The organism is Pseudomonas sp. BR20 (assembly GCF_050780135.1).
Taxonomy (GTDB): domain Bacteria; phylum Pseudomonadota; class Gammaproteobacteria; order Pseudomonadales; family Pseudomonadaceae; genus Aquipseudomonas.
In genome coordinates this window covers 2,320,360-2,774,068 of the sequence record NZ_CP172012.1, presented here as the reverse complement: position 1 = coordinate 2,774,068, position 453,709 = coordinate 2,320,360, and the positions used below count along the sequence as shown (strand labels likewise).

At 60.6% G+C, this 453,709-nt stretch carries 426 protein-coding genes, 2 tRNA genes and 9 pseudogenes (2 of these 437 running past the window's edge); 215 read left to right on the top strand and 222 right to left on the bottom strand.

The window, feature by feature from the left end; all coding sequences use genetic code 11:
* The 7 genes in view from ACHPFG_RS12835 to ACHPFG_RS12805 are tightly spaced (at most 44 nt apart) and all read left to right on the top strand, a layout consistent with a single transcriptional unit that may run on beyond the window.
* On the top strand, positions 1–62 hold the end of the coding sequence (locus tag ACHPFG_RS12835; protein ID WP_431702848.1) for an Lrp/AsnC family transcriptional regulator. The gene continues 397 nt to the left of window position 1, outside the view; the window shows 62 of its 459 coding nt (coding positions 398–459); its start codon lies off the left edge, out of view; it ends in the stop codon at positions 60–62.
* Positions 59–574, top strand: a complete 516-nt coding sequence (ahbB, locus tag ACHPFG_RS12830) for a siroheme decarboxylase subunit beta (protein ID WP_431702846.1) — start codon at positions 59–61, stop codon at positions 572–574. Before ACHPFG_RS12835 ends, ahbB (ACHPFG_RS12830) begins: the two co-directional genes overlap by 4 nt.
* Positions 567–1,010 carry an Lrp/AsnC family transcriptional regulator gene (locus ACHPFG_RS12825; RefSeq protein WP_431702844.1) on the top strand — a complete coding sequence of 148 codons (444 nt, stop codon included), beginning with the start codon at positions 567–569 and terminating at the stop codon, positions 1,008–1,010. The genes ahbB (ACHPFG_RS12830) and ACHPFG_RS12825 overlap by 8 nt, the downstream gene beginning before the upstream one ends.
* Positions 985–1,494 carry a siroheme decarboxylase subunit beta gene (gene ahbB, locus ACHPFG_RS12820; RefSeq protein WP_431702842.1) on the top strand — a complete coding sequence of 170 codons (510 nt, stop codon included), beginning with the start codon at positions 985–987 and terminating at the stop codon, positions 1,492–1,494. The genes ACHPFG_RS12825 and ahbB (ACHPFG_RS12820) overlap by 26 nt, the downstream gene beginning before the upstream one ends.
* Positions 1,495–1,497: 3 nt before the next feature.
* Complete coding sequence (nirJ, locus tag ACHPFG_RS12815) at positions 1,498–2,679, top strand: heme d1 biosynthesis radical SAM protein NirJ (protein ID WP_431702840.1); 1,182 nt, start codon at positions 1,498–1,500, stop codon at positions 2,677–2,679.
* Positions 2,680–2,723: 44 nt separating this feature from the next.
* Positions 2,724–3,563 carry a uroporphyrinogen-III C-methyltransferase gene (cobA, locus tag ACHPFG_RS12810; RefSeq protein WP_431702838.1) on the top strand — a complete coding sequence of 280 codons (840 nt, stop codon included), beginning with the start codon at positions 2,724–2,726 and terminating at the stop codon, positions 3,561–3,563.
* Positions 3,560–5,014: a cytochrome D1 domain-containing protein gene (locus ACHPFG_RS12805; protein ID WP_431702836.1), complete on the top strand. Its 1,455-nt coding sequence runs from the start codon at positions 3,560–3,562 to the stop codon at positions 5,012–5,014. Before cobA ends, ACHPFG_RS12805 begins: the two co-directional genes overlap by 4 nt.
* Before the next feature lie 512 nt (positions 5,015–5,526).
* Here ACHPFG_RS12805 and hemN read toward each other — a convergent pair.
* The 6 genes from hemN to ACHPFG_RS12775 all read right to left on the bottom strand — a co-directional run bounded on the left by hemN (position 5,527) and on the right by ACHPFG_RS12775 (position 11,324).
* On the bottom strand, positions 5,527–6,912 hold the full coding sequence (hemN, locus tag ACHPFG_RS12800; protein WP_431702834.1) for an oxygen-independent coproporphyrinogen III oxidase: 1,386 nt from the start codon (positions 6,910–6,912) through the stop codon (positions 5,527–5,529).
* Positions 6,899–8,218 carry a coproporphyrinogen III oxidase gene (locus ACHPFG_RS12795; RefSeq protein ID WP_431702833.1) on the bottom strand — a complete coding sequence of 440 codons (1,320 nt, stop codon included), beginning with the start codon at positions 8,216–8,218 and terminating at the stop codon, positions 6,899–6,901. Before ACHPFG_RS12795 ends, hemN begins: the two co-directional genes overlap by 14 nt.
* A gap of 77 nt (positions 8,219–8,295) precedes the next feature.
* Entirely contained in the window at positions 8,296–8,739 is a 444-nt protein-coding gene (locus ACHPFG_RS12790) for a hypothetical protein (protein WP_431702831.1), read from the bottom strand.
* Between the two features lie 95 nt (positions 8,740–8,834).
* Positions 8,835–10,151 (bottom strand): OprD family outer membrane porin, encoded by a 1,317-nt coding sequence (locus ACHPFG_RS12785; protein ID WP_431702829.1) that lies wholly within the window; start codon positions 10,149–10,151, stop codon positions 8,835–8,837.
* Positions 10,152–10,332: 181 nt separating this feature from the next.
* Positions 10,333–10,878 (bottom strand): putative natural product biosynthesis protein, encoded by a 546-nt coding sequence (locus tag ACHPFG_RS12780; RefSeq protein WP_431702827.1) that lies wholly within the window; start codon positions 10,876–10,878, stop codon positions 10,333–10,335.
* Positions 10,879–10,940: 62 nt separating this feature from the next.
* Entirely contained in the window at positions 10,941–11,324 is a 384-nt protein-coding gene (locus ACHPFG_RS12775) for a DUF2946 domain-containing protein (RefSeq protein ID WP_431702825.1), read from the bottom strand.
* A gap of 181 nt (positions 11,325–11,505) precedes the next feature.
* Between ACHPFG_RS12775 and ACHPFG_RS12770 the strand changes: the two genes are divergently transcribed.
* Both ACHPFG_RS12770 and ACHPFG_RS12765 read left to right on the top strand, forming a co-directional pair.
* Entirely contained in the window at positions 11,506–12,111 is a 606-nt protein-coding gene (locus tag ACHPFG_RS12770) for an SCO family protein (RefSeq protein WP_131699929.1), read from the top strand.
* Positions 12,111–12,578, top strand: a complete 468-nt coding sequence (locus ACHPFG_RS12765; protein ID WP_431702823.1) for a copper chaperone PCu(A)C — start codon at positions 12,111–12,113, stop codon at positions 12,576–12,578. Before ACHPFG_RS12770 ends, ACHPFG_RS12765 begins: the two co-directional genes overlap by 1 nt.
* Positions 12,579–12,583: 5 nt before the next feature.
* Here the strand turns inward: ACHPFG_RS12765 and ACHPFG_RS12760 are convergent, their stop codons facing one another.
* From ACHPFG_RS12760 to ACHPFG_RS12745, 4 genes are all read right to left on the bottom strand, one after another.
* Positions 12,584–13,528, bottom strand: coding sequence for a hypothetical protein (locus ACHPFG_RS12760; protein ID WP_431702821.1), 945 nt, complete (start codon positions 13,526–13,528; stop codon positions 12,584–12,586).
* Positions 13,497–15,386, bottom strand: coding sequence for a filamentous hemagglutinin N-terminal domain-containing protein (locus ACHPFG_RS12755; RefSeq protein ID WP_339543238.1), 1,890 nt, complete (start codon positions 15,384–15,386; stop codon positions 13,497–13,499). Before ACHPFG_RS12755 ends, ACHPFG_RS12760 begins: the two co-directional genes overlap by 32 nt.
* Before the next feature lie 7 nt (positions 15,387–15,393).
* Positions 15,394–16,977 (bottom strand): ShlB/FhaC/HecB family hemolysin secretion/activation protein, encoded by a 1,584-nt coding sequence (locus tag ACHPFG_RS12750; RefSeq protein ID WP_431702818.1) that lies wholly within the window; start codon positions 16,975–16,977, stop codon positions 15,394–15,396.
* Positions 16,978–17,118: 141 nt separating this feature from the next.
* Positions 17,119–17,448 carry a DHCW motif cupin fold protein gene (locus ACHPFG_RS12745; protein WP_431702816.1) on the bottom strand — a complete coding sequence of 110 codons (330 nt, stop codon included), beginning with the start codon at positions 17,446–17,448 and terminating at the stop codon, positions 17,119–17,121.
* Between the two features lie 140 nt (positions 17,449–17,588).
* Between ACHPFG_RS12745 and ACHPFG_RS12740 the strand changes: the two genes are divergently transcribed.
* Together ACHPFG_RS12740 and ACHPFG_RS12735 are read left to right on the top strand one after the other, a co-directional pair.
* A complete protein-coding gene (locus ACHPFG_RS12740) occupies positions 17,589–18,074 on the top strand; it encodes an HIT family protein (protein ID WP_431702814.1) in 486 nt (161 codons plus the stop codon).
* Between the two features lie 157 nt (positions 18,075–18,231).
* Positions 18,232–19,053, top strand: coding sequence for a hypothetical protein (locus ACHPFG_RS12735; protein WP_431702812.1), 822 nt, complete (start codon positions 18,232–18,234; stop codon positions 19,051–19,053).
* On the opposite strand, the gene ACHPFG_RS12730 is transcribed toward ACHPFG_RS12735, so the two are convergent.
* Entirely contained in the window at positions 19,010–19,486 is a 477-nt protein-coding gene (locus tag ACHPFG_RS12730; protein ID WP_131699922.1) for a DUF488 domain-containing protein, read from the bottom strand. The genes ACHPFG_RS12735 and ACHPFG_RS12730 overlap by 44 nt on opposite strands.
* Before the next feature lie 150 nt (positions 19,487–19,636).
* Positions 19,637–20,104, bottom strand: a complete 468-nt coding sequence (locus ACHPFG_RS12725) for a GNAT family N-acetyltransferase (protein WP_340053623.1) — start codon at positions 20,102–20,104, stop codon at positions 19,637–19,639.
* Positions 20,105–20,510: 406 nt separating this feature from the next.
* Between ACHPFG_RS12725 and ACHPFG_RS12720 the strand changes: the two genes are divergently transcribed.
* The 3 genes from ACHPFG_RS12720 (at position 20,511) to ACHPFG_RS12710 (ending at position 22,027) form a co-directional block, all read left to right on the top strand.
* Positions 20,511–20,804, top strand: coding sequence for a fructose-bisphosphate aldolase (locus ACHPFG_RS12720; RefSeq protein ID WP_131699920.1), 294 nt, complete (start codon positions 20,511–20,513; stop codon positions 20,802–20,804).
* 287 nt (positions 20,805–21,091) lie between these two features.
* Positions 21,092–21,583 (top strand): GNAT family N-acetyltransferase, encoded by a 492-nt coding sequence (locus tag ACHPFG_RS12715; RefSeq protein ID WP_431702809.1) that lies wholly within the window; start codon positions 21,092–21,094, stop codon positions 21,581–21,583.
* Between the two features lie 18 nt (positions 21,584–21,601).
* Complete coding sequence (locus tag ACHPFG_RS12710; protein ID WP_131699918.1) at positions 21,602–22,027, top strand: GNAT family N-acetyltransferase; 426 nt, start codon at positions 21,602–21,604, stop codon at positions 22,025–22,027.
* A gap of 59 nt (positions 22,028–22,086) precedes the next feature.
* Here ACHPFG_RS12710 and ACHPFG_RS12705 read toward each other — a convergent pair whose 3' ends face one another.
* Positions 22,087–23,292 (bottom strand): TPM domain-containing protein, encoded by a 1,206-nt coding sequence (locus ACHPFG_RS12705; RefSeq protein WP_431702804.1) that lies wholly within the window; start codon positions 23,290–23,292, stop codon positions 22,087–22,089.
* A gap of 128 nt (positions 23,293–23,420) precedes the next feature.
* On the opposite strand from ACHPFG_RS12705, the gene ACHPFG_RS12700 reads away from it, so the two are divergent.
* Together ACHPFG_RS12700 and ACHPFG_RS12695 are read left to right on the top strand one after the other, a co-directional pair.
* Complete coding sequence (locus ACHPFG_RS12700) at positions 23,421–24,236, top strand: alpha/beta fold hydrolase (RefSeq protein ID WP_431702802.1); 816 nt, start codon at positions 23,421–23,423, stop codon at positions 24,234–24,236.
* Complete coding sequence (locus ACHPFG_RS12695; RefSeq protein ID WP_431703468.1) at positions 24,226–25,368, top strand: ATP-binding protein; 1,143 nt, start codon at positions 24,226–24,228, stop codon at positions 25,366–25,368. Before ACHPFG_RS12700 ends, ACHPFG_RS12695 begins: the two co-directional genes overlap by 11 nt.
* On the opposite strand, the gene dapF is transcribed toward ACHPFG_RS12695, so the two are convergent.
* Positions 25,356–26,159 carry a diaminopimelate epimerase gene (gene dapF / locus ACHPFG_RS12690; protein WP_431702800.1) on the bottom strand — a complete coding sequence of 268 codons (804 nt, stop codon included), beginning with the start codon at positions 26,157–26,159 and terminating at the stop codon, positions 25,356–25,358. The two genes, ACHPFG_RS12695 and dapF, sit on opposite strands and share 13 nt — an antisense overlap.
* Positions 26,160–26,232: 73 nt before the next feature.
* Between dapF and ACHPFG_RS12685 the strand changes: the two genes are divergently transcribed.
* On the top strand, positions 26,233–26,736 hold the full coding sequence (locus ACHPFG_RS12685) for an AAA family ATPase (RefSeq protein WP_431702798.1): 504 nt from the start codon (positions 26,233–26,235) through the stop codon (positions 26,734–26,736).
* Here the strand turns inward: ACHPFG_RS12685 and ACHPFG_RS12680 are convergent.
* Positions 26,733–28,334, bottom strand: coding sequence for a L,D-transpeptidase family protein (locus ACHPFG_RS12680; RefSeq protein WP_431702796.1), 1,602 nt, complete (start codon positions 28,332–28,334; stop codon positions 26,733–26,735). The genes ACHPFG_RS12685 and ACHPFG_RS12680 overlap by 4 nt on opposite strands.
* A 40-nt stretch (positions 28,335–28,374) precedes the next feature.
* Between ACHPFG_RS12680 and ACHPFG_RS12675 the strand changes: the two genes are divergently transcribed.
* On the top strand, positions 28,375–29,088 hold the full coding sequence (locus ACHPFG_RS12675; protein WP_131699911.1) for a murein L,D-transpeptidase catalytic domain family protein: 714 nt from the start codon (positions 28,375–28,377) through the stop codon (positions 29,086–29,088).
* 30 nt (positions 29,089–29,118) lie between these two features.
* Positions 29,119–29,865 carry a creatininase family protein gene (locus ACHPFG_RS12670; RefSeq protein ID WP_131699910.1) on the top strand — a complete coding sequence of 249 codons (747 nt, stop codon included), beginning with the start codon at positions 29,119–29,121 and terminating at the stop codon, positions 29,863–29,865.
* A 50-nt stretch (positions 29,866–29,915) separates the two neighbouring features.
* Here the strand turns inward: ACHPFG_RS12670 and ACHPFG_RS12665 are convergent, their stop codons facing one another.
* Positions 29,916–30,248 (bottom strand): hypothetical protein, encoded by a 333-nt coding sequence (locus ACHPFG_RS12665; RefSeq protein ID WP_431702793.1) that lies wholly within the window; start codon positions 30,246–30,248, stop codon positions 29,916–29,918.
* Positions 30,249–30,282: 34 nt separating this feature from the next.
* On the bottom strand, positions 30,283–30,927 hold the full coding sequence (locus ACHPFG_RS12660; RefSeq protein ID WP_431702791.1) for an ATPase: 645 nt from the start codon (positions 30,925–30,927) through the stop codon (positions 30,283–30,285).
* A 130-nt stretch (positions 30,928–31,057) separates the two neighbouring features.
* Here ACHPFG_RS12660 and ACHPFG_RS12655 point away from each other — a divergent pair, with 130 nt between their 5' ends.
* Positions 31,058–31,330, top strand: coding sequence for a hypothetical protein (locus tag ACHPFG_RS12655; RefSeq protein ID WP_131699907.1), 273 nt, complete (start codon positions 31,058–31,060; stop codon positions 31,328–31,330).
* Here ACHPFG_RS12655 and yfcF read toward each other — a convergent pair.
* The 5 genes from yfcF to ACHPFG_RS12630 form a co-directional block, all read right to left on the bottom strand.
* Positions 31,305–31,937: a glutathione transferase gene (gene yfcF, locus ACHPFG_RS12650; protein ID WP_431702789.1), complete on the bottom strand. Its 633-nt coding sequence runs from the start codon at positions 31,935–31,937 to the stop codon at positions 31,305–31,307. The genes ACHPFG_RS12655 and yfcF overlap by 26 nt on opposite strands.
* Positions 31,938–32,033: 96 nt before the next feature.
* Positions 32,034–32,570 carry a DUF924 family protein gene (locus ACHPFG_RS12645; protein WP_431702787.1) on the bottom strand — a complete coding sequence of 179 codons (537 nt, stop codon included), beginning with the start codon at positions 32,568–32,570 and terminating at the stop codon, positions 32,034–32,036.
* 56 nt (positions 32,571–32,626) lie between these two features.
* The gene (locus ACHPFG_RS12640) at positions 32,627–35,080 is read right to left on the bottom strand and encodes a TonB-dependent siderophore receptor (RefSeq protein WP_431702785.1); all 2,454 of its coding nucleotides are present in this window, start codon (positions 35,078–35,080) and stop codon (positions 32,627–32,629) included.
* A gap of 88 nt (positions 35,081–35,168) precedes the next feature.
* Positions 35,169–36,122, bottom strand: a complete 954-nt coding sequence (locus ACHPFG_RS12635) for a FecR domain-containing protein (RefSeq protein WP_431702783.1) — start codon at positions 36,120–36,122, stop codon at positions 35,169–35,171.
* Positions 36,119–36,616 carry a sigma-70 family RNA polymerase sigma factor gene (locus ACHPFG_RS12630; protein ID WP_131699902.1) on the bottom strand — a complete coding sequence of 166 codons (498 nt, stop codon included), beginning with the start codon at positions 36,614–36,616 and terminating at the stop codon, positions 36,119–36,121. Before ACHPFG_RS12630 ends, ACHPFG_RS12635 begins: the two co-directional genes overlap by 4 nt.
* 134 nt (positions 36,617–36,750) lie before the next feature.
* Between ACHPFG_RS12630 and ACHPFG_RS12625 the strand changes: the two genes are divergently transcribed.
* Positions 36,751–37,905, top strand: coding sequence for a DUF1624 domain-containing protein (locus ACHPFG_RS12625; RefSeq protein WP_431702781.1), 1,155 nt, complete (start codon positions 36,751–36,753; stop codon positions 37,903–37,905).
* A 71-nt stretch (positions 37,906–37,976) separates the two neighbouring features.
* On the opposite strand, the gene metE is transcribed toward ACHPFG_RS12625, so the two are convergent.
* Entirely contained in the window at positions 37,977–40,265 is a 2,289-nt protein-coding gene (metE, locus tag ACHPFG_RS12620; RefSeq protein ID WP_431702779.1) for a 5-methyltetrahydropteroyltriglutamate--homocysteine S-methyltransferase, read from the bottom strand.
* 343 nt (positions 40,266–40,608) lie between these two features.
* Between metE and ACHPFG_RS12615 the strand changes: the two genes are divergently transcribed.
* Positions 40,609–41,112 (top strand): GNAT family N-acetyltransferase, encoded by a 504-nt coding sequence (locus ACHPFG_RS12615; RefSeq protein WP_431702777.1) that lies wholly within the window; start codon positions 40,609–40,611, stop codon positions 41,110–41,112.
* Between the two features lie 82 nt (positions 41,113–41,194).
* Here the strand turns inward: ACHPFG_RS12615 and ACHPFG_RS12610 are convergent, their stop codons facing one another.
* From ACHPFG_RS12610 to ACHPFG_RS12580, 7 genes are all read right to left on the bottom strand, one after another.
* Entirely contained in the window at positions 41,195–42,514 is a 1,320-nt protein-coding gene (locus ACHPFG_RS12610) for an OprD family porin (RefSeq protein WP_431702774.1), read from the bottom strand.
* Positions 42,515–42,664: 150 nt separating this feature from the next.
* Positions 42,665–43,498, bottom strand: a complete 834-nt coding sequence (locus tag ACHPFG_RS12605) for a metallophosphoesterase (RefSeq protein WP_122764168.1) — start codon at positions 43,496–43,498, stop codon at positions 42,665–42,667.
* A 10-nt stretch (positions 43,499–43,508) separates the two neighbouring features.
* Entirely contained in the window at positions 43,509–44,540 is a 1,032-nt protein-coding gene (locus ACHPFG_RS12600) for an ABC transporter ATP-binding protein (protein ID WP_431702771.1), read from the bottom strand.
* On the bottom strand, positions 44,537–45,331 hold the full coding sequence (locus ACHPFG_RS12595; protein WP_053134324.1) for an ABC transporter permease: 795 nt from the start codon (positions 45,329–45,331) through the stop codon (positions 44,537–44,539). The genes ACHPFG_RS12600 and ACHPFG_RS12595 overlap by 4 nt, the downstream gene beginning before the upstream one ends.
* Positions 45,328–46,146 carry an ABC transporter permease gene (locus ACHPFG_RS12590; RefSeq protein ID WP_131699896.1) on the bottom strand — a complete coding sequence of 273 codons (819 nt, stop codon included), beginning with the start codon at positions 46,144–46,146 and terminating at the stop codon, positions 45,328–45,330. The genes ACHPFG_RS12595 and ACHPFG_RS12590 overlap by 4 nt, the downstream gene beginning before the upstream one ends.
* Positions 46,147–47,151 carry an ABC transporter substrate-binding protein gene (locus ACHPFG_RS12585; RefSeq protein WP_131699895.1) on the bottom strand — a complete coding sequence of 335 codons (1,005 nt, stop codon included), beginning with the start codon at positions 47,149–47,151 and terminating at the stop codon, positions 46,147–46,149.
* On the bottom strand, positions 47,135–48,154 hold the full coding sequence (locus tag ACHPFG_RS12580) for a LacI family DNA-binding transcriptional regulator (RefSeq protein WP_431702768.1): 1,020 nt from the start codon (positions 48,152–48,154) through the stop codon (positions 47,135–47,137). Before ACHPFG_RS12580 ends, ACHPFG_RS12585 begins: the two co-directional genes overlap by 17 nt.
* 266 nt (positions 48,155–48,420) lie before the next feature.
* Here ACHPFG_RS12580 and ACHPFG_RS12575 point away from each other — a divergent pair, with 266 nt between their 5' ends.
* From ACHPFG_RS12575 to ACHPFG_RS12560, 4 genes are all read left to right on the top strand, one after another.
* Positions 48,421–49,518 (top strand): carboxynorspermidine decarboxylase, encoded by a 1,098-nt coding sequence (locus ACHPFG_RS12575; protein WP_074847089.1) that lies wholly within the window; start codon positions 48,421–48,423, stop codon positions 49,516–49,518.
* A gap of 28 nt (positions 49,519–49,546) precedes the next feature.
* Positions 49,547–50,791, top strand: a complete 1,245-nt coding sequence (locus tag ACHPFG_RS12570) for a saccharopine dehydrogenase family protein (protein ID WP_431702766.1) — start codon at positions 49,547–49,549, stop codon at positions 50,789–50,791.
* A 382-nt stretch (positions 50,792–51,173) separates the two neighbouring features.
* Positions 51,174–51,938 carry a methanethiol S-methyltransferase gene (gene mddA / locus ACHPFG_RS12565; protein WP_431702764.1) on the top strand — a complete coding sequence of 255 codons (765 nt, stop codon included), beginning with the start codon at positions 51,174–51,176 and terminating at the stop codon, positions 51,936–51,938.
* Positions 51,939–52,301: 363 nt separating this feature from the next.
* The gene (locus tag ACHPFG_RS12560) at positions 52,302–52,541 is read left to right on the top strand and encodes a DUF6124 family protein (protein WP_131699891.1); all 240 of its coding nucleotides are present in this window, start codon (positions 52,302–52,304) and stop codon (positions 52,539–52,541) included.
* Between the two features lie 37 nt (positions 52,542–52,578).
* On the opposite strand, the gene glsB is transcribed toward ACHPFG_RS12560, so the two are convergent.
* Together glsB and ACHPFG_RS12550 are read right to left on the bottom strand one after the other, a co-directional pair.
* Positions 52,579–53,487: a glutaminase B gene (gene glsB, locus ACHPFG_RS12555; RefSeq protein WP_027607252.1), complete on the bottom strand. Its 909-nt coding sequence runs from the start codon at positions 53,485–53,487 to the stop codon at positions 52,579–52,581.
* A 55-nt stretch (positions 53,488–53,542) separates the two neighbouring features.
* Entirely contained in the window at positions 53,543–53,887 is a 345-nt protein-coding gene (locus tag ACHPFG_RS12550) for a hypothetical protein (RefSeq protein ID WP_090402992.1), read from the bottom strand.
* Between the two features lie 91 nt (positions 53,888–53,978).
* Between ACHPFG_RS12550 and ACHPFG_RS12545 the strand changes: the two genes are divergently transcribed.
* Both ACHPFG_RS12545 and ACHPFG_RS12540 read left to right on the top strand, forming a co-directional pair.
* Positions 53,979–54,314, top strand: coding sequence for a hypothetical protein (locus ACHPFG_RS12545; RefSeq protein ID WP_431702760.1), 336 nt, complete (start codon positions 53,979–53,981; stop codon positions 54,312–54,314).
* 211 nt (positions 54,315–54,525) lie between these two features.
* Positions 54,526–55,461, top strand: a complete 936-nt coding sequence (locus ACHPFG_RS12540; protein ID WP_431702758.1) for an aliphatic sulfonate ABC transporter substrate-binding protein — start codon at positions 54,526–54,528, stop codon at positions 55,459–55,461.
* 351 nt (positions 55,462–55,812) lie between these two features.
* Here ACHPFG_RS12540 and ACHPFG_RS12535 read toward each other — a convergent pair whose 3' ends face one another.
* Genes ACHPFG_RS12535 through ACHPFG_RS12525 form a run of 3 tightly spaced genes read right to left on the bottom strand, consistent with a single transcriptional unit; the run spans position 55,813 to position 59,052 of the window.
* A complete protein-coding gene (locus tag ACHPFG_RS12535; RefSeq protein ID WP_431702756.1) occupies positions 55,813–57,288 on the bottom strand; it encodes an FGGY family carbohydrate kinase in 1,476 nt (491 codons plus the stop codon).
* A 5-nt stretch (positions 57,289–57,293) separates the two neighbouring features.
* Complete coding sequence (locus tag ACHPFG_RS12530) at positions 57,294–58,226, bottom strand: transketolase family protein (RefSeq protein WP_131699886.1); 933 nt, start codon at positions 58,224–58,226, stop codon at positions 57,294–57,296.
* A complete protein-coding gene (locus ACHPFG_RS12525) occupies positions 58,216–59,052 on the bottom strand; it encodes a transketolase (protein ID WP_431702753.1) in 837 nt (278 codons plus the stop codon). Before ACHPFG_RS12525 ends, ACHPFG_RS12530 begins: the two co-directional genes overlap by 11 nt.
* Before the next feature lie 361 nt (positions 59,053–59,413).
* On the opposite strand from ACHPFG_RS12525, the gene ACHPFG_RS12520 reads away from it, so the two are divergent.
* The 9 genes from ACHPFG_RS12520 to nadS all read left to right on the top strand — a co-directional run bounded on the left by ACHPFG_RS12520 (position 59,414) and on the right by nadS (position 67,562).
* The gene (locus tag ACHPFG_RS12520) at positions 59,414–60,421 is read left to right on the top strand and encodes an ABC transporter permease (RefSeq protein ID WP_431702751.1); all 1,008 of its coding nucleotides are present in this window, start codon (positions 59,414–59,416) and stop codon (positions 60,419–60,421) included.
* A 50-nt stretch (positions 60,422–60,471) separates the two neighbouring features.
* Entirely contained in the window at positions 60,472–61,404 is a 933-nt protein-coding gene (locus tag ACHPFG_RS12515) for a sugar ABC transporter substrate-binding protein (protein ID WP_131699883.1), read from the top strand.
* Positions 61,405–61,419: 15 nt separating this feature from the next.
* Positions 61,420–62,931 carry a sugar ABC transporter ATP-binding protein gene (locus ACHPFG_RS12510; RefSeq protein WP_431702748.1) on the top strand — a complete coding sequence of 504 codons (1,512 nt, stop codon included), beginning with the start codon at positions 61,420–61,422 and terminating at the stop codon, positions 62,929–62,931.
* 162 nt (positions 62,932–63,093) lie between these two features.
* Entirely contained in the window at positions 63,094–63,858 is a 765-nt protein-coding gene (locus ACHPFG_RS12505; protein ID WP_339543259.1) for an SDR family oxidoreductase, read from the top strand.
* 11 nt (positions 63,859–63,869) lie between these two features.
* On the top strand, positions 63,870–64,670 hold the full coding sequence (locus ACHPFG_RS12500) for an SDR family oxidoreductase (protein WP_431702746.1): 801 nt from the start codon (positions 63,870–63,872) through the stop codon (positions 64,668–64,670).
* A gap of 45 nt (positions 64,671–64,715) precedes the next feature.
* Positions 64,716–65,669 (top strand): sugar-binding transcriptional regulator, encoded by a 954-nt coding sequence (locus tag ACHPFG_RS12495; RefSeq protein WP_431702744.1) that lies wholly within the window; start codon positions 64,716–64,718, stop codon positions 65,667–65,669.
* A gap of 22 nt (positions 65,670–65,691) precedes the next feature.
* Positions 65,692–66,615, top strand: coding sequence for a transaldolase (gene tal / locus ACHPFG_RS12490; RefSeq protein WP_145338441.1), 924 nt, complete (start codon positions 65,692–65,694; stop codon positions 66,613–66,615).
* A gap of 342 nt (positions 66,616–66,957) precedes the next feature.
* Positions 66,958–67,272, top strand: a complete 315-nt coding sequence (locus ACHPFG_RS12485; RefSeq protein ID WP_259244853.1) for a type II toxin-antitoxin system RelE/ParE family toxin — start codon at positions 66,958–66,960, stop codon at positions 67,270–67,272.
* 2 nt (positions 67,273–67,274) lie between these two features.
* Entirely contained in the window at positions 67,275–67,562 is a 288-nt protein-coding gene (nadS, locus tag ACHPFG_RS12480; protein WP_027607270.1) for a NadS family protein, read from the top strand.
* A gap of 23 nt (positions 67,563–67,585) precedes the next feature.
* Here nadS and ACHPFG_RS12475 read toward each other — a convergent pair whose 3' ends face one another.
* The gene (locus ACHPFG_RS12475) at positions 67,586–68,770 is read right to left on the bottom strand and encodes a sugar transporter (RefSeq protein ID WP_259244854.1); all 1,185 of its coding nucleotides are present in this window, start codon (positions 68,768–68,770) and stop codon (positions 67,586–67,588) included.
* Between the two features lie 265 nt (positions 68,771–69,035).
* On the bottom strand, positions 69,036–70,034 hold the full coding sequence (locus ACHPFG_RS12470; protein ID WP_145338440.1) for a bile acid:sodium symporter family protein: 999 nt from the start codon (positions 70,032–70,034) through the stop codon (positions 69,036–69,038).
* A gap of 85 nt (positions 70,035–70,119) precedes the next feature.
* On the opposite strand from ACHPFG_RS12470, the gene ACHPFG_RS12465 reads away from it, so the two are divergent.
* Positions 70,120–70,908 (top strand): AraC family transcriptional regulator, encoded by a 789-nt coding sequence (locus tag ACHPFG_RS12465; protein WP_431702740.1) that lies wholly within the window; start codon positions 70,120–70,122, stop codon positions 70,906–70,908.
* 253 nt (positions 70,909–71,161) lie between these two features.
* Here ACHPFG_RS12465 and ACHPFG_RS12460 read toward each other — a convergent pair whose 3' ends face one another.
* Positions 71,162–72,175, bottom strand: a complete 1,014-nt coding sequence (locus ACHPFG_RS12460) for an ABC transporter substrate-binding protein (protein WP_431702738.1) — start codon at positions 72,173–72,175, stop codon at positions 71,162–71,164.
* Here ACHPFG_RS12460 and ACHPFG_RS12455 point away from each other — a divergent pair.
* Both ACHPFG_RS12455 and ACHPFG_RS12450 read left to right on the top strand, forming a co-directional pair.
* Positions 72,169–72,351: a hypothetical protein gene (locus ACHPFG_RS12455; protein WP_431702736.1), complete on the top strand. Its 183-nt coding sequence runs from the start codon at positions 72,169–72,171 to the stop codon at positions 72,349–72,351. The two genes, ACHPFG_RS12460 and ACHPFG_RS12455, sit on opposite strands and share 7 nt — an antisense overlap.
* A complete protein-coding gene (locus ACHPFG_RS12450) occupies positions 72,341–72,772 on the top strand; it encodes a hypothetical protein (RefSeq protein ID WP_431702734.1) in 432 nt (143 codons plus the stop codon). Before ACHPFG_RS12455 ends, ACHPFG_RS12450 begins: the two co-directional genes overlap by 11 nt.
* Before the next feature lie 9 nt (positions 72,773–72,781).
* Here ACHPFG_RS12450 and ACHPFG_RS12445 read toward each other — a convergent pair whose 3' ends face one another.
* The 3 genes from ACHPFG_RS12445 to ACHPFG_RS12435 form a co-directional block, all read right to left on the bottom strand.
* Positions 72,782–73,726, bottom strand: coding sequence for a methyltransferase (locus ACHPFG_RS12445; RefSeq protein WP_431702732.1), 945 nt, complete (start codon positions 73,724–73,726; stop codon positions 72,782–72,784).
* An 11-nt stretch (positions 73,727–73,737) separates the two neighbouring features.
* Positions 73,738–75,111, bottom strand: coding sequence for an iron-containing redox enzyme family protein (locus ACHPFG_RS12440; RefSeq protein WP_431702730.1), 1,374 nt, complete (start codon positions 75,109–75,111; stop codon positions 73,738–73,740).
* Positions 75,112–75,260: 149 nt separating this feature from the next.
* Positions 75,261–76,010: a glucose 1-dehydrogenase gene (locus tag ACHPFG_RS12435; protein ID WP_431702728.1), complete on the bottom strand. Its 750-nt coding sequence runs from the start codon at positions 76,008–76,010 to the stop codon at positions 75,261–75,263.
* Positions 76,011–76,154: 144 nt separating this feature from the next.
* Between ACHPFG_RS12435 and ACHPFG_RS12430 the strand changes: the two genes are divergently transcribed.
* On the top strand, positions 76,155–77,015 hold the full coding sequence (locus tag ACHPFG_RS12430; protein ID WP_431702726.1) for an AraC family transcriptional regulator N-terminal domain-containing protein: 861 nt from the start codon (positions 76,155–76,157) through the stop codon (positions 77,013–77,015).
* Between the two features lie 24 nt (positions 77,016–77,039).
* On the opposite strand, the gene ACHPFG_RS12425 is transcribed toward ACHPFG_RS12430, so the two are convergent.
* From ACHPFG_RS12425 to ACHPFG_RS12415, 3 genes are read right to left on the bottom strand one after another with little or no spacing between them, the layout of a single operon-like run.
* Positions 77,040–78,017: a saccharopine dehydrogenase family protein gene (locus ACHPFG_RS12425; RefSeq protein ID WP_431702724.1), complete on the bottom strand. Its 978-nt coding sequence runs from the start codon at positions 78,015–78,017 to the stop codon at positions 77,040–77,042.
* A complete protein-coding gene (locus tag ACHPFG_RS12420) occupies positions 78,014–78,415 on the bottom strand; it encodes a VOC family protein (RefSeq protein WP_431702722.1) in 402 nt (133 codons plus the stop codon). Before ACHPFG_RS12420 ends, ACHPFG_RS12425 begins: the two co-directional genes overlap by 4 nt.
* A gap of 16 nt (positions 78,416–78,431) precedes the next feature.
* On the bottom strand, positions 78,432–79,175 hold the full coding sequence (locus ACHPFG_RS12415; RefSeq protein WP_431702720.1) for an SDR family NAD(P)-dependent oxidoreductase: 744 nt from the start codon (positions 79,173–79,175) through the stop codon (positions 78,432–78,434).
* A gap of 138 nt (positions 79,176–79,313) precedes the next feature.
* On the opposite strand from ACHPFG_RS12415, the gene ACHPFG_RS12410 reads away from it, so the two are divergent.
* A complete protein-coding gene (locus tag ACHPFG_RS12410) occupies positions 79,314–80,201 on the top strand; it encodes an AraC family transcriptional regulator N-terminal domain-containing protein (protein WP_431703467.1) in 888 nt (295 codons plus the stop codon).
* Positions 80,202–80,221: 20 nt separating this feature from the next.
* Here ACHPFG_RS12410 and ACHPFG_RS12405 read toward each other — a convergent pair whose 3' ends face one another.
* From ACHPFG_RS12405 to ACHPFG_RS12335, 15 genes are all read right to left on the bottom strand, one after another.
* Entirely contained in the window at positions 80,222–81,298 is a 1,077-nt protein-coding gene (locus ACHPFG_RS12405; RefSeq protein ID WP_431702718.1) for a protein-glutamate methylesterase/protein-glutamine glutaminase, read from the bottom strand.
* Entirely contained in the window at positions 81,261–81,794 is a 534-nt protein-coding gene (cheD, locus tag ACHPFG_RS12400; RefSeq protein ID WP_431702716.1) for a chemoreceptor glutamine deamidase CheD, read from the bottom strand. Before cheD ends, ACHPFG_RS12405 begins: the two co-directional genes overlap by 38 nt.
* Positions 81,791–82,600 (bottom strand): CheR family methyltransferase, encoded by an 810-nt coding sequence (locus ACHPFG_RS12395; protein ID WP_431702714.1) that lies wholly within the window; start codon positions 82,598–82,600, stop codon positions 81,791–81,793. The genes cheD and ACHPFG_RS12395 overlap by 4 nt, the downstream gene beginning before the upstream one ends.
* A 9-nt stretch (positions 82,601–82,609) precedes the next feature.
* A complete protein-coding gene (locus ACHPFG_RS12390) occupies positions 82,610–83,149 on the bottom strand; it encodes a chemotaxis protein CheW (RefSeq protein WP_131699866.1) in 540 nt (179 codons plus the stop codon).
* A gap of 36 nt (positions 83,150–83,185) precedes the next feature.
* Positions 83,186–84,844, bottom strand: a complete 1,659-nt coding sequence (locus tag ACHPFG_RS12385; protein WP_431702712.1) for a methyl-accepting chemotaxis protein — start codon at positions 84,842–84,844, stop codon at positions 83,186–83,188.
* A 29-nt stretch (positions 84,845–84,873) separates the two neighbouring features.
* Positions 84,874–86,910, bottom strand: a complete 2,037-nt coding sequence (locus tag ACHPFG_RS12380) for a chemotaxis protein CheA (RefSeq protein ID WP_431702710.1) — start codon at positions 86,908–86,910, stop codon at positions 84,874–84,876.
* Positions 86,911–86,951: 41 nt separating this feature from the next.
* Positions 86,952–87,239, bottom strand: coding sequence for an STAS domain-containing protein (locus ACHPFG_RS12375; RefSeq protein WP_431702708.1), 288 nt, complete (start codon positions 87,237–87,239; stop codon positions 86,952–86,954).
* A gap of 23 nt (positions 87,240–87,262) precedes the next feature.
* Positions 87,263–87,631, bottom strand: a complete 369-nt coding sequence (locus tag ACHPFG_RS12370; RefSeq protein ID WP_065873103.1) for a response regulator — start codon at positions 87,629–87,631, stop codon at positions 87,263–87,265.
* A 9-nt stretch (positions 87,632–87,640) separates the two neighbouring features.
* Entirely contained in the window at positions 87,641–88,552 is a 912-nt protein-coding gene (locus tag ACHPFG_RS12365; RefSeq protein WP_371921005.1) for a methyl-accepting chemotaxis protein, read from the bottom strand.
* A 1,241-nt stretch (positions 88,553–89,793) separates the two neighbouring features.
* Entirely contained in the window at positions 89,794–91,536 is a 1,743-nt protein-coding gene (locus tag ACHPFG_RS12360; RefSeq protein ID WP_131698013.1) for an ABC transporter substrate-binding protein, read from the bottom strand.
* Between the two features lie 32 nt (positions 91,537–91,568).
* On the bottom strand, positions 91,569–91,841 hold the full coding sequence (locus tag ACHPFG_RS12355; protein ID WP_027607297.1) for a DUF2160 domain-containing protein: 273 nt from the start codon (positions 91,839–91,841) through the stop codon (positions 91,569–91,571).
* Positions 91,842–91,851: 10 nt separating this feature from the next.
* Positions 91,852–92,652, bottom strand: coding sequence for a carbohydrate ABC transporter permease (locus tag ACHPFG_RS12350; RefSeq protein WP_003174634.1), 801 nt, complete (start codon positions 92,650–92,652; stop codon positions 91,852–91,854).
* 10 nt (positions 92,653–92,662) lie between these two features.
* A complete protein-coding gene (locus ACHPFG_RS12345; protein ID WP_025858174.1) occupies positions 92,663–93,529 on the bottom strand; it encodes a carbohydrate ABC transporter permease in 867 nt (288 codons plus the stop codon).
* Positions 93,526–94,623, bottom strand: a complete 1,098-nt coding sequence (locus tag ACHPFG_RS12340) for an ABC transporter ATP-binding protein (protein WP_431702704.1) — start codon at positions 94,621–94,623, stop codon at positions 93,526–93,528. Before ACHPFG_RS12340 ends, ACHPFG_RS12345 begins: the two co-directional genes overlap by 4 nt.
* Positions 94,623–95,717: an ABC transporter ATP-binding protein gene (locus ACHPFG_RS12335; protein WP_431702702.1), complete on the bottom strand. Its 1,095-nt coding sequence runs from the start codon at positions 95,715–95,717 to the stop codon at positions 94,623–94,625. The genes ACHPFG_RS12340 and ACHPFG_RS12335 overlap by 1 nt, the downstream gene beginning before the upstream one ends.
* Before the next feature lie 263 nt (positions 95,718–95,980).
* On the opposite strand from ACHPFG_RS12335, the gene ACHPFG_RS12330 reads away from it, so the two are divergent.
* Entirely contained in the window at positions 95,981–97,798 is a 1,818-nt protein-coding gene (locus ACHPFG_RS12330; protein ID WP_131698016.1) for a sigma-54-dependent Fis family transcriptional regulator, read from the top strand.
* Between the two features lie 246 nt (positions 97,799–98,044).
* Here ACHPFG_RS12330 and ACHPFG_RS12325 read toward each other — a convergent pair whose 3' ends face one another.
* Positions 98,045–100,156 carry a TonB-dependent receptor family protein gene (locus tag ACHPFG_RS12325; RefSeq protein ID WP_431702699.1) on the bottom strand — a complete coding sequence of 704 codons (2,112 nt, stop codon included), beginning with the start codon at positions 100,154–100,156 and terminating at the stop codon, positions 98,045–98,047.
* A 240-nt stretch (positions 100,157–100,396) separates the two neighbouring features.
* Between ACHPFG_RS12325 and ACHPFG_RS12320 the strand changes: the two genes are divergently transcribed.
* On the top strand, positions 100,397–100,555 hold the full coding sequence (locus tag ACHPFG_RS12320) for a hypothetical protein (RefSeq protein WP_172681441.1): 159 nt from the start codon (positions 100,397–100,399) through the stop codon (positions 100,553–100,555).
* A gap of 4 nt (positions 100,556–100,559) precedes the next feature.
* Positions 100,560–101,186: a helix-turn-helix domain-containing protein gene (locus ACHPFG_RS12315; protein WP_431702697.1), complete on the top strand. Its 627-nt coding sequence runs from the start codon at positions 100,560–100,562 to the stop codon at positions 101,184–101,186.
* Between the two features lie 54 nt (positions 101,187–101,240).
* Here ACHPFG_RS12315 and ACHPFG_RS12310 read toward each other — a convergent pair whose 3' ends face one another.
* The 5 genes from ACHPFG_RS12310 to ACHPFG_RS12290 form a co-directional block, all read right to left on the bottom strand.
* Positions 101,241–101,738: a hypothetical protein gene (locus tag ACHPFG_RS12310; protein ID WP_431702695.1), complete on the bottom strand. Its 498-nt coding sequence runs from the start codon at positions 101,736–101,738 to the stop codon at positions 101,241–101,243.
* Between the two features lie 269 nt (positions 101,739–102,007).
* Positions 102,008–102,277, bottom strand: coding sequence for a hypothetical protein (locus ACHPFG_RS12305; RefSeq protein WP_431702693.1), 270 nt, complete (start codon positions 102,275–102,277; stop codon positions 102,008–102,010).
* A 124-nt stretch (positions 102,278–102,401) separates the two neighbouring features.
* The gene (locus tag ACHPFG_RS12300) at positions 102,402–103,151 is read right to left on the bottom strand and encodes a hypothetical protein (RefSeq protein ID WP_065941790.1); all 750 of its coding nucleotides are present in this window, start codon (positions 103,149–103,151) and stop codon (positions 102,402–102,404) included.
* Between the two features lie 596 nt (positions 103,152–103,747).
* Positions 103,748–104,032, bottom strand: a complete 285-nt coding sequence (locus tag ACHPFG_RS12295) for a hypothetical protein (protein ID WP_431702691.1) — start codon at positions 104,030–104,032, stop codon at positions 103,748–103,750.
* A gap of 29 nt (positions 104,033–104,061) precedes the next feature.
* The gene (locus ACHPFG_RS12290) at positions 104,062–104,958 is read right to left on the bottom strand and encodes a hypothetical protein (protein WP_431702689.1); all 897 of its coding nucleotides are present in this window, start codon (positions 104,956–104,958) and stop codon (positions 104,062–104,064) included.
* Positions 104,959–105,308: 350 nt separating this feature from the next.
* Between ACHPFG_RS12290 and ACHPFG_RS12285 the strand changes: the two genes are divergently transcribed.
* Entirely contained in the window at positions 105,309–105,782 is a 474-nt protein-coding gene (locus ACHPFG_RS12285) for a hypothetical protein (RefSeq protein ID WP_431702687.1), read from the top strand.
* Between the two features lie 52 nt (positions 105,783–105,834).
* A complete protein-coding gene (locus tag ACHPFG_RS12280; RefSeq protein WP_431702685.1) occupies positions 105,835–106,125 on the top strand; it encodes a hypothetical protein in 291 nt (96 codons plus the stop codon).
* A gap of 148 nt (positions 106,126–106,273) precedes the next feature.
* On the opposite strand, the gene ACHPFG_RS12275 is transcribed toward ACHPFG_RS12280, so the two are convergent.
* Positions 106,274–106,990, bottom strand: coding sequence for a class I SAM-dependent methyltransferase (locus tag ACHPFG_RS12275; RefSeq protein ID WP_431702683.1), 717 nt, complete (start codon positions 106,988–106,990; stop codon positions 106,274–106,276).
* Between the two features lie 964 nt (positions 106,991–107,954).
* Between ACHPFG_RS12275 and ACHPFG_RS12270 the strand changes: the two genes are divergently transcribed.
* Positions 107,955–108,767 (top strand): hypothetical protein, encoded by an 813-nt coding sequence (locus tag ACHPFG_RS12270; protein ID WP_431702681.1) that lies wholly within the window; start codon positions 107,955–107,957, stop codon positions 108,765–108,767.
* Between the two features lie 516 nt (positions 108,768–109,283).
* Here the strand turns inward: ACHPFG_RS12270 and ACHPFG_RS12265 are convergent.
* Both ACHPFG_RS12265 and ACHPFG_RS12260 read right to left on the bottom strand, forming a co-directional pair.
* A complete protein-coding gene (locus tag ACHPFG_RS12265; RefSeq protein WP_431702679.1) occupies positions 109,284–109,538 on the bottom strand; it encodes a hypothetical protein in 255 nt (84 codons plus the stop codon).
* A gap of 484 nt (positions 109,539–110,022) precedes the next feature.
* Positions 110,023–110,295 (bottom strand): annotated as a pseudogene (locus ACHPFG_RS12260) (DUF4113 domain-containing protein); the annotation flags it as partial.
* On the opposite strand from ACHPFG_RS12260, the pseudogene ACHPFG_RS12255 reads away from it, so the two are divergent.
* A pseudogene (locus ACHPFG_RS12255) lies at positions 110,294–110,544 on the top strand (integrase); the annotation flags it as partial. The pseudogenes ACHPFG_RS12260 and ACHPFG_RS12255 sit on opposite strands and share 2 nt — an antisense overlap.
* A 116-nt stretch (positions 110,545–110,660) precedes the next feature.
* Here the strand turns inward: ACHPFG_RS12255 and ACHPFG_RS12250 are convergent.
* Positions 110,661–110,751 (bottom strand) — tRNA-Ser (locus tag ACHPFG_RS12250).
* 152 nt (positions 110,752–110,903) lie between these two features.
* On the opposite strand from ACHPFG_RS12250, the gene ACHPFG_RS12245 reads away from it, so the two are divergent.
* A complete protein-coding gene (locus ACHPFG_RS12245) occupies positions 110,904–111,575 on the top strand; it encodes a Bax inhibitor-1/YccA family protein (protein ID WP_048728419.1) in 672 nt (223 codons plus the stop codon).
* 63 nt (positions 111,576–111,638) lie between these two features.
* Here ACHPFG_RS12245 and murB read toward each other — a convergent pair whose 3' ends face one another.
* From murB to ACHPFG_RS12205, 8 genes are all read right to left on the bottom strand, one after another.
* Positions 111,639–112,658 carry a UDP-N-acetylmuramate dehydrogenase gene (murB, locus tag ACHPFG_RS12240; protein WP_431702677.1) on the bottom strand — a complete coding sequence of 340 codons (1,020 nt, stop codon included), beginning with the start codon at positions 112,656–112,658 and terminating at the stop codon, positions 111,639–111,641.
* A complete protein-coding gene (locus ACHPFG_RS12235; protein WP_431702675.1) occupies positions 112,655–113,119 on the bottom strand; it encodes a low molecular weight protein-tyrosine-phosphatase in 465 nt (154 codons plus the stop codon). Before ACHPFG_RS12235 ends, murB begins: the two co-directional genes overlap by 4 nt.
* Positions 113,119–113,883: a 3-deoxy-manno-octulosonate cytidylyltransferase gene (gene kdsB, locus ACHPFG_RS12230; protein WP_065927093.1), complete on the bottom strand. Its 765-nt coding sequence runs from the start codon at positions 113,881–113,883 to the stop codon at positions 113,119–113,121. Before kdsB ends, ACHPFG_RS12235 begins: the two co-directional genes overlap by 1 nt.
* The gene (locus ACHPFG_RS12225) at positions 113,880–114,065 is read right to left on the bottom strand and encodes a Trm112 family protein (protein ID WP_003174668.1); all 186 of its coding nucleotides are present in this window, start codon (positions 114,063–114,065) and stop codon (positions 113,880–113,882) included. The genes kdsB and ACHPFG_RS12225 overlap by 4 nt, the downstream gene beginning before the upstream one ends.
* Positions 114,066–114,088: 23 nt before the next feature.
* Positions 114,089–115,099 (bottom strand): tetraacyldisaccharide 4'-kinase, encoded by a 1,011-nt coding sequence (gene lpxK, locus ACHPFG_RS12220; RefSeq protein WP_431702672.1) that lies wholly within the window; start codon positions 115,097–115,099, stop codon positions 114,089–114,091.
* Entirely contained in the window at positions 115,099–115,527 is a 429-nt protein-coding gene (locus ACHPFG_RS12215) for an ExbD/TolR family protein (RefSeq protein ID WP_431702670.1), read from the bottom strand. The genes lpxK and ACHPFG_RS12215 overlap by 1 nt, the downstream gene beginning before the upstream one ends.
* The gene (locus ACHPFG_RS12210) at positions 115,524–116,159 is read right to left on the bottom strand and encodes a MotA/TolQ/ExbB proton channel family protein (protein WP_431702668.1); all 636 of its coding nucleotides are present in this window, start codon (positions 116,157–116,159) and stop codon (positions 115,524–115,526) included. Before ACHPFG_RS12210 ends, ACHPFG_RS12215 begins: the two co-directional genes overlap by 4 nt.
* A gap of 109 nt (positions 116,160–116,268) precedes the next feature.
* Positions 116,269–118,494 (bottom strand): DNA internalization-related competence protein ComEC/Rec2, encoded by a 2,226-nt coding sequence (locus ACHPFG_RS12205; protein ID WP_431702666.1) that lies wholly within the window; start codon positions 118,492–118,494, stop codon positions 116,269–116,271.
* Positions 118,495–118,629: 135 nt separating this feature from the next.
* On the opposite strand from ACHPFG_RS12205, the gene ACHPFG_RS12200 reads away from it, so the two are divergent.
* Positions 118,630–119,145, top strand: a complete 516-nt coding sequence (locus ACHPFG_RS12200; RefSeq protein ID WP_131698034.1) for a DUF2062 domain-containing protein — start codon at positions 118,630–118,632, stop codon at positions 119,143–119,145.
* A gap of 3 nt (positions 119,146–119,148) precedes the next feature.
* Here ACHPFG_RS12200 and ACHPFG_RS12195 read toward each other — a convergent pair whose 3' ends face one another.
* Together ACHPFG_RS12195 and ACHPFG_RS12190 are read right to left on the bottom strand one after the other, a co-directional pair.
* Entirely contained in the window at positions 119,149–120,516 is a 1,368-nt protein-coding gene (locus ACHPFG_RS12195; protein ID WP_431702663.1) for a histidine kinase sensor domain-containing protein, read from the bottom strand.
* Positions 120,506–121,234, bottom strand: coding sequence for a response regulator transcription factor (locus ACHPFG_RS12190; RefSeq protein WP_431702661.1), 729 nt, complete (start codon positions 121,232–121,234; stop codon positions 120,506–120,508). Before ACHPFG_RS12190 ends, ACHPFG_RS12195 begins: the two co-directional genes overlap by 11 nt.
* 205 nt (positions 121,235–121,439) lie before the next feature.
* On the opposite strand from ACHPFG_RS12190, the gene ACHPFG_RS12185 reads away from it, so the two are divergent.
* The 4 genes from ACHPFG_RS12185 to ACHPFG_RS12170 all read left to right on the top strand — a co-directional run bounded on the left by ACHPFG_RS12185 (position 121,440) and on the right by ACHPFG_RS12170 (position 126,119).
* Positions 121,440–124,193 carry a response regulator gene (locus ACHPFG_RS12185; protein WP_431702659.1) on the top strand — a complete coding sequence of 918 codons (2,754 nt, stop codon included), beginning with the start codon at positions 121,440–121,442 and terminating at the stop codon, positions 124,191–124,193.
* A gap of 23 nt (positions 124,194–124,216) precedes the next feature.
* Positions 124,217–125,206: a 2-hydroxyacid dehydrogenase gene (locus tag ACHPFG_RS12180; RefSeq protein ID WP_431702657.1), complete on the top strand. Its 990-nt coding sequence runs from the start codon at positions 124,217–124,219 to the stop codon at positions 125,204–125,206.
* 71 nt (positions 125,207–125,277) lie between these two features.
* Positions 125,278–125,718: a hypothetical protein gene (locus tag ACHPFG_RS12175; protein WP_092488784.1), complete on the top strand. Its 441-nt coding sequence runs from the start codon at positions 125,278–125,280 to the stop codon at positions 125,716–125,718.
* Entirely contained in the window at positions 125,715–126,119 is a 405-nt protein-coding gene (locus tag ACHPFG_RS12170) for an META domain-containing protein (RefSeq protein ID WP_431702654.1), read from the top strand. Before ACHPFG_RS12175 ends, ACHPFG_RS12170 begins: the two co-directional genes overlap by 4 nt.
* A gap of 52 nt (positions 126,120–126,171) precedes the next feature.
* Here ACHPFG_RS12170 and ACHPFG_RS12165 read toward each other — a convergent pair whose 3' ends face one another.
* Entirely contained in the window at positions 126,172–126,633 is a 462-nt protein-coding gene (locus ACHPFG_RS12165) for a TlpA disulfide reductase family protein (RefSeq protein ID WP_090402869.1), read from the bottom strand.
* 115 nt (positions 126,634–126,748) lie between these two features.
* Between ACHPFG_RS12165 and arsC the strand changes: the two genes are divergently transcribed.
* Genes arsC through ACHPFG_RS12150 form a run of 3 tightly spaced genes read left to right on the top strand, consistent with a single transcriptional unit; the run spans position 126,749 to position 128,101 of the window.
* Positions 126,749–127,102, top strand: a complete 354-nt coding sequence (gene arsC, locus ACHPFG_RS12160; protein WP_431702652.1) for an arsenate reductase (glutaredoxin) — start codon at positions 126,749–126,751, stop codon at positions 127,100–127,102.
* On the top strand, positions 127,099–127,713 hold the full coding sequence (gene wrbA / locus ACHPFG_RS12155; protein ID WP_090402864.1) for an NAD(P)H:quinone oxidoreductase: 615 nt from the start codon (positions 127,099–127,101) through the stop codon (positions 127,711–127,713). The genes arsC and wrbA overlap by 4 nt, the downstream gene beginning before the upstream one ends.
* A complete protein-coding gene (locus ACHPFG_RS12150; RefSeq protein WP_145337670.1) occupies positions 127,697–128,101 on the top strand; it encodes a DUF2069 domain-containing protein in 405 nt (134 codons plus the stop codon). Before wrbA ends, ACHPFG_RS12150 begins: the two co-directional genes overlap by 17 nt.
* A gap of 38 nt (positions 128,102–128,139) precedes the next feature.
* On the opposite strand, the gene ACHPFG_RS12145 is transcribed toward ACHPFG_RS12150, so the two are convergent.
* Entirely contained in the window at positions 128,140–128,811 is a 672-nt protein-coding gene (locus ACHPFG_RS12145; RefSeq protein WP_145337669.1) for a DNA-3-methyladenine glycosylase I, read from the bottom strand.
* 80 nt (positions 128,812–128,891) lie between these two features.
* The gene (gene ttcA / locus ACHPFG_RS12140; protein WP_053128530.1) at positions 128,892–129,716 is read right to left on the bottom strand and encodes a tRNA 2-thiocytidine(32) synthetase TtcA; all 825 of its coding nucleotides are present in this window, start codon (positions 129,714–129,716) and stop codon (positions 128,892–128,894) included.
* A gap of 264 nt (positions 129,717–129,980) precedes the next feature.
* On the opposite strand from ttcA, the gene ACHPFG_RS12135 reads away from it, so the two are divergent.
* Together ACHPFG_RS12135 and ACHPFG_RS12130 are read left to right on the top strand one after the other, a co-directional pair.
* Positions 129,981–130,583: a Yip1 family protein gene (locus ACHPFG_RS12135; protein ID WP_027606356.1), complete on the top strand. Its 603-nt coding sequence runs from the start codon at positions 129,981–129,983 to the stop codon at positions 130,581–130,583.
* Between the two features lie 128 nt (positions 130,584–130,711).
* Complete coding sequence (locus ACHPFG_RS12130; RefSeq protein ID WP_027606355.1) at positions 130,712–131,206, top strand: SprT family zinc-dependent metalloprotease; 495 nt, start codon at positions 130,712–130,714, stop codon at positions 131,204–131,206.
* Positions 131,207–131,302: 96 nt separating this feature from the next.
* Here ACHPFG_RS12130 and ACHPFG_RS12125 read toward each other — a convergent pair whose 3' ends face one another.
* A complete protein-coding gene (locus tag ACHPFG_RS12125; RefSeq protein WP_431702648.1) occupies positions 131,303–132,478 on the bottom strand; it encodes a CaiB/BaiF CoA transferase family protein in 1,176 nt (391 codons plus the stop codon).
* A 157-nt stretch (positions 132,479–132,635) separates the two neighbouring features.
* Between ACHPFG_RS12125 and tusD the strand changes: the two genes are divergently transcribed.
* The 6 genes from tusD (at position 132,636) to ACHPFG_RS12095 (ending at position 136,072) form a co-directional block, all read left to right on the top strand.
* Positions 132,636–133,028, top strand: a complete 393-nt coding sequence (gene tusD / locus ACHPFG_RS12120; protein ID WP_167655658.1) for a sulfurtransferase complex subunit TusD — start codon at positions 132,636–132,638, stop codon at positions 133,026–133,028.
* A 1-nt stretch (position 133,029) separates the two neighbouring features.
* A complete protein-coding gene (tusC, locus tag ACHPFG_RS12115) occupies positions 133,030–133,380 on the top strand; it encodes a sulfurtransferase complex subunit TusC (RefSeq protein ID WP_431702646.1) in 351 nt (116 codons plus the stop codon).
* Positions 133,380–133,658 (top strand): sulfurtransferase complex subunit TusB, encoded by a 279-nt coding sequence (gene tusB, locus ACHPFG_RS12110; protein WP_131698047.1) that lies wholly within the window; start codon positions 133,380–133,382, stop codon positions 133,656–133,658. The genes tusC and tusB overlap by 1 nt, the downstream gene beginning before the upstream one ends.
* Positions 133,655–133,990: a TusE/DsrC/DsvC family sulfur relay protein gene (locus tag ACHPFG_RS12105; RefSeq protein ID WP_131698048.1), complete on the top strand. Its 336-nt coding sequence runs from the start codon at positions 133,655–133,657 to the stop codon at positions 133,988–133,990. Before tusB ends, ACHPFG_RS12105 begins: the two co-directional genes overlap by 4 nt.
* Positions 133,987–134,988 (top strand): glycosyl transferase family protein, encoded by a 1,002-nt coding sequence (locus ACHPFG_RS12100; RefSeq protein WP_431702643.1) that lies wholly within the window; start codon positions 133,987–133,989, stop codon positions 134,986–134,988. The genes ACHPFG_RS12105 and ACHPFG_RS12100 overlap by 4 nt, the downstream gene beginning before the upstream one ends.
* Positions 134,989–135,076: 88 nt before the next feature.
* Positions 135,077–136,072 carry a glutathione S-transferase family protein gene (locus tag ACHPFG_RS12095; protein WP_431702641.1) on the top strand — a complete coding sequence of 332 codons (996 nt, stop codon included), beginning with the start codon at positions 135,077–135,079 and terminating at the stop codon, positions 136,070–136,072.
* Between the two features lie 129 nt (positions 136,073–136,201).
* Here the strand turns inward: ACHPFG_RS12095 and cysG are convergent, their stop codons facing one another.
* From cysG to ACHPFG_RS12065, 6 genes are read right to left on the bottom strand one after another with little or no spacing between them, the layout of a single operon-like run.
* The gene (gene cysG / locus ACHPFG_RS12090; protein ID WP_253491074.1) at positions 136,202–137,596 is read right to left on the bottom strand and encodes a siroheme synthase CysG; all 1,395 of its coding nucleotides are present in this window, start codon (positions 137,594–137,596) and stop codon (positions 136,202–136,204) included.
* On the bottom strand, positions 137,597–138,877 hold the full coding sequence (serS, locus tag ACHPFG_RS12085) for a serine--tRNA ligase (RefSeq protein ID WP_167655666.1): 1,281 nt from the start codon (positions 138,875–138,877) through the stop codon (positions 137,597–137,599).
* Positions 138,878–138,893: 16 nt separating this feature from the next.
* Positions 138,894–139,268: a fluoride efflux transporter CrcB gene (gene crcB / locus ACHPFG_RS12080; RefSeq protein WP_431702638.1), complete on the bottom strand. Its 375-nt coding sequence runs from the start codon at positions 139,266–139,268 to the stop codon at positions 138,894–138,896.
* Entirely contained in the window at positions 139,268–140,590 is a 1,323-nt protein-coding gene (locus ACHPFG_RS12075) for a replication-associated recombination protein A (protein WP_131698053.1), read from the bottom strand. The genes crcB and ACHPFG_RS12075 overlap by 1 nt, the downstream gene beginning before the upstream one ends.
* 27 nt (positions 140,591–140,617) lie before the next feature.
* Entirely contained in the window at positions 140,618–141,241 is a 624-nt protein-coding gene (lolA, locus tag ACHPFG_RS12070; RefSeq protein ID WP_016975527.1) for an outer membrane lipoprotein chaperone LolA, read from the bottom strand.
* A gap of 54 nt (positions 141,242–141,295) precedes the next feature.
* Positions 141,296–143,704 carry a DNA translocase FtsK gene (locus ACHPFG_RS12065; protein WP_131698054.1) on the bottom strand — a complete coding sequence of 803 codons (2,409 nt, stop codon included), beginning with the start codon at positions 143,702–143,704 and terminating at the stop codon, positions 141,296–141,298.
* Positions 143,705–144,202: 498 nt separating this feature from the next.
* Between ACHPFG_RS12065 and aat the strand changes: the two genes are divergently transcribed.
* The 3 genes from aat to infA all read left to right on the top strand — a co-directional run bounded on the left by aat (position 144,203) and on the right by infA (position 145,965).
* Positions 144,203–144,883 carry a leucyl/phenylalanyl-tRNA--protein transferase gene (gene aat, locus ACHPFG_RS12060; RefSeq protein ID WP_431702635.1) on the top strand — a complete coding sequence of 227 codons (681 nt, stop codon included), beginning with the start codon at positions 144,203–144,205 and terminating at the stop codon, positions 144,881–144,883.
* A 55-nt stretch (positions 144,884–144,938) separates the two neighbouring features.
* Entirely contained in the window at positions 144,939–145,646 is a 708-nt protein-coding gene (locus ACHPFG_RS12055) for an arginyltransferase (RefSeq protein ID WP_053128509.1), read from the top strand.
* A gap of 100 nt (positions 145,647–145,746) precedes the next feature.
* The gene (infA, locus tag ACHPFG_RS12050) at positions 145,747–145,965 is read left to right on the top strand and encodes a translation initiation factor IF-1 (RefSeq protein ID WP_002553999.1); all 219 of its coding nucleotides are present in this window, start codon (positions 145,747–145,749) and stop codon (positions 145,963–145,965) included.
* 181 nt (positions 145,966–146,146) lie between these two features.
* Here infA and clpA read toward each other — a convergent pair whose 3' ends face one another.
* Both clpA and clpS read right to left on the bottom strand, forming a co-directional pair.
* The gene (gene clpA / locus ACHPFG_RS12045) at positions 146,147–148,417 is read right to left on the bottom strand and encodes an ATP-dependent Clp protease ATP-binding subunit ClpA (RefSeq protein WP_053128508.1); all 2,271 of its coding nucleotides are present in this window, start codon (positions 148,415–148,417) and stop codon (positions 146,147–146,149) included.
* Positions 148,418–148,446: 29 nt separating this feature from the next.
* The gene (clpS, locus tag ACHPFG_RS12040; RefSeq protein ID WP_010567912.1) at positions 148,447–148,815 is read right to left on the bottom strand and encodes an ATP-dependent Clp protease adapter ClpS; all 369 of its coding nucleotides are present in this window, start codon (positions 148,813–148,815) and stop codon (positions 148,447–148,449) included.
* 225 nt (positions 148,816–149,040) lie between these two features.
* On the opposite strand from clpS, the gene cspD reads away from it, so the two are divergent.
* Positions 149,041–149,319, top strand: a complete 279-nt coding sequence (gene cspD, locus ACHPFG_RS12035) for a cold shock domain-containing protein CspD (protein WP_131698056.1) — start codon at positions 149,041–149,043, stop codon at positions 149,317–149,319.
* 80 nt (positions 149,320–149,399) lie between these two features.
* Here the strand turns inward: cspD and icd are convergent, their stop codons facing one another.
* Positions 149,400–150,656 (bottom strand): NADP-dependent isocitrate dehydrogenase, encoded by a 1,257-nt coding sequence (gene icd / locus ACHPFG_RS12030; protein WP_027606337.1) that lies wholly within the window; start codon positions 150,654–150,656, stop codon positions 149,400–149,402.
* 493 nt (positions 150,657–151,149) lie between these two features.
* Between icd and ACHPFG_RS12025 the strand changes: the two genes are divergently transcribed.
* From ACHPFG_RS12025 to nuoN, 22 genes are all read left to right on the top strand, one after another.
* A complete protein-coding gene (locus ACHPFG_RS12025) occupies positions 151,150–153,375 on the top strand; it encodes an NADP-dependent isocitrate dehydrogenase (protein ID WP_131698057.1) in 2,226 nt (741 codons plus the stop codon).
* A gap of 218 nt (positions 153,376–153,593) precedes the next feature.
* Positions 153,594–154,040: an NUDIX hydrolase gene (locus tag ACHPFG_RS12020; protein WP_431702631.1), complete on the top strand. Its 447-nt coding sequence runs from the start codon at positions 153,594–153,596 to the stop codon at positions 154,038–154,040.
* Between the two features lie 59 nt (positions 154,041–154,099).
* Positions 154,100–155,224 (top strand): tRNA 2-thiouridine(34) synthase MnmA, encoded by a 1,125-nt coding sequence (gene mnmA, locus ACHPFG_RS12015; RefSeq protein WP_431702629.1) that lies wholly within the window; start codon positions 154,100–154,102, stop codon positions 155,222–155,224.
* Positions 155,221–155,844, top strand: coding sequence for a high frequency lysogenization protein HflD (gene hflD, locus ACHPFG_RS12010; protein WP_027606331.1), 624 nt, complete (start codon positions 155,221–155,223; stop codon positions 155,842–155,844). The genes mnmA and hflD overlap by 4 nt, the downstream gene beginning before the upstream one ends.
* Positions 155,845–155,969: 125 nt before the next feature.
* Positions 155,970–157,340 (top strand): adenylosuccinate lyase, encoded by a 1,371-nt coding sequence (gene purB, locus ACHPFG_RS12005; protein WP_032889684.1) that lies wholly within the window; start codon positions 155,970–155,972, stop codon positions 157,338–157,340.
* Positions 157,341–157,424: 84 nt separating this feature from the next.
* Positions 157,425–158,591 (top strand): cupin domain-containing protein, encoded by a 1,167-nt coding sequence (locus ACHPFG_RS12000; RefSeq protein WP_167655671.1) that lies wholly within the window; start codon positions 157,425–157,427, stop codon positions 158,589–158,591.
* Positions 158,584–159,006: a GNAT family N-acetyltransferase gene (locus ACHPFG_RS11995; protein ID WP_131698064.1), complete on the top strand. Its 423-nt coding sequence runs from the start codon at positions 158,584–158,586 to the stop codon at positions 159,004–159,006. The genes ACHPFG_RS12000 and ACHPFG_RS11995 overlap by 8 nt, the downstream gene beginning before the upstream one ends.
* 231 nt (positions 159,007–159,237) lie before the next feature.
* On the top strand, positions 159,238–159,975 hold the full coding sequence (locus ACHPFG_RS11990) for a secretin N-terminal domain-containing protein (protein ID WP_431702625.1): 738 nt from the start codon (positions 159,238–159,240) through the stop codon (positions 159,973–159,975).
* A 495-nt stretch (positions 159,976–160,470) separates the two neighbouring features.
* Positions 160,471–161,796 (top strand): isocitrate lyase, encoded by a 1,326-nt coding sequence (gene aceA, locus ACHPFG_RS11985; protein ID WP_003219577.1) that lies wholly within the window; start codon positions 160,471–160,473, stop codon positions 161,794–161,796.
* A gap of 651 nt (positions 161,797–162,447) precedes the next feature.
* Positions 162,448–162,861 carry an NADH-quinone oxidoreductase subunit A gene (locus tag ACHPFG_RS11980; protein ID WP_003219575.1) on the top strand — a complete coding sequence of 138 codons (414 nt, stop codon included), beginning with the start codon at positions 162,448–162,450 and terminating at the stop codon, positions 162,859–162,861.
* 10 nt (positions 162,862–162,871) lie between these two features.
* On the top strand, positions 162,872–163,546 hold the full coding sequence (locus tag ACHPFG_RS11975) for a NuoB/complex I 20 kDa subunit family protein (RefSeq protein WP_003174719.1): 675 nt from the start codon (positions 162,872–162,874) through the stop codon (positions 163,544–163,546).
* A gap of 72 nt (positions 163,547–163,618) precedes the next feature.
* Complete coding sequence (gene nuoC, locus ACHPFG_RS11970) at positions 163,619–165,403, top strand: NADH-quinone oxidoreductase subunit C/D (RefSeq protein ID WP_090402815.1); 1,785 nt, start codon at positions 163,619–163,621, stop codon at positions 165,401–165,403.
* A gap of 2 nt (positions 165,404–165,405) precedes the next feature.
* Positions 165,406–165,903: an NADH-quinone oxidoreductase subunit NuoE gene (gene nuoE, locus ACHPFG_RS11965; RefSeq protein ID WP_127880709.1), complete on the top strand. Its 498-nt coding sequence runs from the start codon at positions 165,406–165,408 to the stop codon at positions 165,901–165,903.
* Positions 165,900–167,255: an NADH-quinone oxidoreductase subunit NuoF gene (gene nuoF / locus ACHPFG_RS11960; protein WP_027606325.1), complete on the top strand. Its 1,356-nt coding sequence runs from the start codon at positions 165,900–165,902 to the stop codon at positions 167,253–167,255. The genes nuoE and nuoF overlap by 4 nt, the downstream gene beginning before the upstream one ends.
* A gap of 134 nt (positions 167,256–167,389) precedes the next feature.
* Positions 167,390–170,104: an NADH-quinone oxidoreductase subunit NuoG gene (nuoG, locus tag ACHPFG_RS11955; RefSeq protein ID WP_431702621.1), complete on the top strand. Its 2,715-nt coding sequence runs from the start codon at positions 167,390–167,392 to the stop codon at positions 170,102–170,104.
* On the top strand, positions 170,101–171,108 hold the full coding sequence (gene nuoH / locus ACHPFG_RS11950; RefSeq protein WP_057721782.1) for an NADH-quinone oxidoreductase subunit NuoH: 1,008 nt from the start codon (positions 170,101–170,103) through the stop codon (positions 171,106–171,108). The genes nuoG and nuoH overlap by 4 nt, the downstream gene beginning before the upstream one ends.
* A gap of 11 nt (positions 171,109–171,119) precedes the next feature.
* Positions 171,120–171,668, top strand: a complete 549-nt coding sequence (gene nuoI / locus ACHPFG_RS11945; protein WP_003174725.1) for an NADH-quinone oxidoreductase subunit NuoI — start codon at positions 171,120–171,122, stop codon at positions 171,666–171,668.
* 9 nt (positions 171,669–171,677) lie between these two features.
* A complete protein-coding gene (gene nuoJ / locus ACHPFG_RS11940) occupies positions 171,678–172,181 on the top strand; it encodes an NADH-quinone oxidoreductase subunit J (RefSeq protein WP_003174726.1) in 504 nt (167 codons plus the stop codon).
* A 2-nt stretch (positions 172,182–172,183) separates the two neighbouring features.
* The gene (gene nuoK / locus ACHPFG_RS11935; protein ID WP_003174727.1) at positions 172,184–172,492 is read left to right on the top strand and encodes an NADH-quinone oxidoreductase subunit NuoK; all 309 of its coding nucleotides are present in this window, start codon (positions 172,184–172,186) and stop codon (positions 172,490–172,492) included.
* Positions 172,489–174,342 carry an NADH-quinone oxidoreductase subunit L gene (gene nuoL / locus ACHPFG_RS11930; protein ID WP_145337656.1) on the top strand — a complete coding sequence of 618 codons (1,854 nt, stop codon included), beginning with the start codon at positions 172,489–172,491 and terminating at the stop codon, positions 174,340–174,342. The genes nuoK and nuoL overlap by 4 nt, the downstream gene beginning before the upstream one ends.
* A 39-nt stretch (positions 174,343–174,381) precedes the next feature.
* Positions 174,382–175,914 carry an NADH-quinone oxidoreductase subunit M gene (nuoM, locus tag ACHPFG_RS11925; protein ID WP_339542409.1) on the top strand — a complete coding sequence of 511 codons (1,533 nt, stop codon included), beginning with the start codon at positions 174,382–174,384 and terminating at the stop codon, positions 175,912–175,914.
* A gap of 7 nt (positions 175,915–175,921) precedes the next feature.
* Positions 175,922–177,385 carry an NADH-quinone oxidoreductase subunit NuoN gene (gene nuoN, locus ACHPFG_RS11920; protein ID WP_431702616.1) on the top strand — a complete coding sequence of 488 codons (1,464 nt, stop codon included), beginning with the start codon at positions 175,922–175,924 and terminating at the stop codon, positions 177,383–177,385.
* 126 nt (positions 177,386–177,511) lie between these two features.
* Here the strand turns inward: nuoN and ACHPFG_RS11915 are convergent, their stop codons facing one another.
* Positions 177,512–178,264, bottom strand: a complete 753-nt coding sequence (locus tag ACHPFG_RS11915) for an outer membrane beta-barrel protein (protein ID WP_339542410.1) — start codon at positions 178,262–178,264, stop codon at positions 177,512–177,514.
* A gap of 123 nt (positions 178,265–178,387) precedes the next feature.
* Entirely contained in the window at positions 178,388–179,227 is an 840-nt protein-coding gene (locus ACHPFG_RS11910; protein WP_431702614.1) for an arylamine N-acetyltransferase family protein, read from the bottom strand.
* A gap of 120 nt (positions 179,228–179,347) precedes the next feature.
* Between ACHPFG_RS11910 and ACHPFG_RS11905 the strand changes: the two genes are divergently transcribed.
* Complete coding sequence (locus tag ACHPFG_RS11905) at positions 179,348–179,584, top strand: DUF6555 family protein (protein WP_131698070.1); 237 nt, start codon at positions 179,348–179,350, stop codon at positions 179,582–179,584.
* A 31-nt stretch (positions 179,585–179,615) separates the two neighbouring features.
* Here the strand turns inward: ACHPFG_RS11905 and ACHPFG_RS11900 are convergent, their stop codons facing one another.
* A complete protein-coding gene (locus ACHPFG_RS11900; RefSeq protein WP_131698071.1) occupies positions 179,616–179,816 on the bottom strand; it encodes a DUF6021 family protein in 201 nt (66 codons plus the stop codon).
* A gap of 12 nt (positions 179,817–179,828) precedes the next feature.
* A complete protein-coding gene (locus ACHPFG_RS11895) occupies positions 179,829–180,008 on the bottom strand; it encodes a hypothetical protein (RefSeq protein WP_131698072.1) in 180 nt (59 codons plus the stop codon).
* A gap of 133 nt (positions 180,009–180,141) precedes the next feature.
* Between ACHPFG_RS11895 and ACHPFG_RS11890 the strand changes: the two genes are divergently transcribed.
* The gene (locus ACHPFG_RS11890; protein ID WP_431703466.1) at positions 180,142–180,663 is read left to right on the top strand and encodes a DUF3087 domain-containing protein; all 522 of its coding nucleotides are present in this window, start codon (positions 180,142–180,144) and stop codon (positions 180,661–180,663) included.
* Position 180,664: 1 nt separating this feature from the next.
* On the opposite strand, the gene ACHPFG_RS11885 is transcribed toward ACHPFG_RS11890, so the two are convergent.
* From ACHPFG_RS11885 to ACHPFG_RS11875, 3 genes are all read right to left on the bottom strand, one after another.
* Positions 180,665–181,798: an MFS transporter gene (locus tag ACHPFG_RS11885; RefSeq protein ID WP_431702611.1), complete on the bottom strand. Its 1,134-nt coding sequence runs from the start codon at positions 181,796–181,798 to the stop codon at positions 180,665–180,667.
* 57 nt (positions 181,799–181,855) lie between these two features.
* Entirely contained in the window at positions 181,856–183,223 is a 1,368-nt protein-coding gene (locus ACHPFG_RS11880; RefSeq protein WP_431702609.1) for an MFS transporter, read from the bottom strand.
* 119 nt (positions 183,224–183,342) lie between these two features.
* The gene (locus tag ACHPFG_RS11875; protein WP_431702607.1) at positions 183,343–184,206 is read right to left on the bottom strand and encodes a Dyp-type peroxidase; all 864 of its coding nucleotides are present in this window, start codon (positions 184,204–184,206) and stop codon (positions 183,343–183,345) included.
* 151 nt (positions 184,207–184,357) lie between these two features.
* On the opposite strand from ACHPFG_RS11875, the gene ACHPFG_RS11870 reads away from it, so the two are divergent.
* Together ACHPFG_RS11870 and ACHPFG_RS11865 are read left to right on the top strand one after the other, a co-directional pair.
* Complete coding sequence (locus ACHPFG_RS11870) at positions 184,358–185,974, top strand: NADP-dependent glyceraldehyde-3-phosphate dehydrogenase (protein WP_431702605.1); 1,617 nt, start codon at positions 184,358–184,360, stop codon at positions 185,972–185,974.
* Between the two features lie 105 nt (positions 185,975–186,079).
* Positions 186,080–187,141 (top strand): FUSC family protein, encoded by a 1,062-nt coding sequence (locus tag ACHPFG_RS11865; RefSeq protein ID WP_431702603.1) that lies wholly within the window; start codon positions 186,080–186,082, stop codon positions 187,139–187,141.
* Positions 187,142–187,254: 113 nt separating this feature from the next.
* Here the strand turns inward: ACHPFG_RS11865 and ACHPFG_RS11860 are convergent, their stop codons facing one another.
* On the bottom strand, positions 187,255–191,703 hold the full coding sequence (locus ACHPFG_RS11860) for a YncE family protein (protein ID WP_431702601.1): 4,449 nt from the start codon (positions 191,701–191,703) through the stop codon (positions 187,255–187,257).
* Positions 191,704–191,942: 239 nt separating this feature from the next.
* Complete coding sequence (locus ACHPFG_RS11855; RefSeq protein WP_431702599.1) at positions 191,943–192,719, bottom strand: ABC transporter substrate-binding protein; 777 nt, start codon at positions 192,717–192,719, stop codon at positions 191,943–191,945.
* Between the two features lie 263 nt (positions 192,720–192,982).
* Between ACHPFG_RS11855 and ACHPFG_RS11850 the strand changes: the two genes are divergently transcribed.
* Positions 192,983–194,665 (top strand): AMP-binding protein, encoded by a 1,683-nt coding sequence (locus tag ACHPFG_RS11850; protein ID WP_431702597.1) that lies wholly within the window; start codon positions 192,983–192,985, stop codon positions 194,663–194,665.
* A 48-nt stretch (positions 194,666–194,713) separates the two neighbouring features.
* Here ACHPFG_RS11850 and ACHPFG_RS11845 read toward each other — a convergent pair whose 3' ends face one another.
* Both ACHPFG_RS11845 and ACHPFG_RS11840 read right to left on the bottom strand, forming a co-directional pair.
* Positions 194,714–195,988, bottom strand: coding sequence for a glucarate dehydratase family protein (locus tag ACHPFG_RS11845; protein ID WP_431702595.1), 1,275 nt, complete (start codon positions 195,986–195,988; stop codon positions 194,714–194,716).
* Positions 195,985–197,352 (bottom strand): MFS transporter, encoded by a 1,368-nt coding sequence (locus ACHPFG_RS11840; protein WP_431702593.1) that lies wholly within the window; start codon positions 197,350–197,352, stop codon positions 195,985–195,987. The genes ACHPFG_RS11845 and ACHPFG_RS11840 overlap by 4 nt, the downstream gene beginning before the upstream one ends.
* A 106-nt stretch (positions 197,353–197,458) precedes the next feature.
* Between ACHPFG_RS11840 and ACHPFG_RS11835 the strand changes: the two genes are divergently transcribed.
* Entirely contained in the window at positions 197,459–198,361 is a 903-nt protein-coding gene (locus ACHPFG_RS11835) for a LysR family transcriptional regulator (RefSeq protein ID WP_431702591.1), read from the top strand.
* 14 nt (positions 198,362–198,375) lie between these two features.
* Here the strand turns inward: ACHPFG_RS11835 and ACHPFG_RS11830 are convergent, their stop codons facing one another.
* Complete coding sequence (locus ACHPFG_RS11830; RefSeq protein WP_281113064.1) at positions 198,376–199,308, bottom strand: helix-turn-helix transcriptional regulator; 933 nt, start codon at positions 199,306–199,308, stop codon at positions 198,376–198,378.
* A gap of 550 nt (positions 199,309–199,858) precedes the next feature.
* Between ACHPFG_RS11830 and ACHPFG_RS11825 the strand changes: the two genes are divergently transcribed.
* The 4 genes from ACHPFG_RS11825 (at position 199,859) to ACHPFG_RS11810 (ending at position 203,791) form a co-directional block, all read left to right on the top strand.
* Positions 199,859–201,208: an MFS transporter gene (locus ACHPFG_RS11825; protein WP_431702588.1), complete on the top strand. Its 1,350-nt coding sequence runs from the start codon at positions 199,859–199,861 to the stop codon at positions 201,206–201,208.
* A gap of 98 nt (positions 201,209–201,306) precedes the next feature.
* Entirely contained in the window at positions 201,307–201,999 is a 693-nt protein-coding gene (locus ACHPFG_RS11820; protein ID WP_431702586.1) for a fumarylacetoacetate hydrolase family protein, read from the top strand.
* 42 nt (positions 202,000–202,041) lie between these two features.
* On the top strand, positions 202,042–202,800 hold the full coding sequence (locus tag ACHPFG_RS11815; RefSeq protein WP_431702584.1) for an SDR family oxidoreductase: 759 nt from the start codon (positions 202,042–202,044) through the stop codon (positions 202,798–202,800).
* A 34-nt stretch (positions 202,801–202,834) separates the two neighbouring features.
* Complete coding sequence (locus ACHPFG_RS11810; protein WP_431702582.1) at positions 202,835–203,791, top strand: 2-hydroxyacid dehydrogenase; 957 nt, start codon at positions 202,835–202,837, stop codon at positions 203,789–203,791.
* A 56-nt stretch (positions 203,792–203,847) separates the two neighbouring features.
* Here ACHPFG_RS11810 and ACHPFG_RS11805 read toward each other — a convergent pair whose 3' ends face one another.
* The gene (locus ACHPFG_RS11805; protein ID WP_431703465.1) at positions 203,848–205,755 is read right to left on the bottom strand and encodes a methyl-accepting chemotaxis protein; all 1,908 of its coding nucleotides are present in this window, start codon (positions 205,753–205,755) and stop codon (positions 203,848–203,850) included.
* A 411-nt stretch (positions 205,756–206,166) separates the two neighbouring features.
* Here ACHPFG_RS11805 and ACHPFG_RS11800 point away from each other — a divergent pair, with 411 nt between their 5' ends.
* From ACHPFG_RS11800 to ACHPFG_RS11780, 5 genes are all read left to right on the top strand, one after another.
* Entirely contained in the window at positions 206,167–206,625 is a 459-nt protein-coding gene (locus ACHPFG_RS11800; protein ID WP_090402472.1) for a (2Fe-2S)-binding protein, read from the top strand.
* Entirely contained in the window at positions 206,625–208,856 is a 2,232-nt protein-coding gene (locus ACHPFG_RS11795; protein WP_431702580.1) for a molybdopterin cofactor-binding domain-containing protein, read from the top strand. Before ACHPFG_RS11800 ends, ACHPFG_RS11795 begins: the two co-directional genes overlap by 1 nt.
* A gap of 16 nt (positions 208,857–208,872) precedes the next feature.
* Positions 208,873–210,213, top strand: a complete 1,341-nt coding sequence (locus ACHPFG_RS11790) for a c-type cytochrome (RefSeq protein WP_431702578.1) — start codon at positions 208,873–208,875, stop codon at positions 210,211–210,213.
* Positions 210,214–210,553: 340 nt separating this feature from the next.
* Positions 210,554–210,835: a BrnT family toxin gene (locus ACHPFG_RS11785; protein WP_431702576.1), complete on the top strand. Its 282-nt coding sequence runs from the start codon at positions 210,554–210,556 to the stop codon at positions 210,833–210,835.
* 3 nt (positions 210,836–210,838) lie between these two features.
* On the top strand, positions 210,839–211,186 hold the full coding sequence (locus tag ACHPFG_RS11780; RefSeq protein WP_027603523.1) for a BrnA antitoxin family protein: 348 nt from the start codon (positions 210,839–210,841) through the stop codon (positions 211,184–211,186).
* Positions 211,187–211,227: 41 nt separating this feature from the next.
* Here the strand turns inward: ACHPFG_RS11780 and ACHPFG_RS11775 are convergent.
* Positions 211,228–211,386: pseudogene (locus ACHPFG_RS11775) on the bottom strand (C4-dicarboxylate transporter DctA); the annotation flags it as partial.
* Between the two features lie 170 nt (positions 211,387–211,556).
* Between ACHPFG_RS11775 and ACHPFG_RS11770 the strand changes: the two are divergent.
* Positions 211,557–211,808 carry a hypothetical protein gene (locus tag ACHPFG_RS11770; RefSeq protein ID WP_145337183.1) on the top strand — a complete coding sequence of 84 codons (252 nt, stop codon included), beginning with the start codon at positions 211,557–211,559 and terminating at the stop codon, positions 211,806–211,808.
* A gap of 71 nt (positions 211,809–211,879) precedes the next feature.
* On the opposite strand, the gene ACHPFG_RS11765 is transcribed toward ACHPFG_RS11770, so the two are convergent.
* The 6 genes from ACHPFG_RS11765 to pstS form a co-directional block, all read right to left on the bottom strand.
* Complete coding sequence (locus ACHPFG_RS11765; RefSeq protein ID WP_431702574.1) at positions 211,880–212,503, bottom strand: hypothetical protein; 624 nt, start codon at positions 212,501–212,503, stop codon at positions 211,880–211,882.
* A complete protein-coding gene (locus ACHPFG_RS11760; RefSeq protein WP_131698825.1) occupies positions 212,503–213,201 on the bottom strand; it encodes a hypothetical protein in 699 nt (232 codons plus the stop codon). Before ACHPFG_RS11760 ends, ACHPFG_RS11765 begins: the two co-directional genes overlap by 1 nt.
* Before the next feature lie 55 nt (positions 213,202–213,256).
* Positions 213,257–214,018: a phosphate ABC transporter ATP-binding protein PstB gene (gene pstB, locus ACHPFG_RS11755; protein ID WP_010210300.1), complete on the bottom strand. Its 762-nt coding sequence runs from the start codon at positions 214,016–214,018 to the stop codon at positions 213,257–213,259.
* Between the two features lie 76 nt (positions 214,019–214,094).
* Positions 214,095–215,006 (bottom strand): phosphate ABC transporter permease PstA, encoded by a 912-nt coding sequence (gene pstA / locus ACHPFG_RS11750; protein WP_131698826.1) that lies wholly within the window; start codon positions 215,004–215,006, stop codon positions 214,095–214,097.
* Positions 215,006–215,971: a phosphate ABC transporter permease subunit PstC gene (pstC, locus tag ACHPFG_RS11745; RefSeq protein ID WP_053139617.1), complete on the bottom strand. Its 966-nt coding sequence runs from the start codon at positions 215,969–215,971 to the stop codon at positions 215,006–215,008. The genes pstA and pstC overlap by 1 nt, the downstream gene beginning before the upstream one ends.
* 74 nt (positions 215,972–216,045) lie before the next feature.
* Positions 216,046–217,074 carry a phosphate ABC transporter substrate-binding protein PstS gene (gene pstS, locus ACHPFG_RS11740; protein ID WP_431702571.1) on the bottom strand — a complete coding sequence of 343 codons (1,029 nt, stop codon included), beginning with the start codon at positions 217,072–217,074 and terminating at the stop codon, positions 216,046–216,048.
* Between the two features lie 191 nt (positions 217,075–217,265).
* Between pstS and ppk2 the strand changes: the two genes are divergently transcribed.
* The gene (ppk2, locus tag ACHPFG_RS11735) at positions 217,266–218,183 is read left to right on the top strand and encodes a polyphosphate kinase 2 (RefSeq protein ID WP_431702569.1); all 918 of its coding nucleotides are present in this window, start codon (positions 217,266–217,268) and stop codon (positions 218,181–218,183) included.
* 219 nt (positions 218,184–218,402) lie between these two features.
* Here the strand turns inward: ppk2 and ACHPFG_RS11730 are convergent, their stop codons facing one another.
* The 9 genes from ACHPFG_RS11730 to ACHPFG_RS11690 form a co-directional block, all read right to left on the bottom strand.
* Positions 218,403–220,202 (bottom strand): glycosyl hydrolase family 28 protein, encoded by a 1,800-nt coding sequence (locus ACHPFG_RS11730; protein WP_431702567.1) that lies wholly within the window; start codon positions 220,200–220,202, stop codon positions 218,403–218,405.
* A gap of 192 nt (positions 220,203–220,394) precedes the next feature.
* Positions 220,395–221,306 carry a 5-dehydro-4-deoxyglucarate dehydratase gene (gene kdgD / locus ACHPFG_RS11725; RefSeq protein WP_339451002.1) on the bottom strand — a complete coding sequence of 304 codons (912 nt, stop codon included), beginning with the start codon at positions 221,304–221,306 and terminating at the stop codon, positions 220,395–220,397.
* A 199-nt stretch (positions 221,307–221,505) separates the two neighbouring features.
* Positions 221,506–222,282, bottom strand: a complete 777-nt coding sequence (locus tag ACHPFG_RS11720; protein WP_053139627.1) for an ABC transporter ATP-binding protein — start codon at positions 222,280–222,282, stop codon at positions 221,506–221,508.
* Positions 222,283–222,293: 11 nt separating this feature from the next.
* Positions 222,294–223,133, bottom strand: a complete 840-nt coding sequence (locus ACHPFG_RS11715) for an ABC transporter ATP-binding protein (RefSeq protein ID WP_431702564.1) — start codon at positions 223,131–223,133, stop codon at positions 222,294–222,296.
* A gap of 14 nt (positions 223,134–223,147) precedes the next feature.
* Complete coding sequence (locus ACHPFG_RS11710) at positions 223,148–224,065, bottom strand: ABC transporter permease (RefSeq protein WP_027603510.1); 918 nt, start codon at positions 224,063–224,065, stop codon at positions 223,148–223,150.
* 42 nt (positions 224,066–224,107) lie between these two features.
* Positions 224,108–225,718, bottom strand: a complete 1,611-nt coding sequence (locus tag ACHPFG_RS11705; RefSeq protein ID WP_431702562.1) for an ABC transporter substrate-binding protein — start codon at positions 225,716–225,718, stop codon at positions 224,108–224,110.
* A 45-nt stretch (positions 225,719–225,763) separates the two neighbouring features.
* Positions 225,764–226,801 carry an ABC transporter permease gene (locus tag ACHPFG_RS11700; RefSeq protein ID WP_027603508.1) on the bottom strand — a complete coding sequence of 346 codons (1,038 nt, stop codon included), beginning with the start codon at positions 226,799–226,801 and terminating at the stop codon, positions 225,764–225,766.
* 20 nt (positions 226,802–226,821) lie between these two features.
* Positions 226,822–228,432: an ABC transporter substrate-binding protein gene (locus ACHPFG_RS11695; RefSeq protein WP_145337174.1), complete on the bottom strand. Its 1,611-nt coding sequence runs from the start codon at positions 228,430–228,432 to the stop codon at positions 226,822–226,824.
* Between the two features lie 72 nt (positions 228,433–228,504).
* The gene (locus ACHPFG_RS11690; protein ID WP_131698834.1) at positions 228,505–229,659 is read right to left on the bottom strand and encodes a mandelate racemase family protein; all 1,155 of its coding nucleotides are present in this window, start codon (positions 229,657–229,659) and stop codon (positions 228,505–228,507) included.
* 359 nt (positions 229,660–230,018) lie between these two features.
* Here ACHPFG_RS11690 and ACHPFG_RS11685 point away from each other — a divergent pair, with 359 nt between their 5' ends.
* Positions 230,019–230,744 (top strand): oligogalacturonate-specific porin KdgM family protein, encoded by a 726-nt coding sequence (locus ACHPFG_RS11685; protein ID WP_115488043.1) that lies wholly within the window; start codon positions 230,019–230,021, stop codon positions 230,742–230,744.
* Between the two features lie 81 nt (positions 230,745–230,825).
* Positions 230,826–231,659, top strand: coding sequence for an NAD-dependent epimerase/dehydratase family protein (locus tag ACHPFG_RS11680; protein ID WP_184746542.1), 834 nt, complete (start codon positions 230,826–230,828; stop codon positions 231,657–231,659).
* Here the strand turns inward: ACHPFG_RS11680 and ACHPFG_RS11675 are convergent.
* Complete coding sequence (locus ACHPFG_RS11675; RefSeq protein WP_431702557.1) at positions 231,599–232,378, bottom strand: FadR/GntR family transcriptional regulator; 780 nt, start codon at positions 232,376–232,378, stop codon at positions 231,599–231,601. The genes ACHPFG_RS11680 and ACHPFG_RS11675 overlap by 61 nt on opposite strands.
* Before the next feature lie 220 nt (positions 232,379–232,598).
* Between ACHPFG_RS11675 and ACHPFG_RS11670 the strand changes: the two genes are divergently transcribed.
* The 3 genes from ACHPFG_RS11670 to ACHPFG_RS11660 all read left to right on the top strand — a co-directional run bounded on the left by ACHPFG_RS11670 (position 232,599) and on the right by ACHPFG_RS11660 (position 235,676).
* Entirely contained in the window at positions 232,599–233,462 is an 864-nt protein-coding gene (locus ACHPFG_RS11670; protein ID WP_431702555.1) for a diguanylate cyclase domain-containing protein, read from the top strand.
* A gap of 172 nt (positions 233,463–233,634) precedes the next feature.
* Positions 233,635–234,696 (top strand): Rieske 2Fe-2S domain-containing protein, encoded by a 1,062-nt coding sequence (locus tag ACHPFG_RS11665; protein ID WP_408013843.1) that lies wholly within the window; start codon positions 233,635–233,637, stop codon positions 234,694–234,696.
* Positions 234,697–234,725: 29 nt separating this feature from the next.
* Complete coding sequence (locus ACHPFG_RS11660; protein WP_431702552.1) at positions 234,726–235,676, top strand: PDR/VanB family oxidoreductase; 951 nt, start codon at positions 234,726–234,728, stop codon at positions 235,674–235,676.
* 6 nt (positions 235,677–235,682) lie between these two features.
* Here ACHPFG_RS11660 and ACHPFG_RS11655 read toward each other — a convergent pair whose 3' ends face one another.
* The 6 genes from ACHPFG_RS11655 to ACHPFG_RS11630 all read right to left on the bottom strand — a co-directional run bounded on the left by ACHPFG_RS11655 (position 235,683) and on the right by ACHPFG_RS11630 (position 243,752).
* Complete coding sequence (locus tag ACHPFG_RS11655; RefSeq protein ID WP_184746516.1) at positions 235,683–236,396, bottom strand: GntR family transcriptional regulator; 714 nt, start codon at positions 236,394–236,396, stop codon at positions 235,683–235,685.
* Positions 236,397–236,463: 67 nt separating this feature from the next.
* Positions 236,464–238,188, bottom strand: coding sequence for an acyl-CoA dehydrogenase (locus ACHPFG_RS11650; RefSeq protein ID WP_431702550.1), 1,725 nt, complete (start codon positions 238,186–238,188; stop codon positions 236,464–236,466).
* A gap of 34 nt (positions 238,189–238,222) precedes the next feature.
* On the bottom strand, positions 238,223–239,464 hold the full coding sequence (locus tag ACHPFG_RS11645) for a thiolase family protein (RefSeq protein ID WP_431702548.1): 1,242 nt from the start codon (positions 239,462–239,464) through the stop codon (positions 238,223–238,225).
* Complete coding sequence (locus ACHPFG_RS11640) at positions 239,461–241,335, bottom strand: feruloyl-CoA synthase (RefSeq protein WP_145337153.1); 1,875 nt, start codon at positions 241,333–241,335, stop codon at positions 239,461–239,463. Before ACHPFG_RS11640 ends, ACHPFG_RS11645 begins: the two co-directional genes overlap by 4 nt.
* A 61-nt stretch (positions 241,336–241,396) precedes the next feature.
* Positions 241,397–242,845: an aldehyde dehydrogenase gene (locus ACHPFG_RS11635; RefSeq protein WP_131698867.1), complete on the bottom strand. Its 1,449-nt coding sequence runs from the start codon at positions 242,843–242,845 to the stop codon at positions 241,397–241,399.
* A gap of 76 nt (positions 242,846–242,921) precedes the next feature.
* Positions 242,922–243,752: a p-hydroxycinnamoyl CoA hydratase/lyase gene (locus ACHPFG_RS11630; RefSeq protein ID WP_010567568.1), complete on the bottom strand. Its 831-nt coding sequence runs from the start codon at positions 243,750–243,752 to the stop codon at positions 242,922–242,924.
* Between the two features lie 214 nt (positions 243,753–243,966).
* On the opposite strand from ACHPFG_RS11630, the gene ACHPFG_RS11625 reads away from it, so the two are divergent.
* Positions 243,967–244,455, top strand: coding sequence for a MarR family winged helix-turn-helix transcriptional regulator (locus ACHPFG_RS11625; RefSeq protein ID WP_431702545.1), 489 nt, complete (start codon positions 243,967–243,969; stop codon positions 244,453–244,455).
* A gap of 5 nt (positions 244,456–244,460) precedes the next feature.
* Here ACHPFG_RS11625 and ACHPFG_RS11620 read toward each other — a convergent pair whose 3' ends face one another.
* On the bottom strand, positions 244,461–245,786 hold the full coding sequence (locus tag ACHPFG_RS11620; RefSeq protein WP_431702543.1) for an OprD family porin: 1,326 nt from the start codon (positions 245,784–245,786) through the stop codon (positions 244,461–244,463).
* Positions 245,787–246,094: 308 nt separating this feature from the next.
* On the opposite strand from ACHPFG_RS11620, the gene mhpT reads away from it, so the two are divergent.
* A complete protein-coding gene (gene mhpT, locus ACHPFG_RS11615) occupies positions 246,095–247,303 on the top strand; it encodes a 3-(3-hydroxy-phenyl)propionate transporter MhpT (RefSeq protein ID WP_431702541.1) in 1,209 nt (402 codons plus the stop codon).
* Here the strand turns inward: mhpT and ACHPFG_RS11610 are convergent.
* The 3 genes from ACHPFG_RS11610 to ACHPFG_RS11600 all read right to left on the bottom strand — a co-directional run bounded on the left by ACHPFG_RS11610 (position 247,281) and on the right by ACHPFG_RS11600 (position 250,610).
* Entirely contained in the window at positions 247,281–248,228 is a 948-nt protein-coding gene (locus tag ACHPFG_RS11610) for a SphA family protein (RefSeq protein ID WP_431702539.1), read from the bottom strand. The genes mhpT and ACHPFG_RS11610 overlap by 23 nt on opposite strands.
* An 81-nt stretch (positions 248,229–248,309) precedes the next feature.
* The gene (locus ACHPFG_RS11605; protein WP_431702537.1) at positions 248,310–249,077 is read right to left on the bottom strand and encodes a coniferyl-alcohol dehydrogenase; all 768 of its coding nucleotides are present in this window, start codon (positions 249,075–249,077) and stop codon (positions 248,310–248,312) included.
* A gap of 57 nt (positions 249,078–249,134) precedes the next feature.
* On the bottom strand, positions 249,135–250,610 hold the full coding sequence (locus tag ACHPFG_RS11600; protein ID WP_431702535.1) for a benzaldehyde dehydrogenase: 1,476 nt from the start codon (positions 250,608–250,610) through the stop codon (positions 249,135–249,137).
* Between the two features lie 270 nt (positions 250,611–250,880).
* On the opposite strand from ACHPFG_RS11600, the gene ACHPFG_RS11595 reads away from it, so the two are divergent.
* Both ACHPFG_RS11595 and ACHPFG_RS11590 read left to right on the top strand, forming a co-directional pair.
* Positions 250,881–252,638 (top strand): sigma 54-interacting transcriptional regulator, encoded by a 1,758-nt coding sequence (locus tag ACHPFG_RS11595; RefSeq protein WP_431702533.1) that lies wholly within the window; start codon positions 250,881–250,883, stop codon positions 252,636–252,638.
* Positions 252,639–252,749: 111 nt separating this feature from the next.
* Complete coding sequence (locus ACHPFG_RS11590; RefSeq protein WP_431702531.1) at positions 252,750–253,226, top strand: type II secretion system protein GspJ; 477 nt, start codon at positions 252,750–252,752, stop codon at positions 253,224–253,226.
* Between the two features lie 63 nt (positions 253,227–253,289).
* Here the strand turns inward: ACHPFG_RS11590 and ACHPFG_RS11585 are convergent, their stop codons facing one another.
* Together ACHPFG_RS11585 and ACHPFG_RS11580 are read right to left on the bottom strand one after the other, a co-directional pair.
* The gene (locus ACHPFG_RS11585; RefSeq protein WP_431702529.1) at positions 253,290–254,063 is read right to left on the bottom strand and encodes a YkgJ family cysteine cluster protein; all 774 of its coding nucleotides are present in this window, start codon (positions 254,061–254,063) and stop codon (positions 253,290–253,292) included.
* A 244-nt stretch (positions 254,064–254,307) separates the two neighbouring features.
* Entirely contained in the window at positions 254,308–255,426 is a 1,119-nt protein-coding gene (locus ACHPFG_RS11580) for an NADH:flavin oxidoreductase (RefSeq protein WP_431702527.1), read from the bottom strand.
* A 102-nt stretch (positions 255,427–255,528) separates the two neighbouring features.
* On the opposite strand from ACHPFG_RS11580, the gene ACHPFG_RS11575 reads away from it, so the two are divergent.
* Entirely contained in the window at positions 255,529–255,912 is a 384-nt protein-coding gene (locus tag ACHPFG_RS11575; RefSeq protein ID WP_123424552.1) for a winged helix-turn-helix transcriptional regulator, read from the top strand.
* 254 nt (positions 255,913–256,166) lie between these two features.
* Positions 256,167–257,594 (top strand): aldehyde dehydrogenase family protein, encoded by a 1,428-nt coding sequence (locus ACHPFG_RS11570; protein ID WP_431702524.1) that lies wholly within the window; start codon positions 256,167–256,169, stop codon positions 257,592–257,594.
* A 99-nt stretch (positions 257,595–257,693) separates the two neighbouring features.
* On the opposite strand, the gene ACHPFG_RS11565 is transcribed toward ACHPFG_RS11570, so the two are convergent.
* The 6 genes from ACHPFG_RS11565 to ACHPFG_RS11540 form a co-directional block, all read right to left on the bottom strand.
* The gene (locus ACHPFG_RS11565) at positions 257,694–258,989 is read right to left on the bottom strand and encodes an OprD family porin (protein WP_259244449.1); all 1,296 of its coding nucleotides are present in this window, start codon (positions 258,987–258,989) and stop codon (positions 257,694–257,696) included.
* Between the two features lie 285 nt (positions 258,990–259,274).
* The gene (locus ACHPFG_RS11560) at positions 259,275–259,970 is read right to left on the bottom strand and encodes a DUF4286 family protein (RefSeq protein WP_145337144.1); all 696 of its coding nucleotides are present in this window, start codon (positions 259,968–259,970) and stop codon (positions 259,275–259,277) included.
* Positions 259,971–259,991: 21 nt separating this feature from the next.
* Positions 259,992–260,885 (bottom strand): fumarylacetoacetate hydrolase family protein, encoded by an 894-nt coding sequence (locus tag ACHPFG_RS11555; protein ID WP_145337143.1) that lies wholly within the window; start codon positions 260,883–260,885, stop codon positions 259,992–259,994.
* A 3-nt stretch (positions 260,886–260,888) separates the two neighbouring features.
* Positions 260,889–261,689: a 2-keto-4-pentenoate hydratase gene (locus ACHPFG_RS11550; protein WP_431702521.1), complete on the bottom strand. Its 801-nt coding sequence runs from the start codon at positions 261,687–261,689 to the stop codon at positions 260,889–260,891.
* A complete protein-coding gene (locus ACHPFG_RS11545; protein WP_431702519.1) occupies positions 261,686–262,492 on the bottom strand; it encodes an IclR family transcriptional regulator in 807 nt (268 codons plus the stop codon). The genes ACHPFG_RS11550 and ACHPFG_RS11545 overlap by 4 nt, the downstream gene beginning before the upstream one ends.
* A gap of 289 nt (positions 262,493–262,781) precedes the next feature.
* A complete protein-coding gene (locus tag ACHPFG_RS11540) occupies positions 262,782–263,960 on the bottom strand; it encodes a fumarylacetoacetate hydrolase family protein (RefSeq protein WP_431702517.1) in 1,179 nt (392 codons plus the stop codon).
* 120 nt (positions 263,961–264,080) lie between these two features.
* Between ACHPFG_RS11540 and ACHPFG_RS11535 the strand changes: the two genes are divergently transcribed.
* The 7 genes from ACHPFG_RS11535 to ACHPFG_RS11505 all read left to right on the top strand — a co-directional run bounded on the left by ACHPFG_RS11535 (position 264,081) and on the right by ACHPFG_RS11505 (position 273,223).
* Positions 264,081–265,067 carry a LysR family transcriptional regulator gene (locus tag ACHPFG_RS11535; protein ID WP_145337139.1) on the top strand — a complete coding sequence of 329 codons (987 nt, stop codon included), beginning with the start codon at positions 264,081–264,083 and terminating at the stop codon, positions 265,065–265,067.
* Positions 265,068–265,190: 123 nt separating this feature from the next.
* Positions 265,191–266,738 carry a UxaA family hydrolase gene (locus ACHPFG_RS11530; RefSeq protein WP_431702515.1) on the top strand — a complete coding sequence of 516 codons (1,548 nt, stop codon included), beginning with the start codon at positions 265,191–265,193 and terminating at the stop codon, positions 266,736–266,738.
* 60 nt (positions 266,739–266,798) lie between these two features.
* On the top strand, positions 266,799–268,379 hold the full coding sequence (locus tag ACHPFG_RS11525; protein WP_431702513.1) for an aldehyde dehydrogenase (NADP(+)): 1,581 nt from the start codon (positions 266,799–266,801) through the stop codon (positions 268,377–268,379).
* A gap of 276 nt (positions 268,380–268,655) precedes the next feature.
* Positions 268,656–270,083, top strand: a complete 1,428-nt coding sequence (locus ACHPFG_RS11520; protein WP_145337136.1) for an MFS transporter — start codon at positions 268,656–268,658, stop codon at positions 270,081–270,083.
* A 150-nt stretch (positions 270,084–270,233) separates the two neighbouring features.
* Positions 270,234–271,058, top strand: a complete 825-nt coding sequence (locus ACHPFG_RS11515; RefSeq protein ID WP_339451035.1) for a shikimate dehydrogenase family protein — start codon at positions 270,234–270,236, stop codon at positions 271,056–271,058.
* 306 nt (positions 271,059–271,364) lie between these two features.
* A complete protein-coding gene (locus tag ACHPFG_RS11510) occupies positions 271,365–272,363 on the top strand; it encodes a Gfo/Idh/MocA family oxidoreductase (protein ID WP_431702511.1) in 999 nt (332 codons plus the stop codon).
* A gap of 53 nt (positions 272,364–272,416) precedes the next feature.
* Positions 272,417–273,223 (top strand): IclR family transcriptional regulator, encoded by an 807-nt coding sequence (locus tag ACHPFG_RS11505; RefSeq protein WP_145337133.1) that lies wholly within the window; start codon positions 272,417–272,419, stop codon positions 273,221–273,223.
* A 182-nt stretch (positions 273,224–273,405) separates the two neighbouring features.
* On the opposite strand, the gene ACHPFG_RS11500 is transcribed toward ACHPFG_RS11505, so the two are convergent.
* On the bottom strand, positions 273,406–274,215 hold the full coding sequence (locus tag ACHPFG_RS11500; protein ID WP_145337132.1) for a sugar phosphate isomerase/epimerase family protein: 810 nt from the start codon (positions 274,213–274,215) through the stop codon (positions 273,406–273,408).
* Between the two features lie 264 nt (positions 274,216–274,479).
* Between ACHPFG_RS11500 and ACHPFG_RS11495 the strand changes: the two genes are divergently transcribed.
* Positions 274,480–275,271 (top strand): SDR family NAD(P)-dependent oxidoreductase, encoded by a 792-nt coding sequence (locus tag ACHPFG_RS11495; RefSeq protein ID WP_431702508.1) that lies wholly within the window; start codon positions 274,480–274,482, stop codon positions 275,269–275,271.
* A 254-nt stretch (positions 275,272–275,525) separates the two neighbouring features.
* On the opposite strand, the gene ACHPFG_RS11490 is transcribed toward ACHPFG_RS11495, so the two are convergent.
* Positions 275,526–276,134, bottom strand: coding sequence for a TetR/AcrR family transcriptional regulator (locus ACHPFG_RS11490; RefSeq protein WP_431702506.1), 609 nt, complete (start codon positions 276,132–276,134; stop codon positions 275,526–275,528).
* Between the two features lie 78 nt (positions 276,135–276,212).
* Between ACHPFG_RS11490 and ACHPFG_RS11485 the strand changes: the two genes are divergently transcribed.
* Complete coding sequence (locus ACHPFG_RS11485) at positions 276,213–277,097, top strand: NmrA family NAD(P)-binding protein (RefSeq protein ID WP_145337129.1); 885 nt, start codon at positions 276,213–276,215, stop codon at positions 277,095–277,097.
* A gap of 132 nt (positions 277,098–277,229) precedes the next feature.
* Positions 277,230–277,547 carry an ArsR/SmtB family transcription factor gene (locus ACHPFG_RS11480; protein WP_431702504.1) on the top strand — a complete coding sequence of 106 codons (318 nt, stop codon included), beginning with the start codon at positions 277,230–277,232 and terminating at the stop codon, positions 277,545–277,547.
* 111 nt (positions 277,548–277,658) lie between these two features.
* Here ACHPFG_RS11480 and ACHPFG_RS11475 read toward each other — a convergent pair whose 3' ends face one another.
* The 4 genes from ACHPFG_RS11475 to ACHPFG_RS11460 form a co-directional block, all read right to left on the bottom strand.
* Positions 277,659–278,228, bottom strand: a complete 570-nt coding sequence (locus ACHPFG_RS11475; RefSeq protein WP_431702502.1) for a TetR family transcriptional regulator — start codon at positions 278,226–278,228, stop codon at positions 277,659–277,661.
* Positions 278,229–278,343: 115 nt separating this feature from the next.
* The gene (gene fabF, locus ACHPFG_RS11470) at positions 278,344–279,636 is read right to left on the bottom strand and encodes a beta-ketoacyl-ACP synthase II (protein ID WP_431702500.1); all 1,293 of its coding nucleotides are present in this window, start codon (positions 279,634–279,636) and stop codon (positions 278,344–278,346) included.
* A 101-nt stretch (positions 279,637–279,737) separates the two neighbouring features.
* A complete protein-coding gene (locus tag ACHPFG_RS11465) occupies positions 279,738–282,827 on the bottom strand; it encodes an efflux RND transporter permease subunit (RefSeq protein ID WP_431702498.1) in 3,090 nt (1,029 codons plus the stop codon).
* Positions 282,824–283,933 (bottom strand): efflux RND transporter periplasmic adaptor subunit, encoded by a 1,110-nt coding sequence (locus tag ACHPFG_RS11460; RefSeq protein WP_431702496.1) that lies wholly within the window; start codon positions 283,931–283,933, stop codon positions 282,824–282,826. Before ACHPFG_RS11460 ends, ACHPFG_RS11465 begins: the two co-directional genes overlap by 4 nt.
* A 300-nt stretch (positions 283,934–284,233) precedes the next feature.
* Here ACHPFG_RS11460 and ACHPFG_RS11455 point away from each other — a divergent pair, with 300 nt between their 5' ends.
* Positions 284,234–285,691 carry an efflux transporter outer membrane subunit gene (locus ACHPFG_RS11455; protein WP_431702494.1) on the top strand — a complete coding sequence of 486 codons (1,458 nt, stop codon included), beginning with the start codon at positions 284,234–284,236 and terminating at the stop codon, positions 285,689–285,691.
* A 39-nt stretch (positions 285,692–285,730) separates the two neighbouring features.
* The gene (locus ACHPFG_RS11450; protein WP_431702492.1) at positions 285,731–286,516 is read left to right on the top strand and encodes an SDR family NAD(P)-dependent oxidoreductase; all 786 of its coding nucleotides are present in this window, start codon (positions 285,731–285,733) and stop codon (positions 286,514–286,516) included.
* Positions 286,517–286,587: 71 nt separating this feature from the next.
* On the opposite strand, the gene ACHPFG_RS11445 is transcribed toward ACHPFG_RS11450, so the two are convergent.
* The 3 genes from ACHPFG_RS11445 to ACHPFG_RS11435 all read right to left on the bottom strand — a co-directional run bounded on the left by ACHPFG_RS11445 (position 286,588) and on the right by ACHPFG_RS11435 (position 289,884).
* Positions 286,588–287,859 (bottom strand): OmpP1/FadL family transporter, encoded by a 1,272-nt coding sequence (locus tag ACHPFG_RS11445; RefSeq protein WP_431702489.1) that lies wholly within the window; start codon positions 287,857–287,859, stop codon positions 286,588–286,590.
* 387 nt (positions 287,860–288,246) lie between these two features.
* Entirely contained in the window at positions 288,247–288,867 is a 621-nt protein-coding gene (locus ACHPFG_RS11440; protein ID WP_431702487.1) for a TetR/AcrR family transcriptional regulator, read from the bottom strand.
* 99 nt (positions 288,868–288,966) lie between these two features.
* Entirely contained in the window at positions 288,967–289,884 is a 918-nt protein-coding gene (locus ACHPFG_RS11435) for a LysR substrate-binding domain-containing protein (RefSeq protein ID WP_145337127.1), read from the bottom strand.
* 186 nt (positions 289,885–290,070) lie between these two features.
* Between ACHPFG_RS11435 and ACHPFG_RS11430 the strand changes: the two genes are divergently transcribed.
* From ACHPFG_RS11430 to ACHPFG_RS11400, 7 genes are all read left to right on the top strand, one after another.
* Complete coding sequence (locus tag ACHPFG_RS11430; protein ID WP_431702485.1) at positions 290,071–291,591, top strand: ABC transporter substrate-binding protein; 1,521 nt, start codon at positions 290,071–290,073, stop codon at positions 291,589–291,591.
* An 81-nt stretch (positions 291,592–291,672) separates the two neighbouring features.
* Complete coding sequence (locus ACHPFG_RS11425; protein WP_131698875.1) at positions 291,673–292,590, top strand: ABC transporter permease; 918 nt, start codon at positions 291,673–291,675, stop codon at positions 292,588–292,590.
* 9 nt (positions 292,591–292,599) lie between these two features.
* Entirely contained in the window at positions 292,600–293,502 is a 903-nt protein-coding gene (locus ACHPFG_RS11420) for an ABC transporter permease (RefSeq protein WP_431702483.1), read from the top strand.
* 32 nt (positions 293,503–293,534) lie between these two features.
* Positions 293,535–294,551 (top strand): ABC transporter ATP-binding protein, encoded by a 1,017-nt coding sequence (locus tag ACHPFG_RS11415; protein ID WP_131698877.1) that lies wholly within the window; start codon positions 293,535–293,537, stop codon positions 294,549–294,551.
* Positions 294,548–295,537 carry an ABC transporter ATP-binding protein gene (locus ACHPFG_RS11410; protein WP_131698878.1) on the top strand — a complete coding sequence of 330 codons (990 nt, stop codon included), beginning with the start codon at positions 294,548–294,550 and terminating at the stop codon, positions 295,535–295,537. Before ACHPFG_RS11415 ends, ACHPFG_RS11410 begins: the two co-directional genes overlap by 4 nt.
* A complete protein-coding gene (locus tag ACHPFG_RS11405; protein ID WP_131698879.1) occupies positions 295,534–296,958 on the top strand; it encodes a M20 family metallopeptidase in 1,425 nt (474 codons plus the stop codon). The genes ACHPFG_RS11410 and ACHPFG_RS11405 overlap by 4 nt, the downstream gene beginning before the upstream one ends.
* Complete coding sequence (locus ACHPFG_RS11400) at positions 296,955–298,109, top strand: M20 family metallopeptidase (RefSeq protein ID WP_184746498.1); 1,155 nt, start codon at positions 296,955–296,957, stop codon at positions 298,107–298,109. The genes ACHPFG_RS11405 and ACHPFG_RS11400 overlap by 4 nt, the downstream gene beginning before the upstream one ends.
* Before the next feature lie 46 nt (positions 298,110–298,155).
* On the opposite strand, the gene ACHPFG_RS11395 is transcribed toward ACHPFG_RS11400, so the two are convergent.
* The 3 genes from ACHPFG_RS11395 to ACHPFG_RS11385 all read right to left on the bottom strand — a co-directional run bounded on the left by ACHPFG_RS11395 (position 298,156) and on the right by ACHPFG_RS11385 (position 300,233).
* On the bottom strand, positions 298,156–298,578 hold the full coding sequence (locus ACHPFG_RS11395) for a hypothetical protein (protein ID WP_131698881.1): 423 nt from the start codon (positions 298,576–298,578) through the stop codon (positions 298,156–298,158).
* 43 nt (positions 298,579–298,621) lie between these two features.
* Entirely contained in the window at positions 298,622–299,089 is a 468-nt protein-coding gene (locus ACHPFG_RS11390; protein WP_431702479.1) for a transketolase, read from the bottom strand.
* Positions 299,090–299,216: 127 nt separating this feature from the next.
* The gene (locus ACHPFG_RS11385) at positions 299,217–300,233 is read right to left on the bottom strand and encodes a 1-aminocyclopropane-1-carboxylate deaminase (RefSeq protein ID WP_145337121.1); all 1,017 of its coding nucleotides are present in this window, start codon (positions 300,231–300,233) and stop codon (positions 299,217–299,219) included.
* Positions 300,234–300,431: 198 nt separating this feature from the next.
* On the opposite strand from ACHPFG_RS11385, the gene ACHPFG_RS11380 reads away from it, so the two are divergent.
* Positions 300,432–300,941 (top strand): Lrp/AsnC family transcriptional regulator, encoded by a 510-nt coding sequence (locus tag ACHPFG_RS11380; RefSeq protein WP_431702477.1) that lies wholly within the window; start codon positions 300,432–300,434, stop codon positions 300,939–300,941.
* Between the two features lie 7 nt (positions 300,942–300,948).
* On the opposite strand, the gene ACHPFG_RS11375 is transcribed toward ACHPFG_RS11380, so the two are convergent.
* Entirely contained in the window at positions 300,949–301,929 is a 981-nt protein-coding gene (locus ACHPFG_RS11375) for an AraC family transcriptional regulator N-terminal domain-containing protein (RefSeq protein WP_431702475.1), read from the bottom strand.
* A gap of 188 nt (positions 301,930–302,117) precedes the next feature.
* On the opposite strand from ACHPFG_RS11375, the gene ACHPFG_RS11370 reads away from it, so the two are divergent.
* Both ACHPFG_RS11370 and ACHPFG_RS11365 read left to right on the top strand, forming a co-directional pair.
* Positions 302,118–303,296, top strand: coding sequence for an aldo/keto reductase (locus tag ACHPFG_RS11370; protein ID WP_431702473.1), 1,179 nt, complete (start codon positions 302,118–302,120; stop codon positions 303,294–303,296).
* A gap of 179 nt (positions 303,297–303,475) precedes the next feature.
* A complete protein-coding gene (locus ACHPFG_RS11365) occupies positions 303,476–304,186 on the top strand; it encodes a hypothetical protein (RefSeq protein ID WP_259244439.1) in 711 nt (236 codons plus the stop codon).
* A 106-nt stretch (positions 304,187–304,292) separates the two neighbouring features.
* On the opposite strand, the gene ACHPFG_RS11360 is transcribed toward ACHPFG_RS11365, so the two are convergent.
* Entirely contained in the window at positions 304,293–304,703 is a 411-nt protein-coding gene (locus ACHPFG_RS11360) for a winged helix-turn-helix transcriptional regulator (RefSeq protein WP_431702471.1), read from the bottom strand.
* A gap of 87 nt (positions 304,704–304,790) precedes the next feature.
* Between ACHPFG_RS11360 and ACHPFG_RS11355 the strand changes: the two genes are divergently transcribed.
* Entirely contained in the window at positions 304,791–305,639 is an 849-nt protein-coding gene (locus ACHPFG_RS11355) for an SDR family oxidoreductase (RefSeq protein WP_431702469.1), read from the top strand.
* Between the two features lie 183 nt (positions 305,640–305,822).
* Here the strand turns inward: ACHPFG_RS11355 and ACHPFG_RS11350 are convergent.
* Positions 305,823–307,013 (bottom strand): annotated as a pseudogene (locus ACHPFG_RS11350) (TonB-dependent receptor); the annotation flags it as partial.
* 161 nt (positions 307,014–307,174) lie between these two features.
* Between ACHPFG_RS11350 and ACHPFG_RS11345 the strand changes: the two are divergent.
* Positions 307,175–307,648, top strand: coding sequence for an enoyl-CoA hydratase/isomerase family protein (locus ACHPFG_RS11345; protein ID WP_431703464.1), 474 nt, complete (start codon positions 307,175–307,177; stop codon positions 307,646–307,648).
* 388 nt (positions 307,649–308,036) lie between these two features.
* Here the strand turns inward: ACHPFG_RS11345 and ACHPFG_RS11340 are convergent, their stop codons facing one another.
* Entirely contained in the window at positions 308,037–308,522 is a 486-nt protein-coding gene (locus tag ACHPFG_RS11340) for a winged helix-turn-helix transcriptional regulator (RefSeq protein WP_431702467.1), read from the bottom strand.
* 270 nt (positions 308,523–308,792) lie between these two features.
* Here ACHPFG_RS11340 and ACHPFG_RS11335 point away from each other — a divergent pair, with 270 nt between their 5' ends.
* The 7 genes and pseudogenes from ACHPFG_RS11335 (at position 308,793) to ACHPFG_RS11305 (ending at position 313,705) form a co-directional block, all read left to right on the top strand.
* Positions 308,793–309,776 carry an MBL fold metallo-hydrolase gene (locus ACHPFG_RS11335; protein WP_431702465.1) on the top strand — a complete coding sequence of 328 codons (984 nt, stop codon included), beginning with the start codon at positions 308,793–308,795 and terminating at the stop codon, positions 309,774–309,776.
* Positions 309,777–309,783: 7 nt separating this feature from the next.
* Complete coding sequence (locus tag ACHPFG_RS11330) at positions 309,784–310,677, top strand: alpha/beta hydrolase (protein WP_431702463.1); 894 nt, start codon at positions 309,784–309,786, stop codon at positions 310,675–310,677.
* Between the two features lie 49 nt (positions 310,678–310,726).
* Positions 310,727–311,137, top strand: coding sequence for a hypothetical protein (locus ACHPFG_RS11325; protein WP_431702461.1), 411 nt, complete (start codon positions 310,727–310,729; stop codon positions 311,135–311,137).
* Between the two features lie 56 nt (positions 311,138–311,193).
* The gene (locus tag ACHPFG_RS11320; protein ID WP_431702459.1) at positions 311,194–311,607 is read left to right on the top strand and encodes a tautomerase family protein; all 414 of its coding nucleotides are present in this window, start codon (positions 311,194–311,196) and stop codon (positions 311,605–311,607) included.
* Between the two features lie 381 nt (positions 311,608–311,988).
* The gene (locus tag ACHPFG_RS11315; protein ID WP_431702457.1) at positions 311,989–312,885 is read left to right on the top strand and encodes an alpha/beta hydrolase; all 897 of its coding nucleotides are present in this window, start codon (positions 311,989–311,991) and stop codon (positions 312,883–312,885) included.
* A 30-nt stretch (positions 312,886–312,915) separates the two neighbouring features.
* Positions 312,916–313,095 (top strand): annotated as a pseudogene (locus ACHPFG_RS11310) (hypothetical protein); the annotation flags it as partial.
* 64 nt (positions 313,096–313,159) lie between these two features.
* Positions 313,160–313,705 carry an enoyl-CoA hydratase/isomerase family protein gene (locus tag ACHPFG_RS11305; protein ID WP_431702455.1) on the top strand — a complete coding sequence of 182 codons (546 nt, stop codon included), beginning with the start codon at positions 313,160–313,162 and terminating at the stop codon, positions 313,703–313,705.
* Between the two features lie 495 nt (positions 313,706–314,200).
* Here ACHPFG_RS11305 and ACHPFG_RS11300 read toward each other — a convergent pair whose 3' ends face one another.
* Together ACHPFG_RS11300 and ACHPFG_RS11295 are read right to left on the bottom strand one after the other, a co-directional pair.
* Positions 314,201–315,208 (bottom strand): aldo/keto reductase, encoded by a 1,008-nt coding sequence (locus ACHPFG_RS11300; protein WP_431702453.1) that lies wholly within the window; start codon positions 315,206–315,208, stop codon positions 314,201–314,203.
* A gap of 85 nt (positions 315,209–315,293) precedes the next feature.
* Positions 315,294–315,854: a PaaI family thioesterase gene (locus ACHPFG_RS11295; protein ID WP_431702451.1), complete on the bottom strand. Its 561-nt coding sequence runs from the start codon at positions 315,852–315,854 to the stop codon at positions 315,294–315,296.
* Between the two features lie 57 nt (positions 315,855–315,911).
* Here ACHPFG_RS11295 and ACHPFG_RS11290 point away from each other — a divergent pair, with 57 nt between their 5' ends.
* The 3 genes from ACHPFG_RS11290 (at position 315,912) to ACHPFG_RS11280 (ending at position 319,463) form a co-directional block, all read left to right on the top strand.
* Complete coding sequence (locus ACHPFG_RS11290) at positions 315,912–316,367, top strand: MarR family winged helix-turn-helix transcriptional regulator (RefSeq protein WP_431702449.1); 456 nt, start codon at positions 315,912–315,914, stop codon at positions 316,365–316,367.
* A 197-nt stretch (positions 316,368–316,564) separates the two neighbouring features.
* Positions 316,565–317,791 carry a multidrug effflux MFS transporter gene (locus tag ACHPFG_RS11285; RefSeq protein WP_431702447.1) on the top strand — a complete coding sequence of 409 codons (1,227 nt, stop codon included), beginning with the start codon at positions 316,565–316,567 and terminating at the stop codon, positions 317,789–317,791.
* A 784-nt stretch (positions 317,792–318,575) separates the two neighbouring features.
* Positions 318,576–319,463: an MBL fold metallo-hydrolase gene (locus ACHPFG_RS11280; protein ID WP_431702445.1), complete on the top strand. Its 888-nt coding sequence runs from the start codon at positions 318,576–318,578 to the stop codon at positions 319,461–319,463.
* Between the two features lie 69 nt (positions 319,464–319,532).
* On the opposite strand, the gene ACHPFG_RS11275 is transcribed toward ACHPFG_RS11280, so the two are convergent.
* From ACHPFG_RS11275 to ACHPFG_RS11250, 6 genes are all read right to left on the bottom strand, one after another.
* Positions 319,533–319,763 carry a hypothetical protein gene (locus ACHPFG_RS11275; RefSeq protein WP_431702443.1) on the bottom strand — a complete coding sequence of 77 codons (231 nt, stop codon included), beginning with the start codon at positions 319,761–319,763 and terminating at the stop codon, positions 319,533–319,535.
* 222 nt (positions 319,764–319,985) lie between these two features.
* Positions 319,986–320,061 (bottom strand) — tRNA-Gly (locus ACHPFG_RS11270).
* Positions 320,062–320,121: 60 nt separating this feature from the next.
* The gene (gene pgsA / locus ACHPFG_RS11265) at positions 320,122–320,682 is read right to left on the bottom strand and encodes a CDP-diacylglycerol--glycerol-3-phosphate 3-phosphatidyltransferase (protein WP_027603207.1); all 561 of its coding nucleotides are present in this window, start codon (positions 320,680–320,682) and stop codon (positions 320,122–320,124) included.
* Positions 320,683–320,714: 32 nt separating this feature from the next.
* Positions 320,715–322,538, bottom strand: a complete 1,824-nt coding sequence (gene uvrC, locus ACHPFG_RS11260) for an excinuclease ABC subunit UvrC (RefSeq protein WP_131698885.1) — start codon at positions 322,536–322,538, stop codon at positions 320,715–320,717.
* A gap of 1 nt (position 322,539) precedes the next feature.
* Positions 322,540–323,181 (bottom strand): response regulator transcription factor GacA, encoded by a 642-nt coding sequence (gacA, locus tag ACHPFG_RS11255; protein WP_003190387.1) that lies wholly within the window; start codon positions 323,179–323,181, stop codon positions 322,540–322,542.
* Positions 323,182–323,331: 150 nt separating this feature from the next.
* Entirely contained in the window at positions 323,332–323,697 is a 366-nt protein-coding gene (locus ACHPFG_RS11250; RefSeq protein WP_431702440.1) for a helix-turn-helix domain-containing protein, read from the bottom strand.
* A gap of 82 nt (positions 323,698–323,779) precedes the next feature.
* Here ACHPFG_RS11250 and ACHPFG_RS11245 point away from each other — a divergent pair, with 82 nt between their 5' ends.
* The gene (locus ACHPFG_RS11245; RefSeq protein ID WP_131698887.1) at positions 323,780–324,016 is read left to right on the top strand and encodes a DNA-binding protein; all 237 of its coding nucleotides are present in this window, start codon (positions 323,780–323,782) and stop codon (positions 324,014–324,016) included.
* A gap of 35 nt (positions 324,017–324,051) precedes the next feature.
* Here ACHPFG_RS11245 and ACHPFG_RS11240 read toward each other — a convergent pair whose 3' ends face one another.
* Positions 324,052–324,483 carry a GNAT family N-acetyltransferase gene (locus ACHPFG_RS11240; RefSeq protein WP_431702438.1) on the bottom strand — a complete coding sequence of 144 codons (432 nt, stop codon included), beginning with the start codon at positions 324,481–324,483 and terminating at the stop codon, positions 324,052–324,054.
* Positions 324,484–325,233 (bottom strand): carbon-nitrogen hydrolase family protein, encoded by a 750-nt coding sequence (locus tag ACHPFG_RS11235; protein WP_431702436.1) that lies wholly within the window; start codon positions 325,231–325,233, stop codon positions 324,484–324,486.
* 624 nt (positions 325,234–325,857) lie between these two features.
* Here ACHPFG_RS11235 and ACHPFG_RS11230 point away from each other — a divergent pair.
* Positions 325,858–326,934, top strand: coding sequence for a 3-deoxy-7-phosphoheptulonate synthase (locus ACHPFG_RS11230; RefSeq protein ID WP_431702434.1), 1,077 nt, complete (start codon positions 325,858–325,860; stop codon positions 326,932–326,934).
* 164 nt (positions 326,935–327,098) lie between these two features.
* Here the strand turns inward: ACHPFG_RS11230 and ACHPFG_RS11225 are convergent, their stop codons facing one another.
* The 8 genes from ACHPFG_RS11225 to ACHPFG_RS11190 form a co-directional block, all read right to left on the bottom strand.
* Complete coding sequence (locus tag ACHPFG_RS11225; protein ID WP_431702431.1) at positions 327,099–327,521, bottom strand: chemotaxis protein CheY; 423 nt, start codon at positions 327,519–327,521, stop codon at positions 327,099–327,101.
* 134 nt (positions 327,522–327,655) lie between these two features.
* Positions 327,656–331,270, bottom strand: coding sequence for a transporter substrate-binding domain-containing protein (locus ACHPFG_RS11220; protein WP_431702429.1), 3,615 nt, complete (start codon positions 331,268–331,270; stop codon positions 327,656–327,658).
* Position 331,271: 1 nt separating this feature from the next.
* Positions 331,272–331,901 carry a response regulator transcription factor gene (locus ACHPFG_RS11215; protein WP_281111778.1) on the bottom strand — a complete coding sequence of 210 codons (630 nt, stop codon included), beginning with the start codon at positions 331,899–331,901 and terminating at the stop codon, positions 331,272–331,274.
* Positions 331,902–332,169: 268 nt separating this feature from the next.
* The gene (locus ACHPFG_RS11210) at positions 332,170–332,886 is read right to left on the bottom strand and encodes an MgtC/SapB family protein (RefSeq protein ID WP_431702426.1); all 717 of its coding nucleotides are present in this window, start codon (positions 332,884–332,886) and stop codon (positions 332,170–332,172) included.
* Positions 332,887–332,902: 16 nt separating this feature from the next.
* Positions 332,903–335,608 (bottom strand): magnesium-translocating P-type ATPase, encoded by a 2,706-nt coding sequence (gene mgtA, locus ACHPFG_RS11205; RefSeq protein WP_431702424.1) that lies wholly within the window; start codon positions 335,606–335,608, stop codon positions 332,903–332,905.
* Positions 335,609–336,120: 512 nt separating this feature from the next.
* Positions 336,121–336,723 carry a GNAT family N-acetyltransferase gene (locus tag ACHPFG_RS11200; RefSeq protein ID WP_145337115.1) on the bottom strand — a complete coding sequence of 201 codons (603 nt, stop codon included), beginning with the start codon at positions 336,721–336,723 and terminating at the stop codon, positions 336,121–336,123.
* A 22-nt stretch (positions 336,724–336,745) separates the two neighbouring features.
* Positions 336,746–337,183 (bottom strand): T6SS immunity protein Tdi1 domain-containing protein, encoded by a 438-nt coding sequence (locus ACHPFG_RS11195; protein WP_145337114.1) that lies wholly within the window; start codon positions 337,181–337,183, stop codon positions 336,746–336,748.
* 24 nt (positions 337,184–337,207) lie between these two features.
* Positions 337,208–337,552 carry an FKBP-type peptidyl-prolyl cis-trans isomerase gene (locus ACHPFG_RS11190; RefSeq protein WP_065926228.1) on the bottom strand — a complete coding sequence of 115 codons (345 nt, stop codon included), beginning with the start codon at positions 337,550–337,552 and terminating at the stop codon, positions 337,208–337,210.
* Between the two features lie 398 nt (positions 337,553–337,950).
* Between ACHPFG_RS11190 and ACHPFG_RS11185 the strand changes: the two genes are divergently transcribed.
* Positions 337,951–338,196, top strand: a complete 246-nt coding sequence (locus ACHPFG_RS11185; RefSeq protein ID WP_131699975.1) for a DUF6124 family protein — start codon at positions 337,951–337,953, stop codon at positions 338,194–338,196.
* A 157-nt stretch (positions 338,197–338,353) separates the two neighbouring features.
* Here the strand turns inward: ACHPFG_RS11185 and ACHPFG_RS11180 are convergent, their stop codons facing one another.
* Together ACHPFG_RS11180 and ACHPFG_RS11175 are read right to left on the bottom strand one after the other, a co-directional pair.
* Positions 338,354–338,755: a type II toxin-antitoxin system HicB family antitoxin gene (locus tag ACHPFG_RS11180; protein ID WP_431702421.1), complete on the bottom strand. Its 402-nt coding sequence runs from the start codon at positions 338,753–338,755 to the stop codon at positions 338,354–338,356.
* A gap of 54 nt (positions 338,756–338,809) precedes the next feature.
* A pseudogene (locus ACHPFG_RS11175) lies at positions 338,810–338,993 on the bottom strand (type II toxin-antitoxin system HicA family toxin).
* Between the two features lie 320 nt (positions 338,994–339,313).
* On the opposite strand from ACHPFG_RS11175, the gene ACHPFG_RS11170 reads away from it, so the two are divergent.
* The 5 genes from ACHPFG_RS11170 to ACHPFG_RS11150 all read left to right on the top strand — a co-directional run bounded on the left by ACHPFG_RS11170 (position 339,314) and on the right by ACHPFG_RS11150 (position 345,651).
* Positions 339,314–341,263 carry a flavin monoamine oxidase family protein gene (locus ACHPFG_RS11170; protein WP_431702419.1) on the top strand — a complete coding sequence of 650 codons (1,950 nt, stop codon included), beginning with the start codon at positions 339,314–339,316 and terminating at the stop codon, positions 341,261–341,263.
* A 122-nt stretch (positions 341,264–341,385) separates the two neighbouring features.
* Positions 341,386–342,273 carry a nitrilase family protein gene (locus ACHPFG_RS11165; protein WP_131699976.1) on the top strand — a complete coding sequence of 296 codons (888 nt, stop codon included), beginning with the start codon at positions 341,386–341,388 and terminating at the stop codon, positions 342,271–342,273.
* A gap of 14 nt (positions 342,274–342,287) precedes the next feature.
* A complete protein-coding gene (locus ACHPFG_RS11160) occupies positions 342,288–343,457 on the top strand; it encodes a hypothetical protein (protein ID WP_431702417.1) in 1,170 nt (389 codons plus the stop codon).
* Between the two features lie 292 nt (positions 343,458–343,749).
* On the top strand, positions 343,750–345,246 hold the full coding sequence (locus ACHPFG_RS11155) for a PAS domain S-box protein (RefSeq protein ID WP_431702415.1): 1,497 nt from the start codon (positions 343,750–343,752) through the stop codon (positions 345,244–345,246).
* Positions 345,247–345,378: 132 nt separating this feature from the next.
* Positions 345,379–345,651: a DUF1652 domain-containing protein gene (locus ACHPFG_RS11150; RefSeq protein ID WP_184746480.1), complete on the top strand. Its 273-nt coding sequence runs from the start codon at positions 345,379–345,381 to the stop codon at positions 345,649–345,651.
* On the opposite strand, the gene ACHPFG_RS11145 is transcribed toward ACHPFG_RS11150, so the two are convergent.
* Both ACHPFG_RS11145 and ACHPFG_RS11140 read right to left on the bottom strand, forming a co-directional pair.
* On the bottom strand, positions 345,614–346,807 hold the full coding sequence (locus tag ACHPFG_RS11145; RefSeq protein WP_131699980.1) for an MFS transporter: 1,194 nt from the start codon (positions 346,805–346,807) through the stop codon (positions 345,614–345,616). The two genes, ACHPFG_RS11150 and ACHPFG_RS11145, sit on opposite strands and share 38 nt — an antisense overlap.
* Before the next feature lie 76 nt (positions 346,808–346,883).
* Positions 346,884–347,192, bottom strand: a complete 309-nt coding sequence (locus tag ACHPFG_RS11140; protein WP_340053148.1) for an RcnB family protein — start codon at positions 347,190–347,192, stop codon at positions 346,884–346,886.
* Between the two features lie 212 nt (positions 347,193–347,404).
* Here ACHPFG_RS11140 and ACHPFG_RS11135 point away from each other — a divergent pair, with 212 nt between their 5' ends.
* From ACHPFG_RS11135 to ACHPFG_RS11125, 3 genes are read left to right on the top strand one after another with little or no spacing between them, the layout of a single operon-like run.
* A complete protein-coding gene (locus ACHPFG_RS11135; protein WP_131699982.1) occupies positions 347,405–347,962 on the top strand; it encodes a helix-turn-helix domain-containing protein in 558 nt (185 codons plus the stop codon).
* Positions 347,963–347,973: 11 nt separating this feature from the next.
* Positions 347,974–349,320 carry a glutamine synthetase family protein gene (locus ACHPFG_RS11130; RefSeq protein WP_431702412.1) on the top strand — a complete coding sequence of 449 codons (1,347 nt, stop codon included), beginning with the start codon at positions 347,974–347,976 and terminating at the stop codon, positions 349,318–349,320.
* A gap of 14 nt (positions 349,321–349,334) precedes the next feature.
* A complete protein-coding gene (locus ACHPFG_RS11125; protein ID WP_431702410.1) occupies positions 349,335–350,432 on the top strand; it encodes a DNA alkylation repair protein in 1,098 nt (365 codons plus the stop codon).
* Positions 350,433–350,471: 39 nt separating this feature from the next.
* On the opposite strand, the gene ACHPFG_RS11120 is transcribed toward ACHPFG_RS11125, so the two are convergent.
* Positions 350,472–351,368 (bottom strand): LysR family transcriptional regulator, encoded by an 897-nt coding sequence (locus ACHPFG_RS11120; protein WP_431702408.1) that lies wholly within the window; start codon positions 351,366–351,368, stop codon positions 350,472–350,474.
* Positions 351,369–351,498: 130 nt separating this feature from the next.
* On the opposite strand from ACHPFG_RS11120, the gene ACHPFG_RS11115 reads away from it, so the two are divergent.
* The 6 genes from ACHPFG_RS11115 to ACHPFG_RS11090 all read left to right on the top strand — a co-directional run bounded on the left by ACHPFG_RS11115 (position 351,499) and on the right by ACHPFG_RS11090 (position 359,251).
* Complete coding sequence (locus ACHPFG_RS11115) at positions 351,499–353,145, top strand: GMC family oxidoreductase (protein ID WP_431702406.1); 1,647 nt, start codon at positions 351,499–351,501, stop codon at positions 353,143–353,145.
* Between the two features lie 65 nt (positions 353,146–353,210).
* Positions 353,211–354,833 carry an MFS transporter gene (locus ACHPFG_RS11110; RefSeq protein ID WP_339542879.1) on the top strand — a complete coding sequence of 541 codons (1,623 nt, stop codon included), beginning with the start codon at positions 353,211–353,213 and terminating at the stop codon, positions 354,831–354,833.
* Positions 354,834–355,062: 229 nt separating this feature from the next.
* Positions 355,063–357,012, top strand: a complete 1,950-nt coding sequence (locus ACHPFG_RS11105; RefSeq protein WP_431702404.1) for a DNA topoisomerase III — start codon at positions 355,063–355,065, stop codon at positions 357,010–357,012.
* 132 nt (positions 357,013–357,144) lie between these two features.
* On the top strand, positions 357,145–357,585 hold the full coding sequence (locus tag ACHPFG_RS11100) for a CBS domain-containing protein (protein WP_431702402.1): 441 nt from the start codon (positions 357,145–357,147) through the stop codon (positions 357,583–357,585).
* 8 nt (positions 357,586–357,593) lie between these two features.
* Positions 357,594–358,457 (top strand): NAD-dependent protein deacetylase, encoded by an 864-nt coding sequence (locus tag ACHPFG_RS11095; protein ID WP_431702400.1) that lies wholly within the window; start codon positions 357,594–357,596, stop codon positions 358,455–358,457.
* A 464-nt stretch (positions 358,458–358,921) separates the two neighbouring features.
* Complete coding sequence (locus tag ACHPFG_RS11090) at positions 358,922–359,251, top strand: hypothetical protein (RefSeq protein WP_025854475.1); 330 nt, start codon at positions 358,922–358,924, stop codon at positions 359,249–359,251.
* A gap of 62 nt (positions 359,252–359,313) precedes the next feature.
* Here the strand turns inward: ACHPFG_RS11090 and ACHPFG_RS11085 are convergent, their stop codons facing one another.
* Positions 359,314–360,219, bottom strand: coding sequence for a LysR family transcriptional regulator (locus ACHPFG_RS11085; RefSeq protein ID WP_431702398.1), 906 nt, complete (start codon positions 360,217–360,219; stop codon positions 359,314–359,316).
* A 133-nt stretch (positions 360,220–360,352) separates the two neighbouring features.
* On the opposite strand from ACHPFG_RS11085, the gene ACHPFG_RS11080 reads away from it, so the two are divergent.
* From ACHPFG_RS11080 to ACHPFG_RS11070, 3 genes are read left to right on the top strand one after another with little or no spacing between them, the layout of a single operon-like run.
* On the top strand, positions 360,353–361,051 hold the full coding sequence (locus ACHPFG_RS11080) for a CoA transferase subunit A (protein ID WP_131699992.1): 699 nt from the start codon (positions 360,353–360,355) through the stop codon (positions 361,049–361,051).
* 34 nt (positions 361,052–361,085) lie between these two features.
* Entirely contained in the window at positions 361,086–361,745 is a 660-nt protein-coding gene (locus ACHPFG_RS11075; RefSeq protein ID WP_027603173.1) for a CoA transferase subunit B, read from the top strand.
* Between the two features lie 11 nt (positions 361,746–361,756).
* Positions 361,757–362,938, top strand: a complete 1,182-nt coding sequence (locus ACHPFG_RS11070) for an acetyl-CoA C-acetyltransferase (protein ID WP_431702395.1) — start codon at positions 361,757–361,759, stop codon at positions 362,936–362,938.
* A 102-nt stretch (positions 362,939–363,040) separates the two neighbouring features.
* Here the strand turns inward: ACHPFG_RS11070 and ACHPFG_RS11065 are convergent, their stop codons facing one another.
* Positions 363,041–363,460 (bottom strand): PaaI family thioesterase, encoded by a 420-nt coding sequence (locus tag ACHPFG_RS11065; RefSeq protein ID WP_431702393.1) that lies wholly within the window; start codon positions 363,458–363,460, stop codon positions 363,041–363,043.
* Positions 363,461–363,617: 157 nt separating this feature from the next.
* On the opposite strand from ACHPFG_RS11065, the gene ACHPFG_RS11060 reads away from it, so the two are divergent.
* Positions 363,618–364,412, top strand: coding sequence for a DUF4349 domain-containing protein (locus ACHPFG_RS11060; protein ID WP_145337092.1), 795 nt, complete (start codon positions 363,618–363,620; stop codon positions 364,410–364,412).
* Here the strand turns inward: ACHPFG_RS11060 and ACHPFG_RS11055 are convergent, their stop codons facing one another.
* Positions 364,413–365,498: a DUF1615 domain-containing protein gene (locus tag ACHPFG_RS11055; RefSeq protein ID WP_431702391.1), complete on the bottom strand. Its 1,086-nt coding sequence runs from the start codon at positions 365,496–365,498 to the stop codon at positions 364,413–364,415.
* Positions 365,499–365,642: 144 nt separating this feature from the next.
* Here ACHPFG_RS11055 and ACHPFG_RS11050 point away from each other — a divergent pair, with 144 nt between their 5' ends.
* The 3 genes from ACHPFG_RS11050 to ACHPFG_RS11040 all read left to right on the top strand — a co-directional run bounded on the left by ACHPFG_RS11050 (position 365,643) and on the right by ACHPFG_RS11040 (position 371,503).
* Positions 365,643–366,257: a LysE family translocator gene (locus ACHPFG_RS11050; protein ID WP_131699997.1), complete on the top strand. Its 615-nt coding sequence runs from the start codon at positions 365,643–365,645 to the stop codon at positions 366,255–366,257.
* Between the two features lie 199 nt (positions 366,258–366,456).
* Positions 366,457–371,118: an RHS repeat-associated core domain-containing protein gene (locus ACHPFG_RS11045; protein WP_431703463.1), complete on the top strand. Its 4,662-nt coding sequence runs from the start codon at positions 366,457–366,459 to the stop codon at positions 371,116–371,118.
* 1 nt (position 371,119) lies between these two features.
* Complete coding sequence (locus tag ACHPFG_RS11040) at positions 371,120–371,503, top strand: hypothetical protein (protein WP_431702389.1); 384 nt, start codon at positions 371,120–371,122, stop codon at positions 371,501–371,503.
* Positions 371,504–371,906: 403 nt separating this feature from the next.
* On the opposite strand, the gene hemB is transcribed toward ACHPFG_RS11040, so the two are convergent.
* The 3 genes from hemB to ACHPFG_RS11025 form a co-directional block, all read right to left on the bottom strand.
* The gene (hemB, locus tag ACHPFG_RS11035; RefSeq protein ID WP_431702387.1) at positions 371,907–372,881 is read right to left on the bottom strand and encodes a porphobilinogen synthase; all 975 of its coding nucleotides are present in this window, start codon (positions 372,879–372,881) and stop codon (positions 371,907–371,909) included.
* A gap of 118 nt (positions 372,882–372,999) precedes the next feature.
* Positions 373,000–373,842, bottom strand: a complete 843-nt coding sequence (locus ACHPFG_RS11030; protein WP_145337090.1) for a PhzF family phenazine biosynthesis protein — start codon at positions 373,840–373,842, stop codon at positions 373,000–373,002.
* 3 nt (positions 373,843–373,845) lie between these two features.
* Positions 373,846–374,544, bottom strand: a complete 699-nt coding sequence (locus ACHPFG_RS11025) for a glutathione S-transferase N-terminal domain-containing protein (RefSeq protein WP_431702385.1) — start codon at positions 374,542–374,544, stop codon at positions 373,846–373,848.
* 255 nt (positions 374,545–374,799) lie between these two features.
* Between ACHPFG_RS11025 and ACHPFG_RS11020 the strand changes: the two genes are divergently transcribed.
* Positions 374,800–375,501 (top strand): histidine phosphatase family protein, encoded by a 702-nt coding sequence (locus ACHPFG_RS11020; RefSeq protein ID WP_259244821.1) that lies wholly within the window; start codon positions 374,800–374,802, stop codon positions 375,499–375,501.
* A gap of 45 nt (positions 375,502–375,546) precedes the next feature.
* Entirely contained in the window at positions 375,547–376,602 is a 1,056-nt protein-coding gene (locus tag ACHPFG_RS11015) for a permease (RefSeq protein ID WP_092489737.1), read from the top strand.
* On the opposite strand, the gene mnmH is transcribed toward ACHPFG_RS11015, so the two are convergent.
* The 4 genes from mnmH to ACHPFG_RS10995 all read right to left on the bottom strand — a co-directional run bounded on the left by mnmH (position 376,592) and on the right by ACHPFG_RS10995 (position 379,851).
* A complete protein-coding gene (gene mnmH / locus ACHPFG_RS11010) occupies positions 376,592–377,692 on the bottom strand; it encodes a tRNA 2-selenouridine(34) synthase MnmH (protein WP_184746718.1) in 1,101 nt (366 codons plus the stop codon). The genes ACHPFG_RS11015 and mnmH overlap by 11 nt on opposite strands.
* Positions 377,692–378,726 carry a selenide, water dikinase SelD gene (gene selD / locus ACHPFG_RS11005; protein ID WP_131700005.1) on the bottom strand — a complete coding sequence of 345 codons (1,035 nt, stop codon included), beginning with the start codon at positions 378,724–378,726 and terminating at the stop codon, positions 377,692–377,694. The genes mnmH and selD overlap by 1 nt, the downstream gene beginning before the upstream one ends.
* A 94-nt stretch (positions 378,727–378,820) precedes the next feature.
* A complete protein-coding gene (locus ACHPFG_RS11000; protein WP_065926954.1) occupies positions 378,821–379,570 on the bottom strand; it encodes a TerC family protein in 750 nt (249 codons plus the stop codon).
* 29 nt (positions 379,571–379,599) lie between these two features.
* A complete protein-coding gene (locus ACHPFG_RS10995) occupies positions 379,600–379,851 on the bottom strand; it encodes a hypothetical protein (RefSeq protein ID WP_431702381.1) in 252 nt (83 codons plus the stop codon).
* A 134-nt stretch (positions 379,852–379,985) separates the two neighbouring features.
* Between ACHPFG_RS10995 and nhaR the strand changes: the two genes are divergently transcribed.
* Complete coding sequence (gene nhaR, locus ACHPFG_RS10990) at positions 379,986–380,888, top strand: transcriptional activator NhaR (RefSeq protein ID WP_141157237.1); 903 nt, start codon at positions 379,986–379,988, stop codon at positions 380,886–380,888.
* Between the two features lie 4 nt (positions 380,889–380,892).
* Here the strand turns inward: nhaR and ACHPFG_RS10985 are convergent, their stop codons facing one another.
* The gene (locus tag ACHPFG_RS10985) at positions 380,893–382,050 is read right to left on the bottom strand and encodes an MFS transporter (protein ID WP_145337086.1); all 1,158 of its coding nucleotides are present in this window, start codon (positions 382,048–382,050) and stop codon (positions 380,893–380,895) included.
* A 233-nt stretch (positions 382,051–382,283) separates the two neighbouring features.
* Here ACHPFG_RS10985 and sstT point away from each other — a divergent pair, with 233 nt between their 5' ends.
* From sstT to ACHPFG_RS10970, 3 genes are all read left to right on the top strand, one after another.
* Positions 382,284–383,504: a serine/threonine transporter SstT gene (gene sstT, locus ACHPFG_RS10980; protein ID WP_431702379.1), complete on the top strand. Its 1,221-nt coding sequence runs from the start codon at positions 382,284–382,286 to the stop codon at positions 383,502–383,504.
* A 166-nt stretch (positions 383,505–383,670) separates the two neighbouring features.
* On the top strand, positions 383,671–385,404 hold the full coding sequence (locus ACHPFG_RS10975; protein WP_431702377.1) for a DEAD/DEAH box helicase: 1,734 nt from the start codon (positions 383,671–383,673) through the stop codon (positions 385,402–385,404).
* Complete coding sequence (locus tag ACHPFG_RS10970) at positions 385,401–387,392, top strand: 3'-5' exonuclease (RefSeq protein WP_431702375.1); 1,992 nt, start codon at positions 385,401–385,403, stop codon at positions 387,390–387,392. The genes ACHPFG_RS10975 and ACHPFG_RS10970 overlap by 4 nt, the downstream gene beginning before the upstream one ends.
* A gap of 58 nt (positions 387,393–387,450) precedes the next feature.
* Here the strand turns inward: ACHPFG_RS10970 and ACHPFG_RS10965 are convergent, their stop codons facing one another.
* Positions 387,451–387,960, bottom strand: a complete 510-nt coding sequence (locus ACHPFG_RS10965; RefSeq protein ID WP_065939363.1) for a DUF1993 domain-containing protein — start codon at positions 387,958–387,960, stop codon at positions 387,451–387,453.
* Between the two features lie 116 nt (positions 387,961–388,076).
* Here ACHPFG_RS10965 and ACHPFG_RS10960 point away from each other — a divergent pair, with 116 nt between their 5' ends.
* Positions 388,077–388,727, top strand: a complete 651-nt coding sequence (locus ACHPFG_RS10960; RefSeq protein WP_065926946.1) for a YceH family protein — start codon at positions 388,077–388,079, stop codon at positions 388,725–388,727.
* A gap of 121 nt (positions 388,728–388,848) precedes the next feature.
* Here ACHPFG_RS10960 and ACHPFG_RS10955 read toward each other — a convergent pair whose 3' ends face one another.
* Positions 388,849–389,667, bottom strand: a complete 819-nt coding sequence (locus tag ACHPFG_RS10955; protein ID WP_431702372.1) for a shikimate 5-dehydrogenase — start codon at positions 389,665–389,667, stop codon at positions 388,849–388,851.
* A 156-nt stretch (positions 389,668–389,823) separates the two neighbouring features.
* Between ACHPFG_RS10955 and ACHPFG_RS10950 the strand changes: the two genes are divergently transcribed.
* From ACHPFG_RS10950 to ACHPFG_RS10940, 3 genes are all read left to right on the top strand, one after another.
* Entirely contained in the window at positions 389,824–390,177 is a 354-nt protein-coding gene (locus ACHPFG_RS10950) for a hypothetical protein (RefSeq protein ID WP_027603153.1), read from the top strand.
* Between the two features lie 233 nt (positions 390,178–390,410).
* Positions 390,411–390,605 carry a hypothetical protein gene (locus ACHPFG_RS10945; protein WP_003173044.1) on the top strand — a complete coding sequence of 65 codons (195 nt, stop codon included), beginning with the start codon at positions 390,411–390,413 and terminating at the stop codon, positions 390,603–390,605.
* A 91-nt stretch (positions 390,606–390,696) separates the two neighbouring features.
* Positions 390,697–390,879, top strand: coding sequence for a hypothetical protein (locus ACHPFG_RS10940; RefSeq protein WP_053132189.1), 183 nt, complete (start codon positions 390,697–390,699; stop codon positions 390,877–390,879).
* 3 nt (positions 390,880–390,882) lie between these two features.
* Here ACHPFG_RS10940 and ACHPFG_RS10935 read toward each other — a convergent pair whose 3' ends face one another.
* Positions 390,883–391,950 carry an AI-2E family transporter gene (locus ACHPFG_RS10935; protein ID WP_431702369.1) on the bottom strand — a complete coding sequence of 356 codons (1,068 nt, stop codon included), beginning with the start codon at positions 391,948–391,950 and terminating at the stop codon, positions 390,883–390,885.
* Between the two features lie 161 nt (positions 391,951–392,111).
* Between ACHPFG_RS10935 and yegQ the strand changes: the two genes are divergently transcribed.
* Positions 392,112–393,434, top strand: coding sequence for a tRNA 5-hydroxyuridine modification protein YegQ (gene yegQ / locus ACHPFG_RS10930; protein ID WP_431702368.1), 1,323 nt, complete (start codon positions 392,112–392,114; stop codon positions 393,432–393,434).
* A 4-nt stretch (positions 393,435–393,438) separates the two neighbouring features.
* Here the strand turns inward: yegQ and ACHPFG_RS10925 are convergent, their stop codons facing one another.
* From ACHPFG_RS10925 to ACHPFG_RS10915, 3 genes and pseudogenes are all read right to left on the bottom strand, one after another.
* Positions 393,439–394,194, bottom strand: coding sequence for a methyl-accepting chemotaxis protein (locus ACHPFG_RS10925; RefSeq protein WP_405046501.1), 756 nt, complete (start codon positions 394,192–394,194; stop codon positions 393,439–393,441).
* A gap of 102 nt (positions 394,195–394,296) precedes the next feature.
* Positions 394,297–395,118: pseudogene (locus ACHPFG_RS10920) on the bottom strand (cache domain-containing protein); the annotation flags it as partial.
* 61 nt (positions 395,119–395,179) lie between these two features.
* A complete protein-coding gene (locus tag ACHPFG_RS10915) occupies positions 395,180–396,499 on the bottom strand; it encodes a Na+/H+ antiporter family protein (protein ID WP_431703462.1) in 1,320 nt (439 codons plus the stop codon).
* 212 nt (positions 396,500–396,711) lie between these two features.
* Here ACHPFG_RS10915 and ACHPFG_RS10910 point away from each other — a divergent pair.
* A pseudogene (locus ACHPFG_RS10910) lies at positions 396,712–398,028 on the top strand (HAMP domain-containing protein); the annotation flags it as partial.
* Positions 398,029–398,130: 102 nt separating this feature from the next.
* Positions 398,131–398,886, top strand: coding sequence for a methyl-accepting chemotaxis protein (locus tag ACHPFG_RS10905; protein WP_371920978.1), 756 nt, complete (start codon positions 398,131–398,133; stop codon positions 398,884–398,886).
* A 75-nt stretch (positions 398,887–398,961) separates the two neighbouring features.
* Here the strand turns inward: ACHPFG_RS10905 and ACHPFG_RS10900 are convergent, their stop codons facing one another.
* Genes ACHPFG_RS10900 through ACHPFG_RS10885 form a run of 4 tightly spaced genes read right to left on the bottom strand, consistent with a single transcriptional unit; the run spans position 398,962 to position 401,559 of the window.
* Positions 398,962–400,281: a sensor histidine kinase gene (locus ACHPFG_RS10900; RefSeq protein ID WP_431702367.1), complete on the bottom strand. Its 1,320-nt coding sequence runs from the start codon at positions 400,279–400,281 to the stop codon at positions 398,962–398,964.
* Positions 400,278–400,946, bottom strand: coding sequence for a response regulator transcription factor (locus ACHPFG_RS10895; protein ID WP_027603141.1), 669 nt, complete (start codon positions 400,944–400,946; stop codon positions 400,278–400,280). The genes ACHPFG_RS10900 and ACHPFG_RS10895 overlap by 4 nt, the downstream gene beginning before the upstream one ends.
* Entirely contained in the window at positions 400,946–401,257 is a 312-nt protein-coding gene (locus tag ACHPFG_RS10890; RefSeq protein WP_131700017.1) for a PepSY domain-containing protein, read from the bottom strand. The genes ACHPFG_RS10895 and ACHPFG_RS10890 overlap by 1 nt, the downstream gene beginning before the upstream one ends.
* Entirely contained in the window at positions 401,257–401,559 is a 303-nt protein-coding gene (locus ACHPFG_RS10885; protein ID WP_431702366.1) for a PepSY domain-containing protein, read from the bottom strand. The genes ACHPFG_RS10890 and ACHPFG_RS10885 overlap by 1 nt, the downstream gene beginning before the upstream one ends.
* 194 nt (positions 401,560–401,753) lie before the next feature.
* Here ACHPFG_RS10885 and ACHPFG_RS10880 point away from each other — a divergent pair, with 194 nt between their 5' ends.
* From ACHPFG_RS10880 to codA, 6 genes are all read left to right on the top strand, one after another.
* Positions 401,754–402,833 (top strand): patatin-like phospholipase family protein, encoded by a 1,080-nt coding sequence (locus ACHPFG_RS10880; protein WP_431702365.1) that lies wholly within the window; start codon positions 401,754–401,756, stop codon positions 402,831–402,833.
* A 77-nt stretch (positions 402,834–402,910) separates the two neighbouring features.
* The gene (gene queD / locus ACHPFG_RS10875; RefSeq protein WP_003237990.1) at positions 402,911–403,267 is read left to right on the top strand and encodes a 6-carboxytetrahydropterin synthase QueD; all 357 of its coding nucleotides are present in this window, start codon (positions 402,911–402,913) and stop codon (positions 403,265–403,267) included.
* Between the two features lie 96 nt (positions 403,268–403,363).
* Positions 403,364–403,987, top strand: coding sequence for an NUDIX hydrolase (locus tag ACHPFG_RS10870; RefSeq protein ID WP_431702364.1), 624 nt, complete (start codon positions 403,364–403,366; stop codon positions 403,985–403,987).
* 190 nt (positions 403,988–404,177) lie between these two features.
* Positions 404,178–405,440 (top strand): cytosine permease, encoded by a 1,263-nt coding sequence (codB, locus tag ACHPFG_RS10865; RefSeq protein WP_131700021.1) that lies wholly within the window; start codon positions 404,178–404,180, stop codon positions 405,438–405,440.
* On the top strand, positions 405,437–406,642 hold the full coding sequence (locus ACHPFG_RS10860; RefSeq protein ID WP_431702363.1) for a PucR family transcriptional regulator: 1,206 nt from the start codon (positions 405,437–405,439) through the stop codon (positions 406,640–406,642). The genes codB and ACHPFG_RS10860 overlap by 4 nt, the downstream gene beginning before the upstream one ends.
* A gap of 27 nt (positions 406,643–406,669) precedes the next feature.
* A complete protein-coding gene (gene codA, locus ACHPFG_RS10855) occupies positions 406,670–407,905 on the top strand; it encodes a cytosine deaminase (RefSeq protein ID WP_431702362.1) in 1,236 nt (411 codons plus the stop codon).
* Positions 407,906–407,914: 9 nt separating this feature from the next.
* On the opposite strand, the gene ACHPFG_RS10850 is transcribed toward codA, so the two are convergent.
* The 5 genes from ACHPFG_RS10850 to ACHPFG_RS10830 form a co-directional block, all read right to left on the bottom strand.
* Positions 407,915–410,065 carry a lipase family protein gene (locus ACHPFG_RS10850; protein ID WP_431702361.1) on the bottom strand — a complete coding sequence of 717 codons (2,151 nt, stop codon included), beginning with the start codon at positions 410,063–410,065 and terminating at the stop codon, positions 407,915–407,917.
* A 12-nt stretch (positions 410,066–410,077) separates the two neighbouring features.
* Entirely contained in the window at positions 410,078–410,860 is a 783-nt protein-coding gene (locus tag ACHPFG_RS10845) for a hypothetical protein (RefSeq protein ID WP_339453185.1), read from the bottom strand.
* Positions 410,853–411,689: a DUF4123 domain-containing protein gene (locus ACHPFG_RS10840; protein WP_431702360.1), complete on the bottom strand. Its 837-nt coding sequence runs from the start codon at positions 411,687–411,689 to the stop codon at positions 410,853–410,855. The genes ACHPFG_RS10845 and ACHPFG_RS10840 overlap by 8 nt, the downstream gene beginning before the upstream one ends.
* On the bottom strand, positions 411,689–413,707 hold the full coding sequence (locus tag ACHPFG_RS10835) for a type VI secretion system tip protein VgrG (RefSeq protein ID WP_431702359.1): 2,019 nt from the start codon (positions 413,705–413,707) through the stop codon (positions 411,689–411,691). The genes ACHPFG_RS10840 and ACHPFG_RS10835 overlap by 1 nt, the downstream gene beginning before the upstream one ends.
* 312 nt (positions 413,708–414,019) lie before the next feature.
* A complete protein-coding gene (locus ACHPFG_RS10830; RefSeq protein ID WP_431702358.1) occupies positions 414,020–415,006 on the bottom strand; it encodes a diaminopimelate epimerase in 987 nt (328 codons plus the stop codon).
* A gap of 344 nt (positions 415,007–415,350) precedes the next feature.
* Here ACHPFG_RS10830 and ACHPFG_RS10825 point away from each other — a divergent pair, with 344 nt between their 5' ends.
* Positions 415,351–416,502, top strand: a complete 1,152-nt coding sequence (locus tag ACHPFG_RS10825; protein WP_431702357.1) for an MFS transporter — start codon at positions 415,351–415,353, stop codon at positions 416,500–416,502.
* Positions 416,503–416,560: 58 nt separating this feature from the next.
* Here the strand turns inward: ACHPFG_RS10825 and ACHPFG_RS10820 are convergent, their stop codons facing one another.
* The 15 genes and pseudogenes from ACHPFG_RS10820 to ACHPFG_RS10750 form a co-directional block, all read right to left on the bottom strand.
* Positions 416,561–417,466: a hypothetical protein gene (locus ACHPFG_RS10820; RefSeq protein WP_431702356.1), complete on the bottom strand. Its 906-nt coding sequence runs from the start codon at positions 417,464–417,466 to the stop codon at positions 416,561–416,563.
* A 171-nt stretch (positions 417,467–417,637) separates the two neighbouring features.
* Positions 417,638–417,955 (bottom strand): type III secretion protein, encoded by a 318-nt coding sequence (locus ACHPFG_RS10815; RefSeq protein ID WP_339453195.1) that lies wholly within the window; start codon positions 417,953–417,955, stop codon positions 417,638–417,640.
* Between the two features lie 141 nt (positions 417,956–418,096).
* Complete coding sequence (locus ACHPFG_RS10810; protein ID WP_431702355.1) at positions 418,097–419,074, bottom strand: type III secretion effector protein; 978 nt, start codon at positions 419,072–419,074, stop codon at positions 418,097–418,099.
* Between the two features lie 198 nt (positions 419,075–419,272).
* On the bottom strand, positions 419,273–421,678 hold the full coding sequence (locus tag ACHPFG_RS10805) for a TonB-dependent siderophore receptor (protein WP_431702354.1): 2,406 nt from the start codon (positions 421,676–421,678) through the stop codon (positions 419,273–419,275).
* 97 nt (positions 421,679–421,775) lie between these two features.
* Positions 421,776–422,729 (bottom strand): FecR family protein, encoded by a 954-nt coding sequence (locus tag ACHPFG_RS10800; RefSeq protein ID WP_431702353.1) that lies wholly within the window; start codon positions 422,727–422,729, stop codon positions 421,776–421,778.
* A 29-nt stretch (positions 422,730–422,758) separates the two neighbouring features.
* Positions 422,759–423,259: a sigma-70 family RNA polymerase sigma factor gene (locus tag ACHPFG_RS10795; RefSeq protein WP_131700030.1), complete on the bottom strand. Its 501-nt coding sequence runs from the start codon at positions 423,257–423,259 to the stop codon at positions 422,759–422,761.
* Positions 423,260–423,350: 91 nt separating this feature from the next.
* Positions 423,351–423,986 (bottom strand): CGNR zinc finger domain-containing protein, encoded by a 636-nt coding sequence (locus ACHPFG_RS10790; protein ID WP_145337073.1) that lies wholly within the window; start codon positions 423,984–423,986, stop codon positions 423,351–423,353.
* 96 nt (positions 423,987–424,082) lie between these two features.
* Entirely contained in the window at positions 424,083–424,697 is a 615-nt protein-coding gene (gene cysC, locus ACHPFG_RS10785) for an adenylyl-sulfate kinase (protein ID WP_431702352.1), read from the bottom strand.
* On the bottom strand, positions 424,694–425,923 hold the full coding sequence (locus ACHPFG_RS10780; protein WP_431702351.1) for an MFS transporter: 1,230 nt from the start codon (positions 425,921–425,923) through the stop codon (positions 424,694–424,696). The genes cysC and ACHPFG_RS10780 overlap by 4 nt, the downstream gene beginning before the upstream one ends.
* A 10-nt stretch (positions 425,924–425,933) precedes the next feature.
* Complete coding sequence (locus ACHPFG_RS10775) at positions 425,934–426,704, bottom strand: class I SAM-dependent methyltransferase (protein WP_131700034.1); 771 nt, start codon at positions 426,702–426,704, stop codon at positions 425,934–425,936.
* Between the two features lie 7 nt (positions 426,705–426,711).
* Positions 426,712–427,848 (bottom strand): hypothetical protein, encoded by a 1,137-nt coding sequence (locus tag ACHPFG_RS10770; RefSeq protein ID WP_131700035.1) that lies wholly within the window; start codon positions 427,846–427,848, stop codon positions 426,712–426,714.
* A complete protein-coding gene (locus ACHPFG_RS10765; protein WP_431702350.1) occupies positions 427,845–428,570 on the bottom strand; it encodes an SDR family oxidoreductase in 726 nt (241 codons plus the stop codon). Before ACHPFG_RS10765 ends, ACHPFG_RS10770 begins: the two co-directional genes overlap by 4 nt.
* A gap of 10 nt (positions 428,571–428,580) precedes the next feature.
* Positions 428,581–429,309, bottom strand: a complete 729-nt coding sequence (locus tag ACHPFG_RS10760; RefSeq protein ID WP_431702349.1) for a sulfotransferase family protein — start codon at positions 429,307–429,309, stop codon at positions 428,581–428,583.
* Entirely contained in the window at positions 429,306–430,529 is a 1,224-nt protein-coding gene (locus ACHPFG_RS10755) for a transaldolase family protein (RefSeq protein WP_431703461.1), read from the bottom strand. The genes ACHPFG_RS10760 and ACHPFG_RS10755 overlap by 4 nt, the downstream gene beginning before the upstream one ends.
* 123 nt (positions 430,530–430,652) lie before the next feature.
* Positions 430,653–431,243 (bottom strand): annotated as a pseudogene (locus ACHPFG_RS10750) (HAD family hydrolase); the annotation flags it as partial.
* Between the two features lie 253 nt (positions 431,244–431,496).
* Between ACHPFG_RS10750 and ACHPFG_RS10745 the strand changes: the two are divergent.
* The 3 genes from ACHPFG_RS10745 (at position 431,497) to ACHPFG_RS10735 (ending at position 435,100) form a co-directional block, all read left to right on the top strand.
* Entirely contained in the window at positions 431,497–432,297 is an 801-nt protein-coding gene (locus ACHPFG_RS10745; RefSeq protein ID WP_431702347.1) for a glucose 1-dehydrogenase, read from the top strand.
* A complete protein-coding gene (locus tag ACHPFG_RS10740; protein WP_145337070.1) occupies positions 432,290–434,116 on the top strand; it encodes a glycoside hydrolase family 15 protein in 1,827 nt (608 codons plus the stop codon). The genes ACHPFG_RS10745 and ACHPFG_RS10740 overlap by 8 nt, the downstream gene beginning before the upstream one ends.
* 84 nt (positions 434,117–434,200) lie before the next feature.
* Positions 434,201–435,100: an alpha/beta fold hydrolase gene (locus ACHPFG_RS10735; protein ID WP_131700040.1), complete on the top strand. Its 900-nt coding sequence runs from the start codon at positions 434,201–434,203 to the stop codon at positions 435,098–435,100.
* Here ACHPFG_RS10735 and ACHPFG_RS10730 read toward each other — a convergent pair.
* Complete coding sequence (locus tag ACHPFG_RS10730) at positions 435,097–436,065, bottom strand: GlxA family transcriptional regulator (RefSeq protein WP_431702345.1); 969 nt, start codon at positions 436,063–436,065, stop codon at positions 435,097–435,099. The genes ACHPFG_RS10735 and ACHPFG_RS10730 overlap by 4 nt on opposite strands.
* Before the next feature lie 90 nt (positions 436,066–436,155).
* Here ACHPFG_RS10730 and inhA point away from each other — a divergent pair, with 90 nt between their 5' ends.
* On the top strand, positions 436,156–436,836 hold the full coding sequence (gene inhA, locus ACHPFG_RS10725) for an isonitrile hydratase (protein ID WP_431702344.1): 681 nt from the start codon (positions 436,156–436,158) through the stop codon (positions 436,834–436,836).
* Positions 436,837–436,847: 11 nt separating this feature from the next.
* Here inhA and ACHPFG_RS10720 read toward each other — a convergent pair whose 3' ends face one another.
* Positions 436,848–437,477 (bottom strand): LysE family translocator, encoded by a 630-nt coding sequence (locus tag ACHPFG_RS10720; RefSeq protein ID WP_431702343.1) that lies wholly within the window; start codon positions 437,475–437,477, stop codon positions 436,848–436,850.
* 160 nt (positions 437,478–437,637) lie between these two features.
* Here ACHPFG_RS10720 and ACHPFG_RS10715 point away from each other — a divergent pair, with 160 nt between their 5' ends.
* From ACHPFG_RS10715 to ACHPFG_RS10655, 13 genes are all read left to right on the top strand, one after another.
* Positions 437,638–438,153, top strand: coding sequence for a sigma-70 family RNA polymerase sigma factor (locus tag ACHPFG_RS10715; RefSeq protein ID WP_431702342.1), 516 nt, complete (start codon positions 437,638–437,640; stop codon positions 438,151–438,153).
* Positions 438,140–439,090, top strand: coding sequence for a FecR domain-containing protein (locus ACHPFG_RS10710; protein WP_431702341.1), 951 nt, complete (start codon positions 438,140–438,142; stop codon positions 439,088–439,090). The genes ACHPFG_RS10715 and ACHPFG_RS10710 overlap by 14 nt, the downstream gene beginning before the upstream one ends.
* Positions 439,091–439,196: 106 nt before the next feature.
* On the top strand, positions 439,197–441,683 hold the full coding sequence (locus ACHPFG_RS10705) for a TonB-dependent siderophore receptor (protein WP_431702340.1): 2,487 nt from the start codon (positions 439,197–439,199) through the stop codon (positions 441,681–441,683).
* Between the two features lie 442 nt (positions 441,684–442,125).
* Positions 442,126–443,565 carry an undecaprenyl-phosphate glucose phosphotransferase gene (locus ACHPFG_RS10700; RefSeq protein WP_431702339.1) on the top strand — a complete coding sequence of 480 codons (1,440 nt, stop codon included), beginning with the start codon at positions 442,126–442,128 and terminating at the stop codon, positions 443,563–443,565.
* Entirely contained in the window at positions 443,565–445,025 is a 1,461-nt protein-coding gene (locus tag ACHPFG_RS10695; RefSeq protein ID WP_431702338.1) for a mannose-1-phosphate guanylyltransferase/mannose-6-phosphate isomerase, read from the top strand. The genes ACHPFG_RS10700 and ACHPFG_RS10695 overlap by 1 nt, the downstream gene beginning before the upstream one ends.
* Before the next feature lies 1 nt (position 445,026).
* Positions 445,027–445,938: a glycosyltransferase family 2 protein gene (locus ACHPFG_RS10690; RefSeq protein ID WP_431702337.1), complete on the top strand. Its 912-nt coding sequence runs from the start codon at positions 445,027–445,029 to the stop codon at positions 445,936–445,938.
* Positions 445,939–445,967: 29 nt separating this feature from the next.
* Positions 445,968–446,744: a polysaccharide biosynthesis/export family protein gene (locus tag ACHPFG_RS10685; protein WP_431702336.1), complete on the top strand. Its 777-nt coding sequence runs from the start codon at positions 445,968–445,970 to the stop codon at positions 446,742–446,744.
* Between the two features lie 14 nt (positions 446,745–446,758).
* Positions 446,759–448,750: a GumC family protein gene (locus ACHPFG_RS10680; protein WP_431702335.1), complete on the top strand. Its 1,992-nt coding sequence runs from the start codon at positions 446,759–446,761 to the stop codon at positions 448,748–448,750.
* The gene (locus ACHPFG_RS10675) at positions 448,750–449,940 is read left to right on the top strand and encodes a glycosyltransferase (protein ID WP_431702334.1); all 1,191 of its coding nucleotides are present in this window, start codon (positions 448,750–448,752) and stop codon (positions 449,938–449,940) included. The genes ACHPFG_RS10680 and ACHPFG_RS10675 overlap by 1 nt, the downstream gene beginning before the upstream one ends.
* Complete coding sequence (locus ACHPFG_RS10670; protein WP_431702333.1) at positions 449,930–451,258, top strand: GH39 family glycosyl hydrolase; 1,329 nt, start codon at positions 449,930–449,932, stop codon at positions 451,256–451,258. Before ACHPFG_RS10675 ends, ACHPFG_RS10670 begins: the two co-directional genes overlap by 11 nt.
* 8 nt (positions 451,259–451,266) lie before the next feature.
* A complete protein-coding gene (locus ACHPFG_RS10665; RefSeq protein ID WP_431702332.1) occupies positions 451,267–452,484 on the top strand; it encodes a glycosyltransferase family 4 protein in 1,218 nt (405 codons plus the stop codon).
* Positions 452,475–453,578, top strand: coding sequence for a glycosyltransferase family 4 protein (locus ACHPFG_RS10660; protein ID WP_431702331.1), 1,104 nt, complete (start codon positions 452,475–452,477; stop codon positions 453,576–453,578). The genes ACHPFG_RS10665 and ACHPFG_RS10660 overlap by 10 nt, the downstream gene beginning before the upstream one ends.
* 2 nt (positions 453,579–453,580) lie before the next feature.
* Positions 453,581–453,709, top strand: the start of a protein-coding gene (locus ACHPFG_RS10655; RefSeq protein ID WP_431702330.1) for an O-antigen ligase family protein. Its footprint extends 1,299 nt past the window's final position; the window shows 129 of its 1,428 coding nt (coding positions 1–129); it begins with the start codon at positions 453,581–453,583; its stop codon lies off the right edge, out of view.

Genomic DNA, 453,709 nt, shown 5'->3' with positions numbered 1-453,709 from the left:
ACCTGCCGATGCTCACCGCCTATCGCATCGACCTTGGATTTTCCCTCGGAGAGCGGCCGTGATCGCGCCCCTGAACCACGAGCAGATGCTCGATCTGCGCCAGTGCCTGGAGCGCGGTCTGCCCATCGTCGTGCGGCCCTACGACGAGCTCGCCGAGCAGATCGGCGCCCACCACGATCAGGTGCTGCGACAGATGCAGCAATGGCACGACCAGGGTCTGTTCCGCCGCGTGGGCCTGGTGCTCAATCACCGCGCCCTGGGCTATGTGGCCAACGCCATGCTGGTGCTGGATGTGCCGGACGCGCTGGTTGATGAGGTCGGTGCGCGCCTGGGCCGCGCGCCCGGCGTGAACCTGTGTTACCAGCGCCCGCGGCGCCTGCCGCAGTGGCGCTACAACCTGTTCTGCATGGTCCACGGCCGTGAGCGCGCGGTGGTCGAGGCGCAGATCCAGGCGTTGCTGGAACAGCATCTGCTCAGCGACCTTCCCCACCAGCTGCTGTTCAGCACCCGCGCCTTCAAGCAATGCGGCGGGCGTTTCGCGCCGCCACCGTCGCAGGTATGGGCCCATGGATGAACTGGATCGGCGATTGATCAATCGCCTGCAACATGGCCTGCCGCTGGTGCGCCAGCCCTGGCAACAGGTGGCAGAGGAACTGCACAGCCATCCGAGTGAACTGCTCGACCGCTTGTATGCCCTGCTCGAAGACGGCGTACTCACGCGCTTCGGCCCGATGTTCGACATCGAGCGTCTCGGCGGCGCCTTCACCCTGGCCGCGCTGGCTGTACCGGAGGGGCAATTTGACGCGGTCGCCGAACAGCTCAACGCCCTGCCCCAGGTGGCCCACAACTACCGCCGCGAACACCGCTGGAACATGTGGTTCGTGCTGGCCTGCGCCACCGCGCAGGAGCTGGCCGATACCCTGTCGCGCATCGAGGCCCTGACCGGGTTGGCGGTGCTCAATCTGCCGAAGGAGCACACCTACCATGTCGGTTTGTATTTCCCGGTCTGACAACACCCTGGCCCTGCAGCTGGTCGCCCTCACCCAAAGCGGCCTGCCGCTGGTGGAGGCCCCTTGGGCCTGGCTCGCCGAGCAGTTGGGCATCAGCGTCGAATCGACCCTCGACCTGCTCAAGCGCCTGCAGGCCGAAGGCGCGATCCGGCGTATCGCCGCCGTGCCCAACCACTACCGCCTGGGCTATCGGCATAACGGCATGACCGTGTGGGATGTGGCCGATGTGCACCTGCCGCGCCTGGGTGAACTGCTCGGTGCCCAGCCGTTTGTCAGCCATTGCTACCGGCGCCCCCGGCGCCCGGACTGGCCCTACAACCTGTTCGCCATGGTGCATGGCCGCAGCCGCGAAGAAATCGACAGCTACCGCGAGCACCTGCGCTTCCTGTTGGGGGAGGCCTGCCGCGCCGACGAGATGCTGGTGAGCAGCCGCATCCTGAAAAAGACCGGCCTGCGCCTGACGCCGGCGCACTCAAAGGAATAGCCCATGCTGCGAATCAGTCAGTACCTGCGCACCCTCGCCGGTCAATGCCCGCCGCCGCGCACCTCGCCCCCTGGCAATGAGCGGCCGCCGGTGGTGATCTGGAACCTGCTGCGGCGCTGCAACCTCACCTGCAAACACTGCTACGCCACCAGTGCCGACAGCGTGTTTCGCGATGAACTCGACACCCCGGCAGCGCTGCGGGTGATCGACGATTTGCACGACGCCGGGGTTCGCGTGTTGATCCTCTCCGGGGGCGAGCCGCTGCTGCGCGAAGACCTCTTCGAGCTCAGCGCCTATGCCCGCGATAAAGGTTTTTTCGTCGCACTGTCGACTAACGGCACGCTGATCGATGAGCACAACATCCAACAGATCGCCGACGCGCGCTTCGACTACGTGGGTATCAGCATCGACGGCCTGGAAGCGACCCACGATGCCTTTCGCCAACTGCACGGCAGTTTCCAGCGCTCCATGCACGCCATCCGCCTGTGCCGCGAGGCCGGGATTCGCGTGGGCCTGCGCACCACCCTGACCCAGGACAACCATGGGCAGTTACCGCAACTGCTGACGCTGATGCGCACCTTTGACGTGCAGAAGTTCTACCTGTCGCACCTCAACTACAGCGGGCGCGGCAAGCGCAGCCGCCAACTGGATGCGCACCGGCAGATGAGCCGCGAAGCCATGGCGCTGATTTTCCAGCAGGCCTGGCGCGATATTCAAAACGGCGTGGACAGCGATTTCGTCAGCGGCAACAACGACGCCGACGCCGTGCTGTTGCTGCAATGGGTGCACCAGCACCTGCCCGAACATTACCCGCAGCTTGAGCACCTGCTGCATGCCTGGGGCGGCAATGCCTCGGGCAGCGGCATCGCCAACATCGACAACACCGGCGAGGTGCACCCGGACACCTATTGGTGGCAGCAGTCGGTGGGCAATGTGCGCAACGCCACCTTCCGCCAGCTCTGGCTGGAGCAGCCCGACCCGTTACTGCTGCGCCTGCGCGAACACCCGCGCCGCCTCGGCGGGCGATGTGCCGAGTGCCGCTGGCTGCCGATCTGCAATGGCAATACGCGCACCCGCGCGTGGGCCGATGGCGACCTCTGGGGCCCGGACCCCGGTTGCTACTTCAGCGACGCCGAGATCGCCTGCCAGCCGCCCACCCTGATCCCTTGCTCGACCACCCGGTGACACAACCGGGGGCCGCCTACCTGATGATGAACCAAGGACGTCGCATGCACACTTCAACTGCCCATTCTTCCACTGGCCTGCCGGCCAGTTTGCACAGTCCCCTGCACCCCGGCGAAGTCGCCTTGGTGGGCGCCGGTCCCGGTGACCCGCGCCTGTTGACCCTGCGCGCCTGGAGCCTGCTGATGCAGGCCGACGCGGTGGTGTTCGACCGGCTGATCAGCGCCGAATTGCTGGCGCTGATCCCACTGACCTGCGCCCGCCATTACGTGGGCAAGGCCAGCGGCTGTCACAGCCTGCCCCAGGATCAACTCAACGAACTGCTCGCCGAGCTGGCCGACGAGGGCCAACGGGTGGTGCGCCTCAAGGGCGGCGACCCGTTTATCTTCGGGCGCGGCGCCGAGGAACTGGAGTACCTGCTCGCGCGCGGTATCCCGTGCCAGGTGGTACCCGGCATCACCGCCGCCTCCGGGTGCAGTGCCTATGCCGGCATCCCGCTGACCCATCGCGACCTGGTCAATTCGTGCCGTTTCGTCACCGGCCACCTGCAGCGCGACGGCGCCTTGAAACTGCCATGGGCCAGCCTGGCCGAGCCGAGCCAGACGCTGGTGTTCTACATGGGCCTGTCGAACCTCGCGCTGATCGCCGAACATCTGGTGGCGGCCGGTTTGCCCGGGGATACACCGGCCGCCCTGATCAGCAATGGCGCACGCGCCGACCAGCACGTCGCCCGTGGCACCCTGCGCCAGTTGCCCACAATGGCCGCCGACTGCGAACCCGGCGTGCCGACGCTGACGGTGATCGGCCACGTCGTCAGCCTGTTTGCCGGCGCCGCCCTGCACTTCCCGGCCAGCCTGGCACCGGCCCGTGAAGCGGTGGCGGTATGAAACGCCTGCTGCTGGTGCCGCTGCTCTGGGCGACGGCCGCGCACGGTACGCCGGCGCAGGATTACCGCCAGTATTGCGAAAGCTGCCATGGGCTGAATCGCATCGGAGCCACCGGCCCGGCGCTGCTCCCGGAAAGCCTGGGACGGATCAAGCCGGAAGAAGTGCGCAAGGTCATCGAAAACGGCCGGCCCGCCAGCCAGATGGCCGCGTTCGCGCCGCAACTGAGTGCCGCGCAGATGGATGGGCTGGCTGAGTTTCTGCAACAGCCGCCGGATTCACCGGCGACGTGGAACGAGCATGACATCCGCAACAGCCACAGCGTGCTGGCGGACCTGCGCCAATTGCCGAGCACGCCACAGCATCACGCCGACCCGCTCAACCTGTTTGTGGTGGTGGAATCCGGCGACCATCACATGGATATTCTCGACGGCGACACCTTTGCCGTGCTGGACCGTTTCCCCACTCACTTCGCGGTGCACGGCGGGCCGAAATTCTCCCCGGACGGACGCTTTGTGTACTTCGCCTCGCGGGACGGCTGGATCAGCCAATACGACCTGCACAACCTCAAGCTGATCGCCGAAATCCGCGTAGGCCTCAACACCCGCAACCTGGCGGTGAGCAAGGATGGCCGCTGGGTGCTGGCGGGCAATTACCTGCCGGGCAACCTGGTGCTGCTGGATGCGCGTGACCTGTCGCTGGTCAAGACCCTGGACACCGGCTCACGGGTCAGTGCGGTGTACACCGCGCCACCGCGCAACAGCTTTATCGTCGCGCTCAAGGACGTGAACGAGGTCTGGGAATTGTCCTATGCAGACGCCCGCCCCAGTTTCGAGCCCCGGCGCATCCAGGCCCAGGACGTGCTCGACGACTTCTCGTTCTCACCCGACTACCGGCAACTGATCGCCACCTCACGCAAGGCCGGCGGCGGCCAGGTGATCGACCTGGACAGCGGCCGCGTGGTCACCGACATCCCGCTCTCCGGCATGCCGCACCTGGGCTCGGGGACGTACTGGCAACGCAACGGGCAATGGGTGTTTGCCACGCCGAATATCAGCAAGGGGCAAATCTCGGTGATCGACCTCAAGACCTGGACCCTGATCAAACAGATCCCCACCCTTGGACCGGGCTTTTTCATGCGCAGCCATGTGAACTCGCGCTATGTGTGGAGCGACGTGTTTTTTGGGCCGGACAATGATGCGATTCACCTGATCGACAAGCAGACCCTTGAGATCGCCCACACTCTGAGGCCGGTGCCGGGCAAGACGGCGGCCCATGTGGAATTCACCCGGGATGGGCGGTATGTGTTGCTGAGCATCTGGGCCACGGAAGGGGCGTTGATTGTGTATGACAGCCAGACGCTCGAAGAGGTGAAGCGCATTCCCATGAATAAGCCGTCGGGCAAGTACAACGTGGGCAATAAGGTTGAGTTTGCGGAAGGGACGTCGCATTGAACACTGGTGACAGGCTGGAAGCAGCCAGCTCGTAGAGCGCATGGGCACCGCTGATCCCCTGTGGGAGATGTCGAGCTTCAGCGAGGCTTCGATGGCGGCGGCACAGTTGATAGAGGTGCTGGCTGACCCACCGCTATCGGGAGCAAGTCGAATCGTCGCACCGCCCCTCCCACATTTGATCGTGGTTGGCAGGTAGAAAAAGTCTGGCCGTAGATCTGATGGGCACCGCTGATCCCTGTGGGAGATGTCGAGCTTTAGCGAAGCTTCGATGGCGGCGGCACAGTTGATAGAGGTGCTGGCTGACCCACCGCTATCGGGAGCAAGCCCCCTCCCACATTTGAGCTCGGTTGGCAGTTGGGAAGTTGCCCGGCTGTAGATCTCGTGGGCACCGCTGGTCACCTGTGGGAGATGTCGAGCTTTAGCGAGGCTTCGATGGCGGCGGTACAGTTGATAGAGATATTGGCTGACATACCGCTATCGGGGGCAAGCCCCTCCCACATTTAGCCTGTGTATCAGACGGTGCGGGAGAATTGGCCTTTGTGTGCGCCGCCCAGGTAGGCGTCGAAGGCCATGGCCACGCTGCGTACCATCAGTTGACCTTTGGGCAGCAGTTGCAGCGCGTCGTCCTGGACCAGCAATAACCCGTCCGCCACTTGCTCGTCCAACTGCGTCAACGCTTGGGCAAAATAGTCGTTGAAACGAATGCCGTGGGCCGCTTCGACCTGGGCGACATCGACGCGGCCGTCGCACATCAGGCCATTGATCACCTCGCGACGCAGTGCGTCGTCGGGGTTGAGCCGGTAACCGCGTTGCACCGGCAACATGCCCGCATCGATGCGCGCGTAGTACTGGGACAGCTCCTTGACGCTCTGGCTGTAGCTGTCGCCGACCTTGCCGATGGCCGACACGCCCAGGCCAATCAGGTCGCAATCGGCGTGGGTGGAGTAGCCCTGGAAGTTACGTTGCAGGCTGCCGTTGACGCGGGCCAGTGCCAGTTCATCGTCGGGCAGGGCGAAATGGTCCATGCCGATGTAGACATACCCGGCTTCGGTAAGGCGGCGGATGGTCAGTTCCAGCAGTTCCAGCTTGCGTGCCGGCGGTGGCATGTCTTCGGGGCGGATCATGCGCTGGGCGCGGATCTGGCTTGGCAGGTGCGCGTAGCTGTAGGCGGCCACGCGGTCGGGGCGCAGGGCAATCAGCTTGCTCAGGGTCACGTCGAAGCTGGCCACGGTTTGCAGGGGCAGACCGTAGATCAGGTCGACACTCACCGATTTGAAGCGTGCCTCGCGGGCCGCGGCCACCAGTTGCAGGATCTGCGCTTCGCTTTGCACGCGATTCACGGCGGCCTGTACGTCGGGGTCGAAGTCCTGCACGCCGAAGCTCAGCCGATTAAAGCCCAGCCGGCGCAGGGTGTTGATGCGTTCGACGCTGATGGTGCGCGGGTCGACCTCGATGGAGAACTCATGGGCATCGCTGTCATCCAGGCTGAAGTTGTCCGCCAGGCAGGCCATCAGTTCGGCCAGTTGCGCATCGTCCAGATACGTCGGTGTACCGCCGCCCAGGTGCAATTGGGTCAGGCGTCGCGAGCGCTCGAACAGCGCGCCCTGCATCTGGATCTCGCGCTTGAGGTACGCCACATACTCGACGGCGCGGTGGGTCTTGCGGGTGATGATCTTGTGGCAGCCGCAGTAGTAGCAAAGGCTCTGGCAGAACGGAATATGGATGTACACCGACAACGCCTTGGGCGCGGCGAGTTGGTGACTGGCGCGCACGGCCTGGTGATAGTCGTCCAGGGCAAACGCGCTGGTGAACTGCGGCGCGGTCGGGTACGAGGTGTAGCGCGGCCCCGGGCGGTCGTATTTGTGCACCAGGGCACGGTCGAATTCAAACGCCGTCATGGTCGATCACCTCGTCGTTGGCGCTGACGGGCGTGGCGAGCGCCGCCCGTTCGAACAATGCGCAGATGGCATCCACCTGAGGCAGCCCCGCGGGCAGCAGCCAGATAAACGTAGGCGACAACTCGAGCAGCCCGTCGCGGTGCAAGGCCTCCAGCAGCGGCCAGAGGTTGGCGAAATAACGCCTGAATACCAGGCCGTAACGCCGCTCCACCGCCTGGATATTCAGTTCCAGGTCACAGGCCAGGCGTTCGGCGACATGCAGGCGCACCGGGTCGGCCGCCTCGCGAAACCAGCCTCGGCACGTGGCCGGTTGACCATTGGCCAACTGCTCACGGTAGTGCGGCAGGACCGCCGTGTTCTGCGCGCACAGTGTGTCGATCTGACTGATCGCGCCCAGGCCAAAGCCGATGTGGTCGCAGTAGCCGTGCAGGGTAAAGCCTTCGCAGTTACGGCTGAGGCGACCGCGCTCCTGGGCCTGTTTGAGGTCATCGTCGGCGCGGGCGAACTGCCCCAGGCCGATGTAGTGATACCCCGCGGCGGCCAGGTGCTCAAAGCCGCTGCGGCGCATCGCGCTCTTATCCGCCGCGCTGCAAAACGCCTGGGGTTGCCGGCCCTGGTAGCGCACCGGTGGCTGGGCGTAATCGAACAGTTGCAGGCGGTCGGGCTCAAGGGCAATAAGGCTGGCCAGTTTCAGCTCGAAACTGGCCGGCGTCTGCCAGGCATGGCCGTACCCGAGGTCGATGTTCACCGAGCGAAAGCCGAAGGTGCGCGCCGCATCCACCAGCGACTCGATGGGCGCCGGGTCCTGGTACCGCGCCTGGCACTGCGGGTCATCGCGGCGGGCGTCCGGCACGCCGATGCTGGCGTGGTTGAACCCCTGTTCGCGCAGCAGGCCCAGGGTCGCCCAGTCCATGTGCCAGGGGTCGAGGTCGATACGGTAGTCGCCACGGTCGTGGTCGAAAAAGTTGAAGCGGCTGTGCAGGTGTTCCAACAATGTGCGCACCTGCTCGATCGTCGGTGTGGTGCCGCGCAGGTGAAAGTGTTCGACCGGTTGGCGCAGGCCGAGCTGGCAGCCGATCAACTGGATTTCCTGGGCGAGGCTGTGCAGGTAGTCGGAGCCGGCGTCAGCTGCCGGCCAATGCAGGTTCAACGCCAGGGGCCGCTGGCGCTGGCGGCTGTCGCGCAGGGCGCGCAGCAGGTCGAGGGAACCGACGCCGGCATGGAAGCGGCGCGTGTCCGTCTGGCAGGCCAGGTCCAACACGCCCTGATCCTGACGAAAGCGGGTGGGATGAAGATGGGTGCGCATGACGGACTCCGGAGCGGGCGGCGGTGGTCCATTGTCCGGTGCGACCGTGCCGGGCACCTTGATGTGCATCAAGGTCGTTACCAGCTCAGGTAAAACATGCCCTTGGCCAGCAGCACAATGGCGACCATGTGCGCGAACAGGCTCAGGTGAATGAAGCGGCTGTAGCGCGCACTGACCTTGCCCCAGCGCATCCGCGCCATGGTGACCAGAAAGTGCAGCAGCACACTCGCGGCCAGGATCAACTTGAGGCCCAGCAACGTGCCGAACGAGGACGCCAACGGTGCCGACAACGCCGGCAGGTAACGCAGCCAGACCATGCCAAGCCCGGCGCCGAACAGCACCAGTAACACCCACGGCATCAGCACCCGGGCCCGCCGGGCGACGCCCTGCTCCACCAGCACCATCACCCGAACCGGCAAATGCTGGTGCAGGTGCCCCAGGATCAGTACTTCGAAGAACACCGTGCCGATAAAAATCAACGCGGCGAACAGATGGGCCAATAACAACAGGAGGTAGAGCATGGGAGCCTCGCAGAGGGACCGGCCGTCGGGAGTCCAGTGTGCGGGCTGGCGCACGGGGCGGCCTTGATGCCGATCAAGCGTTGCTCCTGCCTGGCTTACAGCAACGGCAGGCTGTAGCTGACGATCAGCCGCGTCTCATCCTTGTCGGCGGTGTCATTGCCGCGCAGCACAGCGCTGCGCCAAGTCAGGCCCAGGCCCTTGAACGTACCCGTGGGGATCACGTAGTCGACACGCAAATCGCGCTCCCACTCGCTGTTGTCGCGACGCGCCGCACGGATGTTGCTGCCGTGGATATAGGTCACGCTCGACTTCAGGCCCGGCATTCCCAGGCCGGTAAAGTCATAGGTGTAGTTACCCACCGTGGCCTGTTCGCCGGCGTTGACGAACTTCAGCGACTGGGCATTGGTGATCAGGTACAGCGAACGACCCTGGCCCTGGTTGATGTGGGGGAAGTCACTTTCGCCGGTGGTTTTCTGATACCCCAGGCCCACGGAATGCCCGTACACGCCATAGGTCAACATCGCGCTCCACAGGCGGTTGTCGACCTTGCCCGAGTTGACGCCCGGCGCGTAATACCCGGAACTCACATAGCCTTCACCGCGCCCGGCGGCGCTGCCGTTCTTGCCGTCGGGGGTGCTGTAGAAGTAACGCAGATCGGTCTTGAGCTGCCCCACCGGCAACTGCCAGTTGTGCACCAGGCCGACAAAATGTTGTTGGTAGAAATTCTCCAGGGTCGCGTAGTAGTACTGCACTTGCAGTTGCTTGCTGACGGCGTAATCCACCCCGCCGTAGTAGAACTGATTGCTGAACGTGCCCTTGGCCGGGTCGTTGGCACCGGCGATCGACATGCCCTGGCCGTTGCTGGAGTTACGGTCGAGCACCTGCTCCATTTTGCCGGCGATCAGGTTGAAGTCCTTAAGGTCCTTGGAGTCGACCTGATAGCCACGGAACGTCTGCGGCAACAAGCGGCCGTCTTCGGACATCAGCACCGGCATCTTCGGCACCAAGGTGCCGACCTTGAGCTGGGTTTGTGAGATGCGCACCTTGCCGGTGGCGCCGGTCTTGCTGAAGTCATTGGCAGCCTTGCCATCGGACAACGGGAAGACGCTGCCGGGGGTGTTGTCTTCACCGGCCTTGCCGGCGCGCCCCGAGGCGTCCAGGCGCAGGCCATACAGCGCTTGCAGGTCCAGGCCGAAGCCCACCAGGCCATCGGTGAAACCGGACTGGTAGTTGAACATGAAGGCCTGGCCCCACTCCTTGTCCGACGGTGCCCTGGTGTTACGGGTGTCCTGGTTGTAATAGAAATTGCGCAGGTCGAGGGTGGCTTTGCTGTCATCGATAAAACCCGATGCAGCCGCCTGCTGCGCGGCGCCGAGGGAGACGGCGAGCGCCAGGCACGTGGTGTGTTTCATGAAGGCTCCGTGAAGTGATTGAGGCGACCCCGTTACAGCCCAACCCTGTTGTTTGTCGGTCGGGTGGTGCTGCATTCAACGGGTGCGCGCACGGTATAGCCTTGGGCCTTGGGGAAACAGCCGCTAAAACCGTCAATCACTTTTGCGGTTTACGTAACAATCCCGTTCCACTGTGCAGCGCTCAAGGCACCGGCAACCAGCCCTGGAATACCCCTGGGGAGGCGAGCGGACACCAGGCAAAATCCCATTCCGTGGCAGGGAGTGCCTGTTGTTCGGCGGCGAGAATGCGCGCGCCCTTCCAATCGAACACCGTCAAGCCTTGCCAGGCCAGGACCACCCCCTGGGCCTGGCTGTCATCCGTACTGATCCAACGCGCCGCCGCGGCGGCCATGAAGGTTTCGATGGGTTCTTCATCAATCCGCCCGCGATACGGCGACGCCAGCAGCCAACGGCACACGTTCAGGTGCCAGGTCCAGTCCTGGGCCGGCTGGTTGCGATAGGCCCAGGTCATGAAGCTGCGAAACAGGTTCAGACCCTCGGGCGGGTCGAGCTTGAGCAGCGTCGGGCAGATGTCGAACACGGTGTGCCAATACGGCAACAGGCGTGCATCCAGGTGCACAAAGCAGCGGGCATTGCTGGGGTAGTCCGGGCGTGCCGGTTCCACGCGCGGGCGGCGGGACGCCTGGCTGACCAGGCGGCTGGCGCCTGCAGGCAAGTGATGGTTCATAAAGCGCACTCACAGTCGTGACGATAGAACGCCCCCTGGTCACAGGAGGCCCAAGGCACACGTCAGAATGCGGGGGATGCGCGGGGGTTGGCCGAGGGCCAGGAATAACGCGGCGGCGCCTTGTTGCGCCGCTCTTGGGCCGGGCGTGGGGTTTGCCCCAGGCCCAGCAACCAGGCCAGGCCGATCAGGAACACCAGCGCGACGGTCACGGCGTTGCACACCGGGCAGGCAAAGTAGTTCGAGATGTTACTGGAAGACGGCGCGCCCAGCCCTTTGTCGGAAAGTGGTGCCTGTTGGCCATCCACCGCGCAGAACGCGCCACCGATCCCATTGAGCTGCTGGCCCATCATCTGGCCATGGCCCAAACCGCACACGAACAGGTTCATCAGCACGCAGAAGTACAGGGTCCAGACGATCAGGGAACGGTCGAGGTGGCTCGATTTCATGGCGGCGACTCTACCACCAGCGCCGCAAAAGGATGAAATTCGGTGTGCCCCTGTGGCAGAACGTCGCAGATTACGCGGGCTGGCCAGGGTTGGTAGACTTGGCGCCCTCCTCGTTTACTCCTATTCAAAGCCTGCCGAGTTGATTTCGCGCAATGCGGGCGTTTCACAGGATGCACCATTGATGAGTACGTTATTCACCCGCCGCAAGGTCCTGACCGGCATGGGCCTGTTGGGTCTGGGCCTGCTGGCCGGTTGTGACAACAGCCCCAGATTGAACTTCAAGTACGGCAAGGACTTGAGCGACAAGATCATGGGCCGCACCTTCAAGCTCAAGAACACCGAAGGCGACACTGTCACGCTCAGTTCCTACCGTGGCCTGATGCCGGTGGTGTTCTTCGGTTTCACCCAGTGCCCGGCCGTGTGCCCGACCACGCTGGCCCGCGCCGCCCAGGCCAAGAAGCTGATGGGCCGTGACGGCGAGATCATGCAGGTGATCTTTATCACCCTGGACCCGGAACGCGACACGCCGGAGATTCTCGACAAGTACGTCAAGGCCTTCGACCCCAGCTTTGAAGCGCTGTACGGCACCCCGGAAGAAATCGCCGTGGCCGCCAAGGAGTTCGGGATCTTTTATGAAAAGATCCCCGCCGGCGACACCTACACCCTGTCCCACACGGCCACCAGTTTTGTCTTCGACACCCGTGGCAACCTGCGCCTGGGTTTGCAGGCATCCCTTACCGCTAAAGAGTGCGCAGAAGACCTGCTCACCGTCATGGAGGTCTGCTAATGACTGCCGTTCAACACCTCAAGCGCTTCACCTTTGGCCTGACCCTGCTGGGCCTCGCCGCCCACGCCAGTGCCCAGGTGCAAGTGACCGACGCCTGGGTGCGCGCCTCGGTGCCGGGCCAGCCGTCCAGCGGCGCGTTCATGACCGTGACCGCCGACAGCGACAGCAAGCTGCTCAGCGTGGCCTCGCCGGTGGCCAAGGACGTGCAGATCCATGAAATGAGCATGAAGGACGACGTGATGCGCATGGGCCCGGTGGACTCGGTGGCCCTGCCGGCGGGCAAGGCGGTCAAGCTTGACCCGGACGGTTACCACGTAATGCTGATGGGCCTGACCGGGCAGATCAAGGAAGGCGACCAGGTGCCGCTGACCCTGACGGTGCAGGACGCCAAGGGCGAGAAGCAGACCGTTGAGGTCCAGGCCAAGGCGCGTGGGCTGGATGGCATGGACCATAGCAAGATGCATTGATGGGCTCAGCGCACCTCGCAATCAACGGTACCCGCTCGGCTGGCGCTGGCCGGAGAGCCCGGCGGCCCAAAAGATTGGTTGAATACGGTCGGTGGGACGAACGAAATGCCGGGGTTCTTCGGCACCGCCACAGGAGGTGTGGTGAAGCTCGGCGTGAATCCGAACTGGCCGGCTTTGACATCCAGCGTGCCGCCCCTGTTAGTTAAGTAGATCTGCCCGTCGAGAACCTGCACGTATAAACCTGGCACCTGCATTGGCAGCGAGGGCAGACTGGACGGAGCGGGCACAAACGTCACCGCAAGCGAAGCCCTGCCTTGCGCCGCCCATGACTCCGCCGAAGCCAGGACATTGGCCAGGCGATAGACATAGCGCGCCGAAACCGCAGCGACAAAGGCCGTGTAAGAGGTATCAGCCTGCCCGGCCGATGACGCCAACCCCGCCGCCAGGCTGTTCAGCCGGGACGAAGCACGCGTAGCCACGACTGCCGCCGGCTGGTAAAACACCACCACGCTGGCCGATTGCAGGCCGATCCGGCCGCCGGGCGTGATCAACGTCGAGCGATCCTGGCTGCGCTCGCCCAGCAACCCGCCATCGGAGCGCAACCCGCCCTGTTTCAGGGTGAACATTGCGGCATCAGCGCCAGGCGTATTCACGTCGTAGGCAAACGCGTCCACGCTGAGCACGGTCCCCGGTTGCAAGGTCAACAGGCTGTCGTCGCCCAGGCGCACTTGCGCGTAGCCCTTACCCTGGGTCGACAAGGTATCGCCGACTTCCACCAGCGACTGCTCGCCCAGCACGCGCATGCTGCCGTCGAGTTTCTTGACGAACAACGGCCCGCTCAGATGAATCACGGTACCGGCCACGGGGGCGGCCTGAACCCAGGTCGCTGCACTCAGCAGTGTCAGCAACAGCAATGCGTTAATTGCAGTACTGCTTTTTAACAGGTTCATGTGTAGTGCCCTGGTCAGTGGAGAGTTCTATCTTGTCTTCCTGCGTTTTAGCCGGTGTTGAAATGCCCGGCTTTTTTCCACCGGAAATACCGGAGGAGGTAGTGTCCATGACTGAGGAGAACGACACGTTCACGGTCTTAATTAACTGATTCATTGCTGTTTGCACCGGCTTGTTCGGCTCACTCGCCGTCGGCGGCGACAGCACCTGGCACAACGCTGAGTTCGGCGCCAACGTACACATATCTGAGCGGGGCGGCACTGCGACAGGCACCGGATTCTCGACCGGCGGCCGGTCGACGTCAGTGATCGTCAAGCGACCGCCAGCAGTTGGCTGCCCCTCGGTAAACACCCTCCCTCTGCCGCTGGCCGTGCCCGCACCGTCATGGTTGGCGGCCAGGGTGATATCCCCACTGAACTGGATCAGCGAATTGACATGGATGTCGTTGCCCGCCTGGGCCGTAAGGCCGACACCAGTGTTGGTGTTGTTGACGCCTGTGTAGAACGTGATGTCGTGGGTGGCTTGCAACAACACATTGGAGGTCGCGTTGGACAGCAGGTCGGCATCGATTTCACTGTCTGTGCCCGGCGCATTGGCGAAGGCCGCCACGTCCCCCAGGGACGCCGAAGGGCCGGACAGGAACGAGGTGACTAGGATATTCGCCGGGTCCAACTGCCAGAAGCCCGCTGTGCCGTTGGCCGCGCGCGTGTCGACCCGTGCACCCGCCACATCGAGGAAATGCCCGGACGTCTCGACCAGGCCGCCCTTGCCCGAGGCCGCCCCGCCGCGGGCCGACAGCGTGCCGTAGACGCGCGCGGTGTCAGTGCCCCACACGATGATCTTGCCGCCGTCGCCACTGGCCAGGGCGTCGGCGGAAATTCGCGCCTCCTGGCTCACATAACTTTGTTTGGCATTCAGGACGGCCGGGTTCTTGCCCTGGTAGTCACCGCCAATCAGCACCCGGCCACCGCCGCGTTGGCCGCTGGCATCGATGCGCGCATTGCCCATTACGCCGACCTGCTCGCCCAGCACCTGGATGTCGCCGCCGCAATCAACGCCCGTGGCGGTGGTGCTGCTACCGGCTTCGAGCAAGGTGGTGCGGCTGGACTTGAGCACCACCTTGCCGTTGGCGCCGACCACGGCACTGTTGGCGTTCAGCGTGCCGCGCTGGTTGACCAGCGCGCCGTAGATACCAATGTTGCCGCCCTGGGCGATCACGGTGCCCAGGTTCAGCGCCTGGTCCTGTTCCGCCGACACCACCACGTGCATGCCCGGATTAGTGGAGTCCACCAACTGCACCGAGTGCCCCGCCGCCAGCACCGTTTCGCCCTGGGGCGTGGTGATGATGCCGGTGTTGTTCACGTCCGGAGCGATCAGGTACACCTGGCCCCCCGACGGCGTGGTAATCGCGCCCTGGTTGCTGACCTGGCCAGCCGGCCCGTCAGCGGAGAAACGTCGGTTGCCCGAGAGGAAGTCCGCGTTGGAAATCGCCAGGCTCGACGCCACCAGGCCGCCGACATTGATCTGCGCACCGGCACCAAACACGATGCCGTTGGGGTTGATCAGGAACACCCGCCCGTTGGACTGCAAGGTGCCGAGGATCACGCTGGGGTCCTGGCCGGTGATGCGGTTGAGCACGCTGCTGTTGCTGCTCTGTTGCAGAAAACGCACCAGCTCGCCCTGGGCGATGGAAAAGCTCGACCAGTTGATGATTGCATTGGGGCTGTTGGTGACGCTCAGGGTGTTGCCATCCTGGGTGAATGTCACCTGGCCGTTGACGATCACCGGGTTGACCGGGGCCGCCGCCGCGCTGGTTGCCATCACCAGGGAGAGCGCCATCAAGGTAAGTTTGAATGTCATGGCACCCTCAAAAGGCCAGGCTGAGACGGACATGCAGGCGATCATCGCCGCGCTGGGTTTCACTGGCTTCGGCGTGCAAGGCATGGCCGTAATCCATTTGCAGATTGAGGTTGCGCCGGTAGATCAGGCGCACGCCCAAGCCGGTGCTGCTCAGGCTGATGTGCTCGAACTCGCCGGGCAGTGCGTTGTTACGGGTCAGGTAACCGGCGTCATAGAACGCCAGGGCACGGCACTGCCAGCTGCCGCCCAGGCACAGCGGCGGCGTGTAGGCTTCGAGGTTGCCGACCACACCCGAGTCGTTGCTCACCTCGCGTTCACGGAAGCCGCGCACCGACGCCGCCCCGCCGGCGCCAAACTGCTCGCCGGGCACCAGGGCATCCTTGGTGTACTGGCCGTTCAACGCCGCGCGCAACTGCCAGGCGGCCGGCAGGATCTGCGTGATGCTCGTCGCGAACCGCAACGCTGTGTAGTCATCCCGCGCATGGGCGCGCGCCAGGTCGAAATCGCGCTGCTGCCCCTTGGACCCGCCTGGAATGTTGTGCAACAGCGACAGGCCGATGTTCGCGTCGCCATCCACCCGCACCCAGGTGCCCTGATACCCCAGGCTGATGGGGTGCACGGTAATGTCGTTGCCCAGTTGCACATCGAACAGTTCCAGGCTGCTTTTATAGGCCTTGTAGTCGACGCCATAGACCAGCTTGGATTGGTAATTGCCCACCGTCGCCAGGTTGTGGTTGTAGCGCGTGCCGAAGATCGTGCCACGGCCGCTCACGGCCAGGTCGAAGATGCCGGCCGTCACGGTGCCGCTGTCGACGTCCGAGTAGCTGGTGAACAAGTCCAGGGAGTCGCCCAGCGCATACAGCGGCAGGTGGTAGCCCAGGCCGTAGACACTGACCCGCTCGGGCTTCTCCACCGTGGTGGTGTATTGCAGGCTCATCACCTGGTCGCGGCCGAACATATTGGCGTTTTGCAGCACGGCGCCGATGTAGGTCCGCCCGGTTTCCTTCGAGCCGCTGTTATCCAGGTTGAGGGCCGCGTTCCACGGTGACTCATCGCTCACCTGCAGGTCGGCGTCCACCGTATCGCTGGCGGCGCTGCTCTTGAGCTTCATCACGGTCTGCTTGGCCGGGTTCTCGTTGGCCAACTTGAGGCTCTTGGACACCGCCGCCAGGTCAGGCGAGATGCCTTCCTGCAGCGCCGGCAGCGACTGGCGCACGTTGGCGGTGCTGAAATGCCGGTTGCCGGCGACCGTCACCTGGCCAATCCGTACCTGCACCACATCCAGTATCACCACGCCGCCATTCAATTCCTGCTCGGGCAAGTCGACGCGCACTAGGGGATAGCCGAGCCGATGGAAGGTGTCTTCGAGCGCCTCCTGGGCCTTGGCCACATCGCTGAAGTCGCGTTGGGCCCCCTCGAACGGCGCCACCGTTTGCGCCAGCGCACTGGCCGGCAGCAGGGTATTGCCGCGCACTTCAAAGCGGGTGATGTCAAAGCGTGGCGACAGCGGCTCGCTATCAGCGGCCACTGCGAAGGAGGTGCACACCGCCAATGAGGCGGGCACCAGCAAGAGCATGAAACGGTCGATCATGGGTTGGCCCTTAGGCAGCGTACGATTTAAACGACTTACGCTGCGTTAGGCGCCAGCAGGGGCAGGCCCCGGCGCAGAGTGTAGCCATTAGATTGCCACTGCGATAGAGAAAGTCCCCATGTTTTCGAGGGGTTTGCAGGTTTAATCCACAATAAACAGCTTGGCCCCCGTGGCAGTGGATGAACGATGCCCCTCCATGTCATTGCCTACCTGGTAGCTCATCCCGGCCGTCAGCGTGAACTGGCGGCCGTCTTCCAACTCTGTGTGCAACTCGCCTTCCAGGCACAGCAGCACATGCCCGCGCTTGCACCAGTGATCGGCCAGGTAGCCGGGGCTGTAATCGACCCTGCGCACGCGGGTGGTGCCGAAGTGGCAGGTGCGCCATGAGGCACTGCCGGTAACGCCGGGGTGAGGCTCGGGTTCGACGGTGGACCAGTCGGTGATGCCAAACGGGACAGCGGTGAGTTCCATGGTTTGCTCGGTCGTCAGTTAACGTGGCCTGAGGCTATCCACCCGACAACGTGCGCGATAGACACAGATCCCGTGGTTTTGTGGGATACAGGCGAGCGTGCTTGTTATCCTGCCCACCCTGCTCCCAAGGACGCGTGCTGATGCAGATCGACCCCGCCTACATCCTGTTTGAGACCGAGCACTGGCTGCTCAACCATCACCTGGCGTCGAAGCTGCCGGGTTACCTGATGCTGGGCGCCAAGGCGCCGATTGATTCCCTCGCCGATATGCCGGAGGCAGCGTTGGCCGAATTGGGTGGACTGCTGGCAAAAACCCAGCGAGCCATGGAAGCGCAACTCAAGCCCAGGTGGTTGTATATCAGCCGCTATGGGCATATGCCGGGGTTCCCGCTGCACTTTCATTTCATCCCGGTGTATGACTGGGTGGAGGAAGCATTCTGGCGGGATGAGCGTTATCGGCGGTTGCAGGATTTGGGTTCTCAGGACCTGGCAAAAACGCTCACCGATGGCGCGGAACTGACGCTGTTTGTGTGGCGGGAGTTGGGTGAAAGCCTGACGCCGCCGGTGATCAAAGGGCCGTCGATTGAGCAGGTGATCGGGAGCTTGCGCGCGCATTTGCGTCACTGATGGAGATCCCCGGCGGGAGCTGACTTATCGGCACGGGTGGCGGTGTAGCATCAGGAATCGAAGTGCTTTGTCATGTGTGCATGCGCCGTTACAAGTCTGTCTGGCAGCTTTCCGATGTCTGGATACAGTTCAGAAAAGACTTCTGGATATGGCCCCCATGAAACGCAAAGTTCGAATCTTGATCCTGTGCAAAACCTACCCTTCCCCGAGCGCAAAATATGCCGAAACATCCTGCGTTGCGGGGATGGATGAGGACGGCAATCTCATACGGTTGTATCCCGTACCGTTTCGCTTGGTGACCAGTGATCAGCAGTTTGCCAAGTGGCAATGGATCGAAGCCTCTATAGAACGCAGCCCGGCGGACCGCAGACCAGAAAGCCATAAGATCGGCGTGGACAGTATTTGTGTGGGCAGGACCCTGCCCGCAGGCGATTGGTACGAAAGACGAGTATTGCTGGACAGACTGATGGTTTATGAAAATTTTGACGCACTGGAAAAGGCCAGGATTGAGCATAACGTCACGCTAGGCCTGATCAGGCCGGCACGCATCGCAGCATTACGCATCCAGAAATCAGCCTCTACAGAATGGACCCCAGAGGAAATTGACAAGCTGCAATCGATGCAACGCCAACCCAGCCTGTTTAAAGAGCAGGAACACGCCAGCATCAAGCGCCTGGAGAAAGTGCCCTTCGACTTTCATTACGTTTATGAGTGTTTGGTCGACGGTGAACTGAAAACCCATATCCACAAAATTGTCGACTGGGAAGCCAGTCAACTCTTCAGAAACGTGTATCGCAAACACGGCGCAAAAGGTTGGGAGGCCCCCTTTCGGCACAAGCTGGAAACCGATCTACCCGACAAAGACCTCATGCTGTTGATGGGCACGATCCATCGTTTTCCCAAACAGTGGCTGATCGTAAGCTTGATCTATCCGCCTAAGCGACAGAACGAAGACGATCAACAAATAGCGTTGTTTTGACCGACAGATGCTGAGCTTCCAGCGACGGCTCCACTTCCTGCGCGGCTTCGGCAATCAAACTGCGATGGCAAAAACTTGCGTCCGCCTCATAGCAGACCATGCAGACCCGCTGTTCAGCCGCACTGCAAAGCAGCTCGCTCAACACCGTGCCTTGGGTGCGGATATAAGCCCTGAACTCACGCGCATAGGTGGCCCAATTACCGTCTTCCTTGAATTGCTTGCGTATGGGCTTCGGGCAGCCGAGCGGCCGGATGTGCTCATAGGCGATCCCCTCCGCAGCCAGGCATTGGGCAAAGGCATTTTTGGAGAAGCCTTTTTTTCGCGACAGCGGGTATTCACGCACATCCAGCACCTTGTCGATCCCAGCCTGCTTGAGTCGCGCGATGAATGCGTCGATAGACAGTCCTTCGTAGCCTGCAGTGTAGAGGTTCATGCGGAGTCTCCTGGGGCCTCCCGGCGCGATCAAAAGGTAAAAAAGCGCCGGGACTATAACATCGCCGGTTATTGACCAGACTTTGAGGGTGACGGGCGGAGCAGATTATTGCGTAACAAGCAAATAGCGCTTTTTGGCCAGTACACCGTTTCAACCAATCTGCTTTTTCATCGGAATGCACGCCAACTGCAACCCCGACGGCGAGTGGTAAATCGCCTGCTCATCCCCCACGTAGCCACACGCGCGATAAAAACTCGCGGCATTCAACGTCGCGTCCAGCACCACTTCTTCAATCGCCAGTTCCCGTGCGACCTGCTCAAGGTGATCCAGCATCGCCTTGCCATATCCGCGTCCGGTGAATGCGGGCAACACGAACAGCGCGCCGACTTCGTGGTTGGCCGGGTCAAGCATGCCGGTGGCGATCGGCTCACCGTTCAGCCAGCCCAGGTAGAACGGTTTTTCCATCAGCGCGCTGTAGCCGTCCTCGGCCTTGCCACGGGTCCAGAGCGCCATGTGTTCGGCGGTGTAGGCGCCGATGCATTGGCTGCGGATGGCTGCGCGGCGGATGTCAAAAGCGGCGTTGGCGTCGGTGGGGGTGGCGCGTTTTATTTCCAGCATGGGGGCCTTCCTTCATGGGTTTTCATTGCCCTCCCGGGTGAATGAATAACGGAGGTGAGGGAGCTTGCTCCCGCTTTGGCAGTTTAATCTTATCAAGCCCTTAGGCCGATGTAGTCGTTCTGCCAGTCGGTTGCACCTCGGCTGGCGGCACTTTATAGTTCGCCCCGTCGCCGGCTTTGGTCAGCGACAGGGTTTCGCAGCCCTAAAACGATTCACACCGACACCGTCAGACATACCCCAGCCGGCTCCCGGCTGCCGAATGTTTTATGGCGGCTGTGCGTGGGAGACCTTCGGGTCTGCCGGGTTTTGGTGTAAATCGTCCGGTCTGCGAACCCGCGCACAGCTGCCACCCAATCTGTTTCGCAGCAGAGCAGGTGGTAATTCTTCTTTCATGAGGATTTACACCATGACAACTCAACACCCGCCCCGCCGCTTCACCCCCATGTCCCAAACCGCAACCGACTACCCCGTGCTGCTGATCGACAGCGACGCCCCACTCAGCGAGCTGCATGCCTGCGCCAGTGAGCGTCTCAACGCCGCCCTCGCCTATCTGCACCTGATGGCCTGTTCCAACGTGTCCGACTATGCCGAGCACGACATCAACACCGTCGCCAATACCGCCCGGATCATGGTCCAGGATGTGGCGGATGTGTTTACGGTGATCGAGCGGCGAGGGTTTGATTCGCCTGCGGTGAGTTGATGTGACTTGAGCGGTGAGGAAGCCCGCTTTGGCGGGCTCCACACTGCCTCTTGACCTCGATGGCCCTGACCAACATGCATCGGAAACAGTACCCACCACCAAGCCTGGCGCGGACAAAACTGTGGGAGGGGGCTTGCCCCCGATAGCGGTGGGTCAGTTATAAATGGGTTGACTGACACGCCGCCATCGGGGGCAAGCCCCCTCCCACATTTTGTTCTGTGTTCAACGCAGAGTCCCAGCGAGGCCGTTATGATGTGGCCTTTCGCTCAACGCCCCAGGAAACGCCCATGCCCGCCCTCACCTTACGCAACGCCCTCCCCGCCGACGCCGCCCGTTGCTACGCGATTGAAATCACCGCCTACGAGGGCGACGAAGCCGCGACCCTGGAAAAGATCGCCACCCGCATTGCGCTATACCCGCAAGGCTTTTTGATCCTGGAGGCCGAGGGCGAGGTGGTGGGTTTTATCAACGGCGGCTGCGCCCATGAAGTGGTGATGTCGGACGAGGCGTTCAAGGAACTGGTGGGGCATTCGGCCGAGGCGCCGAATGTGGTGATCATGTCGGTGGTGGTCGACCCTGCGCATCAGGGCAAGGGGTATTCCAAGGTGCTGATGACCGAGTTCGTGCAGCGCATGCGCGCGATGGGCAAGCGCACGATTCACCTGATGTGCAAGGAACAGCATGTGCCGTTGTACACCCGCATGGGCTACACCTATGTGCGCCCTTCACCCTCGGATCATGGCGGCATGGCCTGGCATGAAATGCTGATGACGCTTTAACCAACGGAGGGTTTCGCGATGACCGCAGCGCTTATAGAAATCAGCGACCAACCCAACCCCGACGCCGAACGCATTCTCGGCAACGGCCTCGCGGCGTTCAACGAAGGTATTGCCGGCTACAACGACCGCCTGCCACTGACGGTATTGATCAAAGACCCCGACACCCGGCAGATCGTCGGTGGCATCACCGGCAAAACCACCTTGGGCATGGCCTTTCTCGACCTGTTCCACCTGCCCGAAACCCTGCGCGGCACAGGCCTGGGCAGCCGGTTGCTGCACGCCTTTGAGCACGAAGCCCGGCGGCGCGGCTGCGCGAACGCGGTGCTCTACACCCTCAGTTTTCAGGCCCCGGGGTTTTATGAAAAGCATGGATGGGTGCGGTTCGGGGAGGTCCCTTGTGAACCGGCAGGCAGCAGTCGCGTGTTTCTGTCCAAGCGGCTGTAACGTTCCGGGCTTTGCCAGACAGCCGCTTGCAGCCTGGCGTCACGCAGAACAAGCTCCGATTACCAACTCCCCGACGCCCCGCCACCGCCACTGGAGCCACCGCCCCCCGAGGAACTGCTGCTGGAGCTGGAGCCACTGGAACCCGAACCGGAGCCACCGCCCGAACCGGAGCCCGAGCCGGAACTGGCAATGCTCTGCACAAACACGATAAACGCCACAAAGGAGGCCACTGGAATCGCCACGATCCAGCCCTGATACCCGTGCCCCAACAGTGTCCCCGCAGCGACGTAGATGGCCATGACGGCCAGCGCACGCAGGAGGAAAAAGCGCGGGCTCTTTTTCCAGGATGCCCTGATGACGAAGAACAACCCGAGGTACAAGCCCAGCACCAACGCCGCGCCAAACGGCCACACCAGCCAATGGATATAACTGACCTCCACGAACCGGTTGGCGATCACCACCCCGACGATATAGGCCAACAGCCCTATCACGCAGTAGAACGCCGTGCGCGCCAGCCACAAGGCGCCGAAGGTGGCGCCACCGATCAGGAGGGTCAGGGGCAGTACCAGCAGGTACATCGGCCATTCCCGGCCGCCGGCGAATGCCACCAGCGCCACGGTAACGGCTGCCGTGGCGATCAGCGCCCCCCGCCAGCCCAGCTTGCGCGCCGCGACCAGCACGCCGCCGACGGCACCGCACACGAACGCCAGCAATACCGCAAGCGCCTCAAGACTGCCGCCCTGCCCGGCCACGTGCGGCAAGTCACCGCCATCCACCAGGACAACCAGGTCGTTCACGCCCTGCTCGACACCGCCGGCATAGTCGCCCTGGCGAAACGCCGGGGTGATGTGCTCTTCGATAATCCGATGGGCCAGCAGGTCGGTCACCGTGCCTTCCAGGCCATAGCCCACCTCGATGCGCACTTTGCGGTCGTCCTTGGCCACCACCAGCAGGATGCCGTCGTTGATGTCCTTGCGCCCCAGTTTCCAGGCGCGGAACAGTTGGTTGGCGTAGTCCTCGATGCTCGCGCCACCGGTGGTGGGCACCAGCAACACGCCAACCTGCGCGCCTTTGCGCTGTTCGAGGGCGGCGAGTTGGTCTTTCAGACGGGTGGTGGTGTCGGCGTCGAGGGTGTTGGTGAGGTCGATCACCCGCTGGTCGAGGGCTACGCCGATGGGCGACGTCTCGGCCTGGGCCGCGATAAACAGGCCGGCGGACATCAATACCAGCAGACTCAAGACGGATTGCCGCACCCATCGCATCATGTTTGTTACCTGAAGTTTCTTCCTGAAGGCGCCGACTTTACCCTATCAGCGCTATAAGGCGTGACCCAAAGCCATCGACTATCTAAACTGCAGCACACCTAGCAATACGCCATAATTTCGAGATCCCCATGGGCCTACTCCAGCGCAACAACGTCAACGTGATGGGTGACGGGCACTCAACCCTGGTGTTTTCCCATGGTTTTGGCTGCAACCAGGCCATGTGGAACTACCTCGCGCCGCAGTTCAAAGAGCGTTTTCGCGTGGTGCTGTATGACCTTGTGGGCGCCGGTCTCTCCGACCTCAACGCCTTTGACAAGGCCAAGTACAGCACGCTGGACGGCTATGCCCGCGACTTGAACGAGATCATCGACACCTTTGCCGAGGGCCCGGTGATTCTGGTGGGGCACTCGGTCAGTGCGATGATCGGCACCCTCGCCGACCGCCTGGCCCCCGGCCGTGTCGCCGCCCACGTGATGATCGGCCCCTCGCCTCGCTATATCGATGCCGACGGCTACGTGGGCGGTTTCAAACGCGCCGACATCGACGACCTGCTCGACACCCTCGACAGCAACTACCTCGGCTGGTCCAGCGCCATGGCCCCGGTGATCATGGGTGCCCCCGGCCAACCGGCGCTGAGCGACGAGTTGACCGAGAGTTTCTGCCGCACCGAGCCGGACATCGCCAAGCAGTTCGCGCGAGTGACCTTTATGTCGGACAACCGCCAGGACGTGATCGGCCTGCCCACCCCGGTGCTGATCCTGCAATCGAGTGACGACCTGATCGCCCCGGTGGCCGTGGGTGAATACCTGCACAGCGTACTGCCCAACAGCACCTATTGCCTGGTGGACAACGTCGGCCATTGCCCGCACATGAGCGCGCCGCAGGCCTGCGCGGCGGCCATGGATGCCTTCCTGGTACCGTGGATGGCAGCGCGTGCCGGCTGATCTGTTCAACAGCGCCGCCTGCGCCCTGGCCGTCACCACGGAAGATGGCACGATCCAGCAGGCCAACGCGCGCTTCAGCGACTGGCTGGGGTTCAGCCTCGCCGAGCTGCAAGGCCGGCGCTTCCAGGACCTACTGAGCATGGGCGGGAAGATCTTCCACCAGACCCACCTGGCGCCGATGCTGCGCATGCACGGCAGCGTCACCGAGGTAAAGCTGGACCTGCTGCACCGCGATGGGCACAAGCTGACCGTGCTGCTCAACGGTAACAAACGTGAGCAGGCCGGCGTCGTGGTGTACGACCTGGCGCTGTTCGGCACCACCGACCGCGACAAATACGAGCGCGAGTTGCTCAACGCACGCAACCTGGCCGAAGCGCTGTTGCAGGAAAAAACCGCCACCGAAGTCGCGCTGCAACAAGCCCAGGCCGAACTGAACGAGGCCTACGCCATCGCCCAGCGTCGCGCCCTGTTTGCCGAGCAGATGGTGGCGATTGTCAGCCATGACCTGAAAAACCCGCTCACGGCGATTCGCATGGCGTCGGACTTTCTCAGCCGTGGCGAACGCACGCCCAAAGAGCGCCAACTGCTGAGGCATATCGGCCAGTCCTCCGAGCGCGCGCAACGCATGATCGCCGACCTGCTGGACTTTACCCAGGCACGGGTCGGCCAGGGCATCACCATCAAGGCGGCGCCGCTGGACCTGCATGAGGTGATCCATCGCGCGGTGGACGAACTGCGTGTGGCGTTCCCCAAGGCAACGCTGGCGCATCAAGCACAAGGCAGTGGCGACGCCTGCCTGGATGCCGATCGCGTGCAGCAGATCATCGGCAACCTGGTGGCCAACAGCGTGGCCTATGGTGACCCGCAACGGCCGATCACCATCACCTCGCGCCTGGCCGACGGCGCTTGCGAAGTGGCGGTGCACAACCACGGCACGGCGATTCCGGCAGGTTTGCTGGCCGGGCTGTTCGAGCCCATGACCCGTGGCACCGACCAAGGCAGCGACGTGCGCAGCGTGGGCCTGGGCCTGTATATCGTGCGGGAGTTGGCCAAGGTGCATGGCGGCGATGTCGCGGTGAGTTCCTGTGCCACGGCCGGCACCACCTTCACGGTGACGTTTCAGAACAGGTAGGCACTGCCCTGCATGATCGGCTCCACGCTGCCCGTCAGCACCACACCGCCCTGTCCGTCCCAGCGCACGATAACCGTACCGCCGTCGCACTCCACCTGCACCGTGGCATCCAGCAAGCCACGGCGGATACCATTGACCACCGCGCCGCAACAACACGAACCGGAACCCAGCGGCACGCCGCCGCCACGCTCCCAGATGCGCAGGCGGATATGCCCACGGTCGAGGACCTGCACGAAATGCACATTGGTCCTGGCCGGGAACAGCGGGTGAATTTCCAGCGCCGGGCCCACGGCGGCCGGGTCGATAGCGTCGATGTCGGCCACAAAAAACGTGCAATGAGGGTTGCCCATGCTGCACGCCGCCGGGTTGCCCGCCAGCGGTAACGTACACGTATCCATGGCCTCGGCCAGCGGCACGGCCGACCAGTCCAGCGACGGCGCGCCCATGTCCACCGACACCCGCCGCCCCGCCTCGCGCACACAGGTCAGCAGGCCACGGTCAGTGCGCAGCACAACCGAATCGCTGCGGGTTTCCTGCATCAAGCGGTCGGCCACTCCACGCGTGGCGCTGCCACAGGTTTGCAGCGGCGTGCCGTTGGGGTTCCAGAATTTGACGCGCGCGGCGGCGTCTTCGCAGTCGAGCACCACGGCCAGTTGATTGAAGCCAATGCCGGTGTGGCGATTGCCCAGGCGGCGGGCGACCTCGGGGGTGACAGGGTCGTCCAGGCCACGGCGGTCGATGATGATGAAGTCGTCGCCATGGGCGTGCATCTTTGTGAACGGCAAGGTCATGGACTGTCCTGGGGTCGACCGGTGGGGAACTGGAGGATACCCTGAACCGACCCAACCTTATCGAGAGTCAAGCATGCTTATCGTCTTCAGCGGCCTGCCCGGCACCGGCAAAACCACGATTGCCCGCGAGTTGGCGCGCCAGACCGGTGCGGTTTATCTGCGCATCGATGTGATCGAGCAGGCGATTCGCGACGCGGGCGTATTGGCGGGTGATGTCGGCGCCAGCGGTTACGGCGTGGCGAATGCGCTGGCGCTGAGTAACTTGCAGTTGGGCCATAGGGTCGTCGCCGATTGCGTGAACCCGGTGCAGGAAAGTCGGGCAGCCTGGACAGCAATGGCCGCGACGGCAGAGGTGGCGCTGATCAATATTCAGGTGGTGTGCACAGACTCGCAGGAACACCAGCGCCGGGTGGAAACCCGTACCGGCGACATTCCTGGGTTGACGCCGCCGACTTGGCAGTCGGTGTCGGCGCACGAGTACGAGCGCTGGGACCCACCCGTGTTGACCCTGGACACGGCATCCGTGACAGCCACCGAGGCCGTCGCGTTAATCGTCGCCCACACGGCAATGCCCTAGAGGACACTCCCCATCGCCTTCATCAACACCAGGTCGCGCCCATAAATATCCGGCGCATACACCAGGTCACCCTGGCCATCGACCTGCACCGTCCAGTAACCCAACAGCACCGGCACCGGGGTGGCCAGCCTGAATTCATGGGTCACGCCGGTGGCCAGCAGTTCATCGGTGCGCGCGCGTTCGGCCGGGCTGACCAGCAGGTCGCGCAGCAGCAACGGTTGTTCAACCCTGACGCAACCGGAGCTGAACGCCCGTGGGCCTTTGGTGAACAGCGGTTGGCTCGGGGTGTCGTGCAGGTACACCGAGTACGGGTTGGGGAAGCGCATCACGATCTTGCCCAGCGGGTTGCGCGGGCCGGCTTCCTGGCGCAGCAGGATATTGCCGGGGCGCGCCCAGTCGATATTTTCCGGCGCCAGCGGGTTGCCTTCGGCGTCGAGCACTTGCAGGTTTTGCTGGCGCAGGTATTCGGGGTTGAGCCGGATGGCCGGGAGTTTGTCCTCACGCATGATGGTGGGCGGGATGGTCCAGGTGGGGTTGAGGGTCAGCCGGGTGATGCGAGACTTGAGCAGCGGCGTCTGGCGTTCGGCGCGACCCACTTGCAGGCGGGTTTGCCACACGGGGATGCCGCTCTGGTACACGCTCAGTTGCGCGGCGGCGACGTTGACCAGCACGCCTTCGGGCTCCAGGTCCTGGGCCAGCCAGCGGAAACGCTCGAGGTTGATGCGCAGTTGTTCACGGCGCATAGCCGGGCTGATATTGAGTTCGGCCACCGTGCCGGCACCGATCACACCGTCCGATTGCAAGGAGTGGCTGAGCTGGAAGGCTTTCACCGCCGTGACCAGTTCCGGACCGTATTGTTTGCCCGCGCCCTTGGGTTCGACAGGCAGGTAGCCACCGCTGTGGAGCCGACGGGCCAGTTCCGGGACGCGCGGGTCTTCCATGCCGGGACGCAATAACGGGCCGCTGCCGACCGGGTCCCAATGGGGCAAGGGTTGCAGACGCACCATGGAATAGGCGTTGCGCAGGCTGCGGTAAAGATCGGCGCTGGGGCGTGCCTGGTCGAAGGCTTGCACCATGTCCTGCAGGCCGACGGCAGCGAGGGCCAGCACTTCGGTGTTGGGGTCACGGGTGGGCGGCTGCGAATGCCACAGCGGTTCGAAGCGCGATTGCTGCAGGCGTCCGTAGTGCAGATCGTGCAGGGCTTGCAGGTAGTGCTGGCTGCTGCCGATGTCGCTGCACAACACGTTGGCCGTGGCATCCGCCGCAGGCAGACTATAGTGGGTGGGGTCCAGGCCGTCGTCGGCGAGCATCAGCAACTGAGTCTGGAGCGCTTGGCGGCGCGTCTCATCCGCCCACAACGGTGCATCGCCTTGTTGCTGATAGAACGCTTGCAGGCGCGCAAGGGCCGGCGCATCGATCTGCGATGCCAGGCCGGGACAGACACTGGGCAACTGCGCCAGGGCCTGTTGCACCGGAGCCAGGTCCAGCGGCGCGGGGGTCGTAACGGGCAACGGCTGCACCGGCAGCGCATCGGCTGTCGCGACCAATGGTGCAACGAGCAAGCAAATGCTCAAGTAACATGCGTGTTTTTTGAACAATGGCTTTGCTCCAATCCACAGCGGGGGAGATGTACTGTAGATGCTGACTTTTATGTGCCGCCTCGGTTTGGCCACCGTGGGCCTGGCTTTACTGAGCAATTCTGCGCTCGCCGCCAATGGCAACCCTCCTTCCTTGTATAGCAGCCTGGCGCGGTCGGCTCCAGAACTCAATCCCGCTGTATTGAAAAGCGCCCTGAACGCCGTGCAATGCGCGGTCAATAATGGCGAAGAACGCTCCGAGCGCCTGGCCGTGATTGACTACTCCCAGCCTTCGACCGCCCGTCGGCTGTGGATCTTCGACCTGCGCAAGAAAACCCTGGTGCTGCGCGATCTGGTGGCCCACGGTGCCAAATCCGGGGAAAACTTCGCCACCCAGTTCTCCAACCTCGAAGGCAGCCACCAATCCAGCCTGGGCCTGTTCCGCACCCAGGAAAGCTACCTGGGCACCCATGGCTATTCGCTGCGCATGGACGGCCTGGAACCGGGATTCAACGACCAGGCCCGCGACCGCGCCATCGTGATCCATGCCGCCGACTACGTCAGCCCCTTGTGGAGCAAGCGCGAAGGCCGCATCGGCCGCAGCCAGGGTTGCCCGGCCGTGCGTCCACAGGTGGCGCGCCAGGTGGTGGATAAGCTCAAGGACGGGCAGTTCATGTTTTCGTGGTACCCCGACCAACGCTGGTTGAAGTCCTCGACGTACCTCAATTGCAAACCCCAACAGGTGGCGAGTAGTCGTACAATCCGTGGCGGTTAGCCTGTCCCCACAGATAAAAGAGAGCTTCGCATGCTTCTACATCAATCGACCTGGATCGAGATCGGGCAGTTCCTGGAACGCAGCCGCACGGTGGTGATCCCCATCGGCTCCAACGAACAACACGGCCCCACCGGCCTGCTGGGCACCGACTGGATGTGCCCGGAAATCATCGCCCATGAGGCGCAAAAGCACGCCGACATCCTCATCGGCCCGACCTTCAATATCGGCATGGCCCAGCACCACCTGGGCTTCCCCGGCACCATTTCCCTGCGCCCTTCCACCTTTATCGCTGCGATTGGCGACTGGGTGCGCTCGCTGGCCGGGCATGGTTTCGACAAGATCCTGTTCCTGAACGGCCACGGCGGCAATATCGCCACGATTGAAGCGGCGTTTTCCGAGCTGTACGCCGAGGCGAGCTTCGGCCGTCGCCCTGCCGGGTTTGCGCTGAAGCTGGTGAACTGGTGGGATCTGGAAGGCGTCACTGACCTGGCGCACCGCCAATTCCCGGTGGGGCATGGTAGCCATGCGACGCCTTCGGAGATCGCAGTGACGCAGTGGGCGTACCCGGACGCAATCAAGTCGGCCGACTACTCCCCGCAAATCGCCAACACCGGGCCGATCCGTGAAGCCCTGGACTTCCGCGCACGCTTCCCCGACGGGCGCATGGGCTCGGACCCGGCGCTGGCGACGGTGGAGAAAGGTGGGGAGTTGGTGGCATTGGCAGCTCAAGGGCTGGTCAAAACCGTCAACAACTTCAGCAACGAAGCCAGACCTTAGGCCTTATGCAGATCCAAATGTGGGAGGGGGCTTGCCCCCTCCCACATTGGTTATCTGCAGTCCTGCGCAACCTGTTCAAGCCGCGACGGCGTGATGGTCGACGCCAGCGGTTTGCGCTCATACAAAAACACCTTGCCACCGTCCCCGGCCTTGTAGACCTCCAGCACGTCATCGGCAGCAATCTTGCTGGTCAACACCACCCTGGCGTGGCGCGAGTTCTGCGTCACGGTCGAGGTGATCCCGTGTTTTTCCAGCTTGGGGAGCACGCATTGCACATAGGCTTCGGGGCTCTTGCTGGTTTGCAGGATCAGGGTCGGGTTGTTAGGAGCAGAAACACAACCGGCCAGCAACGAGGCAGTGACCGGTACGAAAAAAGAGCGCATGAAAAAATCCTGAGTCTAAAAATAAAGGTTCACATCAACCCGCGCGAACCAGCGCCTTGAGCGAGGCATCGAACTGCTTCAACGCATCGAGCTGCACATCCCGCTGCTGCTCGATCCGCGCGGCAATTTCCGGTGCGGCCTTGTCGTGCACCCACACCGAGGGCACCTGCCTGTGCATCGAGCCTTCGGCCTTGGCGATGTATTGCAGGTCCGCGTCATAGAACCGCGCGATAAAGCGCGCCTCGACCTGATCGTTGCGCGGGGTCAGCAGTTGGTTATGGGTATCGAGCATCACCACCACGTCGGGGCGAGCCTGCACCAGGGCATCCAGATTGTCGTAGACCGTCACCGACAAAAAGGTTCCCTGGAGCGAGTTCATCAACCAATCAATAGCCAGTTCCGGGTCGGAGCTGTTGACGAACGCCTCGCGGATACGTCCGTCAAGGGCATCCCTGGCGCCATTCAAGGCCATGTCGTGGTAGCGTTCAAGGTAGCTGAGGTTGTCGCGGGTGTTATCGCTTAACAACACGCCCACCGATTGCGCATGCTGCAGGGAGTCTACGCTACCGACGATAGGTAGCAAATGGCCTGTATGCAGTTCACCGGCGATGGCCGCATTATTCACCAGCACGGTGCCGAGCATCAGAATCATTAAACCAAGCTGAATAATCGTCCTCATCACGCATTTCCTTGAACAGCGTTTCGATGAAGCAATTTTGCGCTTTCCCTGCAAAAACAGAACTTGCAATGCGTGATGGTGACTATTATCTGAAGCGATAGTGTCGCGATAAAATTTATAAGGAGCCGCCATGAAGCCCCACCAGAAAACCTTCGACCGTATTCGCGAAGCTGTCTTGCCGGAGTTTCGCGAGCGAGTCGCCGATTACCTGGCCGACTATGAATACGTGCTGCAGAATCCGGGCGCCGACCCAGACCAGGCCTATGCCAGTGCCCAACAATTGCGCGGCTACCTGCGCGGCTTGAACACCACGCGGGTGCTGGGCATGGCCGATTGGGAAGACCTGGACCGGCGCGTCATGCAAATGACTGCAAACGCTACAGCGCAGGACGTCGCAGGTTGACCCATTCCTGCACAGACGGCCGGCACCACTGGCGTTCTGCATAGGCCACCAGCTCGGTGGGTACGCTGTCACCGTTGAGGATCAGGCGATTGAGCATCACCGCCAGGTCCACATCAGCAATGCACCACTCACCGAACAAGTACGGCGGATTACCCGCCAGCAGCACCTGCGCCGCGCTGATCAACTTGGCAGCCGCCGCTTCAGCCACGGCGGTCAGTGGGGGCATCTTCTGCCCGTAGAACACCACCATCGTCGAGCGCTCCTGACGAATCGGCAGCAAATCACTGCGCAGCCACGCCTGTACCTGTCGCGCCCTCGCCCGCTGTTTGGGATCGGCCGGGTACACGGCTGTCTCGGGGTAGGCCTGGTCCAGGTATTCGGTAATCGCGGAGGATTCCGACAAGGCAAAATCGCCTTCCACCAGGGTCGGCACCCGCTGGGTCACGGACAACCGGGCAAAATCGGCCGTCTGGTTTTGCGCGGCATCCAGGTCCAGGGTGACCAGGTCGAAGGCCAGGCCTTTTTCCCGCAGGGTCACGAACACCGACATCGCGTACGGGCTGGTGTAGAGCGAATCAACGTAGAGGCGTAACGGGGGCTGGTTCATGGCGGGGCTCCTTGGGTGAAGCCCTACGCTACGAGATGTGCGACGGGAAAGACAATGCGCTGTTTTTATGGGGGCATTCCTGGACGGAATAGCGGGTTAACCGGCAAACCCGCCCTTGTCCAGAAAGGCGCGTTCTTCATCCGTGGTGACCCTGGCCAGCACCGCATTACGATGGGGGAAACGCCCGAAGCGCTCGATGATCTGCGCGTGTTCCTTGGCCCAGCGGTAAGTGTTGGCGTCCAGCTGCTGGTTGAGGGTCAGGGAGCGTTGCTGGTCCCTTGGGTCTTCCGAGTGCTCGAACGGCAAATAACAGAACGCGCGCAATGCCGGCTCAACCTGATGGTCGAGCCCGGCGTCCACCATGCGCTGGGCATACAGGCGTGCCAGCGGGTCGGTGGCGAACATGTGCGCGGTGCCGCGAAAGGCATTGCGTGGGTATTGGTCGAGCAGGATCAGCAAGGCCAAGGCGCCTTCGGCTGAATCCAGCCAGCTTTCCAGCTCGCGCCGGGCGGCTTGCAGGTGGGTGGCGTGGAAGGTCTCGCGGAAGGTGGCGTCGAAGGCATCGTCCTTGGCGAACCAGCGTTTGGGGCCGGCACTTTTCCAGAAGTCGATAACGGTCTGTGGCGTGTTCATTTTATTCTCCTGTAGTCGCGAGCACGCTCGCGCCTGCAGTGGACCGTGTTTACCGCTTAGAAGTCCACCGTGGCCGACAGCTTCACCGTACGCGGCTCGCCCTGGGTCAGGTAGTTATTGGCCGTCGACGCCGACGCCCAGTACGCTTTGTTCGCCACGTTTTCGACATTGGCGCGCAAAGTGATGTACTTGTCATCAGCCTTGAAGCCGTAGCGGGCGCCGAGATCGACGCGGGTCCAGGCCGGGATGTTCAGGGTGTTGGTGGCGTTGACGTATTCCCCCCCGGTACGCAGCATCCGCGCGTTGACGGCGGCGCCCTGGAGGCCCGGGATGTCCCAGTCGGCCCCCAGGTTATACTGGAAACGCGGCACGCCGGCGGCACGGTTGCCGTCGCTAAGACCGTTGGAGGTGTTCTGCAATTCGGTGTGCATCCACGTGGCGCCGGCCAACAGACGCAGGCCGTCGAGGGGTTCGCCGAACACGTTGAGTTCGACGCCTTTGTTGATTTGCTCGCCGTCGACATTGAACGTCCGCGTACCGTTGGGAAACTGCGGCGTCACACTACCGGGGTTATTGTTGGTCGCGCTGTTGGGCTGTTCGATGCGGTATACGCCGAGGGTCGCACCGTAGTTTTCCCAATCGAGCTTGACCCCGGCTTCTGTCTGTTTACTGCGACTGGGTGGAAATACGTCGCCGCTGTTGGTGATGTCGACAGCCGTCGGCACCGTGGGTCCCTGGGCCAGCCCCTCAATCCGATTGGCATAGAACGACACGTGCTCCCACGGCTTGACCACAAGCCCATACACCGGCGTGGTAATGGACTCGCCATAGTTTGCGGTGCGCGCACCGCTCGTGGTGTTCCAGCCATCCACTTCGATGGTCTGGCGACGTACGCCAACGGTCAACAACACGCGATCATCAATGAAGCCCAGCGTGTCCGAAACGGCGGCACTCTTGATGCGATTCTTACCGACGATGCGCGGGTCGTGGAGATCGCTGCCAAAGTAAGTCACGGTCGGGCGTGGTACCTGGGTCGGGTTGTACAGATTGCCCGGCCGCCGGTTGCCCTGCTGGATCGCCTCAAATGCTGAACGCTGCTCCCCCCAGATGCCGGACAATCCGAAGTTGACCTGATGGGTCACCGACCCCGTGTTGAAATGCCCGTTCAGGCCGGCCATGGCGCTCTTGTTGTCTTCATCATGGGGCGAGTACAAAAAGCCCACGCGACCGCTGCCATCGTTGCCCACATACAACGACGAATACTGACCATTCTCGCGTGTGTGCTTGGCACCGCCACCGACATAGACCGTCCAGGTTTCATTAAGGTCGTACTCGGCATTGAACATGCCGTAGGTGTCCTCCAGCTCCGACCAACTCCAGTCCTGCGCATAGTTATCCTTGGCCGACGGCGCCTTGGGTACCTGGGTGCCGTTGGGGTAGACCACGGAACGGCCGTTGTTGATGCGCTCTTTCTGATAGCCGAAGTCGGTGGACAGGCGCAGGCGATCACCACGGTAATCCAGGGCCACGGCCACCAGTTGCGAGCTTTTGAATTCATCATCGATGGCTGTGTCGCCGCCATGCCTGGCCAGGTTGACCCGGGCGCCGAAGCGGTTGTCTTCGCCAAAGCGTTGGCCCAGATCAAGGTGACCACCGGACTGCCCGTCGGTGGTGGTGTCGAGGGTGACGCTGCGGGTGGCGATGTCTTCGGCACGTTTGGGCACCAGGTTGACGCTGCCGCCAATGCCGCTGCCAGCGGGCGATACACCATTGACGAAGGCATTGGGGCCTTTGAACAACTCGACGCGCTCCAGCGCCTCGGTGGTGATGATTTGCCGGGGCAGCACGCCGTACAGGCCGTTGAAGGCAATGTCATCGGTGTTTAAGGGTAGGCCACGGATGGTGAACACCTGGGAGAAGTTGCCGAAGCCGGATGACTGGCGCACCGAGGCGTCGTTGAGCAGCACATCCCCGACGGTGCGTGCCTGCTGGTCGGCGATGGTCTTGGCGGTGTAGCTGACCACGCTGAACGGCACATCACTGATCGAGCGATTGCCCAACACGCCGAGCCGTGCCGAACGCGCCACCTGCCCGCCGCCGTAGGTATCCGCCTGCGCCCCGCCTTCACCGCTGATGGTGGTGGCGCCCAACTCCAGCGCGTCGCCAGTGGCCTGTGGCACGACGGTGTAGCCATTGCTGCCGGCGCTTTGCAGCGTATAGCCGCTCCCTTGCAGCAACTGCATAAAGCCCGATTGTGCGGTGTAGCTGCCCTGCAAACCTGTGCTCCGCTGATCATTGAGCAACATGGCGTCAAACGACAACGGCACGCCCGACAGCGCCGCAAACTGCGCCAATACATTACCCAATGGCCCTGGCGCGATCTGGTAGCTGCGCGCCGCGCTGGTCGCCGCCTCGTCAGCCACGGCGCTGTGCAGCGGCGCAATGGCCGCCAGCGCGACAGCCAGGGTCAATGCCTTCAAAGGGCGGATGGGGTGCGGTGTGAAGGTCATGGGCATTCCTGTCGGCGCGGTGCAAAGTTGAGGGTTCTCCCCTACACCGGGCGACAACGAAAAAGGTATCAGCGAAAAGGTAAAAATTTCAGCGTGGCTCAATCGTTACCCAGTAGCCGGTCAAGCTGCTGATGGTTACCGGCAGGGTTTCCTGCAAAAGACGCAGGCTGGCATCGGTGTCACGCAACGGGAACGCGCCGGACACGCTCAGCTCGGCCACACTGGCGTCGCAGCGCAACACGCCATGCCGGTAGCGGCCCAACTCCTCAAGCAAATCCGCCAGACGCATCTGCTGCGCCAGCAACATGCCGTTCTCCCAGCTCAGCGCGCCAACATCCAGCGGCGCCAGCGCCGCCACGCTGTCGCTGCCGAACGCGCTCTGCTCGCCGGCCTTGAGAATCAGCCCATGGCTGGCATGCTGCGGCAGCATTTCCACCGCCCCGTCGATCACCGCCACGCGGCTGCTCTGCTCACCGACCCGCACACTGAAATGCGTGCCCAGTGCGCGGGCGGTGCCGTGGCGGGTCTGCACGATAAACGGACGATGAGTCGGCGCAGGGTCCTGGGCCGTGGTGATCATGACTTCGCCTTGCAACAACTCGATACGCCGCACGTTGTCGGCGTAGGCGATATTCAGCGAGCTGGCGGTGTTGATCAGCAGCCGCGTGCCATCCGGTAGCGTAAGGTTGCGTTGTTCGCCGATGGCGGTGTGCTGGTCGGCGGTCCATGCCTGCCAGGGCTTGTGCTGCAAGGCCAGCCAGCTTGCCGGCCCCGCCAGCAGCAACAGCCCGAGGGCCTGGCGCCGGCCGAAGGCTCTCTTACGGCCAATGCGCTTTAGGGTGTCCCCGGCAATCGCGCCGGGCACACTGTTGAAATCGCCGAGGATCGCCTCCGCCCGTTGCCAGGCCTGGGCGTGCTGGGCACTGCGGCACTGCCATTGGGCGATGGCACGGCGATCCTCGTCGGTGGCGCTGCCAGATTGCAGTTGCACCATCCAGTCGGCGGCTTCACCGAGGATCAGCGGGTCGATCGACGGGTTCATGCCACGCTCAGGCATGCGAGGAACGCATCGCGCATGTAGCGCTTGACCGAGGCCAGCGACACCTTCAATTCGTCAGCGACCTGCTGGTAGGTGAGACCGTCGATCTGCGACATCAGGAAGGCCTGGCGGGTTTTCTCGGGCAGATCGCGCAACATGGCTTCGATGCGGTACAGCGCTTCGAGGATCAACCAGCGAGTTTCCGGCGACGGTACTTGCTGCTCGGGCAGGTGGGCGATGGTCTCGAGGTAGGCCCGTTCGACTTCCTGGCGCCGCCAGCTGTCGATCATCAGTCCCTTGGCGATATGGGTGAGCAAAGCGCGCGGCTCGCTGCCAAAACCCACGCTGCCCTGGCGAGTCAGCAGGCGCATGAAGGTGTCGTGGGCCAGGTCGGCCGCGTCGCTGGCATTGCCCAGCTTGCGGTCAAGCCAGCGATACAACCATCCGTGGTGTTCGCAGTACAGGTCCTTGATAGGCAGATTGAGGGGGGACGACATGCAAGTCACCGGCGCCGAGGCCAAGGAGTAATTAAGAATTGATCGCATTCTAGTCTGGACAACGAAGCACGGCAACGCGCAAATTAATGTTATAGGATAACGCCAACTTTCCGCCCTGCCCTGTGATCCTGCCCATGACCGATGCCGTTCCCCTGCGCCAACGCCTGCTCTCCATCGACGCCCTGCGCGGCCTGGTGATCCTGTTCATGCTACTCGACCACGTGCGCGAAACCTTCCTGCTGCATCGGCAAGTCAGCGACCCGATGAGCCTCGACAGCACAGAACCCGCGCTGTTTATCAGCCGCACCCTCGCCCACCTGTGTGCGCCGGTGTTTGTGTTGCTCACGGGGTTATCCGCGTTTTTATACGGCCAGAAATACCAGGGCCGGCGCGATGTGTCGGCGTTCCTGTTCAAGCGCGGGCTTTTCCTGGTGGTGCTGGAATTCACCCTGGTCAACTTCGCCTGGACCTTCCAACTGCCGCCCAGCGTGATCTATCTGCAGGTGATCTGGGCGATTGGCGTCAGCATGCTCGCCCTCGCCGCCCTGGTGTGGTTGCCGCGCCCGCTGTTGATCGGGCTGGCGCTGGTGATCATCGGCGGGCACAACCTGCTGGATGGGCTGCATTTCGATCCAGGCTCGGCGCTGCATATTCCGTGGACGATCCTGCATGAACGCAGTTGGATTGACGTGTCCGACACCCTGCGCCTGCGCACGACCTACCCGGTACTGCCGTGGATCGGCGTGATTGCCCTGGGTTACGGCCTGGGACCGTGGTTTGCCAATGCCACGCTGCCTGCCGTGCGCCAGCGCTATTTGCTGGTCGGCGGTATGAGTGCGTTGGTGGGGTTTGTGCTGTTGCGTGCGCTCAATGGCTACGGCGAGAAGCCCTGGCAGGCGTATGACAGCGGCGTGCAGACGCTGATGAGCTTTTTCAACGTCACCAAGTACCCGCCTTCGCTGTTGTTCCTGGCGCTGACCCTGGGGATTGGGCTGTTGCTGTTGCTGGCGTTTGAACGCGTGGGGCATCGACGCTGGATCGGCGTATTGGCGGTGTTTGGTGCGGCGCCGATGTTCTTTTATCTGCTGCATCTTTATGTGCTGAAAGTGCTGTATGTCGCGAGTGTTGCGCTGTTTGGCCTGAACCATGGCAACTACTTTGGCTTCGACAGTATCGGTGCGGTGTGGCTGATGGCGCTGGCATTGCCCCTGGCGCTCTACCTGCCGGTGCGCTGGTTCGCCGGGCTCAAAGCGCGGCGGCGCGATATTACCTGGCTCAAATACCTCTGACCTGACATGGACTAAATATGGGAGGGGCGGTGCGACGATACGACTTGCTCCCTCCCACATTTTTTACGATGTTAAGCCAACTCAGCGCGTAGCTGGCGAGCTGCGGTGACCATATGAATCAACGCCGCCTCCGTCTCCGGCCAACCGCGTGTCTTCAACCCGCAATCCGGGTTCACCCACAAGCGCTCGGCGGGAATCCGCTGGGCGGCCTTGCGCAGCAGGTTGGCCATTTCCGAGGCATCCGGCACCCGTGGCGAGTGGATGTCGTAGACGCCCGGGCCGATGTCGTTGGGGTAGGCGAAGGCTTCGAACGCGTCCAGCAACTCCATGTCCGAGCGCGAGGTCTCGATGGTGATCACGTCGGCATCCATGGCGGCGATGGACTCGATCACATCGTTGAACTCGCTGTAGCACATGTGCGTGTGGATCTGGGTTTCATCGCGCACGCCCGAGGCGCACAGGCGGAACACTTCGGTGGCCCAGTCCAGGTACCCTTGCCACTGCGCCTGGCGCAACGGCAGGCCTTCGCGGAACGCGGCTTCGTCAATTTGTACGAGCTGAATGCCGGCGGCTTCCAGGTCGACCACTTCGTCGCGAATCGCCAGGGCCAGTTGGCGGGCCTGCACTTCGCGGCTCACGTCTTCGCGCGGGAATGACCACATCAGCATGGTCACAGGGCCGGTCAGCATGCCCTTCATCACCTTGCGGGTCAGGCCCTGGGCGTAGCGGATCCACTCCACCGTCATCGCCTTCGGGCGGCTCAGGTCGCCGAAGATTACCGCTGGTTTCACGCAACGCGAACCGTAGCTCTGTACCCAGCCAAAGCGGGTGAACACGTAGCCGTCCAACTGCTCGGCGAAGTACTCGACCATGTCGTTGCGCTCGGCTTCACCGTGCACCAGCACGTCCAGACCGAGGTTTTCCTGCACCTCGACGGCGTGACGAATCTCGCTGTGCATGGCTTCGACGTATTCGGCCTGGCTCAACTTGCCTTGCTTGTAGGACTGGCGCGCCAAGCGGATTGAGGCGGTCTGCGGGAACGAACCGATGGTGGTGGTCGGGAACAGCGGCAGCTTCAGGCCCGTACGTTGTTTCTCGATACGCTGGGTGAACGGCGACTGGCGCTGGCTGTCCTGGCGGGTAATCGCCGCCACACGCGCTTGTACCGCAGGCTTGTGGATACGCGGCGAGGCAGCGCGAGCCGCCTGCACGGCGCGGCTTTCGGCCAGCGCGGCGAGGACGTTGGGCGCTTCACGCTGGTTAACCGCTTGCGCCAGCACCGCCACTTCGGCGCATTTTTGCACAGCGAACGCCAGCCAGCTTTTCAGCTCGGCATCCAACTGGTCTTCACGGCCCAGGTCCACCGGGCTGTGCAGCAAGGAGCAGGACGGCGCCACCCACAGGCGATCGCCCAATTTCTCATGGGCGTGCTGCAAAGTAGCCAGGGCGTTTTCGAGGTCGCAACGCCACACGTTACGGCCGTTGACCACGCCCAGGGACAGCACCTTGTACGCCGGCAGGCGGTCAAGGATGGTCGGGTACTGCTCCGGCGCACGCACCAGGTCGATGTGCAGGCCATCCACCGGCAGGTTTGCGGCCAGGCCCAGGTTCTCTTCCAGGCCACCGAAATAGGTCGCCACCAGCTTTTTCAGTGGGTCGCGCTGGATCAGGTTGTAGGCACGCTCGAAGGCGTTTTTCCAGTCCTGCGGCAGGTCGAGGACCAGGATCGGTTCGTCGATCTGCACCCATTCCACGCCGAGGTCGGCCAGCCGCTGGAAGATCTGGCCGTACAACGGCAGCAGGCGCTCAAGCAGGTCGAGCTTGTCGAAGTCACCGCCCTTGGCCTTGCCCAGCCACAGGTAGGTCAGCGGGCCGATCACCACCGGCTTGACGGTGTGACCCAGGTCGAGGGCTTCCTGCACCTCTTCGAATAATTGCTCCCAACCCAGGTGGAATTGCTGGTCGGCACTGAATTCAGGCACCAGGTAGTGGTAGTTGGTATCGAACCACTTGGTCATTTCCTGGGCGTGGGCACCGCCGCAGCAGCTGTCGCTGACACCGCGGGCCATGCCGAACAGGGTGTCGAGGGTGGCATGGCCATCGGCCGGACAAAAACGTTCGGGAATCACGCCGAACATCAGCGAGTGGGTCAGCACCTGGTCGTACCAGGCGAAATCACCGACAGGGAGCAGCTCAATGCCCGCCTGCTTTTGCAGATCCCAGTGGGCCTTGCGCAGTTCACGGCCGACCGCACGCAGACCGGCTTCGTCAAGCTCGCCCTTCCAGAACGCTTCCTGCGCTTTTTTCAGTTCACGATCGCGTCCAATGCGCGGAAATCCGAGGGAATGAGCGACTGCCATGACTTACAACTCCAGTGTCGATAGATATGGCAGCCATTGTCGACACACACCCATAGTGAGACAAACTCATTTTATTCCTGACGATCACAAGTTCTACTCATGTTGAGAGCAATGAATAGATCAACCCATTGCTGTTCGCACCCCATCTACTGCGCTTACCATGCGCTTAAACAAACCTTCAAATGAGTACCCTTGATCAAAACCAGCCTCGCCACAGCTACAGTGCCAGCCACGCTATTTCGGATAGGTCCCCACAGGGATGTCATTACCCAAGGCAGTTGCCTCTGCAACGCAATCAGCTATGAGATCGCAACAACGCTCAAGGCCTACACAAAGAGTCCCTATGAAGCCCTCCAGCGAAGACCTTTCGATACGTAGACTGGACGAACTCCCAGACGAGATCCACACGTTGGAAGCGCAGGCCATTGCCGAAGGGTTCAGGTTCCTGACGCGCCTGATCACAGAGTGGGAAGCAGGCGCCAATCGGTTCGAACAACCGGGCGAGTACCTTTTGGGCGTGTTTTGCCAGAAGCAACTGATTGCCGTCGGCGGCGTTTCCCGTGATCCCTACGCCGGCTCAACAGTGGGCCGACTGCGTCGGGTATACGTTACTCCCGAAATGCGAGGGCGAAACGTGGGTAAGGCCCTGGTGCAAGCATTGCTGGATTGCGCCGCACTGAAATTCCAAGATGTGCGTTTATCTACCGATACACCCGAAGCCGCAGCATTTTATCTGCGCTGCGGTTTTCATCAGATCAGCGATGACACCGCGACGCATGCACTATCACTGAGTGCCCACTCGGCCCCCTGTAGAAGCGAGCTTGCTCGCGAAGGTCGTCAACGATAACGCGTGAATTCTGGAGGCACGCGGAGCCTTGACGTTTTTCGCGAGCAAGCTCGCTTCTACAGAGGTGAGGGGCTCAGCGGTACTACATCAACGGAATCGAATAACTCACAAACACCCGATTCTGGTCCTGATCCCGCGCCACTTCACTGCGTGACACGCCGTTACGCCAGCCGAACCCGACGTTCTTGAAGGTGCCGCTCTGCACCACGTAATCCAACGAGATGTCCCGCTCCCACTCGCTGGCATCGTTGCCGCTGGTGGTGAGGATGTGCTCGCCCTTGAGGTACATCACCGAGGCCTTAAGGCCCGGTACACCCAGCGACGCGAAGTCGTAGGCGTACTGGGCAAAGGCGGTGCGTTCGCCGGCCTGGATGAAGGTCTGCACGGTACGGTCGGTGTAGAGGTACAGGCTGGCACCGCCCTCGCCTTTGTTCACCAGGCCGCCCTGGTTGAGTTGGGCGAAGTTGCTGTCGTCCGAGACTTGCTGGTAGCCGGCGGTGATCGCGTGAGGGCCGAGGGAGTAGATGAACGCGGCGCTCCAGGTGTTGTTGTCGATTTCACCGTTGCCGTTCTTGGTATAGCCGCCCAGCTTGTAGCCTTCGGCACGGCCGGCGGCGCTGCTGTTTTTGCCGTCGGCGCTGGTCTTGAAGTAGCGCAGGTCGGTTTTCAATGAGCCGTATTCGCCCAGCGGCAATACATGTATCAGTCCGGCGAAGTGTTGTTGGTAATAGTCTTCGAGGTTGGCGTAGTAGTACTGAACCATCAGGTCCTTGGTCAGTTGGTAGTCCGCACCGGCGTAGGTGAATTTATTGCTTTCCTGGGTACCGCCCGCCGCTGCCAGGCCACTGCGGTCGCTGGAGCCGCGACCGGTGGTGTGCTCAAGCTGGCCGCCGACCAGGGTCAGGTTGTCGATGTCCTTGCTGGTGACTTGCCCGCCTTCGAACGACTGCGGCAACAGGCGGCCGTCGTTGCTCACCAGGATCGGCAGGTTCGGGCGCAGGTAGCCGTAGCGCGCTTCGGTCTTGGCAAACCGCGCCTTGGCGGTGGCACCGCCACGGGCCCAGTTGTCCGTGGCCTTGCCGTCTTCGGTGGGGATCATCGAGCTGCCGACATGGCGCGCGGCGCTGCTGTCGAGGGTCACGCCGAGCATACCGATGGCGTCCAGGCCAAAGCCGACGGTGCCGTCGGTGAAGCCCGACTGGTAGTTGAGGATAAAGGCCTGGCCCCACTCTTCGGTCTTCGACGGTGCCGCCGTGCCGTCGCGGTTGTCGTTATTGAAGTAGAAGTTACGCATGCTCAAGTTGGCTTTGCTGTCGCTCAAAAAGTCAGCAGACGCCAAGGGGCTCAGGGCAATGCCCAGGCCGCCGGTCAATACAGTTAATACATTCAACGTGGCTTTCATCAGGACGAACTCCGGCGCGGAATCCAAGTTCCGGGCGCAAAAAATGGGCAGCAGGATGCCGTCGGCCAAACGTGACGTTGGCCGGGGCGTTAACGGTTGTTCAGTTGCTTAGTTGTTAGCTAGTTGAGTGAAGTGAAACCTCCGTAAACCTCAGTCAATCAATCCATGAGCGTCATAAAACGGATACGGCCCCGGGTAATCCCCGAACACGCCGTTGTGGCTGATCAAGCCGTGTTGCGCATCCCAGCGATGCAACAAATACCCCGCCGGTTCCAGGTTGAAATGCGCGGGCGCGGCGTCTTGCAGGTCCAGCACAATCTGATGGGAGGTGCCGGGGCACACACAACTCAAGCTGCCGCCAAAGCGTCGTTGCATCGGCCGGTGCAGGTGCCCGCACAGCAGGCGTTCCACTTGCGGGTGGCGCGCCACGACGCGCTCCAGTGCGGCGGCGTTGATAAAGGCTTCGCGGTCCATATGGCCGATGCCGCTGATAAACGGCGGATGGTGCAGGATCAGCAACGTTGGCGCGTCCGGCCGGCGTGCCAGTTGCGCGTCCAACCAGTGCAATTGGCTGTCCAGTAGCTGGCCGCCGTGCCCACCCGGGATAGTCGAGTCCAGGCCGATCAAACGCAGCGGATGCTCGTCCACCACCCAGTCCAACGGCCCCTCTGCCGACGACGGCAAATAGGCGTGATCACGGAATGCCTCGAGCAACGGACCGCGTGTGTCGTGGTTGCCCGGCACCAGGTAGCACGGCATGTGCAGGCGCGCGAGTTCGGGGTGCAGCACGGCGTATTCATCGGCGCGACCGAAGTCCACCAGGTCACCGCTGACCACCACGATATCGGGCCGGGGTTGGCTGGCGTTCAAATGGTCGACGGCACGGCGCAGCGCGCCCAAGGTATCGACCACCCCATACGTCAGGCGCTGGCCGGCTTTAAGGTGCAGGTCGCTGATTTGCGCAACAAGAAACGGACGATTCACAAGCAAACTCTCACGCATTCAGGGTGAACAACATGTGCGGCGCAATCGCCAGGGCAATCGGCGCGCCGACGGCGTACAGGTGGTTGTCGCTGCTGTCCACCAGCAGCGGTTGCGGGCCGCCCACGTCCACCAGCAGGCGGCTTTGGGCGCCCTGGAAAAACTGCGCCAATAGATGGCCGTGCAAGTGCCCTTCGCTCTCCATCACCCGCAGGTGTTCGGGGCGGCAGTACACGGTGTTGGGCACGTCGGCGGCCTGCCACGGCAACTCGCCGCCGCAGACTTTCAGGCCATGGGCGGTTCGCGAGCTGACGGCGAAGGCATTGAGGTTGCCGACAAAACCGGCGACGAACGCATTGGCCGGTTTCTGGTAGATCTCCCGTGGGCTGGCCAGTTGCGCGACGCGGCCGTGTTCCATCACCAGGATACGATCGCCCAGGGCCATGGCTTCGCCCTGATCGTGGGTGACAAATACCGAGGTGATACCGAGGCCGCGCAGCAGCTCATTCAGCTCGCTGCGCAAGCGCTCACGCAATTGCGCATCCAGGGCGGCCAGCGGTTCGTCCAGCAACAGCACTTTAGGGCGCGGCGCCAAGGCGCGGGCCAAGGCCACGCGTTGACGCTGACCACCGGACAATTCATGGATGCTGCGCTTGCCATGCTGTTGCAGGCCGACCAACTCCAGCAGTTCCTCGCAGCGCTTGTTCCGCGCCAGCGGCGCCATGCCGCGAATCTTCAAGCCGTAGACGATATTGCCGGCCACATCGAGGTTGGGAAACAGCGCGTAGTTCTGGAACACCATGCCCACGTCGCGGCGCTCGATGGGCAGGCGGGTGACGTCGTCGGTGCCGAAAAAAACCTGGCCCACATCCGGGCGTTCCAGGCCGGCAATCAGGCGCAAGGTGGTGGTCTTGCCGCAGCCGGACGGGCCGAGGATCGCCAGGGTTTCACCGCCTTCAACGGTCAGGTTCAGATCATGCACAGCCACGGTGCCGTCGGCGAACGCCTTGCGACAGCCTTGCAGGCGAATAGTGATAGCGGTCATCGACGCTCTCCACGGGACAAACGAGCGCTGATGGCCTGCAACGCAATCAGCAGCGGCACGATCATCAGCAAAAAGATAAGGGTGTAGGCGCTGGCGATTTCCAGGCGCGCCGAGGCGTAGCTGTCGGCCAAGCCCACGGGCAATGTCTTGGTCATCGGTGTGTGGAGCATCCAGGTCAAGTTGAATTCTCCCAACGACAAGGTCACCACCATCAGCACGCCGGCCAGAATCCCCGCCCGGCAGTTGGGCACCACCACGCTAAAAAAGCGCTTGATCGGCCCGGCGCCCAGACTGGCCGCCGCTTCTTCCAGCACCGGCAGTTGCTGGCGTTGCATCACCGCCATCACCGGACGTACCAGGAACGGCAAGGTGAACAACACATGGCCCACCAGGATGAACAACCAGCTGCTGCGAAACGTGCCGAACTGGCCGTAGGTGAGCAGCAATGCCAGCGCACTGGCCAGCCCCGGCATCGCCACCGGCAGCACCATCAGTTCTTCAAAGGCACGGCTGAAGCGGTTGTTCATGCACACCAGCGCATACGCCGCCGGCACGCCGATCACGCAGACACACACCGCGCACGCCAGCGCCAGTTGCAACGACAGCCATACGGTGGGCGAATAGGCCTGCCATACCTGGATCAGCCAGTCGAAGGTCAGGCCGCTGGACACGCCGACGAAGAAATTGCGCGTCAACCCGGCCAGCAACGACATCAGCACCGGCACCAACATGAACGCGCACACCAGCAAGGTAAACAGCAGTTGCATCACAAACAGCGATGAGCGCTTCACAAGACAGTCCCCGCATTTTTCACCAGGCGTCGAGTGAGCAATAACACCGCCCAGGTCAGCGCGCCGAGCACCACCGACAACGCGGCGGCGACGGCAAAGTTGGCGTAGTTGGTGAACACGTTGTAGATCGCCACCGGGGTCACATTCAGCCGCGTGCCCAGGGTGAACGCGGTGCCGAAGGCGCCCATGGACGTGGCGAAGCAGATCGCGCCGCAGGACGCCAACGCCGGCGCCAGGCCCGGCACGATCACGTCGCAGACCACCCGCCAGTGCCCTGCTCCCAACGAATGCGCGGCCTCTTCCAGGCTGCGGTCGAGGCTTTCGCACGCGGCCATCACCGTGAGGATCACCCGCGGAATCGAGAAGTACAGGTAGCCGACAAACAGCCCGGCCAGCGAGTAGGCAAAGATCCAGCGCTCACCGGCCAACTGCAGGCCCAGTGACGCCAGCAGCCCCTGGCGCCCGGCCAACAGGATCACCAGGAAGCCCACCACCACCCCCGGAAACGCCAGGGGAAACGTGAGCAAGGCCACCAACGCCGAACGCCCGAAAAACTGCTGGCGCGCAAGGAACACACCGCTGATGCCACCGATCAATAACGCGGTGAACGTCACCACGATGGCCAGCACGCAGGTCTGCGCCAGGCTGCCCAGATACTGCGCGCTACTGAGCACCTGCCAATAGCCGCTGCCGTGGCTGTCGCGGCTTTCGGCGCCGAGCACCATCAAGTGCGCCAGCGGCAACAGCCAGAATGCGAACAGCACCGCAAAGGCCGGGGCCAGCGCCCAGGCCGCCTGTTTTGCCGATGCAGCCACTTACTTGACCTCGTTCAGGTAACGGGCAGCGAAGGCTTCCTGCACAGCGGCCATTTTCTGATAGTCCACCACACCGGCGCGGGCGTAATCGCTGTCGGGCAGGAACTGCGCGGCGACGTCGGCCGGCATGGTCACCGGGCGTACCGGGCGCAAGTAAGCCTTGGCCCAGAGTGCCTGGCCTTGGTCCGACAGTACGAAGTCCAGCACCTTCTCGCCATTGGCGCGGTGCGGCGCGTTGGCCACCAGGCTCATCACATAAGGCACGCTGATGCTGCCTTCCTTGGGGATCACGAAGGCGACATTGGCGTTGTCTTTGTAGCGGGCGCGGTAGGCGTTGAAATCGTAGTCCACCAAGATCGGCAACTCGCCGGACAGCACCCGCGCATAAGCGGTCTGCTTGGGCACGATGGGGGCGTTTTTCGCCAGTTTCTGGAAGTAGTCGATGGCCGGGGCGAAGTTGTCCAGGTCGCCACCCATTGCGCGGTTGATCGCCACGGCAGAGACGTAACCGACGAAGGCGCTGGACGGGTCCAGGTAGCCGACCATGCCTTTGTATTCAGGCTTGAGCAGGTCGGCCCAGCTTTGCGGCACCGGCAGGCCACCCAATGCATCGACGTTGACCATGATGCCCAAGGTGCCGGAGTGGATCGCAAACCACTGGCCCGCGGGGTCTTTCAACCCGGCGGGGATCTGCTCCCAGCCCTTGGGTTTGTAGCCATCGACCACGCCGGCCTTTTGCGCCTGCAAGCCGAAGGTCACGCCGTAATACACCACGTCCGCGACCGGCGCGGCCTTTTCGGCCACCAGTTGCGCCAGGGACTGGCCGGAGTTCTTGTTGTCCAGCGGCACTTGCACACCCGTGTCGGCAGCAATGGCCTTGAGCTGCGTGCCCCAGTCGGCCCAGTCCGGCGGGCAGTTGTAGCAAATAGCCGTGTCGGCGGCCTGGGCGAGGCTGGCCACACCGCACAGCAGCACAGCTGCCAGGGTTTTACTGAATGCGCGCATCAAGGGACTCCTCAAACGGTTGGGTACTTTCGCCCGGCCGGATATGGCAAGGCAGGCAATGGGAAACCGGGTCATTCCCGGCAATCTGTGCCAGCAGTTGGTCGATCACCGTGCTGGCCAGCAGCGCGATGGGCTGCACCACGCTGCACAAGGTCGGGTGCATCTGGGTGCCGAGGGCGATGCCGTCAAAGCCCATCACCGACAGTTGCCCGGGTACATTCCAGGCATTGCGGCGCAGCTCGGCGATCAGGCTGATAGCCAGGAAATCGTTGGAACACACCAGCGCACTGGGGGCGTCGGGGCCGTTGAGGTACGGCTGGATGGCGGCGAAGTCGGCCTGGGTATGCGCGGGCATTTCGATCACCGCGCGGCTTTTGAGGCCGTATTCCTTCATCGCATCGCAGTAACCGGCATAACGCAGGCGTGCACGGTCGGACTGCAAGGCGGGGCCGGCGACCATGCTGATGCGTCGATGACCGGCCTCCAGCAGGTAACGCGTGGCCAAGGCCATGCCCGCGCGGTTGTCCACCGACACGGCGCTGTAGTTGGGGTTGCTCGGTTGGTGATAGGCCAGCACGAACGGGGTTTTTTCGGTATTCAGGCTGCTGAGCACGCTGTTGCTTTCGGCATCGGTGACCGTCAGCACCAGGCCATCGACGCGCTGGCGCAGCAGTTCTTCCACCACAATGCACTCGCGCTCGCTGCTGTAGTCGGTGGTCGCCAGCACCAGGCTGTAGCCACGCAACCGCGCGGCACGCTCCATGGCCTGGAACTGCTCGGCGAACACCGGGTTGAGCAGGTTGGGCACTACCACGCCGATCAACTGGGTGGTTTGCAGGCGCAGTTGGCGGCCGAGCAGGTTGGGCCGAAACCCCAACTCACGGGCGGCGGCGAACACCTGCTCACGGGTCGCCGGGCGCACCTGGTCGGGGGAGGCAAAAGTGCGGGCGGCGGTCGCGCGGGATACGCCGGCCAGTCGCGCGACGTCTTTCAAATCAGTCATGGTCACTCGCTTGAGATCGATCTCATTGGCGAGGACAGTAACGGCGGAATGTGGCAGGAAGGTGGTGGGGAGATGACGGTTTGATGGCAGTGAAGCAAAGTCACACAGGCCAAAATGTGGGAGGGTGCATATCCTTAGATAGTCATACTCCGGGGCTATGCTTGAAAAACCGGCGTGCAAAATCCGCCGGCTAACCTTTCGATTCGATCCAAGTGCGGGCACAATGCGTGTCCTTTTTTGGCAGGCACCGCCGCAGGCTCTCAAAAATGATCAAAACGCCGTACTACCTCATCGATAAACAGAAGCTTCTGGTCAACATGCAGAAGATTGCTTACGTGCGCGAGCAGTCCGGCGCCAAGGCCCTGCTGGCGCTCAAGTGCTTTGCCACCTGGTCGGTGTTCGACCTGATGCAGGAATACATGGACGGCACTACCTCGTCGTCGCTGTATGAGTTGAAGCTCGGTCGCCAGAAGTTCGAAGGTGAGGCGCACGCCTACAGCGTGGCCTGGGCCGACGATGAAATCGAAGAGATGCTCGATAACTGCGACAAGATCATCTTCAACTCCATCAGCCAGCTGCAGCGTTTTGCCGAACGCAGCGAAGGCAAGACCCGCGGCCTGCGCGTCAACCCGCAGGTGAGCAGCTCCGACTACCTGCTGGCCGATCCGGCGCGTCCGTTCAGCCGCCTGGGCGAATGGGACCCGGTGAAGATTGAAGGCGTGATCGAACAGATCTCCGGCTTCATGTTCCACAACAACTGCGAGAACGGCGACTTCAACCTGTTCGACCAGATGCTGAACACCATCGAAGAACGCTTCGGCGCGCTGCTGCACAAGGTCAACTGGGTCAGCCTCGGCGGCGGCATCCACTTCACCGGTGAAGGCTATGCCATCGACGCCTTCTGCCAGCGCCTCAAGGCGTTCTCGCAGAAGTACGACGTGCAGGTCTACCTGGAACCCGGCGAAGCTGCGATCACCAACAGTGCCTCCCTGGAAGTCACCGTGCTCGACACCCTCTACAACGGCAAAAACCTCGCCGTCGTCGACAGCTCCATCGAAGCTCACCTGCTGGACCTGCTGATCTATCGCCTCAACGCCAAGCTGGCGCCGAGCGACGGTGAACACACCTACATGGTGTGCGGCAAATCCTGCCTGGCCGGGGACATCTTCGGCGAGTATCAATTTGATCGTCCGCTGGCCATCGGCGATCGGCTGTCGTTCATCGACACCGCGGGCTACACCATGGTCAAGAAAAATTGGTTCAACGGCCTGAAAATGCCGTCCATCGTAGTGAAACAACTCGACGGTACAGTCGAAGTGGTTCGTGAATTTGGTTACGACGACTACCTGTCCAGCCTTTCTTAAGCTGGCGGATAAAGGAGAGATAAAGCAATTGAAAAAGAACGTTCTTATCATTGGTGCAGGAGGTGTCGCCAAGGTGGTGGCCCACAAGTGCGCGCAGCACAACGACGAACTCGGTCGTATTGCTATCGCGTCGCGCAACATCTCCAAATGCCAGGCCATCATCGACAGCGTCAAGGCCAAGGGTAGCCTCAAGGTTCCCGCCGACATCCAAGCCTTCGCGCTGAACGCCCTGGACGTGGAAGCGACCAAGGCCCTGATCCGTGAGACTGAATCGCAGATCGTCATCAACGTGGGTTCCGCGTTCCTCAACATGTCGGTACTGCGTGCCTGCATCGACACGGGCGTTGCGTACCTCGACACCGCCATCCACGAAGAGCCGGGCAAGGTCTGCGAGACCCCGCCGTGGTACGGCAACTACGAATGGAACCACCTGGAAGAGTGCAAACAGAAGAACATCACCGCCATCCTTGGCGTGGGCTTCGACCCGGGTGTCGTCAACGCGTATGCCGCGCTGGCGCAGCAACAGCATTTCGACCGCATTGATTCGATCGACATCCTCGACGTCAATGCCGGCTCCCATGGCAAATACTTCGCCACCAATTTCGATCCGGAAATCAACTTCCGCGAATTCACCGGGCAGGTGTGGAGCTGGCAGAACAGCCAGTGGACCAGCAACACCATGTTCGAAGTCAAACGCACCGACGACCTGCCGGTCGTGGGTTCGCAGAACCTCTACCTCACCGGCCACGATGAAGTGCACTCGCTGTCGAAAAACCTCGACGTGCCCAACGTGCGTTTCTGGATGAGCTTCGGCGAACACTACATCAACGTGTTCACCGTGCTGAAAAACCTCGGCCTGCTCTCCGAGAAGCCGGTCACCACCGCCGAAGGCCTGGAAGTGGTGCCGTTGAAAGTGGTCAAGGCCGTGCTGCCCGACCCGTCTTCGCTCGCCCCGGGCTACACCGGCAAGACCTGCATCGGCGACCTGGTCAAAGGCACCAAGGACGGCCAGCCGCGCGAGATGTTCATCTACAACGTAGCGGATCACGAAGAAGCCTACGTTGAAACCGACAGCCAGGGCATCTCCTACACCGCAGGCGTTCCACCGGTAGCCGCAGCGCTGCTGGTAGCCCGTGGCGAGTGGGATGTGAAACACATGGCCAACGTCGAGGAACTGCCGGCTGAGCCGTTCCTCAAGGCGCTGGACGTGATGGGCTTGCCGACTCGGATCAAGGACGAGCACGGTGATCGAGCCTGGGATGCAATGGCCTGATAGGCGATAGCTGACCGAACAAAAAAATGCGCCCTCAGGGGCGCATTTTTTGTTTGGGCGGATACCTATCTCCAAGACACTGAAAATTCAATGTGGGAGGGGGCTTGCCCCCGATAAGCATGGGTATCTACACAACTCTCCAGACCCTGAAAAATCCCCCACAACTGCCCTATCTGCCGGGCGTTCAGCGTTGAACCAATGTTGTGTAGGCACCTATGCCCCGATGAGCCCCCTTACTGCCCTCAGCTGAATCCTACTGCCCGCCACGCTGAGAGCTGTCAATTATCCCAGCTTACCGCGCACGCAAAACCCGCTAGGCTTAACCATGGAGTGGCTGACCTGCGGGTTTGCTGCCCATTCACCCTGTGGGAAAGGCATGCTCATGCAGCTCGACAATAACCGCACCGCCCGTGCCATCGGGCTGGTGTACAGCGCCTGCTGTTACGTGGTGTTCCTCATCACGTGTTTATATTTGATCGGCTTCGTCGGCAGCGTGGCGGTGCCCAAGAACATCAACGATGGCCCCCTCGTCGCGTGGCCAGTCGCCGTGCTGATCAACTGCGCGCTGATCCTGCTGTTCGGTGTCCAGCACACGGCCATGGCGCGCAAAGGCTTCAAGCAGTGGCTGGCGGCATTCATGCCTGCGCCGGTTGAACGTTCCACGTATGTACTGCTCAGCAGCCTGGTGCTTGGGTTGATCTTCTGGCTATGGCAACCCATCACGCTCACGGTGTGGGAGGTCGAAGGGACCTGGGCCAAGGCCCTGTTGATCGGCTTGTTCTGGATTGGCTGGGGCATCGCGCTACTGTCGACCTTCCTGATCAATCACTTCGAGCTGTTCGGACTCAAGCAAGCCTTTGACCGTTGGCGCGACACTGCACAGAAAGCGCCCGTCTTCACAACACCACTGTTCTACACGATCGTGCGCCACCCGCTGTACCTGGGCTTCCTGATCGCCTTTTGGGCAACGCCGTACATGACGGCGGGGCACCTGCTATTTGCGACAGGAATGACGGTTTACCTCTTCATTGGCGCCGGCTTTGAAGAAAAGGACCTGGTGGCGTTGTTTGGAGAGCGGTATCGGCGATACCAGCAGGAGGTGGGCATGATTTTGCCGTGGTCGAAGTCACGCAAAAAAGGACGCTGACTAGGTGTTTGTGGCGAGGGAGCTTGCTTCCTCGCCACAGGATGTAGCGTCTGGCCATGAGAACCCTAGGACTTATCCCACGACTGTTTCAGGTTGTCGCTCGGAACGTCCCTGACTAACCTCTCCGCCGTCGCTGCCAATTCAGCGGCCGGATTTGACCGTCCGACTTCAAAGAGCAACTGCGCCAACACCGAGCTTAGGCGTTTTTTTACGTCTGATGTATCGTGTCGCGGCAGCTGTACGCGGGATACCTTCGGGTATGCCGGTTTTGTTCTTTGGGCCGGTCGGTCAACCCGCGTACAGCTGCCACCCTCTTCGATTGACCGCGAATCGTGGCAGCCCCATTTACAAAGGAGCTTCACCATGATTAAAGACAGCCCCAATCCCCCAGAAAAACTCTTCACCGTGCGCCCCAACCTGGGCACGGAAACCCTGCTGGTCAACGCGTCCCAGGATCTATCCTCCATTACCGACATCGCCACTCACCTGGCCTTTGAAGTCGACGGTACGCAACGCAATGTAGCGTTGGGCATCTGCCGAATGCTGGAAGGTGTGCAACTGTTGGTGGACAAAGCATTGGATGACGCCCATCCAGCGGCATGACACTCAGATGATCGTTCCCATGCGCGTGGGAACGATCTCAAAACACCGACCACCCAATCCGCTCACTCAACAACTCCAACGCCTTGATCCCCGCCAGCGAGTTGCCCGCCGCGTTCAACTCCGGCGACCACACGCACACCGTAAACTGCCCCGGCACCACCGCGACAATGCCGCCGCCCACACCGCTCTTGCCCGGCAAGCCCACGCGATAGGCAAAATTGCCCGCCTCGTCATACAGCCCGCTGGTGGCCATGATCGAGTTGACTTGCTTGGTCTGCCGCGCGGTAAGGATCTGTTCGCCGCTGTGGGCACTGGTGCCCTCGTTGGCCAGGAAGCTGAACGCCTTGGCCAGGTCCAGGCAGCTCATCTGCAGGGCGCAGTAGTTGAAGTAGCTGTGCAGCACCGCGTCCACGTCGTTGTGGAAGTTACCGAAGGATTTCATCAGGTAGGCCATGGCCGCATTGCGTGCGCCGTGCTGGGCTTCGGAGTCGGCGACGACGCTGTTGACCAGGATCTGCGGGTTGCCCGACAGGCGCCGCACGAAGTCGCGCATCGACAGGATCGGCACGGCAAAGCGTGATTGGTTGATGTCGCAGATCACCAGCGCGCCGGCATTGATGAAGGGGTTACGCGGGCGGCCGCGTTCGAATTCCAGTTGCACCAACGAGTTGAACGGTTGCCCCGAAGGCTCGTGCCCCAGGCGTTCCCAGATGGTTTCACCGCCGTGGTCGATGGCCTGCACCAGGCTGAACACCTTGGAAATGCTCTGCACCGAGAACAGCGTATCGGCGTCACCGGCGCGGTAGGCCGAGCCGTCATTGCCGTACACCGCGATGCCCAGCTGGTTGGCCGGTACATCGGCCAGCGCGGGAATGTAGTCGGCGACTTTGCCGAGGCCGATCAGGGGGCGCACTTCGTCGAGGATCGACTCCAGCAGCGCCTGCATGTCTTGTCCTGTCATCTGTCTTTGAATCGGTGGAAAGCGGGGTGCGGAGGATACTTCAATGGGCGCGGAAGCCCCACACAATCTCCACCACCCGCTCGGCCACCACCAGATAAACCAGGATCAGCAACAGCTGCAAGGCCAGGTGATAACGCAGCTTGGCCAACCGGCGAATGCCATCGCTGACGTTCAACAGCATCAGCACTGTCGACAGAATGATCAGCCCCCACCCCGCCACGCTGGAGGCAAACACCCCGATAAACAGGTCCTGCTGCCCCACGAGGGTATTGGTGCCCGCCGCAAACAACAGCGCGCACACCAGCAGGTTTTTGACGTTGTCGAAAATTTGCGTGCTCAGGTCGTTTTCCAGCAGGGCCACATACCGCTTCCATAACGTGCGCATGAGTCATTACCGGGTGGGGATCGCTCGTCAATCAAAGTAGTCCATATGCCCGTACACTGCACCGCTGCGCTTACTCCACGAGGACTTTTGCATGAAATTGATGATTGGCCTGGCCGCTTTACTGCTGGTATCGGCCTGTACCACGACCCCACCCGCCCAGGACGCTGCGGCGTCCACCTGCCTGGCAGGCGGCGGTACCATGAAGCAAGTCGGCAAGCTGCAGAGCTGGAAATGCATCACGCCGTACAAGGATGCGGGCAAGGCATGTACCGATTCGAGCCAGTGTGAAGGCGAGTGCCAGACCAGTGTCACCACCCGGTCCGGCAACGGCCCTGTGACCGGCGCGTGCCAGGTGGATAACGGCCACTTCGGCTGCTCGGCGACGGTGGAGAAAGGCAAGCTGGGCCGAGCGATCTGCGTGGACTGAGCCACATCACCGAACCTATTCTTCGGCGCGCGGGACCAGCGAAACGGAGGTGTATTGCTTGATGATCGAAACCGCGCACCTGCCCATGCACCAGCTGTTCCAGTGGGCAGGAAGCGGATGAAAGCGCCCTAAGCTCAGATCGAAAGAGTATTTATCGAATGGTTTTTAGATCATTAAGCTTGGGCATATTTCGTTGAAAGTCGAGCCCACCATGTCCCTTCGTCGTCCCCTCGCCGCGGTATTAGGATTGCTGGCCTTTTCCGTTGCCGTCAGTGCGCAAGCCCAGGAAACCGTGCGCATCGGTTACCAGAAATCCTCCACGCTGATCACCCTGCTGAAGACCCAGGGCACCCTGGAGAAAGCCCTCAAGGCCGACAACATCGACGTGAGCTGGCATGAGTTCCCCAGCGGCCTGCCGCTGCTGGAAGCGCTGAATGTCGGCAACGTCGACATCAGCGCCGACGTGGCCGACACCGTGCCGATCTTCGCCCAGGCCAAACTCACCTACTTCGCCCAGGAAGCGCCCTCGCCTTCGGCCCAGGCCATCGTGGTGCGCAAGGACTCGCCGATCCAACAGTTGGCGGACTTGAAGGGCAAGAAAATCGCGGTAACCAAGGCCGCCGGCACCCACTATCTGTTGATTGCCGCGTTGGCCAAGGCCGGCCTGGCGTTCTCGGATATCGAGCCGGCTTACCTGTCGCCGGCCGATGGCCGTGCGGCGTTCGAGAACAACAAGGTGGACGCGTGGGTCACCTGGGAACCCTTCCTCACCAGCGTGCAGCGGCAACTGCCGACGCGCACCCTGGCGGATGGCGCCGGGCTGGCCAGCTACAAGCGTTACTACCTGACCGGCACGCCCTACGCCAAGGCGCACCCGGAAGTGTTGAAGGTGGTGTATGGGGAATTGGAAAAGACCGGCAAGTGGGTGAAAGCCCATCCGCAAGAAGCGGCGAAAGTGCTCGGCCCGCTGTGGGGCAACCTGGATGTAGCCACGGTGGAAGCGGCGAACGCGCACCGCAGTTATCAGGTGCAGCCGGTGACGGTGGATCAGCTGGGTGAGCAGCAGAAGATTGCCGATGCGTTCTTCAAGGCGGGCTTGTTGCCGAAGGCGGTGGATGCCAAGGATGTGCAGACCTGGCGGCCTTGAAGGCTGGTGTGATCTAAATGTGGGAGGGGCGGTGCGACGATTCGACTTGCCCTCAATGGCCACGGGTATCTACACAACTTTTCAGACTCTGACAAATATCCCTGTGGCGAGCGGGCTTGTCCCGCGTTGGGCTGCGTAGCAGCCCCAAAACCAGCCTCTACAGAGTGTCTGATACACCGCATTCCTCTTTACTGGGGCTGCTACGCAGCCCAACGCGGGCGGTGCGACGATTCGACAAGCCCGCTCGCCACAACAGCCCTATCTGCCGGACGTTCAGTGTTGAGTCAACGTTATGTAGATCCCTATGCTCATCGGCGGCAAGCCCCTCCCACAGTTGGTTTGCATATGCGGTTAGAGGAGTGTTCGGGCTAGAGCGTTTTTCCACTCTGCGTAGCGCCCCGCCATCGCCGGGTCATCCTGCGGCTCAAACCGCTCGCGCTGGCGCTCCAACTGCCCCAGCGCCGTATCACTCGCCCACACCCCCAACGCTCGTCCCGCCAGGTGCGCTGCGCCCAATGCCGACACCTCCGGCGACAGGCTGCGCACCACCGGGCGTTGCAGCAGGTTGGCGAGGAACTGCATCAGCCAGCGGTTGCGCGTGGCGCCGCCATCCACCCACAGTTCCTTGAGCGGGCTGCCGATGTCTTGCTGCATCGCCTCGAACACATCGCGAATCTGATAGCCGATGGATTCCAGCGAGGCGCGCAGGATGTGCGCGCCGGACGTTGCTTCGGTCAACCCGCAGATCAGCCCACGGGCGTCGGCCTTCCAGTGCGGTGCGCCGAGGCCGGACAGCGCCGGTACAAAGTACACGCCGCCGTTATCCGGCAGTTGCGCGGCCTGTTCGGTCAAGGCGTCCAGGGACTCCCCGGCCACCAGGCGCGACGCCCACTGCACGGCAGCGCCGGTGTGGACGATATTGCCTTCCATGCCGAAGGTGGGTTGGCTGCCGTCATGCCAGGCCAGGGTGGTCGACAGGCCATGGGTGGAGGCAATCGGCCCGCTCATGGGCGTCATCAAGGACGAACCGGTGCCGAGGGTGGCCTTGACCAGCCCCGGTTCGAAACCACCCTGCCCGTACAGCGCGGCATGGGAGTCGCCGATCATCGACATGACCGGGATGCCGGCAGGCAAGCCGCCCAACGCGACGGTTTCGGCGAAGAAACCGGCGCTCGGCTGGATCGGCGCCAAGGCCGCAGCAGGAATGCCGAACAGCGCCAAAAGCTCAGGATCCCAGGCACAGGTGTGCAGGTTGAACAGTTGGGTGCGCGCGGCGTTGGAATAGTCGGTGGCAAACACCTGGCCGCCGCTGAGTTGCCACAACAGCCAGCTATCGACCGTGCCCAGGCAGATATCGCCTGCAGCAGCGCGGGCGTGGCCATCCTCAAGGTGATCGAGAATCCAGCGGAATTTGCCCGCCGAGAACATCGGGTCCAACGCCAGCCCGGTCTTTTCCAGGATCAGCGCTTCATGGCCCTGCTCATGCAGTTGCGTGCACAACGCCGTAGAGCGTCGGCATTGCCAACTGATGCACGGCGACAATGGTTCACCGGTATGCCTATCCCAAGCCACCACCGATTCACGCTGGTTGCTGATCGCGAGCGCAGTGATCGGACGATCCACCTGGGCCAGGCATTCTTCAACCGCCGCCAATGTGTTTTGCCAGATCAGCAGCGGGTCCTGCTCGGAAAACCCGGCCTGGGGATGGCGGATGCTCAAGGGCCGCGAACCGCGCGCAATCACCTGGCCAAGTTCGTTGACCAGGACTGCCTTGGCGTTGCTGGTGCCTTCATCTATCGCGAGGATCAGCGGGGTGTTGTTATTCATTGAATTCACCGCAACCGAGTGGCAGCCGCCACGATCCCAGCCGCGTCGATGTTATGCAAGGCGCGGGTCGGTTCGCGGGCACCGGCGGCGGCGTACTCGCCATCGCCGATACCCAGGCGGATCAGGGCAATGCCCAACCCGGCTTCGGCCAGCACTTCGGCGACCAGGCTGCCGACGCCGCCGTTGATGTTGTGTTCTTCCACACTGATGACCGCGCGGGTGCCGCTCAAGGCGCTGAGCAACACATCACGCTGCAAGGGCCGGATCGACGACAGGTTGATCACCTGCGCCTGGATGCCCTGCTCCGCCAGCAATGCCGCTGCATCCACCGCTTCATGCACCACCGAGCCCAGGGCCACGATGCTCACATCGGCGCCCTGGCGCAGGATATCCACCTGACCGGGCACAAACTGATAGTCGGCGCCGTGCACGTCGGGCAAGGCTTTGCCGTCGAGGCGGATATACACCGGGCCGTGGTAGCGCAGCGCGTAATCGATGATCTGGCGGCACTCGACGGCATCGGCCGGGGCGAAGATCTGCACATTGCCAAACCCGCGCATCACCGAAATATCGTCGAGGCTGTGGTGGGTGCTGGCGAGCGGGCCATAGCTGGTGCCGGCATTCAGGCCGAACATCTTCACGTTGGCCTGGTTGTAGCAAACGTCCACCTTGATCTGCTCATTGGCCCGCGAGATCAGGAACGGCGCCGCGTTGCAGGTGGCGGCGATCTTGCCACCCAGGGCCAGGCCCGCCGCGACGCTGACCAAGGATTGCTCGGCAATGCCGACGTTGATCAGGCGCTCAGGAAAGCGCTGGGCAAACGGGCCGATCTTGGCCGTGGAGGTGGAGTCGCTGACCACCGGCACCACGTCCAGCCCGGCCTCGACGGCAGCGATAAACGCTTCCACCATGACGCTCGCCAAATGTTCACTCGCCATGGTTCAACTCCTCCAGTGCTGCGTTGATTTCATCACCCTTGGGCACGCGGTGGTGCCATTCGGGGCGGGCTTCGATAAACGACACGCCCTTGCCTTTGATGGTGTGGGCGATCAGCACCTGGGGCACGCCGGTCTTGGTCTGCATGCTTTCCAGGGCTTCGATCAATTGGCCGACATCGTTACCGTCGCACTCGCTGACGCGGAAGCCGAAGGCCGCCCATTTCACGTCCAGGGGGTCCAGCGGCATGATCTCGGCGGTCAAACCGGCAAGCTGCAGTTTGTTTTTGTCGACGATCACAAACAGGTTATCCAGGCCGTACTTGGCCGCCGCCATCGCCGCTTCCCAGTTGGAGCCTTCGGCCAGTTCGCCGTCGCCGGTGAGCACGTAGATGCGTTTTTTGCTGCCGGACATCTTCGCCGCCAGGGCCAGCCCGACCGCCACCGGCAAACCGTGGCCGAGGGCGCCGGTGTTCAGTTCGATGCCGGGGGTTTTCTGGCGTACCGGGTGACCGGGCAGGTGCGAGTTGAAGTGCTGGTAGGTGGGCAGCCACTCGGTGGGGATGTAGCCCGCCTGCGCCAGGCAGCAGTACAAACCGCCCACACCGTGGCCCTTGCTCTGGATATAAATATCGCGCTCGGGGTCTTCGGTGCGTTCCGGGCCGGTGTTGAGGATGCGGAAATACAGGGTGGCGAGGATGTCGGTTTCGGAAAGGTCCGCCCCGGTGTGGCCGCCGGCCGGTGAGTCGGCATTCAGGCGGATCACATGGCGACGGATCAGGCGGGCCTGTTCCTTGATCTGGTGGGCGTCGTACTGGAAGGCATTCATGCAGCGGCTCCTTTGAGGCTGACCACGCGGGGTGAAAGTGTCCAAGGCTGTGTTTGAATATTTATTCAGCAGTGACAATATATTTCTATTTAGACGCCGATCCTCTGGCAGGTCAAGTGAGCGAACCGCCGAAAAATCAAATAAAGCTCGGAAATACCCCTCGGACAAACGGCCAAAATCCCACGCCAGCTCATCTAGCCCGTGGCTTTGCGCCGGGCAAAAACACCGGATCAGCGGCATACAAGAAAAATTAAGCGCTTGACTTTGACACGGTGTCACTGGAATCTGAATTAACAGTCAGGCACGCATAAATATTCACGACGCCTGAAGCACTCCAAAAAAAATAACTCAGGAGAACACTGTGGACGCCAAAGCTATTGTCCAGCACCCGGCCGAACTCAAGCCGCCACCTCGCCCACGTATTGTCAAACTGCTGCCCAGCAATATCGGCGGCCCGTTGATCGGGCTGGTGTTGCTGGTGCTGGTCTTCTCCTTCAGTTCCGAATTCTTCTTCTCGTTGCGCAATGGCCTGAACATCCTCGATCAGGTCACGGTGCTGGGCATCCTGGCGATCGGCATGACGGCGGTGATCGTGATCGGCGGCATCGACCTGTCGGTCGGCTCGGTGCTTGCATTCTCGATGATGATGCTCGGCTGGCTGTATCAGGATCAGGCGGTGCCCCTGGGCTTTGCGATTCCGATCTCGATTGCCAGCGGTATGCTCGCCGGGCTGGTCTCCGGCGCGTTGATCACCTACGCCAAGCTGCCCCCCTTTATTGCCACGCTGACCATGATGTCGGTGGCCCGGGGCCTGGCGAATATCCTCACCGAAGGCCGGCAGATCGTCGGCTACCCGGACTGGTTCACCAGCCTGGCCACAGTGCGCCACTTTGGTTTCCTCTCGGCCACCGTGGGCCTGTTCCTGGTGATGCTGGTGGCGGCCTGGGTGTTCCTGCGCTTTCGTGCCGGTGGCCGTAACCTCTACGCCATGGGCGGCAGCCCGGAAGTGGCGCGGTTGTCGGGCATCAAGGTGCGGGCGATTACCTTGTGGGTGTACGCCATCAGCGGTGCGCTGGCCGGCATCGCCGCGGTGACCCTGGCCGCGCGCCTGGACTCCTCGCAACCAAGCGCCGGGCTGAGCCTGGAACTGGACGCCATCGCCGCCGTGGTGATTGGCGGCGCCAGCCTCAGTGGCGGCGTCGGCAGCATCGGCGGCACCCTGGTGGGCGTACTGATCATTGGCGTATTGCGCAATGGCCTCAACCTGCTGGGGGTTTCACCCTTTATTCAACAAGTGGTGATCGGTGTGGTCATCGCCCTCGCCGTCACCATCGACACCCTGCGACGCCGCTCTAGCACTGCCCGTTAAACCTGTTCGACAGTTGACACCCTCCAACAATAAAACCAGGAGTCACCGACATGTTCAGCCCCAAGAAATTGCTGTTGGCCACCGCTCTCGCCGCCGCCACCCTCACCGCTGCCGGCACCACCTGGGCCAAGGATTTGACCATCGGCCTGGCCGTGGCCAACCTGCAGGCCGACTTCTTCAACCAGATCAAGCAATCGGTGGAAGCCGAGGGCAAAGCCAAGGGGGTCAAGGTGATCACCGTGGACGCCCAGGGCAACTCCTCCACCCAGGTCAGCCAGATTGAAGACCTGATCACCCGCCAGATCGACGTGCTGATCTACATCCCGGCCGGTGCCACTGCTGCCGGTGTGCCGGTGAAAGCCGCCAAGGCCGCAGGCATCCCGGTGATCGCCGTGGACCGCAACGCCCCCGACGCACCAGGCGACACCTTTATCGCCAGCGACAGCGTGGCCGGCGCCAAGACCCTGGCCGAGTACGTGGGCAAAATCACTGACGGCAAGGGCCGCATCGCGATCCTGCAAGGCCAGATCGGTACCACCCCCGAGAATGATCGCGCCAAAGGCTTTGAAGAGGGCCTGAAAGCCTTCCCGGACCTCAAGGTCGTCGCCCAGCAACCGGCCGAGTGGACCCAGGACAAAGGCTTCGCCGTGGCCCAGGACCTGCTCCAGCGTGACCCGAACATCACCGTATTCTTCGGCCGCGCCGATGCCATGGCGCTGGGTGCCGCCCAGGCGGTGAAAGTCGGTAACCTCGATCACAAGGTGGTCGTGGTCGGTTTCGACGGCGACGTGGCCGGGCTCAAGGCCGTGCAAAGCGGTGTGCTGAACGCGACCATGACCCAGCAGACGCAGAAAATGGGGCGCCTGGCCGTGGCCTCGGCCATCGACCTTAAAGCCGGCAAGACCCTGCCCAAGGAGCAACTGTTGCCCACCGTGCTGACCACTAAAGAAAACGTCGCGCCGTTCCTGCAACAGCACCCGTAAGCCTTGGAGGTCGTCATGCAAGCAGCAGCCGTGGACACCGCTCGATCCGACGCGGTGCTGTGCCTGCGCAACATCAGCAAGGCCTACGGGCCGGTGCAGGTGTTGTCGCAGGTCAACGTGGACATTCGCCCTGGCGAAGTATTGGCCCTGCTCGGTGAGAACGGCGCGGGCAAATCGACCTTGTCGTCGATCATCGCCGGGCTGGTGCAACCCGAAGCCGGGGGCAGCATGACCTGGCTCGGCGCGCCCTACGCGCCGGCTTCACCGGGGGCCGCGCTGGGTGCCGGGATCGGCCTGATCCACCAGGAAATCCGCCTGCTGCCGCAACTGTCGATCGCCGAGAACATCTTCGTCGGTCGCCTGCCCATGCGTCGTGGACGGGTGGACCGCGAGTACATGGAGGCCCAGGCGCAGATCCAACTCGAACGCCTGGGCCTCAAGGTGCCCGCCTCGCGCAAGGTCGAAGGCCTGAGCGTGGCGGCCCAGCAACTGGTGGAAATCGCCAAGGCGCTGACGCTGAAGGCCAGCCTGTTGATCCTCGATGAACCCACCGCCGCATTGGGTGGCGAGGAAACCGAGCTGCTGTTCAAGCAGGTGGAACGGCTCAAGGCCGAGGGCGTGTCGTTTATCTATATCAGCCATCGCCTGGAAGAAATCGCACGCATCGCCGACCGCGTGCTGGTGCTGCGCGACGGCCGGCAGATCGCTTTACACGCCTCGGCCCAAGTGCCGGTGCGTGAGTTGGTGGAGCAGATGGTCGGGCGCAGCCTGGAGCGGATATTCCCTGCGTTGCAGGCGCCGCAGGACCAAGTGATGTTGCAGGTCAAGGATTTGAGCTGCCGTGAGTTTGCCTTGCACGGCATCGACTTCAGCGTGCGTGCCGGCGAGGTATTCGGCATTGCCGGGGTGGTCGGCGCCGGGCGAACCGAGCTGGTGCGTACCATTGCCGGCGCGGCCCAGAACATCCAGGGGCATATGCTGCTGGATGGTGAGATCCGCCAGTTGCGCTCGCCTTTCGAGGCGATCCAGGCCGGCGTGGTGCTGGTGCCCGAAGACCGCAAGCAGCAAGGCGTGGTGGTGGAGCACCGTATCGAAGACAACCTGATCTACGGCAACACCGACCTGCTGGATAAACGCGGCTGGGTGTTCCCTGCCCCGCTGCGCGAATTCGCGCGCACGGCGGCGGCGCGACTGGGGGTGAAAGGTGCGCCGCAGTCACGGATTTCCAGCTTGTCCGGCGGTAACCAGCAGAAGGTGATCATTGCCAAGTGGCTGGCGCGCAACCCCAAGGTGTTCATCCTCGATGAGCCGACACGCGGCATCGACGTGGGTGCACGGGCGGCGATTTATGAAGTGATCGCGGATCTGGCGGCCAAGGGCATGGCGGTGATTGTGGTCAGTTCCGACCTGGATGAAGTGCTGGGGTTGTCCCATCGGGTGATGGTGATGAGCCGGGGACGGCAGATGGGGATTCTGGAGCGTGGCGAGGCCACCCCGGTGTCGGTGATGGAGATGGCCACCGCATAACCAAAGACCTGCAAAGATCCAACTGTGGGAGGGGCTTGCCCCCGATGAGGGAGTGTCAGTAGATGCATCTGTCACTGAATCACTGCCATCGGGAGCAAGTCGAATCGTCGCACCGCCCCTCCCACAAGGGGTCTACTGTGATTTCAAAAATTGGAGTTATCCATGCAACTTTTTAGTCTTCAAGGCCAAGTGGCCTTTGTCACCGGCGCCGGCAGCGGCATTGGCCAGGCTATCGCCGTCGGGCTCGCCGAAGCCGGCGCGGATGTAGCCTGCTTTGATCTTCCGGGCAGCCCCGGCATTGCCAGCACGGTAGAGCGCATCCAGGCCCAGGGCCGTCGCGCCTTGGCCTTGAGCGGTACCGTCACCGAGCGGGCCGCCCTGGATGCAGCGGTCGCGCAAACAGAACAAGAACTCGGCCCACTCAGCGTGGCCGTCAACTGCGCCGGCATCGCCAATGCCCAGGCCGCCGAAGACCTGGAGCTGCAACGCTGGCAAACCACCCTGGACATCAACCTCACCGGCATCTTCCTCAGTTGCCAGGCCCAGGCGGCGGTGATGTTGCCGCGTGGCAAAGGCGCCATCGTCAATATCGCCTCCATGTCCGGCAGCATCGTCAACCGCGGCCTGTTGCAGGCGCACTACAACACCTCCAAGGCCGGGGTGATCCACCTGAGCAAAAGCCTGGCGATGGAATGGGCCGACAAGGGCCTGCGGGTCAACTGCATCAGCCCCGGCTACACCGCCACGCCGATGAATTCACGCCCGGAAGTCGCCGACCAGGTGAAGATCTTCGAACAGACCACGCCCATGGGCCGCATGGCCAGCGTGGAAGAAATGGTCGGCCCGGCGATTTTCCTGGTCAGCCAGGCTTCGTCTTTCTGCACCGGTGTCGACCTGTTGGTCGATGGTGGTTTTGTCTGCTGGTAAGGAGTTTTGTCATGTCGCAACGTTTCAGCGGTAAAACCATCGTGATTACCGGTGCCTGCCGTGGCATTGGTGCCGGCATTGCCGAGCGCTTCGCCCAGGAAGGCGCCAACCTGGTGCTGGCCTCCAACGACCTGGAACGCGTGACGTTCACCGCCGACCAATTGGCCCGGGAATACAACGTCGACGCCCTGGCCCTGGGGATCGACGTGACAAGCGAAACCGACATTGAAAAGCTCTACCGCGAAGGCCACGCGCGCTTCGGCAGTATCGACGTATCGGTACAGAACGCCGGCATCATCACCATCGACCACTACGACAAGATGCCCCGCGCCGACTTCGACAAGGTGCTGCAGGTCAACACCACCGGCGTGTGGTTGGGTTGCCGGGAAGCGGCCAAGTACATGGTCAAGCAAGGCAGCGGGCGCTTGATCAACACCTCGTCCGGCCAGGGCCGCCAGGGGTTTATCTACACCCCGCACTACGCCGCCAGCAAAATGGGCGTGATCGGCATCACCCAGAGCCTGGCGCTGGAACTGGCGCGGCATAACATCACCGTCAACGCGTTCTGCCCCGGCATCATCGAAAGCGAAATGTGGGACTACAACGACCGCGTGTGGGGCGAGATCCTCAGCACCGACGAAAAACGCTACGGCAAGGGTGAATTGATGGCCGAATGGGTCAAGAACATCCCCCTGCGCCGGGCCGGCAAGCCCTCGGATGTCGCCGGTCTGGTGGCCTTCCTGGCCTCGGATGACGCGGCCTACCTGACCGGCCAGGCGATCAATATCGACGGCGGCCTGATCATGTCGTAAGGGTTTGGTATCCTCACGGCCATTGTGTCAACAACCGAGGCTTTCATGAGCCAGATCGAAGAACAGCGACTGATCACCAAGATCGCGAGCCTCTATTACGAAGAAGGGCTCAAGCAGTCCGAGATTTCCGCCCAGTTGGACCTGTCCCAATCCTTTATCAGCCGCGCCCTGCGCCGGGCGCTGCAGGAAGGCGTGGTGAAGATCAGCGTGATGCGCCTGCAAGGCCTGCACCTGGAGCTGGAAACCCAATTGCAACGCCGCTACGACGTGCGCCAGGTGATCGTGGTGGAAGCCACCGAGCCCGGCAACGATGAGAGCATCAAGCAAGCCATCGGCTCGGCGGCTGCGCATTACCTGGAGACCAGTCTGTCGCCCCAGGACCATATCGGTATTTCGTCGTGGAGCAGCACCATTCGTGCCATGGTCGGCCACTTGCATGCCCAGCCGGGCAAACAAGGCGCCCAGGAAGTGGTACAACTGTTGGGCGGCGTCGGCAACAAAGGCGCGTTTGAAGCCACCCTCCTCACCCAACGCCTGGCCACCCTGCTCAACTGCCCGGCGTATTTGCTGCCGTCGCAAAGCATCGAGCAATCGGTGCAAAGCAAGCAACGCATCGTGCAGATGGAAGAGGTCAAGGAGGTGCTGCAACGCTTTGACAGCATCACCCTGGCGATCGTCGGCATCGGCGACCTGGAACCCTCGCAACTGCTGCGCAACAGCGGCAACTACTACACCGAAGACATGCTGCGTTTGCTGGCCGAGCGTGGCGCCGTAGGCGATATCTGCCTGCGTTACTTCGATGCCCAGGGCAAGCCGGTGCTGGAAGAAGATGAAGAATTCGTGGTCTCGGTGGCGCTGCCCAAGTTGCGCAGTATCCACCGCGTGCTCGGCCTGGCCGGCGGGCTGAACAAGGTCCAGGCCATTCGTGGCGCGCTCACGGGCGGCTACCTGGATATCCTGATCACCGACCTGGACACCGCACAGGCCCTCAACCAATAACCTTTTTTGGAGAATGCCGCTCATGACGTCCAAGCTCGAACAACTCAAGCAATTCACCACCGTGGTCTGCGACACCGGCGACCTCGAAGCCATCAGCCGCCTGCGTCCGGTGGACGCCACCACCAACCCGTCGCTGCTGCTCAAGGCCGCCGCCATCCCGGAATACGCCGAGCTGTTGCGCAATGCCGTCAACATAGCCAAAGGCGACGTCGGCCTGGCGTGCGACCACTTCGCGGTGTCAGTCGGTGCCGGCATTTTGAAGGTGATTCCCGGGCGTATTTCCACCGAAGTCGACGCGCGCCTGTCCTTCGATGAAGACGCGCTGTGGGCCAAGGCCAACCAACTGATCGCCCTGTACGACCAGGCCGGTATCAGCCGCGACCGCGTGCTGATCAAACTGGCCTCCACCTGGGAAGGCATCCGCACTGCCGAGCGCCTGGAAAAAGCCGGCATCCAGACCAACCTCACCCTGCTGTTCTCCTTCGCGCAAGCCCAGGCCTGCGCCGACGCCGGGGTGTTCCTGATCTCGCCATTCGTGGGCCGCATCTACGACTGGTACCGCAAGAACACCGGCCTGGACTACACCGGCTCTGATGACCCAGGCGTGCAATCGGTGACGCGCATCTACAACTACTACAAGGCCAACCAGATCAACACCGTGGTCATGGGCGCAAGCTTCCGCACCCTCAGCCAGATCGAACAGCTGGCGGGTTGCGATCGCCTGACCATCAGCCCGGAGCTGCTGCAGAAGCTCGACGAAGACCAGGGCAAGCTGGCGCGCAAATTGGTCCCGGTGACCGAAGGCGAAGCGCGTCAGCCAATGAACGAAGCGCAGTTCCGCTGGGCCTCGAATGAAGATGCGATGGCCACTGAAAAACTGGCGGAAGGGATTCGGCAGTTTGCGCGGGATCAGGAGAAGTTGGAGGCGGTGTTGGCAGCGCTGTAACGCGGGTACCGTGCAGGAGCAATCGGCGCAAACCGGTCGGCCCGTGCCCGGTGCGCTGAAATGCATGATGATCAGCATAAAGAAGAGTTGTTTGATTTTGGTTGCGCACGGCGCCAATGTTCAATTACAGGCGCTTTTCTAACGCCCGCGATTTCGTTCAAAGGCGGGCAGCGCAGGGACTTCTTCGCCAGTGCTGGGGCCTATACCCCGGTCAGCCAATCTTGGCTAATCCGCCGCAATCACCACTTACCCCATCTAAAACCTGCTTACAACTGCTCAGATGATTCACACGAACGGGTGCATTAGCATTGTCGCCGAGTAAGTCAATGGCGTACATTTGCTATGATTTTTATTGAAACCCCAGTTTTCACCCGACGGGTAATGGAGCTCATGAATCACGATGCCTATCTCGGTCTTCAGGTAGCGTTGATGCTGAACCCCGACACTGGAGATTTGATCGAAGGAACGGGTGGCATTCGCAAGATCCGTGTCGCCTCAAAAGGCCACGGCAAACGTGGCGGTGCCAGAGTGATCTATTACCACTTCGTATCCGCTTCACGTATTGCGCTGTTGATGATTTACCCGAAAAACGAACAGCAAGACCTGACAAACGATGAACGCAAAGCGCTAAAAGCTGTCGTCGAACACTGGAGATAACCATGAGCAAATTCTTTGATGAGCTGATGGAAAGCGTGCAAGAAATGGATGAAATCGTCCGAGGCGAACGTCAACCCTCGCGTGAGTTCACCGTGAACGCGCTTCAAGTAAAAGAAATCCGCAAGGCAACCGGACTGACACAAGCGAAATTCGCCGCGATGATTGATGTTCATCTCGGCACCTTGCGCAACTGGGAACAAGGGCGAAGAGAACCGACAGGGCCGGCCAAAGCACTGCTAAGGGCCATTCACAATGACCCGGTACATGTTTTGAACGCCCTGGCCCTTTAACCCAATAGGAACCGGCGGCGGATTCAGACGGCGGCGACACCCGTCCCAAACTTCCGAATCGCCAGGCAGTACCCCACCAACGCCAGCGCCGCCAGCAACCCGCCCGCCGCGCCGACCCAGGCGAAGCCAAACTGGCTGCCGACCCAGCTGCCCATCAGGGCGCCGCCGCCGATGCCGATGTTGTAGATGCCGGAGAACATCGCCATGGCCACGTCGGTGGCGTCCGGGGCCAGCACCAGCACCTTGGACTGCATGGCGAGGCCAAAGCCCATGATCGCCATGCCCCAGAACACGCTGAGGATCACCAGATACGACTCGGCGCCGCTCAACGGCAGCATCAGCGCCAGGCACGCGGCCAGGATAAACACCGCGCCGACCACGAACAGGTGGGGATTGAAGCGGTGCACCAGGCTGAACAGCAGCGAGCCGATGATGCCTGCGCCGCCGAACACCAGCAGGATCAGGGTCACCGCGCTGCCGCTCATGCCGGCCACGCCTTCGACGAAGGGTTCGATGTAGCTGTAGGCGGTGAATTGCGCGGTCACGGTCATGGCGGTGAGCACGTACAGCGCCACCAGCGCCGGGCGCTTGAATAGCAGCGGCAGGCTGCGCAGGGAGCCGGAATTCTGGCTCGGCAGCAAGGGCAAGGTGCGCGCCAGCCAGAACACCAGGGCGGCGGCGAACGCACCGATCACCAGGAACGTGGTGCGCCAGCCCATGGCTTCGCCGAGCAGACGCCCCAGGGGGATGCCCAGCACCATCGCCAGGGACGTGCCGGTGGCGAGCAGGCCGAGGGCTTGCACCTGCTTGCCTTCCGGCGCCAGGCGTACCGCCAGGGAGGCGGTGATCGACCAGAACAGCGCATGGGACAAGGCAATACCGACGCGACTGACCATCAACAGACCGAAACTGGTGGCCACGCTGGAGAGAATATGGCTGGCGATAAACATGCAGAACAGCACGATCAGCAACTTGCGCCGCTCGACGTTACGCGTCAGCAGCATCACCGGCAGCGAGGTCAGGGACACGATCCAGGCATAGATGGTGAGCATCAGGCCGACGCTGGACACGGGCATGTCGAAGCTGGCGCCAATGGCGCTGAGCAGGCCGACGGGGACGAATTCGGTGGTGTTGAACACAAAGGCGGCCAACGCCAGGGCGATGACCGGTTGCCAGTTGGCTTGGGGGGTTGCGGCTGAATGGCTCATTGAAGGGCGAGGTACTCTGGCGATGATCAAGCGGCCACCCAGGACAAGCGCCGCCGCCTGGCATTCTATAGGTTTCTCGGTCGCCTGTTGACGCTCATCCCCCTCAAAATACCCTCAGTTTTGTCACGGCAGGGTCACAGTCGCCAGGTGGTTACCCGCCAGAATCGGCTGGCCAGCGCCCTCCACCCGCACATAGCGCTGCTCCGGGCCACTGCGCGCATTTGTCGCACAGCCTGGCTCGACGATGCTGCCCCTGGGGGATAGATCACGGATCCACCTGCCCCATCAGCGCCGGAATGCTTTCCGGCCGGTTGGCATAACGCTGCGCCAAGGCCGCACAGACCATCAACTGGATCTGGTGAAACAGCATCAACGGCAAAATCAGCACGCCCATGCTCGCCCCGGCGAACAGCACCTGGGCCATTGGCACCCCGGTGGCCAGGCTTTTCTTCGAGCCGCAGAACAGGATGGTGATGCGGTCTTCCTGGTTAAAGCCAAAGGCCTTGCCCAACAGCGTGGATGCCACCAGCACCAACGCCAGCAACACGCAGCAGGCCACCACCAGACCGCCCAGTTCCCACAGCGGGATCTGGTGCCAGATGCCCTCGTTGACCGCTTCGCTGAATGCGCCGTACACCACCAGCAGGATCGAGCCCTGGTCGACGAACTTCAGCCAGGCTTTATTGCGCCCCACCCACGCGCCGATCCAGCGGCGGGCAATCTGCCCGGCGATAAACGGCAGCAGCAACTGCACGCTGATTTTCAGGATCGCATCGACGGTAGAGCTGCCTTCGCCGTGCACATTGAGCAACAGCGTCACCAGCAACGGTGTGAGGAAGATGCCGAACAAGCTGGAGGCCGCCGCGCTGCAAATCGCCGCCGGGATGTTGCCCCGCGCCAGCGAAGTGAAGGCAATCGCCGACTGCACCGTGGCCGGCAAGGCGCAGAGGTAGAGCATGCCCATGTACAGGTCTTTGCCGATCAGCGGCGACAACACCGGTTTGAGCGCCAGGCCCAACAGCGGGAACAGCACAAAGGTCAGGCTGAACACCAGCAGGTGCAGGCGCCAGTGGCCGGCGCCGGCGACGATGGCCTGGCGCGACAGCTTGGCGCCGTGCAGGAAAAACAGCAGCGCGATGGCCAGGTTGGTGACCCAGCCGAAGGCCACGGCGGTCTGGCCACTGGCGGGCAGCAGGGAAGCGAGGATCACCGTGGCGATCAAGGTCAGGGTGAAGTTGTCGGGCAGAAAACGGGGGCGAGTCATAAGCGAATCTTCCGGGGGTTGCCAAGAGCGTCATCGCGACTCTAACGTAACGGCTTGTTACCGACTAACGCCAATGAGCCAGTAAATGCCGCCTAAAGGACATGCCAATACCGTGCGCCGCAGTGTGCCTGGGCTCGCCAGCCTGCCACGGCCGGTGTATGGGCGCACTGAATCGCTGCCCAACCGCGCGCTGACCCGTCGGCACAGCCATCCGTGGGTGCAATTGTCCTACGCGATTTCCGGGGTGCTGGAGATCCAGACCAGCGCCGGCCGCTTCGTCGCTCCCCCCCAGCGGGCGGTGTGGATCCCGGCGGGCATGCCGCATCGGGTGTACAGCTCGCCCCATACGGAGATGCGCAGCCTGTACCTTGATTGCAGCGTCACTGCGTGGGCCGCCGAGCGCTGCCAGGTGCTGGAAGTGAGCAGCCTGCTGCGCGAGTTGATCCGCAGTTTCAGCGAGTTGCCGGTGGAATACGCCGAGGATGGCCCGGATGGGCGCTTGGCCCAGGTGGTGCTGGACCAGTTAGCGGCAGCGCCCCAGGTGGACCTGATGCTGCCCTTGCCGCTGGACCCGCGCCTGCGGCAAATCTACCGCAGCCTGAACCTGCACCCGGAACAGCAGACCACCCTCGGGCAGTGGAGCCAGAAGCTGGAGGTCAGCGAGAAGACCCTGAGCCGGTTGTTCTTGCGTGACACGGGCCTGACGTTTCGGGCCTGGCGCCAGCGTTTAAGGCTATTGAGCGCCCTGCCCGCCCTGGAGCAAGGCGAGCGGGTGACGGATGTGGCGTTGAACTGTGGCTATGAGTCCACCTCGGCGTTTATCAATGCGTTTCGGCAGCAGTTCGATGCCACACCGGGTGAGTTCTTCCGCTGACACTTCAAACGCTGAACGCCCGGCAGATAGGGCAACTGTGGCGAGCGGGCTTGTCCCGCGTTGGGCTGCGTAGCAGCCCCAATAAGAGCGCTGCAGTGTGCCAGACAGGTCCGGGGCTGTGTTTTGGGGCTGCTTCGCAGCCCAACGCGGGGCAAGCCCGCTCGCCACAGTTACAGTGTTCCTCCTTAACTGACCGGTATTAGGGCAAGCCCCCTCCCACAATGTTGACCGTATTTCCAATGGGGATCGACGTTCAGCTGCCGTTACCGCCATGGGCCTCTTCAAAGAAATAGTCCTTCCAGCTCGCCGCCTTGTTTTTCAGTACGCCCAATTCCTGCAATTTATCGGCATAGATAGAGGTACGCTGCGGCACGATGGTGAAGTCGATTTCCGGGTCCTGGACGATTTTTTCCACCAGGTCCAACGGCAGCTTCGACTGCTCTACGCGGATATACGCCTTGGCCGCTGCGGGTTTGTCGGCCTTGATGATCTGCTCGGCTTCGGCCAGCGCGGCGTAGAACGCCTGGTAGGTCTTGGGGTTTTCGTCGTGGAATTTCTGCGTGGTATACAGCACGTTGAACGTCGCCGGACCGCCAAGGATGTCGTAGGAACTGAGCACCTTGTGCACGTTGGGGTTCAACAGTTCCTGATACTGGAACGGCGGGCTGGAGAAGTGCGCGTTGATCTCCGAACCACCGGCAATCAACGCGGCGGTGGCGTCGGGGTGGGCCAGGCTGATGGAGATGTCATCGAACTTCTTGTAGTTGGCATCGCCGAACTGCTTGGCGGTTTCGATCTGCAAGGTGCGCGACTGGAAACCCACGCCAGCGGCGGGCACGGCGATCCGGTCTTTCTCGGTGAAGTCCTTGAGGGTCTTCACCTTGGGGTTGTTGGTCAGCAGGTAGTTGGGCATCGAGCCTAAAGAGGCGATGGCCTTGACGTTCTGCTTGCCTTTGGTACGGTCCCACAGGGTGAGCATCGGCGGCACACCGGCCGACACCACATCCAAGGCACCGGCCAGCAGCGACTCGTTCATGGCGGTGGCGCCGGAAATGCTGTTCCATTCCACCTGAATGTCCAGGCCCTGAGCCTTGCCGTGTTTTTCGATCAGGTGCTGGTCGCGCACCACATCGAGGATCAGGTAGCCGATGCCGAATTGCTGGGCGATGCTGATCTTGCCCTCGGCCTGGGCGCCGGGACTGAGCAAGGCGCTGGCGGCGGCGAGGGACGCGGCCAGCAGGGTCAGGGAGGAACGCTTGAATGTCATGGGAAATCTGCCGCGTGTTCGGGAAGGTGATGAAGCGTAGCGGCGGTTTTTTAGACAGCAAAAGAATATCGGGGTCTATTGTTATGCAAATACCCCCAAAACGACGCGTGGCTGTTATTGTGCCGCGCTTTGAAAAAACAGCCGCACACTGCGAGGAACTGCACGTTGAACACTGACGAAAAAATGACCGGGGACCTGTTCGAGGTGGATAAGCGCCTGTCACTCAAACCCGTGGTGGACTTCAACAGCTACCTGCGCAGCGCTTTCGGCGACGGCCCGTGCACCTGCACACGTTGCACCGCCAGCGGCGGTGACGAAACCGGTTACGCGTTCCAGCACACGTTCAGCTTCGACGGCAAACCGAGCCAGCGCCGCTTTGCCTCCACGGCGGGCAGTGATGTGTTGATGGCACTGAAAAAGGCCTGGTTGTCGTACACCAAGGCCGAGCTGCCTTCGACTGGCGTGCTGGCGCTGGAGACGGTGAAAGAGTTTATCGAACCTCAATTGCACAAGCGCCTGGCGCCGCTGTTTCTGGCCAGTGGGTTGGTCAAGGATGTGGACGGCGAGTTGCACCTGCAGCCACAAGCCACGGCCTGAACATCACCGTCAGCGCAAACGGGTGACGGTGAGTGCCACCACTGCGATCCGCTCCACACGCTCATAGCCGGGCTTGGCCAGTTCTTCGCCGAACACATCAGGGTCGAGTTCGCGGTAGGTCCAACCAAAGGCATCGCTGCCCAGCAACGGCTTGACGGCGGCCAGGAACGGGTCTTCCCCGGCGACAATCGCCACGCCGGTGTAGAGCACCAGGCTGCCGCCCAGGGCCAGGCGCCTAACGGCCTCGCCGGCGATGCGCACCGACAGTTGCTCGCCCAGTGCGCCGCCGCCATGCCGATAGGCACGCTGGCGGTCGTCATTCATGTAGGGCGGGTTGGCGACGATCAGGTCAAACGTCCCTTCAACGCTGCCCAACACATCGCTGTGGTACGCGGTGACGTTCGCCAGCCCGGCCAGCTCTGCATTCACGGCAGTCAGGCGCAAGGCGCGCGGGTTGATGTCCACCGCCAGCACCTCGGCGTCAGGGCGCGCCCGGGCGACCGCCAATGCGCCTACACCGGCACCGCAGCCGATGTCCACGGCGCGCTTGATCGGCTCGAAGCGCTGTTGCAAATGGGCTTCGATCAGTTGGGCAAACCGATAACTGTCAGGCCCGAAAAACACCGCGTCCGCTTGCGTGGTGGGGTACGCCGAGTGGGCAAACAGCAGGTCGTCCAGGCTCGACCAACGCACCGCACTGCGCCACAGCGCATCGTGTTTTTCGACCACATCGGCCTGCTGCAGCTCCTCACGAAACGCATCGGGCAATAGCTCGCGGTCAAACGGCAGCGACCATCCGAATACATCGCGCAGGTCCCTCGCCAGCGGCGTCCCCATACGCTGAAAAAACCGTTCATGGGTCAAGGGCGTTGGTGTGATGAACCGGTAGCCATTTTCCTTCAACCCCCGCCCCAGGTTCAGCAGGGCGCGGTCGGCGAGTTGTTGTGCAGACATGGACAAACTCCTCAGCGCAGGCGCGCACGCAGTTGGATAAAACGGCGAGTGGCATACAACCCGGCGGGCGTGCAGTGACGTCGCGCCGACAGCCACGGGATCAGCGCATTGAGCTGCTGCTCATCGGGCAGGTTCCACAGCGAATCCACCAGCGCCTGGGTGTCCGGGTCGGACGGGCGATGCTGCGCGCGCGCGGAACGGCTGCCGCGTCCGGGCCGTACCGGCGCCACGCGTTGATCGCTGATCCAATCGCCCGCGATCCAGTCGTGCAGCACCTGTTTCTCATAGCCGCTGAACACGCCGAACATCGCCGCGCCGGCACCTTCGATCAATTGCCAGAAGCGACTCTCGGCCGGATCCTGGTTGCGCTTGATCCAGCCCTTGTCTTCCAGGGCCTGGAGAAAGGCGCCGATCTGCCCCGGCCGAGCCAGCCATTGGTTGACAGTCTTGCCTTCGAAGCGGCAGTAATCCGAATGCATGTGCTGGCCGAACGTGCGCTTGCGCTCAAGCATGCCGACCACTTCGTCATTCAGGTTGAAGTCGCGGATAACGGCGGTGGTTCCTGGGCCGAGGTCATTCAGGCGATACCCCTCGGCCACGCGACGGTAGAAGTCCTCCCTGCCCTCGCCCAATGGCAACAGGTTCAACACCGACTGCGCGGCCTTGCAGGCATGTCCGCTGCTCGCATTGTCGATGGTGACGTGGAGGGTGAAGTAATACGGGTCGATGCCCAGCTCGCTCAACTCATACGCCGTGATCATCAGGTGCAACGGCAACTGCTCATAGCCGAGGTTGAAGCCGATGATCTCCGGCAGGAAGTCTTCGGCACACAGGCCCAGCGCCAATTGCAGGGCGCCTTGCAGGTAGTGGTCATCCTCAAGGCCGGCATCGCTGTCGGCATCATGCTCGCTGAGTAATTTGCGGTAGATCACCACATGATTTTGCGCCGCTTCGCCGTCACCCAACTCCTCGAGGTAGGTGGTGAGCAGGCCGTCGAAGCGCGGGTCCTGCCAGTAGCGCAGCAACCCGTTGAGCCACGCACCGTCGACCAGCTTGGTCGGCGCCACGCGCTGCAGGAAATACAACGCATGGGCCTTGTTCTGGAAGTAACGACGCGGCTGGCCCTGCTGGCGTTGCTCAAGGTAATCGGCATAGGCCTGGGCGACGTCGGCGCAGCGCTGTTCGATCCAGGCGGGCAGTTGTTCGGGTATCGGGGGCAGTTCACTGGGTGCGGCGCGCACCTGCGCCAATTGCGTCCGTAGAAATTCCCGCGCAACCTCTTCTGCGCCAGGGGGTTCGCCATACAGGTGTTGGTACAACCGCTGGTACTGACCCGGTTGGGTGATGGAGGCCGGCTGGCCCGACAGCGCTGTAAGAAGCGTCATGATGGCAGTTTCCGCAAAGTCCGATACAACCAGGCCTCCCGACAAGGAGGCCCCGCAAGCGCGCTCAACACCACACGCGTCTAAAAGTGCAGAGCCTGCGAGCATGCGAAAAATTCAATCGGGGTTATGCGGGTGCGGATCAGTGGTCGTCAGTAGCCCACGCCACGTACGCCGCCCGAGGCACGGATCGACTCACCTGTGACCCAATGCGCCGCCTCGGAGGCCAGGAATACGGCCAGCGGCGCAATGTCCTCAGGCTCGCCGAAACGCCCCAGCGGCGTGCCGGCAATCAGCGACTGACCAAATTCGCCGGCGAAGTTGCCATCGGTGGCAGGCGTATGGGTATGGCCGGGCAGGATCGAATTGACGCGAATACCGCGCGGTCCCAACTCACGGGCCAGGGCAAACGTCAGCGTATCCACCGCCCCCTTGGTGGCCGAATAGACGCTGGAGGCGAGGTACGGGTCGGTGCTGAGGATCGAGCTGATATTGATGATACTGCCGCCCTGCCCCAGCAACTTGACCGCCTCACGTACCGCCAGCAGGTAGCCCAGTACATTGAGGTTGAACTGCTTGTGAAAGGCCTCTTCAGTCAGGTCTTCAATCATCTGGAACACCGCCACGCCCGCGTTGTTGACCAGGATGTCGAGCCTGCCGTATTCGCTGCGCACCGTGTCGAACAGGCGTGTCACATCGGCAGCCTGGCTCATGTCGGCTCGCACGCCGAACGCAGTGCCACCGTGGGCGCGAATATGGGCGACCACCGCATCGGCGTCAGGTTTGCTGTTGGCGTAATTGACCACCACCGTCGCCCCTGCTGCTGCCAGGGCCTTGGCGATACCGGCACCAATGCCTTTGGAGGCGCCAGTCACGACTGCGATTTTTCCATTGAGTGTCATAGCTGTTTTCCCAGGTTGAGTAATAGTGCTGACCCCCAGTATTCGGGCAAGGCCTGAAACGGCGGTTGCCGGTTTCTCTTCCATGCTTGCCTATTCTTCGCACGTGGCTTGCTTTGCGCTCCGGCACGGCTCATGGTCAGCGCCATGAACGACAACCTGAATGAACTGCGCCGTCTGGTGATGCGCGCAGAAAACACCTGGACCGACACCGGCCTGCCCCGCGTCTCCATGGTCCAGGCCGAAGCCTGCGCAGATCAGTTGTACCCGCCGATGGTGCACCTGGTGCTGCAAGGCTCGAAAACCCTCTCGATTGGCGATCAGATCTCGACGTGCGGGCCGTCCAGCTATTTTGTGGTGCCGGTGGAGGTACCCGCCACCGGCCAGGTCCACGCCGGTGCACCCGGCCTGCCCTACCTGGCACTCAGCCTGACCCTGGAGCCTGCGGTGATCGCGGCCGTGCTGGCGGATGAAGTCACCCCCGACGAGAGCCTGGGCGCGCACCGGTTCGCGGCGGTGCAGGCCACCGACGAATTGCTGGATGCCTGGCTGCGCATGCTGCGCCTGATGGATCGGCCCAGCGAAGCGGCTGTGCTGGGACCCCTGATCGAACGGGAGATTGTGTTTCGCGTATTGCAGGGCCCGTTGCGCTCAACCCTGGTGCAAATGGCCCGCCCCGACGGACGCCTGGCGCAGATCCGGCGAGCCACCGCGTGGATTCGAGAGCACTACACCGAACCCTTTCGCGTGGAACCGCTGGCGGCCATGACCGACATGAGCGTCGCGGCGTTCTATCGGCACTTCAAGGCCACGACCGCGATGACGCCGATTCAGTACCAGAAGCGCTTGCGCCTGTTGCGGGCGCGCTGGTTGCTGCTGTTCGACAGCCTGGATGCGGCGTCTATCGCGTTCCAAGTGGGCTATGAAAGCGCCTCGCAGTTCAGCCGCGAATACGCACGACTGTTTGGCCTGCCACCGATCAAGGACGCGGCGAGGTTCAAGGTCTAGCCGCCCACCGGCACTGCCTGGAGGTTAAAAATCGACGATGCGCGTGCCTGGAATCGTCTGGGCAAAGCCCACGCCAAACAGGTGTGCGGGGCTTTCAAAGCCGCTGCGGCGCTCACCGCCAAGCACCCGGCGCGCGGCTTCTACTGCGGCGAGGGGCGTATAGCTGTAGCCATTGACGGTCTCGATCACCGAGCGTGCCACGCTGCCATCCGCGCCGGTCACTTCGGCGATGGCGCGGGCGCGATGGGCGTCACGTTCGACCTGTGTGGGGCCGTCGGGCAGTTGTGACAGGTCACCTTCGGGGAAGGCGTCGCCACTGATGTGCACGAACATCGCGATATCCGCGATCGCGGTGGAATGCCAGGCGGTCACCAGGTCGCCGAAGGACAGCGGCGCGCACAGCACCGGGCCATCGCCGAAGTCGAGTAACTGTGGCTGTGCGTCCGGGGTCGCGATCAGTTGGCCGTCGACCCTTGCCATAACGCCCGCGCCGATGATTTCGCCCACACTCAGCGCCGAGCCTCGAGACATCGAGCCCGGCACTTGCAGGGCGATGCGCAACGATTGGGGCTGCCGCACGCGCTGGGCGACATGCATGGCCAGGCAGTCGGTGGGCACGACGTCCCAGCCGACACCGGGCAGCAACATGACGCCGGCTGCGGCGGCGTCGCTGCCGAGTTGCTCGGCCAAGCGATAGACGTTGATCTCGGCGGTGATATCCAGGTAATCGACCCCGGCCTTGACACAGGCCTGCATCAAGGTGCCCGCCGTGTGCGCGAAGGGCCCGGCGAAATTGAGCAGCACATCGATACCGTCCAAGGCGTCAGCGCTGGGCGCCTGCGCAGAGAAGACACGGTATTGCACCTCGAGTTGAGCGGCGAGGGGCGCCAGCCGTTCGGCATTGCGCCCGGCGATCACCAGGACCAGGCCCAGTTTTTTGGCGTGTTCGGCGGCCATGCGTCCGGTGTAGCCGGTGGCGCCGTAGATCATCAAGGTCTTCATAGGGTGTGCTGCCAGTTCTTGTAGACGAATTCGAGGCTGTACCCGTCCGGGTCCAGTACGTTGGCGGCGTAGTAATTGGGGTCGTAGTGCAAGCGGGCACCGGGTGCGCCGTTATCGCGGGCTCCATGGGCCAGGGCGGCGGCGTAGGCGGCCTCCACCTCGGCACGGCTGTTGGCGACGAACCCCACATGCACCGCGCGGCCTTCGACCACACCTTCGCGCAGCCAGAAAAACATGCGGCCATGGGCACCGAACCCTTTGAGATCCGGGTGACCGGCAGGCCCGTCCTTGCCATCGAAGTCATGGCGAGCGGTGATGCCCAGGGGCGTCAGCGCGGCGGTGTAGAAACCCACGGAACGCTGGATGTCACTGACTGAAAGAAAGAGATGATCAAGCATGCGGTAGCCTCGCGATTCAAATGATGTAGCCGCCCGCGACCTCAATTGTCTGGGCATTGATCCAACGGCCTTCTTCCGACAGCAGCATGGCGATAACCCGTGCCACGTCTTCCGGTTCGCCTACACGGCCCAGGGCGGTTTGCCCGGCCAGCAGCGCTTCGAACTCATCGTTCAAGCCACCGCCCAGTTCGGTGCGGATGGCGCCGGGTGACACCGCGTTGGCACGGATACGGCGCTCGCCGAATTCCTTGGCCATGTAGCGGGTGAGTACGTCGAGGCCGCCCTTGAAGGCGGCATATGGCGCCACACCGGCGGTAGCGACGCGGGTGGTGGCGCTGGTGAGGTTGACGATGCTGGCGTGTTCTTCCAGCAGCGGCAGCAGGGTCTGGGTGAGGAAGAACGGGCCCTTGAGATGGACGTTGAACAGGTCGTCGAATTGGGCTTCGGTCACGCTTTCAAGCGGGTTGAACAGGCCGTAGCCGGCATTGTTGACCAGCCCGCCCAGGGTGTTTGCACCCCAGGTGGTACGCAGGGTCTGCACCACGGCGTCACGGAACGCTGCGAATGTACCGGTAGCGCTGACGTCCAGTTGCAGCGCCGCCGCCTTGCCGCCGGCCGATTCGATGCGCTGGACCACCGCGAGTGCCGCCTCGGGGTTGCGGTTGTAAGTGAGGATCACGCCGTGACCTTGGCGCCCACACAGTTCGGCGGTACTGGCGCCGATGCCACGGCTGCCTCCGGTAATCACGATAACGCTCATGGCTTGCTCCACTGTCGAAAAGTTGAGTGACCACAATAGCCATCGCCCTACCCCGTGACGCAGCCGTTCCTACTCCAATCCTGCCTGTTTCTGCTTTTTGCTTGCGCAAGGTCTGCAGGAAGGCACAGCATGGCCAGCATGAATACTCAATTGATCGAACTGCGAGCCCTGGCCGCCAAGGCCGAAAACCGCCGCACCGAGACCGGTATCCCGCGGGTGGCGATGGTCCAGGGCGCGATTCCCGAGCATATGCTCGCGGCGGTGTATGACCCGATGATCAACCTGATCCTGCAGGGCAGCAAATCCCTGACCGTGGGCGATCGCACGTTGCACTACGACCCGGCGACGTATTTTGTGATGTCCATCGAGTTGCCCGCCGTGGGCGTGGTCAACCCGACGAGTACGGGCGAACCGTACCTGGCGGTCAGCCTGACCCTGGACCCGGCGGTGCTCACCACCTTGCTCAATGACCTGCCCGCGCCCAGCGGTCGCGGCGAACAGGACGCGGGGTTTTCAGTGGCGGCGGTGACGCCTGCGTTGATGGACGCCTGGCTGCGCATGCTGCGCCTGATGGGCGACCCGGTGGCCATCGCGGCCTTGGCGCCGGTGTATGAGCGGGAAATCCTCTACCACGTGCTGCAAGGCCCCCATGGTTGGATGCTGCGGGAAATCGCCGCGCCGGATACCGCCATGGCGCGGGTCAGCCAGGCGATCCAGTGGATACGCCGGGACTACGCCGACCCGATCCGGGTGGAGGCCTTGGCACAGAAGGCAGCGATGAGTGTTTCGGCGTTTCACCGGCACTTCAAGGCGGTGACCAACTTGAGCCCGTTGCAGTACCAGAAACGCGTGCGCCTGTTAAACGCGCGCACGTTGATGTTGGCCAGTGCGAGCAGCGTGACCAAGGCCGCGTTCGAAGTGGGGTATGAAAGCGCGACCCAGTTCAGCCGCGACTATGCGCGCGTCTTCGGGCTGCCGCCGGCGCGGGATACGGCGCGGATTCTGGCGCAGAGCAAAGGACAGTGAACACAGGCCAGCGCTCGATTTCACTTATACAAGATCGCCTGGTGGATATCCTCCAGCGCCATGATGCGCTGGGCAGCGTTGAGCTTGATAGCTTCCTTGGGCATGCCGAACACCACGCAACTGGCCTCGTCCTGGGCCACCGTGGCGGCTCCGGCCTCGAGCATCTCCTTGAGCCCGCGCGCGCCGTCGTCGCCCATGCCGGTCATGATGATGCCGGTGGCGTTCTTGCCGGCGAACTTGGCCACCGAGCGAAACAGCACATCCACTGATGGCCGGTGCCGGTTGACCAACGGCCCATCAATGACCTGCGCGTGATAATAGGCGCCGCTGCGGGTGACCATCAGGTGCTTGCCCCCAGGGGCGATCAGGGCCAGGCCAGGCAGGATGCGGTCGTTGTTGCGCGCTTCGCGCACCTCGATCTCGCATACGCTGTTGAGGCGCTCGGCAAACGAGGCGGTGAATTTTTCTGGCATGTGCTGCACGATCACCATGCCCGGGCATACCCTCGGCAATGCCGTCAGTACCGCCTCCAACGCTTGGGTGCCGCCGGTGGACGTGCCGATGGCGACGATACGTTCAGTGGTCTGTGCCATGGCATGGCCATTGGCGGCAGGCAGGATCGCATCCGCACTGAGCTTGCTGGCCGGGGCCAGTGCCGGGCTGGCGCTGCGCTTGCCCAGGTTCCTGACGTTGGAATTCGCTGCGGCGCGGATCGCTGCCACCAGCTCGGCCGCCGACTCGATCAGGAAACTCTTCAATCCGGTGCTGGGCTTGGTGATGATTTCCACAGCACCCGCCGACAGCGCCTGCAGGGAGGTTTCGGCGCCTTTCTGGGTCAGCGAGGAACAGATCACCACCGGTGTCGGCCGCTCGCTCATGATTTTCTTGAGAAAGGTGATGCCGTCCATGCGTGGCATTTCCACGTCCAGCACGATCACATCCGGCCATTCCCGGGCGAGTTTGTCCATGGCGAAAATCGGGTCGGAGGCGGCGCCCATAACGTGGATATCCGGCGTATCGCTGAGGATCGCCAGCAGTACCTGGCGTACCACGGCCGAGTCATCGACCAGCAGTACACTGATTTTTTTGGTAGGCATCTTGTTGAATTATTCCCATTGGTTGGTGCCGGACCCAGACGTTGCCGTTCCACAGGTCGAACATGATCGTGCGGTAACCGGTACTGCCCATGTCCTGGGCTGTCAGGTGCAGGTGATAGTGCTCGGCCAGGGCCAGCGCTGCGCGAATATTCAGGCTGGCCACGTCCTGCGTTGGCGGGCGGCGCTGCTGCTCGGGAAACATCTTGCCGCCGCCGAACAACTTGACCTGGTAATCCTGTGCATACGTGCCATTGACCTTGGCGTGGAGCAGCAACAGTTCCAGGGCTTCGTCGGCATATCGGCCATCCAGGGGCTGATGGTCGCGCAGGCGCCCCGGCAGCATGAAGTGACACATGCCGCCGATCAGCCGTTGCGGGTGCCAAAAGGTGATCGCCACGCAGGAACCGAGCAAGGTGCGCAGGCGCGTCGACTGCGTCGCAAAGCTGACCTGCCCAGGGGCTAATACCACTTCGGCCGTACCGGCAGGCTTTTTCATGGCTTGCGGTAAATCGACGGTGCCACCAGCTTCAGGGTGTCATTGACGCCGTGGAGGCTTTCCGAGTGACTGATGATCAAGTAGCCGCCGGGTTTGAGCAGCGGCAGCAGGCGCGCGATTACCTGGCTCTTGGTCTGCTGATCGAAATAAATCATCACGTTGCGCAGGAAGATCACCTCGAACTCCCCCAAGGCGGGCAGCGCTTCGTTAAGGTTGATCTGGACAAAGTTGACGCGGCTACGCAAGGCCTTGTCGATCAGCAAGGTGCCCTCCTGGCGACCAATGCCCTTGAGGCAGTACTTGGCCAGCAGCGGCTGGGGCAATGTCTCGGTGCGCTCCATGGAGTAATGGCCAGTGCGCGCCTTGGCCAGCACTTGGGAGCTGATGTCCGAGGCGATCACTTCCCAGGGCGTGCTGCCGAGGCTTTCGGCCAGGGTCATCGCCAGGCTGTAGGGCTCTTCACCCGAGGAGCTGGCCGCGCTCCACACGCGAAACACCTTGCCCGGCGCGGCATGGGGCAGCACCTGCTGACGCAGGAAGTCGAAGTGCTTGGGCTCGCGAAAAAAATAGGTTTCGTTGGTGGTCAGCAAATCCAGCGCAACCTGCAATTCGCCCTTGCGCTCGCCATTCATGATCAACTTGAAATACTCACCATAGCTGTGCAGCTCATAGTGCTTGAGGCGCTTGAACAGGCGTCCGGCCACCAGGGCTTTCTTGGCCGGCGACAGGTTGATGCCGGCCGCGCGGTACAGCCAGGCCTGGAACTGACCGAATTCACGGTCGTCGATGGAGACGGTGTCTGGCATGGTCGGGTCTCAACGCGGGTCGAAGTCGAGGGCCGGCGCCTGGCCGGCCTCGGCGAGACTGGACATCTCATCGATGGACAGCACCTTGTCCACCTCCAGCACGATCACGAACTTGCCGTCGACCTTGGCCATGCCGCTGATGAAATCAGCGCGAATTCGCGCGCCGAAGTTGGGTGGCGGTTCGATCTGCGTGGCAGGGATCTCCCGCACGGCAGACACCGTATCGACCAGCAGCCCGATGTCCTGGGGCTGCCCATCCTCGGTACTCGCCTCGATGATGATCACGCAGGAGCGCCGCGTGATCGCCGAGTTGGCCCGGCCAAAGCGCGCCGACAGGTCGACCACCGGCACCACCGCGCCGCGCAGGTTGATCACCCCGCGCACAAAAGCCGGCATCATCGGCACCACGGTCAGGCTGCCGTATTCAATAATTTCCTTGATCCCCAGAATGCCGATGGCGAACATTTCGCCGCCGAGCATGAAGGTCAGGTACTGCGCATCCTCATCTACCGCCACCGCGGTCTGCCGAGTCGTCATTACTGCGCCCATGTCACTCTCCCTAGTAGGCCCGTATTGATCGTGCGATCAGAAGCGGGTGAAATCCGCTTCGTCCGGGGCACTGGCCATGGTGTAGGCGAACGCCTTGCGCTGCGCCGGTGTTTTTGGGCGTGGCGCCTGACGGTTGGGCTTGCTGCCCGGGCTGTCCACGCCGCTGCTTTGAACCGCGACCCTGGGCGCTGAATCCAGCACGAAGAAGCTCATGGCCTGTTGCAGTTGCTCGGCCTGGCTGCTCATTTCTTCGGCCGTGGCCGCCAGTTCCTCGCTGCTCGAGGCATTTTGCTGGGTCACCTGGTTGAGCTGGGTCATCGCCGTGTTGATCTGCGCGACACCGGCCGCCTGTTCCTCGGACGCGGCGCTGATTTCCTGCACAAGGTCGGACGTCTTGTTGATGGAAGGCACCATTTCGTCGAGCAACTTGCCGGCTTTCTCGGCCATGTCCACGCTGCTGGAGGACAGTTCACCGATTTCCTGGGCGGCTACCTGGCTGCGTTCAGCCAGCTTGCGCACTTCGGCGGCTACCACGGCGAACCCCTTGCCGTGCTCGCCGGCCCGAGCGGCCTCGATAGCGGCATTGAGCGCGAGCAGATTGGTCTGGTAGGCGATGTCATCGATGATGCTGATGCGCTGGGCGATTTTTTTCATCGCCACCACCGTCTGCTGGACCGATTCGCCGCCCTCGGTGGCTTCCTTGGCGGCCTTGCTGGCCATGCCATCGGTGACCTTGGCGTTTTCGGTGTTCTGGTTGATGCTGGCGCTCATCTGCTCGACCGACGCACTGGTTTCCTCGACGCTCGCGGCCTGTTCACTGGTGGCCTGGCTCATCGATTGCGCGGTGGCGCTGACCTCCTCGGAGGCGCTGGCCAGGTTATCGGCGGCGTTACGCACTTCGCCGATGATATGTGCCAGCTTGCCGACCATGTTGCGCATGGCGTTGAGCACCATGCCGGTTTCATCTTTCCCACCGGGCTCGATGTGCGCGTTGAGGTTGCCTTCGGCCAATTGCTCGGCGGCGCTCGCAGCTTGGCGCAGCGGGCGGGAAATGATCCGCGCGATGAATATCGCCAGGCCCAGGCCGATCAACAGGGCCGCGCCCAGTACTGCAATGATCGACACGCGTGAGCTTTCGTACAGCGCCGAGCCCTTGTCGCCCGCGACAGTCGCGCCAGCATCATTGAGCTCGACCATTTTCTGCAGGCGGGCGGTCACCTCATCGAAATGCCCCTTGGATTCTCCCCTGAGCAAACCGCGCGCCTGGGCTTCCTGGTTCTGCCGGGAAAACTCGAGCACCTGCTTGCTGGATGCCAGGTAGGCGTCCCAAGCGCTTTTCACGCTGGCCAGGAGCTGCCGATCTTCATCGTTCGAGAGCAATTGCTCGTAGGTGCCCATGCGGGTTTCGAACTGTTGGCGCGCGTCGATGGCTTCGCGTTCGGCCTGGGCCTTCTCCTCGGCAATATCGGTACCGATGTGGCGATTTTCTTTCAAGCGGTAGCTGGCGGCAAAAAAACGCATGCCTGCCGCTGCGCGCATGGAGGGCATCCAGTTGCCCTTGATTTCCTGGGCGGCCTGGTTGACGGCACCGAGCTGGAGGATGGCGAAGCCGCCCATGACCCCGGTGAGTGCCAGGACCACCAGGAACGAGCTGATCAACTTGGTGGAAATCTTAAGATCGTAGAACCATTTCATCGGGGAACCTCCATGGAATTGCAAATACGTCAGCGGGCGACGACCGGTAGCGACTGAGGCGCCTGGGTCGTGCGGGCTTCCAGTTGTACGATTTGGTTGAGCAGTACCGGTACATCCAGGATCAGGGCCACCGCGCCGCTGCCCAATATGGTCGAGCCGCTGATGCCGCGCAGTGCGCCGAACAACTTGCCAAGGGGTTTGATCACGGTCTGAAACTCGCCGAGCAGGTCGTCCACCACCAGCCCGGCCTTATGCTCGGCGTTGCGCACCACCACCACGTTCTGGCGTCGGGCTGGGGGGCCTTCGTGACTGAAGTGGTCGCGCAGGTGCACCAGCGGCAACACCTCGCCACGCAGGTCCAGATAACCCGTGTCGCGGCTGGACTGGCGCTGGTGTTCATCCAGCTCGATACATTCCTGGACCATGTCCAGGGGAATCACGTAGGTGGACTGGTCGATGCCGACCAGGAACCCATTGATGATCGCCAGGGTCAGCGGCAAGCGAATGCGCACCACGGTGCCCTGGCCGGGGCGGCTGTCGAGGTCGACGGTGCCGCGCAACAAGGTGATATTGCGCTTGACCACGTCCATGCCGACGCCGCGCCCGGACAGGTTGGTCACCGCCTCGGCGGTGGAGAACCCCGCTTCGAAGATCAGGTTATAGATCTCCTGGTCGGTGAGCACCGCACCGCTGGCCACCAGCCCGCGTTCCTGGGCCTTTTGCAGGATGCGTTCGCGGTTGAGCCCGGCGCCGTCGTCGGCGATCTCGATGACGATGCTCCCCGAGTCATGGTAGGCATTGAGGCTCAGGTGGCCCTTGGCCGACTTGCCGGCCGCACGCCGCGCATCGGCGCTTTCGATACCGTGGTCCATGGCGTTGCGCAACAGGTGCATCAGCGGGTCGCCGATCTTCTCGACCACGGTCTTGTCCAGTTCGGTTTCCGCGCCGCTGATGATCAGTTCGATGTCCTTGCCCAGCTCCTGGCTGATATCGCGCACCACCCGGCGGAAGCGGTTGAACGTGTCGCCGATGGGGATCATGCGCAAATGCAGGGCGCCATCGAGGATCTCTTCCACCAGACCCGATACCGTCGAGGAGGCCTCTTGCAAGGGGTCGTTGCTACAGGACCGGGCCAACAGGCTCGCGCCGGCGCTGGCGATGACCAACTCGCCGACCAGATTGATCAACTCGTCGAGCTTGTCGGCGTTGACGCGCACGTAATTGCCGTCGCGGGTTTTCGCCTCGCCGGCTGCCGGCCGCTGCGGTGCGGCCGTCACCAGGCCTGGCTCGGCCTGCGTGACCGGGTCACCAGCGATGGCCGCCTTGCTGGCGGGCGCTTCGTCGACGGCACTGATGTGCACTTCACAGTCGTCACGCACAAAGTCGAACACTTCGTTGAGGGTGGCGTGGCTGGCCGTCGAGCGCAGGTCGATCTCAAAACCCAGGTAGCAGCTTTCCGGGTCCCAGCGGTCCATGGGCGGGATGCTGTCGGTCAGTGTGGTGACCTGCATCATCTGCCCCAAGGTCTCGAGGTAGCGCAGAAATGACAGCGGGTCCATGCCATTACGAAATACGTCCACGCCGAAGCGCAGGGAGATGTGCCAGAGCACTTCGACCGCCGCGTCGTCGGCCACCTCAGCGGTTTCGACGCTGGCGGTGGCGGTTCGCATCGGCTGATAGGCACTCAGCGCCTCGCGCAATGCCTCACCGCGCTCCAGAGCGGCAGGCGTCGGCACCTCACCGCGGTTGGCGACCACCTCGACCAGTTCGAGCATGTGGTCGCCGCACTTGAGCAGCAGCGCGATCAATGCGGCGTCCACCGCCACATTGCCTTCGCGCAGGCGGTCAAGCACGTCTTCGACGATATGCGTGAACCCCACGATCGACGCCAGACCGAAAAGGCCCGCCGACCCCTTGATGGTGTGCGCAGCGCGGAAAATCGCGCCAATGGCATCTTGGTCGTCGGGCTCGCTTTCCAATTGCAGCAGGGATTGCTCCATGGCCTGCAACAGCTCGCGAGCCTCTACGATGAATGTCTGCTGTGCCTGATCGAGATTGATGCTCACCGTGACTTTCCTTGTCGATCAAAAAACGTGGGGGGCGCTGACTATGAGGCCGCGCTGCGACACAGTTGGAGCGCCTGCATGACTACCTGGCTCTGGCCGGTCACGCTCAAGGCGGTACCGGCGATGCCGGCTTCACGCCGGATGACCGCGAGCAACTGCAGGCCGGCGCCATCCATTTCCGTGACCTCTGACAGGTCCAGCTCCAGGCGTGGCGCCGCGCCCATCTGCGGCAGCAGCGCAGCCGCCAGTTCCGCTACGGTGTAGATCGTAAGCTCGCCGTCAATGCGCACGCGCGCAGTGTCGTCGATTGTTTCGGTGGTTATCGGCATGGGAGCCTCCCTGGCGCCGGGGATCAGGGCAGGATCAGTTTAGACACGGCTGCCAACATCTGCGCAGGCTGGAACGGCTTGACCACCCAGGCCTTGGCGCCAGCGGCCTGGCCCTCGGCCTTCTTCGACTCCTGGGACTCGGTGGTCAGCATGATGATCGGGGTGAACTTGTAGTTGGCCAGCTTCTTGACCTCCTTGACGAAGGTGATGCCGTCCATGTTGGGCATGTTCACGTCGCTGATGATCAGGTGCACTTTCTGCCCGGTCAGCTTGCCCAGGGCATCCTTGCCGTCGCTGGCCTCGATGACGTCGTAACCGGCGCTTTTCAAGGCTATGCCGACCACTTGCCGCACGCTGCTGGAGTCGTCGACCACTAATACATTCTTCGCCATGATGTGCTCCTAAAAGAAGGTGATGTCTTGAGAATTCTGCTGCACGGCCGCCTCTCCATGATGGAGGCGCCGCTGCTCGTCGGTGGCGTAGGTGGCTTCCATGCGCGCCAGCCATTGGCGGGCGTCGACGGCCACCGGCTGGTCCGGGGCCTGGCTGGCCTGCAGGAGGTGCTCATGCAGGGCGTGCATGTTGTCTCGCACGTGGCTGAGGATCTGGCTGACCCGGTCCTGGAATTGCAGATTGACCAGCACCTCGGTCATCTCATCCCGGATCCCGTAGCTTTCCTGCTTGAGCAGGTCGGCGGATTCGGCCAGGCGCCCGGTGATGTTCTGGAAGCGTGCGAGCACCACTTGAATACTGTTTTCGGACTCGGCCACCGAATGGCTGTCCTGGTCGGCACTGCTGGACGCGGCCTGGACCAATTGCGTAATGGCGTTATTGATGATGTCGACCTTGGCCGACATCTGCTGGCCGGTTTCACTGGATTTGCTCGACAGGCTGCGCACCGCGTCGGCTACCACCGCAAAGCCGCGACCGGCCTCACCGGCACGCGCCGCCTCGATGGCTGCGTTGAGGGCCAGCAGGTTGGTTTGTGCGGCAATCGCCGCCACATCAGCGGCCATGGTGCGCAGTTCGCCGGTGTAGGCGGTAAGGCTGCGGACCTGGGCCAGGGTCTGGTCACGGCTGGTTTGAGTGGCCTTGAGCGAGTTGATCACCTGGCTCAACTCGCTGTCACTGCGTGCCAGCACCTCAAGTGCGCCGTCGGCGGCCTGCCCATCCAGTTCGCCGGCCGCGTGCTGCGAGGCTTGTACCGTTTCCTGCAATCGCGTGGCGATCCCGGTGAAACGGTTGGCCAGGCTCACAATCGCTTCTTCGGTCTGATGGCGCGAGCTTTCCACCTGCTTGGCCCAGATGGGCATGGCGCCCAACAACACCTCATCGAGTTGCGCACGAGAGGCCACGCCGTTGTGCGCCGCGTCTGCATCTGACTGATCCGCCTGCGCCCGCGCAATCGCCCGCAGCATGGCGTTGCGCTGCGAAGCCGCGCTCCAGGCACAGGCACCGAGGCCGATCAGCACCAGTACCGCGCAGGCCAACAGATTGGCCGACGAGGTTGATTGCACGAGTATCCACAACACGGCAGGCACGACCGGGATCAAAGCGAACCAGCGAAAACGTGGATAAACGGGAAGAGGCATGCTGCTGGAATGGCGCTGGGGCATGAGTTCGATCCTTGAACGTTGTTGCGGATGTAATTGACATAGTTGTTATCTGCGCTGTAACTCGCAACTTGAGGCGACTTAGGTGCCTTCCGTCTGGTTTATGACCGGTGGGTGACAGGCCTGGCAGTCCTGGAGCCTTGTTGCTGAAGGATCAGCGGTGGTTTACGGAACAGGGGGGTTGTTGCAGCGCTGGCTAGCGAGTCTGTCTTTCGGGCTGAGAAATCTCTTTGTGGTGAGGGAGCTTGGTTCCGTGGCGGCCTTCGGGCCGACCGCTTTTTGGGGTTTGGGTGCGTACATATCCGTTGCTGCGGTAACGGCCGCTATGGGTTCCGCCCTTACGGCGGGTCACTTTGGAAAAGCCCCAAAGTAACCAAAGGGCTCTTGCCCCACCACTCGGTACCTCGCCTAGGCTCGGTATGCCCGAACGAAGGCTTGAATCCGTGGGCCGCCGTCATGGGCCATCCATGGCCCAGGACGGCTAACCCGGCGTCCTGCCGGGTTACCCACGGATTCAAGCCTGCGTTCGGCCAGCGTGGTTAACGGGGCGCCTGAGATCAAGATCAAAAGCCAGAGGAAAAGCAGAGCAAAAGCAGAGCAAAAGCAGAGCAAAAGCAGAGCAAAAGCAGAGCAGAAGCAGACCGAGGTCCATCTGATATATGGAGATCCAAATGTGGGAGGGGGCTCGCCCCCGATGAGGGTGGGTCAGTGATACTTGGGTTGACTGACTCACCGCTATCGGGGGCAAGCCCCCTCCCACATTTTTAACCCAGTACACCAGACCCAACTCCGGTCGGCTCTAAGGCCGCCACGAGACTAAGCTGCCCATACTCAGGATTGCCTGACCAACCCGCGTCATCGGTCACAGAGCTGCGCCTTCATGTTTGCGCCAAAACAAAACGGCACCTGGGTGCCGTTTTGTGTTTCATGCCCGGGCACGTTTACTTACGCGCGGCCTCCCACTGCTTGAGCAGGTCGCCATAGGCCACGGTTTCGCCTTTCGGTTTCTCGTTGGCCAGTTTCGGTTTCGGCGCACCCGGCTGGTCGAACCAGTATTGCGCGTCACGCTCGGGGTTCATTTTCGGGCCACATACCGGCTGCACCTTGGAGCGTTCCAGGCGCGTCATGATCGCGTCCTGCTCCTTGGCCAGGTTATCGAGGGCCTGTTGCGGGGTTTTCTCGCCGCTGGCGGCGGCGGCGATGTTGCTCCACCACAGTTGCGCCAGGCGTGGGTAGTCCGGCACGTTGGTACCGGTCGGCGACCACTCGGTCCGGGCCGGGCTGCGGTAGAACTCCACCAGGCCACCGAGTTTCGGCGCCATGTCGGTCATGGCCTGTGAGTTGATATCGGACTCACGAATCGGCGTCAGGCCGACGATGGTTTTCTTCAGCGACACAGTTTTTGAGGTCACGAACTGCGCGTACAACCAAGCGGCGAGTTTCTGCTTCTCCGGCGTCGACTTGAGGAAGGTCCAGGAACCCACGTCCTGATACCCCTTCTTCATGCCCTTTTCCCAATAAGGCCCGACGGGCGACGGTGCCATGCGCCATTTCGGCGTACCGTCGGCATTCACCACCGGCAGGCCCGGCTTGACCATGTCGGCGGTAAACGCGGTGTACCAGAAGATCTGCTGGGCGATGTTGCCCTGGGACGGCACCGGGCCGGATTCGGAGAAGGTCATGCCCGCCGCTTCCGGTGGCGCGTAGGCTTTCATCCAGTCCACGTATTTCTGCGTGGCGAACACAGCGGCCGGGCCGTTGGTGTCGCCACCACGGGTGACGCTGGAGCCCACCGGGTGGCAGTCCTCCACGCGGATGCCCCACTCGTCCACCGGCAAGCCGTTGGGCAGGCCTTTGTCGCCGCCACCGGCCATGGAGAACCAGGCATCGGTGAAGCGCCAGCCCAGGGATGGGTCTTTCTTGCCGTAGTCCATGTGCCCGTAGACGCGCTTGCCGTCGATTTCCTTGACGTCTTCACTGAAGAATTTGGCGATGTCTTCATAGGCTGACCAGTTCACCGGCACGCCGAGTTCATAGCCGTATTTTTCCTTGAACTTGGCTTTCAGTTCCGGACGCTCGAACCAGTCGGCGCGGAACCAGTAGAGGTTGGCAAATTGCTGGTCGGGCAGTTGGTAGATCTTGCCGTCCGGCGCGGTAGTGAAGGAGATACCGATGAAGTCCTTGATATCCAGGGTTGGCGAGGTGAAGGCCTTGCCTTCGTTGGCCATCAGGTCGGTGATGGATTCGGTCTTGCCATAGCGAAAGTGCGTACCGATCAAGTCGGAATCGTTGACCCAGCCGTCATAGATATTCTTGTCGGACTGCATCTGGGTTTGCAGCTTCTCCACCACGTCGCCTTCCTGCAGCAGGTCGTGGGTCAGCTTGATGCCGGTGATTTCACTGAAGGCCTTGGCCAGCACCTTGGATTCGTACTCGTGGGTGGTGAGGGTTTCCGACACCACATTGATCTTCATCCCACGAAACGGTTCCGAAGCCTTGATAAACCACTTCAACTCCTCAAGCTGCTGGTCGGCCGTGAGGGTCGACGGCTTGAACTCACTGCCGATCCATTTTTTCGCGGCATCTTCGTACGCATCGGCCCAGGCCGTGGCGCTCAAACCGCTGAGGGCCAGTACGGCGGCCAATGAAATGCTATGTCGCAGCTTATTGTTCTTATTCAACATAGAGACCTCCTGGTTGTTTATTCATAAGGGCACTAGCCCCAACGCATCACACTCAACAGCCATACCAGGGAGAGCGCGGACGCTACCCAGATGCTCCAGTCGGTAACGCCGATCACCAGCAAATGCAGGTAGGCGCTGCCGAGAAGACCGATAAACAAGCGATCACCACGGGTGGTGCTGATCGGCAGGACGCCGCGCCGCGGGATGCTCGGCGAGCGCAGCTCCCAGGTGGTCATGCCGGCCAGAATCAGGGCAATGCCGCCAAAGAACAGTGCAGTGGGGGTGGTCCAGGCCATCCATTCCATCATCGACTCCTCAGACCCGGCCCAGGGCAAAGCCCTTGGCCACGTGGTTGCGAACAAACCAGATCACCAGCATGCCGGGCAGGATGGTCAACACCCCCGCCGCTGCCAGCACGCCCCAATCGATACCCGACGCCGACACCGTGCGCGTCATCACCGCCGCGATGGGCTTGGCGTTAACCGAGGTCAGGGTGCGCGCCAGCAGCAGCTCGACCCAGGAAAACATGAAGCAGAAAAACGCGGTCACGCCGATGCCGGAGCCGATCAACGGGATAAAAATCTTCACGAAGAACTTGGGAAAACTATAGCCGTCGATGTAGGCAGTTTCGTCGATTTCCTTGGGCACTCCGGACATGAAGCCCTCCAGGATCCACACCGCCAGTGGCACGTTGAACAGGCAGTGGGCCAAGGCCACAGCGATGTGCGTGTCGAACAGGCCGATGGACGAATACAGCTGGAAAAACGGCAGCAGGAACACCGCTGGGGGCGCCATGCGGTTGGTCAGCAGCCAGAAGAACAGGTGCTTGTCGCCCAGGAAACGATAGCGCGAGAAGGCATAGGCTGCCGGCAACGCCACGCTCAGGGAAATCACCGTGTTCAGGCTCACGTAGTACAGCGAGTTGAGGTAACCGGTGTACCAGCTCGGGTCGGTGAAGATCACCTTGTAGTTGGCCAGGGTGAAATCCTGCGGAAACAGGGTCAGCCCGCCGAGGATTTCGGTGTTGCTCTTGAAGGACATGTTCAGCAGCCAGTAGATCGGCACCAGCAGGAACAGGATGTAGATCAGCAGCGGAATAACCTTGCGCTTGCTCATGTTGGCGGCCTCAGCGGTTGGCGTCGGAGTGGGTCATGGCGGTGTAGAACAGCCAGGACACCAACAGGATGATCAGGAAATACACCAGGGAAAACGCTGCCGCCGGGCCCAGGTCGAATTGGCCTACGGCCATCTGGGTCAGCGTCTGACTGAGGAACGTCGTGGCGTTACCCGGCCCGCCGCCCGTGAGGACGAAGGGCTCGGTGTAGATCATGAAACTGTCCATGAAGCGCAGCATCACCGCGATCAGCAGCACGCTTTTCATCTTCGGCAACTGGATATGTCGGAACACCGCCCACGCCGAGGCCCGATCGATACGCGCCGCCTGGTAGTACACATCCGGGATGGCCCGCAGCCCGGAGTAGCACAGCAGCGCCACCAGTGAGGTCCAGTGCCAAACGTCCATCACCAGCACCGTGACCCAGGCGTCCATGGTGTTGGCCGCGTAGTTGTAGCTGATCCCCAGGGCGTTGAGGCTGTAGCCCAGCAGGCCGATATCGGCGCGACCGAAGATCTGCCAGATGGTGCCCACCACGTTCCACGGAATCAGCAGCGGAATGGCCAGGATGATCAGCACCAGCGACGACCAGCGGCCCTTGGTCGGCATGGTCAGGGCGATGGCGATGCCCAGGGGGATTTCGATCAGCAGCACGCAGGCCGAATAGATGAACTGGCGCAGCAGCGAGTCATGCAGGCGAGGGTCGAGCAGCACCTGTTTGTACCAGTCGGCGCCGACAAAGTAGCGGCTGGACTGGTCGAAGATGTCCTGCACCGAATAGTTGACCACCGTCATCATCGGGATCACCGCACTGAACGCCACCAGCAGGAACACCGGCAACACCAGCCACCAGGCCTTGTTGTTCTGCACCTTGTTCATGGCAGCACCTCCAGCAGGTAGTCGTCGGCATACACCATCAGCCACTGCGCGGGGAAGCTGATACAGGCCTTGCCCTCCGGCACGGGTTTGTCTTCGGCCAGGCGTATCTTCAGCGGGGCGCCGTCGAGGTTGAGGGTCATTATCTTGTAGGTGCCGAGGTCTTCGAGGTGAGTGACATCGGCTTGCAGGGCGTCAGGGTTGTACTCGTCCCAGACGTGGATAAATTCCGGGCGAATGCCCACCTGCAGCTTCGTGTAGTCGGTGCTGGCAATGCGTTGCTGCATAGTCTCGGACAACGGCAGGTGAGTACCGGCAAACCGCACACCTCCGGCCTCGGCCTGCACCTCGATCAGATTCATCCCAGGGCTGCCGATGAAATAGCCGACAAAGGTGTGGCTCGGCCGCTCGAACAACTCACGGGGCGTGCCGAACTGCACGATCTGCCCGCCGTACATCACCGCGATCTTGTCGGCGAAGGTCGAGGCCTCAAGCTGGTCATGGGTGACATAGACCATGGTGATATTGAACTGCTCATGGATCTGCTTGAGCTTGCGCCGCAGCTTCCATTTCAGGTGCGGGTCGATCACCGTCAGCGGTTCGTCGAAGAGGATGGCCGACACGTCGTCACGCACTAGGCCACGGCCCATGGAGACTTTCTGTTTTTCATCGGCCGTGAGGTTGCGGGCTTTTTTGCTGAGCAGGGTTTGCAGGTCGAGGACCTCGGCAATCTCCTGCACCTTGCTGTGAATTTTCGCCTCGGCCATGCCCTGGTTCCGCAGGGGAAAGGCCAGGTTATCGAACACGGTCATGGTGTCGTACACCACCGGGAACTGGAACACCTGGGCGATGTTGCGTTTTTCCGGGGTGAGGTCATTCACCACTTTGCTATCGAACAGCACCTGCCCTTCGGACGGGCTGAGCAGGCCGGAGATAATGTTAAGCAACGTCGACTTGCCGCAGCCCGACGGCCCGAGCAAGGCGTAGGCACCGCCCTGCTCCCACACGTGGTTCATTTCCCGTATCGCGTAGTCCTCTGGCCCGTTCGGCGTAGGACTGTAGCTGTGCGCCAGGTTCTGCAAATGGATCTCGGCCATCAGGCAACCCTCGCAACACGGCGCCCGGGGGCCTGGACCAAGCGGCCCTGGCCATCGAACACAAACAGTTTATGGGTGGGGATATACACACGGATCGGCGCGTCGACGTCGTACTCATGCACCCCCGGCAGGTGCAGCACCAGCAGGAAATGCTCGCTGCGCACATGCAGGAAGGTTTCCGAGCCGCTGATCTCGGCGACTTCCACGGTCACCGCCAGCTCCAAGTCGTCGTCGTTGCTCGGCACCAGGCTGATATGGCTGGGCCGCACGCCGAAGCGGAATTCGCCTTCGCCGATGGGGCGCAGGTCGACGTTCAGCGGGAAGTGCACGAAATTGGCGAAGCTCACCTCGTTACCGCTGATACGCCCCGGCATCAGGTTGATCGGCGGCTCGGAAAACAGCTCGGCGGCCAACACGGTTTGCGGCTGGTGATAGACCTCGGCGGCCTTGCCACTCTGAATCACCCGGCCTTCGTGAAGAATGGTGGTGGTGCCGCCCAGGGCCAGGGCCTCGTTGGGCTCGGTGGTGGCGTAGATGGCAATGGTATGCCGCGCCTTGAACAACTCGCGCATTTCCTGACGCAGCTCTTCGCGCAGTTTGTAGTCCAGGTTCACCAGCGGCTCGTCGAACAGGATCAGCTCGGCATCCTTCACCAACGCGCGGGCCATGGCCGTGCGTTGCTGCTGGCCACCGGACAACTCCAACGGGTGGCGCTGCAGGAATTTCTCGATGCGCAGCATCTTTGCGGTTTCCAGCACTTTGCTCTGGATCACCTCGTTGGACACACCGGCCTGGCGCAACGGCGAGGCGATGTTTTCGAACACGGTCATGGTCGGGTAGTTAATGAACTGCTGATACACCATCGACACGTTGCGCAGACGCACCGGCTTTTGGGTGACGTCCACGCCGTTCATCAGGATGCGGCCGCTGTCGGGCTTATCCAGGCCCGCCATCAGGCGCATCAGGCTGGTCTTGCCGGACAGGGTGCGGCCAAGCAAAACGTTGAAGGAACCGGCTTCGAAGCGCAGGTTGGCGTCGTCGATCCAGGTTTGACCTTCGACGACACGGGAGACATGTTCCAGGGTCAATGACATGACACGACCTTTTTATTATTGGAATGAATCTGGCCATTCGTCAGAGCGAGTTTCGTGCCAAAAACGGCAGGTGCTTGATCCACAAGGAAATGGGTGAAACGTGATGTTCAGGAGCGAACAGAAATGAACAGATCAGGCTGAACAATTGAACAATCCGGAGGTTGACAATGAACAGTTATGAACAACACTCTTTGAACCCGATTGACTTGGTTACACCCGTTGGATTGTGCAAGACCCCAAAACAATAAAAAGAAGGTCGCCCCATGGCCGAACCCCTGGCTCACGACACCCTTATCCAGGAATCCTGGCGCCGTTGCCGCGCCTTCGGCCTGGACCACCAGAGCACACCGAGCTTCGATCAACTGCCCGCCGAGGGCATCAGCCAACTGCTGGAAAGCCAGCATTCCCTGGTGCAGACCACGCATCAGGAAGTCCTGCCCTACTACGAAAACATCCTGAGCAATTCCAACTGCCTGATCATGCTGGCCGACAACCAGGGCCAGGTGCTGACCAGTTGGGGCACCCAGCGCTTTATCGAGCCCAAGCTGGCCCGGGGGTTCAGCGCCGGGGCCAGCTGGATGGAACGCTCCAGCGGCACCAATGCCATCGGCACCGCGCTGGCCTGCGCCCAGGCGGTGCATATCGAACACGACGAACACTTCCTCAAGGCCAACCGCTTCATGACCGGCTCGGCGGCGCCGATCTTCGATGCCCAGCGCGAAATCATCGCGGTGCTGGATGTGTCCAGCGACAGCTACCTGCCGCCCTCTCACACCTTGGGCATGGTCAAGATGATGAGCCAGACCGTGGAGAATCGGCTGATCCTCAACCTGTTTCGCGGTGAGCACTTCCAACTGACATTCAACACTGGCCTGAGCAACCTCGACAGCCAATGGGCCGGCCTGCTGATCTTTGACGAGAGCGGCCAGGTGCTCTCGGCCAACCGTCGTGCCGACAACTTGCTGGGTATCAGTCTGTCGCGGGTGATGATCGACAGTTTGTTCAAGGTGTCGCTGCTGGAGTTGCTCAATCAGCCGGAGGGCCTGCCCTTTTCGCTGCAGGCGGCGGGACGCAATCGCTTCCAGTGCCTGCTGAAACGACCGAAGCAGATGCCGGTGCAGGCGCGGGTGTTCAGCGAGCCCGTTGCGCCAAAGCCCGCCGCGATTGGTTTGAAGACCCTGCACTTTGGCGATGCGCGCGTGGAAAAAGCCGTGCGCCAGGCCGAGCGTTTGCTGGAGAAGGACATCCCGCTCCTGATCCACGGTGAAACCGGCGTGGGCAAGGAAGTTTTCGTCAAGGCCCTGCACCAGGCCAGTTCCCGCAGCCAGCAGGCGTTTATCGCGGTGAACTGTGCGGCGATTCCCGCTGAGTTGGTGGAATCGGAACTGTTCGGCTACGAAAAAGGCGCGTTCACCGGCGCCAACCAGAAAGGCAGCATCGGCCTGATCCGAAAGGCCGACAAAGGCACGCTGTTCCTCGATGAAATCGGCGATATGCCGCTGCCGACGCAAGCGCGCCTGTTGCGGGTATTGCAGGAGCGTTGCGTGCAACCGGTCGGCAGCAGCGAGTTGTTCCCGGTGGATTTGCGCATCATCTCGGCCACTAACCGGGCCTTGCGCGAGCGGGTCCAGGCCGGGCGTTTTCGCGAGGATTTGTACTACCGCATCGGCGGCCTGACCCTTGAATTGCCGCCATTACGCGAACGCAGCGACAAGCGGGCGCTGTTCCAGCAGCTGTGGCAGCAGCACCGTGAGCCGACCCAATGGGCCGGGCTCAGCGCCGAGGTGCTGGCGTTGTTCGAGCAGCACCCGTGGCCGGGCAACCTGCGTCAGGTGAGCAGCGTATTGCAGGTGGCGCTGGCGATGGCCGAGGAACAGCCGATCCGCCCGGAGCATCTGCCGGACGATTTTTTTGTCGACTTGAAAGTGACGGCGCCGCTTCCCGCCAATGAGTACCTGGATGACAGCATCGACCTGACCCAGCGTTTGAAGGCGGCCGGTGGGAATATTTCCCACCTGGCGCGGGAGCTGGGCGTGAGCCGCAACACCCTGTACAAGCGCCTGCGCCAAGGCAATGACTGAACGCCTGTAGCCGTCCTCTATCGCGTAGCCGTTTCTTGCGCATCCCGTAGCCATCATTGCGACCCCTCAAGCGATACTGGGGCAAGGGGCTCACATGCGCCGAAAGCACCACGAATCAAATGCGGGAGGGAGCTTGCTCCCGATAGAGGGTGGGGCAGTCAGCTTATCTGTAGCTGATACACCGCTATCGGGGGCAAGCCCCCTCCCACCGTTTGATCTCCATGCAGCAGGTACCTGGGTGTCCTCTTAGCGCCAGCTCCACGACACTCCGGTGTAGATCCCGCGTCCATCGGCCGGTGTGGAGCGTGCGACATCCAGGCCCTTGTCGTCGTAGCCCGGCGTGACGGTGTTGGCGTAGCGGCGGTTGGTGAGGTTGCGCAGGTCGACCCAGGCTTGCCAGTCCTGCTTGGGTGCGTCGTAGCCAAAGGTGGCGCCCAGGAGGGTGTAGGACGCGGCGTAATAGGAATTGGCGTAGTCCACCGCCACCCGTGAGGAATACTCGGTGTTGAGGCTGGTGTAGAAACCGGTCGGGTGGCTGTAGCACAGTTGCGCCTGATAGTAGTGCTTGGGGATGCTCGGCAAGCGGTTGCCACCGAAACGGTCGTCGTCGCGGTAGTGGAAATCGCTGAAGGTATAGGCCTGGCGCACATCGAGCTTACCGCTGCGACCGCCGTCCCACAGCGGGCTGAGCAGGCCCAGTTCCACGCCCTGGTGCACGGTGGGGCTGGCGTTGGACTCGGCGACGATGGCATTGCTGGTCGAGGTCTGTGCCTGGGTTTCCACGGTGAGCAGTTCGTGCCGCACTTCGGAGCGGTACAGCGCCAGGTCCCACTGGCCGAGCCATGCTTCGCCACGGCCACCGATTTCCAGGGTGGTGGCGGTCTGGTTTTTCAGGCTGACGCCTTCGCGGGCCAGGCCTTTGGCTGCACCACTGGCAAAGTATTTGTTGGAACCCCAGATCATCGACCATGCGTGCGGTGGCTCGACCGAACGGCTCAGGTTGCCGTACACCTGCAACTGCGGGTTGAAGTCATAGCGCAGGCCGATGCGCGGCGCGTAGTCCCAGTCATGCTGGCTGAGCGGCGCCTGGCCTTCGGGATAGGTGACCTGGGTTTCACGGCGGGTGTAGATCGCGGCCAGGCCGGTGGTCAGCCACAGGCCCTGGACCAGCTCCAGGTCGTTACCGATATGCAGCACGGTGTCGGAACCCAGGTAGCTGTAGTCGCGGGTCTTGGTGCCGGGGGCGTAGGTTGCGGTGTTGCCGGCTGGCGTGCGCACGTATTCCGATGCGCCGTTGTTGGGCATCGCCTGGGTGGTGCGCAGGCCGAGGGTGGTGTTGCTGTCGTGGCCGAACAACGTGTCCTGGCGGATGTAATTCAGGGTGCTGCTGATATCGGTGTAGGCCACCTTGAGGCGGTTGGTGCCTTCGCGCAGGTCCATCGGGTAATCGTGGTACGCCAGCCCGACTTCCAGGCGCGAACTGTCGTCCAGCTGCAAGGTGGTCTTGTTGGCGATCCAGGTGGAGCCCGGTTGCAGGCGCTTGGAATCACGGGCGGCGTTGAGGCTGTTGGCGGCGCGCGGGTCGTGGCTGATCTGGGCGCGGGTGAGTTTGCCGGGGGTGTCGTTGGTGGTTTCGCGGTAACGGAAATAGAAGCGGGTTTCCAGGTCCGGGTTGAAGCGGTAGCCGAAGTTGGCGGCCATGCCTTTGCCGGTGGCGTCGCTCTGGCGCTGGTAGCCGTCGGATTCCGAGTCGGTGAGGCTGATGTAGTAGTCGGCATCCCCCAGCACCTGGCCCGAACTGATCTCGCGCTGGGCATAGCCACGGCTGCCGGCTTCGTAGCGCACTTGCAACGTGGGCGCGTCGTAGCCGGTATGGGTCACGTAGTTGACCGCGCCACCCAGCGCCAACGCGCCCCGATCGAAGCCATTGGCGCCACGCAGCACCTCGACGCCGCTCTGCCACAACGGGTCCTTGAGTTCATAAGGGGTGCCGCCGGGGCCGGTCAGCGGCAAGCCATCGAACATTTCGTACAGCCCTGAAGCATGGGCACCCGGGCTGCGGTTCAGGCCAGAACCGCGAATGGACAGCTTCACCCCTTCATTATTCGCCGCCTTGGCGTACACCCCCGGCTGGTACTTGAACACGTCTTCGTTGGTGCTCACCCGCCCCTGCTGCACGCTGCTCATGTCGATGTAATTGGTGGCGCCGGGCACGCTCTTGAGCTGCGCCTGGGCCACTTCGCCAGCGCTGGCCTCCGGCGTGGTGACTTCGACCGGCGCCAATTGCAGGTCTTCGGCGTGCACCAGCGAGCTTAAGGTCAGGGCGGCAAACAGGAACGGAGGTGGGCGCAGCGGCATGGACGGATCCTTGGAATTCGGGGGCGTGAAAGGCTGGGCCATCACGCGAACAGTGATGGGAAGACAACGATGCTCGCCAAGTCACGCCTTAATAACGGACCAGCCCCCTCCCACAACAGCGTCAGACCGGATTTATTTTTTAAGTCCAAAATCGAATTAATACATGCAAACTCAGTATTTAAAGAAATAACCAGTACGCATTACTGTGGAGCCATCGAGTCACCTACGAGATCGCCTCCCATGCCTGCATCCGCCACCGTCATCGACTTTACCCTCCACCGCAAACGCCGCCAGGCACGTGCAACGGCCGAGTTGATGTGGGCAATGTACGCGGCGCGCGCAGGGTTGGCGGTGTTTACCACCCACGCCGCAACGCCCAGCGATACGCGCCGGGCGTAGGCCGATGAATTTCCTGCATGTGATTCCCGAACCGCCCGAACCGCTGCCCAAACCCAACACCGATGACGATGTGATCAGTTTGTGCGTGGCGCATAACCTGCAACGCCTGCGCAGCAAACGACACTTGTCACTGGATGCCCTGGCACGCGCCTGCGGCGTGAGCCGGGCGATGCTGGCGCAGGTCGAATCCGGGCGCAGCGTGCCGTCGATCAAGGTGTTGTGCAAAATTGCCAAGGGTCTGAAGGTGTCGGTGGCGGCGTTCCTGGAAGATCGCGCGTTCGAAGGGGTTGAAGTGTTGCCGGCGCAGCAGAGCAAACGCCTGGTGAGTGCCGATGGCGCGTTTATCAGCCGGGCGCTGTTTCCCTACGATACGGCGCGCCAGTCCGAGTTCTATGAGATTCGCCTGCGGGCGCTTGGGGAGGAAGTGTCCAAAGGCCACGGGCCGGGCATCCAGGAAAACCTGGTGGTGGCCCAAGGTGTGCTGGAAGTCAGCGTCAATGACGAACGCTACTTGCTGTCCACCGGCGATTCAATCCTGTTCTACGCCGACCAGCCCCACCGCTACCGCAATCCGGCGGACAGCGAAGCCGTGGCGTTCCTGGTGATCACCTACCCAGAGCGGCTGGATTAATCACGCAAAAAAACGCCCCGACTTATCGGGGCGTTTTTTACGGCGCGGGACCTGTCAGCAGGTGCAGCACATCATCGGCATGCCGTTGCAGCTCATCATCATGGGCATGGCGCAGTCTTTCATCATTTTGTTCATGAGCATGCAGCAGTTGTTCATCATGTCCATGCTCATGCCCGGCATCGGCATTATTTTGCACAGCATGCCATCGGTCATCATGGTGCATTCCATGATGCACTTCATCAGGGGCATCGGCATGCCCATCATCGGCATCATGTTCATGCCGGTCATCATGGCCATGGCGTCGGCCGACATGCACATCATCGACATATTGGCGCACTGCATCATCATCGGCATGCCGCAGTTCATCATCATCGCCATCATTTCGGCATTGGTCTTGAACTGAGCCATGTCCATGCCGGCTGCCGGCTTCATGGTGCACATCATGGCGTCAGCGGCCATTTCGCATTTCATGGTGGCCATCATCATCGGCATGCCCATCATCGGCATCATTGGCATGGAGGTGTTCATCGGCATCTGCATTGCGTTCATCATGTTCGAAACTCCGTAATCGACAGGAAATGGCTAGGTTATGGCGCCGATTCTAGAGAGGCCGGAGGGCTGCGCAAGACGCCGGCAGAGCAGCAGGAATGGATGTTCCCAGGCACGCTTAGTCGAACAAAACAGCTGTATTTGGCGTGATAACAGTGATTAGGACGCTATTGCGTTACTTACATCCGTTACCTGGCGGTTATAGACGTCATGGATATTCGATTGAGGAATCTCGTCCAATCTTAAGGAAATAAACGGTCTAACGGATGACGCTAGCCGTCGGGCTTTTCCAGCGACTGCATCAATTCATCGGCCTCCGACCCTGGTGGTAGCCTGAACCCATGCATTTCATCAGCGGCAAGAATTTCACCCAGAGCGGTGAGCAACTGCGCCTCTGTCGGCGAGTCTCGCAGCAGTTTATGCGCGGGCAGTAACAACTCGGAGGGAACGCCCTGAACGCTCGCGGCGTCGATCACAGCGAAGAGGATAAAGCGCAGGCGTATTTCGCGGTCCGTCGGCCAAGCCGTTTTTCGCTTACCCAAGGTAGGGCCTCGTTTTTTCAGAAAAATCCGAGGCTATTGTGCATAGACAGGTGTTTCAAGCATCGGGATGCAAGATAGGCAGATTCCTACGTCCAAAGGAGAAACAGCATACCGAACAACCCAATTACTGCACCGGCAGGAAATTCATCAACAACAGGCTTTGGGCATAGTTAAGCCCAATACGGCGGTAGCGTTCGTCGAGCATCTGGGTCAACAGGTCAAGGCGCGCAACAATCTTGCCGAACTCGACGGCGAAACTCAGGTTGCTGCCCTCCTCCGATATCTCGTTGGAAAACAGGAGCAGGACACCGTTTGCATCCTGGCGCTTGCTGAGCAGCCAGGTGGCCTTCTCGATATTGCGCGCGGCGTTGCTGACGAACTGCGGGTTGATCGAGTCGGTAATGTAGAACTCGGTACGCCCACCGTGGGCGGTCACGATCATGCTGCCGATGGCATAGATAAACGCCCCGACCCGATCGCCCTGAAACTCAGGGCTCAAGGAGTAACTCAGCGCCGCCAGGTCGCGACGCTCCCCGAGTGCGGGCAATGAGCGGCGCTGCTCAATGGCCAGGCGGATCTCCCGCGCAGCGCTCACCGCATCCGGATAACCCGACTGGCGCCACTGGTTGGGGTTGCGCAGATAGAGCTTGTTCATGAGCAAATACAGGCTTTGCAAGTTGTCGCGCATGCCCAGAGTCGCCATGCGATCGACACTGGTCTGGAAGAACTCATCAGGTTTGCCGTTGCTGAACTGCTTGGCTATGTCCCGGCCCTGCTGTTGGGTGCAGCCACTGGCGCAGAGCATTAACACCACGGCCAGCCACAGTGGCCGACGCACTCGTCGAGTCTTGAATAAAAGTAACGTGCGAGCCATCGGCACCCGATCTGGTTCTTTCGCCCGCGCGGGAAATCGGCAGGGCTGGGACAAAGATAGATTGGAGAAATGAAAAAAAGTGCGATGGGCTGGGTAGATAGTTGTAAACAGAGCCTGCCGAGGGCTGAATCGGCCCAATCGTGAAAGATTCGTTTCAGGGCCTATACTCAATGGAACAGTTGCGAGTGTTGTTGGCGATCCAGGGAGGATCTACATCGCGTACGGCACTTCCCCCCGCAGCTGTACAGGAGGGTAGCGCAGATGAAACATCCCATTCGAGCTCAGATTTTTGTCCAGATGATATGCCTGCTTTCGGTGGCTCAGTTGTTCTGCTGAGCCATTCGGCACGGCTTTCAACATCAGCTGCGAGTGCGGCGGGGGTCGGCCTCGCCCTTTATTTGAGGCCCATCATCTTAATCCCACCCCGCCCACCGGGAAGACAGTCGCGTATGCAGCCATTCAATGATGCGCAAAAAGTCAGGAACCGTCGCATCGCCCCTCAAACCGTTAGTTGGACGCCCGCCTACGTGACCGACGGGGAAACTTACACCAACTACCGTGTCAGCCTCGAACAGCTTGCCGAGCGGTCGGTAGCCTTACTTGAGCAGGGCAATCACCGTGCAGACAATCATGATCGCCAGCGCCGGCCACTGCATGGGCATGAAAAAGAAGTGATGGCGCACGCCATCTTCATGCACCTGCCGGTTCAGGACAAAGCCCAGCACGGTGTTGATGCCCGAGCCAATCCCCAGGCCCATCAACAGTTGCATCAGTGAGGTATTGCCGGGTTTGACGCTGGGGTCGGGCCATAACCCCATCAGCAACAACACCATGGCTACCGGTGTAAACAGCGTCAGCCAGCCTGCTCCGCGATAGATCATCGTTTAATCCTCATAAATGACACGATGGCTCAAACCGGCTCGCGTGCTTGCTCTTCAGTCGCAAACACTGCATCGAGTGTATTGAGGAAGAGGTCGTGGCTCAGAATACCGGTGGCGATGGTCGACAACACGGGTTTGCCGCTCTCGTCTTTGATCACCACCTTTTCAGTCCAGGCATTGAGGTCGACGGTACACAGCGACGACATTGGCACCTTGCGCCCCTGGTATTCGAGGAAATCCTGGCTCACCACAATCGGCGTCGTGGTGATTTTGAGGAAGTTGCCGCTGACGCGCTTGCCCCAGACCTGCCCGGAGCTGATGCAATTGAACCTGACCGCCCCGCCCGACTCCAGCGTCGCCATCACCTCCCGCAGACGTGCGCGTACGTGCAACTCACGAACCAACTCCTGGAAGTCGTGAAAGCCCTTGAGGCTCTCGATCACTCGATGAAACGGCTCGGAGGCATTACGACGGTAGGCCACGTTGGTGATCATGCCGGTCAGCACGGTTTGCCCGGAGCCAAACAGATACAGGTCGTCAATCTCGGCAAAGGCGGTGTATTCCCGCTGATCGTTGATGATGCGCTCGATGCCGTGCTCATACACTGCGTAGCGCGGCGCACGCAGTTTCCTGTGCCAGGCGTAAGCGGCAAATACAACAAGCCCGAGAACGGCCAGCAAAGCGCTGGTGGCGTAGATCAAGGTATGTGGGTTACTGAAACTGAAGGCCATGCCACGGGACGTTTGGAGACTGACCGGCCCCTCGTTGCCCGGTGGCAGGATCGTGCCCAGATACAACACAAACCAGGCGAGACCTAACAACACAACGCCAACTATCAAACTGAAAATCAGAAAACCCTTGCCGTGACGGAAACTGGCGATCAGTTCGCCGGTGGCGAAAGGCGTTTGGGAGGGGGATGACTGCATAAAGCTTACGTCCTTGTAATGGGTAGCGCGCGCCGCGGTTTACGCAGAGCCGATTGAGCCGTGCCCCCATTGGGCAGGCTTGGCACAGCAGGTTGGAACAAGGCTAATTAACATCGTTCCTTGTGCGTAGGGGTTAATGCGGACGGGTTCACATAGTTCGCGGCACTGGGTTGGTTTTTTGCGCGAAGAACAGTGGTCAGCGTTTTGCCCTAAAAATGCCCTAAGATTCTCCCGCCCAGACCCAATGCTGAGACACTAACGAAGAGAACGAATCATGAGTCAAACCGTAAAACAAGCAGAGGCTGCATTGGCAGCCGCGCAAGCGGACTACCTGAGTGAGCTGCAGCGCGATGCAGAGCGTGGCGAAGGAAGTGGCGCGCAAGAACGCCGCAGTACGGGCTTTGGCAATAACAGGGGGCCGTGATCGCTTTCATGACAATTGGCAAAGAATTCCCATGATTGAAATTTTGCTCGTAATCATTGCTACTCTCCTGGCGGTGATATGCATCTTTACTATTGGAATCCTCTTCAAGGTTTCCCAAGCCAAGGCCGGCTTTTCGTCCCTTATTCAGACCTCCGTAGCTCTTCACGACATAAGTGCTGACCAATGCAGAGAGAGGTTCGAATTGACTACGGCTTACTTGGAGCAGTTGGTCGAGGCAACCGTTAACGCTGAGCGGAGTATTTCAGAGATCAAAGACGTTACTGATGTGATTTATCGGTACAAATTGCCTAATGCGGCAGAGAGAAAACTCCTGGATCAGATCGAGATCGACAATGAGGTTTCGAACGACATTCTGAATTCTCACAGACGCCATCTATAAGATGGCGACTTAGCTCGTATTTCTCCATCGCGCAAATACAACGGGAAATAGCATGGAATTTAATGAGTTAATCGTTTTTGGCGCGCTGATCGCATCCACCCTTTCAGCTTTCTGTGCATGCTGGAAATTCAGTAGGTTCGTGATCGAAAAGAATAATCCTAAAGCCGCCGAAAGATGGCGTAAAACGGCTGCCTATGCCGCTAGTGACGGGAACTACACGCCATCTGAAATCCGACATATAGAACAGTCGCATTATAGGCCGCATTTCAAGACGGTTTGTATCTGGACTGTCGTGTTCGCTATTACTTTGCTGATAACTTTAGCTTCCGCTACCTGGCTTTAATTTAAAGATTAAGGGAGGACTCAAAGGGTTTTTATCGACCAATTAAATCGTCCCTAGACTCGTAGACACCTTTAAATGGCCGCTCCTGGCCGACAGTTGTCCGTCATGAGCGGCTGCTCCGGCCAAAAGCAGTCATTCGTGACCATGTTCAGACCACTTTGCACGACAACCACGCCCCCCAGAAAAGGCTGCTGAAGAAACGGGTAGCGTCTCCAAACCCGGCGTCATGCAAGAGTTTTTGAACCGCCGCCTCGGAATGTGGAGGATCAGCGCCTTGAAGGATTTTCCCAAGCTTGACCTTCACTTCATCCGCGCTGGCTCCATGCTGCCGCCACCGCTGCCCCCAGGCCGCAAGCAGTAACGGCTGGCTGGCATAAGCGTATTGATTCCCGGCGACAATCAGCGGTGCACCCGGTTTTAGATGAGCCCGAATGGATCGTAAAATTTGTCGCTTGGCGTCATCTCCATCGAGATGATGGAGTACACCGATCAAGGTCGCTGCGTCGTATAACTCGTCTGCTGCCAGGTCTTCAACTTGCCCAAGATGCATGGCCGTTCTTTCAAGCAAGTTGTTTGCCTCTAACTGCTGCTTCGCTGCCTCCAGCATCGGCTCGGATGGGTCAACGGCCGTGAAGCGCCAACTCGGTTCAAGCTTGGCCATCGCAATAATCTCCTGCGCCGTACCGCCAGCGCCAACGACCAGTATTTTTGCCGAACTTGTATTGCCCAGGCTTGCCGCCAGCATGCACGCGGCCAAGTCTTGGCAGGCGTCATATCCAGCTAGCGCAATACGGCTCTGTCGTCCGTACTCATTAGCTCGTGAGGTATCAAATTTTTCAGCTGAGTCGAGAGGGGATGATTTCAATGCGGTTCTCCATGTCCTGAAATCAAGCTACGCCAGACGCAGCAATAATAAAAATTCATTAATTTTATGTGGCGCATTCCTGCAAGGAATGCGTGACTCAAAAATTGCTGTTTGCTTGAGCTGTACTATGGCTATGGTGATAGCTGGTAGCGGCAACCAGAACCACTGCGCAAGCTATTGAAATTGAAGGGCTGCAGGCTGGATATGTGTTAGTTCCTGCAGGTTGTGAATTCTTTATCCATCCGATGTGTCAAAAACAGCAACTCTTGGTTTAAAGAATTCTGGTTACCTGCCGCTATAGAGGTTGAGTCTTGCTGTCTTTTCTATACAAGACGAGGGAAAATGCTTTCGCGTCATGGATGTATGACCTAAAGCTACTATCCTTTTGCATCAAAAAGGCACTTGTAGTTAAGGTGCTTACCGAAACGCGGAAGGACAAGAGTTATAGTGATTATCAAAATTAAAGGGATATTTATGAGATTCGCTAAACTGTTCGGGGCAGCAACTCTATTCGCCTCTATGATTGCATCTGCCCAAGCAGGCACAATCGTCACCGTGAAGGTGAAGAACTCTACGACCGATCCAGCCGCGCACATTTTCGAGTACTTTTCAGGGAGTGTAGCCCCACCCAAGTACGATTCTGCCGTCTGCAACGACAACATTTGCCCTGACCAGTGTCGCGGATACGGTTTCAGGAATGCGGTTCGTCTATACTTCAGGTAATAAGAAATGTCGTTTTGCAGCAAGCCACCAAGTCAATCCAACGACTAAAGCTCCTAGCTGGACTAAAATGGGCACTAGCACTGGTTCCGATAACGCTACTTGCAATGCAAATATCACAGCAATTCAATCGGCGCCTCCCTATAACTATACTGTCGAATTTGAAATCAAATAATCCGGCATTTGTATAGGAACCCTAGCTGAAGATAGCACTCGAGCTATCTTCAGCGTATGGAGTATCACCATGGATATTTCGATTAAATCGTATCAAGCAAGTACACAGGCAAAGATTTCTACACAAGAGAAGCTTCCTTCGTCCAACCCTGTAAATTTACCTTCAGGGGATGCCGCCTTCAAGACGACGGAGACCGTCACAATCTCCGATTCTGCACGGGCACTGTACGCATTAAGTAACGCTGATGATAAACAAGCATCTATGTCCAATAGTGATTTAAAAGGACAATATGCAAAAGGTCAGAGCGATATGTACAATTTCGGGCAGCGGATTGCTGGCGGGAATCTTAATAATGAGGATCTCCTTCCCAAAACAGACGACCCTACCCGTTTGGCGTTAGGTCAGCAGTCACTAGATTACGCAATTGGGCTTTCTAAACTCCCCCCCGAAAAACTTCCAAACCCATTTGAAGGTATGGCCCGAAACGGGCTAAGCAATATTGTTTATGATGATTCAGGAACCTATACAGATGCAGAACGATATGCCGCTTATGGGGAGCTTAGTAAGCAGGATGAAACATATTTTTCCAAGTTGTACGCCAATATAACGAACGGCGGTGACAACAGTGAAATCTTCAAAGGCATCATGGACTATTTCGATGATCTTCCAAGGGTCGAGAAAGCGGCATACCCTGATGCCTTTAGGGACAATATAAAAAGTCTTTACCAAGAGCAGTTAGGACAATCGGGGCCGCTCGCCCTTCTCAGGCAATCGACTGAAAACGACTCTGATAAATTGTCACCGAGCTTCTTCAACAAGGAACAATCACCGGAGCAGATGTTACAGGCCGTCTTAGAAAAAGCGGCTGATGTCCAAAAGTAATGGGTCAGTTTTCAATCAGCTCCAACTGGGAAATTGCACTCCACTTGCCCCCCCATTTGCATTCGAATTGATCAGTCGTTTGCATTGGACGTGACCAGGCATTTACATTGGACTTGACCACTTGCCTAGCGAATGATGGGAAGGCTACAACAGCGCTACGGGGGGCGCTACCTGGGGTGTGCCAACAGCGATGCACATCCAACCCCATGTTCTGAGTGCCGACGTCTTTTTAAACTCCTCGACCAGATCGGCCGCAATTTCTATGTCCGTCCGCAACTCGTCACGCGGTCGATCTCGGCCATTGCGCCGCCCTGCCAGCTTCTGCATCAAGAATGCAGGTCGTCCCATCAATGTCATTCAAATCTGGGCCTCTGAAGCTTATCAGCCCTCAATCACAAGCACTGGTTTTTCATTGCAAATAATGTCTATCCACTCATCTGTGACAATTGCCAAATGAAAAATCGGATCATCTTTATAAATATCAAGCGATATCATTATGTAGCCATGCTAAAAATCTCAACTCTCGACTAAAAATAATGAGGTTTCGATTTCCCTGGGAATCAGCTGTAACGAAACAAGCCTCATGCTCTCGTTTGCTACGCGTATTGCGGCGGGGAGTTGAATAAAGTCTAAATAGAGTCTTCTAACTGCAACTCCTGATTCTTTAAGGTGAACGCGCATGCCGCTGTCATAGGCAATTCGTTCGAAGGTTGCTCTACCTAAAGCAGGCAAGCCTAATTCACTCCATGGGCGGAATATTTGTGTATTCATGTCAGCATTCTTTAATCGTAATGTATCTGATCACTGGCTCTCTTTACGGCAGGTCGTTGTATTTCGATGGTTGGCCGACCGCCGCCGTTATTGGGACGAGCAAGAGCTCGCCTACCGTCTTCTAAATTCCCTACACGCACACCGTTACCATTGTCTCCCACGTTTGAGGGATTCATACAGGCAAAATCTTTGTTGGTTTCATCGAAGCCGCCAGGTCTTAGCGACTGACAACAGGCCTGTCCAGTGGCTGCTTCTGGCCGAGGCTGTGTAAAAACGTTTTTCAGCGTGACAGGTACTCATAATCGGACTGGAAATCGCGCTTCTATGCGAAATCCACATCTGGCTGACGGGCCAATAAATTTCAGATTTAACGTAGACGCGCACACTTCAATTTTTGCGAAGCGTTTTTACACACTCTGGGCCGAAAGCGGTCCGTTCCCGCAAGAAGGCATGAAGCTAGGCTCAATCAAGCCGAAAGCTTCCGTTATTTGCATGTAATCGACCAAAGCTGATCTAGCTTGATCATGTAGCTTCGGCTCATCATCTCCCTGCGCATAGCCCAAACTGGGTTGCTGGGCACGCTGGCTGAACGCAGCGTTCCCCTGCCTCATCGACCATTGATGTCGTCCAGCGCCGTCATTACTCGGGTGGACTCGGCAGGCTGCGAAATAGCGAAAAGATCATCGGTGTACTCGCCGGGCTGACACAGGTTGAGCAGCATCACTTCAGCCTTACTGTATTTGAAGCCTGGCTGGTACGGAAAAAGGATGACGAAAGGCATGTTGCGCCTGCGCTGGGACAAGGCAAGGGAGAAGGCGCTGGATCAGGGCGAACCTATGCTTGCAGCAAAGATTGGAGGGTTTCAGTTTCGTGACATCCGACCCAAGGCGGTATCGGAAATCATCGATATTGGCGACGCAAGCCTACTGCTGGGACTCATAGCAAACAGGAGATCACCAAACGAGTTTACAGGAGGATTGGCGCCACTGCTAAACCATCAAAATAGGCAAAGTTTCGGAACTCCTACCCGAAAGTTTCGGAACGCCTATTCAAAACCGGCGTTATCTATCCAAACCCCAGAAACACAAAAGCCCCGCTAGTGCGGGGCTTTCGTTTGAATCTTGGCGGGAAACCAGGGATTCGAACCCTGGGAACGCTATTAACGTTCGCCGGTTTTCAAGACCGGTGCATTCAACCACTCTGCCAATTTCCCTTGTGCGTCACAGGATTATGGTAGCCCATCCTGTCTCAGCGGGCGCCATAATACCCGAATGAAACACACTGTCAAACTCTCGCCATAGCTTGTTACAGAGCGTCTGTTATGATCTTTGCGACTGAACGTTTCAAAACCGAAGGAGTGTCGCCATGCGCGAACAGAATTACGCAGTGAATGGTAACGCGCAGGCTGAGCAGCTTGAAGTCAGCCGCGTGTTGCGCAACACCTATGGCCTGCTCGCCCTTACCCTCGCATTCAGCGGCGTAATGGCGTTCGTGGCCCAGCAGATGCACGTCGGCTACCCGAATATCTTCGTCGTACTGATCGGTTTCTACGGCCTGTTCTTCCTGACCAACAAGCTGCGTGACTCGGCCTGGGGCCTGGTGTCGGCGTTTGCCTTGACCGGTTTCATGGGCTTTATCCTCGGCCCGATCCTCAACCGTTACCTCGGCATGGCCGGTGGTGCGGAAGTGGTCAGCTCGGCGTTTGCCATGACAGCCCTGGTGTTTGGTGGTCTGTCGGCCTACGTGCTGATCACCCGCAAGGACATGAGCTTCCTGGGTGGTTTCATCACCGCAGGCTTCTTCGTGTTGCTGGCGGCGGTGGTTGCGGGCATGTTCTTCCAGATCAGCGGCCTGCAACTGGCGATCAGCGCGGGTTTTGTGCTGTTCTCCTCCGTGTGCATCCTGTTCCAGACCAGCGCCATCATCCACGGCGGTGAACGCAACTACATCATGGCGACCGTCAGCCTGTATGTGTCGATCTACAACCTGTTTATCAGCCTGTTGCAGATCTTCGGCATCATGAGCCGCGACGACTGATTTACTCGCTGCATAAAAAATGCCCCGTATCGAAAGATGCGGGGCATTTTTGTTTTCACTGCATTAGTACTGGTTGGGTTCCATTTCCAGCTCGACCTTGAAACGCTGGGCGATGTCCCGCTGGATACGCAGGGCCAGGTTGGCAATATCGTGCCCTGTGGCGCCGCCATAGTTGACCAGCACCAGCGCCTGCAGGGCATGCACGCCGGCATCGCCGTCACGAAAGCCCTTCCAGCCGGCCTTGTCGATCAGCCAGCCAGCGGCCAGCTTCATCTGTCCATCCGCCTGGGGGTAGGCAACCAGGTCCGGATACAGCGCCTGTAACTCTTCAGCCAGGGCCTTGGACACCAGCGGGTTCTTGAAGAAGCTGCCAGCATTGCCAAGCACTGCCGGGTCGGGCAATTTTTCGCTACGGATGCTGCAAATCGCGCGACTGACATCGCTCGGTGTCGCCTCGGTAATGCCCTGCCCCGCCAGGCGCTGCTGCACTGGGCCGTAGTCGAGCTTGAGGTGGCTGACGCGGCTCAGGGCGAAGCGTACCCGCAGGATCAGCCAGCGTCCGGTTTCGTGCTTGAACAGGCTGTCACGGTAGGCAAAGTTGCATTCTTCCAGGCTGAAGTCGCGCAGTTCGCCCGTCTGGCGGTCCAGAGCGGTCAAGCCGGCAAAGACGTCCTTGATCTCCACGCCGTAGGCGCCGATGTTCTGCATGGGGGCAGCACCGACGGTGCCGGGGATCAGACTGAGGTTTTCCAGGCCGCAGAAGCCCTGTTCCAGGGTCCACAGTACGAACGGGTGCCAGCCTTCGCCTGCTTCGGCTTCGACCACCACCTGCACGCCATCATCCTGCAACACACGAATGCCTTGGGTGGCCATGCGCAACACCAGGGCAGGAATGTCCTGGGTCAGCAGCAAGTTGCTGCCACCGCCGATCACCAGCAAGGGCAACGCCTGGGTCGACGCATAGGCCAGTGCCTCGCGCACATCGGCATCACTGCGAGCCTCGGCGAAGAATTGGGCACGCACATCAATGCCAAAGCTGTTGAATGGCTTGAGCGACACCTGCGCCAGCACTTGCAAGGTCATAAACGCCCCTTCAATTCGATCACCAATAAATCACACGCCTGCTCAATCAGGTCCAGGACCCGTTCGAAGCCTTGTTCGCCCTCGTAGTAGGGATCTGGCACCTCGTCCACTTCAGCGTCATAGCGGCGCAGGAACAGGTCCAGCTCCGCCTTGCCCTGGCCGGGCTGCAGGGCCTTGAGATTGCGCAGATTGCTGTTGTCCATGGCCAGGATCAGGTCGTAGCGCGCAAAGTCGGCGCGGGAGACCTGCTGGGCACGCTGGGCCGACAAATCGTAGCCGCGTACCAGCGCCGCACGTTGGCTGCGCTGGTCCGGCGGGTTGCCGACATGCCATTCGCCGGTGCCGGCGGACGCTACGCCGACCTGCCCCGCCAACCCGGCTTCGCGCAATTTATGGCGCAGTACGCCCTCAGCGGTGGGCGAGCGGCAGATATTGCCCAGGCAGACAAACAGAACCTCCATCAGGCCCCCAACAGGCGACGGACGCGCTCAAGATCTTCCGGGGTATCGACACCCGCAGGCGGTGCTTCCAGGGCGTCCCCCACGTGGATACGTACGCCGTGCCAGAGGGCTCGGAGTTGCTCCAGGGATTCGGTATTTTCCAACCAGCACGGGCCCCAACTCACGAAGTCATGCAGAAAACCGGCACGATAGGCGTAGATACCGATATGGCGACGGTACGGCACGCCTTCCGGCAGCAGGTCAGGGTTCCTGGCGAAGGCGTCACGCGCCCAGGGCAGGGTCGAACGGCTGAAGGTCAGCGCCAGGCCGTTGACATCACTGACCACCTTGACCACGTTCGGGTTGAACAGGGTGTCGATGTCTTCAATCGGCTCGGCCAGGGTCGCCATACGCGCTTCACCATGGGCAGCCAGGTTGGCGGCCACCTGGTCGATCACGCCTGGCGGGATCAACGGCTCGTCGCCTTGTACATTGACCACGATGGCGTCTGGCGCCAGGCCCAACTGCGTGGCCACTTCGGCCAGGCGGTCGGTGCCGGAGTTGTGATCTTCACGGGTCAGCACCGCTTCGGCGCCGAACCCTTTGCAGGCTTCGATGATGCGCGGGTCATCAGTGGCCACCACGACACGCTCAGCGCTGCTTTTGCAGGCCTGTTCCCACACCAGCTGGATCATCGGCTTGCTGCCGATCAGTTGCAGCGGCTTGCCCGGCAGGCGTGTCGAGGCGTAGCGGGAAGGAATGACAACGGTAAAGGCTGTGGTCATTTATCCAGGCGCTCGTCGGTGGTCAGGGTGCGGGCTTCGCTTTCCAGCATCACCGGGATGCCATCACGGATCGGGTAAGCCAGGCCGGCGCCCTTGCTGATCAGCTCGGTTTTATCGGCGCTGAGCTTGAGCGGGCCTTTGCAGATCGGGCAAGCGAGGATGTCGAGCAGTTTGGTGTCCATGAGTGTTTCCTGGATAGCAGCGTTTAAGGCAAAAGACGGGCGGGCAGCAGGCGCATCAGCTGCGTGTCGAACCAGGCGACGAACGCTGGCGACGGCACCGCATCCACCGCAAGGTACCACCAGTCGGGCTGGGCAAAGGCGCGGCACTTCACCGCGTCCTTCTCGGTCATGACCAGTGGCAATGACGGGGTAAAATTCAAGACCTCGGCGCTGTAGGGCGCGTGGTCGGCAAAAGCATGGGGAATCGGCTGCCAGTGTAGCGTTTCAAGGGTGTTGAAGAAACGTTGCGGGTTGCCGATACCGGCAACCGCGTGTACCTGCTGCCCCTCAGGAAAATACGCCACCGACTTGCGCTCGCCACTGTGCAGGTTGACCAGTGCGGTGGGCTGCAGGCGAAACGCAAAGCCATCGTCGCGATCCGAGCCGGCACCGTTGTAGAGCAGCGCATCAACACTGTGCAAACGCTCAACCGGTTCGCGCAATGGCCCGGCCGGCAGGCAACGGCGATTGCCCAGGCCTCGGGCGGCGTCGATCAGCACCAGTTCCAGGTCACGGGCCAGGCGGTAGTGTTGCAGGCCGTCGTCGGAAAGGATCAGGTCAAGGGCCTCGCTGGCGAGCAGGGCCTTCACCGCACGACTGCGGTCGGGATCGATCATCAGGGGCACGCCGCAGCGTTGCACGATCAGCAAAGGCTCGTCACCCGCCACCGTGGCGCTGTGGCTCGCCTCGACGCGCCATGGCAACTGCGGTGGCTTGGCGCCATAGCCGCGACTGACCACACCGACGCGCAGGCCACTGCGTCGGCAGTGCTCGATCAACCACAGGATCAACGGCGTCTTGCCGGTGCCGCCCACGGTGATATTACCGACCACCACCACCGGCACCGGCGATTGATAGATCTCGCCCTCTCCTGCCAGGAACCGCGCGCGCTTGCGTTGCACCACCCGGCGATACAACGATTCCAGCGGACGCAACAACGCGAGCCCCGGATGGCCCTCGTACCAGGCCTTGAGCAAACGATCGGACATGGCCATCAGGGTTGGCTCGCCGCCTCGACAGTGCTCATACGCAGATGGCTGAAACCGAGCTTGCCGGCAGCGTCCATCGCCGTGATCACGGCCTGGTGCTGGGTCTTGCCATCGGCACTGATGGACAACGGCATCTTGGTATTGCCGCCGGACTCTTTCTCCAAGGCGGCGATCAGGCTGGCAAGGTCGTTTTTCTCCAGCAACTGGTTATTCACCGAAAACGCCCCGTCGGCGCTGATGGCGATGTCCAGTTGCTTGACTTCCTGGTCTTCTGCCGGCGAACCACTCACGGCTTCCGGCAGATCGACACGCAGTTCGGTCTGCCGTGTGAAGGTGGTGGTGACGACAAAAAACAGCAGCAGGATAAACACCACGTCGATCAACGACGCCAGGTTGATGTCGACATTTTCCCGTTGCTTGCGGCGAAATTTCACGCTTTGCCCCCAACCAGGTCCACATCACGGTCGCCCTGCACCACTTCCACCAGCTTGATGGCTTCCTGCTCCATACCGACCACCAGTTCATCGATGCGCCGCTGCAGGAAACGGTGGAAGAACACCGAAGGAATACCGACCATCAGGCCCGCCGCTGTAGTAATCAGGGCCTTGGAGATGCCCCCGGCCAGTACGGCCGCGTTGGTGGTCATGCCCGAGCCCATGAACGAGCTGAAAATATCGATCATGCCCAGTACCGTCCCCAGCAAGCCGAGCAACGGCGCCATGGCCGCGATGGTGCCGAGGGCGTTGATATAGCGCTCCAGTTCATGGATGACCCGGGCCGCGGCCTCTTCGATGCACTCTTTCATGATCTCGCGACCATGCTTTGAATTGGCCAGGCCGGCGGCGAGGATTTCACCCAGCGGCGAGTTGGCGCGCAGTGCCTTGAGTTTGTCCTTGTCCAGCTGCTTGTTCTTGATCCAGCCCCAGACCTGCCCCAGCAGATGCTCGGGGGTAACGCGACTGGCGCGCAGGGTCCACAAACGTTCGGCAACGATGCCGAGTGCGGCGATGGAGCTCAAGATGATGGGCAACATCATCCAGCCGCCAGATTTGACCAATTCCCACACAGTGAATGTCCCCTCGAAAAAGTGCGCCACTTTACCATATAGGTTCGGCGGCGGGGTTCGTCGGCCATGGACCCGTCTGTCCCAGGCGCCGGTCTTTGGTAAGGCTGGATCAGGGTAACGTTTCGCGCCAAAAACGGCGTTGACTACGCGCAACAGTCGGTGGCTGGAAAGCCCCTAGTTGCACACGCACCGCGCCCTGCTCGGCACTGTCGTATATCTGGCTGCCCAGTTGCTGGTAGCGCTCCACCACCTGCGGGTGAGGATGGCCGAACGCATTGCCACGCCCCCGAGAAATCAGCACCGACGTGGGTGACAGCCGCTGTAGAAAAGGCCATGACGACGAACTGCGGCTGCCATGGTGAGGGGATTGCAGCCAATCGGTGCGCACGGCCAACGATGAGGCGAGAAATGCCCGCTCGGCAGCCCGATCAATATCCCCCGTGAGCAGCAGGCGCTCACCATTGGCCTGGACCTGCAGAACACAGGACTTGGGGTTGCCATCCGTCGCATCAGGCCACTGCCACAGCTCGAATGCCACACCGTCCCACACCCATCGCTCACCGCTGACACAGGGCTGGGTTGCGAGAAACGCGGGCAAGCCCTCGGTTTCACCGCCCACGACACGCCGGATCGGCAACCCTCGGGCAACAGCCGACGCCCCGCCGGCATGATCGGCGTCGGCGTGGCTCAGCAGCATCATATCCAGCGTCCCGACGCCGAGCTTTTTCAACGCGGGCACTACCACGCGGGCACCGAGATCAACCGTCCCCGAACGCGGGCCGGCATCGTAGAGCAACGTGTGATGGCGGGTACGCAGGATCAAGGCCAGACCTTGCCCGACATCCAGTTGCACCACCTCCAGCCGCCCATGGGGCACCGGCTCGCGGGGTGGAAACACTGCCAACAACAGCAGCGGCCAGCCCAGTGGCCGAAACGGCACGCCTTTGGGCAGCAATAACAGCATCGCGCCGACCAGGCTGATCAGCCAGTAACCCAAGGGCACCTCGGCCGGTATCCAGGCAGGCATTTGCCCAGCGAGCCATGCCAAGCCCCGGAACAACCCGTCAAGCGCCCCACCCGCCAGCCACAACAAGCCTTCCCCCAGATACGGCAGCGACAACAATGCGCTCCCCAGCAACGCCAGTGGCAACACCACCAGGCTGATCCACGGCACGGCAATCAGGTTGGCCAGCGGCGCACTCACGCTGACGGGCAAACCGAGCACCAGCAACACAGGAAACAGACCAACGGCAATCAAGCACTGAGGACGTGTCCATGCCTGCCAGACACTCCACGGCCCCAGCCGCCCACCAAATCCCACGACCAGCACCGCGACAGCCATAAAGGACAGCCAGAATCCGGGTTGCAGACTGGCTAGTGGCTCCAGGATCAGCACGCCATTGAGTGCCAGCAACAACGGCCACCAGAACCCCAGATGACGAAAGCGCAAACGCCATAACAGCACCAGCCCCACCATGACGCAGGCCCGTTGCACCGGCACGCCAAACCCTGCCAGCAGGCCGTACCCCAGCGCGGCGGCAAACGCCAGGCCACACGCCCACGGCAGCCACGGCCAGGTGCGGGGCCAGCAGCCGTAGCGTGCAAGTAGCGCGACCAACCCGTAGATCAACCCCGCCAACAAACCAATGTGCTGGCCGGAAATCACCAACAGGTGCACCGTACCGGTGTCCTGCAACACCTGCCAGTCTTCGGCCGCCAGCCCGGAGCCATCCCCCAGCACCAAGGCTGCCAGGCCCGCCTCGCGGCCTTGGGCGTCCACCGCCATCAGACGTTGGCGGACAGTGTCACGCCAGGCATGCCGAGCCGGCGCCAGGCGCTCACCATCCTTCACCGAGCCGGTGGCACCAATGCGCCGGGCCAGCAGCCAGGCCTCCTGATCAAAACCGTGAAAGTTGAGCAGCCCGGCAGGCCGTTTCAGCGTTACGGCCAGACGCCAGCGCTCGCCACTGCGTACCGACGGCCCGCCGTGCCAGGACACACGTATACGCTTGGGCAGCCGGGCGTTGCGCGCCTGGCTGTCGGCCAGCTCAAAACGCACGCCCGTCTCTGTCTGCTGCGGTAACCCGGTTACACGGCCTTCCAGCCATCGCGTCTGGCCATCCAGCACCGGCCGTAGCCGATCATCCAGTGCCCACTGCGCACTGATGCAGGCCCAGCTCAAGCCCAGCAGGAAAAATGCCAGTGGAGACGTACGAAATGGCAATAGCATCAATGCCAGCACCAGCATGGCTATCAGCCATCCCGTCGGCGGCAACGCCGGTAGAAAGCGCAAGGCAAGCAGCCCCAGCGCGAGCGCGAACATCCCTGTCTTCATGAACCCTCCTTTTCGAGTGATCCACTCAGTCTTAGACGACGGCCCAGGACGTCCTATGATGTTTTGTCACAAAGTCTGAATTTTCTGTTTATAGAATGCGGGCATACTTGCCCCTCGAACCGACCTGGACCCCTTATGCCTCGGCGCTTATTCAAACGGTACATGCCCGACCCCACTAGTATCAGGGAACACAAGTCATTACAGTTTCTTGGCACGTTGCTGCACGACCCGAACCTCTGGCACCTGAATCGGCACTCAGTGGCACGCGCCATGGCGGTGGGTTTGTTCGCGGCTTTTATCCCGATTCCGTTGCAGATGCTATTGGCGGCGGTGCTGGCGATCATCGTGCGCGGCAACATGCCCATCGCCGTCAGCCTGGTCTGGCTGACCAATCCGATCACCATGCCCGTGGTGTTCATCTGCACCTACATGACCGGCGCCTGGCTGATGAATGTGCCACCGCGCAGCCTGCCCGACGACCTGACCTGGGAATGGATCAGCGGCCAGTTGAGCACACTGTGGCAACCCTTTCTGCTGGGTTCGGTGGTGTTGGGGGTCGTGTTGGGCGCATTGGCCTACTGCCTGACCATGGGGTACTGGCGCTGGTGGGTCGCGCACCAATGGAAAAAGCGCAAGCAGCGCCGAGGCTGAGACCTATCGCGCCGGCAACCGCAGGTGCACACGCAAGCCCCGGCCGGTATTTTCCGCCCACAAGCTGCCGTCCTGGCGTTGCACGGCATTGCGAGCGATGCTCAGGCCCAGCCCGAAGCCACCATCGCCTGGCCTTGAGCCGTCCAGCCGCGTAAACGGTGCAAAGATTCGCTCCAGATCCTGCTCATCGATTCCCCCGCCCTGGTCTTCCAACCAAAGGTGCCAATACTCCCCCTCGCGGCATCCATCCAGGCACACAACCCCATCCGCCGGGGAATGGCGTATGGCGTTGCGCAGGATATTCTCCAGGGCCTGGGCCAGGGCATTCAGGTTGCCCCGTACCCAACTGTCAGCGCCCAGAAGGCAGGGCAGTCGCGATGCTGGCCAGTCGCTTTCAAAGCACGCGTTCTCGCGCAGCATGTCCCACAGCGCTTGCACCTGAATATCTTCTTTGGGCAGCGGCGCCCGCTCGGTATCCAGCCAGGCCAGTTGCAGGCTGTCTTCCACCAGGCGCTGCATGGCGTCGATCTCCCGCCCCAACCGCTCACGCAGGCGCGCAAGATCCTGCTCGCTGTCACAGGCCACCCGCAAACGGCTCAATGGCGTGCGCAGTTCATGGGACATGTCCCTTAACAGTTGCTGTTGCAGCATCACCGTACCCTGCAAGCGCTCGGACATATGATCAAACGCGCGCCCCAGCTCGCCCAATTCGTCCTGACGACTGGTGGCGTCGTGGGACATCCGCGTATTCAATTGATCGGCACGCCATGCGTTGGCCTGCTCGCGCAGTTGGTTGAGGGGCATGATCAGCAGACGATAGAGGCCGATGCACAGCAACAAGGTAAAGAGGCCGGGAATCACACCGTTGGTCACCACCCGCCAGAACAGTTGGTAGCGCCCCGGCATAAAGCGCTGCGGCAGTTCAATCACCAGCGAACCGGCGCCCGGATCCACCGCAAACGGAATCTTCAACCACGGCAACCCCTTGACGTGGCGGCTGACCGGCCAATCCAGGCCCCGCAGGAAGGTCAGGCGCTGGCTTTCCGTGTGGGTCAGCGGGTAGCTGCTCAACGACTGCAAGTCATTGCCGATCACACCGATCCACGTGCTTTCGCGCTTGCCCATTGCATGCAGCCACGCATCAACGCCGGCATTGCCACCCTGGTTCCAGGCCTGCTCAGCGCCGACCGCATAACCACTCAAGGTGATCCTGGCCTCGTCGGACAGGTAGGCGTTCTTTTGCTCCATGTACCGGCCCCAGGACCAACTGAGCCAGATCATCAGCAAACAGAAGGCGATCAGCAGGCAGGCAAGTTTCCAGAATAACGAGTGCCTGCCCGGCAGTCGTTTCAGCGATGCCTCAAAGCCCATCGTCGTGACCGCTCAGCACATAGCCCTTGCCCCACACCGTGCGTACCTCACGCTCGCTGTAGCCGATGGCCTTGAGCTTGCGGCGGATCTGGCTGATGTGCATGTCGAGGCTGCGGTCATGGGGCGCATAACCCCGTTGCAACACGTGCTGGTAGAGGAACGCTTTGCTGAGGACTTCTTCACCGTTGCGATGCAGGGTTTCCAGCAGTCGGTATTCGCTGCGGGTCAGGCCCGCCCAGTGCCCCTGATGAAAAACATCGCACAGCTCATCGTCGAAACGCAGCGTGCGGGTATCCTCACGCACGGGCGCAAGCGTCGGCAACGGGCGCCGATCCAGCGCCACCCGACGCAGGATGGCTTCGATACGCACGCGCAGCTCAACCATGCTGAAAGGTTTGGGCAGGTAATCATCGGCCCCCAGGCGAAAACCGCTGACGCGATCGGTTTCAGCGCCCAGCGCCGACATCAGGATCACCGGAACCGAATGGCTCTGGCGCAGATGGGTGAGGATCGACAAGCCATCCAGGCCCGGCAGCAGAATATCCATCAACACCACGTCGAATGCCTGATCGCGCGCCATCTCCAAGCCCTGCTGACCGTTATGGCACCAGGTGACCTGGAAACCACAGCGCCCCAGATGCTCATGCACATAGGCTCCCAGCACGGGGTCATCTTCAATTGTCAGGATACGGGGTAGGCCAACTGGTGCGGGATTCATTAGCGTCTGCAAGTCATTCTCAATCACTGATTATTCAAGATAACCCCGCCGCAGGCAATCGCCACACGGTGTCCGCCGGCCCGAAGATTGCCCTCTGTCATTAATTTGCAAGATTCCAGACCGCGCAAATGGCTACACTGCGCAGGTGGCGCGGGCCGGATGCCGGCGCGGAAGATTGATATCAGTGTGGTAGCAGGAGAGTGGCGTGCTTAGAAGAATGGGGATAAAAGGCCGCGTACTGTTGCTGACCTTATTACCGACCAGCCTGATGGCCTTGTTGTTGGGGGGCTACTTCACCTGGATGCAGCTCTCGGAGTTGCAGGCCCAACTGCTGCAACGCGGCGAAATGATCGCCGAGCAACTGGCGCCCCTGGTGGCCCCTGCCATGGGCAGCAGGAACACCGACCTGCTGGAGCGTATCGCCACCCAATCCCTGGAACAGACGGACGTGCGCACCGTGGCGTTCCTCGCGCCGGACCGCACGCCCCTGGCCCACGCCGGCCCGACCATGCTCAACCAGCCGCCGGTCGGTAACAGTTCCCACCTGCTGCAGCGCACCGGCAACGACGCCACGCGCTACCTGCTGCCGGTGTTTGGTCGCCATCGCAACCTGGCGGGCGATTTGATCCCCGATGAAGCTGATCGCCTGCTCGGTTGGGTCGAGGTGGAGTTGTCCCACAATGGCATGTTGCTGCGCGGCTATCGCAGCCTGTTCGCCAGCCTGCTGCTGATTGCCATCGGCCTGATCTGCACCGCAGCCCTGGCCCTGCGCATCAGCCGTACAATCAACGCGCCGATTGGCCTGATCAAGCAAGCGGTGGCCCAACTCAAGGACGGCAACCTGGAAACCCGTCTGCCGGCACTCGGCAGCCAGGAGCTGGATCAACTCGCATCGGGCATCAACCGCATGGCCGAAACCCTGCAAAACGCCCAGGAAGAATTGCAGCACAGCATCGACCAGGCCACCGAAGACGTACGCCAGAACCTGGAAACCATCGAAATCCAGAACATCGAACTGGACCTGGCGCGCAAGGAAGCCCTGGAGGCCAGTCGCATCAAGTCCGAGTTCCTGGCGAACATGAGCCATGAAATCCGCACGCCACTCAACGGCATCCTCGGTTTTACCCACCTGCTGCAAAAAAGCGAACTGACCCCGCGCCAGCTGGACTACCTGGGCACCATCGAAAAATCCGCCGACAATCTGCTGGGCATCATCAACGAGATCCTCGACTTCTCGAAGATCGAGGCCGGCAAGCTGGTCCTCGACAGCATCCCCTTCAACCTGCGGGATTTGCTGCAAGACACCCTCACCATCCTCGCCCCCGCCGCCCATGCCAAGCAGTTGGAATTGGTGAGCCTGGTCTACCGCGACACGCCGCTGGCGCTGGTGGGCGACCCGCTGCGGCTCAAGCAGATCCTCACCAACCTGATCAGCAATGCGATCAAGTTCACCCGCGAAGGCACCATCGTGGCCCGGGCGATGGTCGAGGACGAGCAGGAAGACAGCGTGCAGCTGCGCATCAGCGTGCAGGACACCGGCATCGGCCTGTCCAGCCAGGATGTGCGCGCGCTGTTCCAGGCGTTCAGCCAAGCCGATAACTCATTGTCGCGCCAACCCGGCGGCACGGGGCTGGGCCTGGTGATTTCCAAGCGCCTGATCGAACAAATGGGCGGTGAAATCGGCGTCGACAGCACGCCGGGCGAAGGCTCTGAATTCTGGATCAGCCTGAACCTGCCCAAGACCCGCGACGACGTCGAAGACCTGCCCTGTGCGCCGCTGCTGGGCCATCGCGTGGCGGTGCTGGAAAATCACGAACTGGCGCGCCAGGCCCTGCAACATCAATTGGAAGACTGTGGCCTGGAAGTGACGCCGTTCAATACCCTGGAAAGCCTGACCAACGGCATCACCAGCGCCCACCAGACCGAGCAGGCTATCGACCTGGCGGTACTCGGCGTGACCGCCAACGATATTCCGCCCGAGCGCCTCAACCAGCACCTGTGGGACCTCGAACACCTGGGTTGCAAAGTGCTGGTGCTGTGCCCCACCACCGAACAGATGCTGTTCAACGAGTCGGTACCCAACCCCAACAGCCAGTTGCAGGCCAAGCCGGCGTGTACCCGCAAGCTACGCCGTGCCTTGTCCGACCTGATCAGCCCGCGGCCGTCACGCAGTGAACCGGGCGAGCCGTTGTCCAGCCGTGCTCCGCGTGTGCTGTGTGTCGACGACAACCCGGCAAACCTGCTGTTGGTACAGACCCTGCTGGAAGATATGGGCGCGCAGGTACGTGCAGTGGAAAGCGGTTACGCGGCGGTCGACGCGGTGAAACAGGACACCTTCGACCTGGTGCTGATGGACGTGCAAATGCCCGGCATGGACGGACGCCAGAGCACCGAGGCGATCCGCCAGTGGGAAAGCGAGCGCCATGGCACGCCGTTGCCGGTGGTTGCCCTCACCGCCCACGCCATGGCCAACGAAAAGCGCGCCTTGCTGCAAAGCGGGATGGACGATTACCTGACCAAACCCATCAGCGAACGGCAACTGGCCCAGGTGGTGCTGAAATGGACTGGCCTGGCCCTGCGCAACCAGGTGCCGGAGCGCGCCGTCGAAGGCCTGGGCCCGGGCGTGCAATTGCCGGTGCTGGACCACGAGGAAGGCCTGCGCCTGGCCGCCGGCAAGACCGATCTGGCGGCCGACATGCTGGCCATGCTGCTGGCCTCCCTGGAAGCCGACCGTCAGGCCATTCACGTCGCCCGCGATGCCAAAGACAACCTGGCCCTGATCGAACGCGTCCACCGCCTGCACGGCGCCACCCGCTACTGTGGCGTACCGCAACTGCGCGCCGCCTGCCAACGCGCCGAAACCCTGCTCAAGCAGGACGACGCCAAGGCCATGACCGCGCTGGACGAGCTGGACATGGCCATTGCACGGCTGGCCAGTGAAGCACGGGTCAGCGCCTGAACTCATCAAAAAGGACGCCTTTGATGCGCGTGATTCTTTTCAGCAGCCAGACCTACGACCGCGACAGTTTCCTCGGCGAACCCCTGCCGCGCGGCCTGGAACTGCAGTTCCAACCTGCCCGGCTCAACCTCGACACCGTCGCCCTGGCCGAACACCACGAGGTGGTCTGCGCCTTTATCAACGATGACCTCAGTGCCCCGGTGCTGGAACACCTGGCCAAGGGCGGCACGCGGTTGATCGCGTTGCGTTCGGCCGGTTACAACCATGTGGACCTGCCTGCCGCCAAACGCCTGGGCCTGACCATCGTACGCGTCCCGGCCTATTCGCCCCATGCGATCGCCGAACACGCGGTGGCCCTGATCCTCGCCCTCAACCGCCGCCTGCATCGCGCCTACAACCGCACCCGCGACGGCGATTTCAGCCTGCATGGCCTCACCGGTTTCGACCTGGTGGGCAAGACCGTCGGGGTGGTCGGCACCGGCCAGATCGGCGCCACGTTCGCCAGGATCATGGCGGGCTTCGGTTGCCGGTTGCTCGCCTACGACCCGTTCCCCAACCCGCAGGTCCAAGCCCTCGGCGCTGACTATGTGAGCCTGCCGGAGCTCTTGGCCCAGGCGCAGATCATCAGCCTGCACTGCCCGCTGACCGCCGACAGCAAGCACCTGATCAATGCACGCTCCCTGGCGCAGATGCAACCCGGCGCCATGCTGATCAACACCGGTCGCGGTGGCCTGGTCGACACGCCGGCGCTGATCGAAGCACTCAAGGACGGCCAACTCGGCTACCTGGGGCTGGATGTGTATGAGGAGGAGGCCCAGCTGTTTTTCGAGGACCGCTCCGACCTGCCCCTGCAGGACGACGTGCTCGCGCGCCTGCTGACCTTCCCCAACGTGATCATCACCGCACACCAGGCGTTCCTCACCCGCGAAGCCCTGGCGGCGATCGCCGACACCACCTTGGCCAATATTGCGGCATGGGCCGATGGCCGGGCACAGAACCTCGTCGAAGGATGATCAGCGGTCACATACCAGGCTCATGATGATCAGGCACCCGTGATAGGATGCCGCGCCTATTTGGAGGATCCATGGCCGAACACGATTTCCGCTTCAGCTTGCTGAGCCCGCAACACACCCTGATCGAATGCCGCGCCCTGGTGCCGGGCCGTTACCAGGTCACCGGCAACGGTGGTTCGATCAAGCATGACGACGTGCTGATCGTCACCCTGCGTGGCAGTAAAACCTTGTCCATGCGCCTTACCGTCGAAGGTGACGCGCGCTACTCCATCCGCCCTGCAGGCCAGTGGGTCGCCATGGCCCGCGGGCCGAAGTTCGGTGAGCTGGAGATTCACACCTGGAAGGTCAACTGCGACAGCTGCGACACTGTGCTGGAGTTTGAATTCGCGGTGGAAACCAAGCTGACCAAAGAGCCGCTGCAACCGGCCGCCAACGCGCGCATTGCCGAGTTGGGCTGGGCCAGCGAAGGCGACAAGCACCGTTGCCCGACATGCCAGAAGGCCGGGCAATGAAAGGCCTGGTTCTGCTCGCCGCCATCGGTGCGGCCCTGAGTGGCTGCGCCGGGGATGCAGTCAAGCTCAAGCAGGATCACAGCTACGTGGTGGAGTGGATTGGTGAGCGGCCGTTGATGGATTACGCGCACCTGACCGTCACCCTCGGCGCCGATGGGCGTGCCTACGGCAATGGCGGCTGCAACCACTGGTTCGCGCCGTACACCGTCGAAGGCGACAAACTCAGCTTCGGCAAGCTCGGCAGCACCCGCAAGCTCTGCGCCGAAGCCCTGATGGAGCAGGAACAGCGCTTCTTCCAGGCCCTGCAAGGCGTACAGCGCTGGGACATCTCGCCGATCGAGCAGACCCGCTTCTGGCCGGCCGAAGGCAAGCCGATTCGCCTGTGGCTCGAAGAGGGCTGACTGCACCGATCTGCACGTTGGTTAGATCTAAATGTGGGAGGGGGCGGTTGCTTTAGCCGCGCAAGGCCTTGAGTTTGGCCAGCACCCCTTCCGCCGTCTGCTCACCCATCAACTGCTCGCGCACCTTGCCCTTGTCATCGATGATGTAGGTCACCGGCAACGCTTCGCTGCGCGGAATATCGAAGATCCCATCCGGGTTCTGCGCCAGCACGGTGAACTTGATCCCCAGTTTGTCGCTGGCCTCCTTCAGCTCCGCCCCCTGCACATTGTCGAAGTTAACCCCGAACACCCCCACGCCCTGCCCCTTCAACTGTTCCGCCAGGGCGTTGAGTTCGGGGATTTCCGTACGGCATGGGCCACACCATTCCGCCCAGTAGTTGACCACCAGCCACTGTTTGTCCAGGCGCTCGGCCGCGACCTTCTGGCCGTACTGGTCAACGCCGTAGTCATTGCCGCAGCCGCTGAGCAGCAGGGTTGTAATGATCGCCAATGCACCGATCAGTCGCCTTGTCATGGGGTAATCCTTCGCAAAAATGAACGTTGGCTGCGACCTATCGCCTCTTACGGTTTAAGGACAGGACGCCGCGCAGGTAGAATACCCGCCACCTTACGCAAGATGCGACCCGCACATGACCGATCTGACGCTTTATCACAACCCGCGCTGCTCGAAATCCCGCGGTGCGCTCGACCTGCTGGAAGCCCGAGGCCTCGCCCCCACCGTGGTGCGCTACTTGGAAACACCGCTGAATGCCGTGCAATTGAAGGCACTGCTGGCCAAGCTGGGCATCAGCGCCCGCCAACTGCTGCGCACCGGCGAAGACGAATACAAGACCCTTAACCTGGCCGATACCAGCCTCAGCGAAGCGCAGTTGATTGCCGCGATCGCCGAACACCCCAAGCTGATGGAACGCCCGATCCTGGAAACCGCCGATAAAGCCATCATTGGCCGCCCGCCAGAGAACGTGCTGGAGATCCTGCCGTGACTACGCCGTATGTGCTGGTGTTGTATTACAGCCGCAATGGCTCGGTGAGCGAAATGGCTCGGCAGATTGCCCGTGGCATCGAGCAAGGCGGGATGGAAGCGCGGCTGCGCACCGTGCCGGCGATCTCCACCGAATGCGAAGCCGTGGCGCCGAGCATCCCCGACGAAGGCGCGCTGTACGCCAGCCTCGATGACTTGAAAAACTGCTCGGGCCTGGCCCTGGGCAGCCCGACGCGCTTCGGCAATATGGCCGCGCCGCTCAAGTACTTTCTCGATGGCACCAGCAACCTGTGGCTCACCGGCGCGCTGGTCGGCAAGCCGGCCGGGGTGTTCACCTCCACCGCCAGCCTGCATGGCGGCCAGGAAACCACGCTGATGTCGATGCTGCTGCCGCTGCTGCACCACGGCATGCTGATCACTGGCCTGCCCTACAGCGAACAGGCACTGCTCGACACCCAGGGTGGCGGCACGCCGTATGGCGCCAGCCACCATGCCGGCCCGGATGGCAAACGCCTGCTCGACCCACATGAAATCACCCTGTGCCGGGCCCTGGGCCTGCGCCTGGCCAAGACCGCCACGCTGCTGGAGAACGGCCGTGGCCAGGAAGCCTAAGGTTCTACCGCCGCAAGCGTGGCTGGAGCCACGGGTCAAGGCGGCACGCGCGTTAAGCCTGCTGGCGTTTTTCGCCCTGGTGGGTTTGTTGTGCGGGTACTACCTGTTCGTCGCCGACCTGCACGGCGCACGCCCGTGGGTGATCCTGCTGATCGAACTGGTGCCGCTGCTGGTGCTGGCGCCGGGGATGATCATCGGCAGTGCGCGCGGGCACTCGTGGATGTGCTTTGTGGTGAACCTGTATTTCATCAAGGGCGCGCTGGCGGCGTATGACCCGAACCGGCAGTGGTTCGGGGTGCTGGAGATGCTGGCCAGCCTGGCGGTGTTCTGTACGGCGCTGCTGTATGTGCGCTGGCGGCACCAACTGAACCGCCGGTTGGCCGAGTAACTGTGTGGCGAGCCTGCTCGCCACACAATAGACCCCGGTCAATGGTTGACGGTGTACGCCAGCATCATCGATAGCTGGCACATCGGCCGCCCACTCTCGGCATGCCACTGGTTGAACGCACCTTGCACCGTCGCCAGGTCGCGCAGGCTGGTGGGGGCCTTGTCGACGATCTTCTGCGCATTCAATGCCGCGACCACGTCATAGCTCGGCACAAACGTATCCTTGCCGACCATGCGCAGGAAGCGTGGTGCCGACAGCCCACCCAACTGATGACCGTGCTTGCTCAGGTACTTCCACAGCCCGACGATATCAGTCACCGGCCAATCGGCGATAAACGCGCCGAAGCTGCCTTTTTCCTGCTCGATATCCAGGATCATCTGCGCATTGCGCGGCACGCTCTTGAGCTTGCCCAGGTGACGGATGATGCGCGTGTCCTGCATCAGGCGCTCCAGGTGCTCGGCGCCCATCAGCACGACTTTTTCCGGGTCGAAGCCGAAGAACACTTGCTCGAACGCCGGCCACTTGGCATCCACCACGCTGTGTTTCAAGCCGGCGCGAAACACGCGCAGCGCCAAGGTCGACAGGTAGCGATCATCACTGATCTTGCGCAGTTGCGCCGGGGTCTTGGGCACGGGCAGGTGGGCGTCCAGCTCGGCCGCTGAACCGAAGCGGTTCAGACAATATTCGTGCAGCCACTTGTAATCACGCATGCCCTCTCCTGCTGTTGAATGCTGGCAATTGAATTGAAAACGGCGCCCGCAAGCGCCGTGTGTCAGAGCGTTGAATGAGCTCAGAGGTTCACAACATTGACGAAGCGCGACGCGGCAGTCTCATCAATTTTGAGGCTGGTGAAGTCGAACAGGTTGCGGTCGGCCAATTGCGACGGCTGCACGTTCTGCAGGCTGCGGAAGATACTTTCGGTACGCCCTGGCGTCTTGCGCTCCCACTCCACCAGCATTTCCTTGACTACCTGGCGCTGCAGGTTTTCCTGGGAGCCGCACAGGTTGCACGGGATGATCGGGAATTGCTTGAGGTCGGAGTAGGCCTGGATGTCCTTCTCGTTGCAATACGCCAGCGGGCGGATCACCACGTTGCGCCCGTCATCGGCACGCAGCTTGGGCGGCATGGCCTTGAGCGAGCCGTTGAAGAACATATTGAGGAAGAAGGTCTCGACGATATCGTCGCGGTGATGACCCAGGGCCATCTTGGTCGCACCGATCTCATCGGCAAAGGTGTAGAGCGTGCCACGGCGCAGGCGCGAGCACAGCGAGCAGGTGGTCTTGCCTTCAGGCACCAGTTCCTTGACCACCGAGTAGGTGTCTTTTTCGACGATGTGGTACTCGACGCCCAGCGCCTTGAGGTAGGCCGGCAGCACGTGCTCGGGGAAGCCCGGCTGTTTCTGGTCCATGTTAACGGCGACGATCTCGAACTTGATCGGCGCGACCTTTTGCAGGTGCAGCAGCACGTCGAGCATGGTGTAGCTGTCTTTGCCGCCGGAGAGGCAGACCATGACCTTGTCGCCATCCTCGATCATGTTGAAATCGGCGACCGCCTCACCGGCCAGACGGCGCAGGCGTTTTTGCAGTTTGTTCTGGTTGACCGTAAGAGTGCCCATGGCGCTTGGATCCGCTGGAGGTGTGTGACGAAAAGCCGGGTATTTTACGCAAAAAAAACAGCTAAAGGGCTAACAGTAAAAGATCCCGCCGCGATTAGGACCCCTGTTTACAGCGCAATTTGCTCTAAAGGCCCTACAGTTATTCCGGTCATCCCTTCCTATACTGCGACTTGAGGTCGCACACATATATCCAGACCTTTGTGGCCATTTGGCCCGTAGGCGCTCCGATGGGGGGCGATGGTAATAACGACAGGAGTGACTGGCATGATCCATCACGTCGTGGGGCTGTTTACCCATCCCGACCAGGAATGGCGGGAAATTCGTGGCGATAAAGAAGAAAGCATCGGCCACATGTACCTCACTCACACCCTGATTCTCGCGGCGATCCCCGCCGTATCAGCCTTTATCGGTACCACCCAGGTCGGCTGGGTCATCGGCAACCGCTCCCCGGTCATGTTGACCCAGGAAAGTGCGCTGTGGATGACCCTCATGTCGTATGCGGCCATGCTCGGCGGCGTGGCGGTGATGGGTGCGTTCATTCACTGGATGGCCCGCACCTACGATGCCAACCCCAGCATGGCGCGGTGCGTGGCCTTTGCCACCTACACTGCGACACCGTTGTTTATCGGCGGGCTGGCGGCGCTCTACCCGCATATGTGGCTGGGCATGGTGGTGGGCACTGCAGCGATCTGCTACACGGTGTACCTGCTGTATGTCGGCGTACCGACCTTCATGAGCATCGACCCGGATGAAGGCTTCCTGTTTTCCAGTTCGATACTGGCCGTAGGGCTGGTGGTGCTGGTGGCGATCATGGCGTTTACCGTGATTGTCTGGGGCCTGGGCGTAGGACCGATCTACACTAACTGACCGATCAATGGTGAAGGCAAGGCCACCGCAAGGTGGCTTTGTGCGTGATGCACGACCATTCGGCGCGTGACAGATTCGGAAACACCCTGCTTTGCGGCATACTGGACGCCTCTGGAGATATGTACAGCATGCCCGAGCAACTCAATACCCGCGTCGAAGATTGTTTCCTGCAAGCCGAATCCTTTTTCAAACGAAGCTTCAAACGCCCCCAGGTCAGCCTCAAGCTGCGGGGCCAGAAGGCCGGTGTCGCGCATTTGCACGAGAACCTGCTGCGCTTCAACCCACAGTTGTACCGAGAAAACAGCCAACACTTCCTGAAACAGACCGTGGCCCATGAGGTGGCGCACCTGATTGCCCACCAATTGTTTGGCGAACGCATTCAGCCCCATGGTGAGGAATGGCAACTGATCATGCGTGGGGTCTACGAACTGCCGCCGGACCGTTGCCACACCTATGCAGTGAAGCGTCGCCAGGTGACCCGCTATATCTACCGTTGCCCGTGTGCCGACAGCGATTTCCCGTTCTCGTCACAGCGCCATGGCATGGTGGCTCAGGGGCGGCGGTACCTGTGTCGGCGCTGTCGGCAGACATTGGTGTTTACCGGCGAAACCAGGGTGGAATAAAGGCCTCATCGGGAGCAAGCTCCCTCCTACATTTTGATCGTATTCACAGGCCTGAATGTGGGAGGGGGCTTGCTCCCGATAGCTTCCGCCCAGCCACTACATAATCACCTTGGAGCTGCGCAGCTCGCTGATGCGCTGCGGGCTCAAGCCCAGCTCCGCCAACACTTCATCACTGTGCGCGCCCACGGCGACGCCAATGTGCCGGGGGGCTGGCAACCCTTCCGAAAACTTCAACGGGCAGGCAATCTGCGCCTGGCTCGAGCCATCCCCCCTGGGCACCTCGCTGACCAGAGCCCGCGCCTTCAACTGCGGATGGGCCACGGCTTCGCTGAGCGTCAGCACAGGCTCCACGCAGGCATCCACCCCGGCAAACAGCTCGCACAATTCCTCGAAACTGCGCTTCTCGAACTCTACCTGCAAGGCCTGCTTAAGCGCCGGCTGCTGCTCAGGCTTCAAGCCCTGCGCGGCCAACTCCGGGCGCCCCAACGCTTCACACAACGGCTGCATGAACGCCGGTTCCAGGCTGCCCACCGACATCCAGCGCCCATCTCGCGAACGGTAGTAATCGTAGAAACTCCCACCATTGAGCACATGGCCCTCCCATTCCGGCTCCACACCACACGCCAGGTAACCCGCGCCGGCCATGGCATTCAGGCTGAACGAGCAATCGGTCATGCTCACATCCAGGTATTGCCCGACCCCACTTTGCTGCCGCGCGATGACGGCAGCGAGCAGCCCCACCACCGCATGCAGCGAACCGCCGCCCACGTCCGCCAACTGCACACCCAGTGGCAACGGTCCGCTGTCCTGGCGCCCGGTGTAGCTGGCCACCCCGGCCAACGCCAGATAATTGATGTCATGCCCGGCGCGATCCTTATAGGGCCCGGTCTGGCCGTAACCGGTGATCGACACATAAATCAGCCGCGGGTTGATCGCCTTCAGCGCCTCGTAACCCAGGCCCAGGCGCTCCATCACCCCGGGGCGAAATTGTTCGAGGACAATGTCGTAGTTCTTGACCAGTTCGCGCACGATCTCCAGGCCTTCGAGCTGTTTCAAATCCAGCGCCAGGCTGCGTTTATTGCGATTAAGGTAGGCATGGCTGGCCGAAGTCCCCTGGTCATGGGGCGGCAGCACCCGCAGCAGGTCCACGCGCGTGGGGGATTCGATCCGCAGTACCTCGGCGCCCATGTCCGCCAGCATCAACGATGCGAACGGGCCAGGCAGCAAGGTGGAAAAATCCAGCACTTTGAGGGACGCCAAGGGACCTGACATGGGGACTCCATTTGGGTTTCGAATTCACACAGACTAGGCAGCCTGGCGCCTACCGGCAATCGTCAGAACGATCATCGAAGGTGACCGTTTTGATCATGGCGGGCTTTTTCGTGGCGGCGGCTTTATCATTGGCCCACGTTTGCTTGCAGAGAGTTCCATGAAGTTTGCGATTGCACTGTTTTCCGCCGCCCACGCGCCCTCCTCGCGCCGCGCCTTGCTGTTTGCACAGGCGGCGTTGGCCGGCGGGCATGAGATTGTGCGGCTGTTTTTCTATCAGGACGGCGTCTACAGCGCCGCCAATAACATCGTTGCACCCCAGGATGAGCAGGACATCGCCCGCCAATGGCGTGAGTTTGTCAGCACACATCAACTCGACGGCGTGGTGTGCATCGCTGCCGCCTTGCGCCGTGGCGTGCTTAACCAGGAGGAAGCCACGCGCTATCAACGCAGCGCGGTCAACCTGGATGCACCCTGGGCGTTATCGGGCCTGGGGCAATTGCATGACGCCGCCCAGGCCGCCGACCGCCTGATCTGTTTTGGAGGGCCGTGACATGTCCAAATCCTTATTAGTGATCAGCCGCCAGGCGCCATGGTCCGGGCCGAGCGCGCGCGAAGCGCTGGATATAGTGCTGGCCGGGGGCGCGTTTGATCTGCCGATCGGCGTGCTGTTCATGGATGACGGCGTGTTCCAACTGGCGCCGCACCAGGACGCCAGGGCAGTGCAGCAAAAAGACCTCAGCGCCAACCTGCAGGCATTGGGCCTGTTCGGCATCGATGACGTGTTCGCCTGCAGCCACAGCCTGGGTGAGCGCGGGCTGACGCAGCCGTCCAATGCCCAGCCGCTGGACAGCGAAGCGATCTCCAGGCTGATTGACCGTTACGACCAGGTGATAACCCTCTGATGTCGACTTTACATGTGGTGTCTCACTCTCCTTTTACTGATAACCGCCTCGACAGCTGCCTGCGTATCTGTGGCGCCGAGGATGCGATCCTGCTCTGCGGCGATGGCGCCTATGGGCTGCACAACCCGGCCCTGCACACCAAGGGGGTGAAGGTCTTTGTGTTGGCCGAAGACATGCAAGCGCGCAATCTGCCGCTACCCGACTGGGCCGACAGCGTGGACTACCCGGGTTTCGTGCAGCTGTCGCTCGAGTACAGCAAGGTCAACACCTGGCTATGAACACCCTGACCGTAGGCGCGCGCACCCTGGATCTGGACAAGGACGGTTACCTCGTCGACCTGAATGAATGGTCCCCTGAGGTGGCCAACGCCCTGGCCGCCGCCGAAGGCCTGGAATTGACCCCGGATCATTGGCAGATCCTCGAACTGCTGCGCCAGTTCTATGCCGAATTCCAGCTGTCCCCCGCCACGCGCCCGCTGATCAAGTACACCGCCTTGAAGCTCGGCCCGCAAAAGGGCAACAGCCTGCACCTCAACACACTGTTCAACGGCACTCCCGCCAAACTCGCCGCCAAGCTGGCGGGCCTGCCCCGGCCGACGAATTGCTTATGACCGACTTTGCCCCACTGACCCTTGAAACCCCTGCCGAGCATCCGTTTGCGCAGTTCGTGCGCATCCTGGGCAAAGGCAAGCGCGGCGCGCGCAACCTCACCCGCGACGAGGCCCGTGAAGCCATGGGCATGCTGCTCGACGAAAAAGTCGAAGACACCCAGCTCGGCGCCTTCCTGATGCTGCTGCGCCACAAGGAAGAAAGCCCCGAAGAACTCGCCGGTTTTACCGAAGCCGTGCGTGAACGCCTGAACGCCCCGGCACTGAATGTGGATGTCGACTGGCCGACCTACGCCGGCAAGAAGCGCCACCTGCCTTGGTTCCTGCTGGCCGCCAAGTGCCTGGCGCAAAATGGTGTGCGCATCCTCATGCACGGCGGCGGCGCACACACGGCGGGCCGGCTGTACACCGAACAATTGCTGCAAACCCTGCAAATCCCGCTGTGCCGCAATTGGCAGCAGGTCGGGACCGCGTTTGAGCAAGGCAACCTGGCGTTTATCCCGCTGGGCGATTGGGCGCCGCAACTGCAACGCATGATCGACCTGCGTAACACCCTGGGCCTGCGCTCGCCGATCCACTCCCTGGCGCGCCTGCTCAACCCGCTGAATGCGCGCTGCGGCCTGCAAAGCATTTTCCACCCGGGCTACCAGGGTGTGCACCGCGATGCCAGCGGCCTGCTTGGCGACCATGTGATCGTGGTGAAGGGCGACGGCGGCGAAGTCGAGATCAACCCTGACACCATCAGCCACATCTACGGCACCACCGGTGGCGAAAGCTGGGATGAAGAATGGCCCGCCCTCTCCGACCAGCGCCACGTCAAGCCGGCATCCCTGGAGCCTGAACACTTGAAGGCGGTGTGGCGCGGCGACGTAGAGGACAGCTACCCGCAACTGGCGCTGATCGCCACCATGGCCCTGGCCTTGCGCGGCCTCGGCCACTCACGGGAACAGGCGTTCGAATTGGCCCGGCAATACTGGGATGCGCGGGACAAATCGATTTAATCGATGATTCGCGCCCGGTCTTTGCGCTTTTAGTTCGAACTCATCCCTTTAGACTGGGCTCCAACGCTTATTAGCCAAGGAGCCAGTCATGGGTTTGCTGATCGAAGGACACTGGAAAGACCAGTGGTACGAAAGTAGTGCAGATGGCGCTTTCCAGCGGGAACAGGCACAACGCCGCCACTGGGTGACCGCCGATGGCCAGCCTGGGCCCAGCGGCGAAGGCGGCTTCAAGGCCGAGGCCGGTCGCTACCACCTCTACGTATCCCTGGCCTGTCCATGGGCCCACCGCACCCTGATCCTGCGCAAGCTCAAGGGCCTGGAAAGCTTGATCGACGTGTCCGTGGTCAGCTGGCTGATGCTGGAAAACGGCTGGACCTTCGACAAGGCCCACGGCTCCACCGGCGATAAGCTCGATGGTTTCGAATTCATGCACCAGCGCTATACCGCCGACACCGCCGACTACACCGGCCGCGTCACCGTGCCGGTGCTGTGGGACAAGCAGCTCAACCGCATCGTCAGCAATGAATCGGCGGAGATCATCCGCATGTTCAACAGCGCGTTCAACGGGCTGACCGGCAACACCCTGGACTTCTACCCCGAGCCGCTGCGGGCGACCATCGATGGGCTGAACGAGCGGATCTACCCGGCCGTGAACAATGGCGTGTACCGCGCAGGCTTTGCCACCTCACAAAAAGCGTATGAGAGCGCGTTTGATGATGTGTTTGCCGAACTGGATCACCTGGAGCAGCACTTGAGCGACCATCGCTACTTGGCCGGCGAGTACCTGACCGAGGCGGATGTGCGGTTGTTCACCACGCTGATTCGTTTTGATGCGGTGTATTACAGCCACTTCAAATGCAATGTGCGACGGATTGCCGATTATCCGAACTTGTCGAACTGGCTGAGGGAGATGTTTCAGTGGCCGGGCGTGGCCGAGACGGTGGATTTTGAACACATCAAGGGCCATTACTATGCGAGCCACCGCACCATCAACCCGACGGGGATTGTGCCGAAGGGGCCGTTGCAGGCGTTTGATGCCGGGCATGATCGAGTGAAGCTAACCAGCAAAGGCGTTTGGAGCTGATACACAACCCGTAGGAGCGAGCTTGCTCGCGAAGAACTCAAAAACACCGCGTGCATTCAGGATGGGCGCGTTATCGTTGACGGTTTTCGCGAGCAAGCTCGCTCCTACAGTTGATGTGTGTGCAGGTGCTCAGACTTGTGACTGGGCGCCTTCAAACCACTTCAGCTTCTCGCGCAACACCACCACCTCACCGACGATCACCAGCGTCGGCGCATGCACTTCATGCTCCGCCACCATGCGCGGCAGGTCCGCCAGGGTGCCGGTAAACACGCGCTGGTTGGACGTGGTGCCTTGCTGGATCAACGCCGCCGGGGTATCCGCGGCGCGACCGTGCTTGATCAGTTGCTCACAGATGATCGGCAAGCCAATCAAGCCCATGTAGAACACCAAGGTCTGTGATGGCCCTACCAGGTCACTCCAAGGCAGGTCCGACGTCCCATTCTTCAAGTGCCCGGTGATAAAGCGTACCGACTGCGCATAGTCGCGATGGGTCAGTGGAATCCCGGCGTACGCCGCGCAACCACTGGCTGCGGTGATCCCCGGTACCACCTGGAACGGGATGCCATGGGCCGCCAGTTCTTCGATTTCTTCACCGCCACGGCCAAAGATGAACGGATCGCCACCCTTGAGGCGCAGCACGCGCTTGCCTTGCTTGGCCAGGTCCACCAGTTGCTGGTTGATCTGGTCCTGCGGCACAGCGTGGTCGGCGCGGCGTTTACCGACGTAGATACGCTCGGCATCACGACGGCACAGCTCCAGAATGGCCGGCGCCACCAGGCGGTCGTACAGCACCACGTCGGCTTGCTGCATCAGGCGCAGGGCACGGAAGGTCAGCAGGTCCGGATCGCCTGGGCCTGCCCCTACCAAATACACTTCGCCCGGCGCATAAGGCGGCGCGCCGTTGACCTTTTCGATCAACAGACGCTCGGCCTCATCGCCCTGCCCGGCCAACTGACGGTCGGCAATCGGGCCCTGGAACACTTCTTCCCAGAACGCCCGACGCTGCTGCACATCCGGGTACAAGCCTTTGACCTGGGCACGAAACCGCGCCGCCAGCCCGGCCAGTTGGCCGTAGGTGGACGGAATCCAGGTTTCCAGCTTGGCGCGGATCAAGCGCGCCAGCACCGGCGCATCGCCGCCGCTGGACACCGCGATCACCAAGGGCGAGCGGTCGACAATCGCCGGGAAGATCACGCTGCACAAGGCCGGCGCGTCCACTACATTGACCGGTACGCAACGACGCTTGGCATCACTGGAGACTTGCGCGTTCAGGGGCTCGTCGTCGGTCGCCGCGATAATCAGGGTGCAGCCTTCAAGGTCAGCCTCCTGATAACCGCGCAGAATCAATTCCCCGCCACTGCCCTGCACCAGCTCACGCAACTGGTCTTCAATCTGGGGAGCAACCACCCGCAGCACTGCGCCGGCGTCCGCCAGCAGACGGGATTTGCGCAAGGCAATCTCCCCCCCACCGACGACCAGCACACGACTGCCGCGCAGGTTATGAAACAGCGGCAGAAATTCCATTTAGCGGATGACCTCAACGCCCGCCATGTAAGGCTTGAGCACCTCTGGCACGCGGATCGAACCGTCAGCCTGCTGGTAGTTTTCCAGCACCGCCACCAGGGTGCGACCTACAGCCAGGCCCGAACCGTTAAGGGTGTGCACCAGTTCCGGCTTGCCGGTTTCCGGGTTACGGAAACGCGCCTGCATGCGCCGGGCCTGGAAATCACCGCAGTTGGAGCACGACGAAATCTCGCGGTATTTGTCCTGGCTGGGTACCCACACTTCGAGGTCGTAGGTCTTCACGGCGCTGAAGCCCATGTCGCCGGTGCACAGCGCCAGGACGCGGTACGGCAGCTCCAGCAGCTGCAGGACGCGTTCGGCGTTGGCGGTCAGGCCTTCCAGGGCTTCCATGGAGGTCGACGGCTCAACCACTTGCACCATCTCGACCTTGTCGAACTGGTGCTGGCGGATCATGCCGCGGGTGTCACGACCCGAGGCGCCGGCTTCACTGCGGAAGCACGGGCTGTGGGCGACGAACTTGAGCGGCAGTTGCTTGGCATCGAGGATCTCGCCGGCAACGATATTGGTCAGCGACACTTCGGCGGTCGGGATCAAGTACAGATCGGCTTCGCCATCGCGGCTGATCTTGAACAGGTCTTCCTCGAACTTCGGCAGCTGGCTGGTGCCCATCAGCGCCGGCGCCTGCACCAGGTACGGGGTGTAAGCCTCTTCGTACCCGTGTTCACCGGTGTGCAGGTTGATCATGAACTGCGCCAGGGCACGGTGCATGCGTGCGATCGGGCCGCGCAGCAAGGCAAAGCGCGCACCGGACATTTTGGCGGCGGTTTCGAAATCCAGGCCACCGGTCAATTCGCCCAGGGCGACGTGGTCCTTGATCTCGAAATCAAAGGCCGTTGGCGTGCCCCAGCGGCGCACTTCGACGTTGCCGTCTTCGTCTTCGCCAATCGGCACGGACTCATGCGGCAGGTTGGGGATGCCCAGCAGGATCGAATCCAACTCGGATTGAATGCCTTCCAGCTCGACCTTGCCGTCGGACAGCTCGGTGCCCATGCGCTCGACGTCCGCCATCAACGGCGCGATGTCTTCGCCACGTTGCTTGGCCTGACCGATGGATTTGGAACGCGCATTACGCTCAGCCTGCAGTGCTTCGGTGCGGGTCTGGACGGTCTTGCGCTGTTCTTCCAGCGCTTCGATGCGCGCAACATCCAAGGCAAAGCCACGGGATGCCAGGCGGTCCGCTACGTCCTGAAGGTTGCTACGTAACAGTTTGGAATCGAGCATGTCGGTCTCTCGTTTATCAAAGTTTGGTCAAGGACAGGCCAGCCCAGGTGGCGAGCAGCCCGCCGAACACGCTGATGCCCAGGTACCCGAAGGCGACCAGGGCCTGCCCGCTTTCCAGCAGGCGCAGCGTATCCAGTGAAAAGGATGAAAAGGTCGTCAGACCGCCTACAAAGCCGACAATCAAGCCGGCGCGAATTTCAATCGGTACTTCCGGGCGCAACAGGAACCAACCGTACAGCAACCCGATGATCAGGCAACCCACCAGGTTGACCGCCAGGGTCGCCGCATAAAAATGCTTCGGCCAATTGGCGCTCACCCACGTACTGGTGGCGAAACGCAATAATGTACCAGCGATGCCGGCTGCGGACACGGCAAGAATCGTCTTGAACACTACTTTCTCCGCTGTTTGGGGCTGAGGCGGTCGAGTTGGGCGAGGTGATTGAGCTTTTCACCGATCTTCAGCTCCAGGCCACGGGGCACCGGCTGGTAGAACGGCTGCGGCTCAAGCTCGTCGGGGAAATAGTCTTCGCCGGCGGCATAGGCGTCCGGCTCATCATGGGCATAGCGGTATTCATCACCGTAGCCCAGTTGTTTCATCAACTTGGTCGGCGCGTTGCGCAGGTGCAGCGGCACTTCGAGGGAACCATGTTCAGCGGCGGCACGCAGGGCGGACTTGAAGCCCATGTACACCGCATTGCTTTTCGGCGCGCAGGCCAGGTACGTGATGGCCTGGGCCACCGCCAGCTCACCCTCCGGGCTGCCGAGGCGCTCCTGCACCTCCCATGCAGCCAGGCACAGGCTCAGGGCTCGCGGGTCGGCGTTGCCGATGTCTTCACTGGCCATGCGCACCACGCGACGCGCCAGGTACAACGGGTCGCAGCCGCCGTCGATCATGCGCGCAAACCAATACAGTGCGCCGTCCGGGTTGGAGCCGCGCACGGACTTGTGCAGCGCCGAAATCTGGTCGTAGAAGGCTTCGCCGCCCTTGTCGAACCGCCGACGCGTATCGCCGAGCAGACTTTGCAGCAGGTCGACGCCAATCTCGCTGCCGTCTTCGGCCAGGTCGGAAGCGTTCTCCAGCAGGTTGAGAAAGCGCCGACCGTCGCCGTCGGCGGCGGTGAGCAGGATCTTGAAGCCTTCGTCGCTGAGACTCAGCTGGCGCTTGCCCAGGCCCTTGTCTTCGCTCAGGGCGCGGTGCAACAGCTTTTGCATCGCGGCTTCGTCCAGGCTTTTAAGCACATAGACCCGCGCACGCGAGAGCAAGGCGTTGTTCAATTCGAAGGAAGGGTTCTCGGTGGTCGCACCGATAAAAATCAGCGTGCCGTCCTCGACATAGGGCAGGAATGCATCCTGCTGCGACTTGTTGAAGCGATGCACTTCATCGACAAACAGGATGGTGCGCTTGCCGTACTGCCCGGCCTGCTGTTTGGCCACCTCGACGGCCTGGCGGATCTCCTTGACCCCGGCCAGCACGGCCGAGACCGTTTCGAAGTGCGCATCCGAGACCTTTGCCAGCAGCCGCGCCAAGGTGGTCTTACCCACGCCCGGCGGCCCCCAGAAAATCATCGAGTGCAGCGCACCCTGCTCCAGGGCTTCGCGCAACGGCTTGCCGCGAGCGAGCAGGTGTTCCTGACCGACGTACTCATCCAGGTTGGTCGAGCGCAAGCGCGCGGCCAACGGCTGGGCAATCGGGTCACTTCGAAACAGATCCATGGGCAGCGTTTGAAACCTCTGGGGAGTTTATTCCTGGATCACGTCGGCACCCTTGGGGATGTCGAACTTGAACTTGGACGCCGGTACCGGCTGGTTGGCCTTGACCCCGGAGAACAGGATATCGGTGCGCTGACCGACGCTGTCGACCAGGCGCATGTTATTGATCACGCCGTTGCCGAACGACAGGGACAACGTGTCAAACAGCGTGTCCTTGGATTTCGGCTTGAGGGTGAACTCGATCACGTTGCTGGTCTGCTTGGAGGTAATGTCGAAGCTGTCGTTGATTTTCGACACGTCGCCCGAGAGCAGCAGCGCCGGAGTCTGGTTCAGGCGCGGGTCCAGCTTCTTGATGGTCGCCTGCTCCAGATCCGGGTCCCACAGGGTGACTTTCTGGCCGTCCGAGACGATGGTCTGCTCGGCCTTGCCTTCCGTGTGCCAGTAGAACAGCCCTGGGCGCTGCACGGCCATCTCGCCGGCGGTTTCCTGCAACTGGGTACCGCCCGCATCCAGCGTGAGCTGGGAGAAGCGCGCAGTCAGGGTCTGGGATTTGTCCAACAGGTTTTTCAGGCTGGCGACGGAGGCCGGGTCAGCGTGGGCCGAAACAGCGGTCAGGGCCAGTGCCGGCAACAACAGCATGCGGATAAGACGCATGGGAGTCCTCATTGAGTCGTAAGGGCGCGCCGCGTGCTGCCACGCGGCACGGAATCAGTCGCGCGCCTGCCCAGGAGCAAGGACTTCGCGCGAGCCGTTGGTGTTCATTGCGGTGACGACGCCAGCGTTTTCCATAGCCTCGATCATGCGCGCGGCGCGGTTGTAGCCAATCTTGAGCTTGCGCTGCACCGCAGAAATCGAGGCACGGCGGCTTTCCAGCACGAAGGCCACGGCTTCGTCGTACAGCGCATCGGTCTCGGCATCATCGTCACCACCGCTGCTGCCACCGTCGAAGCCACTGCCGGCCTCTTCGACACCGGCAAGGATGTCGTCGTTGTATTCCGGCGCGCCACGCAGCTTCCAGGCTTCCACCACGCGGTGTACTTCATCATCGGACACGAAGGCGCCGTGAACGCGGATCGGCAGACTGGTGCCGGGCGGCATGTAGAGCATGTCACCGTGGCCCAGCAGTTGCTCGGCGCCGCCCTGGTCGATGATGGTCCGTGAGTCGATCTTGCTCGACACCTGGAACGCCATGCGGGTCGGGATGTTGGCCTTGATCAGGCCGGTGATCACATCCACCGACGGACGCTGGGTGGCAAGGATCAAGTGGATACCGGCGGCACGGGCCTTCTGGGCGATACGTGCGATCAGCTCTTCGACCTTCTTGCCGACGATCATCATCATGTCGGCAAACTCATCGACCACCACCACGATGGTCGGCAGCTTGCTCAGCAGCGGTGCTTCGTCATGGATACTTTCGCGCTTGTACAGCGGGTCGGTCAGCGGCGTGCCGGCGTCCTGGGCTTCCTTGACCTTGGCGTTGAAGCCCGACAGGTTACGCACGCCCATCTTCGCCATCAGCTTGTAGCGGCGTTCCATCTCGGCAACGCTCCAGCGCAGGGCGTTGGCGGCGTCCTTCATGTCGGTGACCACAGGGCAGAGCAGGTGTGGAATGCCTTCGTAGATCGACAGCTCGAGCATCTTCGGGTCGATCATGATCAGCTTGGCGTCTTCCGGGCCGGACTTGAACAGGATCGACAGGATCATCGCGTTCACGCCCACCGATTTACCCGAACCGGTGGTACCGGCCACGAGCAGGTGAGGCATTTTTGCAAGGTCGGTGATCACCGGCTTACCGCCGATGTCGTGGCCCAGGGCCAGGGTAACCGGCGACTTGAAGTTGTCGTACTCGGGCGTCGACAGCACTTCGGAGAAGCGCACAATCTGGCGGTCTTCGTTGGGAATCTCGATACCCACGGTGGTCTTGCCGGGGATCACTTCCACCACGCGCACGCTGGTCACGGCCAGGGAGCGCGCCAGGTCTTTGGCCAGGTTGGAAATGCGGCTGACTTTTACGCCGGCGGCCGGCTGGATTTCGTAACGGGTAATCACCGGGCCGGGGTGAATCGAGTCCACCGACACTTCGACGCCGAACTCCTTGAGTTTGATTTCCAGCAAATGGCCGACGGCCGCCAGGGACTCGGGGGAATAGTTGAGTTGTTTCTTTTCGGCCGGGTCGAGGATCGAGATCGGCGGCAAGGTGCCTTCCACGGCGCTGTCGACAAACAACGGCGCCTGTTTCTCTTTCTGCACGCGGTGGCTAGGCTCGGCGGGCTTGGGCGGCGCCGGGGCGATCACCGGCGGCACCTGCTTCTCGCGGTCCGACATGTGCTTGCTCAGGGCCTGCTCGCGTTCGATCAGACGCTCCTTGACCTTGGCCTGCTCGCGGCGGTCCGGCGTGCTTGGTGCCACCACTTCGTTGACGCGGGTGTCGACTTCGCGCAGTTGCGCCACCATGCGCTTGCGCTCGACACGGGCGGCCCACCAGCGGTTGGCGGCACCCTGGAACAACTCCAGCAGGTCAAGGGTGATCTTACCGGTCACGTCCATCACCTTGAACCACGACAGGTCGGTGAACACCGTGAGGCCGAACAGGAACAGCGCGATGAACATCAGGGTGCTGCCCTGGATATTCAGGGTCTTGCGCGCCAGGTCGCCGAGGCTTTCGCCCAGCGCCCCCCCCGCGCCCGCCGGCAGGCCGGTGGGTGCGTGGAAATGAATATGCGCCAGGGCGGCACCCGACAGCACCAGGAATACCAGGCCTATCAGGCGCCACGAAAACAGCCAGCCGCTCCACTGCCACGGCTCGTGGCGCTGGCGGAAGATCTGCCAGGTCTTGATCGCCAGCAGCAAGGGGAAAATGTAAGCGAAATAACCCAGCACCATGAACAGGATATCGGCGCTGTAGGAGCCGGCAGGCCCACCGAAGTTCTGCACGTCTTCGATCTTGCTGTTGTGGCTCCAGCCCGGATCGTCCTTGCCATAGGTGAGCAAGGCCATCATCAGGAACAGGCACAAGGCGCCGATAGCGATCAGCGCGCCTTCCTTGAGTCGATAGTGCAGGTGCTGGCGCCAGGCCGGCACGATGGCTGCTTTAGGTGTTGCGGCGGATTTCTTCAAAACGGGTCTTTTCCTGCGCCTGTTAGCGCGTCCATCTGTTGAATAAGTGCAAATACTGCCCAATCCGAGCAGCTGAAAAATGAACGAACGTCGTGGAATCTACTTTTAACATTGGGCGATTGCTGGATGAAATGGCGATAACGCCACAATGGCCGCATTGTACGGGTTTGTGTTCCTGTTGCCACGCCACTTGGCTTTCTTAGAGCAGCATAGCCAATTGCGTGTCACAACATGTTCAATTTGAGCATGCATTGTCTTTGCTGACAAAGGCTTATGAGCTGTTTTTACCAATCCAGGCAAGCTTGGCAAATGGCCTGCATGGGCCAGACCCGATTACGACCACGCCTCACGCAGAGAGTTGCAGAAACACCCGCTCATGCTTATGCACGTCAACAGCCGATTCGGGCTGGCCCCACAGCGCTACGTCGACAATAATCACACCCCTTGGGGCAGGCGATCCGCCTGCCACCCCCCTCCCCTTCCGTAAGCCTGGATGCCATGCTGACCTGGTTACAACGCGACTCACTGACATTCCCCCCGCTGGCCAAGGCCATGCGCGAACCCAATGGCCTGCTCGCCGCCGGTGGTGACCTGTCGGCCGAACGACTGGTACAAGCCTACCGCCACGGCTGCTTTCCCTGGTTCTCGGAGGGCCAGCCGATCCTCTGGTGGTCGCCGGACCCGCGCACCGTGATATTCCCCGACGAACTGCATGTCTCCCGCAGCCTGGGCAAACTATTGCGCCAGCAGCGCTACGCCGTGACCTTCGACCAGGACTTTGCCGCCGTCATCCAGGCGTGCGCCGCGCCGCGCGCGTATGCTGATGGCACCTGGATCACCGAAGGTATCCAGCGCGCCTACCTGGAACTGCATCAGCGCGGCTATGCGCACTCGGTCGAGGTATGGGACGAGGGCGTGCTGGTGGGCGGACTGTATGGCCTGGCGATGGGCCAGCTGTTTTTTGGCGAATCCATGTTCAGCCGTGCCGACAATGCCTCAAAATTCGGCTTCGCTACACTCACCCGGCAACTACAGGCCTGGGGCTTTGCACTGATCGATTGCCAAATGCCCAATGATCACCTGCATAGCCTGGGTGCTCGCGCCATTCCTCGCAGTGAATTTGCCGGTTTCCTACGCGACCACCTGGACCAACGCAATTGCGGGCCATGGGTTTCTTAGGCGACATCCGCGCACCTGGCTTACACTTATTTCAAAGCTTATCCGAGGGTTGATCATGACCGAGTTGGCGCGTTTGAAGTTTTATGCCACTCAACCCCACTCTTGCAGCTATCTGCCCGACGAGCAGGCCACCACGCTGTTCCTCGACCCCAGCCAGCCAATGGATGTGCACGTGTATGCCGATCTCTCGGAAATGGGTTTTCGGCGCAGCGGCGATCATCTGTACCGGCCTCACTGCCAGAACTGCAATGCCTGCGTGCCGGCACGCATCCCCGTGGCGCAGTTTCTACCGGACCGCAATCAGAAACGCATCCTCAAGCGCAACGCCGACTTGACGGTGACAGCTGCCAAGCCACGATTCACCGAAGAGTACTTCGACCTGTACCAGCGCTATATCGAGCAGCGCCACGCCGACGGCGATATGTTCCCACCGAGCCGCGACCAATTTTCCACCTTCCTGGTGCGTGACCTGCCGTTCTCACGCTTCTACGAATTTCGCGCGGACGGCCGCCTGGTGGCCGTCGCCGTGACCGATTTGCTGCCTAACGGCCTGTCAGCGGTCTACACCTTCTACGAGCCGGCCGAAGAGCGGCGTAGCCTCGGGCGTTTCGCGATCCTCTGGCAAATCGGTGAAGCACTGCGCCTGGAACTCGAGGCGGTGTACCTCGGATACTGGATCAAGAACTGCAAAAAGATGAACTACAAGACCCAATATCGCCCCATAGAACTGCTGATTAATCAAAGATGGGTCACGCTTAACTAGAACCCCTTGGCTTAAACACCCTTTTTCGGGCACAATGCACGCCGCTTTTGCCTGGCGCAGTTGCACCGGGCCATTCACTGGATACCGAGGGCTTTACTGCATGTCGAAAGAAGACAGCTTCGAAATGGAAGGCACTGTCGTCGACACCCTGCCCAACACCATGTTTCGTGTGGAGTTGGAAAATGGGCACGTCGTAACCGCGCATATCTCCGGCAAGATGCGCAAGAACTACATTCGTATTCTTACCGGCGACAAAGTGCGCGTCGAGCTGACGCCCTATGACTTGAGCAAAGGGCGCATCACTTACCGCGCTCGCTAAGCAAGTCAATACAAAACGCCCGGTTATGCCGGGCGTTTTTGTGTGCATGGGATTTCTCAAACACCGAGGATTCCTCTGGACGGGGCTTGCCCCCCCACACTGGATCTTCATTGTTCTGACAATTGCATTTCAAGACAGCAAAAAGGCGCCTTTCGGCGCCTTTTGTGTTGCTGCAGAACGATCAGGCCATTTCAGCCGTGGTTTCGAACTCAAAGGTCAGCTCGCCATCCTTCAGGTCGATATGCACCACGCCACCATGGTCGGAAAGCTCGCCAAACAGGATCTCTTCGGCCAGTGGCCGCTTGATCTTGTCCTGGATCAGACGCGCCATTGGGCGAGCGCCCATTGCCGCATCGTAGCCACCTTCGGCGATCCAGCTGCGCGCCGCTTCCGTGACATCCAGCTGCACGCGCTTGTCTTCCAACTGCGCCTGAAGCTCGGTGAGGAACTTGTCCACCACACTCTTGATGACCTCATGGCTGAGGCGACCAAATTGGATAATGGTGTCCAGACGGTTGCGGAACTCCGGCGTGAAGCTCTTCTTGATCACTTCCATCGCATCAGACGAGTGATCCTGATGAGTAAAGCCGATCGAAGCCCGCGCGGCCGTCTCGGCACCGGCGTTGGTGGTCATGATCACGATGACATTGCGGAAGTCCGCCTTGCGCCCGTTGTTGTCGGTCAGGGTCCCGTGGTCCATCACCTGCAGCAGCAGATTGAAGACTTCCGGGTGGGCCTTCTCGATCTCATCGAGCAGCAGTACGCAATGGGGCTGCTTGGTGATCGCTTCGGTCAACAGGCCGCCCTGGTCGAAACCGACATAGCCCGGAGGCGCACCGATCAGGCGCGACACAGTATGACGCTCCATGTATTCGGACATGTCGAAGCGCACCAGTTCGATCCCCATGGCCTTGGCCAATTGCCGTGCCGCCTCGGTCTTGCCGACACCGGTAGGACCGGCGAACAGGAACGAACCGACGGGCTTGTCCGGCGACTTGAGGCCCGCACGCGACAGCTTGATCGCGGTGGACAACGCGTCGATCGCCGCGTCCTGGCCGAACACGGTGAGCTTGAGGTCGCGCTCAAGGTTACGCAGCAGCTCCTTATCGGAACTGTTGACGTGTTTTGGCGGAATCCGCGCGATTTTCGCGACAATGTCCTCGACCTGAGGTACGTCGATGCGCTTCACACGCTTCTCGACCGGCTGCAGGCGCTGGTAGGCCCCTGCCTCGTCGATCACGTCGATGGCCTTGTCCGGCATGTGCCGGTCATTGATGTAGCGCGACGCCAGCTCAGCGGCCGCACGCAGCGCCTCATCGGTGTACTCGATGCCGTGGTGCGCTTCAAAACGCCCCTTGAGCCCGCGCAGGATGCCGATGGTGTCTTCAACCGACGGCTCGGACACGTCGACTTTCTGGAAGCGACGCGCCAGGGCACGGTCTTTCTCGAAGATGCCACGGAATTCCTGGAAGGTGGTCGAACCGATGCAGCGGATATCACCCGACGACAGCAACGGCTTGAGCAGGTTGGAAGCATCCATCACCCCACCGGATGCCGCGCCGGCACCAATGATGGTGTGGATCTCGTCGATGAACAGGATCGCCTGCGGGCGTTTTTTCAGCTCGCCGAGCAGGGCCTTGAAACGCTTCTCGAAATCGCCACGGTACTTGGTCCCGGCGAGCAACGCGCCCAGGTCAAGGGAGTAGACGACACTGTTGGCCAGCAGGTCCGGCACCTGGTTGTCGACGATGCGCTTGGCCAGGCCTTCGGCAATCGCGGTCTTACCCACGCCCGCCTCACCCACCAGCAACGGATTGTTCTTGCGACGACGCGCAAGAATCTGCGCTACACGCTCGACCTCGAGTTCACGCCCCACCAACGGATCGATCCGCCCCTGGCGCGCCAGCTCATTGAGGTTGCTGGCATAGGCATCCAGCGGGTTGCTTGAAGAAGAAGACTCACCGCCCTCGTCGTCCTGCATATCCTGCTCACCCTCGGAATGATCGCCGTGCCCAGGCACCTTGGAGATACCGTGGGCGATGTAGTTGACGACATCAATACGGGCAACGCTCTGCTGCTTGAGCAGGAACACTGCCTGGCTTTCCTGTTCGCTGAAGATCGCCACAAGCACATTGGCGCCCGTGACTTCACGCTTACCGGAGCTCTGTACGTGGAAAACAGCACGCTGCAATACCCGCTGGAAGCCCAGGGTTGGCTGGGTTTCGCGGTCCTCGTCATGCACGGGGATCAGTGGCGTGGTGGAGTCGATAAACTCCTGCAGGTCATGCTTGAGTTTGTCGAGGTTGGCGCCGCACGCACGCAGAACCGTGGCGGCAGCTTCGTTATCCAAAAGTGCCAGCAGCAGGTGTTCGACGGTCATGAATTCATGACGCTTCGAACGAGCCTCCTTGAAGGCAAGATTGAGGGTGACTTCGAGCTCGCGGTTTAACATAGCTTCACCTCATACCCAAGTGGTCGGCGTTAACCGTCCTTCTCGATTTCACAGAGTAGCGGATGCTGGCTTTCCCTGGCGTACTGGTTGACCTGCATGGCCTTTGTCTCGGCGATGTCACGGGTAAACACTCCACATACTGCCCGTCCTTCTGTGTGAACGGCCAGCATTACCTTGGTCGCCAACTCGCGGTTCAGGTTAAAAAACACCTCGAGCACTTCGACCACGAAATCCATCGGTGTGTAGTCATCGTTGAACAAAACCACCTTGTACATCGGCGGCGCCTGTAAAGCAGGCTTGGCCTCCTGAACAGCAATGCCTGCAGAACCGTCGTCATCGTGTTCGTGATCCGGTCGATCCTGATTGAATGTTAGTCGAATCTGGCTGATTGCATGCATGGAAAGAAAGGTTCGTCAGTGGTTCAAATACAGTGGTGGGGGCGACCTGTCAGAATTTCAACTCCTGACCACCCGGTCGCCTTGACTATCGGCAAATCGGTGTTACAACCAATAGAACCCACAGTGGGTAAAAAAGGTCCGCGCAGTCAACCTTATTTATTCGGGTTAGGACGGATAAACTGGATGATACTCCAGTGATGGAGTCTGGTGCAGAGGGATATGGGTATGTCTGGCGTCAAGATCAGTGGCAAGGTCAAGTGGTTCAACAATGCCAAGGGATATGGCTTTGTTAATGAAGAGGGTAAAACCGAGGACCTCTTTGCGCACTACTCAGCGATCATCATGGATGGGTATAAAACGCTGAAGGCTGGCCAAGCTGTGAGCTTTGAAATCATTCAAGGACCGAAAGGGCTGCACGCCGTGAATATCGATGCAGTGAAAGCTGAAACACATGAGAAAAACACGCCATCAACCGCTCATAAAGAAAAGAAACAAACGGCCTGACCCCCGCGAAGCGAGTGAAATGCGATAAAAAACCGGCCACCCAATCGACTTGGGATGGCCGGTTTTTTTGTGACACACCTTTACATATGCGAAATCAGCGCATCCCCAAAGCCCGACGACGACACCAGCTTCGCGCCATCCATCAGGCGCTCGAAGTCATAAGTCACCGTCTTGGCCGAGATAGCGCCGTTGGTACCCTTGATGATCAGGTCTGCCGCTTCGGTCCAGCCCATATGACGCAGCATCATTTCCGCCGACAGGATCAATGAGCCCGGATTGACCTGGTCCTTGCCCGCATACTTGGGCGCGGTGCCGTGGGTCGCCTCGAACATGGCCACGGTGTCGGACAGGTTGGCACCCGGCGCAATACCAATACCACCCACCTCTGCCGCCAGGGCGTCGGACAGGTAGTCGCCGTTCAGGTTGAGGGTCGCGATCACGTCATACTCAGCCGGACGCAGCAGGATCTGCTGGAGCATGGCATCGGCGATGGCATCCTTGACCACGACATTCTTGCCGGTCTTCGGGTTCTTGAACTGCATCCACGGACCGCCATCCAGCAGGGTCGCACCGAACTCCTCAGCCGCCACTTCGTAGGCCCACTCCTTGAAGGCCCCTTCGGTGAACTTCATGATGTTGCCTTTGTGCACGATGGTCAGCGAGTCGCGATCGTTATCCACTACATACTGCAGGGCCTTGCGCGCCAGGCGCTTTGTGCCTTCCAGCGATACCGGCTTGATACCAATGCCGCAATCCTGGTCGAAACGAATCTTGGTAACGCCCATTTCCTCCTTGAGGAACTTGATGACCTTTGTCGCTTCCGGCGAGCCGGCCTTCCACTCGATCCCGGCGTAAATATCTTCGGAGTTTTCGCGAAAGATGGTCATGTCCACGTCGCCTGGCTTCTTGACCGGGCTGGGCACACCCTCGAACCAGCGCACCGGGCGCAGGCACACGTAGAGGTCGAGTTGCTGACGCAGGGCCACGTTCAACGAACGAATGCCGCCGCCGACCGGGGTGGTCAGCGGGCCCTTGATGGACACCACGTAATCCTTGACCGCATCCAGGGTTTCCTGGGGCAGCCAGGTGTCCTGGTCGTAGACTTGGGTCGCCTTCTCGCCGGCGTACACCTCCATCCACGAGATTTTGCGCTTGCCGCCGTAAGCCTTTTCAACAGCTGCGTCGACCACCTTGATCATCACCGGGCTGATGTCGACGCCAATACCGTCACCTTCGATATAAGGGATGATCGGTTGGTCAGGAACATTGAGAGAATGGTCTGCATTGACGGTGATTTTGTCGCCGACTGCCGGAACCTGAATCTTCTTGTATCCCATGCTGAACTCCATCTATGGATTGAACATCTGGCTGCGTCCGAGCCTACTCCAGATAAATGGCGACCGAAACCTCGCGCCATGCTCATTTGCCTCGAAAACAGCATAAATTGTCGCCTACAAGCCTGAAAGCAAAGGGAAAAGCGCCAATCTTGAGCACATCGTGCGACTTTAGGCGTAATCCGGTACCTGCGACCTTTAGACCAATGGACGACACACCTTTTGTATGAAGGCTCGGCGTAAGCATAGCGACCTATGTATAATGCCGCCGCTGACCAAAGAGTCACGACGGCAGACCGCTCTGGAACAGGGCCCTCCGCTACAAAGCAGGACTAATACAATAGTCCACCCGCTTGACGCTCGACTGATGCAACCCAACATCACCGCGAAGAAACCTCGACCTTTCGCTCATGGATGACTTTGAACGAACGCGCTCCACCCGGCGCATCTCGAGTTTCTGCGCACGCTTTCAGCAAAGAAGAGAGTTAATCCGAATATGCCCACCCGCTCGAAGATCATCTACACCTTCACCGACGAAGCCCCAGCCCTCGCCACCTATTCACTGCTGCCTATCGTAGAGGCCTTCACCGCTTCCGCTGATATTGCCGTGGAAACCCGCGACATCTCCCTCGCAGGGCGCATCCTCGCAAGCTTCCCCGAGCAACTGGGCACCAAGGCCGTACCGGACCACCTCGCCGAACTGGGCGACCTGGCCGTTACCCCTGAAGCCAACATCATCAAGCTGCCTAACATCAGCGCCTCGACACCTCAGCTGCAAGCGGCGATCAAGGAACTGCAGGCCCAGGGTTATGCCCTGCCGGACTACCCGGAAACCGTAACCACCGACGCGGAAAAAGAAACCCGTGCACGTTACGACAAGGTCAAGGGCAGCGCCGTGAACCCGGTACTGCGCGAAGGCAACTCCGACCGCCGCGCGCCGCTGTCGGTCAAGAACTACGCTCGCAAGCACCCGCACAAGATGGGCGCCTGGGCTGCCGACTCCAAGTCCCACGTTGCCCACATGAGCAACGGCGACTTCTACGGCAGCGAAAAAGCCGTACAGATCGAAGCCGCTGACGCGGTCAAAATCGAGCTGGTCGCCCAAGACGGCACCACCACCGTCCTGAAAGAAAAGACCACCGTCAAGGCCGGCGAAATCATCGACAGCGCCGTACTGAGCAAGAACGCGCTGCGCAGCTTTATCGCCGCTGAAATCGAAGACGCCAAGAAACAAGGCGTGCTGCTGTCGGTCCACCTGAAAGCCACCATGATGAAGGTCTCCGACCCGATCATGTTCGGCCAGATCGTTGCCGAGTTCTATAAAGACGCCCTGGCCAAGCACGCAGACGTGCTGGCACAGATCGGCTTCAACCTGAACAACGGCATCGGCGACCTGTACGCCCGCATCAAGGCCCTGCCGGCCGAGCAGCAAGCGCAGATCGAAGCTGACATCCAGGCGGTCTACGCCGCCCGCCCTTCCCTGGCGATGGTCAACTCCGACAAAGGCATCACCAACCTGCACGTGCCGAGCGACGTCATCGTCGACGCCTCGATGCCGGCCATGATCCGTGACTCCGGCAAAATGTGGGGCACCGACGGCCAGTTGCACGACACCAAGGCCGTGATCCCGGATCGCTGCTACGCCACCATCTACCAGGCGGTGATCGAAGAGTGCAAGGCCAACGGCGCCTTCGACCCTACTACCATGGGCAGCGTGCCGAACGTTGGCCTGATGGCGAAAAAAGCCGAAGAGTACGGTTCCCACGACAAGACTTTCCAGGTCAAGGCTGACGGCGTCGTCCGCGTGACCGACAGCAAGGGCAACCTGCTGATGGAACAGAAAGTCGAGGCTGGCGACATATTCCGCATGTGCCAGACCCAAGACGCGCCGATCCAGGACTGGGTCAAACTGGCCGTCAACCGTGCCCGCGCCAGCAACACCCCGGCCATCTTCTGGCTGGACCCTAAGCGCGCACATGACGGCGTTGTTGTCGAGAAGGTTCAGGCTTACCTGAAAGACCACAACACCGAAGGCCTGGACATCCGCATCATGTCGCCGGTCGACGCGATGAAGTTCACCTTGGAGCGCACCCGCAAGGGCCTGGACACCATCTCGGTGACCGGCAACGTACTGCGCGACTACCTGACCGACCTGTTCCCGATCATGGAACTGGGCACCAGCGCCAAGATGCTGTCGATCGTGCCGCTGATGAACGGCGGTGGCCTGTTCGAAACCGGCGCCGGCGGTTCGGCTCCGAAGCATGTGCAACAGCTGCTGGAAGAGAACTTCCTGCGCTGGGACTCCCTGGGCGAGTTCCTGGCCCTGGCCGCTTCCCTCGAGCATTTGGGTGTGACGTACAACAACCCGAAAGCCCTGGTACTGTCCAAGACCCTGGACCAGGCCACCGGCCAGTTCCTCGACAACAACAAGTCGCCATCGCGCAAAGTCGGCAACATCGACAACCGCGGCAGCCACTTCTACCTGGCGCTGTACTGGGCTCAAGCCCTGGCCGCCCAGACCGAAGACACTGCACTGCAAGGTCAATTCAGCGAACTGGCCAAGACCCTGGCCGCGAACGAAGCAACCATCGTTGCCGAGCTCAATGCCGTACAGGGCAAGCCAGTGGACATCGGCGGCTACTACGCGCCGAACCCAGAGCTGACCAGCAAGGCCATGCGCCCAAGCAACACCCTCAACGCGGCGATTGCCAAGTTGAAGTAAGGTTGTAAGGATGCAACGAAGCCCCGGCCCTGTGCCGGGGTTTCTGTTTCCAGCGCTCAACTGACGAAACCGAATCAAATGTGAAAGGGAGCTTGCCCCCGATAGCAATGGATCAGTCGAGCTATTGGTAACTGACACACCGTCATCGAGGGCAAGCCCCTCCCACACCGGCCGCAATTCTGCCCAAACACCGCGTCATATCTTGAATCGAGGCCCCCATGACCTGGCAACCCCACATCACCGTCGCCACCATCGTCGAAGACAACGGCAAATTCCTGATGGTCGAAGAACTCAAGGACGGCCGCGCCGTGCTCAATCAGCCCGCCGGCCACCTCGACCCGCATGAAACCCTGACCGAGGCCGCCGTGCGCGAAACCCTCGAAGAAACCGGCTGGGACGTGGAAGCCACGGGCATCGTCGGCATCTACCTGTACACCGCCCCCAGCAACGGCGTGACCTACCAGCGCGTGTGCTTCATCGCCAAGGCCTTGAAACACCACCCGGACTACCAACTCGACGAAGGCATCCTGCGCGCCCGCTGGCTGACCCGTGACGAGCTGATGGCCGTGCGCGACGACTGGCGCAGCGAGCTGATCATCCGCTGTATCGATGATTATCTGGCCGGCCAGCGTCACAGTCTGGAATTGATCCGCCCTTCTCTTTAGCCTTGCGGGCCCAGGCCTGCTAGAATCGCGTCCTTTTTCAAGACACCCGTTGAAACCCTATGCGTGATCCAGCCCCTTCTGACACACAAAAGAAGCGCGTCATCGTCGGCATGTCCGGCGGCGTGGATTCTTCCGTTTCCGCCGTTCTGCTCATGGAGCAGGGTTATGAGGTGGAAGGCCTGTTCATGAAGAACTGGGAAGAAGACGATGGAACGGAATATTGCACCGCCATGGACGACCTGGCGGACGCCCAGGCCGTGTGCGACAAGATCGGTATCAAGCTGCACACCGCCAACTTCGCCGCCGAGTACTGGGACAACGTGTTCGAACACTTCCTGGCCGAATACAAGGCCGGTCGCACGCCGAACCCGGACATCCTGTGCAACCGCGAAATCAAGTTCAAGGCGTTCCTCGACTACGCCATGATCCTTGGCGCCGACTTGATTGCCACTGGCCACTACGTGCGCCGCCGTGACATTGATGGCCGCACCGAACTGCTCAAGGGCCTGGACCCGAACAAGGACCAGAGCTACTTCCTGCACGCCGTCGGCGGTGAGCAGATCGCCAAGACCCTGTTCCCGGTGGGCGAACTGGAAAAGCCCGAAGTGCGCAGGATCGCCGAGCAACGCGGCCTGGCGACCGCCAAGAAGAAGGATTCCACCGGGATCTGCTTTATCGGCGAGCGCCGCTTCAGCGACTTCCTCAAGCAGTACCTGCCGGCGCAACCGGGTGAGATCAAGACCACCGAGGGTGAAGTGATCGGCCGTCACCACGGCCTGATGTACCACACCATCGGCCAGCGCCAGGGCCTGGGCATCGGCGGCTTGAAGGACGCGGGCGAAGAGCCGTGGTACGTGCTGGTCAAGGACCTGGAGCACAACGTGCTGATCGTCGGCCAGGGCAATGAACACCCGCTGCTGTTCTCGGGCGCGCTGCTGGCCTCGGAGATCTATTGGGTCAACCCGATCGACCTGAGCACCCCGCGCCGCCTGACCGCCAAGGTGCGCTATCGCCAGAGCGACCAGCCCTGCACCCTGGAAAAAACCGCCAGCGGCTACCGCGCCACTTTCGATGACCCGCAACGTGCGGTCACCCCTGGCCAGTCGGTGGTGTTCTATGACGGCGAAATCTGCCTGGGCGGCGGCGTGATTGAAGTCGCCGAAGCCTGGAGCAACCCGGCATGAGCCCAACCCAGGAGCAACTGACGGCACTCGGCGGTGTGTTTCTCTCCGCCGTGCTGGTGGACAAGATCGCCAAGACCGGCCAGGTCACCGAAGCGGGCCTGACCTGCATGCTCGGCAGCCTGCTGATCCGCGACCCCAAGGACACCCTGGAAGTCTACGGGGGCGACGACCTCGCACTGCGTGAAGGCTACCGCGCCCTGATCGGCGCCCTGGAACGCGACCCCAGCACCCTGCAGCGCGAGCCGCTGCGTTATGCCCTGTCGATGCTCGGCCTTGAGCGCCAACTGGCCAAGCGCGAGGACATGCTGGAAACCATCGGCAAACGCCTGCCACAGATCCAGTCCCAGGTAGAGCACTTCGGCCCGGCCCACGAAAACGTGATCGCCGCCTGCGGTGCGCTGTATCAGGATACCTTGAGCACCTTGCGCCAGCGCATCCAAGTGCACGGCGACATGCGCAACCTGCAGCAACCGAACAACGCCTCGAAAATCCGCGCCCTGCTGCTGGCCGGTATTCGTTCGGCGCGGTTGTGGCGGCAATTGGGCGGTCATCGTTGGCAACTGGTGATCAGCCGACGCAAATTGCTCAAAGAGCTTTACCCGTTGATGCGCAACGAATAAGTCGCACCAACAGGCTATTTTCAAGCCGTTACGCGTAATACGCCGGTCAGTTGGCAACGGACCGGCGAATTTTTTCATGTATGATACGCGCCCCATTTCGTTGCCCGACTGTCCGAGAACACCCCATGCAGCTCTCTTCGCTCACTGCGGTTTCCCCTGTTGACGGCCGCTACGCCGGCAAAACCCAGGCCCTGCGCCCTATTTTCAGCGAATACGGCCTGATCCGTGCTCGTGTATTGGTTGAAGTGCGCTGGCTCCAGCGCCTGGCCGCTCACCCCGCCATCAGCGAAGTGCCGGCGTTCTCCGCCGAAGCCAACGCTGTGCTCAACACCCTGGCGGAAAACTTCTCCCTGGAGCACGCCGAGCGTGTGAAAGAGATCGAGCGCACCACCAACCACGACGTCAAAGCCATCGAATACCTGCTCAAGGAGCAGGCGGCCAAGCTGCCGGAACTGGCCCAGGTCAGCGAATTCATCCACTTTGCCTGCACCAGCGAGGACATCAACAACCTGTCCCACGCACTGATGCTGCGCGAAGGCCGTGATGACGTGATGCTGCCGCTGATGCGCCAGACCGCCGAAGCCATCCGTGAGCTGGCCATCCGCTTCGCCGACGTGCCGATGCTGTCGCGTACCCACGGCCAGCCGGCGTCGCCGACCACCCTGGGCAAAGAACTCGCCAACGTGGTGTACCGCCTGGAGCGCCAGATCGCTCAAGTCGCCGCAGTCCCGCTGCTGGGCAAGATCAACGGCGCCGTCGGCAACTACAACGCCCACCTGTCGGCCTACCCTGAGATCGACTGGGAAGCCAACGCCCGCGCCTTCATCGAAGACGAGCTGGGCCTGGGCTTCAACCCGTACACCACGCAGATCGAACCGCACGACTACATCGCCGAGCTGTTTGACGCCATTGCGCGCTTCAACACCATCCTGATCGACTTCGATCGCGATATCTGGGGCTACATCTCCCTGGGTTACTTCAAGCAGCGCACCATTGCCGGTGAAATCGGTTCGTCGACCATGCCGCACAAGGTCAACCCGATCGACTTCGAAAACTCCGAAGGCAACCTCGGCATCGCCAACGCCCTGTTCCAGCACCTGGCCAGCAAGTTGCCGATCTCCCGCTGGCAGCGCGACCTGACAGACTCCACCGTACTGCGCAACCTCGGCGTGGGCTTTGCCCACAGCGTGATCGCGTACGAAGCCAGCCTCAAGGGCATCAGCAAACTGGAGCTCAACGCGCAGAAAATCGCCGCTGACCTGGACGCCTGCTGGGAAGTGCTGGCCGAGCCGATCCAGACCGTGATGCGCCGCTACAACATCGAAAACCCTTACGAGAAGCTGAAAGAGTTGACCCGTGGCAAGGGCATCAGCCCTGAAGCACTGCAAACTTTCATCGACGGCCTGGACATGCCAGCCGCGGCCAAGGCCGAGCTCAAGCTGCTCACCCCGGCCAACTACATCGGCAACGCTGTAGAGCAAGCCAAGCGCATCTGATTCGCGCTAGCCCCCTTGAGACGCCCGGCCGCGCCGGGCGTTTTTATTCCAGTCTGAAAAGTGCTTTTTTTCAATAGGTTACACATGAATCCTGACATCCCTCTTCAACTTCTGGGCGGCATCACGGCACGGGAATTCCTGCGCGACTACTGGCAGAAAAAACCGCTGCTGATCCGCCAGGCGATCCCTGACTTCGAAAGCCCGATCGACGCCGACGAACTCGCCGGCCTGGCCCTGGAAGAAGAAGTCGAATCGCGCCTGGTGATCGAACACGGCGAACGCCCATGGGAACTGCGCCGCGGCCCGTTCGCCGAAGACGCCTTCAGCACCCTTCCTGAGCGCGAGTGGACCCTGCTGGTACAAGCGGTCGACCAGTTCGTGCCAGAAGTGGCCGAGCTGCTGGAGCAGTTCCGCTTCCTGCCAAGCTGGCGCATCGATGACGTGATGATCAGCTTTGCCGCACCCGGCGGCAGCGTAGGCCCGCACTTCGACAACTACGACGTATTCCTGCTGCAAGCCCAGGGCAAGCGCAACTGGAAGATCGGCCAGATGTGCAGCTCCGAAAGCCCGCTGCTGCCACACGCCGACCTGCGCATCCTCGCCGAATTCGAAGAAAGCGCCGAATGGGTGCTGGAACCGGGCGACATGCTCTACCTGCCGCCGCGCCTGGCGCATTTCGGCATCGCCGAAGATGACTGCATGACGTACTCGGTGGGCTTTCGCGCACCAAGCGCCGCTGAAGTACTGACCCACTTCACCGACTTCCTCGCCCAGTACCTGACCGACGAAGAGCGCTACACCGACGCCGACGCACAGCCGGTCAGCGACCCGCACCAGATCCAAAGCGACGCCCTCGACCGCCTCAAGAGCCTGCTGGCCGAGCACATGAGCGACGAGCGCATGCTGCTGACCTGGTTCGGCCAATTCATGACCGAACCGCGCTACCCGGAAATGGTGGCGGGCGAAGAGCTGGGCGAAGACGACTTCATCAGCAGCCTGCAAGACGGCGCGATCCTGGTGCGCAACCCAAGCGCGCGCATGGCCTGGTCGGAAGTCGACGATGACGTATTGCTGTTCGCCAGCGGCCAGAGCCGCTACCTGCCGGGCAAACTGCGCGAGCTGCTGAAACTGGTCTGCGCCGCCGATGCACTGCACGCCGAAAACCTCGGCGAATGGCTGTTGGACGAAGACGCCCGCGACCTGCTGTGCGAGCTGGTCAAGCAAGGAAGCCTGGGGTTTGCTGATGAATAAGATTCACGTAAGTGTCGCGGACTGGCATAAGGATATCGCCGAGATTCGGCGCATTCGTGAAGCGGTATTTATCGCTGAACAATCGGTCCCACCTGAACTGGAGTGGGACGCGGACGACGCAGACGCGGTGCATTTCCTTGCATTCGAAGGCGACTTTCCGATTGGCACCGCGCGCCTGCTACCCAGCGGCGAGATCGGCCGTGTGTCGGTGCTCAAGGACTGGCGCGGGCTGAAGGTCGGCGACAAGCTGATGGAAGCGGTGATTGGCGTGGCCGAGCAACGTGGCCAGACCAAGCAGTTCCTGAGTGCGCAGGTATATGCGGCGCCGTTCTATGAGCGACTAGGCTTCAAGATCGTCAGCGAGGAATTCCTGGAAGTCGGGATTCCCCATGTCGATATGGTGCGCGGGGGCTGATTCGAGACCGCATCGCTGCCATCGGGGGCAAGCCCCCTCCCACACTTGACCGCACCCCCAAGGATGTACTCGGTCAAAATGTGGGAGGGGGCTTGCCCCCGATGGCTATTTCAGCAACACCAACAATGCCCTGCCATGTCAGGGCATTTTGCCGTCTACGATTCAACTTGCGACCCACCAGGCCGACAAACTGGCACTATCAAGCCTAAATGACTCGCAGAGATAACGGACATGTCCCTACGCACCCTGCTCACCGCCCTCATCCTGACTGCCAGTTGCTCGGCCATGGCCGACACCGAAGTCGTCAACCTGAGCAACCGCACCAGCACCGACCTGCTCCCCGTGGCGCAGAATTTCATCGGCAAGGACGGCACCGTCAGCGCCTACGGCAACCAGCTAATTGTCAACGCCGCCCCCGGCAAGATCCAGGACCTGCGTGCACTGCTCACCCAACTGGACACACCGGCCAAGCGCCTGCTGATCACCGTCGATACCAACGAAAACAACCAACAGAACAGCGGCGACAGCCAAACCCGCATCATCAGCTACGGCACCGCCAGCCGCGACGGCGGCATCCAGCAGATCCAGGCCAGCGAAGGCGTGCCTGCGCTGATCCAGGTCGGCCAGAGCGTGCCGCTGACCACGACCCAGCCCGACGCCTACGGTCGCCCACAGAACCAGACCCAGTACCGTAACGTCACCCAGGGCTTCTACGTCACCGCCAGCGTCACCGGCGAGACCGTGCATCTGGCGATCAGTACCAACCGTGACCGCATGAGCCAGGAACGTCCCGATGTAGTGAATGTGCAAAGTACCGACACAAGCGTCAGCGGGCGCCTGGGCGAATGGATCCCCCTGGCCGGCATCAACCGTGAGACCCAGACCGATAAATCCTCTACAACCCGCAGCTACTCTACCCAGGGCCGTGATGACCTGACGTTGCGGGTTAAGGTCGACACCCTGAACTGAAGCACCAAAAACTGACTGATGAGTCGTATTAGACTAAAGATGTAGTGCCATAAAAAAAGCACTACAAAACATTTGACGATCCAAAAAAGCATGGGCATGATGGCCTCGCTCCCGCTAATCAGGGGCCCTGGCAAGGGCCTTCGGATCGACGCTCCAAGCTACCCACCCGAGCCGATTCGTGTCTGTACCGCCCACAAGGCGTGTTTGACGAGGTTGCGACTGGAACGAAGTTGTCCCGAGGGACGGAAGCTAACCAGGTAACCCGGCTACACACTGATGGATCGTACAAAGGCCCACGATGCCCGAAGACCGTTCGCAGTTCGCCCTTACCTGCTCAACTCCCCCCCTTGAGCCGTCGTTCATCCCGTCGCCTACCCCGCCGAACTCAACTTGAACACCTGAGCTTCTGGTCAGCAAGCAGCCATAACCACGCATTCACTACGTGGCTGGCAAATGGAATTTTCCACCTAGACCTATGCGACGAGGTTTTCCCCCATGGCACTGACACGCGAACAGCAAATTGCAGCCCTCGAGAAAGACTGGGCTGAAAACCCACGCTGGAAAGGCGTAACCCGCGCTTATTCCGCTGCTGACGTCGTCCGCCTGCGTGGCTCGGTTCAACCTGAGCACACCTTTGCAAAACTCGGCGCCGAGAAGCTGTGGAAGCTGGTCACCCAAGGTGCCAAGCCGTCCTTCCGCCCCGAGAAAGATTTCGTCAACTGCATGGGCGCCCTCACTGGCGGCCAGGCAGTCCAACAGGTGAAAGCCGGTATCCAGGCGATCTACCTGTCCGGCTGGCAAGTGGCAGCGGACAACAACTCCGCTGAATCCATGTACCCCGACCAATCGCTGTACCCGGTGGACTCCGTGCCGACCGTGGTCAAGCGCATCAACAACTCGTTCCGTCGTGCCGACCAGATCCAGTGGAAAGCCGGTAAAGGCCCGGGCGACGAAGGCTACATCGACTACTTCGCGCCAATCGTGGCCGACGCCGAAGCCGGTTTCGGTGGCGTACTGAACGCCTACGAGCTGATGAAGAGCATGATTGAAGCTGGCGCTGCCGGCGTGCACTTCGAAGACCAACTGGCTTCGGTGAAGAAATGCGGCCACATGGGCGGCAAGGTACTGGTACCGACCCAGGAAGCCGTGCAGAAGCTGACCGCTGCCCGCCTGGCGGCTGACGTTGCCGGCACGCCGACCATCATCCTGGCCCGTACCGACGCCAACGCTGCGGACCTGCTGACTTCGGACTGCGACCCGTACGACCAACCGTTCGTGACGGGCGAACGCACCCAGGAAGGTTTCTACAAAGTGCGCGCCGGTCTCGACCAGGCCATCGCCCGCGGCCTGGCCTACGCGCCCTACGCCGACCTGATCTGGTGCGAAACCGCCAAGCCGGACCTGGACGAAGCGCGTCGCTTTGCTGAAGCGATCAAGAAGGAATACCCGGACCAACTGCTGTCCTACAACTGCTCGCCTTCCTTCAACTGGAAGAAGAACCTGGACGACGCAACCATCGCCAAGTTCCAGCGCGAACTGTCCGCCATGGGCTACAAGCACCAGTTCATCACCCTGGCCGGCATTCACAACATGTGGCACAGCATGTTCAACCTGGCGCACGACTACGCCCGCAACGACATGACCGCCTACGTGAAGCTGCAGGAGCAGGAATTCGCTGACGCCGCCAAGGGCTACACCTTTGTGGCCCACCAGCAGGAAGTGGGCACCGGCTACTTCGACGACATGACCACCGTGATCCAGGGCGGCACCTCGTCCGTGACCGCGCTGACCGGCTCGACCGAAGAAGAGCAGTTCCACTGATCGATGTGAGTACACGGCCACTGCGGACCCGTTAAAGAGCTAACCGCAGTACCGCACGACAATCACGCCCCGACTGGTTCGGGGCGTTTTTTTGCCGGTACGCATCTCACTGATTCAATAAGGGCAAAATGTGGGAAGGGGCTTGCCCCGGTACAGACCGGAGACATCCTTTACGTTTGAAACCGGAGACATCCTTTACAAGCCTCCTCCCACAAGGGAACGCATGCAACCTGAAGATTTTTTCCAAAACCTTGATCCAGAGCGCTATTCGTTGCAGATAAATCGGTTAAAAGATCCGCTCCAACAACTAGCGCTAATCAGGCAAGTAACGGCAACTTACTCCGCTGCATGAGAAACAATCGCTTAAACCCCACGCAAACAATATTCATTATCATTTAGCACATAAAAACTTCGTTACAGGTTAAACAAAACACATTTGATAAAATGCCCGCTAATGCCCGCCCCGCAAGGGCTACAGCCCCAAGAAGGTGCACTATGTGCTTATTCCATCGAATAATTTCGCCCTAGGAATTTTACTTGCCCGGTGTTTAGCCATAAAATCACCGCGATTGATTGCAGTGCGACATATCGTCACTGCATCGTTACTTTTTCGAGCTCAGAGACCTTTGCTCTCTGTTAAGGATTTCCAGCATGACCGAAGCGACAGGACTCATGGCCCACAACTGGGGCTTTGCCATTTTCCTCCTCGGTGTTGTCGGCCTTTGCGCCTTCATGCTCGGTGTTTCCAGCCTCCTCGGGTCAAAAGCCTGGGGCCGCAGCAAGAATGAACCGTTCGAATCCGGCATGCTGCCTACAGGTGGCGCCCGCTTGCGGCTCTCAGCCAAATTCTATCTGGTCGCGATGCTCTTCGTGATCTTCGATATCGAAGCCCTCTTTCTCTTTGCCTGGTCTGTGTCCGTCCGCGAAAGCGGCTGGACCGGATTCGTCGAAGCTCTCGTTTTCATAGCAATTCTGTTGGCAGGCCTTGTCTACCTATTTCGAGTGGGCGCCCTTGATTGGGCTCCGGAAGCTCGTCGTAAGCGGCAAGCGAAGCTGAAACAATGAGGCTTTGGCGATGCAATACAATCTCACCAGGATCGACCCGGATGCTCCTAACGAGCAGTACCCCATCGGCGAACGGGAAACCGTTTCCGATCCGTTAGAAGACCAAGTCCACAAAAACATCTACATGGGCAAGCTGGAAGACGTGCTGAGTGGCGCGGTCAACTGGGGACGTAAGAACTCCCTGTGGCCGTACAACTTCGGTCTTTCGTGCTGCTACGTGGAAATGACCACCGCCTTCACGGCGCCCCACGACATCGCGCGCTTTGGCGCCGAAGTTATCCGGGCATCACCGCGCCAGGCGGATTTCATGGTTATCGCCGGTACCTGCTTTATCAAGATGGCGCCGATCATTCAGCGTCTCTACGAGCAAATGCTCGAACCAAAGTGGGTTATCTCCATGGGTTCGTGCGCCAACTCCGGTGGCATGTACGACATCTACTCCGTGGTTCAAGGGGTGGACAAGTTCCTGCCCGTGGACGTCTACGTGCCTGGCTGCCCGCCCCGCCCCGAAGCATTCCTGCAAGGCTTGATGCTGTTGCAGGAATCGATTGGCAAGGAGCGTCGCCCGCTTTCCTGGGTCGTCGGCGATCAAGGCGTCTACCGCGCCGAGATGCCGTCGCAAAAGGAACAGCGCCGCGAACAGCGAATCGCAGTCACCAACCTGCGCAGCCCCGACGAAGTCTGATCCAGCACCGCTTCTTTTATAGAACGAAAACCTGGCTTCATTCTTTACGTTGACCGAAAGCGATAAAAAACCATGACTACAGGCAGTGCTCTGTACATCCCGCCTTATAAGGCAGACGACCAGGATGTGGTCGTCGAACTCAATAACCGTTTTGGCCCTGACGCCTTCACCGCCCAGGCCACACGCACCGGTATGCCGGTGCTGTGGGTGGCGCGCGCCAAGCTCGTCGAAGTCCTGACCTTCCTGCGCAACCTGCCCAAGCCGTACGTCATGCTCTATGACCTGCATGGCGTGGACGAGCGCCTGCGCACCAAGCGCCAGGGCCTGCCGAGCGGCGCCGATTTCACCGTGTTCTATCACCTGATGTCGCTGGAACGTAACAGCGACGTGATGATCAAGGTCGCACTGTCCGAGAGCGACCTGAGCATCCCGACCGTGACCGGTATCTGGCCCAACGCCAGCTGGTACGAGCGTGAAGTCTGGGACATGTTCGGTATCGACTTCCCGGGCCACCCGCACCTGACGCGCATCATGATGCCGCCAACGTGGGAAGGTCACCCGCTGCGCAAGGACTTCCCGGCCCGCGCCACCGAATTCGACCCGTTCAGCCTCAACCTCGCCAAGCAGCAACTTGAAGAAGAGGCCGCGCGCTTCCGTCCGGAAGACTGGGGCATGAAGCGTTCCGGCACCAACGAGGACTACATGTTCCTCAACCTGGGCCCGAACCACCCTTCGGCTCACGGTGCCTTCCGCATCATCCTGCAACTGGACGGCGAAGAAATCGTCGACTGCGTACCGGACATCGGCTACCACCACCGTGGTGCCGAGAAGATGGCCGAGCGCCAGTCGTGGCACAGCTTCATCCCGTACACCGACCGTATCGACTACCTCGGCGGCGTGATGAACAACCTGCCGTACGTGCTCTCGGTCGAGAAGCTGGCCGGCATCAAGGTCCCGGACCGCGTCGACACCATCCGCATCATGATGGCCGAGTTCTTCCGGATCACCAGCCACCTGCTGTTCCTGGGTACCTATATCCAGGACGTCGGCGCCATGACCCCGGTGTTCTTCACCTTCACCGACCGTCAGCGCGCCTACAAGGTCATCGAAGCCATCACCGGTTTCCGCCTGCACCCGGCCTGGTACCGCATCGGCGGTGTCGCCCACGACCTGCCGAATGGCTGGGAACGCCTGGTCAAGGAATTCATCGACTGGATGCCCAAGCGCCTGGACGAGTACCAGAAAGCCGCCCTGGACAACAGCATCCTCAAGGGTCGGACCATCGGCGTCGCTGCCTACAACACCAAAGAGGCCCTGGAATGGGGCGTCACCGGTGCAGGCCTGCGTTCGACCGGTTGCGACTTCGACCTGCGTAAAGCGCGCCCCTATTCCGGCTACGAGAACTTCGAGTTCGAAGTCCCGCTGGCGGCCAATGGCGATGCCTACGACCGTTGCATCGTGCGCGTCGAAGAAATGCGCCAGAGCCTGAAGATCATCGAGCAGTGCATGCGCAACATGCCGGCCGGCCCCTACAAGGCGGATCACCCGCTGACGACGCCGCCGCCGAAAGAGCGCACGCTGCAGCACATCGAAACCCTGATCACGCACTTCCTGCAGGTTTCGTGGGGTCCGGTAATGCCGGCCAACGAATCCTTCCAGATGATCGAAGCGACCAAGGGTATCAACAGTTATTACCTGACGAGCGATGGCGGCACCATGAGCTACCGCACCCGGATTCGTACCCCAAGCTTCGCCCACTTGCAGCAGATCCCTTCGGTGATCAAAGGCGAGATGGTCGCGGACTTGATTGCGTACCTGGGTAGTATCGATTTCGTTATGGCCGACGTGGACCGCTAAGCATGAACAGCACGCTTATCCAGACAGACCGTTTCACCCTGAGTGAAACCGAGCGCTCGGCCATCGAGCACGAGCTGCATCACTACGAAGACCCGCGCGCGGCGTCGATCGAAGCCTTGAAGATCGTCCAGAAGGAACGTGGCTGGGTGCCGGACGGCGCCCTCTACGCCATCGGCGAGATCCTCGGCATCCCCGCCAGCGACGTTGAAGGCGTGGCGACGTTCTACAGCCAGATCTTCCGCCAGCCGGTCGGCCGTCACATCATTCGCGTGTGCGACAGCATGGTCTGCTACATCGGTGGCCACGAATCAGTGGTCAGCGAGATCCAGAACACGCTGGGCATCGGCCTCGGCCAAACCACCCCGGACGGCCGCTTCACGCTGCTGCCGGTGTGCTGCCTGGGCAACTGCGACAAGGCGCCGGCGTTGATGATCGACGACGACACATTCGGTGACGTGCAGCCTGCTGGCGTGACCCAATTGCTCGAGGGCTACCCATGACCCTGACTTCCTTCGGCCCGGCCAACCTGATCAAGCGTTCGGCCGAAACCCACCCGCTGACCTGGCGCCTGCGTGACGACGGCGAGCCGGTATGGCTCGACGAGTACCAGGCCAAGAACGGTTACGCCGCTGCGCGCAAGGCCTTCGCCGACATGGCCCAGGACGACATCGTCCAGACCGTGAAGGACGCCGGCCTCAAAGGTCGCGGCGGTGCAGGCTTCCCCACGGGCGTGAAGTGGGGCCTGATGCCCAAAGACGAATCCATCAACATCCGCTACCTGCTGTGCAACGCGGATGAAATGGAGCCCAACACCTGGAAAGACCGCATGCTGATGGAGCAACTGCCCCATCTGCTGATCGAAGGCATGCTGATCAGCGCCCGCGCGCTGAAAACCTACCGTGGCTACATCTTCCTGCGCGGCGAATACACCACCGCCGCCAAGCACCTCAACCGTGCCGTAGCAGAAGCCAAGGCCGCAGGCCTGTTGGGCAAGAACATCCTCGGTTCGGGTTTTGACTTCGAACTGTTCGTGCACACCGGCGCCGGGCGTTACATCTGCGGTGAAGAAACCGCACTGATCAACTCCCTCGAAGGCCGCCGCGCCAACCCGCGTTCCAAGCCGCCCTTCCCTGCCGCCGTGGGCGTGTGGGGCAAGCCGACCTGCGTGAACAACGTCGAGACCCTGTGCAACGTGCCGGCGATCATCGCCGACGGCGTGGACTGGTACAAATCGTTGGCCCGCGAAGGCAGCGAAGACATGGGCACCAAGCTCATGGGCTTCTCCGGCAAGGTCAAGAACCCTGGCCTGTGGGAACTGCCATTCGGCGTGACCGCACGCGAGCTGTTCGAGGACTACGCCGGCGGCATGCGCGACGGCTACACCCTCAAGGCCTGGCAGCCAGGCGGCGCCGGCACCGGCTTCCTGCTCCCCGAGCACCTCGACGCACAGATGTATGCCGGCGGCATCGGCAAGGTGGGCACCCGGATGGGTACCGGCCTGGCGATGGCGGTGGACAACACCGTGAACATGGTCTCGCTGCTGCGCAACATGGAGCAGTTCTTTGCCCGTGAATCCTGCGGCTTCTGCACCCCATGCCGCGACGGTCTGCCGTGGAGCGTCAAGCTGCTGATGGCCCTGGAAAATGGCGAAGGCCGCGAGGGTGACATCGAGACCCTGCTGGGGCTGGTCGGTTTCCTCGGCCCAGGCAAGACCTTCTGTGCTCACGCACCGGGCGCCGTGGAGCCATTGGGCAGCGCAATCAAATACTTCCGCTCGGAGTTCGAAGCCGGCATCGCGCCTACCAGCGCCGCCGTCCCGCCTCTGGCAAGGCCGATCGTAGTCGGCGCGTAACGCTTAAAAAGCGAAGGGTCCGTGCCCTTCGCTTTCTCATGTGCTGACGCCGTCAAGGCTGTGTAGATGCACATGAACAACAAGATTCCATTAGCCACGCCCGCTGACAACGGGCCAACGAAGAACTTTGAACCATGGCCACTATCCACGTAGACGGCAAAGCGCTCGAAGTCGATGGGGCGGACAACCTGTTACAGGCGTGTCTGTCACTAGGCCTCGACATCCCTTATTTCTGCTGGCACCCCGCGCTTGGTAGCGTCGGTGCCTGTCGCCAGTGTGCGGTCAAGCAGTACACCGACGAAAACGACACCCGTGGTCGTATCGTCATGTCCTGCATGACCCCAGCCACCGACAACACCTGGATCTCCATCGACGATGATGAATCCAAGGCGTTCCGCGCCAGCGTTGTCGAATGGCTGATGACCAACCACCCCCACGACTGCCCGGTCTGTGAGGAAGGCGGTCACTGCCACCTGCAAGACATGACGGTGATGACCGGCCACAACGAGCGCCGTTATCGCTTCACCAAGCGTACCCACCAGAACCAGCAACTGGGCCCGTTCATTTCCCACGAGATGAACCGCTGCATCGCCTGCTACCGCTGCGTACGCTTCTATAAAGACTACGCCGGCGGTACCGACCTCGGCGTATTCGGCGCCCACGACAACGTGTACTTCGGGCGCGTTGAAGACGGCGTGCTCGAAAGCGAGTTCTCCGGCAACCTCACCGAGGTCTGCCCGACCGGTGTGTTCACCGACAAGACCCACTCCGAGCGCTACAACCGTAAGTGGGACATGCAGTTCTCGCCAAGCATCTGCCATGGCTGCTCGAGCGGTTGCAACATCTCCCCCGGCGAGCGCTACGGCGAACTGCGTCGCATCGAAAACCGCTTCAACGGTTCGGTCAACCAGTACTTCCTGTGCGACCGTGGCCGTTTCGGCTATGGCTACGTCAACCGCGAAGACCGCCCACGCCAGCCACTGCTGGCCGATGGCGCCAAGCTGAGCCTGGACGCGGCGCTGGATAAAGCCGCCGACCTGCTGCGCGGCCGCAACATCGTCGGTATCGGTTCGCCCCGCGCCAGCCTCGAAAGCAACTATGCGTTGCGCGAGCTGGTGGGTGCCGAGCACTTCTACTCCGGTATCGAAGCCGGTGAGCTGGAGCGCATTCGCCTGGTCCTGCAGGTGCTGAACGACAGCCCGCTGCCGGTGCCGAACATGCGCGACATCGAAGACCACGATGCCATCTTCGTGCTCGGTGAAGACCTGACCCAGACCGCCGCGCGTATCGCGCTGTCCCTGCGTCAATCGGTCAAAGGCAAGGCCGAAGACATGGCCGACGCCATGCGCGTACAGCCTTGGCTCGACGCTGCGGTGAAAAACATCGGCCAGCACGCGCTGAACCCGCTGTTTATCGCCAGCCTGGCGGAAACCAAGCTCGACGACATCGCCGAAGAATGCGTCCACGCTGCACCGGACGACCTGGCGCGCCTCGGTTTCGCCGTGGCCCACGCCCTCGACGCCAGCGCACCAGCGGTCGAAGGCCTGGACACTGAAGCCGTCGAATTGGCCCAACGCATCGCCGACGCCCTGCTGGCAGCCAAGCGTCCCTTGATCATTGCCGGTACCTCGTTGGGTTCCAAGGCCTTGATCGAAGCCGCCGCCAACATCGCCAAGGCCTTGAAGCTGCGCGACAAGAACGGTTCCATCAGCCTGGTCGTGCCGGAAGCCAACAGCCTCGGCCTGGCCATGCTCGGTGGCGAGTCCCTGGACGCCGCCCTGCAAACCGTGATCGACGGCACTGCCGATGCGATCGTGGTGCTGGAAAACGACCTGTACACCCGCACCGATGCCGCCAAGGTCGACGCTGCGCTGAACGCCGCCAAGGTCCTGATCGTCGCCGACCACCAGAAGACCGCCACCAGCAATCGCGCCCACCTGGTACTGCCAGCCGCCACCTTCGCCGAAGGCGACGGTACCCTGGTCAGCCAGGAAGGCCGTGCCCAGCGCTTCTTCCAGGTGTTCGATCCGAAGTACATGGACGCCAGCATCCTGGTTCACGAAGGCTGGCGCTGGCTGCATGCCCTGCGCGCGACCCTGCTGAACCAGCCGATCGACTGGACCCAGCTCGACCACGTGACCGCCGCCGCCGCCGCGAGCGCGCCGCAGCTGGCGCGTATCGTCGACGCCGCACCGTCCGCCGCGTTCCGCATCAAGGGCATGAAGCTCGCCCGTGAGCCGCTGCGTTACTCCGGTCGTACCGCCATGCGCGCCGACATCAGCGTGCACGAACCGCGTACGCCACAAGACAACGACACCGCGTTCGCCTTCTCCATGGAAGGTTACTCGGGTTCGGTCGAGCCACGTCAGCAGGTGCCGTTTGCCTGGTCGCCGGGCTGGAACTCGCCGCAGGCCTGGAACAAGTTCCAGGACGAAGTCGGTGGGCATATCCGCGCCGGCGACCCGGGCACCCGCCTGATCGAGCCTCAGGGCGACGCGTTGAACTGGTTCGCTGCGGTCCCGCGTCCGTTCAACCCGGCCCAGGGCACCTGGCAGGTCGTGCCGCTCTTCCACCTGTTCGGCAGCGAAGAGACCTCTTCCAAGGCCGCACCGGTACAAGAGCGCATTCCAGAGGCCTACGTGTCCTTGGCCAAGTCCGAAGCCGACCGCCTGGGCGTCAACGACGGTGCCCTGCTCAGCGTGACCGTGGCCGGCCAGACCCTGCGTCTGCCGCTGCGCATCAACGAAGCGTTGGGTGCCGGCCTGGTTGCACTGCCTAAAGGCCTCGCCGGTATCCCGCCTGCGATCTTTGGCAAAACCGTTGACGGTCTGCAGGAGGCAGCGCAATGACCTGGTTCACCCCTGAAGTGATCGACGTGATCATCTCGGTCGTCAAGGCCATCGTGATCCTGTTGGCCGTGGTCGTCGCGGGCGCCCTGCTCAGCTTCGTCGAACGTCGCCTGCTGGGCTGGTGGCAGGACCGTTACGGTCCGAACCGCGTTGGCCCGTTCGGTATGTTCCAGATCGCTGCCGACATGCTGAAGATGTTCTTCAAGGAAGACTGGACCCCGCCGTTTGCCGACAAGGTGATCTTCACCCTGGCACCGGTCGTGGCCATGAGCGCCTTGCTGATTGCGTTCGCAGTCATCCCGATCACCCCGACCTGGGGCGTGGCGGACCTGAACATCGGCTTGCTGTTCTTCTTCGCCATGGCCGGCCTGTCGGTCTACGCGGTGCTGTTCGCCGGCTGGTCGAGCAACAACAAGTTCGCCCTGCTGGGCAGCTTGCGGGCCTCGGCCCAGACCGTGTCCTACGAAGTGTTCATGGGCCTCGCGCTGATGGGCATCGTGGTGCAGGTCGGCTCGTTCAACATGCGCGACATCGTCGAGTACCAGGCGCAGAACCTGTGGTTCATCATTCCGCAGTTCTTCGGCTTCTGTACGTTCTTCATCGCCGGCGTCGCCGTGACTCACCGTCACCCGTTCGACCAGCCGGAAGCGGAACAGGAACTGGCCGACGGTTACCACATTGAATACGCCGGCATGAAATGGGGCATGTTCTTCGTCGGTGAGTACATCGGCATCATCTTGATCTCGGCCCTGCTGGTCACGCTGTTCTTCGGCGGCTGGCACGGTCCATTCGGCATCCTGCCGCAGCTGGCGTTCTTCTGGTTCTTCCTGAAGACCGCGTTCTTCATCATGCTGTTTATCCTGCTGCGCGCTTCCATTCCGCGTCCACGGTATGACCAGGTGATGGATTTCAGCTGGCGTTTCTGCCTGCCGCTGACCCTGATCAATTTGCTGGTGACTGCTGCCGTTGTGTTGTTGAACACGCCAGCGGGCGCGGTTCAGTGAGGATTTGACCCATGTTCAAATATATTGGCGACATCGTTAAGGGTACCGGTACCCAGTTGCGAAGCCTGGTGATGGTTTTCGGCCATGGCTTCCGCAAGCGCGACACCCTGCAATACCCGGAAGAAGCGGTGTACCTGCCGCCGCGCTATCGCGGCCGCATCGTACTGACCCGCGACCCCGATGGCGAAGAGCGTTGCGTGGCCTGCAACCTGTGCGCCGTGGCGTGCCCGGTGGGTTGCATCTCCCTGCAGAAAGCTGAAACCGAAGACGGTCGCTGGTACCCGGACTTCTTCCGCATCAACTTCTCGCGCTGCATTTTTTGCGGCCTCTGCGAGGAAGCTTGCCCGACCACCGCGATCCAGCTCACACCGGATTTCGAGATGGCCGAGTTCAAACGTCAGGACCTGGTGTACGAGAAAGAAGATCTGCTGATCTCTGGTCCCGGTAAAAACCCTGATTACAACTTCTATCGTGTTGCAGGTATGGCCGTTGCCGGTAAGCCGAAAGGCGCCGCACAAAACGAAGCCGAGCCGATCAACGTGAAGAGCTTGCTGCCTTAAGGAAGAAAGATGGAATTCGCTTTCTATTTCGCATCGGGTATTGCAGTGGTGTCCACGCTTCGCGTGATCACCAACACCAACCCCGTGCACGCCCTGCTCTACCTGATCATTTCGCTGATCGCCGTGGCCATGACCTTCTTCAGCCTCGGCGCGCCGTTCGCCGGTGTGCTCGAAGTGATCGCCTACGCCGGCGCCATCATGGTGCTGTTCGTGTTTGTGGTGATGATGCTCAACCTCGGGCCGGCCTCGGTCGCCCAGGAACGCGTCTGGCTCAAGCCCGGCATCTGGCTCGGCCCGGTTGTCCTCGCAGCGCTGCTGCTGGGTGAACTGCTGTATGTGCTGTTCGCTCACCAGAGCGGCCAGGCCATCGGCCACACCACCGTGGACGCGAAAGCCGTGGGCATCAGCCTGTTCGGCCCGTACCTGCTGGTGGTCGAACTGGCTTCGATGCTGCTGCTCGCCGCAGCCATCACCGCCTTCCACTTGGGCCGTAACGAAGCCAAGGAGCAATGACGATGCCTGCTATCCCTTTGGAGCATGGTCTGGCGGTCGCCGGCATCCTGTTCTGCCTTGGCCTGGTCGGCCTGATGGTTCGCCGTAACATTCTGTTCGTGTTGATGAGCCTGGAAATCATGATGAATGCTGCGGCACTGGCGTTCATCGTTGCAGGTGCACGTTGGGGCCAGCCGGATGGACAAGTGATGTTCATCCTGGTGATCAGCCTGGCAGCCGCCGAGGCCAGTATCGGCCTGGCGATCCTGCTGCAACTGTATCGTCGCTTCCACACGCTTGATATCGACGCTGCCAGTGAGATGCGCGGATGAACATGATCTTTCTGACTTTCGTATTTCCCCTGATCGGTTTCCTGCTGCTGTCGTTCTCTCGCGGACGCTGGTCGGAAAACCTTTCGGCCCTGATCGGTGTGGGCTCCATTGGCCTGTCGGCCATTGTCGCCGCCTACGTCATCTGGCAATTCAACGTGGCGCCGCCGGAAGGTGGTCACTACACCCTGGTGCTGTGGCAGTGGATGTCGGTGGAAGGCTTCAAGCCCAACTTCGCCCTCTACGTCGACGGCCTGTCGATCACCATGCTCGGCGTGGTCGTCGGCGTGGGCTTCCTGATCCACCTGTTCGCGTCCTGGTACATGCGCGGTGAAGCGGGCTACTCGCGCTTCTTCTCGTACACCAACCTGTTTATCGCCAGCATGCTGTTCCTGGTGCTCGGCGATAACCTGTTGTTCCTGTACTTCGGTTGGGAAGGCGTGGGCCTGTGCTCGTACCTGTTGATCGGTTTCTACTACAGCAACCGCAACAACGGTAACGCGGCACTCAAGGCATTTATCGTCACCCGGATCGGCGACGTGTTCATGGCCATCGGCCTGTTCATCCTGTTCCAACAGGTGGGCACGCTGAACATCCAGGAACTGCTGGTGCTGGCACCGCAGAAATTCCAGGTCGGCGACTTCTGGATCACCCTGGCGACCCTGATGCTGCTGGGCGGCGCCGTGGGTAAATCCGCGCAACTGCCGCTGCAAACCTGGCTGGCGGATGCGATGGCCGGTCCTACCCCGGTGTCGGCCCTGATCCACGCCGCAACCATGGTTACCGCCGGTGTCTACCTGATCGCCCGTACCCACGGCCTGTTCACCCTGGCGCCGGACATCCTGCACCTGGTGGGCATCGTCGGCGGCGTGACCCTGGTACTGGCCGGCTTCGCCGCGCTGGTGCAGACCGACATCAAGCGTATCCTCGCCTACTCGACCATGAGCCAGATTGGCTACATGTTCCTGGCCCTGGGCGTCGGCGCCTGGGACGCGGCGATCTTCCACCTGATGACCCACGCCTTCTTCAAGGCCCTGCTGTTCCTGGCCTCCGGTGCGGTGATCGTTGCCTGCCACCACGAGCAGAACATCTTCAAGATGGGCGGCCTGTGGAAGAAACTGCCACTGGCCTACGCCAGCTTCATCGTCGGTGGTGCCGCCCTGGCCGCCCTGCCGCTGGTGACCGCCGGTTTCTACTCCAAGGACGAAATACTCTGGGAAGCCTTTGCCAGCGGTAACCAGAACCTGCTGTACGCAGGCCTGGTGGGTGCGTTCATGACCTCGCTGTACACCTTCCGCCTGATCTTCATCACCTTCCACGGTGAAGCCAAGACCGAAGCACACGCAGGCCACGGCATCTCCCACTGGTTGCCACTGTCGGTGCTGATCATCCTGTCGACCTTCATCGGCGCCCTGATCACCCCGCCACTGGCCGGTGTACTGCCGGAAAGCGCCGGCCATGCCGGCGGCGCCGCCAAGCACAGCCTTGAAATCGCCTCGGGCGCCATTGCCATCGCCGGTATCCTGCTGGCGGCCATGCTGTTCCTCGGCAAGCGTCGCTTCGTGACCGCCGTGGCCAACAGTGGCATCGGCCGTTTCCTCTCGGCCTGGTGGTTCGCGGCCTGGGGCTTCGACTGGATCTACGACAAACTGTTCGTCAAGCCATACCTGGCCATCAGTCACGTGCTGCGTAAAGACCCGCTCGACCAGACCATCGGTTTGATCCCGCGCGCGGCCAAAGGCGGTCACACCGCCCTGAGCCGTACCGAGACTGGCCAATTGCGTTGGTATGCAGCGTCCATGGCGGCCGGTGCCGTTCTGGTGATCGGCGCCATCGTTGTGGTAGCGGTCTGATATGAACTTTGCGAACTTGCGAAAGGAAACGAGCCCGTCATGATTCTGCCCTGGCTAATCCTGATCCCCTTTATCGGCGGCCTGCTCTGCTGGATGGGTGAACGCTTCGGCGCCACCCTCCCCCGCTGGATTGCGTTGCTGACCATGTCCCTGGAACTCGCACTCGGCCTCTGGCTGTGGGCCCATGGCGACTATTCATTTGCTCCGGCACCGGGTGTCGATCCGACGTTCGCGCTTGAATTCAAGCACGTGTGGATCCAGCGCTTCGGCATCAACGTGCACCTGGCCCTCGATGGCCTGTCGCTGTTGATGATCCTGCTGACCGGCCTGCTGGGTATCCTCTCGGTACTCTGCTCCTGGAAAGAGATCCAGCGTCACGTGGGCTTCTTCCACCTGAACCTGATGTGGATCCTGGGCGGCGTTGTCGGCGTGTTCCTCGCCCTCGACCTGTTCATGTTCTTCTTCTTCTGGGAAATGATGCTGGTGCCGATGTACTTCCTCATCGCGCTCTGGGGTCACAGTTCTTCGGACGGCAAGAAAACCCGGATCTACGCGGCGACCAAGTTCTTCATCTTCACCCAGGCTTCCGGCCTGATCATGTTGGTGGCGATCCTGGGTCTGGTACTGGTCAACTTCAACAACACCGGCGTGATTACCTTCAACTACGCCGACCTGTTGAAAACCAAGATGTCCCTGACCACCGAGTACATCCTGATGCTGGGCTTCTTCATCGCCTTCGCGGTGAAGCTGCCGGTGGTGCCGTTCCACTCCTGGCTGCCGGATGCTCACGCCCAGGCGCCGACCGCCGGCTCCGTGGACTTGGCCGGTATCCTGCTGAAGACGGCGGCCTACGGCCTGCTGCGTTTCGCCCTGCCGCTGTTCCCGAATGCCTCGGCCGAGTTCGCGCCGATTGCCATGACCCTCGGTCTGATCGGGATCTTCTACGGTGCGTTCCTGGCGTTCGCGCAAACCGACATCAAGCGTCTGATTGCCTTCTCGTCCGTTTCCCACATGGGCTTCGTACTGATCGGCATCTACTCCGGCAGCCAGTTGGCGTTGCAAGGCGCTGTGATCCAGATGTTGGCCCACGGCGTCTCCGCCGCCGCACTGTTTATCCTGAGTGGCCAGTTGTACGAGCGCCTGCACACCCGTGACATGCGTGAGATGGGCGGCGTGTGGTCGCGTATCGCGTACCTGCCGGCGATCAGCCTGTTCTTCGCCGCCGCCTCCCTGGGCTTGCCGGGTACCGGTAACTTCATCGGCGAGTTCCTGATCCTGATGGGTGCCTTCGTGCAAACGCCGTGGATCAGCGCCATTGCTACCTCCGGCCTGGTATTCGGTTCGGTCTACTCGCTGATCATGATCCACCGCGCCTACTTCGGCCCGGCCAAGTCCGACGCCGTCCTGAAAGGGATGGATGCTCGCGAACTGATCATGGTGCTCGGCCTTGCGGTATTGCTGATCTACATCGGCGTGTACCCGCAACCGTTCCTGGACACTTCTGCCGCAACGATGCATGGCGTGCAGCAGTGGTTCGGCACCGCCTTCTCTCAACTCGCTTCGGCCCGGTAAGAGCGCTATGGAATTCACGATCCAACACTTTATCGCGCTTGCGCCGCTGCTGATCACCAGCCTCACCATCGTGGTGGTGATGCTGGCGATCGCCTGGCGCCGCAATCACTCACAAACGTTCCTGCTGTCGTGCGCCGGTTTGAACCTGGCCTTGCTGTCGATTATCCCGGCACTCAAGGTCGCGCCACTGACGGTGACCCCGCTGATGATGGTCGATGACTTCGCGCTGCTGTATATCGCGCTGATCCTCGTCGCCACGCTGGCCTGCGTCACCCTCGCCCACGCCTACCTCGGCGAAGGCGGCACCGGCTACCCGGGCAACCGCGAAGAGCTGTACCTGCTGATCCTGCTGGCTGCGGCCGGCGGTATCGTGCTGGTCAGCGCGCAGCACCTGGCCGGCTTGTTCATCGGCCTGGAACTGCTGTCGATCCCGACCTACGGCCTGGTGGCCTACGCCTTCTTCAACAAGCGTTCCCTGGAAGCCGGCATCAAGTACATGGTGCTGTCGGCCGCCGGTTCCGCGTTCCTGTTGTTCGGCATGGCCCTGCTCTACGCCGAAGCCGGCAGCCTGAGCTTCACCGGTATCGGTCACGCCCTGGCCGCCACCAACAGCCCGGCGCCGATTGCCCAACTGGGCCTGGCGATGATGCTGATCGGCCTGGCGTTCAAGCTCTCCCTGGTGCCGTTCCACCTGTGGACCCCGGACGTGTACGAAGGCGCCCCGGCGCCGGTGGCGGCGTTCCTGGCGACTGCGTCCAAGGTCGCTGTGTTTGCGGTGATGGTGCGTCTGTTCCAGATCTCGCCTGCCGCCAACACCGGCGTGCTGAGCAACGTGCTGACCGTGATTGCCATCGCATCGATCCTGTTCGGCAACCTGCTGGCGCTGACCCAGAACAACCTCAAGCGTCTGTTGGGTTACTCGTCTATCGCTCACTTCGGCTACCTGCTGATCGCCCTGGTGGCGAGCAAAGGCCTGGCCGTGGAAGCCATCGGCGTGTACCTGGTCACCTACGTGATCACCAGCCTCGGCGCGTTCGGCGTGATCACCCTGATGTCCTCGCCTTACAAAGGCCGTGACGCCGACGCCCTGTACGAATATCGCGGCCTGTTCTGGCGCCGTCCGTACCTGACCGCCGTACTCACCGTGATGATGCTGTCCCTGGCCGGTATCCCGCTGACTGCGGGTTTCATCGGCAAGTTCTACATCGTCGCTACCGGTGTCGAAGCCCACGAGTGGTGGCTGGTTGCGTCCCTGGTGCTGGGCAGTGCCATCGGCGTGTTCTACTACCTGCGCGTGATGGTCACCCTGTACCTGATCGAGCCAAACCTGCGCCGTGTGGATGCCGAGCTGCACTGGGAACAGAAAGCCGGTGGTGTGATGCTGCTGGCTATCGCCCTGCTCGCCTTCTTCCTCGGCGTGTACCCACAACCGTTGCTCACCCTGGTGCAGCACGCGGTGCTGGGGGTTTGATCGCTTAGCGGTATGTGAGTCAACAGAAACGGCGCCTTCGGGCGCCGTTTTTGCGTTCTGGGCTGACCTGCAATAGCTCTAAAAAAAACGCCCCGAATGTTCGGGGCGTTTTACGTTGCAACCGCGTTAAAACGCGATGCCTACCTTGACCCCGTACTCATCCCGCTTGAGCCGAGTGTTATCGGCCACTTCGGAATCACCGTCTAGCTTGTATTCGGTGCGGGTGTAGTAAAGGCCCGCCATCACCGGCAGGTCGCCCTTCTGGTTCATCAGCAGGCTGACTTCGGCGTAAGGGTTGGTGCGGTCCTTGAGGTCTACGGTATCGCTGCCCACGCCGTCCACCTTGAGCTTCGTACGACCATCAAGGGTGCGACGCGCACCCGCTTCAAAACGCAGCGTCATGTCATCGAACTGATGGTTGTAGCCCAAGGCTGCCTTGGCGAACGGCGACTTGTTGGTGAGTTCCATGTCGTAGTCGTTCGAGTCCAGCTCATAGCGGGTCCAGCTGTAACCGCCGCCAACGATCACGTCGACAAAGTTGCGCGCATCCAGCGCGGCACGCCAGCCGAGATCCAGGTCGGCCTGGCCTTCCTTGAGTGTGTTATCACTCTTTTTACCGTACTTGGCTTCCACGCCTGCCTGGTAGATAAAGCCCGACTCGGCGGTGAGCTTGTTGCCGAAGTTGTAGAAAAGGCCGGCTTCGGGCATGTGGTCCTTATCACTTTCACTACCGCCTTCGAGCTTGAAGTCGTTGTAGCTGCCCAGAATCCCAAAGGTAGAAATCGGGTCAGTGGACGGTGCGGCGAACACCACGGCTGGCGCGGCGACGAGCGCCAGCAGTGAGGAATGCTTGAGGAAGTTTCCGAATAGTTTGGACATCGCTTACATCTCCTTGTCTGGTGGGCAAATTATTCAGGAAACGCTTCGAACCCGGGTTGGCACCAAAGGTTCGAAAAAATTTGCCCCCTCTTGGAGGTAAAACGGTTCAGCGATGGCTCTAGATCAATACTCCTGGCGGGCAGCCATTACCAAGCCATCAAGGGTTGAATCCAGCTGAGGGTGAACCGGCACGCGAATCCCAAAGGTAGTGCCCAGCACTCCCAGCAGTTCGTCGGCGCTCTGGATCACGCGCTTGTCACTCGGCCGATCCAGGTAGTGAATCGCATAATGGGCGTTGTTCAAGGTGTGGCGTTCGCCCGCTGCCAGGCGTGCGACTTTCAATTGGCCCAGGAACGGCGAACCTGGATGGGTCGAGACGTACCAGTTACCGATTTCGTAGTCGATGTCTGCCTGCACTTGCAGGTCGAACACATACAAGCCACGCCATTCCCCCGCGACCTCGGCCCACAAGGTGTAGCTGCCCTCCTGCTCATTGAGCGCCAGGCGATACGGCTCATGGGCCGTGGCCTGAACGGCTTGTGTGTGCAACTGCAACGGACTGCTGGGCACCATGCCACCAAAGCCGACGTCGGTGACGTAACGCACGCCGTCCAGTGTCACCAGGCTCAGGCGATGGGTACGCGCCGTGCGCGCCTCCGGTGGCCCGCCCATCACCACCCGGCCGGTAATGCCGCGTGCATCGAAGCCCAACTCTTGCAACAGCGCCAGGAACATCTGGTTCAACTCATAGCAATACCCACCCCGCCCCTCGAACAAGACTTTCTGTTCGACGCTCGGCAAGTCGATCGGCACCGGCAGACGCAGCAGGGTCGACAGGCTTTCAAAGGCGAAGGTGCACACATGACGCAGTTGCAAATCCCGCAGGGTCTGCAGGGTGGGCGGTGGTGGCGAGTCGTAACCCAGGCGTTGCAGGTACAGGCGGCTATGGTTCAGGAGGGTCATGGCGCGATCCTTGGGCGCGGAAGGGAGGGGTCACTATGCCGCGCAAGCATGCAGATTGTCATTTTGAGTGAACCTTTTTAAACCGTTCCCTATCCATCTATAACAAGACAGGGAGGCAACATGAGTACCGCAAAAATCTACACCATCAACTACCAACTGCACGGTCAACCGAAGTCCTTTGTGGTGCGTGCCGAAGTGATGAACAACGCCGAGGCGTGGCACTGGGCGGCCGTTGACGCTGACATTGCGCATGTCAGCCGTATCGGCCGGGTTGGTCATGAACAGGTGAAAAAAACCACGCGCCCATGGGCAGAGAAGTACGGCATCACCGACGTCACCTGGATGCCGCCCAGATAAACAAAAGCCCCGCTCAATGGCGGGGCTCAGTTCATTTTTTCAAGTCGCCCAACGGATCGTAGGGCGGCTTTTTTTTCGCCTCTTCCTTGTCCTTTTTATCCAGCGGGGCGATGGCCGGACCTACCGGATCAACCTGCGGATCTGCCACATCCGGCGAGTCCGGATCAAATCCCAACTCATCCTTGCCGCTGGCGTGTTCGTTGGAGGGGGGTCCATCCGAGCGCTTGTTCATCATGATCTCCTGTTATAGGGGGCGAGCTTTGTCGTGAAGATTTTCCAGGTCTTGTTCGACGCGCTCCACATCATCCTGTGCATCACGCTCTTTCGGGTCATTGGGGCGCAAGGCATCGTTGTCACGCTCTTCTTCACCGGGGGTGCGATCAGGGTCGGGTGTACCGGGCGGTGGCTGCTTGTATTCGGGCATGGTGGTTCACCTCAAAGGGAGTACACCAATTTAGAGAAACTGCCCCAGATCATGGTTCAACTTGATTGCCCCACCGCTGACCGCTGGCCATGAGAAGATGCCACTCCCTACCCGCCCTGGAGACCTGGACCGGATGTTCGAGCTCAAACCCTGCGACCCCGTCACCTACCGCCAACAGACCCGCCGCAGCACACTGATCGTAGCCGCGCTGTTCATGGCCTTGGCCATGCTGCTGTCGAGCCTGGCGGTAATGCTGTTCGGCGAACCCGGCGGTGACAACATGCGCTTCAATGTCGGCGGCGTATTCGCCGGGGTGTTGATTACCCTCGCCCTGGTGCGCGGCCCGTTCTGGAGCCAACCCTGGCTGGCGCCGGCCGTGTATGGCTGGCAGCTCAAGCGCAACCTGATGCGCGTGACCAATGTGATGCACACCGTCACAGAGCGGGTGCAGGCCAATGACCCGACGGCGATCAAGGTGCTGCGTTTCTACCATTTGGGGCTGACGCAGATGCATGAACTGGATGCCAACTCCAGCGCCCAGGCGCAGTTGGTCGGCGAAATGAACGCGCATAAAAACAAGATGCAGGCACTGGGGATGGACACCGAGCAAACCCGTTTCGATCCCATCTGGCTGGAAGGCTTGAAAAGCGCGTAAGTCAGTCGCCAGCCACGCGCGTACGCCAGCAAAACAGCGCACTCAGCGCAATCGCAGCGCCTGCCACGCCAAACACCAGGGGTGCCGAGGCCACCGGCAACAGCAGGCCCGCCAGCAGTGGCCCGAGGCCCGCGCCGATGTCACGCCATACCGCGTTGGACGCCAGGGCCGACACCCGCATCGAACCGGGGTTGCGCTCGGCGACCAAGGTGGTCACCAGGGGCAGTTGCAACGCGCGCAGCACCAACACCGCTGCCGCGCCGACAACCACCCAATAGCTGCCGAACGCCGTCAAGGCCAAGGCACTCAGGAACGAAAACAGCAACAACATCGAGGTGGCGCCAAAGCGCTGCGCCGCGCGGCCGCCCAGGGGGCTCAGGAGCATTTCCGAGACATAACGCAGCGCCATCAAGCCGCCCGCGATCAGCACCGCGTCGCCGCCGAGCAGCTTCTGCGCCTGGATCGACAGGCCGAAAATAAACAGTCCGTCCAGCGCCACGCCTTCGATAAACGACCACATCGCCACGCTGTCGGGCCACTTGAAGCGGCGCCCGGGGGTGCTGTGCAAATCATGCCCGGCGCTGGGCAGGCTGCGCGCCATCCACAGCCCCACCAGGCAACAGCCGGCGAGGATCACAAAGATCGGCCGCGGCCCGGCCCACAGCGTCAGCCAGCCACCCAACGGCAACGCCAGCATCGGCCCCCAGGCGATCAAGGCCCGCGAACGCCCGGCCCGGCGCGCGGCCCCCTCCGGTTCGGAGGTGGCCAATACCTGGGTCGACAGGTTCAACGCGGCAAAACACAGGCCCCACACCAGCCGCAGCCCCAACAATGCGGCAAAACCCGACAACACCGAATTACCCAGCGCACACAGCGTTGCGGCACCGGCGGCGATCATGCAGGTCAGGCGATCACCGTTGCGTGCGTAGAAATTCAGCACATGCCGGTAACCGAAAATCCGCACCAGCCGGTTGGCCGCCAGCAACACCCCGGCCTGGGCGAGCGTGATGCCGAAGGCCTGGGACTCCATGGGCAGCAGCAGATAGAGCAACACATCACTGGGCAGGCATAACGCCAAGGTCAACGCAGCGCGGCGGGAATGGGTATCAGCAGTGCGGAGGGCCAAGCTGGACATAAATCTGAAACATCCCGAAATATTCAGGTCGCCACGGTAGCCCTCCCGCCGCAGGTTTTACAACGGCTTTTTCCCGTAAGGCAGCAGACGCAGGCCACTGGCCACGGCGCCCACCAGCGCAAACACGCAACCCAGCCACAGCGCATACAGCGGGCCATTGCCCTGGGACAGGTGGAAACACAGCGCCACCAACGACGCCCCCAGCGTCTGCCCCAGCAACCGCGAAATCGCCACGATGCCGCTGGCCCCACCGCTGCGCGCCAACGGCGCACTGGTCATCAAGGCCTTGAGGTTGGGCGACTGGAAGAAGCCGAAACCGGCACCGCACAGCGCCATGCGCCAGCCGATATCGAAGGCCGATGCGCCGTTGCCCAAGGTCGCCAACGCGGCCATCCCCACGCTCAACATCAACAGCCCGATACCGCACAGCAGGCCCAGGGACACACGGTCAGCCAGGCGACCGGCGACCAGCGCCATCACCGCCACGACCGCCGGCCACGGCGTCATCAGGAACCCGGTTTCCACCTGGCTATGCCCCAGCACCGCCTGCAGCAGAAAGGGCAGCGACACAAAAGCCAGGCCCTGGGCGCTGAAAGCGCAGATCGCCGTGAGGGAAGACAACGCAAACACCGGGCGCTTGAACAGATCCAACGCCAGCATCGGCGCCGGGTGACCGGCCTGCCGGCGCAGCAGTAACGCGCCACACACCAGCGCCACCGCTATCAAGCCAAGGGTCAACGCCCCCTGCGCACCGTGCACCGCCGTACCCAGTCCCAGCACCAGCAAGGCGAACAACCCGGCACACAGCGCGGCCGCGAGGCGATCGAAGGCATGCCCGGTCATCGGCAGGGTCGGCAATGAACGCAAGCCCAGTGCCAGGGCCAACAGCCCCAACGGCACATTGATCAGGTACAGCCAGTGCCAGGTCGCCACCGACAGAATCGCCGACGCCGCCGTGGGCCCCAGGGTAAACGCCAGCCCCACCACCAGCGAGTTATAGCCCAGGCCACGCCCGAGCATTTTTGACGGGTAGATATGCCGCAGCAACGCCGTATTGACACTCATGATCGCCGCCGCCCCCAGCCCCTGCACCACACGGGCGGCGGTCAGGCTGACCAGCGAGCCGGCCAGCCCGCAAAACAGCGACGAGACGATAAACAGCAGCAACCCGCCGAGATACACGCGGCGGTGCCCGAGCACATCGCTGAGCGACGCAAACGGCAGCACCGTGGCGATAATCGCCAACTGGTAAGCGTTGACCACCCAGATCACCGAGGCGGAATCGGTGCCAATCCCTTCGGCCAGGGTCGGCAACGCCGTGTTGACGATGGCCGTGTCCAGCGTCGCCATGCCGATTCCCAGGGAGATCGCGATCACGGCAGGCAGGCGTTTATTGAGGGGCAGCCCATCGGCAACAGAAGACATGAACAATCCGCACAGGTGGCAAAGGTGTCTAGATTACGGGCAGCCGGGGATTTTTTCAGTGGGGGATTGCGTGGCTGTCCGAATTTTCATGTTCAGCCACGCACCACAGGTAAAGGCGATCAGCCTGCCAGTGCACTCAGGTCCAGGCGCCCACCGAGGGTCGGCGGGCACCAGTAGTAGCCACCGGTCAACGGCGTGCTGATCCGATACAGGCCATCGACAATCCCGTCTTCCAACCCGCTCATGCGGCGCAGTTGCGCTTCGAACGCATCGAAGGAATGGCCGAATGCAAGGAACATCAACCCAGCCTGGCCATTTTCGGCCCAAGGCATGGAGCGGCGCACCACGAAGGCCTCAGGGGTGAAGCTTTCCTGGGCGGTACGCTTGGTGTGGGCGGATTCGGGAGCGTCTTCCAGCTCTTCGTTGTCGCCATGGCGGCGGCCGATGATGTAGTCACGCTCCTGGGCGGGCAACGCGGCGAAACCATCGAGGTCGTGCTGCCATTGCTGGATCGCGGCGAAGCTGGCGCCGCTGTCGGTCAAGGCGGCTTCAACGGCGGCGTCGTCGTGGGGGTTTTCGGTGCCGTCTTCGTAGTCGGTGAGGTCGAAGCCCGTCTTGTAGCGGAAGCCTTCGGTCGACTGCACCAGGCGAAACGCCGGGGCCAGGGCCTTCTCGAAAGAGCGACTGCGCAGCAGCAACTCGCCGCGATCGACGCCATGCAGCCACACCCACAGTGCCTGCTGGGTGGACGGGTTGTGCGCGCCCGGCGCGCTCACGGCAGGAAAGCTGCGCAAGCCATCAATCGTTGCACCCAGCGCGTTTACCAGCGGCTCGCCAAATCCGACCACTGCCGCCGAATCGGTCAACTGCACCAGCGCGTCCAGCGCAGCGGGCACGGCTGCCAGGGTATCCACGACAAAAAACAGATGGCGTGCCTGCAAAGGCACCGGTGCGGCAAGAATGCCCGGCTGGTACTGACTCATGTGAACTCCTTCAAGAAAGGCGCGCAGTCTACTATCTCGAAGAGCAGGCCACACGCCCCGGTGCGTACTGCAAAGCGCACAAGCCTTGCCATAGAGCCCTGTGTTGGGTGACTCTCTAGTCATATTTTGCAACTATTCCAGGGGAAGTGACATGACCACCAGCAACCTGCTCGACCAGCTGTTTCCCACCAGCGTCGCCGATATTCCCGAGCAATACCGCCTGGCGGCGCCCATCGAACAGCGTGATTACCTGGTCAACGGCCAATTGCAGGTGTGGAACGGCCCCTTGGCCCAGGTGCAGAGCCCGGTGCAATTGGGCGACCGCCGCGTGGTGATCGGCAGCACGCCGTTGCTGGACGCCGACACCGCCCTCACCGCCCTCGATGCCGCCGTGCGCGCTTATGACCGTGGCCAGGGTGAATGGCCGACGATGCGGGTGGTGGAGCGTATCCAGCACGTCGAGGCATTTTTGCGACGTATGCGCGAACAGCGCGACGCAGTGGTCACGCTGTTGATGTGGGAGATAGGCAAGAACCTCAAGGACTCACAGAAAGAGTTCGACCGCACCTGCGACTACATCACCGACACCATCAATGCCCTCAAGGAACTCGACCGCCGCAGCAGCCGCTTCGAGCTGGAACAGGACACCCTCGGGCAAATCCGCCGCGTCCCCCTGGGCGTGGCGCTGTGCATGGGCCCCTATAACTACCCGCTCAACGAGACGTTTACCACGCTGATCCCGGCGCTGATCATGGGCAACACCGTGGTGTTCAAGCCGGCCAAGCTCGGTGTGCTGTTGATTCGACCGTTGCTGGAGGCCTTCCGCGACAGCTTCCCGGCCGGGGTGATCAACGTGATCTACGGCAGCGGTCGCGAAACCGTCAGTGCGTTGATGGCCAGCGGCAAGATCGACATCTTTGCCTTTATCGGCACCAACAAGGCCGCCAGTGACTTGAAAAAGCTGCACCCCAAGCCGCACCGCTTGCGTGCAGCACTGGGCCTGGATGCGAAAAACCCCGGCATCGTGCTGCCGGAGGTGGACCTGGACAACGCCGTCAGCGAGGCCGTCACCGGCTCGCTGTCCTTCAATGGCCAGCGTTGCACCGCGTTGAAAATCCTGTTTGTGCATGAAGACGTGGTCGACAGTTTCATCGAGAAATTCAACCGCAAACTGGAGACCCTCAAGCCCGGCATGCCCTGGGAAGACGGCGTTTCACTGACACCGCTGCCGGAAGTCGGCAAGGTGGATTACCTCAACGAGCTGGTGGCCGATGCACAACAACACGGCGCCCAGGTGGTGAACGCCAATGGCGGTACCCGCCGGGGTTCGTTCTTCTACCCGGCGGTGCTGTACCCGGTGAACCCGCAGATGCGCGTGTACCACGAGGAACAGTTCGGCCCGGTGGTGCCCATCGTGCCCTACCGTGATCTGGAGACGGTGATCGAGTACGTACTCGACTCGGACTTCGGCCAGCAATTGAGTATTTTCGGCACCAACGCCGTGGAAGTCGGGCGCCTGGTGGACACCTTTGCCAATCAGGTCGGCCGCATCAATATCAATGCCCAGTGCCAGCGCGGGCCAGACACGTTCCCGTTCAACGGGCGCAAGAACTCGGCCGAGGGCACGCTGTCGGTACATGACGCGCTGCGCGTGTTTTCGATCCGCACCCTGGTGGCGACCAAGTTCCAGGACAGCAACAAGGCGCTGGTCAGCGACATTCTGCGCAACCGCGACTCAAGCTTCCTGACCACCGACTATATCTTCTAAGCGCAATGCCGATCTAAATGTGGGAGGGGCGGTGCGACGTTTCGACTTGCCCCCTCCCACATTTGGATTGTGTACATCTCCAAAACCGAGGCCACTTTAGTACTGATGAACCTGCCACTCTTCGCCCGGCGCCTGCTGCGCCCCCTGCTCGACCCGTACCGCCGCTATCGCCACGCCAAGCTGATCCACGCCGTGCGCGTGTCCATTGGCCTGCTGGCGACGATCCTGCTGACCACCGGCATCAACCTGCCCCATGGTGAATGGGCGTCGGTGACCATGCTGATTGTGATCGGTGGCTTGCAGCACCACGGCAATATCGGCAAGAAAGCCGTGGAGCGCGCCTACGGCACCTTGATCGGCGCCAGCGTCGGCTTGTTGCTGGTGGTGCAACAGGCCTACTTCGGCCAACCGCTGTTGACTTACCTGTTGATGTCGGTGGTGTGCGGGTTCTTTTCCTATCACGCAATCGGCAAGGGCGGCTACATCGCGCTGTTGTCGGCGATCACGGTGTTTATCGTCGCCGGGCACGGTGACAATCCGATCTCGGATGGCTTGTGGCGCACGGTCGACATCCTGATCGGTATCGTGCTGGCCCTGGCGTTCTCCTTCGCCCTGCCGCTGTATGCGGTGTACTCGTGGCGCTACAACCTGGCCAGCGCGTTGCGCGACTGTGCCGCGATCTATAGCCGGATCATCAATGGCCAATCGGTCACTGACGATGAACACCTCAAACTGCTGAACCGCTTGAATGCGGCGATGCTGCAATTGCGCTCGCTGATGCCGTCGGTGTCCAAGGAAGTGCGGATTTCCATGACCGAACTGGACGCCATCCAGCGGCACCTGCGCATGTGCATGAGCACCCTGGAGATTCTCGGCAACACGCGGCCGGACCCGCGCGATGAACAGGCGATGGCGCGTATGCAGGTGATGCTGAAAGCCCAGCACCGGCAGATTCGAGTGCAACTGGTGGGGATGGCGCGGGCATTGAAGTCGGGGGTCACGGAGCGGCTGGAGCGGCCCAGCCCTGTCAGCGGCGGCGAGCCTTCACTGGATGCGCCGGTCTACAGCGCATTGGATGGGTATCGATTGTTGACGGTGCAACTGGCGGCGAATGTGGATGCGATGCGGGGGCGGTTGGCGAAGAGTGCGAAGCGCTGGAGGATTTGAGTAAGGCAACGATAATAAAACATGGCCGACTTAGTAAATGAGTCGGCCATGTTTTCTAAATCCACAACGTCTGGCTATCAAGTAGCCCGTTTATTAGTTCAGGATTCAGCTACCTATCGTTCCTTTACCCAAATGTTATCCATTGCAAAATCATTTCCTCCTTGAGATCCAACATAATTGAAAATACCCAACGTCACGTTCTCTGTTGCGGAGGCTGTGTAAACACCACTGCCTGTTCGCCAGCCAATTTGATTTTGTGTGCTTACCGAATCACCAATAGCAACTCTATTGACTACGAGTTGCAAAATTGTTCCATAGGTTCCTGTATCACTAATAGCTGTTACCGAAAAACCCACGTCATAGGTACGACCAACAATCACGGGAATAACATGCGTCATAACCAGTCCGTAAAAATCATGACCTCCACCGGTATAGGTACTCACCACTCCACCACCCACGGCTAACTGTCCTTGAGCATAACCTCCCTGTGGCACCCACCCCTGAAAGGTGTTGTCATTAAAGTCCCAGGTAAGCGACAACTTGGTTCGCTGCACCAACGTGTAAGTCGTCGTCGGTAAAGTAATCACATCTTCAGGGTTCAAGCTGCCATTGAGCGTCACCTGGCTCTTCACCTGGATCTGCTGGTTATTGGGCACCGACTCCAGCCACGTGCGCAGCACCGTTATATTGGCCAACCCATTCGCCGCTTCGGCCGCCGTGATGGCAACGCCATTGAGCACATACAGATCGGCCACTCCTGCACTGCTGCAGAGAATCCACACCCGTTGCCCGGCAGCAATAAAAGGCCACCTCCCCAGGGCTGCCCATGCATTGCCAGTAAACGTGTTCAGATCCAGCGTCGCGCCCGTGGGAAGGTTATGAATGGCCGCGCGAGGCAGGTTCGCTGCTGGGATCGGCGTAACCGTCACCGTTACCGTTCCAGAAGACCTGGTCTCACTGCCACGGGTCACTTCATACCTGAGCGTAAACGTTCGGTTGCTGTTACCGATATTGACAGCAATAGCGCTCGCCGCAATCAGGAAGTCAACGCTGCCGCTCGTGCTGCCGTTCTTGGCGGGGATGTTGGGAGAGCCCGCGGCACCGTTGCCTACCATGATGACTTTGATGCTATCGGTGGTCAGCATACCGGTGTAGGTCACCTGCACCGTGCCCCCATTCAAGGCGCTCAATGGGGCCAGGATTACCGAGGCACCACTGCCTGAAGCTTGAAGCAGCACGGGCAGACGCAAGTCCCCGAGTGCTGAGCGCACGAAGTAGGTGGACGTTGGGAATTCCTGGGCACTGGCCTCGACTGAACCGCCATCAAAACTCACTCTGCACGTGACTGTGATCTGCCGGTTATCCGGCAATGCCGCCAGCCAACTGCGCAGTACCGCCTTGTTCACCAAGCCGTTCGCCGCTTCCGCCGAAGTGATCGCCACCCCGTCAAGCACCGGCAAGTCATCTACGCCGACGCTGCTGCACCTCAACCACACCCGTTGTCCCTGAGCACTCAACCGCCATTTGGCCAACGACGCAGTCGCGTTGCCAGTAAAGGTATTGAGGTCAAGCGTGCCGTTATTGGCAATGCCGTTGATCAGCGGTCTCGGCAAGTCCGACTCGCGCAGGGGCTGAACGGTCAGGGCCTGGACAAAGGAATCTACCGGCTGGCCATTGATGGTCGCGATATAACGCAACTCGATGGCTTTGCCCACGCTGTCGGCCATGATCTTCTGGCTGATGGCGAAGTCGACGCGACCGCCATCCAGGCCATCCTTGGCGGGAATAGTGGCCATGCTGCCGTCGGGGTAGATCCACTGCAAATGAATACGGTGCGTGCCATTCATCCCGTCGTACGCCACCGTCACCGAAGCGGTGTTCTCGTAATCCAGCGGGTAAATACTCAGGGTCGGGGCAACCAGGTTGGCGAACGCCGGTGCCGGCAACGTCGAGGGAATGGCCTGTACGATGTGCTCGCGCACGCCAAACAGCACCGCCTGGTCCTTGCTGAAACTTTCAGACAAGGTGACCCAGAAGCGGATGCTCAGCCGCGAGCCGTCCTTGAGCCGGCGCAGTTTATCCACCGGTGCGGGCGGGGAAATGCCGCTGACTACACCGGTATCGGTCACCAGATTGGCCGTGTAGGTGTGCTCGATAAACGGCGTGCCATCGTCAAAGGTGCCCTCGTAGGTCATCCACATGCGCTGGTTGGCCGCGATGAAACTCCACACCGAAATACGCGTACGCGTCGCGTCGGTGAGCAGGGACAGTTGCAGCACCATGCTGTCGCCGATCCCGTCGATGGTCGGTGTGGGCAACCCGATCAGCCGCAGCAATTCCAGGCTCAGTACATCTGACTCATAGGGAATGGCACCCCGGAAAAAATGGTACTGCACGCTGATGCGGTTGCCGTCTTCACGAATACCTTTGGCGATAACCTCCCTTGGAATGGGCACCCTCACCTCGTGGGTGGCGGGGTTGCCCTGCACTTCTGTGGCGTAGCTGCCATTGCCATCCGGGCTGAGCCAGTCGATAAAAATCCGATCGGTGGCGTGCATCGGCCGGAATTTCACCACCACGGTGGCGCCCGCCAAGGCCGCCAACGGGTCGAGGCGATCCGGAAAGCGTTGGGCTTCGGCGACTTCCGGACGGTCCAGCACCACCCCCACGCCAACGCTGAGGTTCAGCACCTCCGAGCGCAGGATCTGCCGTGGCGGCCCCTTGCGTTCCAGGCTGTAACTGATGCGCAGGCTGCCGTTGCGGTTGAAATCCAGGATGGTGCGGGTCACCGGGAACGTCAGTGGTCGGCCCGCAGTCGCCGCATTGACCAGGATAGTGTCATTGGCCGAGCCGCCCAGGGCCGAGCCGATGCAGTTCCAATGGTACACATCGCCTTCTTGGGCACCCAGATAGGGCAAGGTCAGCAGTACGGTGGGGCCGGCGATGTGGTCAGGGTTGATATTGCTGCCTTCGGTGCCTTGAAGCTGCGGCTGAGGCAGCTCGGGAATACGCTCACCGACTTGGGCGCCCACCTCCAACGATTTGCGCGTGTCTTCACCGTCGGTGACCACGTAGTAGAAATAAACGATGCCCAGGCCGTTGAACAGTTGCAGGTCCTCCTTGCTCACATGGCGACTGCCGCCCTGGGGACCTGCCAGTTGGGACTCGAAGTAGATTTCGCCACCGCCGCCGGGTACCCGGTGTTCGATGTACAGGGTCTCCAGCCAGTCCGGATTCTGAGGTTCATAGAACGGGATGGTGACGTCGATATCGTAGTCTGGATCGATCAGGCCCAACTCGATCGGGTTGATCGTCACCCCAGGCATCGACACCGGCGTGCCGATCACGGTGATGGTGACGCTGCCGGACTGGCCAAGGAAATCACCGTTCGCCTTTTGCCAGATGAATGAAACCCGGAACGAGCCGCCGACCAATTGTTCGATAATTTCGCGGTCAACGGAAACCGTTGTAAAACCCAGGTTGTTGTCCGTTGCGGCCGGCAGCGGGAAGAGCTGGGTTGAACCATCGACCAGGGTGGCGAACAGGCTGACGAAAATCTGGTGCCGGGGTGTCGGTGCCGGGAATTGCCGGGGCGTGAGCACCAGCACGTCAAAGATCGAATTGCTTTGGGTGTCGAAATCGATCTGGCTGAACTCCTCGCCATCCACCAGGAAAATCGGCGCGCCGAGCAGGCTGGGGTCCAGCTCGCTGACCAGGAAGTAAGACTTGGAATACTGGTACTTTTCCCCGGAAAAGTTCCCCACCACGTCCTGTACCCGAAAGCGCAAGGTCAGGGTTCCCAGCAGGCCACCCTGGAGGATGATCGCCTCACTGACGAAAATCCGGATCGGCTCGCCGCTTTCCGCTTCTTCGAGGCTGACGATGTGTATGACCTTGACACCGTCCCAGGACAGCTCGATGCGGTCGTTCTGGCGGCTATGCTCATACGGCTCAATCAGGCACCACACGCCAGCACCGGCAATCAATCGATCGATCGTCGAACCTTCGGGCAGGCCCTCAACCGTCATGACCAGGCCGGTGTGCCAGTCGCTGCCCGGGTCGCGATCGGTGCCGCCGGGGCGAGTGGTCTTGATCAGGAGAGTTTGCAGCGGCGAGGTGCTTTCCTGGAAGGTACCTGCGCGCAATACCCGACCGTACATCGACACTTCGCCTTCAGGCACATGCTCTTCTGGCACAAATAGATCGTAACGAGGCAAGTCGTCGAAGACGAGGTCCGCGGCCACGGCATTGAGCAGGTCATCGAGGTAGAGGGCGTAATAGTCGTAGGCCGACCAGAGGTGCCACTTTTCAAAGATGAAATGCGCATAAGGACGCACATGGCGAATGCCCAGGCCGATGGGGGCGTTTTCAGGATACAGGGTGGAGCGCAATGAGATTGACGGGTAGGCGGAATAAGGTGGGTCGAGGTCTTCGACCCGTTGGGGGAGCGTCGTCGGCACCGTGGCAGGCGTATAGGGGACAAGGTCTTGCGAGGGCGACGGGGTTGGGATGTCATCCATCGAATGACAATCGCAGGCTGGATCAACGGGCCGGTCGGACATGAAAGAGACTCCTTGCTGGAGGGCTTGCGCGAGTAAAAAGGGCGCGTTCAGGCAAGGAAAATCAGACACCCGGTGGGGAGGGGCGTCTAGCTGTTAGAATTGACAGTGGCGACGAGTGGTTGCCGGCGTTGACCTGCAGGAGCCTGCACGCTTGTGCGCGTGCAGGCAACGTCGGCGGGTGTAACTGACCCACCGCCATCGGGGCAAGCCCCCTCCCACATTTTGCCCGCGTAGGACGCTCAATCGCCGTAGATATCGGCCTTGAAGTACTGCTGTGAAATCTTCTGGTATTCCCCACTGGCGCGAATGCCATCGATGGCGCTGTTCAGTTCACCGACCAGCGCAGTATTGCCTTTGCGCACCGCGATCCCGGCGCCCTCGCCCACGTATTTCGGGTCCTTGAGTTCCGGGCCGACAAACCCATAGCCCTGGCCGCGTGGCATCTGCAAAAAGTCATTCAAGGGAATGGTATCGGCAAAGATCGCATCCAGCCGGCCTGCCGCCAGGTCCATGTAGATCTCTTCGTTATTGCTGTAGCGCTTGACGTTGATGCCCTTGGGTTCAAACACCTCGGTGGCATAACGGTCGGTGGTGGTGGCGCGCTGCACACCTACCGTCTTGCCTTTGAGGCTGGCGTATTGGTCGTCCACCACGGCACCGTCCTTCATCACCAGGCGCGACGAGGTGAAGTAGTACTTGTGGGAGAAATCCACCGACTTCTTGCGATCTTCATTGATGGTCATGGACGACAAGGCCATGTCGATTTTCTTCACCTTGAGGGAAGGAATCAGGCCGTCGAATTCACCTTCGACCCACACGCACTTGACCTTCATCTGCGCACACAGCGCATTGCCGATGTCGTAGTCGAAGCCGACGATCTTGCCCTCTTCGGTCTTGGACGCAAACGGTGGATAAGCCGCTTCGATGCCGATACGCAGGGTTTTCTCGGCGGCCAGCAACTGGCTGGAGGCGATCAGGCCCAAGGCCAGGGCGCTGATGAGGGAGAGTTTCTTCATGGTCGTGTCTCGCAAGTTGTTGTTGGTTTGGCAAGAGTGAAGAAAAAGCTGGAGCGGGCATCTTGTACTTATAATTCCATACTGGACTTTTACGTATCAACCGTCAATCACCACTCGCCAGCCCTTGTCGCCCATGACTTTTTTGCACAACGCTCCGGTGTTTTTGAGCGTTTTGCTCTTATTTATGCGTGCCTATACTCGGTCCAGCCTCTCGGTGCACCCGAGGGGGTCAGTCCCCACAACAATAATTAAGGACACCGACCATGACCCAGTCCTTCCTGGCTGCCCGAGATTTTCTGCTCGCGCACCGCACCGACTACGCCACCGCCGCCCGCGACTTCCGCTGGCCGCAACTGGACGCCTTCAACTGGGCCCTGGATTACTTCGATGCCATGGCCGAGGGCAATGCCGCCGACGCGCTGTGGATCGTCGAAGAGGACGGCAGCGAGCAGCGCTACAGCTTCCAGCAACTGGCCGCGCGCTCCAACCAGGTCGCCAACCACCTGCGCGCCCTCGGTGTGCGGCGTGGCGAGCGCGTGCTGCTGATGCTCGGCAACGATGTGGCACTGTGGGAAACCATGCTGGCGGCCTTCAAGCTCGGCGCGGTGGTGATCCCCGCCACCGCCCTGCTCAACCCCGTTGACCTGCACGACCGCATCGAACGGGGCCAGGTACGCCACCTGGTGGTCGGCGCGGCGCATGTCGGCAAGTTCGAGGGCCTGGGTGAGGGTTGCAGTCGCGTCTGCGTGGGGGCGGCGCCCGCTGGTTGGGCCGCGCACAGCGCCGCCTTCGAGTACCCCGAGCGGTTCGAGGCCGAGGGCCGTACCTTGGCCACAGACCCGATGCTGCTGTATTTCACCTCCGGTACCACTTCAAAACCGAAGATGGTGCTGCACAGCCACCAGAGCTACCCGGTCGGCCATCTGTCCACGATGTACTGGATCGGCCTGCAACCCGGCGACCTGCACTTGAACATCTCCTCGCCGGGCTGGGCCAAGCATGCCTGGAGTTGCCTGTTCGCACCGTGGAATGCCGGCGCCTGCATCTTTATCCATAACGTCGCGCGGTTCAGTGCCCAGGCGTTGCTCGGCGCGCTGGAGCAGTACCGGGTGACCAGCCTGTGCGCCCCGCCCACGGTGTGGCGCATGCTGATCCAGGAAGACCTGGCCAGCTACAAAACACGCCTGAACCTGCGCGAACTGGTGGGCGCCGGTGAACCGCTGAATCCGGAGATCATCGAGCAGATCCAACAGGCCTGGGGCCTGCCGCTGCGCGATGGCTTTGGCCAGTCGGAAACCACCGCGTTGGTGGGCAATACGCCGGGCCAGTTGCTCAAGCCAGGGTCCATGGGTCGCCCATTGCCGGGCTACCAGGTGGCCCTGCTGGACGCCGACGGCGTGCCAGGCACCGAGGGCGAAGTCGCCCTGCCCCTTGAGGTGCGCCCACTGGGCCTGATGCTCGGCTACGAAGACAGCCCGGAGAAAACCGCCGAGGTAATGCGCGACGGTTACTACCGCACCGGCGACACCGCGCAGATCGACGCCGACGGCTACATCACCTTTGTCGGGCGCGCCGACGATGTGTTCAAGGCTTCCGACTACCGTATCAGCCCCTTCGAACTGGAGAGCGCACTGATCGAACACCCGGCGGTGATGGAGGTGGCCGTGGTGCCCAGCCCCGATCCGTTGCGCCTGGCAGTGCCTAAAGCCTTCCTGATATTGGCCCATGATGCCCCCGGCAGCGCCGAACTGGCCGCGCACATCCTCGCCTTCGCCCGTGAACATCTGGCGCCGTACAAGCGGGTGCGGCGGATCGAGTTTGTCAGTGAGTTGCCCAAGACCATTTCCGGGAAAATCCGCCGGGTGGAACTGCGGCAGATGGAGGTGGTGCGACGCCAGGGGGAGACACGCGGCGAGCATGAGCATTTCGAAGAAGATTTCACCTGAAAAAAAACCCGGTGACGCAGGTCACCGGGCAAAACGAAGCGACCAGCTTCAGTAACGCGGTTTGACGGTCTTCCAATCCGGTTGATAGCGCTGCATCTGCTTCACGTCGTCACGCTGGCGAATGCCGCAGGTAAGGTACTGGTCATGCAGCTTGCCCAGTTGATCATGGTCCAGTTCCAGGCCCAGCCCCGGTGCGCGGGTGATCTTCACGCAGCCGTCGACGATCGGCAGTTTGCCGCCCTTGATCACTTCTTCGTCCGGTTCTTGCCACGGGTAGTGAGTGTCGCAGGCATAGTCGAGGTTGGGCACCGACGCGGCCACGTGGGCCATGGCCATCAGGCTGATGCCCAAGTGTGAGTTGGAGTGCATCGACACGCCCAGGCCAAAGGTCTGGCACATCTTCGCCAATACCTGGGTGTCGCGCAGGCCGCCCCAGTAGTGATGGTCGGCGAGTACGATCTGCACGCTGTTCAGGGCCACGCTGCGGCGGAACTCGTCAAAATCGGTGACCACCATGTTGGTCGCCAGGGGCAAGCCGGTGCGTGTGTGCAACTCGGCCATGCCTTCCAGGCCGGGGGTCGGGTCTTCGTAATACTGCAGGTCGTCGCCGAGCAGTTCGGCCATGCGGATCGAGGTTTCCAGGGACCAGTTGCCATTGGGGTCGATGCGCAGCGGCACGCCCGGGAAGGCCTTTTTCAAGGCCTTGATGCACGCCACTTCATGTTCAGGATCCAGCGCACCGGCCTTGAGCTTGATGCTTTTGAAGCCATAGGTTTCGATCATCCGCCGCGCCTGGGCGACGATCTGTACTTCGTTGAGGGCTTCGCCCCAGCTGTCGGGTTTATAGGGCGAGTCGATGTGCTCGGCGTACTTGAAGAACAGGTAGGCGCTGAACGGGATCTGGTCGCGGATCGCGCCGCCCAGCAGGTCCACCAGCGGCACATTCAATGAGTGCGCCTGCAGGTCGAGAAACGCCACCTCGAACGCCGAATAGGCATTGCTCACCGCCTTGCTCGCATGGGAACCGGGGGCCAGTTCGGCGCCGGCAATGCTCGCGGGTTTGTGCGCCGCCACGGTAGCCTGCACGATCGCGCGCAGGTGGTTGAGGTTGAACGGGTCGAGGCCGATCAGTTGGTCCTTGACCTGTTGCTGGATCGCCAGCGCCGGGGCATCGCCGTAGCTTTCGCCAAGGCCGATGTAGCCGGTGTCGCTCTCGATTTCGATGATCGAGCGCAGGGCAAAGGCTTCGTGGATACCGCTGGCGTTGAGCAGCGGCGGGTCGCGAAACGCGATGGGGGTGACGGTGACTCGGACGATTTTCAAGAGGCGGCTCCCTGTGGGCCTGGACGCAAGGCGTGATGATGATTAGTCGGTTTGGAGGTGGGCGGCACACCGGGCCGTGGTGCGGTGCGCGCAAAAAACACCACCACCGCGGCCACCAGCGAGGTCGCGGCCAGGCCGTAGAGCCCGCCTTCAATCGAGCCGGTGGTCTGCTCCAGCAGGCCGAAGGTGGTGGGTGCAACAAAACCGCCGAGGTTGCCGACTGAGTTGATCAAGGCAATCACCGCCGCGGCGACGCGCGCATCCAGGTAACCCTGGGGAATCGGCCAGAACAGCGCGGAAGCAGCCTTGAAGCCAATCGCGGCAAAACAGATGGCGACAAACGCAAACACCGGCCCGCCCATGGTGGACATGAACATGCCGACGGCGGCGATCACCAGCATCAGCGCCACCCACGCCTGCTGGTGTTTCCACTTGCTGGCCAAGGCGGCGAACCCATACATGGCGACGATGGAAATCAACCACGGAATCGAGTTGAACAACCCCACCTGGAAGTCGCCCAGGTTGCCCATTTTCTTGATCATGCTCGGCAGCCAGAACGTGGCACCGTAGATGGTCAGGGCGATGGAAAAGTAGATAAAGCAGAACAGCGCGATCTGCTTGTCGGCCAGCAGTTTGAACATCGACGGCCGCACGCTATGGGTGGCTTCGCGGGCCGTTTGCTCAAGCGCGATGGCCGTCACCAGCGCGTGTTTTTCTTCGTCGCTGAGCCACCTGGCCTGATGGGGGTGAGACTGCAACCAGAACCACACAAACCCGCACAACAGGATGGAGGCAAAGCCCTCGATCAGGAACATCCACTGCCAGCCATGCAGGCTCAAGCCGCTGACGTTGAGCAACGCCCCCGACACCGGCCCGGAAATCACCGAGGCGATGGCCGAACCGCTGAGGAAAATCGCCATCGCCTTACCGCGCTCGGCGGCCGGCAGCCATTGGGTGAAGTAGTAGATGATGCCGGGGAAAAAACCGGCTTCGGCCGCGCCGAGCACGAAACGCAGGATATAGAAGCTGGTTTCGCCTTGGACAAAGGCCATGGCCATCGCGGCCGCGCCCCAGGTGAACATGATGCGCGTCAACCAGGCCCGTGCGCCGTAGCGCTGCAGCAGCAGGTTGGACGGCACCTCGAAGATCGCGTAACCGATGAAAAACAGCCCGGCACCCAGGCCATACGCGGCAGCGCCAATGCCCAGGTCGGTCTCCATATGGCTGCGCACAAAGCCGATATTGACCCGATCGATGTAATTAACGATGAACATCACCACGAACAACGGCAGTACATGGCGCTTGACCTTAGCGGCTGCGCGGGCGAGCACGCGCGGGTCGGGCGGATTCTGGACGGTATCCAAGGGCAACTCCCAATCATTGTTTTTTTAGGGACGCTCCGATGATGGACGCCGGGGATTGTTCCCGTCTAATCTAACTTGGCATTCGATTGATACCTGGATTAGATCAATGTTCGAACTGACGCAACTGCGCTGCTTCACCACCGTAGCCACCGAGCTGAATTTTCGCCGCGCCGCTGAACGCCTGAACATGACCCAGCCGCCCCTCAGCCGGCAGATCCAATTACTGGAACATCATCTGGGCGTGGAGCTGTTTACCCGCACCACCCGCAGCGTTGCGCTCACTGCCGCGGGGCGGGCGTTTTTTATCGAGGCCCAGAACCTGCTGGAACGGGCCCAGCAGGCAGCCGTAACCGCACGGCGCTTTGCCGAGGGCGATATCGGAACGGTGAATATCAGCTTCGTCGGCAGCGCGGTGTATGAGTTTTTGCCCAGGGTCATCGCCGAGGCACGGCTCAAGCAGCCCCAGGTCAGGATCGACCTCTCAGAGATGAACACCTACCAGCAATACGAAGCCCTGCGTGCGCGCCGCATCGACCTGGGCATCGTCCGTGCGCCCCTGCTGGAACCCGGTTATGCCACCGAATGCCTGGTGCGCGAGCCCTTCGTGCTGGCGGTGCCGAGCAGCCATCGACTGGCCAGCGCCAACAGCGTCAGTGTCCACGACCTCGACGCCCAGCCCTTCCTGATGTATGCCCATGCGGCCTACCCGCCGTTCAACGAACTGCTCACCGGCCTGCTGCGCTCGGCCCGTGTCGCCCCCGAATATGTGCAGTGGCTGGGCTCGTCCCTGACCATCCTGGCCCTGGTCAACGCCGGCATGGGCTTGGCGTTGGTACCGCGTTGCGCCAGCAGCGTGGTGTTCAAGAACGTGGTGTTTCGCGATATCGACCTGGGCGAAGGCGCCCAGAGTGAACTGCACCTGATCTGGCGCGAGAACAATGACAACCCGGCATTCGCGATGTTGCTGGAGGGGATTCGCAGTGCGGTGCGTGACGGGTGGGCGGACTGACGGCGCATGCCGACTCAGGTGCCGGTGGGTGATTGCGGCGTGTCAGGGTTGAGCTGCTGGCGCCTGAATTGCCCGGGTGGCTGGCCGTGTATCTGGCGAAAACGTCGGGAGAAATACGCCTCGTCGGCGAAACCGCACAACCTGGCCACCTCACCCACCGGTCGTGTGCCATTGAGCAAATAATTGCGCGCCGCGTGCATCCGGCGCTCAAGCACCAACTCCGTAAAGGTCTTGCCGATTTCCTTGCGCAACCAATGCGTCAGGTAGGTCGGTGACAGGTAAGTCGCCGCCGCCACCTTGATCAGGTTCAGATCGGGGTCTGCAATATTCTTGCGCAGGTATTCAGACATTCTGCTCAGTGCATCGCGCCGACTGAGTTCGGCGGCATTCTCTTCGGCCAAGTGCTTGAGCGGTTCGGCATACAACGCGCACACGCGCCCTACCAATTGCAGCAACAATCCCTTGAGCATCTCGCGAGTACCAAACTGGCGGTTTTCATCCAGGGCGCGCATCTGTTCGATCAAGCCACAGACGATGCCGAAGTCCTCATCGCCGAGGATGAAATCCAGATGCTCCTGGAAGCGGAACGGTGACAACTCGGGCGCCAGCAGGATCGAGACCTCTTCCAGATCCATCGGGTCGCACTGCAAATGCGGCAGCAGGAAGGTCTGGGAGAAATTGATCACAATGAAGTTGCTGTCTGCCGGATGGGGAATCACATGCACCCGATGCGGCAGGATGAAAGCCAGCGCATTGCGCGGAAACGGCCGTTCGGCATTGCCGATGTGCTGCACAGTGTCGCCACCCAGATTGACCTGAATCTGGAAATACTCATGGCGGTGGGGGCTGGTTTCTGCGCGACGACCTTTTTTGTCGCGGATGTAAAAGTCGGTCAACTCGCTGCGTTGCTGCATGACGTAAGTGGGGACTCGACTGGGTGATGACATTGCCAGGCTCCTCGACAGGTACAGGGTCGGGGTGATTGTGCAGGCGGACCGGCGCGGCTTCAACATGTCATCTGATGACGGCCGGGTGTGACGCATTATTTTCACCTGCGTTGGCGATTTTCTGTGTCCAAAAAAACCGTGCGCACCAGAAAATAATTAATCCTTAAAAAACAATAAATTATTGAAAAAATACAGAGTTTTTAGCGGAACAGGTTGATGCGTTTTTTCTTGGACTCCTGCATTCAAGGCCTTTTCATAAAGAAAAAACGATCTAACGCACGCGTTGATTTTGGAATGTTGTACGACCACTGTAATCACCCATGCAGCCCGAACCATCCAAAAACAATCAAAAGGTGCGCACCCCATGAACCTGCTTTTTTGCCATATCCCCCCTCCCCCGACTCGTCCCGTGCGAAGGCATTTCTGAGCGCCTGACAGCGGCTGTCCGCGCCTCCCATTAATGCAGCGATTGCTCTGCCCCAGCACTGGGGGCATCGGCTTCGGCTGCGCGCGAACTTCACGATTTACCTGACAATAAAAAGGTCTACCCATGTCGAACTCGCACCTCTCCCCGTCCACCGCGCCGTCGGTGAGTGCCGGCGTACGGGACGCCGTCCTGCCCCAGCGGCTGCCGACCCGGCGTCGCTGGTTCATGCTGTCGTTGCTGCTGATTGCAACCATCATCAATTACATCGACCGCGTGAACATCTCGATTGCGGCACCGTTCATGGCCAAGGACCTGGGCCTGGACAAGATCGAAATGGGCCTGGTTTTCTCCGCGTTTGCCTGGACTTATGCCCTCGCCCTGGTGCCTGCAGGCTTTGTGGCCGACCGCTTCGGCTCCCGGCTCACCTACGGCGTGTCGCTGATCAGTTGGTCAACCGTGACCGTGTGTCAGGGCTTCGCCACAGGGTTTGCATCGTTATTCGGCTTGCGCCTGGCCGTCGGTGCCATGGAAGCACCGGCGTTTCCAGCCAACAGCCGGGCAGTGACGGTGTGGTTCCCGGCCCGCGAACGCGGCATGGCCAGCAGCATCTATGTGTGCGGCCAGTACCTGGGCACGGCCCTGTTTACCGGCCTGCTGCTATGGCTGGCCACCACTTATGACTGGCGCCATGTGTTCTACAGCACAGGGTTACTCGGCATCGTGTTCGGCGTGGCCTGGCTGTACCTGTACCGCGACCCGTTGAGCTGCAAGCGCGTCAGCCCGGAAGAATTGAAGTACATCGAAGGCGGCGGTGGGCTGGTCAAGAGCAGCCAGGAGCGCACCCGCTTCAATTGGCGGCAGATCACCGAGCTGTTCAGCTACCGGCAGATATGGGCCATTTGCATCGGCAAGTTCGCCAGTACCTCGGCGCTGTACTTCTTCCTGACCTGGTTCCCGACGTACCTGATCGAAGAGCGCAAGTTGACCATGATCAAGGCCGGGATCTTCGCGGTGCTGCCGTTCGTGGGCGCTACCGTCGGCATTCTATTGGCCGGCATCGTCTCCGACCTGCTGATACGCCGTGGTTACTCAATGTCCTTCGCGCGCAAGTTGCCCCTGGTAGTCGGCTCGATGCTGGGCATGTCGATTGTGCTGGTCAATTTCACCGACTCGAACGTGATCTGCATCGCGGTACTGACCATTGCCTTCTTTGCCCAGGGCATCGCGTCGTCGTCGTGGGCCGCCGTATCGGAAGTGGCACCGAAGGAGCTGATCGGCCTGACCGGAGGGATCACCAGTCTGGCCGCCAATATCGGCGGGATCGTCACCCCGATCGTGATCGGCGGCATCGTTCACGCGACAGGCTCGTTTGCCTACGCGTTCTGGTTTATCGGCGGTGTCGCGCTGATTGGTACCTTGTCTTACTCGTTGTTGCTTGGCCGCTTGTACCGCATCGAACTCAAGGCGCGCTGAGTCAACAACATGTTTTTCTCCAACACCAGGCCGCAATCGTCCAACTTCACCCATGAATGCCGCCGTAGGCTGCGGCTTCCAACAGGACACTGATAAAAATGACCATGACCGAGTATGTGTTTACCCCCGATCTGCCCGTCACCTTGCCGGTTGCCGGCAGCCCGCAGCGCTTTCCCGTCGGCCGGGTATTTTGCGTCGGCCGCAACTACCCGTGGCCGGATACCCAAGGCCAGTCCCGCCAGCCGCCGGTGTTCTTCATGAAGCCCGCGAGCAGCGTGGTGGACGCGACCGGTGAAGTGACGTTCCCGCCGTTGACCGAAGAGTTTGCCCACGAAATCGAATTGGTCGTGGCCATCGGTGAGGGTGGCGCTCATATTCCTGAGAGCCAGGCGCTGGCCTATGTGTGGGGCTATGCCGCCGGCCTGGACCTGACCCGCCGCGATGTGCAGCGCGCAGCCAAAAGCCAGGGCCTGCCCTGGGAAGGCGCCAAGGTGTTCGACGGCGCCGCGCCCATGACCGCCATTGTGCCGGTGACTCACGCCGGGCATCCGAGCGGCGAGTTGTGGCTCAACGTCAATGGTCAGGAGCGCCAGCGTGACAGTCTCGACAGCCAGATCTGGTCGGTCAGCGAGATCATCAGTCGGATCTCCCAGTCGGTATCGCTGCGGGCCGGTGACCTGATCATGACCGGCAGCCCGGCGGGCGTCGATGTGCTGCAACCGGGCGATCTCATCAACGCCGGGATCGACGGCATCGGCCAACTCGAAATGCGCGTCGGCCAGCGCGCTTGAACCCAGCACACCTACCCGTGAATGGAAAAAGGAGATAACACCATGTCGAATCTTTTGAAGGTGGCCCTGGTCACCGGCGCCGGCAGCGGAATCGGCCGCGCCGTGGCCCTGGGCTTGATGGCGGACGGTTTCACCCTGGTACTGGCCGGGCGCCGGCCGGAGCCGTTGCAGGCCTTGGCCGAGTTGGCGGCCAGCAAGGGCCACGAAGCCTTGGCCGTCCCCACTGATGTGCGCGACCCGGCCAGTGTCGACGCGCTGTTTGCAACGATTGCCGAGGTGTATGGACGTCTCGATGTGGTGTTCAACAACGCCGGGGTCAATGCCCCTGCCGTGCCGTTGGATGAACTGACTTTCGAGCAGTGGCGCAACGTGATCGATACCAACCTCAATGGGGTTTTCCTCTGCGCCCGTGGCGCCTTCGGGCAGATGCGCCGTCAACAGCCACAGGGTGGACGCATCATCAATAACGGCTCGATTTCGGCGCATACCCCACGGCCTTTCAGCAGCGCCTACACCGCCAGCAAACATGCAGTGCTGGGGCTGACCAAATCCCTGGCCCTGGACGGGCGCGAATTCAACATTGCCTGCAGCCAGATCGACATCGGCAACGCCTTGACCGACATGTCGGTGCGCATGACCAAAGGCGTACGCCAGGCCAACGGCACCATCGCCGTGGAGCCGATGGTCGACGTCAAGCACGTGGCCGATGCCGTGCGCTACATCGCCGCGCTGCCCCTGGAAGCGAACGTCCTGAACATGACCGTCATGGCCAGCGCCATGCCGTTTGCCGGTCGCGGTTAAACCGGCCTTTTTATTCCGTGACACGAGGTTCCCAATGAAACCAGAAGTCTTGCAGCTCAGCCCGATCCTGATCCCTGAAATCAACGCGCGGCTCGATGAGCTGTTTACCGTCAGACGTTACTTCCAGCAAGCCGATAAGCCGGCTTATTTACAGGAACATGGGGCGAACATTCGCGGGGTGATCACCGGCGGGCACACCGGCATCAGCCAGGCGCTGATGGCGCAACTGCCGAGATTGGAAGTGGTGGCGGTCAATGGCGTGGGCACCGATGCGGTGGACCTGGCGTATGCCCGGGATCGCGGGATCCGCGTGACCGCAACGATCGGCGCGCTGACCGAGGACGTCGCCGACCTGGCCATCGGCTTGCTGATCGCCGTGTGCCGTGGGCTGTGCAGCAGTGATCGCTATGTGCGTTCGGGCCAGTGGCCACAGAGTCCGACACCACTGGCGCCCTTGCCGTTGGCACGCCAGGTGTCCGGCATGCGCATCGGCATTGTCGGCATGGGTCGGGTCGGGCGGGCAGTCGCCACCCGAGCGACGGCCTTCGGTTGCCCGATCTGCTACACCGATCTGCAGCCGATGAGCGATGTGAGCCATACCTTCATCGCCGACCTGAAACAGTTGGCCAGCCAAAGCGACGCGCTGATCCTGGCCGCTGCCGCCGACCAAGCTGAAGCCATTATCAACGCCCAGGTGTTGCAGGCATTGGGCAAGGACGGCTACTTGATCAACGTGGCACGCGGCAAGCTGGTCAACGAGGCTGACCTGGTGGCCGCGCTGGCCGCCGGTGAGATCGCGGGGGCGGCCCTGGACGTGTTTGTCGACGAGCCGAATGTTCCCGAAGCGCTCTTTGCCAATGAACAAGTGGTGCTGCAGCCCCACCGCGCCAGCGCGACGCTGCAAACCCGCACGCGCATGGGGGAAATGGTGGTGGCGAGCCTGCTGGACAGTTTCGCCGGGAAAAAACCCCAGGGTTGTGTGACGGATTGAGCGTTTGATCGTTCCCACCTGCGCGTGGGAACGATCAAAGCCCCCTCACCACCGCCTCACGCCACCTTGAACCGATTGACCAGACGCTGCTGGTGCTCGGCCAGGCGCGCCAGTTCCTGGCTGGTGATTGCGGTTTGCTCGGCGCCGGCACTGACTTGGATGACCAGGTCGTTGATCTCGTTGACGTTACGGTTGATGTCTTCTGAAACCGCGCTCTGCTCTTCAGCCGCCGAGGCGATCTGCAGGTTGCGATCACTGATACTGGCCACGCCTTCGGCGATTTCCAACAGCAACTCACCCGCACGTTCGACCTTGCGCGCGCCGTCCTGGGCCTTGCCCAAGGTCTCCTGCATGGACGAGCTCGCGCGATCGGAACCACTTTGCAGGTTGCTGATCATCTGCTGAATGTTCCCCGTGGACTCCTGGGTCTTCTGCGCAAGTACCCGCACCTCGGAGGCCACCACGGCAAATCCGCGCCCATGATCCCCGGCCCGCGCCGCTTCGATGGCCGCGTTCAAGGCCAGCAGGTTGGTTTGCTCGGCAATGCCACGAATGACGTCCAGCACGGAGGAAATCCCATCGCTTTCCTGTTTGAGTTCATCAATGATCAGCGCCGTGTCCTCGGCCTGTCCCGAGAGCTGGCGGATCAGCGTGATGGTGCCTTCGATCTCGGTGCGCCCTTGGGTGGTGCTGGTATTGATCCGCTGCGACAGTTGCGCCGCATCGTTGGTGCTGTGCGCCACCTCGCGCACGGTGGCGCTCATTTGATTGATCGCCGTGGCCACCAGCTCGGTGCTTTGACGCTGTTGCTCGACGCTCTGGCTGGTCTGCATCGTCACGGCCGAGGACTCCTCCGCCGCCGTTGCAACCTGTGCGGTGGCGTTGCCGATTTCCTGCACCACGCCACTGATCTCTTGCGCCATGCGGTTGAGGTTGCGCGAGACCTGACCGAATTCATCCTTGCTTTCATAAGTCGCCCGCGCGGTGAGATCGCGTGCTGCCAGGTCGTTGAGCACGCGGTTCAGGTCGCGCACCGCCGAATCGATCATGCGGATGATCAGCCAGGACAACACCGCCACCGCCAGCAGCGACACGATCACTGCGCCAATGGTCAGCCACAGGGCGCGGCGGGCGTCATCCCGCTCGTGCATCGCCAGGCTGCTGACACTCTGGCCCAAGGCTTCCTCGACTTGGCTCATCAGGTCAATGCGCTGGGTGGAGGTTTCAAACCAGGCTTCGGGTTTGATCCCCAGGGCCTGGCCCATCGGCACCTCAAACGCCAGGCGCTGCAACTTGCCGACCTCGACGGCGGCAGCTTGCTGCATTTGCGTATCGAACTGCGCCAGCGAGGCCGCGGGCGCCTTGCGCCGGAACGCATCGTAGTAGGCGCCGAACTCGCCCAGATTGCGGCTGAAGCGCGACAACAGCGCCTCATCGAAATGCCCTTGGCTGAAGACCAGGCCCAGCACCACGCGCTCGCGCCCGGCCCGCTCTTTCATTTCGATAAATTGATTCAGTGCCCCCAGCGCGTAGACGATGGTCGCGTTGTTGACGCTCGCTTCCAGGGAATGGGTGTAACCGGTCAGCACTTGAATGATCTCGGTATAACGCGCGCCGGATTCGGTGCTGTTGATGCTCAGTTTATCGACCTGCCCACGCATGGCCGGCAGCTGGTCCAGGGCCCGCAGGACGTTGTCCAGGTTCGCACTGCCGGAGGTGGACAAACCGCGCACCACCTCGACGGCTGCGCTGGAGTCCCTGCGCATCTGCACCATCCGATCACCCATGGACTTGCCGCCGCTGCCCAGGAACACGCCACTGGCACCGCGCTCACGCTGCAAGGTGGTAATCAACTGACTCAACTTCTGGGCGGTGGCGCTGGCCATCACCGTGGTGTTCATGTCGCGCAGCGTTTTGTAATTGTCCACCACAAACACGCCGGCCAGGGTCAGGAACCCGAGCATGGGCAGCAGCAGAATCAACAACAGTTTCAGACGCAGCGGAGCGTTCTTAAGCATTTCCCTAAAGCCTCATGTCCATGGGTCAGACTGGCGCCTGTCACGCCAAGATAGTGGCGCCATAATATCACCCATGAAAACGGCGCTACCGCTCTCGGACGGCCATCTTGAGCCAATAGGAGTTTGTACTGACCCAGATCAATAAACCCGCCCAAAACAATCGGCTGCTGGTCCCCGTGTTGATCGACCACCTTGATTGACTGACTCAATCCTCTCGAATACTTGCCTGATCCTCCGAATGTTCGGTTTTTTCGTAGATGGCCCTTGTGCCCTGATCTAGAGTTCGACAATGGGCGCCCATCGCCTTTCTTATAAGAACCAAGCCATACCAACCGATGATCAGCAGGTGAGTCAGCCATGGAATTACGCATCAACCAAAAGGCCTATCAGGTCGACGCCGACGCGGACACGCCGTTGTTGTGGGTGATCCGCGATGACCTGGGGCTGACTGGCACCAAGTACGGCTGCGGCCTGGCCCAATGCGGCGCCTGCTCGGTGCTGGTGGACGGCAATGTCGTGCGTTCGTGCGTCACGCCGGTGGCCGGGGTGGTCGGGCGTGAGATCACCACCATCGAGGCCATCGAAGCCGATGAAGTCGGCAAGCGGGTGGTCAGTGCCTGGGTCGAGCATCAGGTGGCGCAATGCGGTTACTGCCAATCCGGGCAGGTGATGGCGGCCACCGCGCTGCTCAAGCACACCCCCGCGCCCACCAATGCGCAGATCGACGCGGCCATGGTCAACCTGTGCCGCTGCGGCACCTATAACGCCATCCACGCCGCCATGCATGACCTGGCCGCCGGGAAGGAGAGCGCCTGATGAACACGCCATCCGTCATCCCTGGCATCACCCTGGGCGAGCCGATCAACCTGTCGCGTCGACGCTTCCTGGCCAGTACGGCCGTGGGTGCGCTGGTCATCGGTTTCGGCCTGCCGCTGGGCTCGGCGCGGGTACAGGCCGCCAGTGCCGCAGAACGCGGCACCCAGGTGCCCGCGTTCCTGGAGATTCGCCCGGACGGTACGGTGCGCCTGCTCAGCCCCTTTATGGAAGGCGGCCAAGGCACCCATACCGCCATGGCGCAGATCGTCGGCGAAGAACTGGATGCCGACCCCGCAACCTTTATCGTCGAAGCCGCGCCACCCGGTGAGGCCTACGTGGTGATGGACAACGGCATGCGCATCACCGGCGGCAGCATGTCGGTGCGCATGAGCTACCCGGTCATGCGCCGCCTGGGCGCCCTCGCCCGCGCCATGCTGTTGCAGGCCGGTGCCGAGCAGCTCGGTGTGCCGGTGGCCCAACTGACCACCCAACCCGGCCGTGTGGTCCACGTGGCGTCCGGCCGCTCCCTGGGTTACGGCGAGTTGGCCGGCCGTGCGCTGGACATGCCGGTGCCCGACCCGGCCAGCATCACCCTGCGCGACCCGAGCCAGTTCCGCTGGATCGGCAAGCCGGTCAAGCGCCTGGATGCCTATGACAAATCCACCGGCAAGGCGCAGTACAGCATCGACATGAAGGTCGACGGCATGCTCCACGCCGCCGTGCAGCACGCGCCGCGCCTGGGCATGACCGTGGGCAGCCTGCGTAACCAATCGCACGTCGAAGCCATGAAAGGCGTGCACTCGGTGCATGTGCTGCCCGGTGCGGTGGCCGTGGTGGCCGAACGCTGGTGGCACGCCAAGCGTGCGGTGGAGGCGATCCAGGTCGACTGGCAGGAACCGACGGCCGACTCAACAGTGCGCGGTATGCCCGCGGATTTCTCCAGCGACGGCTTTCGCGATTTTCTCGCGGCCCAGCAAGGTCCGGCCCGTGACGACGAGAACGAAGGCGATGTGGCCGGCGCGTTGAAAAACGCCAAGACCCAGGTCGAGGCCACCTACCACAACCAATACCTCAACCATGCCCAGCTGGAGCCACCGTCAGCCCTGGCGCGCTTCAACCCCGACGGTTCGCTGGAGATCTGGCTGCCCAACCAGGCGCCCGATATGTTCCGCGCCGACATCGCCAAGCGCGCCGGGCTCGACCCCGCGCAGGTGACCCTGCACTCGCCGCTGCTGGGCGGTTTTTTCGGCCGACACTTCCTGTATGACTCGGCCAGCCCTTACCCGCAAGCCATTGCATTGGCCAAGGCGGTGGGCCGTCCGATCAAGCTGATCTGGAGCCGTGAGGAAGAGTTCCTGCGTGACGTGTTGCGCCCGGTCGCGGTGGTCAAGTTCCGCGCCGCACTGGACGCCGACGGCCTGCCGGTGGCGATCGAAGCGGTGAGCGCCACCGAAGGCCCTACCGAGGCCATCGCCGGCAAGCAGGGCGAAAAACTCGACCCCACCGCCCTTGAAGGCCTGTCGGGCAAGAGCTACGCCATCCCCAACAAACGCATCGCGCAGATCTACGTCAAGGGCCCGGCCATGCTCGGTTACTGGCGTTCGGTGGGCAATTCGCTGAATGACTTCTTCTACGAAGCGTTCCTCGATGAGCTGGCGGACAAAGGCAGCCGCGATCCCTATGAGCTGCGCCTGCACCTGCTGCGTGACAACCCACGGCTGACTACCCTGCTCAAGGCCGTGGGCGAGTTATCCGGTGGCTGGAAGCGTGGCCCCTACACCGCCGAAGACGGCACCCGGCGCGCCCGTGGCGTGGCCATGGCCTCGCCGTTTGGCTCCCACGCGGCGGTGATCGCCGAAGTGTCGCTTGAAAACGGCCAGGTCAGGGTCCACCACATCTGGGAAGCCATCGACCCCGGCAGCATCGTCAACCCGGCGATTGTGCAAGCCCAGGTCAATGGCGCGGTGGCCCTGGGCTTATCGCAAACCCTGTTGGAGGAAGCGGTGTACGTGGACGGTAAGCCACGGGCACGCAACTACGACCTTTACCCGATCCTGCCGCCCTCACGGATGGCGCAGGTGCACGTAAAGATCGTCGAGAGTGGCGAGAAGATGGGCGGCATCGGTGAGCCTCCGCTCCCCGCTGTGGCGCCGGCCGTGGTCAATGCGGTAGCGCAGTTGACCGGCCAGCGTGTTCGCAGCCTGCCATTAAGCCGACACACCTTCAGCTAACCGAGCGAGACCGCCCATGAACAACCGTCGATTCGCAAGAACCGCAGGCTGGCTGGTGCTGCCCTGCCTGGTCGCCGCCGGCGTGCTGGCCTGGTATGTCACCCGCCAGCCCGCCACCCCGTTTGAGCAGGAACAGGCCGCCAGCGTCGACCCCGCACAGGTCAGTCGCGGCGAGTATGTCGCCCGCCTCAGCGACTGCGTTGCCTGCCACAGCCTGCCTGGCAAGGCGCCGTTCGCGGGAGGCCTGGTAATGGCCACGCCGCTGGGCGCCATTCACGCCACCAACATCACCCCGGACCGCACCCACGGTATCGGCACCTACAGCCTCGCCGACTTCGACCGTGCGGTGCGCCACGGTGTAGCTCCGGGCGGCCGCCGGCTCTACCCGGCGATGCCCTACCCGTCTTACGCCAAGCTCAGCGACGACGATATACGCGCGATGTATGCGTTCTTCATGAAAGGCATACAACCGGCCAACGAGCCCAACATCCCCAGCGACATTCCCTGGCCGCTCAATCTGCGCTGGCCCATCGCACTGTGGAACGGCCTCTTCGCGCCGACCGCCACTTACGCGGCCAACCCCAACCAGGACGCGCTGTGGAACCGTGGCGCCTACATCGTCCAAGGCCCTGGCCACTGCGGCAGTTGCCACACACCGCGCGGCCTGGCATTCAACGAAAAAGCCCTGGACGAGTCCGGCAAGCCGTTCCTCGCCGGCGCTCTGCTCGACGGCTGGTACGCACCGAGCCTGCGCCAGGACCCGAACACCGGTCTGGGGCGGTGGAGCGAGGCGCAGATCGTGCAGTTCCTCAAGACCGGGCGCAACGCCCATGCGGTGGTCTACGGCTCGATGACCGAAGCCTTCAACAACTCCACGCAGTTCATGGAAGACGCCGACCTGGCCGCCATCGCCCGTTACCTCAAGTCACTGCCCGGCGACCCACAGCGTGACGGCACAGCCTGGCAGTACGCGGCCGCCGATACACGCCAGGACGCCCCCGGCGCCCACACCTACGCGACCCGCTGCGCCTCCTGCCATGGCCTTGACGGCAAGGGCCAACCCGAATGGATGCCACCCCTGGCCGGCGCCACCTCGGCATTGGCCAAGGAAAGCGCCTCGGCGATCAACATCACCCTCAACGGTTCACAACGGGTAGTGGCCGCCGGCGTCCCGGACGCCTACCGCATGCCGGCGTTTCGTGAGCAACTCTCCGATGAGGAAATCGCCCAAGTGCTGACCTACGTGCGCAGCACCTGGGGCAACCACGGGGAGGCGGTCGACGCCAAGGCCGTCGGCAAGCTGCGCGGGCATACCGACCCGGCCAGCAGCAGTCCGATTATTTTGCATATGCGTTGAAGGTCGCTCTCGCGGCACTTTCCCCGGCGTGGTCAGTAACCTGAGCATGCCGGGGAATAAAGGGGCAATGCGCACAAACTTAGTATTGACCCGGCCTCGTGCACGTTGACCTATCCGATTACTCGCCTATTCAAGCTCGCCTCTTCCGACAATCAAAACAGAATCTTTATACGTAACGGATTAACCATTACGCACGGAAATATGTTGGCAACCTCAGCAAGATCGAGACCCAACTGATCGAGCGGAACATGGCAAATTCACACTACCGCTATTTATGGCTGGCCATCTTCCTGACTGACGGTTCCTTCAACCGCTTTTTCATACATATAAAGTATGCATAATGAAGACGTTCAGGATTCAATACGATGAGGCAAAAAACATCGCCAATCAGCAGAAGCACAAGGGCATAAGCCTGGCGGACGCAGAACCGGTGTTCAACGATGAGATCGCCCTGACGATACAAGACCACGATCACGATGAAGAGCGCTGGGTGACCATGGGCACTGACGCGAGGGGACGAATTTTGGTAGTGACATACACTTGCCGCGATCCGAATTTCGTACGCGTTATCAGCGCCAGGCTCGCATCAAAAAATGAACGGCGCCGTTATCTGGAGGCTTGAACAATGAAAGACGAATACGATTTCACCCACAGCAAACGCGGTGCTGTCGCCAGCAACAAGGGCAAGACCCGCATCACCATCATGCTTGACGATGCGGTAATCGATGCCGCCCGTGAACGCGCAGAAAGCGCCGGTACGGGCTATCAAACCGTGATCAACAATCTGTTGCGTCAGGCGTTGATTTCGCAACAAGCACACAATCTGGCGCCCGCCCCAAAGAAGCGGGCTAAAACCCTGCAAGTTATCAACAATGGCATTAGCCTTTCTGAGGTTGAAGCACTGGAACAACAACTCATCGCTGTCGCTGGCGAGTTGAATCGCGTGCTGGGCACAGCCAAACCGGCCGATTGACCAAGGCTTTCTGCGACCTCCCCCAACTCCCGCTTGAGTGGCTAACGGTCCAGCGCCCCATCCCAGCGGGCAATGAACAGGGTGGCCACGCCGTTGCCGATCACATTGATCAGTGCGCCGCCTTCGGAGATAAACCGGTAGACGCCCAGTACCAGCACCAAGCCTGCTGCCGGTATCACATAGATCGAGCCAAGGGTGCGGCCCGCACCTCGAACTAATTTGAACGAACCCCCACGTTTATCCATCAACACTGAAGGACCTATCAGACACGAGAACGGCTTGTGTCGCTCCTACGCGAGCTACGACCCCGGCGGCCTTGATCAGGCCCCTGCACTCTTCGCTCGCACATGACGACCTTGGGGTGAAGGCCATGGCAGCAAACATGCGTGAAGCGTCGAAACAAACCGACTGGGAAGCAGAGCTGGCCAGGAACACCGAGCTGTTCTACGAGGCAGACCGCCTGGAAACGCAGGCCTACGCCATCATTGGCAGCAGCCTGGCTGATGCCGGCGCGTGGTTGCGTTTTACCGAGGCAAAACAGGTGGCGGACGCTAAGCGCACCGAGGCCTATCAGGACCTGATGCGCATTCGGCGCGATATGGAAGCTGAACGCTCCGACTGAGGTGGCCGACTTGGGCTACGGTCGTCGCGCAGCGGCGTAGAGTCCGCCGAGGGTGGCCTTTGCACGGGGCTTCAGAGTGCCTCAGGCAGAAAAAACCTCCGCGCACCCTGTGTTGTTGTTTTGTGCCGGACCGGCTGCTGTCGAACAAGCTGCGCCTGAACCTGGGCGACGGCATCCAGCACCCGCTGTGCCCAGTTCTCGTCTTGGGGGTCCACCACTACCACGCGAAAACCGTGGTCATGGCCTTCACTGCGCACGCCTTCGGAGTCATCCACATGCAGGTCGATGTCGAAGGCCGGCGGGAATTTAGAGGGTGCGTTCGACAGGCCGTGCGCCGTCAGCGCATGGTTGTGCAGGACGCTGTTGACCACACCGTCGACGCGGATGCCGTAGAGCATCAGCCAGCGGCGGATATACGACGGCGTGCGACCGGACGAGGTGTAAACCCAGATGCTGCAGCCCTGGCGGCGTAGTTCGCGGGTCAGGGACCGTGTGCCGATCCGCAAGGGCTCACCCAGCCAACGGTGCACGCAGGCCGGCAGCCGGCTCGGCTCGACGTCACAGTGGTGGAGCTGGCAAGCCAACGTGTCGTCGATATCGAACGAAATGCGGATGCGCGGCCGCTTGACCAGCTGCATCGGGAGCACGCGCTGGAGCGCCTGCCCTGCCCTGGCTAACAGGGGATAACCGCTCATCAATGGCCTCCTTGATAGACGGGCAAGGACTGGTCTTTAAGAAAAAACTTCATCGGATCCGGCGCCTGTTCTTCCAGGAAGGCGGCGTATTTTTTCTTGATCTTGGGCAATTCGTACAACGCCTTGACTCCATGTTTGGCTGAGTTGCGGATGACCGACGAGGGGTTGAAATAGCCCTCGGCGTTCTCCAGCGTCAGCACGAACGGCGGCAAGCCTGCACGCATCAGCAAATAGCTGACGATCAGGGAGCCACTGCGGTTGTTGCCTTCAATGAACAACTGCGGCTTGCTGAGGATGCGTACATACACCCCGGCTGCACGCTTCCAGACTGATTCACTGCGGTACGCGCAGTACCAGTTGTACAAGTCCTTGATGCCGCCCTCGACGTTGTTGAAGAAGTGTTCTTCGGTCGCCGCCAGGTGCTGGGCGTATTCCAGGCGGCGCGCCGGGTCGCTGCCACAGAGTACGGTGGCGTTGATCTCCAGCATCAGGTTCAGTTGCTGAAGGTCAAACAGGTCGACGCCCCGCGCCACATAGTCATCAATCAGCGCGTAGCCTTCAAGCACGTTGTGCAGCACTTCGTCGGTCAACGGATCGCGCGGCTCGGTAAAGTCCCGGCTGAGCTCGGCGAAGCGCTGTTGCACCTCACGCAGTGCGCGTTCAATCGCGGGCAAATCAAGGCGTCGTGTTGCAGGCATTGGCATTCCCATAAGCAGTTGAAAATACGGGAGCATCCGAGCTCCCGCAGGGGCATCAGCTGAACTTGCCGCTGATGTAGTCCCCGGTCATTTGTTCACGCGGGTTCTCGAAGATCTGCGCCGTCGGGCCCATCTCCACCAGGTAGCCGGTGCGCGTGCCCTGGGAAATATCCACCGAGAAAAACGCCGTGGTGTCGGCCACACGGATGGCCTGCTGCATGTTGTGGGTCACCAGGGCGATGGTGTAGTCCTTCTTCAGCTCGACCATCAATTCCTCGACCCGGCGCGTGGCGATCGGGTCAAGCGCCGAGCAGGGTTCATCGAGCAACAGCACTTCCGGCTCGGTGGCGATGGCGCGGGCGATGCACAGGCGTTGTTGCTGGCCACCGGACAGCGACAGGCCGCTGACCTTGAGCTTGTCCTTGACCTCATCCCATAGCGCAGCGCCTTGCAGGGCGTGCTTGACGCGGTCGCCCAGGTCGCCTTTGTAGCGGTTCAGGCGCAGGCCGAAAGCGACGTTGTCGAAGATGCTCATCGAGAACGGGTTCGGCTGCTGGAACACCATGCCGATATAGCGGCGCACGACCACCGGGTCCACACCCTTGCCATAGACGTCCTGGCCGAGGAAGTGCACATGGCCCTCGAAACGGAAGCCCTTGACCAGGTCGTTCATGCGGTTGAGGCTACGCAGCACGGTACTTTTACCGCAGCCGGAAGGCCCGATGAAGCCGGTGATCTTGTTCTTTTCGATCGGCACATGGCTGTCACGCACGGCCATGAAGTTGCCGTAGAAGATCTTGTCCAGCTTGCAGTCCATGACCACAGGCGCCTGGGTGACAAACGGAGCGGCTATTTGCGCAGTTGATACGTTCAAGATTCAGATGCTCCCGTTTTCAATACTTTGGCTTGCCGAAGATACGGCTCACGATATTCACGACCAGCACGATCATTACCAGTACCAGCGACGCCGCCCATGCGAGTTCAAGCTGGTTGTCGAAGGGCATGCCGGAGAAGTTGTAGATCAACACAGCCAGCGAGGCCGTCGGATTCATCACCGCCAGGCTGCCGTCGTGGTAGATCCAGTAGTTGCTGAACAGCGCGGTAAACAACAGCGGCGCGGTTTCGCCTGCGGCGCGGGCCACGGCGAGCATCACGCCGGTGAGGATTGCCGGCAGGCCGGTGGGCAGGACGATTTTCCAGATCACTTGGGAGCGGGTGCAGCCCATGCCGTAGGCGGCGTCCTTCATGATCTTGGGCACCATGCGCATCGACTCTTCAGCCGTCAGCACCACGATCGGCAGCATCAGTACCGCCAGTGCCACACCACCGGCCGGGGCCGAGTAGGTGCCGGTGGTCATTACCACCAGGGCGTAGGCGAATACACCAGCCAGGATGGAAGGTAGGCCGGTGAGCATCTTCGCGGCAAAACGTGCAGCGTTCGCCAGCTTGCTGTCCGGGCCCAGTTCGGCGAGGAAGATCGCCGCCATGATGCCGACCGGCACGGCGATGGCAGCGGCAATGCCGACCATCACGAAGGTACCGGCCATCGCGTTGCCGAAACCGCCGCCGGTCTCGAAACCGGTGGGTGGCAGCTCGGTGAACACTTCAAGGCTCAGGCGCGCGCCGCCGCGGGTGATGAGCATGTAGAGCACGGAAATCAGCGGTACGCTGGCCAGCAGCGCGCCCGCCCAGACCAGGGTGGTCAACACCAGGCTGCGCAGGGCACGGCCTTCGAACCGGCGCTGCAGGCTGGGCAGTGCGCCTGCAGGGGACGTCAGGTCGGTTGCAGCAGTGAGATCAGTCATCACTTATTACCCCGTTGGGCGTACATCATGATCATGGAGCCGAAGATGTTCACGATCAGCGTGATCAACATCAGCACCAGTGCGGCGTACATCAATACTTCGATCTCGTTCGGCCCGGCTTCAGGGAAGTTCAGCGCCAGCAAGGCTGCCAGGGTGTTGGCCGGTGCGAACAGCGACAGCGAGATGTTGTTGGCGTTGCCCACCAGCATGGCCAGGGCCATGGTTTCACCGAGCGCGCGGCCCAGGCCCAGCACCAGGGAACCGAAGATGCCGGTGGCGGCGGACGGCACCATCACCTTGAGAATCGCTTCCCAGTGGGTGGTACCCATGCCGTAGGCGGCTTGCTTGGTTTTCATCGGCACGGCGGTGAGCGCATCCTGCGACACGGCGGCGATAGTCGGCAGAATCATGATGGCCAGTACCAGCGCCGCCGGGAGCAACCCCGGGCCGCTCAGGGACGTGCCGAAAAAGGGGATCCAGCCAAGTTCAGTGTTCAACCATGCGGTCAACGGCCGAATAGCCGGGATGACCACGTAAATGCCCCAGAGGCCGTAAACGACGCTGGGGATGGCCGCGAGCAGTTCGACGATGGTACGAAACACCGCCGCCAGCTTCGCCGGCAAAAAATCCTGGGTGAGAAAAATCGCCATGCTGACGCCGAAAACACCTGCGATCAGCAACGCGATAAAGGCACTGTACAGCGTGCCCCAGATGGCCGGCAGAATGCCGTACTTGCCTTGGTTGACATCCCAGACGCTGCCGAGCAGCACGTCAAACCCGTGCTTTTCCATGCCTGGCAGGGCCTTGCGGCCGACTTCGAACACCAGGGCAAACACCAACGCCAGCACCAGAACCACGCCTATTCGCGCAAGCGCACGGAAGGTGCGGTCAACCAGGAAGTCCTTCGTAGAAGGTGGCTGGCAGGCAGAATCCGGGTTACCCGGTACGACAAACGGTGTGTTCATTGGCTAATTCCGGAACAGGGGGGTAACTCTCCCGGCAAGGCTGACAGCACCCGCCGAGAGAGGCCTCACGAGCGTTACTGGATGTTGGCAGACGCTTTGCGAACCTGATCGACCACCGATGGCGGCAGCGGGATATAGCCCATCGAGTCGGCGATTTTCTGACCTTCGGTCAGGCTGTACTCGACCATTTCACGCATGGCCTTGGCCTTGGCCGGGTTGCCGTTGTCCTTGCGGAAGATCATCCAGGTGTAGGAGGTGATCGGGTAGGACTTGGCACCGTCCGGGTCCGGCAGCCAGGCCACCAGGCTTTCCGGCATCTTCACCGCCGCCAGTGCTTCGGCACCGCTTTCGGCGTTAGGTACCACGTACTTGCCAGCCTTGTTTTGCAGCTGGGCAAAGTCAACCTTGGCCAGCTTGGCGAAGCCGTATTCGATGTAGCCAATCGCGCCTGGTGTCTGGCGCACGGTGGCGGTCACACCATCGTTCTTGGGCGATTTGATGAATTTGTCGCTGGCTGGCCAGTTAACGGTGTTGCCTTCACCCAAGTCCTTCTGGAACTGTGGGTTGATGGCCGCCAAGTGCTTGGTAAACACGGCAGTGGTACCGCTGGAGTCTGCACGCACGACCACGGTGATCGGCATGTCCGGCAGTTTCAGGCCAGGGTTGGCGGCGACGATCTGCGGATCGTTCCACTTGGTGATCTTGCCCAGGAAGATGTTGGAGTACACATCGCGTGGCAACTTGAGTTCTTTAGGATTGCCCGGCAGGTTGAACGCCAGCACGATTTCGCCTGCGGTCATCGGCAGCAACTGCACGCCTTCGGCGACCTTGGCGATGTCTTCGTCCTTCATGGCCGAGTCACTGGCGGCGAAGTCCACGGTTTTGTTCAGGAAGTCCTGTACACCCGCGCCACTGCCTTTGGACTGGTAGTCAACCGTGACGCCTTCGGTCTTCTTGCTGAAATCCTTGAACCAGGTGAGGTAGATCGGCGCCGGGAAGCTGGCGCCAGAACCTGTCAGACGGACGTTCTCGGCAGCAAATACCGAGGTGGCACTTAGAGAAACCGCAACGGCGAGTGCAGCAGACTTCATCAGACGTTTCATTCAGGGAAATCCTTGTGATTACGGGCTCCCGGCACTTTGCAGCAGCTTTGTTACGCTTTTATGAAAATTGAGTGGCAAACCGCTATTTCGTCCCGCCTTTGCGCCACTGCCATGCATTTCGATGTAATTGGTTGGTAACAAAATGCGACTAAGACTTTGCCATCTCCCCCCCCACGACGCGAGTGCCTCCCATGTCTGCAGTAGACGACGCCTTGATCCAGCGCATCCACCGAGAGCTGCTGGATCACAGTGATGAAGAGCTGGAACTGGAATTGTCCGAAGACGGGCACGACCTGAATGCGTTGTTCGATGAGCACGTCGAGGAAAGCCCGGAAAAGGCCGCGCGCAGGATTTATTTCAGTGAGCTGTTTCGCCTGCAAGGCGAACTGGTGAAGCTGCAAAGCTGGGTGGTCAAGACCGGCGCCAAAGTGGTGATCCTGTTCGAGGGCCGCGATGCCGCCGGCAAAGGCGGTGTGATCAAGCGCATTACCCAGCGCCTCAACCCGCGGGTCTGCCGCGTCGCCGCCCTGCCCGCCCCCAACGACCGCGAACAGACGCAGTGGTACTTCCAGCGTTATGTCTCGCACCTGCCGGCCGCCGGTGAAATCGTGCTGTTCGACCGCAGCTGGTACAACCGCGCCGGCGTCGAACAAGTCATGGGCTTTTGCAACGAAGACCAGTACGAGGAATTCTTCCGCACCGTGCCGGAGTTCGAACGCATGCTCGCCCGCTCCGGCATTCAGTTGATCAAGTACTGGTTCTCCATTTCCGACCAGGAACAGCACCTGCGCTTTCTCAGCCGCATTCATGACCCGCTCAAGCAATGGAAACTCAGCCCCATGGACCTGGAGTCGCGTCGGCGCTGGGAGGCTTACACCAAGGCCAAGGAAGTCATGCTCGAGCGCACCCACATCGCCGAAGCGCCATGGTGGGTGGTGCAGGCCGATGATAAAAAGAAAGCCCGACTCAACTGCATCCACCACCTGCTCGGGCAGATGCTTTATGAGGAAGTGGAACTGCCGGTGATCGAGCTGCCGCAACGGGTCAGGCAGGAGGACTACTCGCGCAGCCCGACGCCGGTGGAAATCATCGTGCCGCAGGTCTATTAACGCAGGACGCAATAGATTCCGCAGTGGTGAGCGGACCGTTCAGTTAAGAGCGAACACCGTACCTGTGGCGAGCGGGCTTGCCCCGCGCTGGGCTGCGTAGCAGCCCCAAAACACAGCCCCGGAACTGTCTGGCACACCGCAGCGTTCTTATTGGGGCGGCTGCGCAGCCCAGCGCGGGGCAAGCCCGCTACAAGGGTCCATTCGCCATAACGTTTACGCTTACGGCGCCGGCTCCACATCCTTGAACACCAGCCCTTGGCTACCGCTGACCTGCCATGGATTGGCACCGCCGGTCTGGCTGAAGACCACGTGGTCGAAGCGTGAGTCTTTCAGTCCATCAATACGCGCCTTGGCTGCGCCGCGAAAGCGCACACGCTCGAACACCAGGCCCTGATGGTAGGCGTTGTGCAAGGCATCACCCTTGACCTCGATCGCCGCCCCTTGGGCATTCTCGACGCTCACGTCGCTCACCCGAATGTCCTTGAACTGCCCCGCTATCGTTGAGCGCTGATAGTCGAGCTTGGCGTTCGGGTCGTTGTAGTCGAGGGTAAAAATGAACGCCTGCTTGACGGTGTTGCGGATCGCCGAGTCGCGGAATGTCACGTTGCGCGCGCCGCCGCCCATGAAGTTGGTGCTCTTCATGCGCAACCCGGCATCAGTGCCGTCCGACACGTTGTCTTCGGCCAGGATGTTCTGGATCCAGGCGCCGGTATGGCTGCCGGCGACCACCATGCCATGGCCCTTGCGGAAGTAGTTGTTGAAGATCCACGCGTCTTCCTGCGGCGGCTGGTGCACGGCATCGGCACCGGTGCCGGCAGCGAAGTTCACGCAGTCATCGCCGGTGTCGAAGAAGTTGTTGAACACCATCGCCCCCTTGCTGTTGGCGAACTCGATGCCGTCGCCGTTGTTGGCGTCGTAGGTCTTGTGGGTGGTGTTGGCCAGCACCACGTTCTCGGTCTCCAGGTTCATGATGCCGTGGAACGCCGGGTTCACCACGGTGAAGCCGCCGTAGAACACGTTCTTCACATTGCGCAGGGTAATCAGTGAGGAGCGCATCTGCCCGTAGGCATCCTTGACGTTCATGCCGCGCGCCACGGCCTGTTCCACCTGCGCCTTGGCCAGGATGCCGTCCTGGGCATAGCGGGTATTGTCGCTGGGCAGGTAGAACGGCAGTGCCTGGCCACGTTCGTCGACGACATCGGCGTTGCGCTTCCAGCCATTGCCGTCGAGGGTGCCCTTGCCGACGATGCGGATGTTTTCGAATGACTGGTGCCGGCGCGGGTCGCGGGGCAACGCGTTGATCAGCGAGGCCGGGCGCACGGTGGTGGAATACGGGTACTGGATGTAGCCGGCCAGCGGGTAATCTTCGGCGCGCTCGGAGCCGAGCAAGGTCGCGCCTTCGGCGATCTCCAGGGTCATGTTGCTCTTGAGGTAGAGCGCGCCGCTTTTGTAGGTGCCTTGAGGCAGCAAGACTTTGCAACCGACGCTGCAGGCATCGATGGCGTTCTGAATCGCTTGGGTATCGAGATGGCTGCCATCGCCTTTGGCGCCGTATTTTTTCACGTCAAATACCGCCGCAACCTGGGTGGTGCGCTGCAGCACCGGGGCGCTGTCGGCGGACTCCTTGCCGTTGCCATCCACAGAGCGCACGGTGAAGCGATACGCGGTGTCGGGCTTCAGGCCCTGGGCGGTGAAGCTGTGAATGCCGATGCGATGGTGGAAGTTGGCGGTGTCTTGCCGATAAAACCGGTCGATGTAGGGTTTGGCCGGTGACACCTGGTCATTGTTGGCATTGGCGCTGCCCAGCAGCGTGCCATTGGCGTAGACCCGGTAATCCTTGATGTCGGCGTGATCGGCAGGCTTTTCCCACACCAGGATGATTTGCCGGTCATCAAAGGCCAGCGTCGGTACTTGCAGTTTTGACGGGGCTTGCAGGGCCCATGACAGCGGGCTGCAACCGAGGACCACCAGGGCCAGCGCGCAACGCACCGGTCTTTTTTTCGAGGGTTGATACGGCATGTTGTTCTCCTTGTTTTTGCCGGTATTCACACCGAGGGGCGCTACCTCTGCCGCCCGGATTCTTCGAGGTAGTTGATAAGACGGCTGTAGGAGCGGGCTTGCCCGCGAAACTCGTCAACGAAAACACAGCGTTACCGGGTGGCCCGAGTCGTCTGTGGGTTTTTCGCGAGCAAGCTCGCTCCTACAAGGAGCTTACTGGGCGCCCAGCGCCTTGATCAGCACGTCCAATTGCTCCACTTCTTCAGGCAACAAGTCGGTCAACGGCGCACGCACGGGGCCGGCGTCGTGGCCTACCAGTCGTGCACCGGCCTTGACGATACTCACGCCATAACCTTCGCAGCGGTTGCGGATCGCCAGGTACGGCAGGAAGAAATCATCGATCAAGCGGCCCACGGTGGCGTGGTCGTCGGCGGCCACCGCGCGGTAGAAATCCATCGCGGTTTTCGGGATGAAGTTGAACACCGCCGAGGAATACACCGGCACGCCCAGGGCCTTGTAGGCCGCGGCATAGACTTCGGCGGTCGGCAGCCCGCCGAGGTAGGTCAGGCGGTCGCCGAGGCGGCGACGGATCGACACCATGGATTCGACTTCACCGATGCCGTCCTTGAAACCGATCAGGTTCGGGCAGCGCTCGGCCAACTGTTCCAGGCTGTCGGCGTTGAGACGGCACAGGTTGCGGTTGTACACCACCACGCCGAAATCCACCGAGTTGCACACCTGCTCAACATGGGCCACCAGGCCTTTCTGGCTGGCTTCGGTGAGGTAGTGAGGCATCAGCAGAATACCGGCGGCACCGAGGCGCTCGGCCTCCTGGGCATAGGCGATGGCCTGGCGTGTAGGGCCACCGGCACCGGCGAGGATGGGCACCTGGCCTTTGCAGGTGTCCACGGCAGTCTTGATGATCTGCGTGTATTCCTTGGATTCCAGGGAGAAGAATTCCCCGGTGCCCCCCGCCGCGAACAACGCGCTGGCGCCGTAGGGTGCCAGCCATTCCAGGCGGCGGGCATAGGTGTCGGCACGGAAGTCACCGGCCGCGTCAAAGTCGGTAACCGGGAACGAGAGCAAGCCGGAAGACAGGACTGTTTTTAGTTCTTGTGGCGTCATGTTCGCAAACCTCAAATCGAAAAATAAAGGGGATACCTAAAGAGGTACGTCATCGTACAACTGTAGAGGGACGTTAGCTAGCCTCTAAGCGCTTTTGTTTGCGCCATTATTATTTAGTCAATAAAACCATAGTGTTGCGTGCATAAAACATGGAGTCAGGCATCATCAATAAATCATAGTCATACGATGACTATAGAAATCAGCCGACCTTACGCCCTACAGACTCCTGACTGAAGTCACGGCTGGCCTGCACCAGCATGCGCGTGTAGTCGTGCACGGCCTGGTCCTGACTCAAGGCCTGGCAGTCGAGCAATTCGACGATCCTGCCGTGCTGCATCACCGCCACCCGGTCGCACAAGTGAGTGACCACCCCCAGATCATGGGTGACCAGCAGATAGGTGAGTTTCTCGCGCTGGCGCAGGTCCGCCAGCAAGTTGAGGATCTCGGCCTGGACCGACACATCCAGGGCCGAGGTCGGCTCATCCAGCAACAGCACGCGGGGCTCAAGGATCAATGCGCGCGCAATGGCCACGCGCTGGCGCTGCCCACCGGACAACTGATGCGGATAGCGGAAGCGGAAGCTGTCGTTCAGGCCGACCTTGAGCAGGATCTCGTTGATCCGGTCGTCCTTGTCCCCTACCCCGTGGATAATCAGCGGCTCACGCAGGGCGGTGTCGATGGTGTGCCTGGGGTGCAGGGAGCCGTAGGGGTCCTGGAAGACCATCTGCACTTTGCGAAAATGCTCCTTGGGAATCTTGTGCTGCAACGGCGCGCCGGCGATGCTCAGCTCCCCGTTCCAATGCCGGTATTGCCCGGCCAGGCAGCGCAGTACGGTGGTCTTGCCCGAACCGGACTCCCCCACCAGGCCGAACGATTCGCCGTCGGCGACACTCAGGCTCACATCGTGCAGCACCTGGTTGATGGCAGCGCCTGTGCCGAAACTCAGGTTCAAGGCGTGCGCTTGGATCATGGGCATGGTCAGGTTCCTTATTGAGTCAGCCAAAGTGGATCGCGCTTGAGCACCGGCAGGTGCACGCGACGGTTATCCATGCTCGGCAGCGCGGCCAGCAGGCCACGGGTGTAGGGATGCTCGGCGTATTGCAGGTCGCAGGCAGCCAGGGATTCGACGACGCGCCCGGCGTACATCACCAACACGCGGTCACAGTAGTTGCGCACCAGATTGAGGTCGTGACTGACAAAAATCAGCCCCATCTGCTGCTGGTCCACCAGTTCTTCCAGCACGCTGAGCACTTGCTGGCGCACCGAGACATCCAGCGCCGACGTGGGCTCATCGGCAATGATCACTTCCGGACGCGTGATCACCATCATCGCGATCATGATGCGCTGGCCCATACCGCCGGACACCTCGTGGGGGTACAGGTTGTAGACCCGCTTCGGATCGCGGATATGCACCTGCTCGAGCATCTGCATGACCCGCTCGCGCGCATCACTGCGACTGGCCTTGTGGTGGGCCAGGTAGGCTTCGGCAATCTGGTCGCCCACCTTGACCACCGGGTTCAGCGAGTACTTGGGGTCTTGCATGATCATCGAGATGCGCTGGCCGCGAATCTTCTGCATCGCCTTTTCACTGGCCGAGAGCAGATCGACCTCGCCAAACGCCATGGCCTTGGCGGTGATTCTGGCGCTGGGCGGATGCAGCTTGAGCAGGCTGCGCCCGACGGTGGACTTGCCTGAGCCGGACTCACCGACAATCGCCAGTTTCTCCCGCCCCAAGGTAAAGGACACATCGCGCACGGCGTGGGTTTCTTTCTGGCCATTGACGAAGCGCACATTAAGCCCTTCGACATTCAGTTTGATGGCGGACATAAAGTGTTCTCCGATTATTCGCTGCGCGGATCAAGGATGTCCCGCAGGCCATCGCCCAACAGGTTGAAGGCCAGGCTGACCAACATGATCGCCGCCCCAGGCACCGCCACCAGCCACCAGCACTCGAGCATGTAGCGGCGCCCGGTGGAGATCATCGCGCCCCACTCCGGCAGCGGCGCCTGGGCCCCCAGGCCGAGGAAGCCCAACGCGGCGGCGGTGAGGATGATCCCGGCCATGTTCATGGTCAGGCGGATGATCACCGAGGACAGGCACATCGGCACGATATGGCGCAGGATAATCCGCGCCGGCGACGCTCCTTGCAGTTCCACGGCGACGACAAAGTCAGCGTTGCGCAGGGACAGGGTTTCGGCCCGCGCGAGCCGCGCAATCGGTGGCCATGAAGTCAAGGCAATCGCCACCACCGCATGCTCCAGGCCAGGGCCCAGGGCGGCAATAAAGGCCAGCGCCAGGACCAGGCTGGGGAAGGAAATAAAGATGTCGGTCAGGCGCATGAACACGGTGTCGACCGCCCCGCCGAAGTAGCCCGAGACGGTGCCGATAAACAGCCCGATGGGACCGACGATCACGGTTACCAGCGCAATGATGTACAGCGTGATGCGCGAGCCATAGACCAGCCGACTGAAAATATCCCGGCCATATTCGTCGGTGCCGAACCAGTGCGCCGAGCCCGGCGCCTGCAAAGCAGTGGCGAGGTTTTGCGCGACCGGGTCATGGGTGGCGATCCACGGCGCAAAGGCCGCGACCACCACCAATAGCAGCGCAACCAGCAGGCCCGCCAGGGTCATGGGGTTACGCAACAGGTGACGCAGCACCCGCAGGCCGCTCTTGCAGAAGGCATCGAAGCTGGAGCCCGGCGAGCGATCCACCGGCCGCTTCGCCGCCGTGTCGATGGAAGACAGATTGGCATTCATAAGCATCTTCTCTGTGTGAATTCTGAAGGGCCGCAGCCCCACTCAACGCTGCTTGTAGACACCCAGGTAACGGGTGGCCTCGGCATCGTCACCGCTGAAACCCTTGACGTCGGCAGCGCTGACCACGGTATCGGTCATCTGCGAGATCATCAGGATCGGCCCCACCTGCTGGTCATAGAGCGTCTGCGCCTGGTGATACAGGCTGACCCGCTGTGCCGAATCGCGCGTTACGCCCGCCTGGTCGATCAGGCTGTTGAGCTGCGGATTGAAGAATGAAGCGCGCCAGCCCTGGAAGTTCGGCAAGCCAGCGTCATCGCTGTTGTTGGGGTTGTAGGCGAAGGTGCGCAGGCTGAAATACGGATGCGGATAGCGCTCGGCGCCACGGGCCACGATGATCTCGAAATTGCGCGCACGCATGGCGCCGTAGACCTGGTTGCCGGTGCCGGTGACGATACTGGCCTTGATCCCACCTTCGGCCAGGGTCGCTTGCAGGCGCGCGGCGATGTCGATGAACGGTGGCTCCGACAGCGTGCGAATAGTAGTGTTGAAACCGTCGGGGTAACCCGCCTCGGCGAGCAGCTTTTTCGCCTTGGCCACATCCATGTGATAGCCCGGATCCGGCAAGCGCGCTTCCAGCCCCAACTGCATCGGCTGCTGATTGAGCTTGCCGTAATACGGCATCACTTGTTCATCAAGGCCCTTGTAGTCGATCAGGTTGCGCACGGCTTCACGCACCTGAGTCTTGGCAAACTCGGGTTGCTTCATGCTCATCGCCACGTAGTACATGGTGCCGCGCGGCAATGATTGCACCTGGATCTTGTCCGAGCCGTCGATGGCGCGAATGTCGGGCGCTGCCATGCCGTAGGCCAGGTCGAGGTCGCCGCGTTCAAGCATCAGGCGCAAGGATTGGGATTCGGTCATGTGCCGCACCACCACGCGCTTGAGCTTGGCCGCGCCGCCCCAGTAACCGTCGAATCGGGTCAGCAGCAGCGAATCGTTGGCGCTCCATTTGGTCAGCACGAAGGGGCCACTGCCCGCCTCGTTCGTCACCAGCCAGCCGGCGCCGAGGTCGCCGTTTTTTTCATGCGCCAGGGCCGTCTTGCGGTCCACTACCACGGCGCTCGGCGAGATCGCCAGGGAGTCCACCAGCAGCAGCGGGTCCATGGTCTGCGGCAGGTCGATGACCAAGGTGTGGGTGTCCGTGGCGCGGATCAGCGATTGGATATTCTCGACGCTGTAGCCGTAGGCCTTCCAGGTGGTGGCCAGGCCGAAATTGAGCTTCATCACCCGGTACAGCGACCACGCCACGTCCTCGGCGGTCAGCGGGTGGCCCGAATGGAATTTCACATCCTGACGCAGATGAAAGGTCACCTGCTTGCCGTCTTCGCTGATGTCCCAGCGTTCGGCCAATTGCGGCAGGTGTTTTTCCGGGTTGCCCTGGTCGCGCTTGATCAGCGTGTCGTAGAGGTTGGCGTTGACGCCGGAGGCATCCAGGCCGGGCGCATTGGCCGGGTCGATGGAAAACAGGTTGACCATGCTCATGCCGACGATCAATTGATCGGCGGGGGTCTTGGCGCTGGCCGTTGTCATCGGCCCAAGGGCGAGTATCGCCGTCAACAGGCCAAGGTGCAGTGTTGAAAATACCGTCTTCATACAAAAATCCTTCTTTTTATAGTTTTATCGGTACGGCGCAGTGCGTTAACGGGTACGGGGGTCGAATACCTTGTACAAGGCGTCGCTGATCAGGTTGAGCGCGACGAAAATCAAGCCGATCACCAGCACGCAGCCCATCACCGCGTTCATGTCGCCGAGCATCAGGCTGCTGGTCAGGTACTGACCGAACCCCGGCCAGGCAAACACGGTTTCGATCAGCACCGCGCCCTCCAGCAACGAGCCGTAGGCCAGCGCAACCACCGTCAGCAATTGCACGAGGATGTTGCGAAACGCATGCCCCCACACCACCTGGCGACGGGAAAGGCCCTTGACCCGCGCGGTGATGATGTACTCCTGGGACAGCTGCTCGAGCATGAAGCTGCGGGTCATGCGGCTGATATACGCCACCGAATTCAGGCCCAGGATCAGCGCCGGCAACACGATGTGGCGCAGGGCGCTGGCGAAGGCATCCCAGTCACGTGCCAGGGTCGAGTCGATCAGCAGCAGGCCGGTGACCTCGGGCACCATGCCGTCATAGGCCAGGTCGATGCGCCCCGCTCCACCGGCCCAGCCGAGCCAGGCGTAGAACACCAGCAGCCCCATCATGCCCAGCCAGAAAATCGGTGTGGAGTAGCCGAACAAGGTGATCACCCGCGCCACGTGATCGCCGAGACGACCCTGGTTGCTGGCCGCACAGACGCCCAGCGGCAAGCCGATCAGCACGCCGAACAGGATCGCCAGGGTGGCCAGTTCGATCGTCGCGGGGAATACGCGCAGGATGTCGTCGAGCACCGGGTGGCCGGTCAACAGCGCATTGCCGAAGTCACCGTGGAGCAGGTCGTTGAGGTAAAGACCGAATTGGGTCCAGATCGGCTTGTCCAGGCCCATCGACCGGTACACCTGATCGTAGGTGGAACTGTCGGCATCCGGCCCGACTACCGCCAGCACGGGGTCGAGCGGCATGACCCGGCCGATGATGAACGTCAGGGCCAGCAGGCCGAGCAAGGTCACCAGCACCGTACCGGCACGCCGGGCTGTGTTGGACGCGCGAGCGCCCATGACAGAGGCAGTCATAACAAACATAGTGAGCTCCTGATAATCGGTCAGCGCTTCTTGTAGACGTCTTTGTAGCGCGTGGTCGCGGCGGTATGGCCCTGGAAGTCGGCCACGTCGTCGTACACCACCACGGTGTCGGTCATTTGCGAGACCGGCAAAATGGCCCCGACCTGCTGATCGACCTGCTCCTGGATGTCGCGGTATTGGGCCAGTTGCTTGCCTGTGTCAGGCTCGACTTCCGCGCGCTCAATCAGCTGGTTCAGCTCAGGGCTGTAGAAGGACGTGCGCCAGCCCTGGAAGTTGGTGAGTTTGGCTTCATCGCGGTTATCCGGGTTGTACACCAGCGTGCGCAGGCTGGAGTGCGGATGCCGTTCCGCGCCGCCACCGCCGCGGCCGACGATGATGTCGAAGCTGCGCTCACGCATCGCGCCGTAGATCTGGTTGCCCGTGCCGGTGATGATGCTGGCATCGATACCGGCTTGGGCCAGGGTCGACTGCAGGTTGGAGGCAATGTTGATAAACGGCGGTTCGGCGAGCACGCGGATGGTGGTCTTGAAACCGTTCGGGTAACCGGCCTCGGCCAGCCAGGCCTTGGCCTGCTTGACGTTGAGCGTGTAACCCGGATCCGGCAGGCGCGCGGCCAGGCCCAGCGGCAGCGGCCGTTGGTTGATCACGCCGTAATGGGGCATGACGGTCTGGTTGATGCCCTGGTAATCGATCAGCGCACGCACGGCCTTGCGCACGCGCGCATCGGCAAACATCGGTTGCTTCACACTCAGGGCTACGTAGTACAGCGTGCCGCGCTGCAAGGTCTGGGTGCGGACCTTGTCGCTTTTCTGCAGGGCTTCGATGTCCGGCGCGGACATACCTTTGGCGATGTCCAGGTCGCCGCGTTCGATCATCAGGCGCAGCGACTGCGACTCGGTCATGTTGCGCATGACGATACGTTTGAGCTTGGCCGGACCGCCCCAGTACCCATCGAAACGGGTCATCAGGATCACGTCGTTGGCGCGCCAGTCATTGAGCACAAACGCACCGCTGCCGGCGGCGTGAGTCACCAGCCAGGCGGCGCCCATGTCGTTGTTTTTCTGGTGTTCGAGAACTTTTTTGCGATCGAGGATGAACGCACTCGGCGACGTCGCCAACGTATTGAGCACCAACAGCGGGTCGGTCGGCCGAGGCAGTTCGATCACGAAGGTCGCGGCATCCGTGGCACGCATGTAGCGCTCGACGTTCTCGGCGGTAAAGCCGTAGGCCTTCCAGGTGGAAGCCAGCGCCAGGTTGAGCTTGAGCACACGCTGCAACGACCAGGCAACGTCTTCGGCACTCAGGTCATTGCCGGACTGGAATTTCACGCCGGTGCGCAGGTTGAACGTCAGGGTCTTGCGGTCATCACTGACCTGCCAGCGCTCGGCCAGCGCCGGTACCAGGCGATCCGGCTGGGCGACGTCCTGCACCAGCAACATGTCATAGAGGTTGGCGTTGATCTCCGACACGTCCAGGCCGGTGGCCGCCGCCGGGTCGAGGGACAGCAGGTTGATCATGCTCATGCCGACGATCAGCTGATCGGCCGGTGTCTTGGCAAAGCTTGCAGGTACGGCGGTAACGGCCAGGGCGGCGACGAATACCCGCGCCCACAGCGAGGGGAAAATGTTCATAACAAGAGTGCCTTTTTTATATTTATAGGGCTCTTGATCAGCCCGACTTATGCCGGACTGACCGTGTACACGTCAGAAGCTTTTAAGCGTATTGGTCTCGATGAAGTTGAAATCGATATCTTCACCCAGGCCCGGCAAGTCGGACAGGTGCACAAAACCGTCGCTGTCCATCGGGTCTACCAGACGCTTGAGGTAGGCCGGTACTTCGTCGTAATCCAGGTACGGGTGCAACAGGCCACGCTCATACCAGGTGCAGTTCTTGATCGCGCCGACGACAGCCAGGTTGGCGGCGCCGTTGCCATGAATCTCGCAATCCATGCCGAAGGATTCAGCCAGGTGCGCAACCTTCAGGCACGGCGCGATGCCGCCGACACCCGCCACACCGGCGCGCAAGATATCGCACACATCGTGCTTGACCCAACTGGCGCGGCTCAGGTGTTTGCCCGACAGGGTTTCCGGGCCCAGCACCGGAATGTCCAACTGCCCCGCCAGCCAGGCATAGGACTCGGCGGACTCTTCCATCATCGGTTCTTCGAACCAGGCGAAGTCGAGCTTCTCCAGCTCACGCCCGATGTACAGCGCTTCGGTGCGGCTGTACCAGTGATAACCATCGAGCATCAGGGCGATGTCCGGGCCGACTGCTTCGCGTACCGCAGCACAAGCCTGCACGTCGATGCGCGGGCTCGGGGCGAAGGACACCGGCGGCATCCAGGTGTGCAGCTTGATGGCCTTGTAGCCGCGCTGCACCAGGGTCTCGGCAAAACGCCCGTAGTCTTCCGGGGTCGCCAGGCCACCGGGCAGTTCGTCGCCACACATGGTGGAACCGTAGGCCGGCACCTTGTCGCGGAAACCACCAATCAACTTATGCACCGGCACACCCAGTTTGCGCCCAGCCCAATCCCAGAGGGCCTGCTCCACCAGCGCCAAGGCGCGGTCGGTCAACTGGCTGGCACTGCCACGCTGCCAATGCGCGAGGTCATGCCAGATTTTTTCGCGATCGAAGGCGTTCTGCCCCACCAGCACTTTGCGCACGAAACCATCGAGCACATACGGGCGGATCAGTTCAGGGGCGCCGAAGGCATAACCCTCGTGACCGTCTTCGGTCTGGATGCGCAGCAAAGCCATCTGCGCCTGGGTGACATCACCCGGGTGCGCATGGCCGGCGCTGTCCACTGCGCGGCGGGTCGGGTAGGAAAATACCTGGACGTTGACTGCTGTGATTCTCATGGACGTCGTAAGCCTTCTTATTGGATTTGTGACGGGAGTGTCGTCTGTTGCGACCGATCATAGGTCATCGTACAACGCTTGAAAAGACCCAATAACCCGCCTCTCACCTGCGTACATTTTCAGTAAATCCCGACAAAACCCTTATTTTTAAAGACAACCAAGGAATAACCAGGATTGCTGTAAAGCCCTATTCACTGGGCACATATGTTTCAACATGTTTCAAAACCACCGATAACCCGTAGACGAGTCATCTTGTCGTACGATAACGTATATCGGCACATTAGATGAGATCCATACGCAACAACGCACTGCCGTAGCAACCGTCAAACGACCCTAACAAAAACAAAAAAGAAGACCGTATGAACACCACCCTACGCACCCTCGTTACTGCCCTGACCCTAGGCCTGCCGCTGTATGTCAGCGCTGACTCTGCCAGCATCAACTACCGCCACCAGTTCACCGAGGAGGACAGCGCCCACGCTGACCGAATCAAGCTCAACTACCGCCTGGACAGTGGCCTGGGATTTGAAGCGGAAATGAAATACCGCACCGCCGGAGACCGTGAAGACGTCGCCTACGACAACATGGTCAACAACGGGCACGAGTTCACCGTGAGCTACAACTACAAACTCAGCGCGCAATCGACGTTGACCCCGGCGTTCCAGATGGACAGCTCGAAAGACTCGACCACCTACAAGTTCGGCCTCAAGTACAACTACAAGATCAACGACGCCTTCTACGCCGCCACGCGCTATCGCCTGGACGCCAAGAAGCTGGACCGCGATCAGGTCGACGAGGACTTGCCCGACCACATCAAGGATGACCAGACCACCCATCGTTTCGAGGGCTGGCTCGGCTACACGCCGGCCAGTAAGTGGGCGTACGAATATCAGTTCATCTACTTCAAGACTGACTACATCCGCTACGACAACAAGAAGAGCGATTACGAACAGAACCTGATCGTCAAATACAAGCTCAACAAGGAATGGGCCCCGTTCATGGAGATTGGTGATGTGAAGGTCAACGCCACGTCCGAAGACCGCCAGGCGCGGTGGCGCCTGGGCATCCAGTACAACTTCATGTAAAGCCCCCACGACTTGCCTGGCGAGTGCGCATCGCTCGACAGGCAAGCCACCTGCATTCAGCGTTCAATGGAAGACCTGACCATGACCACACAACCCAAACCCTTCACGCGCATCTTGCTCACCGGCGCCGCCGGCGGCCTGGGGCAAATCCTGCGGAACACCTTGCAGGCCCACGCCGGCATCGTCCGCGCCTCGGACATCAGCCCCATGGCGCCCAGCCGTGGTGAGCACGACGAAGTGATCACCTGCAACCTGGCCGACAAGGCCGCCGTTGCAGCGTTGGTCAACGGCGTCGACGCCATCGTTCACCTGGGCGGGATTTCCGTGGAGCGGCCGTTCGAGGAGATTCTCGACGCCAATATTCGCGGCACATTCCACATTTACGAGGCGGCGCGACAACAGGGGGTCAAGCGGATTGTGTTTGCCAGTTCCAACCACGTCACCGGCTTCTATCCCCAAGACGTTGAACTGGACGTGCACTCACCGCGCCGTCCGGATGGCTACTACGCCCTCTCCAAGGCCTACGGCGAAGACCTGGCGGCGTTCTACTTTCACCGCTACGGGATTGAAACCGTGAGTTTGCGCATCGGCTCGTCGTTCCCCGAGCCGCGCAACCGGCGGATGCTTTCGACATGGCTGAGCTACACCGACCTGGACCATCTGGTGGCGCGCGCCCTGCTGGCCAAGGATGTGGGACACAGTGTGGTGTATGGCGTCTCGGCCAATCGCGATCGCTGGTGGAGCACTCGGCACACCGAGCACCTGGGCTTTGCACCCAAGGACAGTTCGGAAGCGTTTCGCGCCAAGGTCGAGCAACAACCGCCAGCGCCGGCTGATGAACCAGGCAGCCGGCTTCAGGGCGGCGCATTCACCGCGGCCGGGCCGTTCGATAACTCGGCGGCGGCGGCTTCATAGGCCCGGCGCATACGCTCGCGACTGTTGGACAGGTGCAGGCGCATCGCCGCCCGAGCCGCATCGGCGTCACGGCGCAGGATGGCTTTGTAGATGTCCTCATGCTCACGACTCAAGCGCTCCAGGAAGGGCTCCTTGTTGTCGTTGGCCAAGCGTTTTGAGTGCAGGCGTGTGCGCGGCAGGATGTTGACCCCCAGGTGCAACATGATGTCGGTGAAGTAGCGATTGCCCGTGGCCAACGCGATCTGCTGGTGAAACTGAAAGTCTGCCGACACTGCATAGTCGGCACTCACCGCCCGCGAGTTCAGCGCATCCAGCGAGTCGCGCATCACCCGCAACTGCTCGTCGGTGCGCCCCAGGCACGCCAGGCCGGCGGCCTCCACCTCCAGGCTGATGCGCAACTCCAGCACGGCCAGCACATCCTGCAAGGTCACGATGCTGTCCGGATCGATGCGAAACCCGCTGGGGCTGGGGATATCCTTCACAAAGGTGCCGACGCCGTGCCGGGTTTCCACCAGGCCTGCGGCTTGCAGGCGCGAAATGGCCTCGCGCACCACCGTGCGGCTCACGCCATGTTCGGCCATCACTTCGGATTCGGTGGGCAGCTTGGTGGCACGCGGCAGCTCACCGGAACAGATGCGCCGGGAAAGCTCGGTGACCAGTTCTTCAGCCAGGCTGCGGTGCCGGCGGCGAACGGTGGGCTGGACGTTCGGGTTGTCCATCAAGAACGGGTATCTCGGTTAGCGGAGGAACGCGCATCATAGCGCATTCAGTTGTACGACGACTTTTCCTGTGGCTCGCGGCGCCTCCCCATACGCGAAAAGCCTCTGCCAGGCCGCTTTCGGCAGCTGCCGAGCGGGCTAAAAACTTGCAGGATTACCCGACGCCCCTGTTCATGATCGGGCTATGATCGGCCAATATGAACCGGACGCTCGATGCCCCATGCCCGTTGACCTGCAAGCGCTGTACCCCAAACTGATCCACTTGATGCTGGATACGGTGTTTGTCATCGACGGTGACAGCCAGATTGTCTTCGTGAGCGATGCCTGTGAGGCACTGCTCGGCTACCGTGCCGACGAACTGGTTGGCACCCTGATCACCCACTACATGCACCCTGAAGACCTGGCGCGCACCCGGGCCTCGATTGTGCGGGTCATGAATGGCCAATCCCATGTCGACTTCCGCAACCGCTATCTACGCAAGGATGGCAGTGTCGTGCACATCCTGTGGGCGGCCTTCTGGTCCCAAGAAGTGCGCGCGCGAATCGGGGTCGCACGGGATGTGACCGCGCTCACCCAGGCCGAGGAAGAACTGCGCTTCCTTGCCCATCATGATCCGCTGACCGCCCTGACCAACCGGTCACTGTTCAATGATCGGCTGGACCAGGCCCTGCACAGTGCGCAATCCCACAACCGCAACTTGGCGTTACTGTTTCTGGACGTCAATGACTTCAAGGGCATCAACGATGTGCATGGCCATGCCATGGGCGATCGCGTGCTGTGTGTGATTGCACGGCGGTTGGAACGCTGCGTACGCGACAGCGATCTGGTAGCGCGGATGGGCGGTGATGAGTTCACGGTGCTGCTGACGGACATCCCGTCGCGGGAAGCTGCTTCTGCCAGGGTGGGGCACATACTCGCGGTCATGGCCGAGCCACTGCGCGCCGAGTTTGGTGGGGTAAAGATGCCGTCCTGCAGTATCGGCTTGGCGGTTTATCCGGCTGACGGGGAGGATGCCGATACCCTGCTCCGCCATGCGGACGGTGATATGTACCGGATAAAAAAGCACCGATTTGCGGCTGAGTGACAAGGGGCGGCGCGACGATTCGACTTGCTCATCAGCCACCCTCATTGGATCCATAAAAAATGATCTGTTCGATAATCGCCCAATAAACGCCAATACCAAGCTTGACCACCCTCTTCCTCTTCGGCTTAATGGATCCATTAAATAAGAATAATCCATTGCCTGGAGAGTCGTCATGTATCCCAAGAACACGTGGTATGTCGCCTGCACCCCCGATGAAATCGCGCACAAGCCCCTGGGTCGACAGATCTGTGGCGAAAAGATGGTGTTTTATCGTGGCCAGGAAGGCGCCGTGGTGGCGGTCGAGGACTTCTGCCCCCATCGCGGTGCGCCACTCTCGCTGGGTTATGTCGAGAACGGCAACTTGGTCTGCGGCTACCACGGACTGGTCATGGGCGGCGATGGCAAGACCGTGGAAATGCCCGGCCAGCGGGTACGCGGTTTTCCGTGCAACAAGACCTTTGCCGCGGTTGAACGCTACGGCTTCATCTGGGTGTGGCCCGGCGATCAGGCCCAGGCCGACCCGGCGCTGATCCACCACCTGGAATGGGCCGTGAGTGACCAGTGGGCCTATGGTGGCGGGCTGTTTGATATCCAGTGCGACTACCGCCTGATGATCGACAACCTGATGGACCTGACCCACGAAACCTACGTGCACGCCTCCAGTATCGGCCAGAAGGAAATCGACGAAGCGCCGCCCGTGACCACGGTGGACGGCGATGAAGTCGTCACTGCCCGGCACATGGAAAACATCATGGCCCCGCCGTTCTGGCGCATGGCCCTGCGCGGTAATAACCTCGCCGATGACGTGCCGGTAGACCGCTGGCAGATCTGCCGCTTCACCCCGCCCAGCCATGTATTGATCGAAGTCGGCGTGGCCCACGCCGGCAAGGGTGGCTATAACGCCGCCCCCGAACACAAGGCCTCAAGCATCGTGGTCGACTTCATCACCCCGCAAACCGAGACCTCGATCTGGTACTTCTGGGGCATGGCGCGCAACTTCAACCCCCACGATGAGGCACTGACCGCAAGCATTCGCGAGGGCCAGGGCAAGATTTTCAGCGAAGACCTGGAAATGCTCGAACGCCAGCAACAGAACCTGCTGGCCCATCCGCAGCGCAACCTGCTCAAGTTGAATATCGACGCGGGTGGCGTGCAGTCACGCAAGATCCTGGAGCGACTGATTGCCAAGGAACGCGCCCTCGAACCGCAACTGATCGCCACCACCACCGCCTGAACAGCGCGACAACTTTGCGAGGACTGAACATGATCGATGTGGTGGTGGTATCCCGTCATAACGAAGCCCAGGACATTTGCAGCTATGAACTGGCCAGTGTCGATGGCCAGCCGCTGCCGGCCTTCAGTGCCGGTGCGCACATTGACGTGCACCTGCCCGATGGGGTGATCCGGCAATATTCCCTGTGCAATCACCCCGAAGAACGTCATCGCTACCTGATCGGCGTGCTCAAGGACCCGGCCTCCCGGGGTGGTTCGCGCAGCTTGCACGAGCAGGTTCACGAGGGCACGCGCCTGACGATCAGCGAACCGCGCAACCTGTTTCCCCTGGCCCACGACGCGCGCCGCAGCCTGCTGTTTGCCGGTGGCATCGGCATCACCCCGATCCTGTGCATGGCCGAACGCCTGGCCCACGCAGGGGCCGACTTCGAACTGCATTACTGCGCCCGTGCCAGCGAGCGTGCGGCATTTGTGCAACGGCTTAAGGCGTCGCCGTTTGCCGAGCGGGTGTTCCTGCATTTCGATGAGCAGCCGCACACAGCCTTGAATGCTGCCGAGGTACTGGCGGCGCCCGCAGACGACGTGCACCTGTATGTCTGCGGCCCTGGAGGGTTCATGCAGCATGTGCTCGACAGCGCACGCGCACAGGGCTGGCAGGAAGACTGCCTGCACCGCGAATACTTCAGCGCGGCACCGGTGGACAGCAGCCTCGACGGCGGCTTTTCGGTGAAGCTCGGCAGCAGCGGCCAGGTCTTCGAAATCCCCGCCGACAAGACCGTGGTCCAGGTCCTGGAAAGCCATGGCATCGAGATTGCCGTGTCCTGCGAACAGGGGATTTGCGGCACCTGCCTGACCCGTGTGCTGGAGGGCATACCGGAGCACCGCGACCTGTTCCTCACCGAGCAGGAACAGGCGCTGAATGATCAGTTCACGCCCTGCTGCTCACGCTCGAAGACCCCGTTGCTGGTGCTCGATATCTGAAGCGTGTCACGACGCGGGCAAAATCACCTTCATGCGCGCGGCGGCGGTGGCCGAGCTGAAGATCTCGGCATAGCGCAAGGTCGCATTGGCGTGCTCACGCATGATGGCTTCGGCCCGCGCGCCCTGGCGATTGACCAGGGCGTCGAAGACCGAGTGATGCTGCATGTGGGCATAGTTGAAGCGTCGGTACTCGCGGGCCATGTCCTCGCGATCCACCGCCAGCGCGGTCACCGAGGCGAACGGCAAGTGATCATTGCGGGCCAGGGCGTCGGCGATTGCCGGGTTGTGGCTGCCTTCGACGATGACCTGGTGAAAGCGCATGTTCAGGTCGTGATAGACCTCAAGGTCATCCTCGGTCACGTAGCCCTTTTCGAACAGTTGATCGCCTTCCACCAGGCAGCGCTCCAGCGCCGCACGTGCCGTATCGGATAAACCAAGCTCGGCGGTCTGACGCGCTGCCAGGCCCTCAAGCACACCGCGCACTTCGACGGCGCCGGCAATGTCGCTGGGGCTGACCGAACGCACCTGATAACCGCGCCCGCCAAACGGCACCAGCAGTCCTTCCTGTTCGAGGGTGCGAAAGGCCATGCGCACGGGCATGCGCGACACGCCGAACAGCTGCGCCGTGGGAATCTCCATCAGCCGCTCGCCCGCCGCCAACTCCCCGCTGGCAATCATCTTGCGCAGTGCAACCAGCACCAATTGACCGGGTTTACTCATCCAGGCAACTTCCAGAAAACGTGAGCCGCCATGGTACCGCAAGTAGTACCGCAACAACCTGGCCGCGTCAGATGAACGCCAGCGCTGCCCGTGCCCCGTCTATGGCGCCCAGGTGCTGCGCCAGCCGCGACGGCAGGTAATCGAAAAAGAACCCGGCGCTTTGCAGCTTGGCGGCACGCAGCGGATCGTCTTCGCGCAATGCCCTGGAGACGCGCGCGGCCCGCGCCCAGGCAAAGGCCAGCAACGCGACGCCACAGAGTTGGAGAAAGTCCGGCGCTGCCCGATAGGGATATTCACTGTCTTCATGCGCGCGTTCACGTATGGCGCTCACCACACGGGCCAACGTGTCGCACAGGCTGCCCAACGCGCCGGAGAAGCCTGCGCATTCGACAGACTGTCCGCCCTGCCCGGCCTCAGCGCGCAACTCGGCCAGCAGCAGGCTAAAGGCTCGGCCCTCATCCCCCAGCACCTTGCGCAGCAACAGGTCATTGGCCTGGATCTCGTTACTGCCCTCGTAGATCATCGCAATGCGGCTGTCGCGCAGGGTTTGCTCGATGGCGAACTCGGTGACGTAGCCGTAACCGCCGAACACCTGCAGCGCATGGCTGGCCTGGCGAAAGCCCTGTTCGGTGAAAAACGCCTTGATGATGGGCGTCAGCAACGGCGCCAATTGGGCGGCCGACGAGTCCTGGTCATGCTCAGCCTGATCAAGCAGGTGCGCCGCCCAATAGCCGATGGCGCGCATGCCCTCGCTGGTGGTGCGCAACTCCAGCAACACGCGGCGCATGGCCGGGTGATAACGGATCGGGTCAGCCGCCTGGGCCACCACTTCTTCAGGCCTTGACGGCGCACGCATCTGCAAGCGCTCGGCGGCGTACTGGCGGGCGTTCTGCCAAGCCGCCTCGACATGCCCCAGGCCTTGCAGGCCGACATGCAGGCGCGCCGAATTCATCATCACGAACATCGCCGCCAGGCCGCGATTGGCCTCGCCGATCAGCCAGCCCTGGGCGGCGTCGAACACCAGGGAACAGGTGGCGCTGCCCTTGATGCCCATCTTGTGTTCGATTCCGTCGCAGTGCACGCCATTGGCCTGGCCATCGTCCAGGTGCTTGGGCACCAGGAACAGTGAAATGCCACGGCTGCCCGGCGGCGCATCGGGCAGGCGCGCCAGCACCAGGTGCAGGATATTGGCCGTGAGGTCGTGCTCGCCGCCGGAGATAAACAGCTTGCTGCCGCTGAGGCGATAACTGCCATCCGCCTGGGGCTGCGCGCGACAGCGCAGCAAGCCGACATCGCTGCCGGCCTGGGACTCGGTGAGGCACATGGTGGGCAAGGCCTGGCCACTGACAATGTCGGGCAGGTAGCGCGCCTGCAACCACGGAGCGGCGTGGGTCTTGAGGCACAGGTAGGCGCCGTGGGCGATCCCGGTGTACATGGCCCAGGCGTGGTTGCTGGCGTAGAGCATCTCTTGCAGGGCCGCATCGAGCAGTTGCGGCAAGCCCTGCCCGCCCACTGCCTCGGCGCACGCCAGCCCTGGCCAGCCACCGTCCACATAGGCCTGGTAAGCCTCGACAAAACCATCCGGAGTGCTGACCTGCCCCGCCTGCCAACGGCAGCCCTGACGATCACCGTGACGGTTCAGCGGCGCCAGCACGCCCTGACTAAAGCGTGCGGCCTCCTCCAGCACCTGCATTGCCAGGGGCAGGTCCAAGGCCTGCCATGCAGTGGGCGCCTGCAGCCAATGCTCCAGGACAAATTGCATATCGCGCAGGGGCGCCTCATAGCTCCACATCGGGACACCTCATCATCGAATAAAACGTGTGTGTTCAAGCGCGCCAGTCAGGGTTCTCGATCAGCAACGCCATGCCCTGCCCGCCGCCCACACACGCTGCGGCAATCCCGTAGCGCAGGTTGTGCTGGCGCAGTTGTCGGGCCAGGGTCATCACCAGCCGCAGGCCGGTGGCGGCCAGGGGATGCCCCAGGGCAAGCGAGCCGCCCTGGACGTTGAGGCGGGTGCTGTCCAGCTCCAGTTCATGGGCCACCGCCAGTACCTGGGCGGCCTGGGCTTCGTTGATTTCGAAGCGGCCGATGTCGCCCAGGTTCAACCCGCTGCGTTGCAGCAGCAGGCGGATCGCCGGTGCCGGGCCGATGCCCATGAACTCGGGGGCCACACCGACCACCGCGCTGGCCAGCAGCCGCGCCAGGGCCGGACGCGTGCAGGCCGAGGCACGCCCCACCAAAGCCGCCGCCGCACCATCGACCACCGCGCAACTGTTGCCGGCGGTTTGCACGCCGCCTGGATGCACGGCGCGCAAGCGCGTCAAGGCTTCAAGGTCGGTGGGACGTGGGTGGCTGTCGGCGCTGACGGCACTCGCCCGACGCGCCAGGCTGATGCCCCTGGGCTGATACCCCTCAAGCTCGAACACCTGGTTATCGACCGTGACGATTTCTTCCGCCCACGCGCCGTCACGTTGCGCCTGCAAGGCGCGCTGATGGCTGTCGCAGGCGTGGCGGTCCACGGCCTTGCGGCTCAGGCCATAACGGCGCGCCAGGTTGTCGGCGGTGGCGATCATGTCCAGGCCCGGGGCCGGGTCGTACAGGGCCTCCCAGAGAAAATCCTTGAATTGCACCTCGCCGCCGAGGCGAAACCCATCCCGATGGGTGTAGGCCGCAATCGGGTTGCGCGACATGGACTCGCTGGCCACGCACAGGGCCAGTTGCACCTCGTCGCGCACCTGTTCAGCGGCCTGGCGCAGCAGCTCGAAACCGGTGGCGCAGATGCGCTGCACCCCCAGTGCCGGGACCGCTTGCGCCACCCCGCTGTACAAGCCGATATGCCGTGGCAGCAAGTAGGCATCGAAGCTGGCCTGGGCCATGGAACCGGCCAATACGCTGTCCACCGCCTGGGGGTCGATGCCGGCACGGGCCAATACTTCCCGGCCGACCTTGATGCCCAGGTCGATGGGCGACACCTGGGACAGTGCGCCCCCGAGGTCGACCCAAGGCGTGCGCACCGCCTCGAAAATCGCCGCATCGGCAAACGCCGAGTACTGCCCGGCGCTGCTCAAGGCTTGGGCCCGGCGCGCAGGATCGTGGCCTCTTCACCGCGATACAACGCCTCGACCTTGGCCGCGCGCCATTGCAGCACGGCACGCTGGTTGATCGAGCCTTTGTCGGTGATTTCCCCACGGTCGATGGACGCCGGCTCGTCGAGCAGGGCAATCCATTCCAGGCGACTGGCATTGCCGGTGGCCTCGCGGTTGAGGCGCTGCAACCAGTCGCCGAACCACTGGCGTACCGGCGCGCTGGCCAACACCTCGGCGTCGCTGGCGTCGGCGCTCAAGCCGGCCAGCCGCCGGCACTCGTAGAGCCGGGGGAACACCAGTGCTCCCAGGCATTCGCGGTCCGGCGCGGCAATCACCAGGTCCTGCACATAGGGCGCGCCGTCGAGCACGGCGCGATTGCGTAACGGGCCGACACTTACAAACACCCCGGAAGACAACTTGAAATCCTCGGCAATCCGCCCGTCGAACATCAGCCCCAATTGCGGCTGGTGCGGGTCGGCGAGCTTGATCGCGTCACCGGAACAGTAGAAACCCTGTTCGTCGAACACCTCGGCGGTTTGCTCGGGCGCCCGCCAGTACCCCGGCATGATGTGCGGACCGCGAAAGCGCCCTTCGAACTTGCCGTCCAACGGCACCAGGCGCACCTCGCAGCCCGGCGCAGGCAATCCGATATAGCCGGCCATGGACAACGGCCCGGTGGTGAACGTGCAGGACGGCGCGGCTTCGGTCATGCCCAGCCCGGCCATCATGCGGATACGTTCACCGCAGTGCTGTTCGGCCACGCGGTCGAGGCGATCCCAGACACTTTGCGACAGGCCGGCGGCGGCGAAGAAGAACAGTTTCATGCGCGCAAAAAACCGTTCGCGCAACTCGGCGTCCTGTTCCAGGGCGTTGACCAATTCTTCCCAGCCCTTGGGCACCGTCAAATAAGCCGTGGGCGAAACCTCCTTGAGGTTGCGCAGGGTCTCGGCAAAGCCTTGAACCGTGGGCTTGCCGTCGTCGAGGTAAAAGGTGCCGCCGTTGTAGAGCACGATGCCGACGTTATGGCTACCGCCGAAGGTGTGGTTCCACGGCAGCCAGTCCACCAGTACCGGCGGTTCCTCACCGAACACCGGGAATGTCTGCAACAGCATTTGCTGGTTGGCACAGAGCATGCGCTGCGTAGTGATCACCGCCTTGGGCAACTTGGTCGAGCCCGAGGTGAATAGAAACTTGGCGATGCTGTCGGGGCCGGTGGCCTGGAATGCCGCGTCGGCCTCGGCGCCGCCCGGCGTTTGCAGCAGGCTGGCGAAGCTGACCTGAGTGCGCCCAGGCACGTGGCCGCGCACGCTGATCAGCGGAGTCTCGGCCGGCAAGACAGCATCGATGGCGCGCTGGTAAGCGGCCGCATCGCTGACGAACACCAGCCCCGGTTGCAGCAGGTCGCACACATGCCGCAGCTTGGCGAAATCCTGGGACAACAACGAATACGCCGGCGATACCGGGCAATAAGGAATACCGGCGTACATCGCGCCGAGGGCGACCTGCAAATGCTCGATGTCGTTGCCCGACAGCAAGGCCAGCGGCTTGTGCGCCGAGAGCCCATAACTCAACAGGCCCTGGGCAATCGCACGCACGCTGTCGAGCATCTCGCGGTAGCTGACCCGGCGCCAATCACCACCGGCCTGGCGTGCCGCGATAAACGTCTGCTCGGGCCGCACCTGGGCCCAATGCACAAGGCGATCAAGCAAGCGCGTCGGCAACTCGGCCAGGGGCTCCAGGGAGCGCATATGCAGCACGCCGTGTTCTTCAGTGACCGCCACCGGTGCGTGGCCGATGGAGACCTCGCGGTATCGCGGTGCGGGCTGGGGTTGCGGTCTGAATTCGGAACTCACAAGGGTGTCCTCCAGCAAGACGGTCAACGCCGCCTTGTTATTGTTATGTCGCGACGCCTGCTCAGATCGGGTAATGCCGTGGCCCGTTCTGCAAGGTCACCCAGCGCAATTGCGTGAAGTGCTCGATCGAGGCCTTGCCGCCAAAGCTGCCGTAGCCGCTGGACTTGACCCCGCCGAACGGCATCTGCGCCTCGTCATGCACGGTCGGGCCATTGATATGACAAATGCCCGACTCGACACGCTGCGCCAGGGCCAGTGCACGCCCGGTGTCACGGCTGAAGATTGCCGCCGAAAGGCCGAACTCGGAGTCGTTGGCCAGGCGCAGCAAGGCTTCATCACCGTCACCGCGCAGCAGTACCGCCACCGGACCGAAGGACTCTTCGCGGTACAAGCGCATGTGTTCGGTGACGCCATCGATCAGGGTCGGCTGCAGGATGCTGCCGTCCAGTTGGCCACCTACCACCAGCCGCGCGCCCTTGGCGAGGGCATCGTCGATCAGGGCCTTGATGCGTGTACCGGCGCCGGCGTCCACCAGGGAACCCAGGACCGAATCCGCTGCAATGGGATCGCCCGCGCGCAGGGTCGCGACCTTGGCCGCCAGCTTGGCGGTGAAGGCATCGGCGACCTTGGCATCGACAATCAGGCGCTCGGTGGACATGCAAATCTGGCCCTGGTTGAAATAGGCGCCAAAGGCAGCCGCCGCGACCGCAGCGTCGAGGTCGGCGTCATCGAGCACCAGCAACGGCGCCTTGCCACCCAACTCCAGCAAGGCCGGCTTGAGGTGACGCGCCGAGAGCTCGCCGACAATCCGCCCCACATGGGTCGAGCCGGTGAAGTTGACCCGGCGAACGGCCGGGTTGGCGATCAGCCGCTCGACAATCGCAGCGGCATCCGCCGGGGCATTGCTGATGACGTTGACCACGCCATCGCCCAGGCCGGCGTCCTGCAACACCTGGCCAATCAGGCGGTGCACCGCCGGGCTCAGCTCCGAGGCCTTGAGCACCACGGTATTGCCGCAGGCCAACGGCATGGCGATGGCACGTGTGGCGAGGATCACCGGGGCATTCCACGGCGCGATGCCCAGTACCACGCCGCACGGCTGACGCAAGGCCATGGCGAAACTGCCGGGAACATCGGAGGGGATCACTTCACCGGTGATCTGGGTGGTCATCGACGCCGCTTCGCGCAGCATATTGGCCGCCAGGCGCACGTTGAAGCCATACCAGTTGGCCATGGCGCCGGTCTCGCCGGCGGCGGCAATGAATTCGGCGCTGCGCGCCTGCAATTGCTCGGCAGCCTTGAGCAAGCGGGTGCGGCGTTCGTTGGGCGCCAGCGCAGCCCACGCGGGGAACGCGGCGTGGGCGGCCGCTACGGCGGCGTCGGCATCTTCCAGGGTCGCGGCGGCCACCCGCGAGACCACTTCACCGGTCACCGGGTTGCGACGTTCGAAGGTTCGACCGTCACGGGCGGGGCACGACTGGCCGCCGATCAACAGGGGCACGTCCAGCATGGTGATTCCTCTTTATTATCTTTATCGGGAATACGTTCAAGCAGGGTACAACGGCGCGGCCAGGCGGCCGCGCCCTTCAGCGTTTATACGCCTGCAGGCCAGGCTTGATGCTCTTGTCGTCGAGGAACTGTTTCATGCCCTGCTCGCGACCGCCTTCGGTGTCGAGCAGGCGCGACTGATCGAGCTTGGCGTAGAGGTAATCCTCGTTCTGCTCCCAGGTCAATTCGCGGCAGCGTTTGAAGCCATGCTTGGCGGCACGCAGCACCACCGGGTTTTTCTCCAGCAGGTTGCGCGCCAGTTCGATGGTCACTTCGCGCAGTTGAGCCAGCGGCACGCTTTCGTTGACCAAGCCCATTTCGGCGGCTTTCTGCCCGCCAAAGGTCTTGCCGGTCATGATGTAGTACAGCGATTGGCGATGGCCCACGGTGTCGGCCATGGCCTTGCTCACCAGGTTGCCCGGCGGGATGCCCCAGTTGATTTCCGAGAGGCCGAAGGTCGCTTCGTCGGCGCAGATCGCCAGGTCGCAGGCCACCAGCGGGCTGAAGCCACCGCCGAAGCACCAGCCATTGACCATGGCGATGGTCGGCTTGGCGTACATGCGCAGCAGTTTCCATTGCCATTGCGAGGCTTCGCGGCGGATTTTTTCCTGGAGGATTTCCGGGCCGGCATCCACCTCGCGAAAGTATTCCTTGAGGTCCATGCCGGCGGTCCAGGCTTCGCCTGCGCCGGTCAGCACCAGCACGCCGGCGGCAGGGTCCTGCTCCAGGGTTTCCAGAACATCGATCATTTCCCGGTTCAGGGTTGGGCTCATGGCGTTGCGTTTTTCCGGACGATTGAGAATGACCCAGGCGATGCCTTCTTCGATCTCAACCTTGACGGTGGTCCAACGGCCTTCGTAATTGCTCATGGCGGTACGCTCTTGTTCTGGGGTTTGAAGATGATTCGAAATTAAACCGCAAATATAGTTATGTCAATTAACTATTAACCTGAATAACCAATATTTTTACCCGATGAAACCTGCGTTTTCCAGGCGTTGTGAAAAGCCGGCATAGCCATGGCTCGCCAACCTCGGCAAACTAGATAGCCTTCTTAACCTCCACCTTCTGAGGATTGCACTGCCAATGGCCAAGCCTTCCAACATCGCCGCCGCCAGCCAGGCCCTGCCCGATAACGACGAGGTACGGCCGCCGCTGGACTCAGCCCTGGACGATCTGATCGGCTACGCCATGCGTCGCGCCCAGCTCAAGCTGTTCCAGAACCTGATCGGCCGGCTGTCGGACCACGACCTGCGCCCTGCGCAGTTCTCGGCCCTGGCGATCATCGAGCAGAACCCCGGGCTGATGCAGGCCGACCTGGCTCGCGCACTGGCGATCGAGCCGCCCCAGGTGGTGCCGTTGCTGAACAAGCTGGAAAGCCGCGCCCTCGCCGTGCGGGTGCGCTGCAAGCCAGACAAGCGCTCCTACGGGATCTTCCTCAGCAAGAGCGGCGAAACCCTGCTCAAGGAGCTCAAGGCGATCGCCGCCCAGAGTGACCTGGATGCCACGGCCGCCCTCAACGGCCAGGAGCGTGAAGAGCTGCTGCGCCTGCTGAAGAAGGTCTACCAGGACTGATCGGCTTACCAGAGCGCCACGGTGTAGAGCACCAGGAAACGGGTCTGGTTTTCATCGCGAAAGGCCGCACCGCTGGGGAAGTCATTGCGGTAGATCGACTTACGCGCCATGAACCCGACGTTTTTCAGCGGGCCGCTCTGGATCACATACCCCAGTTCCATCTGGAACTCGCGCTCCTTGCGGTCCTCGGCGTTGAAAGCGGCCAGTTCGATGTTGTCGCCACGCACATAGCGCAGCCGAGTCTTCAACCCCGGCACACCCGCTGCGGCGAAGTCGTAGTCGTAGATGGCCTGCCAGGTGCGCTCCTTGGCGTTGAGAAAGTCCGAGCTCATGGTCAGTTCGCTCATGCCCATCAACTCGGTGCCGGAGATATAGGGTGTGGCCGTCTCCCCGCTTGAGTGCATGTAGCCAAGGCTGACGCGATGGCCGCCCAGGCGGTAGCCAAACAGCGCCGAGAGGTTGCGGTTGTCCACGTTGCCCGCCTTGGCACTGCCATCCTCGCGACTGAAAAAGCTGCGCAGGTCGCTGGTGAACACGCCCTCGCCCAGCGGCAGGTTGTGCAGCAGCGCCAGGGTGTCCTGCTGGTAGAGGTCCGCGACCTGGGAGTGATAGACACGCAGGCTGAGGTCTTTATTGACCTGGTAATCACCGCCCACATAAGCCAGGTGCGACGTGGTGGCGGTGGCGTTGAAACGCCGGTTGGGCGAGGCGATGGTCATGGCCTGGTAGTCGGTGGAGTCGCGTTTGTTGATGCGGTCGATGTAGCCGGTGTTGAGGGTCAGGCCATCGATGTCCTTGGAGCTCAAGGTGGTGCCGCGAAAAGTTTGCGGCAGCAGGCGCGACGGGCTGGCAAAGGCGAATGGCAGGAAGATCGACACATCACCGGCCTTCACCGTAGTTTGCGCAAACCGCAGCTTGGCGGTTGGCGCCAGGCGCGAGTACTCATCGGCGGCGCGCTTGTCGCTGGCCGACACCGGCAACAACTCGGTGCCGCTGCGGTTTGGCGAGGAATCGAGCTTGACCCCCATCAGCCCGCGTACATCCAGCCCAAAACCCACCGGGCCTGGGGTGTACCCCGATTCCAGGTTGAGGATGAACGCCTGGGCCCATTCCCGGGCGGCGGTCTTCGCACCGTCGTCCTTGTAGTCGCGGTCCAGGTAGTAGTTGCGCAAGGTCAAGGTGCCATGGCTGTCGTCGATAAAGCCGGCGGCCCACAGCGGAGCGGGCAGCACGCTCAAGGCCAGGCATGCCATGAGCAGGCGTGGGGTGGTGTTCGACACACAGGCGATGGGCGCCGCTGCAGCGGCGTGCTCCATAGGGAGTTCTGGCATGTTCGATGTCCATTTTTTGTTGTTGTTTTTGGGGTGGCACACGCTCGGCCCGGTCGGCTTCGCGAGCCAAGAATGGAAACAGCCGACGGTACCCGTCAACCGCAACTGAGCGATAATCGAACATTAATAAAACTATCTATTTTTTAGGTGCATCTGGATCTATATGCCAACATTTTGAATTTTATGGATTTATTCATGATTTATGAGCAGATCAATCCACAATTCTTTTTTTAGTTATCTTTGTTATCTTAATCACCAGCAGCCACTCGCGCTTGCCACCACAACAAAAACAACAATGAGGTTTGCCCATGGACAGTCCATCGCGTCGTTCGACGCTGACTATTGCGTTGTGCTTTATCGTTGCGCTGATCGAAGGGTTCGATCTGCAGGCCGCCGGCACTGCCGCCGCCGGGTTACGTCAAACGTTCGCCCTGGATCCGAAGATGCTCGGTTGGGTGTTCAGCGTCGGCATCATTGGCCTGCTGCCGGGGGCGTTCTTCGGCGGTTGGGTCGCCGACCGCATCGGGCGCAAGAAAATCCTGGTGAGCGCCGTGCTGCTGTTCGGGCTGTTTTCCCTGAGCACCGCGTTTGTCGAAAGCTACTCAAGCCTGTTGCTGGTGCGCTTCCTCACCGGCCTGGGCCTGGGTGCCGCGCTGCCCAACCTGATCGCGCTGTGCGCCGAAGCGGTAAGCGAACGCAACCGTGGCACGGCCATCAGCGTGATGTACTGCGGGGTGCCGCTGGGTGGTGCATTGGCCGCAGTGGTGGCGATGTTTTCCAGTGAGCACTGGCAGACCACCTTTATCATCGGCGGCCTGGCACCCTTGCTGGCCGTACCGTTGATGATCCTGCTGCTGCCGGAATCCACCGCCTTTCGCCAACAGCGCGACAACACGCCTGGCACCCGCCTCTCCAGCGGCCAGGCGCTGTTCGGCGAAGGTCGCGCCCGCACCACACTGGCCTTGTGGCTCAGCTACTTCTTCACCCTGACCGTGATGTACATGCTGCTTAACTGGCTGCCGTCGCTGTTGCTGGAACAAGGCTTCAGCAAACCCCAGGCAGGCATGGTGCAGATGCTCTTCAATATCGGCGGCGCCCTCGGTTCGCTGCTCGGTGGCGTGCTGCTTGACCGATGCAATGCCGTCAAAGTGGTGCTGTCCGTGTATGCCGGGTTGCTGGCGGCATTGGCAGGGGTCGGGTTGTCGGTGGGCATCGTGCCCATGGCCATTGCCGGTTTTGCCGCCGGCCTGTTCGTCATGGCCGCGCAGTTGGTGCTGTATGCGTCGGCACCGCCCTCCTACCCAACCTCGGTGCGCGCCACCGGTGTCGGTGCAGCAGTGGCCGTCGGCCGCTTGGGTTCGGTCGCCGGGCCGCTGGCGGCCGGGCAACTCCTCGCCGCTGGCGCCGGCACCGCGGGGGTACTGCTGGCGACGTCCCCCGGGGTGGTGATTGCCGCACTGACCATCATCAGCGTGATGGTGCGTACGGCGCCCACTAGAACTTATGCAGCCAATTGAGCACCAGTTTGTTGCCCTCGGTGCGGTTCTCCGCCTGCTGTTCAAAGTAGGCGTTTACCGATAGCACATCTTCCTTGCTGAACGCATAGACCAGGCCTGGGCCCATGGCCCAGACCTTCTCCCGACGCCCGCTCACGGCGTGCCCATCGACCTTGGTGTCGGTGATCTGCTTCAACCAATAGCCGTTAACCCCCACGCTCAGTTGCTGGCTCAAGGCATATTGCAAGGTCAGGTTGGCATGCAACGCCTGCCCGGCCTGGGTATCGGAAACATCTCCAAAACCTGCCTGCGGATCATCATTCTTGCCATTCCACAGGTACATGAAACGCCCGCTCGCCGACCACTTCGGGTTGAACCAGTACGTCGCCGCGTAATACGGGTTGAATGACCAGAAGTTGCTGCCTGGGTTGATCGAGCGCTTGCGGTCATAGGCACCCACCGGCACCGAGATATCGGCTTCGACACGTTGGGTCAGCAGTGGGCTGCCATCGGCGCGGCTCAGGGTCGGCAGTTGCAGGAAAGGCCCCACAATCACATCACCAAAGCCAGCGCGAGAACTCAGCGCCGCATTGTTCAACCCATCGTCGACATCCACATGGGCGAGGGAGGTGTTGATCAGGGTGATTCCCGGCATCGCGCCATTGGCCAGGGGTTGGCCGAGGTAGATGATCTGTGTGGTGGGCGCCACCACTTCCAGGTCCTGCTTGGGCAACGCCAGCTTGTTGCCGTTGGCATCATTGAAGCGGCTGGCCCGGGAGTACGTCAGGTATTCCTCCAGGTACCAGCCCGGGCCGGCCGGGGCCGGTGAGCCGTCGTAGAAACTGGTGCTGCCCAGGTTGAGTCCGGGCAAATCATAAGCGTAAGCAGTCGATGTCAGTGCGACAAACGTCGTGGCCGCAACCGTCCGCAAGATAGGCTTGAGCATCTTGTATGTCCTGTGTTTTTGTTGTTGTTCAAGACGCCCGGCACGGTGGATCCGCGCCGGGGTTTACCGCTGTTGCAACCCTTACACGTAGGTCGCCGCCAACCCACCGTCCACCGGCAGATTGACGCCGTTGACCCAGCGCGCGGCGTCCGAGCAGAGGAAGGCAATCACCGCCGCCACCTCATCGGCCAGGGCTGGACGGGTCATGCGCTGGCTGTCCGCAGCCACCCGCTCCGGCCCGAGCATGCTGACGAAATCGCTGAGAATCGGGGTAAACACCGGCCCCGGCGCAACGCAGTTGAGGCGCACCGAGTGATCGCGAAACCAGCCTTGGGATTGCTGGAAGCTCCACACGATCAGCGCTTCCTTGAAGTACTGATAACAGCTGGCCTGCTCCACCGGATTGGCCGCCAGCCACTGCTGCCCGGCGTCGAAGCTTTGCGTCGCGGCCAGGGCCTTGTGCTGCTCCAGGCGTTGCGGCCATTGCGCGCCGAGCACCGAGGCGACATTGACGATGCTGCCGCCCGTCGGCATGCGTGGCAGCAGCGATTGGGTCAGGTGCCGCAACCCCAGGTAATTGACCGTGGCCACCGCTTGCACGGGCGCCGTACCGGGCACGCCGGCAATGTTGCACAGCCCGTCGACCCGCGCCGGCAGGCGTGCCACCAGGGCATCGATGCTGGCCGGATCGCCCAGATCAGCCTGGAAGAAGCCATCCAGGGTCAGTTGCGGTTCATGGCGATCAACGCCGATCACCGTGGCGCCCTGGAAACGCGCGAGTCGCGCCAGCTCGGCACCGATGCCGGAAGCGACACCGGTGACGATCAGGGTTTTGTTGTGCAGATTCATGTTCAAGCCCTCTTATTTTTGTATAGGCATGGGTGGATCAAAACGATGAGCCAGGGCTCAGAACGGATAGGCAGGCGGAGTGTTCTTCACCGTGACCCACTGCCACTGGCTGTACTCGTCCCAGTCGGCCGGCCCGCCCACGCTGCCGCCATTGCCGGAAGCGCCGCGCCCGCCAAAGGGGTTGATGCATTCGTCGGCCACGGTCTGGTCGTTGATGTGCAGCAGGCCGCAGTCAAGCCGCTCGCCGATGGCCATGGCGCGCCCGACCGACGGTGAGATGATCGCGGCCGAGAGGCCGTACTCGGTGCGGTTGGCCAGCTCGATGGCCTCCTCGTCCGTGGCAAAACTGACCACCGTGGCCACCGGGCCGAAGATTTCATCCTCAAACGCGCGCATGCCCGGACGCACGCCACTGAGCACAGTGGGCTGATAGAACAAGCGGTCATAGTCGCCGCCCGCCTCCAACCGCGCGCCCGCTTGCAGGCTGTCGCTGACGATCTCGTGCACGCGCTGCAATTGCCGTTGGTTGATCAATGGGCCGAGCGCGGCTTCACCGCGGGCGGCATTGCCCACGGTGAGCGCCCGGGCCTTGTCCACCAGCTTGCGCGTGAGGCGTTCGGCGATGGACTCATGGGCGAGGATCAAGCCGGTCGCCATGCAGATTTGCCCCTGGTGCAGCCAGGCGCCCCAGGCGGCATTGCTCGCGGCCAGGTCGAGGTCGGCGTCTTCGAGAATGATCAGCGGGTTTTTGCCGCCCAGTTCCAGCGCGACTTTTTTCAGGTGTCGTCCGGCCACTTCGGCGACTTTGCGCCCCGCCGCCGTCGACCCGGTGAACGCAATCATCTGCACATTCGGATCGCGGCACAGCGCCTCCCCCGCCGGCGCGGCACCGGGCAATACCTGCAGCAGGCCCTTGGGCAAGCCCGCCTCTTCGAACAGCCGGGCGATCAGAAAACCACCGCTGACCGGCGTCTGCGGGTCGGGCTTGAGCACCACCGCATTGCCCGCCGCCAGGGCCGGCGCCACCGAGCGCAGCGACAGCACCAGCGGAAAATTGAACGGTGAAATCACCCCGACCACGCCATGGGGCTGACGCCGGGCATAGGACAGGCGACCGGCTGCACTGGGCAGTACCACGCCGTGAGGTTGGGACAACAGCCCCGCCGCTTGATGCAGCAGCACAATCGCCTCGCGCACTTCGTGTTCGCCCTTGAACAACGCGCCGCCGGTTTCCCGCGCGACGTACAGCGCCAGTTCGGCAAAGGACTGCTGGGCCAGGTCCGCCGCCTTGCGAAACACCTCGGCACGCTCCCGTGGGCCGAGTGCAGCCCAGGCCGGCTGGGCCAGGGCCGCGCTGCGGCAGGCGATGGCGATGTCGGCCGGGTTGGCCATGGCGCAGCGCATCAGGGGTTCGCCGGTGGCGGGTTCGATCACCGGGATCACGGATCCCGAAGCGGGTATCCAATCGCCGTTGAACAGGCATTCGGACCCAATGGCCCGCTGTAGAAAGTGGGTGGTTTCAGACACTGACATGGCAACTCCCGGTTCTTGTAATTGTCATCGCCTGCACAGGGTGCAAACGCCGCATCAAGCCTTGAGCAAAGGCTGTGCCGCTTGCACGCAACGTCGCTGACATAAAGCGTCGAGGGCTCTGGGACGGGGCCTGACACACACCGCCCATACCTCACCCGCCGGTCGACTGCAAAAACCGGCGCTCTGCCACTTGTTCAATTGATAAGGTTATGTTTAATAACTATCTGAGCAGTTACTCATATCGATCACTCGCTTTGCAGGGGCATAACAATGACTAATCCCCACAGCGCGCTGCCCGACGACCGGGTGGCCACCGCGCCCTACCATCCGCGCGGCGACAGCCGCCAACTCAGTGACAGCAGCTCGCCCACCCCGGCGGAACTGACCGACTGCCTGTTCTTCTCACCCGAAGACGGACGTATCTGGCTCAACGATCAACGCATGGTGTTGCTGCACAGTTCGTCGTTCGGCGCCCTGCGCAGGGAGGTCATCGAGCGCCTGGGGCTGGAGCAGGCGCGTGGCCTGTTTACCCGCACCGGTTATGCCTCCGGCGCGCGGGATGCGCGGTTGATCCGCGAGCGCTGGCCACAGGCCGATGCCGCCGCGGTGTTTCGCGCCGGGACCCATTTGCACACCCTGGAAGGCATGACCAAGGTCGAACCGCTGCACTTCAAGTTCGATGCCGATTCGGGGTTCTATGAAGGCGAGTTCCTCTGGCATCACTCGTGCGAGGCCGATGAACATGTGGGCGCCTACGGCATCGGCCAGGACCCGGTGTGCTGGACTGAAACCGGCTATGCCATTGGTTTCGTCAGTGGCCTGTTCGGGCAAATGGTGATTTTCCGCGAAGTGGAATGCCGTGGCATGGGCCACCGCAGCTGCCGGGTAATCGGCAAGACGGCCGAGCAATGGGGTGACGTCGAGCAGGACCTGCGCTACCTGAATGTGTCCCAGGCCGTCACCAACGCCACGGTCGCGCCCACACCCGATCACCCGGTGAGCCACAGTGCCAGGGCCAACCCGCCGCAAACACTGGTGGGTGCGAGTGCGGCCTTCAACGCCGCGACACAAGCCCTGCAACGCGTTGCACTGACCCCGGCAACGGTGTTGATCAGCGGTGAGTCGGGGGTGGGCAAGGAGATGTTTGCGCGCCAGTTGCACCAGCTCAGCCGCCGCCAGGACAGCCCGTTCGTGGCACTCAATTGCGCTGCCATTCCGGACAACCTGATCGAGGCCGAACTGTTCGGTGTCGAACGCGGCGCCTATACCGGCGCGACGCACTCGCGGCCTGGACGTTTCGAACGGGCCCAGGGCGGCACGCTGTTTCTGGATGAAATCACCAGCCTCAGCCTGGCCGGGCAAAGCAAGTTGCTGAGGGCCTTGCAGGAACGGGAAATCGAACGGGTCGGCGGGGTGCGCGGGATCAAAGTGGATGTGCGCGTGGTGGCCGCCACCAATATCGATCTGCGTAAAGCCGTGGCCGACGGCACCTTTCGTGAAGACCTGTTCTACCGCCTGAATGTCTACCCCATCGCCCTGCCACCGCTGCGCGAACGCCGGGACGACATCCCGCTGTTGATCAATGCGTTCCTCACACGCTTCTGCCAGGAATACGCCCGAACCCCGATGGGCCTGACCATGCGCGCCCTGAAAGCGCTGCTGCGCTATGACTTCGCGGGCAATGTGCGCGAACTGCAAAACCTGATCGAACGCGGCCTGATCGCCAGTGACGAAGGCCAACCCATTGACCTCGTGCACCTGTTTCGCAACGAGCCGATGCCCGCCGATCCCTATGGCCTGGACGACCATGGCAGCCTGTCCAACAGCGCACCACCGCCGTGCCTGGCCCTGTTCGACACCCTTGGCCAACTGGAACCGGGGTTTTCCATCGAAGGCCTTGAATCGCGCCTGATCAACGAAGCCCTGCAACGCAACGCCGGCAACCTGGCCGCCGCCGCCAGGCTCGTGGGGCTCAGCCGTGCACAATTTGCCTATCGGCTGAAGAAGCACCAGCGGCACAGCCCTTGATGGGCAATTAGTGCCTTAAAAGCTTTATTCAATTAAGTAGTTTGCATGGGCATCCGGGTGACCAATGCCAGCTTATTTAACCGTGACAAGGATCTCCTGTGAGCGGACTGCGTGAACGTCAGAAAGCCGAACGCCGGCAAGCTATTGAAGAAACTCCCACTGGCTGAAGGGTGCGCGCATCCAGTTGTGCCACGTTACCCGGTGTTTCGGCTCGGCCGGGAAGCCCTGCATCAGCGCAGGTGCCACGCGGGTTGCACAGGACGACTCATTGGCCTCGACGTAAAGAGTCGCCCCGCAGCCCTTCCCGAAAACGGTCTGCAACGGGTGCGCTGGTGGCTGGAGGGTGACACGCTGTACCGCGCCACATCAGCGGCCAGTGATCGATACCCGTTGCTGGCCCCCAAAAAAGCGGTGGCCGTCTTGTCCGGCATCAGTGAACTGCAGGTACGCATCTGGGAAGCGGGCCAGGGCTGGCGTCAGCTGGCCGGCAACCGCAAAGCCGATCCCGTCGGCCTGGAAATCAGCCTGACCCGCCAGACACCACAGGGGGAAGAACGTTATCGGCAAGTGCTGGGGCCGCTGCAATAAGTGAGTCAGCGACGATCAAGGTATCCCCACGCCCTGGAGCGGGTAAAGCACTGAGCTCTCCGATTAAAGCGAGTGAAAGATGTATTCAGTCTGTGCACGAAGATCCAGTTCAACACCTGCCCGCTGCAGACGAGTGTGAAGGTCTGCATCATCGACGCGTACTTTCCAGGACACATTGGCCGGTACGTCGCCTCCCGCGCGAACGAGACTGATGGCCTGCTGCAATTGCGCACGGTCGGTTAAGTAAACAGCCAGCGCGTTGCCTTTCCAGGCGGCAACACTCATCCCCAGCGCCGCGCATACTGAAACTTTTGCCTTGGCATCGTCGCGGTCAGCCTGTCGGGAGCGTTGAATCTGATCCTCCAAGACAGGATCAACTACACGGTCAGACCATAACACCTCTCCCGACTCCCAGACTTCCGGTGGGCAGACCTTTTCTTCGGGGCGCGGGGTCAGAAATGGATTGATTTCCATCGGATAGATTCGACAGACCAGCGGTCGATCTTCATAGATCGTGCAGCGGTTATCCTCCCCGAGACTTGGGCACTGTGTCAGGGCGTTACCCGCAAAAATGGCTATTACCTGAATACGTGCCTCTCCACTGGCCACATCGACCGCGCGTTGCACGCTGTGGTTGTAGTGCTCTGGCAATGGGAAGGCTGACGTGTCGAAAGCTTCGAGTATGACTGCGACGTTACCGCCACGATTTAACCACTGCTCGGCCTCTTGAAGCGTCAGAGGGATAAGACGTCCTTTACAGCAAATTCCGCACCCGTTGCAGGTAAACCGCGTGACGTGGTTTTTTATGGGCGTCACGGATTGGCTTATAGGTGTCATGATCAATCCTGTTTCTCGCCTCCAAACTTCCAGTAGAGGCGATGGCGAAAGAAACCCATGATATCGGCTGTATACCTGGTTTCAAATAGGCACTAAATCCCTACCAGGTATACTTGAATACACCTTCCCATGACCGGTCACCACCGCTTGCCAGATCGCTCGGCATCATCCGTGGCGACGCCGTATCACCCGGATTCCGGGCATCTACGACTCGCACGTAGATGCCCGGGATACGGTGTAAGGCTTAAACCAATTCGGCTAAAGATGCCGGATTGAAGCCCTTCAGTTCTGCGTAATCACCTTTTTCCACTTTGGCGACCCAATCCTTGTCACTCAGCAGAACACGCCCTACCGCGATCAGATCAAACTCTTCGCGCTCCATACGCTCGACGAGCCGATCCAGGCTCGCAGGGGTTGATCCGTTGCCGGCGAATGCGTGAGTAACATCATTATCCAGCCCGACCGAACCGACGCTGATGGTTGTGGCTCCAGTGACTTTCTTCGCCCAGCCCGCGCAGTTCAGCCCGTTCTCACCATCAATTTCGGGAAACTCAGCGTCCCAGAAGCGCCGCTGCGAGCAATGCAGAACATCCACACCCGCCTCAACCAACGGCAGCAGCCAGTCTTCCATCAGTGCAGGGGTCTCGGCGAGGCGTACCCCAAAATCCTGCTGCTTCCATTGACTGACGCGCATGATGATAGGGAATTCGGGCCCGACCGCATGACGCACAGCAGACACGATCTCAGCGGCAAAACGGGAGCGCTCTTTGATCGTCGGTCCGCCATAACGATCGGTGCGCTGATTGGTGCCGGCCCAGAAGAACTGATCGATCAAATAACCATGAGCCCCATGGATCTCAACCGTGTCGAAACCCAGGCGTTTGGCATCCGCCGCCGCCTGGGCGAACGCAGCAACTGCGTCTGCAATATCCTCTTCGCTCATCGCCACACCGCGAGGCTCGTTTGGCGAATCGAGACCAGATGGGCTTTCAACCGGCGCATCAGGCGCCCAGCCGCTGACGTCACGCACTGCGCCGGTGTGCCAGAGTTGCGGCCCCATACGGCCCCCGGCAGTGTGAACAGCATCGATCACGTTCTTCCATCCGGCCAGCGCTGCTTCACCGTGAAAAAAAGGGATGCCGGGACCGTTACGTGAAGCAGGACGATTGATGACGGTCCCTTCTGACAAAACCAATCCGACCCGCCCCTCAGCCCGCCGCCGATAGTATGCAGCGCTGCCTTCACCGGGGATGCCCTCTGGCGAAAATTGCCTGGTCATCGGCGCCATGACAATCCGGTTTTTCAGTTCAAGCGAGCGGATGGAAAGAGGACGAAATAAAACGCTGGTATCAGGGTTTGACATTGGATGGTCTCCATTTGCTTTTGGAGACCATATAAGTATATTTTGTAAACTAAATGTCAATTAGGCACCTAGAATCGCCTAGGTATACATGAGGAAACTTCGATGCTGGAATTAAAGCCGCAATGTTTTTCGTCGGAGTGCCCAAGCCGGGCGCTGTTCGACCAAATCGCAGACAAGTGGTCGATGATGGTTCTGGCGGTACTTGATGACGGGCCGCATCGTTTTAACGCCATCAGGCGTCGCCTGGAGGGCGTCACTCAGAAGGCCCTGACACAGTGCCTGCGGCGACTGGAACGAAATGGTCTTGTCTCGCGCCAGGTCATCTCGTTCTCGCCCGTAGCAGTCCAGTATGAGATCACCCAACTGGGTCGAACACTGCAGCAGCCATTTCGCGAATTGCATAAATGGACGCTCGACAAATTGCCTGAGGTTGAAACGGCCCGGTTGAAGTTTGACGAGGCCGCGCAGGTAAGCCTGACGGAGTGAATGACTTCGCAGGTTTGCCCGCGGTATCCATGAACCTACCAACGCTACTTTAAGTGCCTAATTGACTCTAGGTTTATCACGTATACCTTGTAAGGGTCGCCAACGATGGCCTCATTTTGATGCCTTCTTGTGACCTTTGATCAGCGCCTCTCCGCGACTCTCGACGATTGGCCAAGCGCCTTCGATATCGACGCGGCAGCGCTGATCCCAGCGGCCTGACCTTTTTTGGGAAGCCCAATATGACGAGGACTAAAATGCGCGAAAATCTTCAGTTTTACATCGATGGTTCATGGGTGGAGCCCGCTGGCAATATCGTAATAGATGTCATTAATCCGGCTGACGAAACGGTTGCCGGCCAGCTAGCGCTCGGCGGCACCCTCGACGTCGATAAAGCGGTCGCAGCCGCGAGAGCCGCCTTCCAGTCTTTCTCGCAAATATCGGTTGAGGAGCGTGTTGCACTCTTCGATCGAATCATCGCTGCCTACCAGTTGCGCGCACAGGATCTTGCGATAGCAGTGTCCGAGGAAATGGGCGCACCGCTATGGCTCGCCGAGCAATTGCAAGTCACGGCCGGCCTGGCCCACATTCAAATCGCTCGCGCCGCGTTAGCCAAATACAGTTTCGAACACGAGATGGGCACCACTGAGATCGTACGCGAGCCGATTGGCGTTTGTGCGTTAATCACGCCATGGAATTGGCCGCTCAACCAGTTGACCTGCAAGGTGGCCGCAGCGTTGGCGACAGGCTGCACGATGGTGGTGAAGCCTTCTGAAGTGTCGCCCTTCTCAGCGACGATCTTTACCGAGATCATGCATGATGCCGGTGTACCAGCCGGTGTTTTTAATCTGGTACACGGAGACGGCAAAGGTGTTGGCGACGCACTGACGGGTCATCCTGAAGTCGATCTCGTCTCGTTTACTGGATCCACCCCCGCAGGCATCCAAGTCGCACGCAATGCTGCGCTGACGGTGAAACGCGTACACCAGGAACTGGGCGGAAAGTCGCCGAACATCCTTTTGCCGAGTGCCGATTTTCCGTCAGCCGTGGCGGCGGGCGTGGCTCAAATTATGCTCAACAGCGGTCAATCATGTAATGCGCCGTCACGGATGCTTGTTCCATTTACACGAATGGATGAGGTAGCCGATCTCGCGCGCACTGCGGCAGCGCAGTGGGTTGTCGGACACCCGGCAAGTAACGCAAAAATGGGGCCGGTCGCCTCCGAGGCACAATGGCGCAAGATCCAGAACCTGATCCAGGTCGGCATCGAAGAAGGTGCAACGCTGATAACAGGTGGTCTCGGCCGACCCGAAGGGCTCGACACCGGTTTCTATGTGCAACCGACCGTCTTCTCCAACGTGACGAATGACATGACTATCGCCCGCGAGGAAATCTTCGGTCCGGTGCTTGTCATCATCGGTTATGCCGATGAAGCCGATGCAGTGGCGATCGCCAATGACACCGTATTCGGTCTTGCCGCTTATGTTCAGGGCGAACATACAGCCGCCGAGACAGTGGCGCGTAAACTTCGGGCCGGACAAGTCACGCTCAATTATGCCGACATGGATTTGGCGGCCCCGTTCGGGGGATACAAACAGTCGGGTAACGGTCGTGAATGGGGAGAAGTTGCGTTCGGCGATTTTCTCGAAACCAAAGCGATCGTTGGCTTTCGGCGGGCCGTGTGAAGGGCTTGCTGCTGGAATGAGTAGCGCCCTTTCCCTATGAAAAGTAGCGGCGTCCCAGAACGCCGGCTACTTATTCAGTAAGTGCGATCGTAAGGGGTTTTATAGCAGCGAAATGGGGTAATTAATGAAAATCCGGTTTTCATCAAACTCATTGGTGCTGAAATCCCTGCGAACACTCGAATTGCGCCATCTAACGCTGAGATTTTTCAGTGCACCGGACTGCACCACGTAGGCCAGTTCCGACTCTCGGCCCCACTCTTTGCCATCGGTGATCGAACCTGTGTGGACGTTATCACCGCTGATATATCGGTTCATTAATGTCAGGCCCGGGACACCGAGCACAGCGAAGTTAAAGTCATGGCGTAGCTGCCATGAGCGCTCCTGAGCGTTATCAAAACTGGCGTTATAGCTGTCGTTGGCCAATGTTCCACCACTGGTGCCGTTGACCCGCATCCAGGCGCTGTCGCCGGTGAGTTTTTGCAGGCCGACGTAGAAGGTGTTGCCGCCGTATCTGGCAGAGAGCAAGGCGAAGGTGGTCTTGTTGTCAAGGTCGCCGGCCAGGGCGCGGCCGTCTTCCTTGCCGTTGAAGAAGCCCAGGTTGGCGCCCAGGGTCCAGTCGCCCGCGGGTTGGCTGTGGCTGAGATTGACGTACTGTTGCTGGTAGATGTCGGTGAGCTCGGCGTACCACACGCCAACCTGAGTGCGCTTGTCGTTAAAGGTGTATTCGCCGCCGCCGAAGTTGAAGCGGTCGGAGGTGAACGCGGCTTTGCCGTTCATGAACATGTCTTCCATGCTCGCGTCGTTGCGTGGGCTGTTGCTACGGAATTGGCCGCCATAGAGTGTCAGGCCGGCGATCTCGTTGGAGGTCACCTGACCGCCACGAAACGTCTGTGGCAGAGAACGACCATCGTCAGAGCGCAGGATCGGCAACACAGGCATCCATTCACCCACTTTCAATTCAGTCTTCGACAGCTTGGCTTTCAGCGCCACGCCCAGACGCCCAAAGTTATCGGCGGGGCGGCCGTCGTCGTGGATCGGCAGCAGTTGGGTACCGCCGGTGCCTTTGCCACCATCAAGCTTTTGGGAATAAAGACCTAATACATCGACACCGAATCCTATCGGCCCAGCGGTATAACCGGAACGAGCATCAAGGATGAAGCTCTGTGTCCACTCTTCGGCTTTATTCTGTGGAGCGGCGCTGTTGGGATAGGCCGGATTGATGAAGTTGCGATTGATGTAAGCGTTGCGCAAGTTGAGGGTGGCGGTAGCGCCATCGACAAAGCCGCTATTTTGATCGGCCTGAACAGCGGCTGACGTACCCGCGCAGAACGCAAGCGTCACAGTAATCAGGGATTGATGTGCAGGCACGCTGCGGAAAATAACAGGGTAGCGCATGATGTTTTCTCACAATGAGTTATTATTTTTGTTGTTGCGATTTTTGGCGTGTCATTCAACTTGTGCACAGGCAGCTCGAATAACTAACTACCAGTGACTGCGCAGCTCCCTTATGTGTCTTGTGATAATCCTTTATTGAGTAACTTGATAATTGGTTAACAGCACCTTAAGCAAAACCCGAGCGTGCGCAGACGCGAGCCTGAATCAATGCCTGTCATGGCACGCTCGTGGGGAATTGCTTGAGAACAACGACTGAGAGTTAAAACAGACTCGAACGCTCGGCGATCAACCCGCACTCCCTGGCGTTTTGCAACGTGTGTATTCCAATTGATAAAGCGTGGTTTCTGGTGCCATCGATTGCCCCTCCAACAGCCGTTGCAGCTCAGCGACAAAAGACTCGCCGGCGACGCGAACGTAGTCAGGCGCACACCCTTCGATCATGACGATCCAGGCCGGTATCTGGGTCCCTTCGGCGCGGGCTTTTTTCTCTGCGGTTTCAACTTTGCTCACGGCCTCATCAGCCACACACAAATGCACACCCGTAATACCTTGGGTATCAACGAGAGGCGGAAGCACGCGTTGGCGCAATGCGTCTGACACCGAGTTATGCCCCCCCTCGACAACGTCGAAACGGACCGTCAGCAAATACGCGCCCTGCCCCACACCGCTGGTATAAGTAACCTCGCATATGGATCGCGCGACGTTGCGATATGACTGCACCGACTGCTTTGTCCAAGCCGTTGGACTGTTGAGACGCGATAAATAATCCTGCCCTCCCAACACCTGCACAGTGTCAGCCTCATAGAGGTTGAAATAGGTCGGTCCGGCATCCAAAGCGATGTATCGACGTCCCCGCAAAAACCCCGGAATGCCAGCCCGCTCAGGCATGTGTTCCCGGTTATGCCACTCATAGAACTCGTCCCGCGCTTCGGGCAAAAGATCATGCCAGATCGCGACTACACCTGTTCCTGCAAAGCTCATAGCGTTTTCCTCCAGCGATAGTCAGTCAACATTGGGATGGCGACCGGCGACCCATGCAGCACCCATTTCAGCAACGTAAGGAACCACGGTCTGAAATTGTTCACCCAGCCCTTGGCCACCAACACGCATGGTGTCACCCGCCTTGAGGAATACCGGTGGCTTCTGCCCAAGCCCCACACCCGGTGGCGTACCGGTAATGATGACGTCACCCGGCAGTAGCGGCATGAAGCGACTGAGGTACGCGACAATGTGTGCAACGCTGAAAATCATTGTGCGGGTATTGCCGGTCTGGAGACGTTTGCCGTTCACGTCGAGCCAGAGATCAATGGCATGCGGGTCGGCAATTTCGTCGCGGGTGACCAGCCAAGGTCCCAGTGGAGCGAAGGAAAAACCGCTTTTCCCCTTGGCCCACTGCCCTTCGTACTCAAGCTGATAAGCCCGCTCGGACACATCATTGGCCAGGCAATAACCGGCGATGTGATTCAACGCCTGCGACTCATCAATCTGCCAGGCAGGCGTACCGATAACGATGGCCAACTCGACTTCCCAATCAAGCTTCTGAGCCCCCGTTGGTAGAATCACCGGGTCATTGGGGCCGCTGATGGACGCGGTGTGTTTGTTGAAGACCACCGGCTGGCTCGGGATAGGTGTATTTGTTTCAGCCGCGTGATCGGAGTAGTTCAGGCCGATGCAAATCAGGTTCGGTACGCTGCCTACGCATGGACCAAGGCGTGTGCCCGGCGCCACCACCGGAAGCTTTTCAACGTCAACAGCACGTAGTTTTTCGAGCACCGACGGGCTCAGGGCAGACGCATCAATGTCGTCGACAATGCCCGAAAGGTCTCGCACGATCCCTTGCGAATCCAAGATTCCCGGCTGTTCCTGCCCCGGCAAACCAAAACGAACTAAGCGCATTTGTTACTCCTCCAGCGTTGAGAAATGGACAGACAATGAGCCTGCTTCGCCGAACTGAACATGCAGTGGCTGATTGACGGGCACATCGAGAACACCTGCATAGGACCCGGTGATAATCACCTGTCCTGCTTGCAGCCCTATCCCTTGTGTAGACAGAAAATTGGCCAGCCATACGATAGGCAACAACGGATCCCCGTCCGGATGGCGACCCTTGATATTCAAAAGCTCTGCCGTTGCATCGCTCAGGGTGATATCCAGTTCAGAGGGCATGCTGGCAGAGTTCGACAGCGTGATTGGCGCCCCAAGTACCAGGCCCTGATTGAATAGACCGTCCGCAAGCAATTGCTCGAACGGCAGAGTGTGTGGCTCGGTGTAACGGCAATCGATGACTTCCAATGCCACGTGCACGTCGCTGATCGCAGCAACGATCTGTTCAGCGGTATAAGGCTCGATACGTGCCGGCAAATCATGGGCCAGGACGCATGCCAATTCAGGCTCGATGCGCGCCTTATCGGCGTCGGCGGCCAGTCGGTAACGTTCGCCTTTTACAATGCTGTCGCTGTAGATCGGCGCAACGATCCACTTGCCTGCCGGGGGTAAGGCACACTTCCACCCCCCCACGGTTTTTCCAGCCAATGGCCCTACGTGCTGCTGAATGGCAAAACCTTGTGCGAGGCTGCTTGGCAGGTTCGGGCCTGGCAAGGCTGCCAGCCGAACACCCTCCAGCCGTGCACGGACCAGAGCAGCAGCGGCGATTTCCAGCCCTGACCCCGCCTCGGTCCATGCAGGCGCGGGCGGGCTCATACGTTCTCCGAATGAACGCTGTTCTGGCGCGGCCAAACCGTACCCAGCTTATTGGCTGCATCTTCGAGCAGCGCATGCAATTCGTCATAACGTTCAGGCTGCATGCGCAAGACCGGGCCGGCGATACTCATCGTGCCGACCACAGTACCAGTCGGAATCAGCTTGACCGGTACGGCAATCGCCCAAACACCCGCCTCGGCTTCCTCAATGACCAAGCCGTACCCGCGCTTGCGTGTCAGCGCCAACTCGGCCAACAAACCTTCGATGCTGTTGATCGCTTTCGGCCCCTGCCCCATCCCGGCGTCAGCTTTCCCCAATCCACTACGCAGCGCATGCTCAATGGCCAGTTCATCAGGCATTGAGGCCAGCCAGGCTTTGCCATTGGCGGTGGCATAGAGATTGATGGGTTTATCCATGGCCGGCGAATACATGAGCCCCGGCGCGGCACCTTGGGCCGAAGACAGCCAGGACAAGGTGCCCTCGTTGACCACCGTCAGTCGCACCAACTCATGGCACTTAGCAGCCACTTGCTCAAGGATCGGCTGGACCAATTCCGGCAAGCCAATCCCATGTAAATAGCGCTGCCCCAACAGTGCCAGCTTGAGAGTCAGGCGGTATTGCGAGGTGGCTTCATCCTGCTCTGCCCACCCTTGTTCGACCAACTGAGCAAGCACGCGATGAGCAGGCCCCTTTTCCAAGCCCAACTCAGCTGCGATATCGGACATCCGCATCCAGCGAGCTTCGCGTGCCAGGAGCTCAATGGCCTCCAGGCAGCGGTCGACAGCACCTTTGACGACTCTCATATTTTTCTCGACTTATCTTTGACAATGAGGTGAATGTGAGCAACATTGTTCGTAATGGAACGACGTTCCAATAGTATGCAGGCACCTCTTGATAAGTCAAACCCGCTTGTACCCGGTTGACCTTATCGAGACAGAGCTACCACCGCAGACGGGGTCCAGGACGTGGTGAACGCCTGACAGATATTGAAAACCGCTCCTTCTGGTTCGGCTTTTTTATCAATAGACGTACACCTGTGTATGTTCAATCTTCCCGGAAGAACGCCCAATGCATCTCACCACCCCGCCTTACCTACAGAAGTCCGCGGGCAGCAAGATTGCGCATCATCGCTCGCAAGCCGAAAGTCCAGGGCGCAGCCGCATGACTGTAGGTGACGGTGTTACGCAGCGTGCCCAGCAGCGGGCTACCTATGCTGACCTCATCCCCTTGCTTATGCGTAAAGCCGCTTCCGGGCTCTTCACGATCTTGGGTAGGCGCAAACAATGTCCCGAGAAAAAGCATGAAGCCATCAGGGTATTGGTGATCGCCGCCGACAGTCTGGGCCACGAGATCCAACGGGTCACGGCTGATGAATGCCATGGAACTGCTGCCTTCAAGGATAAAGCCGTCTTCGCCCTGAACTTGCAAATCCACAACGCAATTGCGCACGTCATCGAGCGTAAACGCTTCATCGAACAGACGAATAAAGGGGCCGATCGCACAGGACGCATTGTTGTCCTTGGCCTTGCTCAACAGCAGTGCGCTGCGGCCTTCGAAATCACGCAAGTTGACGTCATTGCCCAAGGTGACGCCATGCACTTGGCCTCGACTGTTCACCGCCAGCACAATTTCCGGCTCTGGGTTGTTCCATTCAGACTTGTGATGGATTCCGATTTCGCTGCCGCTGCCCACTGCGGCCAGAACCGGTGCCTTGGTGAAAATTTCCGCGTCCGGGCCGATACCGACCTCCAGATATTGCGACCACATGCCCTGCTTGATCAGTACAGTTTTAAGGCGCATCGCGTCTGGCGAGCCCGGTTTGATTGCCCGCAAGTTATCGCCTATCGCTTCCTGCACCAAGCGGCGAACACTTTCGGCGTTGGCAGCGTCACCTCGGGCCTGCTCCTCGATTACCCGCTCAATCATGCTGGACGCGAACGTTACCCCGGCCGCCTTGATGACCTGCAAATCCGCCGGGGGCAACAGAGATGCCTTGCCGGGATCGGCATGGCTGCCGGTGTTCTCAAGCAACTCCTCGACGGTCCCGATGTACCTCCCAGGCGCCTGACGAACAGCCAGCAACGGCGAGGTATGTTCCAGCAGTTCGCTTATCGTCGAAAAAGTTTCAGAAAGATCAAACACACCTTCATCGCGCAACACCACTGGCGAGGGTCCTGCAATCGCACCCGGGATCCAGGCGCGGCCGATCAGCGTTCCGGCCAAGCCATCCAGCGGCAGGGTGTTTTCGCGCGTCAGTTTCAAATTCGCCATAGAGCTTCCAGAGCAGTCAGCCATCAGAGCCGTAAAAGTAATGGACCGCTCCGGTAAATCCCAATGAAAGAAACTCACCAATCAATGCTGTTTCGTTATCGACAGACAAGGCCTTATCCGATGGAAAACGATCAAATTACGTTTGCCAGTGTCACCCGATGGCTGAAGATCAAACACCTGGTACTGGTCAATAGCCTGGCCAAGACCCGCAATATGCACACAACCGCAGAACACATGAATGTTACGCAACCGGCCATCAGTAAATTGCTTCGCGATCTGGAAGTACTCCTGGGCTTTCCACTGTTTGAACGTCAAACGCGCAACCTGGTCCTTACTGAACTAGGAGAGTTCGTGGCCCGGTATGCGCGTATTACCTTGGAAGACACGGAATCGTTCGTCGACCAAGTCAACAAGCTGCGAAAAGGCGGGCATGGTCATTTAAAAATCGGCACCATTTTCGCCGCGACCTCAGTGGTGCTGCCTGAAGCTATCGCCAGCATCAAACGTGAGCGCCCCCTCCTTTCTATCGAGGTGATCGAACAAACCAGCAATCACTTGCTGGAAATGCTCGAACAAAAAAAACTCGATTTAATCATCGCACGCTTCACGGATGAGGATTGCCAGCCCTTCGAATTTACGTCGCTGGGACCTGAACCCTTCTGCCTTGTCGCGAACAGCACACATCCTCTGTGCCAACTTGAGGAGGTCCCCACTGACGCACTCAGCGAATGGCCATGGGTCATGTATCCCTTTAACACGCCGATCCGACAACGCATGGAGCGCGCGTTCAGGACGTTCCGGATAGTCCCGCCGACCAATACAGTGGAGACCATTTCGATGCAGACCTTCCTGCAGTTGCTGCAGTCTGGGCCAATGCTTGCCATGCTCCCCGAGTCAATGGTCCAGTCGCAACTGCAAAATGGGCAGCTACAAATCCTCAATACCCCCTTCAAGGTTGAATCTCAGGATTACGGGGTTATCACCCGCAAGGATGAGCCCCTGTCAGAGCCCATGCGGATGTTTGTTGCGACCTTATTAGCGTTCGCCAAACTGCGGCAAACGACTACAGAGAAGAGGCCCTGCACCGATCCCGGTAAAAGTCGATGAGGCAAAGTTATCGAGCAATCGAAAGCTCTCATTAGGCAGCCATTTCTATGAATCCTATAGTGCCGCCACAAAACTGCGGCGCTATTGGTGACCGCGCACCACCCAGCAGCCCGTGAGGATGCGATGGAACTGATCATGAAAACCGGCGCAGCAGCTGTGCTGCGTTTGAACCCGCTGGACGATGTGCTTATCGCACGCCGGCCGCTAATCGCGGGCGAAATCCTTGAGCAGGAAGGCGTGACGGTCCTTCAAGCGATTGTGCCGGGCCATAAAGTGGCCTCCCGGCGTATCGAAGCCGGTCAACCGGTGAGACGCTACGGGCAAATCATTGGTTTTGCCGTTGTCGACATAGAAGCAGGCGAGCATATCCATGTGCATAACCTGGCCATGGGGGAATTCACTCGAGATTATGCGTTCAGCGTCGATGCGAAGCCCCACGTCAAGCTAAGTGAAGCCCCATCGTTCATGGGTATCGTACGCCCGGATGGACGCGTCGCGACGCGCAACTACATCGGCATTCTTACCTCAGTGAATTGCTCTGCCACAGTCGCCCGGGCCATCGCAGACCATTTTCGTCGGGACATCAATCCCGCTGCACTGCAAGCGTATCCAAACGTCGACGGTGTTGTTGCGCTCACGCATTCTGCCGGCTGCGCCGTTGACCCTGCGGGCGACGGTCTGAGCCTGTTGCGTCGGACATTGGCGGGGTATGCGACCCACGCCAACTTTGCCGCCGTGCTGGTCATCGGGTTGGGCTGCGAGACGAACCAAATCGACTCATTACTCGCGACGCAAGGACTCACCCGTAGCAATACGCTGCGAACGTTCAATATTCAGGACAGCGGCGGTACGTCCAAAGCCATCGCCAGTGGCATTGACCACGTGAAGGAATTGCTTGGCGAGGCCAATCGGATCCAACGTGAATCGGTCAGCGCTCGTCATCTGATCGTTGGGCTTCAGTGTGGTGGCTCGGATGGCTATTCCGGTATCACGGCCAACCCTGCGTTGGGCAATGCAGTGGATCGCCTGGTCGCCTGCGGCGGTACCGCGATTCTTTCTGAAACCCCTGAAATATACGGTGCCGAACACTTACTGACACGACGGGCAGTCAGCCGTGAAGTCGGCGAAAAACTTATCGCTCGAATTCATTGGTGGGAACGCTACTGCGAGCGTATGGGGGCCGAATTAAACAATAACCCCTCCTCCGGCAACAAGGCAGGTGGCTTGACCACCATCCTGGAAAAGTCGCTGGGCGCTGTGGCAAAGGCTGGCTCGAGCAACCTGATGGATGTCTACGAATATGCCCAGTCCGTCACTGCCAACGGGCTGGTTTTCATGGACACCCCTGGCTATGACCCCGTCTCCGCAACCGGCCAGGTCGCTGGCGGTGCCAACCTGATTGCGTTTACCACCGGGCGCGGATCGGCCTATGGCTGTGCCCCTGCGCCATCAATCAAGCTGGCAACCAATAGCGCCTTGTGGGCGCGTCAGCGAGAAGACATGGACATCAACTGCGGCGAAATAGCCGAAGACACGTTGACCATCGAAGCGTGCGGTGCAGCGATCTTTGAAACCATGCTACGCATCGCCTCGGGCGAACGCAGCATGAGCGAACAACACGGATACGGACAAAATGAGTTCGTGCCTTGGCAGATCGGCGCCGTCACCTGATTTTCAGTGCTGGGAACGCCTTGCCCAGCTATCGCTTGCACATTCAACCTGGAGACCACCATGTCCCTCATCACCGGCCAGAATTTTATCGGCGGTCAGCGCAGCGCTGCCGGCAGTATGATCGTCAAGAGTGTGGATGCCAGCACAGGGGAGACCTTGCCCTATGCCTTCCACCAGGCGACGCCGCAAGAAATCGAGGATGCGGCTCGCGCAGCCAACAACGCCTTTTCCAGCTACCGCAGCCTGAGCGCGAGCAAACGGGCTGAATTCCTCGATGCCATCGCTGAAGAACTGGAGGCTTTGGACGATGAGTTTATTGCCCTGGTTTGCCGTGAAACAGCATTGCCTGCAGCTCGTATCCAAGGCGAACGCGCACGTACCAGTGGCCAAATGCGCCTGTTTGCAAATGTACTGCGCCGCGGTGACTTCTACGGAGCTCGCATCGACCAAGCGTTACCCCTCCGCAAGCCATTGCCACGCCCTGACCTTCGCCAGTACCGCACTGCGATCGGTCCGGTTGCTGTGTTTGGTGCCAGTAACTTTCCGTTGGCCTTCTCCACGGCCGGCGGCGATACCGCCTCGGCCCTCGCGGCGGGTTGTCCGGTGGTATTCAAAGCCCACAGCGGCCACATGGCTACTGCAGAACAGGTTGCCAACGCAATTATCCGCGCGGCCGAGCGCAGCGGCATGCCCGCCGGGGTCTTCAACATGATTTATGGCAGCGGCGTAGGCGAAGCCTTGGTCAAACACCCGCTCATCAAGGGCGTTGGTTTTACCGGTTCGCTCAAAGGTGGTAGAGCATTGTGTGACATGGCCGCCGCTCGCCCCGAGCCCATTCCAGTCTTCGCCGAGATGTCGAGCATCAACCCGGTAGTGATCCTGCCTCAGGCACTCTCGCGTCGAGCCGACAGTATCGCTCACGATCTTGCCGCCTCGGTGGTTCAAGGTTGTGGGCAGTTCTGCACCAATCCCGGAGTGGTGGTTGGCATTCGCTCGGATGCATTCAGTGCCTTTCAGAATAGAGTGGCAGCGCTGATAAACGACCAACCGGCGCAGACAATGCTCAACGCAGGCACCCTGCGCAGCTATGCGGCTGGCCTGCAGAACCTGCACGCGCACCCCGGCATGGTGCACCTGGCTGGCAGCAACCAACAGGGACACCAGGCCCAGCCACAATTGTTCAAGGCCGATGTAGAGTTACTGCTGAAAGGCGACAAGGTCCTTCAAGAAGAAATCTTTGGCCCCACCTCTATCTTCATCGAGGTCAATGACCAGACGCAGCTCAACGCCGCCATAAATGCTCTTCACGGACAGTTGACCGCAACCTTGATCGGTGAGCCAGAAGACCTGACGCAATTCGCAGAGTTGACTGCTTTGTTGGAGGTGAAGGTCGGCCGCATCCTCATCAATGGCTACCCAACGGGTGTCGAGGTCTGCGATTCAATGGTGCACGGCGGCCCTTATCCTGCGACGTCCGACAGTCGCGGCACCTCGGTCGGCACGTTGGCTATCGACCGCTTCCTGAGACCCGTCTGCTTCCAAAACTACCCTGATGCATTGCTGCCAGATGCTCTCAAGAACGCGAATCCGTTGAACATTTTCAGACTGGTCGACGGGCATCTTTCCCAAGACAGCTTGTAAGCCCACAGGCGTGCCAACAGAGCTGTAGACAACTTCAAAAGCACTTGACGGGCGGACGAGCGTCGTCCTCCCGTCAAGTCGCTGTGCAAGCTCTACAGGCACTGCTTTCGCACCGTCGCGAAGCCAACATTGAGCGTTTCGTCGCATAAGTCATGGCCGAATTCTATTACTGGTTTCATCCAGTCAACTGCACCTTGACAACCGCCTTTCCAAAGTAACAACATTACTAATGGAACACGGTTACAATAATAAAAATCTAAAAGACGGAGACACGTCATGAATCAAAGCACATTGGTTGAGCCTCATTCCAAACGGCAGTCAAGGAAAGCCGCTGCCAGCGGCTGGATCGGTTCGGCTCTGGAGTATTACGACTTTTTCATCTACGCCACTGCAGCTGCCTTGCTTTTCCCGCAACTGTTTTTCCCAACAGACAATCCGACCGTAGGCATCATCGTCTCGCTGGCAAGCTTCGGCGTTGGGTACATCGCTCGTCCAATCGGAGCCGTGGTATTAGGGCACCTGGGCGATCGCCATGGACGCAAGACCGTACTGGTCTACTGCATGTTCTTGATGGGCTTTTCGACCGTAAGCATCGGACTGCTTCCTACTTATCAGCAGATCGGTGTCTGGGCTCCTGCCCTGTTGATTTTTTTGCGTTTGATTCAGGGATTTGCAGTCGCTGGCGAGGTGTCGTGTGCCAGCTCCATGACCCTGGAACACGCCCCCGATGGACGCCGAGGTTATTTCGCAAGCTTTACACTTCAAGGCGTACAAGCCGGACAACTACTCGCGGCTGGGGTTTTCCTGCCTCTGGCCCAGTTCATGCCAGCTGATCAATTTGCTGCATGGGGCTGGCGAATTCCATTCCTGCTCAGCGCCCTGGTGCTGGTCGCCGGATGGATCATTCGCCGTGAAGTTCATGAAGCGCCGGTATTCACCGAGGCGCAGACCAAAGGCGAGACACGCAAATTACCTGTGGTCGAAGTGTTCACCCAGAGCTGGCGAGATGTGTTGCGAGTGATTTGCATGGCCCTGTCTGCAGTCCTTGCAATCGTTGCCTCCGTATTCGGTGCAACTTATGCAGTCCAGCCTGCCTACGGCATTGGCTTTCCTTCCGGCGTGTTCATGTGGATACCGGTGTTAGGCAATCTGTGTGCCGTGATACTTATCCCCTTCGTAGGCAAGCTCTCTGACAGGATTGGTCGCCGGCCTCCGGTAATTGTGGGTGTTCTTAGCGGCGGACTGCTGTCATTTGCGTATCTCTATGCGATCAGCATTCACAACCTATGGCTTTCGTTGATACTGTCGCTCCTCATGTGGGGCGTGGCTTACCAGGGCTTCAATGGCGTCTTCCCAAGCCTGTTCCCAGAACTGTTCCGTACACGCGTCCGTGTGACCGGCATGGCCATTGGTCAGAATATCGGCGTAGCGTGCACAGCATTTCTGCCAGCCCTTTTCGTATCGATTGCGCCTCCCGGAACCGAGAATATCCCGCTGAAAATCGGAGCGTTGACCTTCGGTATCTGCGTAATCTCTGCGATTGCTGCATTTACTACCCGCGAAACATACCGGATTCGCCTGAAGGACCTCGGTGACCCTAATGCGGTCCCGATGTCTAAAGAGGAATACGAATGGGTGCAGGAACAGTCCAATTCCAAATCGCAAGCCAATGCAGTCCAATCAGTGCCAGCGACACGCTCCTGACAGTCTGGCCTGATACCACCACCGCGCTGTTCAATTCCTCTGCACAGCGCTTAGAGTAATACGGCAGTAACAATGCACATGTTGTCAGTAGCGGGTTCCGATATCCCCTACTGACAATTGGCGTGCCACTGCCAACGCCCGTAGGTTGACATGCATCCACGTATTACTGGCAGCACTCGTATATATGGATTAGTTGGTGCCCCCCTCAAGAGCGCCAAGTCCCCAATGCTGTTGAACAGGTTATTTGCCGAAGCGCAGTCTGACGCCATCTGCATTCCACTGGAGGTCGGTCCCGAAGGCCTGGCTGACTTTGTGAGAGGCATACGAGCCGTGAGCAACCTTGCCGGGCTACTGGTCACCATGCCGCACAAGCAGAGCATGCTTGACGTTGTGGACGTTCTTCACCCTACTGCGCGTCAGATCGGCGCAATCAATGTCATTCGCTGTGATAGCGACGGACGCTGGGTGGGTGCCGTGTTCGACGGGCTTGGCTGCGTGCTGGGCATGCAGCGCCAAGGCGTCAGCCTGTTGGGGAAATCCGTTCTGCTTATTGGTGCGGGCGGCTCGGGAAGGGCAATCGCGTTTGCCGTTGCCGCTGCTGGCGCCCGATCGTTGATCATTTCTGACCTGGATGCGCACCGCGCCCTGGACCTGGCGCAATGTGTCGCCAAAGAGGGTCCTTGCGCTGTGCATGTAGGCCCAGCAGATGCTGCAGGCCATGACATTGTGATCAATGCTACCCCGCTCGGCATGAACCCTGATGACCCGATGCCGATAAACGCAAAGCAGCTGGCCTCAACTACGGTGGTGGTCGACATCATCACCAGGTCCGAGCCGACCTCCCTGCTGCTGGAAGCGCAATCGCGTGGCTGCCGAACCCTTGATGGCCACCCTATGCACTTGGGCCAAGCCCTGTTGGCATTAAGCTTTCTTGGTTTCGAAGATATAGAACGTCGCTACTCGAGCGGATTGTAAGGATCGCGTATACCCCACCCCGATGTCACCCTGCCCCGCCTCTTAATACCCTCTATCGAACCAGTCAACGATGTGCACATGCCCCGCATGTGCACATTTTTGCGTGCCCGTTGAAATTGCATCTCAGCTTAGTTGCCCCGCACCACTCCGCAGCAAAACGAAACTGACTTCCGTTCGTAATCGACTCGTGCTAGCCTGCGGGCAACCTCGCAATAGCGGCTCGCACGTTGTTATTTTTGTACTTGACCCGCAATCCCGAGGGTACCGGCAAGCTAGTCAAACTCTCTTGTTTATAAGGAATGAATGTTGAAAGTCGTTCTTCTGGAAGTCAGCCACTGGCACACCCCGCTCTACCTTGACGCCCTTGAGCGTTTGCCTGATGTGACCGTCACGGCGGTATCTGACGCCACGGGATCGCGTGGTCCAGCCCTTGCTCAACGCTTCGGGGCGCAGCCGTACGATCACTGGAAAAACCTGCTGGATAACGAAGACGCTGATTTCGCGTTCGCCTTTGGTCCGCACGATGAGCTGTATGCCATGGGCAAAGCATTGATCGAACGCAACATTCCGTTCGCGATGGAGAAGCCTTGCGGGCTCAACCGGGACGAAGTGCTGGATCTGTATCGACGTGCTGAAGCCGCAGATCTGTTCGTAGCGGTCCCATTGGTTTGGAGACACAGTGAATTACTGAACCGTCTCAAACAAGCGGCGCTTGAGAGCGGTGCAAAGTGGAGAACCCAGTCGTTTCGATTCAACGCCGGGCCACCCGAACGCTACCTGATGAACAGCTGCTCCTGGATGCTTGACCCGAAACGCTCGGGGGGCGGTTGCACGATCAACCTGGCCGCTCATTTCATCGATCTGGTTCAGGAGATTTCCGGAGAGCGCATCCGCAGCGTGTCCGCAATAATGTATCGCGACCCGCAGCTGACAGCGGTAGAGATCGGCTCAATGATGACGCTGGTGACCGAGAGCGGCTGCATCTGCACCATCGAGACTGGCTACAACTACCCGGGGAATACTCCCGAGCAACGGGAGTACTCCTTTTCATTGTCAACCGATCAGTTCTACGCGCGCTCGACCCCGGATGGCATGCGCCTGACCGACGCTGCTGGCCAGGCAAGTGACCTTCATATGAGCCTGAACTCAGACGTGTATTACGACAACTTCGTAACCGACGTCCTGGCCCCTGGCCGTGAGACTGCATATACAGGCGCAGGACTTGCAACGATGCACAGCGTCATGAGTATCATCGAGGCTGCCTATGAGTCAGATCGCCTCGGTGGCGCTCCCATCACGCTCTAGCACCCACGACGCAAGGTTGCTGGCCATGGCCAGCAACAAAGAGGATTGAAAAATTGTCACATATTGGCCGCTACTTCAACACCCTGGAACTGCTGCTTTCCCATCCAGGCGGTCTCGCCCTGTCCGAAATCAGCGAGCAGACCCAAGTCGCCATGGCCACGGCTCACCGCATATTGAGCGCGCTTCGAGAACGAGGCTACGTCTATCAGGACGAACAGGATCACTACCGCCTGACACTGAAGATCCCCAGCATGGGTGTGAGCTACATTGCTGAAACGGGCTTCGCCAAGATCATGCAACCTTTACTGAACGATCTGGCCAGCGAAACCGGCGAGCACGTTCGGTTGGCGGAGGTTGCTGAGGATCATCTGACCTGGGTACTGCAGGCCACGAAAAATACCAAAGGTCTTCAGTACCGCCGCGCCCTGGATGAAAAAATCATTCCTCACACCACCGCGGCAGGCAAAGTGTGGCTTTCCACCATGCGCGATGAGCGCGCAATGCGAATTCTTGCCGCCTGGGACATCGAGAACACTCGAGACTACGCGGGGCCAAATGCGCGCGTTTCGATTCGCGACATCTTTGATGACATCGCCTTGATCCGTAAAGAAGGGTACGCAGTAGTTCGCGAAGAAGGTGAAGTGGGCGTGTGTGTCGTGGCGGCAGCTGTGTTCGACAGCTCACGACCAGACAGCTCGCTCCCGGTGGGCACCCTGAGCATCGCCGGCCCAATTGCACGTATGCGAGAAGACACCCTGGGCGCTCATATAGAAAGCTTGAAGCGCGCAGCCATCAAGGTGGGCGAGCACTGGGCGCTATGGACCTCGGTCAGTGGAAAGGATTCACTGCCTACGCGGTAGCACCGAGCTTACCGCCGCGACCATGAACAGCTCCAGCAGGCCTTGGCCCGCAGAACGCTTATGATTGCGCGCGGGCCTATTGCGGGTGACAACGCTGTCGCTTGGACCTGGGGATAGTGCAAGCCTCAGGTCCACTGGAGCAATCAGGTCGCAAGCCGCAACGACACGCGACCCAAAGGTGATTACGGAATTTTCCAACCCTTGGCACGAAGATCCTGCACCCCCTTGTTCAGCTCATACAAAGCGTTTTCTTCACGGATGATTTCAAGTACGCAGTTTTCAATACCGCAGGTCGCGTGAACGGCCTCGCCCAATCCGACAAAGTCCACAACACCGGTGCCGACCGGATCATGACCCCACACATCCATACCGGTGTCGGACACATGCACAAAGTCGATCGCGGCGTGGTAAGCCAGCAGACTCGCTACAGGGTCTTCACCTATATAAGCGGCATTGGCGATGTCGTAGACGACCTTGACCACATCATCATTGAGGGTGCCTACAACCTCTGCCAGTTCCGGCATGGTGGGGGTAAAGCAATACGGGGTATTTTCCAGCAACAAGCGCACGCCAGCCTGCTTCGCCATCGGAATCAGAACCGCCAGACTCTCGTACATCCAGTCGTAGGTCTTTTCGAGCGGCGGGGAAATCATGGGACGCCTGGTACCGGGAGATATCACCACTTCCTGAGTATCCCAGGCCGCAGCCAGGTCAATCACCGACTTGATGTGCTCGATGCTCTTCTGACGCATGTTTGCGGCGGGACTGGCAAGGTTCACGTCATAGCCGCCAGCGTTGAGGGACCTGATCTTTGTGTCGTACTCACGAAGACGCCTGCTTACGGTAGAACGTTCTGCCGTCGATAGTTCTACCGGCCAGCAATGTGGCGAGCTGACGGGTACTTCAAACACGCGATGCCCGTGCTCGGCCAACTGCGCAATCGCGTCAATTGCCGTGGAGGACCATAGATAGGAGAACGTGCTGATGATCATGTCGAAACATCCTTTCAGGTGAGTATTCGCTGGAGGAAACGGCCATTCGTATTATGGATTTTGTACCTGGACCACTATCGCTAGAGGGAAGACGCGACGATGAATGGATCTGGGCAGCGGTGGCCTGCACTGACAGGGTAACCGACTGCGAAAAAACGATATCGGAATCGAATTCCATTGTCAATTTGATTGCAAAGTTGGATTCATTTTCGTATTTTGCAGTTCTCTTTTACCTCAATGTCTAACTATAAGAAGGAGTGTCCAATGAGAGTTTTGGTCAGTGGCGGTAGTAGCGGTATCGGTGCGTCTGCCTGCTTGAGGATCGCGGAGGCGGCCGTTGCCCGGGGCTTGCAGCCGAAAATTGCGGTATGCGGACACACACTCACGACTACGCAGGAAGAAGTCGTTCAATCCATCAAGGCCATGGGCGGTATCGCCATCGCATTGTCCGGAGATCTCGGCAACCCTGAGGTGCCGAGCCAACTGGTGGCGGCTGCAGTGGCGGAGTTCGGCGGACTCGACGCACTGGTTGCGAATGCCGGCATCGCCAGCCCTGGCGCAATCTGTGATTTGTCCGTCGAGGACTGGGACGATATGTTCTCGGTCAATCTTCGCGGCGCCTGGCTGCTTGCCAAAGCCAGCTACCCGTATCTACGCGAGAGCCGAGGCTCGGCGTGTTTTACCTCGTCGATGTCTGGCCAGATTCCACATGCCGGTTCAGGCGCGTACAGCCCCACCAAGGCTGCATTGACAATGCTGGCCCAGACGCTCGCGCTGGAGTGGGCTCCTGACGGAATCCGGGTCAACGTGGTGTCCCCAGGCATGACCCATACACCGATGTCGGAAAAAATGTATGCCGACCCCCAGATCAAGAAAGCACGGGAAGCAATCATTCCGCTGGCGAGAATCGGCGAGCCCGTGGATATCGCGAACGTGATCGAATTTCTCGTTAGCCCCTTATCGGCCTATGTCACGGGACAGGATATATGTGTCGATGGTGGCTTCTCCAAATCGATACTGAGCCATATCCCGGGGCGACCGAGCTCCAAATCCTAAGCACAATTGCTCAAGAGTGAGCTCACCACTCAGTTCAGACGGTGCGTGAACCCAGCAAAGCGAGTTGAGTGTAAGCGACGCCGTACGGGCTTAAGTGTTACGTGCGGCTTCGACCGGCCGCACCGCTCTGGTTGAACCTTGGAAAATCCATGGTGAGCACCCTTGCTAGCAAAACAAATTTGCTCATACTCTGCGTAGGCAGGCGCATCAGCTCGGCCGCTCGCTTACCGTAGAACGATCCTGCAAATACTCACTCATATCGTCTCAGTACCCGAACTATCTTTACTTTTAGGCCATGCCGACATCGCGACATCAATGAGGGCGCCAAGTGTCTGATTAGTCGCTCCGACTGAAGGCAGGTTTACCACAGCCTGCAGTATTCCGAAGTAATACCAAGCCAGTAGATCCAAATCGACATGCTGCCCTATCTCACCCTCCAACTGACCGTGAGTCAAAATGTCCACAAAAATCTGTCGCTGCTGACAAGCCGCAAAATTCGCGGTTTTCTTTCCTGTGGCAGTGAGGTCTTCTTGCTCAGCGTTACTGCGAGATATCAGGCAACCAGGCGGACGCTCCACGCCAAATGCCTTCGGAAGAAACTCTCGTAGCAGTGCTTCTACGCTTGCCTTGGAGGTCTGTGCTCGGGTCGATCTCATTCGCGTTAATACACGGTCGGTATATAGCTGAAGAGACTCGTTGAAGAGCCCATCCTTATCATGAAACCGCTGGTACAGACTTGATCGAGACAACCCCGTTGCTTCGGTCAGATCGCTGACCGATGCATTGGCGTACCCATGCCGCCAGAAAACAGCCGTCGCCGCCTTCAGGACAGCACTTTCGTCATATTGCGGTTTGCCGCTCATAAATCCTCCGTTGACAACATGGAACGATCAGACCAGGATATCTGGACTGATCGTTCCACCATATAGGAAGATTTTATCATGCTCAATCAATCGACTAATCGGACGCAACCACTGAGCATCGCCGTAGCCGGCGCGACGGGCCGCGTAGGCAGGCGATTGATCAGTCAGTTAGCGCAAGACCCGGTCACCCTGCTGGCGCTCACACGGCACACATCATCCACGACCTTTCCACAAGGGGTGGTCTCTGCCGAATTGGAGTTTGATCAGCCGTCAACGCTCAGAAAAGCACTTGTCGGTGTCGAGAAACTGTTCATTGCTCACGGCACTTCACCCCAACAAGTCGCTAACGAGATAGCCCTCATTGACGCTGCCGTAGAAATGGGCGTGCAGCACATCGTAAAGCTTTCGGTTATGGGGCCATCGACCCCTCTCAATCCATTTGCTTGGCATTCATTGATAGAAGCACACCTGGGTCAACAACCTATCGCGTCTACCGTATTGAGACCTACAACGTTCATGGACGTGCTCAAGCGTGCTGGCAACGCTGTTGCCACGGGCACTTGGGCAGGCGCCGCAGGCAATGGACGTGTGAACCTGATAGACACTCGAGATGTAGCGGACTCGGCGCGCATAGCACTACTGGAGGAAGTAGCAGAAGGCTCACAACGTGCGTATCACCTGACAGGGCCGCGAAACTGGACAATGCCGCAAGTTGCCGAGGAATTGTCCAGCCTGTTAGGCCACACAGTCACCTATACCCATCGGTCTCCAGTCGCACAGCATTCAGCGTTAGTTGCCGATGGACTCTCCCCGTTTGTAGCCGAGATTCTCGTGGGGCTTGATCGCATCTTCCATGATTCCGTACTGACAGAACGAACCTTTACTGTTGAAGACCTCACAGGTACCCCACCGCGTTCGCTGTCCGTCTGGCTCCGTGAAAATCTTGAGGCCTTCAAGAAATAGGCATTAACGACCATTAGAACTCGAGCATTGCTCCATCTCGCAAGCCCCCTATTATTTAATAGGGCAACCGTAGTTGAAGTGCTGATGTAGCAGAGGCACACCTTTTAAATCTTAAGCTGTAGGTTGCTGTTCATGAGAGCATTCAAACATCCCGAAGCCAAGGAGCTCATTCTTGAGCGTGTTCTCTATGCGTTAAGCGACCCTGTGCGCATGGAAATTATTCGCCACCTTGCTGACGTGAGTGAAGCGACCTGTGGAGAGTTGGATGGAGGCCGACCTAAATCAAGCGCTTCTCACCACTTCAGAGTTCTACGTGATGCGGGGTTGATGCGCACGCGCAGCGTCGGTGCAACCCACATGAACGCTCTTCGTAAGGATGAGCTTGAAATACGCTTTCCAGGGTTGCTTGACTCCATACTCAGTCATTTCACTTCGCCAGGCTGCACGTGAGCTGCAAAGGTGACGGAACAGAGCTGGCGTAGGCCGCGTTGAGAGTGACAGTCAGGGCCTGGAACACCTCATGAAGCTGAATCTGGATGCGGCCTCTCCTCCTTCCCCCAATCAGCCTAACTGGTCCAGCAAAGACATCTCGATCTCCCGCACCCAGGGCTCAGAACCGCAGGTTCGAAACAGGAGAGCAGTCCCCAGCATTGCAGCGAAGTGGACCAAAACGTGCGCTTTTGTCCTCTCAGCGCCGGACTCCTGGGCAACATTGAGCAAGGTTTGACGCAGTACGTCCAACCCCTCTCGATATGATTGCGAAAACAACGTCTCCTGACAGTTGCCCATCGTGCTATGACTGAAGGCAACGATTACCTCCGACCCCTTTTCAGCGCAAGAGAGGTACTGACTGATCAAGTATCGATAGGGGTTTTCAGCGGTTTGTCGAGCGTGCGCGACGTGTTCCTCCCACGAACTGCGCGCACGACTTAACGTGAGATCGCAGACCTCAGCTGCGAGCATTTCCTTCGAACTGAAGTACTTATAGAAGCCTCCATGTGTCAGGCCGATCTCCGTCATGATCCTGGAAATGCTCACTTCGTTGACACCCAATTCAGAAAACAGCTCCGTTGCCGCTTCCAGAATCAGAGCACGCGTGGCCTCTGCCTTACTGCCTTTATGGCGGCTCATCTGCTGCCTCCTGGACGCTGACACGCTTGATTGAGGGTGCCGTTACACCGGCCAGCGAAGTGTCCTGTCGTGAGAGAGAAAATAGGTCGCCACCGACGTAATGTGAGCATCCCCCCTAAAACTCAGGTACCCAGCGACGGAACAGCACACTCGCGTTCACACCACCAAATCCGAATCCATTCGAGAGCGCATGCGTAATCGACAACTGCCGAGCGTTGAGCGCGACCAGATCAAGGCCGTCGGCCGCCTCATCGGGCTGATTGAGATTCAGCGTGGGTGGCACCACTTGGTCGCGAAGCGCCAGTACCGTGAACACGGCCTCAATGCCTCCGGCCGCGCCAAGCAGATGCCCGGTGGCGGACTTCGTCGAACTGATCGCGACGCTGGAATCACTCCCGAAAACCGCGCGAATCGCTGCCAGCTCGCCTTTGTCACCGACCTGTGTGGAGGTTGCATGCGCGTTGATGTGCTGAACGTCGGCGGGACTCACTGCCGCCTGGCGCAGCGCTTGTTCCATGGCGCGGCGTGCGCCGCTGCCGTCCTCCGGACCTGCCGTCAGGTGATAAGCATCAGCACTGGTGCCATAGCCGACCAACTCCGCCAGTGGCTGGGCCCCACGCGCCAGGGCGTGCTCAAGCGACTCGATCACCAATAAACCGGCACCTTCGGACATGACGAAGCCGTCGCGATCACGATCAAAGGGACGCGAGGCTGTCTGTGGATGCTCGGCAAAACCAGTGGATAGGGCGCGTGCCGCCGCAAAACAACCCAGGGTTACACGATCTATCGCGGCTTCGGTCCCCCCACAGATGGCGATATCCGCCTCGCCACTCCTGATGATTCTGGCCGCGTCGCCGATGGCTTGTACCCCAGCAGCGCAGGCCGTGACCGGCGCGCCGAGCGGCCCTTTGAAACCGTGACGAATCGAGACGTGTCCCGCCGCCATGTTGGCGAGAAAAGACGGCGCAGTGAACGGCGACAACCGGCGAGGACCACGCGCATCGGTGGTGCGCACCGCATCGGCAATCGCGCCGAATCCGCCCACGCCGGAAGCGATCAGCGTCGCAGTTCGCTCCTGGTCCGCAACATCAGTCGGATGCCAGCCGGCCTGCTCCAGCGCTTCATGGGCCGCTACCAGTGCGAACTCGATGAAACGATCCATCTTCTTGCGATCCTTGGCAGAGATGATGCGGTCCGGATCATAACCAGCGACAGCATCCTCCTCCAGGGTCGGCACCTGACCGCCTACGGCAACCCCCGTACCCTCTGCGATATCGCGGGACAGGTTGCGGATGCCAGAGCAGCCGGCCAGCAGCCTGCGCCAGACTTCTTCTACGCCGCAACCCAAGGGGCCGACGATTCCAACACCTGTAACTACAATTCGCTTTTGCCCGTTGGTATTAACCATTTGAATCCTCCTCATTTTTCAGTCTGCACCTACAAAAGCAGCAGCTTTGACGGGTTGACCGACGAGAGGACACCAGCGCCCTCCCCTCGAGCCCCCCTTGCTCAGGTAGGTTGCGCTGCTTGAGCTGTGCTCGCGTTATCAGGGCGGATTTTGAACCAGATGGCGTACATCGCCGGCAGGAACACCAACGTCATGATGGTGCCGACCAAAGTACCGCCGATCAGTGTGTAGGCCAGCGTGCCCCAAAAAACAGAATGGGTCAGCGGGATGAATGCCAGGATGGCCGCCATCGCCGTCAGCAGGACCGGACGGGCTCTCTGTACCGTGGCTTCGATGACGGCGTGAAAGGGATCCAGGCCGTCCTGGGCGTTGTGATGGATCTGCCCGATCAGAATCAGCGTGTTGCGCATCAGGATGCCCGACAGCGCGATCAACCCAACCAGGGCGTTGATACCAAACGGTTGATGAAACATCAGCAGCGTCGGCACCACGCCAATCAGTCCCAGCGGTGCAGTGAAAAACACCATGATCATTGCCGAGATCGAGCGCACTTGGACAATGATGATCAGCAGCGTCAGCGCAATCATGATCGGAACCAACGGCACTATCGCCTGGCCCGCCTTGCCCGACTCCTCGATTGCACCCGCTTGCTCAATCCGATAGCCGTCGGGGAGCGTGTCGATAATCGGCTGCAGTTGCTTGACGATCACACTCGATACATCAGGTGGCTGAAGGCCGTCGTCAATATCGCCACGCACGGTGATCGTCGGCGTACGGTCACGGCGCCTGAGGATCGGATCCTCCATACGCACGTCCACCTCTCCGACCTGGGACAGCGGGATCCGCTGACCCGCCGCGCCCACCAATGTAAACCCTTCAATCCGAGCAGGGTCCAGACGTATATCGCCTGCGGCACGACCAACCACTTGCACTGAACGAATGTCTTCACGAACCGACGTAATCGGCACGCCAGTCAGCAAGAATTGCAACTGCTGGGCGACTGCGCTGGAGGTCAGTCCAACCGCCTGCAAGCGATCCTGATCCAGGCTGAAATGCAGGGTCGGCGCCAGAGGGCCCCAGTCGCTGTTGACCGTCCTCATCAACGGACTCGCTTGCATGACCGCTTGTACGCGGCTCGCAATCTCGCGCAGCTTCGTCGGGTCAGGCCCCATTACCCTGTAGGCGACGGGGAAAGGTGAATACGGACCAAACACAATTTGGGACGCCCTGACACGGGCCTCTGGGGCGAGCCCTGCAGCGACCGCCTCGCGGAAACGAACCTTGAGGGTTTCACGTGCCTCCTGGCTGGCCGTCAGCACCACGATCTTGGCGAACGACGGATCCGGCAGTTCTGGTGCCATCGCCAGGAAGAAACGCGGCGCGCCCTGCCCGATATAGGCCGTGACGATTTTTGCCTCTTCCTGCTTTTGCAGCCAGGCCTCGACCTTTGCCGCAGTGGCACTGGTCTGCTCGATGGAGGTTCCGTAGGGCATTTGCACCTCGACCATCACCTCGGGACGGTCTGACGTCGGGAAGAACTGCTTCTTCACCAGGCCCATGCCCAGAACGGCTACGAAAAACAGCGTGATAACCGTGCCAGCCACCAGCCACTTGAGTTCGATGATCCGTGTCAGTACCCGACGGAAGCGGTTGTAACGGGGGGTGTTGTAGATAGCCGCATGCCCACCCTCTACCTGCTTGATGTCTGGCAGCAACTTCACGCCCAGGTAAGGGGTGAAAGCCACTGCGACAACCCAGGAAGCGATTAGAGCAATGCCCACGATCCAGAACATGTTGCTGGTGTACTCGCCGGCAGTGGACTGGGCAAAACCGTTGGGCATGAAGCCAACCGCCGTTACCAATGTACCAGCGAGCATCGGCGCGGCCGTATGACTCCAGGCATACGCGGAGGCTTTGATCCGGTCGTAGCCCTCCTCCATTTTCACTACCATCATTTCGATAGCAATGATGGCGTCATCTACCAGCAACCCGAGCGCCAGGATCAATGACCCGAGGGTAATACGGTCAAAGTTCTTTCCGGTGGCCGCCATCACCACAAACACGATCGCCAGTGTCAATGGCACGGCAGCTGCGACCACGACGCCCACACGCCAGCCCATGCTGAGAAAGCAAACGAGCATCACGACGAGCAGCGCGACAAAAAACTTGACCATGAACTCGCCAACGGCCGAGTCGATGTTGACGGCTTGATCGGTCACCTTGGTCAGCGTCATGCCCAGTGGCATGCGCTCATTGATCTTGGTCGTCTCGGCGTCCAGCGCCTTGCCCAGATCCAGGCCGTTCCAGCCTTCGCGCATGATGACCCCCAGCAGCAGGGCCTCTTCTCCGTTACTGCGCACCAGAAAGGTTGCCGGGTCTTCATAACCACGTTCGACAGTGGCCACATCAGAAAGCTTGAGCGTGCGCCCCTGAACTACAATCGGCGTGTCACGGATCTTCTGCAGCTTATCGAAGGCGCCGTCCAGGCGGAGGAAGACTTGCGGCCCATTTGTTTCGATCGAACCGGCGGGCGTGAGCACGTTCTGATTATTCAGCGCGGCAAAGATGTCCTGAGGCGCAATGCCCAGGGTGGCCAATCGATCATGGGAGAACGAAACAAATATTCGCTCGGCTTGCTCACCGATGATGTTGACCTTCTTCACGCCCGGCACATGCAACAGTTGCTGGCGCAACGACTCAGCATCACGCACCAGCAGCCGCTGCGGCTCGCCTTTGGCTTTGAGGGCGAACAGCGCAAACGTCACGTCCGAATACTCGTCGTTGACCAGAGGCCCGATCACACCCGCCGGTAGCTTGGCGGCTTCGTCGTCGAGCTTTTTGCGTGCCTGATAAAACTCCTCCTGCACCTGCGAAGGCGGTGTGCTGTCAAGCAACGACACCATTGTGAATGCGAGGCCTGGACGCGTGTAGGTTTCCGAGCGGTCGTACCACTTCAATTCCTGCAGACGCTTTTCAAGTGGCTCTGCCACCTGGTCCTGCATTTCCTGCGCAGTAGCCCCCGGCCAGGCAGTAATGACCGTCAACTGCTTGACCGTAAACGGCGGATCCTCCGCACGCCCCAGTTTGAAGAACGCCAGAGTGCCTGCAACCGCGATCAGAAAGATCAGAAACACCGTAATGGATCGCTCACGAACGGCGATCGCAGAAATATTAAAGCGTCCCTCGCTCATGGATGACTCCCAGCAACATTGGTTTCATCCTGCCGGGGCACTCTCACCTCCTCACCATCGCGCAGCAGATGGGCGCCTAACGCGACGATCTGCTCACCGACCTTGAGATCGCCCGCCACGCGCGCGGCATCATCGCTCAACCCCAGCACCTGAACAGGACGCCAGGTCACCTTTGCCGGCGAGCCTGCGATCACCCACACACCTGCGCCTTTGCCTGGGTCATAAAGGGCCGCGATGGGGACTTGCAGCACTTGCCCTTGCGCGGCGCCTTCTGCGATCCGCAGCGTGACCGTCGAACCTATCGGTGCATTGGCCAGCGCGCCCTCAAGCACATACCGCGCCTCAAACGTGCGCGTCACTTGGTCGGCAGAGTCAGAAAGCAGTCTGAGCTTCGCTGTAACAGCCCCCGCGGTACTGCCGTAAAGCGTCGCTTGCGCGGTGGAGCCTGCTGCAGGACGCAACGTCTCGGGCAGATGCACGATGGCTTCGCGCTGGCCTGCACGCGCCAGTCGAACCACGGGCTGCCCCGGGCTGACGACTTGCCCGGGCTCTGCGAGTGTTTCCACCACGACACCGTCGGAATCCGCAAATAACACCGCGTAACCGGAAGCATTGCGGGCGACATCTGCCTGGGCTTCTGCGGCGCTAAGCTGCGCCTTTGCGGTATCCGCTGCGGCTTTGATCTGGTCGTAGGCCGATGCAGAAACAGCCCCTGCGGCGACGAGGTCGCGATATCGCGCCTCGTCATCGGCTGTCTGCTTGGCTCGGGCCCTGGCGGCTGTGACCGACTCTTGCTGTGCTCGCGCCTGCAACCCCAGGTCGATGGGGTCAAGGCGCATAAGCGGCTGACCGCGTTTAACGCTCTGGCCGGTATCGACCAACCGCTCAAGGATCTTGCCGGAGACCCGAAAACCGAGATCGCCCTGCACACGGGCCGCCACTACGCCCGTGAATGAACGTGACGTCTCTGAGGAACCCTCAACCGTTCCGGGCCTTACCAGAGGAGCCTGCGTGCGCGGATCGTCAATGTTGGATGAGTCACCACACGCCGTCAGGACGAGAGGCAACAAGCAGGCGGCAATGGGGATGGGTCGGAGCCGGAGCATAGGTTCCCTTATTGAATAGAAAGAACAGGGATCATATATTCAGACTGGTGACCATTATTGTCAACGGTCACATTCGAGATTTCAAACGACGCAGAAGGATGCACTACCCCGCTACGCGACCGCTCATGCCCCCCTTGCAACAAGACTGGGTTGAAGCAGGTCTGCATATTCCGAAGGAGCACATGACGGGGACGAGCGATATTTTCCAGTCATATCTGAATTTAGCCCAGAGGCCTCAATTGACAGAGAGTGACCATAAAGTAATATAGTCACCAATAATATTCGATTCAAGGAATCTCAATGCTCTCCCTCCGCCCCGCTGCTTTTTTGATAAGCGCCAGCTTGATGACAGGCTGTGCGGTCGGCCCGGACTATCGCCGCCCGGACGCCCCGCTCCCGGACCGTTACTTGGGCCAGTCTTCTGTCGAGCAGAGACCAGGGGCGACGCCTGCCAGCCTCGTCATCTGGTGGGAGGGCTTCGGTGATCCACTGCTCGCCGACTTCGTCGCCAAGGCGCTTGAACAGAACCTCGATCTGGCGCAGGCCCAGGCGCGAGTCATGCAGGCGCGGGCAGGACTAGGCGCCGCCAATGCCGCTTTGTTGCCCTCAGGAAACATCAGCGGCCAGGCCGCACGCGCCTACCAATCAATCGAGACGCCACTCGGCCAGGTGCTGAACTCAACCCCTGGCTATGATCGGTATGGAAGTTCCTACGAGGCCGACCTCAATGCCAGCTGGGAAGTGGATGTCTTTGGCGGCCTGCGACGCGGACGCGAGGCTGCACTGGCCGAGTACCAAGCTTCCGAGGCAGGCGCTGCGGCCACACGATTGGCCATCGCCGCACAGACTGCGGATATCTACATCACTGTCCGCGGGCTGCAGGCTCGGCTGGACATCGCGAATCGACAAGTCAAAACGCAGCAGGGGCTGCTGGAGAAAGTCCAATTGCTCTACAACAAGGGGCTTGCCGCCAGCTATGAGGTTCGTCAGACCGAGGGGGCTTTAGCACAGGTCCAAGCCACAGTACCGGTCCTGCAGACCGGTCTGGATGCGGCCATGAATTCACTCGACGTAATGCTCGGCACGCCACCCGGTACTCATCGCACGCAACTTGCCATGGTCGCAAGCATTCCGGCAGCGCCGCAGTTAAAGGCTATGGGAACGCCAGCCGACTTACTGCGCCGCAGGCCTGATCTCATTGTGGCCGAGCGCCGCCTTGCCGCCTCAAACGCACGCATCGGGGAGGCGATTGCCGAGTACTACCCGACGTTCTCTCTGAGCGCATTACTGGGGAGCGCGACAGCTGTATCGGCAGGCAATCTTTTTACCGGCGGCGCCAGTCAATCGTCGGGCGTACTGGGACTGCGCTGGAGACTCTTCGACTTCGGTCGCATCAACGCCCAAATCGACCAAGCCAAGGGACAGGAAGCCGAATCCCTGGCCGCTTACCGTCAGTCTGTGCTGCGCGCCACCGAGGATGTCGAGAACGCGCTCTCCTCACTGGTGAATCGGGACGCCCAAGCGACCACCCTTATTGGGGGCGAGACGTCTCTGACTCAAGCGCGCCAATCGTCGTTCACTGCTTATGAAAAAGGCACAGCCAGCTTGATTGACGTCCTGCACGCTGACGAGACCCTGCTTCAGGCTTCCGATGCTCGGGCGCAGGCACAAACCGAATCGGCACGCGCGGCAGTCGCCGCGTTCAGGGCGCTGGGCGGCGGCTGGCAGCCCTCGGATAGCCAACTGACGAGCCGATGACACGGGCGGTTTTCGAGATTCAAACAAGGGGTATGCAAGATGACAGTGAGAGAAAATTCATGGGTGCTGATTACTGGAGCGTCCAGCGGATTCGGCAAGGAATTTGCCCGACAGTACGCCGCAAAAGGGAAATCGCTGATTCTGGTGGCCCGCAGGCTGAACGAGCTTGAAGCACTCGCGCACGAATTGCGTAGTCGTTTCGACGTCGAAGTGATGGTGCAGCAAGCAGATCTTTCATCAATAAATGTGATTATCGATCTGCATCGGCGCCTGCATGACAGCAATACGGTGGTCGATGTCCTGATCAACAATGCGGGTTACGGCTTGCAGGGAGCATTCCTGGATGAGCCCCTCGAAAGCTCCCTGGCGATGATCGACCTGGACGTCGCCAGCCTGACCGCCATCACTCGTCTGTTTGCAGAGGACATGCGGGCCAGGCGCAAGGGGCATATCTTGATGACGGCCAGCCTGCTGTCCTACCAAGGCGTGAAGAATTTTGCGGTTTACTCTGCCGCCAAGGCTTACGTACTCAGATTCTGCGACGCACTGCATCGTGAACTCAAACAAGACGGTGTGGTGGTCACAGCGCTTTGTCCAGGGATGTCGGATACCGGGTTTGCAGCAAGTGCCAAACAAAAGATAACACCGGTCTTGAAGAGGGTCATGATGCAACCTGAGCCTGTCGTTCGAGCAGGGATACAAGCGTTGCACGCGGGCCGTATGAGCGTCGTGCCGGGCTTTGGCAACAAGGCTATTGCGGTCTTGACCTGGGCCACCCCCCGTCGACTTCATCAGGGCCTGATGTCGCGCGTAATGGGTGTTTGAGCGGACCAGGCAATGCCCCCGACGACGGATACCTAATTCAATAGGTATCCGCTCTCAGGCCCCGCAGTGAGTCAGAATCGATAACTGACAGAAGTCCCCAAACCACTCGCGCTATTTTTATACTTCGAGCTGTAGGCGCCTCTTGAGGCGGATACGTCATTGACCTGTACGCTTTCCTCCCATAGGTAGGAATACGCCACATCGATCGTGACATTCTCTGCCGGCGTCCACCCTGCCCCGACACTGATGACTTTCCGGTCACCGGTAGGGATTCGCGGCCCACGGTTGACGTTGTTGGCGGGGGACTGGTCAACCGAGAAGCCGGCGCGAAGAACCCACTGATTGTTCAGCTTATACGCCGTGCCGATAGCGTGCGCCCACGTGTCGTGCCAATTCTGCTCCTCGGTAATGCGACTCAGTGTTCCGCTCAACGCCGCAGGCAAACCACTGTTTTCGAACACCAACTCCTTGAAGCGACTCCAGCGCGTCCACGTACTCCCCAGGTAGAGAGTCCAGTCACTGTTGAGTTGATGAGTCACGGAAAAATCGACTGATTCCGGGGTATCCACATCCAAAGAAGCGTCATAGCTCGTACCGCTTACACCCAGCACACTGAAGATGCCGTCGGTGAGCTTGGTCTTGGCATCCAACTGGTAGCTGACCTTGGAGTGATAGGTCAGACCCAACCGAGTTCGATCTGTCGCCTGCACTAGAATACCCGCGTTAAACCCAAGCGCCGTGTCATCGCCGGTGCTTTTGAGTTTTCCGTCATTGCGGCCCGGGCTGAGTGGATTGACGACCATCCCGGAAAGCTCACCACTGATACGGTTGATGGTCGGTCCGAAACCGATCGAGACCTTGTCGTTGAACGCATAGCTGATGGTGGGCTGAAACGTAAGGGTCGTGACCTCACTTTTGTTGGCGTAGTAGCGGCCGGCGAACCCACTGCCATAATCGGTCATTAGCCCAAACGGCACATAGAAACCCACACCGAACGCCCAGTGCTCATCGATGGGTTTGACGTAATACCCCATGGGCACTGTCGTGGTCGGCACCATGTCCCCGTCCTCCTGCCCCCCGAATGTGCTGCGCGTCTGGCTTATATTGGCCTTTGCGAAAAGCGTTGCCGCCCCGACGCTGGCCTGCTCTTTTTTCAAGCGAGACATACCGGCCGGATTACCAAAGACGGTACTCGCATCTTCTGCAGATGAAGAACGGCCGGCAAATCCGGAGCCCATCCCACTGATGCTTTGTTCATTGAGAGCGAAACCGCTCGCGAACAGTTGAGTCGACGAGAGGGCCACAGCAAGGCCAAGCGGGGTCCTGCGCAGTATTTTTTTCATTATTAGGACTCGATAGGTCATCGGAATAAAGCGGTAGAGAGAGTCACGCTTGAGTACGGGCTACCGGGAGGGGCCGCTGCGCAGATTTACGAAGACCGTGCGCGCCATGACGATCCCTCCAGGATAGGTGCACCATATTTATTCATGTGACCATTTATGTCAACGGTCACAAATTTGGCACATGAACATGCATCTCTACGCGGCAAATGCTGCGCGGATAATCCACTCAGTTACGTAGTGAGGTTTGATGTATGGCTGTGAATGTGGGGATCAGGCCCCGCATTGGAGTTAATACCGTGCCCCGGAAATGGTGTCCACCAGGAAAGGTGTTCACCACCATCTCAGCGTTGATATCAGAGCAAAATGATGGAGATGATCAGCGCAGGCTCATGGCATCAAGCTACGCAGAATGAGATTGGAGGTGAGGACCGGAGCCAGCTCGACGAAGTCAAGGTTGTATTGCAAAAGCAACGGATTGACGAAAGGGCGAAGCGCGAGGTGGATCGCATCGACCGTTTCGTCCAACGGTGTTTTGCGTTCGAACTCACCGAGTTCTCGCCCTTCGCGCACGATCTGCAACACGAACTGCCTGACCTGTGCATCATAGAGCTGGGTACTGGGCCAGCTCTCAGACGCTGCAAATGCGGCGATGTCATAGAGTTTTCGGTCACTGAAGAACAAATCCACGCCTGTAGCGATCAGCGTTTTCACCAAGCGTCGAAAACGTTCGGTCGGCGAGATGCCCTCGACATTAATGGCCTGTTCTACTGCCGCGATGATTTCCGCCAGGCAATTGCCACAGATAGCCTCACCAATCGCCTGCTTGGAATCAAAGAACTTGTAGATGTACGCCTTGGAAAACCCGATTGCTTTGGCCAGGTCGGAAACCGTAGTTTTGCTATAGCCGTATTGACTGAAGTGCTGATTGGCCGCCGCGACGATCTGGTTTCGGATCTCATGATCGGCTGGGCCACGGATGCTGGGGGAAGCTATTGATGTCTTGTTCATACGGCTAGCTTACGCATCCGAAAAGCGCTTGACAACGGATGACCGTTTTATACCTTCGTCACTAACTCGCAATGAGAAACAGCGAGCAGCCACCTCTTTTCAACGACGCTTCGCCTTCGTCAGCTCAGCGATCAGAAAATCCCTGAACGCAGAAACCGCCGCCGGTAGATTGCGCCCAGCCATGCTTTGCAGCTCGATGCGCCTTGCCTGCATGCCTTCATCAAGGATCGGCAAGCATTGCAACTGCTTGTCCGCCACCTGTTGGTGCAAGGTCATTTCGCTGGCCAGGCTGATGCCTCCCTCTTCACGGACGAAACTGTAGAGCGCGGCAACGTAATTGGTGGTCAATACCGGATCGAACAACAACCCCTGTACGCCGCAACAGATGTCGAACAGTTGCCGTATCGTAGTGTCAGCCTTGGGTAACGCAATGGGCCAGGGTTGCAACTCAGCGAGATTGACAGATTCACGCCCGGCCAAGGGATGAGCATTGGAGACCACGGCAAAAATCGCCCCGCTCAGGATATGTTCGACCTTGATTTCCTTTTGCGGCGTCAGGCTGAACGTCATCGCCAGATCGGCTTCACCGGAGCGAACCTTCTCGGTCGCTTCAGCGGGCGCACAGACCTCCAGCGTGAAATGAATACCCTGGTACTCACGCCGGAACGCGCTGATGCTCCTGGGCATGTATTCCAGGGCAAATCCTTCCGAGCAGGCAACATGCACATGGCCGCGTTGCAAGCCATGCAACTCGGTAATTTCCAGCACCACCTGCTCGGCCTCAAGTTGCGACTTACGCGCATAAGCCGCCAGTCGTGCCCCCGCCTCGCTGAGCACCATGCCGCGGGCACGACGCTCAAACAGGCTGGCATCCAGGGCCAGCTCAAGCTTGGAAATTTGTCGACTCACCGCTGATGCCGCCACATTCAGCCGCATTGAGGCCTCACTGATCGATCCGCATCGCGCGACTTCAAGAAAATAGCGCAGTGCCGTGGACTGCACGCCATACAGCTGCATCGGAGCCCCCATGGATTGCCTTTTCGGCAAAGGAAGTATCGAAATATTGTGCTTGTGGCATTGATAGCCCTTCCCTACATTCGTGTCCAGACCAAAAAAAACAGTGCCCGACCTTTTCCTCCTCCTTTACGCATTTGCGATTCGCTGCCCTTTGATTCAACCACTCTCGCCAACGGAGACGACGGCATGGGCATCAAAGGTTTCGCCTGCAGTATTGCGCTGATGGGCCTTATCAGCAGCTTTCCGGCGCATGCCGGCAAAGCCAACGACACCCTGGTTTACGCTTCCGACAGCGAGCCTGAAAACATCAGCCCCTATCACAACGATTTACGCGAAGGCGTGATTCTCGGCCGGCTGATCTGGGACAACCTGATCTACCGCGACCCCAAAAGCGGCGAATACAAACCCATGCTGGCCACCAGCTGGAAGCAGGTCGACGACACCACCATCGACTTTGAGCTGCGCAAAGGCGTCAAATTTCACAACGGCGACGCCTTCACCGCCGACGACGTGGTCTTCACCCTCAACTACGTGGTGTCGCCCGAAGCGAAAGTCGTTACCGTGCAAAACGTAGACTGGATCAAGGGCGCCGAAAAAACCGGTGACTACAGCGTCCGCCTATATTTGAAGAAGCCTTTCCCGCCGGCGCTGGAATACCTGTCCAACGCCGTTCCGATGTTCCCCAAGCAGTACTTCGAGAAGGTCGGCCTGGCCGAATTCAGTCGCAAGCCAATTGGGACCGGGCCGTATAAAGCCGTGTCGGTGGTGGCGGGCGAAGGCGTGAGCATGGAGATCAACAAGGACTACTTCCCGGACAGCCCACAAGGCAAGCCCCATATCAGCCACCTCAAGTTCCGCGTGATCCCGGACGCAGAAACCCGCCTGGCCGAGTTGATGACCGAGGGTGTCGACTGGACCTGGCGTGTGACCTCGGATCAGGCGGTCGACCTCAAGGGTATGCCGAACCTGACCGTGACCAGTGGCGAAACCATGCGCATCGGTTTCCTGATTCTTGATGCACGCGGCACCTCCACTGAAAACTCACCGATGAAGAACCTCAAGGTGCGCCAGGCCATCAACCATGCGATCAACCGCAATGCGCTGGCCACGCAATTGGTGGGTGGCGAAGCCAAGCCCTTGCAGGTTGCCTGTTATCCGGGCCAGTTCGGTTGCGATACCACGGCGGCCACGGTCTACAACTATGACCCCGCCAAGGCCAAGGCGCTGCTCGCCGAAGCCGGTTACCCAAATGGCTTCGAGACAGAAATCTTCGCTTATCGCGACCGTGATTACGTCGAAGCCATCATCGGCAACCTGCGCGCAGTGGGCATCAACGCCAAGCTGCGCTACTTGAAGTACGCCGCCCTGCGCGATCAGCAACGTGGCGGCAAGGTGCCCATGTCGTTTCAGGCCTGGGGCTCGTTCTCGATCCTCGACACCTCGGCGTCGGCCGGCACCTGGTTCAAGGGCAATCCGGACGACAACATCAAGGACCCACAAGTCCAGGGCTGGTTGCAGACCGCCGACAATGCCCTCGACCCGCAAGTGCGCAAGGACAACTACCGCAAGGCCTTGCAGCGCATCAGCGAACAGGCCTACTGGGCGCCGCTGTTCAACTACTCGATGAACTACGCCTACACCTCCGAACTTGCGTTCACGCCGTACCCGGATGAGCTGCCGCGTTTCGTCGAGTCCACGTGGAAGTAATACGTAACCGGGCGCACGGACTCTCGTGCGTTACGGATACATCCTCACACTTGTCATCCATTGGATATGAGGAAACTTGCCATGCTTGGATTCCTTCTGCGCCGCCTGGGCATCGCTGTTTGCGTTGCCATTACCGTGTCGGTGATCAGCTTTTCTCTTTTGCATCTGTCCGGCGACCTCGCCACTGCCATTGGCGGGCCGGAAGCCACCAGCGAACAGATCGAACAGATCCGCGTGCAGTACGGTTTGAACAAACCGCTGCCGACCCAGTACTTCAACTGGCTGGGCGATTTGCTGCGGCTGGACCTGGGCAACTCGTTTTTCTTTCAGGAATCGGTCTACAACCTCGTCGCCAGCCGCTTGCCGATTACCCTGGGGCTGGGTGCCATGGCGCTGGGGATCGCCTTGCTGGTGGCCATTCCACTGGGCGTATTGGCTGCGGTCAAACGCGACACCTGGATTGACCGGCTGGCCTTGAGCATCGCGGTGCTGGGTCAGGCGATGCCTAGTTTCTGGTTTGCGCTGATGTTGATCGTGGTGTTCGCGGTGACGCTCAAGTGGCTGCCGGTGTCCGGCAACTCGACCCTGCTGCACTTCGTCATGCCGGCCATTGCCCTGGGCTACTACGCGACGCCGGCAATCATGCGCCTGACCCGCGCCGGCATGCTTGATGTGCTCAGTTCCGATTACATCCGCACCGCCCGCGCCAAGGGCCTGCGCCCTGCCCGCGTGTTGTTCAAGCATGCACTACGCAACGCCCTGATTCCGGTCGTCGCGCTGGCGGCGGTGGAGTTCGGCTTCATGCTCGGCGGCTCGGTGGTGATCGAAACCGTGTTCTCCCTGCAGGGCATCGGGCAACTTGCCTGGGACGCTATCGCCCGTGACGACTTTCCGGTGGTACAGGCTGTGGTCCTGCTGATTGCAGTGATCTACATCATCCTCACGTTGCTGGCCGATGTGCTCAACGCACTGCTCGACCCGCGCATTCGTGTGCGCTAGGAGGACTACATGAGCATCCCCACTACCCTCACGATCAATGACTACCTGCCACCACCGAGCAGCCTGAGCCGAGTACTTGGCAAGAGCTTGCGTCATCGTGGTTTCGCCATCGGCGCGGTGTTGTTGCTGATCATCTTCGCGGGTGCACTGTTCGCGCCGTGGCTGGCACCTTACGACCCTTATGCGCAAGACGTGATGCTGCGCATGAAACCACCGGTATGGATGGCCAACGGCACCTGGGAATACGTGCTCGGCACCGACAAGCTGGGCCGTGACTACCTGTCGAGGCTGCTCTACGGCGCACGTATTTCGCTGTTCATCGGCATTGCAGCGGCGCTGATTTCCGGCTTTATCGGCACGGTCATGGGGCTGTTGGCAGGTTACTACGGCGGCAAGGTCGACGGGTTTATCAGCTACCTGATAACTACCCGACTGGCGATGCCGGTCGTAATGGTCGCGCTGGCCTCGGCCTCGCTGATGGGCGGCTCATTGAAGGTGGTGATCGTGCTGCTCGGCTGCCTGTTATGGGATCGCTTCGCGGTGGTGGTCAGGGCCTCGGTGCAACAGATTCGCGATGCTGAATATGTCGCGTCGGCCCAGGCGCTCGGCTGCTCGACACTGCGCATCCTGGTGAGTGAAATCCTGCCCAATCTGGTCGGCGCACTGATCGTCGTCGCGACGCTGGAGATGGCCCACGCGATCCTGCTGGAGTCGGCCCTCTCATTCCTCGGGGTGGGCGTACAACCGCCAACGCCGTCCTGGGGTTTGATGATCGCGGAAGGCAAGCCCTACATGTTTTTTTCCCCGTGGGTCATCGCCATTCCCGGCGTCGCCCTGATGATTCTGGTGTTGGGCATCAACCTCGTCGGCGATGGCCTGCGCGACCTGATTCTGCCCGACGGCCGTAACTGATAGACCGCCGTAACTGATAGAGGGCACCGAACATGGCACTACTCCATGTGGAAAACCTGCGCGTGGACATCCCCATGGGCAACAGCCCGACGCCGGATGACACGCTGCATGCCGTACGCGGTCTGAATTTTGAAGTCGAGCGCGGTGAAATGCTGTGCATCGTCGGGGAGTCCGGCTGCGGCAAATCCCTGACTTCGCTGGCGTTGATGGACCTGTTGCCACGCAAGGCCAAACGCACCGCATCCCGGCTGACGCTGGACGGCATCGACATGCTCGGCCAGAGCGAGCGGCGCATGTGCGACCTGCGCGGCAACCGCCTGGCGATGATCTTCCAGGAGCCGATGACCTCGCTGAACCCGGCCTACAGCATTGGCGATCAACTCAGCGAAGTACTGACTCAGCATCGCAAGGTCTCACGCAAGGAGGCCCTGGCGCGCGCCGCGCAGATGCTGGAGAAGGTCGGGATCAGCAACGCCACCGAGCGCTTGCGTCAGTATCCGCATCAGCTTTCCGGCGGGCTGCGCCAGCGGGTGATCATCGCCATGGCGTTGATGTGCGAACCGGACCTGATCATCGCTGATGAGCCCACCACGGCGCTGGACGTGACCATTCAAGCGCAGATCCTGCGCTTGATCCGCGACATTCAGAAAGAACTCGGCCTGGCGGTGATTTTCATCACCCACGACCTTGGACTGGTGGCACGGATCGCCGACCGGGTCGCCGTGATGTATGCCGGGGAAATTGTCGAAACCGCCCCTGCCCTGCAACTGTTCGAGAACCCGCAGCATCCGTACACCCGGGGTCTGCTGGCGAGTATTCCAATCCCTGGCCGGACCAAACCGGGTGAGGCGCTGGGTTCGATTCCAGGCCTAGTGCCGAGTCTGGTCGGCGAACAGCAAGGGTGTGCATTCCGCAATCGTTGCGGCCAGGCGATCCCGGCCTGCGCGCAAAACATCCCCGAAGTCGAACAGGACGGGCACATGGCGCGCTGCCTGCTCGCCGCCCCGGCCCCGGCACCGATTCGCCTTCAGGAGCGTGCAAGGTCATGAAAAAAGACATCGCTTTGGAGCTGTGTGACATCCGCCGCGAGTTTCGGATCAACACCGGCTTTTTCAAACCCGCCGCCACCCTGAAGGCCGTGGATGGTGTTTCCCTGCGCCTGATGCGTGGCGAGACCCTCGGACTGGTGGGCGAGTCCGGTTGCGGCAAAAGTACCCTGGCCAAGATGCTGCTCGGTCTGTTGCCGCCCACCAGCGGCGATGTGCTGGTCAATGGCAAACACCTGGCGGCGACTGATCGCAAGGAAATGTCCCGGCGTATTCAGCCGATTTTCCAGGACCCGTATTCATCGCTGAATCCACGCAAGACCCTGCGCGAAATCGTTACCCTGCCGCTGATCGTGCATGGCATCGGCAGCACCGCCGAGCGCCGCAGGAAGACCGAGGCGATGCTTGATGTCGTCGGCCTGCCCAAGCGGGTGATCGACAGCTACCCGAGCCAGCTGTCCGGCGGGCAACGCCAGCGGGTCGCGATTGCCCGAGCGCTGATCATGCGCCCTGACGTGTTGATCTGTGACGAGCCCACCTCAGCGCTGGATGTGTCGGTGCAGGCGCAGATCCTCAATCTGCTGCAGGACCTCAAGCGCGAATTCGGCCTGACCTATCTGCTGATCAGCCATAACCTGGCGGTCATCGAACACCTCGCCGACCGGGTCGCCGTGATGTACCTGGGGCGCATCGTCGAAGAACGCACGCGCGAATCGTTGTTCGCTCAACCCGGCCACCCTTATACCCGCGCCTTGCTGGATTCGGTGCTCACGCCCGATCCGCGCCTGGGCATTCCCGACATCGGTCTGCATGGCACCTTCCCCAACCCTATGTCACCGCCGTCCGGTTGCGCCTTCCATCCGCGCTGCCCGAGCTGCTTCGCTCCCTGCAAAACGGCCTACCCGGCCAACGGTCCGCTTATCGGCGGCAACGTGCGTTGCCACCTTCACGACACTTCTGCCCAAACACTGGAGCTTGTCCACTCATGAGTCGTTCACTGGCTATCAGCAACACCACAGCGCAATTCGACAACGGCGAATTCTTCAATCTGCTCCAACGCAGCGTCGCCTTGCACACCGAAAGCCAGGCAGCGGACAGCCAGCCCGAGCTGTATCGCTACCTCAATGAGTTCATCACCCCGCATGTCGAGGCGATGGGTTTCAGCGTCAAGATCCATGACAACCCGGTGGCAGAACGCGGCCCCTTCATGATCGCCACGCGCATTGAACACCCGGACCTGCCGACCGTGCTCAGCTACGGCCACGGTGATGTGGTGCGCGGCTATGAGGCGCAATGGCGCGAAGGGCTGTCGCCGTGGCAAGTCATTGCCGAAGGCGATCGCTGGTACGGCCGCGGCACGGCGGATAACAAAGGCCAGCACCTGATCAACCTGACCGCCCTGGAACAAACGCTCAAGGCGCGCGATGGCAAGCTGGGTTTCAACGTCAAGCTGCTGCTGGAAATGGGCGAAGAAGAAGGCTCGCCGGGCTTGAATGCATTCTGTGCCGCGCACAGCAAAGAACTTGCGGCGGATATTTTCATCGCCTCGGACGGCCCGCGCCTGGCGGCATCACGCCCGACGATTTTTCTCGGCTCACGCGGGGTGTTCAACTTCGAGCTGGTGGTCAATTTGCGTGAAGGCGCTCATCACTCCGGTAACTGGGGCGGGTTGCTGGCCAATCCCGGCATCATCCTGGCCAATGCCATCGCGAGCATGGTCGATGAACACGGTCGGGTGAAAGTTGCAGGCCTGATGCCCGAGACACTGCCGGAGCCGGTTCGACAGGCACTGGCCGATATTGCCGTTGGTGGCGGACCGGGCGATCCGGACATCGACGCCAACTGGGGTAACCCGACGCTTTCGCTGAGCGAAAAGGTGTTCGGCTGGAACACCCTCGACGTCATCGCCTTCAAGACCGGCAACCCAGACGCCCCGGTGCATGCGATTCCCGGCAAGGCTAACGCCCACTGCCATATCCGCTTCGTGGTCGACAGCGACTACACGACCTTTATCCCGGCGGTACGTACCCACCTGGATGCGCATGGCTTCAGCAATGTCGAGGTCAAGCAAAGCCGCATTGATGTGATGCATGCCACTCGGCTGGATCCGCAGAGCCCTTGGGTCGATTGGGCGCTCAGTTCCCTGGCACAGACCACCGGCAAAAAACCTGCGCTGCTGCCAAACCTCGGTGGCTCGCTGCCCAACGACGTGTTCGCGGACGTGCTCGGTTTGCCAACATTGTGGGTGCCGCACTCGTACCCGGCGTGCTCGCAACATGCGCCGAACGAGCACTTGCTGGCACCGGTGGTCAAGGAAAGCCTGCAAATCATGGCCGGGCTGTTCTGGGACCTGGGCAACGACGCGGCACGCCTGACGCGGGAACATCAGTTACGGGAGCAGGCGCAATGAGCGCCACGCCACAACAGGCCCTGGACTGGCTTGCTGACCAGCGCGAAGCCATGGAGGCGCTGCTGCAGCGTATCGTCGACACCGACTCCAACAGCTATGACAAGGCGGGCGTCGACGCTGTGGGCGCGCTGCTCGCGGCTGAACTGCAAGCCGACGGCATCCTGCTCAAGCGCATGCCGGTCGAGGGTTTTGGTGACGTGCTGCTCGCCGAAGTGCCAGGCGATTCTGGAAAACCGGTGCTGTTGCTGGGCCATCGCGACACGGTGTTCCCCAAAGGCACCACCACGACTCGCGGCTACAGCCGCGACGCCAACCTCGCCTATGGCCCTGGTGTCGCCGACATGAAAGGCGGCCTGGTGCTCAATTGCTTCGCCCTCATGGCCCTCAAGCGCGCCGGCCGGTTGCCCTATCCGGTGCAGGTCCTGTACACCGGCGACGAAGAAATCGGCTCCGGCAGCGCCAGGCCCCATATCGAAAACGCCGCCCGTGCCGCCCGCGCCGTGCTCAATACCGAACCCGGCCGGGCCAGCGGCAACGTGGTCAGCGCACGCAAAGGCGGGGCCACGCTGATCATCGAAGTCAGCGGCCGCGCGGCGCATGCCGGGGTCAACCACGCCGACGGGGCCAGCGCCATCGAGGCCCTGGCCCGCAAGATCGTCAAGCTGCATGCCTTGACCGATTACCCGGCAGGCATCACCACTAACGTTGGGCTGATATCCGGCGGTACGTCGAGCAATACCGTCGCGCCCAGCGCCTGCGCGCGGCTGGACGTGCGCTTCATCGAACTCAAGCACTGGGATCGGATCTTCAGCGCAATCCAGGCCATCGTCGCCGAAGAAGAAGTGATCGGCACCCGCGCCGTCCTCAAGGAAGCGACGACCTTTCTACCGATGGAAGCACGCCACAGCGAACGACTGCTGCACCTCTACCAACAAAAAGCACTGGCGCTGGGCTTCAGCGTCGAAGGCGAATTCACCGGTGGTTGCGCCGACTCCGGCTTCACCGCCAGCTTGGGCGTGCCAACCCTGTGCGGGCTCGGTCCGGTGGGCGGCAAGGTCCACACTGAGCGTGAATACCTGGAACTGGACACCCTGGTGCCTCGCGCCCTGGCCCTGGTGGCGACCATTCTGGCGGTCGGCGACAGCGTTTGAGGTCATGGGTTTCTACGCGTCGCCGAGGTCAGGGGATCCGACAGGCTCACAGGCAGCTCCTGCCGCTGTCGGGTATCGCTTCAAGGTGGCGCGAATGGCTCACTCGGGCAAAGTTTTTGACCTGTTCTACTGCTGCAATGACCGAACATTCGGCCGTCCCGTCTGGCGCTATAGAGTAGATGCATCGTTTGCCCATGGAAAGGCCATGCAATAAATGTTCATCAAGTTCACCGAGCACTACAAAAGAACAGTCACTCTTGACCACTTGCACATCAACGCGCTTGCCAGGCACGGTGTCCACCGTATCGACATGGAGCAGCGCAACATTGTCAAAACAGCTGAACCCTTGATGAATCAAGTCAATATGAACGCTATCAAGTCCGCACACGATGACCACGATGCGCGTGCAACTTGACGGCTCGCGCATCCACTTCATTGCGTTGGGACGACAATCGGCAGTTTGGCTCATAAGCGATGCCTTTATTGTTTCAACAGGCAAATTGACCAGGACATCAGTTAATGACGCCGCGTGCCTGCAACACGCTTTTCGCCAGGCTTCGGGTCGCCGCTAACACCGCCTCCACCTGCTGATCCATGTGCGCAGTGGAGGACGCTATTGTTCCAAGTTCGACCACGCGCAACGGATGACCAAAGACGGATCCCAGCCAGGTCATGCCGGCATCCGTGCCAGTTTCGACATCCAGTAAAAAGCTGCCGTGGGAGACGCTGCGCAGCAATTGGCTGGCATGGCACGCGTAGCCCCCGGCAGACGGCTCCGGGCTGGACCCTGCCCGCAACCAGTCGAGCCTCAACGCCTCGGATTGTTTGACGGCTAGATAGGCCACCTGGTCCCACTCATCTATCGCTACGTGCAGCTTGTCGATCATGTACGGGGGCAACGCGGCGCTGGTAACGATCACCACTCCGGCATCCGCCGAAGGCTCCTTGATCCAGACTGCGGATTGCGTTATCGCATGCATGGCGGTACTCCCGGCGGTTGGATAGGAGCAACGTGCTCCGGGTGGCGATTCGACGATGGGGTCGTGACATTCAATATTGATGCCGACTCACCCATCGCTTCGTGAGCTCCCTGGTTATTGGCGTTAATCAGCCGTTGCGAAACAGGAAGCTGTAGGCATTCAGCGCAGGCGCCCCACCCAAGTGCGCATACAGCACTTTCGAGCCTTCGGGGAACTCACCACGGCGGACCATTTCAATCATCCCGTGCATGGATTTTCCTTCGTACACCGGATCGGTCAGCACACCCTCCAGGCTCCCGCACAAACGAATGGCTTCCAGCGTGCCTTCGTTGGGCAAGCCGTATTCCGGGTAGGCAAAACGTGTATCGAGCACGACGTCGTCTTCGGTGATCTCACGGCCCAGTTCCACCAACTCTGCGGTGTGCCGGGCGATACGCAGGATCTGTGCCTTGGTTTGTTCCGGCTTGGCCGAGGCATCAATGCCGATAACGTTCTTCGAACGGCCGTCCGCGGCGAAACCGACGACCATGCCGGCCTGGGTACTGCCGGTCACAGAGCAGACCACGATGTAGTCGAACGTGAACCCCAGTTGTTTTTCCTGCTCTCGCACTTCCTCGGCAAAGCCGACGAACCCAAGGCCGCCGTAGGGGTGTTCGGAACAACCCGCCGGTATCGGAAACGGCTTGCCGCCCCGCTCCACCACATCGTCCATGGCCTTCTCCCAGCTGGGCCGAATGCCGATATCGAACCCGGCGGCGTCCAGTCGTACCTCGGCGCCCATGATGCGAGACATTTCGATATTGCCAACGCGGTCATACACCGCATCGGAGTAGTTCACCCAGTTTTCCTGCACCAGCACGCACTTCATGCCCAGGTGAGCGGCAACGGCGGCCACCTGGCGGGTCTGGTTCGACTGGATACCGCCGATGGAAACCAAGGTATCGCAGCCCTGCTCGATGGCTTCGGGAATCAAATATTCCAGCTTGCGCGTTTTGTTCCCGCCGAAGGCCAGGCCACTGTTGCAGTCCTCACGTTTGGCATACAACTCGACCTTGCCACCCAGGTGTTCACTGAGGCGCTTCAAGGGCGTGATCGGAGAAGGACCGAAGGTCAACGGATAACGTTTAAAACGATTCAGGTTCATGACGCTGCTCCTTGATTACTGGACATCAAAGCGCCAGACCGAAAGGCAAAGGTTGCCTTCCAGGTTCTTTCACACGGGCCTCGATGAGTTCAATATTAAGAAGATTTCAAAAAAGATGTGTTGCAAAGTTCTAGCAATTAAAGAACTATAATTTCTCGCTATAAATATCGAACATACTTTAATTGCGAATAAACAGTCATGAACACAATAAATACTCGCAAGAAGCCAGGCGTATCAACCCCGATGCCGCAGCCGCTGGATCGAACCGACCGCGCCATTCTCAAGGCCCTGCAGCGAGATGCCTCCATCTCCAATGTGGCGCTGGCAGAGAAGGTGAAATTGAGTGCACCGGCGTGTCTCAGGCGCGTCGAGCGGCTCAAGCAAGTTGGCCTGATCAAAGGCATCGTTGCACTGCTGGACACTGTGGCGCTGGATGCGGGGATGGTGGTGTTGATCGGCGTGGTGCTGGACCGCTCCACACCGGAATCCTTCGCCGCATTCGAGGCAGCCGCACAAAAAGTGTCCGGCTGCATGGAGTGCCATGTGGTGACAGGGGAGTTCGACTACTTCATGTTGATACGAACCAAGGACAGCAACAGTTTCAACCGGCTCCACGCGGAGCAGTTGCTTTACCTGCCTGGGGTTCGCCAGATTCGATCGTTCATGGGGTTGCGTCAGGTCTTGTCGACCACCCACATTCCCCTTTGAAGCGTCGCTAGTCGAGCATTCCGCCCTGCTCCCGTACGTGCTTGATGTCTCTCGAGGGCGGGGCTCCGAAACGCCGGGCATATTCCCGGCTGAATTGAGCGACGCTTTCATAGCCGACTCGCAACGCGGCGGTGTTCACGTCTACCCGATCGGTCAACATCAGGCTGCGTGCGGCCTGCAGCCGTAACGCTTTTTGATACTGAACGGGGCTGGTGCCTGTCAGCTTGCGAAAACTGTGATGCAGCGTAGAGCTGGCCATTCCTGATCGTTCGGCGAGATCGGCCACGTGCAGCGGTTTGTCGTAATGATGTTTCAGCCATTCAATGGCTCTCACGATGCCCTTGTCTCGGTAACCGTCGCGCGTGACGCTGCGCAGCCACTGCCCTGCACTGCTTAGCAATAGCCGAACGCATATTTCCCGCTTGATCAGATCCGACATCAAGCCTGCCTCAAGTGGCCGTTCGATCAGCGTAGCGAGTCGAGCGAATGCATCGAGCATCTCACTCGACGCCGCACCGGATACGAAGCCCCGCGCTTGAGTAGCCATTTCCTGCATGGGGGCGTCCAAGGTCTGGATCACCTCGTTGAGCATGGAAAGGTTGAGCTTCAACACGACGGATAAATAGGGGGTTTCCTCGCTGGCGGCGGTAACGCGGGCCAATGTGGGGATGTCGACCGACGTGACGAAGAACGCCCCCTGCCCGAACTCACAGGCCTCCTCGCCGAACGTGATCTCCTTCGCCCCCTGCAGAATGATGGCCACGCAAGGCTCATAAATGCAGTAAGTGGGCGTACCCAGGTCAGCCATTCGATAAAAGGCCAGACCTGGAATAGATGTTTTGCAGACCTCGTTCAAACCAATCTGCCGGGTGACTTTTTCGATCAGCCGTCTAAGCGCCTGCAGACGCTCGTTGGGCTGTATGGGATCGCGCAACGCCAGAGAATGCAGATGGCCGGAACCGAACTGCGAGAAGGAACCGCTCGTCATTACATGCGCCCCTGTTTACGGAATGTTCGAGTCTGCTGAGAGTGCGTGACCAACACAAGCGCATCGGCAGGATTGTGCAAAAAATATGGCGTATTAGGGTCACCCGGCCAACCCTCGCTGTTCTAACTTCTAGTACGAATACCGGCTTCGATGATCCCGTGAAACCTCGGTCGCGAAAGGAAAGTAGGATGGACAGACGAGATTTTCTTACTTACTCGGCAGTGGGTACTGTTGCAGCCGCTTTGCTGCCAGCATCGAGCGTCGCAAGTTCGGCAGCCCCAGCGCCCTCTTTGCTGACAGAGCGCGGGAGCGTGATGCGTACTGAAGGCCGGCCAGTGCGCACTGACCTGCCCTCCAATTCGCCCTCGCCTACCCTGCGATACATGACGCCTCAACGCTTTGGCATGGGCGGGACACAGATTGGCAATATCTTTGCACCGCTCAGCGACGAGCAGGCCGGCCTGGTTCTACAGGCCGCCTGGGACGCGGGTGTAAGGCTTTACGACACGTCGCCGTTCTATGGGTTTGGTTTGAGTGAATATCGGGTGGGCCGCTTTCTGCACGGCAAAAATCCAAACGACTACGTGGTCTCCACCAAGGTGGGACGCGTTTTGACTGCCGCGGGTAGCCCGCGCGCGGACCATGCCATCTGGAAGTCACCCGCGCCCTTCAACTACCGGTATGACTACACCGCAGCAGGCGCTCGTCGCTCCGTGGAAGACAGCCTGCAGCGGCTGGGGCTGCCGCGTATCGATATCGTGTTTATCCATGACATCTCGCCCGATAACACCGAACTGGAAGGCGGTTGGGAAGCGGCGTATCGCATTGCGCGCACAGGGGCGATGGTTGAGCTTGAAAAGATGCGTGATGAGGGCCTCATCAAGGCATGGGGCTTCGGCGTCAATACGCCGAATGCTGTGGTCCAGGCAATGGCCGGTGATGACCCGACTCCCGACATCGTGTTGCTTGCCTGCCAGTATTCCCTCCTTGACCACGGCGATGCGTTGCGCAACACCTTTCCGGCGTTGAGCAGGAAGGGCACCAGCGTTGTGGTTGGAACACCACTGAACGATGGTTTTCTGGGGGGGCGCAGCCGGTATAACTTCAGTTTGGATCTGCCTGCCGGAGCGGTGGAAAAGCGCGCGCGAATCATGGCGGTTGCCAAACGACATGGCATCGACATCCATACTGCCGCCCTGCAGTTCGCGGCTGCACATCCGCAAGTGTCTGCGATCATTCCGGGTGCCCGCTCGCCGGGGCAGATCGTTTCCAATGTGCAGGCGATGAAGATCGGTATCCCAGCAGCCTTTTGGGAGGAGCTCAAGAGCCGGAACCTGATCGATGCTCAAGCACCGGTCCCTTCCTGAGCGGGGGTCTATGCCCGTGCCACCTGCTGATGTGGCGCTATCGTCGCAGGCCTCATTCAACCCGACACTTATCCTCCTGGTTGCAGCAACGCTGCAGATTGCAGCCGCTTGATCAGCCTATTCCAGTAAATAAACTGCGCACGCGTCCAACTAAAAACACTCGTCCAAGGCCGTAATAAATGAAGATACGAACGTCTTTCATGATTTTAGGCGGCCTGCTTGCGCTGTCCGGCAGCGGTCACTTACTCGCCGACACACTCGCGCTTAGCGTTCCATTGCCGGCTCCACTCCCACAGCTAAAAGTGCTGACACTCCTTATAGGTATACACCTGCTCGGCATGTGCTTCGGTCTCGGTGGGGCCACGATGCTGGACCTCTGGATTTTGCGTTGGATGCGCCGGGGCAGCCTCCCGGTTGAAATCGGACGCACCTTTCACTTCATCAGCGACGCGGTCACTATTGGACTCTGCCTTCTGTGGCTTTCAGGCCTTGGTTTCCTTGCCCTTTATGCGATGGAGTCGCCGGAAAAGTTTGAAAACCCTAAACTCTGGGCGAAAGTCATTGTGGTGATCGTCCTGACCATCAATGGAATAATCATCCATGCGCTTGTGCTGCCAGAAGCACTACGCGACGTGACTCGCCCCCTGCTCTTCGGCGTGTCCCGCAAAAGAGCGGCCTTATTTCTGGCATCCGGTGCCGTTTCGGGTGTGTCTTGGTACACGGCTTTCGCCTTCGGCATTTTTCGTGAGTTAAACAACAGTGTCACCTTCACCCTGCTGGTCATCATGTGGCTTACGCTGGTAGTCGCCGCCTCTCTCGCCGCCATTCTGCTCTGGTTAAACTCTGCTGCGAGAGCAAGAAGACCTCCTTCGCTCAGTCATCCGACGTGAAGATAAAGGCCAGCCTGGACATTGCGTGCAACTGCAACGCTTGCCGACCACGGCAAAGCGGCCGGGTCTTCCTCACGCATAGCCTTACCTGTAGCTCGCAAGCCCGTTATGAAATCTGTCGAGAACGTTGTTCATCCAAAATCCTCGGCAGATTGCCCTCGATCCAGTCAACCAGGCCTTCAACATGGCGGGCTACTTCAATTCCCATAGGGGTGAGGCTGTACTCAACGTGAGGTGGCACAACCGGATAAGATTTGCGCAGAACGAAGCCATCGAGCTCCAAAAACTGGAGGGTCTGCGCAAGCATCTTTTCGCTGACGCCTCCAATCTTCCGACGCAGATCGCTGAAGCGATGCGTACCCGCGAGCAAGGCCACCAATACTAATACTCCCCAGCGGCTGCTGACGTGCTGGAGCACGATCCTTGAGGGACAATCCGGGTCGAATAATTCACCGCTGCGCAGTCGGTTGGCCATAGTTGCGGGAGGAGTTGCGCCAGAGGGCGCGGAATCTGACATGCTTACTTACCTTTAGGTACGTACTTACGAAAAGTTAGTTAAGACCCTACTCTGCCTGCTCTATCACTTTTTGTAAAAGGAACCCTCATGATCGCCGTCACCGGAGCCACCGGCCAACTTGGCCGCCTCGTTGTCGAGAAACTCAAGCAAAAAGTACCCGCGTCCAACCTAATCGCGCTGGTGCGCAGCCCTGACAAGGCGAGTGATCTAGGCGTCAACGCACGTGCTGCCGACTACGACAATCCGAAAACGCTGGTCGCGGCGCTCAACGGAGTCGACACGCTTCTACTCATTTCCTCAAGCGAAATAGGTAAGCGACTTTCACAGCATCGAAATGTCATCAACGCCGCAAAGCAAGCCGGTGTGAATCGCGTTGTTTATACCAGTGTACTGCACGCGGATACCTCTTCATTGAGCCTCGCCGAGGAGCACCGGCAAACGGAAGCCGAGCTCAAAGCGTCGGGGTTGGCATTCACGATATTGCGTCATGGTTGGTATACCGAGAACTACACCGGCTTTATCGCTGGCGCGTTATCGGCCGGTGAATTTATCGGCAGTGCAGGTGATGGAAAGATTGCTGCGGCGACACGGGAAGATTTCGCCCAGGCCGCTGCCGTAGTGCTCACCCGCGACGATCAAGAGGGGAAGATCTACGAGTTGGCGGGTGACAGCGCCTGGACGTTATCGGAACTCGCAGCCGAGGTTTCTCGGCAAACGGGTAGGAACATTCCCTACAAGAACTTGCCTGAAAGTGACTACGCCTCGGCGTTAATCAATTTCGGCCTCCCGGAGCCACTCGCACATGCCCTGGCTGGCTACGATGTCAGCGCATCCCAAGGCGCACTTTTCGATGATAGCCATCAGCTTTCGACGCTGATCGGCAGAACCACAACTTCACTTTCAGCAGCAGTGGCAATCGCTCTCAAAGGGCAATGATCGCAGGACACCGTGGCGCCGCCTGTTCGCAGAACGATCACCTGAGCAGCCACGCCAACAAAGAGCGCGGGGCTGTAAACCCCTGCGCACCTTTGAACAATGGCGTATTCGGGGCATTGACGATGGGGGGTCAGCAAGGCTTCAGGTTATTGCTGGTGCATGATTGCTCCATACCGGCTCCCGTCAAAAATCGACCGTAGCCGATAGTTGCAAGGTACGCGGATACCTCGAGGAAAACGCACCATAAGAGGCCACGCCAGACCAATACTCACGGTCGAATACGTTCTGCACCGTGGCGCGGAATGTCGTCGGCCGCCCTTCTATTTTGGTGGAATAACGCGCACCGGCGTCAATGCGGGTCCAGGCGTCGAGTTCCTGAGTATTGGCCTGGTTGACGTATTAGCTGTCGGTGTAGATCGCACCACCGGTGAGGGTGAAACCTTCCAGCCAGGGGGTGTCGTATTCCGCCCACAGGTTGGCCTGGATGTCAGGCACGCCGACCGGCTTGTTGCCTTGGTTAGCGGCAGTCGCCGACTTGGTCAGCTCGCCATCGAGAAAGGTCACGCCCCCCATCAAACGGGTGCCGGTGGCCACTTCGCCGAACACGCTGAGTTCCAGGCCACGGTTGCGCTGTTCGGCCTGCACCGAATACACGCCATTGGCGCCCAGTTCACCGGCAGGTTTCTCGATCTGAAACAACGCCAGCGTGGTCATGAAGGTGTCGTGTTCATACTTCACCCCCAGTTCGTGCTGCTTGGACTCATACGGCGCAAAGGTTTCCCCGGCGTTGCTCGCCGTGCCGGGTGCCGCATCGCCTTTGCTCAGCCCTTCGACGTAGTTGTAGTAGAGGGAAACGTCCTCCCAGGGCTTGACCACCACACCCAGCAACGGTGTGGTGGCGTTGGCGCTGTAACGAGAGCTGACGGAGCCAGCGGCAGTGTAATTACGTGACTCGATAAACTGCCGGCGCACGCCCAGGGTCAGTTGGAAACGGTCATCCAGCATCTCCAGGGTATCGGTCAACGCCACGCCGGAAAGCTCCGACTCGGAGATTCGCAACACCTTGGGCGCGTTGATGTATTGCTTGGGCGTGTCCACCGGGTGGTAGATATTGGAGAGGATTGTCGTGCCGGTGGCGAAGAGCCCGCGCATCCCCACATCGGCGGTAGAACGGTCGACGTTGAACTTGTAATAGCCCGGAACGTTGCTGGTGTCACCGGCAGCATTGAGGATGCGCGGCACCTGGTCGGACATGCGTTTCACATCCGACTTGCCGCCCCCTGCATGGGCGAACACGGTGAGGTTGTCGCTCAGATCGTATTCGCCACCGAGCAATGCGGACTGTTCCTTGGTATCCGACCAGCCCCACTTTTGCACACGCCTGCTCGGCGGGGTGACGCTGCTGGATGCACAACTGACCAAAAGCACGGTTGCGGCCAACCGGGGCAACACCCCGGTGGGGGTGCCCAAGGTGCAAGCCAACCTCTGGGCCGAGTGGGACGTGCCTTGGGCCGAGCCGCAGGCAACGCGCAGCACTGTCACCGATTTGCTCGCCCCCCCATGTCCGACCTTATCAAGCGCACGGTGGAAAACCGCGTCGCCACTTCGGTACTCAACCACCCGACGTCCGTAACGCCCTCAGCCCAGAACTGATCGAGTCGCTGATCGAGGAATTCCGTGCCGTCGAGCGCGCCCCCTTGGTCAAGTGCATCATCATCCGCGGCGAAGGGGAGCACTTCAGCGCCGGTGGCGACGTAAAGAAATTCAACGATACGCTGGCGCTGTCGCCGGAAGAGCGCTTCAGCATCTATGAGCGCAAGCTGCTCTACGGCGTGCGCCTGCCCAACCTGCTGCTGCAAGCACGTAAACCGGTGATCGTGCAGACCCGCGGCGCAGTGGCCGGGCTGGCCTGGCGCTGTGGCCGCAGGTCCGGCCGAGGCCATGGCGGGCAGCAAGGCACTGATCAACCGCGCCGCCTACCCCGGCTTCGACGAGCAACTCGTGGCTGAAGCCGTGCAGGTGGCTCGTTGCGCCGCCAGCGACGACTTTGTTTGCGGCATACGTGCAGTACTGGAGCGCAAAACAGCTACCTTCGACTGCCCCCCTGCCGGGCGCGGCGGTGACGCGCGCAAGGCGTGCACAACCCTTGACGGCGAGAATGCCGTATACGGTAAAGGGAACATCAACACACAGACGTACAAGGGCAGGAGCCGCACCGCCAAGCGCAGAAAAAGGGCCGACCCTGCATGCACTTGACGATACAGTTTCACGCTTTTAAGTCTGCTGAAAAATGAACAGCGTGCGCTCGATGGCGCCCCATCTCGCGCAAGGCTGAAGCTATTCGAGCATGGATAGCCTTGCACCCTATGATGTATGTCGTGACGCCAAAGATTGGTACTAAGTAGCGATCACCTGCTCGTCGTCGGCCCGGAGCTCGTCCAATACTGAGCGCTCCGGACGCGGTGCACCGAGATGCAAGTAACGTAGTTCATCCATAAAGGCGCTCCAAAGTGAAGGGCCGCCCTTTTCCAGCACCTCCGCGCGCAAAGACGCTTCCTTGCTCGGATGCGTATGCCGAACACCCCAGGCAGCCACATGCGCGAGCAGAGGGACAAGCTGTATCGCCGCTTCCGTGAGGCTGTAAATCCCTTTCTGCTGATGATTCGGATCCGGGCATCGTGTCAGCAGGCCAGACGCAGTCAAATGCTTCAGCCTGCTTGCGAGGATGTTCGTGGCGATGCCTTCCTGGTTTTTCTCCAGCAGGACGCCATAACTGCGTCTGTTCTCGAACATGACATCGCGGATAACGATCAGGCTCCAGCGGTCGCCGATCTGCTCAAGCGTCAGGTTGATCGGGCAGCCCGATCGTCTTGTTTGTTGCACAGCTACTCTCCTTGAATTTCCACTTGCATTGTGCAAGGTGCTCGAATATTATTCAACCACTTGCATATTGCAAGCGCTATAGCCGCTCAGGCGGATCGGTAAAAGAATCGAACATCCGGGCCTTCATCACGGGTAACACCGGCAATTCGATGCTGCGTATGGCCGCAAAGGCGGTAAACAACCACATCGCACGATGAGCTGGCGTTTTACCAAAGATCATTACAGCTGTACGTACCTACATACCCACCACACACAATGGTTAAGAACACGATGAAATTATCCACCATCACTTCGCGCACCTTGCTCGCGCTATCGTTAGCATTCGCGGGTGCCTTCGCTGCTGTAGCACCGGTCCAAGCTGCAGCGCCGATGCAACACAAGCAGGTTCCGGGCTTCTACCGCACGATGATTGGCGACTATGAAGTCACCGCGCTCTATGACGGCGGCGGTAGTATCGACTCCAGCCTCCTACACGGTGATCCCTCGCTCATTCAGTCCCTCTTGGCGCGCTCCTTCCAAAACGATCTCAAGCATGTTTCGGCAACCGTCCAAGGCTTCCTCGTCAACACTGGCTCCAAACTCGTTCTGATTGATACCGGTGCAGGCGGCCACTGGGGGCCTCCCACTTTGGGCAAGCTCACGCAGAACTTGAAGGCCTCCGGCTATAAACCGGAGCAGATCGACCTGGTTCTACTGACTCATCTTCACGCTGACCATGCTGGCGGTATTTACCAAAACGGGAAACGCGTCTTTCCGAACGCGACCGTGATGATGACGAAGGCCGACGCCGACTTCTGGCTGTCGAAGGACATCATGGCCAAGGCCCCGGAAGACGCAAAAATCTTCTTCAAAGTCGCACAGGATGGCGCCGCGCCTTACATCGCTGCAGGCAAATGGAAGCCGTACGAAGGCATGGCCGAAATCGTCCCCGGTATTGCACCGTATGCCATCCCCGGCCACACGCCCGGTCACACCGGCTACATGATTTCCTCAAAGGGTCAGTCGCTGCTGGTCTGGGGCGACGTAGCACATGTGGGCGCCGTCCAAATGCCGCATCCAGAAATCAGCATCGTCTTCGACTCAGACAGCGCGTCGGCCGTCAAAACGCGTGAAGACCTCCTGGTGAAACTCGCTGCGGACAAGACGATGATTGCCGCAGCCCACATGCCGTTCCCTGGCCTGGGCCGTCTTCGCAAAGCCGACAACGGCGAAGGCTATGACTGGGTACCGGCGACTTTCCTCAACCTGGAGTGAACTGACCATGACTTACGATTCATCTTCCGTCCGTGAGCTTCGGGATGCGATGTTCGCCTTCGACTTTGCGCATCCCGTACGCACCATCGAGACGCTCCGCGTCGGCATGGAGGCCATTTCACAAGCGAACCCGCCGGCGGCCGACCTAACCGTCGAGACGATCCAACTCGGTGGCGTAGCTGCGGTGGCGATTACGGCTCCTGGCGCTTCTAAGGACCGAGTCATCTACCATTTCCATGGTGGTGGCTGGGTGGCTGGCTCTCCTGCCTCGCATTTGGGCATGCTCGGAGAGCTGTCTCGAGCGGCGAAGTCCCAGGTCATCGTACTGGACCACTCCAAGGCACCCGAGCACCCATTTCCGGCGTCCTACGACGAGTCCATCCGCGGCTACGAAGCACTGCGTGCGCTTGGCAAGCCATTCGCCGTGACAGGTGACTCCAGTGGTGGTGGCATGGCTCTCAACGTTCTGGCCTATGCAGCCTCGAAGGGTCACAAGGACGCGCGAGCAGCGCTACTAATTAGCCCATGGGCAGACTTAACGCTAACGCTGCCCTCGTTAACGCAACTGGCTCACCGCGACCCAATGGTCAACGCGAGCGCGATGCGGGAGATGGTAGAGGCTTACGCCGGTGACCACGATTTGAAGGATCCGCGCATCTCCCCCCTGTTCGCCGACATGCACGGTTTTCCTCCGCTGCTCATACATGTCGGGAGTGACGAAGTACTTCTCGACGACGCGCTTGAAATTGACCGAAAGGTGCGCGCTGCCGGCGGCGAGTCACACCTTGAGGTTTGGCCGGAGATGCTGCATGTCTGGCACATTCAGACAGCCTCTTTACCTCAGGCCCACGACGCACTCCAAAGAGCCGGCGAGTTCCTCGTCGAGCACCTCGCTGACTAGCACGCGCACGCACACTGCAAAAACTGCAGACACTAGATAGGAGATTGTAATGACTACTGACACCAACCCACCGGGAACAGCATGGATGCAAATCGTCAAGAAGAAAGGAACGAGCGACTTCGCGAAGTCGTTCACTGCTGACGCCAGCCTTCAGACCTCAGCCCTAAGCAAGACCGTGGTCGGCCCGACATCCATCGGTGCATTCTTTTCCGCGACGAGTACGATGTACGAAGACTTCGTGTTCACCGCGGAGACGGTTGACGGTGCGAAGACTTACCTTGAGTGGGATGCCATCCACGGTGGTAAGCCGATCGCCGGCACCACCATCATCACTCGGAATGAGTCTGGCCTTGTCCACAATATCAAGCTCTTTCAAAGCCCGTTCCCCGTCGTTCGTGAGTTCTCGGCTGGCCTGAAAGAGCGACTCGAAGAAACACTCGGTCAGGATTTCTTTAGCTAAGTCGGGGCCAATTCGTCGCCGCGTATTAGCTGAACAACACAACTGAGGAAACACTCATGCCAATTTTTCACGCCCACATTCCAGCTCATAAATTCTCTGGCGAAGAAAAACGCGCGCTGGCGGATGCCTTGAATCTCGCTCTTCATGAAGCCATGGATACGCCCAAGGATGACCGCTTCGTCATCATCAGTGAGCACAAGGACGATGAGCTTTTCATCCATCCGACTTTTCCTGACATGAAGAGATCTGACAAGCGCATGGTCGTAACGGTGACGATAGGCATGAGCAGGACAGTGGAGCAGAAACGCAAGCTCGCGGAGTTGGTCACCCGTTACGCGGTAGAAAAGGTGGGCGTCAGCCAGGACGATATCAGCCTGATCATGTATGCCGTTCCCTTGGAGAACATGAGCTTCGGCGGTGGCAAGCTGGTCTCTGACATTGACCTCTCCATGCCTTGGGTAAACAAGTAAGAAATACGAAACTGCCCTGTTCTTGGAAACGGTGCAGCGGAATTGACTCGAAACGAATGTCTCGTTCGTTTCTCAGGCGTGGCGCTCATGTGGCTCCGATCCGACACCATGTTCTGGACGGGTATCGGGATGAATGCAGCCATCACTTCGACCATGGTGTTGCGCACGCGCACCGGGCCTGAGGCACTGTAGGCGCCCGATCCTGCGCGGAGGTGGGCCGGCCGACTATTTCGAAATCGGCGCGGAGCAGCTCTTCACGTTTGAGCGACCAGGCAATTGACCTGGCATCGAGTGACCGAGACAAAAAGGTGAAAGGCATGAACTGCCACTGCGCGTAGGTTTTACGGCGCCGCCTGACCTCTTTCTACAAGGAGACTTTCCATGTTTCGGCGTACCGATATCGCGTTCGTAGCCGAGGGCGGCGTCACGCTGCGCGGCTGGCTCTATGTACCTACCGGCGGCACCGCCCCCTATCCAGCCATCACGATGACGCATGGTTATGCCGGCGTGAAGGAACACGGCCTGGAGCCATTCGCAGAGAAATTTGCCTCCAACGGCTTTGTCGTCCTCCTGCACGATCACCGCAATTTCGGCGCCAGCGAAGGCATGCCGCGCCAGGATATCGACCCATGGTGTCAGATCGCCGATTGGCGACGCGCGATCAGCTTCCTCGAAGACCAGGACGCCGTCGACGCGAAGCGCATCGGCTTATGGGGCACGAGCTATTCCGGCGGTCACGCACTCGTGCTTGGCGCAACCGAACGCCGCTTGCGCGCCGTCGTCGCGCAGGTGCCGACGATCAGCGGCTTCGAGCAAGGACTGCGCCGCATTCCGCCCGATGCTGTCGCCGCCATCGAGGATGCCTTCGCGGCGGACGAGCGCGCGCAAGCACGCGGCGAGCCTCCGCGTAGACAGGCAATCGTCAGCGCCGATCCGGCCGTCCCTGCTTCGTACCGCACCCAGGAAGCCATCGAGTTCTATCTGCAGCCTGTACCCGACGGCGCCTGGGAGAACAGCGTCACGGTGCGCTCGACGCGCGCTGCGCGCATGTACGAACCGGGCACGTGGATTGCGCGCGTGTCCCCCACGCCGCTGCTGATGATCGTCGCGCTGCAGGACGCGATCACGCTGACCGATCTTGAGCTGGCTGCCTACCAACGCGCCCTTGAGCCGAAGCGCCTCGTGACGATCCCCGGCGGCCACTTCGATCCGTACATCACCAGATTCGATCAATCAAGTACCGCCGCGCTGGACTGGTTCAAGGAACACCTCTCCTAACCTCAACTTGCGACCACGCAGGAGCCCGACGTGTCTCATCTCACCCATACCATCGAGAACGGCATAGCAACGATCATTCTTGATCGCTCGCCGCAAAACCGCATCGACGACCAGATGGTTGACGAACTGGCTACGGCAGTCAGCGCGATCGAACGCAGCGACGCACGCGTCGTGCTGGTGCGCGCCGAAGGCGAGAGCTTCAGCTTTGGCGGCGACATCATGTCCTGGCCCGATGCCCCCCCCCCGCCAGTTGCGTGCACGCTTCGAGGGTTACATGGACGTCTTCAATCGCTTCGAACGTCTGCCCTTGCCTGTCATCGCCGTGGTGCAAGGCTTGTGCGCAGGCGGTGGTTTCGAACTGGCGTTGCGTACCGATGTAATCTTTGCCGCCGAAAGCGCAACATTCTGCCATCCGGAACAGTCGCTTGCCTTAGTGACCCTGTTGGGCGGCATCTACCGCGTCGCCGAACGTGCAGGACGCGTACGTACCATGGAATGGGCGCTGACTTCCGAGCGTGTCCCCGCCGCGACGATAGAGCGCTTCGGCGTAATCAACCGCGTCGTCGCCGATGCCGAGCTGTTTGCAACGGCGCATGCGTTCGCCGCGAAGTTTGTGCATGGCCCCACGCGCGCCCACGCAGCTCACAAAGCCTTGTTGCGAGCCTGGGCAAACGGCGGTATCCAGGCGGCCGACGATGTGATGTTTAACATTGCCATGCCCTTGTTCGAGACAGAAGACGTGAAGAACGGGCTTGCTTCGGCCATCAAGGCCCTGAAGGCCGGTACGCCGCGTCTGGAGCTCGAATTCAAGGGGCATTGATGCAAAAGCGCAGGGACGCGCGGTTCCGCGGCATCGTTCCTATACAAGAGATACCTCGCTGTTCTACCTGAGCACTCCCTCCTTCATGGCGATGCCCGGCCTAAAACTGACAGAAATCTAGCCATGAAAGGACGGCGGCCAAACCTGTCGCGGATTGCGAGCATGCTTTCCCGGAGTACATTGTGACCCGCAACCGCCGCTCCTGAAGCACGGTGTCTTCGTTCACGACGCGTAAAAAGTAGGGCATCGTCTCGATGATCGCCGGGGCCTCATCAGCTTGATCCAGCCCATGGAGCAAAGCCGTTTCGTTGTATGACATCCTTGGGGACGAACATGTAAGCCGTCGCGTGACCCCGTCAGCCCTCGTTCAGAGATCTATGTACTCAACCGATCTGCGCTTCTTAGCCGTCAGAATGATTTAGCTATTCGCCCAAACGGCGTATAACTCCGAAAATCCAGGGCGCACCTGAGTTGGTATGTCGAGTATCAAATACATCAGGCAACGGCCTGACTTGCATTGCCCGTAGCCCAGGGAATGGGCGTCCTTGCTGTCGCAGAAGGAGGCAGGCTGCTAACGGCGTCAAGGCGACTGATTTGCTGCGCCGAAAGTTCGACCGACAGTGCACCGAGGTTGTCGGTGAGCTGGGTAACTGACCGGGGGCCAATGATGGGAACCGAGCCGTGCGTACCCGCCCAGGCGATTGCGACCTGTCCTGGATTGACGCCAAGTTCGTCAGCGACCGCGATCACTGTGTCGAGCACTTTAGTACGATGCTCGCTGTTCTCCGGCTGGAAAACCTTGCCACCAAACGCTTCAGCACGTCCCTTCTCACCGTTGCGATACTTGCCGGTTAGCATGCCCCCGCCCAGTGGGGACCAGGTGACGATTCCTAGCCCCAACGCATGAGAGGCTGGAAACAAATCAGACTCAGGTTCACGCCGAACCAAGCTGTGCTCGAACTGTGCTGCGGCAATCGGCACCGCATGGGTGAGTTCGGCGAGGGTGACTGCCCGCGATAGCCGCCAAGCTGGGAAGTTGGAGAGGCCGGCGTAAAGAATCTTGCCCGCGCGCGCCAGATCCTCGAACCCTCGAACGATTTCTTCGGCAGGTGTGACATTATCCGGCCAATGCGCCCAGTAGAGGTCTATGCGATCAGTCCGCAGACGTTTCAAGCTTGCCTCCAACGAGGCTACCATCGCCTTGCGACTGTTGCCGGTGACAAGCCGGTTAGCGTCTGACTGTGCACCCTTGGTGTATTTGGTCGCGAGTACGAAGTTCTCGCGCCGCCCCTCCAGCAGGGTACCGAGCAGTTCTTCTGATTGCCCAAACTGATAAACGTCTGCGCCATCGATAAAGTTGCCGCCCGCTTCGACGTATGCGTTGAAAATCGCCTTGCTGGTATCCTGATCGGCGCCATGACCCCAGCCGGTACCGAAGTTACCCGTACCAAGAGCGACCTGCGAAACCTGCAAGCCCGTCTTGCCGAATGATAGGTATTTCATGTGTTCTCCGTTAATCAAATCAGGAGCCTTTGAGCGCGTCGCCGCAGGTGCCGATCGGCGTTGAGACCGGGCCCAAACAACGATGTCAGCCTCGGACATCAGCGCTCATCGAAGGGGTTGTGTGGTGATCGAAAATCAGGCATGTCGTGGTGGCATGCGCGTATAGCCTTCCATCAGGGCCGACAATCCGCCCCTCGGCCGTGGCGACCTGGCTCCCGACATGAATCACCTTGCCCTCAGCACGCACCAACGGCACCGCATCGGTCAAGGCACGCACCACATTAATCTTCAGTTCAAGCGTGGTATAGCCTTTGCCTACCGCCAGAGTTGTATGCACGGCGCAGCCCACCGCCGAGTCCAGTAGCGTCGCGAACCAGCCACCGTGTACGGAGCCCATAGGGTTGTAATGCCTGCGCCCGGGCCGACCTTGAAAGACGGCGACGCCGGGTTCCATGTACATCGGCAAAAAGTCGAGGGTGTCTCCGATAGGTGGAGGGGGTAACTCCCCGGCAAAGATCGCCTCGAAGACTTCCATCCCCGAGAGGTTGAAAGCTTGCCCTCTGGGCATCGCATCAGGTGCCTGAAGGCGAGCACGGACGATCTGTTCCTCCTCAATCCATCGCGCAACAACCTGATTGACATCCATCAGTGGCTCCTTCTTCAAATACTTGCATATACAATAGTTGTAGATACAATAAACCGCATGAAGAAACCGATCAAGCCACAAGGATGCACCAACCTTAAGCTTCGCCAGCTCACACGCATGGTGACGCGTCACTACGACCACTATGTCGCAGAAACCGGGTTGAAAAACACGCAGTACGCGCTGCTATCGCATGTCGTCAAGCTAGGGCCAATTCGTCCCAGTGATCTGGCAAAGCGTATGCAGATGGATGCGTCGACATTGACCAGGAACCTTCAGCCTTTGGCGGCCCAAGGCTTGCTGAAGGTCGGTGCAGGCGATGATTCGCGCAGCCGTCTTGTCGACGCAACTGAGGCTGGACACGCGAAACGCGCTGAAGCACAGCGCGCCTGGAAGCTCGCGCAAACCGCACTCAACGAGCTGTTGGGCACCGAGCGCGTCGCCACATTGCACGATCTCCTGGATGCTTGCATCGAATGCCTTGGCGACGACGCGGACGACACCGCAGGGGACTAATTTTTCGGGCGTACGCTTGAACCTAAAGACCCTTGGAAATAAAAAATCCAGCGGATTCAAATCCATGACAAAAACTAGTACCCACTTTTCAAGCCAGGTGGCCGATGTCAAAAATACATCCTTTGTCTATCGACAGGTTGGCCTCCAAGGCGACGCCACTCCCATTATTTTTATACCGCCGGCACGGGAGGTGACGCATGGAGGCTAAAGGCACATTGGCGGTAATCAGCGACCCATCGCGACCAATAAGCCAGCCACTGACCGGGAGAATTGTGGCGTTGCTTGCAGGTTTAGCGGCTATCAGCACGCTGTCTACGAACATCATTCTGCCGGCGTTTCCCGTCATCGGTGACGACTTGGGGGTAGACGCTCGCGAGCTTGGACTGACGCTGTCCAGCTTCTTCATCGTCTTCGCACTGGGCCAGTTGGTTGTCGGGCCACTCGCTGACCGCTACGGGCGCAAGAAGCTGGTGCTGGGCGGGCTCGCGATCTTCGTAGTAGGCACCGTCATTGGAGGCCTCGCCACCACACTCGATACGCTAATTGCAGGGCGCGTCATCCAGGCATTGGGTGTGTGCGCCGCCTCTGTGTTGTCGCGCGCAATTGCACGGGATCTGTTTGAGGGAGAGTCACTCGCTCGTGCCTTGTCGCTGACCATGATTGCCACCGCCGCAGCGCCAGGTTTTTCACCCCTGGCCGGGAGCCTGATGTCGATCACGCTCGGATGGCGGGCAATTTTTATCCTGGTAGGGCTAGCGGCCATAGCGCTCGCCTTTTTCTACGTTCGCGGTCTTGGTGAAACCCATCCAGCCGACCGACGCTCGCCGCATTCAGCCAAGACTGTAATGCAAGCCTATTGGCGGTTGACGCTCGATAAGCGCTTCATCCTGCCAGCCCTTTCGATGAGCCTGCTGATGAGCGGACTGTTCGCGTCATTCGCCGCCGCCCCCGCTATTTTGATGAAAGGGATCGGCCTGACGTCGTTGCAGACAGGCCTGTACTTCGCCTGCACGGTATTCGTTGTGTTCGCAGCTGGCATGGCGGCCCCGCGCCTGGCGCACCGTTACGGTCCGAGACTCATTACCACACTCGGTATTGCCTGTGCCGTGACAGGCGCAGGGCTACTCCTCGCAGGCCCTTCCGATCCGAGCCTTGGGTGGTATGCCCTTTCAATGGTCACGTTTCTTTGGGGCATGGGCCTGGCCAATCCACTGGGCACAGCCATCACCATGGGTCCTTTCGGCAAGGAAGCCGGGATGGCTTCCGCCCTGCTGGGCTTTTTTTCCATGGGGGCGGCTGCGCTGACGACCTGGCTGGTATCGGTACTAACATTCGCGCCGGTCACGGCACTGGGCGGTGTACAGACGACAGCCTGCCTGATCGCGCTTGCGCTGTTCCTTCTACGGGGCAGTCTCGCGAAATAAACGCGAAGGTGCTGAGGCCTTAGCGAAGGCGACCATTAAGCGTTAAATTGGCTTACTCGCTGACGAAGTTCTCCACTCGCTTCGAGTAAGGCCCGCCCGGGGGGGGGGGAGAAATTGGGGGCGTCGATAAGAAACTCCAGCCTAAAGCCGTTGATCTAGAGTCCTGTCAAAATGTTTTTCGGGACCCGGACATCCTGTGAAGGAGTTTCAATAGATTAAAAAAACCTTTAATAACATGAAGTTATTAAAAGAATCAGTCCGCCGCCGTCCGTCAAATTCCACTGGTATCCAGCGCTCGCGATATCCCTGCCCAGAGCGCTAGGTGCCGTGTATGCATGCGCGCCCAACTGCAGGTACAGCGCCGGGAAGCGGCTCAACAAATGGGCTGACTATTTAGACCAAATGCGGCACAACGCTGCGCGACTGACCACAGATTGACGACGGCTCAGGCTGGGCCATCGATCCCGCTTTTTCTGAGGGCGGATCCACGATCAACGTGACTACGCGTTTTCAGATTGAGCTGATGCGGGCGCAAATCTTCCGGCCTCAATGAATAGCGGCCGTCATCCATGTTTCCGAACCATCACTAGTTGCGTAGGACGGGTTGCCTTCCCCCTCACCCGCCTGGATGTGAATCAGCATTGTAGGAAGACTTCCCTTTAGAGTCGCAAAGGTGCGTAAGCGGACAACTTGGTCATCAAAGTGACAAGACCTTGACATTCTGAATCGATCGTTCCAACATAAGCATAATAAAATCGATAGCACAGCAAAAGGCATATTGCACATGGAAAAAACAGCATTTATTAAGAAGTTATTATTAACTTGCGCCCTTCTGCTCGGAGCGGGAATAGCTTCCGCCAACCAATCAGCCAAAGTCCTCAATCTAAATTTTCATGTATTCACCTCAGAGGACGATGGATTTTTTGATAACTCGGTGGTTGTTGAGGGCGATAACGAACTCTTACTAATTGACGCACAGCTTACCCGAGCGAATGCGCTCGAAGTCCTCAATTTGATACGGTCACTCAAAAAGGACCTCAAGCAAATTTATATTACTCACGAGCATGCTGACCACTTCCTCGGTTTAGAGGTTTTTAAGGACGCCTTTCCACGTGTGGAGATCTTAGCCAACTCTAAGGTCGCGAGCCGTATAGATGAGGTGTACAAGGCCAAGCTTGAAAAATGGCATGGGCTACTGTCGTCAAAGGCAGCTACCCGTGAAGTCCCCATCACTAGGTTTGATGGGGATCAACTCAGTATTGAAGGTACAAAAATCGAGATCCGTAAACATCTCCAGGGGGACACTGATGAGAACTCCTACCTTTGGTTTCCAGAAGAGCGCGTCGCGGTTGTGGGTGACATGGCCTATGACCAAATGCACGTCTATACCGTAGAAACGACTCCTGAGAGTCGAAAGCGCTGGGTTCAAAATCTCGATGCGCTTGCACAGCTAACGCCTAACATCGTCATCCCAGGGCATAACTTCCCGAATAAAAAGCTTGATGCCTACAGCGCAATTAATTTCACAAAACAATATCTTTTAGCATTTGAAGAAGAACTTTCAAAATCAAAAAACCGCGCAGAACTTCAAAACCGCATGAAAATAAAATACCCAGATGCAGAACTTTTCTTTAGCGTTGAAAGAGCATCCGCCAAGTTTTTTGATCAATAATATTTATTGTGCGATGCGCTCCCTGGGCTGACGGATGTCCCCCACAGCGGCAGACATACGCGGCTATTTCTATATATGATTTTTAGGCCACGCCAGCATTGCCAGGTCAATGAGGCGGGCAAGTGTCTGGCTAGTAACACCGACTGAAGGCAGATTTACAATGGCCTGTAATACTCCAAAGTAATACCACGCCAGCAGATCGAAATCGACATGCTGCTCGATCTCACCCTCCAACTGCCCATGAGTCAAAATGTCCACAAAAATCTGTCGCTGCTGAACTGTCGTTTCTGAGAGTGCCATCGCAAGTTCCTGAACAAAGTCAGGGCCAGATGCTCCTCTCGCTATACAATCTGCTCCAGCAATAAACCGATTCAGTGCTCATCAAAATTCTGGACTCAATCCTGGACTTAAACGCACCGGATAGTGCTGGATTTCAGTGGTTCCCGCCGGAACGAAAAAAGGACCCGAAGGTCCTTATTTCAATCACTTACAGAATTCAGTGGAACTCTGTAGCGCAATATTTGGAGCGGGAAACGAGACTCGAACTCGCGACCCCGACCTTGGCAAGGTCGTGCTCTACCAACTGAGCTATTCCCGCTTGGTGATGCGCATTCTATAGAATCCTCAGCACCCGTCAACCCCTTGATTCAAAAAAGTTTTATTTCTTTTCAACGGTGGTGCGCAGATGCGGCCAGGCGGCGCGCAGATATTGGAGCATGGACCACAGGGTCAGGCCCGCTGCGATCAGCAGCAAGGCATAGCCAGTCAGTACCCAGAACGAGAAGTCCGACGGGTTGGCCAGCAGGATGACCAGCGCGAGCATTTGCGCGGCGGTTTTCCATTTGCCCATGTTGGACACAGCCACGTGGGCACGGGCGCCGATTTCGGCCATCCATTCGCGCAGGGCCGACACGACGATCTCGCGGCCGATGATCACGGCGGCCGGCAGGGTCAGCCACAGGTTCCCGTGCTCCTGCACCAGCAGGACCAGGGCGACGGCCACCATCAGCTTGTCAGCCACAGGGTCGAGGAACGCGCCGAAGGGCGTGCTCTGCTCGAGGCGGCGCGCCAGGTAACCGTCGAGCCAGTCGGTGGCGGCCGCAAAGGCAAACACTGAACTGGAGGCCAGATAACTCCATTCGTACGGTAAATAGAACAACAAAATGAAAATCGGGATGAGCAGGACACGTAGAACGGTAATCAGATTAGGGATATTCATCGGCACAACTGGCTACGAGGTGGAAAGGCATTCTATTCGCTATGCAGATTCGCATAAATCAGCTCAGCGAGCTTTTTACTGATACCGGGTGCTTTGGCTATCTCGTCAATGCTGGCACGGGACAGCTCCTGCAAGCCACCAAAATGTTTAAGCAAGTCGCGACGCCGCGTCGGGCCTACCCCTGCCACCCCTTCCAGGGTTGAGGTTCGCCGGGTTTTGCCACGACGGGCGCGATGGCCGGTAATGGCGAAACGGTGGGCTTCGTCGCGAATCTGTTGAATCAAATGCAACGCGGGCGAGTCGCCCTTCAAAGTGAACTCATGGGCGGCATCATTCAAGTACAACGTCTCGAAACCCGCCTTGCGCGTCGCGCCCTTGGCCACGCCCAGCAGGATCAGGTCCGGCACCGCCAGCTCGTTGAGCACATCACGGGCCATCGACAACTGGCCCTTGCCGCCGTCGACCAGGAGGATATCCGGCAACTTGCCCTCGCCGTCCTTCAACTTACTGAAGCGGCGCGTGAGGGCCTGGTGCATGGCGGCGTAGTCATCGCCAGCGGTGACGCCTTCGATGTTGTAGCGCCGGTAATCGGACTTGATCGGCCCTTCCGGTCCGAACACCACGCAGGACGCCACCGTGGCCTCGCCACTGGAGTGGCTGATGTCGTAGCACTCCAGGCGCTGGGGTGGCTCTTCCAGGTTAAGGACTTCAGCCAGGGCGTCAAAGCGGGCGGCGACGTGCTGCCGGTTAGCCAGGCGCGCGCTCAGGGCTTGCTCGGCGTTGGTCACCGCCAGTTGCTGCCAGCGCGCGCGGGTCCCGCGTACACGGTGGCTGATGTCCAGCTCGCGGCCGCGCAGTTCGTGGATCGCTTCGATCAACGCGGGGAAGTCTTCGTGCACCACATTGACGATCAACTCCGACGGCAGGTCGCGCTCGGGGCTGCTCACGTAATACTGGCCGAGGAAAGCGGCCATGACTTCGGCGACTTCCTCGTCAATACCGGTCTGCGGAAAGAAGTTCTTGCTGCCCAGCACCCGCCCACCGCGCACGCTGATCAAGTGCACGCAGGCACCGCCCGGGTTGACGAAGGCCGCGATCACGTCGACGTCGCCGGTGCCGCCTTCCATGCTTTGCTGGTCCTGGACACGGCGCAGCAGCGAAATCTGGTCGCGCAGCTCGGCGGCACGTTCAAAATCCAGGGTACTGGCCGCCTGCTCCATGGCTGTGGAAAGCTCATCAGTGAGCGCATTGCTGCGTCCCTCGAGAAACATCACCGAATGGCGCACATCCTCGGCGTACTCCGCCGGCTCAACCAACCCCACACAGGGCGCCTTGCAGCGCTTGATCTGGTACTGGAGGCAGGGCCGGGTACGGTTCTTATAGAAACTGTCTTCGCACTGGCGCACAAAAAAGGTTTTTTGCAGCAGGCTCAGGCTTTCACGAATGGCCCCGGCGCTGGGATAAGGCCCAAAGTACTTGCCCTTCGCCTTCTTCGCCCCACGGTGAATGCTCAGGCGTGGGAAGTTACCGTCGGATAAAAACACATAGGGATAGGATTTATCGTCACGCAGCAGAATGTTGTAGGGCGGCCGCCATTCCTTGATCAGCGTCTGCTCAAGCAGCAGCGCTTCGGTTTCGTTGGCGGTGATGGTGGTTTCGACCTGGGCGATACGCGCCACCAGGGCGGCGGTTTTCGGCGCGAGACCGGTCTTGCGAAAGTAACTCGCCAGACGACTTTTGAGGTTTTTGGCTTTACCAACGTAAAGCAGGCGTGCCTCGCTGTCGAACATGCGGTACACGCCAGGGCGGCCACTGCAGGTTGAGAGAAAGGCACTCGGATCAAACGGTGTGGTCATGTCAGGCGCTGGCGTCCACCATGCCGTGACGCACCGCGAGCAAGGTCAATTCTACATCACTGCTGATGGCGAGCTTCTCGAAAATGCGATAACGGTAGGTGTTGACGGTCTTGGGCGACAGGCACAGCTTGTCGGAGATCGTCTGCACCTTCTGGCAACCGACAATCATCAAGGCAATCTGGATTTCCCGCTCCGACAGCGCATCAAACGGCGAGTCGCTGGTGGGCTGGAAGGACTTGATAGCCAATTGCTGGGCGATCTGCGGGCTGATATAGCGCTGGCCGGCAAACACCAGGCGAATGGCCTGGACCATTTCCGCCAAGCCCGCACCTTTGGTGAGGTATCCCGCAGCGCCGGCCTGCAGCAAGCGTGTCGGAAACGGATCTTCCTCGCACACGGTCACCACCACGACCTTGATGTCCGGATGGCTGCGTAGCAATTTGGTCGTAGCGCCAAGACCGCCGATCCCAGGCATCTTGACGTCCATCAACACCACATCGGGTTTCAACTCCCGGGCCTTGATCAGGGATTCCTCACCTGACTCGGCCTGACCGACTACTTGCAGGCCATCGATGTCAGCCAGCATTCGTGTAATGCCTGTACGAACGAGATCATGGTCATCGACTACTAGCACCCTAATCAAGCAGACACCTCGCGAAATGGTCTTATAGGTTGCTGAACACCTTAGCAAAAAACCAAGGCGCAGACCTAATAGCACGCGTCATATAGAAAGAGATTGATTGAGCGATAGCCATCCGCCGAGCGGCGGATGGCTTAATTGCTGGGCAAAGCGTCAGGAATCCTGGGGCTGTGGCTTGGCTTTTCCATTCATCGCAATCGAGTGCTCGGCCAACGTTGACGTCAGGCGACGGATCGCAGCCTGGTCTTCCTCGAACATTGCGCGATAGTCCCCGAGAACTTTCTCTTCGATCTGGCTCAAATTCTCCCACTGAATGGGCGTGGCTGCGCCAGTCAACACGTACAGCACATCCACACCTCTTTCGGCGACACGAGACAAGTAATCGGCCTTAGGTGCACGCCCTCCACTTTCGTATTTACCTTGTGCGTTGGCTTCAACGCCCCCGATCTCACCAAACACTTTTTGCGACAAGCCAAGCCGCTCCCTTTCTTGCCTTAAACGCGAACCGATTCCACTCATTTGGATGTATGATCCTATTTGGCACACCCCAAGAGGTGACACGCTCATCTCTTTATTAAACAAACTTGAACGGTTTTGAACTATGCCCGGAATCCGTACCGCTGCACAAGCCAAGGCCTGGCTGGAACATCAGGGAAAGTCAGTTCAAGCGTTCGCCCGTGAACATGGCGTTGATCCGGCAACCACCTACCAAGTGCTCGCTGGGCGCAAAAAGGGACGGCGTGGGGAGGCCCATAAGGTAGCGGTCCTTTTGGGCATGAAAGAAGGGATCATCCTTGCTGAGACTGCAGGCCTGAACAACGATCATGAAATCGACTGAGGCCAGTATGCGCTTATAAGGAATAGGTGCACGTTTTAGCTTGAGCGACAAACACGCTCCATGCGCCAGAAGCAGTCGTCTTCACCAACGATGCTGAACCCCATGCGCTGATAAAGCCGTCTGGCCGGGTTAGTCTTGAATACAGTCAAACGCAATAGTCCCAACGCTTGCGCCTTGAGCGCCATCTGCTCCAACACCCAGCTACCCGCGCCTGATCCGCGATACGCCTCCAGCATATGTAACTCGCGAATATAGAGGGCCCGACTGTCGCGGCTCAGACTGATAAAGCCGAAGACGCTGTCGTCCCGGCAAATCAGCCAGTTTTCCCGGCCGGCCCAGGCCGTATCGAAACCTTCGTTAGACCACCACAACCCATACTCCACGTAGTAGCGAGCCATGGCTTCGTGGGTCAGCTTTCGGGCAAATGGAAGGTCTTGGTCCGTTGCCGCGCGCAGGTGAAACGCCATTTATAGAGCCATCACTTGGCTAGCCCAGCGCCCGCCATCGCGGCGAGCAATCAGCAACGCATCGCCCACGCCAGGTACCGCGGCAAGCAAACTGCCATCGGCGGCCCAGATTGCACTGCGCCCGGCGCAGGCCCAGCCACCCGAAGGGCCACCATGATTGGCCATCAACACCAGCAGGCCATGTTCAGCGGCATAACCTTGGAGCAGCGCACTGTCTGTGGCGTAGCCGCCCTCACTGATCAACACTCCGGCGGCATACACCGTGGCGCCCGCTCGCGCCGCGGCACGAGGATGACTGGCTTGGGAAAAGTCTGCGCACACCGCCAGCGCAATTCGCTCATCCCCCCACTCAAGGACCGCACCGCCCTGCCCTACAACGAACACAGCCTCTTCGCCGGCATGCAAATGCTGCTTGGTGTAGACCGCCAGGGAGCCATCCGCTCCCAGCACCAGTGCACCGATCAACACACCTGCCTCGGGCGTCAGTCGGATCGGCATTCCCACCACCACCGTCAGTTGCAGCTCACGCGCCATCTCGCGCAGGGGCGCCAGCACCTTGTCCTCTGGCGCAATCGCCAATTCAGCGGCCAGCGACGGCTCATACCCTGTCAACGACAACTCGGGGAACACCAGTAATTGCACACCCTGTTCCGCCGCCGTGCGCATAAATGCGAGGTGCCGTTCAATATTGGCTGGGACATCGCCCGCGATGGAAATGGATTGAGCAGCAGCAAGGGTGAAGGCAGTCATGGTCGCGTCCAAGCAATCAGTATCAAAGTGCAAACAGCATATCGGCACTCACCCCATAGCCGTAAGTCCCCCACCGCAATAGAAATTACTGATTGAATCTCCCTGCGTGGCTCGAGTAAGCTCCCCCCATACATTTGGAGACACACCATGTTGCAACTCACCCACACTCAGGTTTGCCCTGCTGCCAGCGCCCAGCGCTCGGTGTCGGCTACCCGTGTGAACGGTTCGAGCGCACTGGCCAGCTTTTATTTTGGGTATTGGTTTAGCCACTGGCGCGCCTGATACCTGAAATCGGCGCCCACTACTCAAGGGGTCGCCTACCAGAGAAATCTAACCCCCGGTCGGCTCCCCGACCGGGGGTTTTGTTTTTTCAGGTCTCCATAAACTTTTCAGCTTGATCAAGAACACTTAAAGGAATCACGACATGAACTACGCCACCTATTACCGCTACGACACCTGCACTGCATGGCGATTTAGCAAGCTCCGCTCGGGACAGCCTGCCGCCTCCGATCGGTCACCTATCGGTGGCAAACCAACACACGTAGCCGATACGGCGAATTGTCGAACACCCCAGTAGGCCAAGCGTGCGGGAATAGCCCGCCGCTTGCCCAGGAAGCCTTGAATATGAACTCCTCCGTCGCCGCCCTGCCCCTCTCTGCCTTGAACAGCGCCCTGGCCAGCGCCAATGAAGCCCTGACCCAGCGTCTGCCCAGCTCACTTGAGCTCAAGCACCAGTTGCCCCTCAGCCCGTTCCTCAACGAGCAGATCCACGCCCATCGCCAAGCCGTGCGCGCCATCCTCAATGGCGAAGATTCACGCTTGCTGGTCATTGTCGGTCCGTGCTCCATCCATGACCCGGAGTCGGCCATGGAATACGCCCGTAACCTGAAGAAGCTGGCCCTGGAAGTCAGCGACCAGATGCTGCTGGTCATCCGCGCCTACGTCGAAAAACCACGCACGACTGTCGGTTGGAAAGGCCTGGCCTACGACCCACGCCTGGATGGCAGCGATGACATGGCCGCAGGCCTGACCCTGTCCCGCGAGCTGATGCGCGAAATGCTGCGCCTGGGCCTGCCGGTCGCCACCGAGCTGCTGCAACCCATGGCCGCCGGCTACTTCGATGACCTGCTCAGTTGGGTGGCGATTGGCGCACGCACCACGGAGTCGCAGATCCACCGCGAGATGGCCAGCGGCCTGGGCATGCCCGTGGGCTTCAAGAACGGCACCGATGGCGGCGTCGCGATTGCCTGTGACGCCATGCGCTCGGCGTCTCACCCGCACCGCCACTTCGGCGTCGACAGCCAAGGCCACCCGGCAATCATCCAGACCTCAGGCAACCCCGACACCCATCTGGTACTGCGTGGCGGTCACCGTGGGCCGAACTACGATGCGCAGAGCGTGGCGCGGGTAAGACACGACCTGGCCAAGTCCAAGGTCACCCCTCGGATCATGGTCGACTGCAGCCATGCCAACAGCGGCAAGGACCCGCTGCGCCAACCTGCCGTGTTCAACGATGTGCTGGAGCAACGCTTGCAGGGTGACACCTCGCTGATCGGCATGATGCTCGAAAGCCATTTGTTCGAAGGCTGCCAGCCGTTGAGCCCGTCGATGAAATACGGCGTGTCGGTGACCGATGGCTGCCTCGGCTGGACCGCCACCGAGCAGTTGTTGCGTGCGGCTGCCGAGCGCCTGCGCGCTTAAGGCTGATCGATCAAGGCGCTGCTGCCGCAGGTACGGCGCCTCATGACAGCGTCCGGCGCACTGGCCATTCGTGACATGCAGGCAAGCGTCCTTTTCGGATTCGACGGTATTTCGGAGCGGGGCCAGCGCTCGACCAGCCCCAAGGGCATTGCGCCAAAGTGGGACTAAGCCCCGGCCACCGGTGCGCGGGATAATTCGCGCAGCCACGGCAACACCCGCAGGCCGGCAGTGGCCGCGGGTGGGTCGATGATATCCATGAAATGTTCGAGATTGACGTTGTCCGGCACACCGGGCAGCCGCACCAGCACCGCCGGCGCTACGCCGGGGGGTGCGCCGAGATCCAGGTGATCGTAGACCAATACATGGCGCACCTGGGGCTGAGGCCCACAGGCTTGGGCCGTCAGTCCCGCATTGATGATCAGCACGTCGAAGGGTTCGGCCGGGATGGCGGTGAGAATCTGGATTTCTTCGAAAGTTTGCACCGGCACGATCCGGTGATACCCCAACTGATTGAGCATTTTTTCGATGTACAACCGTTGCAGGTGTTGTTCATCAGCAATCAGGATGGTCAGTGCTTTGTTCGGCATGGCAAACCCCTGGGCAGGCAGCGCTCGTCAGTGAGCGAGGCCCATTGTCCAGACATATCCCGAAGACAAAATCAGGCATGTTCCCCCTTCGTGTAGGAGTTCTCCCAAATCAACCGAATGGCCAGCTCCCGCAGTCAAGCCTGATTGCCGTAACGGCTCAAGCTGTGATGCAACTGTTCGATGGCCACGTCCATCGCCTCTACCGCGGCGCCCGCTGCATCGCTGTCATGCCGTTCACACACGCTCTCCAATGTCTCGCAGCACGTGATCAACACCTGGGCCTTGACCATGCGCGCGCCCCCTTTGACGCGATGAGCCAGGTCATGGAGTCTGGCGAAATCAGCCGGCGATTTCAGGCGCGGCAACAGCGCACGGTCTTCTTCGAGGCTACTGAGCAACGGCGTCAGCAGCTCGTTGAGGGCATCCTTATCGCCCTGCGTCAGCACGATCAGTGAACTTAAATCAAACGCCACCTCCACTTCATCCGTTAGCGCACCAGCGGTCCGTGATGCCAGCGCCAGGCGCAGGTCCTCAAGCCCGGTCGGCTTGAACAGGCAACCGTCCATGCCTGCTTGCCGGCAGCGTTCGGCTTCCTGCGACAATGCATTGGCGGTGAACCCGAGGATCAGGCACGGCGCCAGCCCACGCTGGCGTTCCTGTGCGCGAATATCACGCGCCAACGCATAACCGTCTTTGAAGGGCATATTGCAATCGGTGATCACGCCGTCAAAATGCCCGACCTGCCACAGTGAAAATCCTTGGGCGCCGTCCTCGGCCAAAGTGATGCGATGCCCCAGGAAACTCAGCTGTCGCGCCAGTAACAAGCGGTTGGCCGGGTAGTCATCCACCACCAGAATGTTCAACCCGCGTGCTGGCGGAATGTGCGGGACCGGGACACTGACCGGCGCCGCCGTGGTCAGCGCCAGCGTCAATGTCACATCCACCCGCGTGCCCTTACCCAGCACACTGCTCAAGTGCAATTGACCGCCCATCATCTCGCACAGGTTACGACTGATCACCAACCCCAGGCCCGATCCGCTTCGCGCTGGCTGTTCGTTGTTGCTGCCCTGGATAAACGGGTTGAACAAACGCTGCTGATCTTCGGCACTGATGCCAATACCCGTGTCCTCCACCCACAACCGCAGGTGCAACTGGTCGTCGGTCAACACCGGTGCCCCCTGGGCGCCCAGGCGCACCTGGCCGGAGGTGGTGAACTTGATCGCGTTACCCAACACATTGGACACCACCTGCTTGAAGCGCAGCGGGTCAACCAGCACTGGCCGGTCGATCAATGGGTCGAGCTCCACCTGCAACACCAGGGCCTTGTCCCGCGCCAGCCCCTCGAACACCCGCGCCACTGAGGCCAGCAGTTCGTACAGATTGGCCGGTTCCAGGCTCAGGGACAGGTGGCCGGATTCGATTCGCGCAATGTCGAGAATATCGCCGATCAACTCCAGCATGCTCCGGGACGCCACCGACGCAACCTCCAGCGCATCGCGGTCAGCCACGCCCTGCTCGGCATTCTTCAGGGCCAGTTCGATCATGCCGATCACCGCATTCATGGGAGTGCGAATCTCGTGGCTCATGGTCGCCAGGAAAGTGGTCTTGGCACGGTTTGCGGCGTCGGCCTCCTCCTTGGCTTCCTGCAACTGCCCCAGCAAGCGCTGGCGCTCGCTGACATCCACCCAGCCGGCGATCATACCCACGACGCTGCCATTGCTATCACGGTACGGGAGCATCCATTGGTAGATGGTCAACACCTCGCCGCCGGGCGCCTTGAGCACACGGTCATGGACCTGCGGCTCGCCCAACTCCATCAACCGCAAATAATCGGCATGGAACGATTGAGCCTGGGGCGGGTTACCCGTGTCGGTTTCCACCACGGTCTTACCGATGACGTCCTCCAACTTGAAGCCGAACACATCCAGGTAGGCGTTATTGCAGGCCATCAGGCGGCCCAGGCGATCGCGCACATAGATCGGGTGCGGCGTACCATCGATCAGCACGCTCATAAAACGCATCTGGTCGCTCAAGGCACGCTCGGCCTGGGCGCGCTTGCGAATCAGGCTGCGCAGGTAGAACACCCATCCCAGCGTGACCAGCAGCAGCAGCGCGGCCAAGCCAAACCCCTGGAGGATGATGTTGCGGTGACGCATCCAATAGTTGTCTTCGATGATGATCTCGCTGCGCCAATGGTTGGTCAGCTCGTCCATTTCTTCAGGGGTAATGCTCAACAAGGCCTTGTCGAGGATCGAGTACAGCTCCAGTTGGCTGCGGTTGACCCCGAAGGTAATGCGAGCTGGCTCACTCCCGACGGTGCTGGTGATGCGCAGGCGCTTGCGGTAATTGCGGGCGATCATGTAGCGCGCGCTGATCAGTGAAACCGCCGTCGCATCGACGCTGCCCTTGGCCACCAATTCCATGGCCTGCTCTGGGTTCTCCACATCGACAAACCCGATGTTTGGGTAGTCCCGGCTGATTTGCGCGGCCAGGCTGTTGCCGCGAATAATCGCCATGCGCTTGCCGGGCATATCTTCCAGGGTCACCAGATGCTCATCGTCGGCGCGTACCACCAATACGTAGGGGCTGGACAAATAAGGTCGGGTAAATCGGATTTTTTCGGACCGCTCGTCACTTGGGGTGACGACCGCCAGCATGTCCACGCGACCGACACTGGCCTGGTCAATTTGCTGAGGCAGCGAACTGCCCCGCGCCACATCAAATTTCAAGCCTGTGCGCAAACTGATGCGCGACAGCACCTCGGAGCTCAACCCTTCGAATTGCGCGTGTTCGTTGAAAAAAGACAACGGCACGAATTTGTCGAGCACCGCCACTTTCACCCGTGGATGCTTCTCCAGCCAGCGCTGCTCACTTTCGCTCAAACGCAGTTGCTCGGCCTCCAGGAATCCGCTGCCGCCGGCACTCCAACGGCGCAGGATTTCCATCTGCTGATTAGCCGGAACGGCGGCCAGCGCGGTGTTGATGATGCCCAACAGGCGGGTATTGTCCTTGGCGAAAGCGAACCCGAACGGGTTGACCTCCAACGCGGAAAAATTCGCCATACGCACGTTATTAAGATGGTTCTTGTTGATCAGGTAGCGGGTGCTGATGGCGTCACCCAGGTACACATCCGCCTGGCCGAACGCAACGGCACCAATGGCTTCGAAGGTCGAGGCAAACAAGAGCAATTGCGCATCGGGGTAAAAAGCCTGGACAGCCTCGGGCTGCATGTAGTGATAGAGCATCGCCACGCGCTTGCCCGCAAGGTCAGCCTTCAGCGCATGGTTCTCCCCTGCGCGCGTCACCAGCGCGGGTTGGTCATTGGCGTAGGAACGGGACAGCACCAGCTTCGGGTCGGCTGCCTCAAACCCATTGGCCGACCCCACAAAATCCACTGCGCCGGCCTTGAGGGCATCGATTACCTCATCGCGGGTGTCATAGCGCTTCACATCGATCGTGATATTCAGCGCCTGGGCGACTAACGCCGCATAATCGGCCGTGATGCCTTCAAGCTCTTCGTTGTTGCTCAGGTCAAAGGGCGCGTAGTCGGGAGCCGACACCCCCATCGACAGCGTGCGGCGCTCGCGCAACCAGCGCCAGTCGGCTTCGTCCAATACCAGGGAAGGGTTCTCAAGGGTGGAGTGGCCCAGAAGTTTCAGATCGTGCGGTTCCTCCAAGGCCATCACCGCCCAGGGCAACAGCCCCATCAGCAGGATGACCGCGCATTTCACCCGCCGGGAGGTGATCATTTCAGATCAGATGATTGCGCTGGGCAAACTTGGACAGATGCACCACCGACGACATACGCAACTTCTCCTTGAGCCGCGTCTTGTAGGTGCTGATGGTCTTGTGGCTTAACAGCATGTCCTCGGCAATTTCCTTGTTGCCCAGGCCCAGGGCCAGCTTTTGCAGGACGGTCAATTCGCGATCGGATAACGCCTCCACCAACTCCTGCTCGGTCGATTGCAGGTCGTCGCGACGCACCGAACTGGTGGGCAGGCTGGGGAAGCAACTGTAGCCGGACCTGATCGCCCGGATCGCCTTTTGCAGCTCATCCAGTTCACCGGTCTTGGCGACAAACCCCATCGCCCCGGCGCGCATGCAGCGAGTGGAAAAGAACACCGCCAGATACGAGGTCAGCACCAGGATCCTGCAGGGCAACTCCAGCGCCTTGATCCGGCTGATCACCTCCAACCCACCGAGCTTGGGCATCGCCAGGTCGAGAATGACCAGGTCCGGACGTTCTTCGCGAGCAATCTGCATGGCGTCAGCGCCATTACCCGCTTCGTAGATGGTATCGAAGCCTTCCTGCTTCAACAGATACTTCACGGTGGCACGTATAAAAGGGTGATCATCCACGATTAAAGCTTTGTTGCTCATAAGACTCCCCTGGGAAGATCAGTACGCTTACATATCACGCGAGACCTCACTACCTGTGAAAAGTAACAGTTCCGACAAGCGGTACTGAATACTCCGTACAACACCTCAGGCAGTAAGGCCCCTCCTTTTGCAAAACACAGTAAACATGTGAAGCCACGCCTTGATTCCTGAACAGGCGCAAGCGCGCAACCTTAGCAACCGCGTGCTTTTTCCAATGAAGGGATAATCTCGACTAAATGTAGGACTTTTCCCCAGAGTCCTCCAGAAGCTACTCGGTGGTGCTGGGGCTCCAGAAGGCCTGTACCACCAGGGTCGACCTGGAAATTCGCGCCACCAGAGCGTCCAACTCGTCACCATCTACCGAGGTCACTGCCAGGGTGGCTTCGATTTCAACTTCCTCGGCGCCGAACGGTCGCACATCGACATCGCTGGCCGGGTAGTTACAGCGCGCCAGTTCAGCTTCCAGCAATGCCAATACCGCGGTTTGCTGGGTACGCCGGGCAATCACATAGAGGATGTTGGTGACCTCCGCCGACACCACATCCAGCGGTTGGCGGTTGATGTTATTGACGATGGGCCGCAGCAGCGTATTGGCCGCCAGCACAAACAGCGTGCCCAGCAACGCTTCGAGGACCAGGTCGGCCCCCGCGCATGCCCCCACCGCCGCCGACGCCCAGAGCGTGGCGGCGGTGTTGAGACCGCGCACATTGCCTTCCTCGCGCATGATCACACCGGCCCCCAGAAAGCCGATGCCCGACACCACATACGCCACCACCCGCACCGCGCCTTCCGCACCGCCGAGGCGGTTGGCCATGTCGACAAAAATCGCCGCCCCCACCGCCACCAGTACGTTGGTGCGCAGGCCCGCCGTGCGTTGGCGGTACTGGCGCTCGAAGCCGATCAGACCACCGAGGATAAACGCGGCGGTGAGGCTGACCAGAGTATCGACCAGGGAGTCGAGGTTGATGTTGTTGATTGCTTGCATGGGAAACCGTCCCTGTTCATTGCCAGCCAAATTTACGGACGTAGTAGCCCTTTACCGCCTGGGTCAGCGCCATGTACGCCAGCAGGATCACCGGCAGGAACACAAAGTACAGCGACGGCAGCGCCTGCAATTTGAAGTAATGCGCCAGCGGCCCCATCGGCAGGAAGATCCCCACGGCCATGATCACGCCGGTCATCACCATCAACGGCATCGCCGCGCGACTTTGCAGGAACGGGATTTTCGGGGTGCGGATCATGTGTACGATCAACGTCTGGGTCAGCAGGCCCACCACGAACCAGCCGGACTGGAACAGGGTCTGGTGGTCAGGCGTATTGGCATCGAAGACGTACCACATGAGTGCGAACGTGGTGATGTCGAAGATCGAACTGATCGGCCCGAAAAACAGCATGAAGCGCCCCACGTCCCCCGGCTGCCAGCGTTGTGGCTTGGCGAGCATGTCCTCGTCGACGTTATCGAACGGGATCGCGATCTGCGAAATGTCATACAGCAGGTTTTGCACCAGCAGGTGCATCGGCAGCATTGGCAGGAACGGGATAAACGCACTGGCCACCAACACCGAGAACACGTTGCCGAAGTTGGAGCTGGCCGTCATCTTGATGTACTTGAGCATATTGGCGAAGGTGCGCCGGCCCTCCAGCACGCCCTCCTCCAGGATCATCAGGCTCTTTTCCAACAGGATGATGTCGGCGGCTTCCTTGGCGATGTCCACCGCGCTGTCCACCGAGATACCAATGTCGGCCGTACGCAACGCCGGCGCGTCATTGATGCCGTCGCCCATAAAGCCCACCACATGCCCGTTGGCCTTGAGCAGACGCACGATGCGCTCCTTGTGGCTTGGCGTCAGGCGGGCGAACACATTGGTGGTTTCCACAGCCTTGGCCAGCTCGGCGTCGGTCATGTCCTCGATGTCGTTGCCCATCAACAGGCCCTGTTGCTCCAGGCCCACTTCGCGGCAGATTTTGGCGGTGACCAGCTCGTTGTCGCCGGTCAGCACCTTGACCGCCACACCATGGGCTTTCAGCGCCTTGAGAGCGGGCGCGGTGCTTTCCTTGGGTGGATCGAGGAAGGCGACGTAACCGATCAGCGTGAGGTTGTTTTCATCCGCCAGGCTGTAGGTATCGCGCCCCGGCATCATGGGTTGCGCGGCCACCGCCACCACCCGCAGGCCTTCTTCGTTGAACGCGGCAGTGACCTGGCGAATGCGCGCCAGCAAGTCGTCGGTCAGCGCTTCGTTGACCTCGCCATGGCGCACGCTGTTGCACACCGAGAGGATCTCCTCCACCGCGCCTTTGCAGATCAGCAAATGCGGCTGGCCCTGCTCCGCCACCACCACCGACATGCGACGGCGGTTGAAGTCGAACGGGATCTCATCGATCTTCTGAAACGCGGTGCCGACCTTCAGCTCGCGATGCACCTCCACATGCTCCAGCACCGCCACGTCCAGCAGGTTTTTCAGGCCGGTCTGGTAGTAGCTGTTGAGGTAAGCCATCTCCAGCACATCGTCAGACTCTTCGCCCCACACGTTCACGTGACGCGCCAGGAAAATCCGGTCCTGGGTCAGGGTGCCGGTCTTGTCGGTGCACAGCACATCCATCGCGCCAAAGTTCTGGATCGCATCCAGGCGCTTGACGATAACCTTCTTGCGCGACAGGAATACCGCGCCCTTGGCCAGCGTGGATGTGACAATCATCGGCAGCATTTCCGGGGTCAGGCCCACGGCAATCGACAGCGCGAACAGCAGCGCTTCGGTCCAGTCGCCCTTGGTGAAACCGTTGATGAACAACACCAGCGGCGCCATCACAAACATAAAGCGGATCAGCAGCCAGCTGACCTTGTTGACGCCCTGCTGGAACGAGGTGGTTGCACGGTCGGTGGCAGTCACGCGTTGGGCCAGCGCACCGAAATAGGTGCTGTTGCCGGTGGTCAAAATCACCGCCGTCGCGGCGCCGGACACCACGTTCGTGCCCATGAACAGGATGTTCTCCAGGTCCAGCGGGTTGCGGGTGTTGGTGTCGCGCTGCTGGGCGAACTTCTCCACCGGCATCGATTCACCGGTCATCGCCGCCTGGCTGACGAACAGGTCCTTGGCACTGAGCACGCGGCAGTCAGCGGGGATCATGTCACCGGCCGAGAGCACGATCAGGTCACCTGGCACCAGCTGTTTGATCGGCAATTCGACGCGCTTGGCATCATCCCGGCGCAATACCGTGGCGGTGTTGCTCACCATGGCTTTCAAGGCATCGGCGGCCTTGTTGGACTTGGCCTCCTGCCAAAAACGCAGCAGGGTCGAGAGCACCACCATGGAGAAAATCACCGTGGCGGCCTTCATGTCTTCGGTCAGCCAGGAAATCACCGCCAGCAAGGTCAGCAGCAGGTTGAACGGATTTTTATAGCAATGCCACAGGTGCACCCACCACGGCAGCGGCTGCTCGTGCTCGACTTCATTGAGGCCGTATTGCACGCGCAGGGCGTCGGCTTCCAGGCTGTTCAAGCCCTCGGTATGGCTGCCCAACGTACCGAGCAATTGCACGGCACTGCTATTGGCCGCGACCACCAGGGTTTGCGCCAGAGTGGGCGGCACTTCGCGGCTGACGCTGGCATCGGTCACGGTTTCGAGCATCGCCAGGCGGCGGAAATGCCGGGCGATATGCCGGGTCCGCAAGAAGCCGGCGAAGAACTCTTTCAACAGAGTGAGGTTCATGGTGTGTTACTCCTGCGCGAGGAAAAAACCGTCGTGCAGGTACTGCCTGTCCCACCGCGCCCGTTTCATAGGCACAGTCAGGTCGGCCGCCCGCCCTGAAAGGCAGGCGCGTCCGTAGCATCCCGAGGTTAACCGGGTGCTGGTCAGCGTCGATGAGAGGGATCGGACAACAGCCAGGACTGGCCGCTGCCGGGATGCCGCTTCTCGCTAGGTGGCGAGACAACGGCATCGAAAAAATGCGCGTTATCTTGCCAAGTATGTGCCGGTTACCGAGACCGGCCGACAACTGTCACTCGAACAAGTACCCACTGAGGGTCTCCGCTATTGATGAAAACGCGCGAAGCTTACGCCCCGATTTAAGGAGAGTAAACCGTAGGAAAGTTTCCATATGGTGAATAAGAAGATTCTTCAGGGAGGGTTCAGAAAGCGGTCATCCTGAACCTGGCGAAGATCAAAGGAGGGTAAGCCATTTCAGTCGAGCGCATTCCTGTGGCGAGCGGGGCCTCCCACACTTACGGTGTACAGGGTCGATCCCGCTCAACCAACGCCAGGTAATCCTTAACCTGTCCACCCGCCAACGCCTTAACCTGAATCGACACCCTGTTCACCTGCCGCCCCATCGTGATCCCGTCCCGCGTGCGCACGGATACATACCCAAGCTTGGGCCAGAAGCGTTCGGCTTTGGTATTGCCGACCACCACCGACAGCCGCAGCCACTGGGCGCCATTTTCCAACGCCCAACGTTCAAGGTCTGAATGCAGCTGCTGGGCAAGCCCGGTGCCATGCCAGCGCGAATCGACCAGCAGCAAACCGATATGCCACACCCCATCAGCCAGCAGATCCGCCGCGATATTCACCACGGCGACCAGCGTCTCGTCCGTACCGCGATAACCCAGCCAGTGCATCCGACTGCACGCCCACCCCGCCGGCAATTGCACCTGCAATTCGTCGCACGCTTCGGTCAGCGTGGCAGGCTCGCCGTTGACCGCGATGAAGTAATCCGGCGCGTGCTCAAAAAACTGCTGTAGCTCAACTTCGTCAGCCAGGGTAAGCGCCACGACTCGAATATCGGGGAAGGTGTTCAGAGGAAGTTGAGTCATGCAATCCACATCCATGAGGGGCTGTCCTTACAAGCGACTAATCCACAATCTTGAGTTTCACTTGCGCGCCGTCGGGCAAATCCTTGATCTCACGTGCCAGATCACCGCAGAACCGAAGCTGCTCGATATGATCAAGTTGACGCACATTGTCGATGGCGTACTCGCCGCCCAACACCGGCGAAATAACGAAATGGTAAACCTTGCCCTGCGCTAACGGCCCCAGCATCTCCTCGGCCTGATCCACCATCGATTGCAGGTACCAGTCGTGCAGAAAGGCCTGATCCCTGGAGACCTCCTCCAAGGCTTCACGGGTCTGGGCGATCACTTCGCAGGAAAGTGCCTCGGGGCACACTCGCCAGTAGCGACCCTGTTCGTCCTCGACCATCAAATTGCCAAACGCCGTAGCGCCTACGACCTCAACAGGGTCAATGCCCGCCCAACCCCAGCTGTCGCGTATTGCGTGAAGTATGTTCATGCAGCCTCCTTGCGTCGAAACGACTCAATCATCCCGCGTCAGCACTTCCAACAACTCAATCTCAAAGCGCAGATTGCTGTTGGGCTTGATATGCGCGCCCATAGACCGTTCGCCATAGGCCAGGTGCGCCGGCACAAACAACCTGCGCACCCCGCCGACCTGCATGCCCATCAATCCCTGGTCCCAGCCCTTGATCACCCGCCCGGTGCCGATCACACACTGGAACGGCTTGCCCCGCTCCCAGGACGAATCGAAGACCGTACCGTCTTCCAGGGTGCCGGTGTATTGGGTGGTGATCAGCGCGCCCTTGACCACGGCTTTGCCGGTGCCTGGGCGAGTGTCGGTGATCTGGAGTTCGTCGGGGCTCATGGTAGTTCTCGTTGAAGGCGTAAAGGCTGGGGTTTTCCCAGAATCGGTGGGGTTTGGCAAGTGTAGGAACAGTCGCAGCCGTGACATTTCCCTTTAACTTGCAGGACGTTTCCGAGAGAATCCCAAGCGCTTGCGCCGCTCAAATCACGTGGCTAGTCTTCGGCGGTCACTGCTAATTCAGTGACTCGGGGTTTGGTAGACCACGAGTGATTAGGCGCTAAGCGCCCCCTTCTGCAAGGCGCTTTTTTTCGGCCCTGCGTTATGGTGGCCGTGCGCAGGGCACCTTCGGGTGCACCGGGTCCTAATCACCGGTCTACCAATCTGCGTACGGTCACCACCCTAAACATCGTTTGGTAGCGATGGTGGTGACATTCCAATTTAGATTAGGAGTTGAACCCATGGATAAACTCGTCCCCGCCCCACCCGCCCCAGCACTGCAATTCTTCACCACCACCCCAGACCTCAGCTTCGAAGACGCCCTGGCCCACGCCAGCAGTGTGCTACGTTGCGCCGCCGTTGCCGCACAGACGGCGGGGGATCAACTGGACGGCCCTTCACGCACGCTGGTGCTGTCGGTCATGCACCTGGTGGACATGGCCAGTGTGATGGTTGACCGGTCACTGGAGTGTGTGCAGCCACGCTAAAAGCACAGTGGGTCTCTGTGGCGAGGGGGCTTGCTCCCGCTGGGCTGCGCAGCAGCCCCGTTGCTTTAGTACTGCCCCCCACAAAAACCCCGTAGATATAGCGTCGGCCCGACTTGAACACGCCATAAGCCGATACAGAGTGCTCGCTTGTGCTTACTTACGCAGGGAGCTCACGCAGCGCTGCCGTCGCCAAAAAACCTGACCGCGATGCATAGCGATGATCCTTTTGCACACGCTCGTCAATCCGCTGCAAGAGGTGTTCCGGCAGAGAGGCATTGAACCGCACTGATTTCCCCAGATAAGGCGTGAGGTCAAAGTCGACTATCGCCCAGACACCACCGGCAAAATCCGGATTACCCAAATGGGCATCAACCTCCAGCGCCTGAGGAAGCTGTTCCTGATCGGCAACCAGGCCTTCGAGGTGCAGAGCCAATGCCTCACGTACATTGTCCAGCGCTTCGGAAAAAGACCCGCCTGCCGAGAAACACCCCGGCACATCAGGGACGGTCACGCTGTAATCCGAATCAGCATCTTTGTGTACTACCACTGGGAATTTCATTGTTCCTCCTCTGACCGAGCCCGTGGGAGCTCGCCCAATTCATCCAGCAGGCAATTATTTGAGACCGGCTGATTTGAAAATACTGTGCAGAGTGCCCTTGGCTATCTCTGACTTGGGATGAGGGACGGTGACTCTTCCCCGCCTCGCGAGGTGCTTGAACTGATGATGACTGCCCTTCACTGCCACCTCAAACCAACCATCCGCAACCAGCAGGTCAATCACCTGCTCGACTTCTCATCGCCTCACCCTTGGGTGTGTATACACACCCCACTAAATGGTAATGCGTTTTTTGCACACACGAGACACACGGATAAAAAATCTTGCGACTTGATGATGACGGCGGGTAAATCCCTTACGCCAGTGAAGTAATAACAATCTTTGTGCTCTGGATCGCTCTCACGCGGAGCGTGGAACAATCAAATACTCGGGCCAGTCCCCCTTCACCTACAACAGAACACGACATACCCTAGCCAAAAATCACATCCTGCTTATTGTCTCTTCCAGAACCTATATTCAACCTATGAGTAGAAAATCAATTCTGAACGAGAAAGATCAAAAATGACCATCGGTTCAAACTTTAATTATCCAGCAGATATAGCCCCACAAGGTCATCGTAAAAAGCGCACTGTAAAGAATAAATGGAGGGCACGATTCCCTAGCCCGCCAGATTTGTGTTTCGATTACCGAGCATTGGTAGAGCAAGAAAACGGCGTTGCTCAAGCGACCGACACTGCTCACAAAATTTGCATTATTGGTGCGGGAATTACAGGTTTAACAACTGCACGCGAGCTGCATAGGTGCGGTTTCAAAAATATTACACTAATAGAAAAGTCAAAGCGTATAGGCGGTCGACACCTGACAGCTCTTGGTAGTAATAATACGAATACTGTCGGTCGCCCTCCTTTTGAGATGGGCGCAATGAGAATGCCGTTCTTCAATAGATCAAATGAGCAGCCCAAAGATGGTCGTTCGCTTATGGCGTATTACGCAAATGCATTTGAATTAGTCTGCTCCGACTTTCCAAACCCCGGCAGCCCCAGCGTCCACTCAACTGGAATCTACCTGAGAGAAGGGAGCCTGGAAGGAGACAGTGAACCCACAATGCTTATCTGGAAAAACCCAAACGGAAAAACAGCACCACCCGGTGAAATCTTAGGGTCCGTTTTTGCGAAGTGGAAGGCATTCGCTGAACGGATGACGCTGCACGTTTCCGAGCATTTCGGCTCTGACGGTTGGGAAGACATGTGGGATGCCATAGTAAAAAAATATGAAGGCATGTCATTTCGTGACTTGGTGAAGATGCCAACCATCGATCACTGGCGGCAAAGTGATCCTGGCAACTTTGGCGGAATGGGGATGACCGCACAGGAGTCGGCTGTTTTTTACTCAATAGGCATTGGTGATGGCAGTTGGGGAGCGTTCTATGATGTCTGCTCGATTTACCCAATACGCACGGCGATATTTGGTTTTAGCAGTCATTTGCAACTGATCCACGGCCGTGTGAACTCAGAAGGTGCCCCCATGGCGTCACCTTATCTTGACGTCACAGAGACAGTTGACTCGAGAGGCCTAAAATTTAATAAACCAAATTACATTGGTCTTGGCTCACTGGCCGAATCCCTGCTTTTTATAAAATCGCAAGAGACCACCGAATCATTATATGAACACTTACTGAAAAGTCCGTACGGTTTGCTGACCAACAGTGCTGCAACGAAAATAAAAAAACTTGAGAATGGAAAAACAAGGGTTTACTACGACTGGAATACTACTCAGCCGAGTAAAACAAAAAGTGAATTTATCGATGTCGATTCACTTGTAATCACCCTTCCATCATGGCTGATAGAAACACAAATTCTCATCGAGAATTTCAGCCAAGATATGCTTCCCTTCGAAACAATCGCAGCCTACAAAACGGCTCATTGGGAAACCAGCTGCAAGGTGTACGCCCCCCTCAAAAAATCTTTCCTCTCACTCAATAAAAACATACCTCAAGCTATTGTAACCGACAGCTTCATACATGACGTCTACACTTATCGCTACAATGGAAACCACACTTACGACTGTATCCTCTTAAGCTACACGTGGGAGGATGATGCAACAAAGCTTTCGCTGTTCAGCGACGAAGAACTGGTCGACAAATGCATAGAGGAGCTGGACAGGATACTTTTGAAGTCAACAAATATTAAAAAACGCATTTCTCCTTATATAGGACGTGACCAAGCAATCGTTCAGCGCTGGATGAACGATAAACACGCCCTTGGCTGTGCAAAACTCTATCGCCCTGGCACCTACTACGACGCCGTAGGCCTGATGAAATACAACAGGGACTTTTCTCTCACATCCGGGCTTTATCTTTGTGGTGAATCTTTTTCTGTGGATGCTGGCTGGACAGAACCTTGCTTCAGAGGCGCCATTGATACTGTGATCAATATCTGCAACAAGACCCAAGCAAAATTCAATGGAGATTTTTGCATGCAAGATTATCCAGAGTACAAGACAGAGACTTAAACTACATCAAGAGAATCCGGCTACGTCACAACAGGAATTATCTGACTTTTCTTTAAACATTTCTTCACCTCTTATAAACATCCAACCAAAATCCGGTTGCATAACAATAAGAGGTCACCCCCATGAACGAACCAACAAGCCCTGCCCGCGTCGCCGTCATTCAGTTCAACCCACAGGTCGGTATAGCCAACCGAAGCGACAACCTGCGTCAAAGTCTTCTACTGGCGACTGAAGCAGTAAACGGCGGCGCCAATCTGATCGTGCTGCCGGAGCTTTCCAACTGCGGCTATTTCTTCAGCAGCCGCCAGGACGCGTTTGATCATGCAGAGGCAGTGCCGAACGGACCGAGTGTGCGGGAATGGATCGACTTTGCCTGCAAGCATCAGGTGTATCTGGTCGCCGGTCTTAGCGAAATCGATGGTATGCAGCTGTTCAACACAGCCGTATTGCTGGGGCCCGACGGGTTCATAGGCAAATACCGCAAAGCCCATTTATGGAACCTGGAAAAGCTTTGGTTCACCCCGGGGAATTCTGGTTTTCCAGTGTTTGAAACGCCGATCGGTCGTATCGGCCTGCTGATCTGCTGGGACATCTGGTTTCCGGAGGTACCGCGCATTTTGAGCCAGCAAGGCGCCGATATCATTTGCAGCTTGAACAATTGGGTGTGGACACCCCCACCGTTGTTCGATGAGGCAGGAAAGTGCATGGCGTCGTACCTGACGATGACAGCTGCACATGTGAACAACGTATTTATCGCGGCCGCGAGCCGCATTGGTGAAGAGCGGGATGCCCGCTATCTCGGATGCTCCTTGATTGCAGGGACAAATGGCTGGCCAATCGGCGCCGTGGCTTCGGCCAATCGCCAAGAGATCCTGTTCGCCGACATTGACATCACCAGCGCCCGCAGCGCGCCGATCTGGAACAGCCTCAATGATCTGCAGCGGGACCGTCGCAATGATCTTTATGATCAGATGCTCGGGTATTCCCAACACCCTGCCCTGCCTCGCTGAGAGGAGGGCACATTATGGAAAGGTTATTTACCAAGAAAACACCGATCTGCTCACGGGTGGATATCACAGTGGTTGCACTGGGACTGGTCGCAACCTTGCTCGCGGTATGGGTTGTAGCCAGTCATCGGGGTTCGTGGCCAGGATACAGTGAGATGGTGACGGCCCTACCCCACCCCGCCGCCTGGTTGCGGTGGGTAGTGGGAGATATCAGCGAAGTTGCCTTCTACAAGCATGAACTCGCGTCACTGGGCCTATTGAGTGGTGCCTATCTGGCTTGGTGGGCGAGCAAGCGCGGCAAAGCCTGGCAGGGCTTTTCCATTTGCTATGGCACCGGATTATGGCCTTGGGTGGTGACCAGTTCGTTGATCGGGCTGTTGCTGAGCAACCTGCTGTGGGGTTGGAGCGTTACCGCCGAAACCTGGCAGCCTACGTTTGCGGCGTTTGTTTCATTGCCAGCAGCGATAGTGCTCATGTTTGGCAGCGGTTGGAAGGTCGCCCTCAATGGTGCAGTGCTGGGAGCATTGCTGGTTACTCCATTGTGCTTGTTGATCGTCAATCTGGTGTGTGTGCCACTGGGTTTACCAGCCGTGGTCGGTAATGTGCTGGGCATGGCTATCGGAAGCGTCATCGCATTTGCACTGTGTCGTCGGGTGCCCTCGCTGGTGCGTTCGGACGCTATCGCTCCAGACCGACCGATACCTGTTACCCCGCCCAGTTACGGAGTGTTCTGGAGCCTGCGCCGAGTGCTGGCGGACTTTTCCGAAGCCCCCTTTTTTGGAAATGAGTTGGCCAGTCTCGGACTGTTGGCAGGCGTGTTACTTGCCTATGCCCTCAACCCCATGAGCCCGGCTTATGGCTCCGGCCTGCTTTTGCACATGGTAGGAGCGCAGGCACTGACGTCGGCTTTTGGCGTAGTGATCTGGCGCCATCAATGGATAAAGCGGGGTTGGTATCCCACCTATGTACCGTTGGTATCTGTGGTACCGGCAGCGGTGTTGACCCACGGTGGCAGTTGGATGGTGGTGACTTCAAGTGCATTGCTGGGCGCACTGGTCGCACCGCCGTTGGCCTGTGCAATTGCAGCGAGACTGCCTGCCCATTTTCATCCATACATTGGCAATGTAGTTTCAATGGCCTTGAGTACGTTGATGATTGTGCCGATCATAGGTTGGCTGGCAACTTGAAAGGTGTGGTTAGGGCCCCCCCTAACCACCTTTGAACACATCAACCGATCAAGCCAACGTTACCCGACGCATCGTCAGCGCCACTCGACCCACAAAGAAACTCAACGCCGCACGCGACAGCTGCTTGGGCGTCACCTCACGGGATCCCTGCTCGGCCTGTGGCTTCAGCTCCTCGTCCTCGCACAAATGCACTACGCCATCTGATGCATTCGCACCCCATGCCGGCCAATTGCTCCGCACTATCCTGACACCGGGCTGTCGTACTTCCATGCGCCTAAAACCCGGAGAAATCATGACCCAGGATGTCCTTGCCAAAGAAACCAACCGCCGCCAACTGCAGCAGATCATCTCCGGGCTGTCCGACGGGATAATCCTGGCCGAGGTCGACCAGACCATCCTCTGGGCCAATGAAGCCGCGCTGACCATGCACGGGGTGAATGAGGTCGCGGCACTGGGCAGCAATACCCGGGAATACGCCGAACGCTTCGCCCTGCGCTATCGCAATAATCATCCCTTGCCCCTGGAGAATTACCCCCTCGCCCGCGCGGCGGCAGGCGATGAATTCAGCGACGTGGTGGTGGAGGTCATGCCCACCTCCGATGAAGAAAAAACCTGGGTGCATCGCCTGCGCAGCCTGCTCATCAGCGACTCCCATGGCACGCCTGAATTGCTGGTGCTGATCCTCAGCGACGCCACCGAATGGGCCAGCGCCGAACAGCGCTTCGAAAAAACCTTCAACGCCAACCCGGCGCCGGCGGTGATCTGCCGCCTCAGCGACCTGCGCTATATCAAAGTGAACCAGGGCTTCCTGGAGATGACCGGCTACAACCGTGACCAGGTGATCGGCCGCTCAGTGTATGAGCTGGACGTGCTGGAGCATGCCGAGCGCAGGGACCTGGCCGTTCAGCGCCTCGGTGAAGGCGCGACCATCCCGCAGATGCAGGCCGAGCTGAAACTGCCCGGAGGCGGCAGCAAACTGGTGATTGTCGCCGGCCAGCCGCTGGACATGAACGAAGAAGACTGCATGCTGTTTTCCTTCACCGACCTGGAGCCACGCCGCAAGGCCGAAATCGCCCTGCGCCAGAGTGAAGAGCGCTTCGCCAAGTCGTTTCGCCTGACGCCGGTGCCCACATTGGTGTGCAGCGCCGACAATCGGCAGGTGGTGGATGTCAACGAAGCATTCATGGCCATGACCGGGTACACCAGTGAAGAGCTGATCGGTAAATCCATCGAAGACATCAACTTCATCGACAGCCAGGAGACAGCCGCCCAGTTGTTCGCCACCCTGGAGAAAGCCGGCAACCTCGATGGCCAGGACCTCAGGGTGCGCAAGAAAGGCAACGAGGTCATCGACTGCGTGGTCTCGGCCGACACGGTCATCATTCAAGATGTGCCCTGCTATCTGCTGGTGATGATGAACATCACCGAACGCAAGCGCTCGGAACTGGAGTTGGTGGCGGCCATCGAGGAAGTGATGCAGGACGCGTCCTGGTTCAGCCAGACCCTGATCGAGAAACTGGCCAATGCCAAGAGCGTCAACAGCCCCAACCTGCCGAACGTGGCCTTCACCGACCTGACCGCCCGTGAGCGTGATGTACTCGGCCTGATCTGCGAGGGCCTGGCCGACAAGGAGATCGCCTCACGCCTGAAATTGGCGCCCAATACCGTGCGTAACCATGTGGCTACGGTGTACTCGAAACTGGGGGTGCATAGCCGTAGCGCAGCGATCGTCTGGGCTCGTGAACGCGGACTGTTTGCCGGTGAACTGCGGGTCAAGAAAAGCCGATAAAAGTGCAAATGCACTAGTACAGTTAGTGCGAATTCGCCTTATCCAGCGCAGTCGCAATCCCTAACCTTCAGGGTGTGAGTACAGGGCTTTTAACCTGTGCCGTCGTAAAAACGACACCTTGAAGGAACCCACATGTTTACGCTCTCTCAACTGCGAAATTGCATCGAAGAAGGCCTCGCGCCGCTGACATGCGAGTTCACCCTGTGCCGGGATGCGTCGCTGACCCTCAAGGTCTACGACGCCGACACCGGCCGGGTGGACCTGGTGGTGACGGGGATCAGCACCAACCGGCTGCAGACCCCGCAAGACGTGGAAAAGATGGTGGAAGAACTGCGCTACGAACTGCAAAGCAACAACATGGGCAACGTCACGCGGGAAGACGCGCCTTCAACGACGAACCAATGAAATAGAACACCCCGCCCGCGACGATGAACGCGCCTAACATGTAGAACATGTAGTGGGCCGGCAGGCTGGCCAGCACCAGCCCGCACAGCACCGGCCCCAGCGCAGCCCCCAGGTTGGACAGGTTCTGCGCCCCGTAATACATGCCGCGTAAGTGGTCCGGGGCGATCCGGTCGATAAACATGTATTCGGCCGGGAACACGATGATTTCCCCCACGGTAAATACCGCCATCGCCAGCACCCACCACAGCACGTTGGTGGACAGTGCAAAACCGATCAAGCCCAACATGAACATGCCCAGGCCTGCGATCAGCCATTGGCTGAGGTAGCGGTGGGAAATACGTCGGCCAATCACGTACTGCAAGGCGATCACCAGCACGGCGTTGGTGGTGAGCACGGCGCTGATAACGGTGTAGGTGTATTCAGCACTGGTGGTGGTGACCAGGTACTGCGAGAGGTAGGCGGTGAACTGGCCGAACACCACGGCGCTGAGCACACCCCCGAGGGTGAAGCACACCAGGCGATGGTCACGCAGCAGCACGCGACCAACGGCCAGGAACGGCACCGGCTTTTGCGTGACATCGACGGTCGCCAGGGTGCGATCGCCCCAACGCCAGTACAGCAGGAAAAACCCCGCCCCCAACAGCGCCGACAAGATGAACGGCAGGCTGATGTCCAGCTTGGCCACCATCGCCCCAAAGAACGGCCCCGCGGCATAGCCGATATTGGTCAGTGTGTACTTGATGGAAAACACTTCGCTGCGCGCATCCTCCGGCAGCAAGCTGGCAAAACCGGCCTTTACCGCAATATCGATGACCGCGTAGGCCAGGTTGATCAGGATCAGGCAGCTGTAGAACGCCCAGATGTTCTGCGCCAGCACCGTACCGATAAACCCCAGCCCAAACAGCACGCTCAGCCCCAGCAACAACCGATAACTGTTGATGCGGTCGACCAGAAAACCGCCATACACGCTGAGCAGCGAGCCGACGATCAACGAGCTGCCGATCACCAGCCCAACCTGGGTGATGTCGAGGGCAAAGTGGCGGGTGAGGTAGATCACCAGGTAAGGAAAGGTAATCGCCTTGGCCAGCGTCAGCAGCAACGTGGCGGACAACAACAGGTTCACGGCGCGGGGGTAGTTTCTTATTGTGGCAAGCATCCTGCTCTCTTTCTTTGAAGGTAACACGGTCTTGATGGCCGGTTACCTTAACGCAAGAGCCGAAAAAAAACGCGGGTCATTTCTTGACGGGCGTGATCTCCAGGATGGTGCCGTTGGTGGTTTTGAGCAGCACGAACTTATCGCCCACACGGGCCCACTGGCTGTCGGCTTCAGGCTGCTTGAGACCGCGTTTCTTCCAGTCGCTGACCGCCGACTCCTCGCGCATCAGGATGTCCGGGGCACGGTCGCCTTCTTTCAAATCACGGGTATTGATGTTCGAAGGCTGCACGGTTTCCTGGGGGGTATCGCCGGCCTGCACGACAAAGCTGGCGGTGGACAGGCTGGCGGCGGCCAGGACACAGGCGGCTAGGGTTTTGGACTTCATGGGTGCTCCTTCAATGAATGATGCGTACCCAGGTTCCGACCGCGGGCGCATGAAATCATTCAGCCTGCTGAACCTTGATCCCCTGTGATGAGCATAGGTATCTTCACAACTTTTCAGCCCCTGACAAATCTCCCTGTGGCTTACGCGCCTCGCCCATTGCCACCATGAAATAAATACTGTAATTTTTCATGAAATTATTAGACATAAATTTCATGAACCAGCAAGAAGAACTCGACGCCCTCGCGATCCTGATCCACGACCTGCGCAAGCACAAGAAGCTCACCCTCGCCCAGCTCGCACAGAAGATCGAGCGTTCGGTGGGCTTCCTGTCCCAGGTGGAACGCGGCTTGTCGCGTCCGACCGTGGCGGATCTCACCGCCATCAGCCATGCCCTCGATGTGCCCACCACCTATTTCTACAGCCTGTCCAAACCCAAGGCCGTGAGTTGGGTCACCCGCCCCAACGAACGTCGCACGGTGTATTACGCCAACGGCATCACCGACATCCTGGTTTCCCCCAGCATGAAGGGTGCCTTCTCGATGCTCGACAGCCTGCTGGCACCCGGTGCCAACAGCGGTGAACAGACCATGAGCGACCGCGCCGAGCAGGCCGGATTTGTACTGGAAGGCGAATTGACGCTGTGGGTAGAGGGTGAGGCCGATTCGGTCACCCTCGGCCCCGGTGACAGCTTCCACCTGGCCAGTTTCGCCCACTGCCGCTACGCCAACCTGACCGACCTGCCCGCCCGCGTGCTGTGGGTTTACAACTAGGAGCAACACCCGTGAAAAGCCAAGCCTCCACGTTACTGGCCGAAGTCCGGACCTTTCGCCAGAACCATCCCGACGTGCGTTATGTCGACCTGATCGCCCTGGACATCCCCGGGCATTTCTACGGCAAGCGCTACCCCATCGAGATGCTGGAAAAGGTCGCCGCCGGCAGCCCCTTGAAGCTGCCGCAAAACGCCGTGCTGCTGGGGGTTCAGGGCGGGCTGTTCAAGATCGGCGACTACTGCTTCCACGACGGCGACCCGGATGCCAACCGTCGCCTGGTGCCCGGCACGCTCAAGCCGGTGAGCTGGGAGTCGCAGCCGCTGGGGCAAATGTTGATCACCTCGGACGGCACCGAAGCGCCGATCGAATTCGAACCTCGCGAAGTCTTGGCCAAAGTGCTGGAGCGTCTTCACCACAAAGGCATTCACCCGGTGGTGGCCTTCGAACTGGAGTTCTACCTGTTCGACAAAAAACTCGACAACGGCCTGCCGCAATTCGCCCGTGACCCGCTGGGCGATGACACCGACGACCAGCCCAACCTGCATATCGAACGGCTGTCGCGCTTCAGCGAGGTGCTGGACGATATGGCGCAGACCGCAAAGGACCAGGGCATCGACATCACGGTGATCACCGCCGAACTCGGCCCCGGTCAGTTCGAGATCAATTTCGGTCACCTAGACGACGGCCTGCGCGCCGCCGACTGGGCGGCCCTGTTCTGCCGCAGCACCCGCGGCGTGGCGCTGAAACACGGCTACCGCGCCAGCTTCATGGCCAAGCCTTACCTGCAATTCCCCGGCAGCGGCATGCATGTGCATGTCAGCCTGTATGACGGCGCGGGCAACAATGTGCTCGCGGCGCACCAGCAGCAACCGCTGCGCCATGCCGTGACCGGTTGCCTGGAGTTGCTGCCTCACTGCATGCCGATCTTCTCGCCCAACCACAACGCCTTCCGCCGCCTGGGCGGTACGGTCAACGCCGCGACCCGCGCCAGTTGGGGGTTTGAAGACCGCGATGCGTGCGTGCGCATCCCCGATTCCGACCCGCGCAACCTGAGGATCGAACATCGCCTGGCCAGTGCCGACGCCAACCCGTATCTGGTGCTGGCGGCGATCCTGGTCGGCCTTGAGCATGGCCTTGAAGCCAAGCGCGAACCTATCGCGCCACTGAACGAGGACCGCAGCAGCGGCACCGACTTTCCCGTGGAAATGCTCGATGCCGTGCGCGCCATGCAGCATCAGGCGGTATTGCGCGATAAGCTCGGCGCTGAATTTATCGACGTGTACTGCGAAAACAAACGCCAGGACCATCTGGCCTTTCAACAAGAGATCAACGCGCGGGAATACCGTTGGTTTCTTTGACCCTGGAATAACCGATGACCGACCAAAGCGCCCCGGCCCTCAAGGAAATCTTCAACGTCGAACGCCTGCAACACATCGCCAGCGAAATGACGGCGGTGTACCCGGCGTTCGACGCCAAGGGGTTTCTCAAGCATGCCAAGGCCGGACTGGCCGAGTTGTCGGTGATGCAGCGTATGGCGCGGGTCAGCGAAAGCCTGCACGCGGTGATCCCGCTGGACTATGCCCAGAGCCTCAAGCTGCTTTACGCCCTGGCACCGCGCCTGAACAGCGGGTTTGTCAGCCTGTGCCTGCCGCACTACGTGGCGAGCTACGGCCTGGATGACTTCAAGCGCTCCATGGCCGCGCTCAAATACTTCACCCCCTTTGGCTCGGCTGAGTTCGCCATAAGACACTTCTTGCTCCACGACTTCGAACGCACCCTGGCGATCATGCAAACGTGGTCGCTGGATGACAACGAACACGTGCGCCGCCTCGCCAGCGAAGGCTCGCGCCCGCGCCTGCCGTGGTCGTTTCGCCTGGCCGCAGTGCAGGCCAACCCCGAGCTGTGTGCGTCGATCCTCGACAACCTCAAGGCCGACAGCAGCCTCTACGTACGCAAATCCGTGGCCAACCACCTCAATGACATCACCAAGGACCACCCGGATTGGGTACTCAGCCTGATCGAAGGCTGGAACCTGGATAACCCGCACACCGCCTGGATCGCCCGCCATGCGCTGCGCAGCCTGATCAAGCAGGGCAACACCCGCGCGCTGACCATCATGGGCGCCGGCGCCAAGGCCGAGGTGAAGCTCCATGACCTGAGCGTGACCCCGGCGGTGATCACCCTGGGCGAGCGGATCACCCTGTCGTTCAACCTGGAATCCACCGCTGCCACTGCGCAAAAGCTGGTGGTGGACTACGCCATCGACTACGTCAAAAGCGCCGGGCACAGCGCGGCCAAGGTGTTCAAGCTCAAGGCGTTTACACTGGGCGCAGGTGAACAGCACAGCCTGCGCCGCGAGCAGCATATTCGCGCGTTGACCACGCGCAAGCACTATCCCGGCAGGCATACGGTGCATGTGTTGGTGAATGGGGAGCGATTGGGCAGTGCTGAATTCGAATTGCGCGATTAACCCGATATCACCCCCACCACAGATCAATGTGGAAGGGTTTCATCCGTTGGATTCGCCGAGCAACAGTGGCTGCTCCCGCGCGCACAACTCCACCACGTAATCCCACAACACCCGCAATCGCACCGACTTGTGCAGTTCCCGGCGCGAGCTGATCCAGTAGCTGCGCTGGATCCCCTCCCCCGGCAGCAACGGCACCAGCTCCGGGTCGCCCGACGCCATGAAGCACGGCAACACCGCAATCCCCAAACCGGAGCGCGCGGCCTGGTGTTGGGCGATGACGCTGGTGCTGTGGAACACCACCTTGGGGTTACGGCAGAAACTGCTGAGGAACTTCAATTCCTGGCTGAACAGCAGGTCGTCGACGTAATCGATCCATGAATGGGCCGCGAGATCTTCGCGTTTTTCAATCGGAGGGGTTCGCGCCAGGTAGGCACGGCTGGCGTAGAGCGCCAGGCGGTAATCGGTGAGTTTGCGCGTGACCAGTTGATCGACGCTGGGGCGTTCGAGGTGGATGCTGATTTCCGCCTCGCGGTTGAGGATGCTGACGAAGCGCGGCACCGCGAGCAGTTCCACTTCCAGGCCAGGATAACGCTCGAACAGCCCGCCCATGCGCCCGGCGAGGAACATCACCCCCAACCCTTCGGCCACCCCGAGGCGGATCTTGCCCAGGGGCGCGGCGCTATGGGTGAGTTCGTCTTCGGCCAGCAGCGCGACGTTTTCCATGGCTTCGGCGTGTTTGAGCAGGGCTTCGCCGGCAGGGGTCAGTTCGTAGCCCTGGGCGTGCTGCACAAACAGCGCGGTGCCGAGACTCTTCTCGATGGCTTCGATATGCCGGGCCACGGTGGCATGCGTGGTTTTCAGGCGCTGCGCGGCGGTGAGCAGGCGACCGCTGCGCTGCAACTCAAGAAAATACCGCAGGTCATTCCAGTCGAACATGTCGCCTCCATTGCATGTGCCCCAGGCAGCGCTGTTTAAAAACGCACAGCAGCTGGGTAAAAACTAACATTTTTAAGACGAAAACTAACAACTAGGATGGAGCCAATAAGAAAAACAAGCGAGACCTCAGATGCCCATTGCAGCTGCTGAATACGATTATGTGGTAGTAGGCGCCGGCCCCGCAGGCTGCCTGCTCGCCAATCGACTGTCCGCCAACCCCGCCCACCGCGTGCTGCTGCTCGAAGCCGGTGGCCGCGACAACTACCCCTGGATCCATATCCCCGTCGGCTACCTGTTCTGCATTGGTAACCCACGCACCGACTGGTGCTTCAAGACCGAAGCCCAGGAAGGCCTGCAAGGCCGTGCGCTGAGTTACCCACGGGGCAAGGTGCTCGGTGGCTGCTCCTCCATCAACGGCATGATCTACATGCGCGGCCAGGCCCAGGACTACGATGGCTGGGCGGCGGCAGGCAACGATGGCTGGGCCTGGAAAGACGTGCTGCCGCTCTTCAAGCAGAGCGAAAACCACTTTGCCGGCAGCTCGGAATTCCACAATGACGGCGGCGAATGGCGAGTCGAGCAGCAGCGGCTGCATTGGCCGATCCTGGACGCCTTTCGGGACGCCGCAGCGCAAAGCGGCATTGCCACGATCAGCGACTTCAACCAGGGCGATAACGAAGGCTGCGGCTACTTCCAGGTCAACCAAAAGGCTGGAGTGCGCTGGAATGCGGCCAAGGCGTTTCTCAAACCGATCCGCAAGCGACCCAATCTCACCGTGCTGACCGAAGTCGAGGTGGACCGCGTGGTGCTGGAAAACGGCCGCGCCTCGGCCGTGATCGGGCGTCAAAACGGCCAGCAAGTGCGCTGGAAAGCCCGCAAGGAAATCGTGCTGTGCGCCGGCTCCGTGGGCTCGCCGGGCATCCTGCAACGCTCGGGGATCGGCCCGACCAGCGTGCTCAAGCCGTTGGGCATCGATGTGCTGCATGAACTGCCGGGCGTCGGCGGCAACCTGCAGGATCATCTGCAATTGCGGCTGATCTACAAGCTGGAAAACGCCCGCACCCTGAACCAGATCGCCGGCACCGTATGGGGCAAGATGGGCATGGGCCTGCGCTACCTGTACGACCGCAGCGGCCCGCTGTCGATGGCGCCCAGCCAGCTCGGCGCGTTTGCCCGCTCGGGCCCGGAACAGACCTCGGCCAACCTTGAATATCACGTGCAGCCGCTGTCCCTGGAGCGCTTTGGCGAACCGCTGCACGGGTTCCCGGCGTTTACCGCCTCGGTCTGCGACCTGCGCCCGCAAAGCCGTGGCCGCATCGATATCCGCTCGGCCAACCCGGCGGATGCGCCGCTGATCCGGCCCAATTACCTCAGCCATCCGGAAGACTTGCGGGTGGCCGCCGACGCTATTCGCCTGACCCGACGCATCGTCGCCGCACCGGCCCTGAGCCAGTTCAAACCGGTGGAATACCTGCCCGGCGACGCGCTGCAAACCGAAGAGCAACTGCATGAAGCCGCCGCGCGTATCGGCACGACGATCTTCCATCCGGTCGGCACCTGCCGCATGGGCAGCGATAAAGACGCGGTGGTCGACGCCCAGTTGTGCGTGCATGGCGTGCCCGGCCTGCGTATCGCCGATGCCTCGGTCATGCCGCGCATTACCTCCGGCAATACCTGTTCACCCACGCTGATGATCGCGGAAAAAGCCGCGCAGCTGATCCTTTCGCCGAACACAAGGAGTCTCGCCCCGGAGAAAGAACTGGTTCATGCAATCTGAATAGCGGCGCCAACCCTGGCGCCGACAGTGGAACAACAATAAATAATCACTGTGAGGGCTTCCCGATGTCAGAACATGCTCAACCCCTGGGCTCGGCGACCAACGCGAGCACCGATAACGAATCAAGAAAAGTCATCTTCGCCTCGTCCCTGGGGACGGTGTTCGAGTGGTATGACTTTTTCCTCTACGGCGCCCTGGCGGCGGTGATCAGCAAACAGTTCTTTGCCGGGGTCAACGACACCACGGCGTTTATCTTTGCCTTGATGGCCTTTGCGGCCGGCTTTGTGGTGCGGCCGTTCGGCGCGCTGGTGTTCGGCCGCCTGGGCGACATGATCGGGCGCAAGTACACCTTTCTGGTGACCATTATTTTGATGGGCGTGGCGACCTTTTGCGTCGGCCTGTTGCCGACCTACGCCAGCATCGGTATCGCGGCACCGATCATCCTGATCGTACTGCGCATGCTGCAAGGCCTGGCCTTGGGCGGTGAATACGGCGGCGCAGCCACTTATGTGGCCGAGCATGCGCCGGCCGGCAAACGCGGCCTCAACACCAGCTGGATTCAATCCACCGCGACCCTCGGTTTGCTGCTGTCGTTGCTGGTGGTGCTGGCATGCCGGTACTTCACCGGCGATCAGTTCGAAGTCTGGGGCTGGCGTATTCCGTTCTTGTTTTCCATTGTGCTGCTGGGTATTTCCACCTGGATCCGCATGAGCCTGCACGAGTCGCCGGCATTCCTGAAAATGAAAGAGGAAGGTAAGGCCAGCAAGGCGCCGATCCGTGAGTCCTTCGGTAAATGGGAAAACCTCAAGGTGGTGCTGATCGCGCTGTTCAGCATCAACGGTGGGCAAGCGGTGACGTTCTACGCGTCGCAGTTCTATGTGCTGTTTTTCCTCACGCAGTTCCTGAAGATGGACCCGGCCCTGGCCAATATGCTGCTGATCATCAGCGTGGTGATTGGTGCGCCGTTCTTCGTCTTCTTTGGCTGGCTGTCGGACAAGGTCGGGCGCAAGCCGGTGCTGATGCTCGGCCTGCTGCTGGCCACCGCGCTGTACTTCCCGATCTTCAAAGGCCTGGCGCACTACACCAACCCGGCGATGGACCAGGCCAGCCGCCAGGCACCGATCACCGTGCTGGCCGACCCGGCCACCTGTACCTTCCAGTTCGATCCGGTAGGCAAGGCGAAATTTGACAGCCCGTGCGACAAGGTCAAGACCTTCCTGGTCAAGCAAGGCCTGCCGTACAGCAGCGCCGCCGCCCCGGCCGGCAGCCCGGTGCAGGTCAGCGTGGGTGAAGTGCGCATCGACGGCTTCGACGAGGCCGCGCTGCGCGGTGCAGTGACCCTGGCCGGCTACCCGACTTCTGCGGATGTGGCCCAGGTCAACAAGGTCATGGTGGTCGTGCTGATCGTGGTGCTGATCCTGATCGCCGCCATGTGCTACGGCCCGCTGGCGGCACTGATGGTGGAGCTGTTTCCGACGCGTATTCGCTACACCTCGATGTCCCTGCCCTACCACATCGGTAACGGCTGGTTTGGCGGGTTCCTGCCGACCGTGTCGTTTGCGCTGGTGGTGTACACCGGGGATATCTTCTATGGCTTGTGGTACCCGGTGGTGGTGACGGGGGTGAGCCTGATTGTCGGATTGTTCTGCCTTAAAGAAACGCGGCATGTGGATCTCGACAACAATTAAACCGATCTCCTGAACACAGGAGATCCCTTGTGGGAGGGGGCTTGCTCCCGATAGCGGTGGTTCAGTCACAGCTGCGTTGACTGATATGGCGCTATCGGGAGCAATCCCCTTCCCACATTTATTCCGGCAACGCTTACACGAATTGCTGTACATCCATACAGATAACAGTTGCTCAAATCCCTCTGACTGAGCATCCTGCAAAGCATCAACCCGATCTGATGTGATGACCATGCGGCTGTACCTCTGTGAAAAACCCTCCCAGGCCAAGGACATTGCGGCCGTGCTCGGCGCCAGCCGCCGCGGCGACGGTTGCTGGTTGGGCAATGGGGTCACCGTCACCTGGTGCATCGGCCACCTGCTGGAAACCGCCCCGCCCGACGCCTACGACGCCAAATACAAACGCTGGGTACTGGCTGACCTGCCGATCGTCCCGGAAAAATGGAAGATGCTGGTCAAGCCCAAGACCGCCAGCCAGTTCAAGGCCGTCAAGCGCCTGCTGGGGGAAGCCCAGGAACTGGTGATTGCCACCGACGCCGACCGTGAGGGCGAGATGATCGCCCGCGAACTGGTCGAGCATTGCCGCTATCGCGGGCCGATCCAGCGGTTATGGCTGTCGGCACTGGACGATGCCTCCATCCGCAAGGCCCTGGCGGCGCTCAAGCCAGGCGCCGAAACCTTCAGCCTGTACCACTCGGCCCTGGGCCGCTCCCGCGCCGACTGGCTGATCGGCATGAACATGAGTCGCCTGTTTACCCTGCTGGGGCGTCAGTCGGGGTATCAGGGCGTACTGCCGGTAGGCCGGGTGCAAACACCGACCTTGCGCCTGGTGGTGGACCGCGACCGCAGCATCGCCGACTTCGTACCCGTGGCTTACTGGGCCATTGATGTGGACCTGCGCCACCCATCCATGACGTTTACCGCACAATGGCGCGCGACCGAGGATGCCTGTGACGACCAGGGCCGCTGCCTTGACCCGCAGTTGGCCCGGGACGCTGCCGACGCCATGACCAACGCCGCCAGCGCGCGGCTGATCAAGCTGCGCACCGAACGCATGCGCGAAGTGGCGCCCCTGCCCTTCGACCTCGGCACCCTGCAGGAAATCTGCTCGAAGAAGCTCGGCCTCGGTGCCCAGGAAACCCTGGATATCGCCCAGTCCCTGTACGAAACCCACAAGGTCATCACCTACCCGCGCAGTGACTGTGGCTACTTGCCGTTGAGCCAGCACAGTGAGGCGCCGAAGATCCTCGCCGCATTGGGCCGTGCGGATGCGGCAGTCAATGAGTTGATGCCGCATATCGATCCCCTGCGCCGCTCACGGGCCTGGAACGATGCCAAGGTAAGCGCGCACCACGGCATCATTCCCACCGGCGCCGGCAAGGACGTTGGCCAACTCACCGGCAAGCACCGTGCGGTCTACACCCTGATTCGCGCGCGCTACCTGGCGCAGTTCCTGCCCAACCATGAATACGATCGCACCCAGGCGGACTTCGACTGTGCAGGCCAGGCGTTGCGCGCGGTGGGCAAAGTGGTGATCGAGCCGGGCTGGAAACGCGCCTTGCCCGAAGCCCTGGCACCGGCAAAGGGCCGCGAAGCACCGGCACCCCAGGCCTTGCCGACGCTGGTGCAAGGCCAGGATTACGCGGTGGCCAAGGTCAACCTCAAGGACCTGTGGACCCAACCGCCCAAGCCCTTTACCGAAGGTGACCTGATCAAGGCGATGAAAAACGTCGCCAAGCTGGTGGAAGACCCGCTGCTCAAGCAAAAGCTTAAGGACACCACCGGCATCGGCACCGAGGCCACCCGCGCCGGGATTATCCAGGGCCTGCTCGACCGCGGTTACCTGGTGAAGAACGGCAAGGCGCTGTCGGCGACCCCGGCAGCCTTCAGCCTGATCGACGCGGTGCCCCGTGCCATCGCCGACCCTGGCACCACCGCGATCTGGGAGCAGGCGCTGGATATGGTGCAAAGCGGCGAGATGAGCCTGGAAGAATTCGTTGCCAAGCAGGCGGCGTGGATGAGCAAGCAAGTGGCGCGTTGCAACGGTATGCGCATGACCATCACCGGGCCGGCCAGCCCGGCGGTTCGAGGTGCTGCGCCGTGGAAAAAGAAACGCAAGGCCGCCCCCCGCAAGGCAGCCGGCACAACCAAACGCGCCAAAAAGCCGGCGAATGCAGGATGAAAAGTGAAAAAACCCTGTGAATGACGTTTTTCGACGGGTTTAACGCCGCTTTGGTCCTTGCAGCGCAGCAGCCCGTCTAGGATTCTGTAGGGAACTTGCTGACTTCCTAACAACAACACCGGAGTGGCCGCCATGAAGACCGTTGCACAATTGCTCAAAGCCAAGGACCAGAAAAACCAGGACGTTCACACCATCCAATGGGACCACACTGTGTTTGAAGCGCTGGTCCGGATGTCGGAGAAAAACGTCGGGGCCTTGCCGGTGGTCAAGGACGGCGCGGTCGTGGGGATCATCAGCGAACGCGATTACGCACGCAAAATCATGCTCAAGGGGCTGTCGTCGGTCACCACAAAGGTCCACGAGGTGATGAGTTCCCCTGTTATCACCGTCGATACCCATAAAAGTGTCGAAGAGTGCATGAACATCATGACCGACAGCCACCTGCGCCACCTGCCCGTGGTCGAAGACGGCAAGCTGCTTGGCCTGCTGTCCATCGGCGACCTGGTCAAGGAAGCCATTGCCGAACAGGCTGACCTGATCAGGCAGTTGGAGCAGTACATCCGCGGCGAATAGGAGACACCATGCTCGACACGCTGGAACATCAGGAAGATCACCTCGATACCCTGCACCGCGCCATGGCCGAACGGCGCTTCCTGGTGTTGACCGGTGCAGGCATCAGCACGTCGTCGGGGATCCCCGACTACCGCGACAGCGAAGGCGTGCGCCGGGGCAAGGCGCCGATGATGTACCAGGAATTCCTCGCCACCGCGCAGGCGCGGCGCCGCTATTGGGCACGGGCGATGCTGGGCTGGCCGAGGGTACGTATCGCGCAGCCGAACAATGCTCACCGGGCACTGGCGACCCTGCAACAGCGCCAGCACATCACCGGCCTGATCACGCAGAACGTCGACACCTTGCATGACCAGGCCGGCAGCCACGATGTGATCGAACTACACGGCAGCCTGCACCGGGTACTGTGCCTGGATTGCCAGCTGCACAGCACGCGCGATGTGATCCAGCGGCAGATGGAAGTCGATAACCCGTACCTGGCGCAAGTCCATGCGGTACAGGCACCTGATGGTGACACCTTGCTCGACCCCGCGTTTGAAGAGCGCTTCCAGGTCCCCCGCTGCCCCCATTGCCAGGGTGAGCGACTAAAACCGGACGTGGTGTTTTTTGGCGAGAACGTCGCGCCGGCGACGGCCGCCAAGGCGATGGCGGCGGTAGCGCATGCCGATGGGTTGCTGGTGGTGGGTTCGTCGCTGATGGCTTACTCCGCATTTCGCTTGTGCAAGGCGATGGTCGAACAGGGCAAGCCGGTGATCGCCATCAACTTGGGCAAGACCCGGGGTGATGAGTTGTTGCAGGTAAAGATCGAAACCTCGTGCGAACAGCTTCTGCCCTTGCTGGCAGACCGCCTGCAGTCAACTCCTCCTCAGCCATAGCGACCGTCCAGCGCAAAAAATGACGCTCAAGTCACGCACCTGCCGTATCTCCCCATGCCCACGGCGAATTATGTAGTGATCAAAAATAATCACTACATAACCGTTGACGTAACCTTTTTGTCCTTGCATGATCTAGACGTCTCCCGGATCGGGAGCGTTGGTAACAAGCGTTTTGAACAAGCTCGTCTGACCGCCGAGCTGTTTTTTCCGGATGTGCACTGCCCACAAGGCAGATTGATGAAGCTGACCGGCCCGCAAGGATCGGTACAAGGCGCTCAAACGCGACTTGTCTTCGTTATGAAACCATTGCGTAGCAGTTCATCAGCAAGACTACATGCATCAGGTTCAAGACCCTGCCCGTATTCGGCAGACCGTCACTGACGCCCGGTTTTCCAAGCCGGAGACAACTAAGCAGTTTTAACGGAATCAACTGATAGATCGCCAACTGGTCAAGGGGCTTACACATGAATCTGAACAACCAACCAACTATCGATGAATTGGCTGAGATGTTCGCAGCGCAGAAAGACACACTCGACGACCATATCCTGTGGATTGGCAAATCGGGCGAAGTGCAAATTGACTGCCTGGCGCCCCATACCGAAGAAGCCGAGTTCGACCGCAATAACCGTGAACTGGCGGCGCGCCTGAAGATGTACCGCCGTGGCCAGGGTTATGTCGGTAAGAAAGCCGCGGCCGACCGCAACTTTATCGAGCAAGTCTTCCACACACTTAATACCGAATGGCAGAACCTCAAAGGCCAATCGCAAGTTAAAGTGATTGATAGATACTGCTGATAACAGTGCACCTTTAAATTTAAGCCCGCTCGTTTATTTGAGCGGGCTTTTTAATACCTGTTTTATAACACCGCCGGAAACCTGCCCTTCCCCGCCTCATCCCGAAAAATATCAAACAACACCTGCGCCGCCGCCGACAGTTCATGCCCGGGCTTGGTCAACACACCAATCGGCCGCTCGATCACCGGATCGGTCAAGGTGATGCAGTGCGCCCCCGCCTCCAGCATCTGCTGCGCACACAGGGCCGGTACGGCGCTGACACCCAGGCCGCTGGCGACCATCTTGCCCACGGTTGCCAATTGATGGCTTTCCAACGCCACCGGCAACTTCATCTTCAAGGCCCCCAGATGCTCTTCCAACATCACCCGCACCGTGGAAGGCCGCTGTAACGTGATGAACGGGTGCTCCAGCAAGGTTTTCCAGTCGACCTCGGCACACTGCGCCAGCCGTGAATCACCGGGCACCACCGCAATGAAGCGGTCCAAGTACAACGGTGTAAAGGCCAGCGACGAACCCTCCGAGGGTTCAAACGCAACGCCCAGTTCCACATGGCGGTCGCGAACCATCTCCAGCACTTGCTCATTGATCAAGTCATGCACCGTCACGTTCACCTGGGGGTAACGCGCGCGGAATATCTTCAGGATCGGCGGCAGCAGGTTGCCGGCAAACGACGGCATCGCCGCCACGGTGACCCGCCCGCGTTGCAGGGTGAACAGTTGACGCAGTTCGTCCTCGGCATTGTCCCAATCGGCCATCAGCCGACGGGCCAGCGGCAGCAGGGATTCGCCCTCGGGCGTGAGGGCCACATTGCGCGTATTACGGCTGAACAAGCGCCCGCCCAGCCCTTCTTCCAAGCCCTTGATGGTCAGGCTCAGCGCCGATTGAGAAAGGTGCAGACGCTCACAGGCGGCGGCAAAACTCAGGCTTTGGGCCACGGCAAGAAAGGCACGCATCTGTTTAACGGTCATGGCGCTACTCCGGGCGGCGGGTCGACTATGCTGTTTTCTAAATCAATCAACCTTAAAAAACAACTTAACAAATCAATCCGCCGGCGCAACACTCGATCTATTGGCTGGCCCACAAACAATAAAAGAGGTGCATATGGCAGGTTTCGATAAACGCGTGGCGTCCTACGAAGAAGCACTGGCAGGCCTGGAAGACGGCATGACCGTGCTCGCCGGTGGTTTCGGCCTGTGCGGAATTCCGGAAAACCTCATCGCCGAGATCAAGCGCAAAGGCACCCGTGACCTCACCGTGGTTTCCAATAACTGCGGCGTCGATGGTTTTGGCCTCGGCGTGCTGCTGGAAGAAAAGCAGATCAGCAAGGTGATCGCCTCCTACGTCGGTGAAAACGCCCTGTTCGAGAAGCAATTGCTCAGCGGCGAAATCGAAGTGGTGCTGACCCCCCAAGGCACCCTGGCGGAAAAAATGCGCGCAGGCGGCGCCGGTATCCCGGCCTTCTTCACCGCCACCGGCGTCGGCACCCCGGTCGCCGAAGGCAAGGAAACCCGCGAATTCAACGGTCGACCGTACCTGATGGAAGAATCCATTACCGGCGACTTCGCCATCGTCAAAGGCTGGAAAGCCGACCACTTCGGCAACGTCATCTATCGCCACACCGCCCAGAACTTCAACCCGCTGGCCGCCACCGCCGGCAAGATCACCGTGGTCGAAGTCGAGGAAATCGTCGAACCGGGCGAGCTGGACCCGGCGCAGATCCACACCCCTGGCATCTACGTCGACCGGATCATCTGCGGCACGTTCGAGAAGCGCATCGAACAGCGCACCGTGCGCAAATAATCCGCCCCCAGCCCGAACAATAAGGACTCCTAAAATGGCTCTTACCCGCGAACAAATGGCTCAACGCGTCGCCCGCGAAATGCAGGATGGTTTCTACGTCAACCTGGGCATCGGCATTCCGACCCTGGTGGCCAACTACATTCCCGAAGGCATGGAAGTGATGCTGCAATCGGAAAACGGCCTGCTGGGCATGGGCCCGTTTCCTACCGAAGACACCATCGATGCCGACATGATCAACGCCGGCAAGCAGACCGTGACGGCGCGCATCGGCGCCTCGATCTTCTCCTCCGCCGAATCCTTCGCGATGATTCGCGGCGGCCACGTCGACCTCACCGTACTCGGCGCATTTGAAGTAGACGTACACGGCAACATCGCCTCGTGGATGATCCCCGGCAAGCTGGTAAAAGGCATGGGCGGCGCCATGGACCTGGTGGCCGGTGCGGAAAACATCATCGTGATCATGACCCACGCCTCCAAGGACGGTGAGTCCAAGTTGCTCAGCCAATGCAGCCTGCCGCTGACCGGTGCCAACTGCATCAAGCGCGTGCTGACGGACCTGGCGTACCTGGAAATCGAAAATGGCGCTTTTGTCCTCAAGGAACGCGCACCTGGCGTCAGCGTTGAAGAGATTGTGAGCAAGACCGCCGGTAAACTGATCGTCCCGGACCACGTTCCAGAAATGCACTTCCAGTGAGGACAGATTCCATGCAAGACGTCGTGATTGTTGCTGCCACCCGCACCGCCGTGGGCAGCTTTCAAGGTTCGCTGGCAAGCATTCCCGCCCCGGAGCTGGGCGCCGCCGTGATCCGTCGCCTGCTGGAGCAAACCGGTCTGGACCCGGCCGAAGTGGATGAAGTCATCCTCGGCCAGGTACTCACCGCGGGTTCCGGCCAGAACCCTGCACGCCAGGCCTCGATCCTCGCCGGCCTGCCCCACGCCGTGCCGAGCCTGACACTCAACAAGGTCTGCGGCTCAGGCCTGAAAGCCCTGCACCTGGGCGCCCAGGCCATCCGTTGCGGTGACGCCGAGGTCATCATCGCCGGCGGCATGGAGAACATGAGCCTGGCACCCTACGTACTGCCTGCTGCGCGCACGGGCTTGCGCATGGGCCATGCCAAGATGATCGACAGCATGATCACCGACGGCCTCTGGGATGCGTTCAACGACTACCACATGGGCATCACCGCCGAGAACCTCGTGGACAAATACGGCATCAGCCGTGAAGCCCAGGATGCTTTCGCCGCCGCCTCCCAGCAAAAAGCCACCGCCGCTATCGAAGCAGGCAGGTTTGTCGACGAGATCACACCCATCCTGATTCCCCAGCGCAAGGGCGACCCGATTGCCTTCGCCGTGGATGAGCAGCCTCGCGCCGGCACCACCGCCGAATCCCTGGCCAAGCTCAAGCCGGCGTTCAAGAAAGACGGCAGCGTCACCGCCGGCAACGCCTCCAGCCTGAATGACGGCGCCGCTGCGGTGCTGCTGATGAGTGCCGACAAGGCCAAGGCCCTGGGCTTGCCGGTATTGGCGCGTATCGCCAGCTACGCCAACGCGGGCGTCGATCCGGCGATCATGGGCATCGGCCCGGTCTCGGCCACCCGCCGCTGCCTGGACAAAGCCGGTTGGAGTCTGGGCGACGTGGACCTGATCGAAGCCAACGAAGCCTTTGCCGCGCAATCCCTGGCGGTAGGTAAAGAGCTGGAGTGGGATGCGGACAAGGTCAACGTCAACGGCGGCGCCATCGCCATCGGCCACCCCATCGGCGCCTCAGGTTGCCGCGTGCTGGTCACCCTGCTGCACGAAATGATCAAGCGCGATGCCAGGAAAGGCCTGGCGACCCTGTGCATCGGTGGCGGCCAAGGCGTAGCCCTCGCCCTCGAACGCCACTGATAAAAGAGCAACACGGAAAAGGCCCGGCTCCACGAAAAGCCAGGCCTTTTCTTTATGCGGTTTCCCTGAAGAACCACAGCTCCTTCCCACATCAGATCTTCATTACCTGTCAGCTTGAGGCACGGCAAACACCGCATTCGCCCGCGCCACCACCTTCTCCGCCACCTGCAGGCTCACCGTGGCAAACGCCATTTGCCGCCCTCGCTTGTGATGTTCCAAGCGCACCGTAATCCACTCACCGACCTGCACAGCCCCCAGGTAATCAACCGTCATGCTCGCCGTAATCAACGGCAACGGCGGCTCACTGGAAAACGCCATGGCATAGCCCATGCCGACATCCGCCAGGGTCGCCAACACCCCGCCGTGCACAGTCCCACGTCCATTGGCATGGCGATTGTCGGCGCGCAGGCCGATCTCCAGTTGCAGGCCGTCACCTCGGCAATACGCCGGGCCAAGCAAATCCAGCAACGGGCTGCTGCGCGGCAGCGGGACAAAACCTTCGGGCACGGCGTGAGCAATCATGGCGAGTCTTCCTTGGGGGGCGGATTTGAGATGTACGCCACACACCCAACGGCAACCATCACCATCAGTCCTGCAAATCTTGCACGATACTTTGCGTTAATTCGCCGGACCCGCTTTAATCGCCGCCAATGTCCCCCGCACACCTCAAGGAACTGCAATGCGCCATCCGGACGGCAACCTTCAATCGCTTCGCGCGCCCCTGTTGATCCTGCTGGCAGGTCTGGCCCTGGTCGGCTGCTCACCCAAGGACCACTCCCGCGCCACGGTGATCAATGGCGAACAAGGCCGGGCCGGCGCGCAACTGGCCTATGAGCACGAACTGACCCTGGCCCTGCCCGGCGCCCTGCTCGCGCCGCGCATGCAGGCCACCCGTGAGGCTTGTGAATCGGCGCGGTTTGGCGCGTGCAATATCCTTGGCATCACCGAAGACAGCAACGGCGGCGAGATCATCCTGCGGATCGCGCCCACCGGGGTCGAACCGATGGTCGCCATGGCCGCTGAAGGCGGCAAACTCGGCCAGCGCATCACCACCGCCGAAGACCTGGCCGACGCGGTCGCCGATGTGCGTCGCCGCCAGGATCGCCTGCAAGCCCAGCAACAGCGCCTCGATGAACTGGCCAAGCGCAAGGACATCAGCGTCAGCGACCTGATCGCCTTGAGCAAGGAGCAGGCGGGCATTGAAAACGAACTGCAGGAGCTCGCCCAGGTTGCCGCCGGCCAGCAGCGTCGCCTGGATACCAACCGCGTCACCCTCAACTTCCGCTCTTCCGACGGCGCCAACCAACCGTCACGCTTCAGCCGGATGTTCAGCAACCTGGGCACTAACCTGGTGGACGGCACCGCAGACGCCCTGGAGCGCGCAAGCTATGTGCTGCCGTTCGTGATCCTGGCGTTTCCGGTGGTGTGGTTGTGGGTGTGGCTGTGGCGCAAATTTGTCAGGCGCCGCAGCTGATCAGCGCGTCATGCAGCGCTGGTACCGCTCATCTACGCGCTTGGCAAACCACGCCGTGGTCAGGTTGCGGGTGATCTTCGGGCTTTTGAGCACGATGCCCGGCAGGATCGCACGGGGCAGCGGCTTGCCGGCGGCCTTATCGGCCAGGGCAAACACGCGTTTGTAGAGGGTGGTGTCTTCAAAATCCAGCTGCTCGCCCTGTTCCAGCTGGCTGCGAATGCTGGGGTTACGCATGTCCAGCTTCGCACCCAATGAGCGCACCGCCAGTTCGGTGGTACCGGGCAGCAATGAGCCGTAGCGAATCAGATCCCCATCCAGCGCCAACTCAGTGCCCGACGCGCGGCTGACCGCCGCCTGGAACGCCGCATTACGGCTGGCGTACCACCCCGCATTGAAGTCGGCGAAGCGGTACAGCGGCTGGTCATAGCTCACCGGATAACCGAGCAAATGGGCGATACCGAAGTACATGCCGCCACGCCGGGTGAAGACTTCCCGCCGAATCGTGCCATCCACCGTGTAGGGATAACCCCGCGCCTGTTTCTGCGCGAAGTCGATACTGACTTGCATGGGACCGGCGGTGTGCACCGGGTTGAAGCCGCCAAACAGCGTGTTGCCCAAGGGCACCACGCTGATGAAGTCATCGAAGATGCCACTCAGGTCCTTCTCCGTGCGCGCGGCATTCAAGCGGTCGGCATAGGACTTGCCGGTGGGCGAGCGCAGTTGCAGGGCGCTGCGCACCACAAACGCCGGTACATGCACCTTGGCGGCACGGCGCAGGATTTCATCCTGGGCGATCTTGCCCATGTTGGGTACGAGCGGGTCGACCTGAAAGGTGGATTCCTGCTCGGTTACGGCCAATACGGCACAGATATTCTCGGTACCGGGGTAGATCTTTTGAGTATCAAAGGCGGTGTAGATGTCCTGGGCCCAGCCGTTGCGGTCTGGAACCTTAGCCGGGAGCAGGCGCACGATCTCGGCCTTCACCTCGGCTTCGCTGCGCTCTGGTTGCTGCGGGCCGCGTGACGTGGAACAGCCGGCCAGCACCAGCAAGGAGGCAAGGCAGAGGATCAGGCAGCGTGGGGACATGGGGCTTCCTTGAGGACGATGGGCCGGGCGTTGCGGATATGGACCGGTAAGTCTAACGCGGGTTCGCCAACTCGCCTTCTCGCCAACCCAGGCCGTACGTGACAGGATCTGTCATCCCTCATTCGTACACGGAGTTTGAATGCCATGCTCAGCCTGAACTTCCTCGTCACCTGCCTGATTGTCGTACTGATCCCCGGTACCGGCGTGATCTTTACCGTGTCCACGGGCCTCACCGCCGGCAAGCGCGCCAGTGTGTTCGCCGCGCTGGGTTGTACGGCCGGTATCCTCCCGCATCTGCTGGCATCCGTGCTCGGCCTTTCCGCACTGCTGCATACCAGCGCGCTGGCCTTCGAAGTCCTGAAATACGCTGGCGTCGCCTATCTGTTGTATCTGGCGTACGCCACCTGGCGTGATCGCTCGGCCTTCGCCATGAATGACGCACCGACAGTCGCCACCGCGCGCAGTTTGATGCTGCGCGGCTTCCTGCTGAATATTCTCAACCCCAAGCTGACCATTTTCTTCCTGGCTTTCCTGCCCCAGTTCGTGGCGCCAGGCAGCACGGCACCTGCCGTGCAAATGCTGGTGCTGAGCGCGGTGTTCATGGCGATGACGTTTGCGGTGTTTGTGATCTACGGCCTGCTGGCCAACGGGTTTCGCCGCGCGGTGATCGAGTCGCCACGGGTGCAGAACTGGCTGCGCCGCAGTTTTGCGGCGGCGTTTGCGGGGCTGGGGTTGAACCTGGCGTTTGCACAGCGCTGAAGGCTTTTGATAGGACGATAGCCGCTGAAAGATCCCACGTAACGGCAAGATAAGCTCTACAGCCCCAGCCTGATAACAGCTGCAAAGTCCCTCGCCTGAATACACAGTGCGAGGGATTGCAGATGGTTGTTTTCGTTAAAGCCCTGGTTCATGGGGCTGCGTCTTGAACCCGGCCATTGGCAGGCTGGCCCTGACCCCGATGGATGTGAAAACGGTCGACGTTGAAAGCGTCTTCCGTGACTTTCGCGAATGCCTGAATACGTTCGATGACTGGGCGCAAAGCTTCTGGAGCTTCTCGGCGCTGGAAGTCGAGCAGGTCTTCAAGGTCGGCGATGAGGTGGCGCTGGTCGCGCCGATCAATCGCTCAATCACCCCCAGCAGCACCGTCGCCACGTGCCGCGCCAATGGCACCCTGACCCTGGTGCATATGTTCCAGAGCACGCGGTCCGTGCCCATCGGCAACACGCCGGTGATGCTGCAACGCGTCCATCCCAATGGCGGCGCGTTGGGCGAGCCGATCCACAAGACCATCGGCCCCAGCGGTATCCTCGAAATCACCGAGTGTGATCGCAACCAGCAGTACCGAATCAGTTTCTACCCCAACGTTTCCAAGGATCACGTCAAGGCGCTGTATGGGTCTTATCAGTCGGTGATCGTGGGGTTGGAGGCTCGCCTGCGTGAAGAGTGGGCCGGCACTTTCCAGGATCAGTGGAAAGACTATGCCGAAGCCAAGCCCCTCGATCGGCGCCGAATGCTGGAAGCAGCGTTTTTCAGCGGCCTTGGAAAAGCCCTCTTCAATGTGTGGGACAACATTACGCAGCTGTATGACCTGTTGGCGGATCTCAAGCCCAACAGCGAAAAGCTGTTGGCCTACATCTCCCAGGCCGAACTCGATGAACTGTTGAAGCTCGGCAAAGACACCATTGCCAACGGTTTGCTGGTGCTCAGCGATGAGCCGCTGCTGTTTATCTACGTGTCGGCCATGGTCAGTTGGATACGCCTGCTACCTCCGCCCGAGATGTATGAAGTGCTGGGCGAGATCACCGGCGAGGTGTTGATCAATCTATTTCTGATCTGGGCGAGCCGTGGCATGGGCGTGCAGATTCGCCTGGGCGCTCAGGTGCTGGGGCATATCAAATCCGGGCGAGCGCGCCAGTGGCTGGAGAGGCTGGCTGATCAGTTGGTGGGGCCGAAGCTGGACGCGCATGCCGAGGCGGTGAAGCCTTTGCTGCTCGGTGGCCCGGCGACAGCGATCAAGACTGCACCGGTTGCGCCGTTGAAGGCTGGGGATCAGTTGGTTTCCAACCCGGTGCCGGCGGTTCGTAACAAGACACAGAAGACCGTGTTGGTCAGGCAGGAGCCTGTCGATGATGTGCCTGTTGTATCGACGAATCCGAAGGGCGACGCGGCGGCTTCTTCGGATAAGACGGTCACCAACGGCTGCCCCGTGTCGATGGTTACCGGGGAGGAATTGCTCACTCTCACCGATGGCACGTTGGATGGGATCTTGCCGTTTGAGTGGACGCGGTTATATCGCACCAGTGCGGTGGAAGTGGATTGCGGGTTGGGGTTTGGCTGGAGTCATTCGCTGGCGCATCGGCTTGTGGTGTCGGGCGATTCGGTGGTGTGGACGGACCATGAAAATCGCATTACTTCGTTTCCATTGCCGACCGTTGCTCGACCGGCCATCACCAATAGCTTGGCCGAAGCGGCGATCTATTTGGGCGCTTCGCCGGATGAGTTGGTGTTGTCCCAGGCGTCGCGGTTTTATCACTTTCGCGACGGTGTGCTGGTCTCGATCAGTGATGCGTATGACAACCGGCTCCGGATTACTCGGGATTTTCTTGGGCGCATCGAGCGGTTGGATAACGGTGTGGGGCGTGCGCTGTTTCTGCGCTATGCGTTCGGCCACATCGTGGCGGTGGATTATCAGGTTCAGCGCGCCAAGGGGTATGAACCCTTCGAGTGGGTGACCGAACAGAACATCGTTTCCTACGTCTATGACGACGCTGGCCGGTTGGTTTCGGCGACCAATGCGGTAGGCGAAAGCGAGGTTTATCGCTACGACGATCAGCACGTGATTCTTGAGCGGAGCTTGGCCGGTGGGGCGAGTTTCTTCTGGGAATGGGAACGGGCTGGCAAGGCCGCGCGATGTGTCCGGCATTGGGCCAGTTTTTCCCAAATGGATACGCGCTATGCCTGGGGTGACGACGGCCGTGTCACGGTGCATAACGCCGATGGCAGTCAGGAAGTGTATGTCCATGACGACCGGGCACGGCTGGTGCAGCGGATTGATCCGGACGGTGCGCAGCACTTCAAATCCTACGATGACAAGGGCCGGCTGACGGTTGAGCAGGATCCGCTGGGGGCGGTGACGGCGTATCAGTACGACGAAGCCGGACGCTTGGTGGCGTTGTTTCCTGGGGATGATGAGCCGACAACCTACGAGCATGACAACGGCTTCGTACGGGTTGTAAGGCGGGGTCTGGCGGTCTGGAAGTACGAGCGCAATGACCAGGGCGATGTCATCCGCAAGACCGATCCCGATGGTCATGTTACGGATTACAGCTACGACAAATATGGGCAACTGGTTGGGGTTTGGTATCCGGATCACAGTTGTCAGCGGCTGGTGTGGAATGAGCGGGGGCAACTGGTTGAAGAGCAGTTGCCCAATGGCGGGATCAAGCGTTATCGCTATGACGATCTTGGCCGGCAGGTTGCCCGCGAGGACGAGCATGGCGCGCTGACGCAGTATCAGTGGGACGGCATCGGTCGGTTAATTCGTGTCGTTTTACCAGGCGGTGCGTGCAGGGAATACAGCTACAACCCCTACGGAAAAATCACCGCCGAACGCGACGAACTGGGCCACGTCACCCGCTACGAATACGCCGATGGGTTGCACCTGATCAGTCGGCGCATCAACGCTGATGGCACTCAGGTCAACTACCGCTACGACAACGTGCGGTTATTGCTGACCGAGATCGAAAACGAGGTCGGTGAGTCCTACCGACTGGCTTACCACCCCAACGGGCTGATCCAACAGGAAGTCGGGTTTGACGGGCAGCGTACGGCTTATGCCTACGACCTCAACGGCAACCTGCTGGAAAAAACCGAACACGGTGACGACGGCAGTCAGCTCATTACTCGCTACGAGCGCGATCACGCCGGCCGCCTCGTACGAAAAACCCTGCCCGATGGCAGCCTTGTTGAATATGCCTACGACCGCCAAGGCAACCTCCTCAGCGTCGACGACGGCCACTGGGCGCTGGCCTACGAATACGACAGCCAAAACCGCCTCACCGCCGAACACCAGGGCTGGGGCACCTTGCGCTATGGCTACGACACCTGCGGCCAGCTTCAACACCTGCGCCTGCCCGATAACAACCGGCTGGTTTTTAGTCATGCGAAAGGCGGCCACCTCGCCACCGTCGAATTAAACGGCGCGCTGCTGACCTCGCACCTGTTCAAAGCCGGTCAAGAACACCAACGCCAACAAGGCCAACTCCTCAGCCACTACCACTACGACGACCAGCACCGCCTGCACGCCCACGCGATCACCCAGCAACAAGACCATCTCTACCAACGTCAATACGACTACGACAAAACCGGCAACCTCACCCGCCTGCTCGACACCCGCAAAGGCGAACACCACTACCACTATGACCCCGTAGGCCGCCTCACCCGCGCCGACCACTCGCAAGACCTGCAGGAACGCTTCGGCCACACCCCGGCCGGCAACCTGCTCATGCAAGACCGCCCCGGCCCCGACATCGTCGCCGGCAACCGCCTGATGATCCAGGGTGACCGCCACTACGACTATGACGCCTTCGGCAACCTCATCCGTGAACGACGGGGCCGTGGACACGCGCTGATTACCGAATACCGCTACGACTGCCAGCACCGGCTGATCGGCATTACCCAGCCCAACGGCCAAACCGCGAGCTATCGCTACGACCCGTTTGGGCGGCGCATCAGCAAAACCGTGGACGGCCTAACGACGGAGTTTTTCTGGCAAGGCGACAAGCTGATTGCTGAGCACCACGCGGACCGCCATCGCAGCTATCTCTACGAACCGAACAGTTTCAGGCCGCTGGTCCTGTTGGAAGGCTTCGGCCCAAAAGATACCAAGCCCTACCACTACCAACTCGACCACCTCGGCACGCCGCAGGAACTCACCGCCCCCGACGGTGAAATCGTTTGGTCCGCCCACTACCGCGCCTACGGCCAGATCAGCCGTCTCGACAAAGGCACAATCGACAACCCGCTACGTTTTCAGGGCCAGTACTTTGATCAGGAAAGCGGGCTGCACTACAACCGCCATCGCTACTACAATCCGGATGTAGGTCGCTACCTGACGCCTGATCCGGTGAAGCTGGCGGGTGGGATCAACGCGTACCGGTACGTGCCCAATCCTACGGGGTGGGTGGATCCGTTAGGTCTGAGTACTTGTCCAGGCGGGGATAAATGCAAGCCGAACCCCAGTGCTGAAGATCCAGCGGGAAAAGCACACGTTAATGAAGGCAGCCCACTCAGTCCCACAAGCTCCAACTCTCCACCTACACTGGGCTACCATAAGGAGACATTTGCCAATAAACCTGTAAAGCCGGAAGAAACCATTCAGAAATGGGATGAATTTCTAGGACCTGGCCCTCACACAAACACCAACCCACGAACTGGGAAGCCCGACCGCGACAGAATTGTTTCCAGCGACGCAAAAAGAAGTATTCGTTACGGGGCTCATGAAATGAACAGCAAGCCAAGCAAGCATCACTATCATGAGGAGACATGGACGCTCGAGATAAAAACCAACACCATGAACGTTGACAATACTGTTGTACGCGTTCCCCTGACGAAGAAGTGAAATGAAGATACAAGTAACTGATATTTTTTCTGACAAAGGCACTGTGAGAGTAAAATTCAACTCACCTTTTGGAAACGCCACAGCTTTATGGAGCGGGACCAAGTTAAAAATTGGTGAAATCCTGGATGTAGAGTTAGAACTCGATGAAATATTTTCATGGGGACAAAACATCATGTCCTCATCCGTAAAAACACCAGAGATCACTTCTGCAAATGGGGCTCATAAAATTATCGGCGAGCTTATCCAAGATGCCGACCAAAGTTGCTCAATACTAAAAATCGGCGATTCACTAATTTTGATTGAAATTGACAAGCCAATCACCGGCGAGCTCAGTTTTGTTGAAGTGATAGCAACTGACATTCTTCTTCACCCAACAAATGCCTGAGCATAAATTCACTTACTCTACAGCCGTTCATTACATATACAAAAAACACTCAACCAGCGAAAAGCAATCGGAGAGGGCTATAAAAATACACATTTGAATATGAAACACAAAGAAAAGCACCAGCAATACTAGATACAGGCGGAAACCCAATCACCGCCTGCACGGACTACTGAAATTAAACTTCATCCTAAACTTTCAATCCACCGCAGCCTTCCATTCAAAAGCCAGGAAAAATATATAAAACTCAGACCAGCGATTACCCCCCCTTCATCCAATCACACAATTCAAGCTTCACAGAATGCAGTTAGTCAGGGAGATGAAGTATTTAAGGTAGATCGTGGGCGTGGGGCTGCTACGCAGCCCCACGCGAGCAAGTTCGCTCACCACAGGGTTTGCACTGCCCTTAGATCCCAGCCAACGCCAAGTCCATCGCGAAGTAGGTGAAGATCAAATCCGCCCCCGCACGCTTGATCGACCCCAACGTCTCACGCACGACCCGATCCTCATCAATCGCCCCCGCCTGGGCGCCGAATTTGATCATCGCGTATTCGCCGCTGACCTGGTACGCCGCCACTGGCAGGCGCGAGGCTTCGCGGATGTCGCGGATGATGTCGAGGTAGGCACCGGCCGGCTTGACCATCAGTGCGTCCGCGCCTTCCTGTTCGTCCAGCAGCGATTCGCGCAAGGCTTCGCGGCGGTTCATCGGGTTCATCTGGTAGCTTTTGCGGTCGCCCTTGAGCGCGCTGCCGCCGGCTTCGCGGAATGGGCCGTAGAGGGCCGAGGCGAATTTGGTCGAGTAGGCCATGATCGGGATATGGGTGAAGCCGGCTTCATCCAACGCGCGGCGGATGGCTTGGACCTGGCCGTCCATGGCAGCCGAGGGGGCGATCACGTCGGCTCCGGCGCGGGCGGCGGCAACGGCTTGCTTGCCGAGGTTGACCAGGGTCGCGTCGTTGTCGACGTGGGCACCGTGCATCACGCCGCAGTGGCCGTGGTCGGTGTATTCACAGAAGCACGTGTCGGACATCACGATCATGTCCGGCACCGCGTCCTTGATGATCGAGGACATCCGCGAGACCAGGCCGTGTTCTTTCCAGGTGTCGCTGCCGCTGGCGTCCAGGTGGTGGGACACACCGAAGGTCATCACCGACTTGATACCGGCACGGGCATAGCGCTCGATCTCAGCAGCCAGCTTCTTTTCCGGGATGCGTTGCACGCCGGGCATGCTGGTGATCGGCACGAAGTCATCGATTTCTTCTTCGACGAAAATCGGCAGCACCAAGTCATTGAGGGTGAACTCGGTTTCCTGGAACAAGCCACGCAGCTCCGGGGAGCGGCGCAGGCGACGGGGGCGGGCTTGGGGGAACTGGCTGGTCATGGCTGTCCTGAAAAAGTGGCTGGAAATCTTTGGGGCGAAAGCTTATGCCCCAAGGCCCCGGCAATACAAACGCCAAGGGGCCAACAGTGTATTGCGGGGGCCGTAATAATGTATTGATCTAGAGCTGTAGACGCCCTTCGATGCACACCGCGACGGCGCCGCCGACCCAGATTTCATCGCCCTGGCGCTCGACGCGAATACGCCCCGCACGCCCCATGGCCGTGCCCTGGCTGACCACGTAGCACTCAGGCGCGAGTCCTTCGCTGAGCAGCCATTGCGCGACGCCGGCATTCAGGCTGCCGGTGGCCGGGTCTTCCTGGGCCCCGTCGCCCGCGACAAAGGCACGCACCTCGAACTGCGCGTCCACATCGTCGCGAGCAGGATTGCAAGGTGCAATCACGCCGACGGCCAGTCCCAGCAGTTGCGAATAGTCCGGCTGCAAAGCCAGGACTTGATCACGCTCAGCCAGCATCAACGCGAGCCACCCCGCGCCATTGTCGACCCACTGGCTGCGCACGATGGCCCCCGGCGCCAGGCCCAGTCCCAGGCGAACACGCTCCAACAACGCGGAGTCCACAGCGCCGGAGCGCATCAACGGCGGCGCAATAAACGCCAGCTCATGGCCTTGACGACGAATACGCACCAGGCCGATTTCACATTCCTGGATAATTTCCTCGCCTTTCGGCAGGCCTCCAGCCTTGAGCCACGCATGGCAACTGCCCAGCGTCGGATGCCCGGCGAACGGCAACTCATGCAAGGTCGTAAAGATCCTCACTCGGTAGTCTGCCCGAGGATCGCGCGGTGTCAGCAAAAACGTGGTTTCACTGAGGTTTGTCCACTTGGCAAAGTCGGCCATCTGCTGGTCGCTGAGGCTGTCAGCACCCAGGACGACGGCCAGCGGGTTGCCCTTGAGCGACACGCTGCTGAAGACATCCAGTTGTTTGAAATCGAAAGTCGGCATGCTTCAGCTCGGAATACTCAGGCCACGGATAACCGCCGGCCGGGCGACGAAGCCGTCCAGCGCGCGCAGTACGTTAGGGAAGTCGGCAATGCCGACCAGATCGCCCGATTCATAGAAACCGATCAGGTTGCGAATCCAGGGGAAGGTGGCGATGTCGGCGATGCTGTAGTCATCACCCATGATCCAGGTGCGGCCGAGCAGGCGCTTTTCCAGCACCTCCAGCAAGCGCCGGGATTCGGCGGCATAACGGTCGCGGGGGCGTTTGTCTTCGTAGGCCTTGCCGGCAAATTTGTTGAAGAACCCCAGCTGGCCGAACATGGGGCCGATGCCGCCCATCTGGAACATCAGCCATTGAATCGTTTCATAACGTGTCGCCGGATCTTCGGAGAGCAACTGGCTGGTTTTTTCTGCCAGGTAGATCAGGATCGCGCCGGACTCGAACAGTGCCAGCGGCCGGCCGGCCGGGCCGTCGGGGTCGATGATCGCGGGGATTTTGTTGTTGGGATTCAGGGACAGGAACTCGGGGGAAAACTGGTCCTGGGTCTCGAAACTGACCTTGTGCGCCTCATAAGGCAGGCCCAGTTCTTCGAGCATGATCGAGACTTTTACCCCGTTGGGCGTGGGCAGCGAGTACAGTTGCAGGCGCTCCGGATGCTCGGCGGGCCATTTACTGTTGATCGGGAAGGCGGCGATTGAGTTCATCGAGATGATCCCTGAGGCAGAAAGCCCCCATGATAGTCATCTGAGCGGTGTCCTGCATGGGTCATCAATGCGCAACATCCCCCGGCTATTATCCCGCATGGGCGAACCAATACGCCCGAGTGCACTCTTAAGTGCGCCCAAACGGTGAATGGAGGCACCTCGCTATATCGACACGGAACACCGCAGGACGCCCCCAGGCGTCACTGGGGCCAGGCTTGTCCGCCTTAACGTGACGCACGAAGACTCGAACCTATAATGAAGATCAAGCCTCCGCGCCTTGTGCAACGACTCAAACAGTATTCTTACATCATGTTGCCACTTTTGCTGGTGAGCGGCGCCATGGTCGCCGCCCTCGACGCCCGCGAAAGCCGCGCCCAACCGGTGGACGGCGTACAAACCCTGGTGTTCCTGCGCCACGCCGAAAAACCTGCCGGCGGCCTGGGCCAACTCAATTGCCAGGGTTTGAACCGAGCAATGAACCTGGCCACCTTGCTGCCGGAAAAATTCGGCAAGGCCAACTTCGTGTTTGCCGCCAACCCGACCCGCAATGTCGAGGAAGGTGAGCTGGACAATTCCTACAGCTATATTCGCCCGTTGATGACCATCAGCCCCAGCGCCATCAAGTTGGGCCTGCCGGTGAACATCAAATTCTCGGCCAACGACACCAGCGACCTGGCCGACGAGCTGGTGGAAGACAAATACCACAATGCCACCATCTACACCGCGTGGTCCCACGGCTACCTGCCGGAACTGATCAACAAGGTGGCAAGTGAGGCCTCCGGCGAAAAACACACGATTACCGACGACTGGTCCGGCAGCGACTACGACACGCTGTATGTACTGACGCTGACCTGGCACAACGGCAAAGCCTCGCTGCTCAGCCGCAACTACAAGCAGGGCTTGAACGACGGTGACGAAACCTGCCCGCAGCCAACACAGGTGAGTGCCGATAGCTGAGAGCGTATGATGCACCGCTATTGACTCATCTGCGGACCCTCCCCCATGCCCAACCTCGCCTCCACCCAGCCCGTCCGGGGCTGGTCGTTCTGGTGGAAACCTGCCCTCTTCCTATTGGTGGCCTGCGTCGGCCTCTACTACGTGAAGTGGTCGCCCTACTACTTCAAGGCGTTTGTTGCCGCTGACAACCACAGCATCGGCGCCTCGATCCTCAACGATCAGCAAAGCTCGCCCCTGGCAGCGGCGCTGGCCTATGCCCAGGTGTATTTCCTGGCGATCTGGAAAGCCGCCGTACTGGCGGTGATTCTCGGCTCGTTGCTGCAAGTGCTGATCCCCCGAGACTGGTTGCTGCGCCTGTTTGGCCGTGCCGGGCTGGGCTCGACCCTGCGCGGCGGGCTGTTCGCCTTGCCGGGGATGATGTGCAGTTGCTGCGCGGCCCCTGTCGCGGCGGGCATGCGCCGCCAGCAAGTGTCGGTGGGTGCGGCACTGGCCTTCTGGATTGCCAACCCGGTGCTGAACCCGGCGACGCTGGTGTTCATGGGCTTTGTACTGGGCTGGGGCTTTACCGCCTTGCGGCTGGTGGCGGGCATTGTGCTGGTGGTGGGTGTGTCGCTGGTGGCGCAGCGCATCGCGCGGCCGGATCAGGTGCCGGAAGTCGCACTGGACGCCGTGGCCGAGGCCAGCCAGGTCGAAGCGCAACCGTTCTTCAGTCGGTGGCTGCGTACCCTGTGGCAGCTGTTCTGGAGCACCATACCGATCTATATCCTGGCGGTGCTGGTACTCGGCGCCGCGCGGGTCTGGCTGTTCCCCCATGTGGACGGCGCCATGACCAACAGCCTGGTATGGCTGGTGCCCCTGGCGATTGTCGGCACGCTGTTTGTAATTCCTACAGCGGCAGAGATCCCCATCGTACAAACCATGATGACCCTCGGCATGGGCACAGGTCCCGCCGTGGCCCTGCTGATGACCCTGCCCAGCGTGAGCCTGCCGTCGCTGTTGATGCTGCGCAAGGATTTCGATGCGCGGGTCCTGGTGACGGTGGCCGGGCTGACCATGCTGGTAGGCGTGGTGTGCGGGTTGATCGGCGCGTTTATCCTCTAAGGGCGCGCTCGCGCAGATAGGCCGTGACGGCGCCCTGCTCTCCCGCAAACTCGATCCGTGCGCCTTTGCTTTCACGCTGGAAGGCGTACATCGGGTCGTAATACTCCCGCAACAGCCCTTCAATCCAGGCGCGATGCAGGTCCACGGCGCCGCTGCGCAACTGTTCCGCCAGGGCATCCTGCATGATCGCCTGCAACCGCTGGAAGCGCTCGCCGCCCAGGCGCTTGTGGATATTGGCCAGGCTCTGGGTCAGGCGCTCGGCAAACAACGCCTGGCCCTGCTCACCAAATACCGCGATGAACTCCGCGCACAGGTCAACGACGTAGTCGCGCAGGATGCGCTCGACGCGGCCTTCGACGCTGTCTTCCAGCCACACCATCGGAAAGGTCTGCATGCCCTTGTGCAACGGCAACGGCAGCGCGCAGCTGCCGATCATGCGGCTTTCATCCTCGACCACAAACTGCTCGATACCGCCCGCGCGTTTTTTCAGCAGGTCCACCGCCAGGCGGTTTTCGAAGTCGATGTTGGAAGGTTGCACGGTGGCGCGCTTGCCGAAGCTGGAACCGCGATGGTTGGCATGGCCTTCCAGGTCCAGGGCGTTGCGCAACTGGCCCAGCACTTCGGTCTTGCCGGTGCCGGTCATGCCACCCAGCAGCACGAAATCACATTGGGCTGCCGCCTGGTCAAGGGTCTCCAGCAGGAAGGTCCGCATGGCCTTGTAGCCACCGCCGACCCGTGGGTACTCGATACCGGCTTCGGTCTTCAACCATTGCTGCACGATCTGCGAACGCAGCCCGCCACGGAAGCAGTACAAGAAACCGTCCGGATTGGCCTGGGCAAACCGCGCCCATTGTTCGATACGTTCAGCCTTGATCGCCCCCGACACCAGCTCATGCCCCAGCACAATGGCGGCTTGCTGGCCCTGCTGCTTGTAGCAGGTGCCGACGCGTTGACGCTCGTCATCGGTCATCAACGGCAGGTTGATCACGCCTGGGAACGCGCCCTTGGCGAATTCGACCGGCGCACGGGTGTCCATCATCGGCCGGTCGTTGAGGAAAATGTCGCGGTAATCGGTGATGTCAGTTGCCATCAAAACACCTCTACCGCGTGGGTCTGTCGCTCAACCAGTTCGCCGATGGGCTCAAGGTCCAGGCCCAGCTCGGCGGCGACCGCGTGGAATTCTGCGTCGCCTTCCGGGGTCACGGCGATCAGCAGGCCACCGCTGGTCTGCGGGTCGCACAGCACGCGCTTGTGCAATTCCTGCAGGCGCCCGAGTTTGCTTGAGTAGCTGTCGAAGTTGCGCAACGTACCGCCCGGCATGCAGCCTTGGTCCAGGTAGTCCTCGATTCCGGGCAGACGTGGCACTTTGTCGTATTCGATGCGTGCGGTCACAGCGCTGCCGTCCGCCATCTCCACCAGGTGGCCCAACAGACCGAAACCGGTGACATCCGTCATTGCCGTCACACCGGCCAGCTTGCCGAAACGGCTGCCGGGTTTGTTGAGGGTGCACATCCAGTCACGGGCCAGGCCGATATCCGCCTCACGCAACTTGCCCTTCTTTTCGGCGGTGGTGAGGATGCCGATGCCCAACGGTTTGGTCAGGTACAGGCGGCAGCCCACGGTGGCGGTGTCGTTGCGCTTCATATGGCGTTTTTGCACGATGCCGGTGACGGCCAGGCCGAAAATCGGCTCGGGAGCGTCAATGGAGTGCCCGCCCGCCAGGGGAATGCCAGCTTCGTCGCACACCGAGCGGCCGCCACGGATCACTTCACGGGCGATCTCCGGCGCCAGCACGTTCACCGGCCAGCCAAGAATGGCGATGGCCATCAACGGGTCGCCGCCCATGGCGTAGATGTCACTGATTGCGTTGGTGGCGGCGATGCGGCCGAAGTCGAAGGGGTCATCGACAATCGGCATGAAAAAGTCGGTGGTGGAGACTACGCCGCGCTCGTCGTCGATGGCGTACACCGCCGCGTCATCGCGAGAGGCGTTGCCCACCCACAAGTTGGGGTCGAGGTTCTGCGCGCCGCTGCCAGCCAGGATCACTTCCAGCACCTGGGGCGAAATCTTGCAGCCACAACCCGCGCCATGGCTGTACTGGGTAAGGCGAATCGGCTCGTTCATAGTGGACCTCAAGCTATCAAGTGGGCGGATTCTAACAGACAGCAAAAGGCCGGCTGGGCTCTTGTGAGCACAGCCGGCCTTTTGGGTTGCAGCGTTACTGCCGGGCAGCGAGCAGACGCTTGTGGCGATTGCGCCGGGCGATGTTCAGGCACTCGATGGCCGCCGAGAACGCCATGGCCGCGTACACGTAGCCTTTAGGCACATGGGCACCGAAACCTTCGGCGATCAGCGTCATGCCGATCATGATCAGGAAGCCCAGGGCCAGCATCACCACGGTCGGGTTGTCGTTGATGAACTTGGCCAACGGCTCGGCCGCCACCAGCATCACGATCACCGAGGTCACCACGGCGATGATCATGATCGGCAAGTGCTCGGTCATGCCCACGGCGGTAATGATGCTGTCGATGGAGAACACCAGGTCAAGCAACAGGATCTGCCCGATGGCCGCAGCAAAGCCAATGGCCACGACATTGCCAGTGCTGGTCTTCTCTTCAGGCTCCGGGTCCATGCTGTGATGGATCTCGGTGGTGGCCTTCCAGACCAGGAACAGGCCACCGGCGATCAGGATCATGTCCTTCCACGAGAACGCCTGGCCGAGCACTTCGAACACCGGCGTAGTCAATTGCACGATAAACGCAATGGTGCTCAACAGGCCCAGGCGCAACACCAACGCCATGCTGATACCGATGCGTCGCGCCTTGGCCCGATGCTTCTCGGGCAATTTGTTGGTGAGGATCGAGATAAAGATCAGGTTATCGATGCCCAGCACGATTTCCATCACGATCAAGGTGGCCAGGGCGATCCAGGCGGTGGGGCTGGCGGCCAGTTGTAAAAGGTAATCCATAGGTCAGTCCTGACGTTGTGCTGGGGAGATTAGGTTTCTTTGGTGTTCGATTCAGACTCGTTTTGTTCCTGATCATCCTTTTTTTGTGGATTGATCAGGCCGTTTGTCGCTTCGCTCAATGCCTGCTCGGCAGCTTTCTGGGTGTCATCGATGGCTTGCTTGGCCGACTCGGTAGCCTTGTCCATGACTTGTTGCGCGCTTTTTTCGACCTGATCGCAACCACTGATCATCACCAATGAAAGCGCAAGTAACGATGCCGCGCCCAGGGAATTGAGTTTCATCATGTATTCCTCGTTAGAACCATTGGGTCCAAATAGTGGCCCCGCGATAGCGAGGCATTCTATGCAGGCGAACAGTTCAGGAAAATTCGTATTTTTCTCGCGTATACTTCGGTTTTTACGAAGTTACGATCATCATGCTCAATTACCGACAGTTGCATTACTTCTGGGTAGTGGCCAAGACCGGCAGCATCGTGCGCGCCTGCGAGCAACTGAACCTCACGCCCCAGACCATCAGCGGGCAGATCAGCCTGCTGGAGCAAACCTACGGGATTGCGCTGTTTCAACGGGTAGGCCGCCAGCTTGAACTCACCGAAGCCGGGCGCCAGGCCCTGCCCTATGCCGAACAGATGTTCCAGACCGGCAATGAACTGGAGGCGATGCTGCGCGCGCAGCCCAATGAGCAACAGATCCTGTTTCGGGTCGGAGTGGCGGATGTGGTGCCCAAGTCCATCGTGTACCGGCTGATCGCGCCGACCATGGAACTGAGCGAGCCCCTGCGCATTACCTGTCGTGAAGACAAACTGGAGCGTTTATTGGCCGACCTCGCGATCCAGCGCCTGGACCTGGTGATCTCCGACAGCCCCATGCCCTCGCACCTGGATATCAAGGGCTACAGCCAGAAACTGGGGGAATGTGGCATCAGTTTTTTCGCCACCCAGGCATTGGCTGATAGGTACGCCGGAGATTTCCCACAGTGCCTGCACGGCGCGCCCTTGCTGATCCCCGGCGCCGAAACCGTGGTGCGCAGCCGCCTGCAGCGTTGGTTTGCCGAGCAGCAGATCCAGCCCAGGATCATCGGCGAGTTCGATGACAGCGCCTTGATGCAGGCCTTCGGCCAATCCGGCAGCGGGATCTTTATCGCGCCCAGCGTGATCGCCGATGAGGTGGTGCGCCAGTACGGCGTGGCGTTGATTGGCCAGACCGATGCCGTCACCGAGTCGTTCTACGCGATCTCGGTGGAGCGCAAGGTCAAGCACCCCGGCATCGTGGCAATTACCGAAGGTGCACGGCGAGAGTTATTTACCGCCCTGCCCTGAGCGTTCAGGCGTTGGACGCGACCGCTTGCCTGGCGGTCATCAGCCACAGCGCCAGCAGGATCGACACCAGGATAAACCCGGAAGCGGCAAAACCCAGGCTGCCCAGGCCGAGGGTGTCGATCACATGCCCGCCGACCATCGCCCCCAGGCCGATCCCCAGGTTGGCCCCGGCGATATTCAACGACGCCGCGAACGCCGGCGCATGGGGTGCGGCCTTCATCAGCCGTACATGGCTGACCAGGAACATCGCCGCCTGGGTCACGCCCCACACCGCCATCGCCGCCGCCAGGCCGACCGTGGAGTGAATCGCCGGCACCAGCGCGACCATGCCGGCGATCATGAAACCGCAGAACACCATGGAAGCGATCAGCGGGTGACGGTCCACCGCACGCCCGCCCAGGGAGTTGCCGATCAGCCCGACCGCGCCGAAGCCCATCAGGCACCAACCCACCAGCGTGCCGTCGAAACCGGCCAGGCGCTCAAGGATGTCCGCCAGGTAGGTATAAGCCGTGAACATGCCGCTGAACACCAGGATCGACAGCAGGATATGGCCCTGCATCAGCGGGTTGCGCAGGATCTTGAACTGCGAGCGCAACGACACCTGGTCGTTCTTCGGCTGGGTCACGGGCAAGTAGATAAACAGCAGCAAGGCCTTGGCCAACGCGACCACGGCGAGGATGGCGAACGCGGAGCGCCAGCCGGACATATCGGAAATCAGCGTTCCCACCGGAATCCCGAACACCGTGGCGCAGACGATGCCGAAACCGATCTTCTCGATGGCGCGCCCGGCGTATTCGGGGCCGACGATATCCACCGCCGTTTCACTGGCCAGGGCCCAGAACACCGGCAGGCCCAGGGCCGGGATCAAGCGCGCCAACGCCATCACCCAAATGTTCGGCGCCAATGCGGCCACGGTATTGGCCACGCCGAACAGGATCAGGATGCTGATAAACAGACGCTTGCGTGGGAAACGGGCGCAGTACGCGGTCAGAAACGGGCCAAAGGCCGCGACGGTAAACGCGAACAAGGTGACCAGCAGGCCAGCCTGGGACACGCTGACGTTGAGGTCCCGGGCAATGGAAGGCAACAGGCCGACGATAACGAACTCTGTGGTCAGCACGGTAAAGCCGGCGGCCGACAGCAGCAGGATGGGAAACAGCATGAAAACTCCAGAAACGACGACATCAACGAAAGCCCGAAGGGCCCGCTGACAGAAAGGAAAGGTGAGAGGGACGAATCTTAACAGAGTATGTCCGGCTTTTGCGAAGCCCAGGCGACCCAATGCCGCAGCGGCCGGGACAGGTCCAGCAGCATGCTAGACTTCGCGACCTGCTTCCTACAGCCCTTTCCGCCTGCATTGCTGCGCCCTTTAAAAAAACTAGAGACAACCTTCATATGACTGCTGCCCCTTCTCTTTTCCAACGCCTGGCCCGCATCAGCCTGGTCACGCAAATCGTCATCGGCTTGATCGCCGGCATCCTGCTGGCCCTGCTATTGCCCGAGGCGGCCAAGGCCACCGGGTTTATCGGCAAGGTATTTGTTACCGCGCTCAAGGCCGTGGCGCCGATACTGGTATTTGTGCTGGTGATGGCGTCGATCGCCAACCATAAACACGGCCAGGAAACCCATATCAAGCCGATTCTGTTCCTGTACCTGCTGGGCACTTTTGCCGCCGCCGTGGTGGCGGTGATTGCCAGCATGTGGTTTCCCTCATCGCTGGTGCTCGCCACCCATGACGCCACCGTGAGCGCCCCCGGCGGCATCGGCGAAGTCTTGCAAAGCCTGCTGTTGAGCGTGGTGGACAACCCCGTCAGCGCGCTGATGAACGCCAACTTCATCGGCATCCTGGCCTGGGCCATCGGCATGGGCATTGCCATTCGCCATGCCGGCGAAACCACCCGCACGGTGCTCGACGACCTGTCCAACGGTGTGACCCTGATCGTGCGTGTAGTGATCCGCTTCGCCCCGCTGGGTATCTTCGGCCTGGTGGCTTCGACACTCGCCACCTCAGGCTTCGGCGCCCTGCTCGGCTACGCCCACCTGCTGGTGGTGCTGATCGGCTGCATGCTGTTCGTAGCACTGGTGGTCAACCCGGCCATCGTGTTCTGGAAACTGCGTCGCAACCCCTACCCGCTGGTGTTGACGTGCCTGCGCGAAAGCGGCATCACCGCGTTTTTCACCCGCAGTTCGGCGGCGAATATCCCGGTGAACCTGGCCTTGAGCAAACGCCTGGGCCTGCATGAAGACACCTACTCGGTGTCGATTCCACTGGGGGCCACGATCAACATGGCGGGTGCCGCGATCACCATCACCGTGTTGACCCTGGCGGCCGTGCACACCCTCGGCATCGCCGTGGACCTGCCGACCGCCGTGCTGCTCAGCGTGGTTGCGGCGATCTGTGCCTGTGGCGCGTCGGGTGTGGCCGGCGGCTCGCTGCTGCTGATTCCCCTGGCATGCAGCCTGTTCGGTATTCCCAGCGAGATCGCCATGCAGGTGGTGGCCGTAGGCTTCATCATCGGCGTGCTGCAGGACTCGGCGGAAACCGCGCTCAATTCGTCCACCGATGTGCTGTTTACGGCGGCCGCGTGCCTGGGCAAGGAAGCGCAGCCGGTTTAAAACAGCCAGCGTAAAAAAGCCCGGATCCGTTCTTCAATGAAGAACGGATCCGGGCTTTTTTTATTGGCTCATTGGGTTTTCCGTGCCACGTGCTGGCTCGCAACCACGACAAACATTATGTAACACTGCCAACAGATGCCTCGGTCGATAAGGATTATTCACCGCCATGCCCGGACAGCACCCACTGATTCAAAAACTGTACGACTTCGTATACGCCGAACAGGCCGCCAACTGGCAAAAACTTCAAGAGGTATGGGAACGTCCCTTGAAGGACAAGTTGTTGCAGGGCTGGACACAGGGCTTCGTTCGACTCGAACGAGGCGATACAGCCAAATTACTGTGGGCCTACCTCGACGACAACGAATCGCGCTTTCGTGCAGGTGACTTGCTGCGTCTGCATCTGGGCGATGCCCAAGGCCCGCTGCTATGCCAGGCCATGAAGTTCGAAAAGGAAGAGGACGATCGTTGGCTTCTCAGTTCGGATCAGGCAATGCTCATCTGGGAGAGCTATCAGGAAGGTGTTTGCTACGCGGACCCTGATGGCATGGACCTGACGCCGAAATATCTTCAAACCTTGCAGGATATTGAGAGCGACGTACACGGTAACAACGCGATTCTTCCTTTGCTCGGCGATGCTCCCACTATCGACTTCCATGACGTGGACCTCGAGTACGCCGAGCAGATCGCGCTCAAAGAGGGCTGCAACCAGAAACAAGCCGAGGCCGTGGGTTTTGCCTTCGGTGCTGAACAGGTCGCCTGCATTCAAGGTCCACCCGGTACCGGCAAGACCAGAGCCCTGGCCCTGATCGCTCAGTTGCTGGTCGAGCGCGGCGAACGGGTGTTCGTCACTTCGCATACACACATGGCCATCAACAACGCCTTGAGTAAGATTGCTGCGCGCGATGTGCCGACCCTCAAGGTCGGTGGCCGCCGGGAAGACCTCGACAAACACGTGGATTGGGCAGCCGAACCGGCCAGATGGGAAGGGATGCCAGAGGCAGGTCAAGGTTATGTGATTGGCGCCACGCCTTTTGCAACGTGTTCCTCGTTGTCCAATTACAATTTCGACACGGTGATCTTCGACGAGGCCAGTCAGATCACCGTACCTCTCGCCCTGATGGCGATGCGCAAGGGCAAACGCTTTATTTTCATCGGTGACCAGAAACAACTCCCCCCTGTATTGCTTTCTCGCTCGGTTCTGTCAAAAGAATCCATGTCTGTGTTCGCCCGCCTGACGGCTCAGGACGCCGATCACACGGTAATGCTTGAAGAAACCTACCGAATGAATCGCTGGCTGACCCAGTGGCCCAGCCAAATGTATTACGGTGGGCAATTACGCGCCGCCGGGCGAAACAGGGACCGTCTCCTGTCGCCCATTCATCAGGCAGATGTCAGCGAAGCGCTTGATCCGCAAACCTGCGCGGTGTTCATCCCGACGCAGGACACAAAGGCGCGGAACCGCAACCCAGCAGACGCAAGATGCGTCGTCCAGTTGTGCCGGGAAGCGCACGACATGGGACTGCCACTCCATGAAATCGGCATCGTGACGCCCTACCGTGCTCAGGGTCGAGCCATTCGCAAGGCGCTGGCCAAACAGTTCGGTAGCGAGGCCGCGAGTACAATCGTCGCGGATACCGTCGAGCGTATGCAGGGTCAGGAGCGGGAGTTGGTGATCCTGTCTCTGTGCAGTGGCGACGAAGCGTTTATCAGTGCAATCGGGACATTTTTCTTTCAGCCTGAGCGCCTCAACGTTTCCATCACGCGCGCGATGACCAAGCTGATCATCATCGGCCCGGAGCTGCGGCACGGGATCATCTGTTCCAGCGAAGCCGCACAGGCCTGGGCTGAGCAATACCGCCAGTTGATCAGCCAATGCCATAAGGTAGATTTCCCACTATGACTCTTTTCATACCCGAATGGCAGCGCAGTAGCGGCTCCCAGCAACAGTGCAAGCGGGTACTCAAGAAGCTTGAGGATGACTACGTCGTCCGCAAATGCCTGACCCAAGACAGCTGGGCACCGGATTTTTTCCTACAGCGCGGTGAGCTTGAGTGGCTGGCGCTGATGGTGTGCGAGTTGCCGTACGATACGCTGGACCCGGACCAGCTGTTTTTGACCGCAGAGCAGACAGCCTTCAGCCAGATGCTGGAGAAACTGGAAACATTCGAAACCCAGGCCGGTATCCCGGCCATGCGCAAGATGGTGGTGATGTGGGGCTGCGACTCCGAGCAAAGTAAAATCCTCTGGTCACGGCATTGCGAAGGTCGGGGAATCTGGCTGATGTCGAAGAAGACGTTCCTTGAGTCCGGCGCAGAACAACTACCCAAGCTGCTCAAGGCACTGTCCTCTGAAACCCGGCAGACCATTATGGGCCGTTACTTTTCCGAGGCCGAAATAGCCGGGCTCCGCTCAACACGCCGTCAGTTTTCGCGCGACAACAGTGCCCGCACGCTGCGCTACTTTCTGGACCCTCAGCAAGAGTGGGCCAGCAAGCTCGACCTGGACCTTCCGGATGAGCAAACGGAAATGGCGGGGGATTTTTCCGTGCGGCTGATCAATGGTGTAGCAGGCAGCGGCAAAACGCTTATTGCTGCCAGTCGCGCCTATATCCTGGCCAGGAAATTCCCTGACCAGCAGGTTCTCATGCTGATTCACAACGTTCCTGTCGTGAAAGATCTGAAACACCGCCTGCAGCGCGTCTATGGGGAAATTCCCAGGAACCTCACCATCATGACGGCGCTGAGCTGGATTTCAAGGCAATGGAGGGCGCTGTTTAAAGAAACACTGAAGATGCCTAAGTTCACTACCGAAGCCATAGGTCTTATTCAGCATTTTCGCGACACGGAATACCGGGAACTGAAACCGGACAATAACCAGTTGCTTGATGAGTTCAACTTTATAAACGACAACGTCGTCATCGACGAGCCTGATTATCTCAAGGTAGAACGGGCAGGCCAGGGCTTTGCGCTGCGCAAAGAGGAGCGACAACAGGTCTGGGCACTGTACGAACGGGTAACCAAAGCCCTGTTCAATCAGCATGGGCTGCGTTTATGGAGCTCGCTCCCCCGTGATCTGTGCCTGGCCAATCGCCCAGACACGCTGGAAGCCTATCAGCACATTCTGGTGGACGAGGCGCAGTTCTTCGCACCATCGTGGTTCCAACTGATCAAACTCACTCTGGAAAAAACCGAGGGAACGCTGTTTTTATGCGCTGATCCGAATCAAGGCTTTCTGAAGAGCCGACTTAGCTGGAAACGAGTCGGCCTGGATGTGGCGGGCAAGACCAAAAAGCTGCGCAAATCGTATCGCACCACCCAGGCCATACTAAGCGCTGCCAGCCAGATGCTGGCCGGAATTACACAGACCGATCCGGACGAGTATCTACAACCAGACTTTGACGGTATGGAAGCAGGTACACCGCCGCTGTTTGTTCTGTCGCCCTCTCCACAGGATGCCGTTGTCCAGGCCTGCAATGAAATTGAAGCGCATCGGAACAGCTATGAATTACCGTTGTCGGCAATGTTGCTGCTGTATGGCAAGGGCATAGACAAAGCGCTGTTAATGAAAACCCTGAAGAAGAGTTTCGGCACCGAGCGAATCTGGGACATGAATGATCCAGATGTCGTCCCCGGTCATGATGAAACGCTGCGAATCGCGACAGTTGAAAGTGCAACCGGACTGGAAGCCAACGTAGTGTTTCTGGTTGGGCTGGAAAAATTGCTCAAGATTATCGAGCAGAAGGTTGGCATCACAGCGGACGAGCTGGAACAGAATGCTCGCAAGCTGTATATGGCGATGACTCGCGCAGGCCAACGGCTTGTGCTGATCTCGTCTACCCCGCTGCCGGAGAAAATTGCCGGGGTGTTTGTCCACACGGGGATGGAATAAAAAACGCCCAGGGTCATTCGGCGAAGAACGGCTCCGGGCGTTTTTCCGATTCCTGGGCTTAGAAAGCGCCCATGTAGTCACGCTTGCCCACTTCCACGCCGTTGTGACGCAACAAGGCGTACGCGGTGGTGACGTGGAAGAAGAACTGCGGCAGGCCGTAGGTCAGCAGGTAGGACTGGCCGCTGAAGCGCTTCTCTTTCGGCGTGCCTGGGCGGGTGATGATCTCGATGCCTTCCTTGCCGTCGACTTGCTCGGGCTTGATGGTGTCGACAAACGCCAGCACCTTGGCGATCAGCGCTTGCAGATCGGCGAAGGTGACTTCGGTATCTTCGTATTTCGGTACTTCGATCTCAGCCAGGCGTGCGGAAACGCCCTTGGCGAAGTCGACGGCGATCTGCACCTGGCGCACCAGTTGGAACATGTCCGGGAACAGCCGCGCTTGCAGCAAGGCGTTGGGTTCGATGTTCCTGGCGGTGGCGTGGGCTTCGGCTTTGTTCAGCACATCGCTCAGGGCGGTGAGCATTTGCTTGAAGACGGGGATGGAGGCGGCGTACAGGGAAATAGTCATGGCAGTCTCATGGGTAATGGCAGGGTTGGAACCAGCGGCGATTATAGACACGCCAGGCGCTTGTCTTTTATTTTTTCCGGCTTACGCTAGTGCGTTCACAGCATAGGGAAAGCGCGATGACCGCCGAGCACGACACCGACACCCCTGAGCCGCGCCTGAACAGCACGGAAATTCGCGTCCTGGGTTGCCTGATCGAAAAACAGGCGACCAACCCGGAAACCTACCCCCTGACCCTCAACGCCCTGGTGCTGGCCTGCAACCAGAAGACCAGCCGTGAACCGGTGATGAACCTCAGTCAGGGCCAGGTTGGCCAGAGTCTGCGTGCACTGGAAGGCCAAGGCTTCACGCGCCTGGTGATGGGCAGCCGCGCCGACCGCTGGGAGCATCGCGTGGACAAGGCGCTGGAACTGGTGCCGGCCCAGGTGATCCTGACCGGGCTGCTGTTCTTGCGTGGGCCGCAGACGGTCAACGAACTGCTGACCCGCAGCGGGCGCATGCATGACTTCGAAGATGCCGAACAGGTGGTGCACCAGTTGGAGCGCCTGATTGCCCGCGGGCTGGCGCTGCTGGTGCCGCGCCAGGCGGGGCAGCGGGAAGATCGCTATACCCATGCGCTGGGCGATCCGGCGGACATCGAGGTGATTATCGCCGCGCGGGGTAGCCCGGTGGAGCGCTCTGCCGGCGCAGTCTCGCTGGATCGTATCGAAGAGCTTGAAGCGCGAATTGCAGCTCTGGAAGAGCGATTGGCGCAGCTGGAACAGGCCTGACACGGTCAAACATGTGGGAGGGGGCTTGCTCCCGATAGCGCTGGGTCAGTCAACACTTTCATTGCCTGATACACCGCTATCGGGAGCAAGCCCCCTTCCACATTTAGAGCTGCAGTGGCCTTCAGTTGCGGGCGAAGGCTACTGCCGCCTGGAACTGTTCATCCGTAGGCCGCACGCCGGTATAAAGCACAAACTGCTCCAACGCCTGGATCGCAATCACCTCCAGCCCGGTGATCACCCGCTTGCCTTTGGCCCGACCGCGCACGATCAGTGGTGTTTCGGCGGGGATCGCTACCACATCGAAGACGGTGTCCGCTGCATCCACGGCATCCGCCTCAAACGCCAGGGCATCCGCCTCGGCCCCGCCGGTCATGCCGATGGGCGTCACGTTGATCAGCATCTGTGGGCGCAAATCACCCAGTTCAGCCTGCCACTCGTACCCAAGATTCTGCGCCAATGTCCGGCCCGCCGCCTCATTGCGCGCCACGATCACACCATTGGCGTAACCGCCATCCCGTAAGGCGCTCGCCACGGCCTTGGCCATACCGCCGCTGCCACGCAGGGCGAAGGTCGAATCCTTCGGCACGACGTGTTTCTTGAGCAATTGTTCGATGGCGATGTAGTCGGTGTTATAAGCCTTGAGGTGCCCGTCAGTGTTCACGATGGTGTTCAGGGAGTCGATGGCTTGAACCGAATCGTCGAGTTCGTCCACTAAGGCAATGGCAGCCTCCTTGAAGGGCATGGACACCCCGCAACCACGCACGCCCAATGCGCGGATACCACCTATCGCGCCGGGTAAATCCTGGCTGCTGAAGGCTTTATAGTAGAAGTTCAGCCCTAACTGTTCGTACAGATGGTTATGAAAACGCAGGCCAAAATTCCCAGGGCGGGCCGACAGAGACATGCACAGTTGGGTGTCCTTGTTGGGGTGCATCTGCATGGATAACTCCTTTGAGTAAGCAAATCGGTACAGACCTTACACAACCTTTACCTTGCGGCCGTGCTGTTTTTCAGAAATACGTTGTCTTAAAAGTATCCCCGCGACATTACTTGAGTCTATTGATTGCAGACCACAAGCGCAGGGGCTAACCGAGGAATGACCATGATTCGTACAATCCCCAAGATCGCCTTGCTGGTAGGTGCACTCGCTATGGCAGGCCAAGCCTCCGCCCATGGTGGTGGATGGGGTGGCCCAGCCGTCTTGGGTGCCCTGGTCGGCGCCGCCGTAGTGGGCTCCGTGGTTGCCAGCCAACCCCGTGAGGTCTATGTGCAGCAGCCGGTCTACGTGCAACCGCAGCCGGTGTATGCCGCGCCGCCGCCGGTCTACTACGCACCACCGCCACCGGTGTACGTGCAACAGGAGGTTTATTACCGCCCCGCGCCGGTCTATTACGGTCCACCGCGCGGCTACTATGGCCCTCCCCACGGTTACTACCGCCGCGGCTGGTAAGTCTCAACCGTCACACATGAAACAGGCCTCGCCCACTCGCGGGGCCTTTTTTTGTGGGCAGCGTCCGGATTTATCCTGCCAAGGTCGCTCTGAGGACAATGACCAGGCTGCAATCCCACACTATTAAGGTCGAAAGTCTACTTGCCCGAAACAGGCTCACGCTGTCATGTTTGTGTCACGACACACTCCCACTATCAATCCTGTCCACTCAATAACAACAAGGACGACTGACCATGCCCACACAAAACCCGCATCGCACCGCCGGCCTCTGTACGTCCAGCAAGGTCTACAGCGCCCTCACGGAGCTCAAGCACCTGGAAGGCCACCGCAGCGCCAAGTTCCTCGCGCTGCTGGCGGAAAACCTGGTGCGCAAAGGCCTGCTTAATGAACAGGAAGTGGTGAGCATGCTCGATCAAGTGGTCGACTGACGCCTTTTGTTGATGTCGACTATCGAGCCAGATGATTTTTCCTGAACGCCAGCGCCCCGTAAGGTGACCTTCATAGCGATTGGAGGTTCTTATGCCCACTGTTCAAATCATGTCCGTCATTGGCAGCGCCGTCCCCGCCCCGCTCCGGGAGCTGGGCCTGCTCGCCTGCTGGTACCTGGTACGCGACGGCGAAGCCATCAGCGGCCCGCTGACGTCATTGTCAGCCGCCGAAAAACAACTGCAACAGGCCTCGAATTTCAGGCTGCACGCCTGAGACTCAAGGCAACGGCAGCTTGACCCGCGGCTTGCTTTCGACAAACAGCGCCCAACTGGACATGAATAACGCCGCCACCAGCGGCCCGATCACAAACCCGTTGAGGCCGAATACCGACAGGCCGCCCAGGGTCGAGATCAGGATCAGGTAGTCGGGCATCTTGGTGTCCTTGCCCACCAGGATCGGGCGCAGCACGTTGTCCACCAGGCCGATCACAAACACGCCGAACAGGGCCAACACCACGCCCTGCCAGATCGAACCGCTCAACAGGAAGTAGGCGGCCACCGGCCCCCACACAATGCCCGCTCCCACGGCCGGCAGCAGTGACAGAAACGCCATCAACACCGCCCAGAGCAACGCACTGGGAATGTCCAGGAACCAGAAGATCAAACCACCCAGCGCCCCCTGGGTCACGGCCACCAGCACGTTGCCCTTGACCGTGGCGCGCACCACCCGATTGAACTTGAGCTGCAACCGGCGCTTCTGCGGCTCGGCCAACGGCACCGCCGTGCGTACCTTGCGCACCAGTTCCGGGCCGTCGCGCAGCAGGAAGAACAGCAGGTACAACATGATGAAAAAACTCACCAGGAAATCAAACGTACCCTGGCCGAAGCTGAACGCCTGGGTCGCAAAGAACTGGCTGCCCTGCATCGCGCTCTTGACGATCTTCTCGCGCAGCCCTTCCAGGTTGCCCATGCCGAAACGGTCCAGCAGGTGCTGGAAATAGGGCGGCAGGAAGTTCTTGAACTGCTCGATATAGCCGGCCACATCCAGCTTGCCGCTCTCGACGTTTTTGTAGAGCGTGGCGCCCTCTTGCACCAGCAACGCGCTGGTAATGATCACCGGCAGAATCGCGATCACCAGGCACACCATCAAGGTGGCCAGTGACGTCAGGTTGCGGTTCCAGCCGAAGCGCTGCTGCAGGCGGCGCTGCATCGGCGCAAAGATGATGCCGAGGATCACCGCCCAGAACACCGCACCGTAGAACGGCAGCAATATCCAGATAAAGGCGACGGTCACCAGGGCCAGCAGTAACAGCAGGGTCTTGAATTGCAGGTTGGTTTGATTCATGTCCGATCCATGTCAAAAAAGCAGGCCGCGCGTTTGCGTCCAGCTGCTTAGTCCACCACAAATCCCGGGAGTGCCATCTTTGTTGCGGTAAGCGTAGACCCAGATCAATAAAGCCCGGCACACGTTGGGCTACGCTCGCGGCCTTTTGCGACCCGATCCCCATGCCTCTCGTCCTTGCTCCCGAACTCCTCGCCCCCGCCGGCACCTTGAAAAACATGCGCTACGCCTTCGCCTACGGCGCCGACGCGGTCTACGCCGGCCAGCCGCGCTACAGCCTGCGGGTGCGCAACAACGAGTTCGACCACGCCAACCTGGCGCTCGGCATCCAGGAAGCCCACGCGTTGGGCAAGCGGTTCTACGTGGTGGTGAACATCGCGCCACACAATGCCAAGCTCAAGACGTTCCTCAAGGACCTCGCCCCGGTGATCGCCATGGGCCCGGATGCGCTGATCATGTCCGACCCGGGGCTGATCATGCTGGTGCGCCGGCACTTCCCGATGATGCCGATTCATCTCTCAGTGCAGGCCAATACGGTGAACTGGGCCAGCGTGGAGTTCTGGCAGCAGCAAGGGATTTGCCGGGTGATCCTGTCGCGGGAGCTGTCCCTGGAAGAAATCGGCGAGATTCGCCAGCAGGTGCCGGCCATGGAGCTGGAAGTGTTTGTGCACGGTGCCTTGTGCATGGCCTATTCCGGGCGCTGCCTGCTCTCGGGCTACATGAACAAGCGTGACGCCAACCAGGGCACCTGTACCAATGCCTGTCGCTGGAAATACCAGGCCACCCCGGCGGTGGAAAACGCCACGGGCGATATAGTCCACGTGTATCAACCGGAACCCACACTGGGGATCGGCGCGCCCACCGACCAGGTGTTCCTGCTGCAGGAAGCCAATCGCCCCGATGAGCACATGCCTGCTTTCGAGGACGAGCACGGCACCTACATCATGAATGCCAAGGACCTGCGTGCCGTGCAGCATGTGGAGCGCCTGACCCACATGGGCGTGCATTCGCTGAAGATCGAAGGCCGCACCAAATCGCATTTCTACTGCGCGCGCACGACTCAGGTGTACCGCCAGGCAATCGATGATGCCGTGGCCGGCCGTGCATTTGACCGCAACTTGATGACCAACCTGGAATCCTTGGCCCAGCGCGGCTACACCGAAGGTTTCCTGCGCCGCCATGTGCACGACGAATACCAGAACTACCAGAACGGCAGCTCAGTGTCCGAGCGCCAGCAGTTTGTCGGCGAGTTGACCGGCGAGCGCCGTGGCGAGCTGGCCGAGGTCAAGGTGAAGAACCGCTTTGCCGTGGGTAATCACCTGGAACTGATGACCCCCGCCGGCAACTTTCACTTTGACCTGCCCAGCCTGCACAACACCAAGGGCGAAGCCATCAACGTGGCGCCGGGGGATGGGCACACGGTGTATGTGCCCCTGCCGGCCGAGATGGACCTGCGCTTTGGCCTGTTGATGCGCGACATCGTGTAGCGGTTCAGATCCTGAACTGACCGACCAATTGCCCCAACCGTTGGCCCAGGTCCGCCAAACTGCGCGAGGTCTGGGCGCCCAACTGGGTTTCATCGGCCACGCTGTCCACCGCCACGGCAATCTGATGCACGCTGCGGTTGATCTCTTCGGCGACGGCAGTCTGTTCTTCGGCGGCGCTGGCAATCTGCGCGTTCATCGAGTTGATGGTGCCGATCAACTGGGCCATGGTGTCCAGGGACGCCCCGGCTTCGTTGGCCTTGGCCGAGGTGCCATCGCCGGCATCGCTGGAGCGGCGCATGGCATCCACGGCAGCCTCGGTGCCTTTTTGCAGGCGGTCGATCATGCCCTGGATTTCCTGGGTGCTGGTTTGTGTGCGGCTGGCCAGGGCGCGCACCTCGTCGGCGACCACGGCAAAACCACGCCCGGCCTCCCCTGCCCGCGCGGCTTCGATCGCCGCGTTGAGCGCCAGCAGGTTGGTTTGTTCGGCAATCGAGCGGATCACGCCGAGCACGCTGACAATCGACGACACGTCCTGCTTCAGGCTGTCGAGGGAGACACCGCTGCTGCGGATGTCATTCACCAGCGCATGGATCTGCGCAATGCTGCCGTCCACCACGCGCTTGGCAGCCTGGCCTTCTGCGTCGGTCTGTTGCGCGGCCACCGAGGCGCCTTGGGCACTGCGCGCCACTTCTTGCGCTGCGGAGGACATCTGGTTGATGGCGGTGGCCACTTGGTCGGTTTCGTGGCGCTGGCGTTCCATGGCCTGCTCCGAGCGCTGGGCCTGGTCGGACACCTGGCTGACCAGGCCGGTGAGTTGGGTGGTCATCTCGGTGATCTGGCGCACCAGGCCGTGGATCTTGTCGACAAAGCGGTTGAACGCGCCGGCCAGGTCGCCCAGTTCGTCCTGGCTGGTGATGGCCAGGCGGCGAGTCAAATCGCCTTCACCGGCAGCGATATCGTCGAGGTTGGCTTTCATCAGATGCAGCGGGCGCAAAATGGTGTTGGCCAGCAGCATGCCGGCAGCGGCGATCACCAGCAACACCACCACGGCCACGCCAAGGATGCTCAGCAGCACGCCTTCCATGCGCGTTTTCACTTTGGCTTCAACCACCGCCACCTGGGCTTCAATGCCATCCAGGTTCACCGAGGTGCCGATGACCATGTCCCACTTGGGCAGGTACTCGGTGTACCCCATCTTGGGCACCAACTCGGTCTGGCCAGGCTGGGTCGAGCTGTATTGCAGGTAGTGGCTACCGTCCTTGCCGACCTTGACCAGGTCGCGGTTGACGTAGACACCGTTGGGGTCACGGTTGTCCTTGAAGCTCTTGCCCACGCCGTCGGGGCTGTTGCCCTTGAACAGACGGATGGTCTCGGAGTCGTAGCCGAAGAAGTAACCGTCCTTGCCGTAGCTGGTGTTGGACAGCAGCTTGACCACCTCCGCCCGCGCCGCCGTATCCCCGGGCGCGGCTGCGTCGTAGAGCGGCTTGATGGTGGTCATGGCCACTTCCACATAACTTTGCAGGGTGGCCTTGGCGTTGTTGAGCAGGCGCTGGCGGGTTTCATCCACCTCGTTGCGCGCTTGCCCCTGGAGGATCCACACGGTGGTCAGGCTGATGACCACGGCGAACAGCAACACCGGCACAACGGCGAGGGACAGGACTTTGGCCTTCAGACTCAGACGCATGGCTTTTCTCTCTTATTAAGCGACTTGATAGGTTATCGGCCAGCGCTGGTGAATCTGTAGATCAGAGCGTCATCGCCGCCAACCAGCCAAACGCCAGCAATGGGATGTTGTAGTGCAGGAATGTCGGCACCACGCTGTCCCAGATATGGTGATGCTGGCCGTCGATATTCAGGCCGGAGGTCGGGCCGAGGGTGGAGTCCGAGGCGGGCGAACCGGCATCACCCAGCGCCCCGGCGGTGCCGACGATGCACACGATGGCCAGCGGGCTGAAACCCAGTTGCACACACAACGGCACGAAAATCGCCGCCAGGATCGGCACCGTGGAAAACGACGAGCCGATGCCCATGGTCACCAGCAGCCCCACCAGCAACATCAACAACGCCCCCACACCACGGCTATGGCCGATGAACGCCGCCGAGGCCTCCACCAGCGAGCGCACGTCGCCGGTAGCCTTGAGCACTTCGGCAAAGCCTGACGAGGCGATCATGATGAAGCCGATCATCGCCATCATCTTCATGCCTTCGGTAAACAGGTCGTCGGTGTCGCGCCAACGCACGATGCCCGAGACCGAGAAAATCAGGAACCCGGCCAGGGCACCGATGATCATCGAGTCCAGCCACAACTGGATGATGAACGCCGAGGCAATCGCCAGGCCGGCCACCAGCAGGGTCAGCGGGTTGTACTGCACCGCCACTTGCTCGACCCGCTCGATTTTCTCCAGGTCATACACGCGTTTCTTGCGGTAGCTGACAAACACCGCGACCAGCAGCCCGACCACCATGCCCAGCGCCGGCAGGCTCATGGCGTGGGTGACGTTGACCTGACTGATGTCCACGCCGCTCTTGGCCACGTTGGCCAGCAGGATCTGGTTGAGGAAGATATTGCCGAAGCCCACCGGCAGGAACATGTACGGCGTGATCAGGCCGAAGGTCATCACGCAGGCGATCAAGCGCCGATCCAACTGCAACTTGGTCAGCACATACAGCAGGGGCGGCACCAGCAACGGGATAAACGCGATATGGATCGGCAGGATGTTCTGCGACGCAATCGCGACCACCCACAGCAGGCCGATCAGCAGCCATTTGACGTGGTTGCCGCCGGTGGCTTCCTGACGGTCGACCAGCAGCAAGGCCTTGTCCGCCAGGGCGTGGGCCAGGCCGGACTTGGCAATCGCCACGGCGAAAGCACCAAGCAAGGCGTAGGACAAGGCCACAGTCGCACCACCCCCCAAGCCACCATTGAAGGCTTTGAGCGTGGCCTCGATACCCAGGCCACCGGTCAGGCCGCCCACCAGGGCGCCGACGATAATGGCGATGACCACATGCACGCGGGACAGGCTGAGCACCAGCATGGTGCCGACCGCGGCGATGACTGCGTTAATCATGGTTACCTCAAGCAGAAACATAAAAAACAGGCATGCCCGCGCGCAGGCGGCCATCGGGTGGCAGCCAGCGTGCAGGCTTGAAGGAGGTCTTATTAGAGGGCGCGCACTTTGCAGCAGGCGGGGCGCCATGTCAAAAAACGGCGCCGTTTTGAGGTTTAAATTGATCGTTTGAATAAAGAAAATCCCAGATCGGCCGATAACCGTGCTCTATGTGTTTTTCAGGTAAGGATGTACCGATGTCCCTCAGACAGCTCTCCATTCAATGGAAAATCACCCTGCTCGCCGGCCTGTGCCTGCTGGGGATCGTGACCTTGCTGGTGGGTTTGTCGTTGTACCGCATGGCGCAGAGTTCCGAGCAGGTCAAAGCCTCCAGCATGCAGATGCTCAATGAAGCGGCCCAGGCACGCATCGAGGCCCAAGGTGAGGTGCAGGCACTGGGCATCCGCCGGCAGTTCATGGACGCCTATCAATACGGGCATGGGTTTTCCCGCCAGGTCCTGTTCCTGCGCGAGCAAGCGGAAAAACGCTTCCTCGACGCCTTCGACACCCGCGAAGACCTGACCCGCCAGGTCAAGGCCGCGCTGCAGGCCAACCCGGAACTGCTGGGCCTGTCCCTGGTCTTCGAAGCCAATGCGCTGGATGGCAAGGATGAGTTGTTCGCTGGCCAGGCGGAGCTGGGCAGTAATGACAAGGGCCGCTTCGCCCTGTACTGGTCGCAGCCAACACCAGGCAAGTTGACCTCGATGGCACTGCCGGAAAGCGACATGTCCGACACCAGCATCGGCCCCAGCGGTGAACCGGCCAACGCCTGGTTCACCTGCCCGCGCAGCACGCTCAAACCGTGCGTGATCGAGCCGTACTTTTATGTGATCGACGGGCAACACGTGCTGATGACCAGCATCGTGTTTCCGTTGACGGTCAATGGCAAGGTGATCGCCTCGCTGTCGGTGGACATCAACCTCAACAGCCTGCAGGCCGTGAGCCAGCAGGCCAGCCACAAGCTGTATGACGGCCAGACCCAGGTCAGCATCCTCAGCCCAACCGGTTTGCTCGCCGGCTACAGCGCAGACGCCAGCCAGTTGAGCAAACGCCTGGACCAGGTCGATACGCAAAGCGGCGCGCAATTGATCAGCGCATTGGCCAGCGGGACACAAATCCGCAGCCTGCGCACCGACCATCAGCTCAAGGTGCTGGCGCCGTTCGCGCCGATTCCCGACGGCAAGCCATGGGGCGTGTTGCTGGATGTGCCGGAAAAAGTCCTGGTCGGGCCGGCTGAAGCACTCAAGACCCAGATGGACGCCGATAATACGCGCGGCACCCTGCTGGAGTTGAGCTTGGGCCTACTGGCCGCAGTGATCGGCCTGATCCTGGTATGGCTGATGGCCCGCAGCGTGACCCGACCGATCCTCGGCGTGGCCCATATGCTTGAAGACATTGCCAGCGGCGAAGGCGACCTGACCCGCCGCCTGGCCTATGACAAACAGGACGAACTGGGCCAACTCGCAGGCTGGTTCAACCGTTTCCTCGACAAGCTGCAACCGATCATTGCCGAAGTAAAACGCTCAGTACAGGACGCCCGGGGCACCGCCGACCAGTCCGCCGCGATTGCCACGCAAACCAGCGCCGGCATGGAGCAGCAGTACCGCCAGGTCGACCAGGTGGCCACCGCCTCCCACGAAATGAGCGCCACCGCCCAGGACGTGGCCCGCAGCGCCGCCCAGGCAGCCCAGGCCGCGCGCGATGCCGACCAGGCCACCCGCGACGGCCTGACGGTGATCGACCGCACCACCAGCAACATCGGCGAGTTGGCGGCGGACATGAGCACCGCCATGGCCCAGGTCGAAGGCCTGGCCGCCAACAGCGAGAAGATCGGTTCAGTGCTGGAAGTGATTCGCGGCATCGCCGAGCAAACCAACCTGCTGGCGCTCAACGCGGCGATCGAAGCCGCCCGCGCCGGTGAGGCCGGCCGTGGGTTTGCCGTGGTCGCCGACGAGGTACGCAACTTGGCACGGCGTACCCAGGAGTCGGTGGAGGAGACCCGCCTGGTGATCGAGCAATTGCAGAGCGGCACCGAAGAGGTCGTGGGTTCCATGGGCAACAGCTACCGCCAGGCCCAGGGCAGTGTCGAACAGGTCGGCGAGGCCGTCACCGCCCTGCGCCAGATCGGCGATGCGGTCACGGTGATCAGCGACATGAACCTGCAAATCGCCAGCGCCGCCGAAGAGCAAAGCGCGGTGGCCGAAGAGATCAACCACAATGTGGCGACCATTCGCGATGTGACCGAATCGCTGTCGGAACAGGCCAATGAGTCGGCGCGGGTGAGCCAGGCGTTGAACAGCCTGGCGAATCAGCAGCAGGGGTTAATGGACCAGTTCCGCGTCTGAGGGTCGAAGGCAGTCCAATGTGGGGGGCCACTACCCCTGTGGCGAACCCCCTCCCACATTTTGATCTACGGTGTGTCAGCCATGGCGTTTGGGTAATTCGATCAATGCCTTCAAACCGCCCAGCTCGCTCTCCTGCAACTGCAACACCCCGCCCCACACCTCGACAATGTCCCGCACGATCCCCAGCCCCAGGCCATGGCCGTCGATCTGTTCGTCCAGGCGTGCACCGCGGCTGAAGACCTGGTCACGCTGGGCCTCGGGAATGCCGGGGCCGTCATCTTCCACCGCCAGCAGGTAACTGTGCGGCGTCTCGCTGACACTTAAGCGCACCTCGGCATCCGCCCATTTGCAGGCGTTGTCCAACAGGTTGCCAAGCAGCTCCAGCAAATCCTCGCGGTCCCAAGGCAGTTGCAGGCCCGGCGCGACGTGGTAGCTGAGGTCCAGGTGTTCGCCATGGATCATGTTCAAGGTGGCGAGCAGGCCGGGCAGTTCTTTTTCACAGTCGAACAAGGCACCCGGCAGGGTTTCGCCGGCGAGCCGTGCGCGATTGAGCTCACGGTTGAGGCGTTGTTGCACCTGCTCCAATTGTTCGCGCAACAGTTTGCTCAGTTCGGGGTGGTCCTTGAGTGCCTCGCTCGACGCTGCGCTCAACAGCACCGCCAGCGGGGTTTTCAGCGCATGCCCAAGGTTGCCGAGGGCGTTGCGCGAGCGCTTGAGGCTGTCTTCGGTGTGGGCCAGCAGGTGGTTGATCTGGGCGACCAGTGGTTCCAGTTCCAGCGGCACCTGGGTGTCGAGTTGCGAGCGTTGGCCCTGTTGCAACTGGGCGATCTGATTGCGCGCGGTTTCCAGCGGGCGCAAGGCGCGACGTACGGTGACTCGTTGCAAAAACAACACCAGCAGCAGTGCCGCCAGCCCCAGCACCAGGCCAATCCGACGCATCAGGCGAAAGCTCTCCCGCACAGGGGTGTAGTCCTGCGCCACGCTGATGGAAATCGATTGGCCAAAGCGCTTGTAGTCCGAACGCAGTACCAGCAATTGCTGGCCTTCCGGCCCCAGTTGCAGGTTGCCCTTGAGCCCGGCCTCCGGCAGTCGAGGTAACTCCTGGTCCCACAGCGAACGGGAACGCCAGTGAGTGTCGGCAAAATCGATACGGAAATAATGCCCGGAAAACGGCCGCTGGTAGGCCGGCGACAGGCGCTGTTCATCCAGCTGTACACCGTTGGGCCCGCGTACCAGGGCGACCAACAGGTTCTCGGCGTCGTTGCGCAGCCCGGCTTCCAGGTAGCGTTGCAAACCGGCCTCGAACAACCACAGGCTGGTTTGCGCCAACACCACGCCGACGATCACCATCACGCTGATCAGGCCCAGGCTCAGGCGGCGCTGAATCGACTTCATGCAGGGCTGGCGCCAAACCGGTAGCCCTGGCCGCGCCGGGTTTCGATCACGCTGCGGCCGAGCTTGCGACGCAGGTGGTTGACGTGCACTTCCAGCACGTTGGAGTCGCGCTCGGTCTCGCCATCGTACAGGTGCTCGGCCAAATGACTTTTCGAGAGAATTTGTTCAGGGTGCAACATGAAGTAGCGCAACAGGCGGAATTCGGCGGCGGTCAATTGGATCTCGTCGCCGTCGCGCAGTACGCATTGGCGCCCTTCATCCAAGTGCAGGCCAGCGGCTTGCAGCGTAGGTTGGTTGGCCTGCCCGTGGGAGCGGCGCAACAGCGCCTGGATGCGCAGGTGCAGCTCTTCGGGGTGAAAGGGTTTGCTCAGGTAATCGTCGGCACCGGCCTTGAGCCCTTCGATGCGCTCGGCCCAGGAGTCGCGGGCGGTGAGGATCAGCACCGGGGTGGCCAGCGCGGCGGCGCGCCATTGCGCCAACACCTCAAGACCGGGCAAACCGGGCAGGCCGAGGTCGAGGATGATCAGGTCGTAGGGTTCGCTGCGGCCCTGGTACGCGGCGTCGCGGCCGTCGGCCAGCCAGTCGACGGCATAACCCTGGCGCTGCAGGCCGGCCAGCAGTTCATCGGCCAGGGGTACGTTGTCTTCCACCAGGAGCAGGCGCATCAGTCTTCCTCGTCTTTGATCAGTACACCGTTGGTGGCGTCGAGTTTGATCTCTCGAACCACGCCGTCGGTGGTCACCAGTTCCACTTCGTAGGCATATTGGCCGTGTTTCTTCTCAAGCTCGGCTTCCAGCAAGCGCGAGCCGGGATACCGCGCCATGGCCTGCTGCAACAACTGCTCCAGGGGCAGGATCACCCCCTGCTGGCGCAGCGCCAAGGCTTCATCCTGGTTGAGGTCGCGGGCCTGCAAGCCTGAGCAGAACACCACCAGCACCAACGCCATTCGACTGCCGGCGCGTAAATTTACCTTCATTACGTATCCTGATGATTCTTGAGAACCTGCCCGGTGAGCGCGTCCAATTCGACCTCCCATTCAATGCCGTCGGCATCTTGCAGTTCGACTTCATAGACATACTTGCCGTAAGCCTCGTCCAGGTCGGTGTCCAGCAGCGTTGAGCCGGGATGCAGGGCCTGGGCTGTGGCTTCGAGCTGGTCGAACGCGACAATTGTAACAGTGGCGGGCACGATCAGTGGTTTGTCGGGGTCCACGGCTCCGGCCTGAGTCGCCGTGGCGGCGATGATAGCGGCGGCGACCAGAGCAGTGAGGCGTTTCATGATGAGTCTCCGTTACACGATGTTTTTCCTACGCCGGCCACGGTAGCTGCTGCAACTTAACTGAAACTGAATTGCCACCATGGCAATTTCCAGCAGGCGCGACGGGCTACGATGTTTATTCAGGATTCACGCGGTATCGTTAACGTTTTTCGCGAGCAAGTTTGCTCCTACACCCCGCTTCAACAGAGACCGGTATGACAGCCATCCACATCAAGTTCCCCGCCCTGACCCTCAAGGCCGGCAAACGCGCCTTTGCGCGCATTCGCGAACAGGGCCTCAAGCCTGCGGATGTCGGCATACTCCCCGGAGCGGCCGGCGGCCCCAAGGCGCTGGGGATCCAGGGCCTGGACCTGGCGCTGTTCGGCGACTGGCTGCCGCGTGCGCCACGGGAGCGTGCGCTGATCGGTGCATCGATCGGTTCCTGGCGGTTTGCCAGCGCCTGCCTGCCCGACCCGGTACAAGGCCTGCTGGACCTCGGCCGCCTGTACAACGAACAACGCTTTGCCAAAGGCGTGACCATGGCCGAAGTCAGCCGCAGCTGCCAGCGCATGCTCGACGACCTGCTGGCCGGCCGCGACGCACGGGTACTGGACAACCCCGACTACCGACTGAACATCATGGTGGTCAAGAGCCACGGCCTGCTCGCCGACGACCACCGCGGGCGCCTGGGGTTGGGCCTGTCATCGGTGATTGCAGACAACCTGCGCGGCCGAGCGCGGCTGGCGCGGCATTTCGAGCGGCTGATCATCCACGACCCGCGCCAGGCACCGCCGGTGCACCCGCTGAAGGATTTCCCCTCACGCTTCCTTGAGTTGGACATGGGCAACCTGCGCCAGGCGCTGCTGGCGTCCGGTTCGATCCCCATGGCGATGCAAGGCGTGCGCGACCTGCCCGGAGCCGGCACCGGCACCTACCGCGACGGCGGCCTGCTGGACTACCACCTCGACTTGCCCTACCACGGCGATGACATCGTGCTGTACCCGCACTTCACCGACCGGGTCATCCCCGGCTGGTTCGACAAGGGCCTGCCATGGCGGCGCAGCAACCAGCAAGGCTTACAGGATGTGTTGCTGCTGGCGCCGTCCAAGGACTACCTGGCCCGCCTGCCCCACGGCAAACTGCCAGACCGCAGCGACTTCAAGCGCTTCATGGGCGACGACCCGAGTCGCAACAAGTACTGGCAAACCGCGATGAGCGAGAGCCGGCGGCTGGGCGATGAGTTTCTGCAACTGGCCGATAACGGTGGCCTGGGCGAGCGCTTGCAGGCGCTTTGACCCAGCGGTATGCGCGGCATGGGATCAAGCTGTTAAACTCGCCGCCTGCCAGATACCTGACCGAGCTGAAAAATACTGTGGAAATCTTCAAAGAGTTTACCTTCGAGTCCGCCCACCGCCTGCCCCACGTACCGGAAGGCCACAAATGCGGGCGCCTGCATGGGCATTCGTTCAAGGTGGCGATCCACCTGAGCGGCGACCTGGATCCCCATACCGGCTGGATTCGCGACTTTTCGGAGATCAAGGCGATTTTCAAGCCGCTCTACGAACGCCTCGACCACAACTACCTGAATGACATCCCAGGCCTGGAAAACCCCACCAGCGAGGTGCTGGCCAAGTGGATCTGGACTGAACTCAAACCGCTGTTGCCGGAACTCAGTGCGATCCGCATCCACGAGACCTGCACCAGCGGCTGCATCTATCGCGGCGAGTAAGCCTACGATGTTAAAAAACCACCCTTGCGGTGGTTTTTTTGTGCCTCCCGTAGCACCCTTCCACCCTTCCCTTTCTTCGCCACCGAGGAGATGTCCATGGAAACTACCTGGCTGGCCCAAGCCAAACGCTTGCAAGCATTGGCTTCCACGGGGCTGCACTTTTGCACCGATGATTTCGAGCGCGAACGCCTGGAAGAAATCGCCGAGATTGCCCACAGCATGCTGGCGCAGCTGGGCAACGTGCCACTGGAGCGCATCACCGGGCTGGTTTCGGATTTCGCCCAGCGCTATTCGACGCCGATGATCGACGTGCGTGGCGCGGTGATCGAGGGTGAGCGCATTCTGCTGGTGCGCGAGGCCACTGACGGCTGCTGGGCGCTGCCCGGTGGTTATGCCGATATCGGTTTGTCGGCGGCGGAAAACATCATCAAGGAAATTCGCGAGGAAGCCGGGCTGAGCGTTACTGCGCGGGCACTGTACAGCGTCACCCACAAGGCCAAGGGGTTGTATCGGCCGGATGTGCGGGATTTCTACAAGTTGTATTTCCTGTGTGAACGGGTGGATCAACTGGCGCCGGTGGCCGGGATTGAGACCACCGAGGTGGGCTTTTTTACCCTCGACGACCTGCCGCCGCTGTCCAGGGGGCGCACCATCGAAAGTGATCTGGAGGCGGCGTTTGCCTTTCATCGCGGCGAGACCACGCAGACGTTGTTCGACTGATCCAATTTGTACCACTGCTGCACCGCTTTCGTGCCCGATTGGGCACAGCGAACACGCCTACCTGCGTTTCCCCCCTATTTGGCTATAAATACTGTGCACAGTGCACAGCGTCGACCGTGCGCCTGTCACTGCCGCTGATTTGGCACGCCCGGTGCAATAGGCCTGCGTCACTCATTCAGGGAGCACGGACATGACGCAGCAAGAACCGGGTAACGATTACCCCTTAAGCGAAGTCCCCATGCATGCGCGCAAGGGCCTGGCGTCGACCGCCATGGTGCTGTTGGGCTTTACCTTTTTTACCGCAACCATGTTTGCCGGCGGCAAGCTCGGGGTGGCGTTCAGTTTCACCGAGATGCTCGGCGTGGTGGCCTTGGGTAACCTGCTGCTGGGTATCTACGCCGCAGGCCTGGGTTACATCGCGTTCAAGAGCGGGCTGAACTCGGTGTTGATGGGCCGCTTCTGCTTTGGCGAGGTGGGCAGCAAGCTCAGTGACTTGATCCTCGGTTTCACCCAGATCGGCTGGTACGCCTGGGGCACCGCCACGGCCGCCGTGGTGCTCGGCAAGTATTTCGAGCTGAGCCAGGGCAGCGTGCTGGCGTTGATGGTGCTGTTCGGCCTGGTGTTTTGCGCCACGGCCTACGTGGGCTATCGCGGGCTGGAGATTCTTTCCTACATCGCGGTGCCGGCCATGGGCCTGTTGCTGTTGCTGTCGATGTGGGTCGCCACGGTGAAAGTCGGCGGGCTGGATGGGCTGCTGGCGGTGGTGCCGACCGGCGAGCTGGATGTGTCCACGGCGATCACCCTGGTGTTCGGCACGTTTGTCAGCGGCGCCACCCAGGCCACCAACTGGACGCGGTTTTCCCGCTCGGCCAAGGTCGCGGTGCTGGCCAGCCTGATCGGGTTCTTTATCGGCAATGGTTTGATGGTGCTGATCGGCGCCTATGGCGCCATCGTCTACCAACAGCCCGATGTGGTCGAAGTGTTGCTGCTGCAAGGCTTCGCCATGGCGGCAATGGCCATGTTGCTGCTCAATATCTGGAGCACCCAGGACAACACCATCTACAACTTCGCCGTGGCCGGTTGCAACCTGCTGCGCACCAAACGCCGCAAAACCGTGACGTTGGCGGGTGCGGTGATCGGCACCTTGCTGGCGTTGCTGGGCATGTACGACATGCTGGTGCCGTACCTGATCCTGCTGGGTACGGTGATTCCGCCGATTGGCGGGGTGATCATGGCGGACTTCTTCTACCGCTGGCGCGGCCACTACCCGCGCCTGGCGGATGCACGCCTGCCGGCCTTCAACTGGGCCGGGCTGGTGGCGTATGCGGTGGGTACCGTGCTGGCGTTCAACTCGCCGTGGGTCGCGCCGTTGGTGGGCATCGCTGCCGCGTCGCTGACTTACGTCGTACTCACCGCCGTGCTGCGTGTACCTTTGGCTGATGCCCGGGCATGAGCCTGACGATTGCGGATGTACTGGCGTTGCCGGGCCTGGAATCCATGCGCCTGCGCGCCGGCGCTGCCGCCCTGGATAACGTCGTGCGTTGGCCTTATGTGGCGGAAAACAGCGGGATCGCCGAGTGGGTCCTGGGCGGTGAATTGGTGTTCGTCACCGGCATCAATCACCCTCGGGATGAGACCAACCTCCTGCAACTGCTGGACGAAGCCTGCCAGCGCCAAGTGGCCGGGCTGGTGATCCTGACGGGAGCGGCGTATATCCAGGCGATTCCCCAGCGCTTGCTCGACGCCGCCGAAGCCGCCGGCATGCCGCTGATCGAGCAGCCCTACTCGCTGAAAATGGTGCTGGTGACCCAGGCGATTGGTTCGGCGCTGATCCAGTCCGAGCAACTGGGGCGCTCGCGGCACGACGTGCTGGAGCGCTTGCTGACCGGGGATTATCAATCCCTGGATTTGCTGATGCATCGGGCCGTGCAATTGAACATGTCACTGGCCGGGCATTGGCAGGTCGCCCAACTGCAAGTGGAAGGCAGTGAGCTGCTGTTTGCCCAAGGCGACGCGGCACAGGTGGAGGCGCAGCTGGCGCGGCAACACGACGCTATCAGTCGACGCTTGCGTCAGTTATCGGCGGTGCTGCCGGTACTGGGTCGCGCCGGGCAATGGACCCTGCTGCTGCCAGCACCGGACGCCGTCACGGCGTTGGCCAACCGCCAACAATTGGCCAACTGGCTGAACCCGCTTAACCTGCGCCTGGCGCCGCTGAAATTGTTTATCGGCCTGAGTGCCGCTTCACACCCACCCGCGCACCTGGCCCAGGCGCAGGACGAAGCACGCCAGGCATTGACGGCGGCACGACGGTTCAGCGAACGTGCCGGGCTGTGCGTGTATGACGAACTGGGCGTGCTCAAGCTGCTCAGCGGCGTGCGTGATCGCGCCCTGCTCGACCAATTCCTCAATGAACGCCTGGGCCCGCTGCTGCGTCACGACCTGCACCACGGGCCCAGCCTGATGCCGACCCTGGAAGCCTGGTTTCACGAGAATGGTAACCTTGTGGCTGCCGCCCAACGCCTGGCCGTACACCGCAATACCCTGACACACCGTGTCCAGCGCATCGAAGCCCTGTGTGGACTGACGCTGGATAACGCTTATGACCGCCTGGACATCGGCATCGCCCTGATGATCTGGCGGCTGTCTGCCTGATTGTTTTTAGCCAAGAGGAACTTGCCCATGCACATCATCAACGCCCGCCTGCGCAACCGTGAAGGCCTGCATGATCTGCACCTGGAACACCGCCGGATCGCCAGCATCACCCCACAAACAACAGCACCGTTAATGGCGGCCGATGACCTGGATGCGGCCGGCAACCTGGTGATACCGCCCTTCGTCGAACCGCATATTCACCTCGATGCCACCCTCACCGCCGGCGAACCGCGCTGGAACATGAGCGGCACCCTGTTCGAAGGCATCGAGTGCTGGGGCGAACGCAAGGCCACCATCACCGAGGAAGACACCAGGACCCGCGCCAAAAAAACCATCCAGGCCCTCGCCGCCCACGGCATCCAGCATGTACGCACCCATGTCGATGTCACCGACCCCGACCTCACGGCGCTCAAGGCCATGCTGCAAGTGCGCGAAGAAAGCACGCACCTGATCGACCTGCAAATCGTCGCCTTTCCCCAGGAAGGCATCGAGTCGTACCGCAACGGCCGCGAGCTGATGGAAGAAGCCATTCGCCTCGGCGCTGATGTGATCGGCGGCATCCCCCACTTTGAATACACCCGCGACCAAGGCGTGAGTTCAGTCAAGTTCCTGATGGACCTGGCCGAGCGCACCGGCTGCCTGGTGGATGTGCACTGCGACGAAACCGACGACCCGCATTCACGCTTCCTCGAAGTGCTCGCCGAAGAAGCCCGTAGCCGCGACATGGGCGCCCGCGTCACCGCCAGCCACACCACGGCCATGGGCTCCTACGACAATGCCTACTGCGCCAAACTCTTCCGCCTGCTGGGGCACTCCGGGATCAGCTTCGTCTCTTGCCCCACCGAAAGCATCCACCTGCAGGGCCGCTTCGACAGCTTCCCGAAACGCCGCGGCGTCACCCGGGTCAACGAGCTGCTGGAGGCCGGCATGAACGTATGCTTTGGCCAGGACTCCATCGTCGATCCCTGGTACCCGCTGGGCAACGGCAACATCCTGCGCGTGCTGGAAGCCGGTTTGCACATCTGCCATATGCTCGGCTACCGCAACCTGCAAAGCGCCCTCGACCTGGTGACCGACAACAGCGCCAAGGCCATGGCCCTGGGTGACCGTTACGGCCTTGAGGCCGGGCGCCCGGCCAACCTGTTGATCCTCTCAGCCGACAGCGACTACGAGGTGATTCGCAGCCAAGGGCTACCGCTGTACTCGATTCGCCACGGCAAGGTGCTGATGAAACGCCAGCCGGCGCAGGTGGAGTTTGTATAAGCACGCCGATCACACGATTGAGTCGAGATCCAGCGGTTGTGCCCTCCCCAGCTCACTCTGCGCAGCGGGAGGGATGCTGGCGACCTGAGGCAACTCCTGGTTTTCACGATGGCGAAGCCAGCGCTTGAGACTGGGTTGCAAGTTGGAGGAGTGGCTATGGCTGCCATACACATCACGCGCTTCAAGACGACGCCAGCGCAGGGTTTGCAGGCGTTCGCGACTGGTGTGCAGGCGGTCGATCTCGGCGTTCAGCGGCTCATGGTATTCATAGGCACGGTCGTTGGCCGGGCGCTGTCGAGTCAGTTCACGCCGCTTGTCTTGCAGTTGTTTGCGCATGGTCGCAAGGGCATGGTCGAGCAGTTCAAACTCCCTTTGGGTCACCAGAGGACCGTTGCTATCCACAGCTTGTTGCCAGCGACGCAACGTCGCCCAGGCGGCCGGGATGTAGCTGGCAGTCATGAAATGCTGTTTGTATTGCACCAACTGCTTGATCAGGCCTTCGCGATCGGGCATGTCACCGCGCGTTTGCCATGCTCGGTTGCGGCCGGCTTCTTCAATGGACTCGCAGCCCGGCTTCCACAGCACGGACGAATGCGTACCGTCCGGGAGCATGATCGGCATGAAGTGCTGTTGATCGCCGTGGTGTTGGTAGGGGTTACCGCCAATACGCACCAGGCCGGCGGCGAACAACAGGCCCCCGGCCGTGGGGGCGCTGAATAGCGTGACGGCACCGGGGATCCAGAGTTTGGCGGTGGTGTTCATCCAAGGGGCCGGGACGCTGGGGACCGGGTCGTTGTGGTTGACGATGCGGTGGTGAACCAACGTGGAGGCGCCGGTGTTGAACTCAGAGTCGGCGGCGCGGGGGGCGCCGTAGGTGTAGAGGAGGATGTTGTAGTGCGCGTCGGAAATTCGGCGCAGCCCCTCAGCCAAGAGCAACGCGATGGCGCCGCCAAGGCTATGACCACATATAACTATTCGTTGCCCGACATGAAACTGGTCGAGGTATCGCAACACGAAGTTACGCACTGCTCGGTACGCCTGATAAAAACCCTCGTGCGCCTTGCCTACGCCATCGATGAAGGGCACTTGATGGGCGTTGGCATCTCGCAATCCATCAGATGGGCTGGCGGTGCCACGCACCGCTATCAGGATGACCTCATCGTGGTGGGTTATGAAAGCCTGGGTATCAGTACCGCCTTTTTCGTCATCGAAGAAGTGCAAACCCGCCGGGTGTTCCTGTTTTTCCTCCAACTCCGGACGATTTTGCGGATACAGCCCAGGATCGAAGGGCAGAATTTCAAAACGCCGTGAGTAAGGGACATCCTCATAAAGCGGATAAAAACGTCGCACTTGCTCCGGATCAACTCGCCAGGCCTGGTGAAACCCAGATAGTTGTTCAGCAAACAAATTTCCAACACTGGGATCCAGTGGAAAGCGCACTTGATCAAATGGTTTGTCTGGGGGCTCCTGGCCAAAATCGCAGTAACTCAACGCCGCAAACAGTGCCAGTTGATACAGATTCAAGGCACAGAAGCGGTCTTCCGTGGAGAGCATTGGACGCAGGGCTCGCAGTGGACGTACTTCGAGAACGGTGTGATTGCTCGGGAACAACACCACCCCTGATAAGGAGGGTTGGGAAGGACCGAACCCCAGATCGGCCATCATTTTTAGTGCGTGGCGTTTGGGGCGGTAAGCAGTGGGTGTCACGGCAGGTAGATGGGAGCCCTGACGAACCAAGTCGCTCACTTCAACCTGATAAAAGTGGTCGGCTTTCTGCCGCGCAGAATTGCTCTCGGTTTGCTCACCGCTGGATGTTGAAAATTTCGTTTGTTCAGCTCTGACCTGAAGGTCGGTGATGGGTAACGGATACTTTTCTCGCCTCTGCAATGTCGAATAGTAGCTCCCCAACTCCTGATACATAGCATCGAAAACCAACACTACAGGACCACGGCAGTGCCCCTCTAATCGTACAAAACCATCTCCATTCAAACGGCCCGCGTATCGCTGCCCCACACTGTCAAAAATTTCATACTTGAGCCCTCCATAAGCTTTCCCGTCACCGTACTCGTCCACTAGACAAAAACTCAGCCAGTCTCCACGCACCGTACAGGCGGGCATTTTTTCGTTAAAAAACGGTTTTTTCCATTGTTCCATCGTCATGCTTGAACATCCTTATTCACTGCAACTTGGATATATGTCACATACACGCCCATCGGGCATTTTGAAGGATTTGAAATCTGTAGTGTTCCCCCCACAAAACGCGTACTGGTCCTCAAAACTTTTGCCTCGACAGCGTTTCCATCCTTGAGGAAAACGAACCCAGTTATCGCCCATATAAGGTCGCTCCTCACTCATGAGGCTCAGCTTTATCAATACTTTTTTCCCGCCCAATTCATCTCGCGAAAAAACACCGCGCGAGTGAGCTTTATATTTTTGCCCTGTAGCACCCAGCGAATTACAGTTCAGAACCTTTCTGATCGCATGTATCGGCCCCACAGTTCGAAACAACCACTGACATTGCCAAGACAGTTCCTGAACTCCCGACTCAGGCATTCCTGGCCTATCCCCCTCCAGACGATCCCGAATGGAAATCCCCCCCATATCCCCCCCAACATCCGAATCCCGCGTTCCCCACTTCGCGTAAAAATCAAACTCCACACTGCGTAATACCAGCGGACACCCCTGTACCGTTTCACTCAGCGGCAACTCATAACTCGCCCGACTTGCCACCGGCTTGTACTCGGTAAAAAAGACCTTCCGCTCCGGCCTCTTGCCTCTGCGCCTTGGCAAGGTGCAGGTCTCGCCCGTTGCGGGCCCGTAGTTGGCGGCAGTTTTAAGTTCAAATTCCGCAGGTAAATCCACCTCCAACGTAAAGCGATCAACCGGCTTCATCGCACACCCCGAAAGTCCCGCCATTGCCAGCGCAAGCAACACGCCCCATACACGCTTACTCATCCTTGTTCTCCAACATGTGCCACTGCTGCTTAACTCGTTCAAAGTGATCCTGCGGTGTTTCTCCAACCATCGGCTGCCACCGAATCACGCTGCTACGGGTGGCCTCTTCCAACCGTCGCACGACCAGGAACTCCAGGTGTTCCGGGCTACTCCATTGCCAGGCGCGAGCCTGCTCAAGGACCTGGGTCAGCCAGACTCTTGGATCATGAAATTCAACCAATGCCGCCAGGTCTTCACTGTGCTCAGCCAGCAGGTAACGCAGGATATTGGCGTGCAGGATGGCGCTGGCATTCGGGTTGGGCGTGTTCAACCAAGGGGCTGGCTCGGGCACCGGATAGTCACCGGGAGCAGGGTTGTCGCCACAGTGCCAACTGCCTTCATGCCAGTAGCACACACTGATCAGTGGGCCGAGGAATGCTGGCCATTGCTCAAGACCCAGATGGCTGAGTGCACGCGCCAACGTACGATTGTCGTGAAGGCGGTACAGCGTCCGGTTATTCTCCGGTCCGACCAGCAGCCGGTCGCGCCAATGCCGGGACATGTCCGTCAGGTCCGCGTTTGGCAAACTGCCCAACCACCCCCAATTCATCTCAGGTTCCTGCAGAAGATCGAGCAATGCGGGCTCCCCTACTTGATCCAGCAACAGGATCACGGGGCCGGCCGTGGCCATTTCCGCCAGTGGGGTTTGTGCGTAGAGGCGGCAGTACGCCGGAAAACCACGTGCCGCCAACAGTGGCTGGCAAGCTGCGTTACTACCCTCAAGCATCAGGCACAGCCTGTACCCCGCCTGCTGCTGTTGGTTCATCCATCGGTGTGGAAGGTTTTCCATCAGGCTGCCCTCCCGCCGACAGTGCAGAGGCCTTCGCGGCAGCACTCGCATACAGGGCAGAAGTCCGCATCCAGTTGTCTGGCCAAGTGCATGATGGCGCCCTGTGTGGCAGAGATTTTCGGGTTCTCGGCAACCAGCAGGGAGTTCGCCGACCCGGTCGCGGACGGGGTGCCACCGAGGGTGATGGGCCGACTGCTGAAAATGCCGCCTGCCTGGATCACCAGGTGCTCCCCGCCGGCCTTGAAGCTCAGTTGTACGCCCGCGTCGATCACCAGGCCGGCACCCGCTTTGAGATGCACCTGTTGCCCGGCTTCAATCACCAGGGTCTGCCCGACATAGGTCTGGCTATCGCCTTGCACGTCCAGATGGTCGCTGGCTTTGAGCACAACCTTGCGGTCACCGATGACGTGACGATGCTCCTCGCTTTCCAGGCGAACCGTGCTTAACCCTCGGATGATTTCATGCCGCTCACCGGCCACTTCCAGGCGACTGTCATGCCCCACCTGTTGCTCCAGGTCCCGCTGAGCCCGAAGGTAGATGAGTTCCTTGCCACGGTGGTCTTCCAGGTGCAATTCGTTGCCGCCGCCTCCGCCCGGGGTGCTGCGACTGCGCAAGATGCTGCGGGTCTTGTGTTGCGGCAAGGAATAGGTCGGCATGTGCAATGCATTGGGCAGGCAACCGTTGATCAACGGCTGGTCCGGGTCGCCCTCAAGGAACGTCACCAGCACTTCCATGCCCACCCGCGGGATCATCGTTGCGCCAAACCCGTCTCCGGCCCAACCAGATGCCACCCGCACCCAACAACTGCTTTTGTCATCGCTCTTGTCCAGTCGGTCCCAGTGAAACCGTACCTTCACCCGACCGTATGCATCGCAATGCACCTCCTCACCGGCAGGCCCGGTCACCGTTGCGGTCTGGGTGCCGTGGATGGTCGCCTTGGGGTGCTTGAGAGGGGGTCGATACGGTGCGCTCCAGGGTGTCGCAGTGAAACGGTTGCGATACCCCTGGAATCCATCCACCTCACCTGCCGCGTCCTCCAGCACCTGCGGTTGATAACCCTCGTGACGGACCGAAGTGATCAACCATAAATCATTGCAGGCCGGATCCGGATGGTCGCGCAGCTCAAGAAAATACCCACTGCGCAGCACCGCCTGGTCGCTCTTGCCCAACGCTCGATATCGGCCGATCTGAAGGCGCTCCAACCCCCTGCGAGCCAGGCGCGCACCCCGTGCATGGCCGGTAAACCCAGCCGGGTAGTGGTAGTCCTCAAGAGGTTGCGCTGAGGCAGAACCCGCGGTGTCTTGCAGGCATAAGGACGGATGCTCGAAGTCATGATCACGACGCACCGTTTGCTGGCTGCGGGTAGCCAGGCGTACGTCGAAACGCTGGATAACTCGCGTTTCGGCCAGCGGCCCGCCGGCAGGCGAATAACGCTGTGCAGGCAGGCGGCGAAATACGGTCTGGTCGTCGCCAAACACCAGCACATGCTGGTTCTCGCTGTGACGGAAGTGGTAATGAATGCCCTCCTCTTCACACAGCCGCTGGATGAAATGCAGGTCGGTTTCCGCGTATTGCACGCAGAACGTACGCGGTGGGTAGACCACCGGCCCCAGTTCAAAGGCATAGCGGTCGGCCAGGATGCCGTGGTGTTCGAGGACTGCCGCGATGATCTGCGGAACGCTGCGCTGCTGGAAAATCCGCTGGTCGCGTCGATGGGCAAGGTAGGCGAGATGCGGCGCCAACGTCAGGTGATAGCGGGTGAGCCGCCGCCCGGGGTCATCGCGGCCAATCGCGTAAATCTGCCCGTTCAGGCCTTCATTGGCGTCGCCAAAAGCCAGGTAGGCGGGCTGGTGGAGCAGTGACTCCAGATCCAGTGAAGGGTTTTCGCTGACCACCTGCACCTGGATGAAAAATGGCTGATCAAGCACCTCCTGGCCTTTGAACGCCAGTACTTGAAAGTCAGTCTTTATGCCTGGAAGGATTAATTTGAAACGTGACGAAACAAACGCGTTAACCATCCGTTGTTACCCGCCAATATCGATATTTATTACCAGACTGAAATACTTCCCCCGCCAAACAGTGAATAAGTTGCCGAGAAAAAGCGCCTGAACACCTTGAAGCTTAGCGATCTCAGGAAAAAATCGGCCCCAAAAAAAATAAAAAAGAAGTTTCGTACAACTGAGATTGAAGTGTCTTTTACAAAATAACAAACCGAGCCAACGTGCCACTTCTTAAAGCATAAGAAATGCCCTACACCAACTTTTATCTAATCAATTAATTAATAGCGAAACAGCTGACACCCACTCAGGGCGTCAACTGTTCAAAAGACTTCATGTCTGAGGCCGTGCAGTCCCGAACAGACTGACGCTCAGCAGCGTATCGACCTGGGTACGCAAGCGTACTGGCGCAGTGCCGCCCGGCATCACCACCGCGACATCATCGCCCTCAACCCAACCCGCTCGCCACGCCGCACATGCCACGGCACTGGCGCTGGTGCCGGAGGACGCCGTGGGGCCCTCTCCCCGCTCGAACACCCGGGCAACAACACGGTTGCCGGATTGCCTGGCGACCCATTGCAAATTGACTCCGGCCAAACATGGCTCGCCGCTTCCTGCCTGGGGGGCGAAGGCAATCGCCTGCAACGGTTCGAACAGCGCCGGCTGTTGCATCAGCAGATTGTCCGGCAAGGCTGACACGTGTTCGACCAAGGTCACACAATGAGGATTGCCCACACGCACAAACTGACTGTATGCCCACTGTGGGTTGATCGCCGCCAACGCCTTCACATGGCTCAGTTCAATGCCGCCCAGGAACACCTGCTCCACCCCTTGCGCACCCACGGCCGACGGCCCGAATCCGGGCAAACCCAATGCCAGCCAGAATCCAGAGCGGTGTTCATAGACAGCAGGCTCGACCCGAGTCACCACCGGCGACACCACGTCAGGCTTGTCATGGTGCACGCGCAAATCACAGGCCTCGGTCATCAAGCCTTGGTCAGTAAGCGCCTGGGCGAAAATCGTCAACCCATTGCCACTGCGCTCGGCCAGGGAGCCGTCGGTGTTCACGATCAACAGGTCAAACGGCGGCTCGGCCTGGAACGGCCCAACCAGCAAGCCATCACAGCGGTGGGCCTTGGCATTGGCTGGGCGCGGCGTTGAGCCCCACTCGCATTCGGAGCTTATGGCCGACGCAGTCCAGGCCTCGCGAGTCCTCGCGGCCTGCGCCGCGCTGCTGGGCACCTCGATGCCCTGCTGTCGTAAAAACGCCGGGCTGGCGACCCCGTAAATGTTGCCCCGTGCGTCATAGAACTGGGTCATGGCGCCACTTGCCTTGCAATCTTCATCGATGCGTCCGCTCGGTTGTCTACAGGATTGGGCGAGCAGCGTATTACACAACGCAGGGTGTGTGGGAGGCGGTCCGGAAGGTGGTAATCCACCGTGAGAAACCCGGGGTTCACCGGTTCCCACAGGAATTACACACCTTCCGGAACGCCTCCTGCAAAGACACCCCATGTGTGGTTGCCAACGCCTGTAACGTTCCCGAATTGTAAAAAAAATCATCGGCGCTTATCTCGAGGGGAACCCGGCTCGCCCCCCAAGGCCTGATGTGCAAGGATGTCGCGCCGGACATCGTTCGTTGAACGCTAAACCAAGGATTTTTCATGACTGCCATCCCCACCTCTGCGCCCGTGGTTCCCGGGCGTCTGGAGCAAATGTCGACCCGCATCGCTTTCTTCATCGCCGGCTTCGGTATCGCCGCCTGGGCTCCCTTGGTGCCCTATGCCAAGGCGCGCGCAGACTTGAGTGAAGGCACGCTGGGTCTGTTGCTGTTGTGCCTGGGGGTGGGCTCGATCATCGCCATGCCGGCGGCGGGCGCATTGGCGTCGCGCTTTGGCTGCCGACGGGTGCTGACGGCCGGTACGATCATGATCTGCCTGGCCTTGCCGATGCTGGCCACGGTCAGTTCGATTCCGTTGCTGATGGCCGGTTTGTTCCTGTTCGGTGCCGGCCTGGGCACAGTGGATTCCACGGTCAACTTGCAGGCGGTGATTGTCGAACGAGCCAGCGGAAAAACCATGATGTCGGGGTTTCACGGATTGTTCAGCCTGGGGGGGATTGTCGGCGCGGCGGGTGTCGCCGGGCTCCTGGGGCTGGGCCTGTCGCCACTGCAGGCGACCTTGGTGGTGATCGCTGTCATGGTGGTGGCGCTGCTCAAGGCCGGCCCACACCTGTTGCCTTATGGCAGTGAAAGCTCAGGGCCTGCCTTTGCGGTTCCCCATGGCGTGGTGCTGTTTATCGGCTGCCTGTGTTTTATTGTGTTTTTGGCCGAAGGCGCGGTGCTCGATTGGAGCGCGGTGTTCCTCAGCGCCGAGCGCGACCTGGATGAAGCCTACGCCGGGCTGGGCTACGCGGCGTTCGCCTTGACCATGACGGCGGGGCGATTGACCGGTGATGCCATCGTACGGCGCCTGGGCGCTACCTGGGTAATCGTGGCCGGTGGCTCGCTGGCTGCGGCCGGTATCTTCCTCGCCACGCTATCACCCGCCTGGGAAATGGCGCTGTTGGGCTACGCCCTCGTAGGGGCCGGCTGCTCAAATATTGTTCCGGTGCTTTACACCGCCGTCGGCAAGCAAAACGTCATGCCGGAACACATTGCCGTACCGGCCATTACCACCCTCGGGTATGCCGGCATTCTGACCGGGCCTGCCGTAATCGGGTTCATTGCCCATGGCAGCAGCCTGGCAACCGCCTTCCTGTTGATCGGGGTACTGCTGGTAGCGGTGGCGGTCAGCGGAAAAGTACTGCGGGTATGAACGAAGAAAAACATGAGCCTCTTGAGTCTTTCAAGAAGCTCATGCACGCCTGAGCGATTTATCTCCCCTTCTCTTCCTTATCGTTTTTCAACCAGCGATCAATGCTGTAGTTCTTCAACCAGCCATCGTCGTTGTGGCTGCCGAAAATGTTGGTTCCGTTAGCCTTGGTGCTGTCCAGCGAAGCCAACAGCCCGGGTCGTTCGACCAGATTCTTGGCCATGTATACCTGCTGCTCGCTGTATTTCTTCTTGGGGAACCCTGTGGCCATATCCCGCACAACCTGACCATTTTTGTCTGTTTCGTCAGGATCCTTGCTCATCTCGATAATCGTCTCTTTCTTCACATACCGGTGCTTCTCGAAAAAAAAGGTGCGGTCTTCCGACGTGTCCCGCAAGTCATCAAACATGCCCCTGAACGCCTGGACGACCTGTGCGTCGGTTTTCGCATGGTAGGGGTCGGCGCTCTGAGTGTTGGGATTGGTATTGCCAATCATCAAACTGGCGGCTTTTTCGAGGCTGTCCGGGGTGATTTCATTGCCCTTGCCAACAATCGACTCGCCCAGTCGTGGGCGATTGAGTATCTCCCGGGCAAGCATGATCGTACGTTCGGGGACCTTGCTCTCGCCAGGTTTCGCGTTGGCTATGTTCGTCAATGATTTCAGGGTCAGGCGGCCATCTTCCTTGAAATCACCCAGCATAGGAAAGACGTTGTTCAGTTGAGTCGCCAGCAGGTGGTCGTCCGAACTGACATAGGGGTTCCCCACATTCGACATGCCCCCGTAGAGGTTTTGACCGTCGAAATGCCGCTGGGCACCGTTCGCGAACTTACTATCGAATGAAGGCTGCTGCGTGGGGAGCGATTTGCCCAGCGCGCGTGCATCTACCCCGTATCGGGCATGGCCGTTCCCCGTCGCTGTATTCAACCCAGGCGGGACACCCCCTGGATTATTGATCATGAAAGACATAGTTCATCTCCAGCATAGTTAGATTCCGTGGACCGGCCCCTGGTTGTTCGATCGTCAAAAACGCCTCGAAATCAACAACCAGCGATTAAGTGGTTCTCGGAAAACAGTGGTTCCGGAGAGAGGCCAAATGGACTCCAGTAAAATTTGAGTGTTTGTAACCGCACGGCAGCATCAACCTAGTTTCTGCTTGCGCCACCAAGCGGTCAGGCCATTGAGCAGGCCGGCGTTTTTCGGCGCAGTCGTATCGTCATGGGCGCTTTTTTCCTCCACCCGCATGCCCCGGAAAAAGTCACCCGCAACGGGTGCCTGGAATTTGTGCTGGCCGACAAAAGCCTTCATCCGCTGGGCTTCGGCCGCATGTACATTCGAAGGGGCAAAGGTATCGCGCGATGCGGCATCCCTCTCCAACAGCGTGGTGTCCTCTGCATGGGGGTTGCGAAAAAGCTCTTGGCAGCTGGGCTGGGATGAACGAAACGAGGTTGAAGTCATTGGTTAGCCCTCACTCAGAATCTGAAAACCGCCGGAGTTGATTGGTGCCGGTGGATAAAGTCTGTGTGGCGAATTGGCGTAAACAGTTCCTGAAAGGATGGATGCAGGCGCCGCATCCGATTCGCGGCGCCTGGGTGTCGCTCAGCGAGCCAGAAAGTAAAGCCCAGCCCAACTGATCTTATGGTCACCCGGCCTGCTGAGCAGGTCATCCATCTGCCTCAGTACATCACTGCGCTTTAGAATTTCCTGGGACAACTGGATCAGGTGATCCCTGGGAGAGTCACCCGTCAGGTTTTCGGCAGCCAGCTTTCTCAGGTCGTTGACGTTCAGTTCTCGGTTCCAGGGGCTGCCTTTCAACTCGTTGAAATGCTCGAGCATCTCACCGGCCAATTCCTTGTCAGTCTTGTATTTGAAGTAGTTTTGTCCGTAGATAACTGCGTTCACATTATTCCGGTCGATCAGACCATCGAGCGCACCGGTAGAGGTGTGCCGGTCAAGCGCACTCATCAGTTCCGGACGTCGCAGCAGTTCTTTGGCCAGGCGAATGTTCTCGTTGACGCTGGGAAACGGAGACCAACCTTTATTCGCCATCGCTCGAATGCTGTCGGCGCTGATATACCCAGGGTTCCTGGGGTCCCTGAAGGCATTGAAGTTGTCACGCAACTGCATTGCCAAGTCTTCATTGTTCTTGAGGGAGTACTGCGGGTCAGGCATGCCTGGCAAGGTAGGGAATGGGCGTGGCGGTGGGTTGCTGATGACAGGCATGGGTCGGGGTGGAGGATTGCTCCAACCTGGATGGTGCGGTGGTCGCCCCCAACCCAACCATGGGTTCATCCAATGCCTGATCTGATCCAGTAAACCCGACTGCGCAGAAGCGCTTTTTTGATGGGCCGCTGGATCTGCAACACTATTACGCGCTGTCACCTGCGATTGACCGCCGAACACTGGCCCGGCCGCGCTTTCCCGGGACTGGAAGCTGACGTTTGCAGCGTTTTGACCGCTGAAGGATGGTGCGACCGGTGCCGCACGGCCGTTGTTTGCCGCAGGGCTGGATTTGACCTGCGAAGAATCAGGGTTTGATGAGGTGGGTACGGGTGTATCGAGCATCGATACCGACATAAGTTTCTCCAATACGGTGAGCGCAATCTTCAGCCGGGCGCTCCAACCATGAAGTCGAAGCTTGTCAGCTAGCCCATGTGTGGCTTTTTGTCGGAATCGGTTCCTGATCAAGCAGCAAGATGCACCGAAACAATGTAGGAAATGAGCAGAAGAATCGCAGCCCGGCCAAGGACTGCGATATGTCCAAACCGGGACGGATCAGAACCCGACGCTGGCCTGAACGAAGAACGTACGCGGTTCGCCCAGGTACAAGCCGGCATTGTTATCACTGGAACGGGTGTAGTGCTGCTGGTCGAAGATGTTTTTCACGCCGACGCCCAACTTCAGGTTCGACAACTGTTCGCCGAAGTCATAACCGCTGCGCACATTGACTGAAACATAACCTGGGATATCGCCGAACTGCCCGTCCGCCGTGCTTTGGGTGATGTAAGTGCTGGTGGTACCCGGTGCGCGTTGGCCGGACTGGGCGTACACATCCAGGTTGTGGGTCCAGTGATTGATGTCGTAACGCAGGCCCAGGGTGGCCACCTCACGGGAGTACAGCGGCAGGTCACGGCCCTTGAACGGTACGTCGCCTTCGGAGGTGGCTTTGGTGTAGGTGAAGCCGGCATTCGCCGTGAGGCCGTCGAGGCGCGAGTCCAGGTTCGACAGGTCGTAGTGGGCCGAGGCTTCGATACCCGTGTGTTGGGTAGCGCCGAGGTTGGTCCAGCCCACATCGTTGCTGACGTATTGCAGCTCATCCGAGAAGTCGATGTAGAAGAATGTCAGCTCGCCGCCCCACACGCTGTCGCTGTAGCGTGTCCCCACCTCGTAGGTCTTGGCTTTTTCCGGGTTCAGGCCGTTGGCGGTCTGGTCGCCGGTGCCGCCCTGCCCGAGTTGGAAGTATTGCAGGCTGCCAAACGAAGTCTCGTAGTTGGCGAACAGTTTCCAGGCATCGGACACGTGGTACATCACGCTCAGTGCTGGCAGCGGTTCGTTGTTGTGGATTTCGCGGCGTTTTTCCTGAGTGCGAGTGCCGTTCAACGCAACCACCGGGCGGTCGTGCCATTCGGTACGGATGTCTTCGAAGCGAATACCCGGGGTGATGGTCCACTTGCCGATATCGACTTTGTTATCGATATAAAAGGCGCTGGCCTCGGTGCCACCGGTGCGGTCCTGGTAGACATGACCATCACTCTGCCCGCCCGGTGTCGGTACGTTATTGACCAGGTTGAGGCTGGTGGCCTGCTCGTGCATGCCTTCTTTGAGGTAGCGATAACCGACGCTGACTTCCTGGGTGCTGGGGCCCACGTCGAACACATGGGACGCCCGTGGTTCGATGCCGAAGGTGTAGTAGGTGCGCGGGTAGGAGCCGAGGGTTTTCAGGTCGCGGTTGGCGATGTTGCTGCCACGGAAGCTGTCGGAATAGTAGGTCAGCACTTCAGCCTGGGTACGGTCGTCGATCTGCCGGATGTACTTGAAGGACACGTCCTTGCGGCGGCCGCTGAAGTTGTCCCAGTCACGCACCGATTGGTAGGGGTTGGCGTCGAACTGCTTCTGGGTCAGGCCACCGGGCATGTCGGCGCTGGCGTCGTAATAATGGAAGTTCAGCGAGAAGTCGTCTTGGTCGGTCGGCGCCCAATGGGTCTTGAAGATCACGTCGTCGATATCGTTGCCGTTGTTGCTGTTGCGATAGCCGTTGCCATTGACCCCGGAGTACAGCAAAGCCGCGCCGATGCCGTTATCGGCCGTGCCGCCGATAAAGGCGTTGTCGATGTGCTTCCAGCCGCCGTGGGCCGAGGTTTGCAGGGTGCTGCCGACTTCGCCGGAGAACTTCTCGGGAATCGCACGGGTCACAAAGTTGATCACGCCACCGACGTTCTGTGGCCCATAACGCACAGAACCGGCGCCGCGCACCACATCGATGCTGTCCAGGTTACCGGCGGAAATCGGTGCCATCGACAATTGTGGCTGGCCATACGGGGCGAACGCCGCCGGTACGCCGTCGATCAGCACGGTGGAGCGTGGCGACAGCCTCGACGTCAGGCCGCGTACGCCAACGTTGAGGGAAATATCACTGCCGCCAGTGCCGTTGGATTCCTGCACCTGCACGCCGGGCACGCGGCGCAGTACGTCGCCGACGTTCATTGCGCCCTGCTCGACCATCGCTTCGCGACGGATCACCGTGCGCGCGCCGGGGTGGTTCTGCACCACGTCGGCGTCGGCATCGCCGAGCCAGTCACCGACCACCTTGATATCGGTGGTGCCCAGTTCCAGAGGCGAGCCGGCTTCTCCGGTGCCGTTGCTCAGCGGGCGCAGGGTCACGGAGCCCGCGTCGATCTGGTAATCCAGGCCGCTACCTCGCAAGAGCTGGCGCAGGGCTTGTTCAGGGGAAAGGTTGCCGTCTACCGCCGGCGCCTGCTTGCCGGCGACCAGATCGGGGCTGAAGAACACTTGCAGGGAAGTCTGCTGGCCCAACTGGCTCAGCGCCGCGCCCAAGGGTTGGGCCTGGATATGAATACCCTCGGCAGCGTAGGCCATAGGCAGGGAGGCACTGACAGCGAGCACCAGCGCCAGAGGTACCCAGCGGGAGATTTTATTGTGATAGGCGGCAAGTTTTTTCACGTCGAACCTAGTCCTGTGATCGCAAAAGTACACGGCTGTTAATGCAAACCAGTTGCAGTTGCAGGAGAAGACGAAGAACTCGAAAAAAACCTGAATGTCAGCGTGAAATAATTTCCTGGCTGCCGTCCGGCAAGGTGCGCAGTGCGACCGGAAGGATGTGTGGCAGGGCCTTGAGCAAGGCATCGGTGTCGTCGGATTTGAACACGCTGGTCAGGCGCAGGCGACCCACAGCCGGCGTGCCGACCCGCAGCGGTTGCTCGCGGTAGCGGGACACTTCCCGGACGACTTCACTCAGCGAGGCGTTATTGAAGACCAGCTTGCCGTTACGCCAGGCAGTCAGTTCCTCGGTGTTCACGTCATAGGCCGCTGCCACCCGCCCTTTGCTGTCGACCTGGGTACCCAGGCCTGCCGTCAGCGTCACCACGTTGTCCACAGACTGCCCCTGCACCTTTACGGTACCTGCCTCGACCACCACGCGGGTCTGGTCATCATCGCGGCGGACATCGAAACGGGTGCCGGTGACCGTCACCTGCCCTGCCCCGGCATCGACCACGAAGGGCCGGCGGGTATCGTGCTCGACGCTGAACATCGCCTCGCCCTGCTTGAGTTCCACGCCGCGCCGGTCCTTTTCATAGTGCACCGCGACCACGCTGCGGCTGTTGAGGTCCAGCACTGAACCGTCGGGCAACGCGACCTGGCGATGCTCACCCACACGCGTACTGAACTGGGCACTGTAGGGTTCTGGATGATCAAGCCCGCTGAATAATCCCAGGCCCAAGGCAGCAGCGACGACACTTGCGGCCACCGCATAACGCAACACGGCTTGGCGCTTGGGGCGTTCGGCCGGCCCATCACAGAGCGCCTGCAAGCGGGCCTTGGGCAGCAGGTCAGTGGCGCTCCACATTCCCTGCAAGACATCGAATTCGTATGGGTGATCGGGATGCTCATTGCGCCAGGCCTCGAACCGTTGACGCTCAGAGGCGCTCAGTTCGCCGTCTTGCAGGCGTACAAACCATTGCGCGGCTTCGTCGCGGGCACGGTTATCCATCATGGAAGGTCCTGTTTCAGAGCGAGCGTGTGTCATGGGGCCATCGCGTCCAGGCGGTCACGCAAATGCCGCAGGGTGCGGATCATATACTTTTCCACCATATTTTTAGACAAGCCCAGGCGCTCGGCGATTTCCTGCTGGGTCAGGCCCTCGATCTTCTGCCAGATGAAAATCCTGCGGCAGTTGAGCGGCAACTCGGCCAAGGCCCGTTCGATAGAGTCCGCCAACTGGATCGCGTGCATGAAATGCTCCGGGTCGCCGCCGTGGGGCTGGCGCTGATCAAAGGCTTCCAACGCCATGGCTTCCCGCCGATCTTCGCGTCGGTAGGCGTCCACGGCGATATTTCGCGCAGTTTGATGCAGGTAAGCGCGCGGTTGCTCTACCTGGGAGGCGGTTGTCTCCAGCACTCTCACAAAGGTGTCATGGGCCAGGTCCTCGGCCTGCTGACGATTTCTCAGGCGGCGTGTCCAGGTTCCGATCAACTCTTCGTAGTGCTCGAAAAAGCCTGTTCTGCGGGGCGGCTGAGGGATCATCGCGGGAGCACTGGGGAGGCGGGGCGTGAATAGTAATGCTTCCTATTAAGCGGAGCAATTGCTACCCGTCGACCGCGACACTGCCTGGAGACTAAAGCGCCTGTTTAAGGCGACTCAATTTCTCCCGGCTGCCGCACACGCTCATCTGGCACCATTTGCGCAGTTTGTTCTTGGAGATATCCAGGAATAGCCAATCACAGTCTGTGGCCGTGCAGCACTTCAAGGCGCGAAGATCACCGGACACCAGCAATTGCGTGGCCTCGATTGCCAGCCGCCCGATCAACATTGCACTCAGTTCCTGGGCAGAGGTGCAGGTTTTCCACGCCCAGGCCGGCGTCCCGTCAACCGTGCGCAGTACACGCCAGGCGGTGCCTTGCTGGAAATTCAGGTTGATCTGCTGCAAGGCGTCATCAGGCGCAGCCTGACGCAAGGACAACGGATAAAACACGGCATACAGGCATTCGCGGAACGCAATGATGGCGTCCAGATCCGGTTGGTAGGAAATAGGCGACTCAAACACCATGGCCTTGTATTCAGCGAACTCCTGGGCGGAGATCAACGAGGCGTGCAGCGCCCATTCAATGAAGAACTGAAAACTGGTGAGCCGCTCTTCCATTACCTTGAGCGGCGACCCAGGGCGGCGGCCGTTGGTTGTATTGATGAAGTCCAATACCTGGACCCCGCCAATCAGACGGATGGATTTTGCAGTGCCGGTGAAATGCGTCATGCCTGCTCCTGAAAAAACTCGGTATGGCTGCGATGGCGCAGATTACCTTGTTTTCTGAACGTGCAGGCACCGCCACCTCGGCACGAAGACCAGCGGCTATGTGCGCTCGTCGTTGCGGGCCATCCAATCGAGAATAGTCGCGACAGACTGTTCGACAGACAGCGCCTGGGTGTCCACGTGCACTTCTGGGAAGATCGGCACGTCGTAGTTCGAATCAATACCGGTGAAGTGTTGGATCAGCCCCAGGCGGGCTTTTTTATACAAGCCTTTAGGGTCACGTTGTTCGGCTGTTGCCAGCGGCGCGTCCACATACACCTCGACAAAATGCTCATTGCCGACAATGGCGCGCGCGTAATGCCGGCTGGCCGCCGACGGAGAGATCAGCGCCACGATCACCACCAGCCCAGCGTCCAGCATCAAGCGCGCCACTTCGGCGACCCGCCGGATATTCTCAGTGCGGTCGCTGTCGGTAAAACCCAGGTCCCGGCACAAGCCGCCGCGCACCGAGTCGCCGTCAATGATGCAGGTCAAGCGCCCCTGTGCCTGCAAGGCCCCGTCCAACGCATCGGCAATCGTCGACTTGCCGGCAGCCGAGATGCCCGTCATCCAGATGACCAAAGGCTTTTGCGGTATACGCGAGCGTTCGGCGCCGAGATGGCTGAACGCAAACGCATGCAGATTCCGGTCTGGACGTTCCGCAAAATGACTCATGGCCGCTCACCCTCCGTCACCGCCACAGGCGGTTTACCCAACAGGAACACCATCACGCATTGCACGAACAGCAACAGCGCAACCACCCAGTAGACGGTCGAGAACGAGCCGGTCAGGTCCTTGGAAAAACCGCCCAGGAAGTTGCCGCACACACCACCCAGGCCGATCAGCACATTGGCAATACCAAATGCCTGGGTCAGTCGGCTGACCGGCACGATTTGCCCGATGTAGCTGGGGACAAGCCCGAAGATGGGGTAGAACGCCAGCGCAAACAAAAATGCCGCCAGGTAAAACAGCGGGAGGCTGTTGAAGCTGAACACCAGGGTGGCGGCCAGCCCCGCACTCAGAAAGCACATGGCCAGCGACGCCCTGACGCCCACCTTGTCGGCAATCCATCCCACCAGAAAGCCCGAGGCCATGCCCACCGCGCCGATGGTGGTCCAGACAAACCCGGCGTCCTGCACCGACACCCCCAACTCATCCCGCAGGAACGGAGCCAGGTAAGTCTGGAACGGCAACAGCGCCATCCCATTCAAAAAGGCAATGGCCCAGGTCAGGTACAGCGAGCGACTCAACCAAGGTGCGTGGCTGTCGAAGGCCGTCGAACGCTGCCCGGAAAAGCCGGCGTCCTTGTCCGCAACCATGTTGCGCAGCAGAAACCAGGCCACCACGCACAGGGCCACCGAGATCAGGCCCGCAGTGAGCCAGATCGAGCGCCAACCACCCTGCAGGGTGAGGAACGACACCAGCAAGCCATTGATGAACACGCCGTAGCTGGTGCCACTGGAAATCAGCCCCATGACCCGCGAGCGATTACCCGGGCTGAAGCCCTTGGTGACAATCTCCGCCAGCGGGATGTACACCGAGGCCGAGCAGCCGCCGAGCAAAATCAACAGCGCCCCGGATAACCAGACACTGTTGCTGACACTCAGCCCCAACAGCGCCAGGGATGTCATCACCGTCGACACCAGGCTGATTTTCCAGCCTTCGAAAAAACGGCTGATATAACTGGTGACCGATGAAAAGAGCAGGAAGCCGATCTGCGCGCCGCCGGTGATCAGGCCCACCGTGGTGTAGTCGAAACCGATGTCGCGGCGCATGTCCACCACCAGGTTGGCGAACAGGTAAACGCCAAACCCGTAGGTGCTGGCCACGAACCCGGTCAACACCACCGCCAGCACGACGCTGTCCAACGGGCGCGCGCTACTTTGTACCCATGTGCTCATCAGGCTCTCCTTAAACGGCGCGCGCCGTGTGGATGACAAAATCACAATTCATCATGTCGTAGTCACGCTGGAAATCCCCGTAACTCTCATGGGCGGAAAATCCGGACTTGAGCACCTCCCCCTTCAACTCGCCCGGCAACAGCGGATAGACCTGCAACCGGTACTGCTCGGCGTTATCGAACGAGTAGATGAACTCACACACGTGTTCATCGACCTGCCCCAAGCCAACGGATGCGTGTGTACCGCAGTAATAGTAATTACCGCTGGATTTGAACTTGCCTGCGCGAATGGCAAAGAAATTACGTTGATCCACAATCAGCAAGCCGCCCGGATTGAGCAATGCCCTGAACTTCTCCAGCACCTCCAACCGTTCATGGGCTGCAAACACATGGCACAGCGAACTGCCCAGGCACACCACGGCATCGAAGCGCCCGAGCTCAGCAGGATCGAGGGACTGCCAGTCCCGGTAGTGCGATTCGATCGCCAACCCGCGTTGCCGAAAATTCTCCCGGGCCTTGGTCAACATCGTGCTGCTGCCGTCCGTAGCGACGACATCAAACCCCGCCTGTTTAAGCTGTACCGCATGAAAACCACTGCCCGTGGACACGTCGATCACTGACTTCACGCCGTGCTGCCTCAGCAGGTTTTCAAAGAACCCGTTCTCACCCGCCTTTCTTTTCTCCCAATCGATCAAATCATCCCAGCGTTCGACGAATTTTTTCGAGTATTGCGTTGCGTAACTGGCGACTTCGCTGCGCTTGTGCACCGACATCTGATTCATCACACACCTACCAGGTTGAATGTTTGAAAGACAGGTATTTGCTCGACAATTCGTGGGCAAACTCGGCGGACTGTTCGATGGACATGGTTTTCTTCGAGTACCCCAGCATCGCCTGCATCACCGCCATGCATTGCGGGTTATAGGTGACAGAGCCATCGCAATGAATTTCATCGATGCCATCCTGGCTCTGGCAGATGGTATTGATGCGCACCGCTTCGTCCTGGGGGCATTCGGCGCTGAACTGCACGTTGATCTGCCCCTCCTGCAACCACACCGGATAGCCGCCCGGCAACCCCAGCGGGCCGGGCGCGTGCACACGCACCGGCGTGGGCGAAAACAGCCCTTCGATCACGGTGACGGCCGAGCACGCCGTGAGGAACTGCCCATCGATACCGCCCAGGCGGCGGAACTCGGATTTAACCGTGGAAAAAATCGCTTCGGCCGGCAGGTGCGTCACGGCCGGGCGGTCGCGAACCTCATACAGCAAGCGGTAACTGGCACGCGGGGGCAAGCCGCCGCGCGGCACGTAGTGGCTGAAATAGTGCTGGGCATACAGGCACACCTGCACATCGGCAGGCTCGCACTCGAGCAGCCGCGCGATGGAAAATCGCACTGCCGGGATCAGGTTGGCCACGTTGCCCACCCCGATATCCGGCGCCAGACCGACCCTGGCCAGGATCGGGTTGACCGCATCGGGAAAGGCCGCGTTGACTGTCCTGGTCACGATGCCGGAGGCTTTTACCGCCTGCATCAAGTGATGCATCAGCGTCAGGTGCATGGGAAGCCAGGGGCCGAACTGCGCCTGGTCGAGTTGCTCGAACGAGAGCTTGGGCAACCCGGTAATTACCCGCCACGATTGCAACGACGCGCAGTTCACCACCAGGTCCGGCGCCTCTTCACGCAGCACCCGCGTCACCCGGTCGATATCGGTGAGGTCGGCGATCACTGGCTTGATTGCGATGCAGTGCCCCAACTGCGCACACGACAATGCGACCAGGTTGCACAGCCGCAAGGTCGTGTCTTCATTACGCCCCAGCACCACGAATTCAAAGGCATTTTTCGGCCCGAGAATCTTCAGGATCTGCAGGCACAGGTTGCCTGCGCCCACCAGCAGCAGTTTCTTCTTGGGGGTTGACGGGCTCATCGTGGGTAGGCTCCGTTGTCCACCGCAATGACCTTGCCGGTGACATGACGCATGGCATCGCTGATCACCAGCAAAATGACCTCGGCAACGCCGCCGGGCAGGATCGGCTCCTTTAGGATTTCCTGGCGCGCGTACTCGGCGCGGCGGTATTCGGGGATGGTGTCGTAGATGGCGGTGTCGTGGATCAGCGCCGGCGACACCGCGTTAACCCGCACGAACGGCGCGAAATTCCAGGCGTTGGCTTTGGTCAGGCCGATCACTGCCGCCTTGGTGGCGCCGTACAAGGCATCGCAACTGCCCACTTCGCCGGCCACAGAGGCGATATTGACGATGCTGCGCGGCGCTTCGTGTTTCATTTCCCGTTCGGCGAAGTCTTTGGAGAGATAAACCAGTGCCTTGAGGTTCACCGTCAGGATTTCGTCCACTTCAGCATCGGAATAGGCGTAGACGCTTTTGCCGTGGTAAATACCAGCGTTATTAACTAAGGCATGAATCGTTGCGTGGCGCTCGTACAGTGCAGGTATAAAACCCTTGATCAGCGCATTATCAGAAAAGTCCGCGACATGGGTTTCCAATACATTCGCCGTGTAAGTGCGCTGTAACGCACACAGGCCTTCGGCGTCCTTGTCGGCAGCGATAACGAAATAACCCGCCTGGATAGCCTTTTCCACAGTAGCCCGGCCAATCCCATTGGCCGCACCGGTGACAATCAACTTTTTCATACAACAATCCTTATTGGCAAAATTCATTCATGCGTGCGTAGAAGGGGCGGTGGTATTCGTAAAGGGCTTTTAATTTTGGCGACTGATCGAAAACGTCCATATCGATAGGTGGTGTGTGCGGCAACGCAATGCGCTCACTGTTCTCCGCCGCCACATGCCAACTTCTCCAGGTTTTCCACTGTCGCGGGCATTCGCGTTTCCATGTCATGGCGTGGGGCAAAAATTCAATCTGCAAGTAGTCACACAGTTTACGAATGACACGCTCCGGCTCCGCGGCAAGGTCATCGGCATTAATCACATAAGGCACTTTTCCGATGAGTTTGGTCACCACGCAGAAAATCTCGTACAAGGCTTTATGCCCGATGGCCTGCACGGGCATATCGGGGTGTACCCGGTAATGGGAAATAATGCTGCTGGCGGGCTCGCGAATAATAAAAATATTGTGTTGTTGCGCCAGGAAGTTCCGGTCAACTTTCAAGTCATCCAGGCAGTGGTAACACATGTCTTTGTGAAACACATTGGCACTTTCCCGGGCCTTGAGCAGTTGCTCTTTTATGCCTTGATACGTGGTGGGCAAACTGTGATCCCACTCATCCGAAGGAATCACTGAATCTGCGGAAAATGCCATATGCGCAAACGGCTCGTGGAAGACCTCAAAATCCCCCCGCTCGATAAACACACGCTCCAGCACCGTGGAACGGGAACGCGGGTGCGCCCACAACCCGACCATCTTGTTCATGCCAGCACCCCATATTCAGCAGCCAGGATGGCGTTGAGCGAGCGTGCGAAAGGCTTCGCTACCGGACACAGGCGCACGCAGTAATCGGTCAGGCGCCGATGCGCACTGTTGGCCTCGTTGCAGGCGTTGATAAACGCCTCATGATTGCCAAAGTCGTAGGGTTCGATGCTGTCGATGAAATAGGCTTCGCAGAAGTACGGAATGCGGATGAGCCTGGCGAACGTCTCCGCCGGCACCTGTTGAGGTTCGCGGGCGGGTGCCACCGGCTTGCCGTGGCTTTCACGCTCGATCAGAAATTCCACCACGTCCGGCGTCAGCGTGTAGCACGTGGTCGTCAGCCCGGTCTTTTCCAGGTGCCAGCAGTGCTTGTGGCCACGCTCGTCAACGTCGACCTTGATACTGGAAAGCAGGGTTTTGACCGGCACTTTCGAGCCCGCGACCAAGGCCTGTATCTGCTGGTAAATCATTAGCTCGGCCCAGCGCATGTCCTCCGGCCCCAGCGCCAGGCCACGCTCGGCGGCCTGCAAGGCGAACTCGGGCTGGCAGGAAAAACGCCCGATCATAAAGGTGATCACATACTTGCAACGGCCGGTGTCGACACCATTGCGGCGGGCACTGGCGATGCCCCGCTCTATTGCCTGGATTCCGGCCTGGAACTGCGAAACGGTGAAGCAGAACGTGATGTTGACCGAAACGCCTTGGGCCACCAGGTGTTCGATCGTCGCGAAACCCTCCAGGCTGCCCGGCACTTTCACCATCACGTTCGCGGCCAGGCGATGCAGCTCCAGGCCTCGTGCGATCATGCGTTCGGTGCACCGCACATCCGAAGGATCGACCTGGGCGCATATCCAGCCGTCGGCCTGAGCCGATTGAACCCACAGTGGCTTGAGCGTCGAGGCACCTTCAGCAATCACTTCGTTGTACAGCTGCTTGCGCAATTCCCTGGGAGACAGGCTGGCCAGATTAAAACGCGACGACCAATACTCTTTCTTGTCGAGGATCGCCGCCGTCACCAGCCGGGGGTTGGTGGTCACACTGCTGAATCCCCAAGGCTGGGAGAGATCCTGCGGCATCAACTGTTCGATATGGGCGGCGGCCGCCGGGTACTTGTCCAACAAATGCTTTTTATACGGTGCGTACACCACGGGCGACGAATCCCACCACACCTCCGAACAGGGATCATTACGTTTAAGTCGCTCTATATAACCCAGTGTGCCCACAACACTTGCTCCTTGAGTAACTTGATCAATGAGGGTCGGTAACTCACGCATATCGGCAAACGGTAACGCGCCGGCTTCGGCCAATATTCGATGTCGAGACACCGGACCAAAACCCAGGACTTGTATAGTGGCTGCAACGGCGGCTTGAACCCCTGTGACACTGTCTTCAATCACCAGCGCGTCACAGGGCTCAACGTTGTAAGTTTCACACGCCGTTAAAAACACCAGCGGATCAGGCTTCCAACGCCCCAATTCATAACAACTGAATATTCGCCCCTCGAAATAAGGCAACAACCCCACAAGGCGTAAACACTGTTCGATCTTATTGCGCGGCGCACTCGAGGCCACGCAACAGGGAATCTCCAGCACGTTCAATACGTCGAGTATCCCATCGGTCGCTTTTACATTAAGCGTCAATGCTTCCAGCGCTCGAACTCGGAAGTCCTCTTCAAACTGTAGGGGCAAACAAACACCCAATAACTGTTCTGCCTCGCGCAGACAATCGGCAATCTTTCTTCCACGAAAGTGCTCAATGAAATACGCACTATCAAGTGTTGTGCCGTCCTGTACCTGAGCATTAAGCATGGCGATCAATACAGACAGGGTGATCTCTTCGCTTTGGACGAGTACACCGTCGCAATCGAAAATAACTAACTTAGGCAACGTCGTAGCTCCCTGCTCTGGTAGTTCCCCTATAGCTGCCGATAAACACATAGGCATCTCTTATAGGTGACTCCGCATGACTTCCGAACTACCAGCGGAACGGGTTGAGGTGTGCTTATAAGACACGGGGCAAAAAATCCTGTCAAACGCTTTTTAGCGGTTTTTTAGTATCTTATGGTTATTTTTTATTCTTCTGTTATTCCATTTTTCACCATGGTTGTAGTCGCTAATTTCACACGGCTGAACTTCCGTTACGCGCCGTCAGTCAGCTACTTGAACTCACGAATTTAAGGCCGGGTGGGCAATGCGTATCTCGTTGGAGCAACAAGTAGCACTGGTCACGGGCGCCAGTTCCGGTATCGGCGCCGGTGCGGCCAAGGCTCTGGCGCAAGCCGGCGCTGCGGTGGTGCTGAATTACAACAGCCAGGCCGCGCCCGCCGAAGCCTTGGCAGAGCAGATCAATGCCCAGGGTGGCCGGGCGATTGCCATCGGCGCCGACGTGTCTAAAGAAGCCGATGTAGACCGCCTGTTCGCAAAGACCCTCGAAGCGTTCGGCCATCTGGACATCCTGGTGGCCAACTCCGGTATGCAGAAGGACGCAGCCGTGGTCGACATGACCCTCGACGACTGGAACGCCGTGATCGGCGTCAACCTCACCGGCCAGTTCCTCTGTGCCCGTGCGGCGGTGCGCCTCTTCAAGCGCCAGGGCATCCGTGAAGGCGTATCCCGTGCCGCCGGCAAAATCATCCACATGAGCTCGGTGCACCAGTTGATCCCCTGGGCCGGCCATGTGAATTACGCGGCGTCCAAGGGCGGCGTGGACATGCTGATGCGCACCCTCGCCCAGGAAGTCAGTGAACAGCGCATTCGCATCAACGGCATTGCGCCGGGAGCGATTCGTACGGCGATCAACCGTGCTGCCACCGAAGGTGCGGCGGAAAAAGAGCTGCTCAAGTTGATCCCGTATGGCCGGGTCGGCGACGTAGAGGACGTAGCCAACGCCGTGGTATGGCTGGCCAGTGACGCCTCGGATTACGTGGTCGGCAGCACCCTGTTCATTGATGGCGGCATGAGCCTTTACCCGGAGTTTCGTGACAATGGTTGATTTGAAAAACGAACCACAAAGCGCCATCGACGCCCACGGCATCATCGGCGATATGCGCAGCGCGGCGCTGGTGAACGATAAAGGCAGCATCGATTTCTTCTGCTGGCCGGAATTCGACAGTCCGTCGATCTTCTGCTCGCTGCTGGACACCCCCGATGCCGGCATTTTCCAGCTCACCCCGGACCTGCCCAACGCCCGTCGCGAACAGATCTACCTGCCCGACACCAATGTGCTGCAAACCCGTTGGCTCAGCGATGAAGCCGTGGTGGAAATCACCGACCTGCTGGTCATCAGCGAAGAGATCGACGACTTGCCCCTGCTGATTCGCCGTGTACGCGTGGTCAGCGGCACGGCCACCCTCCACCTGCGCTGCGCCGTGCGCCATGACTATGCGCGCGCCCCCACCGAGGCGAGCCTGGATAACGCCAGCATCTGTTTCAACGCCGATGGCCAGCCGGGCATGCGCCTGTGCGGCAGCCATCCGTTGCAGATCGAAGATAACGCCGCCGTGGCCCGCTTCACCCTGGATCAGGAAGAAGGCGCCGAGTTCGTACTCGGCGGCCAGGACGATGAACGTGTGGACAGTGGCTGTACCGACCTGGCGCTGGACCACACCTTGAAGTTCTGGCGCGGCTGGATCGCGCAGTCGAACTACCGCGGGCGCTGGCGCGAAATGGTCAACCGCTCGGCCCTGGCCCTCAAGCTACTGACCTCGCGCAAACACGGCGCAATCATCGCCGCCGCCACCTTTGGCTTGCCGGAAACCCCCGCCGGCGAACGCAACTGGGACTACCGCTACACCTGGATCCGCGACGCCTCGTTCACCGTCTACGCCTTTATGCGCCTGGGCTTTGTCGACGAGGCCAACGCCTATATGCGCTGGCTCAAGGGCCGGGTCAGCGACTGCTGTGGGCAGCCGACCAAGATCAATATCCTATACGGCATCGACGGCCGCCAGGAGCTGCCCGAAACCGAGCTGAAGCACCTCAGCGGCCACGGCGGCGCCAAGCCGGTGCGCGTCGGCAATGGCGCGGTCGACCAGGTCCAGCTGGATATCTATGGCGAGTTGATGGACGCGGTGTACCTGGTCAACAAGTACGGCGAAGCCATCTCCCACGAGGGCTGGAAACACACGGTGGAAGTCGCTGACCAAGTCTGCGAAATCTGGAACCAGAAAGACGTGGGCATCTGGGAGATGCGCGGCGAGCAGCATCACTTCCTGCATTCGCGGCTGATGTGCTGGGTGGCCCTGGACCGTGCGATCCGCCTGGCCTCCAAGCGCTCGTTGCCGGCGCCGTTTGCGCGTTGGGACCAGACGCGCCAGGCCATCTACGCCGACATCTGGAGTAACTTCTGGAACGAAGAGCGCGGGCATTTTGTGCAGCACATCGGCAGCACCGCACTGGACGGTTCGATGCTGCTGATGCCGCTGGTACGCTTTGTCGCCGCCACCGATCCGCGCTGGCTGAGCACGCTGGAGGCGATCCAGAAAAGCCTGGTGCGCGACGGCATGGTCTACCGCTACCGCAACGACGACAACGCGATCGACGGCCTGCAAGGCACCGAAGGCGCGTTTGCCGCCTGCTCGTTCTGGTACGTCGAGTGCCTGGCCCGCGCCGGGCAAGTGGAGAAGGCCCACCTGGAATTCGAACAACTGCTGCGCTATGCCAACCCGCTGGGTCTGTATGCCGAAGAGTTCGACAGCCAGGCCCGACACCTGGGCAATACGCCCCAGGCGCTGAGCCATCTGGCCTTGATCAGCGCGGCGACGTTCCTGGACCGCAAGCTCAGTGGCGAGAAGACTACCTGGCAGCCCTGAGATCCAGTCAGCGCCCTGTCTTTACAGGCAGGGCATCCCGTCATGTCTTTCGACTAGAGTTTCAACACCTGACAGGAGCCCATCATGACCACCGTCCCCCCAATGCTCTACGTGCGCACCTCCATGCTCGATGTGGCGTATGAAGCCCATGGCCCCACCGACGGCGAGCCTGTAATCCTGCTGCATGGCTTCCCCTACGACCCTCGCGCTTATGACGAGATCGCGCCGGTGCTGGCCGAACGCGGCTACCGGGTGCTGGTGCCGTACCTGCGCGGTTACGGCCCTACGCGATTTATCAACGCGCAGGTGATGCGCTCCGGCCAACAGGCGGCGCTGGGCAAGGACTTGCTGGATTTCATGGATGCGCTGGCGATCCCGCGGGCCACCCTGGCGGGGTACGACTGGGGTGGGCGTGCCGCGTGTATCGTCGCGGCGCTGTGGCCCGAACGAGTACGCGGGCTGGTAACCGGCGATGGCTATAACATCCAGGACATTGCCAGGTCGCTCACGCCACGGGCGCCGGCGACGGAGCATCGGTTGTGGTACCAGTTCTATTTTCACACCCAGCGCGGTGTGGACGGGCTGACGGCCAATCGCCGCGAACTCTGTGAGTTGCTGTGGTCGTTGTGGTCGCCGTCCTGGGCCAAGGGGCCGGGGCTGTATGGGCAGACGGCGCCGTCATTCGATAACCCGGATTTTGTCGAGGTGGTGATTCACTCCTATCGCCACCGTTTCATGTATGCGCCTGGCGATCCGGCGCTGGAAGCCATCGAGCAGGCCCTGGCGCGGCAACCGGCGATTGCGGTGCCGAGCATTTCGCTGTGCGGTGCCGATGACGGCGTAGGCCCGCCGCCGCAAGAAGATGACGACGTGAAGCATTTCAGCGCTTTTTACCAGCGCCGGGTGTTGCCGGGTGTGGGCCACAATATTCCCCAGGAAGCGCCGCAGGCCACCCTTGACGCCCTGCTTGAATTGCTCGCCTAGGCCACCGGCGAGAACCGCTCGCGGTAGGCCTGGGGCGTCACCGACAAGGCCCGCATAAAGCTGCGGCGCAAGGTTTCTTCACAGCCAAACCCACACTGCACGGCGATGCGTTTGATCGACGCCGTGCTATCGGCCAGTTGCCGGCGCGCGCTTTCGACGCGGATCAGTTCCACCGCGCGCGCGGGCGTCTGGCCGGTTTCGGCGCGGTAGTGGCGCACGAAGCTGCGCTCGCTCATCCCAGCCTGGGCGGCCAGGGTCGGGATACTCAGGTCGAGGGTCAGGTGCTCGGCTATCCAGGCATGCAGCTCGGTGAAACGGCTGCCGCCCTTTTGCAGGGACAGGGTCACGCTGAATTGCGACTGGCCGCCGGGGCGCTTCAGGAACACCACCAGGTGCCGCGCCACTTCCAGGGCCACGGCGCGGCCCAGGTCTTCTTCGACCAGGGCCAGGCAGAGGTCGATACCGGCGGTCACACCGGCGGAGGTCCACACCGCGCCCTGCTGGATGAAGATCGGATTCGGCTCCACGGTCAGCGCCGGAAACTTGCGCGCCAGTTCTTCGCAACGGGTCCAGTGGGTGGCGACGCGGCAACCATCGAGCAAGCCACTGGCCGCGAGCAAAAACGCGCCTGTGCACACCGAGGCCATGCGCCGGGTGTGCCGGGCTTTTTCGCGCACCCAGTCCACCAGCGAAAGGTCTTCTGCGGCGCCGTACACCCCCCAGCCACCCGCGATTACCAGGGTGTCGCAGGGATGGTCGACCGCGGGCAACGACTCGGCCAACAGCGCCAGGCCCGCGGAGGTCATGACCGGTCCGGCCTGGTCGGCGATCACCGTGACCGCGTAAGGCAACGGCACGCCACGCTGGCGCGCCAGGTCATTGGCCGAGGCAAACACCTGCAACGGCCCGGTGACGTCGAGCACCTGGGCATTATCGAAAGCGAGTACGTGAACGATTCTGGGCATGATTGGCGTGATTCGTGGGCTCAATGGCGTATTCGCCAAAGCCTAGGCCGCTAGAGTAAAGCCGTCTACCCCTTTCTCGGAGCTTCATTCATGACCTTGCAGATCGGCTTTCTGTTGTTCCCCGGCATTCAGCAACTGGACCTGACCGGTCCCTACGACGTGCTGGGTTCGCTGCCGGACGTGAAGCTGCACCTGGTGTGGAAGGACCTGGCGCCGGTCACGTCCAGCACGGGCCTGGTGTTCACCCCGACCATGACCTATGCCGACTGCCCGAAGCTGGATGTGATCTGCGTGCCCGGCGGTTCCGGCGTGGGCGCATTGATGGAAGACCCGCAGACCCTGGACTTCCTCAAGGCCCAGGCGCAGACCGCGCGCTACGTGACCTCGGTGTGCACCGGCTCGCTGGTGCTGGGCGCGGCGGGGTTGCTGCGCGGGCGCAAGGCGACGACGCACTGGGCCTACCACGACATGCTCGCCCCGCTCGGCGCCGTCCCGGTACAGGAACGTGTGGTGCGTGACGGCAACCTGTTCACCGGGGGTGGCATTACCGCAGGTATCGACTTTGCGCTGGTGCTGGCGGCGGAGTTGTACAGCGAAGCAGCGGCGCAACTGGTGCAGTTGCAGATTGAATACGCGCCGGCGCCGCCATTCGATTCAGGCAGCCCCGACACAGCGCCCACGCATGTGCGGGAAGAAGCCAACAAACGCACTGCCGAATCGCGCAGAGTGCGCGGTGAAATCGTCGCGCGGGCGGCTGCACGGTTGGGCTGAACCTGTATAAGTCAGGCGGGACGAGACATCACCGCCAGACGCACCGCCAGCACGGTCAGCACCGTCGCCAAGCCCCATTTCTGTAGCCTGGCGCCTTTTGGGCGCCTGGCGAAGAAGCGGCTCAGCGCCCCGCCGAAAATGCCCAGCAGCACGTGAAACACCCCAGCGATCAAGGTCAGCACGCCGCCCAACAGCATCAATTGCACGGCGATGGAGCCGGCCTGCGGCCGTACGAACTGCGGCAAAAACACCACAAAAAACAGCAACGCCTTGGGGTTGAGCAGGCTGTTAAGCATCGCCTGCAGAAACACCCGGCCAAGGGGCACGCGGTGCAGGGAGGCAGGGTCCAGCCCAGGTTTTTTCTGCAGGGTTTTGAACACCAGCCACAGCAGATAGACCACCCCCGCATAGCGGATCACGTCAAAGGATGGCGGCCAACTGGCGACCAACGCCGTTATCCCGGTGGCGGTCAATGCGGTCAGCAGCATGTCGGCCACACCGATGCCCAGGGCCGAGGCCACTCCCCCGCGCCAGCCGTGGGTGACGCCATGGCTGATCACAAAGGCCATGTTCGGCCCCGGGGATAACAGCAACAGCAGAACAGCACCTGAAAAAACCGCCAGGGTCGCAAGGTCGATCATGCTCAAGCCTTCCACCGGAAAAAGCCTGCAGATTAGTGCGTGCCCCCAGGGCAAACAAAAAATTGTGCTGGATACATTGTTCATCGGTAATTGCGAATGGCCACGGCCAGCGTCTAGAATGCGAAACATTATCAATTAAGACTGCTGCGCCAGGATGCCCATGTCGAGCGATCACCCACTGGACCATGCCGCCATCGGCCAGCTTTACCACAGCCATCACTCCTGGCTGCGCGGCTGGTTGAGCCGACGCACCGGTTGCCGTGAACGTGCCGCCGACCTGGCGCAGGAAACCTTTGTGCGCCTGCTCAACGCACGCAAGCAGCAGGCCGTGCTGCAGCCGCGCGCGTACCTGAGCAGCATCGCCCGCAGCTTGATGATCGACCAATACCGGCGCCGTGAACTGGAGCGCGCCTACCTCGAAAGCCTTGCGCATTTCCCCCAGGCCGACGTGCCGTCGGAAGAAACCCGCCTGCTGATTCTCGACAGCCTGGAACGTATCGACCGCCTGCTCGACCAGCTCAAGCCGCGGGTGCGTGAAGCGTTCCTGCTGGCGCAACTGGACGGCATGACCTGTGCCCAGATCGCCCTGCGCCTCGCGGTGTCCAAGGCCACGGTGGAGCGTGACCTGTCCAAGGCGCTGCACGCCTGCTATCGGTTGCGCTATGCCGACCTCTGACCCGCGCCTGGTCGACCAGGCCATCCAATGGATGATCAAGCTGCGCTTCAACGTCGCCGACGACGCCAGCACCGCTGCGTTCGAGCGCTGGCTGCACACCAGCGCCGAACACCAGCAGGTCTGGCAACGGGTGGCGACGATGAATGATGAGTTCAGCCACCTGCCCGCGCAGGTCGGTCGCCACGCCCTGCACGGGGCGCGTCGACGTATCAGCCGGCGTGAAGGGTTGAAGCTGCTCGGCCTGGTGGCCGGTATGGCCGGACTGACCTGGTTCGGCCGCGACTACACCCCGCTGCCCGCTTTGATGGCCGACTACCGCACTGCCACCGGCGAACGGCGTTGGGTGGCGTTGAACGACGGCAGCCGCCTCCAACTGAACAGCGCCAGCGCATTCGACACGACGTTCAATCAGGAGCGGCGCCTGGTGCAGTTGCGCCAGGGTGAAATACTGGTCAATACCGGTGCCGACACGCGGCCCTTCTGGGTACAGACCCGTGACGGTTACCTGCGCGCCCTCGGCACGCGCTTCCTGGTGCGCGAAGACGCCCAAGGCACCATGCTCGCCGTGCAGCAGGGCACGGTGGCGGTGTTTGCCGACAACCACGCCGCCGGCGCGCGCCAAGTGATTAACCCCGGCGAACAGGTGCTGTTCGACCGCAGTGGCATTCGTTCTCTCGTCGCCAATGGCCTGGACCCTTGGGCCTGGAGCGATGGTGTGATCAGCGCCCGGAACATGCGCCTGGATGCTTTCCTCGCCGAGCTGGGCCGCTACCGCAACGGCCTGCTGCGCTGCAGCGAAGCGGTGGCCGGGTTGCGGGTGTCGGGCACTTATCAGTTGGACGACACCGATCAAGTGCTGGGCCTGGTAGCGCAATCACTCAAGCTCGATGTCACTTACCGCAGCCGCTACTGGGTGACCGTCACACCGCGCGTCTAACTTTCTCGAAAATAAATGAGGTGAATTCTCATTGCCGCTCGACCTGTAAGGAAAGGCCGATCAACAGGCCGGTTCTGTTCACTTCCTTCAGGAGCATCCCGCGGTCATGCAAGCGTTCCCCTCCCCACGTTCACCCCTCAAGCACGCGGTGCACGCCGCCTTGCTCGGCGCGTGCCTGAGCTGCGCAACCGCGCCGCCGTTCGCATGGGCCGAAACGCCGGCCAGCGACACCCAGGCCCGCGACTGGAACATCGCCGCCGGTCCCCTGGCCACGGCACTGGACCAGTTCGCCCGCCAGGCCGGCATCAGCCTGTCGTACGACGCCACCAGCGTCGCCGGCAAGACCAGCCCGGGCCTGAGTGGTCGCCTGGACCGCGAGCAGGCGCTCGGCCAGTTGCTGCGTGGCCAGGGCCTACAAGCCCAGCGCCAGGGCAACAGTACCTGGCTGCTGTTGCCGCAAGTGGCCGACAGCGGCGCGCTGAACCTGGGCGCCACCACAGTCACCGGTGAGCGGTTGGGCGCCACCACTGATGGCACCGGCGCCTACACCACGGGCGCGGTGACGATCGGCAAGGGCGAACACAGCCTGCGGGAAACGCCGCAATCGGTGAGTGTGATGACCCGCCAATTGATGGATGACCAGAACCTCAGCACCATCGATGACGTGATGGAACGCACGCCCGGGATCACCACCTACGAATCGCCCATGGGCGGCAAGTATTTTTATTCCCGTGGTTTCAAGATGCTCGGCCAGTACCAGTACGATGGCGTGCCCCTGGACATGGGCAAGGACTACGTGCAGGCCGACAGCTTCAGCGCGAACATGGCGATCTATGACCGCGTGGAAGTGCTCAAGGGTGCCGCCGGCATGCTCAAGGGCGCCGGCACCGCCAGCGGCGCGGTGAACTTCGTGCGCAAGCGGCCCCAGGCCAAGCCCACCACCAGCCTGTCGCTGTCCGCCGGCACCTGGGACAACTACCGCGCCGACCTCGACACCGGCGGCCCGCTGAATGACAGCGGTACGGTGCGCGGCCGCGCGGCGATCAGCCAACAGAATCGCGGTTCCTACATGGACATTTCCAAGCGCCAGGACCAGGCATTCTACGGCGCCCTGGATGTCGATCTCAGCGCCGACACCACCCTGGGCTTCGGCGCCAGCCATGAAGACGTCGACGCCACACCGTGCTGGGGCGGCCTGCCGCGCTATGCCGACGGCAAAAGCGCTCACCTCAGCCGATCCACCTGCCTGGGCCAATCCTGGAACGACTGGCAAAGCCGGCGCACCACCTTCTTCGCAGACCTCACCCACCACTTCAACGATGACTGGAAACTCAAGGTCGCGGCCGTGCACAGCCGCAACCTGCAAGACACCAAATACGCCGCCAGCGAAGGCACCATTGCCTATGACAACCCGGCACCCACCGCCAACTCCTACGCCGCGCTGATGGACTACGACCACAAGGACTTCGGCCTCGACGCCTATGTGGACGGCAAGTTCGAAGCCTTCGGCCTGGAACACGAACTGATCCTTGGCGCCAATGGCAGCCGTGGTACCCAGGACGATGTGTACGCGATCCAGAACCTGCCCAGGCGCCAAAGTATCTACCAACCCGACCACCATTTCCCGGAGCCGGCCAACAGCACTTTCTGGCCGAACATGTATCGCGGCGGCACGGTGAAGGAAACCGCCACCCAGTACGGCGCCTACACCACCTTGCGCCTGCGCCTGGCCGAGCCGTTGATGTTTATCGTAGGCAGCCGCGTGAGCTGGTACGAGAACCGCCGCCAGTCCAACAACCTGGCCTGGGGCGAGTGGGCCTTGCAGGATGCACGCACCCGGGAAACCGGTGAAGTGACGCCGTTTGCCGCACTGATCTACGACCTCAACGAGCACCTGTCGGTGTACGCCAGCTACGCGGATATTTTCCAGCCGCAAAGTTCCTATGCCACGCTTGATGGCGCCGCGCTCAAGCCGAAGATCGGTGACAACTATGAGCTGGGTATCAAGGGCGAATGGTTCGACGGGCGCCTCAACAGCTCCCTGGCGCTGTTCCGCGCCGTCGAGAAAAACGCGGCCGAATCCGACTACATCGCCCAGTGCCCGACCTCTGCCGACGGTTATTGCTACACCGACAGCGGCAAGGTGCGCGCCCAGGGCGTGGAGGCGGAAATCAGCGGTGAAGTCCTCGAACGCCTGCAGGTATCCGGCGGCTATACCTACACCCAGACCAAGTCCCTGAAGAACATCGATACCGTCCTGGAGGGCGGCACGTCCAACACCTACGTACCTCGACACATGCTGCGCATGTGGGGCGACTACGAGCTCGACGGCGCACTGTCAAAATGGAGCGTGGGCGCCGGGGTCAATGCCCAGAGCAGCAATTACCGCGTGCAGACCATCAAGCTCGAACAGGCGGGTTACGCGACGTGGAGTGCACGCCTGGCCTACCGCGTAGATGACACCTGGACAGTGGCGCTCAATGGCAACAATCTGTTCGATAAAACCTACTACAACACCGTCGGAACAGCCTCCTGGGGTAACTTTTATGGCGAGCCGCGTAATTTTACGGTGAGTTTAAAAGGCAACTTCTGATCCGGCGAAAGTCCCGCTGGCAGGGCACTTAGTACGCCCTGCCGGCCTCTCCTTGCGCCACTTTTCCTACTGCCTTTCGAAAAGGTTTTCCCATCAAACAGGAAAAATCTCACATTTGTTTCTACACTCAAAAACACACCCCATCAGCGAATGACCCGACAAGGAATGTCAATAAAATGCCGATAGAGTCACTGATAAACCTGTCTAGCATGCCGCCTCCGCAACACGGTCAATTCATTGACTGACACATAAAGGGAACACGCCTTTAGTCGCCACCCCCGCAAGACCATTCAAATGGATAGCCAATTTTGGAGTATGCATTTGGATTGATAGTTGCGTATTACCCAGAGTTTCCGCAGTTCCAAGTGCCCTTTAAAGCAGCCGCTGCTTTATTGAACCGCTCACCGAACAGCTGCCTCTGGAGTGCAATGAGGGATGTTTTATGCGAGAGAAGTCGTCCGTCGACAGCCTGTTTTTAACGCGCGCCGGTTTTGTTGAATTCTTTGTTGTTTTCGTCAAGTTCATACATGGCCTGAGTGCCATTTTGCCCCCACTGGTCCTGGTGCTCTTCCTGGACCCGATGGAGCCTGAATTGCGTCCCCACTTCCTGGGGCTGCTGGTCTTTTTTGCGGTCCTGACCGTCATTCTGTTCCAGGCCCTTGGCATCTATTCCGAAGAATTGTTCAGCAACCGCCTGCGCCTGAAAACCAAGGTCAAGGCCTGGTCGGCGGCGTTTTGCATCCTGTTGTTCATGTACCAGATCCTGCAGTTTTTCCCGCAGTTGACCCCGCGCAACCTGGTGGCGTGGTACTTCGCCAGCCTCGGGTTGTTCTGCCTAGAGCGCCTGCTGATGCTGCGCCTGTACCGCAGCCTTATGCGTAAGGGCAAATACCTGCAACGGACGGTGATCCTGGGCTTTACCGACACCGCCATGCACGTCGCCGACCACCTGCAACGCAACGGTGATATCCGCTCCGGCCTGGTCGGTTTTATCGACGATCGCACCGAGCGGATCCCCAAGGAATTGAGCAACCTGCCCCTGCTGGGCAACACCCGCGACCTGGAAAAACTCATCCGCGCCGAGCAGGTTAACCAAGTGATGATCTGCCTGCCCTGGGCCGCCGAGCAGCGCATCCACGGGCTGGTCAACCGCCTGCGGCAGATGTCGGTGAACGTGATGCTGGTGCCCGACATGGCCGCCCTGCGCTACGGCCATAGCCGCATCACCGACGTGGGCGGCATCCTGATGTTCAACACCTCGCAATTGCCGTTGCGTGGCTGGTCGCCGGTGATCAAGCGCCTGGAGGATGTGCTGCTGGCCAGCCTGGCGCTGCTGGCGCTGTCCCCCGTGATGGTGGCGACGGCGCTTGCGATCAAGCTCGACTCCAAAGGGCCGATACTGTTTCGCCAGAACCGCTTTGGCTACAACGACAACGAGATCCGCGTGTTCAAGTTCCGCTCGATGTACACCGACCAGAGCGACTTTACGGCCGAGCGCCAGACTACCCGCGCAGACCCGCGCATCACCCGGGTGGGGCGCATCATCCGCAAGACCAGCATCGACGAGCTGCCGCAGTTGTTCAACGTGCTGCTGGGCAACATGTCCATGGTCGGCCCGCGCCCCCATGCCACGGCGACCAAAGCCGCCGGCATCCCCTTCGAAGTGGCGGTGAGCGAGTACAGCTCGCGCCACCGCGTGAAACCGGGGATTACCGGCTGGGCGCAGATCAACGGTTACCGGGGTGAGACCGACACCCTGTTCAAGATCCAGAAACGTGTCGAGTACGACCTGGAGTACATCTCCAAGTGGTCGGTGTGGTTTGACCTGTACATCGTTTTCATGACGGTCCCGGCCGTGCTTTCCACCAAGGAAGTCTATTGATGAATACCCTCAACGGATTAATTCCCTGCATCGTTTCCGGTGGTTCGGGCACCCGACTGTGGCCGGTGTCGCGGCAGAACATGCCCAAGCCCTTCATGCGCATGCGCGATGGCCAGAGCCTGCTGCAAAAGACCTTCCTGCGCGCCGCCAAACTGCCCGGCGTGGAAAGCGTGCTGACGGTAACCAATCGCGACCTGTTGTTTCGTACCCTCGACGACTACCGTGGGGTGAACAACGCCCGCCTGCCCCTGGACCTGCTGCTGGAACCGTTCGGTCGCAATACGGCGGCCGCTATCGCCGTGGCGGCCCTGCATGTGCAGGAGCATTTTGGCGGTGACGCGCAGTTGCTGGTGATGCCGGCCGACCATCTGATCCTCAATGAAGTCGCGTTCGCCGAGGCCGTGACTCAGGCCCGTGACCTGGCCGAAGCCGGCTACCTGGTGACGTTCGGCATCCAGCCCGACCACCCGGAAACCGGCTTTGGCTATATCGAACAAGGCGAGCCACTGAGCCAGGGCTATCGGGTCAAACGCTTCGTCGAGAAACCCGACCTGGCCACCGCCCAGGCTTACCTGGACGGCGGCAAACACCTGTGGAACGCCGGCATGTTCTGCTTCAAGGCCAGCACTCTGGTGGACGAACTCGCCGCCCACGCACCCGACGTGCTGGAGGCCGCCCGCGCCGCGCTGGAACACAGCCAGAGCCTGCAAAACAAAACTTCGCGCCAACGTGAGCTGGAGGCGGATGCGTTCGGCAGCGCGCCGGATATTTCCATCGACGTGGCGCTGATGGAAAAGTCCAGGCAAGTCGCCGTGGTGCCTTGCGACATTGGTTGGAGCGACATCGGTTCCTGGGAGGCGTTGCGCCAGCTCACCCCCAGCGACGCCCATGGCAACCAGGTCAATGGCGAGGCAATTTTGCATGACGTGCACAACTGCTACATCGACTCGCCCAAGCGCGTGTTGGGCGCCGTGGGGGTGCGCGACCTGATCATCGTCGACACCCCCGACGCGCTGCTCATCGCCGACGCCCACCGCAGCCAGGATGTGCGCTACATCGTCGCCGAGCTCAAGCGCCAGAACCATCCGGCGTACAGCCTGCACCGCACCGTCACCCGGCCGTGGGGCACCTACACCGTGCTGGAGGAAAGCAGCCGCTTCAAGATCAAGCGCATCGTGGTCAAGCCCCTGGCTTCGCTGTCGTTGCAGATGCACCACCACCGCAGCGAACACTGGGTGGTGGTGAGCGGCGCGGCACAGATCACCAATGGCGACCGCGAGTTCCTGATCAACGCCAACGAGTCCACCTACATTCCGGCCGGGCACAAACACCGGCTGACCAACCCCGGCATCATCGACCTGGTGATGATCGAGGTGCAAAGCGGCGAGTACCTGGGCGAAGACGACATCGTGCGCTTCGACGACATCTACGGCCGCGCGCCTGCCGAGGTGAAAAAATGACATGCGCACTTCACTGATCATCCCCACCCGCAACGCCTCCAGCCACCTGGCACGCCTGCTGCCGGCGCTGAAGATGCAAACCCTGCAACCTGACGAAATGCTGGTGGTGGACAGCGCCTCCAGCGATGACACCGTGGCACGCTTTCGCGCGTTCGGTGCACGGGTCGAGGTGATCGACGCCCGTGACTTCAACCACGGCGGCACCCGGCGCTGGGCCAGCGAACAGGTGGGTGGCGACGCACTGATCGTGATGACCCAGGACGCCATCCCGGCGACGCCCGAGACCTTTGCCAACCTGCTCGATGAATTGCAGCAGGACCCGCTCAACGGCGTCGCCTACGGACGGCAATTGCCCCACCCCGACGCGGGCGTGCTGGGCGCGCAATCGCGGCACTTCAACTACCCGGAACACAGCCGCAGCAAAAGCCTGGCCGATGCACCGGAGCTTGGGATCAAGACCTGCTTCAGCTCCGACTCGTTTTCCGTGTACCGACGCAGCGTGTTGCAAGCAGTGGGCGGTTTCCCTGCCGACGTGATCGGCAGCGAAGACGCCTTTGTGGCCGCGCGCATGCTGCTCGAGGGCTACAAGGTGCGTTACGCCGCCACCGCGCTGGTGCATCACTCCCACGATTACAAACTCATGGACGAGTTTCACCGCTACTTCGACATTGGCGTGTTCTACGGCCGCGAGCCGTGGATCAAGCAAGCCTTTGGCGACGCGGGTGGCGAAGGCAAACGCTATGTGCTGGCCGAACTCGCGGCCCTGCGCAAAGCCGGCGCCTTGCACCGCGTGCCCGAAGTGCTGATGCGCAGTGCGTTCAAATGGCTCGGTTACCGCCTGGGCCATCTTGAGCGCCGCCTGCCCCTGGCCATCAAGCGGCGCATCAGCATGTTTCCCGGTTATTGGAGGTGAGCAGCATGACCCACAGGAAGTCCCCCTTGATGAAGCGAAGCGTGCTCGTCCTGGCCATGCTGGCCCTGGCCGCCTGCAATACCCCGGCGCGCATCGAGCCACCGGACAGCAAGACCGTCGAGGACGGCAAGCGCGCCCTCGACCAATTGGCCCAACTGCCCCCGGCAGTGGAACGCATCCGTATCGGCGACCAGTTGCGCATCGTCCGCGATGCCGGCGAGATGCCGACACTGTCGGCGTTCAACGTCAGCACTATCTATGAGCTGACGCTGTACACGGTGCAGACCGACGGCAAGATCAACTACCCGTTCCTGGGGCCGATCCAGGTTGCCGGACGCCAGCCATCGGAGCTGGCCACCCAACTGACCCACGAGCTCGCGGCGACTTACCGCGAACCCCGGGTGACGGTGAACATCAACCAGGCGCCGGGCAACTCGGTGATCGTCGGCGGCGCGGTGAATAACCCGACGGCGGTGCAGATTGCCACGGCCAACACCCTGGAACAGGCGATTGTCGGCGCCGGCGGCGTCAGCCCGGCAGGCAACGCGAGCATGGTCGCGCTGCTGCGCGAAGATGCCCAGGGCGCCTATCGCGCCTACTTCCTGGACTTCAGCCAGCTCCTCAAGACCGGCGCCAGCGGGCGCAAACCGGTGCACCTGCAACGCGGCGATGTGGTGTTCGTGCCCAAATCCAAAGTGGGCGAGCGCATCCAGGGCGTGGATACCTACATGAACCAACTGATCCCGTTCACCAAGTCCATCGGGGTCGGCTACAACTACACGCGCACCAGCGGCGGCAGCAACTAAAGGAGCGACATCCCATGATCGAGATCCGTTCTTTTCGTGATCTGCTGCGCCTGTTCTTTATCTTCCGACACGAGTTCAAACTGGCCGCCATGGCGGCGCTGGTGATCATCCTGCTCGGGGCCTTCCTGCTGCCGGCCAAGTACGAATCCACGGCACGCCTGCTGGTCAAGCCGGGGCGCGATTCGACGCTGCCCATCGAAATCAGCAACCGCCAGGCGCTGGTCATGCCCAGCACCCAGCGCGACCCGATTGTCGACGAAGAGCGCTTGCTGACCGGGCGCCCGATTGTGCGCGCAGTGGCCGAGCACTACCTGGAAGTGATCAACAACGCGCCGCCGCCGGAAGGCTTCTGGAAGCGCACCAAGTTCGCCATCAAGCGTGGCGTGGGCGCGGTGTTCGATGGCATTCGCGTGGTGCTGGAAACCGTCGGCGTGATTGAAAAAACCACCCCGCTGGAACGCCTGGCCACCGGCCTGGAAAAAAGCTTCGAGGTGAGTCATGCCCCCGGCTCCACGGTGATGGACATCACCTTCACCTGGGGCGACCCGCAGATTGCCCAGGCGGTGGTCAAGGATTGGGTCGAGACCTATATCAACGAACGCACCCAGGCCCTGGGGCGCAAAAGCCTGTATGCCTTCTATGAAGGGCAGGTATCGAACAGCGCCACTGAGATCAAGCGCTACAAGGAACAGATCCTCACGCACCTGAACCAGATCGGCGCGGCGAGCATCACTGATCGCCTGGAAGACTTGTCCGAGCGCATCAACGTACTGCGTGGCGAAACGTTCAACACCACGCGCCTGATCGCCTCCTCCGACAGCGCCATCCAGAGCACCCGCACCCAGCTCAAGAGCCAGCCCAAGGAAGTCACCACGGTGCGCCAGATCGCCCTGAACCCGCAGCAGCAGGACTTGCGTCGCCTGCTGAACCAGAAGCTGCTGGAAAAGGCCGACATGATGCGCACCTACACGGACAACGCGCCGCCGGTCAAAGCCCTGGATGCGTCGATCCGTGCGATGCAGGCCCAGGTCGCCAATGAAAGCAACACCGTGCAAAGCTCGGAAAACCGTGCCCCCAACACCCTGGAAATCCACTTGCAGCGAGTGCTGCTGGATGAATCGAGCAACAACCTGGCGCTGCGTACCCAGCTGACTCAACAGCAAAAACAACTGGCCAACCTTGAAGCCCAGCGCAAGCAGGCCCTGGAGATTGAACCGGAGCTGACCCGCCTCGCCCGCGAGCTGAGCGCCACCGAACGCAACTACGCGCTGTACGTGGACAACCTGGAAAAATCGCGCATCGACCGTGAACTGGATAACAGCCAGATCAGCAACATCGCGGTGATCGAAGAAGCCACCCTGAACCCCGGCCGCATCTTCCCGAAAACCCTGGTGATGCTGGTGCTGGCGCTCCCGTTTGCGCTCGTCGTCGGCCTGCTGGTGATCTACCTGTGCTACCTGCTCGACCAGCGCATCCACGATGGCGGCCTGGCAGAACGCAAGTTCGGCTTGCCGCTGTGGACCACCCTGCCGGAGCTGGACACCAGCACCGCCCAAGGCACCAACGCGTTCAATGCGAGCATCTACCGCCTGTACGGTTTGCTGCAGTTGGACCGCATCGCCGAACAGGGCCTGACCCTTGGCCTGACCTCGGCGCGCCATGGTGAGGGCGTGACCTTCGTGGTGGAACAACTGCGCCAGTTGCTGCAGGAAAACGGCATCACGGTGCGCGTCGGCGGGGTTGCACCTGCGGCGCCGGGTGAGGTGGTGCTGCTGGACGCATCGGCGCTGCTGGATAACCGTGATGCGTTTATCAACCTGCGTCGCGCCGACCTGATCGGGCTGGTGGTGGAAGCGCAGAAGAGCACGGTGCCGGTGGTGGAGCACGCGCTGTCGATCCTCAACACGGCGTTCGGCAAGGTGGACGGCATCATCATCAACCGGCGCAAATTCGAAGTGCCGGCCAAGGTGCTTAAAACCATCGCCAAGTACCGGGGGGCGTTCTGATGCGTGTCGCCCTGCTCGCCCCGCTGCCACCGGAGAAAAATGGCATCGCCGACTACGCGAATCATTTCCGCACGGCCCTGGAACAACTGGGGGTGACGGTGCTGACGCCGTTGGCCGGTGTGGCGGGCAATAGCGAGGCGATCAAGCAGGCCGTCGGTGGGTTCGACTGGCACAGCGTGGACCTGGTCCACGCCGAATTGGGCGGCGGACGGCTGGGGGAGTTCCTGGCACTGCGCGAGTTGCGCAAGGCCTACCCGGCACTGCCCTTGACCGCCACGGTGCATGATCCCGAACGCATCGTCTGGCGGCGTGAGCGCTTGCCGTTCCCGTTGAACCTGATGGAGCGCTTGCCCAGCCCGTTGCCACAGGCGGCGGTGGTGCTGGCCGATCCGCTGACCTTGCGTGAAGAGCGCCAGGTCGCCGCCGGTTTGACGCGCTTGATCACCCTCACCCGCCTGGGCGCCGAGTGCCTGAGCCAACGCATGCAACTGCCGGCGGGTAAAGTGGCGGTGATCCACCATGCCAACCTGGCGATTCCATCGGCGCCGTTACCGCGCCTGGATACGCTGCACCTGCTGTACTTCGGTTTTATCTACCGGGGCAAAGGCATCGAAGACCTGTTGCAGGCCCTGGCCGGCGTGTTCAAGCAAGCCCCCGAATTGCGTGGCCGTGTGCGCCTGACCCTGGCCGGTGGCACCGCTGCCGAAATGGCGTTTGGCGCGGGCGGCAATTATCTGGAACAGTTGAACACGCAGATCGCCGAACTCGGCCTGGCCGATGCCATCGACTGGCGGTTGAACCTGCCGGCTGAAGAGATTGCCCAGACCATCCAGGCCCACCATGTGATGGTGCTGCCCTATCGCGAATCGAAAAAGCTCGGCCTGCTCGGGCGCCAACGCGGGACCAGTGGCGCGCTGTCCTGGGCTACCGCCTGCGGGCGCGGGGCGATCACGTCTGACGCTCGCGCGTTTGCCGAGGAAGTCGCCAGCGGCAATGGCGCCATCTACCCCGAAGGCGATGTAGCCGCGCTCAGCGCGCAACTGCTGCGCCTGGCACGCACGCCGCTGCTGGCCCGGGACTGGGCCGAACGCGCCGGCGAAATCGGCCGCGAGCGTTTGTGGCCGTTGACCGCGCAGACGTTCAAGACGCTGTTTGAACACGCCATCGAGGACAGTCGCCATGGCGCGTAAACGCACTTACGTCGCCACCCTGGTCGTGGTCGCCGCCCTGGGCCTCACCGCGTTTTTGTGGGGGCGCCAGGCCGATGCCGAAAGCCATGTGCTCAAGGGCAAAAAAACGCTGGTATGGAGGGATTTCCTCGGGGTGAACGCGCAGTTCCTGTGGTTCGCCCCTGAGCGCTATCAAAAGCAGATCGACCGTCTCAAGGCGCTGGGCCTGGAGTGGGTACGCCTGGATTTGCATTGGGACCAGTTGGAACCGATCGAAGGGCAGTACCAGGTTGCGACGCTGGATCAGTTGGTGGGCAAACTGCAGGACAACCAGCTCAAGTCCGTGTTCTACCTGGTCGGGTCGGCGCCGTTCGCCACCACGGCGCCGGTGGGCGCGCCCTATCAGGACCAGTACCCGCCGAAAGACCCGAACGTGTTCGCCAACCGCATGGCGCTGTTGGCCCAGCGCTACCCCAGTGTCGACGCCTGGCAGGTGTGGAACGAACCGAACCTGCTGGGCTTCTGGCGCCCGGTGGCCGACCCGGCCGGCTACGCCACGCTGCTGACCACCAGCGCCGCCGCGTTGCGCGCAATACACCCAAGCAAACCGGTGGTGGCCGCCGGCATGGCGTTCTTCAGCGAAATGCCCAACGGCCAGAACATGTTCGATGCCCTCGGCGCCTTGGGCGTGGCCAGCCTGAATACCGTCGTCTCGTACCACCCCTATACCCAATTGCCCGAAGGCAACGACCCGGCAAACCTGGACTTTATCGCCAGGACCACCGCGCTCAACCAGGCCCTGCGCAACGGCGGCGTGCAGACCCTGTGGAGCACCGAGTGGGGCTGGTCGACCTACACCGGTCCCAAAGACGCCCAGGACATCATCACCCCACAGGCCCAGGCCGATTACGTGGTGCGCCGCCTGGCGCTGATGAGTGCGCTGGATTACGACAGGATTTTCCTGTTTACCCTCAGCGACCTGGACCAGCGCGCCAGTGTGCGGGACCAGTCTTACGGTTTGCTCGACATCGACGCCAACCCCAAGCCGGTCTACACCGCGCTGAAAAACTTCCTCGATGTCAGCGGCCCGACGCTCACCCCCGGCGACCCGCCCAGCGCCGACCAGCTGCCAGACGGCCTGTTCAGCATCGGCTGGACCCGCGCCGACGGGCGCAAGCTGTGGTTCTTCTGGTCGGCCGAGGGCGGCAACGCCCACTTGCCCAACCTGGCCAGCGCCACCCTGTATGACCCGCTGCGCGGCACGCAAACCCCGGTGAGCGGCAATGACGGACTGACCGTCGTGGTCAAGCCAAACCTGCAAATTCTAGTCTGGGAGTGAGGCCCGCCATGCGCATTTTATGGATCCTGCCCTACTCGCCCTGGCCCGCCACCAGCGGCGGCAAGACGCGCCAGTTCCACCTGCTGCGCAGCCTGGCCGCGCGCGGGCATCGGATCACCTTGCTGCTGCATGACAAGCACCCGGTATCTCTCGCCGACCGCCAGGTGCTGGAGGCGTTTGTCGAACAGTTGATCATCCTGCCGCGCCGCCCGTTGCGCAGCCTCAAGACCCTGGTGGCGGGGCTGTTTGCCCCCTACCCGCTGCTGGCCAGTGTGAACGGCCTGTCGGGCAAGTTGCGGGACACCTTCAATGGCTTGCTGGGTGAACAGTGGGACGTGGTGCAGATCGAGCACAGCTACAGTTTCCAGCCTTACGAAGATGCACTGGCGCGCAAGTCCCAGCCCTTTGTGCTGACCGAACACAATGTGGAGTCGGCCCTGGGCGCGGCCACCTACGACCGTTTGCCGCGTTGGTCGCTGCCGTTCATTCGCTACGATCAATGGCGTTATACCCGCTGGGAACGCCGGGTGATGCACCAGGCCACGCAGGTGGTGGCGGTCACTCAAAGCGATGCGCACATGCTGGAAAAGATCGCCGGCAAACCCGTGCCGGTGGTGGTCAATGGCGTGGACTGCGATCACTTCGCTGCCGCCCATCCCGACCCGTCGACACGCCGCGTGCTGTTCCTCGGTAACTATGAATACGCGCCGAATGTGGACGCCATCGAATGGGCCCTGGATGAAATCCTGCCGAAGGTCTGGGCGCGCTGTGCGGATGCGCGCATGAGCGTGTGCGGCTTCGGCATGCCCGGCAGTTGGCGCGAGCGTTGGAAAGACCCGCGTATCGAATGGCAAGGCTTCGTGCCCAACCTGCTGGACCTGCAATCGAGCTGTTCGGTGTTCCTGGCGCCGTTGCGCCATGGCGGCGGCTCCAAGCTCAAGGTGCTCGAAGCCCTGGCCGCCGGCCTGCCACTGGCCAGCACCGAACAAGGCGTGTCGGGGCTGGACCTGGTGGAAGGCCTGGACTACCTCGGCGGGCAAAGCGCCGACGACTTGGCCGATGCCGTGGTGCGCCTGCTGCAATGTCCTGAAGCCGCTGTGGCCATGGGTGAGGCCGGCCGCGCCTATGTGCGCCGCGCCCATGACTGGAGCGTCGCCGCCAACCAATTGGAGCAGGTGTACGCCACCCTCGTGCCGCTGAGTCAGAGGGCGCCCGCATGCGTATAGGCCTGGACTACCGCACCGTCGGCACCTCGCCGCAATCGGGCATCAGCCGCCAGGTGTATGCGCTGGAAAGCGCCCTGCGCGTCTTGCCGGGCATCGAGCTTGAGCGGTTTACCGTGGCGCCCCTGGGCGATGAGACCCGCTTGCTGGCCCATTGCCCGGCGTGGGGCTGTGCCAAGACCGCCATGCACCAGCCGCACCATCGCCTGCGTTTCGAGGCCGGCTTCCTGCCAAGCGCCTTGCGTGAGCAGCACATCGACCTGTACATCAGCACCTTCAATATGGGCCTGCCGCTGCCACCCAAACCGACGGGGTTGCGCACGGTGGTGCTGCTGCATGACCTGTTCCAGATCACCCTGAACAACTACCACGCCAACCGCTTGAAGGCGCTGATCTACAAGACCAGCGATCGCCTGTCGATTGCCTACGCGGTGCACAGCGCCGACCGTGTGTGGACGCCGTCGCAGTACAGCGCAGATGAAACCGCGCGGCTGTTTCCCAAGGCGGCGGGCAAGATTCGCGTGCTGCCCAACCAGGTCGACGGATTTGCCGAGCTGGCGGCCGACCTGAGCAAGCGTCAGTTGCCCGAGCGCTATTGGCTGCTGGTCGGCACCCGCGAGCTGCGCAAGAACGTGCCGTTTCTGGTGGACGCCTGGCAGCAGGCGCGGCGCCAATCCCCCGCCGTGCCGGAGTTGGTGCTGGTGGGCAGCCTGGATCATTTGCCCGAAGCCCAGCGCACGCTGCCGGGGATTCGTGCCTTGAGCGGTGTGTCGGATGCCGAGTTGCACGCCCTCTATCGTCAGGCTTCACGCCTGTGGCAACCGTCCTATGCCGAAGGCTTTGGTTTACCGGTGATTGAGGCCCTGAGCGTGGGCACGCCGGTGGCGGTGGCCAGCGGCACTTCGCTGGATGAAATCACCCCGCCGTCGGCACCGCGTTTTTCGCCCACCGATGGCCCGGCGTTGGTGCAATTGATGCTCGGCCTCGGCGCGCAACCGGATGAAGAAACCGCCGAGCAACGGCGCCTGTGGGCGCAACGTTTCAACCATCATGCTTATCGCCAGCGCCTGGCCGAACTGATCGAGGAACTCCAGTGAGAGTGAACCTGGCAAGCCTCGTCGCGATCCTCTTCGGCCTGCTGTTTGGCGCGCTCGCCCTGCTGCTGTCGCCGGCCAAGGCGTTCCTCGCCGTGGTCGGCCTGGCGGGGGCGGTGACCATCCTGCGCTTC

Bases quoted from the DNA above. Each gene is read 5' to 3' on its own strand.
- ACHPFG_RS12825 (WP_431702844.1), top strand. From the start codon at position 567: ATGGATGAACTGGATCGGCGATTGATCAATCGCCTGCAACATGGCCTG.
- ahbB (WP_431702842.1), top strand. From the start codon at position 985: ATGTCGGTTTGTATTTCCCGGTCTGACAACACCCTGGCCCTGCAGCTG.
- nirJ (WP_431702840.1), top strand. From the start codon at position 1,498: ATGCTGCGAATCAGTCAGTACCTGCGCACCCTCGCCGGTCAATGCCCG.
- cobA (WP_431702838.1), top strand. From the start codon at position 2,724: ATGCACACTTCAACTGCCCATTCTTCCACTGGCCTGCCGGCCAGTTTG.
- ACHPFG_RS12805 (WP_431702836.1), top strand. From the start codon at position 3,560: ATGAAACGCCTGCTGCTGGTGCCGCTGCTCTGGGCGACGGCCGCGCAC.
- hemN (WP_431702834.1), bottom strand. From the start codon at position 6,912: ATGACGGCGTTTGAATTCGACCGTGCCCTGGTGCACAAATACGACCGC.
- ACHPFG_RS12795 (WP_431702833.1), bottom strand. From the start codon at position 8,218: ATGCGCACCCATCTTCATCCCACCCGCTTTCGTCAGGATCAGGGCGTG.
- ACHPFG_RS12790 (WP_431702831.1), bottom strand. From the start codon at position 8,739: ATGCTCTACCTCCTGTTGTTATTGGCCCATCTGTTCGCCGCGTTGATT.
- ACHPFG_RS12785 (WP_431702829.1), bottom strand. From the start codon at position 10,151: ATGAAACACACCACGTGCCTGGCGCTCGCCGTCTCCCTCGGCGCCGCG.
- ACHPFG_RS12780 (WP_431702827.1), bottom strand. From the start codon at position 10,878: ATGAACCATCACTTGCCTGCAGGCGCCAGCCGCCTGGTCAGCCAGGCG.
- ACHPFG_RS12775 (WP_431702825.1), bottom strand. From the start codon at position 11,324: ATGAAATCGAGCCACCTCGACCGTTCCCTGATCGTCTGGACCCTGTAC.
- ACHPFG_RS12770 (WP_131699929.1), top strand. From the start codon at position 11,506: ATGAGTACGTTATTCACCCGCCGCAAGGTCCTGACCGGCATGGGCCTG.
- ACHPFG_RS12765 (WP_431702823.1), top strand. From the start codon at position 12,111: ATGACTGCCGTTCAACACCTCAAGCGCTTCACCTTTGGCCTGACCCTG.
- ACHPFG_RS12760 (WP_431702821.1), bottom strand. From the start codon at position 13,528: ATGAACCTGTTAAAAAGCAGTACTGCAATTAACGCATTGCTGTTGCTG.
- ACHPFG_RS12755 (WP_339543238.1), bottom strand. From the start codon at position 15,386: ATGACATTCAAACTTACCTTGATGGCGCTCTCCCTGGTGATGGCAACC.
- ACHPFG_RS12750 (WP_431702818.1), bottom strand. From the start codon at position 16,977: ATGATCGACCGTTTCATGCTCTTGCTGGTGCCCGCCTCATTGGCGGTG.
- ACHPFG_RS12745 (WP_431702816.1), bottom strand. From the start codon at position 17,448: ATGGAACTCACCGCTGTCCCGTTTGGCATCACCGACTGGTCCACCGTC.
- ACHPFG_RS12740 (WP_431702814.1), top strand. From the start codon at position 17,589: ATGCAGATCGACCCCGCCTACATCCTGTTTGAGACCGAGCACTGGCTG.
- ACHPFG_RS12735 (WP_431702812.1), top strand. From the start codon at position 18,232: ATGAAACGCAAAGTTCGAATCTTGATCCTGTGCAAAACCTACCCTTCC.
- ACHPFG_RS12730 (WP_131699922.1), bottom strand. From the start codon at position 19,486: ATGAACCTCTACACTGCAGGCTACGAAGGACTGTCTATCGACGCATTC.
- ACHPFG_RS12725 (WP_340053623.1), bottom strand. From the start codon at position 20,104: ATGCTGGAAATAAAACGCGCCACCCCCACCGACGCCAACGCCGCTTTT.
- ACHPFG_RS12720 (WP_131699920.1), top strand. From the start codon at position 20,511: ATGACAACTCAACACCCGCCCCGCCGCTTCACCCCCATGTCCCAAACC.
- ACHPFG_RS12715 (WP_431702809.1), top strand. From the start codon at position 21,092: ATGCCCGCCCTCACCTTACGCAACGCCCTCCCCGCCGACGCCGCCCGT.
- ACHPFG_RS12710 (WP_131699918.1), top strand. From the start codon at position 21,602: ATGACCGCAGCGCTTATAGAAATCAGCGACCAACCCAACCCCGACGCC.
- ACHPFG_RS12705 (WP_431702804.1), bottom strand. From the start codon at position 23,292: ATGATGCGATGGGTGCGGCAATCCGTCTTGAGTCTGCTGGTATTGATG.
- ACHPFG_RS12700 (WP_431702802.1), top strand. From the start codon at position 23,421: ATGGGCCTACTCCAGCGCAACAACGTCAACGTGATGGGTGACGGGCAC.
- dapF (WP_431702800.1), bottom strand. From the start codon at position 26,159: ATGACCTTGCCGTTCACAAAGATGCACGCCCATGGCGACGACTTCATC.
- ACHPFG_RS12685 (WP_431702798.1), top strand. From the start codon at position 26,233: ATGCTTATCGTCTTCAGCGGCCTGCCCGGCACCGGCAAAACCACGATT.
- ACHPFG_RS12675 (WP_131699911.1), top strand. From the start codon at position 28,375: ATGCTGACTTTTATGTGCCGCCTCGGTTTGGCCACCGTGGGCCTGGCT.
- ACHPFG_RS12670 (WP_131699910.1), top strand. From the start codon at position 29,119: ATGCTTCTACATCAATCGACCTGGATCGAGATCGGGCAGTTCCTGGAA.
- ACHPFG_RS12665 (WP_431702793.1), bottom strand. From the start codon at position 30,248: ATGCGCTCTTTTTTCGTACCGGTCACTGCCTCGTTGCTGGCCGGTTGT.
- ACHPFG_RS12660 (WP_431702791.1), bottom strand. From the start codon at position 30,927: ATGAGGACGATTATTCAGCTTGGTTTAATGATTCTGATGCTCGGCACC.
- ACHPFG_RS12655 (WP_131699907.1), top strand. From the start codon at position 31,058: ATGAAGCCCCACCAGAAAACCTTCGACCGTATTCGCGAAGCTGTCTTG.
- yfcF (WP_431702789.1), bottom strand. From the start codon at position 31,937: ATGAACCAGCCCCCGTTACGCCTCTACGTTGATTCGCTCTACACCAGC.
- ACHPFG_RS12645 (WP_431702787.1), bottom strand. From the start codon at position 32,570: ATGAACACGCCACAGACCGTTATCGACTTCTGGAAAAGTGCCGGCCCC.
- ACHPFG_RS12640 (WP_431702785.1), bottom strand. From the start codon at position 35,080: ATGACCTTCACACCGCACCCCATCCGCCCTTTGAAGGCATTGACCCTG.
- ACHPFG_RS12635 (WP_431702783.1), bottom strand. From the start codon at position 36,122: ATGAACCCGTCGATCGACCCGCTGATCCTCGGTGAAGCCGCCGACTGG.
- ACHPFG_RS12630 (WP_131699902.1), bottom strand. From the start codon at position 36,616: ATGTCGTCCCCCCTCAATCTGCCTATCAAGGACCTGTACTGCGAACAC.
- ACHPFG_RS12625 (WP_431702781.1), top strand. From the start codon at position 36,751: ATGACCGATGCCGTTCCCCTGCGCCAACGCCTGCTCTCCATCGACGCC.
- metE (WP_431702779.1), bottom strand. From the start codon at position 40,265: ATGGCAGTCGCTCATTCCCTCGGATTTCCGCGCATTGGACGCGATCGT.
- ACHPFG_RS12615 (WP_431702777.1), top strand. From the start codon at position 40,609: ATGAAGCCCTCCAGCGAAGACCTTTCGATACGTAGACTGGACGAACTC.
- ACHPFG_RS12610 (WP_431702774.1), bottom strand. From the start codon at position 42,514: ATGAAAGCCACGTTGAATGTATTAACTGTATTGACCGGCGGCCTGGGC.
- ACHPFG_RS12600 (WP_431702771.1), bottom strand. From the start codon at position 44,540: ATGACCGCTATCACTATTCGCCTGCAAGGCTGTCGCAAGGCGTTCGCC.
- ACHPFG_RS12585 (WP_131699895.1), bottom strand. From the start codon at position 47,151: ATGCGCGCATTCAGTAAAACCCTGGCAGCTGTGCTGCTGTGCGGTGTG.
- ACHPFG_RS12580 (WP_431702768.1), bottom strand. From the start codon at position 48,154: ATGACTGATTTGAAAGACGTCGCGCGACTGGCCGGCGTATCCCGCGCG.
- ACHPFG_RS12575 (WP_074847089.1), top strand. From the start codon at position 48,421: ATGATCAAAACGCCGTACTACCTCATCGATAAACAGAAGCTTCTGGTC.
- mddA (WP_431702764.1), top strand. From the start codon at position 51,174: ATGCAGCTCGACAATAACCGCACCGCCCGTGCCATCGGGCTGGTGTAC.
- ACHPFG_RS12560 (WP_131699891.1), top strand. From the start codon at position 52,302: ATGATTAAAGACAGCCCCAATCCCCCAGAAAAACTCTTCACCGTGCGC.
- glsB (WP_027607252.1), bottom strand. From the start codon at position 53,487: ATGCAGGCGCTGCTGGAGTCGATCCTCGACGAAGTGCGCCCCCTGATC.
- ACHPFG_RS12550 (WP_090402992.1), bottom strand. From the start codon at position 53,887: ATGCGCACGTTATGGAAGCGGTATGTGGCCCTGCTGGAAAACGACCTG.
- ACHPFG_RS12545 (WP_431702760.1), top strand. From the start codon at position 53,979: ATGAAATTGATGATTGGCCTGGCCGCTTTACTGCTGGTATCGGCCTGT.
- ACHPFG_RS12540 (WP_431702758.1), top strand. From the start codon at position 54,526: ATGTCCCTTCGTCGTCCCCTCGCCGCGGTATTAGGATTGCTGGCCTTT.
- ACHPFG_RS12535 (WP_431702756.1), bottom strand. From the start codon at position 57,288: ATGAATAACAACACCCCGCTGATCCTCGCGATAGATGAAGGCACCAGC.
- ACHPFG_RS12530 (WP_131699886.1), bottom strand. From the start codon at position 58,226: ATGGCGAGTGAACATTTGGCGAGCGTCATGGTGGAAGCGTTTATCGCT.
- ACHPFG_RS12525 (WP_431702753.1), bottom strand. From the start codon at position 59,052: ATGAATGCCTTCCAGTACGACGCCCACCAGATCAAGGAACAGGCCCGC.
- ACHPFG_RS12515 (WP_131699883.1), top strand. From the start codon at position 60,472: ATGTTCAGCCCCAAGAAATTGCTGTTGGCCACCGCTCTCGCCGCCGCC.
- ACHPFG_RS12510 (WP_431702748.1), top strand. From the start codon at position 61,420: ATGCAAGCAGCAGCCGTGGACACCGCTCGATCCGACGCGGTGCTGTGC.
- ACHPFG_RS12505 (WP_339543259.1), top strand. From the start codon at position 63,094: ATGCAACTTTTTAGTCTTCAAGGCCAAGTGGCCTTTGTCACCGGCGCC.
- ACHPFG_RS12500 (WP_431702746.1), top strand. From the start codon at position 63,870: ATGTCGCAACGTTTCAGCGGTAAAACCATCGTGATTACCGGTGCCTGC.
- ACHPFG_RS12495 (WP_431702744.1), top strand. From the start codon at position 64,716: ATGAGCCAGATCGAAGAACAGCGACTGATCACCAAGATCGCGAGCCTC.
- tal (WP_145338441.1), top strand. From the start codon at position 65,692: ATGACGTCCAAGCTCGAACAACTCAAGCAATTCACCACCGTGGTCTGC.
- ACHPFG_RS12485 (WP_259244853.1), top strand. From the start codon at position 66,958: ATGATTTTTATTGAAACCCCAGTTTTCACCCGACGGGTAATGGAGCTC.
- nadS (WP_027607270.1), top strand. From the start codon at position 67,275: ATGAGCAAATTCTTTGATGAGCTGATGGAAAGCGTGCAAGAAATGGAT.
- ACHPFG_RS12475 (WP_259244854.1), bottom strand. From the start codon at position 68,770: ATGAGCCATTCAGCCGCAACCCCCCAAGCCAACTGGCAACCGGTCATC.
- ACHPFG_RS12470 (WP_145338440.1), bottom strand. From the start codon at position 70,034: ATGACTCGCCCCCGTTTTCTGCCCGACAACTTCACCCTGACCTTGATC.
- ACHPFG_RS12465 (WP_431702740.1), top strand. From the start codon at position 70,120: ATGCCGCCTAAAGGACATGCCAATACCGTGCGCCGCAGTGTGCCTGGG.
- ACHPFG_RS12455 (WP_431702736.1), top strand. From the start codon at position 72,169: ATGTCATGGGAAATCTGCCGCGTGTTCGGGAAGGTGATGAAGCGTAGC.
- ACHPFG_RS12460 (WP_431702738.1), bottom strand. From the start codon at position 72,175: ATGACATTCAAGCGTTCCTCCCTGACCCTGCTGGCCGCGTCCCTCGCC.
- ACHPFG_RS12445 (WP_431702732.1), bottom strand. From the start codon at position 73,726: ATGTCTGCACAACAACTCGCCGACCGCGCCCTGCTGAACCTGGGGCGG.
- ACHPFG_RS12440 (WP_431702730.1), bottom strand. From the start codon at position 75,111: ATGACGCTTCTTACAGCGCTGTCGGGCCAGCCGGCCTCCATCACCCAA.
- ACHPFG_RS12435 (WP_431702728.1), bottom strand. From the start codon at position 76,010: ATGACACTCAATGGAAAAATCGCAGTCGTGACTGGCGCCTCCAAAGGC.
- ACHPFG_RS12430 (WP_431702726.1), top strand. From the start codon at position 76,155: ATGAACGACAACCTGAATGAACTGCGCCGTCTGGTGATGCGCGCAGAA.
- ACHPFG_RS12425 (WP_431702724.1), bottom strand. From the start codon at position 78,017: ATGAAGACCTTGATGATCTACGGCGCCACCGGCTACACCGGACGCATG.
- ACHPFG_RS12420 (WP_431702722.1), bottom strand. From the start codon at position 78,415: ATGCTTGATCATCTCTTTCTTTCAGTCAGTGACATCCAGCGTTCCGTG.
- ACHPFG_RS12415 (WP_431702720.1), bottom strand. From the start codon at position 79,175: ATGAGCGTTATCGTGATTACCGGAGGCAGCCGTGGCATCGGCGCCAGT.
- ACHPFG_RS12410 (WP_431703467.1), top strand. From the start codon at position 79,314: ATGAATACTCAATTGATCGAACTGCGAGCCCTGGCCGCCAAGGCCGAA.
- ACHPFG_RS12405 (WP_431702718.1), bottom strand. From the start codon at position 81,298: ATGCCTACCAAAAAAATCAGTGTACTGCTGGTCGATGACTCGGCCGTG.
- cheD (WP_431702716.1), bottom strand. From the start codon at position 81,794: ATGAAAAAGCCTGCCGGTACGGCCGAAGTGGTATTAGCCCCTGGGCAG.
- ACHPFG_RS12395 (WP_431702714.1), bottom strand. From the start codon at position 82,600: ATGCCAGACACCGTCTCCATCGACGACCGTGAATTCGGTCAGTTCCAG.
- ACHPFG_RS12390 (WP_131699866.1), bottom strand. From the start codon at position 83,149: ATGGGCGCAGTAATGACGACTCGGCAGACCGCGGTGGCGGTAGATGAG.
- ACHPFG_RS12385 (WP_431702712.1), bottom strand. From the start codon at position 84,844: ATGAAATGGTTCTACGATCTTAAGATTTCCACCAAGTTGATCAGCTCG.
- ACHPFG_RS12375 (WP_431702708.1), bottom strand. From the start codon at position 87,239: ATGCCGATAACCACCGAAACAATCGACGACACTGCGCGCGTGCGCATT.
- ACHPFG_RS12370 (WP_065873103.1), bottom strand. From the start codon at position 87,631: ATGGCGAAGAATGTATTAGTGGTCGACGACTCCAGCAGCGTGCGGCAA.
- ACHPFG_RS12365 (WP_371921005.1), bottom strand. From the start codon at position 88,552: ATGCCCATCTGGGCCAAGCAGGTGGAAAGCTCGCGCCATCAGACCGAA.
- ACHPFG_RS12360 (WP_131698013.1), bottom strand. From the start codon at position 91,536: ATGTTGAATAAGAACAATAAGCTGCGACATAGCATTTCATTGGCCGCC.
- ACHPFG_RS12355 (WP_027607297.1), bottom strand. From the start codon at position 91,841: ATGGAATGGATGGCCTGGACCACCCCCACTGCACTGTTCTTTGGCGGC.
- ACHPFG_RS12350 (WP_003174634.1), bottom strand. From the start codon at position 92,652: ATGAGCAAGCGCAAGGTTATTCCGCTGCTGATCTACATCCTGTTCCTG.
- ACHPFG_RS12345 (WP_025858174.1), bottom strand. From the start codon at position 93,529: ATGAACAAGGTGCAGAACAACAAGGCCTGGTGGCTGGTGTTGCCGGTG.
- ACHPFG_RS12340 (WP_431702704.1), bottom strand. From the start codon at position 94,623: ATGGCCGAGATCCATTTGCAGAACCTGGCGCACAGCTACAGTCCTACG.
- ACHPFG_RS12335 (WP_431702702.1), bottom strand. From the start codon at position 95,717: ATGTCATTGACCCTGGAACATGTCTCCCGTGTCGTCGAAGGTCAAACC.
- ACHPFG_RS12330 (WP_131698016.1), top strand. From the start codon at position 95,981: ATGGCCGAACCCCTGGCTCACGACACCCTTATCCAGGAATCCTGGCGC.
- ACHPFG_RS12325 (WP_431702699.1), bottom strand. From the start codon at position 100,156: ATGCCGCTGCGCCCACCTCCGTTCCTGTTTGCCGCCCTGACCTTAAGC.
- ACHPFG_RS12320 (WP_172681441.1), top strand. From the start codon at position 100,397: ATGCCTGCATCCGCCACCGTCATCGACTTTACCCTCCACCGCAAACGC.
- ACHPFG_RS12315 (WP_431702697.1), top strand. From the start codon at position 100,560: ATGAATTTCCTGCATGTGATTCCCGAACCGCCCGAACCGCTGCCCAAA.
- ACHPFG_RS12310 (WP_431702695.1), bottom strand. From the start codon at position 101,738: ATGATGAACGCAATGCAGATGCCGATGAACACCTCCATGCCAATGATG.
- ACHPFG_RS12300 (WP_065941790.1), bottom strand. From the start codon at position 103,151: ATGGCTCGCACGTTACTTTTATTCAAGACTCGACGAGTGCGTCGGCCA.
- ACHPFG_RS12295 (WP_431702691.1), bottom strand. From the start codon at position 104,032: ATGATCTATCGCGGAGCAGGCTGGCTGACGCTGTTTACACCGGTAGCC.
- ACHPFG_RS12290 (WP_431702689.1), bottom strand. From the start codon at position 104,958: ATGCAGTCATCCCCCTCCCAAACGCCTTTCGCCACCGGCGAACTGATC.
- ACHPFG_RS12285 (WP_431702687.1), top strand. From the start codon at position 105,309: ATGCAGAGCGTGGCGAAGGAAGTGGCGCGCAAGAACGCCGCAGTACGG.
- ACHPFG_RS12280 (WP_431702685.1), top strand. From the start codon at position 105,835: ATGGAATTTAATGAGTTAATCGTTTTTGGCGCGCTGATCGCATCCACC.
- ACHPFG_RS12270 (WP_431702681.1), top strand. From the start codon at position 107,955: ATGGATATTTCGATTAAATCGTATCAAGCAAGTACACAGGCAAAGATT.
- ACHPFG_RS12265 (WP_431702679.1), bottom strand. From the start codon at position 109,538: ATGAATACACAAATATTCCGCCCATGGAGTGAATTAGGCTTGCCTGCT.
- ACHPFG_RS12245 (WP_048728419.1), top strand. From the start codon at position 110,904: ATGCGCGAACAGAATTACGCAGTGAATGGTAACGCGCAGGCTGAGCAG.
- murB (WP_431702677.1), bottom strand. From the start codon at position 112,658: ATGACCTTGCAAGTGCTGGCGCAGGTGTCGCTCAAGCCATTCAACAGC.
- ACHPFG_RS12235 (WP_431702675.1), bottom strand. From the start codon at position 113,119: ATGGAGGTTCTGTTTGTCTGCCTGGGCAATATCTGCCGCTCGCCCACC.
- kdsB (WP_065927093.1), bottom strand. From the start codon at position 113,883: ATGACCACAGCCTTTACCGTTGTCATTCCTTCCCGCTACGCCTCGACA.
- ACHPFG_RS12225 (WP_003174668.1), bottom strand. From the start codon at position 114,065: ATGGACACCAAACTGCTCGACATCCTCGCTTGCCCGATCTGCAAAGGC.
- lpxK (WP_431702672.1), bottom strand. From the start codon at position 115,099: ATGGCCATGTCCGATCGTTTGCTCAAGGCCTGGTACGAGGGCCATCCG.
- ACHPFG_RS12205 (WP_431702666.1), bottom strand. From the start codon at position 118,494: ATGAAGACAGGGATGTTCGCGCTCGCGCTGGGGCTGCTTGCCTTGCGC.
- ACHPFG_RS12200 (WP_131698034.1), top strand. From the start codon at position 118,630: ATGCCTCGGCGCTTATTCAAACGGTACATGCCCGACCCCACTAGTATC.
- ACHPFG_RS12195 (WP_431702663.1), bottom strand. From the start codon at position 120,516: ATGGGCTTTGAGGCATCGCTGAAACGACTGCCGGGCAGGCACTCGTTA.
- ACHPFG_RS12190 (WP_431702661.1), bottom strand. From the start codon at position 121,234: ATGAATCCCGCACCAGTTGGCCTACCCCGTATCCTGACAATTGAAGAT.
- ACHPFG_RS12180 (WP_431702657.1), top strand. From the start codon at position 124,217: ATGCGCGTGATTCTTTTCAGCAGCCAGACCTACGACCGCGACAGTTTC.
- ACHPFG_RS12175 (WP_092488784.1), top strand. From the start codon at position 125,278: ATGGCCGAACACGATTTCCGCTTCAGCTTGCTGAGCCCGCAACACACC.
- ACHPFG_RS12170 (WP_431702654.1), top strand. From the start codon at position 125,715: ATGAAAGGCCTGGTTCTGCTCGCCGCCATCGGTGCGGCCCTGAGTGGC.
- ACHPFG_RS12165 (WP_090402869.1), bottom strand. From the start codon at position 126,633: ATGACAAGGCGACTGATCGGTGCATTGGCGATCATTACAACCCTGCTG.
- arsC (WP_431702652.1), top strand. From the start codon at position 126,749: ATGACCGATCTGACGCTTTATCACAACCCGCGCTGCTCGAAATCCCGC.
- ACHPFG_RS12145 (WP_145337669.1), bottom strand. From the start codon at position 128,811: ATGCGTGATTACAAGTGGCTGCACGAATATTGTCTGAACCGCTTCGGT.
- ttcA (WP_053128530.1), bottom strand. From the start codon at position 129,716: ATGGGCACTCTTACGGTCAACCAGAACAAACTGCAAAAACGCCTGCGC.
- ACHPFG_RS12135 (WP_027606356.1), top strand. From the start codon at position 129,981: ATGATCCATCACGTCGTGGGGCTGTTTACCCATCCCGACCAGGAATGG.
- ACHPFG_RS12130 (WP_027606355.1), top strand. From the start codon at position 130,712: ATGCCCGAGCAACTCAATACCCGCGTCGAAGATTGTTTCCTGCAAGCC.
- ACHPFG_RS12125 (WP_431702648.1), bottom strand. From the start codon at position 132,478: ATGTCAGGTCCCTTGGCGTCCCTCAAAGTGCTGGATTTTTCCACCTTG.
- tusD (WP_167655658.1), top strand. From the start codon at position 132,636: ATGAAGTTTGCGATTGCACTGTTTTCCGCCGCCCACGCGCCCTCCTCG.
- tusC (WP_431702646.1), top strand. From the start codon at position 133,030: ATGTCCAAATCCTTATTAGTGATCAGCCGCCAGGCGCCATGGTCCGGG.
- tusB (WP_131698047.1), top strand. From the start codon at position 133,380: ATGTCGACTTTACATGTGGTGTCTCACTCTCCTTTTACTGATAACCGC.
- ACHPFG_RS12105 (WP_131698048.1), top strand. From the start codon at position 133,655: ATGAACACCCTGACCGTAGGCGCGCGCACCCTGGATCTGGACAAGGAC.
- ACHPFG_RS12100 (WP_431702643.1), top strand. From the start codon at position 133,987: ATGACCGACTTTGCCCCACTGACCCTTGAAACCCCTGCCGAGCATCCG.
- ACHPFG_RS12095 (WP_431702641.1), top strand. From the start codon at position 135,077: ATGGGTTTGCTGATCGAAGGACACTGGAAAGACCAGTGGTACGAAAGT.
- cysG (WP_253491074.1), bottom strand. From the start codon at position 137,596: ATGGAATTTCTGCCGCTGTTTCATAACCTGCGCGGCAGTCGTGTGCTG.
- serS (WP_167655666.1), bottom strand. From the start codon at position 138,877: ATGCTCGATTCCAAACTGTTACGTAGCAACCTTCAGGACGTAGCGGAC.
- ACHPFG_RS12075 (WP_131698053.1), bottom strand. From the start codon at position 140,590: ATGGATCTGTTTCGAAGTGACCCGATTGCCCAGCCGTTGGCCGCGCGC.
- lolA (WP_016975527.1), bottom strand. From the start codon at position 141,241: ATGCGTCTTATCCGCATGCTGTTGTTGCCGGCACTGGCCCTGACCGCT.
- aat (WP_431702635.1), top strand. From the start codon at position 144,203: ATGCTGACCTGGTTACAACGCGACTCACTGACATTCCCCCCGCTGGCC.
- ACHPFG_RS12055 (WP_053128509.1), top strand. From the start codon at position 144,939: ATGACCGAGTTGGCGCGTTTGAAGTTTTATGCCACTCAACCCCACTCT.
- infA (WP_002553999.1), top strand. From the start codon at position 145,747: ATGTCGAAAGAAGACAGCTTCGAAATGGAAGGCACTGTCGTCGACACC.
- clpA (WP_053128508.1), bottom strand. From the start codon at position 148,417: ATGTTAAACCGCGAGCTCGAAGTCACCCTCAATCTTGCCTTCAAGGAG.
- clpS (WP_010567912.1), bottom strand. From the start codon at position 148,815: ATGCATGCAATCAGCCAGATTCGACTAACATTCAATCAGGATCGACCG.
- cspD (WP_131698056.1), top strand. From the start codon at position 149,041: ATGTCTGGCGTCAAGATCAGTGGCAAGGTCAAGTGGTTCAACAATGCC.
- icd (WP_027606337.1), bottom strand. From the start codon at position 150,656: ATGGGATACAAGAAGATTCAGGTTCCGGCAGTCGGCGACAAAATCACC.
- ACHPFG_RS12025 (WP_131698057.1), top strand. From the start codon at position 151,150: ATGCCCACCCGCTCGAAGATCATCTACACCTTCACCGACGAAGCCCCA.
- ACHPFG_RS12020 (WP_431702631.1), top strand. From the start codon at position 153,594: ATGACCTGGCAACCCCACATCACCGTCGCCACCATCGTCGAAGACAAC.
- mnmA (WP_431702629.1), top strand. From the start codon at position 154,100: ATGCGTGATCCAGCCCCTTCTGACACACAAAAGAAGCGCGTCATCGTC.
- hflD (WP_027606331.1), top strand. From the start codon at position 155,221: ATGAGCCCAACCCAGGAGCAACTGACGGCACTCGGCGGTGTGTTTCTC.
- purB (WP_032889684.1), top strand. From the start codon at position 155,970: ATGCAGCTCTCTTCGCTCACTGCGGTTTCCCCTGTTGACGGCCGCTAC.
- ACHPFG_RS12000 (WP_167655671.1), top strand. From the start codon at position 157,425: ATGAATCCTGACATCCCTCTTCAACTTCTGGGCGGCATCACGGCACGG.
- ACHPFG_RS11995 (WP_131698064.1), top strand. From the start codon at position 158,584: ATGAATAAGATTCACGTAAGTGTCGCGGACTGGCATAAGGATATCGCC.
- ACHPFG_RS11990 (WP_431702625.1), top strand. From the start codon at position 159,238: ATGTCCCTACGCACCCTGCTCACCGCCCTCATCCTGACTGCCAGTTGC.
- aceA (WP_003219577.1), top strand. From the start codon at position 160,471: ATGGCACTGACACGCGAACAGCAAATTGCAGCCCTCGAGAAAGACTGG.
- ACHPFG_RS11980 (WP_003219575.1), top strand. From the start codon at position 162,448: ATGACCGAAGCGACAGGACTCATGGCCCACAACTGGGGCTTTGCCATT.
- ACHPFG_RS11975 (WP_003174719.1), top strand. From the start codon at position 162,872: ATGCAATACAATCTCACCAGGATCGACCCGGATGCTCCTAACGAGCAG.
- nuoC (WP_090402815.1), top strand. From the start codon at position 163,619: ATGACTACAGGCAGTGCTCTGTACATCCCGCCTTATAAGGCAGACGAC.
- nuoE (WP_127880709.1), top strand. From the start codon at position 165,406: ATGAACAGCACGCTTATCCAGACAGACCGTTTCACCCTGAGTGAAACC.
- nuoF (WP_027606325.1), top strand. From the start codon at position 165,900: ATGACCCTGACTTCCTTCGGCCCGGCCAACCTGATCAAGCGTTCGGCC.
- nuoG (WP_431702621.1), top strand. From the start codon at position 167,390: ATGGCCACTATCCACGTAGACGGCAAAGCGCTCGAAGTCGATGGGGCG.
- nuoH (WP_057721782.1), top strand. From the start codon at position 170,101: ATGACCTGGTTCACCCCTGAAGTGATCGACGTGATCATCTCGGTCGTC.
- nuoI (WP_003174725.1), top strand. From the start codon at position 171,120: ATGTTCAAATATATTGGCGACATCGTTAAGGGTACCGGTACCCAGTTG.
- nuoJ (WP_003174726.1), top strand. From the start codon at position 171,678: ATGGAATTCGCTTTCTATTTCGCATCGGGTATTGCAGTGGTGTCCACG.
- nuoK (WP_003174727.1), top strand. From the start codon at position 172,184: ATGCCTGCTATCCCTTTGGAGCATGGTCTGGCGGTCGCCGGCATCCTG.
- nuoL (WP_145337656.1), top strand. From the start codon at position 172,489: ATGAACATGATCTTTCTGACTTTCGTATTTCCCCTGATCGGTTTCCTG.
- nuoM (WP_339542409.1), top strand. From the start codon at position 174,382: ATGATTCTGCCCTGGCTAATCCTGATCCCCTTTATCGGCGGCCTGCTC.
- nuoN (WP_431702616.1), top strand. From the start codon at position 175,922: ATGGAATTCACGATCCAACACTTTATCGCGCTTGCGCCGCTGCTGATC.
- ACHPFG_RS11915 (WP_339542410.1), bottom strand. From the start codon at position 178,264: ATGTCCAAACTATTCGGAAACTTCCTCAAGCATTCCTCACTGCTGGCG.
- ACHPFG_RS11910 (WP_431702614.1), bottom strand. From the start codon at position 179,227: ATGACCCTCCTGAACCATAGCCGCCTGTACCTGCAACGCCTGGGTTAC.
- ACHPFG_RS11905 (WP_131698070.1), top strand. From the start codon at position 179,348: ATGAGTACCGCAAAAATCTACACCATCAACTACCAACTGCACGGTCAA.
- ACHPFG_RS11900 (WP_131698071.1), bottom strand. From the start codon at position 179,816: ATGAACAAGCGCTCGGATGGACCCCCCTCCAACGAACACGCCAGCGGC.
- ACHPFG_RS11895 (WP_131698072.1), bottom strand. From the start codon at position 180,008: ATGCCCGAATACAAGCAGCCACCGCCCGGTACACCCGACCCTGATCGC.
- ACHPFG_RS11890 (WP_431703466.1), top strand. From the start codon at position 180,142: ATGTTCGAGCTCAAACCCTGCGACCCCGTCACCTACCGCCAACAGACC.
- ACHPFG_RS11885 (WP_431702611.1), bottom strand. From the start codon at position 181,798: ATGTCCAGCTTGGCCCTCCGCACTGCTGATACCCATTCCCGCCGCGCT.
- ACHPFG_RS11880 (WP_431702609.1), bottom strand. From the start codon at position 183,223: ATGTCTTCTGTTGCCGATGGGCTGCCCCTCAATAAACGCCTGCCTGCC.
- ACHPFG_RS11875 (WP_431702607.1), bottom strand. From the start codon at position 184,206: ATGAGTCAGTACCAGCCGGGCATTCTTGCCGCACCGGTGCCTTTGCAG.
- ACHPFG_RS11870 (WP_431702605.1), top strand. From the start codon at position 184,358: ATGACCACCAGCAACCTGCTCGACCAGCTGTTTCCCACCAGCGTCGCC.
- ACHPFG_RS11865 (WP_431702603.1), top strand. From the start codon at position 186,080: ATGAACCTGCCACTCTTCGCCCGGCGCCTGCTGCGCCCCCTGCTCGAC.
- ACHPFG_RS11860 (WP_431702601.1), bottom strand. From the start codon at position 191,703: ATGTCCGACCGGCCCGTTGATCCAGCCTGCGATTGTCATTCGATGGAT.
- ACHPFG_RS11855 (WP_431702599.1), bottom strand. From the start codon at position 192,719: ATGAAGAAACTCTCCCTCATCAGCGCCCTGGCCTTGGGCCTGATCGCC.
- ACHPFG_RS11850 (WP_431702597.1), top strand. From the start codon at position 192,983: ATGACCCAGTCCTTCCTGGCTGCCCGAGATTTTCTGCTCGCGCACCGC.
- ACHPFG_RS11835 (WP_431702591.1), top strand. From the start codon at position 197,459: ATGTTCGAACTGACGCAACTGCGCTGCTTCACCACCGTAGCCACCGAG.
- ACHPFG_RS11830 (WP_281113064.1), bottom strand. From the start codon at position 199,308: ATGTCATCACCCAGTCGAGTCCCCACTTACGTCATGCAGCAACGCAGC.
- ACHPFG_RS11825 (WP_431702588.1), top strand. From the start codon at position 199,859: ATGTCGAACTCGCACCTCTCCCCGTCCACCGCGCCGTCGGTGAGTGCC.
- ACHPFG_RS11820 (WP_431702586.1), top strand. From the start codon at position 201,307: ATGACCATGACCGAGTATGTGTTTACCCCCGATCTGCCCGTCACCTTG.
- ACHPFG_RS11815 (WP_431702584.1), top strand. From the start codon at position 202,042: ATGTCGAATCTTTTGAAGGTGGCCCTGGTCACCGGCGCCGGCAGCGGA.
- ACHPFG_RS11810 (WP_431702582.1), top strand. From the start codon at position 202,835: ATGAAACCAGAAGTCTTGCAGCTCAGCCCGATCCTGATCCCTGAAATC.
- ACHPFG_RS11805 (WP_431703465.1), bottom strand. From the start codon at position 205,755: ATGCTCGGGTTCCTGACCCTGGCCGGCGTGTTTGTGGTGGACAATTAC.
- ACHPFG_RS11800 (WP_090402472.1), top strand. From the start codon at position 206,167: ATGGAATTACGCATCAACCAAAAGGCCTATCAGGTCGACGCCGACGCG.
- ACHPFG_RS11795 (WP_431702580.1), top strand. From the start codon at position 206,625: ATGAACACGCCATCCGTCATCCCTGGCATCACCCTGGGCGAGCCGATC.
- ACHPFG_RS11790 (WP_431702578.1), top strand. From the start codon at position 208,873: ATGAACAACCGTCGATTCGCAAGAACCGCAGGCTGGCTGGTGCTGCCC.
- ACHPFG_RS11785 (WP_431702576.1), top strand. From the start codon at position 210,554: ATGAAGACGTTCAGGATTCAATACGATGAGGCAAAAAACATCGCCAAT.
- ACHPFG_RS11780 (WP_027603523.1), top strand. From the start codon at position 210,839: ATGAAAGACGAATACGATTTCACCCACAGCAAACGCGGTGCTGTCGCC.
- ACHPFG_RS11770 (WP_145337183.1), top strand. From the start codon at position 211,557: ATGGCAGCAAACATGCGTGAAGCGTCGAAACAAACCGACTGGGAAGCA.
- ACHPFG_RS11765 (WP_431702574.1), bottom strand. From the start codon at position 212,503: ATGAGCGGTTATCCCCTGTTAGCCAGGGCAGGGCAGGCGCTCCAGCGC.
- ACHPFG_RS11760 (WP_131698825.1), bottom strand. From the start codon at position 213,201: ATGCCTGCAACACGACGCCTTGATTTGCCCGCGATTGAACGCGCACTG.
- pstB (WP_010210300.1), bottom strand. From the start codon at position 214,018: ATGGACTGCAAGCTGGACAAGATCTTCTACGGCAACTTCATGGCCGTG.
- pstA (WP_131698826.1), bottom strand. From the start codon at position 215,006: ATGACTGATCTCACTGCTGCAACCGACCTGACGTCCCCTGCAGGCGCA.
- pstC (WP_053139617.1), bottom strand. From the start codon at position 215,971: ATGAACACACCGTTTGTCGTACCGGGTAACCCGGATTCTGCCTGCCAG.
- pstS (WP_431702571.1), bottom strand. From the start codon at position 217,074: ATGAAACGTCTGATGAAGTCTGCTGCACTCGCCGTTGCGGTTTCTCTA.
- ppk2 (WP_431702569.1), top strand. From the start codon at position 217,266: ATGTCTGCAGTAGACGACGCCTTGATCCAGCGCATCCACCGAGAGCTG.
- ACHPFG_RS11730 (WP_431702567.1), bottom strand. From the start codon at position 220,202: ATGCCGTATCAACCCTCGAAAAAAAGACCGGTGCGTTGCGCGCTGGCC.
- kdgD (WP_339451002.1), bottom strand. From the start codon at position 221,306: ATGACGCCACAAGAACTAAAAACAGTCCTGTCTTCCGGCTTGCTCTCG.
- ACHPFG_RS11720 (WP_053139627.1), bottom strand. From the start codon at position 222,282: ATGCCCATGATCCAAGCGCACGCCTTGAACCTGAGTTTCGGCACAGGC.
- ACHPFG_RS11715 (WP_431702564.1), bottom strand. From the start codon at position 223,133: ATGTCCGCCATCAAACTGAATGTCGAAGGGCTTAATGTGCGCTTCGTC.
- ACHPFG_RS11710 (WP_027603510.1), bottom strand. From the start codon at position 224,065: ATGAATGCCAATCTGTCTTCCATCGACACGGCGGCGAAGCGGCCGGTG.
- ACHPFG_RS11705 (WP_431702562.1), bottom strand. From the start codon at position 225,718: ATGAAGACGGTATTTTCAACACTGCACCTTGGCCTGTTGACGGCGATA.
- ACHPFG_RS11700 (WP_027603508.1), bottom strand. From the start codon at position 226,801: ATGTTTGTTATGACTGCCTCTGTCATGGGCGCTCGCGCGTCCAACACA.
- ACHPFG_RS11695 (WP_145337174.1), bottom strand. From the start codon at position 228,432: ATGAACATTTTCCCCTCGCTGTGGGCGCGGGTATTCGTCGCCGCCCTG.
- ACHPFG_RS11690 (WP_131698834.1), bottom strand. From the start codon at position 229,659: ATGAGAATCACAGCAGTCAACGTCCAGGTATTTTCCTACCCGACCCGC.
- ACHPFG_RS11685 (WP_115488043.1), top strand. From the start codon at position 230,019: ATGAACACCACCCTACGCACCCTCGTTACTGCCCTGACCCTAGGCCTG.
- ACHPFG_RS11680 (WP_184746542.1), top strand. From the start codon at position 230,826: ATGACCACACAACCCAAACCCTTCACGCGCATCTTGCTCACCGGCGCC.
- ACHPFG_RS11675 (WP_431702557.1), bottom strand. From the start codon at position 232,378: ATGGACAACCCGAACGTCCAGCCCACCGTTCGCCGCCGGCACCGCAGC.
- ACHPFG_RS11670 (WP_431702555.1), top strand. From the start codon at position 232,599: ATGCCCGTTGACCTGCAAGCGCTGTACCCCAAACTGATCCACTTGATG.
- ACHPFG_RS11665 (WP_408013843.1), top strand. From the start codon at position 233,635: ATGTATCCCAAGAACACGTGGTATGTCGCCTGCACCCCCGATGAAATC.
- ACHPFG_RS11660 (WP_431702552.1), top strand. From the start codon at position 234,726: ATGATCGATGTGGTGGTGGTATCCCGTCATAACGAAGCCCAGGACATT.
- ACHPFG_RS11655 (WP_184746516.1), bottom strand. From the start codon at position 236,396: ATGAGTAAACCCGGTCAATTGGTGCTGGTTGCACTGCGCAAGATGATT.
- ACHPFG_RS11650 (WP_431702550.1), bottom strand. From the start codon at position 238,188: ATGTGGAGCTATGAGGCGCCCCTGCGCGATATGCAATTTGTCCTGGAG.
- ACHPFG_RS11635 (WP_131698867.1), bottom strand. From the start codon at position 242,845: ATGCTGGACGTGCCCCTGTTGATCGGCGGCCAGTCGTGCCCCGCCCGT.
- ACHPFG_RS11630 (WP_010567568.1), bottom strand. From the start codon at position 243,752: ATGAGCAATTACGAAGGCCGTTGGACCACCGTCAAGGTTGAGATCGAA.
- ACHPFG_RS11625 (WP_431702545.1), top strand. From the start codon at position 243,967: ATGGCCAAGCCTTCCAACATCGCCGCCGCCAGCCAGGCCCTGCCCGAT.
- ACHPFG_RS11620 (WP_431702543.1), bottom strand. From the start codon at position 245,786: ATGCCAGAACTCCCTATGGAGCACGCCGCTGCAGCGGCGCCCATCGCC.
- mhpT (WP_431702541.1), top strand. From the start codon at position 246,095: ATGGACAGTCCATCGCGTCGTTCGACGCTGACTATTGCGTTGTGCTTT.
- ACHPFG_RS11610 (WP_431702539.1), bottom strand. From the start codon at position 248,228: ATGCTCAAGCCTATCTTGCGGACGGTTGCGGCCACGACGTTTGTCGCA.
- ACHPFG_RS11605 (WP_431702537.1), bottom strand. From the start codon at position 249,077: ATGAATCTGCACAACAAAACCCTGATCGTCACCGGTGTCGCTTCCGGC.
- ACHPFG_RS11600 (WP_431702535.1), bottom strand. From the start codon at position 250,610: ATGTCAGTGTCTGAAACCACCCACTTTCTACAGCGGGCCATTGGGTCC.
- ACHPFG_RS11595 (WP_431702533.1), top strand. From the start codon at position 250,881: ATGACTAATCCCCACAGCGCGCTGCCCGACGACCGGGTGGCCACCGCG.
- ACHPFG_RS11585 (WP_431702529.1), bottom strand. From the start codon at position 254,063: ATGACACCTATAAGCCAATCCGTGACGCCCATAAAAAACCACGTCACG.
- ACHPFG_RS11580 (WP_431702527.1), bottom strand. From the start codon at position 255,426: ATGTCAAACCCTGATACCAGCGTTTTATTTCGTCCTCTTTCCATCCGC.
- ACHPFG_RS11575 (WP_123424552.1), top strand. From the start codon at position 255,529: ATGCTGGAATTAAAGCCGCAATGTTTTTCGTCGGAGTGCCCAAGCCGG.
- ACHPFG_RS11570 (WP_431702524.1), top strand. From the start codon at position 256,167: ATGCGCGAAAATCTTCAGTTTTACATCGATGGTTCATGGGTGGAGCCC.
- ACHPFG_RS11565 (WP_259244449.1), bottom strand. From the start codon at position 258,989: ATGCGCTACCCTGTTATTTTCCGCAGCGTGCCTGCACATCAATCCCTG.
- ACHPFG_RS11560 (WP_145337144.1), bottom strand. From the start codon at position 259,970: ATGAGCTTTGCAGGAACAGGTGTAGTCGCGATCTGGCATGATCTTTTG.
- ACHPFG_RS11555 (WP_145337143.1), bottom strand. From the start codon at position 260,885: ATGCGCTTAGTTCGTTTTGGTTTGCCGGGGCAGGAACAGCCGGGAATC.
- ACHPFG_RS11550 (WP_431702521.1), bottom strand. From the start codon at position 261,689: ATGAGCCCGCCCGCGCCTGCATGGACCGAGGCGGGGTCAGGGCTGGAA.
- ACHPFG_RS11545 (WP_431702519.1), bottom strand. From the start codon at position 262,492: ATGAGAGTCGTCAAAGGTGCTGTCGACCGCTGCCTGGAGGCCATTGAG.
- ACHPFG_RS11540 (WP_431702517.1), bottom strand. From the start codon at position 263,960: ATGGCGAATTTGAAACTGACGCGCGAAAACACCCTGCCGCTGGATGGC.
- ACHPFG_RS11535 (WP_145337139.1), top strand. From the start codon at position 264,081: ATGGAAAACGATCAAATTACGTTTGCCAGTGTCACCCGATGGCTGAAG.
- ACHPFG_RS11530 (WP_431702515.1), top strand. From the start codon at position 265,191: ATGGAACTGATCATGAAAACCGGCGCAGCAGCTGTGCTGCGTTTGAAC.
- ACHPFG_RS11525 (WP_431702513.1), top strand. From the start codon at position 266,799: ATGTCCCTCATCACCGGCCAGAATTTTATCGGCGGTCAGCGCAGCGCT.
- ACHPFG_RS11520 (WP_145337136.1), top strand. From the start codon at position 268,656: ATGAATCAAAGCACATTGGTTGAGCCTCATTCCAAACGGCAGTCAAGG.
- ACHPFG_RS11515 (WP_339451035.1), top strand. From the start codon at position 270,234: ATGCATCCACGTATTACTGGCAGCACTCGTATATATGGATTAGTTGGT.
- ACHPFG_RS11500 (WP_145337132.1), bottom strand. From the start codon at position 274,215: ATGATCATCAGCACGTTCTCCTATCTATGGTCCTCCACGGCAATTGAC.
- ACHPFG_RS11495 (WP_431702508.1), top strand. From the start codon at position 274,480: ATGAGAGTTTTGGTCAGTGGCGGTAGTAGCGGTATCGGTGCGTCTGCC.
- ACHPFG_RS11490 (WP_431702506.1), bottom strand. From the start codon at position 276,134: ATGAGCGGCAAACCGCAATATGACGAAAGTGCTGTCCTGAAGGCGGCG.
- ACHPFG_RS11485 (WP_145337129.1), top strand. From the start codon at position 276,213: ATGCTCAATCAATCGACTAATCGGACGCAACCACTGAGCATCGCCGTA.
- ACHPFG_RS11480 (WP_431702504.1), top strand. From the start codon at position 277,230: ATGAGAGCATTCAAACATCCCGAAGCCAAGGAGCTCATTCTTGAGCGT.
- ACHPFG_RS11475 (WP_431702502.1), bottom strand. From the start codon at position 278,228: ATGAGCCGCCATAAAGGCAGTAAGGCAGAGGCCACGCGTGCTCTGATT.
- fabF (WP_431702500.1), bottom strand. From the start codon at position 279,636: ATGGTTAATACCAACGGGCAAAAGCGAATTGTAGTTACAGGTGTTGGA.
- ACHPFG_RS11465 (WP_431702498.1), bottom strand. From the start codon at position 282,827: ATGAGCGAGGGACGCTTTAATATTTCTGCGATCGCCGTTCGTGAGCGA.
- ACHPFG_RS11460 (WP_431702496.1), bottom strand. From the start codon at position 283,933: ATGCTCCGGCTCCGACCCATCCCCATTGCCGCCTGCTTGTTGCCTCTC.
- ACHPFG_RS11455 (WP_431702494.1), top strand. From the start codon at position 284,234: ATGCTCTCCCTCCGCCCCGCTGCTTTTTTGATAAGCGCCAGCTTGATG.
- ACHPFG_RS11450 (WP_431702492.1), top strand. From the start codon at position 285,731: ATGACAGTGAGAGAAAATTCATGGGTGCTGATTACTGGAGCGTCCAGC.
- ACHPFG_RS11445 (WP_431702489.1), bottom strand. From the start codon at position 287,859: ATGAAAAAAATACTGCGCAGGACCCCGCTTGGCCTTGCTGTGGCCCTC.
- ACHPFG_RS11440 (WP_431702487.1), bottom strand. From the start codon at position 288,867: ATGAACAAGACATCAATAGCTTCCCCCAGCATCCGTGGCCCAGCCGAT.
- ACHPFG_RS11435 (WP_145337127.1), bottom strand. From the start codon at position 289,884: ATGCAGCTGTATGGCGTGCAGTCCACGGCACTGCGCTATTTTCTTGAA.
- ACHPFG_RS11430 (WP_431702485.1), top strand. From the start codon at position 290,071: ATGGGCATCAAAGGTTTCGCCTGCAGTATTGCGCTGATGGGCCTTATC.
- ACHPFG_RS11425 (WP_131698875.1), top strand. From the start codon at position 291,673: ATGCTTGGATTCCTTCTGCGCCGCCTGGGCATCGCTGTTTGCGTTGCC.
- ACHPFG_RS11420 (WP_431702483.1), top strand. From the start codon at position 292,600: ATGAGCATCCCCACTACCCTCACGATCAATGACTACCTGCCACCACCG.
- ACHPFG_RS11415 (WP_131698877.1), top strand. From the start codon at position 293,535: ATGGCACTACTCCATGTGGAAAACCTGCGCGTGGACATCCCCATGGGC.
- ACHPFG_RS11410 (WP_131698878.1), top strand. From the start codon at position 294,548: ATGAAAAAAGACATCGCTTTGGAGCTGTGTGACATCCGCCGCGAGTTT.
- ACHPFG_RS11405 (WP_131698879.1), top strand. From the start codon at position 295,534: ATGAGTCGTTCACTGGCTATCAGCAACACCACAGCGCAATTCGACAAC.
- ACHPFG_RS11400 (WP_184746498.1), top strand. From the start codon at position 296,955: ATGAGCGCCACGCCACAACAGGCCCTGGACTGGCTTGCTGACCAGCGC.
- ACHPFG_RS11395 (WP_131698881.1), bottom strand. From the start codon at position 298,578: ATGAGCCAAACTGCCGATTGTCGTCCCAACGCAATGAAGTGGATGCGC.
- ACHPFG_RS11390 (WP_431702479.1), bottom strand. From the start codon at position 299,089: ATGCATGCGATAACGCAATCCGCAGTCTGGATCAAGGAGCCTTCGGCG.
- ACHPFG_RS11385 (WP_145337121.1), bottom strand. From the start codon at position 300,233: ATGAACCTGAATCGTTTTAAACGTTATCCGTTGACCTTCGGTCCTTCT.
- ACHPFG_RS11380 (WP_431702477.1), top strand. From the start codon at position 300,432: ATGAACACAATAAATACTCGCAAGAAGCCAGGCGTATCAACCCCGATG.
- ACHPFG_RS11375 (WP_431702475.1), bottom strand. From the start codon at position 301,929: ATGACGAGCGGTTCCTTCTCGCAGTTCGGTTCCGGCCATCTGCATTCT.
- ACHPFG_RS11370 (WP_431702473.1), top strand. From the start codon at position 302,118: ATGGACAGACGAGATTTTCTTACTTACTCGGCAGTGGGTACTGTTGCA.
- ACHPFG_RS11365 (WP_259244439.1), top strand. From the start codon at position 303,476: ATGAAGATACGAACGTCTTTCATGATTTTAGGCGGCCTGCTTGCGCTG.
- ACHPFG_RS11360 (WP_431702471.1), bottom strand. From the start codon at position 304,703: ATGTCAGATTCCGCGCCCTCTGGCGCAACTCCTCCCGCAACTATGGCC.
- ACHPFG_RS11355 (WP_431702469.1), top strand. From the start codon at position 304,791: ATGATCGCCGTCACCGGAGCCACCGGCCAACTTGGCCGCCTCGTTGTC.
- ACHPFG_RS11335 (WP_431702465.1), top strand. From the start codon at position 308,793: ATGAAATTATCCACCATCACTTCGCGCACCTTGCTCGCGCTATCGTTA.
- ACHPFG_RS11330 (WP_431702463.1), top strand. From the start codon at position 309,784: ATGACTTACGATTCATCTTCCGTCCGTGAGCTTCGGGATGCGATGTTC.
- ACHPFG_RS11325 (WP_431702461.1), top strand. From the start codon at position 310,727: ATGACTACTGACACCAACCCACCGGGAACAGCATGGATGCAAATCGTC.
- ACHPFG_RS11320 (WP_431702459.1), top strand. From the start codon at position 311,194: ATGCCAATTTTTCACGCCCACATTCCAGCTCATAAATTCTCTGGCGAA.
- ACHPFG_RS11315 (WP_431702457.1), top strand. From the start codon at position 311,989: ATGTTTCGGCGTACCGATATCGCGTTCGTAGCCGAGGGCGGCGTCACG.
- ACHPFG_RS11305 (WP_431702455.1), top strand. From the start codon at position 313,160: ATGGACGTCTTCAATCGCTTCGAACGTCTGCCCTTGCCTGTCATCGCC.
- ACHPFG_RS11300 (WP_431702453.1), bottom strand. From the start codon at position 315,208: ATGAAATACCTATCATTCGGCAAGACGGGCTTGCAGGTTTCGCAGGTC.
- ACHPFG_RS11295 (WP_431702451.1), bottom strand. From the start codon at position 315,854: ATGGATGTCAATCAGGTTGTTGCGCGATGGATTGAGGAGGAACAGATC.
- ACHPFG_RS11290 (WP_431702449.1), top strand. From the start codon at position 315,912: ATGAAGAAACCGATCAAGCCACAAGGATGCACCAACCTTAAGCTTCGC.
- ACHPFG_RS11285 (WP_431702447.1), top strand. From the start codon at position 316,565: ATGGAGGCTAAAGGCACATTGGCGGTAATCAGCGACCCATCGCGACCA.
- ACHPFG_RS11280 (WP_431702445.1), top strand. From the start codon at position 318,576: ATGGAAAAAACAGCATTTATTAAGAAGTTATTATTAACTTGCGCCCTT.
- ACHPFG_RS11275 (WP_431702443.1), bottom strand. From the start codon at position 319,763: ATGGCACTCTCAGAAACGACAGTTCAGCAGCGACAGATTTTTGTGGAC.
- pgsA (WP_027603207.1), bottom strand. From the start codon at position 320,682: ATGAATATCCCTAATCTGATTACCGTTCTACGTGTCCTGCTCATCCCG.
- uvrC (WP_131698885.1), bottom strand. From the start codon at position 322,538: ATGACCACACCGTTTGATCCGAGTGCCTTTCTCTCAACCTGCAGTGGC.
- ACHPFG_RS11250 (WP_431702440.1), bottom strand. From the start codon at position 323,697: ATGAGTGGAATCGGTTCGCGTTTAAGGCAAGAAAGGGAGCGGCTTGGC.
- ACHPFG_RS11245 (WP_131698887.1), top strand. From the start codon at position 323,780: ATGCCCGGAATCCGTACCGCTGCACAAGCCAAGGCCTGGCTGGAACAT.
- ACHPFG_RS11240 (WP_431702438.1), bottom strand. From the start codon at position 324,483: ATGGCGTTTCACCTGCGCGCGGCAACGGACCAAGACCTTCCATTTGCC.
- ACHPFG_RS11235 (WP_431702436.1), bottom strand. From the start codon at position 325,233: ATGACTGCCTTCACCCTTGCTGCTGCTCAATCCATTTCCATCGCGGGC.
- ACHPFG_RS11230 (WP_431702434.1), top strand. From the start codon at position 325,858: ATGAACTCCTCCGTCGCCGCCCTGCCCCTCTCTGCCTTGAACAGCGCC.
- ACHPFG_RS11225 (WP_431702431.1), bottom strand. From the start codon at position 327,521: ATGCCGAACAAAGCACTGACCATCCTGATTGCTGATGAACAACACCTG.
- ACHPFG_RS11220 (WP_431702429.1), bottom strand. From the start codon at position 331,270: ATGATCACCTCCCGGCGGGTGAAATGCGCGGTCATCCTGCTGATGGGG.
- ACHPFG_RS11215 (WP_281111778.1), bottom strand. From the start codon at position 331,901: ATGAGCAACAAAGCTTTAATCGTGGATGATCACCCTTTTATACGTGCC.
- ACHPFG_RS11210 (WP_431702426.1), bottom strand. From the start codon at position 332,886: ATGCAAGCAATCAACAACATCAACCTCGACTCCCTGGTCGATACTCTG.
- mgtA (WP_431702424.1), bottom strand. From the start codon at position 335,608: ATGAACCTCACTCTGTTGAAAGAGTTCTTCGCCGGCTTCTTGCGGACC.
- ACHPFG_RS11200 (WP_145337115.1), bottom strand. From the start codon at position 336,723: ATGGATGTGGATTGCATGACTCAACTTCCTCTGAACACCTTCCCCGAT.
- ACHPFG_RS11195 (WP_145337114.1), bottom strand. From the start codon at position 337,183: ATGAACATACTTCACGCAATACGCGACAGCTGGGGTTGGGCGGGCATT.
- ACHPFG_RS11190 (WP_065926228.1), bottom strand. From the start codon at position 337,552: ATGAGCCCCGACGAACTCCAGATCACCGACACTCGCCCAGGCACCGGC.
- ACHPFG_RS11185 (WP_131699975.1), top strand. From the start codon at position 337,951: ATGGATAAACTCGTCCCCGCCCCACCCGCCCCAGCACTGCAATTCTTC.
- ACHPFG_RS11180 (WP_431702421.1), bottom strand. From the start codon at position 338,755: ATGAAATTCCCAGTGGTAGTACACAAAGATGCTGATTCGGATTACAGC.
- ACHPFG_RS11170 (WP_431702419.1), top strand. From the start codon at position 339,314: ATGACCATCGGTTCAAACTTTAATTATCCAGCAGATATAGCCCCACAA.
- ACHPFG_RS11165 (WP_131699976.1), top strand. From the start codon at position 341,386: ATGAACGAACCAACAAGCCCTGCCCGCGTCGCCGTCATTCAGTTCAAC.
- ACHPFG_RS11160 (WP_431702417.1), top strand. From the start codon at position 342,288: ATGGAAAGGTTATTTACCAAGAAAACACCGATCTGCTCACGGGTGGAT.
- ACHPFG_RS11155 (WP_431702415.1), top strand. From the start codon at position 343,750: ATGACCCAGGATGTCCTTGCCAAAGAAACCAACCGCCGCCAACTGCAG.
- ACHPFG_RS11150 (WP_184746480.1), top strand. From the start codon at position 345,379: ATGTTTACGCTCTCTCAACTGCGAAATTGCATCGAAGAAGGCCTCGCG.
- ACHPFG_RS11145 (WP_131699980.1), bottom strand. From the start codon at position 346,807: ATGCTTGCCACAATAAGAAACTACCCCCGCGCCGTGAACCTGTTGTTG.
- ACHPFG_RS11140 (WP_340053148.1), bottom strand. From the start codon at position 347,192: ATGAAGTCCAAAACCCTAGCCGCCTGTGTCCTGGCCGCCGCCAGCCTG.
- ACHPFG_RS11135 (WP_131699982.1), top strand. From the start codon at position 347,405: ATGAACCAGCAAGAAGAACTCGACGCCCTCGCGATCCTGATCCACGAC.
- ACHPFG_RS11125 (WP_431702410.1), top strand. From the start codon at position 349,335: ATGACCGACCAAAGCGCCCCGGCCCTCAAGGAAATCTTCAACGTCGAA.
- ACHPFG_RS11120 (WP_431702408.1), bottom strand. From the start codon at position 351,368: ATGTTCGACTGGAATGACCTGCGGTATTTTCTTGAGTTGCAGCGCAGC.
- ACHPFG_RS11115 (WP_431702406.1), top strand. From the start codon at position 351,499: ATGCCCATTGCAGCTGCTGAATACGATTATGTGGTAGTAGGCGCCGGC.
- ACHPFG_RS11110 (WP_339542879.1), top strand. From the start codon at position 353,211: ATGTCAGAACATGCTCAACCCCTGGGCTCGGCGACCAACGCGAGCACC.
- ACHPFG_RS11105 (WP_431702404.1), top strand. From the start codon at position 355,063: ATGCGGCTGTACCTCTGTGAAAAACCCTCCCAGGCCAAGGACATTGCG.
- ACHPFG_RS11100 (WP_431702402.1), top strand. From the start codon at position 357,145: ATGAAGACCGTTGCACAATTGCTCAAAGCCAAGGACCAGAAAAACCAG.
- ACHPFG_RS11095 (WP_431702400.1), top strand. From the start codon at position 357,594: ATGCTCGACACGCTGGAACATCAGGAAGATCACCTCGATACCCTGCAC.
- ACHPFG_RS11090 (WP_025854475.1), top strand. From the start codon at position 358,922: ATGAATCTGAACAACCAACCAACTATCGATGAATTGGCTGAGATGTTC.
- ACHPFG_RS11085 (WP_431702398.1), bottom strand. From the start codon at position 360,219: ATGACCGTTAAACAGATGCGTGCCTTTCTTGCCGTGGCCCAAAGCCTG.
- ACHPFG_RS11080 (WP_131699992.1), top strand. From the start codon at position 360,353: ATGGCAGGTTTCGATAAACGCGTGGCGTCCTACGAAGAAGCACTGGCA.
- ACHPFG_RS11075 (WP_027603173.1), top strand. From the start codon at position 361,086: ATGGCTCTTACCCGCGAACAAATGGCTCAACGCGTCGCCCGCGAAATG.
- ACHPFG_RS11070 (WP_431702395.1), top strand. From the start codon at position 361,757: ATGCAAGACGTCGTGATTGTTGCTGCCACCCGCACCGCCGTGGGCAGC.
- ACHPFG_RS11065 (WP_431702393.1), bottom strand. From the start codon at position 363,460: ATGATTGCTCACGCCGTGCCCGAAGGTTTTGTCCCGCTGCCGCGCAGC.
- ACHPFG_RS11060 (WP_145337092.1), top strand. From the start codon at position 363,618: ATGCGCCATCCGGACGGCAACCTTCAATCGCTTCGCGCGCCCCTGTTG.
- ACHPFG_RS11055 (WP_431702391.1), bottom strand. From the start codon at position 365,498: ATGTCCCCACGCTGCCTGATCCTCTGCCTTGCCTCCTTGCTGGTGCTG.
- ACHPFG_RS11050 (WP_131699997.1), top strand. From the start codon at position 365,643: ATGCTCAGCCTGAACTTCCTCGTCACCTGCCTGATTGTCGTACTGATC.
- ACHPFG_RS11045 (WP_431703463.1), top strand. From the start codon at position 366,457: ATGGATGTGAAAACGGTCGACGTTGAAAGCGTCTTCCGTGACTTTCGC.
- ACHPFG_RS11040 (WP_431702389.1), top strand. From the start codon at position 371,120: ATGAAGATACAAGTAACTGATATTTTTTCTGACAAAGGCACTGTGAGA.
- hemB (WP_431702387.1), bottom strand. From the start codon at position 372,881: ATGACCAGCCAGTTCCCCCAAGCCCGCCCCCGTCGCCTGCGCCGCTCC.
- ACHPFG_RS11030 (WP_145337090.1), bottom strand. From the start codon at position 373,842: ATGCCGACTTTCGATTTCAAACAACTGGATGTCTTCAGCAGCGTGTCG.
- ACHPFG_RS11025 (WP_431702385.1), bottom strand. From the start codon at position 374,544: ATGAACTCAATCGCCGCCTTCCCGATCAACAGTAAATGGCCCGCCGAG.
- ACHPFG_RS11020 (WP_259244821.1), top strand. From the start codon at position 374,800: ATGAAGATCAAGCCTCCGCGCCTTGTGCAACGACTCAAACAGTATTCT.
- ACHPFG_RS11015 (WP_092489737.1), top strand. From the start codon at position 375,547: ATGCCCAACCTCGCCTCCACCCAGCCCGTCCGGGGCTGGTCGTTCTGG.
- mnmH (WP_184746718.1), bottom strand. From the start codon at position 377,692: ATGGCAACTGACATCACCGATTACCGCGACATTTTCCTCAACGACCGG.
- selD (WP_131700005.1), bottom strand. From the start codon at position 378,726: ATGAACGAGCCGATTCGCCTTACCCAGTACAGCCATGGCGCGGGTTGT.
- ACHPFG_RS11000 (WP_065926954.1), bottom strand. From the start codon at position 379,570: ATGGATTACCTTTTACAACTGGCCGCCAGCCCCACCGCCTGGATCGCC.
- ACHPFG_RS10995 (WP_431702381.1), bottom strand. From the start codon at position 379,851: ATGAAACTCAATTCCCTGGGCGCGGCATCGTTACTTGCGCTTTCATTG.
- nhaR (WP_141157237.1), top strand. From the start codon at position 379,986: ATGCTCAATTACCGACAGTTGCATTACTTCTGGGTAGTGGCCAAGACC.
- ACHPFG_RS10985 (WP_145337086.1), bottom strand. From the start codon at position 382,050: ATGCTGTTTCCCATCCTGCTGCTGTCGGCCGCCGGCTTTACCGTGCTG.
- sstT (WP_431702379.1), top strand. From the start codon at position 382,284: ATGACTGCTGCCCCTTCTCTTTTCCAACGCCTGGCCCGCATCAGCCTG.
- ACHPFG_RS10975 (WP_431702377.1), top strand. From the start codon at position 383,671: ATGCCCGGACAGCACCCACTGATTCAAAAACTGTACGACTTCGTATAC.
- ACHPFG_RS10970 (WP_431702375.1), top strand. From the start codon at position 385,401: ATGACTCTTTTCATACCCGAATGGCAGCGCAGTAGCGGCTCCCAGCAA.
- ACHPFG_RS10965 (WP_065939363.1), bottom strand. From the start codon at position 387,960: ATGACTATTTCCCTGTACGCCGCCTCCATCCCCGTCTTCAAGCAAATG.
- ACHPFG_RS10960 (WP_065926946.1), top strand. From the start codon at position 388,077: ATGACCGCCGAGCACGACACCGACACCCCTGAGCCGCGCCTGAACAGC.
- ACHPFG_RS10955 (WP_431702372.1), bottom strand. From the start codon at position 389,667: ATGCAGATGCACCCCAACAAGGACACCCAACTGTGCATGTCTCTGTCG.
- ACHPFG_RS10950 (WP_027603153.1), top strand. From the start codon at position 389,824: ATGACCATGATTCGTACAATCCCCAAGATCGCCTTGCTGGTAGGTGCA.
- ACHPFG_RS10945 (WP_003173044.1), top strand. From the start codon at position 390,411: ATGCCCACACAAAACCCGCATCGCACCGCCGGCCTCTGTACGTCCAGC.
- ACHPFG_RS10940 (WP_053132189.1), top strand. From the start codon at position 390,697: ATGCCCACTGTTCAAATCATGTCCGTCATTGGCAGCGCCGTCCCCGCC.
- ACHPFG_RS10935 (WP_431702369.1), bottom strand. From the start codon at position 391,950: ATGAATCAAACCAACCTGCAATTCAAGACCCTGCTGTTACTGCTGGCC.
- yegQ (WP_431702368.1), top strand. From the start codon at position 392,112: ATGCCTCTCGTCCTTGCTCCCGAACTCCTCGCCCCCGCCGGCACCTTG.
- ACHPFG_RS10925 (WP_405046501.1), bottom strand. From the start codon at position 394,194: ATGGAACGCCAGCGCCACGAAACCGACCAAGTGGCCACCGCCATCAAC.
- ACHPFG_RS10905 (WP_371920978.1), top strand. From the start codon at position 398,131: ATGGAGCAGCAGTACCGCCAGGTCGACCAGGTGGCCACCGCCTCCCAC.
- ACHPFG_RS10900 (WP_431702367.1), bottom strand. From the start codon at position 400,281: ATGAAGTCGATTCAGCGCCGCCTGAGCCTGGGCCTGATCAGCGTGATG.
- ACHPFG_RS10895 (WP_027603141.1), bottom strand. From the start codon at position 400,946: ATGCGCCTGCTCCTGGTGGAAGACAACGTACCCCTGGCCGATGAACTG.
- ACHPFG_RS10890 (WP_131700017.1), bottom strand. From the start codon at position 401,257: ATGAAGGTAAATTTACGCGCCGGCAGTCGAATGGCGTTGGTGCTGGTG.
- ACHPFG_RS10885 (WP_431702366.1), bottom strand. From the start codon at position 401,559: ATGAAACGCCTCACTGCTCTGGTCGCCGCCGCTATCATCGCCGCCACG.
- ACHPFG_RS10880 (WP_431702365.1), top strand. From the start codon at position 401,754: ATGACAGCCATCCACATCAAGTTCCCCGCCCTGACCCTCAAGGCCGGC.
- ACHPFG_RS10870 (WP_431702364.1), top strand. From the start codon at position 403,364: ATGGAAACTACCTGGCTGGCCCAAGCCAAACGCTTGCAAGCATTGGCT.
- codB (WP_131700021.1), top strand. From the start codon at position 404,178: ATGACGCAGCAAGAACCGGGTAACGATTACCCCTTAAGCGAAGTCCCC.
- ACHPFG_RS10860 (WP_431702363.1), top strand. From the start codon at position 405,437: ATGAGCCTGACGATTGCGGATGTACTGGCGTTGCCGGGCCTGGAATCC.
- codA (WP_431702362.1), top strand. From the start codon at position 406,670: ATGCACATCATCAACGCCCGCCTGCGCAACCGTGAAGGCCTGCATGAT.
- ACHPFG_RS10850 (WP_431702361.1), bottom strand. From the start codon at position 410,065: ATGACGATGGAACAATGGAAAAAACCGTTTTTTAACGAAAAAATGCCC.
- ACHPFG_RS10845 (WP_339453185.1), bottom strand. From the start codon at position 410,860: ATGAGTAAGCGTGTATGGGGCGTGTTGCTTGCGCTGGCAATGGCGGGA.
- ACHPFG_RS10840 (WP_431702360.1), bottom strand. From the start codon at position 411,689: ATGGAAAACCTTCCACACCGATGGATGAACCAACAGCAGCAGGCGGGG.
- ACHPFG_RS10835 (WP_431702359.1), bottom strand. From the start codon at position 413,707: ATGGTTAACGCGTTTGTTTCGTCACGTTTCAAATTAATCCTTCCAGGC.
- ACHPFG_RS10830 (WP_431702358.1), bottom strand. From the start codon at position 415,006: ATGACCCAGTTCTATGACGCACGGGGCAACATTTACGGGGTCGCCAGC.
- ACHPFG_RS10825 (WP_431702357.1), top strand. From the start codon at position 415,351: ATGACTGCCATCCCCACCTCTGCGCCCGTGGTTCCCGGGCGTCTGGAG.
- ACHPFG_RS10820 (WP_431702356.1), bottom strand. From the start codon at position 417,466: ATGTCTTTCATGATCAATAATCCAGGGGGTGTCCCGCCTGGGTTGAAT.
- ACHPFG_RS10815 (WP_339453195.1), bottom strand. From the start codon at position 417,955: ATGACTTCAACCTCGTTTCGTTCATCCCAGCCCAGCTGCCAAGAGCTT.
- ACHPFG_RS10810 (WP_431702355.1), bottom strand. From the start codon at position 419,074: ATGTCGGTATCGATGCTCGATACACCCGTACCCACCTCATCAAACCCT.
- ACHPFG_RS10800 (WP_431702353.1), bottom strand. From the start codon at position 422,729: ATGATGGATAACCGTGCCCGCGACGAAGCCGCGCAATGGTTTGTACGC.
- ACHPFG_RS10795 (WP_131700030.1), bottom strand. From the start codon at position 423,259: ATGATCCCTCAGCCGCCCCGCAGAACAGGCTTTTTCGAGCACTACGAA.
- ACHPFG_RS10790 (WP_145337073.1), bottom strand. From the start codon at position 423,986: ATGACGCATTTCACCGGCACTGCAAAATCCATCCGTCTGATTGGCGGG.
- cysC (WP_431702352.1), bottom strand. From the start codon at position 424,697: ATGAGTCATTTTGCGGAACGTCCAGACCGGAATCTGCATGCGTTTGCG.
- ACHPFG_RS10780 (WP_431702351.1), bottom strand. From the start codon at position 425,923: ATGAGCACATGGGTACAAAGTAGCGCGCGCCCGTTGGACAGCGTCGTG.
- ACHPFG_RS10775 (WP_131700034.1), bottom strand. From the start codon at position 426,704: ATGAATCAGATGTCGGTGCACAAGCGCAGCGAAGTCGCCAGTTACGCA.
- ACHPFG_RS10770 (WP_131700035.1), bottom strand. From the start codon at position 427,848: ATGAGCCCGTCAACCCCCAAGAAGAAACTGCTGCTGGTGGGCGCAGGC.
- ACHPFG_RS10765 (WP_431702350.1), bottom strand. From the start codon at position 428,570: ATGAAAAAGTTGATTGTCACCGGTGCGGCCAATGGGATTGGCCGGGCT.
- ACHPFG_RS10760 (WP_431702349.1), bottom strand. From the start codon at position 429,309: ATGAACAAGATGGTCGGGTTGTGGGCGCACCCGCGTTCCCGTTCCACG.
- ACHPFG_RS10745 (WP_431702347.1), top strand. From the start codon at position 431,497: ATGCGTATCTCGTTGGAGCAACAAGTAGCACTGGTCACGGGCGCCAGT.
- ACHPFG_RS10740 (WP_145337070.1), top strand. From the start codon at position 432,290: ATGGTTGATTTGAAAAACGAACCACAAAGCGCCATCGACGCCCACGGC.
- ACHPFG_RS10735 (WP_131700040.1), top strand. From the start codon at position 434,201: ATGACCACCGTCCCCCCAATGCTCTACGTGCGCACCTCCATGCTCGAT.
- ACHPFG_RS10730 (WP_431702345.1), bottom strand. From the start codon at position 436,065: ATGCCCAGAATCGTTCACGTACTCGCTTTCGATAATGCCCAGGTGCTC.
- inhA (WP_431702344.1), top strand. From the start codon at position 436,156: ATGACCTTGCAGATCGGCTTTCTGTTGTTCCCCGGCATTCAGCAACTG.
- ACHPFG_RS10720 (WP_431702343.1), bottom strand. From the start codon at position 437,477: ATGATCGACCTTGCGACCCTGGCGGTTTTTTCAGGTGCTGTTCTGCTG.
- ACHPFG_RS10715 (WP_431702342.1), top strand. From the start codon at position 437,638: ATGTCGAGCGATCACCCACTGGACCATGCCGCCATCGGCCAGCTTTAC.
- ACHPFG_RS10710 (WP_431702341.1), top strand. From the start codon at position 438,140: ATGCCGACCTCTGACCCGCGCCTGGTCGACCAGGCCATCCAATGGATG.
- ACHPFG_RS10705 (WP_431702340.1), top strand. From the start codon at position 439,197: ATGCAAGCGTTCCCCTCCCCACGTTCACCCCTCAAGCACGCGGTGCAC.
- ACHPFG_RS10700 (WP_431702339.1), top strand. From the start codon at position 442,126: ATGCGAGAGAAGTCGTCCGTCGACAGCCTGTTTTTAACGCGCGCCGGT.
- ACHPFG_RS10695 (WP_431702338.1), top strand. From the start codon at position 443,565: ATGAATACCCTCAACGGATTAATTCCCTGCATCGTTTCCGGTGGTTCG.
- ACHPFG_RS10690 (WP_431702337.1), top strand. From the start codon at position 445,027: ATGCGCACTTCACTGATCATCCCCACCCGCAACGCCTCCAGCCACCTG.
- ACHPFG_RS10685 (WP_431702336.1), top strand. From the start codon at position 445,968: ATGAAGCGAAGCGTGCTCGTCCTGGCCATGCTGGCCCTGGCCGCCTGC.
- ACHPFG_RS10680 (WP_431702335.1), top strand. From the start codon at position 446,759: ATGATCGAGATCCGTTCTTTTCGTGATCTGCTGCGCCTGTTCTTTATC.
- ACHPFG_RS10675 (WP_431702334.1), top strand. From the start codon at position 448,750: ATGCGTGTCGCCCTGCTCGCCCCGCTGCCACCGGAGAAAAATGGCATC.
- ACHPFG_RS10670 (WP_431702333.1), top strand. From the start codon at position 449,930: ATGGCGCGTAAACGCACTTACGTCGCCACCCTGGTCGTGGTCGCCGCC.
- ACHPFG_RS10665 (WP_431702332.1), top strand. From the start codon at position 451,267: ATGCGCATTTTATGGATCCTGCCCTACTCGCCCTGGCCCGCCACCAGC.
- ACHPFG_RS10660 (WP_431702331.1), top strand. From the start codon at position 452,475: ATGCGTATAGGCCTGGACTACCGCACCGTCGGCACCTCGCCGCAATCG.